This is a genomic window from Pseudomonas sp. BIGb0176 (assembly GCF_024810175.1).
Taxonomy (GTDB): Bacteria; Pseudomonadota; Gammaproteobacteria; order Pseudomonadales; family Pseudomonadaceae; genus Aquipseudomonas; species Aquipseudomonas protegens.
The window spans coordinates 506530-960421 of the sequence record NZ_JANUEC010000003.1; the positions used below are offsets into that span (position 1 = coordinate 506530).

Consider the following 453892-nt stretch of genomic DNA (forward strand, 5'->3'; position numbering starts at 1 on the left):
CTGGGCTTGGGCCTGACGCCTGGCAGCACCCTGGGCCTGGAGGTGGAGCGCTCGATTGAACAACTGGTGCTGCTGGTGGGCATGGTGCGGGCCGGCCTGTCGTACTGCTATCTGGACCGCAACAACCCGCCCCAGTGGAACCAGTCGGTGTGTGAACGCAGTGGCGTGCGCTGGCGGGTCACGCCGGAGGTCGCCGGTGGCCCGGGGTATCTGGCGCTGGATGAATTGCTCGTGCCCACGGACGAGGCTGCGTGCTGGCCGCCGCTATGCGGCGCCGAGCCGGTGTACGTGAACTTTTCCAGCGGTACCACCGGCGCGCCGAAGATCATTCCCTGTACCCATCGCGGGGTGTTGGGGTTCTGCGACCGGCCGCGACATTTTCCGCTGCAGCCGGGCTTTCGCATGCTGTACGCCTCGAACCTGACCTTCGACGCCTCGCAGTTCGAGATCTGGACCGCGCTGCTCAATGGCGGCGAATTGCATATCCATGTTCCCGGCGCCCTGACCATGGAACACCTGCATCGTTACATCCACGAGGCCGGGGTCGACAGCCTGTGGCTGACCTCGACCCTGTTCAACACCTTCGTCGATATCGACCGCGGCTGGCTGCGGGGCGTCAAGCGGCTGATGGTCGGCGGTGAGGTCCTGTCCGCAGGGCATGTCCGCCAGGCCTATGCTGCCGCCGATGAGCTGGTTCTCTACAACGGTTATGGCCCCACGGAAAACACCATGGGTACCTGTGTCTATGCCATTCCCCGCAGCTTCGACAGCACCCGGGACATTCCCATCGGCCAGGCCGTGGACGATGCCACCCTGTTGCTGCTGCGCCCTGACGGGCAGCCGTGCGAGGTGGATGAACCCGGCGAGCTGCTGATCGCCGGGGGCGGCTTGTCCCCGGGGTATCTGGGGGATGCCGGGCTGACCCGGGAGCGCTTCATCGACCTGCCATGGCAGGGCCGGACGCTGCGTTGCTACCGCAGTGGCGACCTGGTTTCCCGGGATGGCCAGGGGCTCTATCACTTCCATGGCCGCAGCGATGACCAGATCAAGCTGCGTGGCCAGCGCCTGTCGCTGACCGAGGTCGCCGCCGCCTTCAAGCGTTACCCGGGAATGCTCGATTGTGTGGTGTTGCTGGATGACCAGGGAACCGAAGCGCAGTTGCTGCTGGTGTACCTCAAGGCGCCTGGGGTCGAGCCCCGGGTGCTGGCCGACTATGGCCGGCAAAGCCTGCCGCCGTTCATGGTGCCGTCGCGATTTGTCGAGGTTGAGCGCTTTGCCCTGCGCTCTTCCGGCAAGCTGGATATTGCTGAGCTCAAGCAGCGCCTGTGTCTCGGGCAGCCGGCCACTGAAACGGACGACTCGCCGGCAGGGCGTTTTCTCGCGCGTTTCGGCGTGTCGGCTCATGACCTGCAGCGCAGCTTCTTCGACAGCGGCGGCAACTCGCTGGCGGCGATCAAGCTGGTGGGCACGGTGAACCGTCACCTGGGCTGGGAAGGCCTGGGCCTGGAGCAGTTCTACCGCATGGCCACCCTGGGCCAGTTGCTGGACTGGCTACAGGCCCAACCCGGCCTGGCGTCCCTGCTGGAAAACGGTGCGCAGGAGTACTACGTGATCGAGTCGGAGCAGGAGTCCTTGCCCGCCGCCCATGCAGGGTTTTCGATCAATACTCACCTGGGGCGTTTTGCCGTGGTCCGCGCCACCTCCGCTAGCCACGCCCGGGAGGCGCTGCGCAGCGGTTCCGGGCGGTTGCCGGCTGCCGGCGACAGCCGCTGGGTCGGCTTGAACAAGAGCCAGTTGTCGATGGTGTATGCCGAACTGTTCAACAAGGATCTACGGGCCAACAACGTGCTCTACCTGTTCCGGCCCGAGCAGTTGCCGGCCGCCGGGCTGGACCTGCAGGCGTTGGCCCAGGGCTTGAAGCAGCGCTATCCACTGGCGGGCTGTCGGGTGGCGCGGGTCGAGGGCGAGTACTGTTTTGATCTGGCCCCCGAGCCGCCGGCGCGCCTGTGGCTGGAGCCTGTGGCGGAGTTTCCCAGCCAGCAGGCCTGCGTGGAGCATTTCCTTGAGCGGCCGCTGTCACTGTTCGAGCAGGACCTGTGCAGCCTGTTCAAGGTGCGCATCGACGGCACCTTGCACCTGGGGCTGTGGCTGCACCACATCCTTGGCAACCATGTCGGCCAGTTGAGCCTGCTGCGCAGCGTTGAACAGTTGGCGCTGGGCGTGCAGTCGCCGCCGGTGGCGGATTTTTCCTTTGTCGGCAATAACCTGATGCAGGCCGAGGAATATGAGCGTCTGGCAGATGCCGGCACCGAGGCCTGGGAGCAAGAGGCCGAGGAGTACGCGCCGCTGGCCGATGTCCCGGCGCCGGCGGCCACTGCCCTGGCGCTGCAGTTGCGGGCGGCACTGGCCATGGATCCGATGAAGCTGGCCTCGCCGCAGCGTCTGTTCCACCTGTTGCAGGCGTTTCGCCAGGGCTGTGCCGAGGGCTTGGGGATAGAGGCGCCGATCGTCAATCTATTGTTCGCCTGGGCTGAGCGTTCGGTGATCAGCGGATTCTCCAGTTACACGGTGCCCGTGCCCCTGGCTCCCGGGCGCTTCGCCGAAGGCTGCGAGCCACAGGCCTGCATGGATTACCTGAATGCCAAGCTGGCCCGGGCGGCCTTGGGTTGCGAGGAAATACTCGCGGCCCTGGGCCTGTACGGCTTTGCTCCGGCGTTCCTGTGCAATTTCGTCGAGCTGCCGGCCAGTGACGCCCGGTGGTTGCAAACGCGGATTGCCAACCCGGTTAGCGAGTGGCCCAAGACCCTGCTCGACCTGACGGTGGTCAAGTCGGCGCTGGGCTGCGAAGTGCTGCTCAACAGCTATCTGCCCGAGCCGCAGGCCAGGGCATTTCTCGAATCCTTTGTCGCGGCGGGGCAACGTCAATGAAACTGATCTGCTTTCCCGACTTCGTCGGCCATCCGATCTGTTTTTCCGCCCTGGGCCGGGCACTCAAGGGGCGGGTGTCGCTGGTGCAGGTCAACTACAGCGACTACTGGCCCTATTCCAGTGTCGAAGACCTGGCCCGGCAGATTGCCCAAGAGCATGAGCTGACGACCCTGGACGCGGTGCTCGGTTACTCCTTCGGCGCTTATGTGGCGGCCTGTTGCGTGGCCCGCAGCACGGCGCCCGCCAGGCCGCTGCTGTTGGTGGACCCGCCGCTGCTGGCCGAGCTTCGAGGGTTGGCCCCGGACGCCATTGCCCGGCGTTTGGCGGCCGATCCGCAGTATGCCTACGTCGATGACCTGGTGGACGCGCAGTTGGTCAATCGCGAGTGCGTGCACGGCAATATCCTGCTGCTGTCCCAATGGCAGGCGGTGCCGCTGAAGGGGCGCGCGGTGGATGTGCTGTTGTCCGCCGGGCGCAGTGCCGAGGGGCTGGCCCCGGGCCTGGGGCTCGATCCGGCCCAGGACAATCGCTACTGGCGGGACGAGCAGCGCCACCATGGCTCGGTGATCAATAGCCCCGATGTGCTCACCTGGCTGCTGGACCCTGGGGCCTTGCAGCGCATTGCTTGGTGATCGAAGCCGGCCCGTTCGGGGTGCCCTCAGTTCCAGCTAAGTTTTCCCTCGTAGCCTCTGCCTCGCGCCAATACACGCGCCGTTATGGAGAGGCACCCGATGAAGCCGCTGAGCAAGACCGATTGGCTGAACAAGGTTCCGGAGGTGACGCTGTCCTTCTGGATCATCAAGATCATGTCCACCACCGTGGGCGAAACCTGCGCCGACTACCTGGCCGTCGACGCCGGCCTGGGGCAGGGCGTGACCAGCATCGGCATGGCCCTGTTGCTGGGGCTGGCGCTGTTCGCGCAGTTCCGCAGCCGGGCCTACACACCGTGGATCTACTGGCTGAGCGTGGTCCTGGTGAGCATCGTCGGGACCCAGATCACCGATGTGCTCACCGATCAGTTGGGCATCAGCCTGTACCTCAGCACCGCAGTGTTTGCAGGCTTGCTGGCGGTCAATTTCGCTGTCTGGTACGCCGTTGAGCGCAATCTGTCGATCCGCCAGATCGTTACCCCGCGACGCGAGCTGTTCTACTGGGCCACCGTGCTCTGCACCTTCGCCCTGGGAACCGCCGCCGGGGACCTGGCCACCGAGGCGCTGGGGCTCGGCTTTACCCTGGGAGCGCTGATCTTTGCCGCACTGATTACCGTGACCCTGGTGGCCTGGCGCCTGGGGGGCAATGCGGTGCTGACCTTCTGGATCGCCTACATCCTCACTCGACCTTTTGGCGCCGCCCTCGGCGACCTGCTGACACAAGCCAAGACCTACGGTGGCCTGGGCCTGGGCGCCACCTGGACCAGCGCGATCTTCCTCTGCGTGATTCTTTTGCTGGTGACCGTCGCGCAGCTCAACGTCAACAACCGTCAGCGCCTTTCCCACTGATTATCCGACCCTCACTCAAGGACTCATCATGGCCTTTATCCGCTCTGCCATTCGCTACACCACGACTCTTTCCATGATTGCCCTGCTGGGGCTGGCCGCGGGGTGTTCCAAGCCTGCCGATGCGCCCAAGCCCGGCACTGCCGCTTCAGCCCAGGCTACCGCGGCCACGGCCTCCAGGCTGGGAGACCTGGCCGAGTTCCAGGCCATTGCCCGTGATGTGGCCGGCTTGGTGGACAAGCAGGACCTGGCGGGGGCGAAGCGCCGGATCAAGGATCTGGAAGTTGCCTGGGACTCCGCCGAAGCCGGCTTGAAGCCCCGTGCCGCCGGTGACTGGCATGTGTTGGACAAGGGCATCGACCGCGCACTGGACGCCCTGCGCGCCGGCACCCCGCAACAGGCCGAGTGCAAGTCGGCGATGGACGATCTGCTGGCAACGTTCAGTCGCTTGCAAGGCAAGGCCTGACCCTCATCTTTTCCAGCAGACCGGCAGGCGAGTGATTACCCTTGGGGGGACTCGACCCGGGCCCGGCCTTCCTCAAGCGCAGGCCGGGCCTGTTTCACTACGGAGGCACTATGCGGATCTTGCTGGTGGAGGACGACGCGATGATCGCCGAGGCGATACAGGGCGCCCTCAAGGATGCAGGCTACGCCGCCGACTGGGTCAGCGATGGGGTGACCGCCCTGGCTGCCCTGGACAGCCAGCATTACGACCAGGTGCTGCTCGACCTCGGCCTGCCCGGCAAGGACGGGTTGCAGGTGCTCGACAGTATTCGCCGCCGTAACAACCCGGTGCCGCTGTTGATCATTACCGCTCGTGACAGCCTCGATGACCGGCTGCGAGGCCTGGACGGCGGCGCAGACGACTACCTGCTCAAGCCCTTCGCCATGGCCGAGCTGCTGGCGCGAATGCGTGCGGTCATGCGTCGTAAAGGCGGTAGCGCGGCACCGCTGCTGGGCAATGGTGTGGTCTCGCTGGACCCGGTATCGAAACAGGCAAGCTCGTTCGAGCAGCCTGCGGTGCAGCTGTCGAACCGCGAATTCGCCTTGTTGCAGGCGCTGTTGATCCGCCCGGGGGCGATTCTTTCCCGTAGCGAGCTGGAAGACCGCATCTACGGCTGGGGCGAGGAGGTGGAAAGCAATGCGGTGGAGTTCCTGATCCATGCCTTGCGCCGCAAGTTGGGAAGCCAGGTGATCAAGAACGTCAGGGGGCTGGGATGGATGGTTTCAAAAGACGTCTGAGCGAGTCGGTCCAGCTCAGGCTGTCCATTGCCCTGTCAGTGGCGGTGCTGATCGTTGCGCTGCTGGCCGGAGTCTTTGCTTATGTCTCGGCCTTCGACGAGGCCCTGGAGATGCAGGACAACACCCTGCGCCAGGTGGCCGCGCTGTTCGAGCGCCAGCACATGACCCTGGCCTACCCGCCGCCGGGGCAGGTCGTCGCCGACGATAACGAGGAATCCAGGGTGGTCGTTCAATACCTGGCCGATGGCGCCAGGGCGGCGGCGGACAGTGATGCCGAAATCCCCCTGCCGCTGCCCACCACCCTGGCGGACGGTCTGTCGACCCTGACGGTGGGTGGCGAGCCGTTTCGGGTGCTGGTCAAGACCACCAGCGCCGGCCTGCGGATTGCCGTGGCCCAGGAAACCGGCGCTCGTGACAGGGATGCGCGGGAAAGCGCCTGGCGTGGACTGTTGCCCTTCCTGATCCTGTTTCCCGTGCTGTTGCTGGTGATTGCCGATCTGGTGCGCAAACTGTTTCGTCCCATCGAGCAGTTGGCGGCCGAGATCGATTTGCGTGACGAGCAGGAATTGCACCCGATCGACGAGCGCCATCTGCCGACCGAAGTGCGGCCTTTCGTGCGGGCCATCAATCGCCTGTTGCTGCGGGTGACTCAGTCCATGACGACGCAGCGGCGTTTCGTGGCGGATGCCGCCCATGAATTGCGCTCGCCGCTGACGGCCTTGTCCCTGCAGGCCGAGCGCCTGGCATCGGTGGAGATGCCCAGCCTGGCTCGGGAGCGCCTGCAACTGTTGCGCCGGGGGATCGAGCGCGGCAGGAAGCTGATCGATCAATTGCTCGGGCTGGCGTCTGCACAATCGGCCATCAATGGCCGGGTTGAGACGGTCTCGGTGCACGGGGTGTACCGCCGGGTGCTGGAGGACCTGCTGCCCCTGGCGGAGGACAAGGCGATCGACATCGGCCTGGAAGGTGGGCCGGACAGGCAGGTGCTGATCAGCCAGGAGGACCTGCTGACCCTGGTGAAGAACCTGGTGGACAACGCCATCCGCTATACCCCGCAAGGTGGGCGGGTAGACCTGTCAGTGGCCCAGGTGCAGGACGAGATCCTGCTGCAGTTCAGCGACTCGGGGCCGGGTATTGCCGTGGCTGAGCGCGAGCGCGTGTTCGACCCTTTCCATCGCGGGCTGGGCAGCGATGAAGTGGGCTCCGGGTTGGGGCTCGCCATCGTCAAGGCCATTGCCGATCGGCATGCCGGCCGGGTCTGGCTGGATTACTCCGACCAACGGGCCAAACGCGGGTTGTGTGTGACGGTGGCTTTTGCCCAGGTGCAGGTGCCGCCGGCAGGGTAGGGCGCGGCTGTTGGGCAGAATAGGCTTTTGAATACCCTGGATATTCTGTAGCCTTGCGCGGCTCCAATGTTGTCCGTACCTGATGAACTCACTCTCCCGGCGGGGCCTTAAGCGGTCCGGAGCCGGTGGTATACTCGACTTTCGCGCCTCAAGCGCCTGCAGGTCTTGCGAACATGACGCAAATTTCTGAACGCCTTCTGGTTCAAGCCCACCTCGACGCCAAGCAGCCCAAACCCTTGAGCGCTGCGCAAGAGGCCCATCTGCGTGCCGCCATCGCTGCCGAGCTCAAGGCTCAGGATGCGGTGCTGGTTGCACACTTCTACTGTGATCCGGTGATTCAGGCCCTGGCCGAAGAAACCGGTGGCTGCGTGTCCGACTCCCTGGAAATGGCCCGCTTCGGCAATGCCCATCCGGCCAAGACCGTGCTGGTTGCCGGGGTCCGCTTCATGGGTGAGACGGCGAAGATTCTCAACCCTGAAAAACGGGTGTTGATGCCGACCCTGGAAGCCACCTGCTCCCTTGACCTTGGCTGCCCGGTGGAGGAGTTCTCGGCCTTCTGCGATCAGCATCCCGAGCGCACCGTGGTGGTCTATGCCAACACGTCGGCGGCGGTCAAAGCCCGTGCCGACTGGGTGGTGACGTCCAGTTGCGCCCTGGAAATCGTCGAAAGCCTGATGGATAACGGCGAGAAGATCATCTGGGGCCCCGACAAGCACCTGGGCACCTACATCCAGCGCCAGACCGGTGCCGACATGCTGCTCTGGGACGGTGCCTGCATCGTTCACGAGGAGTTCAAGTCCAAGCAGCTGGAAGACATGAAGGTGCTGTATCCGGATGCGGCCATTCTGGTGCACCCGGAGTCCCCCAGCTCAGTGATCGAACTGGCCGATGCGGTGGGCTCCACCAGTCAGCTGATTGCTGCCGCGCAGCGCCTGCCGAACAAGACCTTCATCGTCGCCACCGACCGCGGCATCTTCTACAAGATGCAGCAGCTGTGCCCGGACAAGGTGTTCATCGAGGCGCCGACGGCCGGCAATGGTGCGGCGTGCCGCAGTTGTGCCCATTGCCCGTGGATGGCCATGAATACCCTGGAGCGTACCCTGCAGTGCCTGAAGGATGGCAGCAACGAGATCAGCGTCGACCCGGCGCTGATCCCCAATGCGCTCCGCCCTCTGAAGCGCATGCTGGATTTCACCCAGGCCGCGCGGATGAAACTGGCGGGCAACGCCTGATCGGTTCTTCTGCTCGCTTAAAAAAAACGCCCCGATCTGTCGGGGCGTTTTTGTAGGCGGCGGGCTTACTTCTTCTGCTTGGGAATGCGCACCAGTTGGCTGTTGGAGTAGATGTCGTGCCAACTGCGTTTCTGCTTGTCCACCAGCACCCAGAAGAAGCCCAGGCCGGCACACAGCCAGGACGCGATCGACACCATGAAGCGCAACAGCGCCTGCCACAGGCTGATACGGCTGCCGTCGGCGTTCTGCACCCGGATACCCCAGACCTGCATGCCCAGGGTCTGGCCGGAATGGGTCCAGAACTTGGCGAAGAAACCGAACAGTACGAACAGCAGCACCGTGGAGTACAACGGGTCACCGTCCAGGGCGCCGGATTCGGTCAGGGTACGCATCCGCGCCTCGCCGATGATCTGCATCTGGATCAGCTTGTAGATGCCACCCGTGACAATCAGCAGGGCGACGCAGAGTAGAAAATCATAGAACATCGCTGCCAGGCGACGACCCAGGCCGGCGGCGGGGAATTCGCCTTGGGGGCTTAGCAGATGTTTCGACATGACAGGCTCTCGACTGAAAAAAGAAGCCATTTTACGGAATTGCGCGCACAAAAAAGCCCCTGATGTCAGCATCAGGGGCTTTTTCGTTACAGACGATTAAGCTTCTGCTTGTACTTCGTCAGCCTGCATGCCTTTCTGGCCTTGCACAGCGATGAAGGTCACTTTTTGGCCTTCTTTCAGGCTCTTGAAGCCGTTGCCCTGAATGGCGCGGAAGTGTACGAACAGATCCGGACCGCTTTCTGGAGTGATAAAACCAAAACCTTTCTCGTCGTTAAACCACTTGACGGTACCGCTCTGACGTTGGGACATTTCTTATTTCCTTTGACGCTAAAAAATTAATGACAGTCTCTTTCTCATGAAAGAGTACTGGGCTGGGTTGCAGGAAAGTAAGAGACGTCGAACGGGTTGTAGCAAACTTGTTAGCTACTGCCCAGGTCACGATTCCAAGCGACCCATGCAAACACAGTGGGGAAACTCTACGCCAACTATGGGAGAAAAAACAAGCCCCGCGAAGCCCCGGTTTTACTCAGCTTGCCGAGGTTTGGCGGAACTAGCGTGCGGGGCTTATTCGATAGAGTTGTTCAATTGTTTTCGGGCGTTATAAGTGAAGTTCAGTATCGAAAATATGCACTGTTTTATGGCGGTTGCGTTACAGATTAGTGCACTTTTAACGCAACCGCGTTACTTATAGAAACAGTCCCTCAGCCGCGGTAGTAGCGTTGTGGCACGAATGGCATTTTGCTTACAAGCATTGGCACCTTTTTCCCACGAACTATTGCTGCAACTGGCGTATCGAGTGCGCAGTGCTCTATGTCGAGGTAGCCCATGGCCAAGGGGCCGCCCAGGGTCGGGCCAAAACCGCCGCTGCACACGCTGCCGATAACCTTGCCTTCGGCGTCGACGATCTCTGCACCTTCACGTACCGGTGTGCGTTCCTGGGGCAGCAGGCCGACGCGTTTGCGGCTGACACCGCCTTGCTGTTGGGCAAAGATCACCTCGGCACCGGGGAAGCCGCCGGCGCGGGCGCCATCGGCACGACGTGCCTTGGAGATGGCCCACAGCAGGCTGGCCTGGATCGGCGTGGTGTCGCTGTTCATGTCATGGCCATAGAGGCACAGGCCGGCTTCCAGGCGCAGGGAGTCGCGGGCGCCAAGGCCGATGGCCGCTACTTCCGGCTCGGCCAGCAGGGCACGGGCGAGTTTTTCCGCCTGGGCCGCCGGCACCGAGATTTCGAAACCGTCTTCGCCGGTGTAGCCCGAACGGCTGACAAAGCAGTCCACGCCCAGCAGGGTCACCGGCTTGAACTGCATGAAGGTCATCTGCGCCACCTCCGGCGCCAGGCGCGCCAGCACCGTGACCGCAGCCGGGCCTTGCAGGGCCAGCAGGGCCCGTTCCTCGAACAGCGGTTGAATGTCGCATTGCTCGCCCAGGTGGCGGCGCAGGTGGGCCAGGTCCTGGTCCTTGCAGGCGGCGTTGACCACCAGGAACAGCTGTTCGTCCCCCAGGTTGGCCACCATCAGGTCATCAAGGATGCCGCCCTGTTCGTTGGTGAACATGGCGTAGCGCTGCATGCCCACCGGCAAGTCGATGATATCCACCGGCACCAGGGTCTCCAGGGCCTGGGCGGCATTGGCGCCGCGCAGCAGGATCTGCCCCATGTGGGACACATCGAACAGCCCGGCCTGTTCACGGGTGTGCTGGTGCTCCTTCATCACTCCCAGCGGGTACTGCACCGGCATGTCGTAGCCGGCGAACGGCACCATGCGGGCGCCGAGTTCCAGGTGCAGGCTGTGCAGCGGGGTTTTCAACAGTGTTTCGGTGGACATGGGCAACTCCTGAAAAAAAACGTGCGGATACAGGCTGCGTATCAGCACTCGATAATGTTCACGGCCAGACCGCCACGGGCGGTTTCCTTGTATTTGCTTTTCATGTCGGCGCCGGTCTGGCGCATGGTGCGGATGACCTTGTCGAGGGAGACGAAGTGCTGCCCGTCGCCGCGCAGGGCCATGCGCACCGCATTGATGGCCTTGACCGAGCCCATGGCGTTGCGCTCGATGCAGGGCACCTGCACCAACCCGCCAATGGGGTCACAGGTCAGCCCGAGGTTGTGTTCCATGCCGATTTCCGCGGCGTTCTCCACTTGCTGCACGCTGCCGCCGAGGACCTCGCACAAGGCCCCGGCCGCCATCGAGCAGGCCACGCCCACTTCACCCTGGCAGCCGACTTCGGCGCCGGAGATCGAGGCGTTTTCCTTGTAGAGGATGCCGATGGCTGCGGCGGTGAGGAGAAAACGCACCACCCCGTCTTCGTTGGCCCCGGGAATGAAGCGCATGTAGTAGTGCAGCACCGCCGGAATGATTCCGGCCGCACCATTGGTGGGGGCGGTGACCACCCGTCCGCCGTTGGCGTTTTCTTCATTCACCGCCAGGGCATAGAGGTTGACCCAGTCCAGCACCGACAAGGCATCGCGCAGCGCCGCTTCCGGGTGCTTGCACAACTGGCGGTGCAGGGCCGCGGCACGGCGCTTGACCTTGAGCCCGCCGGGCAGGATGCCTTCGTTGCGGCAGCCGGCATCCACGCAGTCCTGCATCACCTGCCAGATCTTCAGCAGGCCGGCGCGGGTTTCAGCTTCCGGGCGCCAGGCACTTTCATTGGTCAGCATCACCTGGCTGATGGACAGGCCATAGGTAGCGCAATGTTGCAGCAGTTCCTTGGCATTGCGGAAAGGGAAGGTCAGGCGGGTGGTGTCTTCAACGATGCGATCGGCCCCGGCGGCATCTTCATCCACGACGAAACCACCGCCCACGGAGTAGTACTCGCGGCTGCGGATCTGCAAACCGGCGCTGTCGAAGGCACGAAAGATCATGCCATTGGGGTGATAGGCCAGGGGCTTGCGGATCATGGCCAGGTGTTCTTTCTCGTTGAACGCAATGCTGTGTTCGCCGAGCAGGTTGAGGCGCGCGCTGCTGCGTATTTCCTGCAGGCGCGCGGCGATGTTTTCGGTATTCACGGTGTCCGGGTGCTCGCCTTCCAGGCCCAGCAGCACCGCCTTGTCGCTGCCGTGGCCTTTACCGGTAGCGCCCAGCGAGCCGTACAGCTCGACCTTGACGCAGGTGGTGGCCTTCAGCAGGTCTTCACGGCGCAGGCCTTCGACAAAGCGCGCGGCGGCGCGCATCGGGCCGACGGTGTGGGAGCTGGAGGGGCCGATGCCAATCTTGAACAGGTCGAACACGCTCAGGGACATGTTGGTTCTCCGGTTTCTTATTGTGATGCTCGGCACGCAGGCACTTGTAGGCGCGGGCTTGCCCGCGATCCAGGCGCGCTGTTCGACCCGATTGATGGGGCTCGCTCATCGCCGGCGAGCCGGCTCCTACAGGTATACGCGGTATCTGCAGGGGCACGGCTCTCCAGTGATGGACGGCTTACGCGTCCTGGTAGCTCTCGATCGAAGGGCAGGCGCACACCAGATTGCGGTCGCCGAACACGTTGTCGACCCGGCCAACCGGCGGCCAGTACTTGCCTTCCACCAGGGATGCCACTGGGTACACCGCCTGTTCACGGCTGTATGGATGGGACCACTCGCCCACCAGTTCGGCCGCGGTGTGCGGAGCGTTCTTCAGCGGGTTGTCGTCCTTGTCCAGGGCGCCGTTTTCCACTGCGCGGATTTCTTCGCGGATGCGGATCATGGCGTCGCAGAAGCGGTCCAGTTCTTCCTTGGATTCGCTTTCGGTGGGCTCGATCATCAGGGTGCCGGCCACCGGGAACGACATGGTCGGCGCGTGGAAGCCAAAATCGATCAGGCGCTTGGCCACGTCATCGACGCTGATGCCGCTGCTGTCTTTCAGCGGACGCAGGTCGAGGATGCATTCGTGGGCCACCAGGCCGTTGCTGCCGGTGTAGAGCACCGGGTAGTGCTCTTCCAGGCGGCGCGAGATGTAGTTGGCATTGAGGATCGCCAACTGCGAGGCGCGCTTGAGGCCGGCGCCGCCCATCATGCTGATATACATCCAGGTGATCGGCAGGATGCTGGCGCTGCCGAACGGAGCGGCACAGACCGCGCCTTTCTTGTTTTCCAGCGCGGCATGGCCGGGCAGGAAGGGCGCCAGGTGCGACTTGACGCCGATCGGGCCAACACCCGGGCCGCCACCGCCATGGGGAATGCAGAAGGTCTTGTGCAGGTTCAGGTGCGACACGTCGCCACCGAACTTGCCCGGCGCGCAGAGGCCGACCATGGCGTTCATGTTGGCGCCGTCGATGTACACCTGGCCGCCGTTGTCGTGAATGATGCCGCAGATTTCGCGGATGCCTTCTTCGAACACGCCGTGGGTCGACGGGTAGGTGATCATCAGCGCGGCGAGGTGCTCGCGGTGCTCGATGGCCTTGGCCCGCAGGTCCTCGATGTCGACGTTGCCGCGGGCGTCGCAGGCGGTGACCACCACGCGCATGCCGGCCATGTTGGCGGTGGCCGGGTTGGTGCCGTGGGCCGAGGAGGGAATCAGGCAGATATCGCGGCGCTCGTCGCCACGGCTCTGGTGATAGGCACGAATGGCCAGCAGGCCGGCGTACTCGCCCTGGGAGCCGGCGTTGGGCTGCAGCGACACCGCGTCGTAGCCGGTGGCAGCGCACAGCATCGCTTCCAGCTCGGTGGTCAGTTGCTGGTAGCCGGCGCTTTGCTCGGCGGGAGCGAAAGGGTGCAGCGCGCCGAACTCGGCCCAGGTGATGGGGATCATCTCGCTGGCGGCGTTGAGCTTCATGGTGCAGGAGCCCAGCGGGATCATGGTGCGATCCAGGGCCAGGTCCTTGTCCGCCAGCTTGCGCAGGTAGCGCATCAGCTCGGTTTCCGAGTGATAGCGGTTGAACACCGGGTGGCTGAGGATCGCCGACTGGCGGACCAGGGCAGCGGGGATGGCGCTGGTGACCGCCGCCGCGAGTGCCGCGAAGTCCGGCGCGGCCTTGCCATCGCCCAACAGGCTCCACAGGCCTTCAACGTCGGCCTGGGTGGTGGTTTCGTCCAGGGACAGACCGAGGCGCTCGGGGTCTATCACCCGCAGGTTGATGCCCTGGGCGCGAGCCTTGTCGTGCAGCGCAGCGGTGCGGCCAGCGGTGTGCAGGCTCAGGGTATCGAAGAAGCTTTCCTGCTCCACGGTCAAGCCCAGCTGGACCAGGCCCTTGGCCAGGATCGCGGTCAGCTGGTGGATTCGCTGGGCGATCTGGGTCAGGCCCTTGGGACCGTGGTACACGGCATACATGCTGGCGATGTTGGCCAACAGGACCTGGGCGGTGCAGATGTTGCTGGTGGCCTTCTCGCGGCGGATATGCTGCTCGCGGGTCTGCATGGCCAGGCGCAGGGCCGGCTTGCCGAAACGGTCCACCGAGACGCCCACCAGGCGGCCGGGCATGTCGCGCTTGAAGGCATCGCGGGTGGCGAAGTAGGCCGCATGCGGGCCACCAAAGCCCAGGGGCACGCCGAAGCGCTGGGCACTGCCGATGGCCACGTCGGCGCCGAATTCCCCGGGCGGGGTCAGCAGGGTCAGGGCCAGCAGGTCGGCGGCCACGGCTACCAGGGCGTTGGCAGCGTGGAAACGCTCGGTCAGCTCGCGGTAGTCGAACAGGTCACCGTTGCTTGCCGGGTATTGCAGCAGGGCGCCGAAGAACGGGCTGACGTCGGTCAGCTTGCGCTCATCGCCCACCACCACGTTGATCCCCAGGGGCTCGGCACGGGTGCGCAGCACATCGAGGGTCTGTGGGTGGCAATGCTGCGAGGCGAAGAAGGCGTGGCTGCCCTTGTTCTTGCTCAGGCGCTTGCAGAAGGTCATGGCTTCGGCGGCGGCGGTGCCTTCGTCCAGCAGCGAGGCGTTGGCGATCGGCAGGCCGCTCAGGTCGCTGATCAGGGTCTGGAAATTCAACAGGGCTTCCAGGCGACCCTGGGAGATTTCCGGCTGGTACGGGGTGTAGGCGGTGTACCAGGCGGGGTTTTCCAGGAGGTTGCGCAGAATCGGCGACGGCGTATGGCAGTTGTAGTAGCCCTGGCCGATATAGGTCTTGAACAGCTGGTTCCTGGCGGCGATGGCCTTGATCGAGGCCAGGGCCTGGGCTTCGCTCAGGCCCTGGCCCAGCTCCAGTACGCTGGTGCCCTTGATGCTCTCGGGAATCACGCTGGCGCTCAGGGCTTCCAGGGAGTCGAAGCCGAGGCTATTGAGCATGGTTTGCTCATCGCCCTGGCGCGGGCCGATGTGGCGCGCGATGAATTCGTTGGCGGTGCTCAGGTTGACGGTCATGGCGGCTCCTCAGGCTTCGGCGCTGGCTTTGATCAGGCGGTCGTAGGCGTCCTGGTCCAGCAATTGGCCAACGGCAGCGGCATCGGCAGGGATGAAGCGGAAGAACCAGCCTTCGCCCAGCGGGTCTTCGTTGACCAGTTCCGGGCTGTCTTCCAGGGCCGGGTTGGTGGCGACCACTTCACCGTCCAGGGGCATGTACACGCCGCTGGCGGCTTTCACCGATTCCACGGTGGCGGCTTCGGCGCCCTTGTCGTAGCCCTGCAGCTCCGGCAGTTGCACAAACACCACATCACCCAGGGCGTTCTGGGCGAAAGCCGTAATGCCGACGGTGACACTGCCATCCGCTTCGGTACGCAGCCATTCGTGATCTTCAGTAAAACGCAACTCGCTCATGGAAACTCCTCAGGGGCCAGACTCGTCTGGTGGACGCGATTGAATGCTCGGACAGCGCCGAGCCGAATGGCAATGTCCATAGCAAGAACACGGCCAATATTTATTTGGCCGTTGTAAATCAAGGGGTTGAGTGTTTTTTGTAGAGAATGGAATTTCACGGCCGTAGCGAAAACGCTACAGCACGGGGTGCGGAAAAAAGGCTTTGAGGATCAAAGCCTTGCACGGCTGCGATTGCAAGGCTTTGTAGCGAAATCGTTCCACTGTAGCGCTTTCAGTACAGATGGAGGTCGCTTTCAGAGCGGCAGGCGCAAGCTCAGGCCTTGCTGGGAATGCCGTATTTGCGCAGGCGGTGGGCAATCGCGGTATGGGAGGTCTGCAAGCGGTTGGCCAGTTGCCGGGTCGAGGGGTAACTGACGTAGAGGTTTTCCAGCAGCTCCTTCTCGAAGGCTTCCACGGCCTGTTCCAGGCTGGCCACTTCGGCATCGTTCTGGCGGGCTACCGAGGTGCCGGCAATGTCCAGGTCACCGATGTCCACCAGGTTGCTCTCGCAGATCGCCGCCGCACGGAAGATCACGTTCTGCAATTGCCGCACGTTGCCCGGCCAGCGGTTGCCCAGCAGCGCCGGGTAGGTCCCCGGTGTCAGCCGGCATACCGGCCGCTGGATCTGCGCGCAGGCCTGCTGCATGAAGTAGCGGGCCAGCAGCAGGATGTCCTGGCCGCGTTCGCGCAGCGGTGGCACTTCCACGTTCAGCACGTTGAGGCGATAGAACAGGTCTTCGCGGAAGGTGCCTTCGTTGACCATTTTTTCCAGGTCACGATGGGTGGCGCTGAGGATGCGCACGTTGACCTTGATCTCGCGATCGCCACCGACCCGGCGAAAGCTGCCGTCATTGAGAAAGCGCAGGAGCTTGGCCTGCAGGTAGGGCGACATCTCGCCGATTTCATCGAGGAACACCGTGCCCTGGTTGGCCAGCTCCATCAGCCCCGGCTTGCCGCCGCGCTGGGCGCCGGTGAAGGCGCCGGGGGCATAGCCGAACAGTTCGCTCTCGGCCAGGTTTTCCGGCAGCGCCGCGCAGTTCAGGGCCAGGAACGGCGCGCCGTGGCGGGCGCTGATGGCGTGGCAGGCGCGGGCCACCAGTTCCTTGCCGGTGCCGGTTTCACCCTGGATCAATAGTGGTGCGTCCAGCGCTGCGACCCGCTGCGCCCGGGCCTTGAGGGTGCGGATCGCCGGTGATTCGCCGAGCAGGGCATCGAAGCCTTCGGCGTGGTCGTGATGCAGGGCCGAGAGCCGTTCACCGATGCGGTTGGGCGGGTACAGGGTCAGCAGGGCACCGGCGTCGGTAATGGGAGTGGCGTCCAGCAGCAGGGTCTGGCCATTGACGGTGATTTCCCGCAGCGGCAGGCGAAAGCCGTTTTCCAGCAGGGCCTCCAGCAGTGCGGGGTCGGCAAACAGCTCGGCGACGCTTTCCCCGGCCGGTTCGCGACCATACAGGGCGATCAGCGCCGGGTTGGCCAGCAGCACTTTGCCGGCACTGTCCAGGGCCAGCACCGGATCGGTCATGGCCGCCAGCAGGGCGTCCAGTTGCAGGTGCCGGCGTTGCCCGGGAAGGATGTCCACCACCGTCACCGCCTGCACGCCACGTACGTTGAACAGCGCATCGCGCAGTTCTTCCAGCACCTGGGGGCTCAAGGTCGGGGCATCGATATAGACGTTGGGCGGCACCATTTCCACCGCATCCAGGTTGAGGTTGCGCCCGCCCAACAGGGCCAGGACTTCCTGGGTGATGCCGACGCGGTCGATGAAGCTGACGTGGATACGCATGGGGTGACTGACGGTTCTGCAAAGCGGAGGGTGGCCAGTATGCCTTGGGGCAGGGGCTTAGTCGAAATCGTCACGCATGCCGCAGGAGCCGGCTAGCCGGCGAAGGCGGGCCGGGCAGCGATGCAGGGCCGTGGTCAGTTCGCCGGCACGTCGGCCCCAGCAGGGGATCGGGGGTTATGCAAGGTGCTCGGGTTTCACCGGGTCGCCGGGCTTGACGTCCAGTTGCTTGCGTACGTCCTCGAACATTTCGTCGTAGTACTTGTGCATCGAGGCAATGCTGGCGCTCTTGGGCAGGCCGTGCTGCTGGGCGAGGCGGGTGGCGTGGCGGGCGAAGTCGAAAGCCAGGTCCTTGGCCAGGAAGAACTGCTCCTTCAGGGACTTGTCTTCGATGGTGCCGTGCAGGGTGAACATCATGCCCTTGCCCTCCTTGGGGTCGTGGGCCACTTCGTAGTCAATGCACAGGTTGTAGCTGAAGTCGTCCTTGTTCAGCGCATGGCGCTCGATATGCAGGTGACCGGGCTCAAACATGGCCATAGGCTTCTCTCCTCCAGGGCTTTGAAATGAGGGCAGGCGCCGGGCCTGCCCCGAGTTTTCACTGCAAGCGTCTTACAGGTAACTGATGCCAGGTTGCGCGGTGCTGATGCGGGTGCCGGCCTTGCCCTGGACGATCGCTTCGATGTCCGAGAGTGAACCGATCACTGCGGTTTTGCCAGTGTGCCGGGCAAATTCGCAGGCGGCCTGGACCTTCGGCCCCATGGAGCCGGCGGCAAAGCCCAGCTTCTCGATTTCGTCCGGGTGGGCCTGGCCGATGGCCTTCTGGGTCGGTTTGCCGAAGTCGATGAACGCCGCGTTGACGTCGGTGGCGATCACCAGCAGGTCGGCTTCCAGTTGCTCGGCCAGCAGCGCCGAGCACAGGTCCTTGTCGATCACGGCCTCGATGCCCTTGAGCTTGCCATCCTCGCCGTACATGGTGGGGATGCCGCCACCGCCGGCGCAGATCACGATGCTGCTTTTTTCCAGCAGCCACTTGATCGGACGGATCTCGAAGATGCGCTTGGGTTTCGGGCTGGCCACTACCCGGCGGTACTTGTCGCCATCCGGGGCGATGGCCCAGCCTTTTTCCTTGGCCAGCTTCTCGGCTTCTTCCTTGCTGTAGACCGGGCCGATGGGCTTGGTCGGGTTCTTGAATGCCGGGTCCTTGGCGTCCACTTCCACCTGGGTCAGCAAGGTGGCGAACGGCACCTCGAAGTCCAGCAGGTTGCCCAGTTCCTGTTCGATGATGTAGCCGATCATGCCTTCGGTCTCGGCGCCTAGCACGTCCAGCGGGTAGGGCGAAACCTGGGTATAGGCCGCCGCTTGCAACGACAGCAGGCCGACCTGCGGGCCATTGCCGTGGGCAATCACCAGTTGGTTGCCGGGGTGGATCTTGGCGATCTGTTCGGTGGCGATGCGGATGTTGGCGCGTTGGTTGTCCGCGGTCATGGGTTCACCACGACGGAGCAGGGCGTTACCGCCCAGTGCAACGACGATACGCATAATGCAGTCCTTCTAGAGTCCGGTGCCGGCGCCGCCTGGGCGGCGCCGGTGCTGGAGGGGGATTACAGGTCGGCCAGGGTCGAAACCAGGATCGCCTTGATGGTGTGCATGCGGTTTTCCGCTTGCTCGAAGGCGATGCAGGCGGGCGACTCGAACACGTCGTCGGTCACTTCAATGCCGTTGGCCAGGTGCGGATACTGCTCGGCGATCTGCTTGCCGACCTTGGTATCGCTGTTGTGGAAAGCCGGCAGGCAGTGCATGAACTTGGTCCGTGGGTTGCCGGTGGCTTTCATCAGCTGGGCGTTGACCTGGTAGGGCAGCAGTTGCTCGATACGCTCGGCCCAGGCTTCCACCGGTTCGCCCATGGAGACCCAGACGTCGGTGTGAATGAAGTCCACGCCCTTGACCGCGGCTTTCGGATCCTCGGTGAGGGTGATGCGGGCACCGCTTTCCTCTGCGTATTGCTTGCAGCGCTGCACCAGGTCGTCATGGGGCCACAGGGCCTTGGGCGCGCAGATGCGCACGTCCATGCCGAGCTTGGCGCCCACCAGCAGCAGAGAGTTGCCCATGTTGTTGCGCGCATCGCCCAGGTAGGCGTAGCTGATCTCGTGGATCGGCTTGTCGGCGTGCTCACGCATGGTCAGCACGTCGGCGATCATCTGGGTCGGGTGGTATTCATCGGTCAGGCCGTTGAACACCGGAACCCCGGCGAATTTCGCCAGTTCTTCGACGATTTCCTGCTTGAAGCCGCGGTACTCGATGGCGTCGTACATGCGCCCCAGCACTCGGGCGGTGTCCTTCATGCTTTCCTTGTGGCCGATCTGCGAGGAGTTGGGGTCGATGTAGGTGACGTTGGCGCCCTGGTCATAGGCCGCCACTTCGAAGGCGCAACGGGTACGGGTCGAGGTCTTTTCGAAGATCAGGGCGATGTTGTTGCCCTTGAGGTGCTGCTGCTCGGTGCCGGTGTACTTGGCGCGCTTGAGGTCGCGGGACAGGTCCAGCAGGTAGCGCAGCTCACGTGGGGTGTGGTGTTCCAGGCTCAGCAGGTTACGGTTGTGGATGTTGAAAGCCATGATGGATCTCCTTTGATTTCGGTCGTCCACTTGCCGAGGCCCTTTGTAGGGGCAACGGCAAGCTGCTATGTCGGATAGGGCGCTTAGTAGTCGATCGGGTCGCGGATGATCGGGCAGGTCATGCAGTGGCCGCCGCCACGGCCCCGGCCCAGTTCGCCGGCGCTGATGGTGATGACCTCGACCCCGGCCTTGCGCAGCAGGGTGTTGGTGTAGGTGTTGCGGTCGTAGCCGATGACCACGCCGGGCTCCACGGCCACCACGTTGTTGCCGTCGTCCCATTGCTCGCGCTCGGCGGCGAAGGCGTTGCCACCGGTTTCCACCACGCGCAGGGCCTTGAGGTTGAGGGCCTTGGCCACGGTGTCGAGGAAGCTGGTCTCTTCGCGGCGCACATCGATGCCGCCGGGCTTGCTTTCGTCAGGGCGCAGGCTGAAGGCGACGATCTGGCTCACCACTTCCGGGAAGACCGTGACCAGGTCGCGGTCGCAGAAGCTGAACACGGTGTCCAGGTGCATCGCCGCGCGGGATTTCGGCAGGCCGGCGACGATCACGCGCTCCACGGCCTTGTGCTTGAACAGGTTCAGCGCCAGTTGTCCGATGGCCTGACGCGAGGAGCGCTCGCCCATGCCGATCAGGACCACGCCGTTGCCGATCGGCATCACGTCGCCGCCTTCCAGGGTGGCGTTGCCGTGTTCCTGGTCCGGGTCGCCGTACCAGATCTGGAAGTCGGCGTTGGTGAACTCGGGGTGGAACTTGTAGATGGCGGTGGTCAGCAGGGTTTCCTGACGTCGCGCCGGCCAGTACATCGGGTTCAGGGTCACGCCGCCGTAGATCCAGCAGGTGGTGTCGCGGGTGAACTGGGTGTTGGGCAGCGGCGGCAGGATGAAGCTGGAGTGGCCGAGGAAGTCGCGGAACATCTCGATGGTCTTGCCACCGAAGCTGGTGGGCAGGTCATCGGCCGATACACCGCCGATCAGGTACTCGGCGACCTTGCGCGGCTCCAGGCTGCGCAGCCACGAACCGACTTCGTTGACCAGGCCCAGGCCGACCTGGTTGGCGGTGATCTTGCGCTCCAGAATCCAGTCCAGGGCTTCGGGCATGGCGACAATGTCGGTCAGCAGGTTGTGCATTTCCAGCACATCGATATCCCGCTCACGCATCTTGGTGACGAAGTCGAAGTGGTCGCGTTTGGCCTGGGCCACCCACAGCACATCATCGAACAGCAGTTCATCGCAGTTGTTCGGGGTCAGCCGCTGATGGGCCAGGCCTGGGGAACAAACCATGACTTTGCGCAGTTTGCCGGCTTCGGAATGTACGCCGTACTTAACTTTTTCCGTGGTCATTACTGTGATCCTCCAGAGACAAAACAATCGGGGGTGTTGCTAGAGCTATAGGGTCAGGAAGCCGTCGTAGAGTCCGTAGGCCGCAACCAGGGCGCCTATGACCACTGCGGCAAAAATCAGCTTCTCGACGTTGGTGAAAATCGGTTTGTGCAGTTCCATCTTGGCCTTGGCGAACAGCACCACGCCGGGGGCGTAGAGCAGGGCCGAGAGCAGCAGGTACTTGACCCCGCCGGCATACAGCAGCCAGATCGCGTAGAGCAGGGCGATGCTGCCGATGATCAGGTCCTTCTTGCGTTCGGCCAGGGCCTGTTCATAGCTTTCGCCGCGCACCGCCAGCAGTACTGCGTAGGCCGCCGACCACAGGTAGGGCACCAGGATCATCGAGGTGGCGAGGTAGATCAGCGACAGGTAGGTACTGGCCGAGAACAGGGTGATGACCAGGAATATCTGCACCATGGCATTGGTCAGCCACAGGGCGTTGGCCGGTACGTGGTTGGCGTTCTCGCGGCGCAGGAACTCCGGCATGGTGTGGTCCTTGGCGGCGGCGAACATGATTTCCGCGCACAGCAGCACCCAGGACAGCAGCGCCCCCAGCAGCGAGATGATCAGGCCGACGCTGATCAGTACCGCGCCCCAGTGGCCCACCACATGCTCCAGCACTGCCGCCATGGACGGGTTCTGCAGCTTGGCCAGTTCCGGCTGGGTCATGATCCCCAGGGACAGCACGTTCACCAGCACCAGGAACAGCAGCACGGTGATGAAGCCGATGACGGTGGCCTTGCCCACATCCGAGCGTTTCTCCGCCCGGGACGAGAAGATGCTCGCGCCCTCGATGCCGATGAACACCCACACGGTGACCAGCATCATGTTGCGCACCTGGTTCATCACGCTGCCCAGGTCCGGATTCTTCACGCCCCAGATGTCGGCGGTGAAGATATCCAGCTTGAAGGCGAACAGGGCGATCAGCACGAACAGCAGCAGCGGCACCACCTTGGCAACCGTGGTCACCAGGTTGATGAAGGCCGCTTCCTTGATGCCGCGCAGCACCAGGAAGTGCACGGCCCAGAGCAAAACAGAGGCGCCGATCACGGCCGCGGGGGTGTTGCCCTCGCCGAAGATCGGGAAGAAATAGCCCAGGGTGCTGAACAGCAGGACGAAGTAGCCGACGTTGCCCAGCCAGGCGCTGATCCAGTAACCCCAGGCCGATGAAAAGCCCATGTAGTCACCGAACCCGGCCTTGGCGTAGGCGTAGACGCCGCCATCCAGATCAGGTTTGCGATTGGCTAGAGTTTGGAAGACGAAGGCCAGGGTCAACATGCCGACAGCGGTAATTGCCCAACCAATAAGAACAGCACCAACATCGGCGCTGGCGGCCATGTTTTGCGGTAAGGAGAAGATCCCGCCGCCAATCATGGAACCCACTACCAGGGCGACTAAGGCGCCCAGTCTTAGTTTACCGGGGGATTCAGACATTGCATGACTCCAATGCAGGAGAAGAGAGACGTCAGAGTAAATCTGCTTGCAATCCGAACAGCTGACTCAGATCAGTTCATTACTGCATTCCGTTGTGAATGAATGACTTAAGATTTGTTGCGAGGGGTAGAATGCTGCCCGGAGAGAGCCATTCCAGACAGGTTTCGATCTCCTTATCAGTAGCGGTTCTCATTGCCGACGACGTTTGAAACTAGACCCTTTTGGGGAATGTGCAAATCTTTCAGCGGCATTGATTAATCACTTGGTAGTGATGGCACTTAGTGCATATACATAACAAAACAGTCGGTTATTCAGGGCTTTCTACGGGGTGTACAGACGCCCGTTGCTTAAAGGATAAATAATTGACTGTTACTGTTAGACGCAAATTTGTAGAAGTTATTTAATAGCGTGTAGCTTTAATCGCCAGATCGACTCACTGAAGCAGAGGTAGGGATGTCACAACCGGCGCAGAAGCTGCAACTCGGTGCATTGATCGCCCTGGTGGTGGGTTCCATGATTGGTGGCGGGATCTTCTCGCTGCCGCAGAATATGGCGGCCCGGGCCGATGCCGGAGCGGTGCTGATCGGCTGGGCCATCACCGCGGTGGGGATGCTGACCCTGGCCTTCGTCTTCCAGACTCTGGCCAACCGCAAGCCGGAGCTCGATTCCGGGGTCTACGCCTATGCCAAGGCCGGGTTCGGCGACTACATGGGCTTTTCATCGGCCTGGGGTTACTGGATCAGTGCCTGGCTGGGCAACGTCGGCTACTTCGTCCTGCTGTTCAGCACCCTGGGCTATTTCTTTCCGGTGTTCGGCCAGGGCAATACCCCGGTGGCCATCGGCTGTGCCTCGGTCCTGCTGTGGGCCGTGCATTTCCTGGTGTTGCGGGGGATCAAGGAGGCGGCGTTCATCAACCAGCTGACCACGGTGGCGAAGATCGTGCCGCTGGTGATGTTCATCGTCATCGCTGCCGTGGCATTCAAGGCGGATATCTTCACCCGGGATATCTGGGGCCGCAGCAACCCGAACTTCGGCGGGGTGATGGACCAGGTGCGCAACATGATGCTGGTCACGGTGTTCGTGTTCATCGGTATCGAGGGCGCCAGCGTGTATTCGGCCCGGGCGCAGAAGCGCGCCGATGTCGGGCGGGCCACGGTGATCGGTTTTCTCGGGGTGCTGGCGCTGCTGGTACTGGTCAACGTGCTGTCGTTGGGGATCATGAGCCAGCCGGAGCTGGCGCAATTGCAGAATCCTTCCCTGGCGGCAGTGCTGGAGCATATCGTCGGCCCCTGGGGCGCCTTGCTGATCAGCATCGGCCTGGCGGTTTCCCTGCTGGGGGCCTTGCTGTCCTGGGCCTTGCTGTGCGCCGAGATCCTCTACGCCACCGCCCGGGACCGGACCATGCCGGCTTTCCTGAAGAAGGAAAACGCCAACCATGTGCCGGTCAATGCCTTGTGGCTGACCAACGTGATGATCCAGATCTTTCTGCTGATCACCCTGTTCTCTGCCGGCACCTACACCAGCCTGATCTACCTGGCGTCGTCGATGATCCTGGTGCCCTACCTGTGGTCGGCGGCCTATGCGGTGCTGCTCAGCGGTCGCGGGGAAACCTACGAGCAGGCCTCCCGGGAACGCAAGAAGGACCTGTTCATCGCCACCGTGGCCCTGAGCTACGCCATCTGGCTGCTGTACGCCGGCGGCTTGAAGTACCTGCTGCTGTCGGCCTTGTTGTATGCGCCGGGGGTAATCCTGTTCGCCAAGGCCAAGCATGAGCAGGGCGAGCCGTTGTTCACCCCGCTGGAAAAACTGATCTTCGCGGCCGTGGTCATCGGCGCCTCATTGGCGGCCTATGGCTTGTACAGCGGCCTGCTGGCGCTGTGATTCATCACCTGCCCTACCAGGGCGCCTACGACTGGCCGGCGATGCTGGGCTTTCTCAGGGCCCGCGCCATCGAAGGCCTGGAGGTGGTGCAGGGCGATACTTATGCCCGCACCTTCGCGCTGGCGGGCGGGCAAGGCATCTTGAGTGTCTGCCCGGGGCCTGCAGGCCATTTGCAGGTGCAGTTGCAGGGGGCCGAGCAGGCCCTGCTGCCCCAGGTGCTGGCGCGCTTGCGCCGGCAATTCGATCTGGACGCGGACCTGTCCCTGATCAACCGCCATCTGGCCCGTGATCCGCTGCTCGCACCGTTGCTGGCGGCACGCCCGGGCCTGCGAGTACCCGGGGCCTGGGACGGTTTCGAGCTGGCCATTCGCGCCGTGCTGGGCCAGCAGATCACCGTGCAGGGCGCGATCCGCCTGGCGGGCAAGCTGGTGGCGGTGCATGGCCGGTTGCTGGCCAGTCCCGACCCGCAGTGGCCTGGTTTGACCCACCTGTTTCCCACTCCCCAGGTGCTGTCCACTGCCAACCTGGCCGACCTGGGAATGCCCCGCAGCCGGGCACGCACGCTGTCTGCCGTGGCCCAGGCCTTGCTCGACGATCCACTCCTGTTCGAACCCAGGGCCAGCTTGCAACAGGGGGTGGAGCGCCTGTTGCAATTGCCGGGAATCGGCGATTGGACCGCGCAATACATCGCCCTGCGCCAGTTGCGCGAGAGCGATGCCTTTCCGGCGGCGGACGTAGGCCTGTTCAACGCTGTGGCACGTCTGCAGGGGCTGCGGCCCAATGCCCGCCAACTGCTGGCCCGGGCCGAGGCCTGGCGGCCGTGGCGCGGTTATGCGGCGCAGCATTTGTGGGCGGCCATGGGCTGAAACGGTCCGCCGGTTCCTACGGGATCAACTGGCAGCCAGGGCCTTCACCACCATCTGGGGCGATGGGCGCCCAGGGCGGTGGCCGGGCAACTCCACTGCACCGGCGTTCCATTGATGTGCAACGGCACCCGCAGGCGCCGCGCCGGCCCCCAAGGGGTCTGTTCCAGCACCAGCCCCTGATCCTCGTGGTCTTCGGCGCGCGGTGGAATTTCGGCGGTCGCTGACGGGGAATGATCAACCAGCAACTGTGCGGTACGGGCCAGGGACAGGCGCGCCGATGCGCCCTGCTCGCCGCTCAGGGACCGGGTCAGTGCCCGCAGGGCGCTGGCTGCCATCAGGTAACCGGTGGCGTGATCCAGGGCCTGGACCGGCAGTGGCACAGGCCTGTCCGCGGCTTTCCAGGCCATGCCGGCTTCGGCGATGCCGCAGCTCATCTGCACCAGGCTGTCGAAGCCCCGGCGGTTGCGCCAGGGGCCGCTCCAGCCGTAGGCATTGAGGCTGACTTCGATCAGCCCCGGAGCGATTTTCTGGCGTGCCTGGGCGTCATAACCCAGGTGTTCCAGGGCATCGGCGCGGTAGCCATGCAGAAGCAGGTCGGCCTGCGCCAGCAAGCCTTCGAACAGGGCACGCTGCTCAAGGTCGTGCAGATCGAGGCGCGCGCAGCGTTTGCCCAGGGTCACCTCCGGCTCCAGGGCCGGCTCGTTCCAATGTGGCGGATCGATGCGCAACACCTCGGCCCCGAGCCCCGCCAGCAGGCGGCTGGCCACCGGGCCCGCCAGGACCCGGGTCAGGTCCAGTACCTTGAGCCCGGCCAGGGGCCGGTCGACGCGACCGCTCCAGGCCTTGTGCCGCTGATCGGCCTGGGGCAGCCAGTGCACCAGGGGTTCGCTGTTTACCGCCCGGCCCTGGGGGTGGGCCTGCCACTGCGCCCAGCTGCGCATCTGCGCGGCACAACCGCCCTGGTCGACTATCGCCTGCTCCAGTTCCAGGGCGTTCCAGGTGGCCACCTGGGCGGCCATGGCCGAGCGTTCGGTCACCGCTCCCAGCACCCGTTCGGCGGCGGCCCGGTGCTGAGGTGCGTTGGTGTGCAGGCGAATCCAGCCGTCGCGGCTGGCGTAGTCGCCGGCAATCGGGTCCCAGGGTGATGGCAGGCTCCAGCCCTGCGGGCGGATCGAGCTGGCGAACCAGAACGAGGCCAGGCGCCGGTCGACGCTGACCTCTGGCAGGCGTCCGGTCTGGCTGTACAGGAGTTCAGCGACTGCCTGCCCGGCAGCGGCAATGCTGGCGCTGGCCAGGTCGGTCACGGCGAAGGCCGAGGGCAGGGCGCCCTGGCCGGTTTGCCGGATGCTTGATGACGCCAGGCCCAGCGCGGCCTGGATGGATGCGAGTAACTCGGTCATGGCCCACTCCGCGGATCAGGGGAGGGCATTGCACCCTGAAACTGCCGCGGCTGTCGATCACCCCTGGTCATCGGCCGCGGCTGGCGCCGGAGCAGCGCTTACACCCGGAACTGATCCATGAGTTTCATTTGCTGGGTGGCCAGGGCATTGAGCTGGCTGCTGACCTGGGCCGACTCACTGGCCTGTTCGGTGAGGGTTTCGGTCACGGTGCGAATCGCCGAGACGTTGCGGTTGACCTCTTCGGCCACCGCGCTCTGCTGCTCGGCAGCGCTGGCGATCTGCAGGTTCATGTCGCTGATCACAGTGACCGCGTCGCTGATCTTGCCCAGGGCCTGGACTGCCTGCTGGATCTGCCCGGCATTGTTCTGCGCCTGGCTCTGGCTGGCGTGCATGGTGGTCACCACATCCCGGGTGCCGCTCTGGATGCGTTCGATCACCACGCGAATTTCCTCCACCGAGTCTTGGGTGCGCTTGGCCAGGTTGCGCACTTCATCGGCCACCACGGCGAAACCGCGACCGCTTTCCCCGGCGCGAGCCGCTTCGATGGCGGCGTTGAGGGCCAGCAGGTTGGTCTGCTCGGCAATACTGCGGATCACTTCCAGCACCGACCCTATCTGTTCGCTGCTCACCGCCAGGGCTTCGACTTCCCCCACCGCCTTGCTCACCTCGTCGGCCAGCAGGCTGATGTCCCGGGTGCTGCGCTCGATGATGGTCATGCCTTCCTTGGCCGACTGGTCTGCGCCACGGGCGGCCTGGGCGGCATTGGAGGCACTGTTGGCAACATCGTGGGCAGTGGCGCTCATTTCGTTGGAGGCGGTGGCCACTTGATCGATTTCGCGGAACTGCACTTGCATGCCTTCACTGGTCTGGCGGGCGATCTCCGAAGACTGGTCGGCGGTGCCCCGGGCTTCGGTGATGCTCTGCTTGATCTGGGCGATGGTCGGTTGCAGCTTGTCGAGGAAGCGGTTGAACCAGCCCACCAGTTCGCCGAGTTCGTCTTTCTTGCTGTAGTCCAGGCGCTGGGTCAGGTCGCCGTCGCCGCTGGCGATGGCCTTGAGCATCTGCGCCACGCTGTTGATCGGGCGGGTCACGCCCGAGGCACTGAGCCAGATCAGCAGCAGGCCCAGCAGGCCGGCGCCGACGGCCACCAGTACGGTTTTCACCGTGCCGCTGGTCTGGGCATCATCCAGCAGGCCTTGCAGTTTTACCGAGTCTGCCAGCAGCACTTGTTGCGGCAGGTCGATGGTGACGCCCCAGGGCTTGGCATCGGCAATCGGGCTGAAGGGGTAGACCGCGCGGATCAGTTCACCCTGTTGCAGGACCTTGTTCTGGCTGCCGGCGAGCAGCGCGAGGATATCCTTGCCCTGGGCGCCGAGGGTTTCGTTGATGTTCTTGCCGACCTGGCTGGCATCGGCGCCCACGGCCGCCAGCAAGCCGCTGCCGGCGACGATCATCATGTGCCCGGCACCGTTGAACAGAAAGCGCTGGGATTCGCCGGCCGCGGCCTGCAGGGAGTCCAGGGCGATGTCGACGCCAATCACCCCGATGACCTTGCCGTCCACCAGCAAGGGCTGGGAGATGGTGGTCATCAGCACCTGTTTCTTGTCCTCGCCGATGGTGTCGGCGTAGGGGTCCAGCAGGCAGGTACGGCGGCTGTCGCGGGGGCAGGTGTACCAGACGTTATAGGGGGTGCCGCTGAGGTTGAGGGTGGTCTTGGTCAGGTCGTCTTCCACCATCACGGTGTTCAACTGCTGGCCCCCGGATCGGCTCCAGTAGGTGGCGAAGCGCCCGCGTTCGTTGGAAGCACGGGCTGCGTCATTGAGAAATTCGCTGTCCTTGCCATCCAGGGCGTTGGGTTCGTAGGCCAGCCAGATGCCGAGCACGTTGGGATTGCGCTCGAAGGCGGTCTTCAGGCTGTGGTTGAGCTCTTCGCGCAGTGCCGCAGCTTCCAGGCCGCGCTTGCTCGCCATGTCACGCAGGTCGCGTACCTGGTCCGCCAGGGCGGTGATCACCAGGTTGCTTTCACCGAAGGTCTTCTGCACCCGTACTGCCTGGTCGGCGGCCTTTGCCTGCAGCAACTCTTCGACCCCGGCGGTGAGCATCCGCGTGCTGGAGGTGTTGACCAGTTGGTTGTTCTGCTGGCTCTGGTACAGGTTCATGCCGACGATCAGCGCCACTACGCCCAACAGGCACAGTCCGGACAACAGCACTATTTTCAGGCGAATGGAGAGAGAGTCGAACATGGGGGGCGATCTCGCGAAAGGACGGATGGAAAGCACGGAATCGGATGACTCCGGTCGCCAAGTCCATTCAGCGCTATGCCCGGAACATCGGCTCGGGCGGCCTTTGCGTGAGGGGCTGCCGACGAACGGTCATGTCCTTGACATATATGGCCTCGGGGGCAAGGGCATAGCTGCCAGCGGGCGCAGGTCAGGAGGCCTGCGGCAGGGCTTCGGGGCGTGACCAGATCCACAGGTTGCCCAGGGTCATGCCGGCAATGGCGGCATACATCGTCCAGTGATGGTTGAGCAGGGTCAGCATCAGCCCGGCACACAGCAGCATGCTGACCGTGGCGCTGACCTTGGCCTTGCGGCTGACGATCCGGCCGTTGCGCCAGTTGCAGAGGATAGGCCCGAACAGGCGATGGTTCTCCATCCAGGCGCTTAGCCGTGGCGAGCTCTTGGTGGCGGCCCAGGCAGCCAGCAGGATGAACTCGGTGGTCGGCAGGCCGGGTACGACGATGGCGATCAGGCCGATGGCCAGGCTGACATAGGCCAGCGCGCCAAACAGCAGGCGGGAAATCTTCGACGAGGAGGGGCGAGTGGGGGTCATGGTTTCGATGATGAGGTAACGCGTCGTACGGCTCAATCCGCGAATGCCGCCGGCCGACAAAATACCGCTGCGGGCAGGGGCACGCCTTGGCGCGCCACCTGCCCGCAACTACGCGGGTCAGGCCGGTTGTGCGGCGCCGGAGTAAGCCTGTTCCAGCAGCACGGTGAAGCGGTTGAAGGCATCCAGGGCACCTTTTTCCGCCGCGGCTTCTTCTTCGGCGGTGAACTCCAGGCCGTCGAGGATGCGGGTGAAGGTTTTCCAGCCTTCGGCGCGGCCACCGGCCGGTTCGCCCAGGTGACGGGCACCGAAGGTTTCGCTCAGGCCCAGGCCCACGGCGCGCTTGATCAGGAACGCGGCACCCAGCTTGGAACCCTCGGAGACGAAGATCCAGCCCAGGGCTTCGGCCTGGCTCGGGTTGCTGACGGCACCGGCCACTGGCGCAGGAACCTCGGTTTCCAGGTCGGCCAGGTCAGCCTTGGCAGCTTCGGCGCGGCAGCGCTCGGCCAGGTCCGGGACGATCTTGTTCAGTTCGGCATCGTTGTACAGGTCCACCAGTTCCGACTGGAACAGGTACTGGGCCACCACGAAACGGGCGAATGCACCTTGGGTTTCGAAGGGCGCATGGGCCTTGACCAGGGCGTCGAGCTTGGAATGCGGCTCGTGGGTGATCTGGTTCAGGCGTTGGGAGCGCAGGTGGTGACGCTGGGAGGAATCCTGGGAGGTCATGCAGATGTCCTTGAGAATGAGAGGCACTTAGTGACTAGACGAACAAGAAGACGCGACACAGTAAAAAATCCTCACTGCCCTGGATGAAAAAGGGCAGTGAGGTGTCCAGGCGTCAGATATCCCACACCAGGTTGACCGAGAAGTTGCGGCCTGGCTGGGTCAGGCGGTCGAGGTTGGCGGGTGCGGTCTGGCCGGCTTCGCCGACGCTGTCGTAGCCGCGCACGTCGTCCCAGTTCCAGTATTTCTTGTCGGTCAGGTTGTACAGGCCGGCGTTCACGGTCAGGTCATCGGTGACCTTGTAGAAACCGCTGAGGTCGAGAATGCCGAAGCCCGGGGATTTGAACTGGCTGCTGGTAACGCGCCCGTCCGGAGCCTTGAAGGTACTGTCGTCGACCCGGTCCTTGCGCTTGACCAGGGTCCAGCTCAGCAGGGCGCCGTAGTTGTCCTGGTCATAGCCCAGGCCGAACACGCCTTTGAGCGGGTTGACGCTGTTGATCGGTTCGCCGTTGTCGTTGTTGCGACCGTATGCGTAGGCCACCGAGCCGATGCTGTACAGCCCTTGTGGAGCACCGAAGGCGTCGAGGTTGAGGCGGCCCTTGGCTTCCGCGCCCTTGATGGTGGCGTGCTTGATGTTGTTGCTCTGGATGACCGACAACAGTGCCCCGGCAGTAATGGCGTCTTCGTTGATGAAGTCGCGGTACTGGTTGTAGAACACCGAGACGTCGAAGGAGCCCGCGTCGAAGTTGCCGCGCAGGCCGGTTTCGTAGCTCTTGCTCGTTTCCGGCTTGAGGTTGGAGTTGGGCTCCACTACATAGCCGCCCGCGAGGTTTTCGAAGCGGCCGTAGAGCGCCTTGGCCGAGGGGGTACGGAAGCCTTCGGAATATTGGCCGTAACCGGTGTAATGCTCGTCAAAGGCGTAGGTCAGGCCGAACTTGGGCGATACGCGGTGCCAGGTCTTTTCATCGTCGCTGACCGGGAAGGCGCCCGTTGAGTTGGCAACGTTGAGAAACTCCTGGGTCAGCTTGGGCTTGAGTTGGGTGTAGTCATAGCGCAGGCCCGGAGTGAAGGTCCAGGCGTTCCAGCTGATCTGGTCCTGGACGAACAGGCTGTAGGTGTTGATGGTCGGGTCCGGGAAGTCGCTGGACTTCTTCACGCTGTCACCGGCAGAAGGGCTCGGCGCGCCAACCGCGGTACAGCCGGCACCGACGGCCAGGCAACTGGCGGTGCCATAGCGCGAGCCCGTGACCTTCTGCTGCTTGAGAGTGGTGCCGTAGGTCAACTGGTGATCGGTTTCACCCAGGGCGAAGGCCTTGTCCAGCTGAGCGTCGAACACCCATTGTTTTTCCTGGTACAGGGTTTTCCGCTCACGCTGCACGTCACGCGCCACCGGGCTGAAGATCGACACCGGGTTGTAGCGCTCGGAGGTGGTCTGGTCGGTCTTGGCGATCTGGTAGTTCAGGCTCCACTTGATCTGGTCGGCGATCGGCGAGTTCAGGGCAAAGCTGTTTTCCAGGCCGAAGCGTTCGCGGGTGATGGTGTCGTTGCCGACGCGCGAGCGATACCAGTTCTGGCCAACGCCATTGAGGAACAGGCCGCCCACCGCACTTTTCTGATTGGTGTCGCGGTCGTCCTTGTACTTTTCGTAGGTCAGGCCCAGGCGTGCGTCGTCCGCATAGTTCCAGCCGAGCTTGGCCAGTACGTTGGTGGTCCGGGCGTCTTCCGGGTTGGCGGCAGTGCGGTTCAGGCCGGTGCCGTTGTTGCTGCCATAGGACTCGGTCTCGTGGCCGTCACGCTGGCTCAGGTGCAACAAACCGTCGAATTCGCCGACCCGCCCGGCGAAGGTGCCGGATTTCAGCCAGCTTTCGTCCGCCGAGCTGTAGCCGGTCTTCAGGCGCGCGCCAAAATCCTCGCCGGGCTTGATGATGTCATCGGCGTCCAGAGTGTAGTAACTGACGGCGCCACCGATGGCGCTGCTGCCGTAGAGCACCGAGGCAGGACCGCGCAGGATTTCCACGCGCTTGACGATTTCCGGGTCGACGTAGTTACGGTTGGTCTTGGCATAAGGGCCGCTGAAGAAGTGATCCGGCACTTCCACGCCGTCCACCTGGGTGAGGATCCGGTCGCTGTCGATACCACGGATGTTGTAGCCGCTGATACCGGCACGCTGGCCTGCACCGCCTACCGAAACTCCGGGTTCATAGCGCACCAGTTCCTTGATTGTGTTGACGTTCTGGCGGTCGAGTTCTTCCCGGGTGTGCACGCTCACGGTGCTGGGCACCGAGTTGATGTCCTGCTCCTGACGGGTGGCGCTGATGGTCACCTGCTGCAGGTTCACCACATTGGCTGCGCTGCGCTTTTCCAGAACGATGTTGTTGTTGTTGCCCAGCTTGCGGTAGCTCAGGTTGGTGCCGCTGAGCAGCCGATCCAGGGCCTTTTCCGGTGGCAGCGAACCGCGCACGCCCGGGGAGGACACCCCGCTGCCCAGCTCCGCCGGCAGGCCCACTTGCCAGCCGGTGACCGCAGTAAAGGCGTTGAGCGCCGATACCAGCGGCTGCTGGGCGATAGCGAAGTTGTAGTTGCCCATGCGCTGGCTGGAGGATGCCGGGGCATCGGCGGCCATCACGGGGGCAGCGTGGGCGCCGGCCAGCAGGATGGCTGCGGTCAGCAGCGACAGGGTGCAGTTTTGCAGGCGGGCACAGGGAACAGGGGATCGGCTGTTGAGGCGAGGGGACATCGAGAGCGCTCCGGGTCGCACGAAACTTTTATAGGTGCAGATACGCATTCAAAATGCGAATCAGTTGCATTGGCTATAACGAGACGTACGACCCGTAGAGATCGCGTAAAAATAATTGTTCTCAGTTGAGAATCACTAGCGCCGGGAACTCGGAAAGCCGTGCCGAAGTGATGTGGGCCAGGGAACGCACCACATCCAGAGGCTGATCCAGGCGGTAGTTGCCGGTTACCGCGACCTTTGCCAGGTGTTCGTTGTTGTTGACGATCCAGCCCGGGTAATAGCGCCGCAGTTCGGCCAGGACCTGGCTCAGGGGGCAGTTCTCGAACACCAGGCGGCCCTGGACCCAGGCCAGCTCCTTGTCGGCGTCGAGCCTGGCCGGCTGGTCGAAGCCCTGGGGCCCGACCCGCACGCTTTCCCCGGCGCGCAGGCGCAGGCGCTGGTCGGCGTGGGTGGCGCGCAGGTCGATGTCACCGCGCTGCACCTGGACTTGGGCCACGCCGTCCAGGTAGCGCACGGCAAAGGTGGTGTCGCGCACGCTGGCCTTGACCGGGCCGGCGTCCAGTTCCAGGGGCAGGCCGCGATTGCCGGGGATCTCGAAGAAGGCTTCGCCCTGGTACAGCCGGGCCACGCGCTGGTGATCGTTGATGTCGCTGGAAAAGGCCGAGTTGGTGTTGAGCAGCACCTTGGAACCGTCTTCGAGCTGCAGGCGCTGGCGCTCGCCGACCTGGGTCAGGTGGTCGGCCTGCAGGCGCAGCGGCAGGTTGCTGAAGCTGAATAATCCGAGCAGCAGCACCGCGGCGGTGGCCAGGGGTTTCCAGTGGGGGCGCAGGCGCGCCAGGCGCGAGACTTTCGGTGGCGCTGCCAGGGTCAGGGCGCATTGCGCCACTTGCGGGCCATTCCAGATCGCCTGGGCCTTTTCGAAGGCCTGGGCGTTGAGCGGTGAAGCCGCCAGCCACTGATGAAACTGGCGCACTTGTTCCTCGTTCGGATGTTCCAGCTCGATCAGCCAATCCAGTGCCTGATCCATGGCCAGGGTGCTTGAGTGCGGGCCGGCAGGGGTGGGCGGCTCGGCGCTGTGAAAATCCGTCACGGGTGTTCCTCGGCTGCGTCTGTGCGCGGCTGTTTTTTCAAGAGAGAGCGAAAGCCGGCCAAGGTTAACAAAGGCTCGGGGCTGCCGCAGTCATTCTGCTCAGCGGTTGAGACTCATTGGCCGTCGAGACGTTCGGCGACGCCGATGCAGATGGCCATGATCAGTTTCAATTCCTTTTGCACCGTGCTCAGTGAAACCCCGAGCTCGTCGGCGATCTCCTGGTAACTGTGGCCGTGCAGGCGGCTGAGGATGAATATCTGCTGCTGGCGCGGGCTGAGCTGGCCGAGGCTGAGGTTCAGGCGTTCCAGCATCTGCTCGGCGTGGGCCGCGTCTTCGGCACTGCTGACGGGCGCGGCGACATTCTCCACCACCTCCGGCGGTACGTCTTCGAGCAGGGTGCGGCCCTGGATGCGCCGGGCCCGCAGGTGATCCAGGGCGAGGTTGCGCGCGGTCTGGAAGACAAAGGGTTCAAGGTGCGTGATCGGCCGCTCGCTCAGGGCCCGGGTCACGCGCAGGTAGGTTTCCTGCAGCAGGTCTTCGGCGGTGCTGTGGTTGTTGACCATCCGCTCCAGCGTTCGCAGCAGAGAAATGCGTTGGGTGAGGAAGACGTGGTTGAAGTGCGATTGACTCACAGCAAGGCCTGATCCATTTTTTCAGCAGATGATAATGATTGTCATCTACGTCAATGGTCAAGCCTTGCGTGAATTATCCTCGGCCGGCCAGGTAGGCCTGATAGTCGGGAATCCGGTGCTCATGGGCCTGGTTCATCAGCGGGCTGCTGAGCAGGTAGTCGGCGCTGCACTCGTTGCAGGCCACCGGAATGTTCCATACCGCCGCTACCCGCAACAGGGCCTTGATGTCCGGATCATGGGGCTGGGGTTCGAAGGGGTCCCAGAAGAACACCAGCAGGTCGACCCGTTGCTCGGCAATCTGCGCCCCCAGTTGCTGATCGCCGCCCAGGGGGCCGCTGATCATGCTTTCCACCGGCAGCCCCAGGTGCTTGCTCAGCAACAGGCCGGTGGTACCGGTGGCAACCAGCTCGTGCTCGGCCAGGCGCGCCTTTTGCCGCCCGGCCCACTCCAGCAGGAACGCCTTGCAGTGGTCATGGGCGACCAGGGCGATGCGCTTGCGCGCGGCCATGGTCTTGTGGGTGAAACTGATACCGATCATCGACGAATATCCGTTTTATTCCGCGTTGCACAGGGCCAGGCAGTTATCCAGCATGCGGTTGGAGAAACCCCACTCGTTGTCGTACCAGGCCAGCACCTTGAGCAACCGGCCACCGCTGACCTTGGTGTGGTTGGCGTCGAAGATCGACGACAGCGGATTGTGGTTGAAGTCGCTGGAGACCAGCGGCAGGGTGTTGTAGCCGAGGATCGTCGAGTGCTGGCTGGCGCTCTTGAGCAAGGCATTGACTTCTTCGGCGGTGGTGTCGCGCTTGAGGGTCACCGTCAGGTCCACCAGGGACACGTTGATCACCGGTACTCGCACGGCCATGCCGGTCAGCTTGCCAGCCAGCTCCGGCAGCACCAGGCCCACCGCTTCGGCAGCGCCGGTCTTGCTCGGGATCATGTTCTGGGTGGCCGAACGGGCGCGATAGGGGTCGCTGTGGTAGACGTCGGTGAGGTTCTGGTCGTTGGTGTAGGCGTGGATGGTGGTCATCAGGCCGTTGTCGATGCCCAGCTCGCGGTGCAGTACCTGGGCCACTGGCGCCAGGCAGTTGGTGGTGCACGAGGCGTTGGAGATGATCTGGTGCGACTGGCGCAGGATATCGTGGTTGACCCCGTAGACCACGGTGGCGTCGGCGCCCTTGGCCGGGGCCGAGATGATGACCTTGCGGGCACCGGCGGTCAGATGGGCGGCAGCCTTGGCGCGGTCGGTGAACAGGCCGGTGCATTCGAACACCACGTCGATCTTCTCCGCGGCCCAGGGCAGTTCGGCCGGGTTGCGGATGGCGCTGACGGCAATCCGGTCGCCATTCACGGTGAGGCTTTCCTGATCGTGTTCGACTTGGGCGTCGAAAGTGCCGTGCACGGTGTCGTATTTCAGCAGGTGGGCATTGATAGCGCTGTCTCCGAGATCGTTGATAGCGACGATCTGCAGATCCTGGCGATAGCCTTGGGTATAAAGTGCGCGCAGGACGTTACGGCCGATACGGCCAAAACCATTGATTGCGATTCGAAGAGTCATGTGCAAACGCCTGTCGTTGAATTTGTTGTTGGAATTACAAGATTATTCGCATAGAAATAGAAAACAAGCCTTTTTAGTGGCAATATTTTGTCTTATCTACAACGAGTGACCTGAATCAACTGGTCCAAATGGTCAGAAACATCCTCCGCTGTCCCTGCGCGGTGGCGCGTCTGATCAGCATAGACAAACAGGTCGCCACATCCGTTAGCCTGGAGTTCTACACATGCATCCCCGCGTTCTTGAGGTCACCGAACGGCTTATCGCCCGTAGTCGCGCCACTCGCCAGGCCTATCTCGCGCTGATCCGCGATGCCGCCAGCGATGGCCCGCAGCGGGGCAAGCTGCAATGTGCGAACTTCGCCCACGGCGTGGCCGGTTGTGGCACCGACGACAAGCACAACCTGCGAATGATGAATGCGGCCAACGTGGCAATTGTTTCGTCATATAACGACATGTTGTCGGCGCACCAGCCTTACGAGGTGTTCCCCGAGCAGATCAAGCGCGCCCTGCGCGAGATCGGCTCGGTGGGCCAGTTCGCCGGCGGCACCCCGGCCATGTGCGATGGCGTGACCCAGGGCGAGGCCGGCATGGAACTGAGCCTGCCGAGCCGTGAAGTGATCGCCCTGTCTACGGCGGTGGCCCTCTCTCACAACATGTTCGATGCCGCGCTGATGCTGGGGATCTGCGACAAGATTGTCCCGGGGTTGATGATGGGCGCCCTGCGCTTCGGTCACCTGCCGACCATCTTCGTTCCGGGCGGGCCCATGGTCTCGGGCATTTCCAACAAGCAGAAAGCCGACGTGCGCCAGCGTTACGCCGAAGGCAAGGCCAGCCGCGAGGAACTGCTGGAGTCGGAAATGAAGTCCTACCACAGCCCCGGCACCTGCACCTTCTACGGCACCGCCAACACCAACCAGTTGCTGATGGAAGTGATGGGCCTGCACCTGCCGGGCGCCTCTTTCGTCAACCCCAATACGCCGCTGCGCGATGCCCTGACCCATGAGGCGGCGCAGCAGGTCACGCGCCTGACCAAGCAGAGCGGGGCCTTCATGCCGATTGGCGAGATCGTCGACGAGCGCGTGCTGGTCAACTCCATCGTTGCCCTGCACGCCACGGGCGGCTCCACCAACCACACCCTGCACATGCCGGCCATCGCCCAGGCGGCGGGCATCCAGCTGACCTGGCAGGACATGGCCGACCTCTCCGAGGTGGTGCCGACCCTGTCCCACGTCTATCCAAACGGCAAGGCCGATATCAACCACTTCCAGGCGGCGGGCGGCATGTCTTTCCTGATCCGCGAGCTGCTGGAAGCCGGCCTGCTCCACGAAGACGTCAATACCGTGGCCGGCCGCGGCCTGAGCCGCTATACCCAGGAACCCTTCCTGGACAACGGCAAGCTGGTGTGGCGCGACGGCCCGATCGAAAGCCTGGACGAAAACATCCTGCGCCCGGTGGCCCGGGCGTTCTCTGCGGAGGGCGGCTTGCGGGTCATGGAAGGCAACCTCGGTCGCGGCGTGATGAAGGTTTCCGCGGTGGCCCCGGAGCACCAGATCGTCGAGGCCCCGGCCGTGGTGTTCCAGGACCAGCAGGACCTGGCCGATGCCTTCAAGGCCGGCCTGCTGGAGAAGGACTTCGTCGCGGTGATGCGCTTCCAGGGCCCGCGCTCGAACGGCATGCCCGAGCTGCACAAGATGACCCCCTTCCTCGGGGTGCTGCAGGACCGCGGCTTCAAGGTGGCGCTGGTCACCGACGGGCGCATGTCCGGCGCTTCGGGCAAGATTCCGGCAGCGATCCATGTCAGCCCCGAAGCCCAGGTGGGTGGCGCGCTGGCCCGGGTGCTGGACGGCGATATCATCCGCGTGGATGGCGTCAAGGGCACCCTGGAGCTTAAGGTAGACGCCGCAGAATTCGCCGCCCGGGAGCCGGCCAAGGGCCTGCTGGGCAACAACGTTGGCACCGGCCGCGAACTCTTCGCCTTCATGCGCATGGCCTTCAGCTCGGCAGAGCAGGGCGCCAGCGCCTTTACCTCTGCCCTGGAGACGCTCAAGTGAAACTGGCCCTGGTCGGTGATATCGGTGGCACCAACGCGCGCTTCGCGTTGTGGAAAGACCAACAACTGGAGGCGATCGAAGTCCACGCCACTGCGGACTACAGCTGCCCGGAAGACGCCATCAAGGCCTACCTGCGAGACCAGGGGCTGGCCCTGGGTGCCATAGGTTCGGTGTGCCTGTCGGTGGCCGGCCCGGTCAGCGGCGATGAGTTTCGCTTCACCAACAACCACTGGCGCCTGAGCCGCCAGGCTTTCTGCCAGGCGTTGCAGGTGGACCAACTGCTGTTGGTCAACGACTTCTCGGCCATGGCCCTGGGCATGACCCGCCTGCAGCCGGATGAATTTCGCGTGGTCTGCGAAGGCGTTGCCGAGCCCTTGCGCCCGGCCGTGGTGATCGGCCCGGGCACGGGCCTCGGGGTGGGCACCCTGCTGAACTTCGGCGACGGTCGTTACATGGCCTTGCCGGGGGAGGGTGGGCATGTCGACCTGCCCTTGAGCAGTGCGCGGGAAACCCAGCTCTGGCAGCACATTCACGACGAGATCGGCCATGTCAGCGCCGAGACCGCCCTCAGCGGTGGCGGCCTGCCCCGGGTGTATCGGGCGATCTGTGCGGTGGACGGCCATGAGCCGCGGCTCGAGACTCCGGAGGCCATCACCGCGGCCGGCCTGGCTGGCGACCCGGTCGCCCGGGAAGTGCTGGAGCAGTTCAGCTGCTGGCTGGGCCGGGTGGCGGGCAACAACGTGCTGACCACCGGGGGGCGTGGCGGGGTGTACATCGTCGGTGGGGTGATTCCGCGCTTTGCCGATTTCTTCATCCACAGCGGCTTTGCCAAGAGCTTTGCCGACAAGGGTTGTATGAGCGATTACTTCAAGGGCATCCCGGTGTGGCTGGTGACCGCGCCCTATTCCGGGCTCACCGGTGCCGGCGTGGCCCTGGAGCAGGCCCAGGGCTGACGCCGCCCTGGCAGGCGACCCGGCATCAGGCATAATCGCGCACCCTGCCTAACAATAAGGACGGCCCCGGTGAGTTCAGTCAGTAAGTCGATTTTGTTGGTTGACGACGATCAGGAAATTCGCGAGCTGCTGGAAACCTATCTCAGCCGCTGCGGCTTCCAGGTGCGCAGCACCGCCGACGGGGCCGGCTTTCGCCTGGCCCTCAACGAGGCGCCCAGCGACCTGGTGATCCTCGATGTGATGCTGCCGGACGAAGACGGCTTCAGCCTGTGCCGCTGGATCCGCCAGCATCCCAAGCGCAGCCAGGTGCCGATCATCATGCTGACCGCCAGCTCCGACGAGGCCGACCGGGTCATCGGCCTGGAGCTGGGCGCCGACGACTACCTGGGCAAGCCTTTCAGCCCCCGGGAGCTGCAGGCGCGGATCAAGGCCCTGCTGCGGCGCGTGCAGTTCACCCAGGAGCGGGTTGTCGGCGAGGTGCTGTGCTTCGACGAATGGCGCCTGGATGTGATCAGCCACCGGCTGTTCCACAACGATGGCGAGGAGGTGATTCTCTCCGGCGCCGACTTCGCTCTGCTCAAGCTGTTTCTCGACCATCCCCAGGAAATCCTCGATCGCGACACCATCGGCAATGCCACCCGCGGGCGTGACCTGATGCCCCTGGATCGCATCGTCGACATGGCGGTGAGCCGCCTGCGCCAGCGTCTGCGTGACACCGAAAAGCCGCCGCGGCTGATTCGCACCGTGCGCGGCAGTGGCTATCAATTGGCAGCCAATGTGGTTGCCGGCAATGGCCACTGAGGCATTGCGCAAAGTGCTGCGGCGCCTGCCGGTGCCCCGTTCCCTGCTGGGGCGGATGCTGCTTTTGACCCTGCTGGCGGTGCTGTTCGCCCAGGCGCTGTCCAGCGTGATCTGGGTTTCCCAGCTGCGCGCCACCCAGCTCGAAGGGCTGGTGACCAGCGCCCGCAGCCTGGCCCACTCGATGACCGCCAGCGTCAGTTACCTGCGTTCGTTGCCGGTGGCGTACCGGCCCCTGGTGCTGGACCAGTTGCGCAGCATGGGCGGTACGCGGTTTGTCGTGACCCTGAACGACAAGCCCCTGGGCATGCAGGTGCTGCCCGCCACCCCGCGCAAAGAAGCGGTGTTGCAAGCCGTGGAGCAGGTGTTGCGCCAGTCCCTGGGCAATGACGCGGATATCTCCGTGACCTTCGTCAGCCCCGATGACCTGCGGATCTTCAATGGCGGCCTCAAGCTCGACGAATTGCCGCGCTCCTGGGCCCATTACGCCCTGACCCTGGAACCGGTAAACCCGCCGGTGCTGGTGACCCAGATCCAGATGGCGCCGGGAGAGTGGCTGTACATCGCCTCGCTGTTGCCCGAGCCCTATACCAGCCTGGAAGAACAGGGCCTGCCGGCACAGCAGGTGTGGTTCATCCTGCTCACCAGCGGTTTTCTGCTGTTGTTCATCGGCCTGTTGGTGCATTGGCAGAGCCGGCCCCTCAAGCGCCTGGCCCGGGCGGCGCGGGACATGTCCCTGGGGGCCGACGTCGAGCCGGTAGCGGAGGGCGGCGGCAGTGAAGTGGTGGAGGTGGGCCGGGCCTTCAACAGCATGCGCGAGCGCATCAGCCGCTACCTGACCGAGCGCAGCCAGCTGTTCAGCGCCATCTCCCATGACCTGCGCACCCCCATCACCCGCTTGCGCCTGCGGGTGGAATTGCTGGAGGACGAGCAACTGCAGGCCAAGTTCGGGCGCGACCTGGATGAACTGGAGTTGCTGGTCAAGGGCGCGCTGCAGTGCGTCAAGGACACCGACATCCACGAGAACATCGAGCCGGTGGACCTCAATCAGGTACTCGACTGCCTGGTAGAGCCTTATCTGGCACCCAACGGCAATGGCCGCGTGACCCAACAGGGCCGGGCCCTGGCCAGCTACCCGGGCAAGCCCCTGGCGCTCAAGCGCTGCATGGGCAACCTGATCGACAATGCCCTGAAGTACGGACAGAACGCTCACCTGCACATCGAAGACGACGACAGCGGCTTTGTCCTGCATGTCGACGACGAAGGCCCCGGCGTACCGGAGCAGCGCCTGGAGCAAGTCTTCGAGCCGCACTTCCGTCTTGCTGGCCAGCAGCAGGGCTACGGCCTGGGCCTGGGGATTGCCCGCAACATCGCCCACAGCCATGGCGGCGAAGTCAGCCTGCAGAACCTGCGCGAAGGCGGCCTGCGCGTAACCCTTTACCTGCCCCGGACCTTCGACTGACCTGCCTGCCGTTGTAAGCGCTGGCTTGTGTCGGAGCTGGCTTGCCAGCGAAGGCGTCCTCAAGGGCACCACAGGGCTCAAGGGCCTCTTCGCCGGCAAGCCGGCTCCTATGGGGGAGTGCAATGTCACGGTTTGGTGACATTGCGCTGGTCCTTTGTTACCTGCGGTCGCAGGCGGCTTGATTAGACTCAAGCCTTCGATAAAAACAACAACAGGTCACCCATGGACGCTCTCTCCCTGCCATTCAGCAGTTGGCTGAATGCCCCTGCACATCAGGCCTGGCTCGCCGCCGAAGGCCTGCGCCTGCTGGATTTTGCCAAGGCCTCACGGCTTCCTTCGGGCTTTGGCAACCTCGATGAACAGGGCCGCCTGCCCAGCGGCGCCCAGGCCGAAACCATGAACACCGCGCGCATGACCCACAGCTTCGCCATGGCCCATATCCAGGGCCTGCCGGGTTATGCCGCTCTGGTGGACCACGGCATCGCCGCCCTCGGCGGGCCCTTGCGTGATGCCGAGCACGGCGGCTGGTTCGCCGTGGCCGGGCAGGCCGACGGCAACAGCACCAAGGCCGCCTACCTGCATGCCTTTGTCGCTCTGGCGGCCAGCTCCGCGGTGGTGGCCCAACGTCCCGGCGCCGAGCGTTTGCTGGAGGAGGCCATCGCCATCATCGACCGGCATTTCTGGAGCGAGGAGGAGGGCGCGCTGCGCGAGTCTTTCAACTGCGACTGGAGTCAGCCGGAAGCCTATCGCGGTGCCAACAGCAACATGCACGCCACCGAGGCGTTCCTGGCCCTGGCCGATGTCACCCAGGACTCACGCTGGCTGACCCGCGCCCTGCGGATCGTCGAGCGGGTGATCCACACTCAGGCGGCGGCCAACGACTTCATGGTGATCGAGCATTTCGACCTCGCCTGGCAACCACTTCGTGACTACAACCAGGCCTTTCCCGCCGACGGTTTCCGGCCCTTTGGCACCACCCCGGGACACGGCTTCGAATGGGCGCGGCTGTTGCTGCACCTGGAGGCTTCGCGGGTGAAGGCCGGCATGCTGACCCCCGGCTGGCTGGTGCAGGACGCGCAGAAGCTGTTCGAAAGCAACTGCCGCCATGGCTGGAGCGTCGATGGCGCCCCGGGCATGGTCTACACCCTGGACTGGGACCACCAGCCAGTGGTGCGCGAGCGCCTGCACTGGACCCACGCCGAGGCCAGCGCCGCCGCCAGCGCCTTGCTCAAACGCACCGGCCAGGCCCAGTACGAGGCCTGGTACCGCTGTTTCTGGGAATTCTGCGAGGCCCATTTCATCGACCGCAGGCACGGTAGCTGGCACCACGAACTGGGCCCGGACAACCAGCCGTCAGCCCGGATCTGGGGCGGCAAGCCGGACCTCTATCACGCCTGGCAGGCGGTGCTGATCCCGCGCCTGCCGTTGGCCCCGAGCATGGCTTCGGCATTGGCCCAGGTGTCTGTTCCGGGCCTTGTGTAACCATGTGGTGACATTTACCCATCGCTTCGTTACTCGAATGATCGACTAGTCTGTTTAGACTCGTTTGCAGCGCAAGCACCAGACTTGCATGCATAACAACAAGAAAGGTACTTCAAATGAATGCGATTTCTCGCCTCGCCACTGTCATTTCCCTTGCCTCTCTGTTTCCCCTGAGTGCCCTCGCCGCCGATTCCAAAGGTTCCGTGGAAGTCGTCCACTGGTGGACTTCGGGTGGTGAAAAAGCCGCCGTCGATGTGCTCAAGGCCCAAGTGGAAAAAGACGGTTTCACCTGGAAGGACGGCGCCGTGGCCGGCGGTGGCGGTTCCACTGCCATGACCGTGCTCAAAAGCCGCGCCGTGGCCGGCAACCCGCCGGGTGTGGCGCAGATCAAGGGCCCGGACATCCAGGAATGGGGCAGCACCGGCCTGCTCAGTACCGAAACCCTCAAGGACGTGGCCAAGGCCGAGAACTGGGACGGCCTGCTGTCGCCCAAGGTGGCCAATACCGTCAAATACGAAGGTGACTACGTGGCGGTGCCGGTGAACATCCACCGGGTCAACTGGCTGTGGATCAACCCTGCCGTGTTCAAGAAAGCCGGGATCGACAAGGCCCCGACCACCCTCGAAGAATTCTATGCCGCCGGCGACAAGCTCAAGGCCGCCGGCTTCATCGCCCTGGCCCACGGCGGCCAGCCGTGGCAGGACAGCACCGTGTTCGAAGACGTGGTGCTCTCGGTCATGGGCCCGGAGGGCTACAAGAAAGCCCTGGTGGACCTGGACCAGAAAACCCTCTCCGGCCCGGAAATGGCCAAGGCCTTCACCGAGCTGAAGAAAATCACCGGCTACATGGACCCCAACCGTGCCGGGCGTGACTGGAACATTGCCGCAGCCGACGTGATCGGCGGCAAGGCCGGCATGCAGATGATGGGCGACTGGGCCAAGAGCGAGTGGACCGCGGCCAAGAAGGTCGCCGGCAAGGACTACCAGTGCGTACCGTTCCCGGGTACCGACAAGGCCTTCACCTACAACATCGACTCCCTGGCGGTGTTCAAGCTCAAGGCCGACCGCAAGGGCGATATCGCTGCCCAGCAGGACCTGGCCAAGGTCGCCCTGGGCAAGGACTTCCAGAAAGTCTTCAGCATCAACAAGGGTTCGATCCCGGTGCGTACCGACATGCTCAACGACATGAGCGCCGAGGGCTTCGACTCCTGCGCCCAGGCGTCGGCCAAGGACTTCCTGGCAGACGAGAAGACCGGCGGCCTGCAGCCGAGCATGGCGCACAACATGGCCACTTCCCTGGCGGTGCAGGGCGCGATCTTCGACGTGGTGACCAACTTCATGAACGACAAGGATGCGGACCCGGCCAAGGCCAGTGCGCAGCTGGCTTCGGCGGTCAAGGCCGCGCAGTAATCCTTGAACCCCGCCGCCGGTACGCCGGCGGCTCACCCGTGACTGTCGCCGCCCTGCCTGTGCCCCGGCCCATGCAGCGACGGTGTGCAGCCCGGATTCACTCCTGACTGGGTTATTCCGATGAGCTCTGTGGCGGTTTTCAGCAAAGCCTCACCGTTAGATGCATTGCAGCGCTGGCTACCCAAGCTGGTGCTGGCACCGAGCATGGTGATCGTGCTGGTGGGTTTCTACGGCTACATCATCTGGACGTTCATTCTGTCCTTTACCAATTCCAGCTTCATGCCGAGCTACAAGTGGGTCGGCCTGCAGCAATACCTGCGCTTGATGGACAACGACCGCTGGTGGGTGGCGAGCAAGAACCTCGCGGTCTTCGGCGGCATGTTCATCGCCATCAGCCTGGTGCTGGGAGTGTTCCTCGCGGTGCTGCTGGACCAGCGCATCCGCAAGGAAGGCTTTATCCGCACCGTGTACCTGTACCCCATGGCGCTGTCGATGATCGTCACCGGTACCGCCTGGAAGTGGTTGCTCAACCCCGGCCTGGGCCTGGACAAGATGCTTCGCGACTGGGGCTGGGAAGGCTTTCGCCTGGACTGGCTGGTGGATCAGGACCGGGTGGTGTACTGCCTGGTGATCGCCGCGGTGTGGCAGGCCTCGGGCTTTGTCATGGCAATGTTCCTCGCCGGCCTGCGGGGTGTCGACCAGTCGATCATCCGCGCCGCCCAGGTGGACGGTGCGAGCCTGCCGACCATCTACCTGAAGATTGTCCTGCCGAGCCTGCGGCCGGTGTTCTTCAGTGCCTTCATGATCCTCGCCCACATCGCCATCAAGAGCTTCGACCTGGTGGCGGCGATGACCGCGGGCGGCCCGGGCTATTCCTCCGACCTGCCGGCGATGTTCATGTATTCCTTCACCTTCAGCCGCGGCCAGATGGGCATAGGTTCGGCCAGCGCCATGCTGATGCTGGGCGCCGTGCTGACCATCCTTGTGCCGTACCTGTATTCCGAACTGCGGGGCAAGCGCCATGACTGACTCCCTTGGCAAACCGACCCTGAACTTCAGCCGGATCGCCATCTACGCCACCCTGCTGCTGGCGGCGGCGGTGTACCTGATACCGCTGGTGGTGATGCTGCTCACCAGCTTCAAGACCCCGGAGGATATCCGCACCGGCAACCTTTTGAGCTGGCCACAGGTGGTGGACGGCATCGGCTGGATCAAGGCCTGGGACACTGTCGGTGGCTACTTCTGGAACTCGGTGAAGATCACCGTGCCGGCGGTGCTGATCTCCACCTTCATCGGTGCAATGAACGGCTACGTGCTGTCGATGTGGCGTTTTCGCGGCTCCCAGCTGTTCTTCGGCCTGCTGCTGTTCGGCTGCTTCCTGCCGTTCCAGACGGTGCTGCTGCCGGCTTCGTTCACCCTGGGCAAGTTCGGCCTGGCCAACACCACCACCGGCCTGGTGCTGGTGCACGTGGTCTACGGGCTGGCCTTCACCACTTTGTTCTTTCGCAACTACTACGTGAGCGTGCCGGATGCGCTGGTCAAGGCTGCGCGCCTGGACGGTGCCGGGTTCTTCACCATCTTCGGCAAGATCCTTTTGCCGATGTCGGTGCCGATCATCATGGTCTGCCTGATCTGGCAATTCACCCAGATCTGGAACGATTTCCTGTTCGGCGTGGTGTTCGCCAGCGGCGATGCGCAACCGATCACCGTGGCCCTGAACAACCTGGTCAACACCAGCACCGGGGCCAAGGAATACAACGTTGATATGGCGGCGGCGATGATCGCCGGGCTGCCGACACTGCTGGTCTACATCTTCGCCGGCAAGTATTTCCTGCGCGGGCTGACGTCCGGCGCGGTCAAGGGGTAAAGCATGGCAACTCTCGAATTGCGCAACGTCAACAAGACCTACGGTGCCGGCCTGCCGGACACCCTGAAGAACATCGAACTGAAGATCGACGACGGTGAGTTCCTGATCCTCGTCGGCCCGTCCGGCTGCGGAAAATCCACCCTGATGAACTGCATCGCGGGCCTTGAGAACATCAGCGGCGGGGCGATCCTGGTGGACGATGCCGATATCAGCGGCATGAGCCCCAAGGATCGTGACATCGCCATGGTGTTCCAGTCCTACGCGCTGTACCCGACCATGAGCGTGCGCGACAACATCGCCTTCGGCCTGAAGATCCGCAAGATGCCCGCCGCCGAGATCGACGCGGAAGTGGCACGGGTGGCCAAGCTGCTGCAGATCGAGCACCTGCTGACCCGCAAGCCGGGCCAGCTCTCCGGTGGCCAGCAGCAACGGGTGGCCATGGGCCGGGCGCTGGCGCGACGGCCGAAGATCTACCTGTTCGACGAGCCGCTGTCCAACCTCGACGCCAAGCTGCGGGTCGAGATGCGCACCGAAATGAAACTGATGCACCAGCGCCTGAAGACCACCACGGTCTACGTCACCCACGATCAGATCGAAGCCATGACCCTGGGCGACAAGGTGGCGGTGATGAAGGACGGGATCATCCAACAGTTCGGCACCCCGAAGCAGATCTACAACGACCCGGCCAACCTGTTCGTGGCCAGCTTTATCGGTTCGCCGCCGATGAACTTCATCCCCCTGCGCCTGCAACGCAAGGACGGCCGCCTGCTGGCCCTGCTGGATAGTGGCCAGGCTCGTTGCGAGCTGCCCCTGGGGCCCCAGGATGCCGGGCTGGAAGACCGTGAGGTGATCCTCGGCATTCGCCCGGAACAGATCGCCCTGGCCGCGGGCGAGGCCAACGGCCTGCCGACCATTCGTGCCGAGGTCCAGGTGATCGAGCCCACCGGCCCCGACACCCTGGTATTCGTCACGCTCAATGGCACCAAGGTCTGCTGCCGCCTGGCACCGGACCAGGCCCCCGAGGCCGGGGAAACCCTGACACTGCAGTTCGATCCGGCCCGGGTGCTGTTGTTCGACGCCCAGAGCGGTGAACGCCTGGGCGCCGCCGGGGCACCGGTGACAGAGGCCCGGGGCGGCAATGTGGCGCAGTTCAAGGGCCGCTGAATCCGTGACGGATGGCCTGTCATCCGTCGCCACTGCTGTAAACCGCGTTGGATAAATCGTTAATAACAATAAAGACGAGGATGTAGGGATGAAAAAGCAACACAGCAACACCCGATTGCTCTGCCAGTTGTCGGCGGTGGCGGCCCTGGTCCTGTCCGGCAATGCCATGGCCGATGAGGCGTTCAGCGCCGATTCGAAATGGATGACCGGCGACTGGGGCGGCGAGCGCACCAAGCTGATCGAGCAGGGGATCGACATCAAGGCCGACTACGTCGGTGAAATGGGCGCCAACCTGCATGGTGGTTACAACGACGACAAGACCGGGCGCTACAGCGACCAGTTCGGCCTGGGCGTGGCGTTCGACCTGCAGAAGCTTTTGGGCTGGGACAACACCCAGGCCAAGATCCAGCTGACCAACCGTAACGGCCAGAACATCTCCAACGACCGCATCGGCGACCCGCGTGCCGGCACCTTGAGCTCCTCCCAGGAGGTCTATGGCCGGGGGCACATGGTCCGCTTGACCCAGTTGTGGGTTCAGCACCAGTTCCTCGACGGCAAGCTGGACGTCAAGGCCGGCTACTTCGGCGAAGGCGAAGACTTCAACACCTTCCCCTGCGACTTCCAGAACCTGGCGTTCTGCGGCTCCCAGGTGGGCAACTGGGCCACCGGCATCTGGTACAACTGGCCGGTCAGCCAGGCGGCGCTGCGCATCAAGTACAACATCACCCCCGAGCTGTATGCGCAAATCGGCGCCTACAACCAGAACCCGTCGCAACTGGAGCACGGCAACGGCTTCAAGCTCAGCGGCAGCGGCACCAAGGGCACCGTGTTGCCGGTGGAACTGGTCTGGTCGCCCAAGCTCAACAGCCTGCCGGGCGAGTACCGCGTCGGTTACTACAAGAGCACGGCCGATGCCAATGATGTGCGCAAGGACGTCAATGGTCAGGATGCCGCGAACACGGGTGATGCCTATCGCGTGCACAACAGCAAGCACGGCTACTGGTTCGTCGGGCAGCAGCAACTCACCACCCACAACGGTGATGCTTCCCGGGGCCTGAACATCGCTGCCAACGCCACCTTCCACGACAAGGACACCAACGTCGTCGACAACTACCAGTCGCTGATGTTCGTGTACAAGGGGCCGTTCGATGCGCGTCCCAAAGATGACGTCGGCATCGGTTTTGCTCGGATCCACGTCAACGACGATGTGCGCAAGAACGCCCAGCTGATCAACGAGGACAACGGCATCAGCAACTACGACAACCCGCTGTATATGCCGCTGCGCGACACCGAATACAACTACGAGATCAACTATGGCTTCCACGTCACCAACTGGCTGACCGTGCGCCCCAACCTGCAATACATCACCCACCCGGGTGGTGTGGATGAAGTCGACAACGCGCTGGTGGCCGGCCTGAAAATTCAGTCGGTGTTCTAAGGCCGTTGCGATAAGCTCCTTCTCTCTGTGCGCATTTTGCGGATGGCCTGGGCCGTCCGCTTTTTTTTGTCGGGCCGGCGCCCCCCTCATGAGTAGCGAGACAGCATTGATTTTCAGGACTGCGGCCCATGCATGAGCATCCGCTACAACGCTTTTTCAGATCCTTGCGCGAGCGCCCGGTGTTTGCCTGGGAGCGTTATCAATTGCGTGACGTGCTGGTGATCGATCACCCGCTGTGCCAGGCCGTGTTCAGTCGTCAGGGTGCCCAGTTGCTGCACTTCCAGCCGGCCGGACAAAAGCCCTGGCTGTGGTGTGCGGCGAAGTGGCCGCAGGTGGGGGCGATCCGTGGCGGAGTGCCGGTGTGCTGGCCCTGGTATGGGCGCCATCCCAGCGAAAATGCCTGGCCTTCCCATGGCTGGGCGCGGCTGCTGGACTGGAAGCTGCTGGACAGCAGCAGTGATGAAGAGGGCGTGCGCCTGCACTGGCAATTGCAGTTGTGCGACTGGAAGGTCGACCTGCATGCGCACCTGGGCCAGAGCATGGACCTGCGCCTGAGCACCGAGCACCAGGACACCGAACCCTGCCAGTTGAGCCAGGCTCTGCACGCCTACTGGCGTATTGGTGATGTCGGCGAGATAGCGCTGTCTGGGCTCGATGGCGCCCAGGGTTATGACCAGTTGAGCCGTCAGGTCTGCCAGCAGCAGGGCGAGTTGCGGGTCGAGGGCGGTTGCCAGCGGGTGTTCCAGCACGAGGGTGAGTTGCAGCTCAAGGATCACGCCTGGCAGCGTGAGTTGTGCATCGATACCGGTGACCATGCCGACACCGTGGTCTGGCACCCCGGCACCCGGCCGCTGCTGGGGGTGAGCTGGAACGAGGTGTCGCGGTTCGTCTGTGTCGAAGCAGCTGTGGGCGGCACCTACAGCCTGCGCCTGGCGCCCGGGGAGCAAGCGCACCTGAGCTTGCAGGCGCGCGCTGCGGGGTAGGGAGCCGGCCCGGCTTCAGTTGAACTCGTCGCCCACCGGGTAGCGGCTGGCGTTGAGGCTTTCCTTGATCTTGCGCAGGTGTGGCTGGAAATCCACGCCGCGGCGCAGGGTCATGCCTGTGGCCAGCACGTCGAGTACGGTGAGCTGGATGATCCGCGAGGTCATCGGCATGTAGATGTCGGTGTCTTCCGGTAGCGGGATGTTCAGGCTCAAGGTACTGGCCTTGGCCAGTGGCGAGTTTTCTGCGGTCAGCCCCAGCACCGAGGCGCCGTTTTCCCGTGCGATACGCGCCACTTCCACCAGTTCGCGGGTGCGGCCGGTGTAGGAAATGATCACGAACAATTCGCCGGTATGAGCCACCGACGCGATCATCCGTTGCATCAGCACATCGGCGTGGGCGGTGACGGCGAGGTTGAAGCGGAAGAACTTGTGCTGGGCGTCCAGGGCCACCGGGGCCGAGGCGCCGAGACCGAAGAAGTGGATCTGCCGGGCCTGGATCAACAAGTCCACGGCCTTGCTGATCAGGTTCGGGTCCAGGGCCTGGCAGGCGCTGTCCAGGGAGGCGATGGCGCTGCCGAAAATCTTTTGCGTGTAGGCTTCTGGGTTGTCGTCGGCCTCCACGGCACGGCTGACATAGGCCGCACCGCTGGCCAGGCTCTGGGCCAGTTGCAGCTTGAGTTCCGGGTAGCCGCTGACGCCAAAGGAGCGGCAGAAGCGATTGACCGTCGGTTCGCTGACCGAGGCAGCCTGGGCCAGGGCGGCGATGCTGAAGCGAGTCGCCTGCTGCGGGTTGAGCAGGATGACTTCCGCGACTTTACGTTCCGCCTTGTTCAGTTCTTCAAGACGGTTCTGGATCTGCTCCAGAAGGTTTCGCACTCGGTCCATTAAGGTTTCCTAGATCGGCTAGACAGGCGCTGCGGGCAGGGCCGGGAAGCGGTCAATCGAGCAAGGCGCGCCGACGGATTGTCGGTGCAGGCCTTTTGAGCTTGCTGCGATTGCGCTGCGCAGCGGGTCGCTGGCGCGCCTGCAATGCGAAGTTGAGAGGTGGCCTATCCTACTGATGGCCCGGATCGACCACCACCTGGAATCTGTATTTTGTAAAAATGTTGTGTTTATTACTACATTTTTCCTTGAGTGATGCCTTGAAAAAAGGTATTTGTAGCTTAACTTGATAAAAGAACAAACATCATGCCTTCGATAACGGTTGAACCCTGCACCTTTGCCTTGTTTGGCGCGCTGGGCGATCTGGCGCTGCGTAAGCTGTTTCCTGCCCTGTACCAACTCGATGCCGCCGGTTTGCTGCATGACGACACGCGCATCCTGGCCCTGGCCCGCGAGCCTGGCAGCGAGCAGGAACACCTGGCGAATATCGAAACCGAGCTGCACAAGTATGTCGGCGACAAGGATATCGATAGCCAGGTCCTGCAGCGTTTTCTCGCCCGCCTGAGCTACCTGCATGTGGACTTCCTCAAGGCCGAGGACTACGTCGCCCTGGCCGAACGTGTCGGCAGCGAGCAGCGCCTGATTGCCTACTTCGCCACGCCGGCGGCGGTGTATGGCGCGATCTGCGAAAACCTCTCCCGGGTCGGGCTCAACCAGCACACCCGTGTGGTCCTGGAAAAACCCATCGGCTCGGACCTGGATTCATCACGCAAGGTCAACGACGCGGTGGCGCAGTTCTTCCCGGAAACCCGCATCTACCGGATCGACCACTACCTGGGCAAGGAAACGGTGCAGAACCTGATTGCCCTGCGTTTCGCCAACAGCCTGTTCGAAACCCAGTGGAACCAGAACTACATCTCCCACGTGGAAATCACCGTGGCCGAGAAGGTCGGCATCGAAGGTCGCTGGGGCTATTTCGACAAGGCCGGCCAACTGCGGGACATGATCCAGAACCACTTGCTGCAACTGCTCTGCCTGATCGCGATGGACCCGCCGGCCGACCTTTCGGCCGACAGCATCCGCGACGAGAAGGTCAAGGTGCTCAAGGCCCTGGCGCCCATCAGCCCGGAAGGCCTGACCACCCAGGTGGTGCGCGGCCAGTACATCGCCGGCCACAGCGAAGGCCAGTCGGTGCCGGGCTACCTGGAGGAAGAAAACTCCAACACCCAGAGCGACACCGAGACCTTCGTCGCCCTGCGCGCCGATATCCGCAACTGGCGCTGGGCCGGTGTGCCGTTCTACCTGCGCACCGGCAAGCGCATGCCACAGAAGCTGTCGCAGATCGTCATCCACTTCAAGGAACCCTCGCACTACATCTTCGCCCCCGAGCAGCGCCTGCAGATCAGCAACAAACTCATCATCCGCCTGCAGCCGGACGAAGGTATCTCGTTGCGGGTGATGACCAAGGAGCAGGGCCTGGACAAGGGCATGCAACTGCGCAGCGGTCCGTTGCAGCTGAATTTTTCCGATACCTATCGCAGTGCACGGATCCCCGATGCCTACGAGCGGTTGTTGCTGGAAGTGATGCGCGGCAATCAGAACCTGTTTGTGCGCAAAGATGAAATCGAAGCCGCGTGGAAGTGGTGTGACCAGTTGATTGCCGGGTGGAAGAAATCCGGCGATGCGCCCAAGCCGTACGCGGCCGGGTCCTGGGGGCCGATGAGCTCCATTGCACTGATCACGCGGGATGGGAGGTCTTGGTATGGCGATATCTGATTTGCAACTGCCGGCGGGCGTGCGCGCCCACGAATTCCGCAGCCCCACGCTGCTGGCTGAAGGCCAGGCGCTGAAGGTCGCCGAGCTGCTGCGCGAGGCCATTGCCGCGCGCGGCAACGCCACCCTGGTGGTGTCCGGTGGCCGTAGCCCGGTGGCGTTTTTCCAGGCTCTGGTGAAGCAGGAGCTGGATTGGTCCAAGGTGCTGATCACCCTGGCGGACGAGCGCTGGGTGCCTGTGGAGCATGCCGACAGCAATGCGGGCCTGCTCAAGCGCTACCTGCTCCAGGGGCCGGTGGCCAAGGCTCGCTTCCTCGGCCTCTACAGTGCGGCGGCCAATCTTGAAGAGGCTGCCCTGCAAGCGGACAGTCTGCTGGCCGAACTGCCAGGCATCGATGTGCTGGTGCTGGGCATGGGGGATGACGGCCACACCGCGTCGCTGTTCCCCAACAGCCCGAACCTGGCTGAAGCGCTCAAGGCCGATGGCACTCGTCGCTGCTGGCCGATGCTGGCGCCCAGCGTGCCCCATCAGCGCCTGAGCATGAGCCGGGCATTGCTGGCTTCGGCCCGCAACAGCCTGTTGTCGATTTCCGGTCAGTCCAAGCTGACCACCCTGAGCGCCGCACTGGCTGGTGACGCTGTCGCCGAAATGCCGATTCGCGCCTTCCTGCAAACCCCGTTAGAGATTTACTGGTGCCCATGAGCCAAGGATCAGCCGCTATGACAAACCTCGCCCCGACCGTTTCCATGGCGGACAAAGTTGCCCTGATCGACAGCCTCTGCGCCAAGGCGCGGATCCTGCCGGTGATCACCATTGCCCGCGAGCAGGATGTCCTGCCGCTGGCCGATGCCCTGGCGGCCGGCGGCCTGACCGCCCTGGAAGTGACCCTGCGTTCGCAGTTCGGCCTCAAGGCGATCCAGATCCTGCGCGAACAGCGCCCGGAGCTGGTGACCGGCGCCGGCACTGTGCTCGACCCGCAGATGCTGGTGGCGGCGGAGGCGGCAGGTTCGCAGTTCATCGTCACCCCGGGCATCACCCGCGACCTGCTGCAAGCCAGCGTGGCCAGCCCGATTCCCCTGCTGCCGGGGATCAGCAATGCCTCCGGGATCATGGAGGGCTATGCCCTGGGCTACCGCCGCTTCAAGCTGTTCCCGGCGGAAGTCAGTGGTGGTGTGGCGGCGATCAAGGCCCTGGGCGGGCCGTTCGGCGAGGTCAAGTTCTGCCCTACCGGCGGCGTCGGCCCGGCCAATATCAAGAGCTACATGGCGCTCAAGAATGTGATGTGTGTCGGCGGTAGCTGGATGCTCGATCCCGAGTGGATCAAGAACGGCGACTGGGCACGGATCCAGGAGTGCACGGCCGAGGCCCTGGCCCTGCTGGACTGAAGGTTCTACCCGATTCGTTGGTGTGTTCTACGGCTTTACGGTGCGCTTGGTCGGCGCACCGTTTTTTTTTGCCTGGAGAATAGCGCTGCCCGGCGCGCGACAGGCGGGCAGGGCTTACCGGCCGGCCAGGTCGGTGAGGGCTTCGATCAACTGCTGCATATGCGCAAGGGGAGTGGTCAGCCCCGGAGTGATGCGGATGCAGGTGCCGAACCCTGCGCCATTGCGGGCCACGGTAAACAGGTTGTAGTCCCGTAGCAGGCGATCCGCCAGGGCTTGCTGGTCCTGGTGGCGGGTGAAGCGCACAGCGCTGATGGCGCAGCACAGGCGCGGGTCCTGCGGGGTCATGACTTCCAGCCCGTCCATTTCGCGCACCGCTTCGCTCCAGCTATGGCGCAGGTAGTTCAGGCGCGCGCCCTTGGCCGCCGCACCACCCATCGCCCGGTGTTCCTCGAACACCCGGGGCAGGGTCATAAGCGCCGGAATGTTTGGCGTGCTGTAGGGCGTACGGGCGCGCACGTCGTCACGGGGAAAATGGAACTCGTCCATGTCCGGGTCGATGTCTTCCAGGCGTTCGGGGTGGATATACACAAAGCCCAGGCTCAGCGGTGCGCCGATCCACTTGTGCAGGTTGAAACCGGCGAAGGCGATGCCCAGGTCGCGAAGGTCGAAGTCGATCTGGCCCAGGGCGTGGGCGCCGTCGAGGATGATGTCGACCCCGTGTTCCCGAGCGGCGGCGGCAATCACCCGGACCGGCATCACCAGCCCGCTGCGATGGGTGACATAGGTCAGGGGCATCAGCTTGAGCCGTGGGTAGCGCTCGAAAGCGTCTTTGTAGGTGCTTACAAGGCTGTCAAAACTGGCAGGATGCCGGTGGACGATCTCTATCACTTCGACGCCGCGCTGGCGGGCCAGCCAGCGCATGGCGCTCTTGACCGTGTCGTACTCCAGGTCGCTGAGCAGCACCTGGTCGCCCGGTTGCAGGCGGTTGTAGTTGCGGATCAGCGATTGCAGGGCGTCGGAGGCACAGCGGGTCAGGGCCACGGCGTTTTCCGGCGCCTGCAGCAGCGCCGCCAGTTGGCGGCGGATGTCCAGCGCGTCGATCTGCTCGAAGCGCTGGCGCACCAGCAGCGAGTTGCTGCGGTTCACCCACTGGATGTTGTGCTGGTACTCCTGGGCCACGCTGCGGGTCATGCGCCCGAAGTAGCCGTTTTCCAGGTTGATCGGCCCCGGCTCGATGTCGAACTGGCGAGCGATGCCCTGCCAATGATCTTCGTCGTGGGCAAGTGTGGCTGCAGTCCTTGGCATGGAGGGCTCTTTTTCAGTGACGGGGTTTGGGTTTGCCGTGTTTGGCCCGCAGGGGATCGAGCAGGTCGCTAAGGCCGTTGTGGTCGATTTCCTGCATCAGGGCCAGCAGGCCGCCGAGTTCGCCCTTGGGAAAACCTTCCCGGGCGAACCAGTTCAGGTAGGGGCCGGGCAGGTCGGCCAGGATTCGGCCCTTGTATTTGCCGAAGGGCATTTCCCGGGTGACCAGCAGTTCAAGAGTTTCAGGGGTCATGGCGGGGGCTGTCGTGTCATTCAAGAGCCTTGGAAAATACAGGCATTCTGCATGGAGGCCAAATGACAGATCATGCAAATAACTCGGATACAGATTTTTGTATATTTTCTAAGTCATTGAATAACAAGGAATAAAAATATAATCCAAGTCTGGCATGGCGGGTGCAACAGTTAACTCAACTAACTCAACTCTCGAGTTAACCCAATTCTCGCAACCCACAAGGAACCAGAAAATGACTGACTTGAACAAAGAAGCTATTTCGGTACTCAACAGCCTGATCGAGACCAGCAAGGACGGTCAGGAAGGGTTCAAGACCTGTGCCGAAGACATCAAGCACCCCGAGCTCAAGGCGCTGTTCATCAAGCGCTCCACCGATTGCGCCACGGCCGCGGCAGAACTGCAGTCGGTAGTGCGTTCCATGGGCGGGGATCCGGAAACCTCCACCAGTGTCAGCGGCGACCTGCACCGTCGCTGGGTCGACCTCAAGTCCCTGGTGACCGGCAAGGACGAGGAGGCGGTGCTCAACGAGGCCGAGCGTGGTGAAGACCATGCACTGAAGGCTTACAAGGAGGCTCTGGAGAAGATCAACAAGCACAACCTGGTGGGCATTCGTGATGTGGTAGAGCGCCAGTACCACGGCGTGCAACGCAATCACGACCAGGTCAAAGCCCTGCGCAATCAGGCACGCGCCCGTTCGTAAGGGTCAAAACCTGTCAAAAACGCCAGCCAGTCTGGCGTTTTTTTATGCCGGTAATTTAATGCTGGACGGTATTTAGTTAGCTAGCTAATAATTAGCCCAGCTTCGCTGATGCCTATCGCGACTATCGTTGTGTTTGTCCTGCCAAGAGTTGCCAGCCGTGCCCATTACCCTGCAAGCCCTGCTTGCTCCCAACCTTCCTGCATTGCAGTTCGCGATCAAGACCCTGCTCGGTGGTGGGGTAGCGCTGTGGCTGGCATTGCGCTGGGGGCTGGAGCAACCGGCCTGGGCCCTGATGACCGCATTCATCGTGGCTCAGCCGCTGTCCGGCATGGTCCTGCAAAAAGGTCTGGCGCGGCTGTTGGGGACCCTGGTGGGCACCCTTATGTCGGTGCTGTTCATGGGGCTGTTCGCCCAGACCCCCTGGCTGTTCCTCCTCGCCCTGGCGCTGTGGCTGGGGTTGTGCACGGCCAGTTCGACCCTGTTGCGCAGTGCCTGGTCCTACTCCTTCGTGCTGGCCGGCTACACCGTGGCCATCATTGCCTTGCCGGCCATCAGCCATCCCCTGGGGATCTTCGACCAGGCGGTGGCCCGCTGTACGGAGATTTCCCTGGGTATCATCTGCGCCACCGCCAGCAGCGCGCTGCTCTGGCCGCTGCGCGTCGAGCGACAGTTGGCCGATCAGGCCCGCAGCGCCTGGCACAGCGGGATGCAGGCGGCCCGTGCCACCCTGGCCGGGGATGCCCAGGCCCGCAAGGGCCTGCTGGAGATCCTCGGGCGCATCGTCGCCGTCGATGCCCAGCGCGAACATGCCTGGTTCGAAGGCCCGCTGGGCCGCCAGCGGGCCCGGGCGATCGGTGGCCTGAGCCAGAAACTGTTGATGCTGCTGCGCATCTCCCGTTCGGTGCGGCGCCAGTGGAAGCAGTTGGATAGCGTCGAAGCCGCGCGGTTGCAGCCGTGGATGGATCAGGTCCTGGCGGCCCTGGACAGCGCTGAGGGTGCCAGCCTGCAAGCCTTGTCGCCACGGGTGCTGGAGGCCTCCCGCGATGGGGCGATCAGCCCGGCGCAGAGTTACTGCCTGGCGCGTTTCAGCTTGTTGCTGGACACCGCCCTGGCTGCCACCCAGGCCCTTTCAGCGGTGCAGGAGGGGCGCGGGGCAATGGTGCAGCCGGCGACGCTGACACCTCACCGCGACTTGTCGCTGGCCCTGGTATTCGGCGCCCGCAGCGCCCTGGCTTTTCTGACGGTGGCCAGCTTCTGGCTGGCCACCGCCTGGCCCGCGGCCTCCGGGGCGATGCTCCTGACTTGTGTGGTCTGCAGCCTGTTCGCCAGCCGCGAGAACGGGGCGCAGATCGGCATGAGCTTCATGCGCGGGATCTTTCTGGCGGTTCCGGCAGCCTTCGTGGTGGGGCAGATCCTGCTGCCCCAGTGGAGCGGTTTCCCGATGCTGGCGATGGCCATGGGCGTGCCGCTGTTCTTCGGCGCCCTGGGCATGGCCAAGCCGCAGATCGGCGCCACGGCCACTTCGTTCTGCCTGCACTTCATCGTGCTGATCTCGCCGATGAACCGCATGAGTTTCGATGTTGCCAGTTTCTTCAATAACGCCCAGGCCATGGTGCTGGGGGTGGGCGCTGCGGTGCTGGCCTTCCATCTGCTGATCCTGCGCAACCCGGCGTGGCACGGCCGGCGCCTGCTGGCTGCGACCCTGCACGACCTGGTGCGCCTGACCCGGCGCAACCTGCGGGGTGCGGAAAGCTGGTTTGGCGGGCGCATGGCCGACCGCCTGTTGCAACTGGCGCGGCATTATCCGGAACTGCCGGAGCCGGCCCGCAGCCGCTGGGACGATGGCCTGCTGGGCCTGGATATCGGCGACGAACTGATGCACCTGCGCCTGAGCCTGGCGGTGGCCCAGGTACCGGTCGGCGCCGCGCAGCGAGCTTATTTCGAGCACCTGCAGCGCACTCTGGAACAAGGCCCGGCGGGCAGTCGTCAGGATGCCCTGGAGCAGCCCAGCGTGGCCCTGCTGGAGGCGCTGGGGCAGCAGCCGCCCAGTGATGCGTTGAAACTGGCGCAGGGCGCCGTCGTGCAATTGCAAAGCAGCTGGCGCAGTTGGTGCCGGCAGCAGGAGGAAAGTCATGGGGCTGCGTGAGTGGTCGCTGGGCGGGGTGCTGCTCAGCCCGTTCCTGATTTATGTGGTGCTGGCGCTGGTGCTGACCGGTGCCCTGCGGATGCTGGTGCGGGTAACCGGGCTGGGCCGCTGGATCTGGCACGAAGCACTGTTCGATTGTGCCCTGTACGTCTGTGTCTTGACGGTCATTACGCTGGTCCTGGGGCCCTTATAAGGAGTTGATCATGCGTACACCCGTACGTGTTGTGTTTACCCTCTGCCTGGTGGCGGTGGCGATCTTTGCCGGTTATCACCTGTGGCAGTACTACATGCTTACGCCCTGGACCCGCGATGCGCGGATCCGCGCCGACGTGGTGATAGTCGCCCCGGATGTGTCCGGCTGGGTGCGCGAGCTCAAGGTGGCGGACAACCAGCCAGTCAAGGCCGGCGAGCTGTTGCTGAGTATCGACCGCGACCGTTTCGAGGCCGCCCTGGAAAAAGCCCAGGCGGTGGTGCAGACCCGCCAGCAGCAGTTGAGCCTGCGCGAACATGAAGCCAGCCGCCGCGCTGCTCTTGGCCCCCAGGCCATCAGCGCCGAGCTGCGCGAGAACGCCCAGATCAACGCCGGCATCGCCCGTGGCGAGCTGCGCCAGGCCCAGGCCGAGGCCAAGGTCGCCGAATTGAACCTGGCTCGTAGCCAGGTGCATGCGCCCCGTGACGGGCATATCACCAACTTGCGCCTGGCCGAGGGCAACTACGTCAATGCCGGGCAGCCGGTGATGGCGCTGATCGATGACTCGACCTTCTATGTCCAGGCCTATTTCGAGGAAACCAAGCTGCCGCGGATCCAGGTCGGCGACCCGGTGAAGGTCTGGCTGATGAGCGCCGGTGATGCCCTGCAAGGCCATGTGGAAAGCATCAGCCGGGGGATCACCGACCGTAATGCCACGCCTGACGGGCAACTGCTGGCGGAAGTGGAGCCGACCTTCAACTGGGTACGCCTGGCCCAACGGATTCCGGTGCGGATCAAGCTCGACAAGGTGCCCGAAGGCATCAACCTGAGCGCCGGCATGACAGCCAGTGTGCAGGTGGAGGAGGGCGGCAAACAGTAGGAGCCGGCTTGCCGGCAAGCCGGCTCCTGGGGAGCGAGACTCAGCCGATGGTGATGGCTGGCAGGGTGGTCAGGGTCACGGTCTGCTTTCTGCGCGGAGCGGCGATTTCGGCTTCGCCGTCCACAACCAGTTCATCGTGCTGGTTGAATACGCGAGTGGCGATGCGCACGCGGAACTTGGGCAGTTTTTCGAGGATCTCCAGGCGCACGGTCAGGGTGTCGCCAATCTTCACCGACTTCTGGAAGGTCATCTGCTGGCCGATGTAGATGGTGCCCGGTCCAGGCAGCTCGCAGGCCACGGCGGCACTGATCAGCGCGCCGCTGAACATGCCGTGGGCGATGCGCTCCTTGAACGTGGTGGCGGCGGCGAACTCGGGGTCCAGGTGCACCGGGTTGTGGTCGCCGGACATGGCGGCGAACAGCTGGATGTCACGCTCCTCGACGGTCTTGCTGTACTGGGCGGTCTGGCCGACTTCCAGGGCTTCGTAAGGCGTGTTGGTTACCTGGGTCATGTTGCTGAAATCCTCTGACAGATAAATAAGCGCACTGGCTGCGCACCGGCTATTCCGACCGTGGTGGCCGGCGGTGCTGCAGGGCCTGGTCGAGCCAGGCCAGCACGTCGTGGGTCACTTGGTCACGGTTGCTTTCGTTGAACAGCTCATGACGTGCCTGGGGGTAGATATTGAGTTGCAGGCACTGGCTGCCGGCCTCGCGCAACGCGTTGGCCAGATCCTTGAGACGCTTGCCAGCGCTCACCGGATCACATTCACCACCCATTACCAGCAGCGGCAGGCCCGGATCGATCTGCTTGAGGTTGGCAATCTTGCTGATTTGCTGCAGCCCACCCAGCAGATCGATCCACAACTGGTTGGTGCAGCGAAAGCCGCACAATGGATCGGCCACGTACTTGTCGACTTCCGCCGGGTCGCGGCTGAGCCAGTCGAAGGCGGTGCGATTGGGTTTGAACGCCTTGTTGAACGAACCGAAGGACAGCCATTCGATCAGTGCGCTGCGCCCCTGGCCGCCCTGGCGCCAGCGTTCGATGCGGGCGATCAGGCTGGCGGCGCGGTACAGCGCCACCGGCTGGAAATTCGAGCCGCTGAGAATCGCCCCGTGCAGGCTGGCGCTGTGATGTTGCAGATAGGCCTGGGCGATGTAGCTGCCCATGCTGTGGCCCAGCAGGACGATGGGCGTGCCGGGGTGCTGCTGGCCGATGTGCTGGTTGAGGCTGGCCAGGTCGCCGACCACCTTGCTCCAGCCGTTCTGGTCTGCGTAGTGGCCCAGTACCCCCTGTTCCGCCGTCTTGCCGTGGCCTCGCTGGTCGGGGGCGTAGACGGCATAGCCTTCGGCGCACAAGACCTGGGCCAGGCGCGCGTAGCGCCCGCTGTGCTCGGCCATGCCGTGGGACAGCAGGACCACCGCCTTGAGTGGCGGTTCGGGCAGCCACTGGTTGACGAAGAGGCGGTGGTGGTCGCTCGTGGTCAACCAGAACGTGTCATGGGTCATGGCGATTCCTTTGCTCGAAGACGCTGCACTTTATAGCGCATCGGTGCCTGGGCGTCTGATTCGCGCGCCCGTTGGAAGCAAGATTCACAAAATTAATGACACACTTGCGCATATTTGCCTGAATCGCCATAGCTGCTAACGTCCGAGGAGCCCCGCCCCTGAGAGCGTTGCAGTGGCGGCCCGGACAGCTCAGGTACAAGAGAGGACAAGAATAATGCAACCTGATTTCTGGAATGATAAGCGCCCCGCTGGCGTCCCCAACGAGATCGACCTGGGGGCCTTCAAGTCGGTGATCGAGGTGTTTGAGCGTTCCTGCAAGAAATTCGCTGATCGCCCGGCCTTCAGCAACATGGGCGTGACCCTCACCTACGCCGAGCTGGAACGCTACAGCGCGGCCTTCGCCGGTTATCTGCAAAGCCATACCGATCTGGTTCCGGGAGACCGTATTGCGGTGCAGATGCCCAACGTTTTGCAGTACCCGATCGCGGTATTCGGAGCCTTGCGCGCAGGGCTGGTGGTGGTCAATACCAACCCGCTGTACACCGCGCGGGAGATGCGCCACCAGTTCAAGGATTGCGGGGCCCGGGCCCTGGTCTACCTGAACATCTTCGGCCAGAAGGTCCAGGAAGTGCTGGGGGATACCGATATCCAGTTCCTGATCGAGGCCCGGATGGGCGACATGATGCCCAGCGCCAAGGGTTGGCTGATCAATACCGTGGTGGACAAGGTCAAGAAGATGGTGCCGGCCTACCACCTGCCCCAGGCCATTTCCTTCAAGAGTGCCCTGCGCCTGGGGCGTGGCCAGAGCATCAAGCCGCTGCAGGTGGGCCACGACGATGTTGCGGTGCTGCAGTACACCGGGGGCACCACCGGCCTGGCCAAGGGCGCGATGCTGACCCACGGCAACCTGGTGGCCAACATGCAGCAGGCGCGGGCCTGCCTCGGCCAGCATGGGCCCGACGGCCACACCCAGTGGCGCGAAGGCCAGGAGGTGATGATCGCGCCGCTGCCGCTGTACCACATCTATGCCTTCACCGCGAACTGCATGTGCATGATGGTGACCGGCAACCACAACGTGCTGATCACCAACCCGCGGGACATCGGCGGCTTCATCAAGGAGCTGAAGAAGTGGCGTTTTTCTGCGCTACTGGGGCTCAACACGCTGTTTGTGGCACTGATGGATCACCCGGATTTCAAGAACCTGGATTTTTCCAATCTGAAGCTCACCAACTCTGGCGGCACGGCCCTGGTCAAGGCTACCGCCGAGCGCTGGCAGAAGCTGACCGGCTGCCGGATCACCGAAGGCTACGGGCTGACCGAAACCTCGCCGGTGGCCTGTACCAACCCCTATGGCGAGCGTTCGCGGCTGGGCACCGTCGGCCTGCCGGTACCGGGCACCACCTTGAAGATCATCGATGACCAGGGCGTCGAGCTGCCGTTGGGCGAGCGGGGCGAGCTGTGCATCAAGGGCCCGCAGATCATGAAGGGCTACTGGAACAAACCCGAGGCCACCGCCGAAGTGCTGGATGCCGAGGGCTGGTTCAAGTCCGGTGATATCGCGGTGATCGATCCGGACGGTTTCGTGCGCATCGTCGATCGCAAGAAGGACATGATCATCGTCTCGGGTTTCAACGTGTACCCGAACGAGATCGAGGATGTGGTCATGGCTCACCCGAAAGTCGCCAACTGTGCAGTCATCGGTATACCGGACGAGCGTTCCGGCGAGGCGGTGAAGCTGTTTGTGGTGCCGCGTGAGGCGGGGGTCAGCCTTGAAGAGCTCAAGGCCTACTGCAAAGAGAATTTCACCGGCTACAAGGTGCCCAAGCACATTGTGCTGCGTGACTCTTTGCCGATGACCCCGGTGGGCAAGATCCTGCGCCGCGAGTTGCGCGATATCGCTTGAGCCCAGGGCTTTTACCTGGCGGGCAAGCCGGTTGGCGCAACCAGCTTGCCCGCTCTGCATTCCGAGGGGCGCAAAGCCCCGGGCCAGAGCGGAATTCAGGCGGGTAGAATTTTTACTCTAAAAGTGACCATTTAAGTGTCTTGAGTCATTTTTGTGACTATTCAGGCCTTCTTTGGCTCTAGTCGGCCTTTTCCAAAGCTGCTACTCTCGGCGCGCTTTGTGACTTCTCGGCCTAAGTAAAAGCCAGACTCACCAACAATAGACACCAATAAAAAACACAGACAAATAATAATCGCATCAAATGCGGTGATGAATTCGCGTTGCTGAGGAGTGGGCTTCCATGATCGAAGACTTTTGGAAGGATAAGTACCCAGCTGGGATTGCTGCCGATATCAATCCAGACGAGTATCCGAATATTCAGGCGGTGTTGAAGCAGTCCTGCCAACGTTTCGCTAACAAACCGGCCTTTAGCAACCTCGGCAAGACAATCACCTACGGTGAACTGTACGAACTGTCCGGGGCCTTTGCCGCGTACCTGCAGCAGCATACCGATTTGCAGCCCGGCGATCGAATCGCCTTGCAACTGCCCAACCTGCTGCAATACCCGATCGCGGTATTCGGTGCGATCCGCGCCGGCCTGATCGTGGTCAATACCAACCCGCTGTACACCGCGCGGGAAATGGAACACCAATTCAACGACTCCGGCGCCAAGGCCCTGGTCTGCCTGGCCAACATGGCCCACCTGGCAGAGGCCGTGGTACCCAAGACCGGGGTCAGGCACGTGATCGTCACCGAAGTGGCGGACCTGCTGCCGCCGCTCAAGCGCCTGCTGATCAACAGCGTGGTCAAGTACGTGAAGAAGATGGTGCCGGCCTATCACCTGCCCCAGGCCGTCAAGTTCAATGACGTTCTGCGCAAGGGCCATGGCCAGCCAGTGCAGGAAGCCAACCCTGCCAGCAGCGACGTGGCAGTGCTGCAATACACCGGTGGCACCACCGGGGTCGCCAAGGGCGCCATGCTGACCCACCGCAACCTGGTGGCCAACATGCTGCAGTGCAAGGCGCTGATGGGCTCAAACCTCAATGAAGGCTGCGAGATCCTCATCACCCCGCTGCCGCTGTACCACATCTATGCGTTCACCTTCCATTGCATGGCCATCATGCTCATGGGCAACCACAACATCCTGATCAGCAACCCGCGGGACTTGCCGGCGATGGTCAAGGAGCTGTCGAAGTGGAAGTTCAGCGGCTTTGTCGGCCTCAACACCCTGTTTGTCGCCCTGTGCAACAGTGAAGCGTTCCGCAAGCTGGATTTCTCGGCGCTGAAAGTCACCTTGTCCGGTGGCATGGCCCTGCAACTGGCGGCGGCCGAGCGTTGGAAGGAAGTGACCAACTGCCCGATCTGCGAAGGCTACGGCATGACCGAGACCAGCCCGGTGGCCACGGTCAACCCGATCCAGAACATCCAGATCGGCACCATCGGCATTCCGGTGCCTTCGACCCTGTGCCGGGTGGTGGACGACGCCGGGGAAGAGCTGCCCCTGGGCGAAGTCGGCGAACTGTGCGTGAAGGGCCCGCAGGTGATGAAGGGCTACTGGCAGCGCCAGGATGCCACCGATGAAGTCCTCAACAGCGAAGGCTGGCTGAAGACCGGTGATATCGCGCTGATCCAGCCCAATGGCTACATCCGCATCGTCGACCGCAAGAAGGACATGATTCTGGTCTCCGGTTTCAACGTCTATCCCAATGAGCTGGAAGACGTACTGGCCTCGCTGCCGGGCGTGCTGCAGTGCGCGGCGATCGGCGTGCCGGACGAGAAATCCGGTGAGACCATCAAGATCTTCATCGTGGTCAAGCCGGGCGTGACCCTGACCAAGGAGCAGGTGATGGCGCACATGCGTGCCAATGTCACCGGCTACAAGGTGCCCAAGGCTGTTGAGTTCCGCGATGCGTTGCCAACCACCAACGTCGGCAAGATCCTGCGCCGCGAGCTGCGTGACGAAGAGCTGAAGAAGCTCGGCGTGAAGAAGTAAGCCGCAGCGCCCACAAAAAAGCCCCGCCAGTGCGGGGCTTTTTTATTGGGCGGCGCCCGCCTTACTGCTGGAACTGGGCGAAGCTCACGCCGGTGCCGGCCGGGCGCACGTCCTTGAGGAAGGAGTCCTTGTCGGCGCTCAACTCCAGGCTCAGGGCGGCCTTGCGCTTGCCTTCGTTGCGGATCACCAGGCCTTCGAGTTTTTCCCGCAGGAACACCGTAGGCACTTTCAGGTGCAGCAGTTGATCGGTGTCCGGGGTGTGCAGCAGCAGGTGCACCCATTCGTACTGACCGATGGCCAGGCGGGTGACCAGGATATCGAACCACCAGATATTGCGGTTGCGGTTCAGCTCCGCGAAGTGGCAGTTGTTGACGCCCAGCACCGCACCGCCCAGTTCCTGGTTCCTGCGGGCGATAGCCTGCTTTTTATCGAGTTTCATAACGTTCCTACGGGGGTTGGATCTTCAGTGCTTGGCCTGAACAGGGGGAGCATTCTCCCGGGTTGCCCGGCAAACATAAAGCGCTACCTGGGTGGCGCGATGAAATGCCCGGCAAAAATAATTGAAACTCTGCGCGAAAGCCGCGGGTCAACCTTGGGTAACGACGCAATCCCCTTTGTTCGATCAATGAATGTTCTACGGAGAAATACCATGGGCAGCACAGCGGATAAGGCAAAAGGTCTGGCTAACGAAGCCATCGGTAACGTCAAGCAAGGTGTCGGCAAAGCCACCGACAACACCAAGCTGCAGGCTGAAGGCAAGCTGCAGGAGAAGAAAGGCGAAGCCCAGCAAGCGGTGGGCAAAGCCAAGGATGCAGTGAAAAAGACCATCGACAAGGCCTGAAAACGGCCTGTTCGATGACCCACTGCAGCGGCCATCCACGGATGGCCGTTTTCATGTGAGGGATGGGTGAGAGAGGGGAATCGGCCACTGGAAATGGTTGCGGTTCGCCAACTAGGCTAATTTGTTGTAGAAAACGCCCCCTGAGTCGCTATCGACTTCAACCTTTTTGCGGCGAAAGGAGACGCTATGATTTTTCCGGACCTCAAAGGTTTGCCCCTGCACCGGGTACTGATCCGCACGGTGAATGAGTTCATCGCGGACGAGATGTCCACCTACGCCTCGGCACTGGCCTACCAGATGCTGTTCTCGCTGTTCCCCTTCATTCTGTTCCTGATCGCCCTGATCGGTTTCCTCCATCTGCCGGACTTCTTCACCTGGCTGCGCCTGCAGTCGGAGCTGGTGCTGCCCCACGAGGCCCTGGAGCAGGTCAACCCGGTCATCGATCAATTGCAGCAGTCCAAGGGTGGCCTGCTGTCCATCGGTATCGTCATCGCCCTGTGGACCGCTTCGGCGGGTGTACGCCTGATGATGAGCGCGATGAACGCCGCCTACGACGTGGTCGAGGGGCGGCCGATCTGGAAGCGCTTCCCGCTGTCGGTGTTCTACACCGTGGGCATTGCCGGCATGCTTCTGGCCGCCGCGGCGCTGATGGTGCTGGGGCCGCAGGTGATGGCCTGGCTGGCGGGGCAGGTGGGCCTGGAGGACTTCATCGTCACCCTGTGGACCATCCTGCGCTGGCCGGTGATCGTGCTGCTGATGATGGTGGCCGTGGCCCTGATGTACTACGTGATGCCCGATGTGCAGCAGAAGTTCCGCTTCATCACCCCGGGCTCGGTGCTGGCGGTGGTGGTATGGATCGTCGCTTCCCTGGGTTTTGCCTACTACGTGAAGACGTTCGCTAACTACAACGCCATGTATGGCAGTATCGGTGCGATCATCGTGCTGTTGCTGTACTTCTATATCTCCGCCGCAGTGCTGTTGCTGGGAGCGGAGATGAACGCGGTGATCGAACACATGTCGGCCGAAGGCAAGGACCCTGGCGAAAAGGACTTTGACCAGCACGACGAAAAACAACACGTTTCGGGACTGGGCCGGGACCACTCGCTCAAGCCGACCACTGACGAAGCCTGATCATGATCCGTGAAATCCTCAAGATGGGCGATGAGCGCCTGCTGCGCATCGCCCCGCCGGTACCGCCGGAAATGTTCGACAGCCCCGAGCTCTGGGAACTGATCGACGATATGTTCCAGACCATGGAAAGCGTGGGTGGCGTCGGCCTGGCGGCGCCGCAGATCGGTGTCGACCTGCAACTGGTGATCTTCGGCTTCGAGCACAGCGAACGTTATCCGGAAGCCGAAGCTGTGCCGCAAACCATCCTCATCAATCCGCTGATCACGCCCTTGAGCCCGGTGCTGGAAGAGGGCTGGGAAGGTTGTCTCTCGGTTCCCGGCCTGCGCGGCGCGGTGCAGCGCTACCAGCACATCCGCTACGAAGGCTTCGACCCCAGGGGCGAGCCCATTGTGCGCGTGGCCTCGGGTTTCCACGCCCGGGTGGTGCAGCATGAGTGCGATCACCTGATCGGCCGGCTGTACCCCTCGCGGATCAGCGATTTCAGCAAGTTCGGCTTCACCGAAGTGCTGTTTCCCGACCTCGACCCCAACGCCGACGAATAAGCCCCGGCCCGCCCGGTGTCAGGGCCTCGACCCAGGCCGGTCGATGGCCATGGCCAGCAACGGTTTGCTGCGCTGGTAGCGGGCCAGCCGTTCGTTCAAGGCGTGTGGCAGGCAGGTCGTGCTGCAGAAGCCCATCGACCGGTACAGGGCCTGCAGGTCCGGATGGCAGAACAGCCAGACCGGGCCTTCGACGCTTTGCACGGCCTGCCCCACCAGCTGGCTGGCCAGCCCCTGGCCGCGACTGGTCGGGGCGACGAACAGGCCCGTCAGCCAATAGCCTTCAGCTGTCGGGCTCAGGCTCATGCCAGCGATGATTTCACTGCTTCTGGCAACCCAGAGCTGGCCCTCGAAAGCGGCGCGCATGGATGACCGGTGCTGGCGATAGAACTTGTTCAGCAAGGGCCGTTCAACCTCGGCAAGCAGGTTGATCTGGAGGTCGGGCATGAGGTTTCCGGATTTGGCAACAGGGGCCGGCGGATTATAAAAGAACCCTGGCCGACTATAGGTGCTATACCTGAAGCCTTTCCCGCATCAGTGGAGTGAACGTCATGTCCAAAGGTATGAACGCCAAGAAAAATGCCAAGAAAAAGCCGGCAAAGAGCGCAGACGAGAAACGCGCCGAGAAAAAGGCCAAGAAGACCGAAGTGAATATCTTCGGCCACTGATCACTTTGACGAAGCCCGCCCCGCGGGCTTCGTGCTCTCTCCCCTCAGGCCAGTTCCAGCGCCAGGGCATCGCGTACCGCCGGTCGCTGTTCGACCCGAGCCTGGAACCGCGACAGCGCCGGCCAGTTCGCCAGGTTGATGGCGAACAATGCCGTCCAGCGCAGGACGGTGAACAGGTAGGCATCGGCGATCCCGAACTGCGCGCCTTGCAGGTAGTCCTGGTGTTCCAGCGTCTGCTCGAGCAAGGCCAGGCGCTTGAACAACTTCTGCTTGAACACCTCTTTCACCCCATCATCGAACCCCGGATTGAACAGCCAGCCCATGATCCCGTGCACTTCGCTGGTGATGAAGTTCAGGGTTTCCTGCAGGCGCACCCGCTCCCAGCTGCCATTGGCCGCGGCCAGGCCGGACTCGGGCTTGAGGTCGGCGAGGTATTGCAGGATGGCCGGGCCTTCAGTGAGGACCTGGCCATCGTCCAGTTGCAGCGCGGCTACGTAGCCCTTGGGGTTGATGGCGAGGAAGTCCCGGCCGTCGGCGGTGCGCTTGCTGCGGTTGTCGACGCGGATGGCCTCGAACGGCAATTGCAGCTCGCGCAGCACGATATGGGAGGCCAGGGAGCAGGCTTGTGGGGCGTAGTAGAGTTTCATCGGCAGGTCTCTGGTGAACGTGCGAGCCAGTGTCGTGTAAGGCGGCAACATGGGTAAAATTAATCTTTCAGAACACTGCCATAAGGACAGCTACTGCCATGATGAACCTGATGCACTGGCGCCTGCTGGTGGCGATTGCCGAGTGCGCCACCATCACCCGGGCCGCCGAGCAGGTGGGCATGACCCAGTCCGGGGCCAGCCAGGCCCTGGCCCAGATGGAGGACATGCTCGGGGTGCAGCTGTTTGTCCGCGAGAGCCGCCAGGCGCTGCCCACGGCGATCGGTTTGCAGGTGCTGGCCCAGGCGCGGGTGATGCTCGAGGCCCTGGCCGAGGTCCGCCGGCAGGTGGACGCGGCGCGGGGCATTCCTCAAGGCAGTGTGCGACTGGCGGGCTTTCCCATGGTCCTGGCGACTTTCCTGCCGCCGTTGCTGCGGCGTTTCAAGCAGCTGTATCCGGGCATCGAGGTGGTGCAGCTGGAGGTCAGTGATGATGAGGTCGAAACGCTGCTAGAGGCGCAACTGGTGGACCTTGGGGTCGTGCTCAACCCGGCCCCCGAGCGCCGCTCTTGGTTGCTGGGGCGTGATTCGTGGGTCGCGGTGCTACCTGAAGATCACCCCTGGCAGGCCTCGACCATCGACCTTGAAACCTTGCTGGCGCAGCCCTTTGTCCTGGCCACCGGGGGCTGTTCGGTGAATGCCCGCAGCCTGGCCGCCGAGGCCGGGATCCCCCTGGCCGACGTCCGGGTGGAGGTGCGGGAATGGAACAGTGCCTTCAGCCTGGTGCGCGAGCGGCTGGGAGTGACTCTGGTGCCGCAGAGTACGTTACCGGTGCAGCGCGAAGGGTTGCGGGTGCTGGAGCTGAGCACAGGAGTGGAGCGGGAGTTCGCCCTGGTAGCGGCGCCGGGGCGGGAGTCGAGTGTGCTGGTCCAGGCGTTTCTGTCGACCCTCGAAGAGTTTTAGTGCGGGAGCTTCCCGGGCTTTGCCACAGGCTCTGTTTATGTCTTGTTTGTTACTTGTCGCGAATGCACTTCAATACCTCGAAAGTTGTGAAAACAGACTGACTAGTGGCCTTGCATAGAGACTGCGGCTGTCTATGCTCAATTGTGAAAATTCGTATCTGTTGGCCTATGAGTATCCGTCCCGCGCGGCCTGCGCCGTTGTAACCGGTATGCGTGCGACCTTCATCCAGGGCGCAGTATTGAATCCATGAATAAAGGCGAGAGTGCGCAGTTAGAGGCACCGCAGTATCAGGAGTGTCGATTTAGATGGAGTTTCTTAACTTTGTTAGGTCAGGCCCGGAAATGGGGCATCAAGTAAAGGATGGCTTGATAAGAGCGTTGCAACATGGACTCTCCGATTAAACATCATTTATCACCTGACACTTCCTCTCTCATATGGAGGGAGGCGCTTGCCCTGTTTTATAGATCGTTGTGGTGGATCAGTTGAAAGACTAGAAACTTCCGTCAATCAAAAGACAGCGTTGAAGGTGATACAACCATGTTTAACCTACATCACAAGGCTGACCTGCTGGAAATCGAACGATTCAACTGTGCGCTGAGCGAGGCCAACGCCAAGTTGGCGGCGATCAGTCGTTCCATGGCGATGATCGAGTTCTCGCCCGATGGCATCGTGCTGGATGCCAATGAAAACTTCTGCCAGGTCATGGGCTACTCCGCAGAAGACATACGTGGCAAGCATCACCGGATTTTCTGTGAGGAAGACTTCTATCGCAGCGAGGAGTACACCAAGCTGTGGCGCGACCTGGGGCGTGGCGAACCGGTCAGCGGGACTTTTTTGCGCCTGGACAAGCGTGGCCGGGAGATCTGGCTCGAAGCCAGCTACATGCCGGTGTTCGATGCCGATCGTCAGGTGCGCAGTGTGATCAAGGTGGCGTCGGACATCTCCGAACGCATCCATGTCGAACATGAGAACCAGAGCCTGCTGAACGCTATCGGCCGTTCCATGGCCATCATCGAGTTCAGCCCGGACGGCAGGATCATCACCGCCAACGACAATTTCCTGAAGACCATGCAGTACACCCTGAATGAAATCGTTGGCCAGCATCACAGCATGTTCTGCCACCGTTCCGAGGCTGAATCCCCGGAGTACAAGCAATTCTGGGCTTCGTTGAACCGTGGCGAGTTTCACTCCCATCGTTTCGAGCGGGAAAACAAGTATGGGCAGACGGTGTTTCTCGAAGCCTCCTACAACCCGCTGTTCGATACCAAGGGCCGTCTGTACAAGGTGGTGAAGATCGCCAGCGACATCACCGATCAGATGACCACCTTGCGCTCCGCCGCCGAGTCCGCCCACAGCACCTCGGTGCAGAACGACGCCTGTGCGCAGAAGGGCTCGGAGGTGGTGCAGCAGACCGTGGAAATCATTCAGCAGATTTCCCATGACCTCAATGAAGCGGCCCACAGCATCGATGCGGTGAGCAAGCAGTCGGACATCATCGGCAGCATCGTCCAGACCATCCGCGGGATCGCCGACCAGACCAACCTGCTGGCCCTCAACGCGGCCATCGAGGCCGCCCGTGCCGGTGAGCACGGGCGCGGTTTCGCCGTGGTCGCGGACGAGGTGCGCAGCCTGGCGGCGCGCACCAGCCAGGCGACGGTGGAAATCGTCGAGGTGGTGCGCAAGAACCACGACCTGTCGACGAGCGCGGTGACCAGCATGCAGTCGAGCCTGAGCCGCACCGGGCTCGGGGTCGAACTGGCGAATGAGGCGGGAGAGGTGATCCTGGAGATCCAGCAGGGCTCGCGGCACGTGGTGGATGCCATCAGCCAGTTCAACTCGACCCTGCAGTTGCAGTAACCGGTTTTCGCCGGGCACAAAAAAGGGTTCCCATGGGGAACCCTTTTGCGTCCAGCGGGGTTACAGCGCCGCGAGGAACTTCTCGTCCACCGGTTTGGCGCTGTCCTTGGCGTCTTTCTCTTCCTTGGCCAGTTGCATCTTGTCCTGCAGGCGCTGGGCAATTTCCTGGTTGATCGCCAGTTGGCGCTCTGGCGGCAGGTTCTTCAGGTCTTCCTCGGTCAGCCCCATGTCCTTGAGGATGCTGTCGCGCAGGCGCTGTTCCGGGGTCTTGCTCATGTAGTCCTTGAACTCGCTCAGCGCGCCGGTTTCCGTCGCGCTGGTAGCCTGCGCGGCACTGGCGGTCGGTGGCGTGGCCTGGAGCAGCACGCGGGTCTTGGCGAAGGCGGCGTTGACGTTGTCGTCCACGCTGTTGGCCTGCTGGCTGGAGGACTGGGACGCCGGGTAGGTCACGGAGTTCTGGGCCTGTTGCAGCATGCCGCTGTACAGCGCGCTGGCGGCTGCGGTAGTCGGGTCCATATCGGTGCGCGAGGTGGGCTGCACCGAAACGGATTTCTGGGCGTTGACCAACATGATCGGGAACCTGTGTAAGAGAACTAGGCTGAGGTTTTAGCAAGTTCCATGCCGATTGATACGCCCTTGTATATCAAGGGCTTGGCTCAAGACGCCGGTCGTGGCTGCCAGCAAGCGGACAAGTCTTGCCGCTTTCAGGCAACCGCTGCCGGCGCCGTCTTCATGCGTGGGCAATGTCTTCCAGGGCCAGGTTGCGGGTGCGCGGCCCGAAGCGGCCGATGGTCAGGATCACGATCAGCATGCTGCTGACGATAAAGGCCAGGACCCCGGGCGTGCCGAAATGCTCGAGGAAAAAGCCCACCAGCAAACTGCTGAACACCGTCGACAAGCGGCTGAACGAGTAACAGAAGCCCACCGCCCGGGCGCGAATGTTGGTGGGGAACAATTCGCTCTGGTAGGAGTGGTAGCTGAAGCTCAGCCAGGCATTGCAGAAGGTGATCATCACCCCGCAGACAATCAGCCCCAGGGCGCTGCTCTGCAGGGCGAACAAGGTGCCGAAGGTCATGGCGCCCAGGGCCGAGCCGACGATCTGCCACTTGTTCTCGAAGCGGTTGGCGAAACGCACGAACAGCAGCGGCCCCAGGGGGTAGGCCAGGGTGATGATGAAGGCGTACAGCAGGCTGTGGGTGACGCTCACGCCCTGGCCCGACAGCAGCGCCGGCAGCCAGTTGCCGAAACCGAAGAAGCCGATGGCCTGGAACACGTGAAACACGATCAGCATCAGGGCCCGGCGGCGGTAGGGCGGTTGCCAGATATCGGCGAAGCGCCCACGGCCCTGGATATCCACGGCCTGGGGTTCGGGCTCATCCAGCGGCTTGGCGTAGTCCCGGGCGCAGCGGGTCTCGAGGCCTTGCAGGATCCGGTCGGCTTCGTCGAAGCGCCCGTGCTGGGCGAGCCAGCGTGGTGACTCCGGCAAGCGTGAGCGCAACCACCAGATGAACAGGGCGAACACCGCACTGGCCAGCACCACCCAGCGCCAGCCGGAGATCCCCCAGGGCGCCTGGGGCACCAGCCACCAGGACATCAGCGCCACTGCCGGCACCGACAGGAACTGCACGAAAAAGGCAAAGGCGAAGGCCGAGCTGCGCATGCGCTTGGGCACCAGTTCGCTGAGGTAGGCGTCGATGGTCACCAGTTCGATACCCAGGCCGATGCCCACCAGGAATCGCATGCAGATGATCCCCAACGCCGTGCTCTGCAGCCCCATCAGCACCGTGGCCAGGGTGTACCAGATCAGGGCGAAGGTGAAGATCGCCCGGCGTCCGAAGCGGTCGGCTATCGGGCTCAGCAGGCTGGCGCCGAGGAACAGGCCGAGAAAGGTCGCCGAGGCGAAGGCCGCCTGGTCGGAAAAACCGAACACCCCCTGGTTGCCGCTGGCGAAGATCCCGTCGCGGATCAGCCCCGGGCTGATGTAGGCGGTCTGGAACAGGTCGTACAGCTCGAAAAAACCGCCAATGGACAGCAGCGCCACCAGGCGCCAGATCGTGGCCACGGCAGGCAGGCGGTCGATGCGCGCGCTGATGCCGGCGGCGCGTTGAGGGTCGAGGTCGCTGGTGAGCGGGGCAGAGGCGGGCATGCAGGGAATTCCACAGGACACAGAGCGGAAATCTTAGCCTGCTAACGGAAACCAAGGATTGTGAATCCACGTGCGTAAACCGGAGGATGCGCTGATTTATTGTCGTATTTCGTTACATCTGCCGGATTTATAGCGCAACGCCGGGCACCCGCGCGTGACGGCGGGTGCCCGGTGGTGGCTCAGTAGGTGATGGGAATGCCGAAATCTTCCTGGAAGGCATCGTCCACCGGTTCGTAGCCCAGCACCCGGGTGGTTTCGCTGAGGTCCAGGCGCTTGAAGCGATTGTTGGAAATGCCGTGGCCGATCAGCAGTTGCACCCCCGGGGTTTCCACTGCCCGTTGCAACAACTGCACTGCATCCCGTGGGCTGAGCCAGGCGCTCAGGTCGCGGGTGGTGGTCAGTTCGTGGTGTTTCGGGTCTTCGAACGCACCAATGCGCAGGGCAATGCAGGACAGCCCGCGCTTGGCGGCATAGAAGGCGCATAGCGCCTCGCCGTAGCACTTGCTCACGCCATACAGGTTGGCTGGCATCACCGGCATGCCCGGGGTGATCTGCCGGTCCACCGGGTAGCCCTCGATGGTCTGGGCGCTGCTGGCAAATACCAGGCGCCGGCAACCGGCCTGTACCGCGGCCTCGAACAGGTAGGTGGTGGCGAGGATGTTGTTCGGCAGCAACTCGTCGAAGCTGGCGCTGGCATGGGGAATGCCGGCCAGGTGCACGATGACGTCGATCCCCGGGAGCAGGCGGCCGATGGCTTGCGGGTCGTCGAGGTCCAGGCGCACGAAGCGGTGTGGCGCGGGGATTTCGAAGTCCGGCTCTACCCGGTCGGTGAGGGTGAAGCGGTGGCGCTCCTGGGAGCCCTGAAAAAACACCTTGCCGATCCTGCCGCAAGCGCCGGTCAGTAGTACGTTAAGTCCGTTCATTTCGAATCTCCGATGGGCCAGAGGAGGGATGGCCAGCTCAGGCGATGCCATTGCGCCCGTGCAGCATGAAGCCCGGGTGCAGGCTGAGGCGTTCGTAGTAGGCGGCCACGGCGGGGTAGGCCGGGTGCTCCATGGGGGTCATCTTCCAGCGATTCACCGAGAGGCCAAGAACGATATCCGCAAGGCTGAAATCCTCGCCCAGAACATAGGCGCCCGAGCGCTCGAGCTGGCGTTCGAGGATTTGCATCTTGGCATTCCAGGCCAGCAGGCTGGCGCCGATGCGCTGGCTGTCCTGGTAATCCGCATGCTGGCGCACCAGGCCCATGAAGGCATAGCTCCAGGACGGGTTCAGCTCGGTGACCTGCCAGTCCATCCACTGTTCAACCAGGGCCCGGGCGCGCGGGGCGGTGGGCAGCAGGCCGCAGCCGGGGTGCAGGTTGGCCAGGTAGCGGCAGATGCTGTTGGATTCCCACAGGACCCCGGCGTCGTCGATCAGCACCGGCACCTGGGCATTGGGGTTGAGGGCGAGAAACTCGGGGGTATGGGTGGACTGAAAGCCACTACCCCAGTCTTCCTGCTGGTAGGAAAGCCCAAGCTCCTCACAGGTCCACAAGACTTTCCTGACATTGATGGACGAGGCTTTACCGAGAATTCTGCAGCGGGTTCCCATGACGCTTCCTTGTTCGTGGTACTGGATGGCCATGGGAATCTAACAGCGTGGTGTCGTCTCGGCGACGATCAATTTGCCGATACGGGTATCTCAGGCCGGATCGGGGAGGGCCGAGGCCGGCAAGCCGAAAACCCGGTCGAACAGCCAGTTGAAGGCAAAGGTGTAGCAGGGGATGAACAGGATCAGCGCCAGGTCCAGGAGAAAGGCCTGCACCAGGCTGATCGCCATCCACCAGGCGATCAGCGGGATCAGGAACACGATCAGGGTCAACTGGAAACCCACGGCATGGGCAATGCGCCGCTTGACCGTACGGGTGCGCGATGGCTGGCGGCTTTCCCAGCGCTCGAACAGGGTGGTGTAGATGAAGTTCCAGGTCACCGCGATGCTGGTGATGACCACCGCCAGCGGCCCGGTGCTGCTGGGCGAGGTGCCGGACAGCAGGGCCAGGCCCAGGGCCGAGAAGGTCATGCCGAACACTTCGAATAAAGAGACATAGACCAGTTTGCGTTTCACGCCTTGCATGCGGGTTCCTCGATTTTGAATGGGAATGGCCAGCCTGAGGGTGGCGCAGGGCGCGGAAGATAGCTTCAATCAAGGTGACAGAAAAAGTCGGAAGCTTTCAGTTTTCCTGATAGGTTGTTTCTCATGAACTTCTCCAGCGACAGCATCCAGTTGTTTCTCGCCGTGCTCGATCGCGGCTCCTTTTCTGCGGCGGCGCGTTCTTTGGGCAAGGTGCCTTCGGCCGTGAGCATGGGCATCGCCAACCTCGAGGCGGAGTTGGGGTATGCGCTGTTCGATCGCAGCCACCGCGAGCCGCTGCCCACGCCGCTGGCCTTGTCCCTGGCGCCCCATGCGCGGCTGATTGCCGACCAGCTCAAGCAATTGCAGGTGCATGCCGTCGAGCTGTCCCTGGGCCTAGAGAGCAAGCTGTCGATCGCGGTGGTGGATGACATCGACAAGCAACGGGTACTGGCCGCCATCAAGCTGATTGCCGAGCGTTATCCGCTGCTGGAAGTCGAGCTGCTCAGTGCTCCCCAGGATGACGTGCTGCACCTTTTGCACAGTGGCCGGGTCAGCGTCGGCGTGGCCTTTGCCGGGTTGAGCGTGAATGCCCTGGAGTATTTCCAGTACCTGGGCTGCGAGCGGATGATTGCCTGCATTTGCGCCGGGCACCCTGTGTTCCAGGCCAGTGACGGTTCGCTGTACCTGGAAGAGCTGATCAAGGTCCGTCAGGTGGTGGTGGCCAGCCGCGACCTGCCCCTGAGTGATACCCGGCCCCTGGTGGGCGAGTCGCTGTGGCGCACCGACAGCCTGGCGATGGCCCTGCACATGGTGGAGGCGGGGATCGGCTGGGGCAATTTCCCGTTGTCGGTGATCCAGCCGTTGCTGGCGGCGGGGCGCTTGCAACGGTTGCATTTCAAGAACATCGACAACGGCCTGGTGTTGCCGGTGCACGCGGTGTGGTTGAAGAACCAGCCTTTGCAGAAGGGGGCCCTGGCCCTGGTGCAATTGCTCAGCGGCGAGGACCCGGCGCTGGGGGCCGTGGCCCCGCCTGCCTGAGTGCCTACGCCAGGGCTTGCCGGCGCAGCCAGTGCAGCAGTTTTCCGCTGGCCGAATCTGGGTCTATGGCCTGGGGGGAAAGCAGGTAATAAGCGCTGCCATCGGCGACAAAGCCGAAGGGCGCACACAGCAGCCCGCCCTCCAGGTCGTCACGCACCAGTTGCCAGGGGGCAATGGCCAGACCCAGCCCGGCCACGGCCGCTTGCAGGCTGAAGTAGAAGTGCTCGAAGACCTGCTCCGGTGGCGTCGGGGCAACCGGTTGTTGCTGCAATTGCAGCCACTGTTGCCAGGCGTGCGGCCGGGTGGCGCTGTGCAGGCGCGGGGCCTGCGCCGCCAGTTGCGCCAGCCCGGCCGTTGCCGGGGTCCAGTCGGCCTGGCGCTCAGGGCGGCATACCGGGCCTATGGCTTCGTCGAATAGCCATTGGGCCTGGGTGTCGCGGCTCCAGGCAAAGTCGTTGCGGCGGATCGCCAGGTCGATACCGGCACCGAACGAGAAGGGCCCGCCGCCGGCCAGCAGCTGGATCGGCACTTGCGGGTGCTCGGCATAGAACCCCGGCATGCGCGGAATCAGCCAGCGCATCAGCAGGGTCGGCTCGCAGGACAGCACCAGCGGTGCTGCGGGAGCCGGGGCTCGCAGGCGGCTGGCGGTGCTCTCGATCAGGTCCAGGGCCTGGGTCACGCTGTGCAGCAGTTCGGCTCCGGCGGCGGTGAGAAAGACCCGCTGGCTGCGGCGCTCAAAGAGAGGGGTGCCGAGGTCCTCTTCCAGGGCGCGCACCGCACGGCTGATGGCGCCGTGGGTCAGGTGCAGGGTGGCGCCGGCCTGGGTGAAGCTTTCCAGGCGTGCAGCGGCTTCGAAGCAGCGCAAGGCGCTCAGCGGGGGCAGGCGCCGTCGCGAGAGTTGTGAGTTTTTATCACCAGGAATGTCAGTTTTCATCGTTATCGGCCTGGGTCATGGTCCCAATACAGTAGCGCCTGATTCTATAGCCTAGGCGTATTCAACGTGACCGAACTGTTACTCGTAATCACCATTACCATTCTTGCTGTACTCAGCCCCGGGGCCGACTTTGCCCTGGTAACCCGCAACAGCCTGCTGCTTTCGCGCCGCCACGGCGTGTTCACGGCCCTGGGCATCGGGCTCGGGGTCATGGTGCATATCGGCTACAGCTTGCTGGGGGTGGGGGTGCTGTTGCAGCAGTCGCTGCTGTGGTTTACCGGCTTGAAGATCGCGGGTGCGCTGTACCTGATCTACCTGGGCATCAAGCTGTTGCGCAGCCCTGAGCAACGTCCGGGGGAAGAACCGGCAGAGGGGGCTCGGATGTCGACCTGGGGCGCCTTGCGCAGTGGCTTTCTGACCAATGCCCTGAACCCCAAGACGATGATTTTCGTTCTCAGTCTGTTCATGCAGGTGATTCAGCCGGGCACGGCCTTGCCGGTGCAGATCGGCTACGGCGCGATCATCGTCCTGGCCCACGTGCTGTGGTTCGTGCTGGTGGCGCTGTTTTTCTCGGCACCGGCGATTGCCGGCCGGCTACTGGCCTACAAACGCCGGATCGATCAGTTGTTCGGCGCGGTGCTGGTGGGCTTCGGCCTGTTGCTCAGTGTCCTGAGCGTCAGGCCCTGAGGCGTTTCAGGTGCTTTCCCGAACCCGCAGTTCAAAGCCCATGTCCACCACCGGCTCGGCCACGCTGTTGCCGGCCAGCAGGGTCAGCATCTGTTCGGCGGCGCGGCGGCCAATGGCTTCGCGCGGAGTGCTGATGCTGCTCAGGCGCGGCACCATGTGTTCGGAGGAGGGCAGGTCGTTGAAGCCCAGCACCGCCACCTGCTCGGGCACCTTGATCCCGCAGCGCATGGCTTCCAGCAGCGCGCCCTGGGCCAGGTCGTCGTTGCCGAAGAAGATCGCGTCCACCTGGGGCTGGCTCTGCATCAGCTGCAGGAACAGCTCGGCCCCCAGGCCGACGGACGAGGGCCGTGGGGTCAGCAGTTCCAGGTCGGGGTTGTACAGCCCGGCCTGCTGCAGGGCACGGCGGAAACCTTCGCCGCGCAGCAGGGTGCGCTGGTCCAGTTGCGCACCGACGTAGGCCAGGTGCTTGCGCCCGCGGGAAATCAGATGCTGGGCCGCCGTTTCGCCGGCGTTCAATTGCGAGAAGCCCACGCAGTTGAGCCCGGCGCCGGAGTCCAGGTCCATCATGTAGACGCAGGGAATGTTGTTCGCCTCGATCATCCGTCGGGCGCTTTCGGTGCGGTCGAAACCGGTCAGCAGCAGCCCCCGGGGCTGGTAGGTCATGTAGTTGCGCAGCAGGTTTTCTTCTTCGTCCCGAGAATAGTGGCAGTTGCCGATCAGCACTTCGAAGCCTTTGGGGCGCAGTACCTGGTGGATGGCTTCCAGGGTTTCGATGAACAGCAGGTTGGACAGCGACGGCACCAGCACCACCACCGACTGGCTCTGCGCCGAAGCCAGGGCGCGGGCGGCGGAGTTGACCACGTAGTTCAGTTCCTGCGCGGCCTTCTGCACCTTTTCCACCAGTTCGGTGGCCACGCTGCTGACGCCGCGCAGGGCCCGGGAGGCGGTAATCGGGCTGACTCCGGCCAGGCGGGCGACTTCATTGAGGGTGGGACGGCCCGTGGTACGGGTGTTTTTATCGTTTTTATGAGTGGTCATCAGACGGCTTGCCAAACAAAATTCAAGTCTCTAAGGTAGCGCTGTCCTGAAACAGCTGCAATGCGTGAGCGAGGTGTGCCTGACCCTCGCTCTTTGGTTTGGCGGACTATATACGCGGCAACCCACAAAAATGACAAGAAGGCGTCGGCAGACACTGTTTTTGTACTAGATTTTTTATTTGCGAAGGTAGCGCTGTCTGCGCGCTGAGGTGTTTCATGAGTCAACCCATCACCGCCCTGGTCATCATGGGTGTTGCCGGCTGCGGCAAGTCCAGTGTCAGTCAGGCCCTGTGCCAGCGCAGCGGCGCCATGGCCATTGAAGGCGATACCTTCCACCCGGCGGCGAACATCGCCAAGATGAGTGCCGGCATTCCCCTCGACGACGAAGACCGTGCCGGCTGGCTCGACAGCCTGTGCGATGAGTTGCGTCGTGCCCTGGCCGCCGGCCAGCACCCGGTACTGACCTGCTCGGCGCTCAAGCGCAAGTACCGCGAGCGCCTGCGCGCCGCCACGCCCGGCCTGGGCTTTGTCTTTCTCGAACTGACTCCGGCAGTCGCCGCCGACCGTGTGGCGCACCGGCCAGGGCATTTCATGCCTTCGACCCTGATCGACAGTCAGTTCGCCACTCTCGAATCCCCGGTGGGGGAGCCGCTCACCCTGGCCCTGGATGCCAGCACCCTGAGCGTCCAGCGCCTGGCCGAACTGGCCAACCAATGGTGGCTGGAGCATGGCCTGGAACCTTCACATTAAGTGCTGGCTCGAAAAAGGTAGCGCTATCCCACTCGGCCCTTGTTTTTAACGCTTTAATAAAAACAACAAACCGGAGGCAATCCCATGTTTGGCATGTCCCAAGAGACCTATCTGCTGGTTGATGCAGTGGTCACTATCATCGGGCTGATCGTGTTGATCACCCGATTCAAGCTGCACCCCTTCATCGCTCTGATCATCGCCGCGGGTTTCCTCGGCCTGACGTCGGGCATGCCGGTGGACAAGATCATCAAGGCGTTCCAGGACGGCTTTGGTGGCGTGCTCGGTTTTGTCGGCATCATCCTGGCCCTGGGTACGATGCTCGGCAAGATGATGGCCGAGTCCGGTGGCGCCGATCAGATCGCCCAGACCCTGATCCGCTCGTTCGGCAAGGAGCGGGTGCAGTGGGCGATGATGTTCGCCGCCTTCCTGGTGGGCATCCCGCTGTTCTTCGAGATCGGCTTCGTGCTGCTGATTCCGCTGGTGTTCATCGTTGCCCGGCGTACCGGGGTGTCGCTGATCAAGATCGGCATTCCGCTGCTGGCCGGCCTGTCGGCGGTGCACGGTCTGGTGCCGCCGCACCCGGGGCCGCTGCTGGCCATCGGCGTGTTCGGCGCCGACATCGGCAAGACCATCCTGTATGGGCTGATCGTGGCGCTGCCCACGGCGATCATCGCCGGGCCGATCTACGGCACTTTCATTGCCAAGTACATTCCCGGTAATCCGTCCCAGGAACTGGTGGACCAACTGGCCCGCGAGCCCCAGGCCGCCCAGTTGCCCAGCTTCAGCGTGACCCTGGTGACCGTGCTGTTGCCGGTGTTCCTGATGCTGCTCAAGACCTTCGCCGACGTGGCGCTGCCGGACGGACACTTCTTCCGCATCTGGATGGACATGATCGGCCACCCGATCACCGCCTTGCTGCTGGCGCTGCTGCTGTCGCTGTACACCTTCGGCTACAAGCAGGGCATCGGTTCCAAGCAGATTCTCAAACTGTTGGATGCCAGCCTGGCGCCGACCGCGGCGATCATCCTGATCATCGGTGCCGGTGGCGGCTTCAAGCAGATGCTGGTGACCAGCGGCGTGGGTGACGTGATCGGCCATATGGCGGTCAATGCGCAGATCTCGCCGATCCTCCTGGCGTGGCTGGTGGCGGCGGTGATCCGTATCGCCACCGGTTCGGCCACCGTGGCCACCATCACCGGTGCCGGCATCGTGGTGCCGGTGGTGGGGATGATCCCAGGGGTCAACCGCGAGCTGCTGGTGCTGGCCACCGGCGCCGGCTCGCTGATCCTATCCCACGTCAACGACGCCGGGTTCTGGCTGGTCAAGCAGTACTTCAACATGACCGTGGCCGAGACGTTCAAGACCTGGACGGCGATGGAAACCATCCTTTCGGTGGTGGGCCTGATCTTTATCCTGCTGCTGTCGTTGGTGGTTTAAGAGCACCGCCTGTAGGAGCGGGCTTGCCCGCGAAACACCGATAGCACGGCCACAAAAAAACCGCATCGCTGCGGTTTTTTTGTGGCTCAAGCCATCTCAGCTTTTCGGTGCCAGCCCGTCAGCGCGGAACATGCCGCGGATGCCGCGCACTGCCTGGCGAATCCGGTCCTGGTTTTCGATCAGGGCGAAGCGCACGTGATCGTCGCCGTATTCACCAAAACCCACCCCCGGCGAGACACAGACCTTGGCCTCGGCCAGCAGCTTCTTGGCGAACTCCAGGGAGCCCAGGTGCGCGTAGGCCTCGGGAATCTTGGCCCAGACATACATTGAGGCCTTGGGATTCTCCACCATCCAGCCCAGCTCATGCAGGCCCTTGACCAGCACGTTGCGCCGCTGCCGGTACTGTTCGGCAATGTCGCGCACGCATTGCTGGTCGCCTTCCAGGGCGGCAATCGCCGCCACCTGCAACGGGGTGAAGGTGCCGTAGTCGTGGTAGCTCTTGATCCGCGCCAGAGCGCTGACCAGTTCCGGGTTGCCCACCATGAAGCCGATGCGCCAGCCGGCCATGTTGTAGCTCTTGGACAGGGTGAAGAACTCCACCGCGATGTCCTTGGCGCCCGGCACCTGCATGATCGACGGGGCTTTCCAGCCGTCGTAGACGATATCGGCGTAGGCCAGGTCATGGATCACCAGCACGTCGTACTGCTTGGCCAGGGCGATCACCCGTTCGAAGAAGTCCAGCTCCACGCACTGGGCGGTGGGGTTGGACGGGAAGCCGAGGATCATCATCTTCGGCTTGGGGATCGAACCGCGGATGGCCCGCTCCAGCTCGGCGAAGAAATCCACCCCGGGCACCAGCGGCACCGAGCGCACCTGGGCGCCGGCGATGACCGCGCCGTAGATGTGGATCGGGTAGCTGGGGTTGGGCACCAGCACCGTGTCGCCCTGGTCCAGGGTGGCCAGCATCAGGTGCGCCAGGCCTTCCTTGGATCCGATGGTGACGATGGCTTCGCTTTCCGGGTCGATATCGACCTCGTAGCGGTCCTTGTACCAGCGGGAAATCGCCCGGCGCAGCCGCGGAATGCCCTTGGAGGTGGAGTAGCCGTGGGTGTCTTCGCGCTGGGCGACGGTGACCAGTTTCTCGACGATATGCGGCGGGGTAGGGCCGTCGGGGTTACCCATGCTCAAGTCGATGATGTCTTCGCCGCGCCGACGCGCAGCCATCTTCAGCTCGGCAGTGATATTGAAAACATAGGGGGGAAGACGATCGATGCGCGCAAAGCGGCGCGGCGAACCTTGTTCGGCCATTGTTGCCTCGAAAAGACGTAAGCGCCCGGAACCGTCCGAGCGACGTTGGCCACTGCGGTGGCCTGCGGGGCAGACGATACGGGCGCCGCCGCCGGCTTGTCCAGAGGCGCGGAAAATTATTTTTGGTGCGCCGGGCGGATTTGCGAGGGTGCAGGATTTGCCGCTATAACGTGCACGCTTCTTGCCTGCAGGGGCTGTGAGCTGCCTCAGCCGGCCCGGCTTTTCCGGGCTCCTCGCACCTCGCCCCTCTTCGAACAACAGCAGCACACGGGATGAATGATGGAGTTTACCAGCGGCTTCTTGTTGAGCCTTTCGCTGTGCCTGGACATCGGCGTGGCCAATATCGCGATGATTACCCTGGCCATGCAACGGGGTTATTTCCAGGGCTTCTGCCTGGGCCTGGGGACCTGTGTCGGCGACCTGATCTATGCGCTGCTGGCCCTGGCCGGGATGACCGTGCTGCTGCAATACCAAAGCGTGCGCTGGGTGCTGTGGATCGGCGGTTCGGCCCTGCTGGTGTACTTCGCGGCGAAGATGATCTACGCCGCCCTCCATCACAGCGCGGTGCTGGCCACCGCCGGGGAGGCGGACCAGGGCTCGCCGCGCCGGGAGTTTTTCCGCGGGATCTTCCTGGCCATGTCGTCCCCCAGTGCGATCCTCTGGTTCGCTGCCGTGGGCGGCACCCTGATTGCCCGATCCGGGGGCGGTGGGATTGCCGATTCGGGATTGTTCCTGGCCGGCTTTTTCTGTGCCGGGCTGGTCTGGACCCTGGGCCTGTGCCTGGCCGCGACCCAGGGCGGCAAGCTGCTGGGGGACAAGCTGTTGCGCTATTCCTACCTGGCATCTGCGGCGATCTTCTGCTATTTCGCGGTGTATGTGATTCTATCCGGCTACCAGGAGTTCATCCTTGGTACGGGCGCGGCAGACCTTCCGGCGCTCTGATCCTGGCCTTGGCTATTGGCTTCTATACTTCGTGCCGAACCCATCTTTTCTGCGGCAGGAGTGGCATTCATGGATGAGCAAGAACAGGGCAGAGGCCCAGAACCGCGCTTCGAAAGGGAGCGTTTTTTGCTGATCGCCGGCCTCGGCGAACGATTCACTCCTGCCACTCGCCAGGACATCGGCCTGCTGTGGCAGCGCTTTGTGCCGCACATCGGCAAGGTGCCGGGGCAGGTCGACCGCAAGACCTATGGCATCTGCTGCAACCCCGACGGCCAGGGCGGCTTCGAGTACATCGCCGGGGTCGAGATCAGCAAGCTCGACGATCTGCCCGAGCGCTATCGCTGGATCGAGGTGCAGCCGCAGCACTATGCGGTGTTCGAGCATGGCGGCGCCTTGCAGGACTTGCCCCGGACCTGCGACTACATCTGGAACACCTGGCTGCCCCAGTCGGGTCGAGAGGCCGCCGATGCCCCGGAATTCGAGCGCTACAGCGCCGACTTCAACCCCCAGGCCGGCACCGGGGTACTGGAAATCTGGCTGCCCCTGAAAAGTGAATGACCCCCTCGGGGGCGCTGGCCCGTCCCCGATTCTCCCGCCCCACACCGCCGCAATCTTTACGCCGTCTTAATGCCGCCCCCGGCAATCAGTGCCCGACCTTGATGCGCCCTCACCTAACCTGCGTGGCGCAGAGGAGAGCGGTGGACGAGGCGTTCCCGACTCCCTGCCGGCGCCCGTCGCGGGTGCCCTGACCGGCCGTGCCCGGGTTGCGCTTTGCGCTCCCGGCACCGCCTTTGAGCATTAAGGGGAGAGCTGCCTTGCTGACACTGCCATTCATCTACGGCGCCAGTGGTTTGTGCGCCGTGCTGCTGTTTGCCTACCTGGGTTATGCGCTGATCCGTGCCGAGAAATTCTGATGACCGCACGCAGCAACTGCCACCCACTTTCATTCGCCCGTCCGGGCAACTACCAGAAAGGAAACCAGCCATGTTCGACCTGATCTTCGTGGGCCTGACCCTGGGGTTCTTTGTGTTGACGGCCCTGGTCATCGTCGCCATGGGCAAGATTTGAACGGAGCATCGACATGTTGAGTACTGTGCTGGAATACGCGGTGATCCTCGGCCTGATGACCGGGCTGGCCGCGCTGATGGGCCAATGGCTGGCCCGGGTCTTCAGCGGCCGTGGCCACGCCTTGCCGGAGCGTGCCACCTACCGCCTGCTGGGGATCGACCCGGCTGAAACCATGGGCTGGGCCCGCTATGGCTCGGCCCTGCTGCTGTCCAATGCGGCGATGATGCTGCTGGGCTACCTGCTGCTGCGCCTGCAAGGCAGCACGCCGCTCAACCCCCTGGGGCTGGCGGCGCAGACCCCGGACCTGGCGTTCAACACCGCCGCGTCCTTTATCACCAACACCAACTGGCAGGCGTACTCAGGTGAAAGCAGCCTGTCGAACTTCAGCCAGATGGCAGTGATCACCTTCCTGATGTTCGTCGGCGCCACCGCCGGCGTGGTGGCGGCAGCCGGTTTCATTCGTGGGCTGAGCCGTTCCAGCTCGGCGGACCTGGGCAACTACTGGGTGGATTTCACCCGAACCCTGTACCGAGTGATGCTGCCTTTGTGCCTGATCATGGCCCTGGTCTATGTCTGGCAGGGCATGCCTCAGACCCTCAACTCCCAGGCCCTGGCCACCACCTTGGAAGGCGCCCAGCAGCAACTGATCGTTGGCGCCGTGGCCAGTTTCGAGTCCATCAAGCACATCGGCACCAACGGTGGCGGCTTTTTCAGCATGAACGCCGCCCACCCGTTCGAGAATCCGACGCCGCTGACCAACGTCCTGCACATCCTCAGCATGTTGCTGATCCCTTCGGCGCTGACCTACGCCTTCGGCAGCATGCTGCTGCGTCGGCGTCAGGGCTGGGTGTTCTTCGGCACTTTCCTGGTGATGTTCATCGGCTTCCTGGCGATTGTCTTCACCGCGGAGCAGGGCGGTAACCCGCTGCTGACCCAGGCCGGTGCCGACCAGCAGATGTCGGAGACCCAGAGCGGCGGCAACATGGAAGGCAAGGAGCTGCGCTTCGGCATTGCCGACACCGCGCTGTTCGTCACCACCACCACCGGCGCCACCACCGGTTCGGTGAATGCCATGCACGACTCGCTGACCCCCATGGGCGGCTTCGTGCCCCTGGCGCAGATGATGCTCAACTGTGTGTTCGGCGGCGACGGCGTGGGCTTTATCAACCTGATCCAGTACGCCCTGCTGACGGTGTTCCTGGTGGGCATGATGATCGGCCGCAGCCCTGAGTTCCTCGGCAAGAAGATCGAGGCCCGGGAGATCAAACTGGTGATGCTCTCGGTGCTCGCGCACCCGATCTGCATCCTCGGTTTCACCGCCCTGGCGGCACTGTGGCCGGGCACTCTCAACAGCCTCAACAATCTGGGCCCCCATGGCTTCAGCGAGGTGCTCTATGCCTACGCCTCGGGCACCGCCAACAACGGTTCGGCGTTTGCCGGCCTGAACGCCAATACACCGTTCTTCAACACCACCATTGGCCTGGCGATGCTCATGGGGCGCTTCTTCACCATGCTGCCGATGCTGGCCGTGGCCGGTTCCCTGGCGGCGAAAAAGAACATCCCGGCCGGTGCCGGCACCATTCCCACCGCCACGCCGCTGTTCATGTTGCTGGTGGTGTTCGTGGTGCTGGTGGTCGGTGGCCTGACTTTCCTGCCGGCCCTCGCGCTCGGCCCGCTGGTGGAGCAACTGCAGTTGCTCGCCGGCCAGACCTACAAGTAAGGGGTTGTGATGACTACGCAAATGCAAACCCAGGGCGCCACCGCGCTGTTGTTCAAGGGCCTGTTGCGCCCGGTGCTGGTGTCGGCGGTGTTCTTCATGCTGCTCACCGGGCTGGCCTATCCGCTGGTTACCACGGGGTTGGCCAACCTGCTGTTTCCGTTCCAGGCCCAGGGCAGCCTGGTGCAGCGTGATGGCCGGGTCGTGGGCTCGGCGCTGATCGGCCAGGCGTTCGACCGCCCGGAGTATTTCCAGGGCCGCCCGAGCATGACCCTGGGCAGCGATCCGCTGGACCCGAGCAAGAGTGTGCCCCAGCCCTACAACGCCGGGGCCAGCGGCGCCAGCAACCTGGGCCCCACCAGCCAGAAGCTGGTGGACAGCGTGGCCGTGCGGGTCAGCGCCTATCGCCAGCTCAATGGCCTGGCGGCAGACATGCCGGTGCCAGTGGACGCAGTGACCGCCTCGGCCTCCGGCCTGGACCCGCACATCTCCCTGGCCAACGCCCGGCTGCAACTGAACCGGGTGGCCCGCCAGCGGCAAATGGCCGCCGTGGACGTGCTGATGCTGCTGCAGGCGCACAGCGAAAGCCGCACCTTCGGCCTGCTGGGCGAGCCCCGGGTCAATGTGCTGCAACTCAACCTGGCGCTGGATGCCCAAGCGCCCCTGCATTCCTCGCCCGTTGCGGCCAGTGAGTAAGAGACGTCGATCATGAGTAGCAACCCTCGTATAGCGTTGTTCGACCGTGGGCTAGTGCTCACCGCGTGCCTGGATGCCGTGAAGAAACTGCTGCCCCAGGCGCAGTGGAAGAACCCGGTGATGTTCGTGGTCTACCTGGGCAGCCTTCTCACCACCCTGCTGTGGTTCCAGTCCCTGGGCGGCGAGGGTGAGGCCCCCAGCGGCTTTATCCTCAGCATCACCCTGTGGCTGTGGTTCACCGTGCTGTTTGCCAACTTTGCCGAAGCCCTGGCCGAGGGCCGCAGCCGGGCCCAGGCGGCGAGCCTCAAGGGCATGAAGCGCCAGACCCTGGCCAAGCTGCTGCAACAGCCCCGGCATGGCGCCGCCTGGTTGCCCATGGCCGCCAGCGAACTGCGCAAGGACATGGTGGTGCTGATCGAGGCCGGCGACCTGGTGCCCCTGGACGGCGAGGTCATCGAAGGCGTGGCCACGGTGGACGAAAGCGCCATCACCGGTGAATCGGCGCCGGTGATCCGCGAGGCCGGGGGCGATTTCTCCTCGGTCACCGGCGGCACCCGGGTGCTGTCGGACTGGTTGGTGGTGCGCATCAGCGTCAACCCCGGCGAGTCGTTCCTGGACCGCATGATCTCCATGGTGGAGTCGGCCAAGCGCCAGAAGACTCCCAACGAGGTGGCCCTGACCATTCTCCTGGTGGGCCTGACCCTGCTGTTCCTGCTGGTGATCGTGACCCTGAGCCCGTACTCGATCTTTGCCGTGGCCATGAGCGGCACCGGCAGTGTGATCAGCGCCACGGTGATGGTGGCGCTGCTGGTGTGCCTGATCCCCACCACCATCGGTGGCCTGCTCTCGGCCATCGGTGTGGCGGGCATGAGCCGGATGATGTCGGCCAATGTCATTGCCACCTCCGGCCGCGCCGTGGAAGCGGCGGGGGACGTGGACGTGCTGCTGCTGGACAAGACCGGCACCATCACCCTGGGCAACCGCCAGGCCAGCGCCTTCCTGCCGGCGCCGGGGATCAAGGACAGCGAACTGGCGCAAGCCGCGCAACTGGCTTCCCTGGCGGACGAGACCCCTGAAGGCCGGAGCATCGTGGTGCTGGCCAAGCAACTGTTCGACATCCGTGGGCGTGACCTTCACGCCCTGGGCGCCAGCTTCGTGCAGTTCACCGCCCAGACCCGCATGAGCGGGGTCGACCTGCCCGAGGGCCGGAGCATCCGCAAGGGCGCGGCCGATGCCATCCGCCGGCATATCGAGGCCCAGGGCGGCAGCTTCCCGCCGGCCTTGCAGGCCAAGGTCGATGAAGTCTCGCGCCGTGGCAGCACCCCGCTGGTGGTCAGTGAAGGCGCCCAGGCCCTGGGCGTGGTGGAGCTCAAGGACGTGGTCAAGGGCGGGATCAAGGAGCGCTTCGCCGAGCTGCGGCGCATGGGCATCAAGACCGTGATGATCACCGGCGACAACCGCCTGACCGCGGCGGCCATCGCCGTGGAAGCCGGGGTCGACGATTTCCTCGCCGAAGCGCGGCCCGAGGACAAGCTGCAACTGATCCGCGACTACCAGGCCAAGGGCAAGCTGGTGGCCATGACCGGCGACGGTACCAACGACGCCCCGGCCCTGGCACAGGCCGACGTGGCGGTGGCCATGAACAGCGGCACCCAGGCGGCCAAGGAAGCCGGCAACATGGTGGACCTGGACAGCAACCCGACCAAGCTGATCGAAGTGGTGGAAGTGGGCAAGCAGATGCTCATGACCCGCGGCGCCCTGACCACCTTCAGCGTGGCCAACGACGTGGCCAAGTATTTTGCTATCGTACCGGCCGCCTTCGTCGCCACTTACCCGCAACTGGCGGCGCTGAACGTGATGCACCTGAACAGCCCGAACTCGGCGATTCTCAGTGCAGTGATCTTCAACGCGCTGATCATCGTGTTCCTTATCCCCCTGGCGCTCAAGGGGGTGAAGTACCGGGCCATTGGCGCCGCGGCGCTGCTCAACCGCAACCTGCTGATCTACGGCCTGGGCGGGGTGCTGGTACCCTTCGCCGGGATCAAGCTGATCGACATGCTGCTGGCCGGCCTCGGCCTGGTCTGACAGGGACTTGCAAGGCGGCGCTCTTTCGAGTGCCGCCTTGTCCATTTAAGGATGCACATGGCTGTTCTCGATGCTGACATGCCGCCCCGCGACGGTCGCCCCGATCCCGATGCGCTGCTGGAAAAACTGCAGCAGGACGAGCAAGCGGCCCAACGGGGCAAACTGCGGATCTATTTCGGTTCCAACGCCGGAGTCGGCAAGACCTGCGCCATGCTCACCGCGGCGCGCAACGAAGTGGCCCAGGGCCGCGATGTGGTGGCCGGGGTGGTGGAAACCCATGGCCGGCGGGAAACCGCCGAGCTGCTGCAAGGGCTGCAAGTGCTGGAGCGCCACCGCCTGATGCACCGCGACTACGCCTTGCCGGAGTTCGACCTGGATGCCGCCCTGGCGCGCCACCCGGCGGTGCTGCTGGTGGACGAGCTGGCCCACAGCAACGTGCCCGGCTCGCGCCATCCCAAGCGCTGGCAGGACGTGGAGGAATTGCTGCGGGCCGGCATCGATGTCTGGACCACCCTCAACGTCCAGCACCTGGAAAGCCTCAACGACATCGTCAGCGGGATCATCGGCATTCGGGTGCGCGAGACGGTGCCCGACCACCTGTTCGACGAAGCCCACGAAGTGCTGGTGATCGACCTGCCGCCGGATGACCTGCTGCGCCGCCTCAAGGACGGCAAGGTCTACCTCGGGCCCCAGGCCGAACGCGCTTCACGGCATTTCTTTCGCAAGGGCAACCTGCTGGCCCTGCGTGAACTGACCCTGCGCCGTACCGCCGACCGGGTCGATGCACAGATGCGCGACTATCGCCGCGAGCGTTCGATCAATGCCTTGTGGCCAGCCCGCGAGCGCTTGCTGGTGGGGATCGCCGGCGACCCGGCGGACGAGCGCCTGGTGCGCGAAGCCGCGCGCCTGGCGCAAAAGCTCGAAGCCGACTGGATGGTGGTGCACGTGGCTTCGGCCCAGCGCCGTGGCGCCGGCGCCGCCCGTTATGCGGCGGCCATGAAGACCCTGGCCCTGGCCGCCGAGTTTGGCGCCGAGACCGCCACTTTGCCCGGCATGGATGTCGCCGAAGCCCTGGTGGCCTGCGCTCGCGAGCACAACGCCAATCGCCTGGTGCTGGGCCATTACCCGCGCAAGGTCTGGCAGTTCTGGCACCAGTCGGTGAGCGACCGCATCAGCCGCCAGCACCCGGAAATCGACCAGATCGTGATCGCCAACGGGCCCTTGAGCCGGCGCCCTGCGCCAGTGGACAAGCCCGAGGCCGGCCTGCCGCCCAGCCGCGCGCCGGCCTACCTGTGGGCGAGCCTGGCGTGCTTTGCCGCCACCGCGGTGGCGGCGCTGCTGCTCAAAGTGTTCGACCCGGCCAACGTGGTCATGCTGTTCCTGCTGACCGTGGTCCTGGTGGCGCTGCGCTACGGGCGGGGCCCCGGCGTCTGGGCGGCGATGCTGGCGGTGCTGTGCTTCGATTTCTTCTTCGTCCAGCCGGTGTGGTCGTTCACGGTCAACGACACCCAGTACTTCTTCACCTTCGCCCTGATGCTGGGGATTGCCCTGATCACCGGCCAGCTCACCGCGCGCCTGCGCCATGAAGCGCGTACCGCGGCTGCGGGCGAGCGCCGTGCCACCTCCCTGGCCGGGCTGGCCCGTGAGCTGTCGGCGGCGTTGACCGAGGAGCAGATCTGCGCCGTGGCCTTGCGTACCTTCAGTGGGGTGTTCGAGGCCCGGGTCGGGCTGGCGTTGCCGGATGCCGAGAACCGGGTGCGGGCGCTGAGCGCCAATACCCTGGCCATTGACGAGAGCATCGCCCAGTGGGCCTATGACCACGACCAACCGGCCGGGCGCGGCACCGATACCCTGGCGGCGGCCAAGGGCTGCTATCTGCCGCTCAAGGCGCCGATGCGGGTGCGTGGCGTGCTGGTGCTTGAAGCCGAGGATGCCGAGCGCCTCAAGGAGCCGGAAGAACAGCGCCTGCTGGAGGCCTGCATGAGCCAGCTGGCGATTGCCCTGGAGCGCGTGCATTACGTCGAGGTGGCCCAGAGCACTGTGCTGCAGATGGAGGGCGAGCGCATGCGCAACACCCTGCTGGCGGCCATTTCCCATGACCTGCGCACGCCCTTGACCACCATCATCGGCGCCGCCGACGCCGCCTTGCCCCACGCTGCGCAGGGCCCGCTCAAGCACCTGCTGGCAGGGATTCACGATCAGGCTTCGTCCATGCAGCGGCTGATCGAGAACCTGCTGGACATGGCGCGCATGCAGGAGCGCGGGGTACGCCTGAATCGCCAGTGGAACTCCCTGGAGGAGATTGTCGGCAGTGCCCTGCGCCAGCTGCGCGAGCCCCTGGCCGGGCATCAATTGCGAGTGGCCATGGCGCCGCAGCTGCCCTTGGTGGAAGTGGACGCGCTGTTGCTGGAGCGGGTGCTGGTGAACCTTCTGGACAACGCCGCCAAGTACACCCCGGCCGGGACCCTGGTGCAGATCAGCGCCCGCCAGGTCGACCAGCAGATCATCCTGCAGGTCAGCGACAGCGGCCCGGGCTGCCCGAAGGGCAGTTCCCCGGCCAGCCTGTTCGAAGCCTTCAGTCGCGGTCAGCAGGAATCCGCCGTGGCCGGCATCGGCCTGGGCCTGGCCCTGGCCAAACGTATCGTCGAGGCCCATGGCGGGCGCATCGAGGCCCAGCCTCATGCCGATGCCGGGCTGAGTTTTGTCATCACCTTGCCGGCGGGTCAGCCGCCTTCCATGGAAACCCTATGAGCAGCGCACGCATCCTGATCGTCGAGGACGAAGCCAATATCCGCCGTTTCGTCGGTATCGCCCTGGAGGACGAAGGTTTCCAGGTGTTCGAGGCCGACAGCGTCAAGCGCGCCCTGATCCATGCCGCCAGCCGCCAGCCGGACCTGGTGATCGTCGACCTGGGCCTGCCGGACGGCGACGGCAAGCAGTTGATCAGCGAGCTGCGCGGCTGGCTGGCGGTGCCGATCCTGGTGCTGTCGGCCCGGGATCGGGAGGACGAGAAAGTCGCCGCCCTGGATGCCGGCGCCGACGACTACCTGGTCAAGCCGTTCGGCGTGCCGGAACTGCTGGCGCGGATTCGCGCGCAACTGCGCCGTCATGGCCAGAGCGGTACGGCGGCCGCCACCAGCAAGGTGGCCTTTGGTGCCATCGAGGTCGACCTGGCCACCCATGAGGTGCGCCGCGAAGGGCTGCCTGTGCACCTCACGCCGATCGAGTACCGCCTGCTCTGCGCGCTGATCCGTGGCCAGAGCCGGGTGCTGACCCATCGCCAGTTGCTGCTGGAAGTCTGGGGCCTGGACTACGTCGACCGTGCCCATTACCTGCGGGTGCACATGGCCCATCTGCGGCAGAAGCTGGAGGCCGATCCGGCCCAGCCCCAGCATCTGATCACCGAGTTGCAGGTGGGTTACCGCCTGGTGGGGCTGTGATCCCGGCCCAGGGATTTTTCGCCGCGGCGCCGTTCGTGGACAAAGTCGATGTACAGGGTGATGCAGCCGAAGGCGGCAATGCCGAACAGCAGTAGAAGGCCGATCTGGATATTGCTCATGGGAAAGCTCCTGGGGGCAGGACGGGGCGGTTCCAGCCCGCTCGGGCCGGCCACCCTGACGTCGGGGAGCTGATAGATAAGCCCTTGGCGCAGGCGTTGCCAGGGCTTATATGAAAGCTTTACGGCGGCCCCTTCGATCCCTATGCAATGCATACGCAGGCTGCACTGTTGGTAGAATCGGCGGCCCTTCTCCGACCCCAGGTTGCCGCCCATGACCGCTTCGACTCCGCTGATCCGCACCGTCCTGCCCACCGACCTGGACCGCTGCTTTGCCATCGAGACCCTGGCCTACGAAGGCGACGAGGCCGCGACCCGGGACAAGATCGCCACCCGCATCGCCACCTGGCCCGAAGGTTTCATCGTTGCCGAAGTGCAGGGTGTGGTGGCCGGCTTCATCAACTCCGGCGCCACCTTCGACGTGCAGATGGCCGACGAGGCCTTCAAGGAACTGATCGGCCACGACCCGGCGGGCCCGGAAGTGGTGATCATGTCGGTGGTGGTGCACCCGGACTTCCAGGGCCTGGGCCTGTCCCGGCACCTGCTGCAAGCCTTCATCGCGCGCATGCGCGAACTGGGCAAGGCGCGCATCCACCTGATGTGCAAGGAACGCCATGTACCGCTGTACCAGCGCTTTGGTTTTGTCTACATCAAGGCGTCGGAGTCGGACCACGGCGGCATGGCCTGGCACGAGATGGTGCAGCCGCTGTAGAGCGGATATCGGGTTTGCAGCCGAGGGCCCGGGGTCAGAACGCCAGCGCCATCCGCCGTTCATAGCCGATCCGGCCCTTGCAGGCTTCGCCGTTTTCCACCCAGCCCAGCTTGCGGTACAGCCTGAGGGCCGGCTGGTTGTCGCTGTCCACCGCCAGGGTCAGGCCCTTGAGTTCGGGCCAGGCCTGGCGGGCGGCCTCAGGCACCGCTTGCAGGCAGGCCTGGCCGAAGCCCCGGCCCTGGTGCCGCCGGTCCACTTGCAGGGCGTGCAGGCTGGCGCTGTCGGCATCGGCCCAGGCCGGCAGGCAGGGCGGGCGCTTGAGCAGCAGGAAGGCCACCGGCCACTCCTCGCTGAGCAGGGCAAAGCCCCTGATCGCTCCTCGCGGCGCGTTGTCGAGGGTGTACAGCGCGCCATGAATGTCCCCGCTAAACGCCTTCTGTCCGGGCAGCACCTCAAGCTCCAGCAAGCGGGCATGCTGGTGGCTGTCGAGCTGTTCGTAAGGCACCAGGCGAGTGGTCACGGGCACGTAGATCCGGTGGGGGGAGGGTGCGGATTCTAGCGATTTTGCCCCGCCGGTAAATTTTTTTATGCGCAGTGTCGATTGCGCGAATGGCCAGACGACTAAGGGTGAACTGAACATTCAACGGCGTGGGTGCAGGGGGTGTTCAGCAGCGGTTCATTCCATTCATGAGGAGTTTCGCCATGCACAATCCATCCAACGAAGCGCAGGTCCGCAGCCTGATCGACAACTGGCAACAGGCTGTGATGGCCCGGGATATCCAGCGTATTGTCAGCTACTACGCCGACGACATCACGTCTTTCGACGCGGTCGGTGCCTTGCAATTCAAGGGCAAGGCCGCCTATCGCGAACACTGGGAAGCGTGCATGCAGGTCTGCCCCGGCCCGGGCATTTTCGAGTTCCATCAGTTGCAGGTGCTGGCCGACGAAGAGCTGGCCTTCGCCCACTGGCTGGCCCATTGCGGTGGCACCGATGCCGAGGGCGTGACCAAGGCCTGCTGGATGCGGGTGAGTGCCGCTTACCAGCGCCGTGCGGGCCAATGGCTGGTGGTGCACGAGCACTGGTCGGCGCCGTTCGACATGCTCACCGGGACCACCCAGTTCGACCTGCAACCCTGAGCAACCAGCGGTTCGCCAAAGCGGCGAACAGCGACCATAGTTGCTCAGCCCGAATCCGGAGGTGCCCATGAAATACCTATGCCTGGTCTACAGCGACGAACAGTTGCTGCACAGCCTGCCCGACAGCCCCGAGGATGCCGAGTGCCTTGCCTATGCCGAGTCGGTCCAGGGCAGCGGGCGGATGCTTGCCGCCGAGGCGCTGCAATCGGTGCACACCGCCACCACGGTGCGCATGCGCGGTGGCAAGCTGTCGATCACCGATGGCCCGTTCGCCGAAACCAAGGAACAGTTGGCCGGTTTCTACCTGATCCAGGCCAAGGACTTGAACGAAGCGATCCAGGTGGCCGGGCAGATACCGGCGGCCCGGGTCGGCAGTGTCGAAGTGCGTCCGGTACGTGAATTGAATCCCTGAAAACAACGATAAACAGGAGTTTCGCGATGACTTTCCAGACCGCGGGCCGCAAGCCCGCCGAGCATGAACTGTCCATCAGCCGCCTGATCGACGCGCCGCGCAACAAGGTCTTTCGCGCCTGGACCGAGCCGGCCTTGCTGGCGCAATGGTGGGGGCCCCACGGCATGACCACTCCGGAGTGTGAAATGGACCTGTGGGTCGGCGGCCAGTTTCGTACCCTGATGCGCGCCCCGGACGGCAGCGAGTACCCGACCATGGGGGTGTTCCTGGAGATCGCCGCGCCGTCGCGGCTGGTGTTTACCGACGCCTACCTGCCGGGCTGGATCCCCTCGGGCAAGCCGTTCATGACCGCTGAAGTGACCTTCGAGGAGCAGGGCGACCAGACCCTCTACACTGCCCGCGCCATGCACTGGACCGAGGCCGATCGCAAGGCCCATGAGGCCATGGGCTTTCACGAGGGCTGGGGGCAGAGCCTGGAGCGCCTGGTGGCCCTGGTCACCTGGGACCTGCCGGACTGATGAGCGACCAGCCTCGGGAAGTCATCGCGGCAACGGTGGCGCAGGTCTACCGCGAGCAGTCGCGGCGGATCCTCGCCACCCTGATCCGCCTGCTGGGGGATTTCGACCTGGCCGAGGAGGCGCTGCATGAAGCCTTCTTCGTGGCGGTGGAGCGCTGGCGCAGCGATGGCGTGCCGGACAACCCGCGGGCCTGGCTGGTGTCCGTCGGCCGCTTCAAGGCCATCGACGCCCTGCGTCGCCGGGCGCGCTTCGCGGCGTCACAGGCGGCGCTGCTCAGCCAGCTCGAGCAACTGGAACAGGACGACTGGAGCGCCGAGGACGTGCAAGACGATCGCCTGCGCCTGATCTTCACCTGCTGCCACCCGGCGCTGGCGGCGGATGCCCAGGTACCCCTGACCCTGCGGGAGATCTGCGACCTGAGCACCGAGGAAATCGCCCGGGCCTTTCTGGCCACGCCGGCCACCATCGCCCAGCGCATCGTGCGTGCCAAGGCGAAGATCCGCGATGCGCGGATTCCCTACCAGGTGCCGGCGTTGAGCGAGCTGCCCGAGCGCCTGGAGAGCGTGCTGCGGGTGATCTACCTGGTGTTCAACGAAGGGTATTCGGCTTCCATGGGCGCCGAGCTGACCCGGGAGGACCTGACCCGCGAAGCCATCCGCCTGGGCTACCTGCTGCTGGAACTGTTGCCGGAAGCGGAGGTGATGGGCCTGCTGGCGCTGATGCTGTTGCACGAGTCACGGCGTGGCGCGCGCCTTTCCAGCGACGGCGAGCTGGTCCTGCTGGACGAGCAGGATCGCGGGTTGTGGCAGCAGGACTTGATCGAGCAGGGCTGTGCCCTGGTAGAGCGCGGCCTGCGCAGCGGCCAGGCCGGGCCCTATTGCCTGCAGGCGGCGATTGCCGCGGTGCATGCCGAAGCGCCGAGTGCAGCACAGACCGACTGGCCGCAGATCGTCGGTTTGTATGACGTGCTGCTGCGCCTGCAGCCTTCGCCGGTGATCGAGCTCAACCGTGCCGTGGCCCTGGCCCAGCGCGACGGGCCCGGTGCCGGGCTGGCGCAAGTGGAAGCGATCCTGCTGCGCGGCGACTTGCAGGATTACCACCTGGCCCATGCCGCTCGTGCCGACTTCTGCCGGCAACTGGGGCATATCGCCGCGGCGCGCCAGTCCTACCAGCGGGCCCTGGCCCTGGTCCGGCAAGCCCCCGAGCGGCGCTTCCTCGAACAGCGCCTGGCCCAGCTCGACGCCTTATAGAGGCGGGCGATTCAGGGCGGCTGGCGGAGGCCGGCCAGGAGCCGGTGAGCGCAGTCATTGCAGCATCTGCGCCAGCAACCAGCTGCCCGCCGGCCCTGGCGGGTGCAGGCGCGACCAGAGCGCGTCCACCGCCACGGTGCGCGGCCAGCCACGCACGTTCAGCTCCTGCAACTTGCCCGCGCCAAAACCTTCCACCAGCCAGCGCGGCAGGGGTGCCCAGCCAAAGCCGCCCTGGGCCATCTCCAGCAGCATCAGGTAGCTGGGGGCCGACCAGACCCGGCCCTGGCAGCGGCTGTCGTAGGGGTTGAGCACGGTGGCCAGACGCAATTCACGGTGCTGGCGCAGGCTTTCCTCATCGACCCGGGCCTGCTGCGCCAAGGGATGCTTGCAGGCCACGTAGAGGGAAATCTCACTGCGCTCTTGCATGGTCTTGTGCTCCAGGTCCGCCGGGTAGTCGGCCTGCATCTCGGCAAAGGCGATCTGCGCCCGGCCGCTCTGCACCAGGGCGATCAGGTCTTCGCACTCGGCAATCAGGCATTCCAGCTCGAGGTCCGGGTAACGCTGCTCGAAGGCGCTCAGGCTGCTTTCGAAGCGATCCGACTGGTAGGTGTCCGACAGCGCCACCGTGAGTTTCGCCTCAATGCCCTGGGACAGCTGGCTGGCGGCCATTTCCAGGCGGCTGGTGGCAGCCAGGATTGCTTCGGCACGCTGCAGCAGCACATGCCCGGCCGGGGTCAGGCCGGGCTTGCGGCTGGAACGGTCGAAAAGCTGCACGTCGAGGTCGATCTCCAGGCTGGCCACCGCCGCGCTGATGGTGGACTGGCTCTTGCCCAGCTTGCGCGCGGCAGCGGAAAAGGAACCTTGGGTGGCTGCCTGGACAAACGCCAGGAGCACTTCATGTGAGGCCATGAACTATCGCCCTGCTCGATGGTTATTGATTATGAAGTATCGGCCTTGTCCTGGAAGATCGGCAACACATTCATTCAAGGAGCCGGCCATGAGCCTTCAGAAATCCCTTAACGAACGCATCTTCCAGGCGGTAGGTTTTGAACTGCTGGCGGTGCTGATCTGCACCCCGCTGCTGTCCTGGATCATGGACAAGCCCATGGCCGACATGGGCCTGGTGACCATCGGCATCGGCCTGTTGGCCCTGGCCTGGAACGTGGTGTTCAACGGCCTGTTCGACCGGTTGCTCAAGCGCTTGCAGTGGGTCCACAACGGCTGGACCCGGGTCCTGCATGCGTTGATGTTCGAAGGCGGGCTGGTGGCAGTGGGCGTACCGATGATTGCCTGGTGGCTGAATATCAGCCTGCTGCAGGCGTTCATCCTGGACATCGGCGTGCTGCTGTTTTTCCTGCCGTACACCTATGTCTATCACTGGGTCTACGACGTGCTGCGGGACAAGTGGCTGCAACAGCGCCTGGCTCACTGAGCCGGTTTCAGGGCGCCGGGTGCCGCCCTTCGATGGCAGCCAGATAGGCTTCCAGCGCCCGCGGCACTTCTTCGAGCAGCAGCTGGCTCTTGAACTCGGGGTGTTCCAGGGCCAGGTGGAACAGGCCGATGGGCAGGCCGAGCATGGCCATGGCGTAGGCCTCGCGCTCGGCGGCACTGGCCTGGGGAAGGCGCAGCGCAAGGACCTGGCGATAGACGCTCTTGATCTGCAGGCGCAGGTCCGGGGCCTGCAACTGGCCCATGGCAAACCCCGGGTTGATCATCAGCAGCAGGTCGGGGTGCTGCTCCAGGTATTCGAGTATCGGCAGCACCATGCGCTCTATCACTTGCCGGCCACTGGACCCCGTCCAGACCTGCGGAGCAACCGCCAGCAGGTCGCTGGTGATGGTGCTCAGGGCTTCGATGTGGCGCTGGCCCAGGGCTTCGAGCACTTGCTGCTTGTCACTGAAAAAATGATAGAGCGAACCGATGGAGGTACCGGCCAGCCGGGCGATGCCATGCATGGTCAGGTTCGCCGCCCCCTGGCTGGGCAGTAGCCGGGCACAAGCGTCGAGGATCGCCATCACCCGTTCGTGGCCACGGGACTGTTTGGGGGCTCGGTGGGGAGCGGCGGGGGAGGGAATGGATTCGGTCATGGTCAGCGAAATGTCCGGGGGCGCCTATTATGGCGTAGAGCGTGGGGTGCAGTCCTAGAGAAAACTAGACACCATCCTCTACTTTTGCAGAAAATACCCGGCTTCGGGTTCCGTTCAGTGAACCTGCTGTCCTCCTGACTATCTGAAGGCCATGACTATTTCCCGCAACTGGATCATCTGCGAACACTGCGATTCGTTGTACGAGTCCGTGCCGCTCGGCAAAGGCCAGACGGCCCAGTGCTCGCGCTGTGGCGCGGTACTGGCCCGTGCCCGTTGGCTGAGTGTGCAGCAGCTGTTGGCCCTGTCGATCACCGCCGGGTTGTTGTTCGTCTTCGCCAACCTGTTTCCGGTGATCAAGATCAGCCTCGAAGGCCTGAGCAACGAGGCGACCCTCTGGCAATCGGTGGAGGCCCTGGCCCAGGGCCGCATCAGCCTGATTGCCGCGATCACCGGCCTGACCATCATTCTTGCGCCGTGCCTGCAGATCATCCTGCTGTGCTGGGTGCTGGGGTTTGCCAATGTGGGGCGCGCCGCGCCCGGCTTCAAGGCCAGCATGCGCGCTCTGGAGCACCTGCGGCCCTGGAGCATGCTGGAGGTGTGCCTGCTGGGGATCCTGGTGGCCATCGTCAAGCTGGCGGGGATGCTCGATGTGCATCCGGGGCTGGGGCTGTGGGCCCTGGCGATGCTCACGGTGCTGATCATCCTGATTTCCGGCAAGGACATCCGCTACCTCTGGGATGACCTGGAGGGCCGCTACTGATGAGCGCTCCGCCCTACGCCCGGGACCACCAATTGATGCTGTGCCACACCTGTGGCCAGGTCTGCCAGGCGTCCGAGCATCAATGCCCGCGCTGCGATGCGCCGGTGCATGCGCGCAAGCCCAACAGCCTGGCGCGCACCTGGGCCTTTCTCCTGGCCAGCCTGATCTTCTACATTCCGGCCAACCTGCTGCCGGTGATGCACACCAGCATCTTTGGCAGCGCCAGTGAAAACACCATCATGAGCGGCGTGGTGGAGTTCTGGAAACACGGTTCCTGGGACATCGCCCTGCTGATCTTCATCGCCAGCGTGGTGGTGCCCTGCAGCAAGTTCTTTGTCCTCGGCACCCTGCTGGTGACCTGCCAGCGCCGCAGCCTCTGGGCCCAGCGCGAGCGGGCCAAGCTCTATCGTTTCATCGAGCTGATCGGCTACTGGTCGATGCTCGACGTGCTGGTGGTGGCCCTGGTGGCGGCCCTGGTGCAGTTTCGCGCCCTGAGTTCGATCGACCCGCGCATGGGTATTCTGTTTTTTGGTTTGGTGGTGGTGCTGACGATGTTGGCGGCCATGAGTTTCGATCCCCGGCTTATCTGGGACGCAGAGGTTGAAGATGTCTGATCATCCAGGTTCCAACGCAGCAAATCCCCCGCCCGTTCCTGGCGCTCCGGCGCTGCGCACGCGGCGTTTCAATGTCTCGCTGGTGTGGCTGGTGCCGATTGTCGCGGCCCTGGTGGGGCTGTCGATGGTGGTGCACAACTCACTCTCGGCGGGGCCGGAAATCAGCATCAGCTTCCAGACCGCCGAAGGCCTGGAAGCCAACAAGACCCAGGTCAAGTACAAGAACGTGGTGATCGGCAAGGTGACCTCCATCGCCCTGAGCGACGACCGCAAGAAGGTGGTGGCCAAGGTCGAGCTGGACCAGTCCGCCGAACCCTTCACCGCCGACGATTCGCTGTTCTGGGTGGTGCGCCCGCGAATCGGCGCCAATGGCATTTCCGGGGTCGACACCCTGCTTTCCGGGGCCTTTATCGGCGCCGATGCCGGCAAGTCGGAAAAACGCAAGGACAGCTTCAAGGGCCTGGAAACCCCGCCGCCCATCACCTATGGGCAGAAAGGCAAGCGCTTTACCCTGCACACCGATGACCTGGGCTCGCTGGACATCGGCTCGCCGGTCTATTACCGGCGCATTGAGGTGGGGCAGGTGGTGTCCTACCAGTTGGCCAACAGCGGCAAGGGCGTGGACGTGAAGATCTTCGTCAACTCGCCCAACGATAAGTACGTCACCACCGACACCCGTTTCTGGAACGCCAGCGGCGTCGACGTGACCCTCGGCGCCAACGGTTTGAAGGTCAACACCGAGTCGGTGTCGTCGATCCTCGCCGGCGGCATTGCCTTCGTCGAACCCAAGTACAGCCCCAACGCCAAGCCGGCTGACGAGAACGCCGAGTACACCCTGTTCGGCGACCAGGACACCGCCCTGGCGCCGCCCGACGGCGCGCCCTATTACATTCGCATGCGCTTCGACCAGGCCTTGCGCGGCCTGTCGGTGAATGCCCCGGTGGAGTTCCTCGGGGTGAACATCGGCAAGGTGGTGTCCATGGACCTGGACTACGACGAGCAGCGCAAGTATTTTCCGACCCTGGTCGGCGCGGTGATCTACCCCGAGCGGCTGGGCAAGGCCCACGAAAAGCTGGTGAAGCAGACCGGCGGCGAAGACGACGCCCGCTCGGCGAAACTGATCGGCGCCTTCGTCAAGAACGGCCTGCGCGCCCAGCCCCGCAGCGGCAACCTGCTGACCGGCCAGCTGTACATCTCCCTGGACTTTGTCACCAACGCCAAGCCGGTGGCCTATGACGCTACCGCACGGCCCCTGGAGATTCCCACTGTGCCTGGCAGCATGGACAAGTTGCAGGAGCAGTTGCAGGCCGTGGTGGACAAGATCAGCAAGCTGCCGATCGACTCCATTGCCGCCAACCTCAATGGCAGCCTGGCGGAGATGCAGAAGACCCTCAAACAGGTCAACGGCGAAGTGCTGCCACAGATGCGCGACACCCTGGAGCAATCCAAGAAGACCCTGGCCAGCGCCAACGAGAGTTTCTCCGAAGACTCGCCGCAGCGGCAGAAACTCGGCCAGGCCATGGAGGAAGTGCAGCGCACCGCGCGTTCGGTGCGGGTGCTCAGCGATTTCCTCGGGCGTCATCCTGAAGCGCTGATCCGCGGGCGCCTCAAAGACAATCAACCGGATGCCTACCAGTCGCCATCCTCCTCTGTTCGCGAATCCGTACCGGAAGCCCAGCCATGAAAACCCGTGCCCTGTTGCTCTGCCTGACCCTGGGACTTGCCGCCTGCAGCTCCGCGCCCACCCATTACTACACCCTGCTGCCACCGGTGGCCGAAGGCAGCAGCGCGGCCCGCACCGGGGGCCCGCAGTTCGAAATGTCCACGGTGCGGATTCCGGTCCAGGTGGACCAGCCGCAACTGGTGGTGCGCCAGGACAGCGGCACCCTGGCGATCCTCGAAACCCAGCGCTGGAGCGCGCCGCTGGTGGATGAGTTCCACGACGCCCTGGCCAGCCAGATGGAGCAGAAGCTGGGTACCCGTAACCTTGAAGGCCTGCCCAAGCAGCCCGGGCGCCCGGTGCTGTCGTTGCAGACCGATGTGCGGCGCTTCGAGTCCCTGCCCGGGCGCTATGCACTGATCGATGTGGTCTGGAGCCTGCGCCAGCGGGGTGAGGGCGGCCCGGCCCGCAGCCTGACCTGCAGCAGCCAGATCCGCCAGCCGGCGGGTGTGGAACTGAACAGCCTGGTCCAGGCCCATCAACAGGCCATCGCCCAGTTGGCCGGGCAGATCGCCGCCGCCGCGCAACGCTGGACCTGCCCCTGAATCACCCTGTAGCCGCTGGCGCAGGCTGCGAACGGCTCAGCAGGTGACGGGGCCACACGCTCAGCGCCGGGCGCTGAGTTGCTGGGGCGCCAGGAAGGCGTCGTGGAAATAATCGCGCAGGGCCTGCATGGCCGGGGTGAAGGTACGCTCGCGGTGCCAGGCCAGCCCCACGCTCATGGGCGTGACCGCATCGCTCAGGCTCAGGGTCTCGATACGCTTGCCTTCCAGTGACCAGGGCCGGTGCACCAGATCCGAGAGGATCGCCACGCCGCTGCCGTTGGCCACCATGCTGCGCACCGCTTCCACCGAGCTGGTGCGCACGCGCACCCGGGGCTGCTGGCCGGCCTGTTCCCAATAACGCATGGCGCTTTGCTCGGCTTCGTCGACGGTGAGCAGGATGAACGGCTCCTCGGCCACGTCCGCCAGGCTGATGCTGCTGCGCTCGCACAGCGGATGATGGGCCGGCAGCCACAGCCGGCGCTCGGAGTTGAACAGGGTCTGCGAGACGATGTCCGGGTGCGTCAGGTTGGCGGTGAGTACCACTGCCATGTCGAAGCGGCCTTCCAGCAAGCCTTGCTCGATGGCCTGGCGTTCCTGTTCATGGAGCTCGATGGTGACGTCCGGGTGCCAGTGCTGCAGGCGCTGCAGGTGGTGCGGCAGGAAGTAGCCGATCACTGTGTAGCTGGCCGCCAGGTGCAATACGCCGCTGGCCCGATAGTCCGGCAACGGGCTGTTCAGGGCATCTTCGACGCTGCGCAGGATCACGTAGGCGCGGTTGAGAAAATGCCGCCCGGCATCGGTCAGGTTCATGCCCTGGGCCGAGCGCACGAACAGCTGCACGGCGAGCATCGCCTCCAGCTCCTTGATCGCCGTGGTCACCGCCGACTGGGAAATATTCAAGTGCAGCGCCGCCTGGGAAATCTGCCCGATCTCGGCGGTAGCAACGAAATAGCGCACCTGGCGCAAGGTCAACGACACGGCCCATTCCCCTCTAACGCTGCAGGAGCCGGCTTGCCGGCGAAAGCGATCGTGCAAGCGCCTGCGCCGTCACGCATCACGCTGCCTGTTAGCTTTATCTGTTTTTCAGAACAAGCTCTATCTGATAATAGATCTTCCCAAGGGGTCAAGGGCGCTCTAATTTTCGTCGCACGAAGTCACGAGAGTTGGAGCAACAGTGATGCAGGCAGTGGATTTCAATTCGGACATGGGCGAGAGCTTCGGCCCGTGGACCATCGGCGATGGCGTCGACAACGAGCTGATGGGCTTTATCAGCTCGGCCAATATCGCCACCGGCTTTCACGCCGGCGACCCCGGCACCATGCGCCGCACCATCGAACAGGCCAAGCGCCTGGGGGTGGCCATCGGCGCCCATCCGGGGTTTCGCGACCTGGTGGGTTTCGGCCGCCGGCACATCAATGCCCCGGCCCAGGAGCTGGTGGACGACATGCTCTATCAGCTTGGCGCCCTGCGGGAAATGGCCCGGGTACAAGGCGTGAAGCTGCAGCACATCAAGCCGCATGGTGCGCTCTACATGCACCTGGCCCGGGACGAGGAAGCGGCGCGGCTGCTGGTGCAAAACCTGCGCCGGCTGGAGCCCGAGTTGCTGCTGTATTGCATGCCCAATTCGGTGATCTGGCGTGTGGCCCAGGAGCTGGGGCAGCCGGTGATCCGCGAGTTCTACGCCGACCGCGACTACGACCTCAGCGGCTCCATCGTGTTTACCCGCAACGTCCGCGCCCTGGACCCGGCAGCCGTGGCGGCCAAGGTGCTGCGCGCCTGCCAGACCGGCCTGGTACGCACCGTCGAAGGCGAGGAGCTGTTCCTCGAGTTCGATTCCATCTGCCTGCACAGCGACACCCCCGGCGCCCTGGACCTGGTGCAGGCCACCCGAACGGCGCTGGATCAGGCCGGTATCGAGGTCCGCGCACCGCGTTGAGGCGCATCGACACGAAGCACCGCGCACAGACGCGGGGTTCATCTGGTTTTGTTTTTTTTGCCTGCCTTTCTACAACTATTCCAAAAGGAACAGACATGGCCGAATACAGTGTTATCACCCCCTTGCCGGGCACCTTTTATCGCAAGGCCACCCCGGAGTCGGCGCCTTTCGTCGAGGTCGGCGACAGCGTCAGCGCCGATACCGTGATCGGCCTGATCGAAGTCATGAAGCAGTTTTCCGAACTGACCGCCGGGAGCGCGGGTCAAGTCAGCGCCTTTCTGGTGGAAGACGGTGATCCGGTGGAACCGGGTCAGGTCGTCGCGACGCTCGAACAGTGAGGGCCGGGGCATGACTGGATCAATCAACAAATTGCTGGTGGCCAACCGTGGCGAGATTGCCGTGCGCATCATTCGCGCGGCCAAGGCCCTGGGGATTCCCACCGTTGCCGCCTGCAGTGAGGCGGATGCCGATTCCATGGCCGCACGTATGGCCGATGAAGTGCAGATCATCGGCCCGGCGCGGGCCGACAAGAGCTACCTGAATGTCCAGGCCCTGCTCGGTGCCTTGCAGGCCAGCGGTGCCAACGCGGTACATCCGGGCTATGGCTTTCTTTCCGAGAATGCCGACTTCGCCGAGGCGGTGGTCGAGGCCGGGGCGATCTTCGTCGGTCCCAGTGCCGAAACCATCCGCCGCATGGGTGACAAGGCCGAAGCCCGGCGCACCGCGCAGGCGGCGGGAGTGCCGGTGGTACCGGGCTCCCCAGGAGAACTCTTCGACCTGGACAGTGCGCTGGCGGCCGCTGAAGTCGTGGGCTTTCCGCTATTGATCAAGGCCAGTGCCGGCGGTGGCGGGCGCGGGATTCGCCTGGCCCGGGACGCGGCGCAATTGGCCGAGGAATTCCCTCGGGCGCAACGCGAAGCCCAGACCGCGTTCGGCAACGGCGCAGTGTACCTGGAGCGTTTCATTGGCCGTGCGCGGCACATCGAAGTCCAGGTGTTGGGCGATGGCAAACACGCGGTGCACCTGTTCGAACGCGAGTGTTCGCTGCAACGGCGGCGGCAGAAGATCTTCGAGGAAGCGCCTTCGCCGGTACTCAGTGCCGAGCAGCGTGAGCAGTTGTGCAGCAGCGCCGTGCGCCTGACCCAAGCCCTGGGCTACCAGGGCGCGGGCACTCTGGAATACCTCTACGACGACAGCACCGGCGAGTTCTTCTTTATCGAGATGAACACGCGGATCCAGGTGGAGCACCCCATCAGCGAGCTGATCACCGGCATCGATCTGGTCCAGGCCATGCTGCGTATTGCCGGGGGCGAGCCCCTGGGTTTGCGCCAGAGTGATATCCGGCTTAACGGCGCGGCCTTGCAGCTGCGCCTGAACGCCGAAGACCCGGCGCGGGATTTCTTCCCCAGTCCGGGCAAGGTCGAGCAACTGATCTGGCCGCAAGGGGCGGGGGTACGGGTCGATAGTCACTTGTACCCGGGCTATGCTGTGCCGCCTTATTACGACTCGCTGCTGGCCAAGCTGATCGTCTACGGCCGTGACCGTGGCGAGGCCCTGGCCCGGGCGCGGCTGGCCGTGGAACACACCACTTTGACCGGCATGGCCAGTACCTTGTCGCTGCACCGTGAACTGCTGGCCGAACCCTGGTTGCAGCAGGCCGATTTTCACACGGGAACCCTGGAAACCTGGCTGGCCGAGCGCCGCGCCGGAGGTGTCGCATGAGCCAGCCGATCCGCTACAGCTTTGGTGCCGACGAGCACCTGTTCGCCGAAGTCAGCGACAGCATGTCCCTGGAAGCCTTCTTCAAGGGCATGGCGGTAACCCGCGCGGTGGAGCGCCTGGAATTGGATGGCGTGCTGGATGTGTGCCTGGCCAATGCTTCGTTCCAGATCCGCTTCGACCCGGACCGCATCGCCCCGCACACCCTGTTGGAGGCGGTGCAACAGGCCGAGGCCTGCGCGGTGGCCGAGCGCAGCCTGCATACCCGGATCATCGAGATCCCGGTGCTCTACAACGACCCCTGGACCCATGAAACCCTGATGCGTTTTCGCGACCGGCACCAGGACCCCAGCGCCACCGATCTTGAGTACGCGGCGCGGATCAACGGCCTGGCGGATGTCGAAGCCTTTATCGCCGCCCACAGCGGCGCGCCCTGGTTCGTCTCCATGGTGGGCTTTGTGGCGGGCCTGCCGTTCATGTTCCAGATGGTCGAACGTGAACGGCAACTGCAGGTGCCCAAGTACCTGCGGCCGCGCACCGATACGCCCAAACTGACCCTGGGCCATGGCGGCTGTTTCGGCTGCATCTACTCGGTGCGCGGTGCCGGCGGCTACCAGATGTTCGGCGTCACCCCGGCGCCGATCTACGACCCGCAGCAACAGTTGGCCTACCTCAAGCAGCACATGGTGTTCTTCCGTCCGGGGGACATCGTGCAGTTCAAGCCCATTGACCGCCAGGCCTATGACCTTGCCGTGGCCGAGGTCGAGGCCGGGCGTTTCGACTTGCGCATCCGCGAGGTGGAGTTTTCCCTGGATGCCTTTCTCGCCGACCCGGTCGGCTATCCCACGTCGCTGCAGGAGGTGCTGGCATGATCAAGGTCATCAAACCGGGCCTGGCCACATCGGTACAGGACCTGGGTCGCGAAGGTTTCTATCACCTGGGGATTCCGCCGTCCGGGGCCCTGGACCAGTACGCCCTGAGCGCCGCCAACCAGCTGGTGGGCAACCCGGCGGGGGCAGCGGGGCTGGAGTGCACCTTGCTCGGCCCTGAGCTTGCATTCAGCACCGATGCCCTGGTGGCGGTCTGCGGTGCCCACATGACCCCCAAGCTCGATGGCGTGGACATGCACCTGGACACCGCCTTTGCGGTCAAGGCCGGGCAAGTGCTGCGCTTCGACTTTCCCAAGGCCGGGGCCCGGGCGTATCTGGCGGTGGCCGGTGGCATCGATGTGCCGCTGGTGCTGGGCAGCCGCTCGACTTACGCCTTGGGTACCCTGGGTGGTTTCCAGGGCCGGCGCCTGGTGGCGGGTGATGAGCTGCCGGTGGGCGTGGACAGCGGCAAGAGCCGCCCGGGCGCCAGTCTGCCCATGGCGCTGCGCCAGTCCCTGGGGGGCGAAATCACCCTGCGGGTGGTGCCGGGCCTGTACTACGAGCGCTTGAGCGAGGCGGCCAAGGCCAGCTTCTTCGCCGAACCCTGGACCGTGGGCTCGGAGGCGGACCGCATCGGCTATCGCTTCAAGGGCGGCAGCGCCTTGAGTTTCCAGCCACGGGAGCAGCCGTTCGGTGCCGGTTCCGATCCGTCGAACATCGTCGACAGCTGCTATCCCATCGGTTCGATCCAGGTGCCGGCGGGGCTCGAACCCATCGTCCTGCACCGGGACGCGGTGTCCGGTGGTGGCTACGCGATGATCGGCACGGTGATCAGCGCCGACCTCGACCTGATCGGCCAGATGCAGCCCAACCAGAAGGCCCGTTTTGTCGCGGTGACCCTGGAAGAAGCGCTGGAGGCCCGGCGTTCCTACAAGAAAAAGCTCAGTTGCCTGAGCAAGTTGTTCCCTTCCTGACCTTCTTGCTCGTGTAGCCGCTGGGAGCCTGAGGCTGCTGCAGGTTTGGCGAGGGATCGCCAGGCAAGGCCCCGCGGGCCTTTTCGCAGCCTCGCAGGCTCGGCAGCGGTTACAGAGGGGGAGGCATGCCCCTCAGAACAGCTGAGTGAACAACCAGTACAGGCTGCCGGACAGCAGGATCGCCGCCGGCAGGGTCAGCACCCAGGCCATGGCCAGGTTGCGGATGGTGCGCATCTGTAAGCCGCCGCCATTGGCCACCATGGTCCCGGCCACCCCCGAGGACAGCACATGGGTGGTGGACACCGGCAGGCCGAACATGTCCGCCGCGCCGATGGTCAGCATCGCCACGGTTTCCGCCGAGGCACCCTGGGCGTAGGTCAGGTGGGTCTTGCCGATCTTTTCGCCAACGGTGACCACGATGCGCTTCCAGCCCACCATGGTGCCCAGGCCAAGGGCGATGGCCACGGCGATCTTCACCCACAGCGGAATGAAGCGCGTGGCGTTGTCGATCTGTTGCTTGAACAGTTGCAGTTTGTCCCGGGTGTCCTGGTCGAAGTGGCCTACCTGATTCTTGTCCATCAGGCGGATCGCCTCGCTGGTCAGGTACATGTCGTTGCGCACGTTGCCCATGGCTTCGGCGGGCACCTTGGCCAGCGAACCGTAGCCCTTCACTTCAGTGCCGATGGCGCCGGTCAGGGCGGCCAGCGCGGGGATCAGTTCCGGTGTCGCTTCCTTGCTGCGCATGTACTCCGAGAGCACCGCGCGGGAATCGGCCGGCGCCGTTTGCGGGGCACTCTTCACCAGGGCCTGCTGGGTGACTTCGGCCACCGCGGCGAATTGCAGCGACTGGTCGGCGGGCATGGTGCGGTTCAAGGCGTAGGCCATGGGCAGGGTGCCCACCAGGATCAGCATGATCAGGCCCATGCCTTTCTGGCCGTCGTTGGAACCGTGGGCGAAGGACACGCCGGTGCAGGTCAGGATCAGCAGCCCGCGAATCCACCAGGGCGGCGGTGCGTCGCCCTTGGGTGCCTTGTACAGGGCACGGTTCTTGACGAACAGGCGCAGGGCCAACAGCAGCAGGGCGGCGAACACGAAGCCGATCAGGGGCGAGAACAGCAGGGCGTAGCCGACCTTGGTGGCCTGGCCCCAGTCCACGCCGCTGGTGCCGTCGCGGCCATGCATCAGGGCATTGGCCACGCCGACACCGATGATCGAGCCGATCAGGGTGTGGGAAGACGAAGCCGGCAGGCCCAGCCACCAGGTGCCGAGGTTCCATAGGATGGCGGCGATCAGCAGGGCGAAGATCATCGCGAAACCGGCTGAGGAACCCACCTGCAGGATCAGTTCCACCGGCAGCAGGGCGATGATGCCGAAAGCCACCGCGCCGCTGGACAGCAGTACGCCGAGGAAGTTGAACAGGCCGGACCAGACCACCGCGAACTGCGGCGGCAGCGAGTGGGTGTAGATCACCGTGGCCACGGCGTTGGCGGTGTCATGGAAACCGTTGACGAACTCGAAGCCCAGGGCGATCAGCAACGCCACGCCCAGGAGCAGGAACGGGGTCCAGGTGGTGACCGTGGTGCCCAGCTCGTGCATGTCGTGCACCAGGCTGTAGGCGGTGAACAGCAAGCCCATGGCCAGCACCGCGAAGAAGGCGACGAGGGTGAAGGGGCCGGGCTTTTTATCCAGTTGCGGTTTGCTGTCGAGGTTGGACGAAGCGGCAGTCAGGGACGGGGTGGCCATTGCTGGACAATCCTGTTGCTGGAAGGAATGGCGTCCATGATCGTTGCTGAATGTTACAGGGAGACTGCCTCAGGTCATGGTTTGCGCAATTGAGCCCTTGCGTTGATCAGATCGATCACGCACGACCATCCCTCCATCCCTCCATCCCGCTCATCCCGTAGGAGCCGGCTTGCCGGCGAAGAGGCCCTCAAGCCAAGCACCTGCCTTGGCGGACGCCTTCGCCGGCAAGCCGGCTCCTACAAGGTGGAGTCAGTAGTCCTGGCGTTTGCGAAAGGCCCAGCGCCCGGCGATCACGGTGAAAGTGGCCACCAGCGCTACCAGGATCCAGAAGCCCTCCGGGTCGCCGGAGAACGGAATGCCACCGACGTTCATGCCAAAGAAACCGGCGATGATGTTGATCGGCAACGCCAGCACCGTGACCACCGTCAGGGTGAACAGGGTGCGGTTGGTCTGTTCGTTGAGGTTGGCGGCGATCTCTTCCTGCAGCAGCTTGATCCGCTCCCCCAGGGCGGTGAGGTCGTTGATGATCAGGGCGAACTCTTCGGTGGACTTGCGCAGCTCCTTGACGTCTTCCTTTTGCAACCATTGCGGCGGGCGGTTGAGCAGGCGCAGCAGCGAGCCCGGCTCCAGGGCCAGCAGCCGTTGCAGGCGCACCAGCACCCGGCGCATGGCCCCCAGTTCGGCACGGTTGGTGGAGACCCGGGCTGCCAGCAACTGGTCCTCGATCTGATCCACGCTGAGGCTGGTCCGGCGCACGATCTGGGTCAGCACTTCGCCCTGGTCCCTTAGCAGGTGCACCAGCAGTTCCAGGGGCGAGCGAAAGCGTTCTCCGGCCTTGACCGAGGAGCGCAGCTTGTCCACCGAGTGCAGCGGCTGCAGGCGGGCGCTGACGATCAGGCGGCTGCGGGCGCAGACCCAGAGGGTGGAGATGTCCGAGGAAACCATGCTGCCGAAGTTGAACACCACGTCGTTGACCACCGCCAGCAGGGCCGAATCCACCTGTTCGATGCGGGTCGAGCGCGAGCCTTCGTGCAGGGCCTCGAAGAATTCGTCGGGCAATTGCAGGTGGGACTTCATCCAGCGCTCGCACGCGGCGTGAGCCAGGTTCAGGTGCAGCCAGAGGAACTCCTCGCTGTCCTCGGGGTGTTGCAGGGCTTGCAGGGCCTTGGCCGAGTCCAGTTCGCGGCCCCGTTCGCCGGGGCGAAAGCTGAAACCGTAGAGCAGGCCGAACAGATCGGAATCACGGTGACTCTGGTCGATGCTGTGGTTCATGGAGTCTCGCAGGAGGGACAGTGCCTGGCGCGGGTTTCTCAGGTTCACTTGAGCCCCATCATGGCAAGGCTTTTTGACATTTTTGTGACGTTTTGAAGTGCATGATGGAGCCCGTCATACCGATGGTCGGCGGCACTCAAGATTGTCTTGCGCAGGCCGATCACACTCCTACGCTGCACTCATTCGACCCCTCTCGAATGCGCCTTAGAGGGATGTTCGGCACTACGCATGCCTTCATCGGGCCTGCTCTATCCCTGCCATGAGATCTCCTCGATGTTTTTGCAAAAATCCCTGAGAGCGCAAATCCTTGCCCTGCTGAGCGGTAGCCTGCTGGCGATGTTGTTGATCGCCCTGGCGAGTTTTCATTTGCTGTCCGGTGGCGTGCAGAGCTACCGCGAGCTGATTGAAGGTCCGCTGCGCAGTTCGCAGTTGATCGACGAGGCCAACCTGCAGTTCAAGAGCCAGGTGCAGGAGTGGAAGAACGTATTGTTGCGGGGCAAGCAGCCCCAGGAGTTGAACAAGTACTGGCAGCAGTTCGAAGACCGCCAGCGCGATGTGCAGAACATCCTCGGCCAGCTGGTGCAGACCCCCGGGCTGGACGCCTCCCTCAAGAGCCGGGTGCAGCGCCTGGCGGATGAGCACCGGCAGTTGGGTTCGGCCTACCAGAAGGGCCGCGATGCCTATGTGGCCGGCGGTGCCGATCCGAGTGCCGGCGATGCCGCGGTCAAGGGCGTGGACCGGGCCACCAGCGAGCAGATGAGCGAACTGGTGACCGAGCTGCGCCAGCACGGCGACCGGCAGTCCGCCGAGATCAGTGCAGCGGCCGACCGCACGGTGTGGCTGGGTATTCTGGTGATGCTGGCTTCCGGTTTGCTGATCGGCCTGCTCAGCCTGTGGCTGGTCAATCGCAGCCTGGTGCAGCCGATCCGTCAGTTGATCGACTATGTCGCCCAGCTCAGCCGCGGCCAACTGGCCCAGCGGGTGGCCAGCGAGCGTCAGGATGAACTGGGCAAGCTGGCGATGGCCGCCAACACCCTGCGGGATTTCCTGGCCCAGACCTTCGCCAGCTTGCAGCGCAGTGCCTCGGACCTGGACAGTTCCAGCGGCGAGCTCAACTCCATCGCCACCCTGATGTCCCAGGGCACCAACGAGCAGTTCAACCGCACGGACCAGGTGGCCACGGCGATGAACGAGATGTCCGCCACCGCCCAGGAAGTGGCGCGCCACGCCGCCGACGCCGCTCGTGCCGCAGACGATGCCGACCAGTCGGCGCAGCAGGGCGAACAGGTGATGCAGCAGACCATCCACAGCATCACCCAGATGCGTGGCGAGATTGCCAACACCGCCACCGTGATCCGCCGGCTGGAGGCCGACAGCGGGCGCATCGGCAAGGTCCTGGAAGTGATCCAGGGCATTGCCGAACAGACCAACCTGCTGGCCCTCAACGCGGCCATCGAAGCGGCCCGGGCCGGTGAGGCCGGGCGCGGTTTTGCCGTGGTCGCCGATGAAGTGCGCAGCCTGGCGCAGCGCACCGCGGCCTCGATCACCGAGATCAACCAGATCATCCAGAGCGTGCAGACCGGGGCCGTGGATGCGGCCCAGGCCATCGAGAGCGGCCAGTCCCGCAGCGAGCAGAGCGTGCAGCAGGTGACCGAAGCCGGGGCCATGCTCGAGCGCATCACCGAAGCGGTGGAAGCGATTCGCGACATGAACCGGCAGATCGCGACCGCCGCCGAGGAGCAGACGTCGGTGGCCGAGGACATTTCCCGCAACCTCACCGAGATCACGTCCATCGCCAGTACCAATCTGGACAACGTGCAGCGCACCGAGGCGGCGAGCCGCAATCTGCACGGCCTGTCGGGGCAGTTGAGCGAGGTCACGGCGCGCTTGAGCGCCTGAGGCCGGCCGGGGTGTATCGGCCTGCTTACCAGGCCGATACACGATCACTCTCAAGTGGCCGGGGCGGGTGTCGATGACCGGGTATCTTCACACCCGACAGGACTCACACCATGGTCAGCATCACTTCCATCGCGATCAACCAGACCCAGGTCAGCCCGAGCAAGACCCGCATCGCCGGCAGTTCGGACAGCGACACTTCAGCGACCTCCACCGCCAGTACCACTGCTGCCAGCGACGCGACCAAGGCGCCGGCCACGGGTGCTGGCGCGGCCGGCGGCAGTTCCAGCAGCGATGATTCCAGCAGCGACTCGGTCAAGCAGTTGCGCAAGCAGATCGCTGAACTGCAAAAGCAATTGCAGGAGCAACAGCAGCAGTTGCAGGCCGCGCAGAGCAAGCAGGAAAGTGCCGATGCCAAGGCCGCGCAAGTAGCGGCAGCCCAGGCTCAGGTGGCCAGCACCAGCGCTTCGTTGCAGACCGCCACCGCGGCCTTGTTCCAGGCCCTGCAGCAATCCCAGAGCAGTACTGCGGGCTCCCTGGTCAGCACCAGTGCCTGACTGATCCGCACGCCCCAACGCACAAGGCCGCGCTCCCGAAGCGGGGCGCGGCCTTGTAGGGGCGGGGGGTTACTTGTCTTGCTTGTTGCTCAGGACCTTGCCGGTCTTGGCATCCAGGTCCACGTCCCACTCGATGCCTTTGCTGTCGCGCAGTTCCACCTGGTAGACGTAGGCGCCAGTGGCGGTCTGCTCGAGCTCGGTGTCGGTGATGCTGGCGGCGGTGGTGCCCGGGTGCTGGGCGAGGGCGGCCTGGTTGAGTTTTTCCAGGTCCATGATGGCGCCGGACTTGAGCAGACCGGGGATCAGGTCCGGGCGCACATCGGCCTGGGCCAGGCCAGCGGTCAGGGTCAGGGCGGCGGCTGCGAACAGGGCGGAGAACTTGGTCATGGGTTGATTCCTTGGGGTGATGGGTTTCGATGGGCACAGGTTAGCCAACGCAACTTAATTCACCCTTAATTCAGGTCACTCTTTGCGTCGTTTGTTCAAGCCGCGCCCCGGCATCGGGTCGCAAGCTGCGGTTTTCCCTACAGGAGCTGCAGCAAATGAAACGAATGCTTGCATGGTTGTACGCACCCTTGGTGTTTGCCGGGTTCATCGGCGCCGGGGTGTGGTGGATGAGTGCTGGGCCGGCGTCTGCCAGCGGGTTGTTGGGGGTGTTCGGGGCTGCGCTGGGGGTGTCGTTCCTGGCGGAATGGTGCTTGCCCTATGAGTCTGGCTGGAACCGTTCCCAAGGCGACCGGCTGCGCGACAGCCTGCATGTCCTGGTCAATGAAAGCCTCAATGCGCTGGGGCTGCTGGCGTTGCCCGGGCTGGTGGCGCTGCTGGCCCATGATGGGCTCTGGCCCCGGGGCTGGCCGCTCTGGGGGCAGTTGCTGCTGGCCATCGTGATCGCCGATTGCGGCATTACCCTGGCCCACTACGCCAGCCACCGCCTGGCCTGGCTCTGGCGCTTGCATGCGGTGCATCACAGTGTGCAGCGCATGTACGGTTTCAATGGCTTGCTCAAGCATCCCCTGCACCAGTTGATCGAAGCTTCGGCCGGGCTGCTGCCGCTGGTGTTGCTGGGCATCCCGCTGCCGGTGGCGCAGTTGCTGGCCCTGGCCATTGCCGTCCAGCTGCTGTTGCAGCATTCCAATGTCGACATGCGCCTGGGGCCTTTGCGCTGGATCTTCGCCTGGGCGCCGGTGCATCGCTTTCACCACATGAAGTACGGACGCGCCGGGGATGTGAACTTCGGGCTGTTCTTCAATCTCTGGGACTGGCTGCTGGGCACCGCGTTTTATCGTGATGACTATTGCATGCGCCAGGGCGACCTGGGGATTGGCAGCCGTGCCGACTACCCGGTGGATTACTGGCCGCAGTTGCTGGAGCCGTTCAAGGCCCAGCGCTATGGGGCAGAACCCGTGGTGCCCGAGCAGTTGCGCCGGCGCGTCAGACCAGCAAGCGAGGCTTGAGGTGCTTGAGGGCCTGGCTGGCGGTGACGCCGAACAGGCTCTTCAGGGTGCGGGAGAAGTGCGCGCTGTCGGCGAACCCGGCGCCGTGTGCCGCGCCAGTGTGGGTCTGGCCCTCCAACACCAGGGCCATGGCCAGGCGCAGGCGGCGCCAGAGCACCAGGCGCCTTACCGGCAGGCCGACGTCACGGGCGAACAGACGCTCCAGCTGGCTCAGGGATACATGGGCCCGGGCCGCCAGTTGCGCGGCGGCCACCTTGCCCTCCAGGGCGGCATCCACGGCGTGCAGTGCCCGCGCTACACGTGGGTCGGCAACGGGCTGGCGCGGGCAACGGCGCAGCGCCGCTTCCAGGCCGGGCAGTGAGGGGGCGGCGCCACTGACGCATGCTTGCAGGTCTTCGACGGCGATCAGCAGCGGCTCGGCGTACACCGTGAAGGCCTGCTCGGGAGCCTGAACGATGGCGTGGCGCTGCAAGGCCGGGATCAACAGGTAATGAGCGCTCTGCAGCCCGCCCGCGAGCGCCACCGTGACCGGTTGCCCGGGGGCGATGATCAGCTGATGGGCATAGTGGGCATGGGGCTCGGTTGGCCCCATCGCCCCGTGGATCAGGCCGAAATCCCGGCCCAGCCAGAGCTCGCCGTGCCAGTGCGAAACCGTCATTCAGTAACCGCTGGCGTCCAGCAATTGCGCCACGCTGGCACTGGCCGGCCGCTTGAAGTACTTGAGCAGTTCGGCACTGCGGTTGGTGAAGATGCCATCGACCCCGGCATCCATGACCTTCTTGAAGTCCACCGGCTCGTCGATGGTATAGACGTGCACCAGCAGGCCCTGGTCGTGGGTGTACTGGTTCATCCAGGGTTGCACCAGGTCCGAGTAGCTCTGCTCGCCACCGCCGGTCAGGGCCGCGGAAGGGCCGGTGCCGATGGCACCCTGGGCCTTGGCGAAATCCACCCAGCGCTTGAACTCGGCCTGGTCCTTGGGCTGCTGCCGGGCATAGAACGCGGCCTTGTCGGTTTCGCCGCTGCTGGCGAAGCTCTGGCCGGACGCGGGTTCGATACTACCGGGCGCGACCCAAAGCAACAGTACTTTCGGCACGTTGGGCATTGCCTGGTGCAGCAGTTCCAGGCTGTGCTTGTCGAAGGTCTGCAGTACCACCTTGCCCTTGCCCTGGCCCACCGCCAGTTCGCTTTTCGCCAGCTTGGAACCGGCCGGGCTCAGCCAGCCACGGTCCTGGAGTTTTTCCTTGAGGTCGTGCTCGATACCGGGGAACAGCTGGGGTTCCTTGGTCTCGATATACAGCCCGGGCTTGTGCTGCGCATTGCCCTGGGCGATGTCGATGATTTCATCCAGGGTGAGGATCTTCAGCCCGGCAAAGCCCGGCCGCGCCCGCTCTGGGTGGGCCTGGTTGAACCAGCTGCCGGCGTCGAGGGTTTTCAGTTCCGCCATGGTGAAGGCGTTGGCCGGGCTGTCCTTGCGTTCGGGGAATTTCTGCGCCACGTCGGTGGTGCGTTGCAGGTTGTTGTCGTGCAGGGCGAAGAGCACGCCATCCTTGCTGCGTTGCAGGTCCATTTCCAGGTAGTCGGCGCCCAGGTCCCGGGCCAGCGTGTAGGAAGCCGCGGTGGATTCGGGGGCATCGAAAGAGGCGCCGCGGTGGGCGATCACCGCTGGCTGTGGAATCCCCTGGCGAGCGGCCAGGGCGTCCGGGCCAGGCTGTTCAGAGGCCTGGGCCAGTCCGCAAGCGAGCATCAGGCCCAGCATCAGGGCACAAGGGGTGAAGGTCGCGGGCATGCTCGAAATCCTTTCGTGGGGGCGTGTGCAAGGGGATATCTTTTAACAACTCGATGACGCTTGTGCTATCTCCAGAGCGACATAAATCCCTCTCATTTGCATTTTTCAGCGCTTTTTTCCGGCGCTTTGCAGTACTCTTGGGCGCTGCAGTTTCCCCATCAGAGGGAGGCCCTGAAAACTCCGCTGTACCTTGCCTCGCGTGTAGACCATTGATCACCTGTCCTGCGGGACTCTAGTGAGGTTTACCATGAGCATCACCTCCGAACTCATCTGTCAGGCTGCCGACCAGCTCAAGGGCTTTGTCGGCTTCAATCGCAAGACCGGTCGCTATATCGTGCGCTTCAGCGAAGACTCCTTTGGCATGGACGTGGCCGACGACGCCATCGTGCCGGCCCACGAGTTTGTCTGGGCGCCGGTGTCGGACCAGGCCATGAGCCTCAAGCGCGAGCAGATCCAGCTGCTGCTGGATCAGAACATCGACGACCGGATCAATATCAGCGAGCCGCTGCGGGTATACATGCGCCGCAGCGACTTGCCGGAAATCCAGGCGGTGCGCAGCCTGCTGTCGACCACGCAGGGCTGATGCGTGCCCCCGAGCCGTCACTCGGGCGGCCCGGGAATCCGTGCCTGAAGCGGGCTCAGCCTGGAAAGCCGTAAGCCCGTTGGACCTTGCTCACCCGGGTGCTGAACTGGCGATACCACTGTGCCCGACCGCGCTCGCGGATCGCGCTGTGTTCGGGGTGCTGCTTCCAGGCCAGGATCGCCGCTTCGCTGCTCCAGTACGACACGGTGATGCCGAAGCCGTCCTCACCTCGTGCCGATTCGACCCCGAGAAACCCCGGCTGCTGGCGCGCCAGTTCGAGCATGCGTTCGGCTGCCTGTTCATAGGCGGGGTCGGCCTCACCGCGCTGGGAACTGAAAATCACGGCGTAGTAGGGCGGTGCGGGAGTCCGGTCAGTCATGCTTGGCACTCCCGGCAGGCCGTGAGCAAGGCCCTGACCAGAGGCGGTGTGCGGTCCTGGAGGGCCGCGCGCTCGGGTTGGAACAGGGTGGCGACGAAGAACGGATGCTCGTCCAGTTCCAGGCTGCGCAGGTCGCCGGCGCTGTCATGGCCAGTGGGGATCAAGGTGCCGCTGAGCAGGGCGCCAGCGAAGTCCGGATTGACGCCATAGCGGCAGCGATAACCTTCCTCGATGCAGGTTGTGCCGTAGGCCCTGGCGATGCGGCTGTTGGCGCGCAACTGAATCGAGTCCCGGGCTTCCACCAGGGCGCAACTCAAGGGCGTGAGCAGCACGCGCTCGGCTTCGGGCGCGGTTTCACCGTGTTCAGCATCGGCCCAGCCCAGCACATTGCGGGCGTATTCCAGGACCGCGTGCTGAAAGCCGCCACAGGTACCGAGAAATGGCCGCTGCTGTTCACGCGCCACGCGGATCGCCAGCAGGGCACCCTCGATGTTGCGGTAGGGGCTGCCGGGGACACACCAGATACCGTGGAAGCCCTCCAGGTCTTTCTCCTGGTGCAGATCGGCGGTTGCCAGCCACTGGTATTCCATTGGGCCGGCACCCTCCTGCGCTGCCCGCTCCAGGGCTAGGGGGATGGCCTGGTGTGCGGTGATCTGTGGGTCGTAATCCCCCACCAGGGCGATACGAATGGTCGGTGCTGGTACCTGTAGATGCATGGAACTCTCCGGTTGTGACCCTGACTTGTCGATGGCCTGGGCCCACTATAAATTGGCGCCTACGCAATCAATATTGGCGTTTACCCAAATGATCATTGCACCAGCGCACTATCAGTTGGACTACCCCGATCTCTCATTGATCCTGGCCCTGGTTCGCGGCGGCTCCCTGGCGCGTGCTGCGACCTTGCTCAAGGTCGATGTCTCGACGGTGTTTCGCGCCGTGCGCCGGCTGGAGGCCGGGCTGGGCCAGCAGTTGTTCGACAAGAGCCGCGCCGGCTACTTGCCCACCAGCCTGGCCCAGGCCCTGGCGCAGCAGGCAGAACATGCTGAGCAGGCCCTGGAAGCGGCGCGTATCGGCGTGGCCCGGGGTGGCGAAGTGGTCAGCGGCACGGTACGCCTGACTTGTACCGATTCGGTGTTGCAAGGCCTGTTGCTGCCGGCCCTGGCGCAGTTCATGGCGAACTACCCGGCACTGGTCATCGAGCTGTGCACGTCCAATGATTTCGCCAATCTCAACCGGCGTGATGCGGATATTGCCGTGCGCCTGACCGCGAGGCCTCCAGAGCACCTGGTGGGGCGCTGCCTGGGGGCGGTGTCCTACCGGGTATGCGCCAGCCCGGCCTATCGGCAACGGGTCGACTGCACTGATCTGTCGCGGCTGGCCTGGATCGCCCCGGACGATTTCCTGCCCGATCACCCCACCGTGGTCTGGCGTCGCCAGCAATGGCCCGGCGTACAGCCCAGTTACCGCTGCAACAGCATGCTTTCGGTTACCGAGCTGGTGCGCGCTGGTCTGGGCGTGGCCGCGCTGCCGGATTTCCTGGTGGGCAGCGCCGGGCTGGAAGCGTTGAGTGAACCCCAGGGCCAGGAAACCGCCCTGTGGCTGCTGACCCGCCCGGACTGTCGGGCCTTGCGTTCGGTGGTGACACTGTTCGACGAGTTGGCGCGGCACCTGCGCTGGCCCTGAGGCCTTCAGGCCTTGGGTTGATCCTTGCGCACGAAATGCTCATGCATCTCACTGGTGAGATTCTCGATGCGCTCGGTCAGTTGCTTGGTCATTTCGGTCAGGCGGGTGTTCTGTTCCAGCAGCTCCATCAGTTGCGTGGTGGTCTGTGCGGCCTGGGCCTGGCGCTCGCTGTTGGCAACGGCCAGGGCTTCGCGGTGCTGCGCATCGGCATCCGCCTGGGCCTTGTCCCGCGCGGCCTGGCGGGTCTGTGCGAGGAGAATCAGCGGGGCGGCATAGGCCGATTGCAGGCTGAAGGCCAGGTTCAGCAGGATGAAGGGATAGACGTCGAAATGGGTGACGCCGGTCAGGTTCAGGGCCACCCAGACCAGCACCACCAGGGTTTGTGCGCCGAGGAAGGTCGGGGTGCCGAAGAACCGGGCGAAGGCTTCGGCCTTCAAGGCGAAGTTATCGGTGCCGAAGGTCGGCGCCAGGTGGGCATGGGCGCGATGAAAGCGCAGGTGGTCGATGACCGGAGTGGGTTTCTTCGGGGTGTCGCTGGAACTCATGATGGCCTCCGCCAGGCACTGGGACGTCAGGCCACTATAGCCTCCCGGGCCAGGCCCGACGTCGCTCTCGACGCCGGGAAAGCCTGCCCTCAGGGGGCGCCGCGTTCGTTGGCGAACATGCTCACGGCCTCTACCGCCTCGCTGGCACCGTCGCGAATCTGCAGGATCACCGTGCCCGCCTGATCCGCCAGTTGCACGCCCTTGGCCGCCCGCTCCCGGGTACCGTCCATGCTCTTGATGGCTTGCTGCGTTTCGTTCTGGATCATGTCGATCATGCTGGAGATTTCCGCCGTCGAGCCGCTGGTGCGCGCCGCCAATTGCCGGACTTCATCGGCCACCACGGCAAAACCACGGCCCTGGTCCCCGGCCCGGGCCGCTTCGATGGCGGCGTTCAGAGCCAGCAGGTTGGTCTGGTCGGCAATGGCGCGGATGGTGTTGACGATGGCGGTGATCTGCTCGGAGCGTTCGCCCAGGCGCGCGATCAGCGATGAAGATCCCTCGATGTTCTCGGCGATCTGGCGCATTTCGCTGGCGGCTTGCTGGATCACTCCGGTGCCTTGTTCGGCGACTTTTCGGGTCTGCACCGAGATGTGATAAGCCTGGCTCGCGCTCTGGGCATCCTGTTCGTGTTTTTCCACCTGCTGGGTGACGTCGGCGGCGTACTTGACCACTTTGCACAGGCGCCCGCTGGCGTCGTAGACCGGGTTGTAGTTGGCTTCCAGCCACAGCGTACGTCCGTGCCTGTCGATCCGCTCGAACTGACCGTTGAAGAACTCACCCCGGTTCAGGCGGTTCCAGAAGTCCTGGTAGGCGCTGCTGTTGATCAGCTCGGGTTTGCAGAACATGCGGTGATGCTTGCCCTTGATCTCGGCCAGGCTGTAGCCCATGCGGCTGAGGAAATTGCTGTTGGCACCGATGATGCTGCCGTCGAGGTTGAACTCGATCACCGCCATGGCCCGGTCGATGGCGTCCAGCTTGTTTCGCGCCTCCACCTCTTCCTGCACTCGGGCGGTGACATCCAGGGCGTACTTGACCACTTTGTACACTGCGCCGGATGCGTCGCGGATGGGGTTGTAGCTGGCTTCCAGCCACAGGCTCTGGCCGTTGCTGGCCACCCGTTCGAAGGTTCCGGATTCGAACTGGCCGCTTCTGAGGCGGTTCCACAATTGCTGGTAGTCGCTGCTGCGAACGTACTCCGGGGTGCAGAACAGGCGGTGCGGCTGGCCTGTCACCTGGTCTTCGCGATAGCCCAGGATCTGGAGAAAGTTGGCGTTGGCTCGCAGGACGTTGCCCTGCAGGTCGAATTCGATCACCGCCATGGAGCGATCGATGGCTTCCAGCAGTCGGGATTGTTCGGCAATGGTTTGCTGCAGGGAATCGATGGTCTTGTTGTGGCGGTTGAATAGCATGGTAGCTGGTGCTCTGTGGGAGAAACGTCGCGTCGATCCCTATTGAGTTCGCCGGTATGCCGAATGCTCCCCAGCGTTCGGCATTATCTGCTCAATGCCAGCGTTCCATGACTGACAGATAAATTCGCAGCGATGACGCGGGCGACGTTGCTGGCGTGCATCGTTGGCCGCATCAAGAGGAGACGTAGTGGCTGCGAATCGATTTAGTTGGATTGATGGGCTACGGCATTTGTCCCCGAATGGAGGTCCTGTGCGGTAGCGAAGTGGCGGCATTATGATGGCAATTGCCGGGATAAATCCAAATAAAGTTGTACAAAAATGTTTTTTACTTCTTTTTTGTATAAGTTTTTTGGGTTTTTATGCCATTTGTGTTTGCCGGGAATGAGCCTCGTCGTCATTGCTGGCAATTCGATTGCGACCACTGTTTTTCGCCAGGTACAGGGCCTTGTCGGCGGCGTTGAGCCAACTTGAAGGGTCCTGGAAATCGCGGTCGAAGGCGGCTAGGCCGATGCTCAGGCTGACTTTCAGTTCAGCCACTTGCGGATGCCGGTACTGGCTGAAGACCTGGCGCAGGCGTTCCATGACCTCCAGTGCCTGCTGGCGGTCCATGCGCGGCAGGATCACGCAGAACTCGTCACCGCCGTAGCGGCCGGCGAGGTCGTCGTGACGCAGGTTGCGCCGCAGTTCGTTGCTCAGATGGCGCAGCACCGTATCGCCGATGATGTGTCCGTAGGTGTCGTTGATCGCCTTGAAGTGGTCGATGTCGATCAGGGCGATGCTGGCATTGATCTGTTGCTGCTGGCACTTGTGGAACTTGATATGCAGCAGGTCTTTCCAGGAGCCGTGGTTGAGCAGACCGGTGAGGCTGTCGGTGCGGCTCAGGGCGCTCAGGGCGCGCTTGTGCTCGGACAGCTTGATCGCCAGCCGGTAGCAGACCATGCCCACGGCCAGCGGATAGAGCGTGAGCATCGGCAGGCAGGCATAGATCTGCAGCGGGCTGATCCGGGTATTGAAGCTGGCGCCGAACAGCGACCAGGACAACAGGACCCCGATGCCCTGGGCCAGAGCGCCACGGATGAACAGACGCACCCCCCCGGCGGCCACATTGTTCATGGCCATCATCGACAGGATGGTGACGGCGGGCAGGGGATTGAACTGCATGGTGGCAGCCCAGAAACCGCCCAGCATCGAGTCGTACAGCAGGTTGCGACGTTCTGCCTGGTAGGGAAAGGCAGAACGGGTGGAGAGTTGATAGGCCAGGTGAGGCCAGAGCAGGCCGTGGAACAGGAGCAGGGCCCAGATCCAACTGGGCAGTGCAAGGGGGTAGAGGGTGGCGAATACACTGATACCGCCGATACCCAGGCCGATGATCCTTGGCCGATAGATGCGCCGGGCAAATGACAGCCCCTTGCCGCGTTGGTTTTCCATAAATTCCTGCACCAGGTTCTGTACTGAAACACCTTGTGGTGTTTTTTCGGCTTAGCCGTTTATCGGATCAGTCTGGTGAATATTGTCATTTATTCCAGTGAGAATAATCAGTGTCCTTCCAAGCCATTTCACAGTGGTGGCGACCGCCGGCTGCGGTTCGGCGCGCATAGGTGCCCCGGGAACTCAGGCCTGGTAGCGGCCCAGGAACATGTCCAGCGCCGACTCGACGACCTGATTTTGCATGCCTGTTGCCAGTGGCGCCTGGCCCATGGTGATCTGCGGCCAGAAGGCGAAGCTCTTGAGCAGGCCGTGCATCTGGGTCGCGGCGAATTCCGGGTCTACCGGCTTGAGGCGACCGTCGGCCAGGGCGCCGCGAATCCACAGGGTCAGGCCTTCTTCCCGTTCGCCAAGCCGCGCCACCATGTTCTGCGCCCGTTCCGGCGAGTGAATGGCTGCGGCGATGGCCACCCGGGCCAGATCGAGAAAGTTGTCGTCCGCCAGCAGTTGCAGCTTGGCCCGCACGACCTTTTCCAACTGCTCGCGCAGGGGCAGGTCGCTGCGGTAGATGATTTCCGATTGCGCGCTGATGCTGGCCCAGAGCTGGTGCAGGATCTCGGCGAACAGTTCCTCCTTGCTGGGGAAGTGGTTGTACACCGTGCGCTTGGACACCCCAGCCGTAGCGGCAATCTTGTCCATGCTGGTGATCTCGAAACCGCTGGTGCGAAATTCACTGATCGCCGCCTGGACGATGGCACTGCGTTTGAGGTCGGTGAGGCGCTTCGGGGCTGTCATAAGTTGGGTTCGGTCAGGGTGGTCGGTAAAAACACTCGGCAGTCTACTTCGTCTGTTTCCTGTTGCAATGTAGAAACTACACTGTGTAGTGTAGTTCATCTTTGAAACGATGATTGGCGGCTGATGCTTGCGTGCCTTGGCCAGTAGATCGTCCCGCAATACCACGTCGCAACCTTGCTGCGTTCCATGGAGTCATTTCAATCATGGCCACTGTCTCGTCAAGCATCACCCGTGCTCCCCGCGAGGAAACCTCGCGCCAGGAGCAGGGGGCTTTTCGCAACCATGCGCCGGTGCGTCGTGCCGGCTTTGGCAAGACCCTGCAGATCTTCTGGAACATGTTGTTCCACAAACCGCGCAATACCCGCCCGGCCGGAGCCATTCCGGTGCAGCCGCTGACCCGCGAGCAGTTGCTGGCGGCGCCCGATCACAGCGTGTACCGCCTGGGGCATTCCACCGTGCTGCTGAAGATGCGCGGCAAGTTCTGGATCACCGATCCGGTGTTTGCCGAGCGCGCGTCACCCGTGCAATGGGCCGGGCCGAAGCGCTTTCACCAGCCGCCGATCAGCCTGGAGCAATTGCCCGATATCGAGGCGGTGATCCTGTCTCATGATCATTACGATCACCTTGATCACAAGACCGTGCTGGTCCTGGCGGACAAGACTCGGCATTTCCTCACCCCGCTAGGGGTGGGCGATACCTTGATCAAGTGGGGCGTGCCGGCGGCCAAGGTCCGGCAACTGGATTGGTGGCAGGGCTGTGAGGTCGCTGGCGTCCGTTTCGTTGCCACCCCATCGCAGCACTTTTCCGGGCGTGGTCTGTTCGATGGCAACCGGACCTTGTGGGCCTCCTGGGTGATGATCGATGGCCCTACGCGGATCTTCTTCAGCGGCGATACCGGTTATTTCGACGGTTTCAAGCGTATCGGCCAGCAGTACGGCCCATTCGACCTGACACTGATGGAAACCGGGGCCTACAACGTCGAATGGCCCCATGTGCACATGCAGCCCGATCAGACTCTGCAGGCCCACATCGACCTGCAAGGTCGTTGGCTGCTACCGATCCACAACGGCACCTTCGACCTGGCGATGCACGCCTGGCACGAACCCTTCGACCGCATCCTGGCCCTGGCCTGGGAGCGCAGTACCAACATCACCACGCCGCAAATGGGCGAAGCCTTCAACCTGGCGCAGCCGCAGCGGGGAGCCGCCTGGTGGCTGGAGGTGGAAGGTGCACTGGAGCAGGCGGGCGTCGAATCCGCCTGACCCAGGCCTTCTTCGCCCGGGCGGCGGGTTATGAGGATGGTGACCATGGCATCCGCCGTTTGCGGCGCCATGAGGCCCGGATCAAAACCCTGGCCTGCCCGCCGGTTCGTCCGGGCTCGACCCCTCTGCCAGTACCGGCCTTGTACGAGCACTTGCCCAGGCGGCTGGATCATTCGATCAGGGCGTAGTCGGGCCGCTCCATCGGGTTGGGAGTGGCTCCCTTGATGTTCATGCCGCGGCCAGGGGTGAAGCCCGGGAAGAACACCAGGCCCTGGGCCTCAAGGCAGAACGCCAGGGCCAGGCGGGTCACGTCACGGACCTCGTAGCCCGCTTCGAAGCGCTGGATGGCTTGCACCGAGACCGCGGACTCGCGGGACAGCTGATCCATGTCCCAGCCCAGCATGTCCCGGGCCTGGGCACAGTGTTGCGGGGTGAATTGATAGAGAGCGATACGTTCCAGGGTGATTTTCATCGCGAGAGAGGCCATGGTTTTCTCCGGGAGGTTAGGCAGTGCGTTGGCTTTATACTGGATATTTGTACAGTTGTTTTGCGTCCGGATCAAACTCAATTTCTGCCACTGCGCCAGCCTTTGGTCACAAGGCTTTTCCAGGGGCTGGATGTTCTTGATTCAGGTAGGTGCTGGGGGATTGCCCCAGCACCCGACGGAACATGGTGGAGAACGCGCCAGGGCTGTCATAACCCAGGTCCAGGGCGATTCGGGTTACCGGCTCCGCGGCCGCCAGCCGGGCCAGGGCCTGGATCACGCAGGCCCGTTGCCGCCACTGCACGAAGCTCATATCGGTCTCCTGGCGAAACCAGCGATTGAAGGTACGCAGGCTGACATGCAGTCGGTCTGCCCAGTGCAGGGGGGATTGATGGACATCGGGCCGGGCGAGAAAAGCCCGGCACAGCTCCAGCAGTGGGCCGCCGGCCGGCAAGGGAATGTGCAGCGGCAGGCCAGGGCAACGCTGGATTTCGTGCAGCAGCAGGTTGATCAGCAGCCCGTCGCGCCCGTCCAGGTCGTATTCCAGGGGCATGTCCACTGCTTCCAGCAGTAGCTGGCGCAGCAGTGGCGAGATGCCGATGACCCGGCAGCCGCTGCTGTCCAGTGGCGCCGCGGCCGGCTCGATATACAGGCTGCGAGTGCTGACCCCAAGCATCAGCACCTCATGTTCCACCCCCGGTGGAATCCACACCGCCCGCTGCGGTGGCACCACCCAGTTGCCCTGATCGGTACTGACCTGCATCACTCCGGTGGCGCCATAGAGCAGTTGCGCCCGCCGATGCCGATGGCGCGGCAGGCGTTGCCCGTCTGGGTAGTCGGTGCCAATGGCGAGCACGGGGCGCGGGGTCTGATCCAGTTGGTCGATGGAGATATTGCGCATGCCGACACAGTCCCGTATTTGGCGTAAACGCAAACATTATTGGCCAATTTGCTGAAGCCGGCCAAGCGCTGGGGTTCTATCTTCCAGGGCGTCTACCTGAATGGAAACGCCTTGATGTTCTATCTACTGTTGGCACTTTTTGGTTGCATGACGGGCATCAGCGCCGTGCTGTTCGGCTTTGGTGGCGGGTTTGTGGTGGTGCCGTTGCTGTACTGGATGTTGCTCGGCAGCCAGGGCGCCGATTCGGCGGTGGGGCAGGCGGCGATGCATGTCGCGGTAGCCACTTCGACCTGTGTGATGATCGTCAACGCCCTGGTTGCCACCGGCAGGCACCAGCGCGCAGGCAATCTTGTCCGCCGCTATCTGTGGCCCCTGGGTGGCTATATCGGGCTGGGGGCGATAGTTGGCGCGGCGGGGGCCATGTGGGTGAGTGGCGAGGTGATCCGCTATGCCTTTATTGCCTACCTGGGCCTGACCATTGCCGACTGCCTGCTGCGCCGGGGGTTTCTTGAACAGTCGGTAGGGCAGAAAACCCGTGACCTGGGATCAGGCGAAACGCTCTTTGGCGGTGTAGGAATAGGCGTCATTGCTACCTTCCTCGGAGTGGGTGGCAGTGTCATGACAGTTCCCCTGCTACGTCGCTGCGGCCTGAGCATGACCCAGGCCACCTCCATGGCCAATCCGCTGAGTGTCCCCGTGGCGCTGGCGGGTACTGCGACCTATATGGCGCTGGCAGGCTATAGCCGCTTCGATCTGGGGCCCTGGTTTGTCGGTTATGTCGACCTGCTGGCGTTTTTTGTCCTCACCCTCGGTTCGTTGCTGGGTATTCGTCTGGCCGCGCACTGGATCGGCAGGATCCCCGACCGGGTACATGCGAGGGTTTACATCGGTCTGTTGTTTCTGGTGCTGCTGAGCATGTGCCTGAAGTGATAGAAGCGTCACGCTTGGCCGCTCGATTGTCCTGGGGCGCCGGTCCATAATTGCTCGTCGCTTACCACAGGCCCAGGCGCTGCTGACGACGCTGGCGGCCTTTTCATGCAAGGGAGTTTCCATGTTCAACGGATTGATGCGCCAGATCCTCGGTGCCCTGTTGCTGTGTATCTACCTTCAGGGTCTGCAGGCCTCGCCCTCTCGACAGGTTCTCAACGGCACTCTGGGCAAGATGCCGATTGTGCTGGAAATCAATACCGGCGATCCCAAGGACGTCACAGGGCGATATTTCTATCAGAAGTATCACCATGATCTGGCACTCAACGGCACGCTTGTCGGGCAGGCGCTGGAGCTGCGGGAGGGAGGAGGCCGCCCTGACGATGAGCAGGCGGCCCTGCCCACCTTCAAGTTGCAGCAAACCGCCGATGGCTGGCAGGGACAGTGGCAGGATTCCAAGGGCAAGACTCTCGATGTGCAGTTGTCCACGGCCAAGGCTGAGGCGCCCAAGCCGGATGCGTTGCCCTATCTGGCGCAGCTTTATCCGAATGATCTGTACGAATACCTGCGCCTGCAGGGCCTGGCCCTCAAGCAGGGCAAGCAGCAGAGCTTCATGGGTTACACCCTGCAATGGTGGAGCGAGCCAGGGTCGAAGCTGTCGATGTTCAAGGTGGTCGGCGGTTACCCGGAAGCTCAGCAACAGCGTCTCAATCAGTTGTTGATGGAGCGTCTGTGGCGCGAGGTGAGCGCCTACCACGAGTGCCTGCTGGGAGCCGGCTCCCAGGAGGGCGAATTCATGCAGACGGTAAAACCACAGTTCTTCTCAGCGGCGGTACTGAGCGTGAATATCTCCACCAGCTATTCCTGCGGCGGTGCTCACCCGGACTTTGGCGACTCCCCCATGAATATCGACGTGAACAGTGGCCACCCGTTGTCACTGTCCGATGTGCTCTGGGTGGGGCAAGGCAAACCGCTATTGCACAGCGACCGCAATGGCAAAGGGGACACTCGTCTCACCGAAGCTGAGCGCACAGGCCTCTACGAATACACCCAGGAAAAACTGGCACCCTGGCTGGTCCAGCAGTTTCGCGCCTTGTACCCCGCCAAGATGCGCGAGCCGACCGACCCCGACGAGGGCTGCAACTACAGCGATGAGAGCGTCTGGGGCGATAACAGTTGGTACTTCACTCCCAAGGGGCTGTTCCTCAAGGCCTACTTTCCTCGGGTAGCGCGGGCCTGTGACGGGCCTGAGTGGGCGGTGCTGCCGTATGCGTTGGTCAGGAAGCACCCCGGGGCCGTCGCTCTGGAGCTGCCCAAGCATTGAAACCGAAGGAGGTTATTTTGCTTCCAGCCCCGGCGCCTCACGGATCACGAAGTGATCCAGGTTCTCGATATTGGCGCTGAAGACCCCGAAGGTCGACTCGGGGTCTTTCTTGCTCGGCACTTGCTTGAGCGCCGGCGTCACGCCATAGAAGAAACAGTACAGCTCCCGCTGGCTGTCGGCGGCGCCCTTGATCTCCTCGAGGAAGGCTTTGCGCTTGCGGTAGCTGTCGATCAGCTTCTTGCTCAGGTAGACATTGACCGAGTAGGGCTTCTTCTTGGTTTCGCCCTCTGCCTTGAACCAGACTTTCTGCTCGAAATCGATGCGAAAGCTTTGGGTGTAGTCCTTGATCTCCTTGATCTTGCCCCAGTAGATAAGCCCCTTGTTGTCCAGCAGGTACTCGATCTTCTTGAAGAATGAGGCGTAGCTGGCCGTGTGTTCGCCGACCTTCAGCGGCATGCGCTTGAGCAGTTCCTTGTCGTCGATGTTCGACACAAAGCACTCCACTGGGTGGGCGAAGACGCTGGTCTTGTCCGGGGTAGTGTCGCGCCCGGGATGGGGCTTGTGCGAACTGGCCGTAGCGGCTGGCGGAGTGTCCTGTGGGGCATCCACTGCCGCTTGGGGGCTAGCCGGCTTGCGCACGTATTCACGGCGGCTTAAGAGCAGCTCCGAGGGGAAATGCTCCTCGCGTTCCTCTTCGGTCGCGGTGCCTTCCACGCTACCGGCGCTTTTGCTGACCCCATAAGGGCATCCTTCTATATGAAGCGTGGCGGGCAGGTTCTTGAAATGCGGCGTGCGGATGTAGTTGACGTTCTTGGCGTTGAAAGTGCCTAGTTGATTAGTGCTATCGAACGCTGCGCGGCATGCATCGTTGGGGCACTGGAAACTTTCCCTGGCCGAATCGAAGACCAGGGTTTCATCGAAATTCAGATCACGCACGTCATAGATCGACAACTTGTCGTCGAGGCTGATGCAGTACGCGGTATCGAATTTCATGGGCGCTTTGATCCTTAAGCGGAAGAGGGTTCTTTATAGCGGCAGGTCATGCAGCCTGCACGTACTTTGATGAGCCAGTCCCTGTGTAGATTGGTGCGGCCAATAAAAAAGCCCTGACCAGGTCAGGGCTTCTTGTTTGTGTCATTGATCCGGGAATCAATCCCAGCTCAAGGCGCCGCCAGTCTGGTACTCGATCACGCGAGTCTCGAAGAAGTTCTTCTCTTTCTTCAAGTCCATGATCTCGCTCATCCATGGGAACGGGTTGGTGGTACCTGGGTACTCTTCCTTCAGGCCGATCTGCGACAGGCGACGGTTGGCGATGAACTTGAGGTAGTCCTCCATCATCGCGGCGTTCATGCCCAGTACACCGCGCGGCATGGTGTCGCGAGCGTATTCGATCTCCAGTTGGGTGCCCTGGAGGATCATCTGGGTCGCCTCTTCCTTCATCTCGGCATCCCACAGGTGCGGGTTTTCGATCTTGATCTGGTTGATCACGTCGATGCCGAAGTTCAGGTGCATGGATTCGTCGCGCAGGATGTACTGGAACTGCTCGGCAACACCGGTCATTTTGTTGCGACGGCCCATGGACAGGATCTGGGTGAAGCCGCAATAGAAGAAGATGCCTTCCAGAACGCAGTAGTAGGCGATCAGGTTGCGCAGCAGTTCCTTGTCGGTGTCGACGGTGCCGGTTTCGAACTTCGGATCGGAGATCGAACGGGTGTACTTCAGGCCCCAGGCGGCTTTCTTCGCGACCGATGGAATCTCGTGGTACATGTTGAAGATCTCGCCTTCATCCATGGCCAGCGATTCGATGCAGTACTGGTAGGCGTGGGTGTGGATCGCCTCTTCGAACGCCTGGCGCAGGATGTACTGGCGGCATTCCGGGTTGGTGATCAGGCGGTACACGGCCAGTACCAGGTTGTTGGCAACCAGGGAGTCGGCGGTGGAGAAGAAGCCCAGGTTGCGCATGACGATGCGACGCTCGTCGTCGGTCAGGCCTTCCGGGTTTTTCCACAGGGCGATGTCGGCGGTCATGTTGACCTCTTGCGGCATCCAGTGGTTGGCGCAGCCGTCGAGGTACTTCTGCCAGGCCCAGTCATACTTGAACGGCACGAGCTGGTTGAGGTCGGCGCGGCAGTTGATCATGCGCTTCTCGTCAACCGCGACACGGGCGGAAGAGCCTTCCAGCTCGGCCAGGCCTTCGGCGATGTCGAGCTGATCCAGAGACGCCTTGGCGCGGGCTACGGCAGCGGAGTCGCTGGCAGTCACGGTACGGGCTTCGAGAGCGGCGGCGCCACCGGCGCTGTCGAGGCGGTCCATGTTGGCTTCAGTAGCGTGGCCGGCGTTGGCGCCTTTGACCGCAACTTCACCTTCTTCTTTATCGAATTCGTCCCAGCTCAGCATGACGTGTCGTCTCCTGCTCGAGGGCCAGATGCCCGTGTGAAAACAAAAGGGGTGGTTTTTCACACGGCACGCTGGCCGCGTTAAATCATTGGAAATCGTTTGTTGCAGCAGTGAACGCAGGCAATAAACAGAAATACGTGTCCGGGTGCCTGGAGGCCGCTGTCGGGCGGAGCTTGGCGTGCCAGCTCCTGCGCAGGATTCAGCAGGTCGTTTTCATCCGGTAAGGGAATGTTGCAGGCCCGTTTTGAGGACGCATTATAAGGATATTTTCGGGGGCGTGGGGCGACCGATGGGCGCAGGCGAGCCCGAGAAGGGGGGGGGACTTGGAGCAGAGCGCGGGTTTACAAGGCTTTGGCGGTTGAAGATTTTTTTTCACGCTTGAAAAAAACAGCCGGAAATGGCCAAAAAATAGCCAATTTTACTAGATGTTGTGTTTTTGCAAGCCTTTTTGAGGTTTTGAACACAACTCGAATCGCTCGGTCTTGCCTTTGGGAAATCTCCTGGAGCAGGTCTTCAGGGGGGGGCCGGATTTCCTCCGTCGAAGCCGTCGCTGGAGTTGCTCGCAAGGTCGTGGGCGGTGCCATGAGGAGGCCATCAACCTCAGGAGGAAAGGTGCGTGCGATTGCCGGGCTCGCACGTCGTCAGGCTGAGGCCTTTTGCTGCCCATGGGTGGGTAGTCACCAGGCATCTGTGCCGCAAGAGGGATTTCTTGCGGCCGGCAGTCATCAAGGTATGTGCAATGAACTTTGCTATTAGCCGTTAGAGCAACCGTTGCCCATTACGCGATATTGAAGAATATGCCGCTGGCCGTGGGAGTCTTCATATTCCATGCGCGCTGGTACAACTTCGCATACTTCTGGAACTTCGCTCATGGAGATAACTTTGGCGATATCCAGATCAGTCGAGTAAGTGTATTCCTCTACCGGTACTTGCTGGTTGGCGACATCAGTCGGGATCTCATCAGCCATCGCGGTTACGCACAGACTGCTGAGGGCCAGAACTAATAAAGCTTTCATTTGCGTTTTACCTTTCTAAGGTCGTGTGAGGTCACGCAGCCTTTATGGGGCTGCGTGTGGAACTTGAGTAGAAGTTTGATTAACTGCCTTCGTGGGGGCTGCAACTTGGTTAATCAGATTGCCTGTTGGGCGAGGCAGATTTTAGGCGCGGGGGCCGCAGTCATATAGGCGTACTTTTGATAAACACCTTTGACAGTTTTTGTAACAATCGCCGAAAAAGGGCTGTTTGGCAGCTGGCTGGAACTTTTTTGGGTAGGGTGGATATCGCTGTAAGGCGCATTCTTGAAGGGGTTTGGCAAATGAAGGGGTATTTCGCAGGGGGTTGTTACTACCATCGTCGAATGGTTCTATAGACGCCCCCCGGCTACAACGGGGTCATACAAAAACAACTATGTCACCGAGGTAAGAAAGATGAGTGCGGCTTCTCTGTATCCCGTTCGTCCCGAGGTTTTGGCCAATACGCTGACTGACGAGGCGACCTACAAGGCCATGTACCAGCAGTCGGTCGTGAACCCGGACGGTTTCTGGCGCGAACAGGCCAAGCGTCTCGACTGGATCAAGCCTTTTACCACGGTGAAGCAGACCTCCTTCGACGATCACCATGTCGATATCAAGTGGTTCGCCGACGGCACCCTGAACGTCTCCTACAACTGCCTGGATCGCCATCTCGCCGAGCGCGGTGATCAGATCGCGATCATCTGGGAAGGCGACGATCCTTCCGAAAGCCGCAACATCACCTACCGCGAACTGCATGAGGAAGTCTGCAAGTTCGCCAACGCCCTGCGTGGCCAGGACGTGCACCGCGGCGACGTGGTGACTATCTATATGCCGATGATTCCCGAGGCGGTGGTGGCCATGCTGGCCTGTACCCGCATTGGCGCGATCCACTCGGTGGTATTCGGCGGCTTCTCCCCTGAAGCCTTGGCCGGGCGCATCATCGACTGCCGCTCCAAGGTGGTGATCACTGCCGACGAAGGTATCCGTGCCGGCAAGAAAGTGCCGCTCAAGGCCAATGTCGACGATGCCCTGACCAACCCGGAAACCAGCAGCATTCAGAAGGTCATCGTGTGCAAGCGCACCGGTGGCAACATCAAGTGGAACCAGCACCGCGACATCTGGTACGAAGACTTGATGAAAGTCGCCGGCAGCGTCTGCGCGCCGAAAGAGATGGGCGCCGAAGAAGCGCTGTTCATCCTCTATACCTCCGGTTCCACCGGCAAGCCCAAGGGCGTGCAGCACACCACCGGCGGCTACCTGCTGTATGCGTCGCTGACCCATGAGCGGGTGTTCGACTACCGCCCGGGCGAAGTCTACTGGTGCACCGCCGACGTCGGCTGGGTCACCGGCCACACCTATATTGTCTACGGCCCGCTGGCCAACGGCGCCACCACCGTGCTGTTCGAGGGTGTGCCGAACTACCCGGATGTCACTCGGGTGGCGAAGATCGTCGACAAGCACAAGGTCAACATCCTCTACACCGCACCGACCGCAATCCGCGCCATGATGGCTTCGGGCACCGCTGCCTGCGAAGGCGCCGATGGCAGCAGCCTGCGCCTGCTGGGTTCGGTGGGCGAGCCGATCAACCCGGAAGCCTGGGACTGGTACTACAAGAACGTCGGTCAGTCCCGCTGCCCGATCGTCGACACCTGGTGGCAGACCGAGACCGGCGCCACCCTCATGAGCCCGCTGCCGGGGGCGCATGCCTTGAAGCCGGGTTCCGCAGCGCGTCCGTTCTTCGGCGTGGTGCCGGCCCTGGTGGATAACCTGGGCAACATCATCGAGGGCGCGGCCGAGGGCAACCTGGTGATTCTCGACTCGTGGCCAGGCCAGGCACGGACCCTGTACCGCGACCACGATCGTTTCGTCGATACCTACTTCAAGACGTTCCGTGGCATGTATTTCACCGGTGACGGCGCCCGTCGCGACGAAGATGGCTACTACTGGATCACCGGTCGGGTGGATGATGTGCTCAACGTCTCCGGGCACCGCATGGGTACCGCCGAAATCGAAAGCGCCATGGTTGCGCACCCGAAGGTCGCCGAAGCGGCGGTGGTGGGCGTGCCTCACGACATCAAGGGGCAGGGCATCTACGTTTATGTGACCCTCAATGGTGGCGAAGAGCCGAACGAAGCCCTGCGCCTGGAATTGAAGAACTGGGTGCGCAAGGAAATCGGGCCGATCGCCTCGCCGGACGTCATCCAATGGGCGCCGGGCCTGCCGAAAACTCGTTCCGGGAAGATCATGCGGCGGATTCTGCGCAAGATCGCCACGGCGGAGTACGACGGTCTGGGCGATATCTCGACCCTGGCTGACCCGAGTGTGGTGCAGCACCTGATCGATACCCACAAGACCATGAACGTCGCCTGAGGCGGTTTTCGAGTCACCCAGCCCCGCCCGGCCCTGTGCCGGGCGGGGCTTTTTTGTGCGGTGGCGATGGGCCGCAAAGCCCTCTGCGTGGCTGTTGCAGGTGCCGGCTTGCCCGCGAAGAAGGGGCGAATAAATATCGGATTTATCCGTTCGGTGTATCCGAATGTTACCGGTACGGCCGAAGATGTAACCTTGCGCCTACTTTCGGGGCAATGGGAAACGCCGGGCCCCATTTCAGGGCCTTTTATATCCTTATAAAAAATAAGTCATCACGCTGCGCTTGCCGGAATAGAAGGCTTTGCCAATAATAGGCCCGCAATTTGCAGCATAGATCGGTTCCCCGTCTTTCGCTCTTGCATAGAATTGAAGAGCTGTCAATGCGCTGGCCAGGCATTCTCGATGCTTCTGTAATTTGTTGTCGCATTGAGGAAATATCGGCTTCCAGCCTGTCGTTAGAATGCCGGTCACTCGCTCGTCGTTGCCTGTGTGTGAGCCCCCTGCGGGCTGCCCGGGCCGCAGCGCCGCTATTTGCTATTTCACCCATTCGCATATTGGGCTGTCGCTCACTCTGCCGTTTTCGCCCTTTACCGATGGAGTTCTAAGATGAAGAAACTCGTGCTTCTTGGCGCCCTGGCACTGTCCGTGCTGTCCCTGCCGACTTTCGCCGATGAAAAGCCGCTGAAAATTGGTATCGAAGCGGCTTACCCTCCGTTTGCCTCCAAGGCGCCGGACGGCAGCATCGTCGGTTTCGACTACGACATCGGCAACGCCCTGTGCGAAGAGATGAAGGTCAAGTGTGTCTGGGTCGAGCAAGAGTTCGACGGCCTGATCCCGGCACTGAAGGTTCGCAAGATCGACGCCATCCTCTCGTCCATGTCGATCACTGACGATCGCAAGAAATCCGTGGACTTCACCAACAAGTACTACAACACCCCGGCGCGTCTGGTGATGAAGGCCGGTACCCAGATCAGCGACGGCCTGGCCGAGCTCAAGGGCAAGAACATCGGCGTGCAGCGCGGTTCGATCCACGAGCGTTTCGCCCGTGAAGTGCTGGCTCCCCTGGGTGCGCAGATCAAGCCTTACGGCTCGCAGAACGAAATCTACCTGGATGTGGCCGCCGGGCGCCTCGACGGTACCGTGGCGGACGCTACCCTGTTGAATGACGGCTTCCTGAAGACCGACGCTGGCAAGGGCTTCGCCTTCGTCGGTCCGGCCTTCACCGACGTCAAATACTTCGGCGACGGCGTAGGGATCGCCGTGCGCAAGGGCGACAAGGCCGATCTGGACAAGATCAACGCCGCCATCGCTGCCATTCGTGAGAACGGCAAGTACAAGCAAATCCAGGACAAGTACTTCGACTTCGACATCTACGGCAAGTAAGACCGTCGAATCAGTCAGTCCGAGATGGCGCAAGCAGCAGAGTCTCTGAAGTTTGCGCCATTTTTTCATCCCAATTTTCGAGGACCTGAATCATGTTGAAAGGCTACGGGGCTGTCATCCTCGATGGCGCTTGGCTGACGCTTCAGCTCGCCTTGTCGTCCATGGCCCTGGCCATTGTTCTGGGTCTGATCGGGGTTGCGCTGCGCCTCTCGCCGGTGCGCTGGCTGGCCTGGCTGGGCGACCTGTACTCCACGGTAATCCGCGGTATTCCCGACCTGGTGCTGATCCTGCTGATCTTCTACGGCGGCCAGGATCTGCTCAACCGGGTGGCGCCGCTGCTGGGTTATGACGATTACATCGACCTCAATCCGCTGGCGGCCGGTATCGGCACCCTGGGCTTCATCTTCGGTGCCTACCTCTCCGAAACCTTCCGTGGCGCCTTCATGGCGATCCCCAAGGGGCAGGCGGAAGCCGGCATGGCCTACGGCATGAGCAGCTTCCAGGTGTTCTTCCGGGTGATGGTGCCGCAGATGATTCGCCTGGCGATTCCCGGCTTCACCAACAACTGGCTGGTACTGACCAAGGCGACCGCGCTGATTTCCGTGGTGGGCCTGCAAGACATGATGTTCAAGGCCAAGCAGGCGGCGGATGCCACTCGCGAGCCATTCACCTTCTTCCTTGCAGTGGCGGCGATGTACCTGGTGATCACCAGCGTCTCGTTGCTGGCACTGCGTTACCTTGAGAAGCGCTACTCGGTAGGCGTAAGGGCGGCTGATCTATGATCTTCGACTACAACGTCATCTATGAGGCCCTGCCGCTGTACTTCGGCGGCCTGCTGACCACCCTGAAACTGCTGGCGCTGTCGCTGTTCTTCGGTTTGCTGGTGGCGCTGCCCCTGGGGCTGATGCGGGTGTCCAAGCAGCCGCTGGTGAACATGTCAGCCTGGCTCTACACCTATGTGATCCGCGGCACGCCAATGCTGGTGCAGCTGTTCCTGATCTACTACGGCCTGGCTCAGTTCGAAGCGGTGCGCGAGAGTTTCCTCTGGCCCTGGCTGTCCAGCGCGACCTTCTGCGCCTGCCTCGCCTTTGCCATCAACACCAGCGCCTACACCGCGGAAATCATCGCCGGCAGCCTCAAGGCCACGCCCAATGGCGAGATCGAGGCGGCCAAGGCCATGGGCATGTCGCGCTACAAGATGTATCGCCGCATTCTCTTGCCATCGGCTCTGCGCCGCGCACTGCCGCAGTACAGCAACGAAGTGATCATGATGCTGCAGACCACCAGTCTGGCGTCCATCGTGACCCTGATCGACATCACCGGCGCGGCGCGGACGGTCAACGCGCAGTACTACCTGCCGTTCGAGGCCTACATCACCGCCGGCGTGTTCTACCTGTGCCTGACCTTTATCCTGGTGCGCCTGTTCAAGCTGGCCGAAGGCCGCTGGCTGCGCTACCTGGCGCCGCGGAAGCACTGATATGGAACGCATCGATCATCCATTGCCCTGGAATCACCTGGGTAGCGAGCGGCATATCTCGGTGTTCCGTTTCGGCAGTGGCGAGCGCAAGGCCTATATCCAGGCCAGCCTGCATGCTGACGAGTTGCCGGGCATGCGTACTGCCTGGGAGCTGAAGAAGCGCCTCGGCGAACTGGAAGCCCAGGGGACTCTCAACGGCGTCATCGAGCTGGTGCCGGTGGCCAACCCGCTGGGCCTGGGCCAGTTGCTGCAAGGCAATCACCAGGGGCGTTTCGAGGCCGGCAGCGGCAAGAACTTCAACCGTGATTTCGTCGAGTTGAGCGAGCCGGTCGGCCAGCGCCTGCAAGGGCGCCTGGGGGATGATCCGCACGCCAATGTGCGCCTGATTCGCCAGGCCATGGCCGAGGTGCTGGCGGAGCTACCGCCGGCGTCCAGCCAGTTGCAGGGCATGCAGCGGGTGCTCCTGAGCCATGCCTGCAGCGCTGATGTGGTGCTGGACCTGCATTGCGATGCCGAGGCGGCGCTGCACATGTATGCATTGCCGCAGCATTGGCCGCAGTGGCGCTCCCTGGCCGCGCACCTGGATGTGAAGGTCGGCCTGCTGGCGGAAGATTCCGGTGGCAGTTCGTTCGACGAAGCCTGTTCGTTGCCCTGGTTGCGCCTGTCGCGGCAGTTCCCTGAAGCGCAGATCCCCTTGGCTTGCCTGGCAACCACCCTCGAGCTGGGCGGCCAGGCCGACACCGGGCGGCCTCAGGCCCAAGCGCACGCCGAAGGCATCCTGGCGTTTCTTGCCGAGCAGGGGTTGATTGCCGGTGATTGGCCGGCCCCCGGGCGCGAAGCCTGCGAGGCCATGCCTTTCGAAGGCACCCAACTGCTGTATGCGCCGCACCCCGGCGTGGTGAGCTTTCTGCGTCCGGCCGGTAGCTGGGTGGAGGCGGGCGAGCCGGTTTTTGAAGTGATTGATCCCCTATTCGATCGGGTCAGCACGGTGTGTGCTGGCACCAGCGGCGTGCTGTTCGCCGTTGAGCGGCTGCGTTATGCCCAACCCGGTTTCTGGCTGGCCAAGGTGGCGGGGCGCGAAGCGCTGCGTCACGGGCGCTTGCTCAACGACTGACTGTTTTTGTGAGAACCGACCGCATGTACAAACTTGAAGTCCAAGACCTGCATAAGCGCTATGGCAGTCACGAAGTGCTCAAGGGCGTGTCCCTGAAGGCCGCAGCTGGCGATGTAATCAGCATCATCGGCTCCAGTGGCTCGGGCAAGAGTACATTCCTGCGCTGCATCAACCTGCTGGAGCAGCCCCATGCGGGCAAGATCCTGCTGAACAACGAAGAGCTGAAGCTGGTAGCCAACAAGGACGGCGCCTTGAAGGCCGCCGATCCCAAGCAGTTGCAGCGCATGCGCTCGCGCCTGTCGATGGTGTTCCAGCATTTCAACCTGTGGTCGCACATGACCGCGATTGAAAACATCATGGAAGCGCCGGTGCATGTGCTGGGTGTGTCCAAGGCCGAGGCTCGCGAGAAGGCCGAGCACTACCTGGCCAAGGTCGGTGTGGCGCACCGCAAGGATGCCTATCCGGGGCACATGTCCGGTGGCGAGCAGCAACGGGTGGCGATTGCCCGGGCTCTGGCGATGGAACCGGAAGTCATGCTGTTCGACGAGCCGACCTCGGCCCTGGACCCGGAACTGGTGGGCGACGTCCTGAAGGTCATGCAGGCCCTGGCCCAGGAAGGCCGGACCATGGTGGTGGTGACCCACGAAATGGGCTTTGCCCGTGAGGTGTCCAACCAGCTGGTGTTCCTGCACAAGGGTGTGGTGGAAGAGAGCGGCAACCCGCGTGAAGTGCTGGTGAACCCGCAATCAGAACGTTTGCAACAATTCCTCTCGGGCAGCCTCAAGTAATAGCTGCCGTTGTGCACCAAATTAGGTCATGCTGCGCACCGCGCGCCAGATGGTCTAACTTGGTGCTGCCGCCCTTGGCTTCTCACCTTGTTTTCGTTTCGGATTGCCCGCCATGACTGCCCATCGAATTGGTTTCCTGATTTGGCCCAGCACTAAAGCCTTGACGCTGGCGCTGGCTGAGGAGGCCTTGCGTGTTGCCCAGCGGGTGCACCCGGAAGTGGTCTATGAGCTGGCTTTCCTGCAGGCTGAGGCCCCGGCCGAAGGCGCCTGGCAACTGCCGGGCGAGCCTTGGGCGGGCAAGCTGGAAGGTTGTCAGAAACTGTTCCTGCTGGCGGACGAGCCGCCGGCGCCGATGAGTTCCGGCTTGAGCAGTGCCCTCAAGCAGCTGGTGCGTGCCGGCTGTGTGATTGGTGGGTTGTCAGCCGGGGTTTACCCCTTGGCACAACTGGGGTTGCTCGATGGTTATCGGGCAGCGGTGCACTGGCGCTGGCAGGATGATTTCGCCGAGCGTTTTCCCAAGGTCATCGCCACCAGCCATCTGTTCGACTGGGACCGTGATCGCCTGACCGCGTGCGGTGGCATGTCGGTGCTGGACTTGCTGCTGGCGGTGCTGGCCCGGGATCATGGCGCCGAGCTGGCCGGTGCGGTGTCCGAGGAACTGGTGGTGGAGCGCATTCGTGAAGGCGGCGAGCGCCAGCGTATCCCGCTGCAAAATCGCCTGGGCTCCAGCCATCCGAAGCTGACCCAGGCAGTGCTGCTGATGGAGGCCAATATCGAGGAGCCGCTGACCACCGACGAGATTGCCCAGCACGTCTGTGTTTCCCGTCGTCAGTTGGAGCGGATCTTCAAGCAGTACCTGAACCGCGTGCCCAGCCAGTATTACCTGGAGCTGCGCCTGAACAAGGCCCGGCAGATGCTGATGCAGACCAGCAAGTCAATCATTCAGATCGGCCTGTCCTGTGGTTTTTCTTCCGGCCCGCACTTCTCCAGCGCTTATCGCAACTTCTTTGGCGCCACCCCGCGTGAAGATCGCAATCAGCGGCGCAGCAGCAGCCCGTTCGAACTCTCCTCCGTGCCTTCCGAGCGCGGCTGACCCCGTATTGTAGGAGCCGGCTTGCCGGCGAATCCCACAGGCCACCCGCTCGCCCGCAAAATCCCGTTCGACGCCCTCTTGTCGTAACGTCGATAACCTTTTCGAGATTTGGGGCCGCCCGCCACGTAACTACCTGGGTAATTACCTTGGGCAAATTGCCCGGCAAATCTGCCGCTGAGGCTGTGCGCAGTTTAAACTGCGCCTTTGCGACGCTATTTGTCGCATTGCCATAAACCCGCTTAAAACCTGGGTTGGCGCTATAAGAAGTTGTCGCTTGGCGACAAGGCCGGGCACAAAACTGTCCTTACAATCCCTCCATCGCTCGCCAGTTTCAGGCGGGTGTTCCTCTTCAGGAGACTCCGATGTCCGTTGAGCAAGCTCCGGTGCAACGCGCCGATTTCGACCAGGTGATGGTTCCCAACTACGCACCTGCGGCCTTCATTCCTGTGCGTGGCGCGGGGTCCCGAGTATGGGATCAGTCGGGTCGGGAACTGATCGACTTCGCCGGCGGCATCGCGGTCAACGTACTGGGCCACGCCCATCCGGCCCTGGTAGGCGCACTGACCGAGCAAGCGGGCAAACTGTGGCATGTGTCCAACGTCTTCACCAACGAGCCGGCCCTGCGCCTGGCCCACAAGCTGATCGACGCCACCTTCGCCGAGCGCGTGTTCTTCTGCAACTCCGGCGCAGAAGCCAACGAGGCCGCCTTCAAGCTGGCCCGTCGCGTGGCTCACGATCGTTTCGGCGCCGAGAAGTACGAAATCATCGCCGCCCTGAACAGCTTCCACGGTCGTACCCTGTTCACCGTGAACGTGGGTGGCCAGTCCAAGTACTCCGATGGCTTCGGTCCGAAGATCACCGGCATCACCCATGTGCCGTACAACGATCTGGCCGCCCTGAAAGCCGCGGTTTCCGACAAGACCTGCGCCGTGGTGCTGGAGCCGATCCAGGGCGAGGGCGGCGTGCTGCCGGCCGAGCTGGCCTACCTGCAAGGCGCCCGCGAGCTGTGCGACCAGCACAACGCGCTGCTGGTGTTCGACGAAGTGCAGACCGGCATGGGCCGCAGCGGCGAGCTGTTCGCCTATCAGCATTACGGCGTGACCCCGGACATCCTCACCAGCGCCAAGAGCCTGGGCGGCGGTTTCCCGATCGCGGCGATGCTGACCACCGAAGCGCTGGCCAAGCACCTGGTAGTCGGCACCCACGGCACCACCTACGGCGGCAATCCGCTGGCGTGTGCGGTGGCCGAGGCGGTGATCGACGTGATCAACACCCCACAGGTGCTCAATGGTGTGAAAGCCAAGCACGACCGCTTCAAGACCCGTCTGTTGCAGATCGGTGAGAAGTACGGCCTGTTCACTGAAGTCCGCGGCCTGGGCCTGTTGCTCGGCTGCGTGCTCAGCGAGGCTTGGAAGGGCAAGGCCAAGGACGTGTTCAACGCGGCCGAGAAAGAAGGCCTGATGATCCTGCAAGCCGGCCCTGACGTGGTGCGCTTCGCGCCGAGCCTGGTGGTCGAGGATGCCGATATCGACCAGGGCCTGGACCGCTTCGAGCGCGCCGTGGCGAAATTGACTCAAGCCTGATCCAGGGCGGCGGTGCTTCTCGGCGCCGGCCTTTGCGGCCGGCGTCGAGCCTAATTCCTGTGCCGGGCTATCCCGGCATTTTTTTCCCTGAGTCGGACGGTTTCCGACCTGTTTTAGAGTAAGGAGTGACACCATGCTGGTGATGCGCCCCGCGCAAATGGCTGATCTGGGCGAGGTACAGCGTCTGGCTGCAGACAGCCCGATTGGTGTCACCTCCTTGCCGGATGATGTGGATCGCCTGAGCGACAAGATCGCCGCAAGCGAGGCTTCGTTCGCCGCTGAAGTGAGCTTCAACGGTGAAGAGAGCTACTTCTTCGTCCTGGAAGACAGCGACAGCGGCAAGCTGGTGGGCTGCTCGGCGATTGTCGCCTCGGCCGGCTACTCCGAGCCGTTCTACAGCTTTCGCAACGAAACCTTCGTCCACGCTTCCCGCGAGCTGAAGATCCACAACAAGATCCACGTCCTGTCCCAGTGCCACGACCTCACCGGCAACAGCCTGCTGACCAGTTTCTACGTGGTACCGGAGCTGGTGGGCTCGGCCTGGTCGGAGCTCAACTCCCGCGGCCGCCTGTTGTTTGTCGCCAGCCACCCGGAGCGCTTCGCCGATTCGGTGGTGACCGAGATCGTCGGCTACAGCGATGAGCATGGCGACTCGCCGTTCTGGGATGCCATCGGGCGCAACTTCTTCGACCTCAACTACGCCGAGGCCGAGCGCCTGTGCGGCCTGAAAAGCCGGACCTTCCTCGCCGAGCTGATGCCCCATTACCCGATCTACGTGCCGCTGCTGCCGGATGCGGCCCAGGAAGCCATGGGCCAGGTGCACCCGCGGGCACAGATCACCTTCGACATCCTGATGCGCGAAGGTTTTGAAACCGATCACTACATCGACATCTTCGACGGTGGCCCGACCTTGCATGCGCGGGTCTCGGGTATCCGCTCGATTGCCCAGAGCCGCGTGGTGCCGGTGAAGATCGGTGAAGCAGCCAAGGGCGGCGGCCGCCAGTACCTGGTCTCCAACGGCCAGTTGCAGGATTACCGCGCCGTGTTGCTGGAGCTGGATTACGCCCCGGGCAAACCGGTGACCCTGGACCTGCAAGCCGCCGAAGCCCTGGGCGTCGGCGAAGGCGCCAGCGTGCGCCTGGTGGCGGTTTAACGCCTGCTTTCACTACCTGGAAAGCAAGCCTAGAAGCAGCGAGTTTCGCGCAGGCCGCCAGCGGCCTGCGTCTGAGGAGATAGCATGATCGTTCGTCCCGTACGCAGCAGCGATTTACCCGCGCTGATCGACCTGGCCCGCAGCACCGGCACTGGCCTCACCACCTTGCCGGCCAACGAAGAGCGCCTGACCCACCGGGTCGGCTGGGCGGAAAAGACCTTTCGCGGTGAAGCCGAGCGCGGCGATGCGGACTACCTGTTCGTGCTGGAAGACGACAACGGCCGGGTGGTGGGCATTTCCGCCATCGCCGGCGCCGTCGGCCTGCGCGAGCCCTGGTACAACTTCCGGGTCGGCCTGACGGTCAGCGCCTCCCAGGAGCTGAACATCTACCGCGAGATCCCCACGCTGTTCCTGGCCAATGACCTGACCGGCAACTCCGAGCTGTGCTCGCTGTTCCTGCATGCCGATTACCGCACCGGCCTCAACGGCCGCATGCTGGCCAAGGCGCGGATGCTGTTCATCGCCGAGTTCCCGCAGCTGTTCGGCAACAAGATCATTGCCGAGATGAGGGGCATGTCCGACGAGAATGGCCGCTCGCCGTTCTGGGAAAGCCTGGGCCGGCACTTCTTCAAGATGGAGTTCAGCCAGGCCGACTACCTGACCGGCGTCGGCAACAAGGCCTTCATCGCCGAGCTGATGCCCAAGTTCCCGCTCTATACCTGTTTCCTGTCCGAAGATGCGCGCAACGTCATCGCCAAGGTCCACACCGACACCGAGCCGGCGCTGGCCATGCTCAAGAGCGAAGGCTTCAGCTACCAGGGCTATGTCGACATCTTCGACGCCGGCCCGGCGGTGGAGTGCGAGACCAGCAAGATCCGCGCAGTGCGTGACAGCCAGGCGCTGGTGCTGGCCATCGGCACCCCGGGCGACGACGCCACGCCGTTCCTGATCCACAACCGCAAGCGCGAGGACTGCCGCATCACCGCGGCACCGGCGCGCTTTGCCGCCGGCACCCTGGTGGTCGATCCCCTGACCGCCAAGCGCCTGCAACTCAACGCCGGCGACCAGGTCCGCGCGGTTCCGCTGTCTGCTTCTCGGGAGTCGAAATAATGAGCACGCTGTACATTGCCGGCCAATGGCTGGCCGGTCAGGGCGAGGCCTTCACCTCGGTCAATCCGGTGACCCAGGCGGTCATCTGGTCGGGTAACGGTGCCACTGCCGCACAAGTGGAGAGCGCCGTGCAGGCTGCCCGCCAGGCGTTTCCGGCCTGGGCCAAGCGTTCCCTGGAAGAGCGCATCAGCGTGCTCGAAGCCTTTGCCGCCAGCCTGAAGAGCCGTGCCGACGAACTGGCCCGCTGCATTGGCGAGGAAACCGGCAAGCCGCTGTGGGAAGCTGCCACCGAAGTCACCAGCATGGTCAACAAGATCGCCATCTCGGTGCAGAGCTACCGCGAACGTACCGGCGAGAAGAGCGGCCCGCTGGGCGACGCCACCGCCGTGCTGCGGCACAAGCCCCACGGTGTGGTGGCGGTGTTCGGCCCCTACAACTTCCCTGGCCACCTGCCTAACGGGCACATCGTTCCCGCTTTGCTGGCCGGTAACAGCGTGCTGTTCAAACCCAGCGAGCTGACGCCGAAAGTCGCCGAGCTGACGGTGCAGTGCTGGATCGAAGCCGGCCTGCCGGCCGGTGTGCTGAACCTGCTGCAAGGCGCTCGGGAAACCGGCATCGCCCTGGCGGCCAATCCGGGTATCGATGGGTTGTTCTTCACCGGTTCCAGCCGTACCGGCAATCACCTGCACCAGCAGTTCGCCGGGCGCCCGGACAAGATCCTGGCCCTGGAAATGGGCGGCAACAACCCCCTGGTGGTGGAGCAGGTCGCCGACCTGGACGCTGCGGTGTACACCATCATCCAGTCGGCCTTTATCTCGGCTGGCCAGCGTTGCACCTGCGCGCGGCGCTTGCTGGTGCCGCAAGGCGCCTGGGGTGACACGTTGCTGGCGCGCCTGGTGGCGGTCAGCGCAACCATCGAGGTCGGCGCGTTTGACCAGCAGCCTGCGCCGTTCATGGGCTCGGTGATCTCCCTGGGCGCCGCCCGCGCACTGATGGATGCGCAGCAGCAGCTGTTGGCCAACGGCGCCGTAGCCTTGCTGGAAATGACCCAGCCCCAGGCCCAGGCCGCCTTGCTGACCCCGGGCATCCTGGACGTTAGCGCCGTGGCCGAGCGCCCTGATGAGGAGCTGTTCGGGCCGTTGCTGCAAGTGATCCGCTACGCTGATTTCGATGACGCGATCGCCGAGGCCAACAACACTCAGTACGGCCTGGCGGCCGGTCTGTTGTCGGACTCCGCCGAGCGCTACCAGCAGTTCTGGCTGGAAAGTCGAGCAGGTATCGTCAACTGGAACAAGCAGTTGACCGGCGCCGCCAGCAGCGCGCCATTCGGTGGCGTGGGGGCCTCGGGCAACCATCGGGCCAGTGCCTATTACGCGGCGGACTACTGCGCGTACCCGGTGGCTTCCCTGGAAACCCCGAGCCTGGTGCTGCCGAGCGCGTTGACGCCGGGTGTGCGCCTGTCCTGATTGGCGTGGCCTTTTCGCCGGCAAGCCGGCTCCTGCAGATCTGTGCAGGAGCCGACTTGCCGGCGAACGAGCGCACCGCGTTCGCCATGTGTAGATATCGATTGCCTATAACAAACAGATTCGTGGAGCCTCGCTGATGAAATCCTATGAAGTCAATTTTGACGGGCTAGTGGGGCCGACCCATAACTACGGCGGCCTGTCCTACGGCAACGTTGCCTCCCAGAGCAACAGCCAGCAGGGCTCCAATCCCAGGGAAGCGGCGCTGCAAGGCCTGGCGAAAATGAAAGCGCTGATGGAAATGGGCTTTCAGCAAGGCGTGCTCGCCCCGCAAGAGCGCCCGGACGTGGCCGCCCTGCGCAACCTGGGTTTTGCCGGAACAGACGCCCAAGTCATCCAGCAGGCCGCCAAGCAGGCGATGCCATTGCTGGTCGCCAGTTGCTCGGCATCGAGCATGTGGGTGGCCAACGCCGCCACGGTCAGCCCCAGTGCCGACACCGCCGATGGCCGTGTGCACTTCACTGCCGCCAACCTCAACTGCAAATACCATCGCAGTATCGAGCACCCCACCACCAGCCGCGTGCTGGGGGCCATGTTCGCCGACCAGAAGCATTTCGCCCATCACGCGGCCCTGCCGGCGGTAGCGCAGTTCGGCGACGAAGGCGCCGCCAACCACACGCGCTTCTGCCGTGACTATGGCCAGGCCGGCGTGGAGTTCTTCGTCTTCGGTCGCAGTGCTTTCGATACTCGCTACCCGGCACCGCAGAAGTACCCGGCACGCCAGACCCTGGAAGCTTCCCAGGCCGTCGCCAGGTTGCATGGCCTGAGCGAGGAAGGGGTGGTCTATGCCCAGCAGAACCCTTCGGTGATCGACCAGGGCGTGTTCCACAACGACGTGATCGCGGTGGGCAATGGCGAGGTGTTGTTCTATCACGAGGACGCCTTCCTCGAGACCGATAAGATGCTCGCCGAGTTGCAGGGCAAGCTGGGCAAGCGCGGCGGCAACTTCCAGTCGATCTGCGTGCCGCGTTCGCAGGTGACGGTGGAAGATGCCGTGCGCTCCTACCTGTTCAACAGCCAGTTGCTGTCACGCGCCGACGGCTCGATGCTGCTGATCGTGCCCGAGGAATGCCGCGGCAACGAGCGGGTCTGGCAGTACCTGCAAAGCCTCACCAGCTCTGGCGGGCTGATTCGTGAAGTGAAGGTCTTCGACCTCAAGCAGAGCATGCAGAACGGCGGTGGCCCGGCGTGCCTGCGCTTGCGCGTAGCGCTCAAGGAAACCGAGCTGGCGGCGGTCAATCCTGGGGTTATCATGACCGCGCCGTTGTACGACACCCTGACCCAATGGGTCGGCAAGCACTATCGCGACCGCCTGAGCGAAAGCGACCTGGCGGACCCGCAACTGCTGCTTGAGTGCCGGACGGCACTGGATGAACTGACGCAAATCCTTAAACTGGGCGCGGTTTATCCCTTCCAGATCAATTGAAAGCCAGCGCCCGGCGATCCCGGGCGCGCAGCTTTACCCCAGATGAGAACCGACCCATGAGCGATACCCTGCAGCTGATCCTTGAAGACACCGACGGCACTCAGCTGGAAACGTCCTGCACCCGTTTCGCCGTGCTGTGGCAGGGCAAGGAAGTGTGGATCCAGCAGGACGGCCGCGGCCAGCTGCTGATCGGCGTGGATGTGGAAGAAGGCGATGCGGAATACGCCAGCCTGCTGCTGCGCCCACTGGCGACCAACCTGGTCAGCCTGCAACTGGAAATGGAGCCGGCCGACGCCGGTGACGATGATCACGTGCACGGCCCTGACTGCGGCCACGCTCACTAAGGAAGTCCGCTCTATGCTCGCCCTCGGCAAACTGCTTGAACTGACCCTCGCCGGCCGTGAACCGGCGGAGAAGACTCAACTGACTGTCGACGGCGTGCGCATGCGCTGGCTGAGCGAGGGGGCGCTGGAAGTGCGGCCGCCCGAGGCTCGCGATAACGGCCTGGACCTGCTGCTGTCAGCGGGAATCCATGGCAACGAGACGGCTCCCATCGAGCTGCTCGACCGCTTGTTGCATGACATCGCCCGGGGCGATCTGAAGCCCCGCGCACGTATCCTGTTCCTGTTCGGCAACCCCGAGGCCATGCGCCGCGGCGAGCGTTTTGTCGAACAGGACGTCAACCGGCTATTCAATGGCCGGCATGAATCGAGCAGTGGTTTCGAAGCCCTGCGCGCTTGTGAACTGGAGCGATTGGCGGCGAGCTTCTTCAGCCAGCCCGATCGCCAGCGCCTGCACTACGACCTGCACACGGCAATCCGCGGCTCGAAGATCGAGCAGTTTGCCCTGTACCCATGGAAGGACGGGCGTCAGCATTCACGCCGTGAGCTGGCCCGCCTGCGGGCTGCCGGTATGGAAGCGGTGCTGTTGCAGAACAAGCCCTCCATCGTTTTCAGTGCCTACACCTACGATCAGCTGGGGGCCGAGTCCTTCACCCTGGAGTTGGGCAAGGCACGGCCATTCGGGCAGAACCAGGGGGTCAATGTCGAACGCCTGGAAACCCGGCTCAAGCAGATCATCGACGGTAGCGAACCACCTGCGGAGCAGGACAGCCTCGACGGGTTGCAGTTGTTCAGCGTGGCTCGGGAAGTCATCAAGCACAGCGACAGCTTCCACCTGCATCTGCCGGCAGACATCGAGAACTTTTCCGAACTGGAAGTGGGTTACCTGCTGGCCGAGGATATCGCCCAGACCCGCTGGGTCATCGAGGAGACGGGGGCACGGATCATTTTCCCCAATCCCAAGGTGAAGAACGGCTTGCGCGCAGGGATTCTGATTGTGCCGGCCACGGCCGACGGCCTGGCCTGAGGTTCGCCGGCAAGCCGGGCCCCCGCAGGAGCCGGCTTGCCGGCGATACCGCTACCGCTTAAACCGCTACCGCACGCTGCTCGTTACGGCGCAGGGCGCGGACCTTCTGCAGGGTGTCGGCACAGGTTCTCGCCGCTTCCTGGCCTTTGTGCACGAAGTGCTCGAAGAAGAACTTCTGATGCTCTTCACCCGCATGGAAATGATGCGGGGTCAGCACCACCGAGAAGACCGGCACTTCGGTTTCCAGTTGCACTTGCATCAGGCCGCTGATGACCGACTGGGCGACGAACTCGTGACGGTAGATGCCACCGTCCACCACCAGGCCGGCAGCAACGATCCCGGTATAACGACCGGATTTGGCCAGCAGCTTGGCGTGCAGCGGGATTTCGAAGGCGCCGCCGACTTCGAAGAAGTCGATATCGGATTCCTGATAGCCCTGGGCGAGCATTTCAGTGACGAAGCCCTGACGGCTCTGATCGACGATTTCCTTGTGCCAGCAGGCCTGGATAAAGGCGACGCGCTCGTTGGGGTGGTGTTTGCTTTTGCTATCGATTGCAGTGGGTTGCATCTGTTCTGACTCCTGTTTGTGTGAAAAACAGGGCATATATGAATCGAATGGGATTTAAGGGTGCGCGCAGAACGGTCGTGGATTTCCCACGAACTGCCCGGCAACGGCCCTTTGGCGCCAATCCCGTTCTCTCTTCATCCGGACTATGACCGTCGGCCCCGGAATCACACCGGGTCTGCTGACCTTGTCGTCACCTGTGGCCAAGCCACCGGTCTCGCCAAGCGCTCGCGGGCTATGCGCATTGCACGCAATTACCGCCGGTGGGGAATTGCACCCCGCCCTGAGAACGTTTGCCCGCAATTTTTCGCGGGCGGTGAGTTTTTAACACAGATCCTCTCGAGACGCATCGCACCTTTTGGATAATTCTCATCGGATTTTTCAACGCCAGACTCAGGCTTTTCTACAGTTGTTGCTTGATTATTGCCGGCCATGGCCGCAGTTTCGTTTCGAAAGGGAGTTCCCCCTGTTCAAGAGCGGACCTTGCAGGTCCCACAGCCGAGGCCAGATGTGATGAGCGTGATCGATCTTCGTAGTGACACCGTGACCCAGCCGACCCCTGGCATACTCGATGCCATGGCCAGTGCGCCCACCGGGGATGATGTGTACGGCGAAGATCCGACAGTCAATCGGTTGGAAGGTGAATTGGCGCGGCGCCTGGGTTTTGCTGCGGCGCTGTTCGTGCCCTCGGGCACCATGAGCAACCTGCTGGCCTTGATGGCTCACTGTGAGCGGGGCGACGAGTACATCGTCGGGCAACAGGCCCATACCTATAAATATGAAGGCGGGGGCGCGGCGGTACTCGGCTCTATCCAGCCCCAGCCACTGGAATTGCAGGCTGACGGTTCGCTGGACCTTGTCCAGGTGGCTGCGGCCATCAAGCCCGATGACTTTCATTTTGCCCGCACCCGCCTGCTGGCCCTGGAAAACACCATGCAGGGCAAGGTGCTGCCCTTGGCCTACCTGGCCCAGGCGCGGGCCTTTACCCGGGAACACGGGCTGGCCCTGCATCTGGATGGCGCGCGGCTGTACAACGCAGCGGTCAAGCTGGGGGTGGATGCACGGGTGATTGCCGAGCATTTCGATTCGGTGTCGGTGTGCCTGTCCAAAGGTCTAGGTGCGCCGGTGGGCTCGGTGCTGTGTGGCTCGGTGGAACTGATCGCCAAGGCCCGGCGCCTGCGCAAGATGGTCGGTGGCGGCATGCGCCAGGCAGGCGGTTTGGCGGCAGCGGGGCTGTATGCCCTGGACCATCAGGTACAGCGTCTGGCCGACGACCACGCCCATGCACAATTGCTGGCCGATGGCTTGCGGCGGGTGGGCTACAGTGTCGAGCCGGTGCAGACCAACATGGTGTATGTAGAGATGGGGGATCGGGCTGAGGCGCTCAAGGCGTTCGCCGCCGAGCGCGGGATCAAGCTCAGCGCCGCATCACGGTTGCGTCTGGTCACTCATCTGGACGTCAGCGCCGGGCAAATCGAGCACGTGCTGAGCACTTTTGCCGAGTTTTCCCGTAACTGACAGTGTTCTCCGTCCAATTGACTGTTTGTATCGTACAAACACGCTGTACCTAGTGATTAACGCCGATATAATGCGGCCCTTTGCCGTCGTTTCGTCTGTTGACGTTGCGCACAGGCCTTTGGCCGCAGTCTCCGTGGAAGAACCTAATGAAAAGCGCAGAAATCCGTGAAGCCTTCCTCCGCTTCTTCGAAGAGCAAGGCCACACCCGTGTAGCCTCCAGCTCCTTGATCCCAGGCAACGACCCCACCCTGCTGTTCACCAACGCGGGGATGAACCAGTTCAAGGATTGCTTCCTGGGGCAGGAAAAGCGCGCCTATACCCGCGCTGTCAGCAGCCAGAAGTGCGTCCGCGCCGGCGGCAAGCACAACGACCTGGAAAACGTCGGTTATACCGCTCGTCACCACACCTTCTTCGAAATGCTGGGCAACTTCAGCTTCGGTGACTACTTCAAGCGTGATGCGATCACCTTCGCCTGGACCTTCCTGACCTCCGACAAGTGGCTCAACCTGCCCAAGGAAAAGCTCTGGGTCACGGTGTATGCCACCGACGACGAGGCCTACGACATCTGGACCAAGGAAGTCGGCGTACCCGCCGAGCGCATGGTGCGTATCGGCGACAACAAGGGCGCGCCTTACGCTTCCGACAACTTCTGGACCATGGGCGATACTGGCCCGTGCGGCCCTTGCACCGAGATTTTCTACGATCACGGCGCCGATATCTGGGGCGGCCCGCCCGGCTCGCCTGAAGAGGACGGCGACCGTTACATCGAAATCTGGAACAACGTGTTCATGCAGTTCAACCGCACCGCCGATGGCGTGTTGCACCCGCTGCCCGCGCCGTCGGTGGACACCGGCATGGGCCTGGAGCGGATCAGCGCGGTGCTGCAGCACGTGCACTCGAACTATGAGATCGACCTGTTCCAGAGCTTGCTGGATGCGGCAGCCAAGGCCATCGGCTGTACCAACGATGCCCAGGCTTCGCTGAAAGTGGTGGCGGACCATATTCGTTCCTGCGGCTTCCTGATTGCCGACGGCGTACTGCCGTCCAACGAAGGCCGTGGCTATGTGCTGCGCCGGATCATTCGCCGCGCTTGCCGTCACGGCAACAAACTGGGCGCCAAGGGCAGCTTCTTCTATCAGATCGTTGCCGCCCTGGTTGCCGAGATGGGCGAAGCCTTCCCGGAGCTGAAGTCCCAGCAGGCGCACATCGAGCGTGTGCTCAAAGCCGAAGAAGAGCAGTTCGCCAAGACCCTGGAGCAGGGCTTGAAGATCCTCGAGCAGGACCTGGCCGAGCTCAAGGGCTCGGTGGTGCCGGGCGACGTGGTGTTCAAGCTGTACGACACCTACGGTTTCCCGATGGACCTGACTGGCGATATCGCCCGCGAGCGCAACCTGACTCTCGACGAGGAAGGCTTCGAGCGCGAAATGGAAGCCCAGCGTGTGCGTGCCCGCTCCGCCAGTTCTTTCGGCATGGACTACAACAGCCTGGTCAAGGTCGACGTGGCCACCGAGTTCACCGGTTACCACGCCACCAGCGGTTCGGCGAAAGTGGTTGCTCTTTATAAGGAAGGGCAATCGGTCGACGTGCTGAGCGAAGGCGAAGAGGGTGTGGTGATTCTTGACCAGACCCCGTTCTATGCCGAATCCGGCGGCCAGATCGGTGACTGCGGTTATCTTCAGGCTGGCAACGCGCGTTTCGACGTGCGCGACACCACCAAGACCGGCGGTGCCTTCCTGCACCATGGCGTGCTGGCCAAGGGTAGCCTGACTGTTGGTGCGCCGGTTGAAACCCAGGTCGACGCGCAAGTGCGCCACGCGACCTCGCTGAACCACTCGGCCACCCACTTGCTGCACGCTGCGCTGCGCCAGGTATTGGGCGAACACGTACAGCAGAAGGGCTCGCTGGTGGACAGCCAGCGCCTGCGTTTCGACTTCAGCCACTTCGAGGCGATCAAGCCCGAGCAGATCAAGGCGCTGGAAGACATCGTCAACGCCGAGATTCGCAAGAACACCCCGGTGGAAACCGAAGAAACTGATATCGATACCGCCAAGAAGAAGGGCGCCATGGCGCTGTTTGGCGAGAAGTACGGCGACAGCGTGCGCGTACTGAGCATGGGCGGCGACTTCTCGGTAGAGCTGTGTGGCGGTATCCACGCCAATCGTACCGGCGATATCGGCTTGCTGAAAATCACCAGCGAAGGCGGTGTGGCTTCCGGCGTGCGTCGTATCGAGGCAGTGACTGGTGCTGCGGCCCTGGCGTACCTGAATGCGGCGGAAGAACAACTCAAGGAAGCGGCGACCCTGGTCAAGGGCAGCCGCGACAACCTGATCGACAAGCTGTCAGCAGTGCTGGAACGCAACCGCTTGCTGGAGAAGCAACTCGAGCAGTTGCAGGCCAAGGCTGCAAGCGCCGCGGGCGATGATCTGTCCGCTCAGGCGGCAGACGTCAAGGGCGTGAAAGTGCTGGCTGCGCGTCTTGACGGCCAGGACGGCAAGGCGCTGCTGGCGCTGGTGGATCAGTTGAAAAACAAACTCGGCCGCGCAGTGATCCTGCTCGGCAGTGTCCATGAGGAAAAGGTCGTACTGGTTGCCGGTGTAACCAAGGACCTGACTGGCCAACTCAAAGCCGGTGATTTGATGAAGCAAGCCGCTGCGGCAGTGGGCGGGAAGGGCGGTGGTCGTCCAGACATGGCGCAGGGCGGCGGTGTTGATGCCGCTGCACTGGATGCCGCGCTGGCCCTGACCGTGCCATTTGTCGAGCAGGGTATTTAAGGCGCCGAGCCGGGCCCGTCGTCTAGTGGCGGGTCCTTGCGCTGTGCAGTTTGATTGTTTAACGGGCGCCCCTTTACGGGCTGAGGCGGCTTAGAAAATGGCTTTGATCGTACAGAAATTTGGAGGCACCTCGGTCGGCTCTGTCGAGCGGATCGAGCAGGTCGCCGACAAGGTGAAGAAGTTCCGCGAAGCCGGCGATGACCTGGTGATCGTGCTGTCGGCGATGAGTGGCGAAACCAACCGCCTGATCGATCTGGCCAAGCAGATCAGTGGCGAAGCCAAACCGGTTCCCCGTGAGCTGGATGTGATCGTCTCCACCGGCGAGCAAGTGACTATCGCGTTGCTGGCCATGGCGTTGATCAAGCGCGGTGTTCCGGCGGTGTCCTATACCGGTAACCAGGTGCGCATCCTCACCGACAGCGCTCACAATAAAGCGCGAATCCTGCAGATTGATGATCAGAAGATTCGTGGCGATCTGAAAGCCGGTCGTGTGGTAGTGGTTGCCGGTTTCCAGGGCGTTGACGAGCACGGCAACATCACCACCCTGGGTCGTGGTGGTTCCGACACCACCGGTGTGGCGCTGGCGGCGGCTCTGAAGGCCGATGAGTGCCAGATCTATACCGATGTGGACGGCGTCTACACCACCGATCCGCGGGTTGTGCCCAAGGCTCAGCGCCTGGACAAGATCACCTTCGAAGAGATGCTGGAAATGGCCAGTCTCGGTTCCAAGGTGCTGCAGATCCGTGCGGTCGAGTTTGCTGGCAAGTACAACGTTCCGCTGCGCGTTCTGCACAGCTTTCAGGAGGGTCCGGGCACCCTCATTACTATTGATGAAGAGGAATCCATGGAACAGCCGATCATTTCCGGCATCGCTTTCAACCGCGATGAAGCCAAGCTGACTATCCGTGGCGTGCCAGACAATCCTGGCGTGGCCTTCAAGATCCTTGGCCCGATCAGCGCGGCGAACATTGAAGTCGACATGATCGTGCAGAACGTTTCGCACGATAACACCACCGACTTCACCTTCACCGTGCACCGCAATGACTACCTGGCGGCCCAGACCGTGCTGGAAAACACCGCACGTGAAATCGGTGCCCGCGAAGTGGTAGGCGACACAGACATTGCCAAGGTATCGATCGTTGGTGTCGGCATGCGCTCCCACGCGGGCGTTGCCAGCCGCATGTTCGAGGCCCTGGCTAAAGAGAGCATCAACATCCAGATGATCTCCACTTCTGAAATCAAGGTTTCGGTGGTGATCGAGGAGAAGTACCTGGAGTTGGCGGTACGTGCGCTGCACACCGCTTTCGAGCTCGACGCTCCGGCCCGACAGGGCGAGTGATGCGTGTTTGAAAGGGCGCGGTCTGACCGCGCCCTTTGTGTTTTTGATCGGCACGGGAGAAAACTGTTCTTTTGCCCGTGCTAGTCAATACTTAGGCGTGTAGGACTGCAGCCGACCCGGTTGTAGGCCAACACCCTTTTTTTTGCAGACTGTAGTCCCTGAAAATGTAATGCGTGAGGAGAAAGGTATGCTGATTCTGACTCGTCGGTGCGCAGAAAGCCTGATCATTGGTGATGGCGAGATCACTGTGACCGTGCTCGGCGTCAAAGGTAATCAAGTGCGTATTGGTGTCAACGCCCCCAAAGAAGTGGCGGTTCACCGTGAGGAAATTTACCTGCGGATTAAGAAAGAGAAGGACGAAGAACCAAGCCATTAATTTTTATCGTTTTTTTTGTTTGCAAACGGGGAGAAAGCTGGTTAATATACGCCCCGTGTTGCGGAGAGCTGGCCGAGTGGCCGAAGGCGCTCCCCTGCTAAGGGAGTACACCTCAAAAGGGTGTCGGGGGTTCGAATCCCCCGTTCTCCGCCATTATTTGCTTAGTACGTTGTAATCTGGCTTCTTCTGTAAGTTGTTGAAATTACTAGAAAAAGTGCTTTACAAAAAGATTTAACGGCCTATAATGCGCGGCAACAAATGCACTCGTAGCTCAGCTGGATAGAGTACTCGGCTACGAACCGAGCGGTCACAGGTTCGAATCCTGTCGAGTGCACCATTTAAGAGTTAGTTACAGTTATGTAGTTAACTTGGCTTCAACCAGTTGTGGTCTGGTCTAAAAACACAAAATGCACTCGTAGCTCAGCTGGATAGAGTACTCGGCTACGAACCGAGCGGTCACAGGTTCGAATCCTGTCGAGTGCACCATACATCAGGAAGCCCGCATCGAAAGATGCGGGCTTTTTGCTTTCTGCCTTTTTATCCTCCTTTATCTCTTTTGCCCTCCTGGGCTGGAACGGCTTTGCCCGGCGGAAGTCGAATGCAATGCCTGTGAGTCTGTCTCTCCGACTTTTTTCCTGTGCTGTGTGTTTTCTTTTTCTGTCGAGGCGTCGCAGTCTCATAGATTCGGACGTTGCTCAGCTTTATGCCGCAAGCGCTTGTTCTTGCCGCGATTTTTTAACGTTTAAAACCGTCAAGCGGTGTATGATTGCGCCCGTCAGCCCCGCCGGGGCTTGTGGAATACCTCCATGGACTTACCCAGTAGTTACTCAGTATCCCGTTTTAACAATCATGAACTGACTGATTGATCCTTCCGGCGTGCTCCTCTGCTGGGAGTGGAGTTCGCCTATGACCGAAGTAGAAGTAAAGAAAACGCAGGAAAGCCTGCAAGACCGCCTGGCTCAAGTCGTCGAGCTGCTGCAGCGCCAGCGGGTAGTTGAAGACCTGACGCACCGTCAGGAAGGCCATCATCATGACCGGGTCGAGAACCTGGTCCATCGGCAGAACCTCGTCGAGTTGCAACGCAAGCTCGATGATCTGCACTCTGCTGACGTTGCCTACATCCTTGAAGCCTTGCCTCTGGAAGAGCGTCTGACCGTCTGGCAGTTGGTCAAGGCCGAGCGTGACGGCGACATCCTCCTCGAAGTATCCGATTCCGTACGTGAAACCCTGATCGCCGACATGGACGATCACGAGCTCCTGGCTGCCGCCAAGGAGATGGACGCTGACGAACTTGCTGACCTGGCCCCCGAGCTGCCGCGAGACGTCGTCCATGAGCTGATGGAGGCTCTCGACGGCCAGCAGCGTGAGCGCGTTCGCTCCGCGCTGTCCTATGATGAGGAGCAGGTCGGTGCGCTGATGGACTTCGAGATGGTGACCATCCGCGAGGATGTCAGCCTGGAAGTGGTCCTGCGTTATCTGCGTCGTCTGAAAGAATTGCCAAGCCACACCGACAAACTGTTCGTGGTGGACTACGACGGCGTGCTCAAAGGGGTGCTGCCGATCAAGCGTCTGCTGGTCAATGACCCGGACAAGCAGGTCGCCGAGGTCATGGCCAGTGATCCGGTGAGTTTTCATCCGGATGAAGATGCCTACGACGCGGCTCAGGCGTTTGAGCGTTATGACCTGATTTCGGCCCCTGTGGTCGACAAGAACGACAAGTTGATCGGTCGTTTGACCATCGACGAAATGGTCGACCTGATTCGTGAGGAAAGTGAGACCGAAGTCCTCAACATGGCCGGTCTGCGGGAAGAGGAAGACATCTTCGCCTCGGTCTGGAAATCCCTGCGCAACCGTTGGGCCTGGCTGGCGATCAATCTGATTACCGCGTTTGTCGCGTCCCGGGTGATTGGGCTGTTCGAGGGCTCGATTGAAAAGCTGGTGGCGTTGGCGGCCCTGATGCCCATCGTTGCGGGTATCGGTGGCAACTCGGGTAATCAGACTATCACCATGATTGTCCGGGCAATGGCCCTGGACCAGGTGAGCACTGGCAACACCTCGCGCTTGATGCGTAAAGAGCTGGCCGTAGCCCTGATCAATGGCCTGGTCTGGGGTGGGGTGATCGGTGTCGTGGCGTACATGCTCTACGGGAGCTGGTCGCTGGGGGTGGTCATGACTGCTGCCATGACCTTGAACCTGCTGCTGGCGGCGCTGATGGGAGTTCTGATCCCCATGACCCTGGCGCGCCTGGGGCGTGATCCGGCGATGGGCGCTAGCGTGATGATCACCGCCATGACTGACAGTGGCGGCTTTTTCATCTTTCTCGGCCTGGCGACCATTTTCCTGCTTTGAGCCGTTCTTCCCTGTTGGTTACCGACGAAGCGCCTAAATGGCGCTTCGCTGCTTTTGGCGGGGCAAAAAAAAGCCAGCGACTAGGCTGGCTTGAGCTTGCGAGATGCAATCAGGTGGCGTCTGCGGCCATTTCAGCGTCATGGGCGATCAGCGAAACCAAAGCGTTTTGCTGGCGATGTGAGAGTTGGCGGAAACGTTGAAGCAGTTCGCGCTCATGCAAGGACAGTTCGGGGCTGTCCAGGCGCATGCTCAGCTCTTCACCCAAGGCGCCTTCCTGAATAAGACTCTGTTCCAGGCGCGCGATGATTTCGGAGTTCATGCTGCGGTGATGATTGCGAGCCACCTCGGCAATGCGTTCACGCATCCCGTCGGGTAGACGTACGACGAACTTGTCAGCCGTACGGCTGGAATAAATTGCCTGTTTCAATGGGCGCATATATTTAACCGGTTAGTTCAGGGGGAGCGGTTCTCGGAATTGGCCGCGGGCTGTCTTTTAGGACAAGCCTGAATGCCAAATGTTCAACCTGAATTGTTAAGAGGCCCGCATCATGCCTCAAAATTGCCAGATCCTTGGCGTCAATTCTGTGACAAATATTGAACTGGATAAAGGCGTTATGCCAGCACCAATTATCAGAAATGCGGACTGGTTTGAAAAGTTCGTCGGGTCCGCGTTGCTGGCCGCATTCTCCCATCCTGCGGGAGTGTCAGTGCACCGACGAAGGTGCATGCTATGCGGGTGAAAGTGTAATCCCTACCTGTCAGAGGATAGTGGCAAATGGCCGATTTACTAGTTGTGCTCTGCGGAGCAGCCACCCATGCCGGGTAGGTTGATCTACTTGATGGGGCCTTCAGGGGCCGGCAAGGATAGCCTGATTGATGCGGCCCGGCAGCCTTTAAGTGCGTTGGGCTGTGAAGTGGCAAGAAGGGTGATCACGCGCTCTGCCGAGTCGGTGGGAGAGGAGGCGATTGAGGTCACCGCCGAGGAGTTCGCGGGACGAGTAGGCCGGGGGGATTTCGCTTTGTTCTGGCAGGCCAATGGCCTGGGTTATGGGATTCCCGTGGTGATCGATAGCTGGTTGGCGCAGGGGCGCAATGTCCTGGTCAACGGGTCCAGAGGCTATCTGTCCAGGGCGCGAGCTCGGTATCCCGATCTGATTCCGATAGTTCTGACGGTTGATAACGAAGTATTACGCCGTCGCTTGCTGCGTCGGGCCAGGGAAAGCCTGCCGGAGATAGAAGAGCGCCTGCAGCGTAATGAACAGTTTGCCCATGCCGGCTGGCTGGATGAGGAGGGAGTGGTTCGCCTGGATAATTCTGCCGAATTGCAGGTTACCTTGAGTCGCCTCTTAGGCATATTGCAAGAGCACGGTATCAGCGCAATACAGGGTCGAACTTGATCTTGCGGCCAGCCAGCAGTGCCAGCAGGAACAGGCCGAACAGTGAGCCGCTGATGATCAGTGGCGCGCTGCCCAGAGGTTCTTCAGGCAGGAACACAGCGGCAATGGCGCTGAGTAGCGTCAGAACAAGCAGGCTTTTGGCGGCGGTGGACATAAATGGCTCCTGTAGTCTCGGTCTCAAAATACCCAGCGTTCAGTGGGTGCGGCGGCTGGCTGTTGCGAGGCTTTTCCCTGGGTAACCCGGGTCACTGAGCCAGGCTCAATCTGGGTGTTCATGACTGCCAGCTGGGGTGCCAGGCGTTGCTGGTAATGGGCGAAGGATGTCCCGCCAGGGGCAGCGTCATCTGCAGGTTGAAAGTGAAAGGCCGCCAATACGGCGATGGCAATCGCATTCAAGAGCAACAGAGCGCTATTCATGGGCGGCATCTCCTCAGTGTTTATCCACTGATTAAGCAGCCTGCGTGCCAAGAGTTTACCTGGCGATAAAGTCTTTAAAAACAATATGTTGAGCTGATTTTTAAAGTCTCTTGAATTGCATTTTGCAATGATGGCTTTTTGCAGCGATGCAATTTGCACGACGCGGTATCGAAGCCGCGGGGCGAGCCTGATGCTTCCTGCAAAAAGCCCTATGGATCACATGACAAATGCAGCCTTGGCCGTTAACATGCACGCCGTCCTCCGCGCCGTGCCGCAATGGCGCTCGCTGTTTTGTCTCAGTAGCTCAATTGGATAGAGCATCCCCCTCCTAAGGGGAAGGTTGGCAGTTCGAACCTGCCCTGGGACACCATATAATTCGTATCTTTCTGGGCTGATCCCTGCGCGGTTGATCTGTTCTTGGACCCCGGAGCGAAAGAATAAAGAAAAGCCCCGCCGGGCGATCCTCCGGCGGGGCTTTTTTGATTTCTTCTATGCGAGGGGCACGTTAAATAACGCTCCCTTTTTCTTGTATTGGTGCCAGCCGGACCAGCGTGGGGCTACGTGCTTGTGCACAGGGCCACAGTGAGTGTTTTTGATGGCCTGCAAGGATTCACGTTGTTTTGCTGATCTGGCTGCTTGTCGCCAGGGCCAGAAATATCAATCCGCTACCGGACAGAGCGCCGGCAATCCCTTCCAGTCGACGCTTGCCCACACTCCGCTGCCGGGTGCCAGCAACTGGCTCAGCTTCGCTTCATTGAATGAAGTTCCCAGCGAATCGGCCCTGAATGCGGCTATCCATTGCTGGCGGCCCAGCATGAAGGCCTTGCCGAAGTCTTCCCAATCGTTGAAGCAGTCCTGGGCCCGCTGGGCGTTGAGCAGCATGATACGCCACCCTGTTTCAGGTTCGAGCCAGCTCATCAACATGGCGCAACGGACAAAAAATGCGCTGCGCACGCAGGCGAAGGCCATGGCTGCTCGCGGGTCGTCACTGGGATTCAGGCTATGCAGGTCAATACGAAACCACTGGCGCTCCAGGGTGCCATTGAGATGGGCGCAGACTTCGTCGTCGGTGGCGTTGCTGCGAAAACCGATCTGGTGCAGCAACGAGGCCCGCAGGGTGCTTTTCGCCTGATCCATGAAGTGGGTGGTATCGGGGTCGTAGAAACCGGTCATTCCGGTGGCATCGACCATGGGTTGTGCCAGTGTCAGTGCCCAACGCTTACGTGGTGTGAATACCACCAGGGATGTTCCCGACGGGCGGCGAAAGTGACGCCAGCCCAGCCAGGCGCCGAATAGCACGACAATTACCGTCATCATCTGCGTATTACCTGCTTCTGTTTTGCCATGTGCTGATTTCTTCGGCCAGGGATGGGGACATATCTGACCAGGGCACGCCTTCGGTCCGATACTGCGGGTCCTCGGCCTGACGTGGTGGCAAGGGGGTTTTCTTGAAGATGTGGCGGGTGGCGTACTTGACGGTCGGCGCCTGGGGCGCGACCTCCAGCAGCAGGTCGGACTGGCGTGCCGCGACCAGCCACTCGACCATGGCCGAAGGGGCTTCCAGCCGTCGGAACAACTGTGGGTAACGGGCCACCAGACGGGTCTGGGTTTGAGGATCACTGACTTCTTCGATACGCAGCCAACCCGCCTCGGTACGCACTATGCCGATGGCAATGCAGTCGGCCGGGGTCTGTTGGTCGGTACCCAGGGTGTTGAGAAAGCGCAGCAGGTCGTGGAAATAACGTTCGACGGGCGGGCGGTTCTGCTTGCCTTTGACCTGCTCCACCGTCAGTGCACCGTCGTCCTGGATGATCAGGCTGACGGTGATGTGGGGTTGGCCTTGAGCATCGCGCAGGCTGAACACGCGCATGCTCTGCTGTTCCACCGCTTCGGCGTAACGCTCTCCGTAGCCGCCGGTCAGGGCCCGACGGTCGGCGAACTGCCCGAGGCAATGGCGCATCACGTAGCTTTCAAAAGCCATCTCGGCCCGCAACAGCGGGCTTTGCGGGCGCAGTTCGACCCAGGTGTGCTCGGCACAGGTAAGGGTCACGGTCAGGGCTTGGGCAGAGCTCTGGCGCCATCCCTGATCGACCCGGGCCGCCATTTGTGCATGCTCCCTTTCCCACAATGCCAGCGCTTGCGGGCAAGTGATGCGATCCAGCTTGCCCTCAAGAGCCGTGCCTTTGCGTGAGGTCAGGAACTCCACCAGTTGGGCTTCCTGGTGCAGCAGCTGCGGCTCCTGCGGGTCGATCCAGACCAGGGGCGCCAGGGCTTTGGCGGGGTCTTCGGATTGCGCCTTGGCAGCGCGCTTGAAATAGCCGTTCACCCAGGCCGGCACCGAGTCGCTACCCAGGGCCGTACAGGCGTCATCCAGGGACTGGATGCGTCGTGCCGGTTCGAAGTTGCCTACCAGATGGCGATAGAAGTGGTTCAACAGCCAACCCTGCACTGCTTGCTCGTCCCTGCGCTGCTGGCTGCGCTGGGTGATACCGCGTTTCTGTTCATCGGCATTGAGCAGGTTGCGCGGGGCGTAGCTGGGGCTGCGCTTGTCGGCGCTTACTTCCATATCTGCCACCAGTTTTTCTTGCCAGCCGGTTGAGCCGGGGCTTGCAGCTCGCTCAGGATTTGCTCGATCCGGGCACGGCACCGGATGTCGTAGTCATCGTCCGGGGCACACAGGGCCAGGGTGCGTGCGCAGTAGTCAATGGCTTCGGCGGCGCGCCCCCGGGCCTTGAGGAAGTCCACCGAGGCGGACATGACCGAGACCTCGTTCAGGGACAGTACCGCCGGCTGGTAACGCTGCCAGAGGCTGTCGGCGTTGTCCGGATGGGCATGGGCCAGGTAGCGTGCGACCTGGATCCGGGCAAACAGCGCCGAGCTGTCCAGTTGCTGATCGCTGACGCCTTGCTCTTCCTGCCACTTGAGCAGGCGTTCGAGCCAGATGAGGATCTCATTGTCGCGATCGAGCTTGTACAGGGCGTACGCCACCGAGGCTACGTATTCATCCGGGTTGTGGCGGCTGTAGCCGAACTCGGCCGAATAATGCCAAAGCTGTTCCGCGGCATCGATAATGCCGGGCAGATCCTCCAGGCTGATACGCGCACTGAGCAGCCCGTTGTAGTGTTCGGCGAACGGGCTGGCGGCGATGCCCCGTGTATGCAGTTCGATGGCGTCTTCGTAGCGAATCGGGTTGTAGTAGCGGTAGTTGATCGCCAGGTTGTTGCAGAGCATGGAATACAGGTGCGCGCAGGCATCGTACGGGTGGCCGCTGCCGCTGGCGAAATAGCGCTCCATATGGGCCTGGCCCTGCTCATAGGCATCTCTCTGGGCTTCGCGCAGCAACGAATAGGCCTGGTCCCGGGCGTCCGGGGGCAGTTTGTCGGCTTCTGCTTCGGCCAGGTCTTCAATGCCCAGTGCGTAGTTGTAGGCGTGCTTGCCGCAGGACAGGACGGGCTTGGGCGCTTTGAGTGCCTCGATAATCCCCTGGCTGTTGATCCGAGCGGCAAACAGCGAAAACGCACTGCGGTTGTCTTGCATGCGGCCTGCCTGGATGGCGTTTTGCAGCAGGCTGGCTTCAGTGGCCGCATCGATCAGGCCGTGCTCAGCGTCATGCACGGCTGCCAGGCGGGTGATCCAGGGGTGATCGGGCGCGCGACGCACCGCTTCTGCACGAGCTTCGGTATACAGCGCGTCGCTAGCTTGCAGGTCCTCCATGGCCAGGGAGAGGGCGGCCAGCAGTGGCGTGGCAGGCTTGCTGGTTTCGAGGCTGGGCAGCGCTTGCAGGAAGCTCTGCAGCACTTCCTCGGTGATACAGGCACGCATCACGCAAATCGGCCACCAGGCACTGTGCTCATCAGGGTCTTGCAGGCGATCGAGTACCAGGCGGGCGGTGGCAGGCCATAGCTCGGTTTGCCGGTCATAGACATCGATGAATGCGCGAAATCCGGCTTCGTCGATGCGGCCAGCTTCCATCAGCCAGGGCAATTCGTATTCGATGAAGTTGTTGCCTCCGTCGGAATCCAGGCTCAGGGCCGCGGCATTGCAGATCTTCAGGGCGCCGGCCAGGTCGCCCTGGGCGTGCAGGGCGCGGGCCGCCAAGCGTGCAGTGCGCACTTCCCATTCGCGGCGCTGGGGCTGGGAGCGGCCAGCGGTCAGTTGCGCGATGGGTTGCTCGAACAGTGCCAGGCGCAGCGGAATGATCTCGATCAGCGAGTTGCCCAACCACAGCCAGTCGCCTTCATCGATATCCTGGTCCGGGCCGGCGGTACGTACGGCGTTGACCGCCTCCAGGGCTGCACTGCGGGCCTCTTCATTGCGGTCGTGGTAGGCCAGGACTCGGGCGCGGCGCTGATACTGATCGGCGGCATCCCAGGCACGCAGGGCCGCGCGGGCAGGGTTGCCCAAGGTCAGGGCGTAGCGCACTTCGATGGTTTTCAGTGCTATTTCACAACTAGCGCGTTCCAGATCGTCGAAGATCCGATAGCGGCGGTAATGCTCGACATTGAAATCCAGGGTTTGCGTGGCCATCTGTTCGAGCTGTCCGAGCACTTCGATCAGGGTTGGCTCGTCATCGAGGTAGTTGGCGACCCGCAGGCGCAGGATAGCCAGGTTCATCATCAGCTCGGCGCGGGCCGGCTCTGGGGCGGCTTGTACAAGAGCGTCGCCATCCTGATCGATGACGGCCCGGGCTGCCGCTGAATTACCGGCCTGCATCCACAGGGTGTGCAGGCGATCGATGGACGCCAGGGAGTCGGCCTGCAGCGGTTGTGCCTGCAACTGAGCCAGCAGGGCATCGGTTTCCTGTTCTTGCTGTTGCGCCTCCAGGCGGTCCATGAACTGTTCCAGTTCAATGCCGGTTATCGCACTGCTGTTATGCGCCATCGTTAACTCCATTTGATAATGACCTGCGCATCACGTGATGCACTGCCTGGCAGACCGGCATTTCCTCGTCGTTGGTGCCGCCGTGGGGTGTCATGCCGATCCTTCGACACCCGGGTCGCAAGCCTGCGACGCTTGCGACTGATGGACCCTTTATTGCGCGGCAGACCCTCTGCAATGCAGGGGCATTTCCGGCCAGAAACGATCGAGGCTGTGAGGCGCAGCACGCTATCAGGTGATGTTTCAGAATCCAAGGTTTGAGCGTGCAAACAGGCCTCTTTTACGGCTGAGTACACGGGCTGGTCGAGACTTGTGTAATCCGCGGTGAAATGCCGCCCGTCGGCTATAAGGGAATGCGTAATCCGGCCGATAACCTCAGTGGACAATTGTGTTCCCAAGTGGCGGCCTGGATCACAGGCCGACCGGAAAGTGCTTGATAGCCCGTGGCCAGCAGCTATTATCTGCGCGCCAAAAACAGGCTGCGAAGCCGGGTGGGTCCTGCTGTCTTTGGATTGATCTTCTTACTTGCCTGGAATCTTCGATGCTGGCGTACCACCAAAAGAGCTTTTTGATCGTCGATGATTTCTCGGACTTCCGCAGTTCGGTGCGTTCGATGCTGCGTGAGCTGGGCGTCAAGGATGTAGACACCGCCGACACTGGCGAGCAGGCCCTGCGCATGTGCGCGCAGAAGCGCTACGACTTCATCCTCCAGGACTATCACCTGGGCGACGGCAAGAAAAACGGCCAGCAGGTGCTCGAAGACCTGATGCTGGAAAAGCTCATCAGCCATGAGAGCGTGTTCCTCATGGTCACCGCCGAGAGCAGCCAGGCCATGGTGCTCAGTGCCCTGGAGCATGAGCCCGATGCCTACCTGACCAAGCCTTTCAACCGCTCCGGTCTGGCCCAGCGCCTGGAGCGCCTGCAGCAGCGCAAGACGTTGCTCAAACCCATTCTCCAGGCCCTTGACCGGGGCAAGCCGGTGGAGGTGCTCAACGCCTGCATCGCCCTGTGCAAGCAGGACCCGCGTTACGCGCCGTTATGCTTGCGCTACCGCGCCGATGCCCTGCGCGACATGCATCAGAACGAGGCCCTGGAGCGCCTGTACAACAGCATCCTGGCGGACCGGCCGCTGCCCTGGGCTTACGTCGGGCTGGGGCGCCTGCTGTTCAAGCGCGGGCAGGTTGGCGAGGCCAAGGCGGTTTATGAAAAGGCCTTGAAGGCCTTTCCGATGATGCCGGGCCTCTACGACGGGCTGGCAGAGGTGCTGGTAGCCGAAGGCGATACCCAGCGGGCCCAGAACGTGCTGGAAGAGGCGGTGCGCCTTTCTCCCCTGGCCGTGCGGCGCCAGGCATTGCTGGGCAAGCTGGCCATGGCCAACGAAGACTTTGACAGCGCCTCCCGGGCTTATCGCCAGGCGGTGTCCCAGGGCGCGCAGTCGCGTTTCAAGGACCCGGAAAGCAACCTCGGGCTGGCCCATGCCCTGATCAGCAAGGGCAGCGAGAGGGGCCTGGACACGCGCACCCGGCTGGAAATCAACCAGACCCTGAGTGCCGTGGCCAAGGAGAATCCCACTGACCCGGGCCTGCAGATTCGCGCGCGGCTGATGAAGGCCACGAGTCTGTTGCTCAATGATGCCGAGACCGCGGAAAAACTCACCGAGCAGGCGCTGCTGCGCCTGGACGGCATGGAGCAGTTCATGAGCCCCGAAGCGGCGCTGCTGGTGGCCAAGCAACTGCAGATGCTGGGGCAGGCCAGTGCCGGTGCTTCGATGCTCAAGAACTGTGCGGAGATCTATGGTGACGATCCGAAGGTCATGCAGAACATCGCCAAGCTGACTGACGACCCGACTATCCTCAGTTCTTCCAATGCCGCCGCCGATATCAACCGTCAGGGCGTGCGCAGCTACAAGGGCGGCAACCTCGCGGAAGCGCGGGAGTTGTTCCGCAAGGCCCTGGCCATGCAACCGAAGAACATCAGTATTGCCCTGAACATGGCCCAGTCGCTGCTGCACGGCGCCGACGCCAATCCGGACGCGGCACTCCTGGAAGAATGCCGGGCGTGCCTTAAATTGGTGGGCATGATGCCCGATACCGACGCGCGTTATCCGCGCTATCAGAAGCTGCGAAGCAAGGCGTTTGGCCAATGATCGAAAAGCAACAGGCGCTCGACTTTTCCACGGTGATCGCCTCCACCGTACATGACATGAAGAACTCCCTGGCCATGCTGATGCAGGCTCACGCCCAGTGGCTGGCGCGCTTGCCCGAGCAGCAGAATGCGCCAGAGCAGGGGGTGATCGACTATCAGTTCGCCCACCTCAACGGCATGCTGGTGCAACTGCTGGGGCTGTACAAGCTGGGGATCAACCAGCTGCCGTTGCAGCCGGCCTACCACGAACTGGATGACTTCATCGAAGCGCAACTGGTGAGCCACCAGGACGTGTTCAAGAGCCGTGGCATTTCCGCCGCCTATGAAGTCGATCCGCTGAGCCCCCTGGGGTTCTTCGATCGTGAGCTGATCGCCTCGGTATTGGCCAATTGCATCAACAATTCCATTCGCCATGCACGTCATGCCCTGCTGATCAGCGTCAGTGATGAGGAAGGGCAGGTGGTGCTGTCCATCAACGACGATGGCGAAGGCTATCCCCAAGGGATGATCGAGCGTCAGGCCGACTATGTGCAGGGCATCAATCAAAGCAGCGGCAGCACCGGGCTGGGCCTGTACTTTGCCGGGCGCATTGCCGAATTGCATCAGCGCAATGGCGTGTGCGGCCACACTCGGATCAGCAACGGCGGCCCATTGGGCGGCGGGTTGTTCAAGCTCTACTTGCCCTGAGCCGCGAGTGGTTGAAGGTGTGCCTCGCCCAGTTGCCGCCCGGCCAGGGCCAGGCATTCCAGAAAGGTTGCCAGTGCGACCTTGGGTTCCTGGCCCTGGCGGGTGATGCAGTGAAAGTGCGAGCGGTAGGCCAGGCGCTCGGGTAGCAAGGCGCGCAGTTGGCCCTTGGCCACCCAGGCCGCCGCATAGTGGCTGGGCAGGTAACCCAGGTAGGTGCCGGAGAAAATCAGCGTGGCGATGGCCTCCATGGCGTAGGCGCTGACGCTCTGGTTGAAGTGCAGGTCATGGGGGCGCTGGTGCTCCGCCATGTAGCCCCGGCTCACATAGTCGGCGGCGCAGATCTCTTCCAGGGTCAGTGTTTCGTCGGTGCGCGGGAACAGCGGATGGCCGTTGGCGCAGTAGAGGTTCTGCTCCTCCTCGAACAGGTGCTGATAGTGCAACCCCGACAGTTGATGGTGGAAAGCGCCGATAGCCAGGTGCAGACGTTCGTCGAGCACGGCCTGTTCCAGTTCGTCGGGGCGCATCAGGTGCAGGTTCGGCCGTACCTGGGGCAGGCGCCGGCGCAGATGGCCCAGGGCCAGGGACAGGGGGGCATAGGGCAGGCTGATCAGGCTGTCGACACTGCCGATCTGCAACTGCTCGCGGGTGATGGGGCCGAGGCGGTTGGCGTGCTGGCGAAAGCGCTCGATGTCGGCGAACAGCAACTGTGCTGCCTCGAACAGCTCCTGGCCCTGATCGGTCAGCTGAAATCCGCTGCTGCCGCGCCTGCACAGGGAGTAGCCCAGGCGCTCCTCAAGGTCCCGGACCACCACGCTCAGTCGCGACAGGCTGGTGTTGAGCCGTGCCTGGGCTGCGGTGAACCCGCCGGCATCAACGATGGCGCAGAACACCCGCAGCATCCGCAAATCAATATCGGCAAGGCTTCCCAGCATGGGCGCTCCCTCAAGTTGGCGTAGGCGACGTGCCGAGCCTACTCCCTTGTCCTGATTGATGGACACCATGGACCTGTAACAAGGCTGGCGGCCTGCTTGCCCCGCCAGTGGGGGCAGGGCCGGGGATTTTACTCACGCCTGCTTGAAATCCTGAACGGGTGGTGCGTATTTTGTACGGGTCGCCGTTCGCGGCTCGTATAACAACAAGGATTGAGTCATGACAACCGATGGCCACAGTTCACTCGCCGAGCGATTGACGGGCATTGATGAGATCGAATGTGTCACCGCGGATCTCAATGGCGTGCCGCGGGGCAAGGTAATGACCGCCGAGGGGTTCCTCGAAGGGCGGCGCTTGCAGATGGCGCGGGGGGTGCTGCTGCAATGCATCATGGGCGGTTATCCGCCAGCACGTTTCTACGGCAGCGACGACGGTGACCTGGCGCTCAATGCCGACCCCCGGCAGATCCACCGCCTGCCCTGGAGCGAAACGCCCAGAGCGCTGGCTATCTGTGACGCCGATGAGCTCAGCGGCGAGAGTTCGCGGCTCTCCACTCGTGGGCAGCTCAAGCAGGTAATCGCCCGTTATGCCGCCCTGGGCCTGGCGCCGGTGGTGGCCACCGAGCTCGAGTTCTTCGTGTTCGCGGCCAATGACGATCCAGCGCAGCCCTTCCGGCCGCCGGTCGGCCTGGATGGGCGCCGGGAGGAAGGCTATTCGGCGTTCAGCGTGAGTTCCAACAATGGTCTGCGGCCATTCTTCAAGGAGGTCTACGAAGGCATGGCCGCCCTGGGCCTGCCCCGCGATACCTTCATGCACGAGATGGGCGTCAGCCAGTTCGAAATCAACCTGTTGCACGGTGACCCGCTGTTGTTGGCGGACCAGACCTTCCTGTTCAAGCACCTGCTCAAGGAGGTGGCGCTCAAGCACGGCCTGATCGTGGTCTGCATGGCCAAGCCCTTGGCTCACACGCCGGGCAGCTCGATGCATATACACCAGAGCCTGGTGGAGATGGGTAACGGCCGTAACGTTTTCAGTGACGCCGCCGGGCAACCTACGGCGATGTTCCGGCATTTCATTGGCGGCCTGCAGGCCGGCCTCGCCGACTTCACCGCCTTGTTCGCCCCCAATGTGAACTCCTATCAGCGCTTGTGTCATCCTTACGCTTCGCCGAACAATGCGTGCTGGTCCCACGACAACCGGGCCGCTGGCCTGCGGATTCCGGCCAGTTCACCGGTGGCGCGACGGGTGGAAAACCGTCTGCCGGGGGCGGACGCCAATCCTTATCTGGCGATCGCCGCGAGCCTGGCAGCAGGTTTGCATGGCATCGAGAACGAGTTGGAGCCAACCGCTGCCATCCAGGGTGAGTTCGAAGTGCCGGACAATCTTTCGTTGCCCTGTACCTTGCATGCGGCCCTGGAGCGTCTGAAACGTAGCCAGTTGGCCAGGGAACTGTTCGGCAACGAGTTCATCGAAGGCTACATCGCTTCGAAGACCATGGAGTTGACCAGTTTCTTTGATGAAATTACTCCCTGGGAGCGGCGTGTGTTAGCGGCCCAGGCATAACCGAACCGTCGCTGGTCGGGCCCCGGTTTGCCGGGGCTCGGTACCTCATTCAAGGAGCCGCTCGGAACGCCGATGCGCCAAATCTGGAAATCCTTTCGAGCGCTTTATTTCGCGTCGCTGATGATGCTGATCGGCTCTGGCCTGCTCAGCACTTATCTGGCCCTGCGCCTGGCCGCCGATCATGTCGACGGGCTATGGGTGGGGGCCTTGATGGCGGCCAACTATTTCGGCCTGGTTTTGGGGGGCAAGCTGGGGCACCGACTGATTGCCCGGGTCGGGCATATCCGTGCCTACGCCACCTGTGCCGGGATTGTCGGCGCGGCAGTGCTGGGCCACGGCCTGGTGGACTGGTTGCCGGCCTGGCTGGTGCTGCGGATGATCGTGGGCCTGGGGATGATGTGCCAGTACATGGTCATCGAAAGCTGGCTCAATGAGCAGGCCGACGCCAAGCAGCGCGGGCTGGTGTTCAGCGGCTACATGATTGCCTCTTACCTGGGTCTGGTGCTGGGGCAGTTGATACTGGTCATGCACCCGGCCCTGGGCCTGGAGCTGCTGATGCTGGTGGCGCTGTGCTTTGCCCTGTGCCTGGTGCCGGTGGCCATGACCCGGCGCATTCACCCGGCACCCTTGCGCCCTGCACCCATGGAGCCGCGCTTCTTTATCAAGCGTGTACCGCAATCGCTGAGCACGGTACTGGGTTCGGGGCTGATCGTCGGTTCGTTCTACGGCCTGGCGCCGCTCTATGCCTCGCAACAGGGCTTGAGCACCGAGCAGGTGGGTCTGTTCATGGGTAGCTGCATTTTCGCCGGGCTGGTGGTGCAGTGGCCGCTGGGCTGGCTGTCCGACCGCTATGACCGGGCGCTGCTGATCCGCTGTTTTGCCTTGTTCCTGGCAGTGGTGGCCCTGCCCCTGGCGATCCTGCCTTCGGTGCCGCTGGAGGTCCTGTTTGTTCTGGGCTTCCTGTGTTCCCTGGTGCAGTTCTGTCTCTATCCACTGGCGGTGGCGTTCTCCAATGACCATGTGGAAGGGGATCGACGGGTCTCGCTGACGGCGATGCTGCTGGTGACCTATGGCGTGGGTGCGAGTATTGGTCCTTTGGCGGCAGGGGTGCTGATGAAGTTGTTCGGTAGCCAAATGCTCTACGCCTTCTTCAGTTTCTTTGCACTGGTGCTGGTCTGGCGGATTCGGCCGAAGGCCGTGACCAATCTGCATCAGGTCGACGATGCGCCACTGCATCACGTGGCGATGCCGGACAGCATGTCCAGTTCACCGTTGGTGGCGGCTCTGGACCCGCGGGTTGACGAACAGGTGGTTCAGGACCAGATGCAGAGCGCGCCCGCGCCGGAAGCTGCGCCTGATGAGTCTGCAGCGGATACCCCGCAGGCTGCGGACGAACCGCCTGCCGAGGAGTGCGCCCGGGAACACCTCAGCGGGGCCAGGCCTTAGCAGCAAAAAAAACGGGCAGTTGCCGCAAGGCACTGCCCGTTTTCATTGATGCCTTTGAATCAGATGTCGTCTTTATCGAAGCGCCGCGCTTCACGCTGCAGTTGATAGACGAAGCGTTCGACCTGGCGCTGTACCAGGCCGCTCATGTTGTGGAAGCGTACGCCGGCAAAGGTGGTGTCGATGCGTTCTTCGTGGTGCAGGTAACGCAGTTCCACCGGGGCCGTCATGCTGCCGAAGGGCAGGGCGGCGATAAAGCGCTCGTAAACCTGGCCCAGTTGCAGGCGTGAGGAAATATCGCCGTCGAAACGCAATTTGCAGCCGGTGGCGGAAATGTCCAGCAGCTTGCCGCTGAGGGGCGATTTGAGTTTCTCGCCGCTCAGTTCGATGTCTACCAGTTGTGCCAGCTTCAGGGCGGCACGAAAGGCGTTGCGGCGCTGGTGGTAGACCACTTCGTCCGGCAGGGTGGTGCGGTAGCAGCGGCCGCCGTTGGATTCGTCGAGGGTGGGCAAGCCGTTGCTTTCCCAGGCGATACGTACGCCTTCATGAAAGCCTTCAACGCGAAACGGTTCGCCTGCGAGCAGGAAGCGTTCACCGTCGCGGGGGATCATTTCGTCGAGGGCGATCATGTTGCTATCGCGGTCCACTTCCACCAGATAGCTTTGGAAGCGCTGGCTACGCTCGTGGAAAGTGATGATCAGCGGGTCATGGCTCTCTTGCAGCAACCGCAGGTTGGAAGAGATCTCCAACGCAGTGGTGAGCACCTTGGGTGGCTGCGGAGTATCTTCCGCATTTGAGGCGTTGAACACGGTTCATCAATCTCCAGACAAAATACAACTACACGCAGGAGCCAGCATTTTGCCAGCATGTTTCACGGCTTGGTAGCGCGCGCTCATTTTTTGGGTTTAAGCCTGACTGAGTGGGCGTGGCTTCGCAAGCATTGAGGTAGAGCCGCGGGCGTCGTATAGGGCAGGAGGTTCGCCACCATTGAGGATTTTCAGCTGGTTGGCGGTGGTGGCCTGTTGGATCTGGATCGAGCGACCATTGAGCTCGTTGGCAGCTTGGCACTCGGCAAGCAATTGGGTCAGGACATTGCTCTGTTCGAGCAATTGCGCGCCCAGGCTGGAGTGGCTGGCCAGTTGCTCGAGCCCCTCGCGGTTGGTCGGCAGGTTCAGGCTGGCAAGAATTTGCGTGCGCTTACGGCCATGCTGTTCCAGCAAAATGACCAAGGCTTGCTTCTGCGCCAGGATATCTTCCAGCAGCGGCATGTCGCGGCCGTGGAGGGCAATAGACTCGGCGCGTAGCAGCTCCAGCAAGTGTTGCGCTGGAGCAAGGTCATCGTTGATCAATTGCAGTAGGTTGGTGTCGTGCATGGCTGGCCTTGGGGATTAAGCGTCCAAAAGCCTGGCGCAAGCCTGGGGCTAGCGCTGGGCTTCGAAGTTAAGCAGTTTGCTGGCTACGCGGTTGCTGTCGACCTTATAGCTGCCATCGGCAATCGCTTGCTTCAACTCGGCCACCCGGGCTTTGTCGACGGCAGGCTGATCACGCAGCTTGTCAGTGACTTTCTGCAACTGTTGAGCCTCATTGCTCAGGTGTACCGATTCCCCGCTTTTGCTGGTCTCGGCGGCGGTTGTCAGCGGCGTGGATTTGCCGGCATCACCGGTTTCCTTGCTGGTGCTGGTACGCGTACTGCCTGTCAGTGAAGGGGAGCTGTTTAAACGGCTGAAGTCGATGACCATGATGAAGTAAACCTCTGGGTATTTGGACGCTTGCCATGTTTTCGGCCATACCCTGAAAAACTTTAGGCTCGATTGTCGACAAACCAGGTCAGGTATCTGCGACCCTTTATCGGCCACAGTTTAGGGAACGCACGGGTTGAGCGCCAGCTATCTACATGGCCACTTCCACTTGCCCTGGCGCCGTGATGCGGGCCTTGATCACCCGTTGCGAATTGAGATTCTTGACCCGGATCTGTTCGCTCATGCCGCCGTTGGACAGCGCCTCGCCCGGCATCCGTACATTCAACGTGCCGCTGCGTGCCGATATCACCACTTGATCGCCCTTGCGCACGACTTCCGCCTGCTCCAGATGGGCCAGGGTAACGAGCTGGTCGGCGACCATTGGTCGGACAAGTTTCTGACCAATGGCTTGGTCCACTGAGGTGAGGTAGCCCTGATTGTTCTGGCTGATGTCCCGTTCGCGCAGCACCACGTCTTCCGGTTCGATGATGCCGGCGCGCTTGAGCGGGCGTGCAGTGGTGACCACCTCGCGAAACAGCTTGACCTGCGCCGGCACGAATACCGTCCATGGCGAGGCGCCTTCGCAGCGCACTTTGACGGTGACCCGCCCCAGCGGTTGGGCCGGGCTTTCCAGGTTGGCTGTCAATTCCTTGTCGCAATTGGGCATGCGCATGCGCGGGTCCAGCTGGTTGACCTGGATTTCATAGCGACCTTCCGTTTGACTGGTGGCCAGGTAGTCTTCTACCGTGAATTCAAGAAACCCTTGAGTGACGCCGATAAGAAGATCAGGCAGGGTGACCGAATCAGCAACGGCAGGGTTGCCGGGGTTTAAAATGCACAGAGCCGACAGCCCGCACAGCAAAGTGCGGTAGCGGGATGTCAGGCGTCGGAAAAATGTCGTTTTGGCGTTCATAACAGTTAAAAAGCAAGCGCCGTGCCGTTTAGCAATGAGCGTGCGTCGGATCTTAAAGCTTTGGGGAGTCTGGGCATGGCTGGTGTAATGGATTCGGTGAACCAGCGCACGCAATTGGTTGGGCAGAATCGACTAGAGTTGTTGCTGTTCCGTCTGGACGGTGGGCAGCTCTACGGGATCAACGTATTCAAGGTTCGCGAGGTGCTGCAATGCCCTAAGCTGACCCTGATGCCCAAATCCAGTCCTGTGGTGTGCGGTGTCGCGAATATACGAGGGGCAACCATTCCGATCCTGGATCTGGCAATGGCTACGGGTTCTGGTGGCCTGCAGGACCAGAGCAATCCGTTCGTCATCATCACTGAGTACAACACCAAGACCCAGGGTTTCCTGGTGCGCTCGGTGGAGCGCATCGTCAACATGAACTGGGAAGAGATCCATCCGCCGCCCAAGGGGACCGGACGCGATCACTACCTGACGGCGGTCACTCGGGTGGACAACCAGTTGGTGGAAATCATCGACGTGGAGAAGATCCTGGCGGAAGTCGCGCCGACCTCGGAGGCGATCTCGGCAGGAGTGGTGGATGTCGAAACCCAGCACAAGGCTGTTTCCCTGCGGGTGCTGACCGTCGATGACTCGTCGGTGGCACGCAAGCAGGTCACCCGTTGCCTGCAAACCGTAGGTGTCGAGGTAGTGGCATTGAATGATGGCCGGCAAGCGCTGGATTACTTGCGCAAACTGGTGGACGAGGGCAAGAAGCCGGAAGAGGAATTCCTCATGATGATTTCCGACATCGAGATGCCCGAAATGGACGGTTACACCCTCACGGCCGAGATACGTAATGATCCACGCATGCAAAAGCTGCATATCATCCTGCATACTTCGTTGTCAGGGGTGTTCAATCAGGCGATGGTGAAGAAGGTCGGTGCCGATGACTTCCTTGCCAAGTTCCGCCCTGATGACCTGGCATCCCGGGTAGTCGACCGGATCAAAGCAGCAGATCACAGCTAAGGGCACTCGCCCTGGCGGACATAAGATTTAAGAGGCGGCAGCATTGTCTACGGGTAATTTGGATTTTGAACAGTTCCGGGTCTTCCTGGAAAAAGCCTGTGGTATTTTGCTCGGGGAAAATAAGCAATATCTAGTCTCGAGCCGTCTCAACAAACTGATGGAGCAGCAAGGGATAAAAACCTTGGGTGAGCTGGTCCAGCGGATTCAGACCCAGCCCCGCAGTGGTTTGCGCGAGATGGTCGTGGATGCCATGACGACCAACGAAACCTTGTGGTTTCGCGACACCTACCCATTCGAGGTGTTGAAGAACAAGGTGCTTCCCGAAGCCATCAAGGCCAGCCCCAACCAACGCTTGCGCATCTGGTCGGCGGCCTGTTCGTCGGGGCAGGAGCCCTACTCGCTGTCGATGTCCATCGATGAGTTCGAGCGTAGCAACATGGGGCAGTTGAAGATGGGGGTGCAGATCGTTGCCACTGATCTGTCCGGGACCATGCTCAACAACTGCAAGACCGGTGAATATGACAGCCTGGCAATTGGGCGTGGCCTGTCGGCCGAGCGCCTGCAGCGCTACTTCGACCCCAAGGGGCCGGGGCGCTGGGTGGTCAAGGCGCCGATCAAGAGCCGCGTGGAGTTCCGCTCGTTCAACCTGCTGGACAGCTACGCCAGTCTCGGCAAGTTCGACATCGTGTTCTGTCGCAATGTGTTGATCTACTTCTCGGCGGAGGTCAAGAAGGACATCCTGATGCGCATTCACAGCACCCTGAAGCCTGGCGGCTACCTGTTCCTGGGGGCTTCCGAAGCCCTCAATGGGCTGCCGGATCATTACCAGATGGTGCAATGCAGTCCGGGCATCATCTACCAGGCCAAGTAGCCAGCAGATCGTCGTACCGAAAAAGGAGGCCATTGGGCCTCCTTTTTTGTGCCTGCAATTATCTGACGCGCCGGCTGAAAGCGGCAGGGTGGTTGCCGCTTTGCCGGTGTTTCGCGGAAATCCGTTGCCGCTTTTCTGGCATTGCCGCCTTGCCGTCGCCGGCAAACCCTTGAAATACGGGGTTTGATGACTTGGCACGCAGCTTGCTATATCCGAGTTACGAAAAATCAGGTCACCCAAAGGTTTCCGCCATGAGCATCAGCTTCGATAAAGCGCTCGGTATCCACGAACAGGCCCTTGGCTTTCGCGCCAAGCGTGCCGAAGTTCTGGCCAACAACATCGCCAACGCCGATACCCCGAACTACAAGGCTCGGGACCTGGACTTCTCTGCCGTGCTTGCCGAGCAGAATCAGAAGGCCCAGAACGGTACCTTCGCGTTGAACATGACCAACAACCGGCATATCGAAGCCCAGGGCTTGAGCAGTGGTGATGAATCGCTGCTGTATCGCACCCCGATGCAACCTTCGATCGACCAGAACACCGTGGACGCCCAGCTGGAGCAATCGAGCTACGCGCAGAACTCGGTGGATTTCCAGGCCAGCTTCACGCTGCTCAACAGCAAATTCAAAGGGCTGGTAGCAGCCCTGCGCGGAGAGTAATCCATGTCCCTCGCCAGTGTTTTCAATATTGCCGGTAGTGGCATGAGCGCCCAGACCACCCGTCTGAACACCGTCGCCAGTAACATCGCCAACGCCGAGAGCGTCTCGTCGAGCATCGACCAGACCTACCGCGCTCGTCACCCGGTGTTTGCCACCATGTTCCAGGGTGCGCAAAGCGGCGGCAGCGACTCGCTGTTCCAGAACCAGGACGCTGCCGGCCAGGGCGTGCAGGTACTGGGTGTGGTCGAAGACCAGAGCAACCTCGAAGCTCGTTACGAGCCGAACCATCCCGCCGCTGATGCCAAGGGTTATGTCTACTACCCCAACGTCAACGTGGTGGAAGAAATGGCCGACATGATTTCTGCCAGCCGTTCGTTCCAGACCAACGCTGAAATGATGAACACCGCCAAAACCATGATGCAGAAGGTCCTGACCCTGGGTCAGTGATAAGGGGCGAAGACCATGAGCGTTACTGATACCACCAACGCCCCATCCCTCAAGGATATCCTGGCGAATTCGTCGAAAACGACGAGCAATACCAGCGCCGACGGCCTGGCCGCGGCGACCAACAGCGCCACCGGCAAACAGAGCCTGGGCAAGGACGCATTCCTCAAGCTGCTGGTAACCCAGCTGAACAACCAGAACCCGCTGGATCCGCAGGACAACAGTGCTTTCGTTGCCCAGTTGGCGCAGTTCTCCACCCTGGAAGGCATCACCACCCTCAACTCCTCGGTGAATGCGATCACGGGTAACTACAAGTCTTCCCAGGCCTTGCAGGCTTCGTCCCTGGTGGGGCGCTCGGTCATCGTGCAGACCGGCACTACCCAGGTCGACACCAGCAAGAGCATGACCGGCTCGGTCACCGTGCCATCCAGCGTGAACTCGGTCACCGTGACCGTCACCGACAAGGACGGCAATACCGTCAAGACCATCGACATGGGCAGCCAGAAGGCCGGCAACGCCAGCTTTGTCTGGGATGGCACCAAGACTGACGGCACCAAGGCGGATCCGGGCAACTACACCTTCAAGGCCAGCACCACCATCGATGGCAAGGGCACTGATCTGATCACCTACCTGCCGGCCACGGTCAATAGCGTGACCATCAGCCAGACCGGCGGCGAGTTGATGTTGAACCTCGCCGGCATGAGCAGCCCGATTGCCCTGTCCAAAGTACAAACCATTGGTATCTAGAGCCGACTAACCGGCACAAGGAGTGGAATATGTCTTTCAATATCGGCCTTAGCGGTCTCTACGCTGCCAACAAACAGCTGGACGTTACCGGCAACAACATCGCCAACGTCGCTACCACCGGCTTCAAATCCTCCCGTGCGGAGTTCGCCGACGTCTATTCGGCCACCAAGCTGGGCAGCGGCACCCAGGTGATTGGTAACGGTGTGCGCCTGGCCAACGTTTCCCAGCAGTTCACCAACGGTGATATCAACAACACCGGTAATGTGCTGGACATGGGCATCCAGGGCCAGGGCTTCTTCGTGCTGAGTACCAACGGCTCCCTGACCTACACCCGTGCCGGTACCTTCAAGACCGACAAGGAAGGCTACATCACCAACAGTGACGGCACTGCCCGCCTGCAAGGTTATGCGGTCGATGCCAACGGCAAGATCATCAACGGTGTGCTGACCGACCTGCGGATCGATACTTCGAACCTGGCGCCAAAGCCAACCGACTCGATCTCCTCGACGATCAACCTGAACTCCGATTCGACGCCGATCGATGTGGGTGCGACCACTCCGGCCTATGTGTTCAATCCGACCGACAACACCACCTACACCAAGCAGTTCAGCACGCCTGTGTATGACACCCAGGGCAACAAGCACGTCATGGATCAGTACATGATCAAGACGCCGAACGCCAATGAGTGGCAAACCTACACGCTGATTGATGGTCGCAACCCGGACGGTACTGCATTCACCATGGCCAACCAGTCGCCGATCACCATGAAGTTCGACTCGTCGGGCAAGCTCAGCAGCATGACCCCGCCAGCTGCGCCTGGGACCACGCCGTATACCATTACCGGTAACAGCATTGTCATGTCGGCTGCGGCCTGGACCCCGGGTACCGTCACTAACGGCGTGTTCACTCCCAATGGCGCCAAGGCTGCACCTAACGGTGTCAGCATCGACATGACCAAAACCGGTTCGGTGTTTGGCGAAAGCACCCGCTCGGTGATCGCGCAGAACGGCTACTCCACTGGCCAGATCAGCAGCCTGACCATCGATGGCACCGGTGTGATGCTGGCCAACTTCAGCAACGAGCAGACCAAGCCGATCGGTCAGATCTCCCTGGCCAGCTTCACCAACGAGCAGGGCCTGCAGCCGGTAGGTGGCACTCAGTGGAAAGAGACCTACTCGTCCGGTATTCCTGGTTATGACGCACCGAAGACCGGCACCCTGGGAGCGATCCAGTCCAACTCCCTGGAAGAGTCCAACGTCAACCTGACCAACGAACTGGTAAACCTGATCAAGGCCCAGAGCAACTATCAGGCGAACGCCAAGACCATCTCCACCCAGAGCACCATCATGCAGACCATCATCCAGATGACCTGATGCTGGTTGGCTGAAACGCTTTACGAAAAGCCCCTCCTCGAGGGGCTTTTTTGTGCCTGTTCGATAGTGCTGTTCGCTCTGCAAGAACCGCTGCCGCAGGGGCTGGCTTGCCAGCGAAGGCGCTCTCGGTGCAGTGCAAGGCTTCGGGCCTCTTCGCTGGCAGGCAGGCTCCTGCAGCTTTGTTGCGGGCAAAAGAAAACCCCCGATAAACCGGAGGTCTATCGGGGGTTGGGGCAGGTGCCCGCAGGCACCTGTCGGCTCAGCTTATTGGCAAGCTTCGCAATCCGGCTCGTCGATGGCGCAAGCCTTAGGTACAGGAGCTGGACCGGCTGGAGCCGCGAGGACCGAGTCGTCACCGTGGTTGCCGCCGCTGGAAACAGCGTTCAGCTTGCCGGTGTTGATGGTGGACTTCTCGGTGCTGGTGGCGGCCAGGGCGCGGAGGTAGTAGGTGGTTTTCAGGCCACGGTACCAAGCCATGCGGTAGGTCACGTCCAGCTTCTTGCCCGAAGCGCCGGCGATGTACAGGTTCAGCGACTGAGCCTGGTCGATCCACTTCTGGCGACGGCTGGCGGCGTCGACGATCCACTTGGTTTCCACTTCGAAGGCAGTCGCGTAGAGCTCCTTGAGCTCCTGCGGGATGCGCTCGATCTGCTGTACCGAACCGTCGTAGTACTTCAGGTCGTTGATCATGACCGAGTCCCACAGACCGCGAGCCTTCAGGTCGCGAACCAGGTACGGGTTGATCACGGTGAATTCGCCCGACAGGTTGGATTTCACATAGAGGTTCTGATAGGTCGGTTCGATCGACTGCGACACGCCGGTGATGTTGGCGATGGTGGCGGTCGGTGCGATGGCCATGATGTTGGAGTTACGAATGCCTTTCTGTACACGGGCGCGAACCGGTGCCCAGTCCAGGGATTCGTTGAGGTCCACATCGATGTACTTCTGGCCACGGGCTTCGATCAGGATCTGTTGCGAATCCAGCGGCAGGATGCCCTTGGACCACAGCGAACCCTGGAAGGTCTCGTAGGCGCCGCGCTCGTCGGCCAGGTCGCAGGAAGCCTGGATTGCGTAGTAGCTGACCGCTTCCATGGACTTGTCGGCGAACTCGACGGCTGCATCGGAGCCGTAGGCGATGTGCTGCAGGTACAGCGCATCCTGGAAGCCCATGATGCCCAGTCCGACCGGACGGTGCTTGAAGTTGGAGTTCTTCGCCTGTGGCACCGAGTAGTAGTTGATGTCGATCACGTTGTCGAGCATGCGCACGGCAGTGTTCACGGTGCGTTGCAGCTTGGCGGTATCCAGCTTGCCGTCGACGATGTGGTTCGGCAGGTTGATCGAGCCCAGGTTGCAGACTGCGATCTCGTCCTTGTTGGTGTTCAGGGTGATCTCGGTGCACAGGTTCGAGCTGTGGACCACGCCCACGTGCTGCTGCGGGCTGCGCAGGTTGCACGGGTCCTTGAAGGTCAGCCATGGGTGGCCGGTCTCGAAGAGCATGGACAGCATCTTGCGCCACAGGTCTTTGGCCTGGACGGTCTTGAACAGCTTGATCTTGTTGTACTCGGTCAGGGCTTCGTAGTACTCGTAGCGCTCTTCGAAGGCCTTGCCGGTCAGGTCGTGCAGATCAGGCACTTCCGATGGCGAGAACAGGGTCCACTTGCCGTCGTCGAAGACGCGCTTCATGAACAGGTCGGGGATCCAGTTGGCGGTGTTCATGTCGTGGGTACGACGGCGGTCATCACCGGTGTTCTTGCGCAGCTCGATGAACTCTTCGATGTCCATGTGCCAGGTTTCCAGGTAGGCACAGACAGCGCCCTTGCGCTTGCCACCCTGGTTCACGGCTACCGCGGTGTCGTTGACCACTTTCAGGAAGGGCACGACGCCCTGGGACTTGCCGTTGGTGCCCTTGATGTAGGAGCCCAGTGCACGTACCGGAGTCCAGTCGTTGCCCAGGCCGCCGGCGAATTTCGACAGCATGGCGTTGTCGTGGATGGCGCCGTAGATGCCTGACAGGTCGTCCGGAACGGTGGTCAGGTAGCAGCTCGACAGCTGTGGACGCAGGGTGCCGGCGTTGAACAGGGTCGGGGTCGAAGCCATGTAGTCGAAGGACGACAACAGGTTGTAGAACTCGATGGCGCGGTCTTCACGTTGTTTCTCTTCGATTGCCAGGCCCATGGCCACGCGCATGAAGAAGATCTGTGGCAGTTCGAAACGCACGCCATCCTTGTGGATGAAGTAGCGGTCGTACAGGGTCTGCAGGCCCAGGTAGGTGAACTGCTGGTCGCGCTCGTGGTTGATCGCCTTGCCGAGTTTTTCCAGATCGAACTCGGCCAGTACCGGGTTCAGCAATTCGAACTCGATACCCTTGGCGACGTAAGCCGGCAGCGCCTTGGCGTACAGGTCGGCCATTTCGTGGTGGGTGGCGCTTTCGGCTACTTCGAGGAAGCCCAAGCCTTCGGCACGCAGGGTGTCCATCAGCAGGCGGGCAGTCACGAACGAGTAGTTCGGCTCGCGCTCGACCAGGGTGCGGGCAGTCATCACCAGAGCGGTGTTGACGTCTTTGAGTGCCACGCCGTCGTAGAGGTTCTTCAGAGTTTCGCGCTGGATCAGGTCGCCGTCGACTTCTTCCAGGCCTTCGCAGGCTTCGCTGACGATAGTGTTCAGGCGGCCCATGTCCAGGGGCGCGAAGCTGCCATCGGTGCGGGTGATGCGGATCGAAGGGTGGGCTTGTACCGGCTCTTCGCTGGTGGAGCGGGTGGCCCGTTCCTTGGCGCGGGAGTCACGGTAGATCACGTAGTCGCGGGCGACTTTCTGCTCGCCGGCGCGCATCAGGGCCAGTTCTACCTGGTCCTGGATCTCTTCGATGTGGATGGTGCCGCCCGAAGGCATGCGACGCTTGAAGGTTGCGGTGACCTGTTCGGTCAGGCGCGCCACGGTGTCGTGGATTCGCGACGAGGCAGCGGCGGTGCCGCCTTCAACTGCGAGGAACGCTTTGGTGATCGCGACGGTGATCTTGTCATCGGTATAAGGAACGACAGTGCCGTTACGCTTGATCACGCGCAATTGGCCAGGTGCGGTAGCAGACAGATCCTGAGTGGAATCGGCGGCCTGCGGCGCATTGGCCTGCGAGTTCTCGCGAGTTGTGTCGGTTTGCATGGGTGTCTCCACGTTCTCTATGTTTGTTTGGGCACCGTTTGGGTGCCCACCGTTCCGTCCTGAAGCACTACAGCCGGCATAGGCCGGGCATAACGACTTCGGGACAGTTCAGGAAGGGGGCTATAGGCGCCGCTTCCATGCCGAAGTCATGGGTGCCGAGCCGGGGCTCGGCACCTTATTCCTGGTGGGTGACAGTCTTGTTGCTGCAACACCCGTACCGCTTTCTCCTGGACAGGGTGGAAAACGATGCCATCCGCACGCGCGGTCTTGGTCTTCTGAAACAGCGATTGGTTCCACCAAACGGGGCAAGAAAAGGGCTTGAGTTTCTTGGCTGAATTGTGTTTGGTTTTTTGCGCAAAACCCTAGATATAGGGATTTTTAGCCGCCGGGCTACAAGATAATGCGTTTGGGGGGCTGATTGCAACGTACTGCCTGTGGATAAGGTTGTGCGTAAATTGTGTATGGACTGGGTAAAACTCACGCAGCCCGCAGTCCCAGTGGATGGAACCGTTTGTCACTGTTTTTTACCGTCGAAAATTGCCTTGGGCGGATTTTTGCGGGCGCGAACCCTATCACAAAAAAACGCCCTGACCGAGTCGTTTTAGCCGCTTGTGTCGGCGCCTGTGCCGGTTGCTACAATCGGCAGCGATCGACCGGGGTTTCCCGGCCTTTCCCATGGCAAACCAGCCACCTTTCCCAGAGCGTGTTATCCGCCTTTTTCATGACAGAAAGACGGGGGCTTTCCTGCTCAAGGTGGACTGGCAATAGAACAAGAAGAGGTCGTGCGTGGAACAGGAAGCCTGGCAGGTACTGATTGTCGAGGATGACCAGCGTCTGGCTGAGTTGACCCGTGAATATCTCGAAAGCAATGGCCTGCAGGTGGCGATCGAGGGCAACGGTGCCCGGGCCGCGGCCAGGATCATTGCCGAGCAGCCGGATCTGGTGATCCTCGACCTGATGCTGCCCGGTGAAGACGGCCTGAGCATCTGCCGCAAGGTTCGGGATCGTTATGACGGAGTGATCCTCATGCTCACCGCCCGTACCGATGACATGGACCAGATCATGGGCCTGGACCTGGGTGCCGACGACTATGTCTGCAAGCCGGTGCGCCCGCGGTTGCTGCTGGCGCGCATCCAGGCCCTGCTGCGCCGTAGCGAAGCGCCGGAGCCGGCGGTGGAGAAAACCCGCCGCCTGCAGTTCGGCCCGCTGGTGGTGGACAATGCCCTGCGCGAGGCCTGGCTGAGCGATGCCGGGATCGAATTGACCAGTGCCGAGTTCGACCTGCTGTGGCTGCTGGTGGCCAATGCCGGGCGGATCCTGTCCCGGGAAGAAATCTTCACCGCCCTGCGCGGCATCGGCTATGACGGCCAGGACCGCTCCATCGATGTGCGGATCTCGCGCATCCGCCCGAAGATCGGTGACGATCCGGAGCACCCGCGGCTGATCAAGACCATTCGCAGCAAGGGTTACCTGTTCGTCCCCGAAGCTGCCGCCGACATGCGCTCGTGAACTCGATCTTCCTGCGGATCTACGGCGGTATGTGCGCCGCGCTGATCCTCGTGGCGTTGCTTGGAGTCCTGGCCCTGCATCTGTTGAACCAGGTGCGCAGCGAGCAGTACCGCGAGCGGCTGGCCCACGGCACTTTTTCGCTGATGGCGGACAACCTGCAGCCGATGAGCGAGATCGAGCGTCGCCGGGCGCTGGCGGTGTGGGAGCGCTTGCTGGGCATTCCCCTGAGTCTCAAGACCTTCAGCCAGACCGACCTGGACAGTAGCCAGCGCGGTCGGGTGCTGCGCGGCCAGGCGCTGGTGGAGCAGACCGGCCCCTTCGCCGCCCGGGTCTATCGCCTGGTCAGCGAGAAGGAACAGCTGCTGCTCAGTGCCGAGGTCCAGCAGATCAGCGAGCAGTTGGCCCGGGCCACTATCTACCTGCTGGCGGATGAGCTGGTGCGTTATCCGGTGGCAGAGCAACCCCAGCGCCTGGCTGCACTCAAGGAAGCCAAGGGGTTTGGCTTCGATATGCAGTTGTCGACTCTGGACGCCGCCGACATGGACGAGGATCAGCGGCGCCGGGTGGCCGAGGGCGACACGGTGATGGCCCTGGGCAAGGGTGGCGATTCGATCCGGGTCTTCGCCGGCCTGGTGGGCACGCCCTGGGTGCTGGAGATCGGCCCGCTGTATCAGATGAATCCCTATCCGCCGCAATGGCTGGTGCTGATTGCCGTGCTGGGCCTGAGCCTGATCGGCCTGATCGTCTATCTATTGGTGCGCCAGCTGGAGCGGCGCCTCAGCGGCCTGGAGTCGGCGGCCACGCGAATCGCCAAGGGCAGCCTGGAAACCCGCGTGCCGGCCCGTGGCGCGGACTCGGTGGGGCGCCTGGCGGCGGCCTTCAATGGCATGGCCGAGCACTTGCAGCGCCTGCTGGCGATTCAGCGCGAGCTGGTACGTGCGGTGTCCCATGAGTTGCGCACACCCGTGGCGCGGCTGCGTTTCGGCCTGGAGATGATTGCTTCGGCGAGCACCGATCAGGCCCGGCAGAAGTACCTGGACGGCATGGACAACGACATTCAGGACCTCGACCGGCTGGTGGACGAAATGCTGACCTACGCCCGTCTGGAGCAGGGCTCGCCGGCCCTGAATTTCCAGCGTATCGACCTGGATGCGCTGATCAACCAGGTGATCAGCGAACTGGCGCCGTTGCGGGCCAATCTCAAGGTCCGGCGTGGCCTGTGCCTGTCTGCCGCCGAGTGTGACGGTGCGTGGGTCGAGGCCGAGCCGCGCTACCTGCACCGGGCCTTGCAGAACCTGGTGGGCAACGCCATGCGCCATGCCGAGTCCCAGGTGACGGTCAGCTATCAGGTAGGGCAGTTGCGCTGCCGGGTGGATGTGGAAGATGACGGTCCCGGCGTGCCGGAGCATGCCTGGGAAAAGATCTTCACCCCATTCCTGCGCCTGGATGACAGCCGCACCCGGGCTTCCGGCGGGCATGGGCTGGGGCTGTCGATTGTGCGGCGGATCATCCATTGGCACGAGGGCCGTGCCCTGATCAGCAAGAGCAAGAACCTGGGCGGTGCCTGCTTCAGCCTGAGCTGGCCACGGCATCAGGAACCCCGCTGAGGGCGGCCCCGGTTCAGGCCTTGATGGCCACCAGGCTCAGCAGGTGATCGTCTTGCACGGCGAACTGCCCTTGCAGTTCGCGGCCGTGCTGCCATTCCTCGGACAGATCGGTCAGCAGGCGCATCCGCACCGGCCCTTCGGCAGACCATTCCAGGACTTCGGCGTGTTCGAAATAGAAGCGTTTGTGCACCAGCGGGTACAGGGCCTTGAACAGGCTTTCCTTGATCGAGAAGGTCAGGGTTACCGCCAGTGCATGCAGCTCGGCCGGCAACTGGTCGCGGCGCTGCAGTTCGGCCGGGGTCAGGATCTGCTCCGCCAGTTTGGCCGCACGTTCTGCACTGAGCAGGTGTTCCAGGTCCATTCCCAGGCCACGCCAGTGTCGTTTGTCGGCGACGATGGCCGCGGCGCGTCCGCTGCTGTGGGTGATCGAACCGCAGATGTGTTCGGGCCAGATTGGCGCTCGGTCATCGCCAATGGGCGGTACCCAGTCCAGTCGTTGCAGTTGCTGCAAGGCGGCTCGGGCACACAGGCGTCCAGCGAGAAATTCGGCCTGACGCTTGGCCACCGAACGCTGGATGCTCGGCGGTGCCTCAATGCCGCTGCGCTGAAAATCATCCGCGGCAAGTTGCCCGGGATCGAACCGGGTACTTAGCCAGAGGGCTTGGGGCAGGACGTTCGGCAGCGGCCAGGCAGCGTCCAGAGGGGTGCAGCAAGCGGGGAGGGGGGGGAGAGCATTCATGGCCGCTAGTGTGCCGGGTTGCTGCGTTTGAGGGTAGTCGGGTGAAGCGCAAAGGGTTGCCGCAGCGCACTGACCGCAACCCAGGTACGGCGGCTAGCCAAACAGTTTTTTGAAGAATGCCTGCATGTCGGCCCAGGAACGCTCATCGGCGGCCTTGTTGTAGCCGATGTCCGGCCCGCCGTGTTCGCCATGGCTCAGGCGGTCGGCATCGGGATTGCTGAAGCCATGCTTGGCTCCCTCCAGGCTGACGAAGCGGTAGTCGGCGCCGGCCTTGTCCATTTCCGTTTTGAAGGTGGTGACGTTGTCCGCCGTCACCATGCTGTCCTGGGCCCCATGTTCCACCAGGATCTTGGCCTTGACGCTGCCGGGGGTAGCCGGTGTGGCGGTGGCCAGGGCACCGTGGAAACTCACCACGCCGGCCAGGGGCAGGCCCTGGCGCGCGGCGTCCAGGACAATCTTGCCGCCAAAGCAGTAGCCGATGGCGGCGAGTTTCTGCGGATCGGTCTGCGGTTGCTGTCTCAACAGCTCAAGGCCGGCGTTGAAACGTGCACTGGCAGCGGCACTGTCCTTCAGCGCGGCCTGCATGAAGGCCATGGCGTCCGCCGGGTGTTCGGTGTGCTTGCCCTGGCCGTACATGTCGATGGCCAGGGCACTGTAGCCAAGGGCGGCAAGGTCCCGGGCCCGGCGCTTGGCGTAGTCGTTGAGGCCCCACCATTCATGCACCACCACGATGCCCGGGCGCGGGCCCTGTAGGGCGTCGTCGTAGGCGTAGTAGCCGATCAACTGAGTGCCGTCGGTACTGCGATAGGGAATTTCCTGAGTCTTGATGGCGGCCTGGCTGAGGCCGCCGAGGGTTAACAGGACCAATGCGACGAGCATGCGCATGAGGGGAACTCCAGTTGAAAAGGTGTCAGCACAGCCTAGTCGATCTGGTTCAGGCGAGGTTAAGGGTGTGTTCAGGGGGAGTTCAGGGCGGGCTGTTTACTCTAGCCCCGTACCCAAAAAGCCAATAGCGCAAAGGAAACTTCCTATGACTTCATTGAAAAAACTGTTCCTGGCCTTTACCGTCTTCGGCGCCAGCGCCGCTGCCCAAGCCGCTGACAGCAACTTCGTTGGGTTGTCCTTCGGCCAGACCAGCGACAAGATCAACAAGTCCAGCCAGCTCAACAGCAACCTGGGCCATCCGAACGCCGATGGCGTGATCGGCAAGGACAACACCTGGGGTGTACGCGCCGGTCAACAGAATGACCAGGGTCGCTACTACGCTACCTACGATTATGTGTCTGGCTCCCACAACGGCATTAAACTGCGCCAGCAGAACCTGCTGGGCAGCTACGATATGTTCCTGCCGGTGACCAGCAGCACCAAACTCTTTGGCGGCGGCACGGCCGGCCTGACCAAGCTGACTCAGGAGTCTCCGGGCTTCAGCCGTGACAGCGACATTGGTTACGCGGTGGGCGTACAGGCCGGCGTCCTGCAACAGGTTTCACAGAACACCTCGGTGGAGCTCGGCTACCGTTACCTGCGCAGCAATGCCGGGACCGAGATGAGCGAGCGCGGTGGCAGCAAGCAGGGTTCGCTGAGCCTTACCAGCAGCGCCCAGACCTACCTGTCGGCCAACTACGCTTTCTGATAAGCGGCCTGGCCTGGACCGCGCCGGATCGTGCCTTGGGCACGGTCCGGCGTTGGCGCATTAATCATCAGGGCGCAGGGGCGCCCCTGGAGATGTCGAATTTTGCCTGGGAGAGCGTTATGAAGTTGCTGGTCGTCGAAGATGAGGCGCTGTTGCGTCATCATTTGCAAACCCGCCTCACCGACAGCGGTCATGTCGTCGAGTCCGTGGCCAACGCCGAGGAGGCGCTGTATCAGACCGAGCAGTTCAACCACGATCTGGCGGTGATCGACCTGGGCCTGCCCGGCATGGGCGGGCTGGACCTGATCCGCCAGTTGCGCAACCGTGGCAAGACGTTCCCGATCCTCATCCTCACGGCCCGTGGCAACTGGCAGGACAAGGTCGAGGGCCTGGCGGCCGGTGCGGACGACTATGTGGTCAAGCCATTCCAGTTCGAAGAGCTGGATGCGCGCCTGAATGCGCTGCTGCGGCGCTCCAGTGGCTTTACCCAGTCCACCATCATTGCCGGGCCGCTGCTGCTGGACCTGAATCGCAAGCAGGCCTCCCTGGATGAGCAGCCCCTGGCCCTGACGGCCTATGAGTACCGGATTCTCGAATACCTGATGCGTCATCATCAGCAAGTGGTGGCCAAGGACCGGCTCATGGAGCAGTTGTACCCGGACGACGACGAGCGCGATCCGAATGTCATCGAAGTGCTGGTGGGCCGCTTGCGGCGCAAGCTTGAGGGGCCGTCGGGCTTCAAGCCGATCGATACGGTGCGTGGCCTGGGCTACCTGTTCAACGAGCGTTGCCGATGATTCGATCGCTGCGCCTGCGCCTGATGCTGGCCGCCACGACCCTGGCGGTGCTGTTCATGCTGGCCCTGCTGCCAGCCATGCAGGGGGCGTTCAGCCTGGCGTTGCAGGACTCTATCGAGCAGCGCCTGGCTTCCGATGTCACCACCCTGATCAGTGCGGCGCGGATCGAGAACAACCGCCTGCAGATGCCGGCGCAATTGCCCGACGAGCGCTTCAACCTCGCCGACAGCCGCCTGCTGGGCTACATCTACGATCGCGAAGGGCACCTGGTCTGGCGCTCGCGAGCGACCCAGGAAGAGAACATCAACTACCGGCCGCGGTACGACGGGCGTGGCAATGAGTTCGCCAGGATCCGTGAAGCCAACGGCCAGGAGTTCTTTGTCTACGACGTCGAGATCAAGCTGCTGGGGGGCAAGAGCGCGGCCTTCAGTATCGTCGCGCTGCAGCCGGTGCGTGAGTACCAGCAAACCCTGGAAGGCGTTCGGGAAAACCTCTACCTGGGGTTCGGCGCGGCCTTGCTGGTGCTCCTGGCACTGCTCTGGCTCGGCCTGACCTGGGGTTTGCAAGCCTTGCGACGCTTGAGCCAGGAGCTGGACCAGATCGAAAGCGGCACCCGCCAGAGCCTCAGTGAGGAGCACCCGCGCGAGCTGTTGCGCCTGACGGGCTCGTTGAACCGCCTGCTGCAAAGCGAGCGTGAGCAGCGCAGCCGCTATCGTGACTCCCTGGATGACCTGGCCCACAGCCTGAAAACCCCGTTGACGGTGTTGCAGGGCGTGAGCGAGGACATGGCGCAACGCCCCCAGGATCGTGAGCAGGCCTGGGTGCTGCAGGCGCAGATCGAGCGCATGAGCCAGCAGATCAGTTACCAGTTGCAGCGCGCCAGCCTGCGCAAGAGCGGCCTGGTGCGCCACCAGGTGCGGCTGCGGCCGGTGCTGCAAAGCCTCTGCGACACCCTGGACAAGGTCTATCGCGACAAGCAGGTACGGGTGTCCTTCGACTTGCCGGAACGCTGCTACCTGCCGATCGAGCACGGCGCTTTGCTGGAGTTGCTCGGCAACCTGTTGGAGAACGCTTATCGCCTGTGCCTGAGCTCAGTGCGCATCAGCGTGCGCGAGACCCTGGAAGGCTCCGAGTTGTGTGTGGAAGACGACGGCCCCGGCGTGCCACCCGATCAGCGGGCGCGGATTCTGCAGCGCGGTGAGCGCCTGGATCGCCAGCACCCGGGGCAGGGCATCGGCCTGGCGGTGGTCAAGGACATCATCGAGAGCTACGGCGCGCAACTGACCCTGGGGGATTCGGCCCTGGGGGGGGCGGCCTTCCGGATTCACTTTCCGGCCCTGTAGGGGGCTACTGTTCCCGGGCGCGGTAGGCGCCCGGGGTCAGGCCGGTCCATTTCTTGAACGCCCGGTGAAAGGCCGAGGGCTCGGAAAAACCCAGTTGTTCGGCGATCTGTTGCAATGACAGGTCGGCCCGGCCGAGGTGGTAGATGGCAATGTCGCGGCGCAGCTCATCCTTCAGCTCCTGAAAGCTCGAACCTTCTTCGCGTAGATGCCGGCGCAGGGTCTGCGGGCTGACGTGCAGGTGCTGGGCGACGCTTTCCAGGTCGGGCCAGTGCTCGCGGTCGCGACTGAGCAGGCGGCGCAGCTGGCTGCTGAGGCTGTCGCCTTCATCCGGGCGCGACAACAGGTCGGCGGGAGAGCGTTCGAGGAAGTGCTTGAGGGTGCGTTCGTCCTGCAGCAGCGGCATGCCCAGGTAGCGACTGTGGAACAGCAGGCTGCTGCGCTCCTGGGTGAATTGCAGCGGGCAAGGGAAAAGCAGGTCGTATTCCGCGCCGTGATCGGGCTTGGGGTAGCTGAAGCAGGCCTGCTCCAGGCGGATGCGCTGGCCGATCAACCAACTGCCGAGGCGATGCCAGATCACCAGCAGGCTCTCGCTGAGAAAGTGCTCGGGATCCCATAGCTCGGAATCATCCAGGCTCAGCCGGGCCATTTCTCCTTCACGCGTCAGACTCAGACGCGGGGCTTCCGGAAACAGGCTATAAAATAATAAGCCGCGATTGAGTGCTTTTTCCAAGGTACGGCAGTGGATCAGCGCGTGGCACATCATGGCGAAGGTCCCGCGCTTGCTGGGGCCATGGCCGAACCCGAGGTACTCGTCATCCAGCTCCAGCCACAGTTGCTGCAATAGACGGGTGAATTGCTCGGGGGCGATACGGGCCTTGGGTTGGTTCAGCAGTTCGGGGCTGATGCCCAACTGATGCAGCAGGGGCGCGTAGTCATAGCCGTGCCGGCGTGCTCCGCCCAAGGCGGCACGGGCAAAGTGGCTGGCGATGGTGCGTTCGCGCATGCAGGCAGGTCCGTCCATTGAGTGGCGGATCTTAGCCAGCCCCCAGGAAGGGAACAAGGCGGATATCCGCCAAATTGTAGGACGAGAGAGGGTGAGTGGGCGGAAATCCGCCAGCTTCAGCCTGCGCAACGGATGCAAGGATCAGCCCGCACCCCTGATGTCTAAAGGCCTGCAAGGCTTTTTCACAAGGTGGCACGGGCTTTGCGATAGAGCCGGAAGATCTGCCAGCACGCAGCTCGACACAACAAATCCCTCCAGCGCAGGAGGGTTCGCACTTTAGGCACCGCATGCATCGACGGAAAGTGCATGCCGGGGCTCTTGAGGAAACTTGCAATGACGACTCGTCAGCCACTGTACAAATCCCTGTATTTCCAGGTGATCGTTGCCATCGCCATCGGCATCCTGCTCGGCCACTTCTACCCTCAGACCGGTGTGGCTCTCAAGCCCCTGGGTGACGGCTTCATCAAACTGATCAAGATGGTCATCGCTCCGATCATTTTCTGTACCGTGGTGAGTGGTATCGCCGGTATGCAGAACATGAAGTCGGTGGGCAAGACCGGCGGCTATGCGCTGCTGTACTTCGAAATCGTCTCCACCATCGCCCTGCTGATCGGCCTGATCGTGGTCAACGTGGTGCAGCCGGGGGCCGGCATGCACATCGACGCTTCGACCCTGGACGCCTCGAAAGTTGCAGCCTACGTGACTGCCGGTAATGACCAGAGCATCGTCGGGTTCATCCTCAACATCATCCCGGCCACCATCGTCGGCGCCTTCGCCAATGGCGATATCCTGCAGGTGCTGATGTTCTCCGTGGTGTTCGGTTTCGCCCTGCATCGCCTGGGCGCCTACGGCAAGCCGGTGCTGGATTTCATCGACCGTTTCGCCCATGTGATGTTCAACATCATCAACATGATCATGAAGCTCGCGCCCCTGGGTGCGCTGGGCGCCATGGCGTTCACCATTGGTGCCTACGGTGTGGGTTCCCTGGTGCAACTGGGTCAACTGATGATCTGCTTCTACATCACCTGCGTGGTGTTCGTGCTGGTGGTCCTGGGGGCAATCTGCCGCGCCCACGGCTTCAGCGTGATCAAGCTGATCCGCTACATCCGTGAAGAACTGCTGATCGTGCTGGGAACTTCCTCCTCGGAATCGGCCCTGCCGCGCATGCTGATCAAGATGGAACGCCTGGGCGCCAAGAAGTCGGTGGTCGGCCTGGTGATCCCTACCGGTTATTCGTTCAACCTCGACGGTACTTCGATCTACCTGACCATGGCTGCGGTGTTCATTGCCCAGGCCACTGATACCCACATGGACATCACTCACCAGATCACCCTGCTGCTGGTGCTGCTGCTGTCTTCCAAAGGCGCTGCCGGTGTGACGGGCAGTGGCTTCATCGTCCTGGCCGCGACCCTGTCGGCCGTGGGTCACCTGCCGGTGGCCGGCCTGGCGCTGATCCTGGGTATCGACCGCTTCATGTCCGAAGCTCGCGCCCTGACCAACCTGGTGGGCAACGCCGTGGCTACCGTAGTGGTTGCCAAGTGGGTCAAGGAGCTGGACGAAGACAAGCTGCAATCCGAGCTGGCTTCCGGTGGCCGGCCGATTACCGACACCCGTGAAACCGATGACCTGGGTGTGGCCGAAGGCCCGGCACCGAGCATCAAGTAAGCCTTGAGCTATATAAGGAACCCGCTTCGGCGGGTTTTTTATTGCCTGGCGATTGAGCGCAACGGTCAGCCCGGCTGACTGTTGCGGTGATTGTTGCGGGCGTCGCGGCTGCCTACTCTGTGGGCTGCCGATCAAGAGGAGAGGGCTATGCAAGGGCCGTTGGCGTCACTCAAGGTACTGGATTTCTCCACCCTGCTGCCGGGGCCCTTCGCCTCGTTGCTGCTGGCGGACATGGGCGCCGAGGTCCTGCGCATCGAGTCGCCGACCCGCATGGATCTGTTGCGGGTGTTGCCGCCCCACGATGCCGGGGTTTCCGCCAGCCACGCTTATCTCAACCGCAACAAGCGCAGCCTGGCCCTGGACCTCAAGCGTCCCGAAGCGCTGGAGGTGGTGCGGCAACTGGTGCAGGACTACGACATTGTTCTCGAACAGTTCCGCCCGGGCGTGATGGAGCGCCTGGGGCTGGGTTACCAGGCCTTGAAGGCGATCAACCCGCGACTGATCTACGTCTCCATTACCGGCTATGGCCAGACCGGCCCCTACCGGGACCGCGCCGGGCATGACATCAACTACCTGGCCCTGGCCGGGCTGGCCAGCCAGACCGGCCGCCGCGATCAGGGACCATTACCCCTGGGCATCCAGGCCGCGGATATCGCGGGGGGCTCGCTGCATGGGGTGATCGGCCTGTTGGCGGCGGTGATCGCGCGCCAGCACAGCGGCCAGGGACAGTACCTGGACGTGAGCATGACCGACTGCGTGTTCAGCCTGAACGCCATGGCCGGTGCCGGCTACCTGGCCTGTGGGGTCGAGCCCGGAATGGAGCAGCAGATGCTCAATGGTGGCAGCTTTTATGACTACTACCGCAGCCGGGACGGGCGCTGGCTGTCGGTGGGCAGTCTGGAGCCGGTATTCATGCAGCAGTTGTGTCAGGCCCTGGGCCGCCCGGAACTGGCGGCCCAGGGCCTGTCTCCCTTGCCCGAACAGCAACAGGCACTGAAGCAGGCCTTGCAGGTCGAATTCGAGAAACACGATTTCGCCGAGTTGTGCCAGCTGTTCGCTGGTTTCGATGCCTGCGTCGAGCCGGTGCTGAGCCTGGGCGAGGCCCTGGAACATCCGCAGTTGCAGGCCAGGCAACTGGTCAGCCAGGTGCCCCGTGAAGACGGCAGCCGGCAGGCGCAGATGGCCTGCCCGTTGAAGTTTTCCGAGGGGCTGCCAGAGCCTCGGCATATTGGCGCCAGGTTGGGGGCGCATTCCGATCAGGTGCTGGAGGAACTGGGCTACAGCGCCGAGCGCATCGAGGCACTGCGGCGCGAGCGGGTCATCGCGTAGCTGCGGGTTTGCCGAGGCAGTGCTTTAAAACTGTCACTCGACCCTGGTTTCCCCGCTGTAGACCAGGGTTTGCCGACAACGCCGGCACAGATAGCGACGCCCCTGGGCCACCAGTTTGTGGCGTTGGGCGGAGAACGGGAAATCGCTCTCGGCGCAGGGGCAGCGGTAGATATAGCGGGTCACGCTACGACGCTTGACGTCGTAGGTATGACAACGATTGGGCGGCAGTTCGTACACCCCGCGCATGATCAGTTGCCACTCTTCACCGTGGGGCTGGATACGTTCGCCAAACAGTTGGTGGGCGATCAGGTGTGCCACTTCGTGGGCCACGGTCTGCTTGAGGAAGTCCTCGGTGTTTTCCCGGTACAGCTGCGGGTTGAAGCGCAGCAGGTTCTCGTGCAAATGGGCGACACCGGCTTTCTGGCCACGCAACTTGAGGCTGACCACCGGGCGTTTGAAAGGACGTTTGAAAAAGGATTCAGCGAGTTGGAAACAATCTTCGACGCGGGTATTGAGTTGCTCGGGCATGCTTAACGGCTCTCCAGAGGGAGTGAGTATGCCGCAAACAGGGGGGATTCCGAATCGCCCAGGCGCCGAATGGTCATCCACCCCGCGCCCACAAGAAGGCCGCCTTGCGGCGGCCTGTGCTGGCAGACAGAGGATTATTATTGGTGCGGCGTCAGTTGGTGTACACGGGGCCGACGCCCAGGCCCCAGACAATCACGGTGAAGGCCATGATCGCGACCAGTACCACCAGGCCTACTGCCAGCACTGAGCTGGAAAACAGGAACCCCTCGTCCGACGGGATATTCATGAAGGTCGGCAGCCCGACATACAGCAGGTAGACCGTGTAGCAGATGGCGGCAGTGCCGACGATCATGCCCAGCCACATGTGCGGGTACAGCGCCGCCAGGCCACCGACGAACAGCGGTGTGGCGGTGTAGGTGGCAAAGGCCACGCAACGTGCCAGGCTCGGGCTGGCGTCATAGGTCCGGGCCATCCAGTGGATGAACGCGCCCATCACCGCCACGCCGCCAAGCATGGCCAGGTACGACATGATGGTCATCCACAGGGCGCTTTCCATGGTCAACATCACCGGCGCGCGATTGCCGATGACCCAGCCGACCTGGGTGGTGCCGATAAAAGCCGAAATGGCGGGGATTGCCGCGAGGATCAGCGTATGGGTGAGGTACATGTGGCTGATGCTTTCCTCGGCATCGCCACGGATGTCTCGCCATTCCTGATCGGGGTGGGTGAAGAGTCCTACGACATGATGAATCATGGTCAGTCACTCCTTTATTGTTGCCATCGCCCCCCAACGGAGCGCTTACAGCCAAGTGGCACAGTCAGTATAGGTCTATATGTGCATGCGACCTTATGTCGCAGTATAGGGAGGAGTTTTCCGCAGATGTGCGCACCTTTAGAGCAAATTGCGCTGTAAACCCCCGGGCTAATCGCTGCTGCATCTGTCATTGCAGCCCCGGCACCGCTGCTCTGCGGCGCTTTCACGGGGCTGGGGTTTTTGCGTAAAATGTCCGGCTTTTCGTCACATACCTCGCGGATTTCAAGAGCCATGGGCACTCTTACGGTCAACCAGAACAAACTGCAGAAACGTCTTCGCCGCCAGGCGGGCGAAGCGGTCGCCGATTTCAACATGATCGAAGAGGGCGACAAGGTCATGGTCTGCCTGTCCGGCGGCAAGGACAGCTACACCATGCTCGACGTGCTGCTGCACCTGCAGAAGGTGGCGCCGATCAAGTTCGAGATCGTCGCGGTGAACATGGACCAGAAACAGCCAGGCTTTCCCGAGCACGTGCTGCCGGCCTACCTCAAGGAGCTGGGGATCGAGTACCACATTGTCGAGAAGGACACCTATTCGGTGGTCAAGGAGCTGATCCCGGAAGGCAAGACCACCTGCTCGCTATGCTCGCGCCTGCGTCGCGGCACCCTGTACACCTTCGCCGACGAAATCGGCGCCACCAAGATGGCCTTGGGTCACCACCGCGACGATATCGTCGAGACCTTCTTCCTCAACATGTTCTACAACGGTTCGCTCAAGGCCATGCCGCCCAAGCTGCTGGCCGATGACGGGCGCAACGTGGTAATCCGCCCGCTGGCCTATTGCAGCGAGAAGGACATCCAGGCCTATTCCGACCTCAAGCAGTTCCCGATCATCCCGTGCAACCTCTGCGGTTCCCAGGAGAACCTGCAACGCCAGGTGGTCAAGGAGATGCTTCAGGAATGGGAGCGCAAGACTCCAGGGCGTACCGAAAGCATCTTCCGCGGCCTGCAGAACGTGATCCCCTCGCAACTGGCGGACCGCAATCTGTTCGACTTCGCCAGCCTGCGCATCGACGACAGCGCCGCGCCGCGTTTCGTCAATGTGGTGAACCTCTGATCCGATCCTGGTGAATCCGTGCTGCGCTTGCGCAGCACGGTCATTCAGCTCCCCGGCATGCGGGGAATGAAGGCCACGCTGCCTTGCGCCGGTTTCTTGGCCAGGCGCTCACCGTTGGTCGGGGTGGTGCGGACCAGTTGATGATCCTCGCCCAGATACCCCAGCATCAGCGGCTCATCGTGCTTCTGCTGGACGAAGATCAGGGTGCGCTGCGGGTCCCAGTGCTGGCCACTGGTCTTGTCCAGCCAGGCCATGAAGTCCGCGCTGCTGCCGTTGCGCGGGAAGTCCGCGGTTTCTGCCACGTAGTAGAAGGGTGCGCCCTGGTTCTGCAGGTACATCGGCAGTTTGTTATCGATTTCCACCATGACCATCCGCCATTGATTCCAGGGAGCGATCCGGCTCGCGGCAGCCCGGGTATCGGCGCTGAACTGCATCACCCCCCCGCCGCTGTTGCTCCAAGGGTAGGCAACCCCCAGCACCAGCAGCATGACCAGGGCCGCCCAGGAGAAGCCGAGGGGCCAGCCACGGGAAACGGGTTTGCCGGCGGCCTGGCGTAGCTGCAGCCGACGGTTGAGCCACCAGGCACCGAGCAACTGAGCGAAGGGCACCAGGGGCAGAACGTAATAGCTGCGCCGGCTGCCACTGGCGGTGAAGAACAGGAACAGCAGCCCCAGGGCCCACACCAGCCAGCGTTCATTGGGTTGCAACTGGCGCCAGTGCCGGGCCGCCAGCCATAGGCCGAGGATCCAGCAGGGCGCCCAGGGCAAGGTATAGGCCGGCAGGTAGATCAGGTAGGTGTAGATCGGCCCGACATGGTCGAAGGGGTTGAAGAAACGCACCACATTCTCGCGAAACACCAGGCTCAGGCCGCTTTCCCCGTAGCTGGGAGCGCCGTACAGGTGCGAGAGAACGAAGGGCACCATGTAGAACAGCGCGGCGATGCTCAAGGCCAGTAACAGGCGCAGGTTCAGGTGGCGTTTCCAGCGCCCCTGGCTCAGCAGGTGTGGCAACAGGATCAGCCCCGGCAGGACGAAGCCGATCAGCCCCTTGAGCAGCGAGGTCGCCGCCAGTATCAGGAAGAACACCGTATAGCGGCCCATGCGGGTATCTTCCGGGCCGCGCCAGTACCACCACACTGCAGCCAATACGCCACAGACGGTCAGGATGTCGGCCGTGGCCACCCGCGCCCAGAAGGCGAAATAGAAGGTGGTGGCCAGCATCCAGCCGGCGATCAGCCCAGTGCCTTTGTGGAACAGCCGCTCGCCGATCAGGTAAACCAGCCAGATGCTCAGCCATGCGGCGATCACCGAGGACAGGCGCAGCGACCAGTGCCCCAGGCCCCCCATCAGCCAGGCGCTGGCGGTAATCAGCCAGTAGGAGGGCAGGGGCTTGTCGTAGTAGGGAGCGCCCTTGAGGTAAGGGTCGAAATAGTCGCCACTCTGCAACATCTGCAAGGCGATGTTGGCCCAGCGGGTCTCCGGCCCCCAGAGTTCACGGGAGCCCAGGCCCAGCAGCAGGATCAAGGCAGACACGCCGAGCAGCAGGGCCAGGGCCCCGCGTTCGCTGCGAAACAGATTCATAGATGGATTTCCAGAGCGGCGGTGGGAAAAGTCGCAGCCATCCAGGGCATCGAAGCGTGAAGAAAAGCCAGCGCCAACCGTGGTCGGCGCTGTCGTTACAAGGGTACCCAGGGTCAGGGTTGGCTTTGTGGCAGGATCAGGACCAGCATATTGCCTTCCTCATAGCGCTTGCCTCCGGGCGGCAGCAGCGCCACTTCCTCGCTTTCCACCACGTCCTTGACCCGCATCACCACACCCACCGAACCCTGTTTGCGGGCCTCGCTGACCCACTGCCCGACCTCGGCCATGCTTACCTTGCGCTGCGCCGAATCAGCATAAGCCAGGCCATATTTCAATTCGCCCTCGGTGTTGTACAGCGTCACCTCCGGGCGTTGCAGGCGCCAGGCCAGGGCCGAGGCGGCGCCCAGGTCATTGCTCAGCAGCGTCTTGGTCTGCCTGAGCTCCTCGATATGTTCCTTGATGAACTGGTCCGGCATCTGGTTATGCACGATGAACCCCGGCATGCCCGCCGGCAGCAGGGCCACCAGCAACCAGATGCCCAGGGCCGGGGCCGCCCAGTACTGCAGCGGACGGGCGGCCGGCAGCAGGTTGGCGATGATCCAGCCCATCAGCATGATGAACACCAGGGACAGGCTGAGCATCTCGTTGTGGCCGTAGACCGGCCGGGTGAGCTGGATGTACAGCAGGGCCACCATGGCCGCCACGCCGATCAGCAGGTTGAGCAGGCTGTTGATGCGGATGCTCCGGCCCTGGCTGGCGTTGATACGGTCGATCAGGGCGCTGCCCATGAGCACGGCCAGCGGCAGCAGGCACGGCATGATGTAGGTTGGCAGCTTGCCGCGGCTCAGGCTGAAGAACGCCAGGGGCAGCAGGAACCACAGCAGCAGGAATCCGGTCGGAGCCTGGCGCTTGTCTTTCCAGGCTTGCATGAATGTGCCCGGCAACAGGGCTGCCCAGGGCAGGCTGGAGGCCACCAGCAGCGGCAGGTAGAACCACCAGGGGCGGGTATGTTGGGCGTTGTCGGCGGCGAAGCGGCGAATGTGCTCGTGCCAGAAGAAGAAGCGCCAGAAGTCGGGCTCGTGGGCGTGAATGCTCAGTACCCAGGGCAGGCTGATGCCGATCGCTACCAGCACGGCCACCAGCCCGTAGCGCAGCAGTTCGCCCAGACGGCGTTTCCAGATCATGTAGGGCAGGGCGATGAGTACCGGCAACAGCCAGGCCAGGAAACCCTTGGTCATGAAGCCCATGCCACAGGCGACGCCCAGCCCGGCCCATGCCAGCAGGCGTTCGCGGGTGGTTCGGCCGTCCAGGGCGAACCACAGGGCTACCAGACTCAGGTTGACCCACAAGGTGAACTGCGGATCAAGGTTGGAGTATCCGGCTTGGCCGGCAATCAGGCCGAAGCTCATATAAAGCAGGGCGGCGGCGAAGCTCTTGCGCGGGTCGTTCCACATGCGGCGGGTGATCAGGTAGGCCAGCAGTACGCTCAGGCCGGTGCTCAGGGCCGAGGCAATGCGCACGCCGAACAGGTTGTCGCCAAAGACCGCCTGGCCGATGGCGATCAACCAATAGCCGGCGATGGGCTTCTCGAAGTAGCGGATGCCCATGAAGTGTGGCGCCACCCAGTCGCCACTGAGCAGCATTTCCTGGCTGATCTGGGCGTAGCGGGTCTCGTCGGGAATCCACAGGCCGTGGCTGGTCAGAGGTAGCAGGTAGAACAGGCCGAAGGCCACGAGCAACAGAGGAAGTGCCCAGCGCTGGAGAGTGCTGGTTGTACTTGCGCCGAGGGTAAAGCCGGACGGCGGGGCGCTTGTTCCATAAGCGGGGGGCGGCGAAGTGCGGTGCATTTGTATCCTCGAAGTCATTGGCCGATAGCGATTTCGTTATTTGCTGGGGGTTGCTGACAAAGCGTCAATTTTGTCGACCTGCTGGCTTTTCCAAGTTCGCGAAGTTTCAGCGGGCAGCATTCATTTGTTTGAGAATTTTTTATAAATGCGGCTGTCCGTTTCTTATTAGTACAGAAACTTGTTAAGTCAATTAATTAGCCGGCAAGTGTGTCGCTTCCCCTAATAAAGTCTGTTGGCATGTTGTTAAAAATAGTTACAAGTTACTCAAGGGGTTGATCAAGTACGTGCTGCCAGCTGCCCGCATCCAGGGTTCCCAGTACTTGCATGTGGCCTTGCGGATCCAGGGTGATAAACAGCGAGCTGGTATATTCGCTGGCCAGGGCGTGCGGGTAGCCCAGCTGGCGTTCCAGGCTGCTGATGCAGTCGCTGTGGGTTATCAGGATCAGATTGCGCTTGAGTGACTTGTGCGCCTTGATCGTCTGCTGGAAATGCTCGTCACAGGTGGCCAGCCAGTCCTGGGTCTGCGCCGCACCGTTGAACATGAATTCCGTCGTTTGCCGGGTGCGGGTTGCGGGGCTGCTGATGACATCGGTGGCGGCCATGCCCAGGGTGCGAAAGGCTCGTCCCAGGTCGCTGGCGCTGTGGCTTCCGAGCTGGGTAATGCCATCGGCGGGCCCCAGGCAGGGGTTGGCGGAGCGGTCACAACGCTCGGCATGGCGGACCAGGACTATCACTTCGCCCCCTTGCCAGTGACGGTAGATGTTGGCCTGCTGCATCTGGTTGCCGACCCCCAGGTCGCGAGGCGTGATGGGCCACAGGACAAAGCCGCTGACCAGGATTGCCAGGGCTGCCGCACAGACGCCACCGACGATTCGCCAGGTTCGGGGGGGCTTGTTGCCAGTGCCGGATTCAGCGGTGTTGAGCACGTGGTGTACCTGAGTAGGTTTTTGCCGAGTGTTGGGTATTCGGGTTGGAACTGGTGCGTTGAAGACGAACGACATGCAGTCACTGGAACCCGCACTGCAACTGGGGCCAATTTAGGTCGGGCCAGGTGGGCGAAGAGTGAAAGCAATGTGAAAAAAACGAATGGGCGACGGCAGTTCTTTTAAAACCGGACAGCCTTTGTTCAGGTTGTTGGCCCGAACGCTGCTTTGTTATCCGGTTATGCACGTCAGATGGCTTCGGGAGGTTATTCCCGGAGTTTCGTTTTTATCGTTGAGGCAAGTGCGAGGCGAACTTTATCCGATAAAAAACAGCGGATGAAAAATCCTCGCGTTTAGTTCAGCTTATTGTCAGCTTGGGCTGGAGGGCGGGCATGAGAAGGGAGGTTTTCCTGCCCGTTGTTTCGGGCAGGAAGTGATGCCGGGGAGCGGGCGGCTCAGTGATTGACGGTGTAGGCCAGCATTGCCGACAGCTGGCACAGTGGCCGGCCGCTCTCCTGCTGCCATTGGTTGAATACTTCCTGCACCAGGGCCTGGTCGCGTTTGCTGCTGGGCACCTTGTCGATGATGTTCTGGGCATTGAGGGCCGCGACCACGTCCCAGGTGGGGATAAAGGTGTCCTTGCCCACCATGCGCAGGAAGCGCGGGGCAGACAGCCCGCCCATCTGGTTGCCATGTTTGGCCAGGTACTGCCAGAGCCCGGTGATGTCCTGCACCGGCCAGTCGGCGATGAAGGCGCCAAAGCTGCCGTGCTGCTTTTGCACATCGAGGATCATCTGCGCGTTGCGCGGCACGCTCTTGAGCTTGCCCAAGTGGCGGATGATCCGCGTGTCCTGCATCAGCCGCTCCAGGTGCTCGGCGCCCATCAGCACCACCTTGTCCGGATCGAAGCCGAAAAACACCTGCTCGAACGCCGGCCATTTGGCGTCCACCAGGCTGTGTTTGAGGCCGGCGCGGAAAACCCGCAGGGCCAGGGTCGAGAGGTAGCGGTCGGCGCTCAATGCGCGCAGGTAATCGTCGCTGGCCGGGGTGGGCAACTGGGCTTCCAGGGCCGCAGCGGAACCGAAGCGGTTGAGACAGTATTCATTCAGCCATTTGTAATCGTGCATGCCTGCTCCGGGACGGTCGGGAGGGTCGGAAAGTCTGTTGACCAAGGTTGGGGCCTTTGGCGGCATTACAAGTTCCCCGGGGGCCGGGGAACCTGGAGCGGATTCAGGCCGGGCTGGCGCCTTCGCCCGCGAGCCGGCGATCAAGCTGGAAGCGCCAGCGCACGTAGAGCAGCGCCGAAGTGAACACGGCCAGGCTGGCGAACATCTCCAGCAGGCCGAACATTTGGCGGTTCGGGTCGTAGGCCGCCAGGGCGCCCTTGATGAAGTACAGGTTGACCACGAAGCACATCCACGAATGGCCACGGGCACTGCCGCTGAGCATGCCGGGGGCCATCAGCAGCAGCGGCACCAGCTCGATCAGCAGGATGACCCAGGGGCGGGCACCGTGCAGATCGGCCACCAGCAGGTAATACCCGCAAAGCAGCCCCACCAGGCCGAAGAAGCAGACCAGGCTGAGGATTCGCATCAGGCGGACCCGGGGCTCCAGCCATTCCACCGGGGGCAGGATCTTCGGCTTCTTAGCCACGGCCGTTCTCCAGTCGCAGGGCGGTTTTCGCCAGACGCAGGCCCAGGGCCCGGCACAGCGCAATCTCGTGTTCGTCCAGTGGGCTCTTGCCATCTGCTCCGGCATGGTGGCTGGCGCCATACGGGGTGCCGCCACCGCGGGTTTCCAGCAGGGCCGACTCGCTGTAGGGCAGGCCGGTGATCAGCATGCCGTGATGCAGCAACGGCAGCATCATCGATAGCAGGGTGGCTTCCTGGCCGCCATGCAGGCTGGCGGTCGAGGTGAACACGCCGGCAGGCTTGCCCACCAGGGCACCGGTCAGCCAGAGGTTGCTGGTACCGTCGAGAAAATACTTCAGCGGCGCTGCCATGTTGCCGAAGCGGGTCGGGCTGCCCAGGGCCAGCCCTGAGCAGTGCTTCAGATCGTCGAGGCTGGCGTACAGGGCGCCGCTGTCGGGGATGTCCGGGGTGACCGCCTCGCATTCCGCGGAGATCGCCGGGACAGTGCGCAGACGAGCCTCCAGGCCGGCCTGCTCGATGCCGCGGGCGATCTGCCGGGCCATCTCGTTGGTCGAGCCGTTGCGGCTGTAGTACAGGACCAGGATATAGGGCGCGCTCAAGGCAGGATCTCCAGCACGTTCTCCGGCGGCCGGCCAATGATGGCCTTGTCGCCGGCTTCGAGAATCGGCCGCTCCATGAGTTTCGGGTGCTGGGCAATGGCGGCGACCAGTTGCTCTTCGCTGAGGCTCGGGTCGGCCAGGTTGAGGGTCTTGTACTCGTCCTCGCCGGTGCGCAATAGCTGGCGCGCGCTGAGGCCGAGCTTGGCCAGAAGGCTGCGCAACTGGGCGGCATCCAGTGGGGTTTCCAGGTAGCGGACCACGGTCGGGGCCAGGCCGCGTTGTTCCAGAAGTTCCAGCGCACCGCGGGATTTCGAGCAGCGCGGGTTGTGATAAAGCGTCAGATCGGTCATGTGCGGGTCGCATCTTGCGTAAGGTGGCGGCTATTCTACCCGCGCGACGGGCACTCCTGAACCTTGGGAGTCGTTAGGTCGCAGCGACCCTGGGTCGACGGTTATTTTTCAAGACATCTTTCAAGACAGGAAACAGCGCATGGCAAGGCAATTGGCGGCGGTATTGGCGATCATCACAATCCTGCTGCTGGGCGGTTGTGGCAATGACTACGGGGTCGACCAGTATGGCCAGAAAGTCGCCGCCGAGCGTATCGACAAGCAGTGGCTGGTGCTCAACTACTGGGCCGAGTGGTGCGGGCCTTGCCGTACCGAGATCCCGGAACTCAACGCCCTGAACGAGCAGCTCAAGGGGCAGTCGGCATCGGTGATGGGGGTCAACTTCGACAATGTGCAGGGTGAAGAGCTAAAGAGCGCCAGCGAGAAGCTGGGGATCAAGTTCACCGTGCTGGCACGGAACCCCGCGGAGCTCTTCGATCTGCCACGCAGCGAGGCGCTGCCGGTGACCTACATCATCGACGACAAGGGCAAGGTACGTGAGCAGATGATGGGCGAGCAGACTGCAGCCGGCGTGCTGGCGAAACTGCGGGCCTTGCGCGGGCATTGAGGGCGCTAGGTTCTGGAGCCGCTGCCGCGCAGTGCGAGCGCCCTCAAGTGACGCAGGGGGCCTGAAACTCGCCAGAGATTCATCCAGGAACATCCTGGAGTCCCGTTCGCAGCCTCGCGGGCTCGGCAGCGGCTAGCGCACTATCAGCCTTCTTCCAGCCACCAGCGCAACGGCTTGCCCTCGGCAGGCCAGAACCGCACCTGCTCGATCGGCGAGATGTCCCAGCGCTCAACGGTTTCCAGCGCCTGAAGGAAGCGCCGCTCCTGCTCCATTAACGCCGGTGCACAGAGTTTGCGGGTGCTGCCGACCTTGCCGAAGCTGAGTTTTTCGCCGTCCAGGGTGTAGGGCGCGAACCAGTGGTTGCAGCCGCCATTGCCATAGGCCCGACCGTCCTCGCCGAGGGTGATGGTCAGGTGGCTGTAATCGATCAGCGGACGCTCGCCAATCCATTCCAGGACGTAACTGCGGTCCTGCTGCAGCTTCAGCGGCTCGGCGGCGCAGCCCAGCAGGCCGGCCCCCAGCGCCGCAGCCAGCATCAGGCGTTTCATTGGCCGGCCTGCTGGCATTTCGGGCAGCGGTGATGCTCACCCTCGCTACGCCAGCCGAGCTCGGCAATGCGCGTGCTGGCGGCAGGCTTCTGGGCCTTGCTGCCCAGCTTGGCATCCACTGCGAACTCGAAGTCCAGGGTGGCGTCGCAGCTGTCGCAATTGACCTGCCACTGGTGGATCGCCAGTTCGCCGAATACCGGGCCACGCGCCACGGCGACCCACTGGCCGACGGGGTTGATCAAGTGGCGCACGGTGTCCACGGTCAGGCGCATGGAGAGATCCTTGCTGCCCTTGAGGGTGACCAGAAGCACGTCGTCGGTACGGATCGAGCCACCGTTGCCGGTGACTTGATAGCGGCCGGGCACCAGGGCACGGCATTCGATCAGGGTGTGTTGCGGGTTCATCAGGTTGTAGCGGAAATCGTGTTCGACCATGGGTCCTCCAAATCTGCCGCGTATGCTAGCACGGGCCCCTGCGGCGCAGGTTGCGGGCAGGTGACCTTCGATCAGCCCGTGGCGCGGATTTCAGCCGTGGACCCGGTTCTGCGGCTGGCCAGTTGCCCAGCTGGCGATGTTGTGCAAGGTGGTCTCGGCGATGGCCGCCAGGGCTTCGCGGGTCAGGAACGCCTGGTGCGCAGTGACTATCACGTTGGGAAAGGTCAGCAGCCGCGCCAGCACGTCATCCTGCAGGGGTAGATCGGAGCGGTCCTCGAAGAACAGTTGCGCCTCTTCTTCATAGACATCCAGCCCCAGGTAGCCCAGTTGGCCGCTCTTGAGCGCCTCGATCAGCGCCGGGGTGTCCACCAGGCCGCCACGCCCGGTGTTGATCAGCATTGCTCCCGGTTGCATGTGGGCCAGGCTCTGCTGGTTGATCAGGTAACGACTGTCCTCGGTCAACGGGCAGTGCAGGCTGATGATCTGCGACTGGGCCAGCAGCTCGGGCAGGTCCAGGTAACGGGCACCGAGGGCTTCTACGGCGGGATTGGGGAAGGGGTCGTACGCCAGCAGCTGGCAGCCGAAGCCGGCCATGATCCGGGCGAAGGTGGCGCCGATCTGGCCGGTGCCGACAATGCCCACGGTCTTGCCCACCAGGTCGAAGCCGGTCAGGCCGTGCAGGGTGAAGTCGCCTTCGCGAGTGCGGTTGTAGGCCCGGTGCAGGCGGCGGTTGAGCGCCAGGATCAGGGCCACGGCATGTTCGGCGACCGCATGGGGGGAATAGGCCGGGACCCGCACCACATCCAGCCCCAGGCGCTGGGCCGCGCTCAGGTCGACGTGGTTGTAACCGGCCGAGCGCAGAGCGATCAGGCGGGTGCCACCGGCAGCCAGCTGTTCCAGTACCGGGGCACTGAGGTCGTCGTTGATAAAGGCACAGACCACTTCATGGCGTTCAGCCAGGGCGGCGGTATCCAGGCTCAGGCGTGCGGCCTGGAATTGCAGTTCGATGCCTGCTGGCAGTTGAGCGCCGAGGAAACTCTCGCGGTCGTAGTTCTGGCTGCTGAAAAGAATCGTACGCATGGCTGCATCCTTGTTCGGGGCGCCCAGCATGGCGGCTGGGCGCCGGGCAGGTCTTGCCCTGGGTCAGGCGTTGGTCCGCGCTTCGGCAGCCAGGCGGCCGATGGCGTGGTCCAGTTCATCCAGGGCGGCAAAGGCTTTGGCATCTTCCTGCTTGAGCAGGGTCTCGCTGCGCTGGCAGGCGGCGCGCAATTGCGGCACACCGCAGTAGCGGGTGGCACCGTGCAGGCGGTGGACCCGTTCGATCAGGGCGTTCTGGTCATTGGCGGCCCGCGCTGCCTTGATGGCTTCGCGGTCGGCGTCCAGGGACGCCAGCAACATGGCCAACATGTCCGCCGCCAGATCGGCCTTGCCGGCGGCCAGGCGCAGGCCTTCGTCCTGATCCAGTACCTGCAGTTCCAGCCCCAGTTCCGGGCGCTCGCTGGCCCGCTCCGGCCCCTGGTTGCGCAGGGCCAGGCCGGTCCATTTCAGCACCACCTGGGCCAGTTGGCGCTCACTGATGGGCTTGGTCAGGTAGTCGTCCATGCCGCTTTGCAGCAGGGCGCGCTTCTCGTTGGCCATGGCGTGGGCGGTAAGGGCGACGATGGGCAGCGGCGTACCGTGTCGCTCGCTTTCCCACTGGCGGATCGCCTCGGTACTCTGCCGGCCGTCCATGCCGGGCATCTGCACGTCCATCATTACCAGGTCGAAGGGTTCGGTCTGGATCGCGTTCAGCGCGGCGTAACCGTTGTCCACCGCCAGCACCTTGGCGCCCATGTCCTCCAGCAGGGTCTGGATCAGCAGCAGGTTGGCCGGGTTGTCATCGACACACAGCACTCGCGGCGCGCGGCTGGAAAGGGTTTCCTCCGGTTCGCTGCGAGCCCGGCGCGGGGTCACCAGGTCGGACAGGGCCCGGCGCAACTTGCGGGTGCACGCGGGCTTGGCCTGCAACTGGCTGTGAGGGTTGGGCACCGACAGATGGAACAGTGTCTGTTCGGTGGTCGGGCACAGTACCAGGACCTTGCAGCCCAGGTGTTCGAGGTCCCAGATATGCTGGCTCAGGCGTTCCGGCGCCATGTCGTTGGTGGTGATGCCCAATACCGCCAGGTCGATGGCCTGTTCGCTCTGGTGCACGCCGGTAATGCCGTTGGTCAGGGCCTCCAGGGTATTGAACGGGGTCACCTCCAGGCCGCAGTCCTCCAACTGGTGTTGCAAGGCCTGGCGCGCCAGCTCGTGGTTTTCCAATACCGCCACGCGCCGCCCCAGCAGCGGCGGGCCGGGCAGGTCCTCGGCGTCGTCGCGGGTTTTCGGCAGGTTGAGGCTGATCCAGAACTCCGAACCTTCGCCCGGGGTGCTGTCGACACCGATCTCGCCGCCCATCTGTTCGATCAGGCGCTTGGAAATCACCAGCCCAAGCCCCGTGCCGCCGGGTTGCCGCGACAGCGAGTTGTCAGCCTGGCTGAAGGCCTGGAACAGGGCGCGCACATCCTGGTTCGACAGGCCGATACCGGTGTCCTGGATGCTGATGCGCAGTTGCACGCTGTCTTCGTGTTCTTCTTCCAGCATGGCCCGGGCGACGATAGTGCCTTCGCGGGTGAACTTGATGGCGTTGCTCACCAGGTTGGTAAGAATCTGCTTGAGCCGCAGCGGGTCGCCCACCAGCGACAGCGGCGTATCGCGATAGACCAGGCTCACCAGTTCCAGCTGCTTGGCGTGGGCGGCCGGGGCGAGGATGGTCAGGGTGTCTTGCAGCAAGTCCCGCAGGTTGAACGGGATGCTGTCGAGCACCAGTTTGCCGGCTTCGATTTTCGAGAAGTCGAGGATCTCGTTGATGATGCCTAACAGGCTGTCGGCGGATTTCTCGATGGTGCCCAGGTAGTCCAGCTGGCGTGGTGTCAGCTCGCTTTTCTGCAACAGGTGGGTGAAGCCGAGAATGCCGTTGAGCGGTGTACGGATTTCATGGCTCATGTTGGCCAGGAATTCCGACTTGATCCGGCTGGCCTCCAGGGCCTCCTTGCGCGCCAGGTCCAGCTCGATGTTCTGGATCTCGATGGTTTCCAGGTTCTGGCGCACGTCTTCGGTGGCCTGGTCGATGCTGTGCTGCAATTCTTCCTGGGCATTCTGCAGGGTGCTGGCCATGCGGTTGATGCCCGAGGCCAGCTCATCCAGCTCCTGGCTGCCCAGGGGTGGCAGGCGGGTTTCCAGGTTGCCGTCCTTGAGTTGCGCCACGGCCTGCTTGATCTGGGTCAGCGGGTTGTTGATTGTGCGGCCCATGCGCACTGCCAGTAGGGCGGTGCCGGCCAGCCCGGCGGCAATCAACAGCAGGCTGGCGAACAGGCTGCGATAGCCGCGCAGCAGCATGCCACTGTGGGACAGCTCCAGTTCCACCCAGCCCAGCAGGCGGTCGGACTCATCGGGAATCAGGTCGCCGGCCAGGTTGCGGTGCCGGCCGAAGACCGGCAGTTGATAGCGGGTCGCGTCGCTGCCGGAGCGTTGCATCATGTGGCTGCTGTTACCGGCGGGAGGCGGGTTGAGCATGCTGGGGCCGGCATGGGCCAGCAGGCTGCGATCCGGGGCAAGGAGCGATACGGCGCGCACGTCTTGCTGTTCCAGCGCCTGGGTGGCAATGCGCTCGAGCATCTGGGTGTTGTGGTTGCCCATGGCCGGGGCCACCAGGGAGGCCAGTTGTTCCGCGATCATCTCGCCACGCTGCAGGAGCTGGGTCTGCAGGTCCGAGAGCTGCATCCAGGTGAAGTAGCCGCCCAGCACCAAAGCCATCAGGCTGGTTGGCAACAAGGTCAGCAACAGTACGCGGCCTTTGATTCCCAGTTTCTTGAGCACGCAACTCTCCTGCTTCCACGCTGTTTTGAAAGGTCTACGGGCACGTCCGTGATGCGCCACCTGCGCAGTGTAACGATTTGTCGGGGGCTGATCTTGGCAAATTGCGCCAGGGCGGCCGTCGCCTGAAATGCCTGAAGCCGGGCTGCGACCAAGGCACTGGTTGCCGCGATCCGGGCAATCTTGAATAATCGCCCAACTGAGAATCACTTGCAGAAGTCAATGACTCCCGTATCTGTTGAGCCACCACGTATTCTGACCATTGAAGATGACCCGGTGCTGGGTGCCTATGTGCGCGAGCAACTGGAGCATTGTGGCTTTGCCGTGACCTGGTGCCAGAACGGCCCGGAAGGGCTGGGCATTGCCCGGCGCCGACCTTTCGATGTGGTGCTGCTGGATATCCTGTTGCCCGGAATGGATGGCCTGGAAGTGCTCACGCACTTTCGCCAGAGCCATTCCACGCCGGTGCTGCTGATGTCCGCCCTGGGAGCGGAAGCCGACCGAATCAGCGGTTTCCGCCTGGGGGCCGACGATTACCTGCCCAAGCCATTCAGCATGGCCGAGCTGCGTGTGCGCATCGAGGCCATCCTGCGCCGGGTCGCCCTGGACCGGCGACCGATGCCACCGGTACCCGTCAGCCTGGCCCAGAGCCTGCGCTTCGACGATGAGCGCAGCGACGTGTTCTTTGCCGAGCAATGGGCCGGCCTGACCCGCAGTGAATACCGCCTGCTGGATACCTTGCACCGCAATGGCGACGAGGTGTTGAGCAAGGCCTTCCTTTATCAGCATGTACTGCAACGCGGTTATGCGGCTCACGACCGCAGCCTGGACATGCATGTCAGCCAGATCCGCCGCAAGCTCAAGGCGCTGGGCTACAGCGAGCGTGAGCTGCGAACCGTGTGGGGCAAGGGTTATGTGCTGAGCGCCTTAGATGAACTGGTCTGATCTGCCGGGGCGGCATTCGCTGTTCTGGAAGCTGGCGTGCCTGTTGGTAGCTTTCTGCCTGTTGATGATCTGGCTGAGCTGGTCCTGGGGGCGTTATGTGGAGCAGAAGAACCTCTACCTCTCCGATGAGGCCAGAGCCACCTTGGGCAGCTACGCCCGCGAGGCCGAGCAGGCCTGGAAGGGCGGCCAGAGTGCCGGTGTCGATGCCTGGATCCAGCAGATCGCCAGCCGCGAGAAAACCTGGATCGGCGTGATTGGCAGTGACCTGCAATCCCTGAGCAGCTACCCGTTGACGCCGGCGGAGGCCCAGCGTCTGACCTTCCTGCGCGGTGCCGACTGGCCGGTGAGCCGGCATTCCCGGGGCCTGCCGTGGCTGAAAGTACCCTTTCCCGAGGATCCGTCCCTGGGCAGCCTGGTGATCGAGTTGCCACAACGTTTCATGCCGGGGCGCTACCGGGTGTTCTGGCAGGTGATCACCAATGGGGTGATTCCCGGGCTGTTCACCTTGTTGCTGTGTGTCGGCCTGTATCGCTTGCTGGTGGTGCCGCTGAACCAGTTGCGCGAGCAAGCCAACGCCTGGCGGGCGGAGCAGTTGAACGTGCGGCTGTCCAGTGAAACCACCCAGCGTCGGGACGAGCTGGGCGAACTGGGACGGGCGTTCGATCAGATGTCCGAACGTCTGCAGAGTACCGTGGCGGTGCAGCAGCAGTTGTTGCGGGACCTGTCCCACGAGTTGCGCACCCCCCTGAGCCGCCTGCGCGTGGCCTGCGATGGCGAGCGTGATCTTGCCGCGCTGCGCGAACGCTTGGCGCGGGAGGTCGACGGCATGCAGCGGCTGGTGGAGGACAGCCTGCAACTGGCCTGGCTGGACACCGAGCGTGCGCCACTGCCGCAAGAGCAGATCCAGGTCCAGGCGTTGTGGGAGATGCTCAGCGAGAATGCCTGCTTCGAGAGTGGCTGGTCCGCGCAGCAGCTGCGTTGCGAGCTGGAGGCCGATTGCTGGGTTCGCGGGCACCTCAATACCCTGGCCCAGGCCCTGGAAAACATCCTGCGCAACGCTATTCGGCATTCGCCGGCCGGAGCACGGGTCAGCCTCGGAGGCCAGCGCGACGGCAAGTACTGGCACCTGTGGCTGGATGACGAAGGGCCGGGGGTGGCTGAAGAGGATCTGGAAAGGATCTTCGCCCCCTTCACTCGTCTGGATGGGTCGCGACCGGGGGATGGCGGTTTCGGCCTGGGCCTGAGCATCGCCCGCAATGCCGTAGGGCGTCAGGGGGGGCAGTTGTGGGCGCAGAACCTGGCCCAGGGCTTGCGCATCCACGTGCGCCTGCTGGCGGCCTGAGGCTTGCCCTGGGCTGCCTTATTCCAATAAGCCATAAGGCTCGCACTTTGCGTGATATGGCGCTCGGTCGTTTGCCGGTATGATAGGCGCCCCCGCAGTCTGGATTGCGAATACGCCATGACCTTGCAGTACCCAACCATCGCCGATTGCGTCGGCAACACCCCCCTGGTCCGCCTGCAGCGCCTGCCCGGCGCCACCAGCAATACCCTGCTGCTAAAGCTCGAGGGCAACAACCCGGCGGGTTCGGTCAAGGACCGTCCGGCACTGTCGATGATCACCCGCGCCGAGTTGCGCGGGCAGATCCAGGCCGGCGATACCCTGATCGAAGCGACCTCGGGCAATACCGGCATCGCCCTGGCCATGGCTGCAGCGATCAAGGGCTACAAGATGATCCTGATCATGCCCGACAACTCCAGCGCCGAGCGCAAGGCGGCCATGACCGCCTACGGCGCCGAGCTGATCCTGGTCAGCCAGGAAGAAGGCATGGAAGGCGCCCGTGACCTGGCCGAGCGGATGCAGGCCGAAGGCCGCGGCAAGGTGCTCGACCAGTTCGCCAACGGCGACAACCCTGAGGCCCACTACAGCGGCACCGGCCCGGAAATCTGGCGCCAGACCCAGGGCAGCATTACTCACTTCATCAGCTCGATGGGCACCACCGGCACCATCATGGGCACCTCGCGTTACCTGAAGGAGCAGAACCCGGCGGTGCAGATCGTCGGTCTGCAGCCGATGGAAGGCTCGGCCATTCCCGGCATTCGCCGCTGGCCCGAGCAATACCTGCCGAAGATCTACCAGGCCAGTCGGGTCGACCGGATCGTCGACATGGCCCAGAGCGAGGCCGAAGACGTGACTCGGCGCCTGGCCCGTGAAGAAGGGATCTTCTGTGGCGTCTCTTCCGGCGGTGCGGTGGCAGCGATGCTGCGCCTGTCCCGGGAAGTGGAAAACGCAGTCATGGTCGCGATCATCTGCGACCGTGGCGATCGTTACCTGTCGACCGGCATTTTCGATGCGCCCAATTGATGGCTAAGCACGATAGAGGCCTGCGCTTCCAGCCGGCGGGCGGTAGCCGGGCGCCGCAGATTCCAGTGGGCAAGAAACAGCGTTTGACGATTCAGCGTCTGGCCAACGACGGCCGTGGCATTGCCTTTGTCGAAGGGCGTACCTGGTTTGTCAGCGGTGCCCTGGCCGGTGAAGAAGTCGAAGCTCGGGTGTTGGGCAGCCACGGCAAAGTGGTAGAGGCCCGTGCCGAGCGCATCTTCAACGCCAGTGATCTGCGTCGCCCGGCAGCTTGTGCCCATGCCGGGCGTTGCGGCGGTTGCAGTGTCCAGCACTTGCCCCATGACGAACAGCTTGCCCTGAAACAGCGCATGCTCGCCGAGCAGTTGTCCAAGGTCGCGGGTGTCGAGCCCGAGGCCTGGGCCGCCCCCTTGAGCGGTCCCGAGTTCGGCTATCGGCGCCGCGCCCGGGTGGCGGTGCGCTGGGACGCCAAGGGCAAGCAACTTGAGGTGGGTTTTCGCGCTGCCGGTAGCCAGGACATTGTCGCCATCGACGATTGCCCGGTGCTGGTACAGGCCTTGCAACCTGTCATGAACCGTTTGCCCTCCATGCTGCGACGCTTGAGCAAGCCTCAGGCACTGGGGCATGTGGAGTTGTTCAGCGGTTCGGCCCTGGCGGTGCTGTTGCGCCACATGGCGCCGTTGTCCGACAGCGACCTGACGATCCTCAAGGACTTCTGCGATTTCCATCAGGCGCAATTGTGGCTGCACGGTGAAGGCGAGCCGCAACCCTTTGATCCATCGCAGGCTCTGGGCTACCGCCTGGAGACCTGGGACCTGCACCTGGCGTATCGGCCGGGTGACTTCATCCAGGTCAATGCGGGAGTCAATGAAGCGATGGTCGCCCAGGCCCTGGAGTGGCTGGCGCCGCAAGCTGATGAGCGGGTGCTGGACCTGTTTTGCGGCCTGGGCAACTTCGCCTTGCCGTTGGCCCGACAGGTGCGGGAAGTGGTGGCGGTAGAGGGCGTGGCGACCATGGTGGCGCGCGCCGCGGAGAATGCCGCCAGCAACAATTTGCATAACACGCGCTTTTTTCAAGCCGATTTATCCCAACCTCTGAGCGCTGCCGAGTGGGCTGATGAAGGCTTTTCTGCGGTACTCTTGGACCCACCCCGCGACGGTGCTTTCGAGGTGGTCCGCCAGTTGGCGACCCTGGGTGCCAAGCGGTTGGTGTACGTGTCATGCAATCCGGCAACTTTGGCTCGTGACACGGTCGAACTGATCAAGCAGGGCTATAGATTAAAACGTGCCGGGATCCTCGATATGTTTCCTCAGACGGCGCATGTCGAGGCCATGGCGTTATTTGAAGCGAGCTAGGATGGCTTGTCTAATCCGACTGGTCTTTCGGGAGTGGCGCGCTGGCCCTGCGAGCCGCACCCGAGCGTTGAAGGTCAGCGATTTGACGCATTGAATGTGCGTCGTAGGGAAGGTAAAGCAAGATGGTACAGGTGAGAGCGCACCAGCCGATCAACACCGACGGCAGTATCAATCTCGAGGCATGGCTCGATCATACGGTCAGCGTCGACATGGCACTGGACCGTGAAGCCTTGAAAGAAGCCTGCGAGTTCGCTCGCGAGGCGGAACTGCAGCACATAGCAACGAAGAATCTCAGCCCCGAGGACGTGTCGAGTTTCAGCACGGGCCTGGAGATCGCCGAGATCCTCGCCGATCTTAAGCTGGATCAGGACTCCCTGGTTGCCGCGGTGCTCTACCGGGGTGTCCGCGAGGGCCAGATCCAGTTGCCGGCGGTCAGCCAGCGGTTTGGTCCGGTGGTCACCAAGCTGATCGATGGCGTCTTGCGCATGGCGGCCATTACCGCCAGCCTCAGCCCCCGCCAGTCCCTGGTGCTGGGCACCCAGGCCCAGGTGGAAAACCTGCGCAAGATGCTGGTGGCCATGGTAGATGACGTGCGGGTTGCACTGATCAAGCTGGCCGAGCGTACCTGTGCGATTCGAGCGGTAAAAAGCGCCGACGAAGAGAAGCGCAACCGGGTTGCCCGGGAAGTCTTCGACATCTACGCACCCCTGGCTCACCGCCTGGGTATCGGGCATATCAAGTGGGAGCTGGAAGACCTGTCCTTCCGTTACCTGGAGCCCGAGCAGTACAAGCAGATCGCCAAGCTGCTGCATGAGCGGCGCCTGGATCGCGAGCGTTTCATCAGCGACGTGATGAACCAGCTGCAGAACGAACTGAAGGCCACCGGGGTCAACGCCGACATCAGTGGGCGGGCCAAGCACATCTATTCCATCTGGCGCAAAATGCAGCGCAAGGGCCTGGAATTCAGCCAGATATACGACGTGCGCGCGGTGCGGGTGCTGGTGCCGGAAATGCGCGATTGCTACACCGCGCTGGGCATCGTGCATACCCTGTGGCGGCACATCCCCAAAGAGTTCGACGACTACATCGCCAACCCCAAGGAGAACGGCTACCGCTCGTTGCACACGGCGGTGATCGGCCCTGAGGGCAAGGTGCTGGAAGTGCAGATCCGTACCCACGCCATGCACGAAGAGGCGGAGCTGGGGGTTTGCGCGCACTGGAAGTACAAGGGCACCGACGTCAAGTCCGGCTCCAACCATTACGAAGAGAAAATCTCCTGGTTGCGCCAGGTGCTCGAATGGCACGAGGAACTGGGGGATATCGGCGGTCTGGCCGAACAGCTGCGGGTGGATATCGAACCGGACCGGGTGTACATCTTCACCCCCGACGGTCACGCCATCGACCTGCCCAAGGGCGCCACGCCGCTGGATTTCGCCTACCGGGTGCACACCGAGATCGGCCACAACTGCCGGGGCGCGAAGATCAACGGGCGCATCGTGCCGCTCAATTACAGCCTGCAGACCGGCGAGCAGGTGGAGATCATCACCAGCAAGCACGGCACGCCGAGCCGCGACTGGCTGAACCCGAACCTGGGCTATGTCACCACGTCCCGGGCGCGGGCGAAGATCGTCCACTGGTTCAAGCTCCAGGCCCGCGATCAGAACGTCGCCGCCGGCAAGACCCTGCTGGAACGCGAACTGAGCCGACTCGGCCTGCCACAGGTGGATTTCGACAAGCTGGCCGAGAAGGCCAACATGAAGATCGCCGAGGACATGTTCGCCGCCCTGGGCGCGGGGGACCTGCGCCTGGCGCAACTGGTCAACCTGGCCCAGCAATTGGTGGAGCCGGAGCGGGGCAACGAGCAACTGGAGTTGATTCCGCGCAAGGCTGCCGGCTACAAGCCGGGCAAGCGTGGCGACATCCAGATCCAGGGCGTGGGCAACCTGATGACCCAGATGGCCGGCTGCTGCCAGCCATTGCCGGGGGATGCGATCGTCGGCTACATCACCCAGGGCCGCGGCGTGAGCATTCACCGCCAGGACTGCGCCTCGGTGCTGCAACTGGCCGGGCGCGAGCCGGAGCGGATCATCCAGGTCAGCTGGGGGCCGGTGCCGGTGCTGACCTATCCGGTGGATATCATCATCCGCGCCTACGACCGTTCCGGCCTGCTGCGTGATGTGTCCCAGGTGCTGCTCAACGAGCGGATCAACGTGCTGGCGGTCAACACCCGCTCGAACAAGGAGGACAACACCGCGTTGATGTCCCTGACTATCGAGATCCCGGGGCTGGACGCGTTGGGTCGCCTGTTGGGGCGGATTTCCCAGTTGCCTAACATCATCGAGACCCGGCGCAACCGGACCCCCTGATGCCTGTATGAAATGGATGAACTGATGTACAGCCTTGAAGACCTGCTCCACCTCATGGCGCGCCTGCGCGACCCGCAGTATGGCTGCCCGTGGGACATCAAGCAGAACTACGCCAGCATCGTCCCCCATACCCTGGAAGAGGCCTATGAAGTGGCCGACGCCATCGAGCGCGGCGACTTCGACCACTTGCAGGGCGAGCTGGGGGACCTGCTGTTCCAGGTGGTGTACTACAGCCAGCTGGCCCGGGAGGAGGGGCGTTTCGAGTTCGACGCGGTGGTGGACGGCATCACGCGCAAGCTGATCCGCCGGCATCCCCATGTATTTCCCACCGGGGACCTGTACGCGCCGCTGGACATCCCGCGGCTCGATGAAGACCAGGTCAAGGAGCGTTGGGAGCAGATCAAGGCCGAGGAGCGCGCGGAGAAGTCCGAGGCTCCCCAGCAGTTGTCCCTGCTCGATGATGTGCCGGTGGCCTTGCCGGCCTTGTCCCGCGCCGCCAAGTTGCAAAAGCGTGCGGCCCAGGTCGGTTTCGACTGGCCCGAAGCCCTGCCGGTGGTGGACAAGGTTCGTGAAGAACTGGATGAAGTGCTGGAAGCCATGGCCGACAACGATGCGGCGGCGATCACCGATGAAATCGGTGACTTGCTGTTTGTCGTGGTCAACCTGGCCCGGCACCTCAAGGTCGACCCGGAAACCGCCCTGCGCGGTGCCAACGCCAAGTTCGACCGACGCTTCCGATTTATCGAGCAGGCATTGCGCGACACTGCCCGTCCCATGGAAGATTGCACCCTCGAAGAGTTGGATGCCCTGTGGGGCGAAGCCAAACGTCAGGAAAAGAATTTGCCCAGCTGCGGCTGAGGCCGTTGCCTAAGTGAGTAAGCACCATGAGCCTTTCCCTTCGCGACCAGTTGCTCAAAGCAGGGCTGGTCAACCAAAAGCAGGCCAAGCAGGTCAGCAAAGACAAGCAGAAGCAGCAGCGCCTGGCCCACAAAGGCCAGATCGAACTCGATGACTCCCAGCAGCGTGCGGCCCAGGAAGCCATGGCCGAGAAGGTCAAGCGCGACCAGGAGCTCAACCGTCAGCAACAGGAAAAGGCCGAGCAGAAAGCCCGCGCGGCGCAGGTCAAGCAACTGATCGAAGTGTCGCGGCTGCCCAAGCTGAACACCGAGGACTACTACAACTTCGTCGACGACAAGAAGGTCAAGCGCCTGTCGGTGAATACCCTCATGCGCAACAAGCTGAGCAGCGGCTCCCTGGCCATCGTCCACCATGGCGGCGGCTACGAGGTGATTCCGCGGGAAGCCGCGCTGAAGATCCAGGAGCGCGACCCGCGCCGAATCGTGCAGCTCAATACGCCCACCGAGGCGCCGGATGAAGATGATCCGTACGCGGCCTACCAGATCCCCGACGATCTGATGTGGTAAGCCTTGAATAACGACAAACCCCGCTCATGGCGGGGTTTGTCGTTTGTGGGGGAGGCCGTTGATCCGCGTGGAGATCCCGGCACTCCGGCACTGAGGTCGAGTCAGGAGCTCTGGGGCGCGCGGTTCTGCTCGAGTTTTTCCAATTCAGCCTTGTAGCTGTGGGCGTCGCTCTCGGAGTGGAACATGCCCACCAGCATGTCTTGTTGATGTACATCCCAGATCCGTACACCCGCGGCTACGCCTTCATGGGACATATGTGAATCGTCGCGTTCAGTTACTTTTACAGTCATCTGCTAGCTCCAATCTCTGTTGATCTGCAGCAAGGCGTGTGCAGGACTCTGTTATATATTTTGTTAGCTTGCTAAGTAAATTGCCTGGCGCTGCAACAAACCTTTGCAGAATCGAAGAAAATCCTGCAGCCCGCGTAAACCGTGACATTTCGCCGCAGGGCGTACCGCTTCATGACAAAAGTTTCATCTTCGAGGGCTTGTGCCGGGGCTTGCTGTGCGGGCGAGGAACCAAATCCCGGGCAAAAAAAAGCCCCGCTTTCGCGAGGCTTCGTGACTGCTGCGGCTCAGCTGCCTTTGACCGTCTTGCCGTCAACGGTGCCGTTGAGGAGCATGATGTTGTACTCCTTGCCGTCGGTTTCCACCTGTTGCAGGCGCACCAGCAGGTAATCCCAGTCCTTGGCGAACCACATCACGGTGATGCGTTTGCTCTGTGTCGGGTCGCGAACGCGCTCGACCTTGATCGCATCGATCTGGCCAGCCTTGGTGTCAACCTTCTCCGAGCCCAGGACACGGAAGTCATAGGTGTCGACTTCACCGCCGTCGACCACTTGATAGCTCATGGTCTTCTTGCCGGCTGCCACATCGTGCTGCAGGGCCAGCTGGTAGGTGGATTTATCCACCATGCCGGTGTTCAGCGGCAGCTTGACCGCATCACCACGGTCGGTGCCGGTGACCATCTTGGCTTTCCAGTCGAAATCCAGGTCGGCTTTCTTGGCTTTGCCCAGACCACCACGCTCGAAGCGATAGGACTGGGGCACCAGGGTGTCCTTGTCCAGGGTCAGGGTGCTTTCCTCGCTCAGGCTGGCGATCATCATCGATGCCTTGAAGCTGAGTTTCCACGCACCATTGGCGGTTTTTTCCAGGCTGCGTTCAGCAGTGCCGCTCATGGGCAGTTGCTTCCAGTCGGCGGTGTAGCTGGCGGAGAACGGATGAAGGTCTGCCGCCTGCACAGCCGGCAGGGCGAACAGAGCGCAAGCGAAGAGCAGGGCGCGACGCATAAAATCTCCTAGGTTCGAATCAAATAGCCGCTGGCGGCCAGTAATTGACCATCCAGTAAAGCACCCTGATCGCCGAGCGTCAGCCGACCTTCGGCAAACCAGCGTACGGCCATGGGGTAAATCCGGTGTTCCTGGACGTGCACTCGCTGCGCCAGGCTCTGCGGCGAGTCGTGCAACTCTACCGGGATCACAGCCTGTACGACCAGAGGGCCGCCATCGAGTTCCTCGGTGACGAAGTGCACGCTGCAGCCATGCTCCGTATCTCCGGCCTCCAGCGCCCGCTGATGAGTGTGTAACCCTTTGTATTTCGGGAGCAGCGAGGGGTGGATATTCAGCAGCCGGCCCTGGTAGTGGCGGACGAATCCGGCGCTGAGAATACGCATGAATCCGGCCAGGACCACCAGTTTGGGTTGGAAGGTATCGATCATCTCGATCAGCCCCTGATCGAAGGCCTCCCGGCCTTCGAAGGCGGTGTGATCGAGGAAGCGGGTAGCGATACCCGCTTCCTTGGCGCGCTGCAGGCCATAGGCGTCAGCGCGGTTGGAGATCACGGCGGCGATGCGCACCGGGCTGTCGCCGGTGTGCACGCTGTCGATCAAGGCTTGCAGGTTACTGCCGGTGCCGGACAACAGCACCACAACATCACAGGTCGGCGACATCCGCTCTTGCATCAGTGAGCCTTGAGGTTCTTCAGCTCGACCTGGGCCGCGCCTTCGGCTGCGGTGGCGATCTGGCCGATGACCCATGGCTGCTCGCCCGCCTCGCGCAGGACCTTCAGGGCGTTCTCGACCTGATCCTGGGCCACGCAGATGACCATGCCCACGCCGCAGTTCAGCACGCGGTGCATTTCGTGCTCGTCGACGTTGCCTTTTTCCTGCAGCCAGTCGAAGACCGCCGGGCGCTGCCAGCTCGCCACGTCGACCACGGCCTGGGCGCCTTTTGGCAGCACGCGCGGGATGTTGTCCAGCAGGCCGCCACCGGTGATGTGGGCCATGGCCTTGACCGCGCCGGTGTCCTTGATCAGCTTCAGCAGTGGCTTGACGTAGATGCGGGTCGGCGCCATCAGCAGGTCGGTCAGTGGTTTGCCGTCCAGCTGGATGTTTTCGATGTCGGCGCCGGAGACTTCGATGATCTTGCGGATCAGCGAGTAGCCGTTGGAGTGCGGGCCGGAGGAGGGCAGGGCCAGCAGGGCATCGCCGGCGGCAACTTTCGAGCCGTCGATGATCTCGGCCTTTTCCACCACGCCTACGCAGAAGCCGGCCAGGTCGTAGTCTTCGCCTTCGTACATGCCAGGCATTTCAGCGGTTTCACCGCCCACCAGGGAGCAGCCGGACAGCTCGCAGCCAGCGCCGATGCCGGTTACCACTTGGGCTGCGGTATCGACGTTGAGCTTGCCGGTGGCGTAGTAGTCGAGGAAGAACAGCGGTTCGGCGCCGCAGACCACCAGGTCGTTGACGCACATGGCCACCAGGTCGATGCCGATGCTGTCGTGCTTGTTCAGGTTCAGGGCCAGGCGCAGCTTGGTGCCGACGCCGTCAGTGCCGGAGACCAGCACCGGTTGCTTGTAGCCGGCCGGGATTTCGCAGAGGGCGCCGAAACCGCCCAGGCCGCCCATGACTTCCGGGCGCGCAGTGCGCTTGGCGACGCTCTTGATGCGTTCGACCAATGCTTCACCGGCGTCGATGTCTACACCGGCGTCTTTGTAGCTCAGGGAGGGTTGCTTGCTCATGATCCAGGCCTTTAGGGGGGATTCAGGGGTATCGACCGAACCAGTGAGACTGCCGGAAACACAGGAAAAGTGTTTCAGGGTGCCCAGCTGATGCCGGTCTGCGAAGGCGCGCGATTTTATCAGGCTTGAGGGGCAGCGGCCATCCTCGGGCCGACGGGGAGAGGCATATCCTGTTAAAAAAACCGCGATTGGTCGTGTTGGTGCTCCTGCCCATGCCTGTATAAGGTATAGCGCTCAAGTGGCTATCGTTATGACAGCGCGAAAACTATCGGGCGCCGGGTGAATGTTTTGCCCAGGCTTGTGGTCACAGCCTTGCTCGCCGCGGTTCAAGTGCGCTGTTTCAATCGTTTTCTGTCGTCGGGAATCTTCCATGCGTCTGGGTAAATTTCTGTTTGTGGGCTGTTTGTCATTGGTCAGCCTGGCGAGTCATGCCGAAACCCTCAATGGCCTGTATCAAGTGCGTGAGCCTGTGAGCAGCCAGTCGCCCGAAGAGCGCGACCAGGCCACGCAACGGGCCCTGGAAACCCTGGTGTTGCGCCTCACTGGCGACGCCAAGGCCGCCCAGGGGCCAGGGCTGGCGGCGATCCGCAAGGACCCGCAGCAGATCATCAGTCAGTACGGCTACGACGCCGGCCCGCCGGAAAGCCTGCAGGTGGATTTCGATCCGGTCACCACCGATCGCGCCCTGCGTCAGGCCGGGCTATCGCTCTGGGGCAACAACCGGCCGTCGATCATCGGCTGGTGGTTGAGTGATTCCACCGAAGGCTCGAGCCTGGTGGGTGATGGCCAGGCCAGCGCGGCGCCCTTGCGGCGTGCGGCTCAACATCGTGGCTTACCCCTGCGCCTGCCGCTGGGGGATCTGAACGAGCAGATCGTCGCCACGGCGCCGAATCTTGAAGGTTCCGATCCGGCGCCGCTGCGTGAAGCCTCCGAGCGTTACGGTGCTGATGCGTTGCTGGCGGTACATGCCCGGGAAGAAGGTGGCCAATGGCAAGCCAAGTGGCGGCTGTGGCTGGGCGATCAGAAGGAGCAGGGCACTGTCCAGGGCGCCGATACCGCGGCCCTGGCCGATGGGGTGTTGCTGGCGGTGAGCCAGCGTCTGGCGCCCCGTTTCGTCACTCGTCCTGGTGCTTCCAGCGAGCAGTTGCTGGAAGTGCAGGGCATGACTCTGGAGCATTACGCGGCCCTTGGGCACTTGCTGGAGCCTTTTGGTGCGCAGTTGCAGAGCGTTGACGGTGATCGGATCGTCTATCGCGTCAACGGCAGTGCTGAGCAGCTGCGGGCGCAACTGTCGCTGGCCAAGCTGCAAGAGATTCCGGCGGGTGAAGCGCCTGCGCCGCATGCTCCTGTACAAGGCGCTGAAGGGGCCGCGCCGCCGGCGCCGCAGGCCCAACTGCGTTTTCGTTGGTAGCAGGTTGTTTCCTTCTATATAGAAGCTGGAGAGGTATATGGCTGATACGCGTCGTTGGGTCTGGTTGGGTGTCGTGCTCCTGGCCTGCGGGTTCGTCTACCTGCTGCACCCGATCCTCAGTCCGTTCCTGGTGGCGCTGTTGCTGGCCTACCTGTTCGATCCGCTGGTGGACCGGCTGGAGCAATGGGGGTTGTCGCGGACCTGGGGCGTGGTGGCGGTATTCGCCCTGTTCACCCTGATCGTCATGACCCTGCTGCTGGTGCTGGTGCCCATGCTGGCCAAGCAGTTGGTGCGGCTCTATGAACTGGCGCCGCAGATGCTCGATTGGGTCCAGCACAGCGCCATGCCCTGGGTGCAGTCCAAGCTCGGTCTGGCGGACGGCTTCTGGAAGTTCGACAAGGTCAAGGCGGCCATCAGCGAGCACATGGGCCAGACCACCGATATCGTCGGCGTGGTGCTGAGCCAGGCAACGGCTTCGGGCCTGGCGCTGATTGGCTGGCTGGCCAATCTGGTGCTGATCCCGGTGGTCAGCTTCTATCTGCTGCGGGACTGGGACTTGATGATGGCCAAGATCCGCAGCCTGTTGCCACGCAGCCGCGAAGAGCAGGTGGTGTCTCTGGCCGGGGAGTGCCATGAAGTGCTGGGGGCTTTTGTTCGCGGGCAATTGCTGGTGATGCTGGCTCTCGGGGTGATCTACGCCGCGGGCCTGATGCTGGTGGGGCTGGAGCTGGGGCTGTTGATCGGTCTGATTGCCGGTCTGGCGGCAATCGTGCCGTATATGGGCTTTGTCATCGGCATTGGCGCGGCTCTGATTGCCGGGCTGTTCCAGTTCGGTGGCGACCTGTATCCGATGATCGGCATTGTCGCGGTATTCATGGTGGGGCAAGCCCTTGAGGGCATGGTGCTGACGCCGTTGCTGGTGGGCGATCGCATCGGCCTGCACCCGGTGGCGGTGATCTTTGCCATTCTTGCCGGCGGCGAACTGTTCGGTTTTACCGGGGTGCTGCTGGCGCTGCCGGTGGCAGCGGTGATCATGGTGCTGGTGCGCCATGTGCATGATCTGTACAAGGATTCGGATCTCTACAGCGGTGCTGAAGACCCCGAGTTGTAAAGGGGCGCGCGGGCCTTCGTGACGGTTGGCGGCGCTCGGCCGGCTGTCACGGTAGCTGTCAAGGAACGCCCTTCGATTGCGTTTGGCTGTCGCAAACCTTTGATTTTGCTTGTGGTCTGCTGCATTGTGCGCTCGGCGTCACGGGTATAAACTTTGCAAACTTTACACAGAGGCCACTAACGGTTCGTTTGGAACTGTTCAGTCAGCATGAAACCGATTCAGCTGCCCCTAGGTGTGCGTCTGCGTGATGACGCCACCTTCATCAACTACTACCCAGGCGCCAATGCCGCAGCACTCGGCTACGTCGAGCGCCTCTGCGAAGCCGACGCCGGTTGGACCGAAAGCCTGATCTACCTCTGGGGCAAGGATGGCGTGGGCCGCACGCACTTGCTGCAGGCCGCGTGCCTGCGTTTCGAGCAGTTGGGGGAGCCGGCGGTGTATCTGCCGCTGGCGGAGCTTCTGGATCGCGGTATCGAGATTCTCGACAACCTGGAACAGTACGAGCTGGTTTGCCTGGATGACCTGCAGGCAGTGGCTGGCAAGGCGGATTGGGAAGAAGCGCTGTTTCATCTGTTCAACCGCTTGCGCGACAGTGGTCGGCGCCTGTTGATCGCGGCCTCGACCTCGCCTCGCGAGTTGCCGGTGAAGCTGGCGGATTTGAAGTCTCGCCTGACCCTGGCACTGATCTTTCAGATGCGCCCGCTCTCCGACGAAGACAAATTGCGTGCCTTGCAGCTAAGGGCATCCCGCCGGGGGCTGCATCTGACCGACGAGGTCGGGCATTTCATCCTGACCCGCGGTACCCGCAGCATGAGTGCCCTGTTCGAGCTTCTCGAGCGCCTCGACCAGGCTTCGTTGCAGGCCCAGCGCAAGCTGACCATCCCTTTTCTGAAAGAGACTCTGGGCTGGTAAAGACAAGGCTTCCAGGGCTTTCGGGGGCGACCTTCGGCATATTCCAGGCGCCAGAAAACGCACCTTTGGAAGGGTTTCCAGAGGTGGGCGGACTTAAAATGGGCTTAAAGCCTTAGATGTACGGAAGAAACTCATAAGTCACATTCTGATCGATTGAATTTGCAAATGAGGGCGATAGAAGGCATAGTCGCGTCTTCTTTTATTTCAAGCCACGGTCGTGCCCATGCTAAATCGCTTCGCACCCCTCGTGCCTCTCGCACTCGTCACCCTGTTGTTTGGTTGCGCCTCCCACACTCCGGTGTCCCAGCAGCAACCTGTCCAGCAGGCTCAAGTCTCCGTCAAAAACCAGTCTTCCGCTGTTTATCAGGAAGAGCTGGCAACTGAAAAGGAACTGGCAGAGTTCTCTGACAGCAAGCCTTACCAGTTGCCAGTTCTGGCTGACAGCATCCTCGAGCGCGGCATGTCCCTGATCGGTACCCGTTACCGTTTCGGCGGTACCTCGGAAGCCGGCTTCGATTGCAGCGGTTTCATCGGTTATCTGTTTCGTGAAGAGGCGGGCATGAACCTGCCGCGTTCCACTCGCGAAATGATCAACGTGAAAGCGCCTCTGGTAGCGCGCAACAATCTCAAGCCGGGTGATCTGCTGTTCTTCAGCACCAACGGCCGTGGGCGCGTCAGCCACGCAGGTATCTACCTGGGCGATGACCAGTTCATCCACTCCAGCAGCCGTCGCAGTGGCGGTGTGCGGGTCGACAGCCTGGGCGATAGCTACTGGAGCAAGACCTTCATCGAAGCCAAGCGCGCACTTGCCATGGCTCCAACCGTGGTCACTGCACGCAAATAAGCGGACTATTTGTAGGGCGAAGTTAAAGTCTTACTTGAAGTTTGGCGTGTAGGCGCTAGAATCCTGATCTATTGTTGAAACTAACCGCGTAAGCCTTGCTTACGCGGTTTTGTTTTCAGTGCCACGGCAGAGAAAGCCGCATCCCGATCAGGATTGTCCAGCTTATGTCGACCTCAGCCCGTTTTGCTCTTATTGCCCTCGCAGCGCTGCTCAGCGCCTGTGCCAGCCGTACCCCGCCGCCTGCGCCTGTGGTGCGTGCTCCGGTGTTCAACTCCTCCCAAACCTTCTCTCCGGTTGCCGAAGACGTGCTGTTCCGCGCCCTTGGGCTGGTGGGCACGCCTTATCGCTGGGGCGGCAACACCCCGGATTCCGGTTTCGACTGCAGTGGCCTGATCGGTTACGTCTACCGCGATGCGGCGGGTATTTCCCTGCCGCGTTCAACCCGGGAAATGATCGGCATGCAGGCGCCGGATGTGGGCAAGAACGCGCTGCAGACCGGCGATCTGATCTTCTTCGCCACCAATGGCGGCTCCCAGGTCAGCCATGCGGGCATCTACGTGGGGGAAGGGCGCTTCGTGCATGCGCCGGCTACCGGCGGCACGGTGAAGCTCGACAGCCTGTCCAAGGCCTATTGGCAGAAGGCCTACCTGAGCGCGAAGCGCGTCCTGCAGCCAGAACACCTGGCGCGCAATCCCTAATCTTCTCTGGTCGAGGTGCCTGTGACCGCTCGGACGCTGAACCTCGACGATGCCCTCTACCATTACCTGCTGGACGTTTCCCTGCGTGAAACGCCCCTGCTGCGTCGTCTGCGGGATGAAACCCAGGCAATGCCCACCGCCCGTTGGCAGGTGGCGCCCGAGCAGGGCCAGTTCCTCGCGTTGCTGGTGAAGTTGACCGGCGCCCGTCGCGTGCTGGAGGTCGGCACCTTCACCGGCTACAGCGCCCTGTGCATGGCCCAGGCGCTGCCTGAAGACGGTTCTCTGATCTGCTGCGACATTCCCGGCGACTACAACGCTACGGCCCTGCGCTACTGGCAGGAGGCGGGGGTGGGCCAGCGCATCGAACTGCGCCTGGCCCCGGCCCTGGATACCCTGGCCAGCCTGGAGCGAGCGGGGCAGCTTGGCTGTTTCGACCTGATCTTCATCGATGCCGACAAGGCCAACTACCCGGCCTACCTGGAGGTCGCGCTGGGCCTGCTGCGCGTTGGCGGGCTGCTGGTGTTCGATAACACCCTGTGGAGCGGGCGCGTGCTGGAGACCGATTCCCTGAGCGAGGATACCCGAGCCATCCAGGCGCTCAATCGCGCCTTGAAGGATGACTCGCGTATCGATCTGTCGCTGCTGCCGCTGGGAGATGGTCTGACGCTGTGCCGCAAGCGTTGAGCCTAGGGGGCTTTGGCGGCGGAGACTCGCCAGATCTTGTTGCCGACATCGTCGGCCACCAATAACCCGCCTTGCTGGTCGATCACCACTCCGACCGGGCGTCCCATGGCCTTCTCGTCGGCATTGAGAAAGCCGCTAAGCACATCGATCGGCGCTCCATTGGGCTTGCCGGCGCTGAATGGCACGAAAATCACCTTGTAGCCGCTATGGGGTTTGCGGTTCCAGGAACCGTGCTGGCCGATGAAGGCGCCTTCGGTGAAGGGGGCGGGGAGCTTGCTGCCGTCGGCGAAGGTCAGCCCCAGCGACGCGGTGTGCGGGCCTACCGCGTAGTCCGGGGCGATGGCCTTGGCCACCAGGTCGAGGTTCTGCGGCTCGACCCGTACATCCACATGTTGCCCGTAGTAGCTGAAGGGCCAGCCATAGAACGCGCCATCCTTGACCGAGGTGATGTAGTCCGGCACCAGGTCGCTGCCGATTTCGTCCCTCTCGTTGACTGCGGTCCAGAGTGCGCCGCTGGCCGGCTCCCAGGCCAGGCCATTGGGGTTGCGCAGGCCGGTGGCGAACAGGCGGTGCTGGCCGCTTTCACGGTCCACCTCCCAGATCGCCGCCCGGCCTTGCTCCTTGTCCAGGCCGTTTTCGCCGACGTTGCTGTTGGAGCCCACGGTGACGTAGAGCTTGCTGCCGTCCTTGCTGGCGATGACGTTCTTGGTCCAGTGATGGTTGAGGGTGCCGCCGGGCAGGTCGACCACCTTGGTGGCGGCTGCGCTGATCTGGGTGTCGCCGCTCTGATAGGGAAAGCGCAGTAGCTTGTCGGTATCGGCCACATACAGGTCATTGCCCACCAGGGTCATGCCAAAGGGCGAATTGAGGTTCTCCAGAAACACTGTGCGGGTCTCCGCCACGCCATCGTGATCCTGGTCCCTTAGCAGGGTGATGCGGTTGGCGCTGGGCACGGCCGCCCCGGCACGGCCCATGACCTTGCCGGCGATCCAGCCGCGAATGCCCTGGCTGTCATCCGGTTTGGGCGGGGCGTTGGTTTCCGCCACCAGCACATCGCCATTGGGCAGGACGTAGAGCCAGCGTGGATGGTCGAGGTTCTCGGCGAAAGCCTTGACCTGGGTGCCGGCCGCGGCCTGGGGTTTTGCGCCTTGCGGCCAGCCGATGGCGGGGGCGATGTTGACCGTGGGGATCAGCGTCGGGTTGGGTTCCGGCAGCTTGGGGTTGGGGCCGGTGCCGTCGGATACCTGCAGGCTGGAAGTTTCGCCGCAGGCGGCGAGGCCGGCGGCGATGGCGATCAGTAGGCTGTGCTGAAGCTTGAGCATGCGAATTTCCCTATGAGTGCACGGACGTCGTAGTCATAGAGAAGCATAGCCAGTCGATGGTTCCGCCCGATCAGCGGGCCTCCTTGAAGAGCACGGCGACGCCCGGGTGGTAGTGGCCGGCCTCGTTGTGCAGCTTGCGATAGGCGTAGGGGAAGTACCAGGCCACGGCGCAGCAGTGCTCTTTCTGCAGTTCGTCGAGCATGTCCTGGAGCTCTTCCGGCGTAGCGCTGTGCTGGGATTTTTGTGGGGCAACGAACAGGCACCCCAGTCTCAGGTCGCTGGCGTAGCTGATCTTTCTTGCATCCTGGGCAACGTCCAGCAGTGCCTGGGTCAGGTTCAGGCTGTTGACCCTTGGCCAGCGCTGGGTGGCGTGTATGTAGGCGCGCTCTTCCTTGGTGGCCAGGTACAGGTCGGTGCGGGCGTTGCGCGCCCCTTCCTCCTGCTGTTTCCTGCTGGGGCTGTGTTCCAGGCTGACCATCTCGGCCATCCAGGCCGACGCGCTGAGCAGCCCGAGATTGGCCTGCTCGTCGAACCAGTAGGGCGTTTCGTTATCGCCGCGAACCGCGTTGTAGCGATCGATGCAATCGAACCAGCGTTCCAGCATCGGGCGCAGGAATTCCAGCTTCGGATTGCTGATGATCATGCCTTGCATCGAACTCACCCCTTATTGTTGTGTGGTTGGCGCCTGGGGCGCTGAAAAGTGGCTATTTGATATCATTGCTCTGAGTGTGGCACAAGATTGGCGTCAGTTTATTGATGCAGTGCAGTTTTGTGCCGGGGGCGACGGCCGGCTTTAATTGACGCTCCACCCCCAACCCTCTAACCTTCGCGACTTGTTTCAGGTGCTCTGTGGCCCGTGGCCGACAGAGTGAAACAGGGAAGCCGGTCAGGGTCTGTTCCAGTGATGGAGCCGACGACGATTCCGGCGCTGCCCCCGCAACGGTAGATGAGTCAAGACTGCGCCTGACGCCACTGTGTCAATGACACGGGAAGGCGCGCAGTCCGGCAGCCATGCCGCTCATGAGCCCGGAGACCGGCCTGATCCATCCAACGGCATCACGGTGGGCGATGCCAGGCTAGCGCCGTCTGTTCCTTTTTCCTGCCCCCCGTTCCCCAGCCCCAACGGAGAGCTGCCCCATGAGTGAATCCCTCGATCGTGACGAGCGCCATCTGGCGCGCATGTTGCGCAAAAAAGCCGTGATCGATGAACGCATTGCCAACTCGCCCAACGAATGCGGCCTGCTGCTGGTATTGACCGGCAACGGCAAGGGCAAGAGCAGCTCGGCCTTCGGCATGCTGGCGCGGTCCATGGGCCACGGTATGCAGTGTGGCGTGGTGCAGTTCATCAAGGGGCGTAACAGCACCGGCGAAGAACTGTTCTTCCGGCGTTTCCCCGAGCAGGTGCGCTTTCACGTGATGGGCGAAGGCTTTACCTGGGAAACCCAGGATCGCCAGCGCGATATTGCTGCGGCTGAAGCCGCCTGGGCGGTTTCCAGGGAGTTGCTGAGCAACCCGGATATTGGCCTGGTGGTGCTCGACGAACTGAACATTGCCCTCAAGCACGGCTACCTGGATCTGGATCAGGTGCTCAGTGACCTGCAGGCACGTCCGCCCATGCAGCATGTGGTAGTGACCGGTCGCGGCGCCAAGCCGGAGATGATCGAGCTGGCCGATACCGTGACCGAGATGGGCATGGTCAAGCACGCCTTCCAGGCCGGGATCAAGGCGCAGAAAGGTGTCGAGCTGTGAGCGTGAATTCATGACTGATGTTCGTCATTGCCCGGCAGTGTTGATCGCCGCACCGGCTTCCGGCCAGGGCAAGACCACGGTGACCGCGGCCCTGGCCCGCTTGCACCGAAACCGGGGGCGCAAGGTCCGGGTTTTCAAGTGCGGCCCGGATTTCCTCGACCCGATGATTCTTGAGCGCGCCAGTGGTGCCGCCGTGTACCAGTTGGACATGTGGATGGTGGGCGAGCAGGAAAGCCGCCGTCTGCTCTGGGAGGCGGCGGGAGAGGCCGACCTGATTCTGATCGAAGGGGTCATGGGCCTGTTCGATGGCACCCCTTCCAGCGCCGATCTGGCGCGGCATTTCGGCGTGCCGGTGCTGGGGGTGATCGATGGCACCGCCATGGCCCAGACCTTCGGCGCCCTGGCTCTGGGCCTGGCGCGCTACCAGCCGGACCTGCCGTTTGCCGGGGTGCTGGCCAACCGGGTTGGTACCCTGCGCCATGCGCAGTTGCTGGAAGGCAGCCTGACGGAAGGCTTGCGCTGGTATGGCGCCTTGTCCCGGGAAACCGATATCGAGCTGCCCAGCCGCCATCTGGGGCTGGTGCAGGCCAGCGAGCTGAATGATCTGGACCTGCGCCTGGATGCCGCCGCCGAGGCCCTGGCCAGCAGTTGCCAGGTGGAACTGCCGCCAGCGGTGAGTTTTGCTTCACCCACGCCGGTGGATTGCGCGCCGCTGCTGAAGGGCGTGCGGATTGCCGTGGCGCGGGACGAGGCGTTTGCCTTCACCTATGGCGCCAGCCTCGATCTGTTGCGAGCCATGGGGGCGCACTTGAGCTTCTTCTCGCCGATCCACGATACCCAACTGCCCGACGCGGACAGCCTGTACCTGCCCGGCGGCTATCCCGAGTTGCACCATCAGGCCCTGGCCCGCAACAGCCGCATGCTGCAGGCCATTCGTGCCCATCACGCGGCCGGCAAGCCGCTGCTCGCCGAGTGCGGCGGCATGCTCTACCTGCTGGACTCCCTGACCGATGTCGAAGGCCAGCGTGCCGAGCTCCTGGGCCTGCTGCCCGGAGATGCGGTAATGCAGAAGCGCCTGGCGGCACTGGCCTTGCAAGCGGTGGAGTTGCCCGAAGGCAATCTGCGCGGCCACACCTATCACCATTCCCTGACCAGCACCGAGCTGCTGCCCATCGCCCGTGGGCTCAGCCCCAACGGCGGGCGCGGCGCGGAAGCGGTGTATCGCCAGGGACGGATGACGGCCTCTTATGTGCACTTCTATTTCCCGTCCAATCCGGCGGCGGTGGCGGCGTTGTTTGCGCCGGGCGCGCCTGTTCAGCCGGTTTTAGCCGAGGGCGTGGCGGGTGAGTGAGCAGGGGTTCTCTGAGGCGCAGCGCGAGGGGGTCTATCGGGCCATCGCTGAGCGCCGCGACATGCGTCATTTCGCGGGTGGCAGTGTCGAGCCGGCAGTGCTGCGGCGCTTGCTGGAAGCAGCGCATCAGGCGCCCAGTGTCGGGTTGATGCAGCCCTGGCGTTTTATTCGCATCAGCGACCGCCTGTTGCGCAAGCACATCCAGCAGTTGGTGGAGGCGGAGCGGGTGCGCACCGCCCAAGCCCTGGGTGAGCGTTCCGACGAGTTCATGAAGCTCAAGGTCGAAGGCATCAGCGATTGTGCCGAGGTGCTGGTGGCCGCCTTGATGGATGACCGCGAACGACACATCTTCGGCCGTCGGACCCTGCCGGAGATGGACCTGGCGTCCCTGTCCTGCGCCATCCAGAACCTGTGGCTGGCGGCCCGCAGCGAAGGCCTGGGAATGGGGTGGGTGTCTTTGTTCGATCCTCAGGCCCTGGCCGATCTGCTGGGGCTGCCGGCAGGTGCCAAGCCCGTGGCCGTGCTGTGCCTGGGCCCGGTCACCGAATTCTACCCGGCGCCGATGCTGGCACTGGAAGGCTGGGCGCAACCGCGGCCGCTGAGTGAGTTGTTGTATGAGAATTACTGGGGAGTGAGTCAATGAGTGTGGCCTTGCTGAGTGTCGCCGGGGTCGCGCTGGATGCGCTGCTGGGCGAACCCAGGCGCTGGCATCCGCTGGTGGCGTTCGGCCGTGTGGCCGATCGTATCGAGCAACGTTTCAACTCCGCCGGCCGTGGCTGGCGCAGCCATGGCGTCACCGCCTGGGTGCTGGCGGTGGTGCCCCTGACCCTGGTGGCCACAGCGCTGTCCTGGTTGCCCTACGTCGGCTGGCTGGTGGAAATCCTGGCGTTGTACTGCGCCTTGGGCCTGCGCAGCCTCGGCGAGCATGTGGAGCCGGTGGCCCAGGCGTTGCGCAGTGACGATCTGGAAGAAGCGCGCCGCCGGGTGGGGTTTCTGGTGAGTCGCCAGACCAGCGAGCTGGACGCCACCGAAGTGGCCCGCGCGGCCACCGAATCGGTGCTGGAAAACGGCAGCGACGCGGTGTTCGCCGCGCTGTTCTGGTTTGCCGTGGCCGGCGCGCCCGGGGTGGTGCTCTACCGTCTGAGCAATACCCTGGATGCGATGTGGGGCTACCGCAACGAGCGCTTCGAACGTTTTGGCTGGGCTGCGGCGAAGATTGACGACCTGCTCAATTACATTCCCGCGCGCCTGGTGGCCCTGACTTACGCCTTGCTGGGCAAGACCCGGCTGGCACTCAAGTGCTGGCACCGCCAGGGCCCGACCTGGGACAGCCCGAATGCTGGCCCGGTGATGGCGGCCGGGGCGGGCGCCCTGGGAGTGGAACTGGGTGGCGCAGCGATTTATCACGGTGAGCTGCATCAGCGCCCGCAACTGGGTGAAGGCGAGCCGGCCAGTGCCGGTTCCATTGATCGTGGCTGGCAGCTGGTGCAGCGGGGTGTCTGGCTGTGGCTGCTGATTCTTTGCCTGGGGGCTGAATTCTATGCTTGAGCACGGCGGACGACTGCGCAAGGCGGCCGAGCAATACGGGATTGCCGAAGATGCCTGGCTGGACTTGTCCAGCGGGTTGGCGCCCTGGCCGTTTCCCCTGCCGCCCATTGCGCTGCGTGCCTGGGCGCGCCTGCCGGAAACCGATGACGGACTGGAACAGGCGGCCCGCGAATACTATGGCGCCAGTGAAGTGCTGCCGGTGGCCGGCTCCCAGGCAGCAATCCAGTTGCTTCCGCGCTTGCGTCGAGCGGGCAAGGTCGGTGTGCTGTCGCCCTGTTATGCCGAGCATGCCGAAGCCTGGCGCCGCAGCGGCTACCGGGTACGCGAAGTGCTGGAGCAGGAAGTGGATTTCTTCCTCGACAGCCTCGATGTGCTGGTGGTGGTCAACCCGAACAACCCTACCGGACTGAGCCTGACCCCGGAGCGCCTGCTGGACTGGCACGCGCGCCTGGCTCAGCGTGGTGGCTGGCTGGTGGTGGATGAAGCCTTCATGGACAACACCCCGCACCTGAGCCTGGCTCGCCACGCCCATCAGGTGGGGCTGATTGTGTTGCGTTCGTTCGGCAAGTTCTTTGGCCTGGCCGGAGTACGCCTGGGTTTTGTCCTGGCCGAGCGCCGGCTGCTCAAACTGCTGGCGGAGCAGGTCGGACCCTGGGCGGTCAGCGGGCCGACCCGGGTGGTGGGGCAGGCCTGCCTGCGCGATACCCAGGGGCACGCCCGGCAAAGGTTGCGCAGCGAAGCGGCGAGCGAGCGTCTGGTTGAAGTCCTCGAGCGCCATGGTCTCAAGCCCCAGGGCGGTTGCGCGCTGTTTCAGTGGCTGATCAGTGCCGAGGCCGAATCGCTTTATCACTTCATGGCGCGCCGCGGCATTCTCCTGCGGCTGTTCACCCATAACAGCAGCCTGCGCTTCGGCCTGCCCGCCGAGGAGGCCGATTGGGATCGCCTGGAACAGGCGCTGCAGGCCTATCGCAGGGAATATCCATGAGCACTCTGATGGTTCAAGGCACCACCTCGGATGCCGGCAAGAGCACCCTGGTGACGGCCCTGTGCCGTTGGCTGCGGCGCCAGGGTGTCAGCGTGGTGCCGTTCAAGCCCCAGAACATGGCCCTCAACAGTGCGGTGACTGCCGATGGCGGCGAGATCGGCAGGGCCCAGGCCGTCCAGGCCCAGGCGGCCAATCTGGCGCCCCACACCGACATGAACCCGGTGCTGCTCAAGCCCAATAGCGATACCGGCTCTCAGGTAATCATTCACGGCCGCGCCGTGACCAGCATGAACGCGGTGGCCTATCACGACTACAAGGCCATCGCCATGCAGGCCGTACTGGCTTCCCATGAGCGCCTGAAAAGCGCTTATCAGGTGGTGATGGTGGAAGGTGCCGGCTCGCCGGCGGAGATCAACCTGCGGGCCGGCGATATTGCCAACATGGGCTTTGCCGAGGCGGTGGACTGCCCGGTGCTGCTGATCGCCGACATCAACCGCGGTGGGGTCTTCGCCCATTTGGTGGGCACCCTGGAACTGCTGTCTCCCAGTGAGCAGGCCCGGGTAAAGGGCTTCATCATCAACCGCTTTCGTGGCGACCTGGCGTTGTTGCAACCGGGCCTGGACTGGCTGGAGGCCCGTACCGGCAAGCCGGTGATCGGCGTGCTGCCCTATGTCCTGGACCTGCACCTGGAAGCCGAGGACGGTATCGACCAACGCCAGGTGGGCAAGGTCGAACAGTTGCTCAAGGTGGTGGTGCCGGTGCTGCCGCGCATCAGCAATCACACGGATTTCGATCCGTTGCGCCTGCATCCTCAGGTCGACTTGCAATTCATCGGCCCCGGCCAGGCGATTCCTGCTGCCGATCTGATCATCCTCCCCGGCTCGAAAAGCGTACGGGGCGATCTGGCCTACCTGCGCAGCAACGGCTGGGATCGGGCGATTGCCCGCCACCTGCGCTACGGCGGCAAAGTGCTGGGCATCTGCGGTGGCCTGCAAATGCTTGGCGAGCAGGTGCATGACCCGCTCGGGCTCGAAGGCGCTGCGGGCTCCAGCCCCGGCCTGGGCCTGCTGGCATTTGAAACCGTGCTCGAAGAAGAGAAACAGCTGCGTAACGTCAGCGGTCGCCTGAGCCTGGAGAATGCCGCGGTCAGTGGTTATGAAATTCACGCCGGGGTCACTCGCGGGCCGGCCCTGGAGCTGGCCGCCGTGCAACTGGACGACGGTCGCAGCGATGGCGCCTGCAGCGCCGACGGGCAGATCCTCGGGACTTACCTGCACGGTCTGTTCGAAACCCCTGCGGCCTGCAGTGCGCTGCTGCGCTGGGCCGGGCTCGAAGCGGTGCAGGAGGTGGATTACCACGCCTTGCGTGAACGCGATATCGAGCGTCTGGCGGACCTGGTGGAGCATCACCTGGACACCGCTGCACTGCGTCGGCTCTGTGGCCTTTGAGCGCTCAACCCAGGCCGTCTTCCCTATCAGAGGTGCCCAAGCATGTTGCAACTGATCCTCGGCGGTGCCCGGTCCGGCAAGAGCCGCCTCGCTGAAAAGCTCGCCGGTGACAGCGCCCTGGCGGTGACCTACATCGCCACCAGCCAGCCCCTGGATGGCGAGATGAATCAACGCATTGCCCATCATCGCGAGCGGCGTCCGGCCCATTGGGGCTTGATCGAGGAGCCGCTGGAGCTGGCCCGGGTGCTGCAGGAATCTGCCGGCGAAGGGCGCTGCCTGCTGGTGGACTGCCTGACCCTGTGGCTGACGAACCTGCTGATGCTTGAGGACCCCGAGCGTCTGGCCGCCGAACGCGAGGCCTTGTTGCATTGCCTGGCGAACTTGCCGGGGGAGATCATTTTTGTCAGCAACGAAACCGGAATGGGTGTCGTGCCGCTGGGCGAATTGACTCGCCGCTATGTGGATGAAGCCGGTTGGCTGCATCAAGCCCTGGCCGAGCGTTGTCAGCGAGTGGTGCTGACGGTCGCCGGCCTGCCCCTGACTTTGAAAGGAACTGCGTTATGAGTAACTCCTGGTGGCTGGAACCGTGCAAGGCAATCGACACCCAGATGGTCGAGCAGGCCCTGGCGCGTCAGCAGCAACTGACCAAGCCGGCCGGCTCTCTCGGGCGCCTGGAGCCACTGGCGGTACGCCTGGCGGGCCTGCAAGGACGGCTCAAGCCCGGCATCGAGCGGCTATGGATCGCCATCTTCGCCGGTGACCATGGGGTGGTGGCCGAGGGCGTTTCCGCCTACCCGCAGGAAGTCACCGGGCAGATGTTGTTGAACTTCGTCAGCGGCGGAGCGGCCATCAGCGTGCTGGCCCGGCAACTGCAGGCGCAACTGGAGGTGGTGGATCTGGGCACAGTGACGCCAGGCTTGAACCTGCCGGGGGTGCGCCACCTGAACCTGGGGGCTGGCACGCAGAATTTTGTCCAGGGGCCGGCCATGACCCATGCACAAGGCGAGCAGGCCCTGCAAGCCGGCCGCGACAGCGCGCTGCGGGCTCATGCCGACGGCGCCCAGCTGTTTATCGGCGGTGAAATGGGTATCGGCAATACCACCGCAGCCAGTGCCATTGCCTGTGCCCTGCTGGGGATTCCAGTGGCACAACTGGCCGGGCCGGGCACCGGCCTGAATGCCGAGGGGGTCAATCACAAGGCGCAGGTTATCGAGCGTGCCCTGGCGCTGCACGATGCCTCTCGCGGCGATGCCTTGCAGACCCTGTTCAACCTGGGTGGCTTTGAAGTGGCGGCGCTGGTGGGGGCTTACCTGGCGTGTGCCCAGGAGGGCATTGCGGTGCTGGTGGACGGTTTCATCTGCAGCGTCGCCGCGTTGGTGGCGGTGCGTCTGAATCCGGCCTGCGCGCCCTGGTTGCTGTTCGCCCACCAGGGCGCCGAGCCCGGGCACCGGCATGTGCTGCAGACCCTGCAAGCCGAACCCTTGCTGGACCTGGGCCTGCGCCTGGGTGAAGGCAGCGGCGCCGCCCTGGCAGTGCCGTTGCTGCGGCTGGCCTGTGACCTGCACGGGCAGATGGCGACTTTCGCCGAAGCAGCGGTGGCGGATCGTCCGGTATGACCTTGCGCCTGGACCTGTTGCGCCACGGTGAAACCGAACTGGGTGGTGGCCTGCGCGGCAGCCTGGACGATGCGTTGACTGCAACGGGCTGGCAACAGATGCGCGAAGCTGTCCAGGGGCGGGGTCCCTGGGACCGGGTACTGAGTTCGCCATTGCAGCGCTGTGCGCGTTTCGCCCAAGAAATGGCGGAGCAGCTGCAGTTGCCGCTGAGCCTCGAGCCTGATCTTCAGGAACTGCACTTTGGCGCCTGGGAAGGGCAGAGCGCGGCGGCGCTGATGGAAACCGACGCCGATGATCTGGGGCGTTTCTGGGCCGATCCCTATGCATTCACCCCGCCTGGGGGCGAGCCGGTAGAGCTGTTCTCCCTGCGGGTGCTGGGGGCGATAGAGCGCTTGTACCAGGCCTGCGCCGGGCAGCGTGTGCTGCTGGTCAGCCATGGCGGGGTCATGCGCTTGCTGCTGGCCCGGGCTCGAGGGCTGCCGCGCCAGCAGTTGTTGAACGTTGAAGTGGGTCATGGCGCGCTGTTTCGTCTGCAGGTCGCCAGCGAAGGCCGGATGAGCGAGGAGGGCTGAGATGTTGCCGTTCTGGATTGCCTTGCAGTTTCTCAGCAGCCTGCCGGTCCGCCTGCCGGGCATGCCTCGGCCTGAAGAGCTGGGCCGCTCGCTGTTGTTCTATCCGTTGGTGGGGCTGCTGTTCGGCGTGCTGTTGTGGGTGCTGAATGCCATGCTGGGCGGTATTCCCCTGTTGCTGCATGCGGCCTTGCTGCTGACCGCCTGGGTCCTGCTCAGCGGTGGTCTGCACCTGGATGGCCTGGCGGACAGTGCCGATGCCTGGCTGGGGGGCTTTGGCGATCGAGAGCGGACCCTGAGCATCATGAAGGACCCCCGTAGTGGTCCGATCGCCGTGGTGACCCTGGTGCTGGTGCTGCTGCTCAAGTTCACCGCCCTGGTGGCGCTGATCGAACAGCAGCAGGGCTTTGCCTTGTTGCTGGCGCCGCTGATCGGCCGCGGGGCATTGCTGGGCCTGTTTCTCTGCACGCCTTATGTGCGTGCCGGTGGGCTGGGGCAGGCGCTGGCTGACCACCTGCCACGTGTGGCCGGGCGGCAAGTGCTGGGCTTGAGCGTACTGGCCTGTTTGCTGCTGGGAGGCTACAGCGGGTTATGGGCAGTGCTGCTGGCCACTGTGCTGTTCTTCTGGCTGCGGCAAGTGATGATGCGGCGCCTGGGTGGTACCACTGGAGACACTGCCGGGGCTGTGCTTGAACTGTTGGAAACTGCCGTATTGCTCGGGGTGGCGCTGTTTTGAGTGGAGCACGGGATTGACGATTTTCATGAAAAATCTTGCCTTGGAATAATCACGGGTATATACACGCATCATGCTTCCCTCTCAGTGTTTGTGCACCAACCTGCGTCGCGCCGCCCGTGGCGTCAGCAGGTACTACGACGGCGCCCTTGATGGCTTCGGGATCAACGTTGCCCAGTATTCTCTGCTGAACAACCTGTTGCGCCTTGATCAGCCAAGCATTTCCAGCCTGGCGGAAGCCATGGGGCTGGATCGCAGCACGCTCGGGCGCAATGTGCGGGTCCTGGAAGCTGCAGGGCTGGTGCGCCTGCAGGAAGGCGACGATCAGCGAAACCGGCTGGTGCTGTTGACCGAGGCCGGGCATGAGCGGCTGGTGGCGGCCTTGCCTGCGTGGGAAGCGGCTCAGCAGCGGTTGATCGATCGCCTGGGTGTGGAAAAGCGTGAAACCTTGTTGGCCTTGCTGAACGAACTGTCTTGAGCGCCTTTCGTTCGACTATAAGCGGGTATATACCCGTAACTGGAGAATAAAAATGTCATCGATTTGGCGTACCAGCGGCTGGGTGCTTCTCGGCAGCGCATTGATCCTGGCCTTGTCGCTGGGGATCAGGCATGGCTTCGGCCTGTTCCTGCCGCCCATGAGCGCGCAGTTTGGCTGGGGGCGCGAAGTCTTCGCCTTCGCCATTGCCCTGCAGAACCTGATCTGGGGGCTGGCCCAGCCTTTTACCGGAGCCTTGGCCGATCGTTTTGGTGCGGCGAAAGTGGTGCTGGTGGGTGGCGTGCTGTACGCGGTCGGGCTGGTGTTCATGGGGCTGTCGGATTCGGCCCTGACCCTGTCCCTGAGTGCCGGGCTGCTGATCGGCATAGGTCTGTCGGGTACGTCCTTCTCGGTAATTCTCGGTGTTGTCGGCCGCGCCTTGCCGCCGGAAAAACGCAGCATGGGCATGGGGATTGCCAGTGCGGCAGGTTCCTTCGGCCAATTTGCCATGCTCCCCGGAACCCTGGGGCTGATCGGCTGGCTGGGCTGGTCTACGGCGCTGCTGGTGCTGGGCTTGCTGGTGGCCTTGATCGTGCCATTGGTGAGCATGCTCAAGGACAAACCGCTGCCGGCGCTGGGACATGAGCAGAGCCTCATGGAGGCCTTGCGTGAAGCCTGTTCCCATTCAGGGTTCTGGCTGTTGGCATTCGGCTTTTTCGTCTGTGGCTTCCAGGTGGTGTTCATCGGCGTGCACTTGCCGGCGTATCTGGTGGACCAGCACTTGCCGGCGACCGTGGGCACCACGGTGCTGGCCCTGATTGGCCTGTTCAATATCTTTGGTACCTATACCGCCGGCTGGCTGGGTGGGCGGATGTCCAAGCCGCGCCTGCTGACGGGCCTGTATATGCTACGGGCGGTGGTGATCGGGCTGTTCCTGTGGTTGCCGGTGACTCAGGCCAGCGCCTATCTGTTCGGCATGGCCATGGGCTTTCTCTGGCTGTCCACCGTGCCTTTGACCAACGGCACCGTGGCCACCTTGTTTGGCGTGCGCAACCTGTCCATGCTCGGCGGCATTGTGTTCCTGTTCCACCAATTGGGGTCTTTCCTTGGTGGTTGGCTGGGGGGCGTGGTGTATGACCGTACCGGGAGCTACGACTTGATCTGGCAGGTGGCGATTCTCCTTAGTCTGTTGGCTGCGGCACTGAACTGGCCGGTGCGCGAGCGGCCGGTGGCGCGTTTGCAGGCCAGCGCGGCATGAACCGCTGGCTGCTGCGCGGTGCCGGCCTGGGCCTCGGCATTCTATTGTTGCTGCTGGCCTGGTGGGGCTGGCACCGGGGCGGCCTGGCGCTGATGCAGCTGGGCATGGGCGCTTGCTAGGGGAGCGAGGGGGCGAGTAACGTCGTAGCCCGACACTTTGACAAGGATTCTGGACATGGCTATGCGCTGGTTTGCGGTTCCAGCTTTACTCGCGACCTTGGCCGGCTCGGCATGGGCGGCGGACTGTCCGCCCCTGTTGCAGGGTTCCTTGCCCAAATTGCACGCCAAGGAATCCATCGACTTGTGCCAGCGCTTTGCCGGCAAGCCGCTGGTGGTGGTCAATACGGCGAGCTTCTGCGGGTTTGCTCCGCAATTCAAAGGCCTTGAGGCGCTGTACCAGCGTTACAAGGATCAAGGGCTGGAAGTGGTGGGCGTGCCCTCCAATGACTTCAAGCAAGAGTCCAAGGATGGCGCGGAGACTGCCAAGGTCTGCTACGTCAATTACGGCGTGACCTTCACCATGACCGAGCCACAGAAGGTTCGGGGGGCGGATGCGGTGCACCTGTTCAAGGTGCTGGCGCAGCAGAGTAGCGCGCCGAAGTGGAATTTCTATAAATACGTGGTGGATCGCCAGGGCAATGTGATTGCCAACTTTTCCAGCCTGACCAAACCGGACAATCCGGAATTCATCGAAGCGGTGGAGAAGGCATTGGCGTCGAAATCCTGAGAAAGCCTATTCATTAGCCAATAAAAAACCCGCATCTGCGGGTTTTTTATTGGTTTGAAACTGCGCGGCCTAGAGTTCGTTAGAACTTGTAGGTGGCGCCCAGGCCGTAGCCCCATGCGCTGTTCTGGTAAGTAGCGCTGTAGGCATTGCCTTTGCCGGTTCTGTTGACGTTGACGTCTTCTTCCTTCAGGTAGGAAACCGCCAGGTCCAGAGTCAGGTCTTCAGTCGGGCTGTAGCCGGCACCGAAGCTGATGGCCTTACGGTCACCGGTAGGGATACGTACGGAACGGTCGGTGTTGTTGGTTGGCGCCTGGTCAACCGAGAGGCCGCTGCGCAGAACCCACTCTTTGTTGACCTTGTAGGAAACACCAACAGCCGAGGCCCAGGTGTCGTGCCAGTTCTGTGGCTCGGTGATGGTGCCGATCGGGCCCCTGGAACCGCCAAGCAGGGCAGGAACACCTTCGTTGTTCACGGTGATGTCTTTCAGGCGGCTCCAGCGAGTCCAGGTGCTACCTGCGTAGACGGTCCACTGGTCATCCAGTTTCTGGGTGACAGAGAAGTCGACGACTTCCGGAGTAGTGATGTCCAGCGAGGCGTCGTAACGGCCGCCATTGAACGGACCGAAGCCCGGGCCGGCGATGTTGGTGTGGCCTTCCAGCTTGTACTTGACCTTCGAGTGGTAGGTCAGGCCCAGGCGAGTAGTGTCGGTAGGCTGGACGATGATGCCGACGTTGTAGCCGATGGCGGTATCGTCACCCTTGATCTTCACGCTGCCATCATTGCGGCCGAAGAGCGCAGGGTTTGGAAACGGAGTCGCGGAAGTCAGTTCACCGCTCAGGCGGTTGATGGTCGGGCCGAAGCCGATCGACACCATGTCATTGAAGGCATAGCTGACGGTCGGTTGCAGGGTGACGACCTTGACTACGCTCTTGTCGCCGTAATAGCGGCTGGCAGAAGTGGACTCATAGTTGGTAACCAGGCCGAAGGGGGCATAGGCGCCCAGACCCAATGCCCAGCCGTTGCCCAGTTGTTTGACGAAGAACCCCATAGGAACGCTGGTGAACGGAACCATGTCGCCGTCGCTGGTGCCGCCGGGTGGGCCTCCCTTGACGTTTTTCAGGTTGGTCTTGGCATCGATTGCCGCTACGCCGACAGTTACCTGGTCACGTTGCAGCAGGGACATGCCGGCAGGGTTACCGTAAACGGTGCTGGCATCTTCGGCAGAAGAGGAACGACCCGCGAAGCCGGTACCCATGCCGCTGATGCTTTGTTCGTTAAGAGCAAAACCGCTGGCGAAAAGTTGGGTAGAGGCAAGTGCAACCGCGAGACTTATGGTGGATTTGAGCATTACTTTTTTCATTATTAGAACTCCTGGTGATCACCGAGGCGAAAATTACCAACATTTCGATCTCGGCGCTATAGGCTGCAACAGTTGATTTAGAGCGGTTTTGTAGGACAATCCGACCAAAATCGGCTTCTTTCTCCGATTTTGCAAAAGTCGTTGTCAGCAGGCGACCTGGTTTAACGGTGCAATGCAGGTCTGCCAGGCGCAGGCGAAATCTCTTAAACGTCCTTGTGGTTGAAAGGTCTTCCTCCAGATGCGGGCCATGCCGAGCAGGTCGTCGGCAGCGGGGAGCGGCGTGTGTTGTTCTTCCACCAGCAACCAGGCAATGGCGGTGGCGTAACGCAGGTTGACGGTCAGTTCCAGGTGCGGCCCGCTGAGGAACGCATGCTGGCTGGCGAGCCCGCGAACCAGGCTGGCCCGTTCCGGATCCAGTGCCAGGTACTGGTCCCAGAGGGCTTGATGGCGCAATTCGGTGATGCGGTAGAGGCCGTGGCCACGACGATCGTGCAGGGCTGAGCCCAGCGCCGATTGGCTGGCGGCAATGCCCAGCAGCAGGACTTCAGCGGTTTTGCTATGGCTGCCCAGGTACATCAGCGTCGGGCGGATCACATAGCGGCACAACTCGCTGGCGGCGATACCCATAAAGCCCTCGAAGTGTGAAATGGCCGGCGAAACCTGAAGGGCGCTTGGCAGCAAAAAAGGATCAGGTTTGCCGGAAGCGGTTCAGGCCGCTTGAGTTGAAGTGTAGTGTCATATCTGTGCTGTAAAGGACTGTTTTTAAAATATTTCCGTCCTCTTGTTATAAGCCTTATATCGATTGGTACTTTGCTCTGTAGGGTAAATGGGCGAATTGCAGGCAATAAAAAGCCCCGCGATCAGGCGAGGCTTTTCAGGGTTTTCAGCAGTTCGGCGTATCAGGCAACCAGGGCCTGGCGCGCACGTTCGATCACTGCCTGCAGCGGTTCGGCGCTGGAATACTGGTCGGGATACAGGCGTTCGCTGTGACGGGCGATCCCATGTTCGTTGACCAGAGTGAAGCTGAAGCAACCTTTGCGAGCGGCCATGATCAGGCAGTTCAACGGTGCAAAGGCGTGGGTTAGGGTGCGAATGGCATCCTGAGTCTGGATTTGAGTAGACATAATTATTAGGTGTTCCTACAAATGACACGGTTAAGAACCGTGCAACGTTAAAACGTTCCAGTAAACGTCGACCAGCATTGGTCAAACGAAGAACCTGACTGGAACAAAGCAGCCAGTTGCAGCGCGTTGATTGGTTGCGCTAGGGCTGGCAGGTAGGTACTTAGGAGGGCAGGCAACACAGCAAGGGCAAAGGTTCGGGGCCCAGGGTGGAGATCCTGATCAATTTGCAGGTTGGTTCGGTCAGAGTAAATGGCTCGAGCACTGCCGTTGAATTCGTATCAAGGGCGATAGGGTGAGCTTTACCTGGAAACCATCGAGGTGGTCGGTCCTTGGTGTTCGACGTTGTGCTCGGTTGGAGACGCTGTCGATGGGACTTGTTCGACCAGAATTGACTTTCAGCTTGGTACTAACGGCGAGGATTCTATTGGGTTGAACGACATAATGCAAGTGTGCTAGGAAAAAACTTTCAGAAGAGGCCAGAGGCTCAAGCATCAGCTGTGTAACCGTTGCTGTTGTGGCGTGTACGAAAACAGTGCGTTACCGGCGTTAATCTGCGCAAGGTTGTGCACACTTGTTGCGCAGCGTGTCACCCCGTTGTCACCTTCCCCAACGCCCGCCCCTTAGCCTGTCTCGAGAATTTAAGTCAATGATAAACATCGCTTTTTTTTACTGGTGAAAAAATCGTCAGTTTGACTGCAAGGCCCGTCTCATGGGGCTTTGGGAGGGTTGTGGAGGGGTTGTCCACTGAGTTATCCACAGCTTCTGTGGATTGTCCCAAGCGCTTGCTCTAGGACGGGCGTGCTGGCTCTTTTAGGCTTTACCCGGGCGAAAAAAGGAGTAGAGTGGCGCGCCTTCCGATCTGCCCCACAGTGCTTTATGAAGTTTCGCTCCGTATCACCTTCTGTTACCGCGACCCCTGCCAGTGTTACCGAACCCAAGCGGTTTTCCCTGCGCGTTGCTCTCTGGCTGTTGGACAGCCCGCGCCTTGGTCACAACCCCAACGTCAAGCATTTTGCTGGACGCCTGCTCAAGCAGCCGGCCCGGGAAGGCGTGGTCGCGGCGCAGAGTCGCCTGGGCCAGTTGATGTGCCGCGAATGCGGCAACGCCCGTGATCGTCGCATCGGCCATGACCTGTTGCGCCAGGCTGCCCGTGCCGGCGACCGCCGTGCGCAACTGGAGCTGGGCCGGATCGAAGACTGAGCTGTCCAACACTCGGACGCTTGGTTAACCTTCATTTCTTCTTTCTACGGCAGGAATCGCTATGGCTATGGACGTGACCAGCTTGCTGCTTGGCCTGGCGGGAGCGGCGCTGCCGCTACTGGTTCTGGCCTGGCAACTGCAACGTCGGGCCAGTTCCAGCCAGACTGAGCTGAGCCTGCTGGAAGAGCGCCTGGCCACGGCCCAATTGGCCCAGGAGGGGTTGGCAGCACAGTTGGATGCCAGCCGCGATGAAGTCAGCGACCTGAGCCAGGCCAATGCTCTGAAGCAGGCGGACCTGGCAGCCCTGCGCCGCGAGGTCGAATTGCTGCAGATCGAGCGCGATAACGCCCGTGATGCCGCCCACGCCTGGAACCTGGAACGAGCCGCCAAAGAAAACGAATTGCGCCGGCTGGATGCCCTGGCGGCGTCCTTGAATGCCGAGCTTCGTGAGCAGCAGGACAGCCACCAGCAGCGCCTGACCGATCTGCAAGGCTCGCGGGATGAGTTGCGCGCCCAGTTCGCCGAGCTGGCGGGGAAGATCTTCGATGAGCGCGAACAGCGTTTCGCCGAGACCAGCCAGCAGCGCCTTGGGCAGTTGCTGGACCCGCTCAAGGAGCGTATCCAGTCCTTCGAGAAGCGGGTCGAGGAAAGCTATCAGGCCGAAGCCCGGGAGCGCTTCTCCCTGGCCAAGGAGCTGGAGCGCCTGCAACAGCTGAACCTGCGCCTGAGCGATGAGGCCACCAACCTGACCCGTGCCCTCAAGGGCCAGAAGACTCAGGGCAACTGGGGCGAGCTGATTCTGGAGCGAGTGCTGGAGCACGCCGGCCTGGAAAAGGGCCGCGAGTATCAGACTCAGGTCAGCCTCAAGGGCCCGGATGGCGAGCGCTTCCAGCCTGACGTGCTGATCATGTTGCCGGGTGACAAGCAGGTGGTAGTGGATTCCAAGGTCAGCCTCACGGCTTACCAGCAATACGTCGGTAGCGACGATCCGCAGGTCGCCCAGGCGGCCCTGAAACAGCACGTGCTGTCCTTGCGCAATCACGTCAAAGGTCTGGCCGGCAAGGATTACAAGCGCCTTGAAGGCTTGCACAGCCTCGATTTCGTGCTGCTGTTCGTGCCCATCGAGGCAGCGTTTTCCGCGGCTCTGCAGGCCGAGCCGAATCTGTTCCAGGAAGCCTTTGACCGGCATATCGTGATCGTCAGCCCAACCACGTTGCTGGCCACCTTGCGGGTGATCGACAGCTTGTGGAAGCAGGAACGCCAGAGCCAGAATGCCCGGGAGATCGCTGAGCGCGCCGGCTGGCTGTACGACAAGTTCGTGCTGTTTATCCAGGACCTGGATGAAGTGGGCAATCGCCTGCAACAACTGGACAAGGCCTACGCCGCTGCGCGTAACAAGCTGACTGAAGGGCGTGGCAACCTGGTCAGCCGTAGCGAGCAGCTCAAGCTGCTTGGCGCCCGGGCCAGCAAGAGCTTGCCGGCGGACTTGCTGGAGCGGGCCATGACCGACGCCGAAGGACGCGAGCTGGAATTGCCGGAGTAATCCGCCAAAGGCCCGTCAGCCCAGGGGCAGGTGCCGGCTCAGCAGGGCGCGCAAGGCCGCCGGCTTCACCGGCTTGGCCAGATAGTCCAGGCCCGCTGCATGGACCTGGGCGACCATTTCAGGGCGCCCATCGGCACTGATCACGACCCCCGGTACCGGCTCGCCCAGTTGCGTGCGCAGCCAGGCCATGACCTCGGTTCCGGTCTCGCCGTTATCCAGGTGGTAGTCCACCAGGGCCAGTTGCGGGCGGATGCCTTCTTTGAGCAGCGCCGCGCATTCCTCGCGGTTGCGGGCGGTCCAGACCTGGCAGCCCCAGCGGGTGAGCAGGCTGTTCATGCCGATCAGAATGCTGTCTTCATTATCGACGCAGAGCACTTGCCCGCCATTGAGGGACTGGCCGTTGAGCTCGGCTGCCTTGCCTGGAGCCACCACGCTGCTGCGGGCCAGGGGCACGCTGACGCTGAATACGCTGCCTTTGCCGGGCCAGGAACGTACCTGCAACGGATGGCCGAGCACCCGGCACAGGCCATCGGCAATCGCCAGGCCCAGGCCCAGGCCTTTCTCGGCGCGGGTCTGGTGGCTGTCCAGGCGCTTGAACTCCTCGAAGATCACCTGCTGTTTGTCCTGGGGAATACCCGGCCCCCGGTCCCAGACTTCCAGGCTCAACGTTTCACCACGGCGGCGCACTCCCAGCAAAACGGGGCCCTTGGCGTAACGGAAGGCATTGGTCAGAAAGTTCTGCAGCACCCGACGTAGCAGCTTGCTGTCGCTGTCGATGCGCAGATGGCTGCCGCGCACCCGGAACTGCAAGCCCTGTTCCTGGGCCAGGGCCTTGAATTCGGCTCCCAGGGTGTCGAACAGTTCGTTGAGGGCAAAGGGCTTGCGATCAGGGGTGATCTTGCCGTTTTCCAGGCGCGAGATGTCCAGCAGGTCGCTGATCAGGTCCTCGGCGGAGCGCAACGAACTGTCCAGATGCTGCACCAGTTGCTGGGCTTCGGCGGACAGGCCGTCGTCCTGGTGGGACAGTGCCGCGGAGAACAGGCGCGCGGCGTTCAGCGGTTGCATCAGATCGTGGCTGACCGCGGCCAGAAAACGCGTCTTCGACTGGTTGGCCGCTTCCGCCGTGCCCTTGGCCTCAGTCAGTGCTGCGTTGAGTTGCGACAGTTCGTGGGTACGCTCAGCCACTCTTTGTTCCAGCCCTTCATTGGCCTCGGTGAGGGCCTGCTCGGCTTCGCGGAACGGGGTGATGTCGGTGAAGCTCATGACAAAGCCGCCGCCGGGCATGGGGTTGCCGATCAGTTCGATGACCCGGCCATTGGGGAACAGCCGCTCGGAAGTATGAGCTCGACCCTGGCGCATCCAGTGCAGGCGCCGGGCCACATGGACTTCTGCCTCGCCAGGTCCGCACAGGCCGCGCTCGGCATTGTGACGAATGATGTCGGCAATTGGCCGGCCCACGCTGATCAGCCCATCGGGGTAGTTGAACAGCTCCAGATAGCGGCGGTTCCAGGCCACCAGCTTCAGCGACTGATCGACCACGCTGATGCCCTGGGTAATGTTTTCAATCGCCCCTTGCAGCAGGGCCCGGTTGAACTGCAGCACCTCGGAGGCTTCGTCGGCGATGCGCACCACGTCTTCGAGCTGCATCTCCCGGCCTTCAATGGCGGCCTTGACCACCGCGCGGGTGGAAGAGGCGCCGAGCACACCGGCCAGCAGGCGCTCGGTATGGGCGATCCACTCGCCGTCGGCATTCTGGTTCGGGTTGAAGCCTTTGCCCTGACGATAGGCGAAGCGGATGAAGCTCTGGCGCGCACGTTCCTCACCGACAAAACGCGCGGCCAGTTTCAGCAGATCGTCGATCTGTACCGCCAGCATCGAGCGGGAGCTGAGGCGGCCGCTGATTTCCTGGCCGATGAAGCGTCCGGCCTGCCAGTGCTCGGAGACTCGGGTGCGCGAGAGCACCGAAACCCAGGCGAACAGGGTGAAGTTGCCCGCCAGGGACAGCACTACGCCTTGGGTCAGCGGGGTGATCGGCAGGTTCAGCGGATTGCCGTGCAGCCAGGCCAGGCCGGGGAAACTGCTCAGGGACCAGCCCAGGCTGTGGGCGGCGATGGGCAGGATCAGGGTGTAGAACCAGATGAAGGTGCCGGCAGCCAGGCCGGCGAATACACCGCGGCGGTTGGCCTGTTTCCAGTACAGCGCGCCGAGCATGGCCGGTGCCAGTTGGGTCACGGCGGCGAAGGCGATCTGGCCGATGGTGGCCAGGCTGGCGGTGGAGCCCAGCAGGCGATAGCTGACGTAGGCCAGCAACAGGATGACCACGATGCTCACCCGGCGCACCGAGAGCATCCAGTGGCGGAAGACTTCGAACGGCCGCTCGGCATTCTTGTGGCGCAACAGCCAGGGCAGCAGCATGTCGTTGGAGACCATGGTGGACAGCGCCACGCTGGCGACGATCACCATGCCGGTGGCCGCCGAGGCACCGCCGATGAATGCCAGCAGAGCCAGGGCGGGGTGGGCCTGGGCCAGGGGCAGGCTGATGACGAAGGAGTCCGGCAATACGCTGCTGGGCAGGAGCATCTGCCCGGCGAGGGCGATGGGCACCACGAACAGCGCGGCGAGGGCCAGGTACGCCGGGAACACCCATTTGGCCAGGCGCAGATCCTGGGGTTCGATGTTTTCCACCACGGTGACGTGGAACTGCCGCGGCAGGCAGATGATCGCCATCATCGCCACCCCGGTCTGCACCACCATCGACGGCCAGTTGATGGTTTCCTTCCAGTACTGCTCCAGGCGCGGAGCCAGCATGGCCTGGTTGAACAGGTCGTCGAAGCCGTCATAGAGGCCGAAGGTGACGAAGGCGCCGACGGCGAGAAAGGCAAACAGCTTGACCAGGGATTCGAAGGCAATCGCCAGTACCATGCCGCGGTGGTGCTCGGTGGCATCGAGGTTGCGGGTCCCGAAGACGATGGTGAACAGGGCCAGGATCAGCGACACGATCAGCGCCGTGTCCTGGGCGCGGGTGCCCATGGCGTCTGCACCGGCACCGATCAGCAGGTTGACCCCAAGCACGATGCCCTTGAGCTGCAGGGCGATGTAGGGCAGTACCCCCACCAGGCAGATCAGTGCCACCACCACCGCCAGCGACTGGGATTTGCCATAGCGGGCAGCAATGAAGTCGGCGATCGAGGTGATGTTCTCCTGCTTGCTGATCATCACCATCTTCTGCAGCACCCAGGGGGCGAACACCAGCAGCAGGATGGGGCCGAGGTAGATCGGCAGGAAGGCCCAGAGCTGCTCGGCCGCCTGGCCCACCGCGCCAAAGAAGGTCCAGCTGGTGCAGTAGACCGCCAGCGACAGGCTGTATACCCAGGCCCGCACCCGCGGCGGAAGTGGCGCGCTGCGGCGGTCACCGTAGAAGGCGATGGCGAACATGATGGCCATATAGGCCAGGGCAACGGCGGCGATCAGCCCGCTGGACAACGACATGGAAACTCCGGAACAAAGACACCGGGCACCTCAGCCCGGCCAGACAGTCTGGCACGATGTTGGATTGGCGTCAGTGTCGACCAAGGTATCAGCGCGGCCTGATGTCGCAGGGCTGAGCCGAGGCGGGGAAGGGCTACGGCTGCAGAGCGATCTCGATCAGTTCATGGAGTTCCTGAACCGGCAGTGGCGTGGCGGAGAACAGGATGCGAAACACTGTCGGTGCTACCAGCAGGTTCAGCAGGCGGTCGATGTCCGGCAGGTGTTCCGTGTGGCCCTGATAGCGCTCGAGGATGCACTGCAACTGCCCGCTGAGGATGGTCACGCAATAGCCCGGGGTCGCGCTGCATTGCACATCGCGCATCATGTTGCGCCCGGGCTCCGAGCTCATTTCGTCCAGATACTGTTCGGCCCAGGCCCGCAGGTCGCCGCGCAGGCTGCCGGTATTGGCCGGTTCGCTGTCCGGACGCATTCGTTCCAGGGCGACATCGGCCAGCAGGGCCGACAGGTCGCCCCAGCGCCGGTAGATGGTCGACGGAGTGACGCCTGCTCGGGCGGCGATCTGCGGCACGGTGAGGGACGAGCGATCCTGCTCTTCAAGGAGCTCGCGGACCGCGGTGTGAATGGATTCCTGGACCCGGGCGCTACGGCCGCCGGGGCGCAAACCTTCTTTGATAGCCATGGGGCGGCACCTTAACACAAAGAATTTGCTTTAAGCATTGGCGGGTAGCACACTGCACAAAAGCAAAATATTAGCTTTAGTGGAGCGAGCTTATGTCTGGTGCTATCGACACTTGCGTGTCCAACCGTCGCAGTCTGGTGTTTCTGGCTATTACCCTGTTGAGTTTTCTGGCTGCCTCCAGCGTACCGACCCCGCTGTACCACCTGTATCAGGAAAACCTGCACTTTTCCCCGGCGGTGCTGACCCTGATATTCGGGGTCTACGCGATGAGCCTGCTGGCGGCTCTGCTGACCGTAGGGTCGCTGTCGGATCACCTGGGGCGGCGACCGGTGATTTTTGTCGCCTTACTGCTCAATATCCTGGCGATGTTGCTGTTCATCAATGAAAGCGGAGTGCAGTGGCTGATTGCCGCGCGGGTGATGCAAGGCTTTGCCACCGGCATGGCCACCAGTGTGCTGGGGGCGGCCCTGCTGGATACCGATCGCCAGCAGGGGCCGTTGGTCAGTAGCGTTGCTCCGCTATTGGGCATGGCCTGTGGAGCCATGGGGGCCAGCCTGTTGGTGGAGTTTGCGCCCTGGCCGCTGCAATTGAGCTACTGGCTGCTGCTCGGGGTGTTCGTGCTCCAGGCCGGGTATGTCTGGCGCTTGCCGGAAAGTGTCAGCCCGCAACCCGGTGCCTGGGCGTCGCTGAAACCCACGCTGCATGTGCCGGTGCAAGCGCGGCGCGCGTTATGGCTGGCCTTGCCGGTGGACGTGGCGGTGTGGGCGGTGGGCGGCTTTTATCTGTCGCTGGCGCCTTCGCTGGTCCGTGCGGCGACCGGCTCTACCTCGAACCTGATCGGCGGTGGCCTGGTGGCGGTGCTGACACTCAGCGGCGCGCTGATGATCTATTCCCTGCGTCAGCATCCTGCAGACAGGGTGCTGCGCCTGGGCGCCGGGATGCTGGCGGCGGGAGTGATGTTGATCCTTGCTGCGGTGCATAGCGCCAGCCTGCTGTTGTTCTTCTTTGGCACCTTGGTGCTGGGCAGCGGCTTTGGCGCCGGTTTTCTCGGTGCGCTGCGCAGTGTGGTACCACTGGCCCTGCCTCATGAGCGTGCGGGCCTGATGTCGGCGTTTTATGTGCTGAGCTACCTGGCCTTTTGCCTGCCGGCGTTGTTGGCTGGCAACCTGACCCGCAGCTTCGGCCTGATCGCTACTACTGACGGCTATGGTGCGGTACTGGTTCTCTTGTCCCTCGGGGCGCTGCTGGCCCTGATACGCCAGCGCCCGGTGGCGGCGTGTGGGGCGTCGGGGCTTTGAGCCCCAGGCGTCAAGGGCTGCGGGATTGTGCCTGGGAAGCCGCAGGGGAGAGGTGCTGTACGCCAATCAGATACGGGCGTGGTCCGATTGCGGTGATCGCTCCTGGGGCCGTGCATAGATGTTTATCTGCAAAATAGATAACAGATAGAGAGATTACCCGTTATATAGATATTCGATTAGGTTCTACCATGTTTCCTACCTCATCGGAGGACAGGAGACACGACCATGACATGCCCCAATAGCGTTAAAACCGGCCACTGGCCATTGAGCCATCTGCCGCATCCCCTCGAAGCCATTCGCCAATTCACCCCCAACTGGTTCGCCGCCACCATGGGTACCGGGGTTCTGGCCTTGGCGCTGGCCCAGTGGCCGGCCGAGGTTCCCGGCTTGCACCAGGTGGCAGAGGGTTTCTGGTGGCTGACCATCGCCCTGTTCCTGTTGTTTACCGCGATGTATACCGCGCGCTGGGTGCTGTTCTTCGACGAGGCGCGGCGGATTTTCGGGCACTCCACGGTCTCGATGTTCTTCGGCACCATCCCCATGGGCCTGGCGACCATCATCAATGGCTTGCTGGTGTTCGGCATGCCTCGCTGGGGCGATGGTGTGGTGGAGGTGGCGCAACTGCTGTGGTGGCTGGATGTGGCCATGTCCCTGGCCTGCGGGATCCTGATTCCCTACATGATGTTCACCCGCCAGGAACACAGCATCGACCAGATGACCGCGGTCTGGCTGCTGCCGGTGGTGGCGGCCGAAGTGGCGGCGGCCAGTGGCGGCCTGCTTGCGCCTCATCTGCTGGATGCCCACGGGCAGTTGGTAATGCTCAGCACCAGCTACGTGCTGTGGGCCTTTTCGCTGCCGGTGGCGTTCAGCATCCTGACCATCCTGCTGTTGCGCATGGCGCTGCACAAACTGCCCCATGAAAGCATGGCGGCGTCGAGCTGGCTGGCCCTGGGGCCAATCGGCACCGGTGCCTTGGGGATGCTGGTGCTGGGCGCCGATGCACCGGCGATCTTCGCCGCCAATGGCTTGCCCGGCGTCGGTGAGATTGCCGCCGGCCTGGGCCTGGTGGCGGGGCTCACACTGTGGGGGTTCGGTCTGTGGTGGATGTTGATGGCCGTGCTCATCACCCGCCGTTACCTGCGCGAAGGCATACCCTTCAATCTTGGCTGGTGGGGCTTTACCTTTCCTCTGGGCGTGTATTCGCTGGCCACCCTTAAACTGGGCAGCACCTTGCACCTGGGTTTTTTCAGTGTGTTTGGCGCGGTACTGGTGGCGGCGCTGGCGGTGATGTGGCTGATCGTGGCCAAGCGCACGGTGCAGGGGGCTTATAAAGGAGAGCTGTTTGTCTCGCCGTGCATTGCGGGGTTACGGAAATAATCGGCAAAGATAGGTAAGGTTGTGGCCTGGATCGATATTCGACATTCCAATAACAGTATCCACGCCACTCAGGGACATGGAAGATGAGTCACCCTTCGCAGTTCACCTTGCTTCGCAAGCGGCGGTTCCTGCCGTTTTTCATCACGCAATCCCTCGGTGCCTTCAACGACAACATCTTCAAGCAGTCGCTGATCCTGGCCATTCTCTACAAGCTGAGCATCGAGGGTGACCGGTCGATCTGGGTCAACCTCTGTGCCTTGCTGTTCATCCTGCCGTTCTTCCTGTTTTCCGCCCTGGCCGGGCAGTTTGGCGAGAAGTTCGCCAAGGACTCGCTGATCCGCCTGATCAAACTGGGGGAGATCGCGATCATGGTGGTGGGGGCGGTGGGCTTCGCCTTCGATCACCTGTCGCTGATGCTGGTGGCCCTGTTCGCCATGGGCACCCACTCGGCGCTGTTCGGCCCGGTGAAGTATTCGATCCTGCCCCAGGCCTTGCGTGAAGAGGAATTGGTGGGAGGCAACGGCCTGGTGGAAATGGGTACGTTCCTGGCGATCCTGGCCGGCACTATCGGCGCTGGGGTAATGATGTCCTCGGAGCATTACGCGCCGATAGTCTCCAGCGCCATGATCGGTGTGGCGGTACTGGGCTACCTGGCCAGCCGCGCCATTCCCCGGGCTGCCGCGGCGACCCCGGAGATGCGCCTGAACTGGAATATCTTCAGCCAGTCCTGGGCCACCTTGCGCCTGGGGCTGGGGCAGACCCCGGCGGTGTCGCGCTCGATTGTCGGCAACTCCTGGTTCTGGTTCGTCGGCGCCATCTACCTGACCCAGATTCCGGCCTATGCCAAGGAATGGATGCACGGCGACGAGACCGTGGTAACCCTGATCCTGACGGTGTTCTCGGTGGGGATTGCCGTAGGCTCGATGCTGTGCGAGAAGCTGTCGGGGCGCAAAGTTGAGATCGGCCTGGTACCGTTCGGCTCCTTTGGCCTGACGGTGTTCGGCCTGCTGCTGTGGTGGCATTCCGGTGGTATCCCGGAAAGCGCCACGGGTCATGGCTGGATTGAAGTGCTGGGTTTTGCCCATGCCTGGTGGGTGCTGTTCGATGTCCTTGGCCTGGGGATCTTCGGCGGCTTCTATATAGTGCCACTGTATGCCCTGATCCAGTCCCGTACCCCGGAAAACGAGCGAGCCCGGGTGATAGCCGCCAACAACATTCTCAATGCGCTGTTCATGGTGGTGTCGGCGATTGTCTCTATCGTGATGCTGAGCATGGTCCAGCTGACCATTCCCCACCTGTTCCTGGTGGTGTCGCTGCTCAACATTGCGGTCAACGTCTACATCTTCAAGGTGGTGCCCGAGTTCAGCATGCGTTTCATGATCTGGCTGCTCAGCCATTCCATGTACCGCGTTGAGCATCGCAACCTGGAGTTGATCCCTGATGAAGGCGCTGCCCTGCTGGTGTGCAACCACGTGTCTTTCGTCGATGCCTTGCTGATTGGCGGTGCGGTGCGTCGGCCGATTCGCTTCGTCATGTACTACAAGATCTACAACCTGCCGGTGTTGAACTTCATCTTCCGTACCGCCGGAACCATTCCCATCGCCGGTCGGCATGAAGACCTGCAGATCTATGAAAAAGCCTTCCAGCGCATTGCCCAGTACCTGCGCGATGGCGAACTGGTGTGCATTTTTCCCGAGGGCAAGCTGACTGCCGATGGCCAGATCAACGAGTTCAAGGGCGGGCTGACACGGATTCTCGAGGAAACCCCGGTGCCGGTGATTCCCATGGCTCTGCAAGGCTTGTGGGGCAGCTTCTTCAGTCGCGATCCGAGCAAGGGTTTCTTCCACCGCTTCTGGTCGCGAGTGACCCTGGTGGCCGGGCCATCGGTGGCGGTGGACGCAGCCGAACCGGCGAAGTTGCAGGCCATGGTGGCGCAATTGCGGGGTCCACGGCGCTAGCTGCCGGATACGAAAACGCCCGCACATTTGCGGGCGTTTTCATTTCTGCCTGGGCTTTTCAGCTGGCGCTGACTTTCAGGCCCACCAGGCCGGCGATGATCAGCGCCACGCTGACCAGGCGCACCAGAGCCATGGATTCGCCAAACAGGATGATACCGGCGATCACCGTGCCGACGGCGCCGACTCCGGTCCAGATGGCATAGGCCGTGCCCAGGGGCAGTTCCTTCATCGCCAGGCCCAGCAGGCCGAGGCTGATGGCCATGGCAATGATGGTCAGGGCGGTGGGCAGCGGGCGGCTGAAGCCATCGGTGTATTTCAGGCCGACGGCCCAGCCCACTTCAAACAAACCGGCAAAAAACAGAATGATCCAGGACATGCCTACCTCATCGGTTGATGGGGTCGTCCCCGGAATTGATCGCTCGAATGAGTCGCGAGGTCGTCCTCGCGATGCGCAGTATACTGCCCACTCTCACGTGGGCGAGTATTTTTTTCCTCAGTCATGGCCTCGCTGTATTTCCAGCTTTTGTTCGGCTGGATCTTCCATTCGCCGGAAATAGGTCGAGAGCAGGGCCCCGGAAATGTTGTGCCAGACGCTGAACAAGGCGCTGGGTACCGCCGCCAGTGGCGAGAAATGAGCGCTGGCCAGGGCCGCGCCCAGGCCGGAGTTCTGCATGCCGACTTCCAGGGCCAGGGATTTTCGCTGCGCCAGTGGCAGCTTGAACAGACGCCCCGTGAAGTAGCCCAGCAGGTAGCCAAAGCTGTTGTGCAGCATCACCACGGCCATGATCAGCAGGCCCGACTCGGCGATTTTCGCCTGGCTGGCGGCCACCACCGCGGTGACGATGATGACGATGCTCACCACGGAAACCAGCGGCAGTACTTCCACCGCGTGCTGCACCCGCTGGCCCAGCAGGCGCTGGGCCAGCACTCCCAACACGATCGGTAGCAGCACCACTTGCAGGATCGACCAGAACAGCTCCATGAACGAGACCGGTAGCCAGGCCGAGGCCAGCAACCAGATCAGCGCCGGGGTCAGCAGTGGGGCCAGTAGAGTGGTAACCGCTGCAATGGCCACCGACAGCGCCAGGTCGCCGCGGGCCAGCCAGGTCATCACGTTGGAAGAGGTGCCGCTTGGGCAGCAGCCGACCAGGATCACCCCGACGGCGATTTCCGGCGGCAGGTGAAATGCCTGGCAGAGCACCCAGGCCACCCCGGGCATGATCACGAAATGGGCCACCACTCCCAGGGCCACGCGCCATGGGTGGCGGGCCACTTCGGCGAAATCTTCAAGTTTCAGGGTCAGGCCCATGCCGAACATCACCAGGCCCAGCAGCGGCACGATGGCGCCCTTGAGACCGACGAACCAGCCAGGCTGGAAGAATGCCAGGACGGCGAAGATCAGTACCCAGTATGCGAAGGTGTTGCCGACAAAGCGGCTCAGTGCAGCCAGTGCGCGCATGACCTGTTCCTTATTATGTGAAAACGCCACCGAAGGCGGTGGCGTCTAGTGCGTAGCGGTTATCCGGGCAAGGCGTCAGATGCCCTGCGGAATCTCCTCGCCGCCCAGGGCTTCGAACAGCGCCGGCAGGAAGTCGCCGAAGGTCAGCATCATCAGGGTGAAGCTGGCATCCTGCTGGCCGAGGGCTTCATCACCGCCGTCCTGTTCCGCCTGATCCTGCAGCAGGTCTTCGAACTTCAGGCGCTTGACCACCATCTTGTCGTCGAGCATGAAGGACAGTTTGTCCTGCCAGGCCAGGGACAGTTGGGTGACCACCTTGCCGGTGCTCAGGTGCAGCTGGATTTCCTCGCCGGTCAGGTCCTGGCGCTTGCAACGCACGATGCCGCCGTCCTCGTGGGTGTCGCGTAGTTCGCACTCGTCGAGTACGAAGAAATCGTCGGCGGCTTTCTGGGTCTTGACCCAGTCGGTCATGATCGCGGTGGGGGCGATCTTCACGGTCAGCGGGCGAACCGGCAGGGTGCCGAGGACTTCGCGCAGGGTGGAGAGCAGGTCTTCGGCGCGCTTCGGGCTGGCCGAGTTGACCAGGATCAGGCCCTGTTTCGGGGCAATGGCGGCGAAGGTCGAGGAGCGACGGATAAAGGCGCGGGGCAGGAAGGCCTGGATGATTTCATCCTTGATCTGGTCGCGTTCCTTCTTGTAGACCTTGCGCATCTGTTCGGCTTCGATCTCTTCGACCTTTTCCTTCACCGCATCGCGCACCACGCTGCCAGGCAGGATGCGTTCCTCCTTGCGCGCGGCTACCAGCATGAAGTCCTGGCTGACGTGAACCAGCGGGGCGTCTTCACCTTTGCCGAAAGGGGCGACGAAACCGTAAGTGGTCAACTCCTGGCTTGCACAGGGGCGCGCCAGTTTGGTCGCCAGTGCAGTTTCCAGCGCCTCAGCATCAAAAGGCAGATCTTGGGTCAGGCGATAGATCAGCAGGTTTTTGAACCACATGGGGTGAATCTCTCCTTTATACAAAGGAGGGCATTATTCTCTTCGCTGCTGCTCAGGCCAACCCTTCGCTAAGCCTTTGGAAGGCCTGAAAAAATTATTATAAAAAGTGCTTGCCAGAGTGGGGGCTGCTCCGTAGAATGCGCGCCACACCGAACGTGAAGGGTGATTAGCTCAGCTGGGAGAGCGTCTGCCTTACAAGCAGAATGTCGGCGGTTCGATCCCGTCATCACCCACCATTCGCATTCAGTGTTACGCGCAGCGGTAGTTCAGTCGGTTAGAATACCGGCCTGTCACGCCGGGGGTCGCGGGTTCGAGTCCCGTCCGCTGCGCCATATTCGGTAACCTGGAATACTGAACGCCAGGTCACCACAGAAAGCCCGCTAACGCGGGCTTTTTGCTGTAAAGAGTTACGTGGGTTGTGTTGCTGTACATGGAAATTTGGTTTTTTTAATAAAATTATTAATTAAATCAACACTTTAAGAATTTCTGTGGCATAATGCGCCCCGCAACGAAGGTAAAGGGTGATTAGCTCAGCTGGGAGAGCGTCTGCCTTACAAGCAGAATGTCGGCGGTTCGATCCCGTCATCACCCACCACTTACTTTCAACGCTACGCGCAGCGGTAGTTCAGTCGGTTAGAATACCGGCCTGTCACGCCGGGGGTCGCGGGTTCGAGTCCCGTCCGCTGCGCCATATTCGGTAACCTGGAACACTGAACGCCAGGTCGCCACACAAAGCCCGCTCAATGCGGGCTTTTTGCTGTCTGGGATTTGTATCGGTTCGAATCCTGCGCATGAAAAAAGCGGCCCTCGGGCCGCTTTTTGCGTTTTTGCCTACTGCTCGGCGTTACGGCTATGCCGGTAGTCGCTGACGGCTTCATACACCGCCTTGCGTAGACGGTTGATGCCGCCGATGGGGCGATGGGCTTCCAGACCGAACCAGGGGTTGAAGGACTGGTTGTCGCAAGCCAGGTTCTGCGCCGGGGTATCGAAGTCCTGGGCGGGAAGGGTCACCCGCGCCACCGTTTCAAAGGGGGCGTCACTTTCTTTCCATTCAATGCTGGTGTCTTCGATCGGCATGAAACGGTTCGGGTCCTGGCGCTGGACTTGCAGTACGAAACAGGCGCCAACCCGGTCGGTGGAGAGTTGCTGGGTCAGGGCGCTGCGCAGGAAGTTGGGCAGATCCTGGTTCTGTGCTGGCAGGCTGTAGGCCGGGCAACTCTCGGGGTCCGGCATGACCCGGAATTTGGCGTTGGCATTGCCGAACTTGTAGGGCGAGACCGAGTAGTAGGTGGTCTGGGTCGGGCTGGCCGGGGCCGGTGACAGGGTCGCCAGGGCGATGAACAGATGCCGTACCTGCCAGGTGCGCGGATCCCACCCAGGGAAGAATGCGCCGACTTTCTTGCCGTCCGCCTGGGCGGCGATGTTCTGCTGATATTCGGCTACGTCGCTGACGAAGAAATTCGGATGATTGAACATCACGAAGTCCTGTTCACGGCGTTGTGATTCCGACGCCATCAGTTGTTGCCCGGGAACATCCAGTAGCTTGATCGCCATGCCGCGGGCGTCGCGAATACTGTCGAACTGCGGGTAGGCGTTGCCGTTGGACAGGCGTACGACGGCTTGCCAGGTCTGGCCAGGGGTGGCAAATACTCCCTGGCGCAGTGGCGGGCTCAAGTCGTTGAGGACCTGGACCTGCGCCTTCACGCAACCGTGGGCCTTGGCATGGGCATCGCGCAGGTAGCGGGTGCCTTCGCGGTGCTGGTCAACGATGCGCACCGCGGTCTGGATGATGTCCTGGGTGCGGGCTGCCTCATCGGCAGGAACCTGCTCCTGCACCGCTACCGGGCCTCGGTGGTGCCAGGCGAACCAGGCACTGGACAGTGCCCAGCCCAGCAGGCCGATGACCAATAGCAATAACAGGGTCCTGCCCAGCAAGGCGCCGAGGCGCAGCCACAGTCGGGCCAGCAGGGACGGTCGTTTTCTGGCGAGATCGAGTTTCATGGCAATTGCGACTCCAATGGTCCGCCCAGCACTTTCAGGTATTCCAGCAAGGCCCAGCGTTCTTCTGGCTGCAGCAGTGGGCCGATAACGCCATTGCCACGCTGGCCGGCGCGGAATTCGTGGCCGCTGTTGTGGTTGCCGCTGATGCGGGTATCGAATTCAAAACCGTTCTTGAAGGCTTCCGGGCGATAGCCCAGGTGCTTGGGATCGTACTCGAAGGTGCCGCGGTAGAAGGTTGTCGAGCGCTCCGATTGCGGAGACAGCAGTTGATAGAGGTTGGGTACCGAGCCGTTGTGCAGGTACGGCGGTGTGGCCCAGACCCCGGCCAGCGGGCGGGCCTTGTAGGCGCGCAACTCGCGTACGCCGATCGGCAGCCCGTAGCCGTCCAGCCGCGGGCGCTCCTCGGGGGTGACCTTGGCGTCGCGATAGGCGCGCTCTTCGACAAAGGCCGTGATGTAGGCCAGGCCCTTGGCAGCCGAGAGTTGACGCAGGTCCAGCGGTTCGCTGGGTGTCGGGTGCAGCTCAACGTTGGACCTGGCCAGTTCGGCGGTATCCCACTGCAAGGAGCTCAGGTCATAGCGCAGGTCGGCGATATTGCTCGCCGAATTCGGGTCGGTGCCAATCACCGCTACCGGAAGCATTTTCAACTGCTGCACGGGGCGGCCGTTGTTGTCGCTGACCGAGGGTACATGGCAGCCGGCACAGTTGCTGGCGAACAGCTCGCGGCCCTTGGCGGCCAGCGGCTTGTCGATCGTACCCAGCAAGGCTTCCGGCCAGGCCGGTGGCTTGAGGCGCTGCAAGGTTTCCTCGATCAGGTTGAGATCGCGGACACGTACGCTGGAAGGGTAACGGGCCTCGCCGGAGAGGGGTTGGCCGTTGGCGTCGAACAGGTTCAGGGTGGCGCCAACCCCCAGGGCTTCGCCGATATTGCGCGCCATGGGTTGCTGCGCCGAGCCGTTCCACTGGACCCAGTCGAAGGTCCAGATATCCCAGAGTTGCGGGTAGTCCACCGGGGCATTGGCAATCCGATAGTTCTCAGGGGAAATGGCGTCGCCGAAGCTGGCATTGGCGATGCGGCCAAAGGCGTCGGTACGGCCCGGACCCTCTTCGGTTGGATAGAGGCCGCGATGGGTATCGTTCCAGGCCACCCGCAGGAAGTTATCCAGCGAGACCTTGAAGTCCTTGCGCAGCTGTTTGTGCCTGGCTTCGTAGTCGGCACCCAGCACCTTGCGGGCGAAGCGCTCGAATTTCCAGGGGTTGTAGTAGGTGCTGGTGAGGCTGGCCACGAGGGCCTGGCCGAAGCTGCCACCACGCAGGGTCGGTACGCTGGACGGCAGTACGTGCTGCGCCGAGCCGCCATCAATGCGCAGGGCTTGATGGTTGAAACGCAGCTCGCCGGTGTGGCAGGCAGCACAGGTGATGTCTAGGTATTGTTCCGCGCTGCCCGGATTCTGATGGCGGGCGAAGCCCACGGGCAGGTTGCCGGGATTCTGCGCTGTGGCTTTCTGTCCCGGCTCCACCAGGAAGCCGAAGCGGGCCAGGTACTCGGGAGCGGCAAAGGACTGCTCGGAGAACGGTAGCTCCAGAGCGCTGAACCATTCATAGCGCAGGCCTTTGACCTGGGTGCCCTGGGGAGTGAAATAGTAGGTCTGGCGATCCTTGGCATCCCATTGGTCCAGGTAGTGCACCTGTTCAACGGGTACATAGTCGGGGAGTTTCGGATTGGCCACGTAGTATAGGACCACTGCCAGGACAATGCCGATCAGCACGGCAATCAACAGCAACACACGATAGATGAGGCGCAAGATGTACTTCCTTGTCGAATTTCGTTTCCTTATGCCTGAGCTCATCTGACGCGGCAAGTAGCCATTACTTGAGCTATGGTTATTCGCGCCCGTTCAAGCGCCTCGGTAAGCGGCCTGGGCAGGGTGTACCCCAGAGCATGAAAACGCGTTTAAAGACGTGAACTTATCGGCCATTTACTACTCTTACGCCGGTAGCCATTGGTCGTGGTCGCCTGATAAGCTCGCGGCTTTATTCGATTGCCCTTTAGGCGCATGAACAAGGAAATAGCATGAAACAGCATCGGTTGGCGGCGGCGGTGGCCCTGGTTAGCCTGGTACTTGCGGGTTGTGATTCGCAGACCAGCGTAGAGCTGAAAACCCCGGCGCAAAAAGCTTCCTACGGTATCGGCCTGAACATGGGCAAGAGTCTGGCTCAGGAAGGCATGGATGACCTGGATTCCAAAGCGGTCGCCCAGGGCATCGAAGATGCCGTCGGCAAGAAAGAACAGAAGCTGAAGGATGAAGAGTTGGTCGAAGCCTTCGCCGCGCTGCAAAAGCGTGCCGAAGAGCGCATGGCCAAGATGAGCGAAGAGTCGGCGGCTGCCGGCAAGAAATTCCTCGAAGAGAACGGCAAGAAAACCGGTGTGACCACCACCGCTTCCGGTCTGCAGTACGAAGTATTGAAAAAGGCTGACGGTCCTCAGCCCAAGCCGACTGATGTCGTGACTGTTCACTACACCGGCACCCTGACCAACGGCACTGTGTTCGACAGCTCGGTAGAGCGTGGCAGCCCGATCGATCTGCCGGTCAGCGGCGTGATCCCGGGTTGGGTCGAAGGCCTGCAACTGATGCACGTGGGCGAGAAGTACAAGCTGTACATCCCGAGCGACCTGGCCTACGGCGCCCAGAGCCCGAGCCCGGCGATTCCAGCCAACTCGGTGCTGGTCTTCGAACTGGAGCTGCTGGGTATCAAGGATCCAGCCAAGCAGGACGCCTCCAAGTAACCTGCGTCAGCGCCTGAAGCAACGCCCCGTTCTTACGGGGCGTTGTCGTTTCTGCAGGTTGCTGCTGGCAAATTATCCGAACCGACGGCAGCGTGGGTGGTCTGAACAGGGTATGAGCGGTAGGTAGTCGCTGGAGGCTGCCAAGTCAATGAAATTATGGGTTTTTTTATGTGAGTAAAAAACGCCCGATCTGAGCTCAGCCCTTATGAAACGGGGCTTTCAGCCGTGAAAAATAGCTCTGTTCACAAGGTTATCCACAATTTGTGTGGATAACATTTCAGTGGGAGTGATGATGAAAGCACCCTGGAATTTTGCTCGTTTCCTGCCGTTGGCGGGGCGCTTGCTGAGCCGCGGTCGTTTGCCCACGCTGCTGTTCGCCGTGGCGAGCAAAGGCGCCAGCCAGGGCGGACGCCTGGGCAAGGTCAAACAGGACCTGCGCTTGTTGCAGGCACTGTGCCTGGCCTACTGGCGTGGCGAGTACCGGGCCATCAGCCCCAAGGCGCTGCTGTCGGTGGTGGCAGGCTTGATGTATTTCCTCAGCCCGGTGGATGCCATTCCTGACTTTATTCCGGTGTTCGGCATGCTTGATGATATCGCCGTTCTGGCTTGGTTGATGAAAACCCTGGATGACGAACTCAACGCCTTCCGAACCTGGCGCAATCGGCAAATGCCGGAAAAACTCGCGGTTGTCGAGCGCTTGCCGGACACTGCGGAGCAATTGCTGCTGGAAGGACCGCAGAAAAACTAAGGGTATTCACCGCCTCCCACAACAATCATGCTCCCCGCGACCATTGCCGCTGTTAGGATTACACTTCAAGGGAAAAGCCCGACTCGCTAAGTGTCGTTGTCCTACGGGGTAGTAATGGATATTCAGATTATTGAACGCGATGGCGAGCCCGAATATGCGGTTCTGCCGTGGGCTCAGTATCAAGCTTTATTGTCAGCCGCAGGTCTTACCGAACAACCACCGCACGCTGCCGCAACTTCTCAGGCAGCGCCACCAGCCCAGAATCTTCCGGGCCTGGATCAATTACGCAGTCTGCGCGAAGGGAAGGGCATCGCCATCGAGGCGCTGGCCCGCAAAGTTGGTATCAGTCCGTCTTACCTGGCCCTGATTGAAAGTGGCGAGCGTCAACCCGACGCTGCGATTCGCCGCAGCCTGGCCTGGGAGTTGACGGTGCCGGGGTGGAGGGAGCAATCGTGAGTGTAAGGATCAGTCGTCAGCACTGGGATGGGCTGTTGGGTGAGCTGGATCAGGCCCGTCGTCAGCGGCATCTTTTAACCTATCGAGCCTTGTTGGAGCGCTTGCAACTGCCCAGCCCGGCCATGCAGACCCTGACAGCGGCGCTGGAGCATCTGGCAGCGCTGGATGCACGGGCCGAACAGCCTTTGCGCAGTTCCCTGGTGATCAGCCAGGGGGCCAGCCGCTTGCCGCGTACCGGCTTCTTCGAGTGCGTGGAGCGTCTGGGGCGTTTTTCCGGCCCTTCCGACGGTGTTGCCGCGGCTTCCTGGCATGCCTCGGAAGTGGTGCGGGTCTTCGAGTACGAGTATCCCGAATCAGCGGAGGCTTGAATGTTCCTGGCACTCAAGGCGCGACTCGGCTATTGGCTGGCGCGCCGTTTGTTTCATTGGCCGTGGTTTGTCCGCCAACCCCGTGTCTGGCGTTGGATGGAAGGTCAGTTTGCGCGCATGGCCAATCTGGGCAATGTCGGTGCGCTGAGCTTTTATGGGCACATCCTGACTTTTCGTGGGCAGGGGCTTGGCGCCCGTCAAGAAGGTCAACGCCTGCTGCGGCTGGCTGCACTGGCAGGGGATGGCAAGGCAGCCTATCAGTTGGGCGTGATCAGCCTGGCCGGCTCGCCCAGCAAGGCTCCCGACGCTGTCGAAGCGGCGCGCTGGTGGACGCTTTCGGCCCAGGCCGGGCATCCTCTTGCGGCGCTCAAACTGACGCAGCTCGATCAGCCGACTGATCCCGCAGCGGCTCACTGAGGTTTTGCGCTCCCAGGCTGGCTGCCGCTTCCAGGCTGTCGATCACATGGATGCTGTAGCCCTGGATGTTCTTGGCGTGATGCTTGGCCTGGGAGGCCAGCTCCGCCAGTTGGCTGGAGTCCAGTTGGCCACAGGCCTGTGGATACAGGTGCACTACGCCGATGGACAGTGACAGCAAGGGAAATTCCTGACGGATACCTTGCCGATTGGGGGCGACAAAACAGCCGGCTTCCAGGTGTTCGCTGCGATAGAAGCGCCGGCACTGGCTGTGGAAGTCATCCAGCAACTGGTTGAGCCGTCGGCGCCAGTCTTCCGGCCCCAGCACCAGCAGAAAGTCATCCCCACCGATATGTCCGACGAAGTCGCGGCTCGGGTCTACCCGGTCGTTCAGGCATTGGGCCAGGCACAGCAGCACCTCATCGCCGCGGCCATAGCCATAGATATCGTTGAAGGGTTTGAAACTGTCGATGTCGACGTAGCAGATCACCGATTCCCGTGCTTGCTGCAGCAGGCGGCTCAGGCACTGCTGGATCGGCACATTGCCGGGCAGCAGAGTCAGCGGGTTGGCGTAGCGGGCTTGCTGGATCTTCAGCTCCGTAATCAGCTTGAGCACATCGATGACCCGCCCCAGCCCCAGATAATGGCCATTCAAGGTGATGATGAAATCTTCCTCGATGCGTTGGCGGGCGCGGCTGGTGATCAGGCGGCTGACCTGCTGCAGGGACTGGCTGAGTTCGACCGCGAGAAAGTCATCGTTCATCAGGCGGCTGATGGGCTTGCGGGCGAACAGGTCGGTGGCAAAGGGCTTGAGCAGGGCGTCGGAGAGCGAGTGCCGATGGACGATGCCGCAAGGCTGCCCCTGTTCGTCCAGCACCGCGAGGGAGTTGAGGTTGGCTTGCCGGCGAAAGGCTTCCAGGACGTTGGCGGTGGGCGTATTGCGGGCAACGGCCGGTTGCTCGTTGAGCAGCGCACTGAGGTCGCTGCCATCATCGTTGAGGGCCACGCTGGTGTGATCATGCTTGGGCATCATTGCCCGAGCGTCCCTCGGCGGCTGTTCCTGGGGGCGACACAACAGGTAGCCCTGGACCAGGTCGACGCCCATCTCGGTCAGCACTGCCAGTTCTTCGGTCAGTTCGATCCCTTCGGCGATCACCTGGGCGCGGGAGGCTTTTGCGATTTGCAGAATCGAGCCGACGAACTCGCGCTTGAGGGCATCCTGGTGAATGCCGTCGATAAAGTGCCGGTCGATTTTCACGTAGTCCGGGCGCAGCTCCGACCACAGGCGCAGGCTCGAATAACCGGCGCCCAGGTCGTCCAGGGCGATGGAGAAACCCATGTCGCGGTAATGGTGCAGGGCGTTCTGCAGCAACTGGAAATCGTCGATCGGGGTCTGTTCGGTAAGCTCGATCACCACCTGGCTGGGGGGGATGCCGAAGTCCTCAAGCAGCTGCAAGGTACGCCCTGGTTGGTGGGCGGCCTCCAGCAGGGATTCCGGCGAGACGTTGAGGAACAGCTTGCCGGGCAGTTGTTGTTCGCTGAAGCGTTTGCAGGCGCTTTGCCGACAGGCAATCTCCAGCTCGCTCAGGCGCCCGGCCTGGCGCGCGACGGCGAACAGCGCGACAGGGGAGTGCAGAGGGCTGTTTGAGGGGCCGCGACTCAGGGCCTCATAACCCAGGATGCGCCGCTCGGACAGGGAAATGATCGGTTGGAACAGACTGTGCAAACCGCTTTGAGCCAGGATTGAACTCAATGCACTGAGCTGTTCGGTCGTGGTCATGGCGATCTCTGTCGATAAAAAAGGACCGGGCGCGGCTCTGGCTAGAGAGCGGCGCCCGGTCCTTTATTTCACGACAGAATGATGACTGTTTAATGACGATCCGAGGCGCGATCGAATTAAATTGCCATCATCCTCAGTGCTTGGCCACCGAGGTGTTGAGCTTCAGATAGTCCAGCAGGATGCGCCCGGTTTCACTCAGGTAGGCGTCGTCTTCCGGCTTGGTCTTGTCCGGCTCGGCAGCAGCCAGTGCATCTTCGTCTTCTTTCTTCAGCTCTTTGAGCGGCTCCTCGCCCTTGGCTTTGCGACGGGCGTTTTCCAGGGCCAGTTGCTTGGCTTCGATATCGGCATGTTGCGCCCGACGATCGGCTTCATTGAGGCTGACGGTTTTTTCCGCCATCAGTTTCTGTGCCAGGGCCAGCTTGTCGCGGATGAACACAAACTCCGGATCTTTCGCCGAACGGCTTTCGTGTTCGGCCTTGAGCTGAGCCAGGAACGGTTTGAACGGGTCTACCGCAGGCTTGATGGCCGGGCGGATGGTGTCCCATGGCATGGCTTCAGGCAGGGCGCTTTCGCCGATTTCCTTGGTGTCGATGATCGACGGATAGCCGATATCCGGCAGCACGCCCTGGTGCTGGGTGCTCTGCCCGGAAACCCGGTAGAACTTGGCCAGGGTCAGCTTCAGCTCGCCGTGGTTCAGCGGCTGGATGGTCTGCACGGTGCCTTTGCCGAAGGTCTGGCCGCCGATGATCAAGGCGCGGTGGTAGTCCTGCATGGCGCCGGCGAAGATCTCCGAAGCCGAAGCCGAGAGACGGTTGACCAGCAGTGCCATCGGGCCTTTGTAGAAGGCACCGGGGTTTTCATCTTCCAGTACATCCACCCGGCCGTCGGCGTTGCGCACCAGCACGGTAGGACCCTTGTCGATGAACAGGCTGGTCAGCTCGGTGGCTTCCTGGAGGGAGCCGCCGCCGTTGTTGCGCAGGTCGATGACCACACCGTCGACCTTATCTTTCTGCAACTCGGTCAGCAGTTTCTTCACGTCGCGGGTAGTGCTCTTGTAATCCGGATCACCAGCGCGGAAGGCCTTGAAGTCCAGGTAGAAGGCTGGGATCTCGATCACCCCGAGCTTGTAGTCCTTGCCGTCCTGCTTGAGGTTGAGGATCGACTTCTTCACCGCCTGGTCTTCGAGCTTCACCGCTTCGCGGGTGATCGGCACGATCTTGCTGGTCTGGTCGTTTGGCGCATTGCTGGCCGGAATCACTTCCAGGCGTACCAGGGTGCCTTTCGGACCACGGATCAGCTTGACCACTTCGTCCAGGCGCCAGCCCACCACGTCGACCATTTCCTTGTCGCCCTGGGCCACACCGATGATCTTGTCCGCAGGGGCTACCTGCTTGGTCTTGTCCGCCGGGCCTGCCGGCACCAGGCGCACGACCTTGACCTGGTCGTTGTCGCTCTGCAGCACGGCGCCGATGCCTTCCAGCGACAAGCTCATGTTGATGTCGAAGTTTTCCGCGTTATCCGGCGACAGATAGTTGGTGTGCGGGTCGTAAGACATGGCGAAGGTGTTGATGTAGGCCTGGAAGATATCTTCGGCACGGGTCTGGTCCAGGCGCGCCAGCTGGTTCTTGTAGCGCTTGGTCAGGGTTTCCTGGATCTGCTTGGGATCCTTGCCGGCGATCTTCATCCGCAGCACTTCGTCCTTGACGCGCTTGCGCCACAGGTCGTCGAGTTCGGCGGTGGTCTTGAGCCAAGGAGCATCCTTGCGATCGATCAGCAAGGTTTCCTTGGTGGTGAAGTCGATCTTGTCGACGCCCTTGTTAAGCTCGGCCAGGGCGAAGTCCAGGCGGGATTTGACCCGGTCCAGATAGCGCTTGTAGATGGTGAACCCGGCGTTCAGGTCGCCGCTCTTGAGGAAGTCGTCAAACTGGGTTTTCCATTTGTCGAACTCCGCGATGTCGCTGGCCATGAAGTAGCTGCGCGACGGATCCAGCAGCTTCAGGTAGCTGTCATAGATGATCACCGAGCGCGCATCATCCAGCGGCGGTTTGCTGTAGTGATGACGTTTGAGCAGTTCAACGACATTGAGGCTGGCAATTACCTCATCGCGATCGGGCTGAAGATTGTCCCAGCTATTGGCTGCGAACGTATTGGTCGACATCGGCAGCAGGCCGAAACCAATGAAAAGAGCGAGGGCGGTGCTGGGGAACAAATGCTTCATGCTGATTCGACGCGGGGGCAATTGATAACGCATATTAGGCCGTCTTTGAAGTCGCCGGTTCCATAAGGACCGGTCGCATAATGCAAAAAGCCCGGTGCTACCGCTCCGGGCTCAGTCCAGACTCACTATGGAGGCACTGTGAAAGCATTGCAAGGCGTTGAAGGTCATGTGGAGTGGGTGGAAGAGCCAAGTCCGGCCTGTGATGTGGGGCAAGTTCGCATTCGGGTGGCGGCTGCTGGCCTCAATCGGGCCGACCTGTTGCAGCGTGCGGGGCTCTATCCCCCACCTCCCGGAGCCAGCAAGGCCCTTGGCCTGGAATGCTCCGGGGTAGTCAGTGAAGTGGGCCCGGGTTCGTCCTGGCAAGTGGGTGATCGGGTCTGTGCCCTGCTGGCGGGCGGAGGCATGGCTGAAGAAGTGGTGGTAGATGCCCGCCATGTAATGCCAGTACCCGAAGGGTTGTCCCTGGCCGAGGCCGCGGCGCTGCCCGAGGTCTACAGCACAGCCTGGCTGAATCTGTTCCAGCTGGCAGCGCTCAAGCCGGGCGAGAAGGTCCTGCTGCACGCTGGCGCCAGTGGCGTCGGCTCGGCGGCTATCCAGCTGTGCAAGGCGTTCGGCAACCCGTGCTGGGTGAGCGTTGGTTCAGCCGATCGCCTGGCCTACTGCGAGAGCCTCGGTGCCCAGGGCGGTGTGGTGCGTACCGATGGCATTGAGGCGCTGCGGGACTTTGGGCCTTTTGATGTGATTCTCGACCCGGTGGGCGCCAATTATGTGGCCAACAACCTCAAGCTGCTGGCCCTGGATGGACGTTGGGTACTGATCGGCTTGATGGGCGGGCGCGAAGCGCAGCTGGACCTGGCCCAGGTGCTGGGCAAGCGGATCCAGTTTCTGGGGTCGACCCTGCGCAGCCGGAATGACCAGTTCAAGGCCGACCTGTTGAGCGACCTTGGGCAGAATGTCTGGCCGTTGTTCAGCGAAGGGCGTCTGAGCCCGCAATTGGCCAGGACCTTTGCGATCCAGGATGCAGAAGCCGCTTTTGCGGAGCTGGCGACCAATCAGGTCTCGGGCAAGCTGGTGCTGGTGATCGACCCCAGCCTGACCTGAGCCCTGCAGGAGCCGGCTTGCCGGCGAAGGGAGCGTCAGGCCTGGCGGTCTGTTCGCTGGCAAGCCAGCTCCTACACAAGCCAGCTCCGGGGATCTCTGGGGCGGGTCACTTCCAGTGGTGGATCGGCCAGCCGGCCTTCTGCGCATGTTCACGCAGCACCGGATCCGGGTTCACCACCTGCGGGTGGTCCACGCGCAGCAGCAACGGCAGGTCATTGCGCGAGTCGGAGTAGAAGGTCGCGCCTTCCAGGTTTTCTTCCTCGGCATCCAGCCATTGCAGCAGGCGGGTGATCTTGCCCTCGCGGTAGGTCAGGGTGCCAACGGTGCGGCCGCTGTAGACCCCATGCTGCACCTCCAGCTCGATTCCCAGGACTTCGTCGATACCCAGGCGCGCGGCAATCGGCTTCACCAGGTGAGTGCCCGAGGCCGAGATCACCAGGATCCGGTCGCCGGCCTGGCGGTGGGCGGCAATGGCCTTGCAGGCGTCGCTGAAGATGATCGGCTCGATCACCTCTTCGACCCAGGGCTCGACCAGGTGCGCGACCTCTTCCGGGGTGCGTCCGCTCATGGGTTCCAGGCTGAAGTCCATGAACTCCTCCATGGCCAGCTTGCCATGGCTGTAGGCGTCCATCAGCTCATGGTTGCGACGCATGAACGACTCGCTGTCGACCCAGCCCAGGCGGCCCATCTGTTCGCTCCAGAGGGTGGCGCAGTCGCCGTGAATCAGGGTTTCGTCCAGATCAAAAATTGCCAAGGCCATCAGTGCCGCTCTCTCTTCAGGATCAATTGCGTGAATGCCATCAGGCTACCTCACACAGGGCTGTCGGATCGATGCTCAATGCCAGACGCTGGCCGTCGGCGTGCAGATCATCGGCCGAGCGGTTGAGTACATCCACCACCAGCTCCACGCCTCGGGCCTCGACCCGATAGCGGATCACGTTGCCCAGCAGGCTGTGGCTGCGTACCAGCGCATCCAGTGGGCCTTCCTTGCGCAGTTCGATGGCTTCCGGGCGGATGGCGATGCGGCCGCTGACCGGCCGCTGCAGCAGCTTGCTGGCGCTGTCGGCATCCAGCAGGTTGTAGTTGCCGATAAAGCCCGCGGCGAAGGCGTCCACCGGGGCGGTGTAGAGGGTTTCGGCATCGCCGCTCTGGACGATCCGGCCCTGGTTCATCAGGAAGATCCGGTCGGACATGGTCAGGGCTTCTTCCTGGTCGTGGGTGACGAAGATCGTCGTCAGGCCCAGTTCCCGCTGGATGTTGCGGATCTGTTCGCGCAAGTGCTTGCGGATCCGTGCATCCAGGGCCGACAGCGGTTCGTCCAGCAACAGCAGGCGCGGGCGGGTCACCAGGGAGCGGGCCAGGGCCACGCGCTGGCACTGGCCACCGGACAGCTGGTGTGGGTAGCGGCTGGCGAAGTCGTTGAGCTCCACCAGTTGCAAGGCTTCCTGGACCCGCTTGCGGCTGTCTTCGGCGCCGACCTTCTGCATGCGCAGGCCAAAGGCCACGTTCTGTTCCACGGTCATGTTGGGAAACAGCGCGTAGCTCTGGAACACCATGCCGATCCCGCGTTTCTGCGGGCTCAGGGGCACGATGTCCTGGCCGTCGAGGAGGATCTTGCCGCCGTCCACCGGGGTCAGGCCGGCGATGCAGCGCAGCAGGGTCGACTTACCGCAGCCGGAAGGGCCGAGCAGGGTGACGAACTCGCCCTTGCGGATTTCGCAATTGATGTCGCTGAATACCGTGGTGCCCGCATAGTTCTTTTGCAGGTGTTGGACGCTGACGAAGCTCATTGGCTTTTGTCCTTGTTCAAGATGTTGGCGGCCCAGGTCAGAAGCAGCACGAAGAAGAAGTAGGAAATCACCAGGGCGCTGGTGAAGTGGCCGCTGCTGTTACGCATGTTGTTCAGGTAGACCTGCAGGGTTTCATAGCGGGTGCCCACCAGGATGTTGGCGAACACGAACTCGCCGAACAGGAACGAGAAGGACAGCAGCAGCGCCACCATCAGGCCCTTGCGCAGGTTCGGCAGGACCACCAGGAAGGCCGCCTGCCAGGTACTGGCGCCCAGCAGTTGGGCCGCGTCCATCAGGTCCCGCAGGTTGATCGCCTGCAAGTTGTTGGTGATGGCCCGGTACATGAACGGCAGTGCCACGGTGAAGTAACAGCCGACGAGGATCCAGGGCGTGCCGACCATGGCGAAGGGCCCCGAACCATAGAGTTGCAGCAGGCCCACCGAGGACACCACCGGCGGCACCGCGAAGGGCAGCAGGATCAGGATGTTCATCAGCGCATCGAGCTTGGGGAAGTGGTAGTGCACCACGAACAGCAGCGGCAGGATCAGCACCACTGAAAGCACCAGCGCACCCACGCAGACCAGCAATGACTGGCCGAAGGCATTGAGAAAACGTGGGTCGCTCCACAGCTGCAGGTACCACTTGAAGGTGAAGCCGCTGGGCAGGATGGTCGCCGACCAGCTGCTGGCAATCGAGTAGACGAAGGTCCCCAGCAGCGGCAGCAGAAGGATGGCAAACAGCAGGTAGACCATCACTCGGTGGTAGAGCGCGGCGGAGCCGGGTTCAGCGCGAGACATGGTAGCTCCTCTTCAACAGCAGTTGATGGACGATGGTCACCAGGGTCATCAGCGCCACCAGCACCACGGCCAGGGCGCTGGCCATGTTCGGATCCAGGGAGATGTCCCCGGAGACCATGGCTGCGATGCGGATCGGCAGGACGTTGAAGTTGCCGGTGGTCAGCGCGTAGACCGTGGCGTAGGCGCCCAGGGCGTTGGCCAGCAGGATGACGAAGGTGCCCAGCAGCGCCGGGGTCAGCACCGGCAGGCCGATATGCCGCCAGAACTGCCAGCCGTTGGCCCCCAGCAAGGCGGCGGATTCACGCCAGTCCTCGCGCAGGGCGTCGAAGGCCGGGTAGAGCAGCAGCACGCCAAGGGGGATCTGGAAGTAGGTGTAGAGAATGATCAACCCGGTCTTGGAGTACAGGTTGAAGTCCTGAATGATCCCCGACTGCTTGAGCATGATGGTGATGGTGCCGTTGAAGCCCAGCAGGATGATGAAGGCGAAAGCCAGGGGCACCCCGGCGAAGTTGCTGGTCATGTTGGCGAAGGCATTGACGAAGTTGCGCAGGCGCGAATCCACCCGGCGCAGCGAGTAGCTGCCCAGCACCGCGATGATGATGCCGAACACGCTGGACCAGAAACTGATCTCCAGGCTGTACTGGATGGCCTGCAGGTAGAACTTCGAGCTGAAGATCCTGGTGAAGTTGGCCAGGCCCCAGCCGAACTCTTCCGATTGCAGGCTGTTGATCAGCACCCACACCAGGGGGGCAATCTGGAACACGATGAAGAACAGGGCGAAGGGCACCAGGCACAGGGCCGCCAGCCATTTGCCACGGGTGACTGAATTCACTTCAACAGCTCCCGGCAGAAAGGTTTGTCATGGGGCGCGCCCAGCAATTGGCAGACGGTGCCGCACAGTTCGGTCTGTTTCGGCGCGGCAGCGGGGTCGAGGCTGAAAGCGTCGCCGAGAACGAACAGCGGGACCTCTCGCTCCTCGGCCAGCAGGCCATTGTGCGAGCGGTCGTTGTTCATGCCGTGGTCGGCCGTCACCAGCACCTGGTAGCCGGCGTCGAGCCAGCCTTGCAGGTAGTCGGCGAGAATGATGTCCGCCGAGCGCGCGCTGTTGCGGTACTGCGAACTGTCCAGGCCGTGCTTGTGTCCGGCGTCGTCGATGTTCATCGGATGCACCAGCAGCAGGTTGGGCTGATGGCGCAGGCGCAGGTCCTCGGCGTCGGCGAACAGATGGGAATCGGGGTAATGATCGCTCCAGTAGAAGTGGCCGTACTGGATCGGCAGTTCAGGGTTTGCGGTGTGCCGGTCTTGCGGGGCGTTGAAGGGCGAACGGTTGTACAGCTCGCTGACCCAGTGATAGGCCGCGGCGGCAGTGCTCAGGCCGGCCTCGCGGGCGTAGTGGAACAGGCTGCGCTGGTTGGACAGGCGCGAGACCTGGTTGTGCACGATACCGCTGTCGATCGGCCGCACGCCGGTGAGGATGCATTCGTACAGCGGGCGGGAGAGGGCAGGTAGTTCGCATTGCAGTTTGTACAGGGCGGCGCGGCCAGCACCGACGTAGGCTTGCAGGTGCCCCATGGCGTGTCGGGCAACTTCGTGGTTGAGGCCGTCGAGCACCACAAGGATGACGTTGTGCTTCATGAGGTGGAGGACTCCGGGATCGGGTGTGCAGGCGCCAGCTTGTCGGCGAGCGGCCTGTGTGCGCTTGTCTGTGCAGCGCCTTTGAGCCATTCGCCGGCAAGCCGGCTCCTACAGGGATGCAGCCTTACTGCATGTTGATGATCACTTCTTCCTGCCACTTCTGCGGCAGGCCCTTGGAGGTTTTCTCCCAGGCATCGGCGTCCTTGATCGGTGTTACGTGCTTGTACTGCTCGTTGGGCAGCAGGTTGGCCTGTACGTCCGCCGGCAGGGTCAGGTGCTCGGCACGGATCGGCCGCGCATTGCCGCGGGCCAGGTTGGTCTGGCCGGCGTCGCTGAAGATGTACTCGCGGGTCAGCTTGGCGGCGTTGGGATGCTTGGCGTACTTGTTGATGATGGTGGTGTAGCCGGAGATCACCGAGCCGTCCGACGGGATCAGCACGATGTAGTCGTCCTTGTTGACCATCTTGTTGCGGTAGCTCAGGCCGTTGAAGTCCCAGACCACGCCCACTTCCACTTCACCCTTTTCCATGGTGGCGATGGTCGGGTTGGCCAGGGACAGGCGCCCCTGCTTGGCGATCTCGGCGAACATCAGCAGCGCCGGCTGGATGTTCTTCTCGTCACCACCCTTGGCAATGGCGGCGGCCAGTACGCCGTTGGCGGCCTGGGCCGCGGTGCTCACGTCACCGATGGAAACCTTGTACTTGCCCTTTTCCAGGTCGGCCCAGCTCTTCGGCGCTTCGGAGCCGTGCAGCAGCTTCTTGTTGATGATGAAGGCGATGGTGCCGGTGTAGGCCAGCGCCCAGTTGCCGTCCTTGTCCTTGGCCCAGTCCGGGACCTGGGCCCAGGTGCTCGGCTTGTAAGGCTGGGCCACGCCCTGTTTGACCGCGATCGGGCCGAAGGCGGCGCCAACGTCGCCGATGTCGGCGCTGGCGTTGTCTTTTTCGGCAGCGAACTTGGCGATCTCCTGGGCCGAACTCATGTCGGTGTCGATGTGCTTGAGGCCGTAGATTTTCGCCAGGTCCTCCCAGGTGCCTTTCCAGTTGGCCCAGTCGTTGGGCATGCCGACGCTGTTCACGGCGCCTTCCGCTTTGGCAGCGGCTTCAAGGGTTTTCAGGTCGTTATCAGCGGCCATGGCGGCGGTGCACAGGGCAATGGTCGAGCCTAACAGTGATGCCAGGAAAAGCTGTTTCATCCGAAGCTCCTTTGGGTGAGTTCAACGCTGCGTTGTTATCGACTGTCTTGCGATGGGTTGGTCTAGGTCAGCAATACCTGAGCCAATTTAGGCGTGTTGGATGACACTTTGATGTCGGTGCCAACGATCGACGCATGGATTGAGGCGCAGGTCCGAGGCTGCGAAATAAGCGTAGACCATGGCCAAACGCCCGCAGAACAAGGATCTGGCGGGTAATTTGCAAGTTGGTGGCAGGCCCGCTGAGCGCCTTTGTCATCTGTCAGTCATATGCATTGCCTAGGCTTTGGGCACGGATGCAGAGCACTGCCCCGGCCATTGCGCTGCCCTGAAACAGTGCTGGTCTAGTCCAGATAGGTAACGTTGATGCGTATTGATGCAACCAAAGCGGTGACAGCCATCGGCCAGGTCCTGCAGGAGCAGATCGCCCATGGTCTGTTGGCCCCCGGGAGCAAGCTGCCGGCCGAGCGCAAGCTCAGCGAGTTGTTCGACACCACCCGCATCACTGTGCGCGAGGCCTTGCTGCAACTGGAGGCCCAGGGGCAGATCTACCGTGAGGAGCGCCGTGGCTGGTTTGTTTCGCCGCCGCGCCTGGCCTACAACCTGATGCAGCGTAGTCATTTCCACGCCATGGTCAGTGCCCAGGGGCGAGTGCCTTCCACTGAGGTGATCTCGGCGCGCCTGCAACCGGCTTCGGCGGCCGTCTGCGCCTGGCTGCAATTACCGGCGCTGTCCAGCGTGATCCAGATCTGCCGGGCGCGGCGCATCGATGAGCGGCTGGTGCTGTATGTCGAGCACTACCTGAACCCCAAGTACTTTCCGAAGATTCTTGAGCTGGACCTGAACCAGTCGATCACCGAGCTCTATGCCCGGCATTACGACCTGCATTACGGACGGGTGCGCTTCGAGATTGTGCCCACGTCATTGCAGCCGGAAGCGGCGGCGGCCTTGAAGGTCTCGGTGGGCAGCCCCGGGCTGCGCATCGCCCGGGTCAACTATGACCAGCATGAGCGGCTGATCGATTGTGATCTGGAGTTCTGGCGCCATGACGCGATTCATGTCGGTGTTGACGTTCTTTAGGCGCCAGTGTCGTTCGCCGGCAAGCCGGCTTCTACAGGATCACTCCTTTTCCGCGCCGCCGCCTGCGGTGATCACCTGGATGCTCATGCGCGGCGTAGCCAGGTCCAGCCCGGCTTCGTCGAGGTGACGCTTGAGGGACAGGTTGAACGCCCGGGACACTTCCCACTGCTTGATCGGTGCAGTCTTGAAACGGGCCCGGAGGATGGCGCTGCCGGACTCGAAACTCTCCACCCCCTGGATTTCCAGCGGCGACCAGATATTGCGGCGCTGCAGGGGGTCGGTGCGCATCTTCTGGCCGACATCGCGCATCAGCTTGATTGCGTCGTCGATTTCCATGTTGTACGGGATCGCCACGCGGAAGATCGCGTAGCCGAACTCCCGGGAGTAGTTCTTGATGCTCTTGATTTCGCTGAACGGGATGGTGTGCACGATGCCGTCGATGTCCCGCAGGCGCACGGTACGGATAGTCAGGCCCTCGACGGTGCCCAGGTGGCCGCCGACATCGACGTAGTCGTCGATGGCCAGGGAGTCCTCGATGATGATGAACAGGCCGGTGATCAAGTCCGCTACCAGGGACTGGGCGCCGAAACCGATGGCCAGGCCGATGACACCGGCACCGGCCAGCAGCGGCGTGACGTTCATGCCCATGTTCGCCAGGGCAACGATGGTGGCAATGATGAAGATCGCCACGAACAGCACGTTGCGGATCAGCGGCATCATGGTTTGCGCGCGCGCGTTGGCCAGGCCCTTGCGCGAACGGGTCAGGGCGTGATGCACCGCGGTGTCGCTGAGAATCCAGATCAGCCAGGCAAAGATCAGGGTGCCGCCGAGGCTGAACAGCTTGACGCTGACTTCATGGCCATCGCCTTCGGTGAAGCGGATCAGCGACATGCCCCAGACCCGCAGGCCGAGCTCGATGAATGCCAGCCAGACCGCCAGGTGAGCCAGGGTGTAGAAGAAGCTTTTCAGCCGCTCGGAGTACAGCGCATGGCGTTTGTGCCCGCGCTGGGGCTTGAGGGCATGGCGGCGTACCAGGCCGTTGATCACCATGCACAGCACCAGCAGTACCGTGCACAGCAACGACTGGCGCAGGGCGGTGCTGGTGTCGCCGGCGGAAACGAAGGTGGCGAACAGCGAGATACCTACTAGCACCAGGGCCGGCAGGTACCAGAAGGTGCCGATGATCTCGATGGTGTCGCTCAGGGCCCGGCGGGTCAGGCGCCGTGACAGCGGCTGATTGCGGATCAGGTGGGCGATGGGGCGGCGGAAACGCAGGATGAACACGCCGGTGGACAGCGCCGCCATGACATTGGCGAAGGTCGCCGCGGTATGGGCCAGGTGCTGGCCCAGGCTGGCCACCATGCGTGGGTCGCTCAGGGCCTCGCCAAAGGCGGCGAAGCTGCCGATCCACCACAGCGGGCGGAAGGCCTGGCGCCGCAGGATGTACAGGGCGCGATGGCGGTGCGGGCCATCGAGTACGGAGAACGCCACCACGCAGATCGCCGAGAAACAGGTGCCGACCACCAGGGCGTAGGCCAGGACCATGGCCAGGTCCTTGCCCAGGGAAGAGGGCAGGGAGTAGGTCATGTAGACCGTGATCAACAGGGCGATCAGCCAGGGGCCGAGCTTGCGCAGGGCAAAGCGCAGCAGGTCCCAGGTCTTGGGGTGCTGGGGCAGGTCTTCGGTCAGGCCGAAGCGCAGGCGCACCCGGTGGCTGAGCCAGATCAGCGCTGCTGCCAGCAGGCTCCAGACCATGAGGATCAGGGCAAAGGCAAAGATGATCGGCAGCCACTGGCTGGCTGGCAGCATCAGTGCCGAGAGTTCTTCCTTGGCCAGGTCGAACTCGTCGGACCAGCGGGTAACCGGGCTGTCGGCCCCGGAGAATTGCTTTTCCAGGTTCGACAGGGTGCCGCCGATCAGGCCCAGTACGCCTTCTTCTGGCGTGGGCTGGGCTTTTTTCGTGGCATCTCGCAGTTTCTTCAGGTCCGCCAGCAGCTTGGTCCGTTGCTGGTCGTTCTCCAGGGACTTGATCACCTCGTCCAGGGATTGCCCCAGGGGTTCCTCAGCCTGGGGCTGCGCCTTGGTCTGGTTGCCCAGCAAGCCAGGCAAGCCCACCGCCTGGGCGCTCCCCAGGGGCAGCAGGGTCAGCAGGCAGACGAGCACATAGCAGGGCAGGGCAAAAAGACGAGCGAACACTGGGCGGTCAACCTCGGGGAAAATGGATCGACCGAGTGTACGAGGCCGCCAAATTCAATGCGAGGGTGAGTGCTGCATTTATTCCGCGAGCTTGGCCAGGATCTTGTAGACCACGGTGCCGAGAATCAGCAGCATGCCGATCCACATGCTGAACACACCGAGGTTCTTGTCCCGGAAGTTGAAGCCGATGGCCAGCAGGATCATGCCCGTGAGAATGGGGATGAGCATGGAGTGGAACGAAGACATCGAGATCATGGCGACAGCCTTGTCAGGAGGAGTAACTGTAAGTCTAGGTCGCTTTGTCGCGGCCCGGGTTGATGTGCATCAGAAACAGGCGGGCGTGTGTCCACGCGCCCGCCCTCTGCCTCATGGCAGTTCGTGGCTAGCGTAGAAGGCGCTCAGCACTTTCACCAGATGAGCCAGGTCATGGCTGCCACAGAGCTCGCGGATCGAGTGCATGGCGAAGGTCGGCAGGCCGATGTCCACAGTGCGTACCCCCAGATGGCTGGCGGTGATAGGGCCGATGGTCGAGCCGCAACCCATGTCGCTGCGTACCACGAAGCTCTGTACCGGCACTTCTTCGGCCATGCACAGGTGGCGGAAGAAGCCGGCGGTTTCGCTGTTGGTGGCGTAGCGCTGGTTGCTGTTGACCTTGATCACCGGGCCGGCATTGAGCTTCGGCCCGTGGTTGGCGTCGTGCTTGTCGGCATAGTTGGGGTGCACGCCGTGGGCGTTGTCTGCGGAGATCAGCAGCGACTTCTGAATGGTACGGACGAATTCGTCACCTTCGGGCAACAGGCGGCGCAGGGTCTGTTCGAGCATCGGGCCGTCGGCGCCGCAGGCCGAGCAGGAGCCGACTTCTTCGTGGTCGTTGCACACCAGCACGCAGGTTTCATCGCTGTCGGCCGTCAGCAGGGCCTGCAGCCCGGCGTAGCAGGACAGCAGGTTGTCCAGGCGTGCGCCGGCGATGAAGTCACCGTGCAGTCCTATCACCGCGGCGCTCTGGGTGTCGTAGAAGCTCAGTTCGTAGTCCAGCACCACGTCGGCGTTCAGACCATGCTCGCGGGCCAGTTGGTCGGTCAACACCGCGCGGAAATCCACCCGTTCGTCACCGGCGAACTGGGCCAGGATCGGTGGCAGTTCGTTCTGCGCGTTGATCGCCCAGCCCTGGTTGGCTTCACGGTTGAGGTGAATGGCCAGGTTGGGAATGATCGCGATCGGTGCCTTGAAGTCGATCAGTTGGCTTTCCACCTTGCCGTCGCGGCGGAAGGTCACGCGGCCGGCCAGGGACAGGTCGCGGTCGAACCACGGAGCCAGCAATGCGCCGCCGTAGACTTCGACGCCCAGTTGCCAGAAGCCCTGGCGTTGCAGTTCCGGCTGGGGCTTGACCCGCAGGCAGGGGCTGTCGGTGTGGGCGCCTACCAGGCGGATGCCGCCTTGCAGGGGCGAATGCCGGCCCAGTTTGAAGGCGACGATGGAGGAATCGTTACGAGTGACGTAGTAGCGGCCGTTGGCTTCGGTGGTCCATGGCTCGCGCTCGTCGAGGCGCTGGTAACCCGCCGCTTCCAGGCGTTGAACGAGGCTGGCAGTGGCATGGAAAGGGGTAGGGGAGGCCTTGAGAAAGTCGATCAGGCCTTGGTTCAACTCTTCGCGCATAAGTAGCTCCAGACAGCAGTGGCGCGAGTTTAACGTATTAGGAGTGCCTTGTAGGAGCCGGCTTGCCGGCGAACAAGGGCCGCTGGGGCGGCCTTTGCCCGCAAGCCGGCTTGGGCGGCGTGCGCTCAGAACGGAGCGGGGCAGTCGAAGCGCAGGCGCTCGCCGGTCTGGGGGTGGGTGAAGCTGAGCATGCTGGCGTGCAGGCACAGGCGTGGCCAGGCCGCCAGCGCCTGGGGATGGGCGTACAGGCCATCGCCCAGCAGCGGGTGTCCGATGGACAGCATGTGTACCCGCAACTGATGGGAGCGGCCGGTGATGGGGGTCAATTCGACCCGGCACCAATCGCCGCAGCGTTCCAAGACGCGCCAGAAGGTCAGGGCATGCTTGCCGAATTCGTGGTCCACCACGTGCCGGGGCTTGGTGGGCGGGTCGTAGCGCAGGGGCAGGTCAATGCTGCCGCTGTCCAGTTCCGGCTGGCCCCAGCAGAGTGCGGTGTAGGCTTTTTCCGTTTCGCGGTCATGAAACTGTCGCGACAGTTCGCGATGGGTATCAGCGTCCCGGGCCAGGAGAATGATGCCCGAGGTTTCCCAATCCAGCCGGTGGACGATACGGGCTTCGGGGTAGCCGTTTTCCTGCAGGCGAGTGATCAGGCAGTCCTTGTTGTCGTCGGCGCGACCGGGGACTGAAAGCAGCAGGGTGGGTTTGTTCACCACCAGGACGGCGGGGTCCTGATGCAGGATGTGGATATTCGACAACGGCATTGAAACAGCCTCGTAACAAACGCCAACGGCGGCTCGCCAACCTCCATGCAATGCATGAGGCCAGCGAGCCGCCGTGGCTCCCGTCGGATCAATCAGCGATCAGGCAGGGTGATATTGAGTTCCAGGATCGAGCAGCTGCCCTGGTTTTCCAGAGCGACGTGCACGTCGTCGGACCCGATATTGACGTACTTGCGGATCACTTCCACCAGTTCCTTCTGCAAGGCGGGCAAGTAATCAGGGGTGCTGCGCTGGCCGCGTTCATGCGCCACGATGATCTGTAGACGCTCTTTCGCTACCGACGCGGTGCTGACCTTTTTGCTGGCACGAAAGAAGTCAAAAAGATTCATTATCTACCTCCAAACAGGCGCTCGAAGAATCCCTTCTTCTCGACATCAAGGAACCGGTGCTCCACGGTTTTGCCCAGCAGGCGGTCAACCGCATCGCTGTAGGCCTGGCCAGCATCACTCTGGTCGTCGAGAATCACCGGCACGCCCTGGTTGGAAGCCTTGAGCACTGCCTGGGATTCCGGAATGACGCCGAGCAGGGTCACTGCCAGAATTTCTTTGACGTCTTCAACACCGAGCATTTCGCCATTGCTGACACGCTCCGGGTTGTAGCGGGTCAACAGCAGGTGTTCCTTGATCGCGTCCTCGCCCTTTTCGGCGCGACGGGATTTGCTGGCCAGCAGGCCGAGCATACGGTCGGAGTCACGCACCGAAGACACTTCAGGGTTGGTCACGACAATCGCTTCGTCGGCGAAGTACATGGCCAGGTGCGCGCCTTTCTCGATACCGGCCGGGGAGTCGCAGACCACGAACTCGAAGGTTTCCTTGAGTTCCATCAGGACCTTTTCCACGCCTTCCAGGGTCAGCGCGTCTTTGTCGCGGGTCTGGCTGGCGGCCAGTACGTAGAGGTTTTCCAGGCGCTTGTCTTTGATCAGGGCTTGCTGCAGGTTGGCTTCGCCGTTGACCACGTTGACGAAGTCATACACCACGCGACGCTCGCAGCCCATGATCAGGTCGAGGTTACGCAGGCCGACGTCGAAGTCGACGATCACTGTTTTGTGGCCGCGCAGAGCGAGGCCGGTACCGATAGCGGCGCTGGTGGTGGTTTTACCCACACCACCCTTGCCGGATGTAACCACGAGAATCTTGGCCAAGGTGTTTCACCCCTAAGGAAAAAGGACTTTTAGCCCCTGAAAAACATCTCTTGAAAACTACTGCAGTCGGACAGCCTTGGCTGGAGCTCGGTCAGCGGCAGGGTTTATCGTCGATAAACACTGCTGATTGCCAATTTCCTACTTCGTTTGAGCCGTTTTCGCTACGTTTTAGAGATGCTTGGAAAATGCGGCAGTATCCGTTAAAGACGTGTGATGTTCAACACGTCACCCGACAGGCTGACCTGGACTCCGGAGCCCCACAGAGGGTCGCGTCGCAGGTCCTCGGAAACCTTGTACTGGCCTGCAATGGAGATCAGTTCAGCGCTCAATTGCTGACAGAAAATCCGCGCCTTGGTGTCACCCTTGACTCCGGCCAGGGCGCGGCCGCGCATGGGGCCGTATACATGGATATTGCCATCGGCGAGAAGTTCCGCACCGGGGCTGACCGAGGACACCACTACCAGATCGCCACCCTGGGCATAGATCTGCTGCCCGCCGCGTACGGGCGAGGTGATGATGCGAGTCGGTTTGATGGTGGGTTCCGGCGGTTTTTCCGGCTTCTTGATTTCACTTTCCGGTGGCTCCAGCGGCCGCTCCCGGGCGCCGGAAGGCGGCAGCACCGGCAGGTCGACGGCAATCGCCGCGGCAATGTCTTCGATGCGGCTGGCGCGGATCGCCAGGGTCCGCAGGCCGTGCTGGCGGCAGACGCGCATCAGCCCGGGCAGATCCACCGAGCCTTCGCCAGCAGGCAGCTTGTCCAGGGCCAGTACCAGCGGGGCGTTGCTGAAGAAGTTCGGCGCCTGGGCGACTTTCGCGGCCAGTTGGCGATCGAGGCCTTCGAGGTCGTTGCGGGCCAGTTCCAGCACGGTGATGGCGAGCATGCTGCCCTTTAACTGGAACACAGGATCTTGGTCTAGCGATTCGGTTTGGCTCATGGTCTGCAGAAGGCGGCTTGTCACTAAAAGTGCCGAGACTTATAACGAGATCGCCCGCGCCCCGCAAGCCAGGTCGAACCGATGTAGAATGCGCGACCTTGTTGTCTGTCCCGGAATCTGTAATGGATCGCCCGCGTTTTCGAGCTGCATTCTTGTCTCCACGTTTCTGGCCGCTGTGGCTGGGGCTTGGTGTGTTATGGCTGATCGTCCAGTTGCCCTATGCCGCACTGCTGCACATCGGTCGCGCCCTCGGGGCGCTGATGTACCGGGTGGCCGGTGAGCGCCGGCGGATTGCCAAGCGCAACCTGGAACTGTGTTTCCCGGAAAAGTCCGCCGCGGAACGCAAACGCCTGCTCAAGGAGAACTTCGCCTCCACCGGGATCGCCTTCTTCGAGATGGCCATGAGCTGGTGGTGGTCCAAGCCGCGGCTGGCTCGGCTGGCCCATGTCGAAGGGCTGGACTACCTCAAGCAGGCCCAGCGCGACGGTCATGGGGTGATTCTCATGGCCCTGCACTTCACCACCCTGGAGATCGGCGCGGCGCTGCTGGGCCAGCAACACACCATCGATGGCATGTACCGCGAACACAAGAACCCACTGTTCGACTTCATCCAGCGCCGCGGGCGCGAGCGCCACAACCTCGATTCCCTAGCGGTGGAGCGCGACGACGTGCGCGGCATGCTCAAGCTGCTGCGGTCCGGACGGGCGATCTGGTATGCGCCGGACCAGGACTATGGCGCCAAGCAGAGCGTTTTCGTGCCGCTGTTCGGTATCCAGGCTGCGACGGTCACCGCTACCAGCAAGTTCGCCCGCCTGGGCAAGGCGCTGGTGGTGCCTTTCACCCAGGAACGCCTGGCCGATGGCAGTGGGTACCGTCTGGTGATCCATGCCCCCCTGACGGATTTTCCCGGCGCCACCGAAGAGGAGGATTGCCTGCGGATCAATCAGTGGGTGGAAACCGCCTTGCGCGCCTGCCCCGAGCAGTACCTCTGGGCTCACCGTCGCTTCAAGAGCCGGCCGCCAGGCGAGCCCAAGCTCTATAAGAAGCGCGGTTGACCCTCTGGCCTTGATGAGCGGCCCTGGTACGCCATGGATGGAGTGAAGCAATGAGTGCTGGACCGGTAACAGGTTTGATTCTTTCCGGCGGTGGTGCCCGGGCCGCTTATCAAGTCGGCGTGCTGGCGGCGATTGCCGAGTTGCTGGGCCCGGGGGCGCGCAACCCGTTCCCGGTGATCGTCGGCACTTCAGCGGGGGCCATCAATGCCGTCAGCCTGGCCAGTGGCGCCGCGGACTTTTCTGCGGCGATCCAGCGCCTCACGGCGTTCTGGCGCAACTTTCGCAGTGATCAGGTAATGCGCAGCGACTGGCCCGGGGTCATTCGCCAGGCCAGCCGCTTTGTCGGCCACAGCCTGCTGGGGCTGGGTGCCCAGGTGCCGGTGGCGCTGATCAACAACTCGCCGCTGCGCGAGCTGCTCAACGAACACATGCACCTGTCGGGCATCAACGACGCGATTGCCCAGGGCCAATTGCACGCTGTGGCGGTAACCGCGTTCGGCTACGAATCCGGCCAGGCGGTGACCTTCTATCAAGGGGGCGGGGTGATCGATCCCTGGCTGCGGCATCGACGGATCGGCATTCCCACCCATCTGACGGTGGACCACTTGCTGGCCAGTTCGGCGATCCCCTTGCTGTTCGCGCCGGTGAAGCTCGACCAGGAGTATTTCGGCGATGGGGCGGTGCGCCAGTCGGCGCCTATCAGCCCGGCCCTGCACCTGGGGGCCAGCCGTGTGCTGGTGGTGGGCGTCAGCGGCAACCCGCGGGGCAACGATCCGGAGAGTGCCGGGCAGCGGACCTATACCGGTCAGGAGCCGACCCTGGCGCAGATTGGCGGGCACATGCTCAACAGCACCTTCATTGACAGCCTGGAAAGCGATATCGAATTGCTGGAGCGGCTCAATCACTTCAGCCGGTTGCTGCCCGGCAGTGCGGCCGACCGCGCCCTGGGCATTGCTCCAGTGGAAGTACTGGTGATTGCCCCCAGCCAGCCCATCGACGAGATTGCCGCTCGTCATCGGCATGAGCTGCCGGCAGCGTTGCGTGTATTCCTGCGTGGGCCCGGGGCGACCCGCACCAGCGGCGCAGGGGTCTTGAGCTATCTGCTGTTCGAAGCGCCCTACTGCAACGAGCTGATCGAGCTGGGCCGCAGTGACGCCCTGGCCAAGCGCGAGGAGCTGGCGCGCTTCCTTGGGCTGGCGCGCGCGCCACGGGCCTGAATCCGCTTGGGAGCATGCACGCGCCTGCGTGCGGAACAATGCGCGCAGCCCTTCCTGCTCTCTATTGCCGGCGCTGCCGAGGGCCGGTGCAGTCTTTTGAGATCAATCTGATTACAAAGGTTCGGGATCGCTTGGATGATGGTGGTGATCAATGTCGATCATCATCGCGGTTCCTCCTGCTTTCTACGGCCATTTGCTGTCAATTGTGGACATTGTCTTGAGGAGCCTGCGACGCAAATGTGGTAGGTAGTCTCATGCAACGATTGGTCCGCTCGACGCTGTCGGGCCTTTTTACGATGTCCCTCGTGGCTGTGTCGATCCAGGCGCGAGCTGCTGAGTACGGCCAGATTGATCTCTCCAATCCGGCTGGCGGTGATTCGATGAGCCTGCATCCGGGCGACTCCGTGATCTATGACGGCCCGGGGGCGGCGATCAACATTTCGGCCAAGGGCAATAACCTGAATGCCGAAGGGGTTGATATCCAGGCCGGTTCCCCGGTCGGCAGCTTCACGGTCGGGGTCAGCGCCAGCGATGGTGGACACGTGACTCTGGTGGATAGCCAGGTACTGAGCCACCGCACTTACGCGCTCGAGGCCCGTGGTCCTGGCAGTGAAATCGTCGCCACCGGCACCTCGCTCACTTCCCGGCAGTCATTTGGTGCATACGCGTACGGTGGTGGCCGTATCACGCTTGACGGTGGCAGCATTACCACCCTCGGCACCTATGGCCATGGCGTGGTCGCCTCGGGTGCGGGAACGGCTCTGGAAGCTCGTAATCTGAGCATCTCTACCAGTAATGCCAGCGGATATGGCGCCGAGGTGTCCCAGCGCGCCTCAATGACGCTGGAGGCGGTCACCATCAATACGGCGGGCGAGGACGCTTCGGTTCTGTATGTCAGGGGGGCCGGGTCAAGCCTGGCCTTCATCGACAGCCATGGCACTTCTGCCAGTTACTCCGGCGCCCGACTTTATGGTGGCAAATTCTCGATGCTTGGCGGCAGCCTCACCGCCCACGAGGACGCAGTATTTCTGGGGTACGACTTCGACGGCGTTGGCTCGTCAGCCGATATTCGCGATGCAACGCTGAGCTCCAGCAATGGCTATGGGCTCAACCTCAATGGCGACGCCGCCAGCGCCACGTTGAATAACGTCCGCATCAGCTCCTCTGGAGCTCAAGCAGGCGGAATATGGATGTTCATGCCCGAGACGAAGCTGGTGGCCGATCGCTTCAGCATCGACACCTACGGCGCCCAGTTTGCCCACGGGCTGGATAACCGGGCCGGCCAGGCGACGCTGAGCAACGGCAGCATCACCACTCATGGTGCGAATTCGCTGGGTTTGTACCTGTACAACCAGTTCGACAGCGATGCCAGCATTGAGGCGAGCAATATCAGGATTGAAACCTTTGGCGCCGGATCCTTCGGCGCCCTGGCACAAACTACGGGAGCCGACCTGCGCCTGGCACAGTCTGAGGTCGTCACCCATGGGCAAGCGGCCCATGGTCTGTTCGTGCGGGCGGACGATGCGCGTCTGGCCGTCAGTAGCACCGAGGTCATCACCAACGGCAACGGTGCGTCCGCCCTGGCACTGGGCAATGGTGCGGTGGCAACTTTGGAGAACTCCCGGCTGGCCACTCACGGGGACCTGGCGTCTGGCGTCTGGAGTTATGTCAACAGCGGGACGGCGAGCAATAGCCTTTCGCTGACCGGCAGTCAGATCAGTACCCAGGATGGCGCAGGCTTGCTGGCCAGTGGCGGCGATCATCAGTTCACCCTGATGAACTCGAGCATTGTTGCGCGTGCCGATGGGCAGGAGGCCCAGGGCATCTTTCTGCAGACCCGCCAGGCAGTGTTGAACAATGTTCCCGTCGATACCGGCCAGGTCAGTGTCGAGGCCAGCGGCTCGACGCTGGTGGGCGATGTCCTTGCCCAGAACGGCAGTGTGGACCTGAGCCTCAGCGCCGGCTCGGAATTGACGGGGGCTCTGCGGGCCGAGAGCGGGGGGCGGATCAACAGCTTGCTGCTCGATGACAGCAGCCGCTGGAACATACGCAGTGACTCGACACTGGGCACCTTGACCAACAACGGTACGCTGGTGTTCGGCGCAGCCGGTTTCCAGACCCTGACCGTTAACGACTACATCGGTAATGGCACGATGGTATTCAGCACCCACCTGGGCGGCGACACGTCCCCCAGCGACCGGCTGGTCATCGATGGTGGAACGGTCAGTGGCCGAACCGCAGTGCGAGTGCTCAACGCTGGCGGTAAGGGGGGGCTGACGCAGGAGGGGATCCCCCTGGTGCAGGCGATCAATGGCGGAACCATCGCAGCCGACGCCTTCTACCTGGACACGGGCTCCAGCGGTTATCGTTGGAGCGTCGGCAGCCTTTCGATCAATGGCTATGAGTACAGCCTGGTGCAAGGTGGCATCTCGGGCAACACGAATGACTGGTACCTGACCTCAGAAGCCAGCCAGGTGGCACCGGAAGGCGGGGCATATATCGGCACCCAGCAGGCCACCAGGACAATGTTCGACCATGGCCTGCAGGACCGTGCAAGCAAGCGCAGCCTGGGGGCCGACCGCCAGGATTCGGGACTCTGGATGCGGGCCCAGGGGCGGCATGACAAGGGCATGCGCATGGCCGAAGGCAAGGTCGATATCGATTCCAGCAGCGATGTGGTGCAGATGGGCGGGGCGTTGCTGCGCCGGCCGGTGGGCGCGCAAGGTGCGCTCTATGCCGGGCTCATGGCGGGCTATGGCGACGCGCGCATCGACTCGACCTCCACATTGATGCGCCGCGACACCAATACTGCTGTTCGCGCGAAGGCCCATGGCAAGGTCTCGGGTTATTCGGCGGGCGTGTATGGCACTTTCTATGCGGATGACGTGAACCGGCTGGGCGCCTATGTCGACACCTGGTTGCAGTATGGTCGCTATACCAACCGGCTGAGCAGTGAACTGGGGTCCGCCGATTATGATTCGAACCTATGGTCGGCCTCCCTGGAGTCCGGGTATGCATTGGCGCCATTTGCCGCTGATTCTCCCTTCCGGGCCTGGGTGGTGGAGCCTCGCGGGCAGCTGATCTATAGCCGTTATACCGCCAGGGCCGCAGACTTGCGGGATACGCGGTTGCGCAATGGCACTGCCGATGCCTGGCGCTCCAGTATTGGCGTGCGGCTCTACCAGCAGCCTGGTCAGGCAGCCGATGAATCGGTGCTGCGACCCTTTGTCGAAACCAACTGGCTGCATAGCGAGGCGGTGCCGTCGGTACGGATGGGGAGTAACAGCTTCGATGCCAGGCCATCGCGGGATGCTCTGGAGTTGAAGGTCGGAGCCCAGGTGCGGGTCGCTCGGGATGTGGAGCTATCCAGTCATCTATTCGGCCATTCGGGAAGCGCCAGCGAGTACGGTTACGGCGGGCAGTTGAACCTGAGCTACAGCTGGTAGTGCTTGCAGGTCTTGTGGCAAACCCAGCGAGGACGGCCTCCAGCTCAAGGAGGCCATCCTGGGGGCGGTCCGTTGTTCAACGATGCAGATAATCCCTGATGAACTGTCGGATCACGCTGGCAAAGTCCGGGTCCGCGGTGAAGCCCAGTTGGTTTGCATAAGGTGTGCTGAACGCTCCCGGCCAAGAGCCGACGATGCGCTCGATGGCTGCATCCGGCCGCAATTGAACCTGCCGGGCCACCGCGTCACCGGCCACCTCGCGCAGCGCATCGATCATCTGCTCCACTGTCTGTGACAAACCGGGCATGTTGATCACCCGGCCCTGGCTCAAGCGCTCGGCGGCCAGCTCATGACCGTGAACCAGGTTGGCAATGGCCTGTGCCGGTGACATCAGCCATAGCCGGGTGTTCAAGGGCACCGGGCAGACACTGGCCTGACCGTTGAGGGGCTCACGGATGATGCCGCTGGCAAAGCTTGATGCCGCCAGATTCGGCTTGCCCGGGCGCACGACGATGGTGGGCATGCGCAGGCTGCGGCCATCGACGAAGCCGCGCCGGCTATAGTCGGCCAGCAGCAGGTCGTTCATGGCTTTCTGGGTGCCATAGGAACTCTGGGGTGACCAGACTTGATCATCGCCGACGGTGTCCGGCAGTTGTCCACCGAAGACGGCCACCGAGCTGGTCATCACCCACTTCGGGCAAGTACCCAACTGTCGCGCGCGTTCCAGCAGTCCCTGGGTGGCGCTGAAGTTGACGCGCATGCCCAGATCGAAATCGCTTTCTGCCTGGCTGGAGACCACTGCGGCCAGGTGAAAGATGCTCTGGGTGTCGGCGTCGATCAGGTTCGCCAGGACCTGGGGATCGGTGATATCCCCACCCTTGACCAGGACCCGAGGGTCGTCGAGGCCTTGCACGGGTTCACGGTCGAACGCGGTAATCCGCTGAATGGGGTGCAACTGGCCGTGACGGTCGGTGAGTGAGCCGCGCTCGAGCAGGGCCTGGATCAGGCGGCGTCCGAGAAACCCGGCGGCGCCGGTGACAAGAATATTCATGAGTGACTCCAACTATCAGCGATTGACCAGTTTTCCGGGGATCTTGAAGACCAGCAGGGCTCCGACGAACAGCGCACTGGCCATCACGTACATGCCGATGGTGGTGCTCTGGGTCAGGTCCTTGAGAAAGCCCATCAGGTAGGGTGAAACGAACCCGGCGAGGTTGCCCCAGGAGTTGATCAGGGCAATCCCGGCTGCCGCTGCGGTGCCGCCGAGAAAGGCAGTGGGCAGGCTCCAGAACAGTGGCAGGGTGCTGAAGGCGCCCATGGCCCCCAGGGTCAGGCCGATCATCGACACTGTGAAGTTGTCGCTCCAGGTGGCGGAAATCATCAGCCCCACCCCACCCAGCACCGCGGTCAGCGCCAGGTGCCAGCGACGTTCGCGCAGGCGGTCGGCACTGCGGGATATCAGCACCATGGTCAGCGCCGCTGCGGCATAGGGAATCGCGGTGAGCATGCCGACCTGGAAGACGTCGCTGACGCCTGCCTGGCGAATCAAGGAGGGCAGCCAGAAACCGACGGTGTAGAAGCCGGCGATCATGCAGAAGTAGATGGCGGTCAGCAGCCAGATCCGCGGCTGACCGAACACTTGGCGCACGCTGTGTACCTGGTGGCCGTCGGTTTCGGCTTCGATCCTGCTCTGCAGCAGGGTCTTCTGTTCCCGGGTCAGCCAGCCGGCGTCGGCGATCCGGTCGCTGAGGCAGTAGATCACCAGGCCGCCCACCAGAATCGAGGGCAGGCCTTCGAGAAAGAACATCCACTGCCAGCCGGCGAAACCGTGATGGCCATTGAGGGCGCTCATGATCCACCCGGATAGCGGTGCGCCGATCAGCCCCGAAAGCGGCACGGCGGTAGCGAACAGTGCGTACATCTTGCCGCGGCGGTTGGAGGGGAACCAGTACGACAGGTAGAGGATCACCCCCGGGTAGAACCCGGCCTCGGCGATGCCCAGCAGAAAGCGCATGACATAGAAGGAAGTGGGGGTGCTGACGAAGGCCATGCACGAGGAAATGAGGCCCCAGCTGATCATGATGCGCGCGATCCACAGCCGCGCGCCGACTCGATGCAGGATCAGGTTGCTGGGGATCTCCACCAGAAAGTAGGCAATGAAGAAGATCCCGGCGCCCAGGCCATAGACCGCTTCGGAAAACTGCAGGTCTTCGGACATCTGCAGCTTGGCGAAGCCGACGTTGACCCGGTCCAGATAGGCCACCAGGTAGCACAGCAACAGTAGCGGCAGGATGCGCCAGGCGACTTTACGGTAGGCCAGGTCCTCGAAGGAGGCGGTGACCGGGGCCGAGGTGGTTTGCGACAGTGATTCAGGCATGTCTTTACCCATCCTTGTTTCTTGTATTTGGGTGATTTTGTTTTTATCGGACTTGCTGACATGGCTTAGATAACATAATACATCATACGAATTCAATGACGGGCTTCGGGCAGGACGGCGTGCCTGAAATGCAGTACCGTTAGCCAATTTGACTACCGAGATGCCCATGTCCAAGCCTGATAACGCTTTCCCCGCCGCCGATTCCCTGGCGACGCTCAAGGATTCGGCCAAGGGCACGCTGGCGGACCAGGTGACTGCGGCGCTCAAGGCACACATCGCCAATGGCGAAGTCCTGCCGGGAGCGCGCCTGCCCACCGAACCGGTTCTGTGCGAGCGTTTCGGCGTCAGCCGCACCGTCATCCGCGAGGCCATATCGCGCTTGAAGTCGGCGGGCCTGGTGGAGGTGCGCCAAGGCAGCGGCACCGTGGTGTGCGAGGGCGCCCATATCAAGGCGTTCACTATCGACCTGGACGTACGTGGCTCGATCGAGGCGGTGCTCAGGGTCACCGAACTGCGTCGTGGTATCGAAGGCGAGGCGGCGGCCCTGGCGGCCCAGCGCCATACCCCTTCGCAGTTAGAGGCGATTCATCAGGCGCTGCTGGCTATCGATAGCGCCGAGCAGGCGGGTCAGGATGGGGTGGAGCAGGACCTGGCGTTCCACCTGTCGATTTCCCAGGCCACCGGTAACCCGCTGTACCCCTCCCTGCATGAATTCATTGCGCAATTCATCAAGGAAGCGATTCGTATCACCCGCTCCAATGAGGAACGGCGCAAGGATCTGGCGCGCACGGTGCGTGCCGAGCATCTGGCGGTCTATCGGGCGATTGCGGCGCGGGATGTCGAAGGGGCGAGGCAAGCGGCGCTGAGCCACATCCACAACGCGGTGGAGCGGCTCAAGAGTGCCGATCCGGCATTCTGGCGGGATTCCGGTTCACGCATTGCCTGATGGCAAATACCGCCTGCGCCCCTCCATGGAGGGGCGCAGGCGGCATCAGCCAAGCATCAGAAGTGGTACTTGACCAGCAGGCTGGCGGTGTCCTGGTTGGTCTCGAAGTTGCGCGAGTCCTCGATACCGTACTTGTTCTTCCAGTAGTCGTACTCGAAGCCGACGTACAGCTGCTTGGCGCCCCAATTCAGCGCCTTGCCCAGGTCGTACTTGATCTGCGGGTTGAAGTGCAGGTTGGCGTGGTAGGTACCCTTGGCGTTCTGGTCGTTGTCCACCACCCAGTCCATGTAGCCGTCGATCAGGATGTCCGAACGGCCCACGGGAATGGTGTAGGACCACACTGGCGTGATCTGCCAGACGTTGTCGCCCGGGCGGCTGCCCTCGGTGTGGCGCTGGTAGAAGTTCAGCTGGAAATAGTCGAAGCCAGGGACTGCCAGGTCGAAGCCCGGGCCGATCAGGTAGGACTCGTTGTCGCCTTCGCCAAACTCGTAGGTGAACGCCAGGAGCACGTCCTTGATCGGGCCGAATTCAAGTTTCTGGTCGAAGATCTTGCCGAACGACAGGCGTGGCGTGAACTCGCCGTAGTAAGTGTCCGGGCCGACGTTGCCGTCTTCCTTGCCGTTATAGAAGATGCGGTCGAGGAAGAAAAAGTTATCCCCGTACTTCCAGGCATCGGCATGTTCGAAAGTGACCGTCTGTTGAATCTGCGGGTTAACTTCGAAGTTCTTGCCATACAAGTAAGTCAGGCTGTTGTTCTGCCATTGCAACAGGTCGCCAGCCACGGCCTGCTCCCCGGCCAGCAAGCTGGCGGCCAACATCAGGCTCTTGCACATCGGTTTCATTCGGTTGCTCCCAAGTAGGTAGTTCCACGTTTTTTTGGCTTGGCGCTCTGGTTTGGCGCCTTTTTTCGTTGCTGCAAAAAACCATCCGATCGGTCAGCTTTGTTGCTGTTAGCAAGAGCTGAGCCAAGGCCGAAAAAAAGCAAAAAACTCCCGTCCGGCTGTAGCGATACCGCCGGGCGAGAGTGTTTTTCGCGATGTTTTCTTGCGCCTTGTTACCTGTCCAGGCCGGGATAAGTTGGCTCTTGGGTCAGGTTTTTCATCCGGGCTTTTTTTTAGACCAGACTTGCGCGGCCGCGGAGAATACTGGCTCTCACGGCAGGGCTCAAGTGCTCCGCAACGGCGCACTTGCAACCACTTTGGGGCGGGTATGCGGGCCATCTCAGGCAAGCATCCGCATTGAAGGGCAATAGAGTGCCAATGACTGGCGGCCGTCAGGGGGATTGCATGGCGCTAATGGCCGTCCAGCGGCCACCGCCAGGAAAGCCTGGGCAGGCTGCATAGGTGTTGCTCCCTGTTTGTTCTTATTTTCAAGGCGCAGCGTCTAATGGGCAGCGCTCGATCCTGAGTGGGCGAGCGCTGCGGTCAAGCATGAACGGTGAAGCAAGGTCAGGGCGCCGAACCGGCACCCTGCTGGTGACTCAGTGTTGATGGGCGTGTTGCGCATTGCTGGCCGCGCGCTCGCTGCCCCCGAGAATGTTGAACAGCAGGTTCAGCACCAGCGCACTCAAGGTCGCCATGGCGATGCCACTGTGGGTGATGGGGCTCATCCACAGGGGCAGGTGGGCGAAGAACTCCGGGCGCACCACGGGAATCAGGCCCATGCCGATGCTCACGGCCACCAGCAACTGATTGCGCCGGTCGGCGATGTCGGCTTCCTGGAGGATCTTGATCCCGGTCGCAGCCACCATGCCGAACATGGCGATGGCCGCGCCCCCCAGCACCGCTGGTGGAATCGACGCCACCAGGAACGCCGCCTTGGGCAGCAGGCTGAGGACGATCAGCAGGCCGCCGGCGACCATGGTCACGGAACGGCAGCGCACGCCGGTCATCTGCACCAGGCCGATGTTCTGGGCAAAGGAGGAGTGGGTGAAGGTGTTGAGGAAGCCAGCGAAGAACGATGCCCCGGCATCACACAGCAAGCCGCGACGCAGCATGCGTGGGGTGACCTCCTGGCCGGTGATCTTGCCCAGGGCCAGGAACATCCCGGTGGACTCGACGAAGATGATCACCACCACCAGGCACATGGAGAGGATCGGGGCCAGGTGGAACTGCGGCATGCCGAAGTGCAGCGGTGTGACCACCTGCAGCCAGGGCGCCTGGGCCATGCCGCTGAGGTCGACCATACCGATCAGGCCACAGAGGATGTAGCCCAGGCCCATGCCGATCAGTACCGAGATGTTCACCCAGAAGCCGCGCATGAAGCGGTGGATCAGCAGGATGGTACCCAGCACCAGGGCGGCGATGGTCAGGTAGATGGGCGAGCCGAACTGGGCTGCGCTGCTGCCGCCGCCTGCCCAGTTCACCGCCACGGGAAACAGCGAGAGACCGATCGAGGTGATGACCGTGCCAGTGACCAGCGGCGGGAAGAAGCGCACCACCTTGGACATGAACGGCGCGATCAGCATGCCGAAGAAACCGGCGGCGATGGTTGCGCCGAAAATTCCCTGCATGCCGATGCCGGGCATGCCGGCCATGGCCACCATGCTGCCCACCGCGGCGAAGCTGGCCCCCATCATCACCGGCATGCGAATGCCCATGGGGCCGATGCCCATTGACTGGACGATGGTGGCGATCCCGGCAACCAGCAGGTCGGCATTGATCAGGAAGGCGATTTCTTCACGACTCAGGCCAGCGGCCTGTCCGATGATCAGCGGTACCGCGATTGCACCGCCATACATCAGCAGGACGTGCTGCAGGCCGACCAGGATCAGTTGCAGGAAGGGCAAGCGCTGAATGGCGGGCGCATCGGGGACGCACTGTTCGGATGAATCGGACATGCAACACCTCGGATCTTTTTATTCTTGTGATTTAACCGCTGCGTCTTTACGCGCAACGTGTTTGCAACAGGCGAATCTTCTGACTGATGGCAAGAAAGCCCGCTCCTACAGACAATTGCGGTTCTGTAGGAGCGAGCTTGCTCGCGAATCAGCCGGGTACCAGGCTGATCAGTTGGTCTGGGCTCCCTGGGTAATCCAGGCACCGACCAGCTCGCGTTCCTGCTGGGTCATCTGGGTGATGTTGCCCAGCGGCATGATCTGGCTGGCGACGGCCTGGGCCTGGATCCGCGCGGCTTGCAGGCGGATCTGCTCAGGAGTGTCGAACATCACCCCTGCCGGTGCTGCGCTGAACAGGGGGCTGGTGGGCTTGGCCGAATGGCAGACCGCGCAACGCTCCTGGATCACGCTATGCACCTTGTCGAAGGACGGGCCGGCATTGGCCGCCTGCGCCGGGGCACTGGCCGGAGCCGTTGCCGCAGCGGCTGGAGCGGCCGGTGCCTCTGTCGCAGCCGAGGTTGCCGGCTTGCCGCCCAGGGCGGTTTCCGGCAATGGCTGGTACTGGGTCTGGGCCTTGGCCACTTCCGGAGCGCTTGGCGCTGGGGTCGGGCCGGTCACGTAGGCCAGGCAGATCATGCCCAGTGCCGCGACGGGCAGGGTCCAGGCGAACTTGTGGCTGTCATGACGGGTGTTGAAGTAATGACGCACCAATACCGCCAGGACCGCGATCCCGGCCAGGATCAACCAGTTGTACTGGCTGCCGTAGGTGCTCGGGAAGTGGTTGCTGATCATGATGAACAGCACGGGCAGGGTGAAGTAGTTGTTGTGACGCGAGCGCAGCAGGCCCTTGGCCGGCAGGGTCGGGTCGGGGGTGCGGTTTTCCGCGATCGCTGCCACCAGCGCGCGCTGGGCCGGCATGATGATGCGGAACACGTTGCCCACCATGATGGTGCCGATGATGGCGCCCACATGCAGGTACGCGCCACGGCCACTGAACACCTTGCTGAAGCCATAGGCAGCGCCGATCAGCAGGAGGAACAGGATGAAGCCGAGCAGGGCGGGTTTCTTGCCCAGTGGCGAATCGCAGAGGAAGTCATAGACGAACCAGCCGGCGATCAACGCACCGATACCGATGGCCACGCCTTCAGGGCCGGTCAGGCCGCTGCCGGGGGCAACCAGGTAGAGCATCGGGTTGAAGTAGAACACCAGGCACAGCAGGGCAATCCCGGACATCCAGGTGAAGTAGGCTTCCCATTTGAACCAGTGCAGGTTCTCCGGCATCGAGGGCGGTGCCAGCTTGTATTTTTCCAGGTGATAGATACCACCGCCGTGAATCGCCCAGAGGTCGCCGGACAGGCCGTCCTTGGGGTTGACGCGGTTGAGGTTGTTCTCCAGCCAGACGAAATAGAACGATGCGCCGATCCAGGCCACACCAGTGATCATATGTACCCAACGCACGCTCAGGTTGAGCCATTCCAACAGATGTGCTTCCACAGTCTTTACCTCTTGCCTGCCACCCTTGTTGTCGGGTGATCAGACCTTCTCTTATTGGTGGGGGGCGAGGATCAAACGCTCATCCTCTTTGAAGAAATGCTCATCGCAGTTATTGCCAGTGCCACTGCGATCAACCACCAGGAAGTCATCCCGCTTTTCGATCGTCAGCACCGGGTGGTGCCAGACGCCGCGATGGTAATTAATGCCCTGCCTGCCATTACTGACAAAGGCACGGACCAAGCCCGATACAGGTTCATCGCCAAGTGGCGCGACCACGATCAGAAAGGGATTGCCGAGCAGCGGGATGAAAGCCTGGCTGCCCAGCGGATGGCGTTCCAGCATGCGGATGGTCAGCGGCATGTCCAGCGCGTCGGCGCGGAAGATGCTGATGATGGCCTGGTCTTCCGGCTGAGCGGTCTCGACCGTTGCCAGGCGGTGGAAGCGCATGGTCGAACCGTTGTTGATCATGAAGTGATCGCTGCCGTCGGTCTCGATTACGTCACCGAAAGGGGCGAAGGCTTCTTTGCTCAGGGGCTCAATCACTAATGTGCGCATGCTGTTCTTCTTATCTCGAGTTCGTTGTTGTCTGGTCCGTGGCTACTGCGGGCAAACCGGTCGCCCGCGCGCTGCGCGACCCTTTATTTTTTGACCTTGCCCAGCAGTCGCAGGCGGCTGACGCCACCGTCCGGGAATACATTCAGGCGCACGTGGGTAATAGCCCCCAGTGCCCTGATCTGTTCGACGAAACTGTGTTCGGCGTGCATTTCCAACTTCTGGCTGGGTAGCAGTTCACGCCAGAACAGGCTCTGGGTTTCGATCTGGCTGTCGGTGCCACCCTTGACGAAGGCGCCCTGGATCGAACAGCTGTCCGGGTAGTTGCCCTTGAAGTGCAGGGTGTCGACGATGATCTTTTCGATTTCACCGGCATGGCCCAGGGCGATGATCACCCAGTCGTTGCCGGGAGTACGGCGCCGGGCGGTTTCCCAACCGTCACCCATGTTGATGCCGCGGCCGGGGTTGAGGAGGTTGCCCATGCGCCCGAAGTGCTCGTCGGAGCAGGCCAGGGCGCGGCCGCCGTTGAGGGCGGCAGCCAGGTCGACCTGTTCGTCGTCGCCGATGGCCGACCAGTCGCGGTAGGGAATGCCGTAGACCCGCAGCCGTGCTACGCCGCCATCGGGGTAGATGTTGAAGCGCAGGTGGCTGAACGGCTGGTGGTTGTGGATCTCGTGGTAGTGGTGGCTGTTGCCCTGCAACTCCACCGCCGACAGCACTTCGGTCCACTGGGTGTTTTCATCCGGTTCGCCTGCGGCCAGGAAGCAGGCTTCCAGGGAGGCCGAGGGCGGGAAGTTGCCGGTGAAGAATGAAGTGTCGATGTCCACGCCCTTGATCGAGCCGGCCACGCCGAGGCGGATGACCGCAGTGTCGTAGCCTTCGAAGCGCTTGCGGCGTGATTCCCAGCCATCCATCCACTTGCCGTTGTCATCGAATACGCCTTCCTTCCACACCGCCGGAGTCGGTTGGAACAGGCGGTTGGCGTCGGCGAACCAGTCATCGGTGACCGAGATGATCTTGGTCCCCAGCCGGGCATCGGCCAGGTTGACGAACTTCTCGAAAGCTACGGCGTTGGTTTTCATTCTTCTTGTCTGCCTTGAATTCAGTGGCCGGGGTGCTCGCGAGGCCCTGGGAAATGCATCGATGCAGGTGCTTTCTCGGGCCAGGCGGGCAATCGCTACAGGGTCAGCAAGCGGAACAGGGCGATCTTGTTGATTTCTGCCAGTGCGCATTTGAACTCGGTGTCCACCGAGTTGTGGATGCGGGTTTCGAATGCGGCGAGGATCTGGTGCCGATTGCTGCCCTTCACCGCCATGATGAAGGGAAACTTGAACTTGGCCTTGTAGGCGTCGTTGAGCTCGGTGAAGCGCTGGAACTCTTCGGCGGTGCATTGGTGAATGCCAGCGCCGGCCTGCTCATTGGTACTGGCTTCGGTCAACTGGCCCTGGACGGCGGCTTTGCCGGCCAGGTCCGGGTGAGCGTTGATCAGTGCCAGCTGGCTGGCGTGATCGGCGCTCAACAGGATGTCGCTCATGCGCTGGTGCAGGGTCTCGATCTGGTCGACGGAGGCGTCGAGCCCCAGTTCGTAGGCCTTTTCGGCAACCCACGGCGAGTGTTCGTAGATGTCGGCGAAGGCCTTGACGAAATCTTCGCGGCTCAGGGTCGAGGGCTTGAGGCTCTGGAAGGCAGTCATTTCGCCGCTCCCTGGTAAGGGTGGGTCTGTTGCCAGTGACGGGCGATGTCCACCCGGCGGCTGAACCACACCTGCTCGTGGCCCTTGACGTATTCGAGGAAGCGCTTGAGTGAGGCCAGGCGCGCCGGGCGGCCGATCAGGCGGCAGTGCAGGCCGATGGAAAGCATCTTCGGCGCTTCGGCACCTTCGGCGTAGAGCACGTCGAAGGCGTCCTTCAGGTACTGGAAGAAGTCGTCGCCCTTGTTGAAGCCCTGCACCTGGGTAAAGCGCATGTCGTTGGTGTCCAGGGTGTAGGGGATCACCAGGTGCGGCTTGCCGGTGGGGTTGTTGGGTTCCCAGTAGGGCAGGTCGTCGTCGTAGGTGTCGCAGTCATAGAGGAAGCCGCCTTCCTCCATCACCAGGCGCCGGGTGTTCGGGCCGGTGCGGCCGGTGTACCAGCCCAGTGGGCGTTCGCCGGTGATTTCGGTGAGGATGCGGATCGCTTCGAGCATGTGCTCGCGTTCCTGGGCCTCGTCCATGTACTGGTAGTCGATCCAGCGGTAGCCGTGGCTGCAGATCTCGTGGCCGGCTTCGACCATGGCGCGGATCACGTCCGGGTGACGCTGGGCGGCCATGGCCACGGCGAAGATGGTCAGTGGAATGTCGAATTCCTTGAACAGCTTGAGAATCCGCCAGACGCCGGCACGGCTGCCATACTCGTACAGCGATTCCATGCTCATGTTGCGCTCGCCCTGCAGCGGTTGCGCCGAGACCATTTCCGAGAGGAAGGCTTCCGATTCCTTGTCGCCATGAAGGATGTTGCGCTCGCCGCCCTCTTCGTAATTGAGCACGAAGGACAGGGCGACGCGGGCATTGCCCGGCCAGTGAGGGTGAGGAGGGTTGGAGCCGTAACCGATCAGGTCGCGAGGGTAGTCAGCGCTCACTGCAGTCTTCCTTCTTATTCGTGATAACGGTGGCGTGGCGGAACCTGAAGCCGGAAAGCCAGGTGGGCGTCACTGCGATGGAATGATTGTATACAAGTTTGTCTTCACTTTGTAAGCCTGATTTTTTGCATTTTTCCGCTTTCATCGCTATGGCTGTCACCTGCAAGAAACTTGCCTGGATGGTCAGCTAATGGATGACGAGTCGTCTGTCGCTATGGCGTACAGGCAAATCCGCTGATGCATTCGAAGGGTCGCGGGGCCGGGAATATTTGCGATTATTATTGTGTACAATTTTTTTGAAAAATGTCTTAATCTTGCTCTCGCCGCAGCTTTTCACCGGTCGAAACGCTGCGGTCTCCTTCAATTACTGACTCCGGGAGGCGCGAGGCCTGAACGCTTGAAGGCGCCAGGCACGCAGAATCAATGGGACGTTTGACTACACACGTTTTGGATGCCGCACATGGCTGCCCTGGCAGCGCTATCAAGGTCGAGCTGTATCGAGTGGAAGGGGCCCAGCTGGAATTGGTCGCCAGCACCCTGACCAACAGCGATGGCCGTTGCGATGCGCCGCTGCTGCAGGGTGATGACTACCGTTCCGGGGTGTACCAGCTGCACTTCCATGCCGGTGACTACTACCGTGCCCGTGGTGTGCAACTGCCGCAGCCGGCGTTCCTGGATGTGGTGGTACTGCGGTTCGGCATCAGCGCCGAGCAGGACCACTATCACGTACCGCTACTGATCTCGCCTTACAGCTATTCGACCTACAGAGGAAGCTAGGACTTTCCCCCCAAGAATCCTGCGCAAATAGCTTCTTTGGTCCTTGCCCGCCCACACTGCGGGCTTTTTTTCGTCTGGCATAAAGCCTTCACTGGTCATCGGCTCCACTAGATCCCGCAGGAGCCGGCTCGCCGCCGAAAGGGCCCTGTGACCGCCCCGGACCTGCTGGCCACAGCCGATCATCGGCAACGAAAAAGCCCCATCCAGCGGGATGGGGCCTGGGTGGAGCAGGGCGTCCTAGAGGAAAATGAACTTGGCGATGAAAATCGCGCACAGCACATACAGGCTGATGGAGATTTCCTTGTACTTGCCGGTGCCGGCCTTCAGCACCACATAGGTGATGAAGCCCAGGGCAATGCCATCGGCGACGGAAAAGGTCAGGGGCATCATGATCGCGGTGACGATGGCCGGAATGCTGTCGGTGGCCTCGTCCCAGTTGATGTGGGCCATGCCGCCCATCATCAGCATCGCCACATAGATCAGCGCGCCGGCGGTGGCATAGGCGGGGATCATGCCTGCCAGGGGAGCGAAGAACATTGCGGCAATGAACAGCACGCCCACGGTGACCGCGGTCAGCCCGGTGCGGCCACCAGCGGCGACCCCGGCGGCACTTTCCACATAGCTGGTGACTGGTGGTACACCGACCACGGCACCGAACACGCTGGAGGCACTGTCCGCCTTGAGTGCGCGGGAAAGGTTCTCGATCTTGCCATCGGCGTTCACCAGGCCGGCGCGCTGGGCCACGCCCATCAGGGTGCCGGCGGTGTCGAACATGTGCACGAAGAGGAACGCCAGGACCACGCTGATCATGCTGACGTTGAACACGCCGGCGATGTCCATGGCCATCCAGGTCGGCGCCAGGCTCGGCGGAGTGGACATGATCCCGTTGTAGTGCACCAGGTCCAGGCCCCAGCCGGCCAGGGTCACGGCGATGATACTGATGAGAATCGCGCCGAAGACCCGGTGATAGCTGAGCACTGCGATCATCAAGAAGCAGACGGCCGCCAGCAGTGGGCCGGGGTCTCGCAGGTTGCCGAGCTTGATCAGGGTGGCCGGGCTGTCGACGATGATGTTGGCCGTCTTCAGGCCGATCAGGCCGAGAAACAGCCCGACCCCGGCACCCATGGCGAACCGCAGGCTCACCGGAATGCTGTTGAGCAGCCATTCACGTACCCGCGACAGGGTCAGGATCATGAACAGCACACCGGAAATGAACACCGCGCCAAGGGCGGTTTCCCAGTGGTAGCCCATGGTGCCGACCACGGTGTAGGTGAAGAAGGCGTTGAGCCCCATGCCCGGTGCGAGGCCCACCGGCCAGTTGGCGTACAGGCCCATCAACAGGCAGCCCAGGGCGGCGGCGATGCAGGTGGCGACGAAGGCTGCGCCGTGATCGATGCCGGCGTCGGCCATGATGTTGGGGTTGACGAAGATGATGTAGGCCATGGTGATGAAGGTTGTCAGACCGGCAATCAACTCGGTCTTCACCGTGGTGCCATGCAACCTGAGTTTGAAGATGCGCTCCAGCCAGCCGCTGTTCAGCGACGGCGAGAGATCGAGCGTAGAGGCTTCGGATTTGCGGCTTTCCACAGCGAGTACTCCTCAAGAGTTTTATTGTTTTTTCCAGAGCCGGACACGCAAGGGTGGGCAGCGGCTCTTTGAGGCAGGTAAGGCGTGCGGGTTTTGTTGACCTGTGGGTCAAGAACTCGTCGGGCGAATTATGCGTTTGTATACAAAGAAAGCAAATAATGTTTTTGGGGTTGTGTGCGAAAAATCCGCGAACATGGCTATATCGCGGCCCCGACGTTGCGCCGGGGTGTGCAAGGGTTTGGGGCAAGGCCGGGGCCGGCGCACCAATGAATGGCGCCCGCAGGGGCTCAGTCTTCGACGGGTTTGCCGGCCAGCGCCTGGTTCACCGCCAGCCAGCCATTGACCGCACTCTCGCCAGCTTCGCTGAAGGCCCGTTGCAGGAGTTTGACCTGCTCGCGGCGCAGGGATTGCTCGAAGCCTGTGCCATCGGCGGTCAACTGCAACAGGCGCTTACGCTTGTCGCTGTCCGGTGCGACGCTGTCCACCAGGTGCAATTCCATCAATTGGCGCAACGGTGTGTTCAATGCCTGCTTGCTCACCCCCAGCAGATTGAGCAGTTCCTTGACGCTGAGCCCGGGATAGCGGGCGATGAAAAACACGATGCGCTGGTGCACCCGGCTCAGGCCCCGGCGTTCGAGCATTTCGTCGGCCTTGGCGGTAAACGCCTGATAGCCGAAGAAGAAGGCTTCCATGGCCGCTTGCTGCGAAGCCTGGTTTTTAAGGTCAAGCATATTGACGTATCTGCAAAGGTCGGCGTAATTTCGGTCAAGCAGTTTGACGTATTTTCCTCAGCCTTCGCTAGCGGTGATCTCCATGGCCTTCTCCGAACGTGTATCGCGTCTCAAAAGCTCTCTGATCCGTGAAATCCTTGCCGCGGCCCAGCGCCCGGAAGTGATGTCGTTCGCCGGGGGCCTGCCGGCCGAAGTGATGCTGCCCAAGGTGCAATGGCAGGACATGCCGTTGGCCATGGGCCAATACGGCATGAGCGAAGGCGAGCCGCAATTGCGTGAAGCCCTGGCGGCCCAGGCGCGCCAGCTCGGGGTGCCTTGCGAGGCGAGCCAGGTGCTGGTGGTCAGTGGTTCCCAGCAGACCCTCGATCTGACAGCCAAGCTGTACATCGACAAGGGCACCCAGATCATGCTGGAAGCGCCGACCTACCTGGCCGCCCTGCAGATTTTCCAGCTGTTCGGCGCCGACTGCCTGACCGTACCGCTGCAGGCCGATGGGCCGGACCTGGTGCAGATGCGTGCGCGCCTGGAGCAGCACCGGCCGGCGTTCATCTACCTGATCCCGACGTTCCAGAACCCCTCGGCGGTGCGCTACAGCGAAGCCAAGCGTGATGCCGTGGCGGCTTTGCTGGACGAGTTCGGCGTGACCCTGATCGAGGACGAGCCCTACCGTGAGCTGACGTTCGATGGTGGCAGTGCCACGCCTATTGTCGGCCGCCTGGAAAAAGCCAGTTGGATCTACACCGGCACCGTGTCTAAAACCCTGTTGCCGGGCCTGCGGGTGGGTTACCTGATTGCCAGCCCGGACCTGTTTCCGCACCTGCTGCGGCTGAAGCAGTCGGCGGACCTGCACACCAATCGGGTTGGCCAGTGGCAGGCCATGCAGTGGATCGGCAGCGAGCAGTATCAGGCGCACCTGGATCAGTTGCGCAGTTTCTATCGCCAGCGCCGGGATGAATTCCAGGGCGCCTTGCTCACCCATTTCGCCGATCTGGCGGATTGGCAGGTGCCCCAGGGCGGATTGTTTTTCTGGCTGAGCTTGAAACAGCCCCTGGATACCCGCACTTTGCTCAAGTCGGCGTTGGAGCACGACGTCACATTCATGCCCGGTGAGCCGTTCTTTGCCGATCCGGAACGCAACCCTGGGCATCTGCGGTTGAATTTCAGCCATATCGATCCGGCGCGGCTGGACGAAGGCCTCAAGCGGCTGGCCACCGTGATACGTCAAGCACAGGCTGCACAGGCAGCCTAAGGGGAGGGCCATGTACAAGGTTTATGGCGATTACCGTTCGGGCAACTGCTACAAGATCAAGTTGATGCTCAATCTGCTGGGGCTGCCTTATGAATGGCAGGCGGTGGATATTCTCGGGGGCGATACCCAGACCGAGGCCTTCCTGGCAAAGAACCCCAACGGCAAGATTCCGGTTCTGGAACTGGAAGACGGCACCTGCCTGTGGGAGTCCAACGCGATTCTCAACTTCCTCGCCGACGGCAGTCAGTTCCTGCCCAGCGAACCGCGCTTGCGCACCCAGGTTCTGCAATGGCAGTTCTTCGAGCAGTACAGCCATGAGCCCTACATCGCGGTGGCGCGTTTCATCCAGCTTTACGAAGGGCTGCCCGAGGAGCGCCGCGAGGAATACCTGAAGTTGCACAAGCGTGGCTACAAGGCGCTGGACGTGATGGAGAAACAATTGAGCCGCACCCCGTACCTGGTGGGCGAGCACTATTCGATCGCCGACATTGCGCTCTATGCCTACACCCACGTGGCCGATGAGGGCGGTTTCGACCTGAGCCGCTACCCGGGCATCCAGGCCTGGATGCAGCGGGTGCAAAGCCATCCGCGACACGTGCCGATGCTCGACTGAGCGGGTGCTTTTATCCCCACTGGACCGGCCTTGTGCCGGTTCGGTGCGTTGTGGGGCCCGCTAACGATGTTTGCCGGCCAGGTTCTGGCGTAGCAACTCATAACAGCGCTGCGCCGCTGGGCTCAGTTGCTGGCCACTGCGGCGGATCAGGCCGATCTCGCGGCTGACCCCCGGGTGTTTGATGGCAATTCGGCGCAGGCCCTCACGGCCGTCATCGGCGGATTCCGGCAGCAGGGTAATGCCCAGCCCCTGGCGTACCAGCGCCAGCACCGTGCTCATGTAGTTGGCTTCCATGGCTGGAAGCAGGGACAGTCGGCTGTCGTCGAACAGCGCTTCGACCTGCTCGCGCACGCTGCTGTCGCGGCCGGTGAGAATGATCGGCTGGCGGGCCAGGTCCTTCAGCGTCACTGACTGGCGCTGGGCCAGGGGATGATCGGTGGCCACGAACAGGCACAGGCGATCCTCCAGCAGAGGTTGGAAATCCAGCCCGTGGCTGAGCCGGGCGCGCCCGCCGATACCGAAATCCACCTCGCCGGCCCGGACCTGGGCATGAATGCGGTGAGCCACCAGGTCCTGCAGGCGTACCTCGATTCCGGCAAATTGCTCGCGAAACTGGCGCAAGGCCGGCGGCAGCACCCCGGCGCAGACCGACGGCAGCGCGGCGAGGGTGACCACGCCCCGACGCAGGGCGGCCAGGTCCCGGGAGCCACTGACGATGTTGTCCAGGTCCAGCAGCAGTTTCTCCATCGGTCCCCGGGCCTGCAGCCCAGCAGCGGTCAGGCTGACATGGCGCGGGCTGCGATCGAGCAGGGCGACCCCTAGCCATTCCTCCAGTTGCTGGACCTGCACGGTAAGGGCTGATGGCGACAGGTGCAGCTCGGCGGCGGCTTTGCTGAAGTTGCCGCTGCGGGCCACGGCGAGGAAGGCCTGGATATGCTGGATCGAGTTCTTCATTTTGTTTTTCCGAATGCAAGGCGCCGAATATTCCAATTTACAAAGACTAGCGCGATTTCAATACTCCAGAAAAACAATAACCGTCCGCCTTCCGGCCCCGGCTTGAAGAGGCGGCACACTGGAGTTGCTCCATGCTCGCCACCCTGGGTGTCATCACCATTCTCTGCCTGCTCGCGGCCGTCATGAGCAAGCGCCTGTCGCCTCTGGTCGCGCTGATTGCGCTGCCGATCATCGCCGCGCTGATCGGCGGCTTCGGTCTGCAGACCAGCGCCTTCATCGTCACCGGGATCAAGAACGTCGCCCCCGTGGTAGGCATGTTCGTGTTCGCTATCCTGTTCTTCGGCATCATGACCGACGCCGGCATGCTCGACCCGATCATCGACCGCATCCTGCGTACCGTCGGCACCCGGCCGACGCGGATCGTGGTCGGTACGGCGCTTCTGGCGCTGCTGGTGCACCTGGACGGTTCCGGCGCGGTGACCTTCCTGGTGACGGTGCCGGCAATGCTGCCGCTGTATACCCGGCTGGGCATCGATCGACGGATTCTGGCCTGTGTCGCGGCGATGGCCGCGGGGGTCAATTTCCTGCCCTGGACCGGCCCGGTACTGCGCTCATCAGCGGCCCTGCATGTGCCGGTGGCGGATCTGTTCCAGCCGCTGATCCCGGTGCAGATCGTCGGCCTGCTGTTCGTCTTCGCCAGCGCCTGGTGGCTCGGCCGCCGGGAGGAGCGCCGCCTGGGGCTCGGTGCCGATGCCACGGCCGGTGCAGGCATCCCGACCCGGGTATTGAGCCCCGCCGAAGAGGCGCTACGCCGTCCCGGGCGCTTCTGGATCAACCTGCTGCTTACGGTGCTGGTGATGCTGGTGATGATTGCCGGCTGGGTCGATCCGGTGGTGATGTTCATGGTCGGCACGGTGCTGGCGCTGTGCATCAACTATCCGGATGTCGAGGCCCAGCGGGCACGCATCGATGCTCATGCCAAGACGGCCCTGACCATGGCCAGCATTCTCCTGGCGGCCGGTGTGTTCACCGGCATCATGCAGGGCAGCGGCATGCTCAAGGCGATTGCCGAAGTGGCGGTGGCGCAGATTCCTGCCGGTCACGGCAAGCTGATTCCGACTGTGGTGGGGTTCCTGTCCATGCCCCTGAGCATGCTGTTCGACCCTGACTCCTACTACTTCGGGGTGATGCCGGTGATTGCCGAAGTGGGCAAGGCCCTGGGTGTCGACCCGCTGCAAGTGGCCCAGGCTTCGTTGCTCGGCGTGCACACCACCGGTTTCCCGGTAAGCCCGCTGACCCCGGCGACCTTCCTGCTGGTGGGCCTGTGCAAGATCGAACTGGCCGACCACCAGCGTTTCACCATCCCCTTTCTATTAGCTGCGTCAGTGTTGATGACCCTGACCGCGCTGCTGCTGGGAGTTTTTTAAGATGAAAAGCCTACGTATCGGCTCCGGCGCCGGTTACTCCGGTGACCGTATCGAGCCCGCCATCGAGTTGGCGCAACAGGGCGACCTGGATTACCTGGTGTTCGAATGCCTGGCCGAGCGCACCATCGCCCTGGCGCAGCAGGCGCGCCTGGCCGACCCGCACAGCGGCTACGACCCGTTGCTGGGGGCACGGATGCGCGGGGTGCTGCCCTTTGTCGGCGCCACGGCCTCGGGGCGGCGTTTGCGCATCATCAGCAACATGGGGGCGGCCAATCCGTTGGCGGCGGTGGCCGAGGTGCAACGGATCGCGGCCGAGCTGGGCTTGCCAGGGCTCAAGGTGATCGCGGTGCTGGGGGACGATGTGCTCGAGACTCTGCGGGCCCGGCCGGAGTGGGTGCTGGACAACGGGCAGACCCTGGGCTCGCTGGGGCAGCGGCTGATTTCCGCCAATGCTTATCTGGGCGCCCAGGGCATCGTCGACGCGCTGCGGGCTGATGCCGACGTAGTGATCACTGGGCGGGTGGCCGACCCCTCGTTGTTCCTGGCGCCGCAGATCTTCGAGTTCGGCTGGGCCGAGGATGACTGGCTGCGTCTGGGGCGCGGGACCCTGGTGGGGCATCTGCTGGAGTGCGCAGGGCAGGTCAGCGGCGGCTACTTTGCCGATCCGGGGGTCAAGAATGTGGCCGGTCTGGCGCGCCTGGGGTTCCCCCTGGCCGAAGTGGATGCACAGGGCGCGGCGCTGATCACCAAGGTCAAGGGCTCCGGGGGGCAGGTCAGCAGCGCTACCTGTACCGAGCAGTTGATCTACGAAGTGCATGACCCGGCGGCCTACCTGACGCCGGATGTCTGTGCCGACTTTTCCGCGGTGGGCTTTGTCGAGGAGGCACCGGACCGGGTGCGGCTGCAAGGGGCGGCAGGCAGCCCACGGCCTGAGCGGCTCAAGGTCAGCGTCGGCTACCTGGATGGCTGGATCGGCGAAGGGCAGATTTCCTATGGCGGCCCTGGGGCTGTGGCCAGGGCGCGGCTGGCCCGGGATATCGTGCTCGAACGCCTGGCCCTGACCGGGGTACAGATGCAGGAAGTGCGCGCGGAGCTGATCGGCATCGATGCCTTGCACGGTGTTGAACTGGGCCAGCGAGCGCCTGCCGAACCCTGGGAAGTGCGCCTGCGGGTGGCGGCTCGCTGCACGGACAAGGCCGAAGCGGTGTGCGTCGGCAATGAGGTGGAAACCCTCTATACCAATGGGCCCGCTGGTGGCGGCGGGACCAGTAAAAGCCTGCGGCAGGTGGTGGCGGTGGCTTCGCTGTTACTGCCCCGGGAGGCCGTCAGGGTCACCTTGCATCAGGAGGTACGGGCATGAATGAGGTCAAATTGCGTGACTTGGCGCACTCGCGTACCGGGGACAAGGGCGACACTTCGAATATTTCGGTGATTGCCTACCGCGCCGAGGACTTTGCCTTTCTTTGCGAGCAGCTTACCGCCGAGCGCGTGGCGCAATATTTCGCCGGCTTGCTGGGGAGCGATGCGGCGCCGGTACAGCGCTATGTCCTGGAGAATGTGCGGGCCTTGAACTTTGTCTTGCCGGGCATCCTGCGCGGCGGAGTGACCCGCTCCCTGGCGCTGGATGCCCACGGCAAGTGCCTGGGCGCGGCCTTGCTTGACTTGCAGTTGGCCCGGGAATGAAGAGCCCCGGGGGAGGGCGTCAGACGGTCGCGAAGCGCTGGTTCAGGTAACCGATGATCACCTTGGATTCATACATCCAGGTGGTCTGGCCGTTCTCTTCGATGCGCAGGCACGGCACCTTGATCTTGCCGCCCTGCTCCAACAGGGCCTGGCGGTCCTGCTCGTTGTTTTTTGCGTCGCGCAGGGCCACCGGCACATTCAGGCGATGCAGGGTACGGCGGGTCTTCACGCAGAACGGGCAGGCGTGAAACTGGTACAGGGTCAGGCCCTTGGCGGCTTCCACGACTTGCGCCTGAGCGGCGGCGTCCCGCTGCTGCTTGCGTGGGCGGGTGATGAAGTCGATGAAAATGATGAGTTGGCCCAGGCCGACTCGCAGCGCTTTGACGATCACGGTTATTGCCTCTTGCCCATGAATGAAGGGGCGGCAGCTTACCTGATTTTTCCCGGGCGAAAAAAAACCGGCGATCAACGCCGGTTTTTTCGCCTGCAGCCTGTTACTTGATCAGGCTGAGGAATTCGCTGCGGGTCGCGGCATTCTCGCGGAACTCGCCCAGCATCACCGAGGTGATCATCGACGAATTCTGTTTCTCCACACCGCGCATCATCATGCACATGTGCTTGGCCTCGATCACCACGGCCACCCCGAGGGCGCCGGTCACTTGTTGGACGGCGTCGGCGATCTGCCGGCTGAGGTTTTCCTGGATCTGCAGGCGGCGGGCATACATATCGACGATGCGCGCGACTTTCGACAGCCCCAGGACCTTGCCGCTGGGAATGTAGGCGACATGGGCCTTGCCGATGAACGGCAGCAGGTGGTGTTCGCACAACGAATAGAGCTCGATGTCCTTGACCAGGACCATTTCGCTGTTGTCGGAGCTGAACAAGGCACCGTTGGTGACCTCTTCCAGGGTTTGGGCATAACCGCGGCAGAGGTACTGCATGGCTTTGGCGGCACGCTTGGGCGTGTCGAGCAGGCCCTCGCGGGAGACGTCCTCGCCCAGCTGGCCGAGGATCGCGGTGTAATTCTGTTCCAGGGACATGAAACTACCTGTGGGATTTTACGCAAAGGGCAAGGGTACGGTGGCGGACACGACGCTGCAAGCGTGATGCAGCGGCTTTATTCGTCACGGCCTTCCATCATGGTGCGCTTGAGCATGACGTACAGCGCCCCGGTACCGCCATGCCTGGCCTGGCAGGAAGTGAAGCCCAGCACCTGCGGATGCTGGCGCAGCCAGGTGTTGACGTGGCTCTTGATCATCGGTCGCTTGCCGTCCAGGCGCACGGCCTTGCCGTGGGTGACGCGCACGCAGCGGATTTCGAACTGGGTGGCTTCAGCGAGAAAGGCCCAGAGGGTTTCCCGGGCCTTTTCCACGGTCATGCCATGCAGGTCGAGGCTGCCTTCAAAGGGGATCTGGCCGATCTTCAGCTTGCGCATCTGGCTTTCCTGGACCCCGTCGCGGGCCCACATCAGCTCATCTTCCGGCCCCACGTCGATGACGAACTGGTCGGACAGCCCGTCCACCGTGGTGGTCTCGCTGCGTACGGTGGCCGCCTGGCGCAACTTGGCGATCTGCGCCCGGTCGCTCTTGGGTTTGCCTATATCGGCACGATCGTGCTTGATCGGCTTGACGCCGCGGATCTCGTTTTTGAACAGGGAAAAATCGTCGTCTTGCATGTCAGCCTCCGCGAAGGGCGGCTAGTTTACCCAACTCGGAACACCTTAAGGCGCGCAAATCGCGCCTCGGGAATGTCAGTCGTGTTTTTTCATCAGGTGCGGCGCCATGTTCAGCGCCAGGGGCTGGCGCATGCGCCGCCGGCAGCGCCGCCACAAGCGCACGCCGACATACAGCAGCAACAGGCCGACCACCAGGATCACCGCCGAGCCCGCCGGGCTGGCATTCATTTCCCCCAGCGCCGGGGCACGGCCCAGCAGGCTCGCAGTACCGGCCATCGCCAGCAGCACGCCAAATGTCGCCAGTAGCGCGGAGAATCCCGCACCCAGGCGCAACCGCCAGTTTCGCGGGCTTTTGGGCCGCAATCGGCGTGCGTCAAAACCATCGGATATCTTCATTCCGACCTTCCTCAATGGGTATCGGCCCTTCGACCGGAAGTTGACCGGGTGGTTCCTGAGGCTAAGGCAATTGCTGCAAAGGCGAGGGGTTTATGGATGAGCGGCCCGCCAGCCGCTCACCAGGGCTGATCAGATCAGGCTTGCGGTCTGGGCGAGGGTGGCGAAGTTGTCGGCCATGATTGCCATTTCGGTTTGCTGAACGTGCTCGGCGCTGAGGATGCCACCCTTGTAGGGCAGGTCGCGGGTGGCGCAGGCGTCTTCTACCAGGGTGCAGCGAAAGCCCAGGTTCTTGGCCGCGCGCACGGTGGTGCTGACGCTGGAGTGGCTCATGAAACCGGCGACGATCAGGTCCAGGGAACCTAGGTCCTGCAGGCGCTTTTCCAGTTCGGTGCCGTGGAACGCGCTGGGCAGCAGTTTGCCGATGATGGTTTCGTCGCCTTGGGGTTCAAGGCCGGGAATGAATTCGCCGCGCTCGCCTTGTGGGTCGAACAGGCCGCCGACGGTACCGAGGTGGCGTACGTGCACCACTGGGCGACCGGCAGCCCGGGCCGCGGCCAGCAGTTGGCGGATGTTGGCCACTGCCGCGTCCATGCCGGACAGGGCCAGCGGGCCGCTGAGGTATTCTTTCTGGGCGTCGATGATCACAAGGGTCGCGTGGCTCAAATTGGCCGCTGCATAACCACGACCGCTGAGTTGAAACATCGTCTTTGGAACGGACATTCTGGGGCTCCTGTGAGTGGGGCTTTTGCGCCATTGTCCTCTGGCGGAGCGCTTCTGTGAATCGCTACTAACGTAAGGTGCGCCGTTGCTGGCCTGCAGCCTTGTCAAGTGGGGCAAGGTATGCAGCCTTCCCGAGCAAAAAAACGCTTGAACACTCTTGCCCGTCGCTGGTTTTTCATTCGTCGTCGGCAAGCGTTTTGGCTGTTAGAATCGCCGGTCGTTTTGTCAGGAGTCTGTCCCGTGATCACTTCCCGCCTGCGCACCTTGCGCGACCATATCCGCTGGGCCGTCAGCCGCTTTCATGGGGAGGATCTGTTCTTCGGCCATGGTACCGACAATGCCTGGGACGAGGCCCGTCAACTGGTGCTCGGCGCCTTGCACCTGCCTTGGGAAATTGCCGACAGCTACCTTGATTGCGCGTTGGAAGACGACGAGCTGGTCCATGTGCAGCACCTGCTCAAGCGTCGTATCCAGGAGCGCGTGCCTACCGCCTACCTGCTGGGCGAGGCCTGGTTCTGCGGCATGTCGTTCATTGTCGATGAGCGCGTGCTGATTCCCCGTTCGCCGATTGGCGAGCTGATCGAAAAACGTTTCGAGCCCTGGCTGGGCAGCGAGCCGGCACGGATTCTCGACCTGTGTACCGGTTCCGGCTGCATCGGTATCGCTTGTGCCTATGAATTCCGTGATGCCGAGGTGGTGTTGGCGGACCTGTCCTTCGAAGCCCTCGAAGTGGCCAACCAGAACATCGAGCGCCATGGCGTCGATGAGCGGGTGTTCACGGTCCAGGGCGACGGCTTCGATGGCCTGCCCGGGCAGCGCTTCGACCTGATCGTGTCCAACCCGCCCTATGTCGATGCCGAAGACTTCGCCGACATGCCGGATGAATACCAGCATGAGCCCGAGCTGGGCCTGGCCTGTGGCGAGGACGGCCTGAACCTGGTGCGGCGGATGCTGGCCGAGGCGGCGGACCACCTGACCGAGAAGGGCTTGCTGATTGTCGAGGTGGGCAACAGCCAGGTGCATGTCGAGGCGCTGTACCCGGAGGTCGACTTCGCCTGGCTGGACTTCGAGCGCGGTGGCCACGGTGTGTTCATGCTGACCGCGGAGCAGTGCCGCGAACATCAGGCGTTGTTCGCGTCCCGGGTCTGAGCCGATTGCCGGCCCGCGCAACGCGGGCCTCTGGCGGTCAGGCGTTACGGCTCAGCGATGAGTCGCAATCCAGATCAGCAGCCCGGCCTGGAACACCGCAAAGGCCACCAGGCAGGTGATGGTGAAGCGCAGACCGGTGTCCTCGCGCTTGTACTTGGTGACTTTCTCTTCCTGCTTGCGCAGCTTCACTTCCAGTTCTTCAAGATTCTGTTCGGCCTGCTGGAGCATCTGCGCCGCTTCCAGAATCTCCACGAACTGCAGCTTTTCGCTATTCCACTGGCCCAGCAGTTCACCCACCTGGACATCCTTGACGCTGCCCTTGAGGTGCTGGGCATCGGCATACACCACATCGAAACCCTGGGTGCGCAGCACGTGGTCACGACGCAGGCGCGTGTCTTCGTTGAGGGCATCCTTGTTCGCCAGGTCGAAGCCGTCGACCCGGTAGTGCGGCCACTTCTTCTGGGCCCACTGCGCTGCCTGGGCCAGCAGGAAACGGCCGATTCCGCGGTTCAGCGGTTCGACCTGCAGGCCGCCTTCGGGTTCGAAGTGCACCCGGCGAGTGTCGTGCTCGACCCACACATCCAGGTGATTCTGTTCCTTGCGCACCCGTTGGCCGGGGAGGCTGATGGTCATGCGCAGCAGGCTGTGCTCCTTGTTGTTGCGTTCGGCATAACCGAACTCGACAAAGCGCAGAGGCCGTCCGCCCGTGGCGCGGTCGGTCTGCAAGGGTGCCAGGCGCAGCATCTTGTGGTGCTCGGCCTGCACATCGGCCCACGGCAGCGGCGGCGCTTCCGGGGCGGCGGCTTCCTGCTCGGTGGCGGGTGAATTCGGGGTATCAGTCATAACGGCGAGATCCTGTCCAATCGCTGCGCGCCGACAGCAATTGAACGGCCGGCAAAGGCTTATCGGCCGTTTTTTTCAGGACTGGAGGGCAAAAACAGCCTAACGGGTGTGAAGTCCGTCAATAAAATCGATGATCGCGCTGCCCAGTTCCGCTGCCAGCGGCAATTGCGGGTCCTTGTAGGAGGCCAGCTGGCGCTTGAGGTCATTGGGCACGATGCGCATCACATGGTTCATGCCCTCGATCAGTGCCAGTTGCGCATCCGGTTTGGCGGCCTTGAGGACCCTGGCGTCATCGACGCTGACCTGGATGTCGTTGCTGCCCTGGATGATCAGCGCCGGCATCTTCAGGCGGGCGAAGGCCGCCGCCGGGTCTTCGCGAAACAGGGTGATCAGGTAAGGCTGCACGCTGGGGCGAAAGATGACTTGCAGGGCAGGGGGCACATCCGGGTCGACCTTGCCGGCCTTGAGGCTGTCCAGCAGCTCATTGCTGCGCAGCATCAGCGCCGGTGGCAGGCGGTAGCTCAACTGCTGGCGCAGGATCTGGTCCACCGGGCGGGCGGTTCCGGAGATCGAGATAACGCCTGCGGCATTCAGCTGCGGTGCCGCCAGCGTGGCGATCAGTGCGCCTTCGCTATGCCCCAGGACTATCAGTTGGCCCAGGCGTGGATCGGCCTTGAGCTTGTTGCCCCAGGCCACGGCATCCGCGACATAGGCGTCCAGGGTCAGGTTGCGTTCGTCCGGGGTCGCGGCGAGGCTGGCGGCCACGCCGCGCTTGTCATAACGCACGCTGGCGATGTTGTGCTTGGCCAGTACCCAGGCCAGGCGCTTGAGGCTGTCGTTGCGCCCGCCATCGGGGTTGTTGCCGTCGCGGTCAGTGGGGCCGGAGCCGGAAATGATCAGCACCACCGGCACCGGCTGCTCGGACTTGGGTAGCAGCAGCGAGCCGTACAGCTCACCGTGCCCGGTGTCCAGGCTCACGGGGCGTTGCAGGACGGCCGCATGAACCAGGCCGGTGAACAGGGAAAGGCTCAAGAGAAGAACTCGCAGCATCATCGCGCCATCATGGATAAGGTGCCGGTTTGACTCGGTAACAGGCAGAAGGTTCGAGGATGAACTAGTTGGGTAGCCTGCGTATACTGGCGCACGCGCTAATCCAGATTGAGTTATTTCGGCTGATTTCACGGAGCTCCCTGCATGTCCGGCAATACCTACGGCAAGCTGTTCACTGTCACCACCGCGGGCGAAAGCCATGGTCCGGCGTTGGTCGCCATTGTCGACGGCTGCCCGCCGGGCCTGGAACTGACGCTGGAGGACTTGCAGCGTGACCTGGACCGGCGCAAGCCTGGCACCAGCCGCCACACCACCCAGCGCCAGGAACCCGACGAGGTCGAGATCCTCTCCGGGGTGTTCGAAGGCAAGACCACCGGCTGTTCCATCGGCTTGTTGATCCGCAACACCGATCAGAAGTCCAAGGACTATTCGGCGATCAAGGACCTGTTCCGCCCGGCTCACGCCGACTACAGCTATCACCACAAGTACGGCATCCGCGACTACCGTGGTGGCGGCCGCAGCTCGGCCCGGGAAACCGCCATGCGCGTGGCGGCCGGGGCCATTGCCAAGAAGTACCTGGCCAGCCAGGGCATCGTGATTCGCGGCTACATGAGCCAGCTGGGCCCGATCGAGATTCCCTTCAAGACCTGGGATTCGGTAGAGAACAACGCCTTCTTCAGCCCTGATCCGGACAAGGTTGCGGAGCTGGAAGCCTATATGGACCAGTTGCGTCGAGACCAGGATTCGGTCGGAGCGAAGATCACCGTGGTGGCCGAAGGGGTGATGCCGGGCCTGGGCGAGCCGATTTTCGATCGCCTGGACGCCGAGCTGGCCCATGCGCTGATGAGCATCAACGCGGTCAAGGGCGTGGAGATCGGCGCCGGTTTCGCCTGCGTTGCCCAGCGCGGCACCGAGCACCGTGACGAACTGACCCCGCACGGTTTCCTCAGCAATAACGCCGGCGGCATTCTGGGCGGCATCTCCTCGGGGCAGCCGATCGTCGCTCACCTGGCGCTCAAGCCGACCTCCAGCATTACCACCCCCGGGCGCTCCATCGATATCGACGGCAACCCGGTGGACGTGATCACCAAGGGGCGCCACGACCCGTGCGTGGGCATTCGCGCCACGCCGATCGCCGAGGCGATGATGGCCATCGTGCTGATGGATCACCTGCTGCGCCACCGCGGCCAGAATGCCGACGTGCGCGTCAGCACGCCGGTGCTGGGCCAGCTGTAATGCCGGTCCTGCCAGTCGCCACGGTCTGAAGGCCGTGGCGGCACTTCCCTACTGGCGGCTTTCCAGTTTCTACCTGTTCTATTTCGCGCTGCTGGGCTCGACCGCGCCATTCCTGGCGCTGTATTTCGATCACCTGGGGTTCTCCAGTGCGCGCATCGGCGAACTGGTGGCCATTCCCATGCTCATGCGCTGCGTGGCGCCCAACCTTTGGGGCTGGCTGGGGGACTACACCGGGCGGCGCCTGGTGATCGTGCGTTTTGGTGCGTTCTGCACCCTGGTCTGTTTCTCCCTGATCTTCGTCGACAAGAGCTATGCCTGGCTGGCCATGGTCATGGCCCTGCATGCTTTTTTCTGGCACGCGGTGCTGCCGCAGTTCGAAGTGATCACCCTGGCGCACCTGCAAGGCCAGGCCTCGCGCTACAGCCAGATCCGCCTCTGGGGCTCCATCGGCTTCATTCTTACCGTGGTGGCCCTGGGGCGTTTGTTCGAGTGGTTGAGCCTGGACATCTACCCGGTAGCGCTGGTGGTGATCATGGCGGGCATCGTCCTCAGCAGCCTGTGGGTGCCTAACGCCCAGCCTCGGGTGCAGGGGCCGCGGCACGCCGGGGAGGGCTTTGTCAGGCAACTGCGCAGCCCCGGTGTGCTGGCCTTCTACCTGTGCGTGGCACTGATGCAGATGAGCCACGGCCCCTATTACACCTTCCTGACTCTGCACCTGGAGCGTCTGGGCTATACCCGCGGGGTGATCGGCATGCTCTGGGCCCTGGGTGTGGTGGCCGAAGTGTTGATGTTTCTGGCGATGAGCTGGCTCCTGGCGCGCTTTTCCGTGCGGCGAGTGCTGCTTGCGAGCTTCCTGCTGGCGGCTCTGCGCTGGTTGCTGCTGGGCAGCCTGGCGGAACACCTCGGGGTGCTGTTGTTGGCTCAGGTGCTGCACGCGGCGACCTTCGGCAGTTTCCACGCCGCCGCCATTCATTTTGTGCAGCGCAGTTTCGGTGCCCGCCAGCAAGGCCAGGGCCAGGCGTTGTACGCGGCCCTGGCGGGAACCGGGGGCGCCCTGGGGGCCCTGTATTCGGGTTATAGCTGGAATGCCCTGGGCCCCACATTGACCTTTAGTATTGCCAGCGTCGCAGCCTTGGCCGCAGCCGTTATCATTGCCACCCGCATGCAAGAGGAGTTGCCGTAATGAGCAGCCTGTCCGTCTACCACGTATCCAGTCCGGACCTGCCGAACAAGGTCCTGACCCACTTCGACGATATCGCTGCAACCCTGGCCGAGCAGGGGATTCGTTTCGACCGCTGGCCTGCCACCACGCGTGTTGCACCGGGCACCAGCCAGCAAGAAGTGATAAGCGCCTATCAGGAGCAGGTCGATCGCCTGATGACCGAGGGTGGCTACGCCAGCGTGGATGTCATCAGCCTCGATGAAGACCATCCGCAGAAGGCCGAGCTGCGCGCCAGCTTTCTCGATGAGCACCGCCACAGCGAGGATGAAGTACGTTTCTTCGTTGCGGGCCGGGGCCTGTTCAACCTGCACATCGATGACTATGTGTACGCCGTACTGTGCGAAAGGAATGACCTGATCTCGGTGCCGGCGGGCACCGCCCATTGGTTCGACATGGGCGAGCGGCCGAACCTGGTGGCCATCCGCATGTTCAACAACCCCCAGGGCTGGAACGCCAGCCTGACCGGCGACGCGATCGCCAGCCAGTTCCCGCGCCTGGACGATTGAGCGGGGAGCACAACGTCAACGGGCCGGACCCACGCAAGGTGGGGCCGGCCCGGACAGGTGCAGCGCAAGCGGCTTACGCGCAGTGGTAAGTCGGCAGGGCAAAGCGGTTCTGGCTTTGCAGCATGGAGATCTGTGGCAACTCACTGGCCTGTTCGGCCAAGTCCCGACGAATTGCGCTGATGACCCACGACAGTTGGTCGGCGGCGTGCAACTGTGCGTAGGAGATCGAACGCTTGAACTGTTTGCCTTCGCTGTTGCGCAGGGTCAACAGGATGCCACCGTCAGGGCGTGGCTGGGTGGTCACTTCGAAGTTGGAGAACAGGGAAGAAAATTTTTCTTGGATCAGGCTCATGTCTATCAGCTCCGTTAGCTCTTGAAGGGCAAGCGTGGAGTGATAGGTGCAGCGATTGTGCCAGTATTGTTTTTTTAAAATATCCTTTAAAAACAACAACTTATAAAAATCAAAAAAGCGCCTGTTCGTGCAAATTGCATGAATGGCCATCGTGCATCCTGCATTTTGCAGGTCCGCAGGGGGTGTTGGCGGGTGCCGTGGCAGTGTTGTGACCGCGGGCCAGGGTGGAAAATTCAATCGTTGAAGCGGGGACAAGTACGCTGCGTGGGGAGACCGAGGGTAGATACAAAAGTTTGCAAAAACCCCGTGTACAGCGTCGCGAGAGCTGACGTATTTTCCAGCCAGTCACGTTGGTTCAACCTGGCCTCGGCGGCCCCGCGAAAGCGGCTTGAACGGCGTTTCTGCGACATGGAATGTGTTGTGGCGCGATCTTGCGATCCCGCCCGACCAATAATAAGAACATAGGACGCTCTCCATGAACCTTTCCTGCGCCTCATCGCCGGTGCTCTTTGCAGCCCTGCGCTTGTCCTGCCTTCATCCCTTTGCGAGAGATATCCACAGCTCCCGCGTGCCGCTCGCCGCACCCTGGATCGCTACCCCCGGTTGAGCCTTGCGCCGCTGTTGCCAACGCCCGGCCGGCCAGGCCCGGGCCCAGATCCTTGCTGTGCAACCGGAGCAACCATGAACAAGCACAAGAGCGACATGATCACCTGGGGCATGATGCTGCGTAAGGTGCCCTCCATTGCCAGGGCACTGCCGCGGGTGGTGCGGGGCATGAAAGCGGGCAATATCGACAACCCGGACCAGCCCTGCGGCCTGGGCTGGAGCTTTGAGCAGGCGACCCTGCGCAACCCCGAGGGGCCGGCCTTGCTGTACGGTGACCGGGTGCTCAGTTATGCCCAGGTCAATCAGTGGGCCAACCGCATTGCTGCCTACCTGCAGGAGCAGGGCATCGGCAAGGGTGATGTGCTGGCGATCTTCATCGAGAACCGCCCGGAATTGCTGGTTACGGTGCTGGCGGTGGCCAAGCTCGGAGGCATTTGCGCGATGCTCAACACCGCGCAGACCCAGGGCGTGCTGGCGCACAGCCTGGCGTTGGTGAAACCGGCGGCGATCATCCTCGGCGGCGAGCTGCAGGCCGCTTACTCGGCGGTACGCGAGCAGGTGGGCATCGATCCGCAGCGCACCTGGTTCGTGGCCGATCAGGACACCTTTGCCGACCCCGGGCCGACCCCCGAGGGAATGCGCAACCTGATGGCCGAGAGCGCCGGTTACCCATCGGACAACCTGGCGCAGACCCAGCGCATCTTCCTCAACGACCCTTGCTTCTACATCTATACCTCCGGCACCACGGGGCTACCCAAGGCCGGAATCTTCAAGCATGGGCGCTGGATGCGCACCTCTGCCGGCTTCGGCACCATCGCCCTGGATATGCAGCCCGGCGACGTGGTGTATTGCACCTTGCCGCTGTACCACGCCACCGGTCTGTGCGTGTGCTGGGGCTCGGCGATTACCGGTGCCTCGGGCTTTGCCATCCGCCGCAAATTCAGCGCCAGCCAGTTCTGGGATGACGTGCGCCGCTACAAGGCCACGACCGTGGGTTATGTCGGGGAGTTGTGCCGCTACCTGATCGACCAGCCGGCTTGCGCACGGGATACCGAGCACGGGGTCTCGAAGATGATCGGCAACGGGCTGCGCCCGGGCGTCTGGAGCGAGTTCAAGCAACGTTTCGGCGTCGGTCATATCTGTGAGTTGTATGCCGCCAGCGACGGCAATATCGGCTTCAGCAACATCCTCAACTTCGACAATACCGTGGGCTTTTCCCTGATCCCCTGGGCGCTGGTGGAATACGCCCACGATACCGGTGCGCCACTACGCAACAGCCAGGGCTTCATGCAGAAGGTAGCCAAGGGTGGCCAGGGGCTGCTGCTGGCGAAGATCGACGACAAGGCGCCCCTGGATGGCTACACCGACCCGGAAAAGAACCTCAAGGTGATTCTCAAGGACGTATTCGAGAAGGGCGACTGCTACTTCAACACCGGCGATCTGCTGCGCGATATCGGCTTTGGCCATGTGCAGTTCGTCGACCGGCTGGGAGATACCTATCGCTGGAAGGGCGAGAACGTTTCCACCACCGAGGTGGAGAACGTCCTGCTGGGGCACCCGCAGGTTGCCGAGGTGGTGGCCTATGGGGTCGAGATCCACAACACCAACGGTCGGGCCGGGATGGTGGCGATCACTCCGGCAGAATCCCTGGCGACCCTGGATTTCAGCGAGTTGCTGCAGTTCGCCCGGCAGCAGTTGCCGGCCTACGCAGTGCCGCTGTTCCTGCGGATCAAAGTGAAGATGGACACCACAGGCACCTTCAAGTACCAGAAGAGTCGCCTCAAGGAGCAGGCATTCGATCTGCAGCAAATCGGTGACGAGCCGGTGTATGCCTGGTTGCCGGGCTCGGATACCTACGTGCGGCTGACCCCGCAGATTCTCGCGGACATTCAGGGCGGGCGCCTGCGTTATTGATTCTGCCTATGGTGGCTCTCGGGAAAAAAGGGATGACAGGCTGGCGCCGGCTTGGGGAAACTAGCGCCTTTCCGAATTGCCGAACCTGGAGTTTCCGATGACCGACAAAAGCCGCCAGATGACTGAAGAAGAGGCCGCCCAGTTTGTCGAACAGGTGTTCAACGTGGCCCGCCAGGGCGACGCACAGATGCTCGACAAACTGGCTGCCAGTGGCCTGCCGGTCAACCTGCGCAATCACAAGGGCGACACGCTGCTGATGCTCGCCGCCTATCACGGCCATGTGGACGCGGTGCAGGTGCTGCTCAAGCACCAGGCCGACCCCGAGATCCGCAACGACAATGGCCAGAGCCCGATTGCCGGGGCTGCCTTCAAGGGCGACCTGGCGGTGGTCAAGGCGCTGGTGGAGGGGGGCGCCCAGGTGGAAGGCTCGTCCTTCGACGGACGTACCGCGCTGATGATGGCGGCGATGTTCAACCGCACGGAAATCGTCACCTACCTGATCAGCCAGGGCGCCGACCCCAAGGCCCGCGACAGCAATGGCGTGAGTGCCCTGGAAGCGGCCAAGACCATGGGCGCCATGGATACCACGGCGCAGCTGGAAAAACTCCTGGCCTGAGCCGGCGATGATCGGGGCGTGCAGGCGTCAGGTGCTGCCTGGCGTGATAGCTCGGGCACTTTAGGCTATCCTTCGCGCCCCTTGATTTCCTCGCTTCCAGGATGTGCCCATGAAAACCGCCCTTATCGAACTCATTAGCAAGATCAGCTCCGGGTGCATGGGCGATGCCGAGATCCAGCAGATCGCCGAGGAGGCGAGCCAGGCCTACGCCGACCCTCAGGGATTCCTGGCAGCCAACCCGGATATCAACTACGACGACAGCTTCCCCATTCCCCTGGGGGAATGGGTGGTGGTCGGCAGCCTGCCGGAAACCGTGTTGTTTCAGGCCGATACCTATGTCGACCTGTTCGCCCAGATCGTCGCCTCGTTCGGCAAGGACGTGGCTTTCAACATCAAGCCCAAGCAGTTGGCCAAGATCGAAGCCCTGACGGCCTTGAACCGCATCCAGATCCAGATGGGCAGCATGAACCCGGAAAACGGCGGCTATGTGTTGATGAACTTCAGCCAGTTGCTGGATGACGAGTTGCAGATGGTACTGGTCTACGGCAACGACGTGCCGCGGGTGCTGGAGCTGTGCGCCGAGGTCGGGATCGCCGCAGCGCCGGCCCTGGAGGCCTTGAAGATCGCCGTTCATGTCTGAAGCCCGAGCGGCTGTGGAATAAAACGGAACCCTGATCCAGCACGGCTATCCTAAAGAGGCACGCCATCATTTAGGGAGCGACACCATGGGTTCCACCTTCAATGGCCTGGTTGGCCTGATCATTCTGGCCCTGGATATCTGGGCCATCATCAACGTACTCAAAAGCGGCGCCGAAACCGGGATGAAGGTCCTCTGGGTGCTCTTGATCATTCTCCTGCCGGTGCTGGGGCTGATCATCTGGGCGATCGCCGGGCCGCGAGGCAATGTGCGGCTCTGAAGCTGGAGACGCAGGTTGCACAGGGAAAAGGGCCGTCAGGCCCTTTTTTGTGTGACTAAACATGCGTTGAACGAAATTTTCACAAACGCTCTAAGACAATTCGCCGGCGCTTTTTCCCCGGTATAACTCTCTGTAATCTCTTGTCCCAGAGCCGTTGGCAGTGGGTTTTTCGGTGCTGCCCACTAATCAATGGCAATGCCTTGAGTGATCGTGCAACATTTGCGCACCGCGAATTCCCCCGTCGCCCTGGCGGCAACAAGAGGGCAGAACGCAGCTTTATCTTTGCAACTTAAACTTCCAATGGGTCCTAAAACCACATGGCAAACTCGGATGCCCTGAGTCAGCAGCGATCCTCGAATCGCCTGCTGCAACCGACCGTTAAATCCCATCTGGCCTACACGCTGTTGTGCGCCCTGGTCATGATGGTGATGCTTTCCCTGTTGCGCGTCGCGCTGCTGATCTACAACCGCGAGATGATTCTCGACACTCCGGCCTCGACCTTCCTCGAAGCGTTTGCCAACGGGCTGCGTTTTGATCTGCGGCTGGTGGTCTACCTCAGCGTACCGCTGCTGCTGGCGCTGTTCAGCGCCCGGGCCATGGCGGCTCGCGGGGTGTTGCGCTTCTGGCTGACAGTCACCTCCAGCATCGCGCTGTTCCTCGGCCTGATGGAGATGGACTTCTACCGAGAGTTCCACCAGCGCCTCAACGGCCTGGTCTTCCAGTATGTGAAGGAAGACCCGAAAACCGTGATGAGCATGCTCTGGTACGGCTTCCCGGTGGTCCGCTACCTGCTGGCCTGGGCCGTGGGCACCTGGATCCTGAGCCTGGCATTCAAGGGGGCCGACCGCGCCACCCGGCCCCGCGGCCCGTTCAGCGGCGGCAATGTCGGCACCCGGCAGATTGCCCCCTGGTATGCGCGCATTGCGGTGTTCGTGGTGTGTCTGCTGATCTGCGTGGTTGCAGCCCGTGGCACTCTGCGCCAGGGCCCGCCGATGCGTTGGGGTGACGTCTACACCACCGAATCCAACTTCGCCAACCAGTTGGGCCTCAATGGCACGCTGCAACTGATGGCGGCGGCCAAGGATCGTCTGTCCGAGGACCGCACCAATATCTGGAAGGCCACCTTGCCTCAGCCTCTGGCCCAGCAGACCGTGCGCGACATGCTGCTGGTGCCGAGTGACAAGCTGGTGGATGCCGATATTGCCGCCGTACGCCGCACCTACACGCCGGATGGGGAAAAGACCCTGCCGATCAAGAACGTCGTGGTGATCCTGATGGAAAGCTTCGCCGGGCATTCGGTGGGTGCCCTGGGACGTCCGGGGGAGATCACTCCGTACTTCGACAAACTGTCCAAGGAAGGCCTGCTGTTCGACCGCTTCTTCTCCAACGGCACCCACACCCACCAGGGCATGTTCGCCACCATGGCGTGCTTCCCCAACCTGCCTGGCTTCGAATACCTGATGCAGACCCCGGAAGGCAGCCACAAGCTGTCCGGCCTGCCGCAATTGCTCAGTGCTCGCAACTACGATGACGTGTATGTCTACAACGGCGATTTCGCCTGGGACAACCAGTCGGGGTTCTTCAGCAACCAGGGCATGACCAACTTCATCGGCCGTAACGACTTCGTCAATCCGGTGTTCTCCGACCCGACCTGGGGCGTGTCCGACCAGGACATGTTCAACCGCGGCCTGGAAGAGTTGAAGGCCCGGGAAGGCAAGGGGCCGTTCTATGCCCTGCTGCAGACCCTGTCCAACCACACGCCGTATGCCCTGCCCACGCCTTTGCCGGTGGACAAGGTGACCGACCGCGGCAGCCTCAACGAACATCTGACGGCCATGCGCTACTCCGACTGGGCCCTGGGCCAGTTCTTCGAGAAAGCGCGCAAGGAGCCTTACTTCAAGGAAACCCTGTTCGTGGTGGTGGGCGACCATGGCTTCGGCAACGAGCAGCAGATCACCGAAATGGACCTGGGGCGCTTCAACGTGCCCATGCTGATGATCGCTCCGGGCATCCAGGAAAAGTTCGGCCAGCGTGACCACACCGTGGGCACCCAGATCGACATCGTGCCCACCATCATGGGTCGCCTGGGTGGCGACGTACTGCACCAGTGCTGGGGGCGCGACCTGCTCAACCTGCCGGAAGGCGACAAGGGCTTCGGCGTGATCAAGCCTTCGGGCAGTGACCAGACCGTAGCGCTGCTGACGGCGGACCGGGTGCTGGTGCTGCCCAAGGAAATGCCGCCACGGCTGTACAAGTACGAGCTGGGTTCGGCACCGGGGGGCGAACTGATCCCGGATTCTGCCGATGAGGCGCAGCTCAAGCAGAAGCTGGAATCCTTCCTGCAGACGGCGACCAAGAGCTTGCTCGACAACACCGCAGGCGTGGTCAACGGGAAACCGGACTAAACGCTGCAGCGCCGGCCCTGTCATGCGGGGTTGGCGCAAGTTGCCCGCGTGAATAGAACACCCCACAAGTGGGGTGTTTTTTATTCGGGCTAATAAAAAGGCGCCGGTGAAGACCGGCGCCTTTTTACGTTCAAACATGCTCTGGGGCGAGCAATAAGGGCGTTATATCCTGCCCAGCAGCAAGAGTACCAACAGCACCACCAGCACGACGCCAATGATTCCTGAAGGCCCATAACCCCAGCTTCTGGAGTGCGGGAATACTGGCAGGCCGCCAATCAGCAGCAGAATCAGAATAACGATCAGAATGGTGCCCATGGCTGTTTCCTTATTGGAATAGAGTTGAACAACGCAGTTATTCAAGGACAAGTTCGTTTTAGGGATAAAGCGAACCGCTTAATAAATCCGACTCTGCGCCCTTCCAGAAAATTCCAAGTATTTTTAAAGCTTTCCGCTTTCGGTCTTATTTCCTTTGCGCCTGCCCGGAGCAGGGGGGGCGGATGACAGGTCGGGGGCACCGGGCCGGCGGTTTGCCCGGGGCATTCAGCACCCTGATGGTGCGTGGGTGGCGCAGGGGCCTTCGCTACACTGCGGCTCATCTTCCCCGGAACAACAAGGCAACTCTTATGCAAAATCGCATGATGATCACTGGCGCCGGCTCCGGCCTGGGTCGCGAAATCGCTTTGCGCTGGGCCCGCGAGGGCTGGCGGCTGGCCTTGTCCGATGTCAGCGAGGCGGGCCTGCAGGAAACCCTGAAACTGGTGCGTGCAGCCGGTGGTGACGGTTTTGTGCAGCGTTGCGATGTGCGTGACTACAGCCAGTTGACCGCCTTCGCTCAGGCCTGCGAGGTGAAGTTCGGCGGCATCGACATCATCGTCAACAACGCCGGCGTGGCCTCTGGCGGGTTCTTCAGCGAACTGTCGCTGGAAGATTGGGACTGGCAGATCGCGATCAACCTGATGGGGGTGGTCAAGGGCTGCAAGGCCTTCCTGCCGCTGCTGGAGCAGAGCAAGGGCAAGATCATCAATATCGCTTCCATGGCGGCCTTGATGCAGGGCCCGGCCATGAGCAACTACAACGTGGCCAAGGCCGGAGTGGTGGCGCTTTCCGAGAGCCTGTTGATCGAGCTCGCGCAGCAGGAAATCGGCGTGCATGTGGTCTGCCCGTCGTTCTTCCAGACCAACCTGCTGGACTCCTTCCGGGGGCCGACCCCGGCCATGAAGGCCCAGGTGGGCAAGTTGCTGGAAAACTCGCCGATCACCGCCGCCGAGATCGCCGACTACATCCATGCCCAGGTCGATGCCGGCCAATTCATGATCCTGCCCCATGAGCAGGGCCGTATGGCCTGGGCCCTGAAGCAGAAAAATCCCCAGGCGCTGTACGACGAAATGACCCTGATGGCCGACAAGATGCGCGCCAAGGCCAAGCAAAGCGCCAGTTGAGCTTGCCCAATCCCCCTGGGCGTCGTTAGGGTTGCCGGCATCCGACAATCCTGACGAGTTCCTGCATGCTCAATTACCTGTGGTTCTTCCTCGCCGCGCTGTTTGAAATCGCCGGCTGCTATGCGTTCTGGATGTGGCTGCGTCAGGGCAAGAGTGCCTTGTGGGTGATTCCCGCGCTGGTCAGCCTGACCCTGTTCGCCCTGTTGCTGACCAAGGTCGAGGCCACCTACGCCGGGCGCGCCTATGCCGCCTACGGAGGCATCTATATCGTCGCTTCGATTGGCTGGCTGGCAGTGGTGGAGCGGGTACGGCCCCTGGGTTCGGATTGGCTGGGGCTGGCGCTGTGCGTGATCGGGGCCAGTGTGATTCTGTTCGGCCCGCGCTTTTCCAATGGCTGAATAACCCGGCCCAGAGAAGCTGGGCCGGGGGTAGGGTCAGTCGAACAGCTCCTTGGGCACATCGTGCTTGAGCATCAGTTGGCACTGTTCGCTGTCCGGATCGAAGACGATTACCGCCTGGCCCTTGGTCAAGGCCTGGCGCACCCGCAGCACACGGGTCTCCAGGGGCGTTTCATCACCGTTGTCGGTGCCCTCGCGGGTCACGAAGTCCTCGATCAGGCGGGTCAGGGTGTCGACTTCAAGTTGGTCGTGGGGAATCAGCATGGGGGCCTCCGGCAAACAATCCGGGATCCTACTGCGCCCGGGGCCGTACCGCCAGCCAGGGCGTGCACAAACGCCGGGGCGGGTTCAGGATTTCTGCCCCACCAGGCTGTCCACCGAGGGCACCCGGGTATCGCTTTCCATTTGTGCATCGTGCTCCAGTTGATGGCTGAAGCGGTCCAGTGAGCCCTGGGCCGGTTGCGCGTCGCTGGCAAATACCGGCGGGCTGAGGATGTAGGCCCCCAGCAGGCGGCTGAGTGCCGCCAGGCTGTCGATATGGGTGCGCTCATAGCCGTGGGTGGCGTCGCAACCGAAGGCCAGCAGCGCAGTGCGGATGTCGTGGCCGGCGGTGACCGCCGAATGGGCGTCGCTGAAGTAGTAGCGGAACAGGTCGCGACGCACCGGCAACTCGTGTTCGCCGGCCAGGCGCAGCAGGTGGCGGGACAAGTGATAGTCGTAGGGGCCACCGGAGTCCTGCATGGCCACGCTCACCGCATGTTCGCTGGAGTGCTGGCCCGGGGCGACCGGGGCAATGTCGATGCCGACGAACTCGCTGACGTCCCAGGGCAGGGCCGCTGCCGCACCACTGCCGGTTTCTTCGGTGATGGTGAATAGCGGATGGCAGTCGATCATCAGCGGCTCGCCGCTGTCGACTATGGCCTTGAGCGCGGCCAGCAGCGCGGCGACACCGGCCTTGTCGTCCAGGTGCCGGGCGCTGATATGGCCGCTTTCGGTGAACTCGGGCAAGGGGTCGAAGGCAACAAAGTCACCCACGCCTATCCCCAGGGATTCGCAGTCGGCGCGGGTGGTGCAGTAGGCATCCAGGCGCAGCTCGATGTGGTCCCAACTGATGGGCAGTTCGTCCACCGCGGTGTTGAAGGCGTGCCCGGAGGCCATCAGCGGCAGGACGCTGCCGCGCAACACGCCGTTGTCGGTGAACAGGCTGACCCGGCTGCCCTCGGCAAAGCGGCTGGACCAGCAGCCCACCGGGGCCAGGGTCAGGCGGCCGTTGTCCTTCACCGCGCGCACGCTGGCGCCAATGGTGTCCAGGTGCGCCGAGACGGCCCGGTCCGGGCTGTTCTTCTGGCCCTTGAGGGTGGCGCGAATGGTGCCACGACGGGTCAGCTCGAAGGGGATGCCCAGTTCTTCAAGGCGTTCGGCGACATAGCGCACGATGGTGTCGGTAAAGCCGGTGGGGCTGGGAATGGCGAGCATTTCCAGGAGGACTTTCTGCAGGTAGGCGAGGTCGGGTTCGGGAATCTTGCGGGTCATGGAAACTCCTGATGAGAAACGGCCATCGATGGTTTCGATGAGGGCATGGATGCAGGGCCAGGGGGCGCCTTCGCTGCCAAGCCAGCTCCTACCAGTGAGGGTAGGAGCCGGCTTGCCGGCGAAGGATCACGGCGCCGGTTGGCTGTGGGGAAACAGCAGGTCGACAAAACGTTCGGCGGTGGGTTGCGGTTCGTGATTGGCCAACCCGGCGCGTTCGTTGGCTTCGATGAACACGTACTCGGGCTGATCCGCCGCCGGCACCATCAGGTCCAGGCCCACCACGGGAATGTCCAGGGCACGGGCTGCGCGGATGGCGGCGTCGGCCAGGGTCGGATGAAGGATGCCGGTGACGTCTTCCAGAGTGCCGCCGGTGTGCAGGTTGGCGGTGCGCCGTACAAACAGCCGCTCCCCGGCGGCCAGTACGCTGTTGTAGTCGTAGCCGGCGGCGTGCAGGGTGCGCTGGGTCTCCTGGTCCAGGGGGATTTTGCTCTCGCCGCCGGTGGCCGCCTGGCGGCGACGGCTGCGGGCTTCGATCAGCGCGCCGATGGAGTGCTGACCATCACCGATGATTTCCGCGGGACGGCGGATAGCCGCTGCCACCACTTCAAAGCCGATCACCAAGATGCGCAGGTCCAGGCCTTCGTGGAAGCTTTCCAGCAATACCCGGCTGTCAAAGCGGCGGGCGTGGTCGATGGCCTTTTGCACCTCTTCGATGGTCCGCAGGTCCACCGCCACGCCTTGCCCCTGCTCGCCATCCAGGGGCTTGACCACCACCCGCTGGTGCTCGTCGAGAAAGCCCAGGTTGTCATCGGCGTTGCCCGCCAGTTGCTGCGCCGGCAGGTTCAAGCCAGCACCCTTGAGCACCTTGTGGGTCAGGCTCTTGTCCTGGCACAGGCTCATGCTGATGGCGCTGGTGAGATCGCTCAGTGATTCCCGGCAGCGTACCCGGCGCCCGCCGTGGCTGAGGGTGAACAGCCCGGCGTCGGCGTCATCCACCTGCACATCGATGCCCCGGCGATGAGCTTCCTCGACGATGATCCGCGCATAGGGGTTGAACTCCGCCTGGGGCCCGGGGCCGAGGAACAGCGGCTGGTTGATGCCGTTCTTGCGCTTGATGGCGAAGGTCGACAGGGTGCGAAAGCCGAGTTTGGCGTAGAGGTTCTTGGCCTGGCGGTTGTCGTGCAGCACCGACAGGTCGAGGTAGCTCAGGCCGCGGCTCATGAAGTGTTCGATCAGGTGGCGCACCAGCACTTCGCCGACGCCCGGGCGACTGCAGTCGGGGTCCACTGCCAGGCACCAGAGGCTGCTGCCGTGTTCCGGGTCCTGGTAGGCCTTGTGGTGATTGAGGCCCATGACGCTGCCGATCACCGCGCCGCTGTCTTCGTCCTCGGCCAGCCAGTACACCGGCCCGCCCTGATGGCGCGGGGTCAGCAGTTGCGGGTCGATGGGCAGCATGCCGCGGGCCTGGTACAGCTGGTTGATGGCTTGCCAGTCGGCTTCGCTCTGGGCGCGACGGATGCGGAAACCGCGAAATACCCGAGTGGCCTGGCGGTAATCGCTGAACCACAGGCGCAGGGTATCGGAAGGGTCGAGGAACAGTTGCGCCGGTTCCAGCCCCAGCACTTGTTGTGGCGCCGCCACATACAGAGCGATGTCGCGTTCGCCAGGTCGCTCGTTGAGCAACTCCCCGGCCAGGCTGGTGGGGTCGGGAAAGGTATGGCCGATCAGCAGGCGGCCCCAACCGCAATGTACCGCGATCGGTTCGCACCCGGGTTCGCTGCCGTCTTCGGCGAAGCGCGCCTGCAGGCGTTCATAGGACGGCGCCTGGCCGCGCAGCAGGCGTTGGCTGTAAGCCGTGGCGTGAGCTTTCATCGGTCAGATTCCTTGTTCGCTGAGCCACAGGTTCAATGCCGCCAGTTGCCACAGCTTGGAGCCGCGCAAGGGCGTCAACTGGCCCTGGGGATCGGTCAGCAGGCGGTCGAGCATGGCCGGCTTGAACAGGCCGCGATCCTGGCTCGGGTCCAGCAGCAGTTCGCGTACCCAGTCCAGGGTCGCGCCCTGCAAGTGCTTGAGGCCCGGCACCGGGAAGTAGCCTTTCTTGCGGTCGATCACCTCGCTGGGGATCACCAGCCGCGCAGCTTCCTTGAGCACCTGCTTGCCGCCGTCCGGTAACTTGAAGCGCGCCGGCACCCGGGCCGAAAGCTCCACCAGGCGGTAGTCGAGGAACGGCGTGCGCGCCTCCAGGCCCCAGGCCATGGTCATGTTATCCACACGCTTGACCGGGTCATCCACCAGCATCACCGTGCTGTCCAGGCGCAGGGCCTTATCCACAGCTGCGTCGGCGCCGGGCTGGGCGAAATGCTCGCGGACAAAATCCCCGGCGGCATCGTTGGCGGTCAGCCACTGCGGTTGTACGGTGGCCGCGTAGTCGTCGTAGCTGCGGTCGAAGAAGGCCGCACGGTAGGCCGCGTAGGGGTCGCTGGCGCCGTCCACCTGCGGGTACCAGTGGTAGCCGGCAAAGAGTTCGTCGGCGCCCTGGCCGCTTTGCACTACCTTGCAGTGCTTGGCCACTTCCCGGGACAGCAGGTAGAAAGCGATGCAGTCGTGGCTGACCATCGGCTCGCTCATGGCCCGAAAGGCCGCGGGCAACTGTTCGATGATTTCACGTTCGTCGATGCGCAACTGGTGATGCCGGGTGCCGTAGTGCCGGGCAATCAGGTCGGAGTACTGGAACTCGTCGCCCCGCTCGCCACCGGCGTCCTCGAAGCCGATGGAGAAGGTCGACAGGTTGTCCACCCCGACCTCTCGCAGCAGGCCCACCAGCAAGCTGGAGTCGACACCGCCAGACAGCAGCACGCCCACATCCACCGCTGCCCGTTGGCGGATGGCCACCGCTTCACGGGTGCTGTCCAGCACCCGGTCACGCCAGTCTTCCAGAGTCAGGTTGGTTTCGTCGGCACGGGGGCCGTAGGGCAGGGTCCACCAGGTCTGCTGCTCGGTGCGGCCGTCGGCCTCGATACGCATCCAGGTGGCCGGCGGCAGTTTTTCGATGCCTGCCAGCAGGGTTCGCGGTGCTGGCACCACGGCATGGAAGTTCAGGTAGTGGTTGAGCGCCACGGGGTCGAGCAACGGGTTGATGTCGCCACCTTTGAGCAACGCCGGCAGGGCCGAGGCGAAGCGCAGGCGCTGGCCGGTGCGCGATAGGTACAGCGGCTTGACCCCGAGGCGGTCGCGGGCGATGAACAGGCGCTGGGCATCGCGCTCCCAGATGGCGAAGGCGAACATGCCGTTGAGCTTGGGCAGCAGGTCCGCGCCCCAGGCGTGGTAACCCTTGAGCAACACCTCAGTGTCGCCGCCGGAATAGAAGGCATAACCCTTGGCTTCCAGTTCGGCGCGCAGTTCGGGGAAGTTGTAGATCGCGCCATTGAAGGCCAGGGACAGGCCCAGTTGGTTGTCGACCATGGGCTGCGCCGAGCCGTCCGAAAGGTCCATGATTTTCAACCGTCGATGGCCGAGGGCAATCGGGCCCTGGCTGTGAAAGCCCCAGGCGTCCGGGCCGCGAGGGGCCAGGTGGTGGGTGATTCGTTCAACCGCTGCCAGGTCGGCAGGTTGATGATCAAAGCGTAATTCGCCAGCTAGTCCGCACATAAGTCCTTACCGGTTTTTCCGTTGGGGAGAGTCAATCTGCCGCCGTCAAAAGGGCGGCTACCTGGAAACTGACCTGTGCGTAACTCGGGAGTTTTAGATCGATCGGTTATAAGCAGTTGAGTGTGGCCGGACGGTTGGATGTAGCGCTTGGTGCTGGCCAGCGGCCATTGGCGGCGCTGGAAAGTCAGCGCCGCCGCTCTGCTTCAGGCCTTGCCGCGAATCAGGCGACGCAGGGCAAAACGGTTCGGATGGCAGGCTTCGGCCACGCTTCTGGGCAGGGGCAGGGGCTCGTTTTCCAGCCAGGCGGCCAGCAGCTCGCCGGACAGCGGCGCGGTGATCAGCCCACGGGAACCGTGGCCACTGTTGATGTACAGGCCGTCGAGCCAGGGGCAGGGCAGGTCCGGCACTTGGCGCGCATCCTTGCCCAGGGCGGCGTAGGTTTCGGCAAAGGCAAGCGGGTCCGCCAGGGGGCCGACGATGGGCAGGTAGTCCGGGCTGGTGCAGCGGAAGGCCGCGCGGCCTTGCAGGCTGTCCAGGGGCAGTTGCTCGGCACCCAGGCGGTGCAGCAGGTCGCCGGAGATTTCCCGCAGCATCTCCAGGTTGCCGGCATGCTCGGCGCTGGTGGGGGTCAGGTCCTGGCTCTTGAAGTCGAAACTGGCGCCCAGGGTGTGTTCCCCCAGGCGCGCGGGGGCGACGTAGCCTTCGGCGCAGACCACCGTGGCCAGGATCTGGCTTTGTGCGGTCTGGGGCAGGCGGGTGATCTGCCCGCGAATGCGCTTGAGGGGCAGGTCGGCGCTGGCCGGGAAGCGCTTGATCTCGGCCGCACCGGCGAGGATCACCACCGCGGCGCTGGCCAGCATCCGGTCGCCGTCCCAGGCTTGCCATTGCTCATCGACCCGGCGCAGTTCCAGGACTTCCCGGTGTGCCAGGACCTGGATCCGCGGGTGGCTGGCCTGCCATTGGCACAGGGCCGGCGGATGCACCCAGCCACCTTCGGGGTAGAACAGGCCTCCGTGCTCAAGGCCGATACCGGCCCGGGCCTGGGCTTGGGGTTGGTCCAGCAGGTGCAGCAGGTCGGCGGGAAAAGCCGCGGCCAGTTGGGCCTGGCGCTCGGCTTCCTTGGCATTGAAGGCCAGTTGCAGCACGCCGCAGCCATCCCAGTCCTGGCCGCGCTGCAGGTGCTCCAGTTGGCGCCGGGTATAGCCGAAGCCGCTGAGGATCATCTGCGACAGAGCGGTGCCGTGGGCCGAGAGCTTGAGGTAGAGCACGCCCTGGGGATTGCCCGAGGCCTCCCGGGCCAGCTCTGCATGACGCTCCAGCAATTGCACCTGCCAGCCGCGGGCGGCCAGGCTGGCGGCGCTGGCACAACCGGCCAGCCCGCCGCCGATCACCAGGGCGGTCTTCTCTCGCAGTGCGGGGCGGGCGAACCAGGGCCTGGCCCTGGCCGGCGCCGGCGCATCCTCTGGCCAGCCGAGGAACTCGCCTCGCAGTACCTCCCATTTGTGGCCGATGCCCGGGGTGCGTTTCATCTTGAAGCCGGCACTGTTCAGCAGCCGGCGCACCCAGCCGGTGCTGGTGAAGGTACTGATAGTGGAACCTGGGGCGGCCAGGCGCGCCAGTTCGGCGAAGAGCTCGGCGGTCCACATGTCGGGGTTCTTGGCCGGTGCGAAACCGTCGAGAAACCAGGCATCGACCTGGGCGTCCAGTTGCGGCAGTTGCTCCAGGGCATCGCCGATCAGCAGGGTCAGGGTCACTCGCCCGCCCTCCAGCACGATGCGCTGGAAGCCGCCATGCACTGCCACGTACTGCTGCAGCAGCGGTGCACAGAGGCTCGCCAGTTCCGGCCACAGGGCTAGGGCCCGTTGCAGGTCGGCAGGGCTCAAGGGGTACTTTTCCACACTGACGAAATGCAGCCGGGCACCGGTCGGGGCCTGCTGCTGGAACAACTGCCAGGCGCAGAGAAAGTTCAGCCCGGTGCCGAAGCCGGTTTCACCGATAACGAAGCGTTCGCCATCGGCCAGGGCGGCAAAGCGCTGGCCCAGGCGGTTCTGTTCGATGAACACGTGGCGGGTTTCATCCAGGCCCGATTCGCTGGAGAAGTACACATCGTCGAAGACCCGCGAGCGCGGGCGTCCTTGGTCGTCCCAGTCGAGCTGGGCGTGGGGCAGTTCAGGGATCATGTTCGGCTCATGTTGCGCAAGGCGGCCATTCTAGCCCATCGCGCCGGCGGCGCTTGATCCATGGCAAGGCGCTGCAGGTTCGGGGATTTGTTTTCCCTGGCCGAGGTCGATCCGCTAGTCTTGGAAAATTCTTGGAAGGGAGCCACCCATGTTCGAATCCGCTGAAATCGGTCACGCCATCGACAAAGAAACCTACGATGCCGAGGTGCCGGCGTTGCGCGAGGCCTTGCTCGAAGCCCAGTTCGAACTGCGCCAGAAGGCGAACTTTCCGGTGATCGTGCTGATCAACGGGATCGAGGGCGCGGGCAAGGGCGAGACGGTCAAGCTGCTCAACGAATGGATGGACCCGCGGCTGATCGAGGTGCGCACCTTCGACCAGCAGACCGACGAGGAACTGTCGCGGCCCCCGGCCTGGCGCTACTGGCGGATGCTTCCGGCCAAGGGGCGCATGGGGGTGTTCTTCGGCAACTGGTACAGCCAGATGCTGCAGAGCCGGGTCCATGGCGAGATCAAGGACCCACGCCTGGACCAGGCGATCAACGGCGCCGAGCGCCTGGAGAAGATGCTCTGCGATGAGGGCGCACTGATCTTCAAGTTCTGGTTCCACCTGTCCAAGAAACAGATGAAGGCCCGCCTCAAGGCGTTGCAGGACGACCCGCTGCACAGCTGGCGCATCAGCCCGCTGGACTGGCAGCAGTCAGAAACCTACGACAAGTTCGTCAAGTACGGCGAGCGCGTGCTGCGCCGCACCAGCCGCGACTATGCGCCCTGGCACGTGATCGAGGGCGTCGATCCGCATTACCGCAGCCTTACCGTGGGGCGGATTCTCCTGGAAGGGCTGCAAAGCGCGCTGAACCGCCAGCCCCTGCGAGCCACCCAGGTCAACGCGGCGCCGCTGCCTCCGGCGGTGGATCAGCTCAGCCTGCTGGACAGCCTGGACATGACCCAGCACCTGGACAAGGACGACTACGAAGAACAACTGATTACCGAACAGGCGCGCCTGGCCGGCCTGCTGCGGGACAAGCGCATGCGCAAGCACGCCCTGGTGGCGGTGTTCGAAGGCAACGACGCGGCGGGCAAGGGCGGGGCCATCCGCCGGGTCGCGGCGGCCCTGGACCCGCGCCAGTACAGCATCGTGCCGATTGCCGCGCCCACGGAAGAGGAGCGCGCCCAGCCCTATCTCTGGCGTTTCTGGCGGCATATCCCGGCCCGGGGCAAGTTCACCATCTTCGATCGTTCCTGGTACGGCCGGGTGCTGGTGGAGCGCATCGAGGGCTTCTGCAGCCCCGCCGACTGGTTGCGGGCCTACAGCGAGATCAACGACTTCGAGGAGCAGTTGGCCGATGCCCGGGTGATCGTCGTCAAGTTCTGGCTGGCCATCGACAAGGACACCCAGCTGGAGCGCTTCCAGGCCCGGGAGGAGATTCCCTTCAAGCGTTTCAAGATCACCGAGGACGACTGGCGCAACCGCGACAAGTGGGACGATTACCGCGCTGCCGTCGGCGACATGGTCGACCGCACCAGCACCGAGGTGTCGCCCTGGACTCTGGTGGAGGCCAACGACAAGCGCTGGGCCCGGGTCAAGGTTCTGCGCACCATCAACCGCGCCCTGGAAGCCGCGTTCGAGCGCTCGGACAAGCACGACAAGAAAGACAAGAAGTAGGTCGATGGTCGCGCATACGCCCAGTGAATGATTGTCGCGGCGGGACAGGAGGGGGATCTATGCTCGATGCTCTTCCTGCCGCCAACAATAATGAGGTGCGTCATGCGTGAAGTGGTGATCGTCGACAGCGTACGGACTGGCCTGGCCAAGTCCTTTCGGGGCAAGTTCAACCAGACCCGTCCGGATGACATGGCCGCCCACTGCGTCAATGCGCTGCTCGCCCGCAACGGCATCGACCCGGCCAGTGTCGAGGACTGCATCGTCGGCGCCGGCTCCAATGAAGGGGCCCAGGGTTTCAACATAGGGCGCAACGTCGCGGTGCTCTCGGCCCTGGGCACCGGCACCGCGGGGATGACCCTCAACCGCTTCTGTTCCTCGGGCCTGCAGGCGATCGCCATCGCCGCCAACCAGATCGCCTCCGGCTGCAGCGACATCATCGTGGCCGGTGGCGTCGAATCCATCAGCCTGACCATGAAGAGCGTCAACACCGAAAACCTGGTCAACCCGCTGCTCAAGGAGCAGGTACCGGGCATCTACTTCCCCATGGGCCAGACCGCCGAAGTGGTGGCCCGGCGCTACGGTGTCAGCCGCGAAGCCCAGGACCGCTACTCCCTGCAAAGCCAGCAGCGTACCGCCCAGGCCCAGGCCGCCGGCCTTTTCAGCGACGAGATCGTGCCGATGACGGTCAAGTACAAGGTCGAGGACAAGAACACCGGCGAGGTGCAGATCCTTGATGGCGTGGTGGACCGCGACGATTGCAACCGCCCCGACACCACCCTGGAAAACCTAGCGGCGTTGAAGCCGGTGTTTGCCGACGACGGTTCGGTGACGGCGGGCAATTCCTCGCAGCTGTCCGACGGTGCTTCGATGACCCTGGTGATGAGCCTGGAGCGGGCCCTGGCCCTGGGGCTCAAGCCCAAGGCGTTCTTCCGCGGCTTTACCGTGGCCGGCTGCGAGCCGGACGAGATGGGTATCGGCCCGGTGTTCTCGGTGCCCAAGTTGCTCAAGGCCAAGGGCCTGAGCGTGGCTGACATCGATCTTTGGGAGCTCAATGAAGCGTTCGCTTCCCAGTGCCTGTATGCCCGCAACCGCCTGGAGATCGACAACGCCCGTTACAACGTCAATGGCGGCTCGATCTCCATCGGCCACCCGTTCGGCATGACCGGTTCGCGTCAGGTCGGGCATCTGGTGCGCGAGCTGCAGCGGCGCAACCTGCGCTATGGCATCGTCACCATGTGCGTGGGTGGCGGCATGGGGGCCACGGGGTTGTTCGAGGCGGTACGCTAGGTTTCGCTTCGTCGGCAAGCCGGCTCCCGTGGGGCCGGTTTGCGACCTGCACAATCCTGTTTGCGCTTTGTCGCCAACTGTCTCTGTGTCGGCTGCCGGCGCGGGCCTAGTATGTGAGCCTTGCTCGTAAGGCCTTGTGGGGTTCGCATGCACGTCTCGTCCGGTCGCTGGGTCTATGGTCTGTTCCTGGCCTTATTGACCGCGCTGTTGTGGGGCATCCTGCCCATCAAGCTCAAGCAGGTACTGCAAGTGATGGACCCGGTTACCGTGACCTGGTTTCGCCTGACGGTGTCCGGTGGCTGCCTGCTGGCCTACCTGGCGGCGGTGGGGCGCCTGCCGCGCTGGCGAGTGCTGGGCCCCAAGGGTATCTGGCTGGTGCCGATCTCGGTCTGTGGCCTGGTAGGCAATTACGTGCTGTATCTCATGGGCCTCAATCTGTTGAGCCCGGGCACCGCGCAACTGGTGGTGCAGATGGGGCCTATCCTGCTATTGATCGCCAGCCTGTTCGTATTCAAGGAGCGGTTCAGCCTCGGCCAGGGCCTGGGGCTTCTGGTGCTGCTGATCGGCTTTGGGCTGTTCTTCAATCAGCGCCTGAGCGAACTGCTGACTTCCCTGAGCGACTACACCGCGGGGGTCCTGACCATTCTTGCCGCTTCCGCGGTCTGGACCTTCTACGCCCTGGGCCAGAAGCAACTGCTGAGCGTGTGGAATTCCCTGCAGGTAATGATGGTGATCTACCTGTTCTGCGCCTTGTTGCTCACCCCTTGGGCTCACCCGCTGGAGGCGCTGGAATTGAACCCGTTGCAGGGTTGGCTGTTGCTGGCGTGCTGCCTTAATACCCTGATTGCCTATGGCGCCTTTGCCGAGGCTCTGGCCCATTGGGAAGCGTCGCGGGTCAGCGCGACCCTGGCCATTACGCCGCTGGTGACCTTTGTCGCGGTGGCTTGGGCAGCCTGGCTCTGGCCCGAGTATGTGCAGGCCGAGCAGATCAATGGCCTGGGCTATGGCGGGGCGCTGCTGGTGGTGCTGGGGTCGGCGCTGACGGCACTGGGTCCGTCGTTGATGGCGGGGTTGCGAGCGCGGCGGCAGCGGATCGCGGCGGGCTGAGCTTCGCTGGCGAGCCAGCTCCTGCAGTCGGGTTGTGGCAGGAGCTGGCTTGCCAGCGAAGGCGACTGCGGTCTTACCCCTGCTTCCCGGCCTCCAGCATGTTTTCCGGGCGGACCCAGGCATCGAACTGTTCATCGGTCAGGTACCCGAGTTCCAGCGCCGCCTCGCGCAGGGTCAGGTTCTCGGCATAGGCCTTCTTGGCGATCTCGGCGGCCTTGTCGTAGCCGATATGGGTATTGAGCGCGGTCACCAGCATCAGCCCGCGCTCCAGGTGCGCGGCCATCTGTTGCGGGTCGGGCTCCAGCCCGGCGATGCAATGGTGCTGGAAGTTGCTGCAGCCATCGGCCAGCAGGCGGATCGATTGCAGCAGGTTGTGGATGATCACCGGCTTGAACACGTTCAGTTGCAAGTGGCCCTGGCTGGCGGCAAAACCGATGGTCACATCGTTGCCCATGACCTGGCAGGCCAGCATCGACAGGGCTTCGCACTGGGTCGGGTTGACCTTGCCGGGCATGATCGAGCTGCCGGGCTCGTTGGCGGGGAGCTTGACCTCGGCCAGGCCCGCCCGTGGCCCGGAGCCCAGCAGGCGTAGGTCGTTGGCAATTTTCATCAGGCACACGGCGAGGGTCTTCAGGGCGCCGGAAAGGCTGGTCAGCGGTTCATGGCCGGCCAGGGCGGCGAACTTGTTCGACGCCGTGACGAAGGGCAGGCCCGAGAGCGCCGCCAACTCGGCGGCGATGGCCTCGCCGAAACCGTGGGGTGAGTTGAGCCCGGTGCCTACCGCGGTGCCGCCCTGGGCCAGTTCGCAGACGGCCGGCAAAGCGCTGCGGATGGCGCGCTCGGCGTACCCCAGTTGGGCGATGAAGGCCGAGATTTCCTGGCCGAAGGTGATGGGGGTGGCGTCCATCATGTGGGTGCGACCGGTCTTCACCAGCTTCATGTGCCGCGCCGACAGCTCGGCCAGGCCGCCGGAGAGCTCGGTGATCGCTGGCAGCAACTGGAACTGCACCGCCTGGGCCGCCGCAATGTGCATGGCAGTGGGGAAGCAGTCGTTGGAGCTCTGCGAGCGATTGACGTGGTCATTGGGGTGCACCGGCGTCTTGCCGCCCCGAGGGTTGCCGGCCAGCTCGTTGGCCCGTCCAGCCAGCACTTCGTTGACGTTCATGTTGCTTTGGGTACCGCTGCCGGTCTGCCACACCACCAGAGGGAACTGGTCGTCATGCTCGCCCGCGAGCACTTCGTCGGCGGCCTGTTCGATCAGGCGGGCGATATCGGCAGGGATGTCGCCGTTGCGGTCGTTGACCCGCGCCGCGGCTTTCTTGATCAGGGCCAGGGCATGCAGCACCGCCAAGGGCATGCGTTCGTTGCCGATGGCGAAGTTGACCAGCGAACGTTGGGTCTGCGCGCCCCAGTAGGCTTCTTGCGGGACTTCAACCTGGCCCAGGCTGTCGGTTTCGATTCGGTTCATCGTGGCAATCCTCCTAGTCTGACAGGCCAGTTTAGGCCGTGATCCGCGGCTCGGGTTCCATGCCGGGGGTTTTTCCCCGCCATGGCCGAGCAAAACCGGGGGCCGGTCGGCGTGGGGTTGAGGGACGCGGATTAATAGGCGCAGAATGGGCGCCCTTGGGGTTCTACCTCGCCTGCTAGATAAAGGAAACTCGATGACCCGTTTTCGTGCCATCTGTACCGCGGTTGTTCTGGTGTGTGCCAGCGGCCAGGTTCTTGCCGATACCGCCAGCCACAACGCCAGTGCCGAGGCCTTCCTGACCCTGGCCCATGCGGACAAGCTCGGTACCCCGGTGTACATGCAAGTTCAGCAAATGTTCGCCCAGCGCTTCGAGCAGACCAAAGCCCCGGAATCCAAGCGTGCCCTGCTGGAAACCTACCAGGCCAAGGCCAATGCCGCCCTGGACCAGGCCATTGGCTGGAACAAGCTGAAGCCGGACATGGTCAAGCTCTACACCAGCAATTTCAGCGAATCGGAGCTCAAGGAACTGGTGGCTTTCTATCAGTCGCCACTGGGCAAGAAAGTCCTGGAAAAAATGCCCCAGCTGACCCAGCAATCGGCGCAGATGACCCAGGCCAAGCTGGAAAGCGCGGTACCGGTGGTGAACAAGCTGCTGGCCGACATGACCGCCGAGCTCGAGCCCAAGGCTGCCCCGGCGAAGAAGAAGTAAGCGGAGCCCGCAATGACCATGCAACAACGTATCGAAGCGGCGCTCGGGGCATTGCAGCCCGAGCACCTGCAAGTGCTGGATGAAAGCCACATGCACAGCCGTGGCCTGGAAACCCACTTCAAGGCGGTACTGGTCAGCGAGCAGTTCGCCGGCCTCAACAGCGTCAAGCGCCATCAGAAGGTCTACGCCACCCTGGGTGAGCTGATGGGCCAGTTCCATGCGTTGGCGCTGCACACTTATACGCCTGAGGAATGGTCGAAGATCGGTGTGGCTCCGGCTTCGCCGACCTGTGCCGGTGGCAGTCAGCATTAACCGCGGTTTTTTTGTTAGAATCCGCAACGCGCCGCTTATGCCGGCGCGTTTTTTTTTGCATCCGGTTCACCCTTTACGAGGGTAGCCACCTGGAGATTACCCATGGCACAACCTATTGTCGTGGCGGCACTGTACAAGTTCGTCACCCTCGAAGATTACGTCAACCTGCGTGAGCCCCTGTTGCAGGCAATGCTCGACAACGGCATCAAGGGCACCTTGCTGATTGCCGAAGAAGGCATCAACGGCACGGTTTCCGGCAGCCGCGAAGGCATCGACGGGCTGCTGGCCTGGCTGAAGAACGACCCGCGCATGGTGGATATCGATCACAAGGAATCCTACTGCGACGAGCAGCCGTTCTACCGCACCAAGGTCAAGCTCAAGAAAGAGATCGTTACCCTGGGCGTGCCCGGCGTCGATCCCAACAAGAAGGTCGGGACCTACGTCGAGCCACAGGACTGGAACGCCCTGATCAGCGATCCGGAAGTGCTGCTGATCGATACCCGCAACGACTATGAAGTGTCCATTGGCACCTTCGAAGGCGCCATCGACCCCAAGACCACCAGCTTCCGCGAATTCCCGGACTACATCAAAGCCCACTTCGACCCGAGCAAGCACAAGAAGGTGGCGATGTTCTGCACCGGCGGCATCCGTTGCGAGAAGGCCTCGAGCTACATGCTCAGCGAAGGCTTCGACGAGGTGTTCCACCTCAAGGGCGGGATCCTCAAGTACCTCGAAGAGGTACCGCAGCAAGAGAGCAAATGGCAGGGCGACTGCTTCGTGTTCGATAACCGGGTCACCGTGCGCCACGACCTGAGCGAAGGCGACTACGATCAATGTCATGCCTGCCGTACTCCAGTGAGCGTCGAGGATCGTGCATCCGAGCACTATGTGCCTGGTATCAGCTGCCCGCACTGCTGGGACAAGCTGAGCGAGAAGACCCGCCGCAGTGCCATCGACCGGCAGAAGCAGATCGAATTGGCCAAGGCTCGCAACATGCCGCACCCGATTGGTTACAACTACAAGCAATCTTCTTCCGAGGCTTGAGCCATGTCTGCCCGCCTGCTCTATGTGATGGACCCGATGTGTTCATGGTGCTGGGGCTTTGCGCCCGTGGCCCAGGCCCTGGCGGAGCAGGCCCGGGCCGCCGGGGTCGAGGTGCACCTGGTGGTGGGGGGCTTGCGTACCGGTAGCGGTGCGGCCCTGGAACCCAATACCCGGCGCTACATCCTCGAGCACTGGCAGGCGGTGCACCAGGCCACCGGCCAACCGTTCGGCTTCGAGGGCGCCTTGCCCGATGGCTTTGTCTATGACACCGAACCGGCCTGTCGCGCCATCGTCACCGCACGTGGCCTGGCGGCGGACTGCGCCTGGACCCTGCTGGGGCTGATCCAGCAGGCGTTCTATGTCGAAGGCCGGGATGTCACCCTGGCCAGTGTGCTGGTGGAGCTGGCGGAGCGGGCAGGGGTGCCGCGCATCGAATTCGCCGAGGCCTTCGACCGGGCCGAGCAGCATGTGGCTACCGCGGCGGACTTCACCTGGGTCCAGGACCTGGGAATCGCCGGCTTTCCTACCTTGCTGGCCGAGCGTAATGGCCAGTTGGCATTGCTGACCAACGGCTATCAGCCGCTGAGCGAGCTGTCCCCTCTGTTGGGGCGCTGGCTGGAGCGCGCCGCCTGTGCCTGAACCGGTGGATTCAAGCGTCAGCGGTAAGCCGATCGATCGCCTGAGCTGGGCGCATATCCGTCGCCTGGCTCTTGAGCACAAGAAATCTCTGTGGATCGCCAACGGCGTCGCCGTGCTGGCGACCCTGTGCAGTGTGCCGATCCCGCTGCTGCTGCCCTTGCTGGTGGATGAGGTGCTGTTGGGGCACGGCGATGCCGCTCTGCAGGTGATGAACCGCTTCCTGCCCCAGGGATGGCAGAGTGCCGCTGGCTATATCGGCCTGATGCTCATGGTGACGCTGATCCTGCGCTGCTCGGCGCTGGTGTTCAACGTGATTCAGGCGCGGCTGTTTGCCGGGCTGGCCAAGGACATCGTCTACCGCATCCGCGTGCGGCTGATCGAGCGGCTCAAGCGCATTTCCCTGGGGGAATACGAAAGCCTGGGGGGCGGTACGGTCACCACTCACCTGGTCACCGACCTGGACACTGTGGACAAGTTCGTCGGTGAGACCCTCAGCCGCTTCCTGGTGGCCATGCTGACCCTGGTGGGCACGGCGGGCATCCTGATGTGGATGCACTGGAAACTGGCCTTGCTGATCCTGCTGTTCAACCCGCTGGTGATCTTCGCCACGGTGCAGTTGGGCAAGCGGGTCAAGCACCTGAAGAAGCTGGAAAACGACAGCACTTCGCGCTTTACCCAGGCCCTGACCGAGACCCTGGAGGCTATCCAGGAAATTCGCGCGAGCAATCGCCAGGGCTACTTTCTCGGGCGCCTGGGGCGGCGTGCCGAGGAAGTGCGGGACTACGCTGTGGCCTCGCAATGGAAAAGCGATGCCTCGGGCCGCGCCAGCGGGCTGCTGTTCCAGTTCGGCATCGATATCTTCCGTGCGGCGGCGATGCTGACCGTGTTGTTCTCCGACCTGTCCATCGGCCAGATGCTGGCGGTATTCAGTTACCTGTGGTTCATGATCGGGCCGGTGGAACAGTTGCTGAACCTGCAATACGCCTACTACGCCGCGGGCGGCGCACTGACCCGGATCAACGAGCTGCTGGCGCGGGCCGACGAACCGCAGTACGGCCCGGGTGCGGACCCGTTCGTGGGGCGCGAGACCGTCGGCATCGAGGTCCGCGGCTTAAGCTTCGGCTACGGTGACGAGCGGGTGCTGGACAATATGGACCTGTCCATCGCTCCCGGTGAAAAGGTAGCCATTGTCGGTGCCAGCGGTGGCGGCAAGAGCACCCTGGTGCAGTTGCTGCTGGGGCTGTACACACCGCAGACCGGGGTGATCCGCTTTGGTGGTTCGACCCAGCAGGAAATCGGCCTGGAGACGGTGCGGGAGAACGTGGCGGTGGTGTTGCAGCATCCCGCGCTGTTCAACGACACCATCCGCGCCAACCTGGCCATGGGGCGCGAGCGCAGTGACGAAGCCTGCTGGCAGGCCCTGGAAATTGCCCAGTTGGACGCTACCGTCAGGGCCTTGCCGCAGGGGCTGGACAGCGTGGTGGGGCGTTCCGGCGTGCGTTTGTCCGGGGGCCAGCGTCAGCGCCTGGCGATTGCGCGGATGGTTCTGGCCGAGCCCAAGGTGGTGATCCTCGATGAGGCCACTTCCGCCCTGGATGCTGCCACCGAGTACAACCTGCATCAGGCCTTGACGCGTTTTCTGCGTGGGCGGACTACGCTGATCATTGCCCATCGCTTGTCAGCGGTAAAACAGGCGGACCGGGTTTTGGTGTTCGATGGCGGGCAGATTGCCGAAGATGGCGACCATCAGCAGCTGATTGCCGATGGCGGCCTTTACGCCAAGCTGTACGGGCATTTGCAGCAGGTTCGATAGCCTTGAGTTTTATCCGTCTTTCTGTGCTTAGTGCTTGAATTTCCTGGTGGAACAACCGTTTCGACTTTAGTGCGGCGGCCCGTTTCTCCAGCCAGCCTGCGTCAACGGCGGTCTGCCCTGCGCCGGTTCTGTGGAAATTGGCCTAACCTGTGCTGTCTGAGGCGCAACTACTGGGTGTTCATTTGGCTGTGCGCAAGCAAGGACCCTCATGAAGCAAAAGCGGACTTTCGCAACGCCGCGCTTGTTGGGCATCGTCTGGCCCTTCATCGCCGTGGTGTTATTTCAAGCGCTGTTGGGCGGCCTCAGCCTGTACGTACTGTCGGCGGTACGGGGCTATGTGGCTGGTGAAAGCCTGTGGTCCAAAGGCCAGAAAGACGCCATCTACTACCTCAATCTGTATGCCGACAGCCGCGACGAAGGCACTTTCCTCAAGTACCAGAACGCAATTGCCGTGCCCCAGGGCGGGCATGAGTTGCGGGTTGCCCTGGATCACCAGCCACCGGATCTGGAGGCCGCACGCCTGGGCATCCTCAAGGGCGGCAATCACCCGGACGATGTCTCCAGCCTGATCTGGCTGTACCTCAACTTCCGTCATTTCAGCTACCTGGAAAAGGCCATCGATCTGTGGACCGTGGGGGACGGATACCTGTTGCAACTGGACACCGTGGCCCGGGAGATGCACCAGAGGATCGGCAGCAACAGCGCCAGCGAAGGCGACGTGCAGCGCTGGAAGAGTCAGATTTTCGCCATCAATGATGGCGTCACTCCCGCTGCCAAGGCCTTCAGCGATGCCTTGGGCGAGGGTTCGCGGGTGATCTTGCGGCTGTTGCTGGTGACCAATCTGGCAACCGCGCTGGTGCTGATTGCCCTGGCCCTGCTGCGCACGCACAAGCTGCTGGCCCAGCGCCATGCCTTTGCCGACGCCCTGCAACTGGAAAAGGAGCGGGCGCAGATCACCCTGCAGTCCATCGGCGACGGGGTGATCACCACCGACGTCGAAGGTGCCATCGCCTACATGAACCCGGCGGCAGAGGACCTGACTCGCTGGAAGGCCGAGCAGGCAGTGGGGTTGCCCCTGGCAGCCTTGTTCAACCTGCTGGATGAAAATGCCCAGGCTGACGGTTTTACCCTTATCGAACACATCCTCAGCGGTCAGCTCAGCGGCGGCAGCGAGCATTCCAAACTGATCCAGCGTCTGGATGGCAGCACGGTCTCGGTGACCCTGGTGGGGGCGCCGATCCGCAATGCCGGCAAGGTCAGCGGCACGGTGCTGGTGCTGCACGACATGACCCAGGAGCGGCAATACATCGCCAACCTCTCCTGGCAGGCGACCCATGACGCCCTGACCGGGCTGGCCAATCGGCGGGAGTTCGAGTTCCGCCTGGAGCAGGCCCTGCACAGCCTGATTCGCCAGCCGGCACGGCATGCGCTGATGTTCCTCGATCTGGATCAGTTCAAGCTGGTCAATGACACCTGTGGCCATGCTGCCGGGGACGAGCTGCTGCGGCATATCTGCGCGCTGCTGCAGTCGGGCCTGCGCGAAGGCGACACCCTGGCACGGCTGGGTGGGGACGAGTTCGGCATCCTCCTGGAGAATTGCTCGCCCGAGGCCGCGGAGAAGATTGCCGAGGGGCTGCGCCAGACCGTGCAGAATCTGCATTTCGTCTGGAAAGGCCGGCCCTTCGTGACCACCGTGAGTATCGGCCTGGTGCACATCGCCCAGACCCCGACCACCCTCGAAGCCTCGCTGAGAGCGGCGGACATGGCCTGCTACATGGCCAAGGAAAAGGGGCGTAACCGGGTGCAGGTCTACCATGCCGACGATTCCGAGCTGTCGCTGCGCTTTGGCGAGATGGCCTGGGTCCAGCGTCTGCACATGGCGCTGGAGGAAAACCGCTTCTGCCTCTATTCGCAGGAGATCACCGCCCTGGGGCATGTCGAGCGTGGCGGCGGGCATGTGGAGATTCTGTTGCGCCTGCATGACGAGGCGGGTCGGATGATTCTGCCGGACAGCTTCATTCCGGCGGCGGAGCGCTACGGCCTGATGACCTCTCTGGACCGTTGGGTGGTACAGAACGTATTCAAGATCATTGCCCAATGCATTGCCGAAGGCCGGGAAGGGCCAATGGCAATGTGCGCCATCAACCTGTCGGGTATCACCATCGGTGATGATGCGTTTCTCGACTTCTTGCGCGAGCAGTTTGTCGTCTATGGCGTACCGCCAAAGTTGATCTGTTTTGAAATTACTGAAACCAGTGCGATTGCCAATTTGGGCAGTGCCATTCGTTTCATAAATGAACTCAAGGGCTTAGGCTGCCATTTTTCCCTGGATGATTTTTGTGCGGGAATGTCGTCGTTCGCTTATCTCAAACATTTGCCTGTAGACTTCCTCAAGATCGATGGAAGTTTCGTAAAGGATATGCTGGACGACCCGATTAACCGCGCCATGGTCGAAGTGATCAACCACATCGGGCATGTCATGGGTAAGCGCACGATTGCCGAGTTTGTTGAAACGCCGCAGATCGAGCAGGCATTGCTTGAGATCGGCGTGGATTATGCTCAAGGCTACATTATTGAACGCCCGCAATTGTTCACCTGTGACAGCCTGCAGTGTCGACCCGTGAGACCACAGCCACTGTTGTTCAAGGCGCCCGGTACGTTCCGTTGAAACCTCTTTTGGATCCGTACATCACAATCAAAAGGAGCCCGACAGTGATCGACACATTCAGCCGAACCGGCCCGCTCATGGAAGCTGCCAGTTACCCCGCCTGGACCCAGCAATTGATCCAGGACTGCAGCGAGAGCAAGCGCCGCGTCGTGGAGCATGAGCTGTACCAGCGTATGCGCGATAACAAACTCAGTGCCAAAGTCATGCGTCAGTATCTGATTGGCGGCTGGCCGGTGGTTGAACAGTTCGCCCTGTACATGGCGCAAAACCTGACCAAGACCCGTTTTGCCCGCCATCCCGGCGAAGACATGGCGCGTCGCTGGCTGATGCGCAATATCCGGGTCGAGCTCAATCATGCCGATTACTGGGTGCACTGGAGCCGGGCCCATGGCGTGAGCCTGGAAGACCTGCAGGCCCAGCAAGTACCGCCAGAGCTGCATGCCTTGAGCCATTGGTGCTGGCATACCAGTTCTGCCGATTCCCTGATCGTGGCCATTGCCGCCACTAACTACGCCATTGAAGGGGCCACGGGCGAGTGGTCGGCGCTGGTGTGTTCCAACGGCATCTATGCCGCGGCGTTCCCGGAAGAGGATCGCAAACGTGCCATGAAGTGGCTGAAGATGCATGCCCAGTACGACGACGCCCATCCCTGGGAAGCGCTGGAAATCATCGTCACCCTGGCAGGGCTGAACCCGACCAAGGCCCTGCAGGCCGAGCTGCGTCAGGCCATCTGCAAGAGCTATGACTATATGTACCTGTTCCTGGAACGCTGCATGCAGCAGGAAAAGACTGCGGTGACCCGCGAGCGCCTGGCACTGGCCGAAGGCTGAGTCAGGGAATGTCGGGCGCTTCGATTGCCGCGCACGCTGGGCGTATGGGGTGATGAAGTTGCCCGTGCATCAACGGGGCAGGGCGCTACCTTGTGCTCAGCCCGCCATTGCCAGGCGGTTGCGCCCTTCGCGCTTGGCCACGTACAGCGCGCTGTCGGCGCGTCGCAACAGGCTTTCTGCGGATTCTCCCGGTAGCAGAGTCGAACACCCCAGGCTTACGGTAAGTTCGATCGGCTGACCATCGGCCCGGTAGTCCTGGGCCTGGGCGGCATGGCGCAGACGCTCGCCCACCATCGCCGCGGCTTCGCGCCCGGTGTTGGACAGCAGGATCAAGAACTCTTCCCCGCCAAAGCGAAACACCATGTCGACATTGCGCAATTGCCCCTTGATTGCCGCGGCAACGGCCTTGAGAACTTGATCGCCGGCGCTGTGGCCGTGGTTGTCGTTGATGCGCTTGAAGTGATCGATGTCCAGCATCAGCAGCGACAGTGGAAGCAGGTGACGACGGGCCATTTCGATTTCCCGTTGCAGGGTCTGGTCCATGGCGATGCGATTGCCGGTATCAGTCAGCGGATCCCGCAGGGCACTGCGAGTGGCGGCGCGATACAGCAGGGCATTGCGCATCGGGTACAGCAGGGTCGAGAGCAGCGATTCCAGGGAGCCCTGTTCTGATTCGCTGAAGCGCTGGTTGCGGCGAAAGACCAGCTCGCCCATCGGTTCGCCTTCGTGGCTCAGGCTGTAGCTGATGGAGTGATGGCCGCGCTGGCCGAACTCCAGGCGCAGGTCGCTCGGAGTGTGCTGGTACTGCAGGGCATCCAGGGGGACCAGGCGCTGAACCTCACGAAAGAACAGGCCCAGGATGCGTTGCGGTTCAAGGCTGGTCTGCAGCTGCAGGCCCAGTTGCTGGCGCAACTGGGCGAGGCTGATGGGCTGCTTGATCAGTGGCGACTGCTGGCCAAAGCCCAGGCGTTGCAATTTGGCGCTATCGAAGTCAATTGCGTTGGTCTGGGTCGGTGTTTTCATCTGAGCTTGAGCCCCCTGAGCACTGTGTACGGTCTAACTGCCTGGGTGAGAGCGGCTCAGAGCTGCGCGTCATACTGTTCCATCAGTCCCGTAGGACAACGCGCATATTTTAGGCCGTCTCGCCTGTGGCTATAAAGCCCTCAGCGCAAGCCGTTTTCCACAGCGTCAATGCACTGTGTATTGAGTGTCGTTAGAGCGAAACTCGTGCCATTCGGTTCATATTGGGAAAACTTGTTTGGATTCAGCAGCTTGGGTTTCGGCGTAAAAAGGCTGTCGTCAAAAATGACATTTGTTTGGCTTGAAACCTACGCGGGGTAGGCATTGCCGAGGCGTCGCGACGGTATTCCGTCGCGACGAACGGGAGGGGGTATTACTGCGCGTCGAAGGCTTGACCATTGATCCCGGTGCTGTCCGGCCCCATCAGGTACAGATAGACCGGCATGATTTCTTCCGGGGTCGGATTGTTGCTGGGGTTTTCTCCCGGGTAGGCCTGGGCCCGCATGCTGGTGCGAGTGGCGCCTGGGTTGATGCTGTTGGCCCGCACCGGGGCCACGGTATCCAGCTCGTCGGCCAGGGTCTGCATCAAGCCTTCGGTGGCGAATTTCGACACGCCGTAGGCGCCCCAGTAAGCCCGGCCCTTGCGGCCAACGCTGCTGGAGGTGAAGACCACCGAAGCATCCTGGGACAGCTTGAGCAGGGGCAGCAGGGTGCTGGTAAGCATGAACATGGCATTGACGTTGACCTGCATTACACGCATGAAGTTCTCCCCGGAGAGCTGCTCCAGAGGCGTGCGCGGGCCGATGATCGAGGCGTTGTGCAACAGGCCGTCGAGGTGGCCGAACTCGGTTTCGATCATGGCCGCCAGTTCGTCGTACTGGTGCGGCAGGGCGGTTTCCAGGTTGAACGGGATTACCGCCGGCTGCGGATGGCCGGCTGCCTCGATGGCGTCGTAGACCTCGGTCAGGTTGGCTTCGGTCTTGCCCAGCAGCAGCACGGTGGCGCCATGAGCGGCAAAGGTCTTGGCGGCGGCGGCGCCGATGCCACGACCGGCGCCGGTGACCAGAATGACCCGGTCCTTGAGCAGTTCTGGGCGAGCGGAATAATCAAACATAAAAGGCCTCAACAGAAATTGGATCGTCCCCGGCGCTTAGCCGGGCATGCCGCTGCTCAGCAGCCGCACAGCGCGTTGTCCAGAACCTGGCGCAGTTCCAGCGGGTGACTGACCACCACGTCGGCGCCCCAGTGCCGTGGGTTGTCGTCCGGATGGATATAGCCATAGGTCACCGCAGCGGTCCTGGTGCCCGCATCGCGGCCGGATTCGATATCGCGCAGGTCGTCGCCGACAAACAGCACGCTGGACGGGGCCAGGTCGAGCATCTTGCACGCCAGGATCAGCGGTTCGGGGTCGGGCTTGCTGTTCTTCACGTGGTCAGGGCAGATCAGCAGTGCCGAGCGCTCGGCCAGCCCCAGTTGCTGCATGATCGGCTCGGCGAAGCGCAGCGGCTTGTTGGTGACCACGCCCCAGACCAGGTGGGCCTTTTCGATATCTGCCAGCAGCTCGGCCATGCCGTCGAAGAGCTTGCTGTGCACGGCGCAATGCTTGAGGTAGCGCTCGAGAAACTCCAGGCGCAGTTCCTCGAAGCCCGGGGATTCGGGGTCCATGGAGAAGGTCACCGCCACCATGGCGCGGGCGCCGCCGGAGATTTCGTCGCGAATGTGCTGGTCGGCGATGGGCGGCAGGCCGCGATCACGGCGCATGCCCTGGCACACCGCGATGAAGTCCGGAGCGGTATCGAGCAGGGTGCCATCCATGTCGAAGAGAACGGCTCTGATAGCCATGTCTTACTCCTCTCGCAGGGTCTGGATCATGTAGTTGACGTCCACGTCCGGGGCCAGCTTGTAGTGCTTGGTCAGCGGGTTGTAGGTCAGGCCGATGATGTCCTTGACGGTCAGGCCGGCAGAGCGGCTCCAGGCACCGAGCTCGGATGGGCGGATGAACTTCTTGAAGTCGTGGGTGCCGCGCGGCAGCAGCTTCATGATGTATTCAGCGCCGATGATGGCGAACAGGTAGGCCTTGGGGTTGCGGTTGATGGTGGAGAAGAACACCTGGCCACCGGGCTTGACCATGCGGAAGCAGGCGCGAATCACCGACGAAGGGTCCGGCACGTGCTCGAGCATTTCCAGGCAGGTGACCACGTCGAATTGCTCGGGCATTTCCTCGGCCAGGGCCTCGGCAGTGATCTGCCGGTACTCGACGTTGACGCCGGATTCCAGCTGGTGCAATTGCGCCACGGCCAGCGGGGCCTCGCCCATGTCGATGCCGGTCACGGTAGCGCCGCGCTGGGCCATGGCTTCGCTGAGGATGCCGCCGCCGCAGCCGACGTCGAGGACTTTCTTGCCCGCCAGGCCGACCCGTTCGTCGATCCAGTTTACCCGCAGGGGGTTGATGTCGTGCAGGGGCTTGAACTCGCTTTCACGGTCCCACCAGCGATGGGCCAGGGCTTCGAATTTGGCGATTTCAGCGTGGTCGACGTTGCTCATGGGTAGTGCTCCAAAGCTAGAAAATTCTCTGTCGGGCCTCGAGCCTGTGCTCAAGGCCCGGGTTATGGGTGGTGGCCGCTGATGCGCCGGGCCCAGTCGCGGGCGGTAGCGCCCAGCTGATGCTCGTCCAGGCGGGTCAGGCGTCGGTCATCCAGCAGTTGCTTGCCGGCGACCCATACATGTTTCACGCAGTCTCGGCCGGTGGCGTAGATCAGTTGCGACACCGGGTCGTAGATCGGCTGCTGGGCCAGGCCGGACAGGTCGAAGGCTGTCAGGTCTGCGGCCTTGCCGATTTCCAGGGAGCCCACTTGGCTTTCCAGGCCCATGGCCCTGGCGCCGTTGAGGGTAGCCATGCGCAGTGCGCGATGGGCATCCAGGGCGGTAGCCGACCCGGCCACGGCCTTGGCCAGCAGCGCGGCGGTACGGGTTTCCCCCAGCAGGTCCAGGTCGTTGTTGCTGGCGGCGCCATCGGTGCCTACCGCCACGTTGACTCCGGCCTGCCACAGGCGTTCTACAGGGCAGAAGCCGCTGGCCAGTTTCAGGTTGGATTCCGGGCAGTGAATGACGCTGGTGTTGGTTTCTACCAGTAAAGCCAGGTCGTCATCGCTGATTTGGGTCATATGAACGGCCTGGAAGCGTGGTCCCAGCAGGCCCAGGCGAGCCAGGCGCGCCAGCGGTCGCTCACCGTGCTGTTCCACGGATTGCTGCACCTCATGGGCGGTCTCATGTACATGCATGTGGATCGCAGCGTCGAGTTCTTCGGCAATGATCCGGATTTTTTCCAGGTTCTCGTCGCCAACGGTGTAGGGTGCATGAGGGCCGAAGGTGATGTTGATCCGCGGATGATGCTTGAGATCGCCCAGCAGCTCTACGCCCTGGCGGATGGCTTCGTCGGCATTCTGGGCACCGGGAATCGGGAAGTCGAGAATGGGGATGGCGACCTGTGCTCGCATGCCGCTGTTGTGCACCCGCTCACTGGCAACCTTCGGGAAGAAGTACATGTCCGAGAAACAGGTGATCCCACCCTTGATCTGCTCGGCGATGGCCAGGTCGGTACCGTCGCGGACGAAGGCTTCATCCACCCACTTGGCTTCGGCGGGCCAGATGTGCTTTTCCAGCCAGGTCATCAGCGGCAGGTCATCGGCCAGGCCGCGAAGCAGGGTCATGGCGGCGTGCCCGTGGGCGTTGATCAGGCCCGGGGTGAGCAGCGTGTCGGGCAGTTCGCGGATTTCCGTGGCGCGATACTTCAAGGCCTCGGCGCGTGGGCCGATGAACACGATGTGCCCGTCGCGGATGCCCAGGCCGTGTTCCCTGAGGACGACGCCGGCCGGCTCCACCGGCACCAGCCAGGTCGGGAGCAGCAGCAGGTCGAGCGCAATGTCGCGGTTCGGCATCGAATATCGGTCCAGGGCTTTATATAAAAGGATGGCGAAGTATACCCGAGCGTCCTGGCAGGGGGATCGCTATAATCGGCGGCTTTTGTTCATGAGTGCGGGGTGAGGGATGCGCGATCGTCTGTTGGCTGCGGAGAAAGTCAGGGCCATTGAATGGCGGGATAGCACTCTGTACCTGCTCGATCAGCGGGCCTTGCCTTTCGAGGAGTCCTGGATTGCCTATGACAGCGCCGCTGGAGTGGCCGAGGCGATTCGCTCGATGGTGGTCTGTGGGGCGCCGGCCATTGGCATCAGTGCTGCCTACGGCCTGGTTCTGGCAGCACGTGGACGATCTGTCGCAGGTGGCGACTGGTTTACGGCGCTGGAAGAGGATTTCACCTTGCTGGCGGATGCCGCTCCTGCGGCGGTGAATCTGTCCTGGGCGCTCAATCGCATGCGCGAGCGCCTGGAGCGGGTCAGGGAACATGCTGATCCGTTGGCAGCGCTGGAAGCTGAAGCCCTGGCCATTCATGAGAGCGATCGCGAAGCCAACCTGACCATGGCTCAGCTGGGTGTGGACCTGATCCGGCGGCATCAGGGCAACCCCCAGGCCCTGTTGACTCACAGCAATACCGGCGCCCTGGCCACCGGTGGCTTCGGCACGGCCCTGGGGGTGATTCGCGCGGCCTGGCTGGAAGGTATGGTGGAGCGGGTCTACGCCGATGAAACCCGGCCCTGGCTGCAGGGTTCGCGCCTGACGGCCTGGGAGCTGGCCAGCGAAGGCATTCCGGTAACGGTAAATGTCGATGCAGCCGCCGCGCACATCATGAAGACCAAGGGCGTGACCTGGGTCGTGGTGGGGGCGGACCGTATCACTGCCAATGGCGATGTAGCGAACCAGGTTGGCACTTACCAGCTGGCGGTCAATGCCATGCACCACGGTGTTCGCTTCATGGTGGTGGCGCCCAGTTCGAGCATCGACATGAGCCTTGCCAGCGGTGATGACATTCCCTTGGCAGAGCGGGCGGGCGAGGAGTTGCTGGAGATCGCGGGCAAGCGCATGGGGGAGGGGGTAGAGGGCTTCAATCCGTTGTTCGATGTCACGCCAGCGGACCTGATCGATGCCATCGTCACCGAGAAGGGCGTTGTCGAGCGGCCGGACACGGCCAAGATGGCGCAATTGATGTGCCGCAAGCGCTTGCACTGACGAGTGTCCGGGCAAGTCGTTGGTGCCAGCTTCCCGGGAAAGCTGTCAGCTCAGTAAAAAGCGCTTAATTATGTGCGAATTTGGCCTCTGAGCCCCTCTCGTCTCTTATCAGGCTGTCACCGGTCAACTAACTATGCTCCATGCGCGTCAGGGGGATAGGTGCGTGGCGGCGATTGTGATAACATCCGGCGGTTTCCAAGGTGGTCCGACGCGGCTGCCTTCACTGCGCAAATCCATGGCATAACTTGTTGATTTGTCGTAAGTCGGTGCATGGCACTAGGCCTGCAGCGGCGAGCTTCGTTCGTCCCATATGGATGTGACGAAGTTTCACCAGAAAAAGGAATCAGGCTTCTCATGGGCGAACTGGCCAAAGAAATCCTCCCGGTCAATATCGAAGACGAGCTGAAACAGTCCTACCTCGACTACGCGATGAGCGTAATCGTCGGGCGGGCACTGCCTGATGCGCGCGATGGCTTGAAGCCCGTGCACCGGCGTGTGCTGTACGCGATGAGCGAGCTCGGTAACGACTGGAACAAGCCGTACAAGAAATCTGCCCGTGTTGTCGGTGACGTGATCGGTAAGTATCACCCGCACGGTGATACCGCGGTGTACGACACCATCGTTCGTATGGCCCAGCCATTCTCCCTGCGCTACCTGCTGGTAGACGGCCAGGGTAACTTCGGTTCGGTCGACGGCGACAACGCGGCGGCCATGCGATACACCGAAGTTCGCATGACCAAGCTGGCGCACGAGCTGCTGGCCGACCTGCACAAGGAAACCGTGGACTGGGTGCCGAACTACGACGGTACCGAGATGATCCCGGCGGTCATGCCGACCAAGATCCCCAACCTGCTGGTCAACGGTTCCAGCGGTATCGCCGTGGGCATGGCGACCAACATTCCGCCGCACAACCTCGGTGAAGTCATCGATGGTTGCCTGGCGCTGATCGACAATCCCGAGCTGACTGTCGACGAGCTGATGCAGTACATCCCCGGCCCGGATTTCCCGACCGCGGCGATCATCAACGGTCGCGAAGGCATCATCGAGGCCTATCGCACCGGCCGTGGCCGCATTTATATGCGTGCCCGCTCGATCATCGAAGACATCGACAAGGTTGGCGGCCGCCAACAGATCGTCATCACCGAGCTGCCTTACCAACTGAACAAGGCGCGGTTGATCGAGAAGATCGCCGAGCTGGTGAAAGAGAAGAAACTCGAAGGCATCACTGAACTGCGCGATGAGTCCGACAAGGACGGTATGCGCGTCGTGATCGAGCTGCGTCGTGGCGAAGTGCCTGAGGTGATCCTCAATAACCTCTACGCCCAGACCCAGCTGCAAGCAGTGTTCGGCATCAACATCGTGGCGCTGATCGACGGCCGTCCGCGGATCCTCAATCTCAAGGATCTGCTGGAAGCCTTCGTTCGTCACCGTCGTGAAGTCGTTACCCGGCGTACCGTGTTCGAGCTGCGCAAGGCTCGTGAGCGTGGCCACATCCTTGAAGGCCAGGCCGTTGCCCTGTCCAACATCGATCCGGTGATCGCCCTGATCAAGGCCTCGCCGACCCCGTCGGAAGCCAAGGAAGCGCTGATCAGCACCCCTTGGGAGTCCAGCGCGGTCATGACCATGGTCGAGCGTGCCGGTGCGGATTCCTGCCGTCCGGAAAACCTTGATCCGCAATACGGTCTGCGCGACGGCAAGTACTTCCTGTCCCCGGAACAGGCACAAGCCATTCTGGAGTTGCGCCTGCACCGCCTGACTGGCCTGGAGCACGAAAAGCTGCTGGCCGAGTACCAGGAGATCCTCAACCAGATCGGCGAGCTGATCCGCATCCTCAATAGCGCCACGCGCCTGATGGAAGTGATCCGCGAAGAGCTGGAAGTGATCCGCGCCGAATACGGCGACGTGCGCCGCACCGAGATTCTCGATGCCCGCCTCGACCTGACCCTGGGTGACATGATCCCGGAAGAAGAGCGTGTGGTGACCATTTCCCACGGCGGCTACGCCAAGACCCAGCCGCTGGCTGCCTACCAGGCCCAGCGTCGTGGCGGTAAAGGCAAGTCGGCCACAGGCGTCAAGGATGAGGACTACATCGCTCACCTGCTGGTTGCCAACAGCCACACCACGCTGCTGCTGTTCTCCAGCAAGGGCAAGGTGTACTGGCTGAAGACTTATGAAATTCCTGAAGCATCCCGTGCGGCACGCGGTCGTCCGCTGGTCAACCTGCTACCGCTGGATGAGGGTGAATACATCACCACCATGCTGCCGGTAGAGGAGTACACCGAAGGTCACTACATCTTCATGGCGACCGCCAACGGCACCGTGAAGAAGACCCCGCTGGAGTCCTTCAGCCGCCAGCGCAGCGTGGGCCTGATCGCCCTGGAGCTGGACGAAGGCGACGTGCTGATCAGTGCCGCCATCACCGATGGCGAGCGTGAAGTCATGCTGTTCTCCGACGGAGGCAAGGTCACTCGCTTCAAGGAGTCCGACGTGCGCGCCATGGGCCGTACCGCTCGCGGTGTGCGCGGCATGCGCCTGGCGGAAGGCCAGAAGCTGATTTCCATGCTGATTCCGGAAGAAGGCAGCCAGATCCTCACCGCCTCCGAGCGTGGTTTCGGCAAGCGTACCGCCATTGGCGAGTTCCCCGAGTACAAGCGTGGCGGCCAGGGCGTTATCGCCATGGTCAGCAACGAGCGTAACGGTCGCCTGGTTGGCGCGGTGCAGGTGCTGGATGGTGAGGAGATCATGCTGATTTCCGATCAGGGCACCCTGGTGCGTACTCGTGTCGACGAAGTGTCGAGCCTGGGCCGTAACACTCAAGGCGTGACCCTGATCAAGCTGGCCAGCGATGAAACCCTGGTGGGCCTGGAGCGGGTGCAGGAGCCATCGGAAATCGAGGGCGAAGAGTTCGAAGGTGAAGAGGGTGCTGAATTCGAGGGAGCCGTGCTGGATGCGGTTGCCGATACCGATGAGGCAGCCGAAGGCCAACAGGCAGACGCCGCAGGCGAAGAAGAGTCGCAAGACTAAATAAATCGTAGCAGGGCAGAGTGTTTGCTCTGTCCGCTACCGTGAATGCATAGCGAGAGTGGATGTGAGCAAACGAGCCTATAACTTCTGCGCAGGTCCCGCTGCGCTACCTGAAGCTGTCCTGTTGCGTGCCCAGGCCGAATTGCTGGATTGGCATGGCAAGGGCCTGTCGGTCATGGAAATGAGCCATCGCAGCGATGAGTTCGTTTCCATTGCCACCAAGGCCGAGCAGGATCTGCGTGATCTGCTGAATATCCCCTCGAACTATAAAGTGCTGTTTCTGCAAGGCGGCGCCAGCCAGCAATTTGCCCAGATCCCACTGAACCTGCTGCCCGAGGGTGGCAAGGCCGACTATGTCGACACCGGTATCTGGTCGCAGAAAGCCATTGAAGAAGCCTCCCGCTACGGGCAGGTGAATGTGGCGGCCACTGCCAAGCCTTACGACTATTTCGCAATTCCCGGCCAGAACGAATGGCAGCTGTCGCCAGATGCGGCCTACGTGCACTACGCGCCGAACGAAACCATTGGCGGCCTGGAATTCAACTGGATCCCGGAAACCGGCGACGTTCCCCTGGTGGCCGACATGTCGTCCGACATCCTCTCGCGCCCTGTGGATATCTCCCGTTTCGGCATGATCTACGCTGGCGCGCAGAAGAATATCGGCCCCAGCGGCATCCTGGTGAACATCATTCGCGAAGACCTGCTGGGGCGTGCCCGTTCGCTGTGCCCGACCATGCTCGACTACAAGGTCGCGGCGGACAACGGCTCGATGTACAACACGCCGCCGACCCTGGCCTGGTATCTGTCCGGCCTGGTGTTCGAATGGCTCAAGGAGCAGGGCGGGGTTGAAGCCATCGCCAAGCTCAATGAGGCCAAGCAGCGCACCCTGTACGATTTCATCGACGCCAGCGGCCTGTACAGCAACCCGATCAACAAGACCGACCGCTCCTGGATGAACGTACCGTTCCGTCTGGCCGACGATCGCCTGGACAAACCGTTCCTGGTGGGCGCCGAGGCTCGCGGCCTGTTGAACCTCAAGGGCCACCGCTCGGTGGGTGGCATGCGCGCTTCCATCTACAACGCCGTGGACATCAACGCAGTCAATGCGCTGGTGGCCTACATGGCGGAGTTCGAGAAGGAACACGGCTGATGTCTGAGCAAGAACTCAAGGCTCTGCGCCTGCGTATTGACGCCCTGGACGAGAAGGTCCTGGAGCTGATCAGTGAGCGCGCGCGCTGTGCCCAGGAAGTGGCGCGGGTCAAGATGGGCTCCCTCGCCGAGGGCGAAGTGCCGGTGTTCTATCGTCCCGAGCGTGAAGCCCAGGTGCTCAAGCGGGTGATGGAGCGTAACCAGGGGCCGCTGGGCAATGAAGAGATGGCGCGTTTGTTCCGCGAAATCATGTCCTCGTGCCTGGCCCTGGAGCAGCCATTGAAAGTGGCCTACCTCGGTCCTGAAGGTACCTTCACCCAAGCCGCGGCCATGAAGCACTTCGGTCATGCGGTGATCAGCAAGCCGATGGCAGCGATCGATGAGGTGTTCCGTGAAGTGGCGGCCGGCGCCGTGAACTTCGGCGTGGTGCCGGTGGAAAACTCCACCGAGGGTGCGGTGAACCACACTCTCGACAGCTTCCTCGAGCACGACATGGTGATCTGCGGTGAAGTCGAACTGCGCATTCACCATCATCTGCTGGTGGGTGAGAACACCAAGACCGACAGCATCAGTCGCATTTATTCCCATGCCCAGTCCCTGGCCCAGTGCCGCAAGTGGCTGGACGCCCATTACCCGAATGTCGAGCGCGTGGCGGTGTCCAGCAACGCCGAGGCGGCCAAGCGGGTCAAGGGCGAGTGGAATTCGGCGGCGATCGCCGGCGACATGGCGGCAGGCCTGTATGGCCTGACGCGCCTGGCAGAGAAAATCGAGGATCGTCCGGACAACTCCACGCGCTTTTTGATGATCGGTAATCAGGAAGTGCCGCCGACCGGCGACGACAAGACCTCGATCATCGTGTCCATGAGCAACAAGCCCGGTGCCTTGCACGAGCTGTTGGTGCCATTCCACGACAATGGCATCGACCTGACGCGAATCGAGACCCGACCTTCGCGCAGTGGCAAATGGACCTATGTGTTCTTCATCGACTTCGTCGGCCACCACCGTGATCCGTTGGTCAAGGGTGTGCTGGAAAAGATCAGTCAGGAAGCAGTAGCACTCAAGGTGCTGGGTTCCTACCCGAAAGCGGTTCTCTGAGGCTTTAACAATGAGTGGCGACTTCCTCGCACTGGCACAACCAGGCGTGCAACAACTTTCGCCTTACGTTCCGGGCAAGCCCGTGGACGAACTGGCCCGTGAGCTGGACATCGATCCGGCCACCATCGTCAAGCTGGCGAGCAATGAAAACCCGCTGGGCGCCAGCCCCAAGGCCCTGGCGGCGATTCGTGACGAGCTTGCCGAGCTGACCCGTTATCCGGATGGCAACGGTTTTGCCCTCAAGTCCCTGCTGGCCGAGCGCTGCGGTGTGGAAATCGACCAGGTGACCCTGGGCAACGGTTCCAACGACATTCTGGAGCTGGTGGCTCGTGCCTACCTGGCGCCTGGCTTGAATGCGGTGTTCAGCGAGCACGCATTTGCCGTCTACCCCATCGTTACCCAGGCTGTCGGAGCCCAGGCTCGCGTGGTTCCGGCCAAGAGCTGGGGGCATGACCTGCCAGCCATGCTCAAGGCGATCGATGATCGGACCCGCGTGGTGTTCATCGCCAACCCGAACAACCCGACCGGTACCTGGTTCGGTGCCGAGGAACTGGACGAGTTTTTGCAGGATGTACCGGCCCACGTGCTGGTGGTGTTGGACGAGGCCTATATCGAGTACGCCGAAGGCAGTGACCTGCCGGATGGCCTGGACTTCCTGGCGGCCTACCCGAACCTGCTGGTTTCGCGAACCTTCTCCAAGGCCTATGGCCTGGCAGCCCTGCGGGTCGGTTATGGGCTGTCGACCCCGGTGGTGGCGGATGTGCTGAACCGCGTGCGCCAGCCTTTCAACGTCAACAGCCTGGCCTTGGCTGCGGCTTGCGCCGCACTTGAGGATGTGGACTACCTGGCCGAGAGTCGTCGTCTTAACGAGGCCGGCATGCAGCAGTTGGAGGCGGGGTTCCGTGATCTGGGCCTGAGCTGGATTCCTTCCAAGGGCAATTTCATTGCCGTGGACCTGGGGCGTGAGGCTGCGCCGATCTTCCAGGGGTTGTTGCGCGAGGGGGTGATCGTGCGTCCGGTGGCCAACTACGGCATGCCAAATCATTTGCGCATCACCATCGGCCTGCCGGCGGAAAATACTCGTTTCCTTGAGGCTTTGGCCAAGGTTCTGGCCCGTGCTTGATGTCATTCCAATGCAATCTGCTGTGCCTATGATCGGTCGCCTGGTGGTGATCGGCCTGGGGTTGATTGGCGGTTCCTTTGCCAAGGGTTTGCGTGAAAGTGGCCTGTGTCGTGAGGTAGTCGGTGTCGATCTGGATCCGCAGTCCCGCCAGTTGGCGGTCGAACTGGGGGTGGTGGATCGCTGTGAAGAGGATCTGGTCCTGGCTTGCCAGGGTGCCGATGTGATTCAACTGGCGGTGCCGATCCTGGCCATGGAAAAGCTGCTGGCTCTGCTTGCCGGCATGGATCTGGGCCAGGCGGTGCTGACCGACGTCGGTAGCGCCAAAGGCAATGTGGTGCGCGCTGCACAAGAAGCTTTTGGCGGCATGCCTGCACGTTTTGTCCCGGGGCACCCCATTGCGGGCTCCGAGCAGAGTGGTGTGGAAGCCTCCAACGCGCAGCTGTTTCGTCGACACAAGGTGATCCTGACGCCTCTGGAGCAGACTGATGCCGCGGCGCTGGACCTGGTCGACAGGCTTTGGCGTGAGCTGGGGGCGGATGTCGAGCACATGCAGGTCGAGCGTCACGATGAAGTCCTGGCGGCGACCAGCCATTTGCCGCACCTGCTGGCGTTCGGTCTGGTCGATTCCCTGGCCAAGCGCAGTGAAAATCTCGATATCTTCCGTTACGCTGCGGGCGGGTTCCGCGATTTCACGAGAATCGCCGGCAGCGACCCGGTCATGTGGCACGACATCTTCCTTGCCAATCGCGAGGCGGTACTGCGCACACTCGATACATTTCGCAACGACCTCGACGCTCTGCGTGACGCGGTCGATGCAGGGGACGGGCATCAATTGTTGGGCGTATTCACTCGCGCCCGGGTTGCCCGCGAGCATTTCGGTAAAATCCTGGCCCGCCGGGCCTATGTGGACGCTATGAACTCCAACGATCTGATTTTCCTGGCAAATCCTGGTGGCCGCCTGTCTGGGCGGATTCGTGTACCGGGCGACAAGTCGATTTCTCACCGCTCGATCATGCTTGGCTCGCTGGCTGAGGGCACCACTGAAGTGGAAGGTTTCCTCGAGGGCGAAGATGCTCTGGCAACCTTGCAGGCTTTCCGCGACATGGGCGTGGTCATCGAAGGGCCGCATCATGGTCGTGTGACCATTCATGGTGTTGGCTTGCACGGCTTGAAGCCGGCTCCAGGGCCGATCTACCTGGGGAACTCCGGTACCTCGATGCGCCTGTTGTCAGGCTTGCTGGCTGCACAAAGCTTCGACAGCACGTTGACTGGCGATCCGTCCCTGTCCAAGCGTCCGATGAATCGTGTGGCGAACCCGCTGCGGGAAATGGGCGCGGTCATTGAGACGGCTGCCGAGGGTCGCCCGCCGATGGTGATTCGTGGCGGTCACAAGCTCAAGGGGCTGACCTACACCTTGCCGATGGCCAGTGCGCAGGTTAAGTCCTGCCTGTTGTTGGCAGGTTTATATGCCGAAGGGAAAACCACGGTCACCGAGCCGGCTCCGACCCGTGACCATACCGAGCGCATGCTGCGTGGCTTCGGCTACTCGGTGAGTGTCGACGGCGCCACGGCCTCGGTCGAATCCGGCGGCAAGCTCAAGGCAACCCATATTGAAGTGCCTGCGGACATTTCTTCCGCGGCGTTCTTCCTGGTGGCTGCATCCATTGCCGAAGGTTCCGAACTGGTGCTGGAGCACGTGGGGATCAACCCGACCCGTACAGGTGTGATCGATATCCTGCGGTTGATGGGCGCTGACATTCGCCTGGAAAACCAGCGCGAAGTGGGTGGCGAGCCGGTTGCCGATCTGCATGTGCGCGCCGCCAAGCTCAAGGGGATCGAGATTCCCGAAGAGTTGGTGCCGCTGGCAATCGATGAGTTCCCTGTGTTGTTCGTCGCGGCCGCTTGCGCCGAAGGGCGCACGGTGCTGCGTGGCGCTGAAGAACTGCGGGTCAAGGAGTCTGACCGTATCCAGGTGATGGCTGATGGCCTGCTGACCCTGGGGGTCAAGTGCGAACCGACCCCGGACGGCATCATCATCGAGGGTGGCCAGATCGGTGGCGGGGAGGTTCATGGGCATGGTGACCACCGTATCGCCATGGCGTTCAGTGTTGCCTCGCTGCGCGCCAACGCGCCGATCCGCATTCATGACTGCGCCAACGTCGCGACCTCGTTCCCGAACTTCCTTGCGCTGTGCGCGCAGGTGGGGATCCGTGTCACGCAAGAGGCTCAGTCGTGAATATCAAGGCGCCGGTGATCACCATCGATGGGCCGAGTGGTTCGGGTAAGGGCACCATTGCTGGCAAGCTGGCCAAGCATCTGGGCTGGTGTCTGCTGGACTCCGGAGCGCTGTACCGGCTGCTGGCGTTCGCTGCGCGCAATCATGGCGTCGATCTGACCAATGAAGAGTCGCTGAAATTGTTGGCGGCTCACTTGGATGTGCAGTTTCTCGGAGCTACTGAGAACCATCCGCAGCGGATCATTCTTGAGGGTGATGACGTGACGGATGACCTGCGCAACGAGCAGGTCGGGGCCTGGGCTTCTCAGGTTGCGGCGTTGCCTGCTGTGCGAGACGCCCTGCTGCAGCGTCAGCGTGCCTTTCAGGAGCCGCCGGGGTTGGTTGCCGATGGCCGCGACATGGGAACCGTGGTGTTTCCCGACGCTCCGTTGAAGATTTTCCTGACTGCCAGTGCCGAGGAGCGTGCTCGTCGCCGTTACTTGCAGTTGAAGGGAAAGGTCGATGGTGTTAGTCTGTCGAGTCTGCTAGATGAGATCCGTGCGCGTGATGAGCGCGATACCCAGCGAGCGGTGGCCCCGCTCAAGCCGGCGGCTGACGCCATACAGCTGGATTCCACGGAGTTGTCCATCGATCAGGTGTTGCAACGCATCTTGAGTGAAATCGCCATTCGCGATATCGCCGGGTGAACAAGAAGGATTGCAGGGGACCAGTCATAGTCCTGCGATCGTTCTTTTATATGAACGTAACCCACATCGTCTGGGATGTGGCAGATGGGCGGATTCTTCGCCCTTATCAACAGGAATTAAAATGAGCGAAAGCTTTGCGGAACTCTTTGAAGAAAGCCTAAAAACCCTGAACCTTCAGGCAGGCTCCATCATCACCGGTGTTATCGTCGACATCGACTACCAAGCGCGTTGGGTAACCGTTCACGCTGGTCTGAAGTCTGAAGCGCTGATCCCGCTTGAGCAGTTCTACAACGATGCTGGCGAACTGTCCATCAATGTTGGTGATGAAGTTCACGTTGCTCTGGATTCGGTTGAAGACGGCTTTGGTGAAACCAAGCTCTCCCGTGAAAAAGCCAAGCGCGCTGAATGCTGGATCGTTCTGGAAGCAGCCTTCGCAGCCGAAGAAGTGGTCAAGGGCGTTATCAACGGTAAGGTTAAAGGCGGCTTCACTGTCGACGTTAACGGCATCCGTGCGTTCCTGCCAGGTTCTCTGGTTGACGTCCGTCCAGTGCGCGACACCACGCACCTGGAAGGCAAAGAGCTCGAGTTTAAAGTCATCAAACTCGACCAGAAGCGCAACAACGTTGTCGTTTCCCGCCGCAGCGTCCTCGAAGCCGAGAACTCCGCTGAGCGTGAAGCTCTGCTGGAATCCCTGCAGGAAGGTCAGCAAGTCAAAGGTATCGTCAAGAACCTCACCGATTACGGCGCATTCGTCGATCTGGGTGGCGTCGATGGCCTGTTGCACATCACCGACATGGCTTGGAAGCGTATCAAGCATCCTTCCGAAATCGTCAACGTTGGCGACGAGATCGATGTCAAGGTTCTGAAGTACGATCGCGAGCGCAATCGTGTTTCCCTGGGCCTGAAGCAACTGGGCGAAGATCCATGGGTTGCTATCAAGGCTCGTTACCCAGAAAGCACCCGCGTTACCGCTCGTGTAACCAACCTGACCGACTACGGCTGCTTCGCTGAGCTGGAAGAAGGCGTGGAAGGCCTGGTACACGTTTCGGAAATGGACTGGACCAACAAGAACATCCATCCTTCGAAAGTCGTACAAGTCGGCGACGAAGTGGAAGTTATGGTTCTGGACATCGACGAAGAGCGTCGTCGTATCTCCCTCGGCATCAAGCAGTGCAAGTCCAACCCATGGGAAGACTTCTCTGGCCAGTTCAACAAGGGCGATAAGATCTCCGGCACCATCAAGTCGATCACCGATTTCGGTATCTTCATTGGTCTGGACGGCGGCATCGACGGTCTGGTTCACCTGTCCGACATCTCCTGGAACGAAGTGGGCGAAGAAGCCGTACGCCGTTTCAAGAAGGGCGACGAGCTGGACACCGTTATCCTGTCGGTTGACCCAGAGCGCGAGCGTATCTCCCTGGGTATCAAGCAACTGGAAAGCGATCCGTTCTCCGAGTACGTCCAAGAGAACGACAAAGGCGCAATCGTTAAGGGTGTTGTAAAAGAAGTTGACGCCAAAGGCGCCATCATCACCCTGGCTAACGATATCGAAGCTACTCTGAAAGCCTCCGAAATCAGCCGTGACCGCATCGAAGATGCGCGTAACGTTCTGAAAGAAGGCGAAGAAGTTGAAGCCAAGATCATCAGCGTTGACCGTAAGAGCCGTGTAATCCAGCTCTCGATCAAGTCGAAAGACGTTGAAGACGAGAAAGAAGCTATCCAGAGCCTGCGCGACAAGCCAGCTGCTTCGGATATCGCTGCTGGTCCTACCACTCTGGGTGACCTGCTGCGTGCACAAATGGAAAAGCAGAACTAAGTTCTGTCAGACCATAAAAAGGGCGACTTCGGTCGCCCTTTTTTATGCCTGAAATTCGAGAAGCTCAGCGGAGTGCTGGGGAAACCAATCTGTGCAATGAGTTGTCTCTTTCTTAGGTGGGTTGGCTGCCGTGTCAGGGTCTAGGTACCCAATGGGTGCATTATTCAAGCAGCATAAGCTGCCTTAAGGAAGAGTATGAGCAGGTTGGGTGTAGTGGTTTTGATTCTTCTTTTGGCAGGGTGTACGACCAGTGTAAAGACCCACGCGGTGCGCGGGGTCAGTGGCATAGAGATCGACTGTTCGGGGCTGGGGTCGGATTGGGACAAATGCTACAAGCGTGCTGCACGTGAGTGTAAGGCCAATGGCTACAAGGTCATTACAAAATCCAGTGATGCCAAGGATGAGGAGGGGGATTATCCTTTCGGTTGGAATCCGGCGGGTTATCTGACTCGAACGATGTTGGTCATGTGTCGATAGGGCCGCTTTGTGTTTTTGTCACTGCATCTTCTGCAAAAAAAGGAGTTTGTATCAGTGTGGTAGATGGGCTGTTCAAAACCCTCAGAGCATGCTAAAACCTTTGAAGCACTGACCTAGCTGCTTGAAAAAGAAGGGAAAAATATGACGAAGTCGGAGTTGATCGAACGAATTGTCACCCATCAAGGGCTGCTCTCATCCAAGGATGTCGAGTTGGCGATAAAGACCATGCTTGAACAGATGTCACAGTGTCTGGCTACCGGTGATCGAATTGAGATTCGAGGATTTGGTAGTTTCTCTCTTCACTATCGTGCTCCTCGCGTAGGCAGAAATCCAAAAACTGGTCAATCAGTCAGTCTGGATGGCAAGTTTGTACCTCATTTCAAACCGGGTAAAGAGTTGAGAGATCGTGTCAATGAAGAAGAAATTTAAATAATGGAAGTTGCACTTAAAGTTATATGTCGCTCATTTTGAATTCTGTTTTTTGAAGTTGCGGATATATATTTTAAAATTCTAAGATAAATATTAAAGTTATCTCTGCTTGAATGTTGGTTAAGGGGGAGTATTCTATATATCTATAAGTGAATCTTGGTCCGGGAATGGCTAGTTATTATCAATGTGCTGCTCAGAGTCTTTAAATGGCTATAGAAACAGATCATTCTGAGGTTTTCTCCCCTATTCGAATAAAGCTCTTCACCTTGCTAAGGATTTTATGGTTTGAACGGTTGCTGTTTTTATTCAGTATATTAGTTGTGACGTTTATTTTTACTGTTTTCGCTTTTATTATCAAGCCCGCTTACGAAGCTCGAATTTTATTGTACCCACCAGGGGTTAGGGACGTTTCGATTATCGGTTATAGCTTTCTGAAAGATGAAGATACTATACGTGAAGCGATCGCTAAAATTTACTCTACATTTATTCGTAACGCTCGATCTGATAACTATCTTAGAGAGTTTTCTGGGAGCATATTCTGAGGTCGTCTAAAGTGAGCAAAAATATAAAATTAACTCAAGCATAAATAGCTATGAGGAGTTCTCAGAGAGAATCTCGTTTAATGAACTATTTATAAAGCGAGCTGCAGGAAATGATTCTAAAGATAATGAGACTCCTAAACCGGTTCTTGTGACTTTTAGAGGTCCTGAGGGAGAAGACTTGGTGTTTTTGCTGGGGGGTCATATGATCTTGTTATGAGGAAGACTGCAAGTGAGGTTGCGTCTAATATAAATGCAGATGCTGCTATGCGAGCTGGTTATTAGGCAAAACAAATTGATATTCGGCGAGAGGTTGAAGGGGAGGAAGCTGTAGATGATCTTAGGAGGGCGCTAGATGTCTCAAGTATATTTGCGTTGGGCTCTACACTAAATGGTACAGGGGCTTCGGTTTCGCTTAAGAAGAAAACTAATGAAGCAGGAAATGAAGAAAATAGAGACAAGGGTTTATTTGCTGACGAGCTTCGATATCTACTAGTTCAAAAAATATTTTATAGTTCAGTGGTTGTTGAGTCTGATGAATTATCAGTTTGTTTGAAAGACGGACCTATGGTCAGCATAGGTAATCCCATACACCCATAAAAAATGTTCATCATCCTGATTGAGGTTCTCGTAGGGGCGGGGTTAGGGGGGGGGGGCTCTGTCTGTTACTCTTTATCATTATAAGAAGTCGCTTTCGTGTGCATGATGAAGGGGCATCTCTCGCGCGATGAGCTTTTGCAGAGAGGAAGGGAGCGTGGAATTTTGACCATCCAAGGCTAAAAATAGTCCGTAAAGGTTAAGATTTTCCGATAGTTGTGTATAATTTAAATGTTATTGAGTGCAAGCCACATGTTGTGAAACTGGCGTAAGCTAGCTAACAGTTGCAGGATGCTGAAAAACTATTCGTATATGCTACGGAATCAAGATGATTTTATACTTTATGTGAAATATCTTTATTGTTGGGTGGTAACTTTTAAGTTATATGCTTGTAATGAGTTATAGATTGGTTAACTATTTTAAATAAATGTAAAAGTATTTTGGCTAAAGGATGTAAACGAAAAATGAATATCCCATTCAACAAGCCACCATATACTGGAAGTGAAGATCAGTATGTGATATCAGCTATGCGCAGTGATAAGATGTCCGGTGATGGAAAATTCACCATCCTTTGCCAAAAATGGTTTGAAGAAAGTTTGGGTTGCAAAAGAGCTCTATTAACCCCTTCCTGCACTCAAGCTTTAGAAATGGCTGCTTTGTTAATCGACATTCAGCCGGGTGATGAAGTAATTATGCCTAGCTATACTTTCGTAAGTACGGCGAATGCGTTTGCTCTTAGGGGGGCAAAAATTGTTTTTGTAGATATTCGTCCAGATACGATGAATATTGATGAGACGCTTATTGAAGCGGCTATCTCAAAGAATACCAAAGCCATAGTTCCAGTTCATTATGCCGGTGTTGCTTGTGAAATGGATACAATAATGGGTATAGCAAATCATTATGGGTTGTATGTGATTGAAGATGCCGCCCAGGGAATGACATCTTTCTATAAAGGAAGACCCTTAGGGACAATAGGGCATATGGCAGCTTATAGTTTTCATGAAACAAAAAACTATACAAGTGGTGGTGAAGGCGGCTTATTAATTATAAATGATGAGAGCTTTATACTCAGGGCTGAAGTCATTCGAGAGAAAGGAACGAATAGAAACCTATTTTTTCGAGGAATGATTGATAAGTATACCTGGGTGGATTTGGGCAGTAGTTACCTTCCAGGGGAACTTCAAGCAGCTTATCTGTATGGTCAGCTTGAAAAAGTTGAAGAAATAAAAGAGTCTAGAATGAAAACATGGAGATTTTTTTATGAAAATCTCAGTGAGCTTTCAGCTAATGGGAAGCTAGAGCTGCCTATAATTCCCGCAGAATGTATAAGTAATGCTCATATGTTTTACGTTAAGCTTCCTGATATTGGTGTTAGGACAAAGGTATTAGAGTATTTAAAAAATAATGGGATTGGTGCGGTATTCCACTATATTCCATTGCACTCTGCTCCAGCGGGTATTCGACTTGGTGCTTTTGTTGGTAAGGATAAATTTACAACATCTGAGAGCGAGCGTTTAATCAGACTTCCAATTTGGTATGGAATGACTGATATCGAGAGAGCTACTGTAGTGGATGCTGTCGTCGAGGCTGTCAATGCATGTTGCTAGTAATGCAAGTCGAATGGTAGTTAGTCGAAAACATGCATTACAGAGTGCTGCTTTAACTGTCGCCTCTCAAACATCTAAAATTGCCGTTGGTTTTATTTTGATAAAACTGATTGCGGTTTATTTAGGTGCTGGTGGTATGGGGTTACTGGGTAATTTTATGAGCCTCGTTGCTATGCTATCTCTGATGGCCGGTGGCGGCATATCTAATGGAGTGATCAAATATGTAGCAGAGTATAAAAAACAACCTCGACGGTTGGCTGAGTTTATTGGTTCAGCAAAATTATACTCTCTTTTATTTTGTACTTTTTTTTGTATAGTTGGAGTTTGTTTTTCGCGAGATATCTCGGGTTATATTTTTAAGAGCGAGGAATATTATAAAATAATAGTTTTTTTATTTTTGGCTCAGTTTGGTTTTGCATTTGTTAATCTAGTGTGCGGTATCGCTAATGGACTGCGTGATACTAAAACATATGCACTTATTCAGATTTCTGGAAATGTTCTAGTTGTACCGATCAGCTGGTTTTTAATTGGGTTTTATCAGCTGGTAGGTGCCGCAATTTCAATGGTTTTGATGTTTCTCATTTATTCAATTCCAGCATATTTTTTTTATCGTAGGTCTTTTTTCTTTAGAGCCAAAATTAAAACAAAGATTAATGCGCTAGCTGTGAGAAGGTTGTCCGTTTTTACTTCCATGGCCCTGGTGGGAGCGGTGAGCGTACCTCTGATAGAAATACTCGTTCGGCAACAAATTATCAATCACATAGGCTATGCACCAGCTGGAATATGGCAAGGGGCGATTAAAGTTTCAAGTGCATATATGGGTTTTTTTACCATATTCCTTGCAGTCTATTTTATGCCTACAATCGCAGGAAGTAATAATAGAAAAGAAATTGCAAGTTTAGTGTTGAGGTTTATGGCAGTCGTTATGTTTGTTTTTCTTTTTGGGGCGAGCATTTTCTTTTTACTAAGAGTGCAAATTATACCAATAATATTATCGAGTGAGTTTGAATCATTAGAGTCATTGATTAAGTATCAATTAATTGCGGATTTTTTTCGTGTTTCGACTTATGTTATCGGTTTTGTAGTTATAGCCAAGGCTGCACTGAAAATCTATATCGTAAGCGAATTGCTGCAGGGGATATTCTTTTTTAGTGCCAGCTCTATTTTTCTTAATTTGGGGCTCGGTCTAAAAGGTGTATTCCTAGCTACTTTGTTGATGAATATTGTATATTTTGTGGTTGCCGTATCAGGTTTTTTTCTCTATAGGAGAAGGGAAGTATAATGTTATCAGCTACTGTCGTCGTATCTTGCTACAATCAAGAGCGCTATATTGTAGAGTGTCTTGATAGTATCCTGTCGCAAGAAATAAATTTCGAGTGTGAAGTTATAGTCTCTGATGATTGTTCTACTGATAGAACTCAAGAGGTTCTTCTTGAGTACTCTCGTTTGCATGAGGGAAGACTCAAACTAAACCTCCGCTCAGAAAATGTAGGGCCTGCCTTAAACTATCTTGGTTTACACTCAATGGCTTCAGGCGACATCGTTTTCCATTTTGATGGTGATGATGTAATGCTCCCTGGAAAGTTAGCTCTTCAATATAAGGAGTTTCAGGAAGATGCTCAAGTCAATGTCGTCTTCCATAAAGCAGTATACTTTTCTGATGATGATAAATACTTGTCTGATACACAATTTCCAGACTCTGCCGAAAGATCAATAGATGTTTCGGGGGAGGAGCTTGCTCGTTGGGGGTCAGTTGCTGTCCATAGTTCGTATGCATATAGAAGAAGCTCAAGGAAAACGGTTATAAACCGTGAGTTTATGGAGTGGTTTTTTGCTATGGACTCTTTAATTCCCGAAGGAAAGGCTGTTTATATAAACCAAACTTTGGTTAAGTATAGATGCAATCCATCTGCGGGTTCGTATCTATCCACACAATCAGGAAAGTTAAAGGCATACTCTATCTATTTTGATGATATTGAGCGTTATTTTGATAGCTATAAAGTTTTACGATGTGATCTATATGCAAACTACTTTGTTACGTTTTTGGCTATGCTAAGGTCTACTAATAGATTTTCGCTGAAGCGTTCATTGTTCTTGCTGCGCAATATATATTGCCTCCGGCCCAAAAAAGTACTCAACACACTTGGTGTGCGAAGGCTGGTTGGTCCTAAATTGAAAAATCGATAATTTGGAGAAGAGATGACTTATCTAAATCTCTATGGTTTGGATGTTTATATAGTTATCTCTTTTTTTGTTTTTTAGCATTCTAAATGCTTTTGGCGAAATCAAGGTCTCTTAAAGAGGTATTGTGTTTAGCTGAGTTTTTTGTGGTGCTGCGGGCCATAGGATTTGTTTCTCAGAGTATTGCTGTACGTTAATTTTATACAGATGGCGATGCTTGGTTTTATATAAAGTTATATGACTATCTGGATGCGGGGTTGATAACCCTTTTCAAACAATAGAAACTTCATTCGTTTTGCTGATGAGGTTTTTTGTTTTTTGGGGGGGGCATCAAGCACTATTTTTTCTAATAACATTTTCTTTTGCTATTTCTTATTACTAACTGGCGATGGGGCTTTTGGATGTATTCCTCGCTGCTGGTAGCTTTAATTCTGATCCTCAGGTTATTCAATCTATCAAATGGGTCTGGGCTTTATCTTTTTCATGTGTGCACCTTGGTTTCTTTTTTATAGTGATCGGATTGGTCTTTGTTTTTGGATATTTTATCCAATTTTAATTTTGTATACTTCGTGCGAGTTCTCGAAAGTTGGTTTTTTGAGTATTTAAAATAATTGATGCTAATTAAGTACTTGTCCTTGTTCGTAGGTATCACCCTGTTCGGTGACTTTTTTTCATAAATATGCTATTTTCTCGCCGTTGGATAAGGTTGGGGTTTATGAGTGGCGACGTTATTTTTTGGTTTGAGTTTTAATCGGGCGAGGGCTTAGTGGGTGACAAAAGAAGCAATCAGGGTTGCTAGGGTTTCCACAGTTTCGTTTTTCATAGTGACGCAACTAGAGACTCAATTTGAGCAGTTGGCAATGTCTGGCGTTGATTTGACGGCCATTTCAAGTGCTGATGAATCGGTTAGTAGGTTGCTCGAAAATAAGAGATTTAATTTTTTACCAATTAATATTGAGCGTAAAATTAATATTAAAAAAGATATTTTAAGTTTGTTTCTTTTGATAAAGGCTTTTCGAAAATATAATTTTGATATAATTCACTCAACTACACCGAAAGCAGGATTGTTATGTTCTATTGCGGGTCTGTTTGCTAGACGGTCCGTTCGATTGCATACATTTACTGGGCAGCCATGGGTAACTATGTCTGGTTTAAAATGCTCACTTCTAAGAGCGTGCGATAAGCTTGTCGGTATACTCAATACGCACTGTTATGCAGATAGCCATAGCCAAATGAAATTTCTAATTTCGAATGGTATTATTAAGCCAGAGAGAATATCAGTTCTGGGGGCTGGGTCGCTCGCGGGTATAGATTTAGAAAGATTCAATAAAAAATACTTTCCAGAAAGTACATGCTTGGATTTGAGGTCAAAACTTGGTATTTCAGAAAATAGCAAGGTGGTTCTATATGTTGGCCGAATAACACCGGATAAAGGGATTAGTGAGTTAGTTCAGGCTTTCGAGAGGATATCTGCGAAAGACAGTGATGTATTTCTTGTGCTGGTTGGGCCTTCTGAGCCTGAAGGTCAACTAATTATTGATAGCATTCCTGAATATATAAAGTCGCATGTTAAAGTTGTCGGTTACGACCGCGAGCCTGAACGATATATGGCCGTCGCAGACTTGCTATGTTTGCCTAGTTACCGTGAAGGATTTGGCACGGTTATCATTGAAGCGGGGGCGATGGGGATCCCTTCAGTCGGGACCGATATCTATGGCTTGTCTGATGCGATTTTAGACGGGCTGACAGGTTTGCTAGTTAAAGTTGCAGATCCCGTATCTCTGGAAGAAGGGATCTGGACGTTATTGTCTAATCCATCGATGAGATACTCTATGGGCGCTGAGGCACACCGTCGAGCCTCGGAAAATTTTAGTTCTTCCAGATGCTCGGAGTTGCTGCTGAAAGAGTATAAGGCGTTTATAAGTTGATGGACGAAGTCTTTGAGGAAAAACAGCGCGTCATGGTAACGGGGGCAGCAGGGTTTGTCGGGGGCTGCTTAGTTCGTGCACTTACTTTACATGAGGCTTATATTCCCATATCAGTTTTTCGCTCTGAAGGTGATTTGCAGCTTATATCAAATAATGTATATGCTGCCAATGTATCCCCGGAAACGGACTGGGCTGTAGCTTTGGCCGGCGTATCTATAGTTGTTCACGCTGCTGCACGAGTGCATGTGATGAACGAAAGTTCCGCTACTGCTCTAGACGAATATAGAAGAGTAAACTTTCATGGTACTTTGAAGTTGGCGCGTCAAGCCGCTGAGGCCGGTGTGCGTCGCTTTGTTTTTATTAGCTCCATAAAAGTTAATGGAGAGGCTACTAGCCTTGCACGACCTTATTGTGCAGATGATCCAGTTAACCCAGTTGATCCATATGGTGTATCCAAACATGAGGCTGAAGTTGCTCTCCGCCAGCTCGCTTTGAAAACTGGTATGGAGGTGGTAATTATTCGTCCTACACTGGTTTATGGACCAGGAGTAAAAGCAAATTTTGAGGCTATGCTTGCGTGGGTTAAGCGAGGAGTCCCCTTGCCTTTAGGGTCGATTAACAATAAGCGTAGTCTGGTTTTTATTGAAAATTTAATTGATCTAGTTATTCTGTCTATGCATCATGAGAGTGCTGCAAATCAAACTTTTCTCGTTAGTGATGATGAAGATCTCTCTACAAGTGAGTTGTTGGCGAAAGCAGCAAATGCATTGGGTGTAAAAAGCCGAGTTTTTCCATTTCCAAGTAGTATGCTTAGATTATTTTTAACTCTCTTAGGACGTAAGGCAATTTCGCAACGCCTATGTGGAAGCTTGCAGGTTGATATAAGTAAGACCTGCCTTCTCTTAGGTTGGCGTCCCGCAGTAAACGTTAACGAGGCGTTAAAAAGAACCGCGGCAGTCTTTGTGGAAAAAAGCGTATGAGCCATGTGTACTGGGTGATGTTCTTTTCGTTTGTTGGTTCCTTGATGGGGACTGCAGTTTTACGCAGATACGCTTTATCTAATAGCCTTATTGATATACCTAACTCCCGAAGCTCTCATACTGTTCCCACTCCTAGGGGCGGAGGGGTGGCTATCGTTGTTGTTTTTATAATCAGTGCCATCGTTTTAGAGATTACCAGTAATTTGCAATTTTTTACTATGTTAGCTCTTACAGTTACAGGGGGGATGGTTGCCGTTATCGGGTTTCTCGATGACCATGGGCATATTCCCGCTCGCTGGAGATTATTGGGGCACTTTACAGCCGCAATTTTGGGGGTGGCATTATTGGGTGGGATGCCATCTATGCTTATACTTAATGTATATGTTGAATTGGCATGGGCAGGACATATCTTTGCAGTTTTTTACTTAGTATGGATGCTTAATTTATATAATTTTATGGATGGTATTGACGGTCTGGCTGCCATTGAGGCTGTGTTTGTTTGTTTAGCTGGCGCAGGCTTATATTGGATAGTTGGTAGCTATGACTTAGCTTGGGCTCCTTTGGGTCTGGCTCTTGCGGTCTTGGGCTTTTTGTACTGGAATTTTCCCCCTGCTCGAATTTTTATGGGCGATGCAGGTAGCGGATTTCTTGGATTAGTTCTTGGTTTGCTTGCCCTGCAGGCTGCTTGGACTAATCCATCGTTATTTTGGAGTTGGTTGATTTTTCTAGGTGTTTTCATTGTCGACGCGACGTTTACTCTTTTCTGTCGGCTATTAAGAGGGGAGAAGCTGTACGAGGCGCATCGCAGCCACGCTTATCAATTTGCAGCGAGGCGTTACGGTAGGCATTTTCCGGTAACGTTGGCAGTGCTATTTGTAAATATAATTTGGCTATTACCACTAGGCTTTCTTGTGGGTACAGAAAAGCTCGAAGGAATTATTGGTCTTATAATAGCTTATGTACCTTTGATTCTTCTTGCAGTGTTCTACAAAGCCGGCGCAAGAGAGAACTGAGATGCGGGTTCTGGTTTACGTCTGTGGCGTTTTTATTTAAGAAGGGTATTAGTATGTTTCGTCAGTGGTTGCTTGAGCTTCCGAGGCGCCAAAAACGCTTGATCCAAGTCGCAGTAGATACTGTGCTTGTCTGGCTTGCGTTGTGGTTAGCGTTCCTTGTACGTCTTGGCATTGATGAAATTGCCAATCCATTAGAGGCGCACCCATGGCTTTTCCTGTTTGCACCTTTAGTTTCTATTCCACTATTCATCCATTTCGGTCTATATCGAGCAGTTTTACGTTATTTTGGTACCGATGCACTCATCGCTATTACTAAGGCTGTGACGTTGTCTGCGTTGGTAATGGGGGTTATTGTTTATGTTTATAGTAATCATAAGTTTGTAGTTCCTCGTTCTATTGTTTTTAATTTTTGGTGGTTGAGCCTCATCATGATTGGAGGCTTGCGCTTAGCAATGCGTCAATACTTCCTTGATGATTGGTTTTCTACAACACAACACATGCCTTTCTCCAATACAGATAATAATCTTCCTAAAGTTGCTATTTATGGAGCAGGCGCTGCTGGTAATCAACTGGTTGCGGCGTTGAGGATGGGGCGAGCAATGCGTCCTGTTGCTTTTATTGACGATGATAAGAGCATTGCAGACAGGGTAATCGCCGGACTACATGTTTATCAGCCCAAAAATATTCAACGAATGATTGATGCAACTGGAGCGCAGGAAGTTCTTTTGGCCATTCCTTCTTCAAGCCGTGGGCGTCGTCGTGAAATCTTGAGCTTTCTTGAAAACTATCCTTTTCATGTTCGAAGTGTTCCCGGGTTTATGGATCTCGCCAGTGGCCGAGTGAAAGTTGATGATATTCAGGCTGTTGATATTGCTGATTTGTTAGGACGTGACGCAGTTCCGGCTCAAGAGGATTTGCTTGAACGCTGTGTGACGAAGAAGGTAGTTCTTGTAACTGGCGCCGGAGGATCCATTGGCTCCGAGCTATGTCGGCAAATATTGCTTCTTCGTCCTACTGTATTGTTGTTGTTCGAGCATAGCGAGTTTAATCTCTATAGTATTTTTTCCGAGTTAGAAGGGCGTGTTGCTCGTGAGTCACTTTCCGTAAAGGTATTACCTATTCTTGGCACTATAAAAAGTCATGAAAAGCTCGTTGATATAATGACTACCTGGAAAGTTAATACAGTTTACCATGCTGCGGCTTATAAGCATGTCCCAATGGTAGAGCATAATATTTCCGAAGGCTTTTTTAATAATGTAATCGGCACGCTTAATACAGCCCAGGCAGCATTGATATCTGGTGTTACAGATTTTGTCTTGATATCTACAGATAAGGCAGTTCGTCCCACCAATATAATGGGAAGCACTAAACGCTTGGCTGAGCTGACGTTACAAGCACTTAGTCGAGAAAAAGATCCAGTTTTATTTGATGTGGCTGGTTGTGAACAGATAAGAAACAACACTCGATTTACAATGGTTCGTTTCGGTAATGTTTTGGGCTCTTCAGGTTCTGTAATTCCATTGTTTCATAAACAAATACAGTCTGGTGGCCCCTTGACTGTTACTCACCCTAAAATTACTCGATATTTCATGACCATTCCTGAAGCTGCACAGCTAGTTATTCAAGCGGGGTCGATGGGCTTGGGCGGGGATGTATTTGTATTGGATATGGGAGAACCGGTAAAAATTGTAGAACTGGCTGAGAAAATGATTCATCTCTCAGGTCTGACTGTTCGCTCGGAAAAAATGCCTCATGGCGATATTGCTATCGAATTTACCGGGTTGAGGCCCGGTGAGAAACTTTACGAAGAGCTATTAATAGGTGATAACGTTTCTATCACTCCACACCCGATGATTATGACAGCTAATGAAGATTATTTGCCTTGGGGTGTGTTGAAAACCAACCTAGCTAAGATGCTTGAGTCTGTTCATCAAGATGATTACGTCACATTCCGCCAATTGTTGCGTGAAACAGTGAGTGGCTATACGCCAGACGGTGAAATTGTCGATTGGATTTATCAACAACGCCGTTTACAACCATAAGTTTACATAAACAGTAACCATCTACATTTTGACTTGTCCCCTGCATCACCTAGGTTTGGAAGGCAGCTTTGGAAAGCTGCTTTCCTTACTCGATGTCATGGAGCGTCACTATGCGTAACTCTTTTTTCACCTCATTGATCTTTGCTTTTCTCGCCAGCTTTGCACTTGTCACTCAAGCAGCGCCGGGTCCTAAGACCCAGCCCGGTTCTGCGCAAGTGGCGGAGCAGGCGCCGATTCAAGCGAGCAAGGTCAACCTCAATACGGCGGATGAGGTTGTGCTGCAACGCGAGCTTTTTGGGGTGGGGGCTGCCAAGGCCAAGGCGATTGTCGCTTATCGGGAAGAAAATGGGCCCTTTGCTTCGGTGGACGAGTTGCTGGAGGTCAAGGGGATTGGCAGGGCAATTCTGGAACGAAATCTGGATAAGCTCGAAGTCAATTGAGTTCTCCCGCATAACGTTTGAAGGCCGGTCTCTGACCGGCCTTTTGCATTTCATGAGTGGGGTAGCTGACAGTGAATCTCTATCGCCTGGATTGATTATTTTCATGATGGCTCGAAAATATTATGGTAATAATATTTTTGGGCGCCAAATGTTTCTGGCCGAAGGCGCTCATTACTTTCATGCATTGTCAGGAGTCCAGCTATGAGTTCGATTCAATCCCAAGGTACAGCATTAGTCACTGGGGCCTCATCCGGTATTGGAGCGGTTTATGCCGAGCGACTGGCAGAGCGAGGTTTTGATTTGTTGCTGGTTGCTCGAGATGAGGGACGTTTGAAGGTGGCAGCCAATGCGTTGAGCGATAAATATAACGTGCAAGTGGAGGTGTTGAAGGCGGATTTGACGCTCAAGAAGGACTTACTGAATGTCGAGCGACGTTTGCGCGACGACTCCCGTATCAGCTTGCTGCTGAACAATGCGGGAGTAGCTGCCAACGGGGCTTTGGCTGGCGCCGACCTGGATCAGATGGAGCACATGATTCAGCTCAATGTAGTGGCATTGACCCGGCTGGCCGGGGTGGCTGCAACGAGTTTCTCTGCGACTGGGCGTGGGGCGATTATCAATATTGCCTCGGTGGTGGCCTTGATTCCTGAGCGTTTCAACGCGACTTATAGTGCAACCAAGGCATATGTACTCAGTTTGACTCAGTCGCTGCAGGCTGAGTTGAAGGGCAGCGGGGTTCGTGTACAGGCTGTCTTGCCGGGTGTCACTCGTACCGAAATCTGGGAGCGTTCAGGGCTCGATGCCAAGGCCATTCCGGCGGAAATGGTGATGGAGGTACAGGAGATGGTCGATGCGGCGTTGAGCGGCTTGGATCAGGGTGAGTTGATTACATTGCCTTCGCTACCCGATCCTGCGGATTGGCAGGCTTTGGTGGCGGCGCGCTTGGCTCTTGGCCCCAATCTGTCCAGGAGCAGTGCGGCCGCTCGCTATAAATAAGAAGAGTAGGTTGGAGCGGATCGCTTCAGCGCCGCTCCTGTTGCTTCAGGCCCTCGCGAACCACCTCCAGTATCCGAGTTCCCAACTCCGGGTTTTCCACGCTACGAGAAAGCATGAGTGCACCGACCAAGGTGGACATGAGCATCAGGCTTCGCTCGGCTTTCTGTTCGCCTTCCAGCACCGATTCTAGTTGTTCGAGCCTGGTGTTGAGCACCTCATCTGTAGTCGCACTGGGTTGCCCGCGCTGGCCGAGTTCCGAGCTCATGGTCGGTAGCGGGCAGCCTTGATGAGGGGACTTCTGGTGCCACTCGCAGAGGTAGTTATCGATAAAGGCTGGCAGTGGATGCTCTTGTGCGAACAGTGCAGCGCAATGGGCGTCCAGCTCCTGGGCGGCGGCGCGCAGGGCTTCTTCTACCAGTTCATCCTTGGACTTGAAGTGGGAATAGAAGCCGCCATGGGTCAACCCCAGGGCTTTCATCAGGGGCTGTAGACCTGTTGCACCTATCCCGTCACGCCGAAAACGTTCTGAAGCTTCCTTGATAATGCGTTGATGAGTCTGGGCTTTATGGTCTGGCGAGTAACGCATTTGAGAAACCTCCGCAACTAGAAGGCCATTTTAACCAAGGATTATCAGATCATGCCCCTACTTCTAGACAGGGATTGTCAGCGTTGACAGCTTCCCGACAGCTTTCGTGAGGGCATAAGGGGTGATTGAAGTTGGCACGATAAGTGATTACCTGCTGTTCATGAATTGTTGAACAATCGTGAGGTGCCTCATGAGCGACGGACTATCCCTGGCGGATCACATTACTGTGGAACTACGGGCTGACATCATCGGTGGTCGTTTATTGCCCGGAATGGCGCTGGTGGAAAGCGAGCTGGTCAGTGCCTATAGCGCCTCACGCAATACCATCCGTGAAGCCCTGCACCGCCTGGGGCAGGAAGGGCTGACCTGGTACGTGCGGCACAAAGGCGTGGTGGTCCGTCGCCTTGGTGCTGATGACGTGCGGGATCTGTTCCGAGTGCGCCGTACCCTGGAGTTGCAGGCCATCGCCAATGCTCGCCCGCTACGCGAGTACCAGTCCGATCGCATGCTCGATGCCATCGAAGCGGCGGAGCTTGCCCGGGAGCGCGAGGACTGGCGCGCCGTGGGAACCCATGGCCTGCGTTTTCACCTGCATGTGGTGGGGTTGCTGGGCTCGCCACTATTCGATGAGTTCTTCACCAACGTGGTGGCGCAGTTGCGCCTGGTGTTTTGTACGGCGCCGGATGAGGCGCGGTTTCAGGCGCCCTGGCTGGTCCGCGACCGACAGATCCATGAATGGCTTCTGGAGGGTGACAAGGCGGCCGCCATCGAGGCCATGGAGTTGTACCTGGACGACTCGGAGCGCCTGCTGTTGGACATGCTCGACCAATCCCTGTGTCACTGAATGAGGGCGATACCCATGTACAAAGACTATCCAGCGGCTTATCAGGTCAGCAAAGGTTCGGCGTTACAGGTGGACAAGGCGTTTTACGAACGCATTCGGCACAATCAGGGCCAACGCCATCTGATCGAGCAGTTCGAGGTTCCGATCCGTACCGGACGCGCCTGGAAGGTGCCCGCCGGGCACGTATTTCGGGTGACCACCCCGGTAGGGCCGCAGGTGGGCGACTTCAACGTATGGAGTGCCAACGATCCGCGTGAGCGCCTCTGGGCTGCGCGCACCCGGCAGTTGCAGGGGGCGCATGTCAGTACCCACGACCGGCTCTGGTCGAACCTGCCTTTTCTGCGGCCGCTGGTGACCATCACCGATGACAGCCTGGCCCATTACGGCATCGACGAGCATGGTGGCCGCCTGCACGATCTACTGGGCACCCGTTGCGACCCCTATGTGAATCGCATGCTTACCGGCGAGGACTTTCACCATCACTGCCATTCCAACCTGACGCGGGCAGTGCTGCCTCATGGCCTGACCGAGTTCGATGTGCATGATGTGTTGAACATCTTCCAGTGCACGGGCCTGAACCATGACGACATGTACTTCATGAAGGCCTGCCCGGCGCAGAAGGGGGATTATCTGGAGTTCTTCGCCGAAATCGACCTGCTCTGTGCATTGTCGACCTGTCCGGGCGGAGATCTGTCCTTGCCGATGTGGGGGCCTGAAGCCCAGGACCCGTTAAGCGTGTGCCGTCCACTGGGAGTGGAAATCTATCGTCTGGACGAATCGCTGCTCGAAGGCTGGAGCCAGCCGCAACGTGCAGCCTATAAGGGCCAGCACGGGTTGCACATTGCCAAGGCCGAATGGGAGCGCTGAGCTTCCAGGCAGCCCCTGCACGTTAGGGTGAAGGGGCTGTAGGCTTAACGATCCTGCGCTTCCTTGGCATCCATTTGTGCGTTGCGCTCGGCCACGCGCTTGCGTTGCTCATCGGTCAGCTCGACCTTGTTGGCGGTGTCGCGCAGCATCATCAAGCCGCCAACGATAGAACCGATAGCAACCACCAGAATTAACCAGGCATACCAGGGCATAGGGCTCTCCTTAATGGGCAGTAGCCCGCAGGCGAAGGTTCGCCTTCGGGCCTGCCTATAACGCTTTGAGTTAAAGCGCTTCGCAGTGGTTCCATTGTATGCCTGATCCGCCTGGTGCGAGCAGAGCGCGGTTCAACGGCCGGTGAGCATGGCGTCCACCGGCGCGTCGGCCCGCAGTTGCCCGGTCAGCAGGAAGTAGATGAAGCCCAGGGCCATGAACACCAGAAATATCAGGCCGATCAGGGCATTGAACCAGGCCATGGCCACCAGGCAGACCGCGGCCAGTGCCAGGGCGATGGCCGGCACCAGCGGGTAGCCCGGGGCGCGGAAGCTGCGTGGCAGATTCGGTTCCGCCCTGCGCAGTTTGAACAGGCTGAGCATGCTCATGATGTACATCACGATGGCACCGAACACCGCCATGGTGATCATGGCGGCAGTGAGGGTCATGCCGCCAAGGTTGATCAGGCCATCGCTGTAGATGGCGGCGATGCCGATCAGGCCGCCGGCGATGATCGCCCGATGTGGCGTCTGAAAGCGCGACAGCCTGGCCAAGGAGGCAGGCAGGTAACCGGCCCGGGCCAGGGCAAAGAACTGGCGCGAGTAGCCGAGGATGATCCCGTGGAAACTTGCCACCAGGCCGAACAGGCCGATCCATACCAGCATGTGCAGCCAGCCGGAACTGTCACCCACAACGGTCTTCATCGCCTGGGGCAGCGGGTCGTTGATGTTCGACAAGCTGCGCCAGTCCCCCACGCCGCCGGCGAAGAACATCACCCCCATGGCCAGCAGCACCAGGGTCAGGATGCCGCTGATATAGGCTTTGGGAATGGTGCGCTTGGGGTCCTTGGCTTCTTCGGCAGCCATGGCCGCGCCTTCGATGGCCAGGAAGAACCAGATGGCGAAGGGAATGGCGGCGAACATCCCGGCAATTGCCGGGGCGCCGAAGGCGTCGGCGCCTGCCCAGCCGTTGAGGGCGAAGTTGCTGAAGCTGAAGGCCGGGGCCACCACGCCCATGAACACCAGGAGTTCGGCCACCGCCAGCACGCAGACCACCAGTTCAAAGGTGGCTGCCAGTTTCACCCCGAGAATGTTCAGGCCCATGAATACGATGTAGGCGCCAACCGCGGCATGTTTCGGATCCAGGGCCGGGAATTGCACGTTCAGGTAAGCGCCGATGGCCAGGGCGATGGCGGGAGGGGCGAAGACGAATTCGATCAGGGTGGCCAGCCCCGCGATCAAGCCGCCTTTTTCACCAAAGGCGCGACGGCTGTAGGCAAACGGGCCGCCGGCGTGGGGAATCGCCGTGGTCAGCTCGGTGAAACTGAATATAAAGCAGGTATACATGGTTGCCACCATCAGCGAGGTCACGAGAAACCCCAGGGTTCCTGCCACGCCCCAGCCATAGCTCCAGCCGAAGTACTCCCCGGAAATCACCAGTCCGACTGCGATGCCCCATAAATGCAGCGTGCCCAAGGTGGGCTTGAGTTGTGTGTTCATCGGTTGCTCCCTGAACGATTAGGACGTGCTCGCGGCTGTTCTGTGCAGTGCCCATGCCAGTTCCTGGAGCACCGTCGTAAAGCACGAAAAGCTGTCGTATCGAGGATGTTTCGCCGATTTTTAGCACTATTGACCTTCAGTGCATGGGGGCGTGATGCCTCGCATCGGGGCAGCCGCGCTCCAGAGGCGAGCGATGCGCTTCATCGCCCCTCGTAAAGGCTGGATGACGCCAGTCTTTACGCTTTCTTTATGCGCTGCCCGCCCCGTCGATCTCGTTCCTTTACAGGCACCCTGCGGACAATGTCTGCATTCGCGGCAATCGCCGTACCACGGAGACATTCCATGAACATTCTGGACGCGGTGTCGCTGCTGCTGGCAGTGGGCCTGTTCATTTATCTATTGGTTGCGCTGCTGCGCGCGGATCGGAACTAGGAGCTGCGGTTATGCACAGTTATGACTATTGGCTGATCCTCGCCTTCTTCGCTCTGGTGCTGTTGCCCGCACCTTGGCTGGGGCGCTTCTACTACCGGGTGATGGAGGGCCAGCGCACCTGGCTGACCCCGGTTCTGGGCCCGGTGGAGCGTGTCTGCTATCGAATCTCCGGGGTCGATCCACAGGTTGAGCAGAGCTGGCAGAAATACACCCTGGCTCTGCTGGCCTTCAACCTGGCCGGGTTTGTCCTGCTGTTTGCCATCTTGCTGTTTCAGGATCACCTGCCGCTCAATCCGCAGCATCTTCCGGGGCAGGAATGGACGCTGGCGTTCAACACCGCAGTCAGTTTCATGACCAACACCAACTGGCAGTCCTACAGCGGCGAAGCCTCCCTGAGCTACCTCAGCCAGATGGTCGGCCTTACCGTGCAGAACTTCGTCAGCGCTGCCACCGGGCTGGCGGTGCTGGTTGCCTTGTGCCGTGGCATTGGCCGGCGTTCGGTGCGCACCCTGGGCAACTTCTGGGCCGATATGACCCGCGCCACCCTCTACGGCCTGCTGCCGCTGTGCCTGCTGCTGGCGCTGTTCCTGGTCTGGCAGGGCGTACCCCAGACCTTTGCCCATTACGTGGATGCCCTGACCCTGCAGGGCAATGACCAGGTCATTCCGCTGGGCCCGGCCGCCAGTCAGATTGCCATCAAACAGTTGGGCACCAACGGTGGCGGTTTCTTCGGCGTCAACTCGGCGCACCCGTTCGAGAACCCCACGGCCTGGAGCAATCTGTTCGAACTGGTATCGATCATCCTGATTCCGGTGGCCCTGGTGTTCACCTTCGGCCATTACGTCAAGGACCTGCGTCAGAGCCGGGCGATCATCGCCTGCATGTTCGCCTTGTTCCTGATCGGCGGTGCTACCTCGCTGTGGGCGGAGTATCAACCCAACCCGGCGTTGCAGAACGCAGCGGTAGAGCAGGCTGCGCCCCTGGAAGGCAAGGAAGCCCGCTTCGGCACCACTGCCACGGTGCTCTGGTCGGTGACCACCACTGCGGCCTCCAACGGTTCGGTGAATGGCATGCACGACAGCCTCAACCCGCTGAGCGGTATGGTGGCGCTGATCAACATGATGGTCGGCGAAGTGATCTTCGGCGGCGTCGGCGCGGGCCTCTACGGCATGTTGCTGAACGTGTTGATCGCAGTGTTCCTGGCCGGGCTGATGATCGGTCGCACCCCGGAATACCTGGGCAAGAAGCTACAGGCCAAGGAGGTGCAGTTGCTGGTAGTGACCCTGATGGTGATGCCCATCGGCGTCCTGGTGCTGGGCGCCCTGGCCGCCAGCTTGCCGGGGCCGGCAGCAGCCATCAGCAACCCGGGGCCCCATGGCTTCAGTCAACTGCTCTACGCCTACACCTCGGCCAGCGCCAACAACGGCTCGGCGTTCGGTGGCTTCAGCGCCAATACCCCGTTCCATAACCTGATGCTGGGCCTGGGCATGCTGATCGGTCGCTTTGGCTACATCCTGCCGGTGCTGGCCCTGGCCGGCAGCCTGGCGATGAAGAAGACCGCACCCATCGGCCAGAACAGTTTTCCCACCCATGGCCCGCTGTTCGTGGCCTTGCTGACCGTGACCATCTTGCTGGTGGGCGGCCTGACCTTCCTGCCGACCCTGGCGCTGGGCCCAATCGCCGAACACCTGAGCATGGGCTTCTGAGGACCTGATGATGAATATGCATGTTCCTGCCTCGAACAAAGCCGCCGATGCGCTCGCCAAGAGCCAGCCGGCCAAGGCCGAAGTGGCGAGTACCGCAATCTCGGCCCTGTGGCGCCCGGCGCTGATCCAGGCTTTCGTCAAGCTTGACCCGCGCCAGTTGCAGCGCTCGCCAGTGATGCTGGTGGTGGAACTGACAGCGATCCTGACCACCGTGCTGTGTTTCATTCCGGACACCGCAGTGCCGACCTTCGTCGCCGCCCAGATTGCTCTCTGGCTGTGGTTCACGGTGCTCTTTGCCAACTTCGCCGAGGCCCTGGCGGAAGGCCGCGGCAAGGCTCGCGCCGACAGCCTCAAGGCCGGTAGCGAGGGCTTGAGCGCCCGCCGCCGGGCCGGCGACGGCAGCTATCAGTTGGTGCCAGCGGTCAATCTGCGCAAAGGCGACGTGGTGCGGGTCGAAGCCGGCGAAATGATTCCCGGCGATGGCGAGGTGATCGAAGGTATCGCCGCGGTCAACGAAGCGGCAATCACCGGTGAATCGGCTCCGGTGATCCGGGAATCCGGCGGTGATCGTTCGGCGGTGACCGGCAATACCCGGCTGGTCTCCGACTGGCTGCTGGTGCGCATTACCAGCAACCCCGGCGAGTCGACCCTGGACCGCATGATCGCTCTGGTGGAAGGTGCCAAGCGGCAGAAGACACCGAACGAAGTGGCCCTGGATATCCTGCTGATCGGCCTGACCCTGATCTTCCTGCTGGTGGTGGTGACCCTGCAGCCCTTCGCCCACTTTGCCAATGGCAGCCTGCCGCTGGTGTTCCTGGTGGCGCTGCTGGTGACCCTGATCCCCACCACCATCGGCGGCCTGCTCTCGGCCATCGGGATCGCCGGTATGGACCGCCTGGTGCGCTTGAACGTGATCGCCAAGTCCGGGCGCGCGGTGGAGGCGGCGGGTGACGTGCACGTGTTGCTGCTGGACAAGACCGGCACCATCACTTTCGGTAACCGCCGTTGCAGCGCCATCTATCCGGCGCCGGGCGTCAGTGCCCAGGTACTGGCCGAAGCGGCCTTGATGGCCTCCCTGGCGGACGACACCGCTGAAGGCAAGTCCATCGTCGAGTACCTGCGGGAGCTTTATCCACAGCCCGAGCCGGGCAGCGATCTGCTGACGGCAGTGCCTTTCAGCGCTGAAACCCGACTGTCCGGGGTCGATTACCAGGGCCGGGTCTATCGCAAGGGTGCAGTGGATTCGGTGTTGAGTTTCGTCGGCCTCAAACGCAGCGAGCTGGCACCGGCCCTGTCCCGGGAGATCGACAAGATCGCTCAGAGCGGCGGCACCCCGCTGCTGGTCTGTGCCGAGGGCCGGATGCTCGGCGCCATTCACCTCAAGGACGTGGTCAAGCCCGGCATTCGCGAGCGTTTCGCCGAGTTGCGCAAGCTGGGTATCCGTACCGTGATGGTGACCGGCGACAACCCGCTGACCGCCTCGGCCATTGCCGCCGAAGCCGGAGTCGACGATGTGCTGGCCGAGGCCACGCCGGAGAAGAAGCTGGCGCGCATTCGCCACGAGCAAAACGACGGGCGTCTGGTGGCCATGTGCGGTGATGGCGCCAACGACGCACCGGCATTGGCCCAGGCCGATGTCGGCATGGCCATGAACGACGGCACCCAGGCGGCGCGCGAGGCGGCCAACATGGTCGACCTGGACAGCGACCCGACCAAGCTGCTGGATGTGGTGCAGATCGGCAAGGAGCTGCTGGTGACCCGGGGTGCCCTGACCACCTTCTCCATCGCCAACGACGTGGCCAAGTACTTCGCCATCCTGCCGGCGCTGTTCGCGGCGATTTATCCACAGCTGGGGGTGCTCAACATCATGGGGCTGGCCAGCCCGCAGAGCGCAATCCTTTCGGCCATCGTGTTCAACGCCCTGATCATCGTGGTGCTGATCCCCCTGGCATTGCGTGGGGTGCGGGTACAGGCGGCCAGTGCCGCGCACCTGCTGCGGCGCAACCTGTTGATCTACGGCGTGGGTGGCATCGTCGTGCCCTTTGTCGGGATCAAGCTGATCGACATGCTGTTGACTGCGCTGCACCTGGTGTAACCGGCCTGCAGATCTGAACGAATCGAGGAGTGAGAAATGACTAGCGTAGTGCGTCCGGCCTTGAGCCTGATTGTGTTGATGACCCTGATCACCGGTGTGGCCTATCCCCTGGTGGTGACCGGCGTGGCCCAGTTGGCCTTCCCGGAACAGGCCAATGGCAGCCTGGTGCGCGATGCCGACGGCAGGGTGCGGGGTTCCGCCCTGATCGCCCAGGATTTCGTCGGTGATGCCTGGTTCCATCCGCGCCCTTCGGCGGGGGCCTTTGCCACGGTATCCAGCTCTGCCAGCAACCTGGCGCCGAGCAATCCGGCCCTGGCCACGCGGGTGATCGAGGATGCCGGCAAGCTCCTGGTACCGGGGCAGGGGCCGGTGCCCCTGGCATTGCTGACCACTTCGGGCAGCGGCCTCGATCCACACTTGCCACCGCAGGCAATTGACTATCAACTGGCGCGGGTCGCGGTGGCGCGCAACCTGTCGCCAGCCAAGTTGCAGGCCCTGGTGGACGCCCATATGGAGCAGCCGCTGGTGGGGCCGCCGGTGGTCAATGTACTGGCCCTGAACCTGGCCCTGGAACAGCTGTAGCCGCTGCCGAACCTGCGAGGCTGCAAAATGCCCCGCAGGGGCTTCCAGCCCCAGGGAGCGCTGGCAAACGCAACTGAAGTGAGCGCAGATTGAACCGAATGTCTTGTCGCAGAGAGATAACCCATGAGTGATTCCGGTCGCGCCGACGCGCTGCTAGCCGAGCTGCCACGGGACGGCCGGGGCCGGCTCAAGGTGTTCCTGGGCGCCGCCCCCGGGGTTGGCAAGACCTACGCCATGCTCCAGGCGGCCCATAGCCAACTGCGCCAAGGGGTCAAGGTGCTTGCCGGGGTGGTGGAGACCCACGGCCGCGCCGAGACCGAAGCCTTGTTGAGCGGGCTGCCCCAGCAGCCCTTGGTGCGTTCGGAATACCGTGGCGTATTGCTGGAGGAAATGGACCTCGACGGCCTGCTCAAGGCCAAGCCCAAGCTGGTACTGGTGGACGAACTGGCCCACAGCAATGCCCCGGGCAGCCGGCACGCCAAGCGCTGGCAGGACATTCAGGAGTTGCTGGCGGCCGGGATCGACGTCTTCACCACGGTCAATGTCCAGCACCTGGAAAGCCTCAATGACCAGGTGCGCGGCATTACCGGGGTCCAGGTGCGCGAAACCCTGCCTGACTGGGTGCTGCAAGAGGCCTATGAGTTGCTGCTGGTGGACTTGCCGCCCCGAGAGCTGCTGGAGCGTCTGCGGGACGGCAAGGTCTACGTGCCGGAGCAGGCGCGGGCGGCCATCGATGCATTTTTCACCCAGACCAACCTCACCGCCCTGCGCGAACTGGCGATGCAGACCGCCGCCGCCCAGGTGGACAACGACCTGGCCCAGGGCTATCGCCAGTTGGGGCAGGCGGCACCGGCGGTGCGCGGGCGGCTGCTGGTGGGTATCGACGGCGATGACCAGGCCGAGCGGCTGGTACGTCACGCCAGCCGTGTGGCTCAGCGTCGCCACCTGCCCTGGAGCCTGGTGCATGTGGATAACGGCCGGTTGCGCGACGAGCAGGCACGCTTGCGCTTGCAGGCCGCTCAACAACTGGCCGAGCGCCTGGGCGGGGAAGTGGTCCTGTTGCGCGCCGGTGAGGTGGCCAAGACCCTGATCCAGCACGCCGCGGAGCGTCGCGCCAGCCTGCTGCTGGTGGGGCAGTCCAGGCGCCGCTGGCGCCGGCGCTGGTTCGGTGGCGGCTTGGCGGCGCGCTTGCTGCGCAATGCCGATGGACTGGAGATCAATGTCCTGGACAGCGAGCCCCAGCCCCATCAGCCGGGCCTGCGGGTCAAGCATTCGCTGATCTGGTTCGACTACGTCCTGGCAGTCCTGGCCACCCTCCTGGCCAGCGCCCTGGCCTGGGGGGTGGCCAGTGTCCTGCCGTTGCCGAACATCTCCCTGGTGTTCCTCGCCGCGGTGCTGCTGGTGGCAGTGCGCAGCAGCCTGGGGCCGGCCCTGGCTTGCGCGGCGCTGTCCTTTCTCAGTTATGACTTCCTGTTCATTCCGCCGAACTTCTCCCTGGCCATCCAGCGGGAAGAAGATGTACTGACCCTGCTGTTCTTCCTGCTCATGGCCGCGCTGACCGGCAATCTGGCGGCCCGCCAGCGCCGGCAGTTGCAGGCCTTGCGCGATACCCAGGAGGAAACCGGCGAGCTCCTGGACCTGTCGCGCAAGTTGACTGCCGCCACTGACCGGCAAGCGGTGATCAGCGCCGCGGCCCAGCATTTGAATGGTCGCGACGAGTTGCGTGTCTGCCTGATCAACCGCGACGGGCAGGGTGGATGGAAAGTCGAGACCGGTGGTTCGCCGCAGTTCTCCGAGGCCGAGCGTGCGGCGGCCGACTGGGCCTGGCAGCATGACCAGCCGGCGGGGCTGGGCACCGGGACCTTGCCCTTTGGTCGATGGTGGTGGTGGCCGCTGTCGGTGGATGACGGGCCCCTGGGGTTGCTCGGTGTCTGCCCCCGTGAGGGCGAGGAGTTCAGCGGCCAGCGCCGGCGCCTGCTCACTGCGCTCAGCCAGCCACTGGCCCAGGCCCTGGCACGGGCGCGGCTGGCCGAGGACCTGGAAGCGGCGAGGCTGCACGGGGAGACCGAACAGTTGCGCAGCGCCTTGCTGGCTTCGGTATCCCATGACCTGCGCACACCGCTGACCTCAATGCGCGGCAGTATCGACAGCCTGCTGGCCCTGGGGGAAGCGATCCCCCTGGAAGATCGGCGAGAGCTGCTGGAGGGCACGCGGGATGAGGCCGAGCGCCTGGACCGCTATATACAGAACCTGCTGGACATGACCCGGCTCGGCCATGGGGCCCTGAAGCTGGCCCGGGACTGGGTCGCGCCGGGGGATATCGTCGGCAGTGCCCTGAACCGCCTGCGGGCGGTGCTGGCGCCGTTGCAAGTGGCCACCGAACTGCCAGCGGACTTGCCCTTGCTTTACGTCCATGCGGCGCTGATCGAGCAGGCGCTGGTCAATGTGCTGGAGAATGCTGCCCGCTTCTCGCCACCCCAGGGCCATCTGCAGTTGAAAGTCAGTGCCAGCGAGCAGGAATTGAGCTTCGCCGTCAGTGATGAGGGCCCGGGGATTCCCGAGGATGAGCGGGCAAAGATCTTCGACATGTTCTACACCGCTGCCCGTGGCGACCGCGGCGGGCAAGGCACCGGCCTGGGCCTGGCGATCTGCCAGGGCATGGTCGGCGCCCATGGCGGGCATATCAGTGTCGCCGAGGGCATTGGCGGCAAGGGGACATGCATCACCTTGCACCTGCCGTTGCAGACCCAGCCGGAGCTTGAGTCCGACCTGTGAATACCTGTAGAACGCGCTGCGGCCTTGCCGCGTCAGCGCCACACGGATGCGGCATGCCTTGCGCTACGCTTTTGCCTCTTAATTTGTCTTGAACTGAAACCATGAGCCAGACCGCGACCATCCTGGTCATCGACGACGAGCCGCAGATTCGCAAGTTCCTGCGCATCAGCCTGGCGTCCCAGGGATACAAAGTGATTGAAGCCGGGACCGGCACCGAAGGCCTGGCCCAGGCCGCCTTGAACAAACCGGACCTGCTGGTACTTGATTTGGGGCTGCCGGACATGGATGGGCAGCAGGTGCTGCGCGAGTTTCGCGAGTGGTCGGCGGTGCCGGTGCTGGTGCTTTCGGTGCGTGCCAGCGAGCTGCAGAAGGTCGAGGCGCTGGATGGTGGTGCCAACGACTATGTGACCAAGCCTTTCGGTATCCAGGAGTTCCTGGCGCGGATTCGCGCCCTGTTGCGCCAGGCGCCGAGCGGGGAAGTGCAGGAGGCGGCGTTGCAAGTGGGGCCGCTGACGGTCGACCTGGCTTATCGGCGGGTGCTGCTGGACGGTGTCGAAGTGGCCCTGACCCGCAAGGAATATGCGGTGCTGGCCCAGCTGGCGCGGCACCCGGGGCGGGTGATTACCCAGCAGCAACTGCTCAAGGACATCTGGGGCCCGACCCACACCGAGGACAGTCATTACCTGCGGATCGTGGTCGGGCACTTGCGCCAGAAGCTGGCGGACGATCCGACCCGGCCACGCTTCATCGTCACCGAGGCGGGGGTCGGCTACCGCTTGCTGGGCGCCGATTCCTGAGTTTGCGGCCTTTCGCTACTGGTCCTGCTCGTAGCGGTCCAGGGTATCGCTGGCAATCTCACGGCCCAGGGCGATCAGCTCCGGCGCCTTGTAGAACTCGAAGAAGCGGCAGACGCGCTTGGGCACGTTGATGAGGATATCCGGCGGGTAACCGGCGATCTTGTACTGCGCCAGGGAGGTCTGCATGACCTCGAAGCTCTGGTTGACCAGGTCCAGCAATGACGCCGGGCCGACGTTGTCGATGATGAAGGAGCCGCTGGCGGATTTCGGCGCGCCGTCGGTTTGCGGCGCGGCGGCCGGTTGCTGGGCTTCCGGTTCGGCGCCCTCGACCCATGGATTGATCTCCGCGGCTTCGCTCTTGAAGGCTTCCTGCTCGAGCAGTAGCAGTTGTTCGGCCTGCTTGCGGCGAAACGGCAGGTGTGAGCCCAGGGAGTTGATCAGGCTGTCAAAGCGGCTCTTGAACGCGGGTGGGCGCTGGATTACCGGTAACTGGTAGTGGCGCTGGTTGGTGGAGTTGAGGTTCACCGCAATGATCAGGTCGCAGTGGCTGGAAACCACCGGAACGATGGGCAGCGGGTTGAGCAGGCCGCCGTCCACCAGCATGCGGTTGCCCTGCATGACCGGGGTGAACAGGCTGGGGATCGCGGCGGAAGCACGCATGGCCTGATGCAGGCAGCCTTCCTGGAACCAGATTTCCTGCTGGTTGGTCAGGTCGGTGGCGACGGCGGTATAGGGGATGCGCAGGTCTTCGATGTTCACTTCGCCGACGATCTTGCGGATCTGGCCGAAGACTTTCTCGCCGCGAATCGCCCCCAGCCGAAAGCTCACGTCCACCAGGCGCAGCACGTCGAGGTAGTCCAGGCTTTCGATCCATTCCCGGTACTCGGCGAGCTTACCTGCGGCGTAGATGCCGCCGACCACCGCGCCCATCGAGCAGCCGGCAATGCAGGCGATGTCATAACCGCGTTTTTCGATTTCCTCGATGACGCCGATATGGGCGTAACCGCGAGCGCCCCCCGACCCAAGGACCAATGCGACACGTTTGCTCATGATTCGTCCCTTCGACAAACAGGCTGCAACAATGCACCCATAGCGCCTCGTGGTTCAATTGCTGATGCGCTGCGGGGCCTGTGAGTTTTTTTCTAGGGCCGCCGGGGCCGCGAGGCTATGCTCCTGCAGCTATATTTTCCAAGGGGTGGGACTGGCACTTTTTCCTGCGGCCATCGTCTTAACCTGTACGACTGTTTTCCCTATCTTGAGGTGTCATCGATGAAAGCCTGGATCTGCCTGCCCCTGATTGCGTTGGTATTGACCGGTTGTGCAGGCAAGACTGCCTACCGTGACAGTTGCGGCACGCAGCTGGACGCTGCCTGGCACGAGCTGGACCTGGCCAAGGCCGAAGGTTTCGCTGGCACCGTGAGCTACTCCAAGGCGTTGTCGCTGCTGACCGGCGCCAAGACCCAGCAGCAGTTCGAAGCCTTCGAAGGCTGCACCAACAAGGCCGAGAAGGCGCGTTTCTACATTCGTGAATCCCGGGCCGGGCGCTGAGCCGCGACAGCCGCTAAGCTGGTCCGACAATCATCACCGCGAACCTGAATGATCTGGCGCAATGCCTGTCGCCGGTTCGCGGTGCCATTCTTGGAACTGGATAAGCCGAAGTCAGGCTTTTGACTCGTGTTGGGGAAGCCTTGATGTCTGCCTTGGTTGATCGTTTGGTGGCTCAGGTTCTGGGCCTGGAAGTGAGTTTGCTGGCTTGTCAGGCCCGCTTGTCGGCCGCCACGGATGCCGAGGCCTTGCATGATCTGCGCATCAGCGTGCGACGCTTGCGCAGCCTGTTGCGCCCGTTGCGTGGCCTGCCCGGAGTGGAGCAACTGGAAGCCGCGGCCAGCGAAGTGGGGCGGGTGACCACGCCGATTCGTGATCGTGAAGTATTGGCGGCCTATCTGCATCAGCATGGCCAGCATGCTGCTGCCGACCGTCGTACCTCACAACTGTTGCATGAGTACTCGGCAGTGGCCGCGGGGGCGGAATTGGCGCAGTTGTTTCTGGTGCTGGATGCCTTCCCCAGGTTCCTCCGGGCCTCTGAGCGCCAAGGTTTGCTGCGGGGCCTGCGCGGCAGTATCGAAAAACGCCTGGCCAAGCAGTGGAAAGCCTTGGGCCAGGCGCTGCTGGACCCTGCCCACGACCGTCATCGCCTGCGTCTGCTGATCAAGCGGGTGCGTTACGCCGCCGATGCCTATCCCGAGCTGGATCGCTTGCCCTCCCAGGCGATGAAGCGCCTCAAGGCGGCTCAAAGCGCCCTGGGCGATTGGCATGATTGCTGGCAATGGCTGGCCCAGGCCGAACAGCAACTGGATTTACTGCCCTGTGTGGCGGTCTGGCGCAGAACCATGCTCAAGGCCGAGGCCCGCTCCGATCAGGTGCTGGAGCAACTGCATCGCGATTGCTTCAAGCGGTGAAGGCCAAAGGGCGGCTTATCTGTCCGCTGCTTTGGCCGGAATAATGGCTGTGTGGCTCTGCGACGCTGGTTAAGATCCCTCAGTCTATTTTTTGTCCCCCGAGGTTTTCATGCGTTTCTACGATTTGCTCGAAGCCGTTCGCGGCCAGCCCCAGGCGCTGACCATTCCGGCGGAATGGGCACAGGGGCGCGCCAGTTTCGGTGGCCTGGTGGTTGCTCTGCAGTATGAAGCGATGCGGGCCAAGGTTGCGGCGGACCGCCCCGTGCGGTCGCTGGCGGTCACCTTTGTCGGCCCGGTGGCGCCAGATGTGCCGGTCAGTTTCGAGGTGGATGTGCTGCGCGAAGGCAAGGCCGTCAGCCAGGTACTGGGGCGGGTCATGCAGGAGGGTCAGGTGGTGACTCTGGTGCAGGGCAGTTTTGGCGCTTCCCGTGAATCGTCCGTCAGTGTGGCCGCCGAACCAGCGCCCGAAATGAAACACTGGGATGACTGCCAGGAGCTGCCTTATATCCAGGGCGTGACGCCGGAGTTCATGCGTCATCTGGCAATGCGCTGGAGCATCGGTGGCCTGCCATTCACCGGCAATCGTTCCCGCGACATGGGCGGTTGGGTGCGCTTGCGTGGGGATGTGAAGGAAGAGCCGGTCACCGAGGCGCATATCCTGGCGCTGGTGGATGCCTGGCCGCCGGCGCTGTTGCCGCACCTGACCAAGCCCGCTGCGGGCAGCACCCTGACCTGGACCATCGAGTTCGTCCAGCCGTTGCTGGAACTGAGCACTCTGGACTGGTGCAAGTACCGGGTGGAAATCGAACACGCGCGTGACGGCTACGGGCATGCGGCAGCGGCCTTGTGGAATGCTGAGGGCCAATTGATCGCCCTGAGCCGCCAGACGGTGACCATCTTCGCCTGAGCCATCAGTGCCGGTGGCGCTGCAACCAGGCACGCCACCAGGCACCGCTCAGGACAAAGCGTGGAAAGGTCACGAACTGTTCCACCAGCAGCCGTTGCACGGCATCCTTGCGATCACTGAAGGGCTCGGCGGCCTGGACCTCCAGGCTGTGTCCGTGGCGCTGCAGGCCCAGGGCTGCGAGGATGCCGACCACACCGATGGCCAGGCTCAGGAAGCTCAAGGAAAACACGCCCGAAACAATCAGCAGAAAGCCGATGATGAATAGCGGTACGGCAATCAGGTGCAATACCAGATTGGCAGGGTGCTGGTGATTCTGCGGGTAGACGCGCCATTGCCAGGCGGGGAGGTTGGGGTGAGGTTTGCCCATGATGATCATCCTTAGTTCTTGAAGACTCATGAACCAAGGATAGGGGCCAGTTGGGATGGCGGCGAATCAAGGCTGGCTATCGGTCCGATAGCCAGTAGAGGGGGGTAGAGGCACTCGGATCAGAGTTTCAGCTGGCCTATGGCTTTGCTCAACTCACCGGCCAGGGTCGCCAGTTCACTGCTGGTGGTGGCCGAGGCAACGGTCTGTTGCACGGTGTTCTCGGTGACATCGCGAATGCTCACCACCGCCCGGTTCATTTCTTCCGCTACCTGGCTCTGCTGTTCCGCTGCGACAGCGATCTGCGTGTTGCTTTCGCGCATCTGGGCTACGGCGCCGGTGATTTCCGCCAGTGCCGCGCCGGCTTCCTGGGCCTGTTGCACGCAGTCATCGGCCTTGAACGAGCTTTCCTGCATGAAATCCACAGCATCCCGGGTGCCGGCCTGCAGGGCCGAGACCATGCTGGTGATCTCGTCGGTGGAGGTCTGCACACGCTTGGCCAGGTTGCGCACTTCATCCGCTACCACGGCAAAACCGCGGCCCATTTCCCCTGCTCGAGCGGCTTCGATGGCGGCATTGAGTGCCAGCAGGTTGGTCTGCTCGGCGATGCTGTGGATAACGTTGACCACGCCATTGATCTTCTGGCTGTCCTCGGCGAGCTTCTGAATCATCTCGGCGGTCTGCTGCACGCCATTGGAAAGCCCGGCGATGGATTTCTGCACCCGGCCCACCACTTCATGGCCGGTACCGGCCAGGGTGTCGGCGGTCTGCGACAGGTCCCGGGTGGCACCGGCATGCTGGGCGATGTGATAGACGGTGGCGGACATCTCGTTGATGGCCGTGGCGGCCTGATCGGTTTCGCTCTGCTGGCCGAGCATGCCGTGGCGTACATCGTTCATGCTCGAGGCCAGGCGTGCGGCGCCCTGGTCCAGCTGCCGGGCGGTATTGGCCACGGTATTGACTACCCGCTGGTATCCGGCCTGCATGGCATTGAAGGCACTGGCCATTTGACCCACCTCGTCCTTGCAGGACAGCGGCACGCGAGCAGACAGGTCGCCGGTCTTCTCCACGTGCAGCATGACGTCCTTGAGGGTGTTGAGTTGGCTGAGGAGGAAACGGATCAGCAACTGCGAGGCGCAGAGCATGGCGAACATCAGGATGAACACTGCGACGGCGTAATTGGTGAAACGATCGCTGAAGACCTGGGCCAGGCTCGGGGCATAGGCCAGTACGGCGACCTGCTGGCCGTCGGCGCGCTGGATCACGTCAGCGCCCAGTAGCGGATTTTCACCGAACAGCGGCATCGGGTTGAGCTCGACCCAGCCGTTGGCGCCGTTGAGTTCGCTGAGAGTCTGCTCGTTGAGGCTGGGTGTCTGCCCCCGGGAGAAATACAGCAGGTGTTCGGCGCTGGGCAGCGTCTGTCCGACGGGCCAGGCGCCGAGCAGCCTCGCCTCGGCCTGGGCGGCAGCCTGGGCTGTCTGGCTGCGAGCCTGTTGCTCCAGTTGCACGGCGTACAGCACCAATAACAAGGTGGTGACGAAGGCGACTGCATTGACCGCCCAGAATTTGTACTTCAGCGAGATATTGCTAAGCCAGGCACCCATGGAAGGTCTTCTCTGATTGAGCGAAACAGTATTGGCAAGGTGCCATTATTGTGCCGCCATGATCTCGGAAAAATCTTGATGTGGGTCAAGCAATCTCTGGCAAGCGAAAAAACGCCCGAGAGCAGGCGGTACTGTGGCTTGCAAGGTCTTCCAGGGTTTCACCGCGGTGCAATGCAACTTCTCGTAAAACCTCGGTCAGATAGGCTGGTTCGTTACGACCATTTTTCGGCTTTGGCCGCAAGCTGCGGGGTAGCAGATAGGGGGCATCACTTTCCAGCATCAGGCGCCCGCGGGGGATGTCGCGTACCAGCGGGTGCAGGTGGGTGCCGCGGCGTTCGTCGCAGATCCAGCCAGTGATGCCGATGTGCAGGTCCAAATCGAGGTAGCTGAACAGGGCCTTTTGTTCACCGGTAAAGCAGTGGACTACAGCAGCCGGCAAGCGATCACGGAAATCCCGCAGGATGTCCAGCAAGCGCTGGTTGGCGTCACGTTCGTGGAGAAACACTGGCAACTGCAACTCGACAGCCAGGGCCAGGTGTTCTTCCAGGACTTTTTCCTGTTGCGGGCGGGGAGAGAAGTCCCGGTTGAAGTCCAGGCCACATTCGCCCACGGCGCGTACCCGTGGCTCTCCAAGTAGAGCGCGCAAGCGTCGCGGGCTGTCGGCATTCCAGTCGCTGGCGCTGTGGGGATGCAGCCCGGCGGTGGCAAACAGTCTCTGCCCGTCGGCGTCCAGTTTCTGGCACAACTCCAGGGCCTGTTCACTGCCTTCGACGCTGGTTCCGGTGAGGACCAACTGGCACACCCCAGCCTCATAAGCACGATTGAGAACGGCTTGGTGTTTTTCGGCAAAACTGGGATTGGTCAGGTTGACGCCGATATCGATGAGTTGCATGGTGCTATCTCCGCCTGCGGCCGGAAAGCATATCAGAGCTGTAGATTTATAAGAAAAACCAAGAACTACAACGAGTTATAGCTGTCTTTTGCTGCCGGACCAGAGCAACGGCCACGTTCTTCAGCGCCATTGCACGGGTCTTTCGCAGCTTGCCAGCGCTCAAGGCGCTCTGTTTCTGGCAATCAATTCTTCAAAAAGCGACGAAGGGTTGAACAGTATTCTTTGCGGAGAACGGATGACCCGATCCTCGATATTGCTCGCGCTGTGCCTGTCATTGCTGCTGCCCTCGCCGGCGCTGGCGCGCTTGCCCGGGCCACTGGAAGCACACGCCACGGGAAAAGTGCGCGACCTGGCGGAAATCCGCAGCAGCCGGGTACTCCGGGTGCTGGTCAATCAGAGCCGCAATAGCTCCGGAGAAGTCCAGGGCCAGGCCATAGGTGTCGAGTACCACCGCCTGCGCTCGTTCGAGCAGTACCTCAATGGCCATGCTCGCGACGGCCAGGAAATCAGCCTGAAGATCATTCCCAAAGCCAAGGATCAATTGCTGGGTGCATTGCAGCGGGGCGAGGGCGACCTGGTGGCGCCTGGTGAGCTGCTGGAAGCCCAGCCCGGAAATGCGGTCAGCTCCAGCGACCCGATCGTCAGTAATGTTCCCCTGCTGCTGATCGGGATCAAGGGTGAGCGCCGTTATACACGGATCGAACAGCTGTCCGGCAAGACCCTGACCCTGACTACCGGTAGTGCGGCGGGGGACGCGGTCAGCCAGATCAATCAGAAGCTGGCCCTGCACAAGCTGGCGCCGATCAAGGTGGAGTGGGTCGACCCCAGCCTGGCGGTGGAGGATGTGCTGGAAATGGTCCAGGGCGGCATTTTTCACCTGACGGTTGTCGAGCAGCCGATTGCCGAACGCTGGAGCAAGATCCTGCCCAAATTGCGTTTGGACAGGCAGTTGAAGATCAGTGAGCCGGGTGAAGAACACTGGTTTGTCCGGCGCGATGCGTCGATGCTGCGGGCGAGTATCGACCGCTTCCTCAAGACCTATAAGGCGCCGGTGGATCAGGATGTGGCGTTCCTGCGTATCTACCGACGCCAGTATCAGGTGCACTATCCCCTGGCCCGGGCCGACCGTCAGCGTCTGGAAAAACTGCGTCCGGTTTTGCAGAAGCATGCCGGCGAACAGGGCATGGACTGGCTGAACCTGGCGGCGCTGGCGTTCAAGGAGTCAGCGTTGCAACCCCCTTCCAGAAGCGGCAGCGGCCCTACCGGGCTGATGCAGATCACGCCTTCGGCAGCGCAGCGGGTCGGGGTCAACAATATTCAGTCCGTAGATAGCAATGTGCAGGCAGGGGCCAAGTACCTGGCGATGATTCGCCGTAAATTTTTTGCCAGCCCCAAACTCAATGAGCGCGAGCGCATGGCATTTGTGCTGGCGGCCTACAACATGGGGCCGGAGCGGGTGCAGGGTATGCGCAGTGAAGCCCGGCGGCGGGGGCTCAACCCCAACCAGTGGTTCTTTCAGGTGGAGCGCATCGCCATGGAGCAAGTGGGCATGGGGGCCGTCAGCTATGTTAATAGCGTCAACAAATACTATCTGGCCTTTGATCGTGAACGAGACTCCCTGGAGCCTCCGGAGCGAAAAGTTGCGTCACGTAAATAATCTAAAAAATCGATTATTAGCTTGGGTAATTTCCGCTTTTAACATGATTAAAACTGATTAGTATGGCGACCAACTTTCCTACCTTCACACAGGACTACACAGCATGAGCACACTGACCAACAAGCTACTGGGCACTCGCGCGGGCTACGGCTTGACCGTACTGCGGATCTTCGTCGGCATCATCTTCGTGGCGCACGGCTCGCAGAAACTCTTTGGCTGGTTTGGTGGTGGCGGTCTGGCGGGAACGGCGCAGTGGATGGAGAGTATCGGTCTGGCTCCCGGCTATTTGATGGCGTTGTTATCGGGGGGGACCGAGTTCTTTGCCGGTCTGGCATTGATCATTGGCCTGCTGGCGCGTCCCGCTGCATTGGGCCTGTCGTTTACCTTGCTGGTGGCGATTTTCTCGGTGCATATCAGCCATGGCCTGTTCATGGCCAACAACGGTTATGAGTTCGCTCTGGCACTGCTTGGCGGCACTGTCGCAGTTCTGATTGAGGGGGCCGGCAAGCTGTCTCTGGATGCGGCAATCGCCAAGTAAGTCGATGCGCGGGCGGTGTTCCAGAGGCTCTGGATCAGCCGTCGGCAAAGTTATCCCAGGCCTGCGAATGCAGGCCTTTTTCGTTGCTGACAAATCTTGACACTGACCTGTCGGCTTCTCTAGGATGCTGCTCATGCGCCGATTTAAACAGCTACTTGCGGGGCGCCAGGTGAGTCGAAAGATCACTGATAGAAGCTATAGTCAGGCTTCGAAATACCGCTAAAGCGCTGGTTCGGTGTTGCCTCTCACCTGCCCGGCAGAAATCTGAGGCAGAGACACAATACGATGAATGCACCACGCCCCCTTGTACGTCTTGCGCCGATCACGGCGAGTCTTTCCCAGCGCAATCCGAAAATCCTCCTGGGTGGCAAGCACCAGCCCACACTATTGCGTTATCTCGACGGTTGGCCACGACGTTCCCCGGGCCCAGCGGCGTTTCTGATTCAATTTGTCGAAGAAGGTGAGTCCCTGGCACGCTTTGCCAGTGACAGCTTCGATCTGGCGGTCATTCCGGCACCCAGTGCTGCGGATGCTGCTGAAGTCATCAAGCAACTGACCCGCGTCGCTCGCCAGGGGTTGATCATCCGCCGCCAGTTCAGCAGTTGACCCGCCGGTAGTGCATCACGGCTGCTGAACTGCGCCTTGGACAGATCGGAATTCCATTGAACAGAAACCGACTGGAGCGTCTTCAGTCGTGGCGGCTGTCCGTCATTTGGTGGCGATTAATGGCTTGATGATCAAACTACGGCATTGCGTTTGGCCAATTCGGCCAAGGCCACCAGGTTGGAAACATTGAAACGCTTGAGTAACCGCACTTTGTAGGTGCTGACGGTCTTGTGACTGATCAACAGCGCATCGGCAATCTGTTGGTTGTTCAGACCGGTAGCCAGCAGTTTCAGCACTGTTATTTCGCGGTCGGTCAGGCGGGAAATCAACACACTCTCCTGGTTGGCGGCGTTGGTGTTCTGCTGCAGGATATTAATGGTGTCTTCCGGAAAGTAGCTGTACCCGGAAAGGATGGCCTTTACCGCATTGGCCAATTCGTGAAGGTTCTCGGTCTTGCACAGAAAGCCTGCGGCTCCGGCTTGCAGGCAGCGCAGGGCGAAGTTTTTCGAATCACTTGAGGTCAGTACCAGGGTCTTGACGTGCAGCCCGGCGGACTTGATGTGCGCGATGACCGAGAAACCATCCAGGTTGGGGATGCCCAGGTCGAGGATCAGCAGGTCCGGCAGGTGTTTGCGCACCAGTTGCACGGCATCGGCACCGTTGTCGGCTTCGGCGACGATATTGTGATGATGAGGATCCAGTACCGACCTGATGGCCAGTCTGATCAGTGGATGGTCATCGACGATAATGATGTTGCCCATGTGGTACTTTCCCTTTGTTTTTGAGGTGTTGGTAGTTATTGGCTAGCTCTGTGGGGAATGGGTATCAAGCAGTGTGGCGTGCCGATTGCCGACGCTCTTGTCGAACCTATGCCCTGGGCCGTACGGCTCGGCTGTTTGGACCTATGATTGGCTGACCTCTCTGAAATCTAAATCGGACAAATCTGATAGTGATGTCCATAGATCGGTGGCAGATGCCGCACATGACGTGCCGGCTTTGTCGGCTCATACAACTAATGCGCAGCATGCATAAGGCTGGAGGCTGATTAGCCAATTGAGTACCAAGCTCATCACACAGGATGGTTACGACGCTCTGAAACAAGAGCTGGACTATTTATGGCGGGAGAAGCGCCCGGATATCACGCAGAAGGTCACCTGGGCGGCCTCGCTGGGCGATCGCAGCGAGAATGCGGACTATCAGTACAACAAGAAGCTTCTGCGGGAAATCGATCGTCGGGTGCGCTACATACGCAAGCGCCTGGAAGACATGAAGGTGGTTTCCTACGCGCCGGAACAGGAGGGACGGGTGTTCTTTGGTGCTTGGGTCGAAGTCGAAAACGAGGCGGCCGAGATCAAGCGCTTTCGTATCGTCGGTTACGACGAGATCTACCTGCGCAAGGACTACATCTCCATCGACTCGCCCATGGCCAGGGCGTTACTGAAGAAGGAAGTGGGTGACGAGGCCGTTGTCCACACCCCGGCAGGTGAAACCTGCTGGTGGATCAACCAGATCGATTATGTGAAGTAGGCTCGCCGACCTGGGCAGGCGAGCCTTGGGCTTTCAACCTTCGCGCAATACATTCAGCGGGCTGGCGTTCAATGCTCGACGGGTACCGAAAACTCCCGCCCCGCCTACTAGCAGCGCCCCCACCAGAGGCAACAGTAACAGCCATGGATGCGGGTGCCAGGGCAGATCGAAAGCGAACCGGTAGAGCACCAGGCTGACCAGTTCGCACCCCAGTGCCGCCAGCAGGCCGCTGACTGCGCCCAGCAGGCCGAACTCGATCCGCCTGGCTTTCACCAGCAGTTGCCGCTCGGCCCCGAGGGCACGCAGCAGCGCCCCCTGGCGAATGCGTTCGTCCAGGGTGGCCTGGAGTCCGGAAAACAGCACTGCCATTCCTGCCGCCAGGACAAACAGCAACACATACTCCACCGCCAGGGTGACCTGGGCCAGGATGCTGCGCAGTTGTTCCAGCAGGGCTTCGACCTGAAGGATGGTCACGGCCGGGAAGGCCCGGGACAGCTCGACAATCTGCTGATCGTGACCAGGACTCAGGTAGAAGCTGGTCAAGTAGGTTGCGGGCAGATCCTTCAAGGTGCCCGGTTGGAAGATCATGAAGAAGTTCGGCTGGAAGTTGTCCCAGTTGATGCTGCGCAGGCTGGTGACCCGGGCCTCCCGGTTGGCGCCGGCGACCGTGAAGGTCAGGTGATCACCCAGCTTCAGCTTCAGGCTCTGCGCCACCTTGGCCTCGACCGAGACGCCGGGCAACCCGTCATCCGGCTGGGCTGACCACCAACTGCCCTCGATAATGCTGTTGCCGCTGGGCAGATCGGCGGCCCAGGTCAGGCTCAGATCGCGTTGTATGGCCCGATCACCGCTGGAATCCTTGCTGACGATCTCCCTTACCGGCTCGCCATTGATGCTCACCAGGCGCCCCGGAACCACGGGGTACAAGGGCGCCGAAGGGGCGGAGAGCTGCACCAGGCGCTCGCTGAAGGCCTGTTTTTCCGCCGGCAGAATGTTCAGTGCGAAGTAGTTGGGGGCATTTTTCGGCAATTGGTTTTGCCAGGTGTCCAGCAGTTCGCCCCGCAGCAGGGCAATCAGCGCCATGGACAACAGAATCAGGCCGAAAGCCAGGGATTGCCCGGCCGCAGCCAGGGGGTGACGCAGCAACTGGCCCAGGCCCAGGCGCCACGGCAGGGCGGCGCGGGCTAGCAGGCGCCGCAGGCTTTGTAACAGCAGCAGCAACAAGCCACCCAATACCAGTGCCGCCAGCAGGCCACCGCCCAGCAGGGCGAAGGTCAGCACCAGGTCCAGGCTCAAGCGCCACATGATCAGGCCCAGGGCCAACAGAGCGGCGCCGTAGATCATCCAGGCGCTGGAGGGGATTGGCAGCAGGTCGCGCCGCAGTACGCGCAGCGGCGGCACCCGTCCCAGCGCAGCCAGGGGCGGCAAGGCGAATCCGGCCAGGGCCACCAGCCCGGTACCGATGCCGGCGATGGCGGGTAGCAATCCCCCGGGTGGTACGTCGTTGGGCAGCAGGTCATGTAGCAGGTAAAACAGGCCGAGCTGGGCCAGCCATCCCAGCAACGCCCCACTGAGGCTGGCCAGCAGACCCAGAACGCCTAGCTGTACGCTGAACAGCAGCATGGTTTCCCGGCGTGAGAGGCCCAGGCAACGAAGCAGGGCACTGGCATCAAAGCGTCGCGCGGCGAAGCGATTGGCCGACAAGGCTACTGCAACCCCTGACAGCAGCACCGCTACCAGGCTGGCCATGTTCAGATAACGTTCGGCCTTGCCCAGGGCTCCACCGATCTGCTGGTTGCCATCGCGGGCATCCTGCAGCCGCTGGTTGGCGGCCAGCGCCGGCTTGATCTGTTGACGATAGGCCTCAAGCGCCGGAGCCGGTCCGCGCCACAGTTCCTTGAAGCTGACCCGGCTGCCAGGCTGGACCACGCCGGTGGCTTGCAGATCTTGCAGGTTGATCAGGACCCGGGGCGTCAGGCTGTAGAAGTTGCCGGCCCGGTCAGGCTCGTAGGTCAGTACCCTGGCCAGGCGCAAGGTTTTCATGCCGACGTCGATGCTGTCGCCGATCTTGAGGTCCAGCGCAGTCAGCAAGCGCGGTTCGACCCAGGCGTCTCCGGGCGCGGGACCGCCGCCGGGCTCTTCGACCCCATAGGGGGCTGGGGCACTCTTGAGCTGCCCCCTCAGGGGGTAGGCTTCGTCGACGGCCTTGATGCTGGAGAGCTGGATCGCATTGTCGGTGGCAATGACGCTGGAGAACTCGACTATCCGCGCATGATCCAGCCCCAGTTTCAGGCCGCTGTCGAGCTGTTCCGGGCGTGCTGGGGAGCTGCCTTCCAGCAGCAGATCGGCGCCGAGGAACTCGGTGGCGCGTAACAGCATGGCGCCGTTCAAGCGTGCACCGAAGTAGCCGATGGCCGTGCTGGCCGCAACCGCTACCAGCAAGGCGAAGAACAGTACTCGCAACTCTCCGGCACGGGCATCGCGCAACAGTTGGCGGACAGCGAGGCTGAACAGGCGCGGCAGCGGCAGACGTGCCATCAGGGCTCCAGAGGGGCGACCAGCAGGCCCGCTTCAAGACGGATCAGGCGCCGGCAACGATGGGCCAGGCGTTCATCATGGGTCACCAGCACCAGGGTGGTGCCGCTTTCCTTGTTGAGTTCGAACAGCAGGTCGCTGATGCGTTCACCGGTATGGCTGTCGAGGTTGCCGGTGGGTTCATCGGCAAACAGCACATCGGGTTCGGCAGCGAAGGCCCGGGCAATGGCTACCCGCTGTTGTTCGCCACCGGAAAGCTGGCGTGGCGAGTGGCTAAGGCGCTGGCCAAGGCCAACCCGCTGCAGCAGTTCGGCGGCCCGCTCGCGGGCATCGCGACGGCCGTCCAGCTCCAGGGGCAGCATGACGTTTTCCAGGGCATTGAGGCTGTCGAGCAATTGGAAGGACTGAAAGACAAACCCTACATGCTCGGCCCGGATACGGGCCCGCTGATCCTCGTCCAGCTGGCTCAGGGCCTGGCCGGCGAGGGTGACTTCGCCGCTGCTGGGCAGGTCGAGCCCCGCCAGCAAGCCCAGCAGGGTCGATTTGCCGGAGCCGGAGGCGCCGACGATGGCCAGGCTGTCGCCCTGGTTCAGCTCGAGGCTGAGTTCATGCAGGATGGTCAGTTCACCTTCCGCGCTGGGAACCACTTTGCTAAGGTTCCGCGCAGTGAGAATGCTTGCGCCCATGGAGAATCCGATGCGTGTATGGTTTTTGAGTGCCGGCCTGGCCTTGATGTGCATGGCCCAGAACGCAGCGGCGGGTACGGTCCTGATCGTTGGCGATAGTATCAGTGCGGCTTTCGGCCTGGATACCCGTCAGGGCTGGGTAGCCCTGCTGGAAAAGAGGCTCAAGGACCAGGGTTTTAACGACAGGGTAGTCAATGCCTCGGTCAGTGGTGACACCAGTGCCGGGGGCCAGGCGCGGCTGCCGGCGCTGCTTGCAGAGCATAAGCCTGAAGTGGTGATTCTCGAGTTGGGGGGTAACGATGGCTTGCGCGGCCAGCCGCCCCGGCAATTGCAACAAAATCTTGCTTCGATGATCGACAGCTCCCAGGCCCAGGGTGCCAAGGTGCTGCTTTTAGGCATGCAATTGCCGCCCAACTATGGCGTGCGCTATACCCAGGCCTTTTCCCAGGTCTACAGCCAGTTGGCCAGCGAGAAAAAGGTAGCCTTGGTGCCGTTTTTTCTTGACGGGGTCGGGGGGCATCCCGAACTGATGCAGGCAGACGGTCTGCACCCTGCGGCAGCGGCCCAGGGCAAGTTGCTGGAAAATGTCTGGCCGACGCTAAAACCGCTGCTTTGACGCTTTTCTAGTGACAGTGTTTCGGCTAATGTGGCGCCCCCGATTTGGAGCCCCCGATGCCGCGTCCCGCCTGGTCCCTGTTTGCCTATCAACTGATCGAGCCTGATGAGCAGCTTGACCTGTTCGCCTGCCAGGAAGTTCGGGTGCATCTGGTGACGCGTCAACTGGAGTTGGGCGGCTCTGCCGACCGCACCTTGTGCGGCACTTTGTTGCCCGCGCAACCGCGCTGGTCGAGCGTGGATCGGACGATTTTCCAGGACCAGCGACTCTGCCCGTTGTGCCGGGCGATTCTGGAGTCGCAAAAACGTGGCACTCCGCCAATCTGGCCTGAGCTGCGTTTCGAGTTGTAGGCGGCCGCCAGCAGGCCGTTTCGACAGGGAATTCATGTGTCTGCGCTTGTCTCCCCGGGCTGGCTGCCGTAGCCGGAGGGCGGGGTGTACAATCGTGTTTCTTTCATTCGTTGTTCATGCGAAGGATTATCCGGATGTTGCCCCGCCTCCCTGTCGTCACCCGCTGCCTGACACTCGCCGCCTTGTGTGTGGCCGGTCCTGTTGCCGCATTGGAATTGCCTCTACCGCCGCCGGGTGAAGACATCGTCGGCCAGGTACAGGTGATCAAGGCCAAGTACGAGGATACCTTCGCCGACCTGGGCACGACCTACGACCTGGGTTACCTGGAAATGGTCGCGGCCAACCCGGGGGTCGATCCCTGGCTGCCGGGGGCGGGCACCGAGGTGATCCTGCCTACGCGTTTCATTCTGCCGCCCGGGCCGCGCGAAGGCATCGTGATCAACCTGGCCGAGTATCGACTGTACTACTACCCCAAGGGTCGGAACGTGGTTTACACCTTCCCGCTGGGTATTGGTCGTGAAGGCTGGGGGTCACCGATCGCGCACACCAGCATTACCGCGAAAACCCCGAATCCGACCTGGACGCCCCCGGCGTCGATCAAGGCCGAGCATGCCGCCGACGGTGACCCCTTGCCGAACGTGGTACCGGCCGGGCCGGACAACCCCTTGGGGCCATTCAAGTTCACACTTGGCACGCCGGGTTACCTGATTCACGGTTCGAACAAGAAGTTCGGTATCGGCATGCGCACCAGCCACGGTTGTTTCCGCATGCTCAACAACAACGTGCTGGAAATGGCCGGCATGGTGCCAGTGGGAACTTCGGTGCGCATCATCAACGATCCGTACAAGTTCGGTATCAGCGGCGGGAAAGTCTACCTGGAAGCTCATACGCCGTTGGATGACAAAGGCAATCCTTCGGTGGTCGACAAGCACACCGCAGTGATCAATGCCTTGCTCAAGCGTGAGGACCTGGCTAACAACCTGCGCATGAACTGGGATGTGGTGCGTGATGTAGTGGCAGCCGAAGATGGCTTGCCGGTGGAGATCGCCGTGCCGACGACAGCGCCTGTGACAACAATGTCCAACGCGACCTACGATTTGCAGCAGTAAGCGCTTAAGTGCAACCCGCCGATACCTGCTGGTAGCGGCGGGTTTTTTATTGCCGGTGAAGAACTCCGGGCAATAAAAAAGCCGATCCAAAAAATGGATCGGCTCGATAACAATCCCGAGGGACTATTACTTGCGGCTAGCTTTTTCCAGCATACGCAGAGCGCGCTCGTTAGCTTCGTCAGCAGTCTGTTGTGCTTTTTGAGCAGCAGCCAGAGCTTCATCAGCTTTACGATAGGCTTCGTCTGCACGAGCCTGAGCACGAGCTGCTGCGTCTTCAGTAGCAGTCAGACGAGCTTCGGTTTCTTTGGATACGCTGCTGCAACCGGTAGCCAGAACTGCGGCCAGAGCCAGAGCAGAGAATTTCAGAACGTTGTTCATCGTGTTCCCCTTCAAGGACTTTCTATTAGTAGCTATCACCTCAGAGTGAGGAAATAGCCGGCGTACATACTACCCATTACTTGTAGTAAGTAAACTGACGTAGCGCAAGAAGCAAAAAAAATTCTAGGCGCTGTTTCTTTTTCGAGCAACTTTTTAGCGGGTTGTATAAAAAATATTCAGCGGCGAAGCTCCGGGGCCGAATGCTGCTTGTTTGCCAGCATCGTTATCGGAGTTTCCGGGCGCTGTTTCAGAGCCTAGGCTAAAGTCGGTCTATATTGTGTCGACTGCACTTTTCTTCAGAATTTGTTCAGCCCTGAACCTATGTTTAAGCATCTTGTGGGTGACTTTAAGAGGCGTCGCTCGTCTTATGTTTCAGCATCCGGCGATGTACCGTCTCAAGACGTTTAGGTATCGATCCCGACTAAGGCTCGTACTCAGCCTCAACAAGGTTTTGCGCCGATCTGTGACGAGTGTGGCTTGAGCATTTGTGCCAATGGCGCCTATATTTTGTAACGTGCTGATGGCGCAAGAGCGAGAGCTTCTACGGGCGGCCGACAGGCACGAGGTGGCGTAAGTTGTTCCTTCGCCGGAAAAACATCGGTAAGGTAGGGGTCAGCATTCCAGACCCGCAAGGAGTAGTGATGAGCGAGGCGTTGTCCATCCACCATGACCAGGCTGGTCATCAGTTCGAGACCAATGTGGACGGTCATCGTGCCTACCTGACCTATATGGACCTGGGTAAGCAGACCCTGGATATCTATCGCACTTTCGTGCCCAACGCACTGCGTGGGCGCGGTATTGCCGCGGCGCTGACCGAGCAGGCGCTGGAGTACGCCGAACGCATGGGCTACACAGTGATTCCGTCCTGCTCGTACGTAGAGCGCTATATGGAGCGTCATCAGCGTCACGCAGCAAAGCTCTGACCGGGGCGACCATGAAAAACGCCGGGCTTGGCCCGGCGTTTTTGTGTCTGCAGGAAAGGATCAGCTGCGATCGCGTTTCGGCAAGACGTCCTTGAGCTTGGCGTGCATGCCGCGCAGGGTCTTCTCGGTACTTTCCCAGTCGATGCAGGCATCGGTGATCGATACGCCGTACTGCAGTTCCGACAGGTTCTTCGGAATCGCCTGGCAACCCCAGTTCAAGTGACTTTCCACCATCAGGCCGATGATCGACTGGTTGCCCTCGAGGATCTGGTTAGCCACGTTTTCCATGACCAGCGGCTGCAGTGCCGGGTCCTTGTTGGAGTTGGCGTGGCTACAGTCGATCATGATGTTCGGCTTGATCTTGGCCTTGCTCAGGGCCTGCTCGCAGACGGCGACGCTGACCGAGTCATAGTTGGGCTTGCCGTTGCCGCCGCGCAGTACCACGTGGCCGTAGGCGTTGCCTTTGGTGGTGACGATCGACACGCCGCCCTGGGGGTTGATCCCCAGGAAACGGTGAGGGCTGGAAACCGACTGCAAGGCGTTGATTGCCACAGTCAGGCCACCGTCGGTGCCGTTCTTGAAGCCCACGGCCGAGGACAGGCCCGAAGCCATTTCGCGGTGAGTCTGGGATTCGGTGGTACGTGCACCAATGGCCGACCAGCTGATCAGGTCCTGCAAGTATTGCGGGGAGATCGGGTCTAGGGCTTCAGTGGCAGTAGGCAGGCCCATTTCAGCCAGGTCCAGCAGCAATTGGCGACCAATGTGCAGGCCGTCCTGGATCTTGAACGAGTCGTCCAGGTAAGGGTCGTTGATCAGGCCTTTCCAGCCGACGGTGGTCCGCGGTTTCTCGAAATAAACGCGCATCACCAGGTACAGGGTGTCGGAGACTTCAGCCGCCAGTGCCTTGAGCCGCTCGGCGTATTCGTGGGCTGCCTTGATGTCGTGGATCGAGCAGGGCCCAATGACGATGAACAGGCGGTGATCAGTGCCGTCGAGGATATTGCGGATCACTTCGCGACCCTTGGTCACGGTGCGCAAGGCGGTGTCGCTCAGCGGGATGTCTCGTTTGAGTTGATCAGGGGTGATCAGGGTCTCGTTGGAGGCGACGTTAAGGTCGTTGATCGGTAAATCAGCCATCGTGTTACTCGTCAGGTCACGGGTGCCGGCCGCCAGCGATCCCCGCGCGGCGGAGCACAGCGGATTTGAGCGCGTCGGGGAGCGGAACCTTAGCGCGTTAGCCGGTGACTCTACAATGGGCAGGTGGCGGTTTTATTGGGCTATGGCTGCACAAAAGCCTGGTGCACACGGTCTTCGGAATAGTCTTCTGCGTGCTGCTCGACCCAATCCAGCGCCAGCGCCTCAATGCATTGCTGTTCGCTCTGAGGTTCATGCAGGCGACAGTAGCGGGCGATCTGGCACACCTGCTCACCCATGCGCGCGCCGAACAGCGTTTGTTCGTCGACGAAAGCGATGCCCACCAGGTAGCCACGCTTGCGTTTCAGGCACCAGGCGACATAGCCGTTGTAACGGGCGTTATCCCCCAACGTTGGCATGTACACCTCCAGCGCGGTACCGCGGCGCCAGGCACGGTGGTAATTGCACGCCATGCCACCGAGGCTGATAGTGTGCAACCGCTGGCGTGAAATACAGGCGTGCTTGCGCAAGGTCAGTTCAACCGGAACATCATCAGGATGAGGCAGAAAACGTCCCATGACCGCAGACTCCGAGTGTCGTCCATTTGACATTGTTTCCCCCAGTATAGTGCTCGAATTGGAACTGACCGATTTCGATATCGACCAGCAATTACTGGGCCTGGGCGGCGTTTCCCTGGTTGTTTTCACCAGTGTCGGCTGTTCCAGTTGCCGTTGGGCCCGGGCGCGGCTGCCGGAGTTGGAGCTACCCATCGACCGTCTTTGCTGGGTCGATGCGGGCGATAATGGCGGTGCGGTTCAGCGCTATCAGGTGTTCCACTTGCCGGCTTTGTTCGTGGTCCGCGACGGTGAGTTTCATGGAGCGCTACAGTCGCGCCTGACGCAGCAGGATCTCAGCGAGAGCCTGCGTCAGGCGCTTAATCGAATACCAGAGGAGTTGCCTTGATGGGTGCAGGCCGTAAACCGCGTGTAGGCATTATCGGGACCGGAGCGATCGGAGGTTTTTACGGGGTGATGCTGGCACGTGCCGGTTTCGACGTGCACTTTTTATTGCGCAGCGAATATCCGGCAGTGCTCGAGCATGGGCTGCAAGTCAATAGCAGCCAGCACGGCAAGCTGACGTTGAAGCCGGCGCAGGCCTACGCCAATGCCGAACAGATGCCGCCTTGCGACTGGCTGCTGGTGGGCGCCAAGACCACCAGCAACCTTGATCTGGCGCCGGCGATCATTCAGGCCGCGGCCACCGATGCCAAGGTTCTGGTGCTGCAGAATGGGCTGGATGTCGAAGACGACCTGCGCGCGGTGCTTCCCGATTCGCTGCATCTTCTGGGCGGCTTGTGCTTTATCTGTGTGCACCGCGCCGGGCCCGGGCAGATCGAGCACCAGGCGCTTGGCGCGGTAAACCTGGGTTACCACAGTGGCCCGGCCAGTGCCGATGCGACCCTGAGCCAGGCGATAGTCGAGGAGGGCGCCGCGCTGTTTCGCGAGGCGGGGCTCGATTCCCAGGCCATGGGCAACCTGCAGCAGGCGCGCTGGCAGAAGCTGGTGTGGAATGTCCCGTATAACGGCCTGTCGGTTCTGCTCCGAGCCAGTACCACGCCACTGATGGCCGACCCCGCCAGCCGCGAGCTGATCCAGGACCTGATGCAGGAAGTGCTGCAGGGGGCGGCGGCTTGCGGGCATGTCATCCCTGCGGCCTATGCGCAGCAACTGTTCAAGTCCACCGAGCACATGCCGGATTACTGGCCCAGCATGTACCATGATTTCCTGCACCAGCGTCCTCTGGAGCTGGCAGCTATCTATGCTGCACCCTTGGCGGCAGCGCGGGTCGCAGGTTGTGAGCTGCCGAAGATCCAGGCGTTGTACCAGGCCTTGAGTTTCATCGACCGGCACCACGCCTGAGTTGGGCTTATTACCTTTAAGGGGATGAAATATGGCAAAGGGCCTGGATGGCAAGCTGGTGGTGGCGATCTCGTCGCGGGCGCTGTTCGACCTGGGCGACAGCCACAAGGTCTATCTGGCCCAGGGGGTCGAGGCCTATCGGCAATACCAGATCGAACATGAAGAGGAAGTCCTCGAGCCCGGTGATGCCTTCCCTCTGGTCAAGAAACTCCTCAGCCTGAATGCCAGCCTGGGCCGAGCCCGGGTCGAGGTGGTGCTGGTCTCGCGCAACAGTGCCGACACCGGGTTGCGTGTGTTCAACTCGATCGAGCACTACGGCCTGGGCATTTCCCGAGCAGCCTTCGTCGGCGGCCGCAGCCCTTATCCCTATCTGGCGGCCTTTGGCAGCGACCTGTTTCTCTCCACCCATGCCGATGATGTGCGCAGTGCACTAGAGGCCGGCTTTGCTGCGGCAACCATTCTGTCCGGCGGCACCCGGCGCGCTGAAAATGGCGAACTGCGCATCGCGTTCGACGGTGATGCGGTGCTGTTTTCCGATGACTCGGAGCGTATCTACCAGTCCGGCGGCCTGGAGGCATTCCAGGCCAGTGAGCGGCAGTCGGCACGAGAACCGTTGCCGGGCGGGCCGTTCAAGGGGTTCCTGGCGGCACTCAACCTGCTGCAGGGAGAGTTTTCCGATGAGGCCAGTCCGATCCGTACCGCCTTGGTGACAGCCCGTTCCGCGCCGGCCCATGAGCGGGTAATCCGCACTTTGCGCGAGTGGAACATCCGCTTGGACGAATCGCTGTTCCTTGGCGGGCTGGAAAAAGCCGCCTTCCTCGAAGCCTTTGCAGCCGACGTGTTCTTCGACGACCAGGCCGGTCACTGCGAGCTGGCTCGCGAAGTGGTCGCCACCGGTCACGTGCCGCACGGCGTAAGCAACGAAACCAAGGCTTGAATCCTAAAATCCGTGGTTTTTCCTCGGACCTCCCACAGTTCCAGGCACTGCTAAGCTGAATCAATCTCCGCCATCTTGGCAGTTGAGGAGGTCATATGATTCGTTCGATGCTGTATGCCACTGACCTCGGTCTGTATGCGCCCTTTGTGATGCAACATGCCCTGGAGCTGGCTCGAACGTTCAATGCCGACTTACATGTAGTGCACGCCGTGGAGCCCATGGGCCTGTTCGCCGAATCAGTGTTGCAGAGCTACCTGGATGAGCAGTCGTTGAATGAGTTTCACCGCCAGGGCCTGAATACAGTGATGGCCAATATAGAGCAACGGGTGCTGGACAGTTTTCGCGAGGAGCTGGGGGAGGGGATGCAGGACCTGACCTTGATCCAGTCGGTGCGGGTGCTTCAGGGGGACCCGTCCCAGGTGATTCTGGAGCAGGCGGGGAAACTCTCTGTGGATTTGCTGATCGTAGGAAGTCACAGCCATGGGGTGGGGGCGCAAACACCTTTGGGGCGTACCGCAACGCGAGTTCTGCAACTGGCCAAAGTCCCGGTTTACCTGGTGCCTCTGGTGCAGCGTCGACGTCAGGGCGATACCTGAGGATGGAATGGAAAATTCTGAATAAAAGTTCTAGATTTATTCTCCTGACCATTAATATAGTTATATACCGTCGCTGATACCCGTGGCGTCTACCTGCTTTGAGGGATTGATATGAAGCTTCAACAATTGCGCTACATCTGGGAAGTGGCGCACCACGACCTCAACGTCTCCGCTACCGCGCAAAGCCTTTACACATCGCAACCGGGTATCAGCAAGCAGATCCGTCTGCTCGAGGACGAACTCGGGGTCGAGGTCTTTGCCCGCAGTGGCAAGCATCTGACCCGCGTGACCCCGGCCGGCGAGCGCATCATCACCACCGCCGGCGAGATCCTGCGCAAGGTCGAAAGCATCAAGCAGATCGCCCAGGAGTTCTCCAACGAGAAGAAGGGCACCCTGTCCATCGCCACTACTCACACCCAGGCGCGCTACGCCTTGCCACCGGTGATCAGCAGCTTTATCAAGCAGTACCCGGATGTGGCCTTGCACATGCATCAGGGTTCGCCGATGCAGATTGCCGAAATGGCCGCTGACGGCACCGTGGATTTCGCCATCGCTACCGAGGCCCTGGAGTTGTTCGGTGACCTGGTGATGATGCCGTGCTATCGCTGGAACCGCTGCGTGGTAGTGCCTCAGGGCCACCCGCTGACCAAGCTGCCGAAGTTGACCTTGGAAACCCTGGCCGAGTACCCGATCGTCACTTACGTGTTCGGTTTTACCGGTCGTTCCAAGTTGGACGAGGCCTTCAGCCATCGCGGCCTGACGCCCAAGGTGGTATTCACCGCTGCCGACGCCGACGTGATCAAGACCTATGTGCGCCTGGGCCTGGGCGTGGGCATCGTGGCCAAGATGGCGGTCGACACCAAGCTCGACAGCGACCTGGTGGTGCTGGATGCTAGTGAACTGTTCGAATCGAGCATCACCAAGATCGGTTTCCGCCGCGGCACTTTCCTGCGTGGCTTCATGTGCGATTTCATCGAGAAGTTCGCCCCGCACCTGACCCGCGAAGTCATGGCCAAGGCCATTGCCTGCCATAACAAGCAGGAACTGGAAGAGCTGTTCGACGGCGTCGAATTGCCGGTCCACTGATCCCCAGCCTGCCTAGCGGACCTCGGTGACAGTGAACTGTTGCCGGGCGCCCGCCACCACGATCTCCACCTCATCGTCCTCGAACTTGCCCAGCAGGCTGTTGCCCAGGGGCGAGCGGGGGGTGATGACGGTCACCAGTTGCCCCACCACGTAGACCTTCAGGCCCGCGCCATCCGGGCCGAGAAACAGCCACTGTTCGTGGCCGTTCTCATCTTCCAGCCCCAACAGCGCACCGATCTGAATCCCCTTCTGCGGGTCATGAGGGCGCAGGCTCAGGTTCTGCCAGAGGCCCAGGGCCTGGCGGATTTCCTCGACCCGTCGAGCCTGGCCGGCGGCCAGGTAGGAAGCTTCCAGCCCCAGGGTGTCGTACTTGTTCTCGGCGATATTTTCTTCGTGGGTGGCGGTTTCGTAAGCGGTTTGTGCCGCTCGCACCGCGACCTCCAGGTCGTCCCGGAGCTGTTGCAGAATCAGTTGGCAGACGGACTGTTTATTCATGGTCAATTACAGAATTGCAGGACGTTGGCCCGGCTTTTTTCGCTCGGCGCGGTCTGGTCCTGCTGCAACCAGAACTGGCATTTGGAATTGGACAGGTTGCGCAGGTTGCTGCGGGCGTTGTCCAGGGATTGCAGTTCCTCGTTCTTGCGCAGGTTTTCCTGGTACTGCTCGAACATTCGGTTTTGTGGCTCAGGTGGCGCGGCCACCGGTGGTTTTGCCAACTGCTGCACCGCTTGTGCGACCGGAGCCAATTGCTGGCTGAAAAGGTAGTGCGAGGCCAGCCAGCAGGTCAGGGCGATCGCCAGGAAACCCAGCCACAGGCCCAGGGCAATGCTGGCGGTGAGCGCCAGGAAGTTGAAACTGATGCGCAAGGAGCGACGTGCGGTGGGACGATGGGACATGGCTGCCTCCTGGCGGGCGGTGTTGGGCAAGGGCCGATTGTCGCACGAAGATAATCGCGGTTGGCTCTTCTGCGCAGGAGCATTTATGCGGACAATCGGCGCCTTTGCCAATCGGGGAGTGGAATGAAAGCCTCCTGGGATATTTTCTGCAGCGTGGTCGACAACTACGGCGACATCGGCGTGACCTGGCGCCTGGCCCGGCAACTGGTGGCCGAGCATCAATGTGCGGTGCAGCTGTGGGTCGATGATTTGCGCGCTTTCGAAAAGATCTGCCCGCAGATCGATAGCCAAAAGGCCAGCCAGATTCAGGATGGCGTCCAGGTGCGGCACTGGCCCGCCCAGTGGCCGGACGAGGCGGCGGCCGATGTGGTGATCGCGGCTTTCGCCTGCCAGTTGCCCCACGCCTACATGGACGCCATGGCCGACCGTGCGCGTGCGCCACTGTGGCTGAACCTGGACTACCTGAGCGCCGAGGACTGGGTCGGCGGGTGCCATGGCCTGCCTTCCGTGAAGTTTCGCGGGGTGCAGAAGTACTTCTTCTTTCCCGGATTCCAGGCCGATACCGGCGGCTTGCTGCGCGAGGCCGGGCTGCTCGAGCAGCGCCGGGATTTCCAGGGCAGGCCCCAGGCCCGGCTGGATTTCCTGAAATCCCTGGGCGTATCGCCTGTTGCCGGCAGTCGCTTGATCTCGCTGTTCGCCTACGAAAATGCCGGGGTTGCCAGTTGGTTGCAGGCCCTGGCCGACGACGGGCAGCCGACTCATCTGCTGGTGCCCGAGGGCCGCGTGCTGGCCGATGTGCAGCGCTGGCTGGGAGAGGAACCGCTGGCGCCGGGCTGTCCCCAGGTACGCCAGTCGCTGACCGTTCAGGTGTTGCCCTTCGTGCGCCAGGAGGATTACGACCGGCTGCTCTGGTGCTGCGACTTCAACGCGGTGCGCGGGGAGGACTCCTTCGTTCGGGCGCAATGGGCCGGGCGTCCGATGCTCTGGCACATCTATCGCCAGGATGAAGACATCCACCTGGACAAGCTCGAAGCTTTTCTCGGCCTCTATACCCGCACCCTTTCCCTGGGGGCCAAGGCTGCAGTGCTGGCCCTGTGGCAGGCCTGGAACAGCGAAGCATCGATGGCCGAACCCTGGAAAAACCTGCTGCAATACTGGCCGGAAGTCGCCGCGCACGCCGAGCAATGGTGTCTGGAACAAGGCTCCCAGCCCGATCTTGCTGCGGCGCTGGTGCAGTTTTACCTAAATTGGATATGATACGCGGCCTAGATTTTTGTAAATCCCATCCAAATTCGGATATTCGCAATGAAAACTGGTAAAGAACTCAAACCCGGTACCGTGATCCGTATCGACAACGATCCTTGGCTGGTTCAGAAAGCTGAATTCACCAAGTCCGGTCGTAACAGCGCGATCATGAAGACCAAGCTGAAGAACCTGCTGACGGGTTACAAGACCGAAACCGTTTACGGTGCGGACGACAAACTGGACGACGTGATCCTGGATCGCAAAGAAGCGACCCTGTCGTTCATCAGCGGCGACACCTACACGTTCATGGACACCACTGACTACACCATGTACGAGCTGAACGCCGAAGACATCGAAGCGGTTCTGCCGTTCATCGAAGAAGGCATGACCGACGTTTGCGAAGCTGTGTTCTTCGAAGACCGTCTGGTTTCCGTTGACCTGCCGACCACCATCGTGCGCCAGGTTGACTACACCGAAGGTTCCGCGCGCGGCGACACTTCGGGCAAGGTGATGAAGCCTGCCAAACTGAAAAACGGTACCGAGCTGAGCGTTGCGGACTTCATCGAAATCGGCGACATGATCGAGATCGATACCCGCGAAGGCGGTTCCTACAAAGGCCGCGCCAAGGTTTAAACCTGGCTCGCCCCTGTAGACGAAAAAGCCCGACCTTGAGTCGGGCTTTTTTATGCCTGGAATTTGCTGTTTCAGACCGTAACGTGCAGGCGCACATCCACATTGCCACGGGTGGCATTGGAGTAGGGGCAGACCTGATGCGCGGCATCCACCAGGCTTTGCGCTTCGTCCTGGGCCAGGCCGGGCAGGCTCACATGCAGGTCGATATCCAGGCCGAAGCCGCCGGAGATCTGGCCGATGCCGACATGGGCAGTGATCGAAGCGTCGTCCGGGATCTTGCGCTTGCTCTGGCTGGCGACGAACTTCAGGGCACCGATAAAGCAGGCCGAGTAACCGGCTGCGAACAGCTGTTCAGGGTTGGTCGCCTGGCCACCGGCACCACCGAGTTCCTTGGGGGTGGCCAGTTTGACGTCGAGGATCTGGTCATTGGAAACAGCGCGGCCATCACGGCCACCGGTGGCGGTTGCAACGGCGGTGTAGAGAGTTTGCATGGTGGAAGCCTCGTGGTAGGTGATTTTCGCGCTAATTATTTGCGCGCTAAGTAAGTGCGAAATAAATGTATCTCGCTAATATTTAGTGCGCAAGATAAATTTTGCTGAAAACCCCTCCATTAGCCTTGAGTCATGGGCAACTCATTGATTCTTAAAAAGATATTTTTTCGGTTGAGAAGCTAGCCTCAGCCATAGGGGGCTGGCTTGCCAGCAAAGCGTCAAAGACTGCCCTGCAGATGCCCGCGCAACACCTGCAAATCTTCCTGCAACTGACGCAATTGCTCCACGCTCCGGCCGCTGGCCCCGAGGATGCACTGGGGAATGTCCCGGGCTTGCTCGCGCAGCACCCGGCCCTGTTCCGTCAGTTGGACAATCACCACCCGTTCATCTTCCCGACTGCGGGTGCGGCTGAGCAGACCTTCGGCCTCCAGGCGCTTGAGCAGCGGGGTCAGGGAGCCGGGGTCGGTCAGCAGGCGCTGGCTGATCTCGCCGACCGTCAGCCCGTCCCGTTCCCAGAGCACCAGCATAGCCAGGTACTGCGGGTAGGTCAGCCCCAGCTTCTGCAGCAGAGGCTTGTAGACCTTGGTCAGCATCAGCGAGGTGGAGTGCAGGGCAAAGCACACCTGGTTGTCCAGCAGCAGTTGATCGCAGGAGTCCAGGGGGGAGCGTTCGGTGGTCATGTTGGCGGCCTTGATCATTAATGGTCATGAATCTAGCGGGCGAGTCTTTAATGCGCCAGATAATTTTCCTCAGGTTTCAGCCCATTGCGCTTTGCAATGCCAGGTCCCAGGGCGGAACCGGGCTGAAGCGGCTTTTCAGGTACTCCAGCAGCAGGCGGCTACGGGCATTGGGGTGCTGTTCCATGCGCAAGGCGTAGATGCCGGCGGTTTCCGGCTTGGGCAGGCCGCCTTCGCAGAACAGCGGCACCAGTTCGCCGCGCAGCAGGTATTCACTCACCAGCCAGGTGGGCAGGTGGGCAATGCCCAGCCCGGCCAAGGCCCCGGAAAGCAGGGCTTCAGCGTTGTTGGCACCAAGGCGTATACGCTGCGGACGATGGCTCTGCACCTGGCCGTCAAGCTCGAAGCGCCAGGCGAACAGCGGCGCCAGGCCATCCCAGTCGAGGCCGTCGTGCTGGCTGAGTTCGGCGGGGTGGCTGGGGGTGCCGCGGCTTTTCAGGTAGGAGGGGCTGGCACAGGCGATACGCACGATGCTGGCCAGGGAGGTGGCGACCATCCGCGTGTCCACGCGCTGGCCGGCGCGCAGCACCAGGTCGACCTTGCCCAGGTGGGAGCCCTGCATGTCGACAAAGCTGTCGATCAGGTGCAACTGCACATCCAGCCCGGGGTAGAGCACCAGGAAATCGGCAATGGCCGGCGCCAAGTGGCGGCGCCCGAAGGCAGCGGGGGCGTCGATGCGGATCAGGCCCTCCGGGGCATGGCTCAGGGAAACTGCCTCGGCCCGAGCCAGTTGCAGCTCGGCAACGATACGCCGGGCCCGTTCGGCAAAGGCCTGGCCGGCGGCGGTGGCGACCACGGCGTGGGTGGTACGCATGAACAGAGTGGTGCCCACGGCGTTTTCCAGGCTGTCGATGCGCCGGGCCACGGCGGAGGGCGTCAGCGGATGGCGGCGTGCCGCTGCGGAAAAGCTGCCCGCCTCCAGCACATCAAGAAACAGACCCAGTTGTTCGGTCAGTGTATTGGGATTCATGATCAGCTCGCTTATGCGAAAACGGCAAAGCCATTGTGCGTTGCTATGCGTTTCCGTGCCAGGGCCGACTGCGTAGCATGCAGCTCTCAGGTGAGGAGAGCGGTTGTGATCGAGTTGATGATGTATCTGTTGTTGGGCGCGGCGTTGGGTACGGTGGGCGGGCTGTTCGGTATTGGCGGTGGCTTGATCGCGATTCCGGTGCTCGGCGTGCTGTTTGGCCTGGACCAGCAGATTGCCCAGGGCACGGCGCTGGTCATGGTTGTACCCAATGTGCTACTCGCGCTGTGGCGCTATCACCAGCGCAACCGCATAGAGGCGCGCCACGCCTTGCCCCTGGCCCTGATGGGGTTCAGTTTCGCCTGGCTGGGCTCGATCTGGGCGGTGGGCATCGATGCACAGAAGATGCGCATCGGCTTTGTCGCCTTTCTTCTGGTGCTGTCGGCCTACAACCTGCTGCGCATGTTCATGGCCAGTGCCCCGGCCAGCAGCGAGATGCGTTACCCCTGGCCTTGGCTCGGGGTATTGGGCGCCGCTTCCGGGGCCATGGGCGGGCTGTTCGGGGTGGGGGGCGCAGTGGTTGCCACGCCGGTACTGACCAGTGTCTTCGGCACCACCCAGGTGGTAGCACAGGGTTTGTCCCTGGCGCTGGCGCTACCCAGCACCGGGGTCACCCTGGTGACCTATGGCTTTCACCATCAGGTGGACTGGGCGATCGGTCTGCCGCTGGCAGCCGGTGGCTTGCTGAGCATCAGTTGGGGGGTGAAGGTCGCCCACGCCTTGCCCGAGCGGCTGTTGCGCGGCCTGTTCTGCGGCTTCCTGGTGGTGTGTGCGGTGATGCTGGCGTTTAAAGTTTGAAGCCTTCGACGATGTGTTCGGCCAGGCATTCGGTGATGGGCGAGGGCTGGTTGAGGTTGCGCAGCAGCATGATGCTGGCCTCGGGCAGCTCCGGCAGCCCTTCGTTCTCGCCGAGGATGCGCAGGTCCGGCGTGATCAGGCTTTCCAGCTGCGCGGTGATCGCCAGCCCGGCGCTGACCACCGCCATGATTGCCGACAGGCTGGAGCTGTTGTAGGCAATGCGATAGTCGAGGCCGATGGCATCCAGGGCGTTGCAGGCCCACAGCCGGCAAAAGCAGTCGCTGTTGAACATCGCCAGCGGCAGTGGCGTCTGTTCATGGGGCGTGAAGCACTGGGCCACGGCCCAGACGAAGCGCTCCTTGCGCAGGAGTTGGCCGATCTCGTTGCCCGGCTCTCGGGTGACGATGGTCAGGTCCAGGTCCTGGCGTTGCAGCAGTTGCTTGGACGATTCGCAATGCACTTCGATCTGGATCAGCGGGTAGCTCTGGGCGAAGCGCGACAGAATCCCCGGTAGAAAACGCATCACATAGTCATCCGGCGTGCCGATGCGCACCAGCCCCACCATGTGCGGTTCGCGCAGGGTATTGAACACTTCGCTATGCAGTTTCAGGATGCGCCGGGCATAGCCCAGCAGTACCTGGCCCTCGGCGGTCAGCTTGACCTGGCGTCCGTCGCGCTGGAACAGCTGGCGTTGCAGCACGTCCTCTTCCAGGCGCTTCATCTGCATGCTCACCGCCGATTGGGTGCGGTTGACCCGTTCTCCAGCCCGGGTAAAACCGCCTTCATCGGCGATGGCGACGAAGGTGCGCAGCACTTCGGTGTCGATGCTGGGGAACTGGGACATTGATCAAATCCTGAGATGCATGGGGCAGGAAGCATTCCTGGGCCTGATCTTATTCCTCGAAAGGCCACGGCGTCATCCCTGGCGTTGCGCTTGCAGCCAGGCCAGCACCTGCCGGGCGTTCTGGTCCGGTGGAAACACCGGGTAGAACACCTTTTCGATCTGCCCGGCCTTGAGAATCAGAGTCAGGCGTTTCAGGAAGCGGGTGGCGTTCAATTCGAACATCGGCAGCCCCAGGGCTTCGGTCAATTGCCCCTGTGCATCGGAGAGCAGGGCAAAGGGCAGGTGCAGCCGCTCGACGGCTTCACGTTGATAGTCGCTGTCCTGGCTCGAGAGGCCGAACAGGTTCGCCGCCCCGGCGGCCGCGAGTTCCTCGGCCAGGTCGCGAAAGCCGCAGGACTGCGGGGTACAGCCGCGGGCGCCGGGGGTCATGTCCCAGCCCTCCAGCAGCGGCAAATCCGGTCGTCCCATGCGCGGGTAGACATAGAGCACCGTTATGCCGGGCAGCGTCGACAGGTCGACCCCTTCGCCCGAGGTGGAGGGCAACTGCAGCCCGGGCAAGTGCAGGCCCTGCAAGTGACGGGCTGCGCCATCGTCCTGGGGGGCCGGGATACGCGACCAGTCCACGCTCAGCATGTCTCTCATGACGCTTCCTCCTGATCAGTAGCGCTGGGCAATCGCAATAGGGATAGCTGGATAACAGAGTGTCGATAGTGCTCCTTCAGTTCAAGTAGTACTGCGGATAAATGATGTTCGATCCAGCAATTAATGCTCGTGGCTTTTATTGGTTTTGTCTTTGGCTTTAGTTGTGCTGTGTTATTGGCGATAAGCCTTATCGGTGCTGGCTATAAGTTTTCAAAAAAGGTCTGGAGTGTTGGCTATAAGTTGTCGTTTGCTAATTTCGCTGCGCGATAAAAATCAATGAATATGCCCTGGGCCGATTAATGGTCAACTTTGTCGTTGTTTGGGTTTGCCTAAAGAAACATCCGCTACTAGTGTTGCGCTTGCCATGTACAGATGGTCTGTACTGGGATTGCGACCAACTTTGGAGGGTCCTTTCATGAACGTGAAAGCGGAACACACTGAGCCAACCACTGCCGAGCTGACACAGCTCAAGACCAAGCTCAAAGCCGGCAAGCTGGCGCCGGAAGACCTCAAGGCGCTGGTGGGCCTGGTGGAACGTACGGAGAAGGCGGCGAAGCAACTTAGGGCAGCCATCGTCGAGTAAATGACGCTAACGCTTTGGAGGGCAGGATCAGAAATGGACCTCACTACTCGAACTACTCATATCGATATATCTGAACCGTTGCGTAGCCCTCCATTTTTAGCGCGCAGCACTATCGGCAGTCACTCGGTACTGCTGCTGGGAAGTCTGGAAGCGCCTATCTCTACACTTAGTGATAATGCTTTTATTGTCGAACGCATTGCCCAGAGTCTCAACTTGTCGGCGCTGGGCGCCCAGTTCAATGCGGAAGAAGTTATTTTTCTGCTGAACGAGCAATATACCGCTGCAGAAGAGTTTGTTTATGGTCACCCCATCTGGCGAAAGATAAGAGAGGGTGATCAAGCTGCGCTCTACGCTTATATCCTGGAAACCCGGCACTACCTGGCTGCCGCGGCCTCGAGGATGTGCCCCTCGGTCAGCCCGGGTATAGGGTTGTCGCCGATCTCCCTGATGCTGTCCAGGCATGCGCTGGAGGAGTGGGATCATGCGCAGTTCTTCAATGAGGCCCTGGAGCTGATCGGCTGTTCCGGCGACATGGTCAGGCTGGCCCGGCCTTTGCCCGCAACCCTGGAGTGGATTCACCTGTCCCGGCAGATCGCGGCCATGGGCGAGCTGGTGTCGGCGGCCTGCTCCGGTTTCATGGAGCACTCCTCGGTGGAGCAGGAGGCGGTGCTGGGTTGGCATGAGTTGCTGGTGGGCCACAACCTGTTGAGCCGCAAGGCGACAGACAAGGTGCTGGGGCATTTTTCCACCGACATCCAGTATGGGCATTCGGATAACTGGAAGAAGGCCGTGCGCACCCAGGACTGCTACCCCGCGCCGGTGGTGGCCACGGTGCTCAATGCAGTCTGCAGCCTCAGCGAAATGATCTACCGCTGGCTGACTGCGCTGGAGCAGGGATGTGCCAGCTCCATTGTCACCGCGGCCCAACTGGTGGCCGAGGAGGGGCTGGACCAACTGTTGCACGCCGCTGATTCGCCCCTGGACGTGGAAATTTTCCAGGGCCTACCGGTCTGGCCGTCCAGTGTGATGAGCCTGGTCAACGGTGAGCGTTCCGGCGATGACAACCCTGCCGATACCGTCGTTGCATCCTGCTATGCCCTGGGGCCGCGAATGACGCAACTGGTCATGAGCCCGGCGCCTTTTGGCGCACTGATCAGCCAGGTGCATGAGCAGTTGCTCAATGGCCAGAGCTCCAGCGCCGAGAGTGTGGCGGCCATCGAACAGATGACCACCGACTGGCTGGTATCGGTGGACGGCCACGGCCTGTGGCAACAGATGACCGAGGGCTGCGCGGATGAGCTGATCATCGGCTACATGCTGGAGAACTATCATTACCTGGCCTCGGCGACCCGACATGTCAGCCCGGCCATTGCCGCCTGTGCGGATGCGCGGATCCGCGAAAACCTGTTGCAGCACCTGCAGGATGAGCTGACCCACTGCGACATCCTCAAGCCCAGGCTGCGCGAACTGGGAGTCCGGCGCCCGGAAGCGATGCGACCCTTGCCGACCACCACTGCCTTTGTCGGTTATCTCAGCGACCTGGCACGGCATGACTGGAAGGGCTACCTGATCGGTTCGACCTATCTGCAAAAAAGCCTGAGCGAATGCCGTGGCGATGATCGTCACCTGCGTTTCTACTCGCAGGTGTCCGCCAACAACCCGCGCTGTGCAGCGTTGCTGGGGGCCATGGCAGCCCATGACGAACTGGATGACGAGCTGGGCCACGATCAGCGGCCGTCGCTCAACATCGAGTACCTGCTGGCGCGGGGCGACGTGGGCCGTGACTCGGTGGCGCGTGCGGCCATGCTGCCGTCACTGGCCTGGAGCTTTCTGGATGGCATCCGCCAGCACTATTGCACCGGCAAGGACGCGGTGCTGCAGCGCCAGGCCTGGAGCGCAACATGAACCAGCCCTATTTCCAGAACCTGGAGCCCCTGGCGCAGTTGCAGGAATTGTTATTCGAGCGTGATGACTTCGAGGCCCTGGCCAGGCGCTTGCCGGAACCCAGGATGGCTCTGGAAAAGTGGCGCGATGTGTTGCATGGCGAGCTCCTGTCGCTGTTTCGCTGGGGGCTGATTCGCGCCAGGGAGAGCCTGGATGACCAGGGGGCGGGCCAGGGCTATGGCCAGGAAGTCCTGTGCCTGCTGCCCTATTACGGCTTTTGTCTGCATGCAATCCGCCGCGCCGCGCCCTTTGCCTTGATGGGCATACCCACCACGGTGTCGGTGCGTCACGACCGTTATCAGGAGGCCAGTGCAGTGATTGGCGAGTTGGCGGCCGTGCTTGGCGTAAAGGATTGGCTGCGGGTCAGTGAGGAATCCTCGGCAGAGCTGGTGCGGCAGTTTCATGGGCGCGATGGCCTGATCGTGCTCACCGGCAAGCAGTCCACCTACACCAGCCTGCGAAACCACTACCCGGACGCGCGGATCATTGCTGCAACCGGCTGTTGCGGGGTGGTCCTGTCGGTGGAGGAGCAGCCGGCCCGCGTCATCGAGGAACAGCGCCAGGAACACCGGTTGCCGGTCAGTTGCAGCAACCATGGCTACACCGTCCTTGCCGAAGCCCTGACCCCGCAGGCGGCGGTGCTGGCCATCAACGGCGCCCGGCCCGCGGTCAGCAGCACGGTGCAAGAGTTGCTCGGGCAACTGCACCCGTCCATTGTCCTGACTCCCCCTTCGGCTCTGCCGTTGCCCGATGATCTTGGCGGCTACAGCCTGCTGGCCTGTGAAGAGTCGGCGGCGGCCAGCCTCGATGGTTTCGGTCGCGACCCACTGGGCGGCTGGCCGGGGGATTACCGGATCTGAAAGCGGTCCCTGGAAACACCGGCGGGGAACCAAAGCATCAAACCCTGAGATGTATTGCATAAGAAACATTCGTTGGATTGATCCTTGTTCGGGGAAGAGACTGTGCTCATCCCCACTGGAGGACAGGATCATGAAAGCGCAAAAGGGTTATCTGCTGGTTCACAAACTGCCAATTCAGGCGTTGTCGTTACGTGCACTATGGCACCAGGTGGTCCGCTGGCACGAGTTGGCGCAGGAGCGCCGGATGCTTGCCGGCCTGAGCGATTCGGCCCTGCATGACCTGGGGCTGAGCCGGGCGGATGTGGAGCATGAAGCGGTCCGCCCGTTCTGGGACGACCCGATGCACAAATAACCCGGTGGCCACTACACAAGCCGGTCCAGGGTGCGCTAGCGTGCGGGCAGACCAGGAGACGCTCATGCCCGCACTACCTTCTTTCTCGCTCAAGCAGGCCCGCCGGCTGGCGCTGGCTGCCCAAGGCTTCGGCGGGCGCCAGCCGCCGGCATCGATCAAGGCCTCCCGACTCAATCAGCAGATCGAGCGCCTGGGCCTGTTGCAGATCGATTCGGTCAACGCCCTGGTGCGCGCCCATTACTTGCCGCTGTTTTCCCGTCTTGGCAGTTATCCACAGCAGCTGCTCGATCAGGCCGCCTGGAGCCAGGGGCGCCAGCGCACCTTGTTCGAGTACTGGGGGCATGAGGCCTCGCTGCTGCCGATGTCCATGTACCCCTTGATGCGCTGGCGCATGCAGCGCGCACGCCAGGGGCAGGGTATCTACTCGCAACTGGCGCGTTTCGGCCAGGAACGCCAGGCCACTCTGCGCCGGGTGCTGGCGGCCGTGGAGCAGCAGGGCGCGCTGGGGGCCGGCAGCCTCTCCACCCGCGAAGAGCGGGCCGGCCCCTGGTGGGACTGGAGCGAAGAAAAGCATGCCCTGGAATGGCTGTTCGCTGCCGGTGAGGTGACAGTGTCCGGCCGCCGCGGTTTCGAGCGTCTGTATGACTTGCCGGAACGAGTGATCCCGGCGGCGATCCTCCAGCAGATGCCGTTGGAGGAAGCCCAGGCCCAGCGCCGGTTGCTGCTGCAGGCGGCCGGGGCACTGGGGGTAGCCACGGAAAAGGACCTGCGGGACTACTTTCGCCTCGATCCCGGCGATAGTCGCGCGCGGCTTGCCGAGTTGTGCGAGTCCGGCGAACTGCTGGGCTGTGAGGTCCAGGGCTGGAAGCAAAGTGCCTATTGCCTGCCCGAGGCGCGGGTGCCGCGCAAGGTCGAAGCCAGCGCGCTGTTGTCACCTTTCGATTCCCTGATCTGGGAGCGTAGCCGTACCGAGCGGCTGTTCGATTTCCGCTACCGCCTGGAGATCTACACGCCTGAGCACAAGCGGGTCTATGGCTATTACGTGCTGCCGTTCCTGCACAACGAGCGGATTGCCGCCCGGGTCGACCTGCGGGCGGAGCGGGCCCAGGGGCGTCTGGCGGTGCACGCGGTGCATGAGGAGCCATTCGGTCTGGACGACGAGGGTGTCCGGGCATTGGCCCTGCAATTGCGAAAGATGGCCGACTGGCTGGGGTTGGAACAGATTCAGCTCAATTGCCAGCGTGATGGCGCGCGACGCCTGCGTGAGGTGCTGGGGTGAAGAGCTTCGCGGGCCAGCCCGCTCCTACACAGCCCTTGCAGGAGCGGGCTAGCCGGCGAAAGCGCTCTTAGCGCTTGACCTGCTTCAAGGTCTCGGCAATCAGGAAGGCCAGTTCCAGAGACTGGTCGGCATTCATCCGCGGATCGCAATGGGTGTGATAGCGATCCGACAAACCATCCTCGGTAATCGGCCGGGCACCGCCGATGCATTCGGTGACGTTCTGCCCGGTCATCTCGATATGGATGCCACCGGCATAGCTGCCTTCGGCCTGGTGGACCTGGAAGAACTGCTTGACCTCGGTGAGGATCTGCGCGAAATCCCGGGTCTTGTAGCCGCTGCTGGCCTTGATGGTGTTGCCGTGCATCGGGTCCGAGCTCCACAGCACCTGCTTGCCTTCGCTTTCCACCGCGCGAATCAGCTGTGGCAGGTGATCGCCGACCTTGTTGGCGCCCATGCGCACGATCAGGTTGAGGCGGCCGGGATCGTTTTCCGGGTTGAGGATATCGATCAGGCGGATCAGTTCGTCGGTGTTCATGCTCGGGCCGACCTTGACCCCGATCGGGTTGTTCACCCCGCGCAGGAACTCCACGTGGGCGCCGTCCAGTTGCCGGGTGCGATCGCCGATCCACAGCATGTGCGCCGAGCAGTCGTAGTAGTCGTTGGTCAGGCTGTCGCGGCGCACGAAGGCTTCTTCATAGTTGAGCAGCAACGCTTCGTGGGCGGTGAAGAAGCTGGTTTCGCGCAGTTGCGGCGCGCTGTCCAGGCCGCAGGCACGCATGAAGGCCAGGGTTTCGTCGATGCGGTCTGCCAGTTGGCTGTACTTCTCGGCCAGGGCCGAGTTGGCGATGAAGTCCAGGTTCCACTTGTGCACCTGGTGCAGGTCGGCGAAACCGCCCTGGGCGAAGGCTCGCAGCAGGTTGAGGGTGGCGGTGGCCTGGTGGTAGGACTGCAGCAGGCGGTCGGGGTCCGGCACCCGGCTTTTTTCATCGAAACCGATGCCGTTGACGATGTCGCCGCGATAGGCCGGCAAGGTCACGCCATTGATGGTTTCGTCGTTGGCCGAGCGCGGCTTGGCGAACTGGCCGGCCATGCGCCCGACCTTGACCACCGGGCAGCCGGCGGCAAAGGTCATGACGATGGCCATCTGCAGCAGCACCTTGAAGGTGTCGCGAATCTTCGCCGCGGAGAATTCGGCGAAGCTCTCGGCACAATCGCCACCCTGCAACAGGAACGCCCGGCCCTGGGTGACTTCGGCAAACTGGCGACGCAACTCCCGGGCTTCACCGGCAAACACCAGCGGTGGATAACTGGCCAGGCTTTGCTCGACCTGCAGCAGGTGCGCGGCATCGGGGTAGTGGGGTTGTTGCTGGATCGGCAGGGCGCGCCAGCTGTCGGGGCTCCAGGGTTGGCTCATCGCGGACTCGAGTGCTTTAACGGTGGGAGGGGCATGTTAGCAGCAAATTAGTGCGTGACCTGCTCCTCTCGCTTGGCCGACAATCGCGCCTTTCCCGCTCGCTGCCGAGCGGTTGGTTTATCGCGCCGGCAAGGTTCTGTGCCCGCGCGGCTAGGAGATGAAATGACTGAGGAGCGCGTCGAGCGCCTGCTCGCCGAAGTGCATGACGAATTCGGCATGATCCGGGTCCTGGAAGTGGCGGACTATCGTTTTCTCGAATTTGGCGATGCCATCGAGCAAAGCTGTGTGTTCACGGCGGACCCCAGTTGGCTGGAGTACGACTACACCCGGGCCATGCTGATCGGTGCCCTGTGCCATGAGGCGCCGGAGAGCGCGTTGTTTCTCGGGCTGGGCGCCGGCACCCTGACCCAGGCCTGCCTGAAGTTCCTGCCCCTGGAAGATGTGGAAGCCATCGAACTGCGACCGGACGTGCCGCGCCTGGCTATCGAGTACCTGGGGCTGGACGACGATCCGCGTCTATATATAAGAGTCGGCGATGCCCTGGAGCTGCTGGACAGTGCTGAATCCGCCGACCTGATCTTCGTCGACCTGTACACCGACGTCGGCCCCGGCGTCGGGCATCTGGCCTGGGGGTTTCTGGAGAACTGCCAGAAGCGCCTCAACCCCGGCGGCTGGCTGGTGATCAACCAGTGGGCCACCGATGATGGCAAGCCCTTGGGCGCCGCCCTGTTGCGCGGGCTCTATCACCGCCATTACTGGGAGTTGCCGGTGAAGGAGGGCAACGTGATTCTGATCGTGCCGTCCGACCTCGACCAGGAGCTGGACCTGCCAGGCCTGAATGCCCGGGCCCAAGCCCTGGCCCCACGCTTGGGCTACTCCCTGCAACCCTTGATCAAGGCGATCCGCCCGGCCACATAAGCCCTTGCTGGCGCGGGCTGGCCGGCGAAGCCGATCTGCCGGCCCCTGTTCAGCAGCCCTTGAACACCCCGGGCCGTTTTTCGATCATCGCCCGCACGCCCTCTTTGGCGTCCTCACTGTTCATCAGTTTGTGCACCAGCGGCGCCAGCCCCTGGGCGGCCGCCGTTTCCCCTTCGAGCCTGGCCTGGCGTGCCGACATCAGGGTCGCCTGCACCCCAAGCGGTGCCTGGCGGGCAATCCGTTCGGCCAGTTCGATGGCCCGGGGCAGCAGGTCTTCGCTGGCCATGACCTCCTGCACCAGGCCCAGGCGCAGGGCTTCATGGGCATCGAATTCGTCCCCGGTCAGCAACCAGCGCATGGCATTGCCCCAGCCGGCCAGTTGATGCAGGCGCAGGGTCGCGCCGCCGAAAGGGAAGATTCCGCGTTGCACCTCCATTTGCGCGAAGCGGGTATTGCTGGCGCAGAGATTGATGTCGGAGGCCAGCATCAGCTCGATGCCGATGGTCAGGCAGTAGCCTTGTACGGCGACGATCACCGGCTTGTTCACCCGTGGGCCGCTGAACACGCCCCAGGGGTCGCAGCCACCGGCTGGTGCTTGCCAGCCCTGGGCCAGGGCGGCGCCGACATTGGCCAGGTCCAGGCCTGCGGTGAAGTGCTCGCCGTGGCCGAACACCACCGCCACTCGCGCCTCGCTGCTGGCTTCGAACTCGCCGTAGGCCAGGCTCAACTGGTTGAGCAGCTCGAGGTCGAAGGCATTGCGCTTGGCCACCCGGTCCAGGCCGATAAGGAACAGGTGACCACGTAGTTCACGGCTGACACGGCTGGCACTGGGCTGATTCATGAGCGCTGTCCTGGGAAGAAAGAGGGGAGGTTGGCGCGGGCGGTTTCGTGCACAAAGGTGAACCGTTTAAGCGCGATGACCAACAGCGCCGGGCCTGAGCAAAATAGCGCGCCGCCGAAGTCTGCGCAAAGCCCATGACAATCGGGTGTTCAGCGGATTTTTCCGATAAAAAAAACTCCCTTTTTTGAGTAATTCCGGTATAGTGCGCGCCGGCCTTTAGCCGGGCCACGTTTAGGTAATGCAATTCCCCGAAGTCAGCTTCGGCTGCTTGTCCGCTGCGCGGACTATCCTTGACGATCCATTCATCCAATCGTTTTCGCAAATCCCCGCCGACAAAGCTGCCAGGGTGACTCTTGAGTCTTACACGGCATGCGCAGCTTTGGAGCATGGGTCTTTGCGGATGCACTTAGAGGCAGACCCATGACCCAGGAAATCGGCGGCTTCGCCGCTCTTGAACTTCATCCCAATATTGTCGCTGCAGTAGTCGCTACCGGCTATGAAGAGCCTTCGGCTATTCAGCAGCAGTCGATCCCGATCATCCTTGCCGGTCACGATATGATTGGTCAGGCGCAAACCGGTACCGGTAAGACCGCTGCCTTTGCCCTGCCTATCCTGCACCGCATTGATCCGTCCAAGCGCGAGCCGCAAGCTCTGATCCTGGCCCCAACCCGTGAGTTGGCGCTGCAAGTAGCAACCGCTTTCGAAACCTACGCCAAGCAAATGCCGGGCGTGACTGTTGTGGCCGTCTACGGCGGTGCGCCGATGGGCCCACAACTGAAAGCAATCCGTAATGGCGCACAGATCGTTGTCGCCACTCCGGGCCGTCTGTGCGACCACCTGCGTCGCGACGAAAAAGTCCTGGCCACCGTGAACCACCTGGTTCTCGACGAAGCCGACGAGATGCTCAAGCTGGGCTTCATGGATGACCTGGAAGTGATCTTCAAGGCCATGCCGGAGACCCGCCAGACCGTACTGTTCTCGGCCACCCTGCCGCAGTCGATCCGGGCCATCGCCGAGCGTCACCTGAAGGACCCGAAACACGTCAAGATCCAGAGCAAGACCCAGACCGTCACCGCGATCGAGCAGGCTCACCTGCTGGTTCACGCCGACCAGAAGACCTCTGCCGTTCTGAGCCTGCTGGAAGTTGAAGATTTCGACGCCCTGATCATGTTCGTGCGCACCAAGCAAGCGACCCTGGACCTGGCCAGTGCCCTGGAAGCCAAAGGCTACAAAGCTGCTGCGCTGAACGGCGACATCGCCCAGAACCAGCGTGAGCGCGTGATCGACTCCCTCAAGGATGGCCGCCTGGACATCGTTGTGGCGACCGACGTAGCCGCCCGTGGTCTGGACGTACCGCGCATCACCCACGTATTCAACGTGGACATGCCGTACGACCCGGAATCCTACGTGCACCGTATCGGCCGTACCGGCCGTGCCGGTCGCGAAGGCCGCGCGCTGCTGCTGGTGACTCCACGTGAGCGCCGCATGCTGCAAGTGATCGAGCGTGTAACCGGTCAGAAGGTTGCCGAAGTTCGCCTGCCGGACGCCCAAGCCGTTCTCGATGCCCGCATCAAGAAGCTGACCAACAGCCTGTCGCCGCTGGTGGCTGATGCTGAAGCGACCCACGGTGATCTGCTCGATCGCCTGACCGCCGACATCGGTTGCAGCCCGCGTGCCCTGGCCGCAGCCCTGCTGCGCAAGGCTACCAACGGTCAAGCGCTGAACCTGGCCGCGATCGAGAAAGAGCGTCCACTGGTGCCCAACAGCGCCCCACGTGGCGATCGTCCTGAGCGTTCCGGTGACCGTCCTGATCGTGGTGACCGTGAGCGTCGCGCGCCAATGCCTCTGGGCGAAGGTCGTGCACGCTGCCGTACCGCGCTGGGTGCCCGTGACGGCATCGCTGCCAAGAACCTTCTGGGCGCGATCCTCAATGAAGGCGGCCTGGCCCGTGAAGCTATCGGCCGCATCCAGGTGCGTGACAGCTTCAGCCTGGTCGAGCTGCCGGAGGACGGTCTGGACCGCCTGCTGACCAAGCTCAAGGACACTCGCGTTGCCGGCAAGCAACTGAAGCTGCGTCGCTATCGCGAAGATTGATCGGCCCCTGGGCTGATTGATCAGGCATAAAAAATCCCCGACTGGTTCGGGGATTTTTTTTGCCTGTCATTTGCCTTGGCGCTGGCGGCCATCAGCCAAATCGGTAGATGTCCATGCCCAGGGCGCCCAGGGTGAAGCCCTGGTGGGCCACGCTGAATTCGCCACCAGCGCCCCGGGCGAAATACAGCGGCAGCAGGTGTTCATCACTGGGGTGGCTGCGCACGGCATTCGGTGCCTGCTGGCGGTAGTCATGCAGGGCCGCCTGGTCATCGGCCGCCAGCTTGTCGATCATCCAGTCGCGAAAGGCCTTGGCCCAGGGTTCGACGCTTTCCGGGCCAGCGTGCCAGTCCAGGTCCCGCAGGTTGTGGGTGATGCTGCCGGAGCCGATCAGCAACACGCCCTGTTCCCGCAGGCCCGCGAGGGCATGGCCGATACGGGTCTGCAGGGCCGGGCCCAGGCGGCTGGGCAGCGACAGCTGGACCACCGGGATGTCCGCCTGCGGGTACATCAGCGACAGCGGTACCCAGGTGCCGTGGTCGAAGGGGCGCTGGCTGTCCAGTTGGGCGGGCAGACCTTCGGCTTGGAGCAGCTCCACTACCTGGGCTGCCAGTTCCGGATCGCCCGGGGCCGGGTATTGCACGGCAAACAGCGCGGCGGGGAAGCCGCCAAAGTCGTGCCAGGTTTCCGGGTGCGGGTTGCAACTGACCCGCAGATCGGAGCTTTCCCAGTGGGCCGAGACCACCAGGATCGCCCTGGGCCGTGGCAGCTCGGCTGCCAGGCGAGCCAGGGCCGGGCCGCTGGCGCCGGGTTCCAGCGCCAGCATGGGAGAGCCGTGGGAGATGAACAGGCTGGGAAGCATGAAGAGGCTCCTGAAGGTTAAGATGCGCCATCTTCAATCAGATCAATGATCTAAATCTAATATAAGTTTTAGCGCTTTTTGATCGAATTTTAAGGACTTCTCATGCAAGCGGACTTTTGGCAAAAGCGCTGGGAGCGCGATCAGATCGGCTTTCACCTGGCAGAGGTCAACCCTTACCTGCAGCAGTACTGGCCGGCCTTGGGCCTGGCGGCGCAAAGCCGCGTGCTGGTGCCCTTGTGCGGCAAGAGCCTGGACCTGATCTGGCTTGCCGACCAAGGGTTCGAGGTGCTGGGCATCGAACTGGCGGAAAAGGCGGTGGAGGATTTCTTTCGTGAGCACCAGTTGCAGCCGCAGATCAGCCAGCACGGGGTGTTCAAGGTCTACGCCCACGGGCCCATTGAGCTCTGGTGCGGTGATTTCTTTGCCCTGACCGCCGAGGACACCGCTGATTGCACGGCCCTGTATGACCGTGCAGCCATGATTGCCTTGCCCTCGCCCATGCGACAGCGCTATGCCGCTCACCTCAATGGCCTGTTGCCGAATGGCAGCAAGGGGCTGCTGATCACCATGGATTACGCCCAGGAGCAGTTGGACGGCCCGCCATTTGCGGTGCTCGACGATGAGGTCCGGCAACGTCTGGGGGGCGTCTGGCAACTGCAGGTAGAAACGGAGCGCGACATTCTTGGCGAGAGTTGGAAGTTTCTCCAGGGTGGCGTGACCCGGCTGGTGGAGAGGGTCTATCGCCTGAGCAAGCAGGGTGCCGCGAGATAGGTTTTTGGCGGCCAAGCAAAAGGGCGACTTGCGTCGCCCTTTTGGGTATTGCCTTGCACTGGATCAGCCGCGACGACGCAGGGCCTCGATACGCTCTTCCAGCGGAGGGTGGCTCATGAACATGCGAGCCAGGCCCTGCTTGATGCCACCGTTGATGCCGAAGGCATTCAGGGTGTCGGGCATGTGCACCGGCAGGCCCTGTTCCGAACGCAGGCGCTGCAGCGCGCCGATCATCGCGTTGGTGCCGGCCAGACGGGCGCCGGCTTCGTCGGCGCGGTATTCGCGTTTGCGCGAGAACCACATGACGATGGCGCTGGCCAGGATACCCAGAACCAGTTCGGCGAAGATGGTCGCCACGTAGTAGGCGATGCCCTGGCCTTCTTCGTTCTTGAAGATCACCTTGTCGACGAAGTTGCCGATGATCCGTGCGAAGAACATCACGAAAGTGTTCACCACACCCTGGATCAGTGCCAGGGTCACCATGTCACCGTTGGCGACGTGGCCGATCTCGTGGGCCAGCACGGCTTTCACTTCATCGGGCGAAAAACGTTCCAGAAGGCCCTGGCTGACGGCTACCAGCGCATCATTCTTGTTCCAGCCGGTGGCAAAGGCGTTGGCCTCATAGGCTGGAAAAATACCCACTTCGGGCATCTTGATGCCCGCTTCGCGGGACAGTTGCTCGACGGTCTGCAGCAACCATTGCTCATGGCGGGTGCGCGGTTGGGTGATGATCTGCGTGCTGGTGCTCATCTTCGCCATCCACTTGGAGATGAACAGCGAGAACAGCGAACCGGCAAAACCGAAGACCGCACAGAAAATCAGCAGCTGATTGAGGTTCAGATCAACCCCATTGGCCGCCATGAACCCGTTGAAGCCGAAAAGGCTCAGGGTGATGCTGGCAATCAGCACGACCGCAAGGTTAGTGGCCAAAAACAGCAGGATTCGCATCATGGTTGTAGAAATCTCCTCAAGCTAAAGATGTAGCGTACTGCGGGGTATATAAGGTGCGGCAACCGCCTATTCAATACGGCTTCTATTTCAAACTGTGTCGCACAGACCGGGTCTAGACGCTTGTAGTTCAACGCCATGAGCCAACGCCAGGGCGGCCGCCACCCGGCTGCGGTGCAGAGGTGTGACAGTGGGCAGGACGGAAAGTGCAAGCTTATAGAAGGGGAGTGGAGCAGGGCAGTGAAGATGTGTTGCTGAATTAATCGCAGTGCGACCAGAGAAGGATCGCACTGCGATTTTTCCGTTACTGGCGGTAGGACTTGAGGAAGCTGCCGATCCGACCAATGGCCTGCTCCAGGTCATCCACCCGCGGCAGGGTCACGACGCGGAAGTGATCCGGCCATGGCCAGTTGAAGGCCGTACCTTGCACCACCAGGAGCTTTTCCGAGAGCAGCAGGTCGAGGACGAACTTCTCGTCGTTGTGGATCGGGCAGATCTTCGGGTCGATCCGCGGGAAGGCATACAGCGCGCCCATGGGCTTGACGCAACTGACCCCGGGAATGTCGTTGAGCAGTTCCCAGGTGCGGTTGCGCTGTTCCAGCAGGCGGCCCGGGGGCAGCACCAGGTCGTTGATGCTCTGGTAGCCGCCCAGTGCGGTCTGGATGGCGTGCTGGCTGGGCACGTTGGCGCACAGGCGCATGTTGGCCAGCATGTCGATGCCTTCGATGTAGCTCTGGGCGTGCTGCTTGGGACCGGAAATGGCCACCCAACCGGAACGGAAACCGGCTACCCGATAGGACTTGGACAGGCCGTTGAAGGTCAGGCACAGCAGGTCCGGGGCCAGCGAGGCGGTGCAGATGTGCACGGCGTCATCGTAGAGGATCTTGTCGTAGATCTCGTCCGAGAACACCACCAGGTTGTGCTGGCGGGCCAGCTCCAGCATGCCCAGCAGTACTTCCCTGGGGTAGACGGCGCCGGTGGGGTTGTTCGGGTTGATGATCACCAGGGCCTTGGTGTTCGGGGTGATCTTGGCCTTGATGTCGGCCAGGTCCGGCCACCAGTTGGCCTGCTCGTCGCACAGGTAGTGCACCGGGTTGCCGCCGGCCAGGCTCACCGCGGCGGTCCACAGCGGGTAGTCGGGGGCCGGCACCAGCACTTCGTCGCCGTTGTTGAGCAGGGCCTGCATGGCCATCACGATCAGCTCGGAAACACCGTTGCCCAGGTAGATGTCTTCGATACCGATGCCTTCCACCTGCTTCTGCTGGTAGTACTGCATCACCGCCTTGCGCGCACTGAACAGGCCCTTGGAGTCGCTGTAGCCCTGGGCAGTGGGCAGGTTGCGGATCACGTCCTGGAGGATTTCGTCCGGCGCTTCGAAACCAAAGGGCGCCGGGTTGCCGATATTCAGCTTGAGGATGCGGTGGCCTTCCTCTTCCAGACGTTTGGCGTGCTTGAGCACTGGGCCGCGAATGTCATAACAGACGTTGGCGAGCTTGTTCGATTTGCTGACCTGCATGGCGATGTGTTCCCGAAAATGAACGATCCAGGCGGAGGATGAACTACCGTACTGGGAATCCTGCCGTGTCACACCGGCCTGTAACCCGCACCGGCTGCGGCAAAATCCGTTTGAATGGGTGTAACGCGGCTGCCAGACTGGCGTCTGACGAGGCGCAATCATACGTGCCGCCCGATCCGTGGAAAAGACACAGATCGGGCTTTTTCCGTTGCAGAGGAAGGACCATGGAAAAGCTGGAAAAAACCCTGGAAGAATGGCGGTCGATGCTCGACCCGGAGCAGTACAACGTCTGCCGGCTCAAGGGCACCGAACGGCCCTTCTCGGGCAAGTACAACGGCACCAAGACCGATGGGGTCTATCACTGCATCTGCTGCAATGAGCCGCTGTTCGATTCCAAGGCCAAGTTCGATTCCGGGTGTGGCTGGCCGAGTTTCTACGAGCCCATTGCCGACAGCGCCATGGTGGAGATCCGTGACATGAGCCACGGCATGATTCGTACCGAAGTGGTCTGCGCCAAGTGCGACGCGCACTTGGGCCACGTGTTCCCGGACGGCCCGCCGCCCACCGGCCTGCGTTACTGCATCAACTCGGTGTGCCTGGACCTGGTACCGCGCTGACCGGTTGGCGATTCTTCGGAATCGCCTTTTGTTCAATTAAATTGCATGCAATTTAATTGAGCGCTATTTTGCTGCCTCTTACTTCCACACATGGAGTTGCCGTCATGACCGACTCACTGCTGACCATTCCCTGCACCACCATCAAGGGTGAACAAAAGACCCTGGCGGACTTCGCCGGCAAGGCCGTGCTGGTGGTCAACACTGCCAGCAAGTGCGGCTTCACCCCGCAATACAAGGGGCTCGAAGAGCTGTGGCAGACCTACAAGGACCAGGGGCTGGTGGTATTGGGCTTTCCCTGCAACCAGTTCGGCAAGCAGGAACCAGGCAACGAAGGGGCGATCTCCGAGTTCTGCGAGCTCAACTACGGTGTGAGTTTCCCGCTGTTCAAGAAGATCGAGGTCAATGGCGCCGGGGCCCATCCACTGTTCGCTCAGTTGAAAAAGCGCGCACCCGGCGTGCTCGGCTCCCAAGGCATCAAGTGGAACTTCACCAAGTTCCTGATCGGCCAGGACGGCAAGCTGGTCAAGCGTTTCGCTCCGGCAACCAAACCCCAGGACCTGAGCCGCGAGATCGAAGCCCTGCTCAAATGAACGACCTGTCCGTGGATTCACTGAAACTCGATTCCCAGCTGTGCTTCAAGCTGTACGCCGCCTCGCGGGCGGTGGTCCGTGGCTACAAGCCGATGCTCGACCGCCTGGGCCTGACCTACCCGCAGTACCTGGTGATGCTGGTGCTGTGGGAATGGCAGGCAACGCCTCCGTCCCTGCCGACGGTCAAGGCCCTGGGCGAGCGCCTGGCCCTGGATTCCGGGACCCTGACCCCGTTGCTCAAGCGTCTGGAGCAGTTGCAACTGGTGCAGCGCCAGCGGTCCGGGCGCGACGAGCGCGAGGTGCACTTGAGCTTGAGCGAGCGCGGCCTGGCGCTGCGTGAGCAGGTGCCGCCGCTGAAGGCGGCGCTGCTGTGCGACAGCGGGATCGATCTGGATAACCTCGATCAGTTGCGCGACGGCCTGGATCAGTTGCTGCAGCAGATCAAAGCTTTGTCGTAGTCGGCACCCAGAGGTCGAGCAGGGCGATCAATTCTTCGCGACGAAACGGTTTGGCCAGGTAGTCGCTCATGCCGGCGGCGCGGCAGCGTTCACGCTCCTCGGGCATGGCGTTGGCAGTCAGGGCGATGATCGGCAGATCCGGCCAGCGCCCGCTGCGCCGGATCTGCCGGCTGGCTTCGTAGCCATCCATGACCGGCATGTTGCAGTCCATCAGCACCAGATCGAAACGATGCAGCTCCAACTGGTTGAGGGCTTCGGCGCCATGGGCGGCCACGGTCACCGCGCAGCCGAGCTTGCTCAGCATGCCCTTGGCCACCAGTTGGTTCACCGGGTTGTCCTCCACCAGCAGAATGTCCGCCCGGCGCCGTTGCACCGGCATTTCCAGCTGGGCGTCGTTGAGGGTGATGGTTTCCCCCAGCAACGAGCGTCGCAGGGTCTGATACAACGCATTGCGCGCCAGGGGCCGGGCCTGCTGTTGCAGCGGCGCCAGGGCGTTGGCCTCTTCGCTGGGCAGGAAGCTGCCATAGGCGGTCACCAGCAGGATTGGCGCGCGGATCGCCGGGCGCAGGCCGAACAGGCATTCCGGGCAGTCGGTGATCAGCAGGTCGGGGTCGAGGCCGGCCAGGGAATCCTCGATATCACAGCGCTGATAGCTCAGGCCCCAACTGGGCAGCAGGCTGGCCAGCAGCTCGGCGAGGCCGCTGCCGGCCTCGGTGATGGCGATGATCTTCCCGGCCAGCGCCGGCGGCGGGGCGGCCGGAGTGTGGCAGGGCAGAGGCAGGTCGGCGCAGAACTGGCTGCCGAAGCCGACTTCCGAACTGATGCTCAGGCGGCCGTCCATGGCTTCGCAGAGGTTGTAGGTCAGGGCCAGGCCCAGGCCGGTGCCTCCGTATTGGCGAGTGATACCGGCGCCGGCCTGGGTATAGGGCTGGAAGATGCGCACCTGGGCTTCCTGGGCGATGCCGATGCCGGTGTCGCAGATCTCGATGCGCACCCCGTCGCCCAGGGTGCTCAGGCGCACATCGACGCGGCCGAAACGGGTGAACTTGAGGGCGTTGGACAGCAGGTTGCTGACGATCTGCCGCACTCGGGTCGGGTCCCCCAGTACCAGGGCGGGGAAGTCCGGGGCGATCAGGCAGGCCAGCTCCACGCTGGCCGCGGCGTTTTGCGACAGCAGGTTGGCGGTGTCCTCCACCAGTACCCCGAGATCGAAGGGAATGCGCTCCAGCTCCAGTTGCCCGGCGTCGAACTTGGACATGTCGAGAATATCGTTGAGCAATTCCACCAGGACCTTGCCGGAGTCGTGGGCAATCGACAGCTGCTGGCGCTGCTCGGGGTTCAGCGGGCTGTCCAGGGACAGCGCGATCATCCCCAGCAGGCCATTGAGCGGGGTGCGAATCTCGTGGCTCATGTTGGCCAGAAACGCCGCCCGGGCCTGGGCCATGTCCAGGGCAGTGCGCCGGGCGATCTCCAGTTCCTCGTTGGACTGGCTGAGCCGGGCATTGCTGGCCTTGAGCTCGGTGGTGCGGGCCGAGACGATGTTCTCCAGCTGCCCGAGGTATTCGGTCAGGCGGTTCTCGGCGTTGCGCCGCTGCTGGATCTCGGTGGCCATGATGTCGAACTGCTGGTTGGCCACCTTGACCAGCACCCCGACTTCGTCGTTCTCGTGGCCATGGGGAAAGTCCAGCTTGGCCTGTTTCGGGCTGCGCGGGTCGCGGCTGCTGAGCTCGCGGATCACCCGCACCAAGGGCTTGGTCAGCATCACGTAGAACAGCGCCAGGAGAATCCCGGTGAGGATCAGGCTGCGGGCGAACCCGTTGATCAGGGTGACTTCGGCACGCCGCAGGAAACGGCTGCCGAAGGCGTAGGTATCCACATCCAGGTGCAGGGTGCCGAGGGACTCCTCCGGCAGGTGGCTCAGATACAGGCGATCCTCGAACTGGCGATCGGCGCCGAACAGGAAGTCGCTGATGGCCCGATAGCGGCTCTGTTGCGGTGGCCGTTCGACGTTGGCCAGCAGGGTATTGTTGTTGTCGATCAATTGCGCGCGAATGATCGCCGGGGAGCGCAGCAGGCCCAGGGTCAATTCCTGGGCCAACTCGGCGTCGATGTTGTAGGCGATGCGCGAGGCCGGATTGTGGCTGATTTCCAGCAGCGATTGGATTTCACGATTGATGGAGGCGTCTTCGCTGGCATAATCGATGCCGATTTGCAGCAGACTGAGCGCGGTCCCCAGAATGAAACCCACCAGCACGGTGAGCCGGGCCTGTTTATAGGACAGGCGGTTGGTGAACTTGATATCCATGGGGGGTTGAACCACTTTCGTTTCCCTTCGCTGCGCAAGCATAGCTGATCATTTTTGGTTGCCGGGCTGGCCGGGCAGCAGCTGATAAAGCGATAGACCCCTTGATCGGGATTGCGTTTGCTCTGTGTGCCGCATCATTACCTTGAACGTGCCTGAGGAAAAGTCGTGGATGCTCGATTGAATGCATTTCTTGAACGTGCCGATGCGGTTCTGGCGCGGATTGAACCCTTGTTGCCCACCCTGCGCCAGCCCATCGACTGGAATCAGTGCCTGGCGGCCCGCTGGCAGCGTGAAGGGCGCAGCGGTTTCCTGCTGCCGCTGGAAGTCAGCCTGGACATGCGCCTGAGCGACCTGATCGGGGTCGACAAGCAGCGTGAGCAACTGGCGCGCAACACCCAGCAGTTCCTTGACGGCCTGCCAGCCAACCATGCCCTGCTCTGGGGTTCGCGTGGCACTGGCAAGTCTTCCCTGGTACGGGCCCTGCTGGCCGAGCACGCCAAGGGCGGCCTGCGGCTGATCGAGATCGAGCGTGACCACCTGGCGGACCTGCCGCGGGTGGTGGAACAGCTGGTCAAGCTGCCCCAGCGTTTCGTGCTGTTCTGCGATGACCTGTCGTTCGAGGCTGGCGAGGGCGATTACCGGGTGCTCAAGAGCGTGCTCGACGGCTCCCTGGAGCAGGCCCCGGAGAACGTGCTGCTGTACGCCACCTCGAACCGCCGGCACCTGGTGCCGGAAAAGGAAAGCGACAACGAGAACTGGAAGCGCGTCGACGGCGAGCTGCATCCCAGTGAAGCCGTGGAAGACAAGATCGCCCTGTCGGACCGTTTCGGCCTGTGGCTGTCGTTCTATCCCTTCACCCAGGAGCACTTCCTCAACGTGGTGGAGCACTGGATCGGCGAACTGGCGCGCAAGGCCGGCCTCGACTGGCAGCGTGACGAAGAACTGGACATCCTCGCGGTACGCTGGGCCACCGGCCGGGGCAACCGCAATGGCCGTTGTGCCTATCAATTTGCCCGCTATTGGGTGGGCCTGCAGTTGTTGGAGCAAAAAGCATGATCGATTTGCAAAGCGCCGGCCAAGGCCTGGACGGTTACGGGCTGCTGTGCGCGCAGTTGGAGTCGCTGCTGGCCGATGAGCGTGATTTCATCGCCAACGCCGCGCAGTTCTCAGCCTTCCTCTATAGCCAGCTGGAGGACCTGAACTGGGCGGGGTTCTACCTCAACCGCAACCAGGAGCTGGTGCTCGGGCCGTTCCAGGGGCAGATCGCCTGCGTGCGGATTCCGTTTGGCCGCGGCGTCTGCGGTACCGCGGCGGCGACTCTGCAGACCCAGCGGGTGGAAGATGTGCACGCCTTTGCCGGGCACATTGCCTGTGACAGCGCCTCCAACAGCGAGCTGGTGGTGCCGCTGGTCAAGGACGGCCGGTTGATCGGCGTGCTCGACCTGGACAGCCCGAAGCTGGCGCGCTTCGGTGTTGCCGACCAGGCGGGAATCGAGCAACTGGCGGCGATCTTTCTGCGCCTGAGCGACTGCTGAAGCCCTCAGGTGCTCAAGCCCGCCTTCTTGAGCAGTGAATCCTGGTCCACCGGGTCGACCTGTTGCGGCGTCAGGAAACGCTCCGCGTAGCGCTGGTAGATCCGCTGCTGGATGAACAGTTCGAACAGCTCGGGATCGATATGGGCATCGCGGCACATCATGGCCATGATGTTCAGCGCCTCGCTCAGGGTCTTGCCCCTTTTGTAGGGGCGGTCTGCCGCCGTCAGGGCCTCGAAGATGTCGGCGATGGCCATCATCCGCGCGGGCAGGCTCATCTGTTCGCGCTTGAGCTGCTTGGGGTAGCCGGTGCCGTCCATCTTCTCGTGGTGGCCGCCGGCGATCTCCGCCACGTTCTGCAAGTGGCTGGGGAAGGGCAGGTGCTCGAGCATGATGATGGTCTGCACGATGTGGTGGTTGATCACATAGCGTTCTTCGGCCGTCAGTGTGCCCCGGGCAATGCTCAGGTTGTACAGCTCACCACGGTTGTACTTGTGGCTGGGCACCTGCAGTTTGAAGCCCCAGGGGTTGTCCGCCGCCATGACTTCCGTGGCGCTGCGCTCCAGCAGGTGTTCGGGCTTGTCCGCCAGTAGCGGTTCCAGCACCGGCAGGCTCGGCGCCGGGGTGCGTTCCTGGCGCTGGTTCTCCTCCCAGGAAACCCCCAGGCGATCGTCCAGGGTCCGGCTCCAGGTGCGCTGGGAGATGCGCTGCAGGCGCTGCTGATCGGCCTCGGCCATGAATTCGGTGCCCATGTTGCAGCGGGCGACAAAGGCGAAGTCATCGTCCAGGGCCAGCAGCCGGGCCTCGCGCTCGGCGGCAAGAGGCTGTTCGTCGCCGCCCAGGGCCAGGGCTCGCCAGTAGTCGATCCAGGCGTCGCGCTTGAGCACCTCGAAGCGGGTGCGGATTTCGTGGATGCGGTTGTTCAGGGTTTCCAGCTTGGTGGCTTTGTCCACCACGTATTCCGGGGTGGTGACCTTGCCGCAGTCGTGCAGCCAGGCGGCGATGTGCAAGGCTTCCCACTCGTCCTCGCCGGGCTGGTAGGCAGCGAATCGCGGGTCCTGGCTGGCGGCGGCCGCCTCGGCCAGCATCAGGGTCAAGGCCGGTACCCGCTGGCAGTGGCCGCCGGTGTAGGGGCTCTTGGCGTCGATGGCCCCGGCCAGCAACTGGATAAAGGCATCCAGCAACTGTTTCTGCTTGTTCTGCAGGCGCTGGCTCTCGATGCACAGGGCGGCGGTGGCGGACACAGCCTGGATAAAGGCGATGCGGTCCGGGCTGAGTTTGTCCAGGTCGGCCTCGGCGCCGCTGTCCACCAGGAACAGCAGGAGCATGCCTATGGTTTCGTTGTGCCGGTTGCGCAGGCGGATGCCCACCAGGTGCGCACTGGGGCTGTCGAGGGCCAGCAACACGCTCTGCAGGTCTGCGGCCTGATCGAATCCCAGGGTGGTGACCACGCTGTCGTTGTGGGTCAGTTGGCTCAGCCACTCGGGAGTCCGGCTGTCCGCCAGTTCCCGGGAGCCGATGGGGAACTGCGTCATGTCCTGGGGCTGGCCATCGATGATCAGCCCATGGGGCTCCAGGCGCGTGCCCTTGCTTTCACAGAGGTAGATCAGGCCGGCCTGGGCCTGGGCGATCTTCACGGTCTCGAACAGCACCCGTTGCAGCAGCGGGTCGAAACGGGTTTCGGCGGACAGGCTGGCGTTGATCTCGAAAAAGCTCGCCAGGGTGTCTTTCATCCGCGCCATCGAGATGCTCAGTTGATCAACTTCCAGCACCGGTGAACGCCGGGAAACCGGATAGTCGAAATCGAAACTGCGGATCGCGTCGGCCTCCTGCACCAGGGCGTGCAGCGGCCGTACCAGGACCCGGGAGATCAGCCAACCAAGGGGCAGGCACAGCAGCAGGGTGGTGAGGGTAATCAGCGCGCCTTGCCAGCGCAGGCGATAGGCGTCGGCCAGAAGTTCGTCCTCGGGCACCAGCAGCGCCAGCTGCAAGCCGCCGGGGCCACCCTCGGCGATATGGCCGCTGGCGACAATCCAGCTGCGCCCCTGGGCCTGCAGATGGCCGCCTTCGGTCTGGCCACGCATCAGGGCAGCGAGCGCCGGGCTCAGGTCGTTCGCCTTGACCAGCCGCGCACTGCGTTGTTCCGGCAGCAGCTTCTGGCTGTCCGGGTAGGCCACGACGTTGCCCTGGTCATCCAGCAGGGCAACCTCGGTGGAGGGTGTGACGCGGTGCTTGGCCAGGGTCGAGGACAGCTGTTCCAGGGTCAGGTCGGCGGCGATCACGGCCATCTTGCCGCTGTGCCGGGCCAGGGTGGTGCCGACGTTCTGGGTGGAAAAGAACACATAGGGGCGGGTAGTGATCTGGTCGGCGTCGCCCCGGGCGCTGGAGAACCAGTCGCGGTTACGTGGGTCGTAGCGCTCGTCGGGGTGCTCCAGGCGGTCGATCAATACCAGCGCGGGGTCATAGAACAGCGATTGGGAATGGACTTGGCCGGTGCGCGAGTCGCGTTCGATGCTCCACACCTCGTAGGCGCTGTTCTGCGGGGCCTGGCGCCTTTCGCGGATCTGCTGATTGCGCAGTGGCCGCACCATGAAGAAATCGCCATTGGCGTAGCCCAGGTACAGCGAAGCCAGGTCCGGGTTGTCCAGCAGGGCCTGGCTGAAAGGCCGCAGCAGGGTCAGCCGGTCTTCCAGGTTCGCCGCCTGGGCCGCCGGCGAGCCCGCCAGCAGGCTGAGCAGATGGCGCATGGGATCGTAGGTGGCCTTGACGTCGCTGCGTACATCCAGCTCGATGCGCTGGAAAAGCTTTTCACTGCTGTCGAGGATCAGCCGCGTGGTCTGCTGGTAGTTGTAGAGGCCCAGCACCACACCCGTCAGGAGCAACAGCAAGGTGAACATTGCACTGATATGGATATGCAGAGGAAAGCGGCGTTGTGCTAAGGCAGGGGTGCTCAGCATTCCAATTCACTCCAAAGGCACACGAGGCATGGCTCAGGACCCAAGCATAGTTAAGGCTGGCATTGCCTGCCTTGGCTTTACCGGGGGCCGAGGGTGTCGAGGAAACCGTTGCTACGGGTTTCATGGGTGTGGCTGACGGCTAGGGAATACTGGCCTTTTGCTATTTTCCTGGCAAGAGGCAGGCCGGGTTGCTTCGCGGGGCAGCGCAGGTTGCGATCGAGCCTGGCCTTCGAGGTGTCGGTGCAGGGATTGGGCAAGGCGTATCAGGGCCAGGTCCAGGGCGCGCACAGCGGTGCTGATGACGGTAGCCCCGGCCCGTTCCAGGCAAGCCCGCTCCAGGTCTTCACAGCAGTTCTGCAAGGGGGTGGCCCGGACCATCAGCGCCGAGCCCCTGATCTTGTGGGCCAGCTCCAGCAGGGCGGTGAAATCGTCGGGCGGGATCCTCCCCAGCAGGTGGCGATCCTCACGGCAACACTGCGACAGTTTTTCCAGCATGCTCCGGACAAGCTGCGGCTTGCCATGGGTCAGGGTGAACAAGGCCTCGATGCTGAAACTGTCCGGCCTTGGCCGGGGGTGCAGCGTCGCCAGGCGTGAGCCCAGCAACTCCAGCCCCAAGGGCTTGCACAGGCAATCGTGCATGCCGGCATCCAGGCCACGCTGATGCGTCTGCGGGTCGTTGCTGGCGCTGCAGCCGATCAGGTTGACCGCCGGCCCGGAGCCTTCGCTGCGGCGTATGGCCTCGGCCAGTTGGTAGCCATTCATCAAGGGCATGTTGCAGTCGACGATCAGCAGGTCGAAGTCGCCCTCGCGCCATAGCTGATAGGCCTGCAACCCGTTCCCGGCGCAGGTGACCCGGTGCCCGAGGTGCTCCAGTTGCCCTTGCAGCAAGGTCAGGCTGGCAGGGTGATCGTCTGCCAGCAGCACATCCAGCGGCAGTTGGGCAGCAGCCGGCGTGGCGGCGACGGGCCTGGGGGCGACGGCCGTGCGGCCGGGCAAGGTCAGCCTGACCTGCACTTCGCATCCGGGGCCCGTGCGGCCGTGCAGGCTCAGGCTGCCCCCCATCTGCAGGCACAGCTGATGGCTGATGGGCAGGCCGAGGCCACTGCTGTCCCGTGGCGACTGGCTGGTCGGTTCCACCTGGGCGAAGGGCTGCAACAGGCGCTGGCGCTCCTGTGGGGGAATGCCGATGCCGGTGTCCAGCACCCGCAGCAGCAGGTCGAAGTGCCCGGGGCGCGCCGCCGGCAGCAATTGCAGCTTGACCTGCACCTTGCCCTGTCGGGTGAACTTGAGGGCATTGCTCAACAGGTTGGTCAGGATCTGCTTGAAACGCAGGCCATCTACCAGTACCTGGGGTTCGGGGGATGGGGCCTGGAACTCCAGGCTCAGGTCCAGGTTCTTCTGCCGGGCCAGGGCCTGGAACACCCCCAGCACTGCCTCGGCGCTGTGGCTCAGGCAGGTCCAGGCCGGGTTCAGTTGCAGTTGCCCGGACTCGATCCGGCTGATGTCCAGCAGGTCGCCGAGCAGCTCCCGCAGGTCACTGGCGGCACCCAGGGCCAGCTCCAGGGAACCACGGTTGGCTGAGCCGTCCTCGGTGCGTTGCAGCACCAGTTCCAGGAGGCCGATGAAGGCGTTCAGTGGTGTGCGGATCTCATGGCCAAGGTGGCCGAGGAACTGGCCTTTCAGGCGGTTGGCCCGCTCGGCCTGCTGCAGGCTGGTGCCCAGGGTTGCCACCGTCTGTTGCAGCGCCTGGACCTGTTGCCGGTGTTGGCGCAGTTGCCGGTACAGGCAGGCCAGGCCCAGCCCGGCCGCCATCGACAGCAACAGCAGGGCAGCAACGCCCATCGGCAGCAGGGCAGGGGTCATGGCCAGGGTACCCGGCACATCGGGGAAGGGGCTGGCTGGCGGTTCATATCAATGCGTTACGCTTGGCCATGTCCACCAGTTCACTCATCGAAGTGGTCGCCAGTTTCTGCATGATGCGTTTCTTGTAGGTGCTGACGGTCTTGTTGCTGAGAAACATGCCGGCGGCAATTTCCTTGTTGGTCTGGCCCATGGCGAACAGCTGCAGGACCATCAATTCCCGGTCATTGAGTGAGTTGAACTGCGCCAACTCCAGTGGCGAGCCAAAAGTGATGCGGTCAACCTGCAGGGCCTGGCTGGGGAAGTAGTTGTAGCCGCTGCAGATTGCTTTGATGGCGCTGAGCAGCTCGCTCATGTCCTCCTGTTTGCAGACGTAGCCGCAAGCCCCGGCGCGCATGCAGCGGTTGGCGAACAGGGCAGCGGACTGGGCGGTCAGGACCAGGATCCGCGAGGGCTTCGGCATGTTGCCGAGGCGCTCCAGCAGCTCCAGCCCGTCCAACTTGGGAATGCAGATATCGAGGATGACCAGGTCCGGTTCGCAATCACGGACCATTTGCAGTGCATCGACGCCGTTATCGGTTTCACCAACGATCGAATACCCCTCGTGCTCCAGCAGGATGCGAATGGCCATGCGCACCACGGGATGATCATCAATGATTAGTACCGAGCCCATACAGGCCTCCAGCCGACCAATGGAAAGCCCGAACGTTAGCCCAGCTGGTGGAGGGGAAAAGTGGCGAAAGTGCGGTTAGACGCAATCTAGGAAGCGCCTTACACAGAATAAGGGGAGGGATTACAGGCGGGTGGCATCTAATGGAAGTTCAACAGGGTGGGGCACCCAGGCCGCCCTCCCAGGAAGGAGGGCGGCCATGACCTCATGGCGTTTTCTGATCGATACCGGCTTGCAGCAGCTGGCTGTTGCTGTGGCCGCCGACACGCAGCGGGCCGAGGTTGAACACCTGGTCCTTGCTGGTGGCCTCGTCCTGTTTGCGGGTCAGCTCGCTACCGGCGCCCAGGGCCAGGTTGACCGGTGACTTGGACAGGTTGAGCCCGGCGTCGACACGGTAGTCCGAGCCGGCCAGGGCGTTGCTGGTGACCTTGGAGCCCCCCAGGTCGACCCGGCCCTCGCTGGCACCGATGCGTGCACCGGTGAGCGTGGTTTCACCGCTGACCCGCAGGTTCACCCCTTGCTGGCCAAGGATGCCCGAGGCCTGCTCCACACTGTCCTTGCCAGCATGGCTGAAGCCCAGGTTCAAGGTCGGGGTGTAGGAGGTGTTGCCGCTCTTGTCGCCGAACAGTACGCCTTCAGCGGTGTTGGCCACCTTGCTGCCGGTGGTGTTCTTCTCGCTGACCGAGTAGCTGTCGCTGGTTTTCGGCCAGAAGCGTTCCTTGAGGCTGGAGAAGCCATTGCCCACGGCGTCGGCCTTGTCGGCCAGGTAGCTCTTGGCCTTGTCCACACCGTTGCCAAAGGCGCCACGGGGCTCGGGGTTGACGTCGTAGCTGCCGCTGCGGCTGAGCTTCTCGCCCAGGCGCTCCTTGGCGTTGCTGGCCTGGGCGACCACGCTGTCCTTGGCCGAGCCGAGTTTGTCGACGCCCTTGTCCACGGCGTTCTCCAGTTTCTCGCGGTGCTTGTCGAAGCCTTTCTCGGCCTTGGCCTTCAGGTCGTCCTTGAGCGGGCCGGCCGGCTTGGCCAGCTTGTCCACCAGCCCGGGCTGGTTCTTCGCCACTTCCAGCTTGGCGTCGATATTGACCTGGGTGCTGCGCAGGCGGTCCTGGCGGCTTTCGATGTCGAGGCGGCCACCGATGGCTCCGTCGACCCGTTGCGCGTCGATGTTGGCCCCGGCCAGATGCACGTTGCCGGCGCTGTTGAGGACCACCTGGTCGGCCTTGATCAGGCTGTTGTGCTGGGTGGTGCTCTGGCGCTGGTCGACGTCGATCTTGGCCCGGGCGTTGATCCCGCGGTCGATTTTCGGCGAGTCGTGCTCGCTGGCATCGGCCAGGGTGGTCTTGCCCATGCTGCCACCGGCGCCCAGGGTCAGGCCCCAGTTGTCATGGGCCTGGGTAGAGTGCGCCGACTCCTGGAAGATGCCGCCCTGGGCCGCATCCAGGACGACCTTGCCGGCATCGATCCGGGTGCCCTGCAAGTGAATCGCGTCGTCGCCGGTGGCGGCGCTGCCCAGCAGGACCTGGCCCTGGCTGTAGAGTTGCGCGCCGCGCTGGCTCTGGTCGTTTTCAGAGACCCGGCCAATGTTGAAGTTGGCGCTGAGGTTGACGCTCTTGCCGCTGCTTTGCTCGCTGCTGGTTTTACTGGCACCGGCAGTGAGCCCGCCACCCAGGTTGCTGCCCCGGCTGGTGTGGGTGTCCACGGCGGCTTGCAGGTCCAGCTTGCCGCCAGCGTCCAGGCGGATATCGCCGGTAGGCCGTGCCGCGTTGCCGATCTGCGTGCCTTGCAGCGTCAGGTTGGCGCCGCTGTCGAGCTGCACCGGGCCCTGGCCCTGGATGCTGGCAACCCGCGCCTGGCTGTCCTGCTGCTCCAGGCTCTTGTGGTCCAGCTGGACACCGGCACCCAGGTTGAGGTTGCTGCCGTTGCTGCCCGGGGTGGTGCCCAGGGTCAGCGAGGCGTCGCCACGCAGGCTGGAGTTGCTGCTGCTCTGGCGGTCATTGGCCTGGTTCAGCGCCAGTTCACCGCCGCTCTTGAGCGTCACGCCACCCTGGCCGCCGTTGAACTGGCTGCCTTCGAAGCGCCCGTCGCCGGCCAGCTGGATGTCCACGCCCTGGCTGGCGTTGTAGCTGCCGACCTGGGCCTGGTCCTTGCTGCTGGTGACGGTACTGCTGCCACCGGCGCCGCTGCCGCGAATGTTCAGGTCCTCGCCGGTATTGGTGTAGACCCGCACGCCGGCCTTGGCATCCAGGGCCTGTTCGCTGCTGCTGGTGCTGTTGCTGGCGGCGCTGGCCAGCAGGCTGTCGGCGCTGATTTTCACCGCGCCATCAGTGGCACGGTACTGGGTGCCCTGGTCCTGCAGTTGGCCTTTGACCTTGACCTCGACCTGGCCACCGCTCAACTGGCTGACCACCGCGGTGCCGCTGCTGCTGTCCAGCTGGCGGTTCTGGTGGCTGACGTCCACGTCCAGCCCGACGTTGGGCTGTTCCAGGGCATCGAGTACTCCCGGTTGATGGAACTTGCGTTGGGCCACGCCCTGGATGGCCTTCTCGATCGGCCGGGTGACGCCCTTGTATTCGACGTTGGCGCCGACATCCACTGCCCAGTTGTTGTCCTGGTGGTGGCTGGTTTCGCTGTTGCGGGCGGCCTTGTTCACCACCTCGCCGGCGTTGACCTGCAAGGTACCGCCAGCCTTGACCTGGGCCCCTTCGGTGGTCAGGCGGTTGCCGGCGTTGATGGTCAGGTTGCCGCTGGCGCCGATGTTGCTGGTTTGCGCGGTGCTCTTGCTGCTGCTGTCCTGGCTGCTGTTGTGCGCCACTTCCACGCCGTTGCCGGCCCGGTCCAGGCCGCCGGTGTAATAGAAGCCGCCGCCGGTGGTGGTGCTGTCGCTGTGCTTCTCGGTTGTGTTGTCCGCGGCCAGCAACTGCACATGCTTGCCGCTCAGGCTGGCATCGCCGGCCGTGGCCGCAAGGTCGCTGCCTTGCACCTTGAGATCTTCGCCGGCAGTGACCGCCAGGGTGCCGCCGGTGAGGCTGGAGGCCTGTTGCCGGGTGCTGTCGCTGCTGTCGTTGCGCTGCTGATCCTGGTAGCGCACCCCGGCCCGGTATTGGCCGGTGCCCGGTGCATTTTCCTTGGCGTAGGCGTCGAAGCCGCGCTTCTGGGTGCTGCTGCTGTCGTGCTGGGTGTCTTCGGCGGCCGCGACCTTGATCGTGCCCTTGGCGCTGGCGTCCAGTGCCCCTGCTGCGGCGACCTGGGAGCCGCTGACGGTCAGGTCCTCGGCGCTCTGCAACTTGAGGTTGCTGTCCGAGCGCAACTGGCTGCCGACCGTGGTGCTGCCCTTGTTCTGCTGGCGGCTCTCGTCCTTGGCAATGCCGAAGAACTTGCTGTCCTTGCTGTGGTTGTTGCTGTGGGACGTGTCCCGCACGCCGTCGATGGTCAGCGCGCCCTTGTCACTGATGACGCTGGCCTCGGTGCCGCCGCGGGCCTGGCTGCCGCTGATGCGTACGCTGTCGGCGCGCACGATCAGCTTGCCGTCGGCGTTGACCTTGCTGCCCTGGTTCTGGGTCTTGCCCTGGTCGCCGTCGGCGTTCTTGCCGAAGAAGCCACCGCCCACCAGGTCGCCGGAGTAGCGCTGGTTGCTCTGGCTCTGCTGGCGGCTGGCGCTGGTGATGTCGACGTCCTTGGCGCTCAGCAGGATATCGCCCTGGCTGTGCAGCTCGGCGCCCTGCAGTTGCAGTGTCTGCTGGCTGGTCAGTTCCAGCTGCTTGCCGCTCTTGAGCTGGCTGGTGACGGTGCGCTGCTCGCTGCTGGCGTTGTCCCAGTTTTCCTTCCACAGGTGCTTGCGATGCTGGCCCTGGTCACGCTGGGTGTGGGTCTCGGTGGCAGCGGTCAGGCGCAGGTCGCCGCCGCTTTGGGCGCTCAGGCGATTGCCGGCCTCGACGCTGCTGCCCTGGATCTGGGTGCTGGCGCCGGAATTCAGCTCGGCATCCTGCCGGGCGACGACCTTGTTACCGTGCTGGCGGCTGTCGCTGTCGGTGTGGGTACTGTCGTAGGTTTCCCAGGTGATGCCGATGGTGCTGTTTTCCCATTGCTGGCGTTTTTCCTGGAGCTTGCGGCTTTCGATGCTGCTCAGGGTCAGGTTGCGCCCGGCGTCGAGCTTGACGTTGCGGCCACTGACATCGGTGGCGGCCAGGGTCAGGTCCTTGGCTCCGTGCAGCTCGATGTCGCCCTGGCTGCTGACCCCGGCACGGATCGCGTCGAGGCTGTTGTCCACGGCCTGGCCACGGATGTCCAGGTCACCGGCGGAACTCAGCTTGACCCCGTCGCGGCCGTCCACCTGGACGGCGCCGACACGCACTCCGGCACCTTCGGCGGTGCTGACGATATTGATCCGCCCGGCCTGCATGGCACCGAACAGGCTGGCGTCGATGCGCTGCTCCTGGGTGCGGCTTGCCGGGTCGACGTTACGCACCTGGCCGCTGGGGTAGTCCAGCTGGTTGCGACCGACGGTGACATTCAACTGGTCCCGGGCCTTGAGGGCGCCCTGGCTGTCGATGCGCGGGGCGATCAGATTGATCGAGCCCTCGGCGTTGCGCAGGCCACCGCCCTGGATAGCCAACTGGCCGTGGGCATCCTGGGTGTTGAGCCCTTGCAGCTTGCCGTCCTGGAGTTCCGGGCGGCCCACCACCAGGCTGGCATTGGGGGTGTTGATGAAGCTGCCGCCATTGACCGAGATGCCATTGGGGTTGGCCAGCACGAAGTCGGCGGCGCGGCCGAAGATCTCCTGGGCACCATTGAGTTGCGAGGCATTGCGGCTGATCACCTCGTTGAGGATCACGCTGGCCGCCTGGCCGTGGAACTGCTGGTTGGCCGCCAGTTGCCCGGCCAGTTGCGACTGCCCGGCCTGCAAGGCGTTGTTCAGTACCACGCCCTGTTGCCCGACGTTGTAGTCCAGGAACTGGTTGTGGGACAGGCCGCCGGCATTGGGCGCGACGATGTTGACGATGGGTACGCCACCCTGGTTTTGCAGTTGGGGGATGCCGCCGGGCCCCTCGGCCACGGTGATCCCGCCGGCCAGGGCCAGGGGCAGATGGGAGACCAGCAGCAGGCCGGCGATGGTCCAGCGCAATGTGCCCTGGGGTGAAAGGTTGAATCTATGAGTGTTGTCAGGCATGAGAACCTCGTGCTGAGTGGGTGAGCCGGGCGTTGCTTTCTAAGGGGGCAACGGCGCGTGATGCTCAGGTTCGTCGGTTGATTCAGGCTAATCGGCGGTCGGGTCAAATCTGCAGGCTGAACCTGGCCAGCCAGACTTCCGGCTCCGTTCGGAAACCTTCTGGGGTGTTGAGGCTGCGTTGGTAGTCCAGGTCGACCTGGAGTTTTTTCCAGCTCAGGTTGAGCCCCAAGCTGGCACCGCTCAGCTGCCGGCTCCGGGCGCCGTGCTCGGCCTTGATCCAGCCGTTGTCCAGGCCCAGGCGCGGGGTGATCTTGACCGGCAGGTCGTTGTCGAGCGGCAGGCGCAGGGTGTTGCGCCATACCGCGCCAATGGCGCCGGAAGCACTGTTGATGCGATAGCCGCGCACCGCCGAATCGTCGGTGCCCAGCAGTTGTTCGATGGCCGGCAGCGGGTCCGGGCTGTACTGCGCCGAGAGCTGGCTCTGCCACTGCCAGCGCTGGGTGCCCAGCTGGCCGTTGCGCCACTGGCTGAGGCCGGCGCGGTACTTGCGGAACTGCGCCTGGGGCAGGTTGCGCTGTACCTGCTGCGAGTCGCGGTCGGCGCCGAACCAGGTCAGGCCCTGGGCGTAATTGACATCCAGGTTCCACACTGCGCTGTCGAGCCAGAACAGGTTGAGCCCGGCTTCGGCCACGGTCAGGGTCGGGCTCTGGATCTGCAGGTGGGCCTTCTGCAGGTAGCTGTCCACATCCTTGTAGGCCAGTTGCAGGTTGGCGCTGAGCTGGTGGCTCTGGTCGCGCCACAGCACCCGGTCGGCGCGGCCGCTGACCATGTCGGTACGCCCGCTGTTGTACAAGGTGGTGCGGGGCAGCTTGAGCGGCGCGCGGTATTCGGCATGGCTGGCGAACAGGCTGTAGGTCCAGTAGCCGTAGGGCACCGAGTAGAACAGGCTGCTGCTGCGGCTGTAGCGCGGGCCGTGGTTGAGGGTGTCGCTGTAGTTCAGGTTCAGCGCATCGTTGATCTGCAACGGGCTGTCGAGGTTGAGGTTGATCGACTGCCGGTCACGCCCGGTGCCGGCGCTGCCCAGGTTGTCCACCCCCAGGCCCAGGCCCCAGCGTGCGGCGCTGCTGCGCGAGCGCAGGATGATCCGCGAGGCCCCGGGCTGGCTGCCGGGGGCGATGTCGGCGGTCAGGTCCAGGGAGCGCAGGCGGTTCAGTTGATCCAGGCCCTGCTCCAGGTCCCGCAGGTACAGGGGCTTGCCGAGCATGCCCGGGAAAGCGCCGCGCAGGGACACCGGCAGGCTCTGGTCGGCCAGTTCGATGGCTTCGACGTAGCCTTCCTCTACCAGGATATCCAGGCTGTGCCCGGCCGCCGGAGTGCTGGCCAGGTAAGGGCGGCTGGCGATGTAGCCGGCCTCTACATAGAGGCGAGTGATGGCCGCCAGCAGCTGGTTGATCTGGTTGGCCCCCATGCACGGCGCGACATACGGCTTGATGTAGTCATTGAGCCGGGCCTTGTCGAACAGGCTGACGCCGCCGATGCGGGTGCCGCTCAGGGGCCAGCAGCGCTCGTCGCTGGCAGTCTGCGCAGGTTGGCTGGGGGCCGCCGGGGTGCTGCTGAAACTGCCGCGCTGCATCTGCCGCTGGCGCTGTTCCAGTTGCAGTTGTTGCAGGTCCCGTTGCTGTTGTTGCTGCAGGCGCAGGGCTTCCTGGCCCGGTTGCAGGTTATCGGCCAGGGCCGGCGTCAGGTACGTCAGGCCCAGCAGCAGTCCCAGGCACCAAGTGCTGGTGTGGGGGAGAAGGGAGCGGTCAGTGCGTAATGAATAGGGCACTTGGCATCCTTACTGTAATAAGACGAAGTGACAGACACTCGGAAAGCCGGGTATGAGGCTCAACTAGTGGCGTCGCTTTTAGTTCTGCCCTGTGAACGCTAAATACCTTCGATATCTATATCTGAGGTTCAGTGCTCAAGTGCTCGGAAGTGACAGTTCCTGAGTAAGTGCCGGATGGGTTAGTGCAAATTCAGGTATGACAAAAGGGTTGAGTGAGTTGCAGTGGAAACGTTACAGCGCAGTGCAAAATTAATTTTTCCGGGGGCGGTCAGCGGGGGGAATAGCCTGTGAAATCGAGACTATCCGAAACCCAAAAGGCTATTTGTACGTAAATTGTAAATGCATAGAAGGCTAACGAAATTTGCTTGTCAGCCCTGATTGGCAAGGGGTGTGGCGCTCGGGTGAATTATTCAAAGGTAGGATGTTTGGTTGAATGGCTAACTGGATGTTTAATTCTGTAATCGTCAGTTCGTATATCAACTTGCGAGCGCCAAGTGTTTTCGGCTACTTGCTCTTTCTGTTTGAGTAGTTGCTCTATTGTTGTTCTTGTTTAATCGGGCTGTTGTTGCTAGGGGATCTCCTTAGATGTCTTGGTGGTAAGAATTCTGCACTGCACCCATAGTTTCTGGTGGTGTCGCCGGTGAAATTATCGACGTATAGAAAACTATATAGCGATACTCTGGCTAGGGGATTCCCTTAGTTGCAGATTGGATGTCGCAGGTCATATCAAGTGCCTGGCACAGTGGCCGGGCACTTGATGAATGACGGTTATTGCGGGCTGGAGCGCCCGGTCATTTCCCGGGCCATCTCACTGGCATAGCTGTCGGTCATGCCGGCGATGAAATCGATCATGCGCAGGAACGAGGTATGCAACGGCCAGTTCGGGTCCGGCGCGTTATTGCCCAGCAGATCGAGGATCCGCCGGTTCTTGAACGAGGGGGTCTTGCCGCCGTGCTGTTCCAGCGCCGCGCCGCAGAAGGAGTTCAGCAGGATCTCCAGGGTGGTGTAGGCGCCGATCTCGTGCAGGGTCTTGCGCTTGTCCTGGAAGATCTTGCGTCGCGCCACATCCTTGGCATTGAGTACGCAACGCTTGGCCGGACCATGCATGTGCTCCACCAGGTCGCCGTGCAGGGTGCCGGCCAGCAGGGCGTCCTGCTGTTCGACAAAGGCCCTGGCGGCGGCGTTGGTCAGGTGCTCGATGGCCTTGCCCCGCAGGATCGCCAGGCGTCGCCGGCGCGAATCGCTGGGGCCCAGCTGGCGATAGGTTTCCGGCAGGTCGTCGCCCACCAGGCCGAGTAGCAGCGCCTCGACTTCGGCGTACTCCAGCAGGTCCATCTCCAGGCCGTCCTCAAGGTCGATCAGGGCATAGCAGATGTCGTCCGCCGCTTCCATCAGGTACACCAGCGGGTGCCGGGCCCAGCGCTGGTCTTCCAGCTGGGGCAGGCCCAGCTTGTGGGCGATCTGTTCCAGCAGCGGCAGCTCGCTCTGGTAGCAGCCGAACTTGTGCTTCTTGTAGCCCAGGGAGTCGGCATGGCGCGCGGTCCAGGGGTACTTGAGGTAGGTGCCGAGGGTGGCGTAGGTGAGCCGGGTGCCGCCATCGAACTGGTGGTATTCGAGCTGGGTGAGCACCCGGAAGCCCTGGGCGTTGCCTTCGAAGTTGAGGAAGTCCTGGCGTTCGGCCTCGCTCATCGCATCCAGCCAGCCCCGCCCGGCGGCTTGCTGGAACCAGTGGCGGATGGCGTCTTCCCCGGAGTGGCCGAAGGGCGGGTTGCCGATGTCGTGGGCCAGGCAGGCCGATTGCACCACCATCCCCAGGTCGCTGGGCTCACACCAATCGGGCAGGGCGCTGCGCAGGGTCTCGCCGACGCGCATGCCCAGGGAACGACCGACACAGCTGACTTCCAGGGAGTGGGTCAGGCGGGTGTGGATATGGTCGTTGCTGGACACCGGGTGCACCTGGGTCTTGCGCCCCAGGCGGCGGAAGGCACCGGAGAAGATGATGCGGTCGTGGTCTTTGTGGAAAGGGCTACGGCCGAGTTCTTCCGGGCTGTGCACTGGCTTTGCGAGGCGTTCGCGGTTGAGCAGGGTCTGCCAATCCAAGGCGGGTCTCTCCGAAAAAAACTGAAGGGCAGAGCTTCCGGTTTCTCGAGCGTGGCCGCAAGAGGCGCATGGTCTGCGCTTGTGTCGACGCCTTCGCTGGCAAGCCAGCTCCTGCACGGAAATGACCTGGCCTGCGGCCCACCTGTAGAAGCCGGCTTGCCGGCGAAAGGGCCCGCAGTTCGTGCATCCATCGTGGCGCTGCGTTCGCCGGCAAACGGGACGGGGTTACAGGCCGGCCGCGTCGATGTCGATCAGCAGCAGGCGCTGGCCGTTGTCGAAAAACTGCCCGGCGGTCAGGCAATACTGGTTGCTGGTGGCGTCGCGGTAGGTGTTGGACAGGGTCAGGCGTCGCTCCTCCCAGCCTTCGGCCAGCAGGTGATAGAAGTACGGGCGCCAGGACCAGTTGTGGCCAACGTAGCTGCTGTCGGCCTGCCAGCTGTTGTGGCGCCATTCCAGGTTCGGGGTCAGTTGGGTGCCATGGCGGTCGCACTGATAGAAACGCAGCAGCCAGGGAAAGGCCTCGACCCGGGGCAGTTGGCTGATGGGCGCCTGGGCCTGGGCCCAGGCCTGCAGCAGGTTCATCAGCTCGGCCAGTTGCAGGCGCATGCGCATCAGCCGGTTGCGTTCGGCCAGCTTGTGCCGCACGTAGCGCTCGCGCAGGCGGGCGAAGGGCTGGACGAAGGCATCGCTGGGGTAAAACTGTTGCTCGGCCTGGGCAAACAGGAAGCCCTGTACATAGCGCGAGCCGCACTCCAGGGCGAAATCCAGTTCGGCTTCGGTTTCCACACCTTCGGCGATGATCCAGCAGCCGGTCTTCTCCGCCATCTGCGCCAGGGCCTTGACCACGTCGCTGCTGGGGCCACCCCGGGCCGCGGCCTGGAACAGGCGCATGTCGAGCTTGAGGATGTCCGGTTGCAGGGCCAGCACCCGGTCCAGTTGCGAGTAGCCGGCGCCGAAGTCGTCGATGGCGATCCGTGCCCCGGCCTGGCGATAGCGCGCCACCACTTCGCTGAGGCGTTGGCTGTTGCCCCCCAGTTCAGTGATCTCGAACACGATGCGCCGCGGGTCTACGCGGTTCTGCTGCAATTGCTTGAGGCTGGGCAAGGGCTGCCCGGGGCGCAGGCGGCTGATCCATCGGGGGGAAATGTTCAGGCTCAGGAACCAGTCCGCGGGTGCCTCGTGCAGGCGCCGCAGGGCGTCGTCGCGGATCAGCCGGTCAAGGCGGCGCAGGGCGCTGGAGGGGGTTCGAGGATCGGCGAACAGCGGCCCCACGGACGCCAGTTGGCCATTGTCCTGGCGCAGGCGGCCCAGGGCTTCGACCCCGGCGATACGCCCGGTGGCGGTGTCGATGAAGGGCTGGAAGCAGGCGAGCGGTTGCCCGTCGATCACAGGGCCTCCTTACAAGAGTCTGGGTGGAGTAGGGCCGTGGCTGACGGGGAGGCGGCCACGAACCGGCCCCTGGGTAAAGGGGCCGATCCGGGTTGCTTAGCAAGAATGCAGCCAGATAGCGCCGCTCAGGATTTGCGCGAGGAGCCTTGCATCACCAGCTTGATCAGCGGCACCAGCGTGGTGCCCAGGCGAACCAGGCGTGTGAGGCCGCCGGCACCGCCGCTCTTGGCACCCTTGCCGGTGATGAAGCCCAGGAGCGTCACCACTGCCACGCCCCAGAGCG

General features: G+C 62.0%; 421 protein-coding genes, 8 tRNA genes, 6 pseudogenes and 2 riboswitches (2 of these 437 running past the window's edge). Of the genes and pseudogenes, 249 read left to right on the forward strand and 186 right to left on the reverse strand.

All coding sequences use genetic code 11. From position 1 onward, the window contains the following. The 7 genes from M2395_RS20440 to nadA form a co-directional block, all read left to right on the forward strand. Positions 1-2928, forward strand: the 3' portion of a protein-coding gene (locus tag M2395_RS20440; RefSeq protein WP_123431350.1) for a non-ribosomal peptide synthetase. It extends 138 nt beyond the left edge of the window; 2928 of the gene's 3066 nt are visible here — the last part of the coding sequence; its start codon lies off the left edge, out of view; it ends in the stop codon at positions 2926-2928. Then, positions 2925-3560, forward strand: coding sequence for a thioesterase domain-containing protein (locus tag M2395_RS20445; protein ID WP_015636758.1), 636 nt, complete (start codon positions 2925-2927; stop codon positions 3558-3560). The genes M2395_RS20440 and M2395_RS20445 overlap by 4 nt, the downstream gene beginning before the upstream one ends. A gap of 99 nt (positions 3561-3659) precedes the next feature. Then, the gene (locus tag M2395_RS20450; protein ID WP_103289389.1) at positions 3660-4427 is read left to right on the forward strand and encodes a hypothetical protein; all 768 of its coding nucleotides are present in this window, start codon (positions 3660-3662) and stop codon (positions 4425-4427) included. A 28-nt stretch (positions 4428-4455) separates the two neighbouring features. Further along, on the forward strand, positions 4456-4890 hold the full coding sequence (locus tag M2395_RS20455; protein WP_041119609.1) for a hypothetical protein: 435 nt from the start codon (positions 4456-4458) through the stop codon (positions 4888-4890). 110 nt (positions 4891-5000) lie between these two features. Then, a complete protein-coding gene (locus M2395_RS20460) occupies positions 5001-5666 on the forward strand; it encodes a response regulator (RefSeq protein ID WP_077934671.1) in 666 nt (221 codons plus the stop codon). Beyond that, positions 5642-7012 (forward strand): ATP-binding protein, encoded by a 1371-nt coding sequence (locus M2395_RS20465; protein WP_077934670.1) that lies wholly within the window; start codon positions 5642-5644, stop codon positions 7010-7012. The genes M2395_RS20460 and M2395_RS20465 overlap by 25 nt, the downstream gene beginning before the upstream one ends. 173 nt (positions 7013-7185) lie before the next feature. Beyond that, positions 7186-8244: a quinolinate synthase NadA gene (nadA, locus tag M2395_RS20470; protein ID WP_077934669.1), complete on the forward strand. Its 1059-nt coding sequence runs from the start codon at positions 7186-7188 to the stop codon at positions 8242-8244. 65 nt (positions 8245-8309) lie between these two features. Here nadA and M2395_RS20475 read toward each other — a convergent pair whose 3' ends face one another. The 12 genes from M2395_RS20475 to arcD (M2395_RS20530) all read right to left on the reverse strand — a co-directional run bounded on the left by M2395_RS20475 (position 8310) and on the right by arcD (M2395_RS20530) (position 22713). Continuing rightward, complete coding sequence (locus M2395_RS20475) at positions 8310-8798, reverse strand: RDD family protein (protein ID WP_077934668.1); 489 nt, start codon at positions 8796-8798, stop codon at positions 8310-8312. A 96-nt stretch (positions 8799-8894) separates the two neighbouring features. After that, entirely contained in the window at positions 8895-9107 is a 213-nt protein-coding gene (locus M2395_RS20480) for a cold-shock protein (RefSeq protein WP_007977299.1), read from the reverse strand. Between the two features lie 392 nt (positions 9108-9499). Then, positions 9500-10624, reverse strand: a complete 1125-nt coding sequence (gene gcvT, locus M2395_RS20485) for a glycine cleavage system aminomethyltransferase GcvT (RefSeq protein WP_019094558.1) — start codon at positions 10622-10624, stop codon at positions 9500-9502. Positions 10625-10665: 41 nt separating this feature from the next. After that, positions 10666-12042, reverse strand: coding sequence for an L-serine ammonia-lyase (locus M2395_RS20490; protein ID WP_065365373.1), 1377 nt, complete (start codon positions 12040-12042; stop codon positions 10666-10668). 178 nt (positions 12043-12220) lie between these two features. After that, positions 12221-15076, reverse strand: coding sequence for an aminomethyl-transferring glycine dehydrogenase (gene gcvP, locus M2395_RS20495; protein ID WP_077934667.1), 2856 nt, complete (start codon positions 15074-15076; stop codon positions 12221-12223). Between the two features lie 9 nt (positions 15077-15085). After that, positions 15086-15469 (reverse strand): glycine cleavage system protein GcvH, encoded by a 384-nt coding sequence (gene gcvH, locus M2395_RS20500; RefSeq protein WP_011062894.1) that lies wholly within the window; start codon positions 15467-15469, stop codon positions 15086-15088. A 313-nt stretch (positions 15470-15782) separates the two neighbouring features. After that, positions 15783-17291 carry a sigma-54-dependent transcriptional regulator gene (locus M2395_RS20505; protein ID WP_011062893.1) on the reverse strand — a complete coding sequence of 503 codons (1509 nt, stop codon included), beginning with the start codon at positions 17289-17291 and terminating at the stop codon, positions 15783-15785. Positions 17292-17465: 174 nt separating this feature from the next. Next, positions 17466-17825 (reverse strand): DUF5064 family protein, encoded by a 360-nt coding sequence (locus M2395_RS20510; protein WP_041119603.1) that lies wholly within the window; start codon positions 17823-17825, stop codon positions 17466-17468. 72 nt (positions 17826-17897) lie between these two features. Next, on the reverse strand, positions 17898-18827 hold the full coding sequence (arcC, locus tag M2395_RS20515; RefSeq protein WP_011062891.1) for a carbamate kinase: 930 nt from the start codon (positions 18825-18827) through the stop codon (positions 17898-17900). 62 nt (positions 18828-18889) lie between these two features. Beyond that, positions 18890-19900 carry an ornithine carbamoyltransferase gene (locus M2395_RS20520; RefSeq protein ID WP_015636749.1) on the reverse strand — a complete coding sequence of 337 codons (1011 nt, stop codon included), beginning with the start codon at positions 19898-19900 and terminating at the stop codon, positions 18890-18892. Between the two features lie 83 nt (positions 19901-19983). Continuing rightward, entirely contained in the window at positions 19984-21240 is a 1257-nt protein-coding gene (arcA, locus tag M2395_RS20525) for an arginine deiminase (RefSeq protein WP_011062889.1), read from the reverse strand. A gap of 45 nt (positions 21241-21285) precedes the next feature. Then, complete coding sequence (arcD, locus tag M2395_RS20530; RefSeq protein WP_011062888.1) at positions 21286-22713, reverse strand: arginine-ornithine antiporter; 1428 nt, start codon at positions 22711-22713, stop codon at positions 21286-21288. 453 nt (positions 22714-23166) lie between these two features. Here arcD (M2395_RS20530) and arcD (M2395_RS20535) point away from each other — a divergent pair, with 453 nt between their 5' ends. Together arcD (M2395_RS20535) and M2395_RS20540 are read left to right on the forward strand one after the other, a co-directional pair. Further along, positions 23167-24594, forward strand: a complete 1428-nt coding sequence (arcD, locus tag M2395_RS20535; RefSeq protein WP_011062887.1) for an arginine-ornithine antiporter — start codon at positions 23167-23169, stop codon at positions 24592-24594. Beyond that, entirely contained in the window at positions 24591-25460 is an 870-nt protein-coding gene (locus tag M2395_RS20540) for a DNA-3-methyladenine glycosylase (RefSeq protein WP_015636748.1), read from the forward strand. Before arcD (M2395_RS20535) ends, M2395_RS20540 begins: the two co-directional genes overlap by 4 nt. A gap of 44 nt (positions 25461-25504) precedes the next feature. Here M2395_RS20540 and M2395_RS20545 read toward each other — a convergent pair whose 3' ends face one another. From M2395_RS20545 to gap, 10 genes and pseudogenes are all read right to left on the reverse strand, one after another. Then, positions 25505-26860, reverse strand: a complete 1356-nt coding sequence (locus tag M2395_RS20545) for a CoA transferase (RefSeq protein ID WP_077934666.1) — start codon at positions 26858-26860, stop codon at positions 25505-25507. 98 nt (positions 26861-26958) lie between these two features. Next, positions 26959-27714, reverse strand: a complete 756-nt coding sequence (locus tag M2395_RS31900; protein WP_370508323.1) for a methyl-accepting chemotaxis protein — start codon at positions 27712-27714, stop codon at positions 26959-26961. Positions 27715-27864: 150 nt separating this feature from the next. Continuing rightward, positions 27865-29103 (reverse strand): annotated as a pseudogene (locus tag M2395_RS31905) (chemotaxis protein); the annotation flags it as partial. Between the two features lie 187 nt (positions 29104-29290). Next, positions 29291-29692 carry a YbaN family protein gene (locus tag M2395_RS20555; RefSeq protein ID WP_011062883.1) on the reverse strand — a complete coding sequence of 134 codons (402 nt, stop codon included), beginning with the start codon at positions 29690-29692 and terminating at the stop codon, positions 29291-29293. Between the two features lie 117 nt (positions 29693-29809). After that, a complete protein-coding gene (locus M2395_RS20560; RefSeq protein WP_011062882.1) occupies positions 29810-30418 on the reverse strand; it encodes a biliverdin-producing heme oxygenase in 609 nt (202 codons plus the stop codon). A gap of 112 nt (positions 30419-30530) precedes the next feature. Then, positions 30531-33152 (reverse strand): TonB-dependent receptor, encoded by a 2622-nt coding sequence (locus tag M2395_RS20565; RefSeq protein ID WP_123431344.1) that lies wholly within the window; start codon positions 33150-33152, stop codon positions 30531-30533. 121 nt (positions 33153-33273) lie between these two features. Next, entirely contained in the window at positions 33274-34242 is a 969-nt protein-coding gene (locus M2395_RS20570) for a FecR domain-containing protein (protein ID WP_011062880.1), read from the reverse strand. Positions 34243-34355: 113 nt separating this feature from the next. Next, entirely contained in the window at positions 34356-34874 is a 519-nt protein-coding gene (locus tag M2395_RS20575) for an RNA polymerase sigma factor (protein ID WP_011062879.1), read from the reverse strand. A 73-nt stretch (positions 34875-34947) separates the two neighbouring features. Next, positions 34948-35412, reverse strand: a complete 465-nt coding sequence (locus M2395_RS20580; protein WP_011062878.1) for a methylglyoxal synthase — start codon at positions 35410-35412, stop codon at positions 34948-34950. Between the two features lie 15 nt (positions 35413-35427). After that, positions 35428-36432, reverse strand: coding sequence for a type I glyceraldehyde-3-phosphate dehydrogenase (gene gap / locus M2395_RS20585; protein WP_011062877.1), 1005 nt, complete (start codon positions 36430-36432; stop codon positions 35428-35430). A 223-nt stretch (positions 36433-36655) separates the two neighbouring features. Between gap and edd the strand changes: the two genes are divergently transcribed. From edd to M2395_RS20640, 11 genes are all read left to right on the forward strand, one after another. After that, entirely contained in the window at positions 36656-38482 is a 1827-nt protein-coding gene (edd, locus tag M2395_RS20590; protein WP_011062876.1) for a phosphogluconate dehydratase, read from the forward strand. Beyond that, entirely contained in the window at positions 38479-39435 is a 957-nt protein-coding gene (locus M2395_RS20595) for a glucokinase (RefSeq protein WP_041119593.1), read from the forward strand. Before edd ends, M2395_RS20595 begins: the two co-directional genes overlap by 4 nt. A gap of 69 nt (positions 39436-39504) precedes the next feature. Then, positions 39505-40236, forward strand: a complete 732-nt coding sequence (locus tag M2395_RS20600; RefSeq protein ID WP_015636744.1) for a response regulator — start codon at positions 39505-39507, stop codon at positions 40234-40236. After that, positions 40226-41695 (forward strand): ATP-binding protein, encoded by a 1470-nt coding sequence (locus M2395_RS20605; RefSeq protein ID WP_019094564.1) that lies wholly within the window; start codon positions 40226-40228, stop codon positions 41693-41695. Before M2395_RS20600 ends, M2395_RS20605 begins: the two co-directional genes overlap by 11 nt. Positions 41696-41917: 222 nt before the next feature. Further along, positions 41918-43177, forward strand: coding sequence for an AGE family epimerase/isomerase (locus M2395_RS20610; RefSeq protein ID WP_123431343.1), 1260 nt, complete (start codon positions 41918-41920; stop codon positions 43175-43177). Between the two features lie 116 nt (positions 43178-43293). Continuing rightward, on the forward strand, positions 43294-44586 hold the full coding sequence (locus tag M2395_RS20615) for an ABC transporter substrate-binding protein (protein WP_053159862.1): 1293 nt from the start codon (positions 43294-43296) through the stop codon (positions 44584-44586). 120 nt (positions 44587-44706) lie between these two features. Continuing rightward, positions 44707-45615, forward strand: coding sequence for a carbohydrate ABC transporter permease (locus tag M2395_RS20620; protein WP_011062870.1), 909 nt, complete (start codon positions 44707-44709; stop codon positions 45613-45615). Then, positions 45608-46453 carry a carbohydrate ABC transporter permease gene (locus M2395_RS20625; protein ID WP_011062869.1) on the forward strand — a complete coding sequence of 282 codons (846 nt, stop codon included), beginning with the start codon at positions 45608-45610 and terminating at the stop codon, positions 46451-46453. The genes M2395_RS20620 and M2395_RS20625 overlap by 8 nt, the downstream gene beginning before the upstream one ends. A gap of 3 nt (positions 46454-46456) precedes the next feature. Beyond that, positions 46457-47617 (forward strand): ABC transporter ATP-binding protein, encoded by a 1161-nt coding sequence (locus M2395_RS20630; RefSeq protein WP_015636741.1) that lies wholly within the window; start codon positions 46457-46459, stop codon positions 47615-47617. A gap of 88 nt (positions 47618-47705) precedes the next feature. Then, a complete protein-coding gene (locus M2395_RS20635; protein WP_011062867.1) occupies positions 47706-49055 on the forward strand; it encodes a carbohydrate porin in 1350 nt (449 codons plus the stop codon). 128 nt (positions 49056-49183) lie between these two features. Continuing rightward, on the forward strand, positions 49184-50038 hold the full coding sequence (locus M2395_RS20640) for a D-hexose-6-phosphate mutarotase (RefSeq protein WP_077934661.1): 855 nt from the start codon (positions 49184-49186) through the stop codon (positions 50036-50038). Between the two features lie 15 nt (positions 50039-50053). Here the strand turns inward: M2395_RS20640 and M2395_RS20645 are convergent, their stop codons facing one another. Beyond that, positions 50054-50914 (reverse strand): MurR/RpiR family transcriptional regulator, encoded by an 861-nt coding sequence (locus M2395_RS20645; RefSeq protein WP_169892262.1) that lies wholly within the window; start codon positions 50912-50914, stop codon positions 50054-50056. 312 nt (positions 50915-51226) lie between these two features. Here M2395_RS20645 and zwf point away from each other — a divergent pair, with 312 nt between their 5' ends. The 3 genes from zwf to M2395_RS20660 are packed head-to-tail and all read left to right on the forward strand — an operon-like array spanning position 51227 to position 54079. After that, the gene (zwf, locus tag M2395_RS20650; RefSeq protein ID WP_015636738.1) at positions 51227-52696 is read left to right on the forward strand and encodes a glucose-6-phosphate dehydrogenase; all 1470 of its coding nucleotides are present in this window, start codon (positions 51227-51229) and stop codon (positions 52694-52696) included. After that, a complete protein-coding gene (pgl, locus tag M2395_RS20655) occupies positions 52683-53396 on the forward strand; it encodes a 6-phosphogluconolactonase (RefSeq protein ID WP_019094569.1) in 714 nt (237 codons plus the stop codon). Before zwf ends, pgl begins: the two co-directional genes overlap by 14 nt. A 17-nt stretch (positions 53397-53413) precedes the next feature. Then, positions 53414-54079, forward strand: a complete 666-nt coding sequence (locus tag M2395_RS20660; RefSeq protein WP_015636736.1) for a bifunctional 4-hydroxy-2-oxoglutarate aldolase/2-dehydro-3-deoxy-phosphogluconate aldolase — start codon at positions 53414-53416, stop codon at positions 54077-54079. A 114-nt stretch (positions 54080-54193) separates the two neighbouring features. On the opposite strand, the gene M2395_RS20665 is transcribed toward M2395_RS20660, so the two are convergent. Both M2395_RS20665 and M2395_RS20670 read right to left on the reverse strand, forming a co-directional pair. Further along, entirely contained in the window at positions 54194-55384 is a 1191-nt protein-coding gene (locus tag M2395_RS20665; RefSeq protein ID WP_123431342.1) for an aminotransferase class V-fold PLP-dependent enzyme, read from the reverse strand. A 13-nt stretch (positions 55385-55397) separates the two neighbouring features. Beyond that, a complete protein-coding gene (locus M2395_RS20670; protein WP_015636734.1) occupies positions 55398-55634 on the reverse strand; it encodes a DUF3820 family protein in 237 nt (78 codons plus the stop codon). A gap of 232 nt (positions 55635-55866) precedes the next feature. Here M2395_RS20670 and M2395_RS20675 point away from each other — a divergent pair, with 232 nt between their 5' ends. From M2395_RS20675 to M2395_RS20690, 4 genes are all read left to right on the forward strand, one after another. Further along, positions 55867-56334 (forward strand): PA2169 family four-helix-bundle protein, encoded by a 468-nt coding sequence (locus M2395_RS20675; RefSeq protein WP_011062859.1) that lies wholly within the window; start codon positions 55867-55869, stop codon positions 56332-56334. 157 nt (positions 56335-56491) lie between these two features. Next, positions 56492-58480: an FUSC family protein gene (locus tag M2395_RS20680; protein WP_093407513.1), complete on the forward strand. Its 1989-nt coding sequence runs from the start codon at positions 56492-56494 to the stop codon at positions 58478-58480. Further along, the gene (locus tag M2395_RS20685) at positions 58467-58673 is read left to right on the forward strand and encodes a DUF1656 domain-containing protein (protein WP_011062857.1); all 207 of its coding nucleotides are present in this window, start codon (positions 58467-58469) and stop codon (positions 58671-58673) included. Before M2395_RS20680 ends, M2395_RS20685 begins: the two co-directional genes overlap by 14 nt. Before the next feature lie 10 nt (positions 58674-58683). Next, positions 58684-59550, forward strand: a complete 867-nt coding sequence (locus M2395_RS20690) for an HlyD family secretion protein (RefSeq protein WP_011062856.1) — start codon at positions 58684-58686, stop codon at positions 59548-59550. Between the two features lie 40 nt (positions 59551-59590). Here the strand turns inward: M2395_RS20690 and M2395_RS20695 are convergent, their stop codons facing one another. Then, positions 59591-60061, reverse strand: a complete 471-nt coding sequence (locus tag M2395_RS20695; protein WP_015636732.1) for a MaoC family dehydratase — start codon at positions 60059-60061, stop codon at positions 59591-59593. A 49-nt stretch (positions 60062-60110) separates the two neighbouring features. Next, the gene (locus tag M2395_RS20700; RefSeq protein WP_123431341.1) at positions 60111-61055 is read right to left on the reverse strand and encodes an alpha/beta hydrolase; all 945 of its coding nucleotides are present in this window, start codon (positions 61053-61055) and stop codon (positions 60111-60113) included. A 214-nt stretch (positions 61056-61269) separates the two neighbouring features. Here M2395_RS20700 and fadD2 point away from each other — a divergent pair, with 214 nt between their 5' ends. Further along, on the forward strand, positions 61270-62958 hold the full coding sequence (gene fadD2, locus M2395_RS20705; protein WP_011062853.1) for a long-chain-fatty-acid--CoA ligase FadD2: 1689 nt from the start codon (positions 61270-61272) through the stop codon (positions 62956-62958). A 340-nt stretch (positions 62959-63298) separates the two neighbouring features. Next, complete coding sequence (gene fadD1, locus M2395_RS20710; RefSeq protein WP_011062852.1) at positions 63299-64990, forward strand: long-chain-fatty-acid--CoA ligase FadD1; 1692 nt, start codon at positions 63299-63301, stop codon at positions 64988-64990. Between the two features lie 61 nt (positions 64991-65051). Here the strand turns inward: fadD1 and M2395_RS20715 are convergent, their stop codons facing one another. Next, entirely contained in the window at positions 65052-65429 is a 378-nt protein-coding gene (locus M2395_RS20715) for a hypothetical protein (RefSeq protein WP_015636730.1), read from the reverse strand. Between the two features lie 210 nt (positions 65430-65639). On the opposite strand from M2395_RS20715, the gene M2395_RS20720 reads away from it, so the two are divergent. The 3 genes from M2395_RS20720 to def all read left to right on the forward strand — a co-directional run bounded on the left by M2395_RS20720 (position 65640) and on the right by def (position 67504). Further along, positions 65640-65831, forward strand: a complete 192-nt coding sequence (locus M2395_RS20720; protein ID WP_011062850.1) for a CsbD family protein — start codon at positions 65640-65642, stop codon at positions 65829-65831. Between the two features lie 186 nt (positions 65832-66017). Then, on the forward strand, positions 66018-66962 hold the full coding sequence (locus M2395_RS20725; RefSeq protein ID WP_015636729.1) for a YihY/virulence factor BrkB family protein: 945 nt from the start codon (positions 66018-66020) through the stop codon (positions 66960-66962). Between the two features lie 2 nt (positions 66963-66964). After that, positions 66965-67504, forward strand: a complete 540-nt coding sequence (gene def, locus M2395_RS20730; protein WP_011062848.1) for a peptide deformylase — start codon at positions 66965-66967, stop codon at positions 67502-67504. Positions 67505-67522: 18 nt separating this feature from the next. On the opposite strand, the gene M2395_RS20735 is transcribed toward def, so the two are convergent. Continuing rightward, the gene (locus M2395_RS20735) at positions 67523-67948 is read right to left on the reverse strand and encodes a GNAT family N-acetyltransferase (RefSeq protein WP_077934657.1); all 426 of its coding nucleotides are present in this window, start codon (positions 67946-67948) and stop codon (positions 67523-67525) included. A gap of 265 nt (positions 67949-68213) precedes the next feature. Then, the gene (gene gstA / locus M2395_RS20740) at positions 68214-68816 is read right to left on the reverse strand and encodes a glutathione transferase GstA (protein ID WP_077934656.1); all 603 of its coding nucleotides are present in this window, start codon (positions 68814-68816) and stop codon (positions 68214-68216) included. Between the two features lie 98 nt (positions 68817-68914). On the opposite strand from gstA, the gene M2395_RS20745 reads away from it, so the two are divergent. The 3 genes and pseudogenes from M2395_RS20745 to M2395_RS31915 form a co-directional block, all read left to right on the forward strand. Continuing rightward, positions 68915-69775 (forward strand): LysR family transcriptional regulator, encoded by an 861-nt coding sequence (locus tag M2395_RS20745; RefSeq protein ID WP_041774414.1) that lies wholly within the window; start codon positions 68915-68917, stop codon positions 69773-69775. A 537-nt stretch (positions 69776-70312) separates the two neighbouring features. Next, a pseudogene (locus M2395_RS31910) lies at positions 70313-71086 on the forward strand (PAS domain-containing protein); the annotation flags it as partial. Between the two features lie 126 nt (positions 71087-71212). Continuing rightward, positions 71213-71632: pseudogene (locus M2395_RS31915) on the forward strand (methyl-accepting chemotaxis protein); the annotation flags it as partial. Between the two features lie 60 nt (positions 71633-71692). Here M2395_RS31915 and M2395_RS20760 read toward each other — a convergent pair. The 5 genes from M2395_RS20760 to M2395_RS20780 all read right to left on the reverse strand — a co-directional run bounded on the left by M2395_RS20760 (position 71693) and on the right by M2395_RS20780 (position 75893). Next, the gene (locus M2395_RS20760; RefSeq protein ID WP_011062843.1) at positions 71693-72202 is read right to left on the reverse strand and encodes a hypothetical protein; all 510 of its coding nucleotides are present in this window, start codon (positions 72200-72202) and stop codon (positions 71693-71695) included. Positions 72203-72362: 160 nt separating this feature from the next. Then, a complete protein-coding gene (locus M2395_RS20765) occupies positions 72363-73778 on the reverse strand; it encodes an MFS transporter (RefSeq protein ID WP_019093580.1) in 1416 nt (471 codons plus the stop codon). A gap of 179 nt (positions 73779-73957) precedes the next feature. Then, positions 73958-74701 (reverse strand): NAD(P)-dependent oxidoreductase, encoded by a 744-nt coding sequence (locus tag M2395_RS20770; RefSeq protein ID WP_015636722.1) that lies wholly within the window; start codon positions 74699-74701, stop codon positions 73958-73960. Positions 74702-74738: 37 nt separating this feature from the next. Then, positions 74739-75371 carry a glutathione S-transferase family protein gene (locus tag M2395_RS20775; protein ID WP_123431339.1) on the reverse strand — a complete coding sequence of 211 codons (633 nt, stop codon included), beginning with the start codon at positions 75369-75371 and terminating at the stop codon, positions 74739-74741. A 90-nt stretch (positions 75372-75461) separates the two neighbouring features. Further along, complete coding sequence (locus M2395_RS20780) at positions 75462-75893, reverse strand: PACE efflux transporter (protein ID WP_015636721.1); 432 nt, start codon at positions 75891-75893, stop codon at positions 75462-75464. 123 nt (positions 75894-76016) lie between these two features. Here M2395_RS20780 and M2395_RS20785 point away from each other — a divergent pair, with 123 nt between their 5' ends. Then, the gene (locus tag M2395_RS20785) at positions 76017-76931 is read left to right on the forward strand and encodes a LysR family transcriptional regulator (RefSeq protein ID WP_011062838.1); all 915 of its coding nucleotides are present in this window, start codon (positions 76017-76019) and stop codon (positions 76929-76931) included. A 4-nt stretch (positions 76932-76935) separates the two neighbouring features. Here M2395_RS20785 and M2395_RS20790 read toward each other — a convergent pair whose 3' ends face one another. Further along, a complete protein-coding gene (locus M2395_RS20790) occupies positions 76936-77865 on the reverse strand; it encodes a LysR family transcriptional regulator (RefSeq protein WP_123431338.1) in 930 nt (309 codons plus the stop codon). 66 nt (positions 77866-77931) lie between these two features. Here M2395_RS20790 and M2395_RS20795 point away from each other — a divergent pair, with 66 nt between their 5' ends. Then, on the forward strand, positions 77932-78552 hold the full coding sequence (locus M2395_RS20795; RefSeq protein WP_011062836.1) for a LysE family transporter: 621 nt from the start codon (positions 77932-77934) through the stop codon (positions 78550-78552). 6 nt (positions 78553-78558) lie between these two features. Here M2395_RS20795 and M2395_RS20800 read toward each other — a convergent pair whose 3' ends face one another. Further along, the gene (locus M2395_RS20800; RefSeq protein ID WP_011062835.1) at positions 78559-79590 is read right to left on the reverse strand and encodes a LacI family DNA-binding transcriptional regulator; all 1032 of its coding nucleotides are present in this window, start codon (positions 79588-79590) and stop codon (positions 78559-78561) included. A gap of 215 nt (positions 79591-79805) precedes the next feature. Here M2395_RS20800 and M2395_RS20805 point away from each other — a divergent pair, with 215 nt between their 5' ends. Both M2395_RS20805 and M2395_RS20810 read left to right on the forward strand, forming a co-directional pair. After that, positions 79806-80339, forward strand: coding sequence for a gluconokinase (locus tag M2395_RS20805; RefSeq protein ID WP_011062834.1), 534 nt, complete (start codon positions 79806-79808; stop codon positions 80337-80339). An 84-nt stretch (positions 80340-80423) separates the two neighbouring features. Continuing rightward, positions 80424-81776 carry a GntP family permease gene (locus M2395_RS20810; protein ID WP_011062833.1) on the forward strand — a complete coding sequence of 451 codons (1353 nt, stop codon included), beginning with the start codon at positions 80424-80426 and terminating at the stop codon, positions 81774-81776. Between the two features lie 96 nt (positions 81777-81872). On the opposite strand, the gene alaC is transcribed toward M2395_RS20810, so the two are convergent. Next, positions 81873-83084, reverse strand: a complete 1212-nt coding sequence (alaC, locus tag M2395_RS20815) for an alanine transaminase (RefSeq protein ID WP_011062832.1) — start codon at positions 83082-83084, stop codon at positions 81873-81875. A 279-nt stretch (positions 83085-83363) separates the two neighbouring features. On the opposite strand from alaC, the gene M2395_RS20820 reads away from it, so the two are divergent. From M2395_RS20820 to M2395_RS20860, 9 genes are all read left to right on the forward strand, one after another. Beyond that, on the forward strand, positions 83364-84026 hold the full coding sequence (locus tag M2395_RS20820; RefSeq protein WP_011062831.1) for a LysE family translocator: 663 nt from the start codon (positions 83364-83366) through the stop codon (positions 84024-84026). Between the two features lie 69 nt (positions 84027-84095). Continuing rightward, entirely contained in the window at positions 84096-84584 is a 489-nt protein-coding gene (locus M2395_RS20825) for a GyrI-like domain-containing protein (RefSeq protein WP_123431337.1), read from the forward strand. A gap of 257 nt (positions 84585-84841) precedes the next feature. After that, on the forward strand, positions 84842-84940 hold the full coding sequence (kdpF, locus tag M2395_RS20830; protein WP_019093583.1) for a K(+)-transporting ATPase subunit F: 99 nt from the start codon (positions 84842-84844) through the stop codon (positions 84938-84940). Then, positions 84924-85094, forward strand: coding sequence for a hypothetical protein (locus M2395_RS20835; RefSeq protein WP_169892051.1), 171 nt, complete (start codon positions 84924-84926; stop codon positions 85092-85094). Before kdpF (M2395_RS20830) ends, M2395_RS20835 begins: the two co-directional genes overlap by 17 nt. 13 nt (positions 85095-85107) lie before the next feature. After that, positions 85108-86814, forward strand: coding sequence for a potassium-transporting ATPase subunit KdpA (kdpA, locus tag M2395_RS20840; protein WP_123431336.1), 1707 nt, complete (start codon positions 85108-85110; stop codon positions 86812-86814). 9 nt (positions 86815-86823) lie between these two features. Beyond that, entirely contained in the window at positions 86824-87507 is a 684-nt protein-coding gene (gene kdpC / locus M2395_RS20845; protein WP_123431335.1) for a potassium-transporting ATPase subunit KdpC, read from the forward strand. A gap of 12 nt (positions 87508-87519) precedes the next feature. Further along, a complete protein-coding gene (kdpB, locus tag M2395_RS20850) occupies positions 87520-89592 on the forward strand; it encodes a potassium-transporting ATPase subunit KdpB (RefSeq protein ID WP_011062825.1) in 2073 nt (690 codons plus the stop codon). A gap of 78 nt (positions 89593-89670) precedes the next feature. Continuing rightward, on the forward strand, positions 89671-92343 hold the full coding sequence (locus M2395_RS20855; protein ID WP_019093585.1) for a sensor histidine kinase KdpD: 2673 nt from the start codon (positions 89671-89673) through the stop codon (positions 92341-92343). After that, positions 92340-93032: a response regulator gene (locus tag M2395_RS20860; protein WP_011062823.1), complete on the forward strand. Its 693-nt coding sequence runs from the start codon at positions 92340-92342 to the stop codon at positions 93030-93032. Before M2395_RS20855 ends, M2395_RS20860 begins: the two co-directional genes overlap by 4 nt. Here M2395_RS20860 and M2395_RS20865 read toward each other — a convergent pair. Beyond that, a complete protein-coding gene (locus M2395_RS20865) occupies positions 93011-93151 on the reverse strand; it encodes a hypothetical protein (RefSeq protein ID WP_015636715.1) in 141 nt (46 codons plus the stop codon). The two genes, M2395_RS20860 and M2395_RS20865, sit on opposite strands and share 22 nt — an antisense overlap. Positions 93152-93362: 211 nt before the next feature. Between M2395_RS20865 and M2395_RS20870 the strand changes: the two genes are divergently transcribed. Further along, on the forward strand, positions 93363-93860 hold the full coding sequence (locus M2395_RS20870) for a GNAT family N-acetyltransferase (protein WP_053159844.1): 498 nt from the start codon (positions 93363-93365) through the stop codon (positions 93858-93860). A gap of 34 nt (positions 93861-93894) precedes the next feature. Here M2395_RS20870 and M2395_RS20875 read toward each other — a convergent pair whose 3' ends face one another. Then, positions 93895-94380: a GNAT family N-acetyltransferase gene (locus M2395_RS20875; protein WP_011062821.1), complete on the reverse strand. Its 486-nt coding sequence runs from the start codon at positions 94378-94380 to the stop codon at positions 93895-93897. Between the two features lie 182 nt (positions 94381-94562). Between M2395_RS20875 and M2395_RS20880 the strand changes: the two genes are divergently transcribed. The 4 genes from M2395_RS20880 to M2395_RS20895 all read left to right on the forward strand — a co-directional run bounded on the left by M2395_RS20880 (position 94563) and on the right by M2395_RS20895 (position 97177). Beyond that, positions 94563-94997 (forward strand): SgcJ/EcaC family oxidoreductase, encoded by a 435-nt coding sequence (locus M2395_RS20880; RefSeq protein ID WP_019093589.1) that lies wholly within the window; start codon positions 94563-94565, stop codon positions 94995-94997. A gap of 67 nt (positions 94998-95064) precedes the next feature. After that, positions 95065-95409: a YciI family protein gene (locus M2395_RS20885; RefSeq protein WP_011062819.1), complete on the forward strand. Its 345-nt coding sequence runs from the start codon at positions 95065-95067 to the stop codon at positions 95407-95409. A gap of 26 nt (positions 95410-95435) precedes the next feature. Beyond that, positions 95436-95927, forward strand: a complete 492-nt coding sequence (locus M2395_RS20890) for an SRPBCC family protein (protein WP_123431334.1) — start codon at positions 95436-95438, stop codon at positions 95925-95927. Next, positions 95927-97177, forward strand: coding sequence for an RNA polymerase sigma factor (locus M2395_RS20895; protein ID WP_053153367.1), 1251 nt, complete (start codon positions 95927-95929; stop codon positions 97175-97177). The genes M2395_RS20890 and M2395_RS20895 overlap by 1 nt, the downstream gene beginning before the upstream one ends. Positions 97178-97231: 54 nt before the next feature. Here the strand turns inward: M2395_RS20895 and M2395_RS20900 are convergent, their stop codons facing one another. Beyond that, positions 97232-98086: a LysR family transcriptional regulator gene (locus M2395_RS20900; protein WP_015636709.1), complete on the reverse strand. Its 855-nt coding sequence runs from the start codon at positions 98084-98086 to the stop codon at positions 97232-97234. 88 nt (positions 98087-98174) lie between these two features. Between M2395_RS20900 and M2395_RS20905 the strand changes: the two genes are divergently transcribed. Next, a complete protein-coding gene (locus tag M2395_RS20905; RefSeq protein WP_011062813.1) occupies positions 98175-98609 on the forward strand; it encodes a multidrug/biocide efflux PACE transporter in 435 nt (144 codons plus the stop codon). Between the two features lie 7 nt (positions 98610-98616). On the opposite strand, the gene M2395_RS20910 is transcribed toward M2395_RS20905, so the two are convergent. Next, positions 98617-99264 (reverse strand): TetR/AcrR family transcriptional regulator, encoded by a 648-nt coding sequence (locus tag M2395_RS20910; RefSeq protein ID WP_072450736.1) that lies wholly within the window; start codon positions 99262-99264, stop codon positions 98617-98619. Between the two features lie 151 nt (positions 99265-99415). On the opposite strand from M2395_RS20910, the gene M2395_RS20915 reads away from it, so the two are divergent. The 4 genes from M2395_RS20915 to M2395_RS20930 are packed head-to-tail and all read left to right on the forward strand — an operon-like array spanning position 99416 to position 102903. Next, the gene (locus tag M2395_RS20915; protein WP_015636707.1) at positions 99416-100024 is read left to right on the forward strand and encodes a paraquat-inducible protein A; all 609 of its coding nucleotides are present in this window, start codon (positions 99416-99418) and stop codon (positions 100022-100024) included. Then, positions 100024-100638 (forward strand): paraquat-inducible protein A, encoded by a 615-nt coding sequence (locus M2395_RS20920; RefSeq protein WP_011062811.1) that lies wholly within the window; start codon positions 100024-100026, stop codon positions 100636-100638. Before M2395_RS20915 ends, M2395_RS20920 begins: the two co-directional genes overlap by 1 nt. Further along, positions 100631-102322 (forward strand): intermembrane transport protein PqiB, encoded by a 1692-nt coding sequence (locus M2395_RS20925; protein WP_015636705.1) that lies wholly within the window; start codon positions 100631-100633, stop codon positions 102320-102322. The genes M2395_RS20920 and M2395_RS20925 overlap by 8 nt, the downstream gene beginning before the upstream one ends. Next, a complete protein-coding gene (locus M2395_RS20930) occupies positions 102319-102903 on the forward strand; it encodes a membrane integrity-associated transporter subunit PqiC (RefSeq protein ID WP_019093594.1) in 585 nt (194 codons plus the stop codon). The genes M2395_RS20925 and M2395_RS20930 overlap by 4 nt, the downstream gene beginning before the upstream one ends. A gap of 60 nt (positions 102904-102963) precedes the next feature. Here the strand turns inward: M2395_RS20930 and M2395_RS20935 are convergent, their stop codons facing one another. Further along, positions 102964-103881 carry a LysR family transcriptional regulator gene (locus M2395_RS20935; RefSeq protein ID WP_011062808.1) on the reverse strand — a complete coding sequence of 306 codons (918 nt, stop codon included), beginning with the start codon at positions 103879-103881 and terminating at the stop codon, positions 102964-102966. Positions 103882-104080: 199 nt separating this feature from the next. Between M2395_RS20935 and M2395_RS20940 the strand changes: the two genes are divergently transcribed. The 5 genes from M2395_RS20940 to M2395_RS20960 all read left to right on the forward strand — a co-directional run bounded on the left by M2395_RS20940 (position 104081) and on the right by M2395_RS20960 (position 108401). Next, positions 104081-104839 (forward strand): 5-oxoprolinase subunit PxpA, encoded by a 759-nt coding sequence (locus M2395_RS20940; protein WP_015636704.1) that lies wholly within the window; start codon positions 104081-104083, stop codon positions 104837-104839. 95 nt (positions 104840-104934) lie between these two features. Then, on the forward strand, positions 104935-105177 hold the full coding sequence (locus M2395_RS20945; RefSeq protein ID WP_011062806.1) for an acetyl-CoA carboxylase: 243 nt from the start codon (positions 104935-104937) through the stop codon (positions 105175-105177). A 10-nt stretch (positions 105178-105187) separates the two neighbouring features. Continuing rightward, the gene (locus tag M2395_RS20950; RefSeq protein ID WP_123431333.1) at positions 105188-106561 is read left to right on the forward strand and encodes an acetyl-CoA carboxylase biotin carboxylase subunit; all 1374 of its coding nucleotides are present in this window, start codon (positions 105188-105190) and stop codon (positions 106559-106561) included. Then, positions 106558-107430, forward strand: coding sequence for an allophanate hydrolase subunit 1 (locus tag M2395_RS20955; protein WP_053159833.1), 873 nt, complete (start codon positions 106558-106560; stop codon positions 107428-107430). Before M2395_RS20950 ends, M2395_RS20955 begins: the two co-directional genes overlap by 4 nt. Next, entirely contained in the window at positions 107427-108401 is a 975-nt protein-coding gene (locus M2395_RS20960; RefSeq protein WP_041119561.1) for a biotin-dependent carboxyltransferase family protein, read from the forward strand. The genes M2395_RS20955 and M2395_RS20960 overlap by 4 nt, the downstream gene beginning before the upstream one ends. Positions 108402-108533: 132 nt before the next feature. On the opposite strand, the gene M2395_RS20965 is transcribed toward M2395_RS20960, so the two are convergent. Continuing rightward, positions 108534-110144, reverse strand: a complete 1611-nt coding sequence (locus tag M2395_RS20965; RefSeq protein WP_123431332.1) for an inorganic phosphate transporter — start codon at positions 110142-110144, stop codon at positions 108534-108536. 249 nt (positions 110145-110393) lie between these two features. Beyond that, complete coding sequence (locus M2395_RS20970) at positions 110394-111416, reverse strand: transporter (RefSeq protein WP_011062801.1); 1023 nt, start codon at positions 111414-111416, stop codon at positions 110394-110396. Positions 111417-112271: 855 nt separating this feature from the next. Between M2395_RS20970 and M2395_RS31920 the strand changes: the two are divergent. The 3 genes and pseudogenes from M2395_RS31920 to M2395_RS20980 form a co-directional block, all read left to right on the forward strand. After that, a pseudogene (locus M2395_RS31920) lies at positions 112272-112382 on the forward strand (hypothetical protein); the annotation flags it as partial. 228 nt (positions 112383-112610) lie between these two features. Continuing rightward, entirely contained in the window at positions 112611-113315 is a 705-nt protein-coding gene (locus M2395_RS31925) for a methyl-accepting chemotaxis protein (RefSeq protein WP_370508325.1), read from the forward strand. 110 nt (positions 113316-113425) lie between these two features. Continuing rightward, on the forward strand, positions 113426-113869 hold the full coding sequence (locus M2395_RS20980; RefSeq protein WP_123431331.1) for a hypothetical protein: 444 nt from the start codon (positions 113426-113428) through the stop codon (positions 113867-113869). Positions 113870-113938: 69 nt separating this feature from the next. Here the strand turns inward: M2395_RS20980 and M2395_RS20985 are convergent, their stop codons facing one another. Then, positions 113939-114256: a PepSY domain-containing protein gene (locus M2395_RS20985; protein ID WP_011062798.1), complete on the reverse strand. Its 318-nt coding sequence runs from the start codon at positions 114254-114256 to the stop codon at positions 113939-113941. A 155-nt stretch (positions 114257-114411) separates the two neighbouring features. On the opposite strand from M2395_RS20985, the gene M2395_RS20990 reads away from it, so the two are divergent. Beyond that, complete coding sequence (locus tag M2395_RS20990; RefSeq protein ID WP_123431330.1) at positions 114412-115323, forward strand: sterol desaturase family protein; 912 nt, start codon at positions 114412-114414, stop codon at positions 115321-115323. On the opposite strand, the gene M2395_RS20995 is transcribed toward M2395_RS20990, so the two are convergent. Further along, on the reverse strand, positions 115301-115981 hold the full coding sequence (locus M2395_RS20995; protein WP_015636695.1) for a helix-turn-helix domain-containing protein: 681 nt from the start codon (positions 115979-115981) through the stop codon (positions 115301-115303). The two genes, M2395_RS20990 and M2395_RS20995, sit on opposite strands and share 23 nt — an antisense overlap. Beyond that, positions 115982-117109: a glycerophosphodiester phosphodiesterase gene (locus M2395_RS21000; RefSeq protein ID WP_019093601.1), complete on the reverse strand. Its 1128-nt coding sequence runs from the start codon at positions 117107-117109 to the stop codon at positions 115982-115984. Between the two features lie 247 nt (positions 117110-117356). On the opposite strand from M2395_RS21000, the gene M2395_RS21005 reads away from it, so the two are divergent. Beyond that, positions 117357-117692, forward strand: coding sequence for a DUF2025 family protein (locus M2395_RS21005; RefSeq protein WP_011062794.1), 336 nt, complete (start codon positions 117357-117359; stop codon positions 117690-117692). A gap of 55 nt (positions 117693-117747) precedes the next feature. Here M2395_RS21005 and M2395_RS21010 read toward each other — a convergent pair whose 3' ends face one another. Further along, positions 117748-118071, reverse strand: a complete 324-nt coding sequence (locus M2395_RS21010) for an antibiotic biosynthesis monooxygenase (protein ID WP_011062793.1) — start codon at positions 118069-118071, stop codon at positions 117748-117750. Further along, positions 118068-118787 carry a CTP synthase gene (locus tag M2395_RS21015; protein ID WP_123431329.1) on the reverse strand — a complete coding sequence of 240 codons (720 nt, stop codon included), beginning with the start codon at positions 118785-118787 and terminating at the stop codon, positions 118068-118070. Before M2395_RS21015 ends, M2395_RS21010 begins: the two co-directional genes overlap by 4 nt. A gap of 88 nt (positions 118788-118875) precedes the next feature. Between M2395_RS21015 and M2395_RS21020 the strand changes: the two genes are divergently transcribed. Next, a complete protein-coding gene (locus tag M2395_RS21020) occupies positions 118876-119754 on the forward strand; it encodes a LysR family transcriptional regulator (protein ID WP_123431328.1) in 879 nt (292 codons plus the stop codon). Between the two features lie 5 nt (positions 119755-119759). Here the strand turns inward: M2395_RS21020 and M2395_RS21025 are convergent, their stop codons facing one another. The 5 genes and pseudogenes from M2395_RS21025 to M2395_RS21040 form a co-directional block, all read right to left on the reverse strand. Continuing rightward, entirely contained in the window at positions 119760-120299 is a 540-nt protein-coding gene (locus M2395_RS21025) for a DUF1003 domain-containing protein (protein ID WP_041119556.1), read from the reverse strand. An 89-nt stretch (positions 120300-120388) separates the two neighbouring features. Next, positions 120389-120937 (reverse strand): methyl-accepting chemotaxis protein, encoded by a 549-nt coding sequence (locus M2395_RS31930; RefSeq protein ID WP_370508327.1) that lies wholly within the window; start codon positions 120935-120937, stop codon positions 120389-120391. After that, positions 120935-121708 (reverse strand): annotated as a pseudogene (locus M2395_RS31935) (PAS domain-containing protein); the annotation flags it as partial. The pseudogene M2395_RS31935 and the gene M2395_RS31930, both read right to left, overlap by 3 nt. A 357-nt stretch (positions 121709-122065) precedes the next feature. Further along, positions 122066-123136 carry a diguanylate cyclase gene (locus tag M2395_RS21035; RefSeq protein WP_053159817.1) on the reverse strand — a complete coding sequence of 357 codons (1071 nt, stop codon included), beginning with the start codon at positions 123134-123136 and terminating at the stop codon, positions 122066-122068. Positions 123137-123319: 183 nt separating this feature from the next. Next, complete coding sequence (locus tag M2395_RS21040; protein WP_041752496.1) at positions 123320-123928, reverse strand: TetR/AcrR family transcriptional regulator; 609 nt, start codon at positions 123926-123928, stop codon at positions 123320-123322. A 203-nt stretch (positions 123929-124131) separates the two neighbouring features. Between M2395_RS21040 and M2395_RS21045 the strand changes: the two genes are divergently transcribed. Next, positions 124132-125190: an MBL fold metallo-hydrolase gene (locus tag M2395_RS21045; protein WP_123431327.1), complete on the forward strand. Its 1059-nt coding sequence runs from the start codon at positions 124132-124134 to the stop codon at positions 125188-125190. 169 nt (positions 125191-125359) lie between these two features. Here M2395_RS21045 and M2395_RS21050 read toward each other — a convergent pair whose 3' ends face one another. Next, the gene (locus tag M2395_RS21050; protein ID WP_026020019.1) at positions 125360-125677 is read right to left on the reverse strand and encodes an XRE family transcriptional regulator; all 318 of its coding nucleotides are present in this window, start codon (positions 125675-125677) and stop codon (positions 125360-125362) included. A 106-nt stretch (positions 125678-125783) separates the two neighbouring features. Then, on the reverse strand, positions 125784-126575 hold the full coding sequence (locus M2395_RS21055; protein WP_011062784.1) for a helix-turn-helix transcriptional regulator: 792 nt from the start codon (positions 126573-126575) through the stop codon (positions 125784-125786). A 114-nt stretch (positions 126576-126689) separates the two neighbouring features. On the opposite strand from M2395_RS21055, the gene M2395_RS21060 reads away from it, so the two are divergent. Then, positions 126690-127505 (forward strand): sulfite exporter TauE/SafE family protein, encoded by an 816-nt coding sequence (locus M2395_RS21060; protein ID WP_053160067.1) that lies wholly within the window; start codon positions 126690-126692, stop codon positions 127503-127505. Positions 127506-127626: 121 nt separating this feature from the next. Beyond that, positions 127627-128826, forward strand: coding sequence for a hypothetical protein (locus tag M2395_RS21065; protein WP_053159815.1), 1200 nt, complete (start codon positions 127627-127629; stop codon positions 128824-128826). 12 nt (positions 128827-128838) lie between these two features. On the opposite strand, the gene M2395_RS21070 is transcribed toward M2395_RS21065, so the two are convergent. The 3 genes from M2395_RS21070 to M2395_RS21080 form a co-directional block, all read right to left on the reverse strand. Further along, positions 128839-129819, reverse strand: coding sequence for a hypothetical protein (locus M2395_RS21070; protein ID WP_015636684.1), 981 nt, complete (start codon positions 129817-129819; stop codon positions 128839-128841). A gap of 156 nt (positions 129820-129975) precedes the next feature. Further along, positions 129976-131223: a ribonucleotide-diphosphate reductase subunit beta gene (locus M2395_RS21075; protein ID WP_015636683.1), complete on the reverse strand. Its 1248-nt coding sequence runs from the start codon at positions 131221-131223 to the stop codon at positions 129976-129978. Positions 131224-131975: 752 nt separating this feature from the next. Continuing rightward, the gene (locus M2395_RS21080) at positions 131976-132239 is read right to left on the reverse strand and encodes a DUF2790 domain-containing protein (RefSeq protein WP_011062779.1); all 264 of its coding nucleotides are present in this window, start codon (positions 132237-132239) and stop codon (positions 131976-131978) included. A gap of 411 nt (positions 132240-132650) precedes the next feature. Here M2395_RS21080 and acs point away from each other — a divergent pair, with 411 nt between their 5' ends. From acs to astE, 14 genes are all read left to right on the forward strand, one after another. Next, a complete protein-coding gene (gene acs / locus M2395_RS21085; RefSeq protein ID WP_011062778.1) occupies positions 132651-134606 on the forward strand; it encodes an acetate--CoA ligase in 1956 nt (651 codons plus the stop codon). 603 nt (positions 134607-135209) lie between these two features. Beyond that, complete coding sequence (locus tag M2395_RS21090) at positions 135210-135986, forward strand: ABC transporter substrate-binding protein (protein ID WP_011062777.1); 777 nt, start codon at positions 135210-135212, stop codon at positions 135984-135986. A 92-nt stretch (positions 135987-136078) separates the two neighbouring features. After that, complete coding sequence (locus M2395_RS21095; RefSeq protein ID WP_011062776.1) at positions 136079-136768, forward strand: ABC transporter permease; 690 nt, start codon at positions 136079-136081, stop codon at positions 136766-136768. Continuing rightward, positions 136765-137463, forward strand: a complete 699-nt coding sequence (locus tag M2395_RS21100) for an ABC transporter permease (protein ID WP_015636682.1) — start codon at positions 136765-136767, stop codon at positions 137461-137463. The genes M2395_RS21095 and M2395_RS21100 overlap by 4 nt, the downstream gene beginning before the upstream one ends. 1 nt (position 137464) lies before the next feature. Beyond that, positions 137465-138577, forward strand: a complete 1113-nt coding sequence (locus M2395_RS21105; protein WP_015636681.1) for a succinylglutamate desuccinylase/aspartoacylase family protein — start codon at positions 137465-137467, stop codon at positions 138575-138577. Between the two features lie 23 nt (positions 138578-138600). Beyond that, complete coding sequence (locus tag M2395_RS21110; protein ID WP_011062773.1) at positions 138601-139365, forward strand: ABC transporter ATP-binding protein; 765 nt, start codon at positions 138601-138603, stop codon at positions 139363-139365. A gap of 112 nt (positions 139366-139477) precedes the next feature. Then, positions 139478-140458, forward strand: a complete 981-nt coding sequence (argR, locus tag M2395_RS21115; protein ID WP_011062772.1) for a transcriptional regulator ArgR — start codon at positions 139478-139480, stop codon at positions 140456-140458. A gap of 362 nt (positions 140459-140820) precedes the next feature. Beyond that, positions 140821-142041 carry an aspartate aminotransferase family protein gene (locus tag M2395_RS21120; protein ID WP_011062771.1) on the forward strand — a complete coding sequence of 407 codons (1221 nt, stop codon included), beginning with the start codon at positions 140821-140823 and terminating at the stop codon, positions 142039-142041. A 133-nt stretch (positions 142042-142174) separates the two neighbouring features. Next, on the forward strand, positions 142175-143194 hold the full coding sequence (gene aruF, locus M2395_RS21125) for an arginine/ornithine succinyltransferase subunit alpha (RefSeq protein ID WP_015636680.1): 1020 nt from the start codon (positions 142175-142177) through the stop codon (positions 143192-143194). Positions 143195-143278: 84 nt separating this feature from the next. Beyond that, positions 143279-144304, forward strand: a complete 1026-nt coding sequence (astA, locus tag M2395_RS21130; RefSeq protein ID WP_015636679.1) for an arginine N-succinyltransferase — start codon at positions 143279-143281, stop codon at positions 144302-144304. Then, a complete protein-coding gene (gene astD / locus M2395_RS21135) occupies positions 144301-145770 on the forward strand; it encodes a succinylglutamate-semialdehyde dehydrogenase (protein WP_172621772.1) in 1470 nt (489 codons plus the stop codon). The genes astA and astD overlap by 4 nt, the downstream gene beginning before the upstream one ends. 136 nt (positions 145771-145906) lie before the next feature. Further along, positions 145907-147253: an N-succinylarginine dihydrolase gene (gene astB / locus M2395_RS21140; RefSeq protein WP_011062767.1), complete on the forward strand. Its 1347-nt coding sequence runs from the start codon at positions 145907-145909 to the stop codon at positions 147251-147253. 56 nt (positions 147254-147309) lie between these two features. After that, positions 147310-147597 (forward strand): hypothetical protein, encoded by a 288-nt coding sequence (locus M2395_RS21145; RefSeq protein WP_011062766.1) that lies wholly within the window; start codon positions 147310-147312, stop codon positions 147595-147597. A gap of 13 nt (positions 147598-147610) precedes the next feature. Further along, the gene (gene astE, locus M2395_RS21150) at positions 147611-148621 is read left to right on the forward strand and encodes a succinylglutamate desuccinylase (protein WP_011062765.1); all 1011 of its coding nucleotides are present in this window, start codon (positions 147611-147613) and stop codon (positions 148619-148621) included. Between the two features lie 58 nt (positions 148622-148679). On the opposite strand, the gene M2395_RS21155 is transcribed toward astE, so the two are convergent. Next, the gene (locus M2395_RS21155; protein ID WP_011062764.1) at positions 148680-149189 is read right to left on the reverse strand and encodes a 6,7-dimethyl-8-ribityllumazine synthase; all 510 of its coding nucleotides are present in this window, start codon (positions 149187-149189) and stop codon (positions 148680-148682) included. Positions 149190-149310: 121 nt separating this feature from the next. Next, positions 149311-149481: riboswitch (FMN riboswitch) on the reverse strand. 218 nt (positions 149482-149699) lie between these two features. Here M2395_RS21155 and ltaE point away from each other — a divergent pair. The 8 genes from ltaE to mgtE all read left to right on the forward strand — a co-directional run bounded on the left by ltaE (position 149700) and on the right by mgtE (position 157539). Then, positions 149700-150704, forward strand: a complete 1005-nt coding sequence (ltaE, locus tag M2395_RS21160) for a low-specificity L-threonine aldolase (RefSeq protein WP_123431349.1) — start codon at positions 149700-149702, stop codon at positions 150702-150704. A 146-nt stretch (positions 150705-150850) separates the two neighbouring features. Continuing rightward, positions 150851-153475 carry an alanine--tRNA ligase gene (gene alaS / locus M2395_RS21165; RefSeq protein WP_041752492.1) on the forward strand — a complete coding sequence of 875 codons (2625 nt, stop codon included), beginning with the start codon at positions 150851-150853 and terminating at the stop codon, positions 153473-153475. A 97-nt stretch (positions 153476-153572) separates the two neighbouring features. Then, positions 153573-154814, forward strand: a complete 1242-nt coding sequence (locus M2395_RS21170) for an aspartate kinase (protein WP_011062761.1) — start codon at positions 153573-153575, stop codon at positions 154812-154814. Positions 154815-155001: 187 nt separating this feature from the next. After that, positions 155002-155190 (forward strand): carbon storage regulator CsrA, encoded by a 189-nt coding sequence (csrA, locus tag M2395_RS21175; RefSeq protein WP_002554426.1) that lies wholly within the window; start codon positions 155002-155004, stop codon positions 155188-155190. A 62-nt stretch (positions 155191-155252) separates the two neighbouring features. Continuing rightward, positions 155253-155343, forward strand: a tRNA-Ser gene (locus tag M2395_RS21180). Between the two features lie 107 nt (positions 155344-155450). Further along, positions 155451-155527 (forward strand) — tRNA-Arg (locus M2395_RS21185). 72 nt (positions 155528-155599) lie between these two features. After that, positions 155600-155676: transfer RNA gene (locus M2395_RS21190), tRNA-Arg, on the forward strand. Between the two features lie 420 nt (positions 155677-156096). Beyond that, a complete protein-coding gene (mgtE, locus tag M2395_RS21195; protein WP_011062760.1) occupies positions 156097-157539 on the forward strand; it encodes a magnesium transporter in 1443 nt (480 codons plus the stop codon). Positions 157540-157648: 109 nt separating this feature from the next. Here the strand turns inward: mgtE and M2395_RS21200 are convergent, their stop codons facing one another. After that, positions 157649-157975 (reverse strand): Arc family DNA-binding protein, encoded by a 327-nt coding sequence (locus M2395_RS21200; protein WP_003204761.1) that lies wholly within the window; start codon positions 157973-157975, stop codon positions 157649-157651. 379 nt (positions 157976-158354) lie between these two features. Here M2395_RS21200 and phnN point away from each other — a divergent pair, with 379 nt between their 5' ends. After that, on the forward strand, positions 158355-158936 hold the full coding sequence (phnN, locus tag M2395_RS21205) for a phosphonate metabolism protein/1,5-bisphosphokinase (PRPP-forming) PhnN (RefSeq protein WP_123431326.1): 582 nt from the start codon (positions 158355-158357) through the stop codon (positions 158934-158936). On the opposite strand, the gene M2395_RS21210 is transcribed toward phnN, so the two are convergent. Both M2395_RS21210 and M2395_RS21215 read right to left on the reverse strand, forming a co-directional pair. Next, the gene (locus M2395_RS21210; protein WP_041119533.1) at positions 158911-159090 is read right to left on the reverse strand and encodes a PA3371 family protein; all 180 of its coding nucleotides are present in this window, start codon (positions 159088-159090) and stop codon (positions 158911-158913) included. The two genes, phnN and M2395_RS21210, sit on opposite strands and share 26 nt — an antisense overlap. A 23-nt stretch (positions 159091-159113) precedes the next feature. Continuing rightward, positions 159114-159512 (reverse strand): hypothetical protein, encoded by a 399-nt coding sequence (locus tag M2395_RS21215; RefSeq protein WP_230493578.1) that lies wholly within the window; start codon positions 159510-159512, stop codon positions 159114-159116. 134 nt (positions 159513-159646) lie between these two features. Here M2395_RS21215 and M2395_RS21220 point away from each other — a divergent pair. Continuing rightward, positions 159647-159723 (forward strand) — tRNA-Arg (locus M2395_RS21220). A 287-nt stretch (positions 159724-160010) separates the two neighbouring features. Here the strand turns inward: M2395_RS21220 and M2395_RS21225 are convergent. Genes M2395_RS21225 through M2395_RS21235 form a run of 3 tightly spaced genes read right to left on the reverse strand, consistent with a single transcriptional unit; the run spans position 160011 to position 164234 of the window. Continuing rightward, a complete protein-coding gene (locus M2395_RS21225) occupies positions 160011-160670 on the reverse strand; it encodes a DUF1266 domain-containing protein (protein WP_041119529.1) in 660 nt (219 codons plus the stop codon). Between the two features lie 7 nt (positions 160671-160677). After that, positions 160678-161919: a hypothetical protein gene (locus M2395_RS21230; RefSeq protein ID WP_123431325.1), complete on the reverse strand. Its 1242-nt coding sequence runs from the start codon at positions 161917-161919 to the stop codon at positions 160678-160680. Continuing rightward, positions 161910-164234: a hypothetical protein gene (locus M2395_RS21235; RefSeq protein ID WP_123431324.1), complete on the reverse strand. Its 2325-nt coding sequence runs from the start codon at positions 164232-164234 to the stop codon at positions 161910-161912. Before M2395_RS21235 ends, M2395_RS21230 begins: the two co-directional genes overlap by 10 nt. A gap of 538 nt (positions 164235-164772) precedes the next feature. On the opposite strand from M2395_RS21235, the gene M2395_RS21240 reads away from it, so the two are divergent. After that, entirely contained in the window at positions 164773-166377 is a 1605-nt protein-coding gene (locus M2395_RS21240; RefSeq protein ID WP_015636670.1) for a tetratricopeptide repeat-containing response regulator, read from the forward strand. Continuing rightward, a complete protein-coding gene (locus tag M2395_RS21245; RefSeq protein ID WP_011062753.1) occupies positions 166374-167063 on the forward strand; it encodes a sensor histidine kinase KdpD in 690 nt (229 codons plus the stop codon). Before M2395_RS21240 ends, M2395_RS21245 begins: the two co-directional genes overlap by 4 nt. Here M2395_RS21245 and M2395_RS21250 read toward each other — a convergent pair. Beyond that, the gene (locus M2395_RS21250) at positions 167051-167995 is read right to left on the reverse strand and encodes a LysR family transcriptional regulator (RefSeq protein ID WP_015636669.1); all 945 of its coding nucleotides are present in this window, start codon (positions 167993-167995) and stop codon (positions 167051-167053) included. The genes M2395_RS21245 and M2395_RS21250 overlap by 13 nt on opposite strands. 319 nt (positions 167996-168314) lie before the next feature. On the opposite strand from M2395_RS21250, the gene M2395_RS21255 reads away from it, so the two are divergent. Continuing rightward, a complete protein-coding gene (locus M2395_RS21255; RefSeq protein ID WP_185057807.1) occupies positions 168315-169556 on the forward strand; it encodes a glutamine synthetase family protein in 1242 nt (413 codons plus the stop codon). A gap of 72 nt (positions 169557-169628) precedes the next feature. After that, a complete protein-coding gene (locus M2395_RS21260; protein ID WP_123431322.1) occupies positions 169629-171002 on the forward strand; it encodes an MFS transporter in 1374 nt (457 codons plus the stop codon). 59 nt (positions 171003-171061) lie between these two features. On the opposite strand, the gene M2395_RS21265 is transcribed toward M2395_RS21260, so the two are convergent. From M2395_RS21265 to flgA, 4 genes are all read right to left on the reverse strand, one after another. Further along, on the reverse strand, positions 171062-171808 hold the full coding sequence (locus M2395_RS21265) for a flagellar brake protein (RefSeq protein WP_123431321.1): 747 nt from the start codon (positions 171806-171808) through the stop codon (positions 171062-171064). A gap of 96 nt (positions 171809-171904) precedes the next feature. Next, the gene (locus tag M2395_RS21270) at positions 171905-172372 is read right to left on the reverse strand and encodes a flagella synthesis protein FlgN (RefSeq protein ID WP_011062748.1); all 468 of its coding nucleotides are present in this window, start codon (positions 172370-172372) and stop codon (positions 171905-171907) included. A 48-nt stretch (positions 172373-172420) separates the two neighbouring features. Further along, entirely contained in the window at positions 172421-172738 is a 318-nt protein-coding gene (flgM, locus tag M2395_RS21275) for a flagellar biosynthesis anti-sigma factor FlgM (RefSeq protein ID WP_011062747.1), read from the reverse strand. Positions 172739-172889: 151 nt separating this feature from the next. Continuing rightward, positions 172890-173651: a flagellar basal body P-ring formation chaperone FlgA gene (gene flgA, locus M2395_RS21280; RefSeq protein WP_011062746.1), complete on the reverse strand. Its 762-nt coding sequence runs from the start codon at positions 173649-173651 to the stop codon at positions 172890-172892. A gap of 75 nt (positions 173652-173726) precedes the next feature. Here flgA and M2395_RS21285 point away from each other — a divergent pair, with 75 nt between their 5' ends. The 6 genes from M2395_RS21285 to flgE all read left to right on the forward strand — a co-directional run bounded on the left by M2395_RS21285 (position 173727) and on the right by flgE (position 178753). Further along, positions 173727-174659: a chemotaxis protein CheV gene (locus M2395_RS21285; protein ID WP_011062745.1), complete on the forward strand. Its 933-nt coding sequence runs from the start codon at positions 173727-173729 to the stop codon at positions 174657-174659. A gap of 43 nt (positions 174660-174702) precedes the next feature. After that, on the forward strand, positions 174703-175530 hold the full coding sequence (gene cheR, locus M2395_RS21290; protein ID WP_011062744.1) for a protein-glutamate O-methyltransferase CheR: 828 nt from the start codon (positions 174703-174705) through the stop codon (positions 175528-175530). A gap of 251 nt (positions 175531-175781) precedes the next feature. Then, complete coding sequence (gene flgB, locus M2395_RS21295) at positions 175782-176189, forward strand: flagellar basal body rod protein FlgB (RefSeq protein ID WP_011062743.1); 408 nt, start codon at positions 175782-175784, stop codon at positions 176187-176189. 3 nt (positions 176190-176192) lie between these two features. Further along, positions 176193-176636: a flagellar basal body rod protein FlgC gene (flgC, locus tag M2395_RS21300; protein ID WP_011062742.1), complete on the forward strand. Its 444-nt coding sequence runs from the start codon at positions 176193-176195 to the stop codon at positions 176634-176636. A gap of 15 nt (positions 176637-176651) precedes the next feature. After that, the gene (gene flgD / locus M2395_RS21305) at positions 176652-177380 is read left to right on the forward strand and encodes a flagellar hook assembly protein FlgD (RefSeq protein WP_011062741.1); all 729 of its coding nucleotides are present in this window, start codon (positions 176652-176654) and stop codon (positions 177378-177380) included. 29 nt (positions 177381-177409) lie between these two features. Continuing rightward, the gene (flgE, locus tag M2395_RS21310) at positions 177410-178753 is read left to right on the forward strand and encodes a flagellar hook protein FlgE (protein ID WP_072450703.1); all 1344 of its coding nucleotides are present in this window, start codon (positions 177410-177412) and stop codon (positions 178751-178753) included. Positions 178754-179017: 264 nt separating this feature from the next. Here the strand turns inward: flgE and M2395_RS21315 are convergent, their stop codons facing one another. After that, complete coding sequence (locus M2395_RS21315) at positions 179018-181909, reverse strand: ribonucleoside-diphosphate reductase subunit alpha (protein WP_015636664.1); 2892 nt, start codon at positions 181907-181909, stop codon at positions 179018-179020. Between the two features lie 786 nt (positions 181910-182695). Here M2395_RS21315 and M2395_RS21320 point away from each other — a divergent pair. Together M2395_RS21320 and M2395_RS21325 are read left to right on the forward strand one after the other, a co-directional pair. Then, positions 182696-183418, forward strand: coding sequence for a response regulator (locus M2395_RS21320; RefSeq protein ID WP_011062738.1), 723 nt, complete (start codon positions 182696-182698; stop codon positions 183416-183418). Then, positions 183415-185025 carry an ATP-binding protein gene (locus M2395_RS21325; protein WP_011062737.1) on the forward strand — a complete coding sequence of 537 codons (1611 nt, stop codon included), beginning with the start codon at positions 183415-183417 and terminating at the stop codon, positions 185023-185025. Before M2395_RS21320 ends, M2395_RS21325 begins: the two co-directional genes overlap by 4 nt. Before the next feature lie 13 nt (positions 185026-185038). Here the strand turns inward: M2395_RS21325 and M2395_RS21330 are convergent, their stop codons facing one another. Beyond that, positions 185039-185764, reverse strand: coding sequence for a 4'-phosphopantetheinyl transferase (locus M2395_RS21330; protein ID WP_123431320.1), 726 nt, complete (start codon positions 185762-185764; stop codon positions 185039-185041). A gap of 93 nt (positions 185765-185857) precedes the next feature. Continuing rightward, positions 185858-186649, reverse strand: coding sequence for a dienelactone hydrolase family protein (locus M2395_RS21335; RefSeq protein WP_123431319.1), 792 nt, complete (start codon positions 186647-186649; stop codon positions 185858-185860). A gap of 145 nt (positions 186650-186794) precedes the next feature. Between M2395_RS21335 and M2395_RS21340 the strand changes: the two genes are divergently transcribed. The 3 genes from M2395_RS21340 to M2395_RS21350 all read left to right on the forward strand — a co-directional run bounded on the left by M2395_RS21340 (position 186795) and on the right by M2395_RS21350 (position 189537). Next, the gene (locus tag M2395_RS21340) at positions 186795-187397 is read left to right on the forward strand and encodes an outer membrane beta-barrel protein (RefSeq protein ID WP_011062734.1); all 603 of its coding nucleotides are present in this window, start codon (positions 186795-186797) and stop codon (positions 187395-187397) included. 119 nt (positions 187398-187516) lie between these two features. Beyond that, positions 187517-188194, forward strand: coding sequence for a response regulator (locus M2395_RS21345; RefSeq protein WP_011062733.1), 678 nt, complete (start codon positions 187517-187519; stop codon positions 188192-188194). Next, on the forward strand, positions 188191-189537 hold the full coding sequence (locus M2395_RS21350) for an ATP-binding protein (RefSeq protein WP_011062732.1): 1347 nt from the start codon (positions 188191-188193) through the stop codon (positions 189535-189537). The genes M2395_RS21345 and M2395_RS21350 overlap by 4 nt, the downstream gene beginning before the upstream one ends. Positions 189538-189541: 4 nt before the next feature. On the opposite strand, the gene M2395_RS21355 is transcribed toward M2395_RS21350, so the two are convergent. Then, positions 189542-190540, reverse strand: coding sequence for an AraC family transcriptional regulator (locus M2395_RS21355; protein ID WP_041752486.1), 999 nt, complete (start codon positions 190538-190540; stop codon positions 189542-189544). Positions 190541-190873: 333 nt separating this feature from the next. Between M2395_RS21355 and M2395_RS21360 the strand changes: the two genes are divergently transcribed. Together M2395_RS21360 and M2395_RS21365 are read left to right on the forward strand one after the other, a co-directional pair. Then, the gene (locus M2395_RS21360; RefSeq protein WP_011062730.1) at positions 190874-192205 is read left to right on the forward strand and encodes a dicarboxylate/amino acid:cation symporter; all 1332 of its coding nucleotides are present in this window, start codon (positions 190874-190876) and stop codon (positions 192203-192205) included. 147 nt (positions 192206-192352) lie between these two features. Further along, positions 192353-193534: a CaiB/BaiF CoA-transferase family protein gene (locus M2395_RS21365; RefSeq protein WP_123431318.1), complete on the forward strand. Its 1182-nt coding sequence runs from the start codon at positions 192353-192355 to the stop codon at positions 193532-193534. 33 nt (positions 193535-193567) lie between these two features. On the opposite strand, the gene M2395_RS21370 is transcribed toward M2395_RS21365, so the two are convergent. Together M2395_RS21370 and M2395_RS21375 are read right to left on the reverse strand one after the other, a co-directional pair. Beyond that, on the reverse strand, positions 193568-194062 hold the full coding sequence (locus tag M2395_RS21370) for a SprT family zinc-dependent metalloprotease (protein WP_011062728.1): 495 nt from the start codon (positions 194060-194062) through the stop codon (positions 193568-193570). A gap of 151 nt (positions 194063-194213) precedes the next feature. Beyond that, positions 194214-194816: a Yip1 family protein gene (locus M2395_RS21375; protein ID WP_011062727.1), complete on the reverse strand. Its 603-nt coding sequence runs from the start codon at positions 194814-194816 to the stop codon at positions 194214-194216. 291 nt (positions 194817-195107) lie between these two features. Here M2395_RS21375 and ttcA point away from each other — a divergent pair, with 291 nt between their 5' ends. Then, on the forward strand, positions 195108-195932 hold the full coding sequence (gene ttcA / locus M2395_RS21380; RefSeq protein ID WP_019094595.1) for a tRNA 2-thiocytidine(32) synthetase TtcA: 825 nt from the start codon (positions 195108-195110) through the stop codon (positions 195930-195932). Between the two features lie 44 nt (positions 195933-195976). On the opposite strand, the gene M2395_RS21385 is transcribed toward ttcA, so the two are convergent. The 7 genes from M2395_RS21385 to arsC all read right to left on the reverse strand — a co-directional run bounded on the left by M2395_RS21385 (position 195977) and on the right by arsC (position 202883). Next, the gene (locus M2395_RS21385; RefSeq protein WP_123431317.1) at positions 195977-197512 is read right to left on the reverse strand and encodes a glycosyltransferase family 39 protein; all 1536 of its coding nucleotides are present in this window, start codon (positions 197510-197512) and stop codon (positions 195977-195979) included. A gap of 113 nt (positions 197513-197625) precedes the next feature. Beyond that, positions 197626-199377 carry a lipid IV(A) 4-amino-4-deoxy-L-arabinosyltransferase gene (arnT, locus tag M2395_RS21390; protein WP_123431316.1) on the reverse strand — a complete coding sequence of 584 codons (1752 nt, stop codon included), beginning with the start codon at positions 199375-199377 and terminating at the stop codon, positions 197626-197628. Positions 199378-199619: 242 nt separating this feature from the next. Continuing rightward, positions 199620-200285 carry a histidine phosphatase family protein gene (locus tag M2395_RS21395; RefSeq protein ID WP_053159789.1) on the reverse strand — a complete coding sequence of 222 codons (666 nt, stop codon included), beginning with the start codon at positions 200283-200285 and terminating at the stop codon, positions 199620-199622. 452 nt (positions 200286-200737) lie between these two features. Then, entirely contained in the window at positions 200738-201409 is a 672-nt protein-coding gene (locus M2395_RS21400; RefSeq protein ID WP_011062722.1) for a DNA-3-methyladenine glycosylase I, read from the reverse strand. Positions 201410-201512: 103 nt separating this feature from the next. After that, complete coding sequence (locus M2395_RS21405) at positions 201513-201935, reverse strand: DUF2069 domain-containing protein (protein WP_041752482.1); 423 nt, start codon at positions 201933-201935, stop codon at positions 201513-201515. Further along, on the reverse strand, positions 201928-202533 hold the full coding sequence (wrbA, locus tag M2395_RS21410) for an NAD(P)H:quinone oxidoreductase (protein ID WP_019094590.1): 606 nt from the start codon (positions 202531-202533) through the stop codon (positions 201928-201930). The genes M2395_RS21405 and wrbA overlap by 8 nt, the downstream gene beginning before the upstream one ends. Further along, positions 202530-202883: an arsenate reductase (glutaredoxin) gene (arsC, locus tag M2395_RS21415; protein ID WP_041119496.1), complete on the reverse strand. Its 354-nt coding sequence runs from the start codon at positions 202881-202883 to the stop codon at positions 202530-202532. Before arsC ends, wrbA begins: the two co-directional genes overlap by 4 nt. A gap of 139 nt (positions 202884-203022) precedes the next feature. Between arsC and M2395_RS21420 the strand changes: the two genes are divergently transcribed. Then, positions 203023-203487 carry a TlpA disulfide reductase family protein gene (locus tag M2395_RS21420; RefSeq protein WP_053159787.1) on the forward strand — a complete coding sequence of 155 codons (465 nt, stop codon included), beginning with the start codon at positions 203023-203025 and terminating at the stop codon, positions 203485-203487. A 143-nt stretch (positions 203488-203630) separates the two neighbouring features. Here M2395_RS21420 and M2395_RS21425 read toward each other — a convergent pair whose 3' ends face one another. The 4 genes from M2395_RS21425 to M2395_RS21440 form a co-directional block, all read right to left on the reverse strand. Beyond that, a complete protein-coding gene (locus M2395_RS21425; protein ID WP_011062717.1) occupies positions 203631-204035 on the reverse strand; it encodes an META domain-containing protein in 405 nt (134 codons plus the stop codon). Then, the gene (locus M2395_RS21430) at positions 204032-204469 is read right to left on the reverse strand and encodes a hypothetical protein (RefSeq protein WP_123431315.1); all 438 of its coding nucleotides are present in this window, start codon (positions 204467-204469) and stop codon (positions 204032-204034) included. The genes M2395_RS21425 and M2395_RS21430 overlap by 4 nt, the downstream gene beginning before the upstream one ends. A gap of 90 nt (positions 204470-204559) precedes the next feature. Further along, positions 204560-205549: a 2-hydroxyacid dehydrogenase gene (locus M2395_RS21435; protein WP_103289443.1), complete on the reverse strand. Its 990-nt coding sequence runs from the start codon at positions 205547-205549 to the stop codon at positions 204560-204562. A 63-nt stretch (positions 205550-205612) separates the two neighbouring features. Further along, a complete protein-coding gene (locus M2395_RS21440; RefSeq protein ID WP_053153270.1) occupies positions 205613-208366 on the reverse strand; it encodes a response regulator in 2754 nt (917 codons plus the stop codon). Positions 208367-208585: 219 nt separating this feature from the next. Here M2395_RS21440 and M2395_RS21445 point away from each other — a divergent pair, with 219 nt between their 5' ends. From M2395_RS21445 to M2395_RS21475, 7 genes are all read left to right on the forward strand, one after another. Then, complete coding sequence (locus M2395_RS21445; protein ID WP_011062713.1) at positions 208586-209308, forward strand: response regulator transcription factor; 723 nt, start codon at positions 208586-208588, stop codon at positions 209306-209308. Beyond that, positions 209295-210650, forward strand: coding sequence for a sensor histidine kinase (locus M2395_RS21450; RefSeq protein ID WP_053159783.1), 1356 nt, complete (start codon positions 209295-209297; stop codon positions 210648-210650). The genes M2395_RS21445 and M2395_RS21450 overlap by 14 nt, the downstream gene beginning before the upstream one ends. 117 nt (positions 210651-210767) lie before the next feature. After that, positions 210768-211670: a cysteine synthase CysM gene (gene cysM / locus M2395_RS21455; RefSeq protein WP_011062711.1), complete on the forward strand. Its 903-nt coding sequence runs from the start codon at positions 210768-210770 to the stop codon at positions 211668-211670. Further along, positions 211670-213022 (forward strand): 23S rRNA (uracil(1939)-C(5))-methyltransferase RlmD, encoded by a 1353-nt coding sequence (gene rlmD / locus M2395_RS21460; RefSeq protein WP_077934629.1) that lies wholly within the window; start codon positions 211670-211672, stop codon positions 213020-213022. The genes cysM and rlmD overlap by 1 nt, the downstream gene beginning before the upstream one ends. Positions 213023-213144: 122 nt before the next feature. After that, positions 213145-215388 (forward strand): GTP diphosphokinase, encoded by a 2244-nt coding sequence (gene relA, locus M2395_RS21465; protein ID WP_011062709.1) that lies wholly within the window; start codon positions 213145-213147, stop codon positions 215386-215388. Between the two features lie 24 nt (positions 215389-215412). Next, the gene (mazG, locus tag M2395_RS21470; protein ID WP_011062708.1) at positions 215413-216246 is read left to right on the forward strand and encodes a nucleoside triphosphate pyrophosphohydrolase; all 834 of its coding nucleotides are present in this window, start codon (positions 215413-215415) and stop codon (positions 216244-216246) included. Positions 216247-216272: 26 nt separating this feature from the next. After that, entirely contained in the window at positions 216273-216812 is a 540-nt protein-coding gene (locus M2395_RS21475) for a DUF2058 domain-containing protein (protein ID WP_011062707.1), read from the forward strand. 101 nt (positions 216813-216913) lie between these two features. Here M2395_RS21475 and M2395_RS21480 read toward each other — a convergent pair whose 3' ends face one another. From M2395_RS21480 to purM, 4 genes are all read right to left on the reverse strand, one after another. After that, on the reverse strand, positions 216914-217102 hold the full coding sequence (locus M2395_RS21480; RefSeq protein ID WP_011062706.1) for a hypothetical protein: 189 nt from the start codon (positions 217100-217102) through the stop codon (positions 216914-216916). A gap of 284 nt (positions 217103-217386) precedes the next feature. Beyond that, positions 217387-218100 carry a DUF3108 domain-containing protein gene (locus M2395_RS21485; RefSeq protein ID WP_011062705.1) on the reverse strand — a complete coding sequence of 238 codons (714 nt, stop codon included), beginning with the start codon at positions 218098-218100 and terminating at the stop codon, positions 217387-217389. Positions 218101-218108: 8 nt separating this feature from the next. Continuing rightward, positions 218109-218759 carry a phosphoribosylglycinamide formyltransferase gene (purN, locus tag M2395_RS21490; protein WP_077934628.1) on the reverse strand — a complete coding sequence of 217 codons (651 nt, stop codon included), beginning with the start codon at positions 218757-218759 and terminating at the stop codon, positions 218109-218111. Between the two features lie 11 nt (positions 218760-218770). Then, positions 218771-219829, reverse strand: a complete 1059-nt coding sequence (gene purM / locus M2395_RS21495; RefSeq protein ID WP_123431314.1) for a phosphoribosylformylglycinamidine cyclo-ligase — start codon at positions 219827-219829, stop codon at positions 218771-218773. A gap of 370 nt (positions 219830-220199) precedes the next feature. Between purM and M2395_RS21500 the strand changes: the two genes are divergently transcribed. The 6 genes from M2395_RS21500 to M2395_RS21525 all read left to right on the forward strand — a co-directional run bounded on the left by M2395_RS21500 (position 220200) and on the right by M2395_RS21525 (position 225489). Beyond that, entirely contained in the window at positions 220200-221240 is a 1041-nt protein-coding gene (locus M2395_RS21500; RefSeq protein WP_015636645.1) for a DUF2066 domain-containing protein, read from the forward strand. A 37-nt stretch (positions 221241-221277) separates the two neighbouring features. Continuing rightward, positions 221278-222351 carry an AI-2E family transporter gene (locus M2395_RS21505; protein ID WP_011062701.1) on the forward strand — a complete coding sequence of 358 codons (1074 nt, stop codon included), beginning with the start codon at positions 221278-221280 and terminating at the stop codon, positions 222349-222351. Positions 222352-222558: 207 nt separating this feature from the next. Further along, positions 222559-223263, forward strand: a complete 705-nt coding sequence (gene hda / locus M2395_RS21510) for a DnaA regulatory inactivator Hda (RefSeq protein ID WP_007898944.1) — start codon at positions 222559-222561, stop codon at positions 223261-223263. Positions 223264-223486: 223 nt separating this feature from the next. Further along, the gene (locus M2395_RS21515; RefSeq protein ID WP_015636644.1) at positions 223487-224107 is read left to right on the forward strand and encodes a C40 family peptidase; all 621 of its coding nucleotides are present in this window, start codon (positions 223487-223489) and stop codon (positions 224105-224107) included. Positions 224108-224271: 164 nt separating this feature from the next. Continuing rightward, complete coding sequence (locus M2395_RS21520; RefSeq protein ID WP_011062699.1) at positions 224272-224805, forward strand: C40 family peptidase; 534 nt, start codon at positions 224272-224274, stop codon at positions 224803-224805. 21 nt (positions 224806-224826) lie between these two features. Beyond that, positions 224827-225489, forward strand: coding sequence for a class I SAM-dependent methyltransferase (locus M2395_RS21525; protein WP_041752473.1), 663 nt, complete (start codon positions 224827-224829; stop codon positions 225487-225489). A 2-nt stretch (positions 225490-225491) separates the two neighbouring features. On the opposite strand, the gene M2395_RS21530 is transcribed toward M2395_RS21525, so the two are convergent. Together M2395_RS21530 and M2395_RS21535 are read right to left on the reverse strand one after the other, a co-directional pair. Continuing rightward, positions 225492-226811: a sorbosone dehydrogenase family protein gene (locus M2395_RS21530; RefSeq protein WP_077934626.1), complete on the reverse strand. Its 1320-nt coding sequence runs from the start codon at positions 226809-226811 to the stop codon at positions 225492-225494. A 70-nt stretch (positions 226812-226881) separates the two neighbouring features. Then, a complete protein-coding gene (locus M2395_RS21535) occupies positions 226882-227463 on the reverse strand; it encodes a hypothetical protein (protein WP_011062696.1) in 582 nt (193 codons plus the stop codon). Between the two features lie 171 nt (positions 227464-227634). Beyond that, positions 227635-227868, forward strand: a riboswitch (cobalamin riboswitch). A gap of 80 nt (positions 227869-227948) precedes the next feature. On the opposite strand from M2395_RS21535, the gene cobO reads away from it, so the two are divergent. From cobO to M2395_RS21605, 14 genes are all read left to right on the forward strand, one after another. Then, a complete protein-coding gene (gene cobO, locus M2395_RS21540) occupies positions 227949-228560 on the forward strand; it encodes a cob(I)yrinic acid a,c-diamide adenosyltransferase (RefSeq protein ID WP_041119478.1) in 612 nt (203 codons plus the stop codon). Between the two features lie 10 nt (positions 228561-228570). Further along, positions 228571-229911, forward strand: coding sequence for a cobyrinate a,c-diamide synthase (locus M2395_RS21545; protein ID WP_077934625.1), 1341 nt, complete (start codon positions 228571-228573; stop codon positions 229909-229911). After that, complete coding sequence (gene bluB / locus M2395_RS21550) at positions 229904-230554, forward strand: 5,6-dimethylbenzimidazole synthase (RefSeq protein WP_011062693.1); 651 nt, start codon at positions 229904-229906, stop codon at positions 230552-230554. The genes M2395_RS21545 and bluB overlap by 8 nt, the downstream gene beginning before the upstream one ends. Further along, positions 230551-231459, forward strand: a complete 909-nt coding sequence (gene cbiB / locus M2395_RS21555) for an adenosylcobinamide-phosphate synthase CbiB (protein ID WP_015636637.1) — start codon at positions 230551-230553, stop codon at positions 231457-231459. Before bluB ends, cbiB begins: the two co-directional genes overlap by 4 nt. Then, positions 231452-232444: a threonine-phosphate decarboxylase CobD gene (gene cobD / locus M2395_RS21560; protein WP_123431313.1), complete on the forward strand. Its 993-nt coding sequence runs from the start codon at positions 231452-231454 to the stop codon at positions 232442-232444. The genes cbiB and cobD overlap by 8 nt, the downstream gene beginning before the upstream one ends. After that, positions 232441-233892: a cobyric acid synthase gene (locus M2395_RS21565; protein WP_053153254.1), complete on the forward strand. Its 1452-nt coding sequence runs from the start codon at positions 232441-232443 to the stop codon at positions 233890-233892. The genes cobD and M2395_RS21565 overlap by 4 nt, the downstream gene beginning before the upstream one ends. A gap of 42 nt (positions 233893-233934) precedes the next feature. Next, a complete protein-coding gene (gene cobU / locus M2395_RS21570; RefSeq protein ID WP_041119473.1) occupies positions 233935-234456 on the forward strand; it encodes a bifunctional adenosylcobinamide kinase/adenosylcobinamide-phosphate guanylyltransferase in 522 nt (173 codons plus the stop codon). Further along, positions 234453-235508: a nicotinate-nucleotide--dimethylbenzimidazole phosphoribosyltransferase gene (cobT, locus tag M2395_RS21575; protein ID WP_077934624.1), complete on the forward strand. Its 1056-nt coding sequence runs from the start codon at positions 234453-234455 to the stop codon at positions 235506-235508. The genes cobU and cobT overlap by 4 nt, the downstream gene beginning before the upstream one ends. Beyond that, positions 235505-236080, forward strand: coding sequence for an alpha-ribazole phosphatase family protein (gene cobC, locus M2395_RS21580; RefSeq protein WP_077934623.1), 576 nt, complete (start codon positions 235505-235507; stop codon positions 236078-236080). The genes cobT and cobC overlap by 4 nt, the downstream gene beginning before the upstream one ends. Position 236081: 1 nt before the next feature. Next, positions 236082-236813, forward strand: coding sequence for an adenosylcobinamide-GDP ribazoletransferase (locus M2395_RS21585; protein ID WP_077934622.1), 732 nt, complete (start codon positions 236082-236084; stop codon positions 236811-236813). A 70-nt stretch (positions 236814-236883) separates the two neighbouring features. After that, positions 236884-237288 (forward strand): MarR family winged helix-turn-helix transcriptional regulator, encoded by a 405-nt coding sequence (locus M2395_RS21590; protein WP_015636631.1) that lies wholly within the window; start codon positions 236884-236886, stop codon positions 237286-237288. Between the two features lie 52 nt (positions 237289-237340). Next, positions 237341-238543: an MFS transporter gene (locus M2395_RS21595; protein ID WP_077934621.1), complete on the forward strand. Its 1203-nt coding sequence runs from the start codon at positions 237341-237343 to the stop codon at positions 238541-238543. Then, positions 238540-238662: a hypothetical protein gene (locus M2395_RS21600; protein WP_015636629.1), complete on the forward strand. Its 123-nt coding sequence runs from the start codon at positions 238540-238542 to the stop codon at positions 238660-238662. Before M2395_RS21595 ends, M2395_RS21600 begins: the two co-directional genes overlap by 4 nt. A gap of 55 nt (positions 238663-238717) precedes the next feature. Next, a complete protein-coding gene (locus tag M2395_RS21605; protein ID WP_015636628.1) occupies positions 238718-239269 on the forward strand; it encodes a glutathione peroxidase in 552 nt (183 codons plus the stop codon). Between the two features lie 79 nt (positions 239270-239348). Here M2395_RS21605 and M2395_RS21610 read toward each other — a convergent pair whose 3' ends face one another. The 3 genes from M2395_RS21610 to M2395_RS21620 form a co-directional block, all read right to left on the reverse strand. After that, the gene (locus tag M2395_RS21610; RefSeq protein ID WP_011062682.1) at positions 239349-240629 is read right to left on the reverse strand and encodes an OmpP1/FadL family transporter; all 1281 of its coding nucleotides are present in this window, start codon (positions 240627-240629) and stop codon (positions 239349-239351) included. Positions 240630-240773: 144 nt separating this feature from the next. Next, positions 240774-241256 (reverse strand): hypothetical protein, encoded by a 483-nt coding sequence (locus M2395_RS21615; RefSeq protein WP_015636627.1) that lies wholly within the window; start codon positions 241254-241256, stop codon positions 240774-240776. Between the two features lie 272 nt (positions 241257-241528). Beyond that, positions 241529-241753, reverse strand: a complete 225-nt coding sequence (locus M2395_RS21620) for a hypothetical protein (RefSeq protein ID WP_011062680.1) — start codon at positions 241751-241753, stop codon at positions 241529-241531. An 876-nt stretch (positions 241754-242629) separates the two neighbouring features. On the opposite strand from M2395_RS21620, the gene M2395_RS21625 reads away from it, so the two are divergent. Both M2395_RS21625 and rmuC read left to right on the forward strand, forming a co-directional pair. Further along, complete coding sequence (locus M2395_RS21625; protein WP_011062679.1) at positions 242630-242953, forward strand: sel1 repeat family protein; 324 nt, start codon at positions 242630-242632, stop codon at positions 242951-242953. Between the two features lie 175 nt (positions 242954-243128). Then, entirely contained in the window at positions 243129-244496 is a 1368-nt protein-coding gene (rmuC, locus tag M2395_RS21630) for a DNA recombination protein RmuC (protein WP_162865008.1), read from the forward strand. A 15-nt stretch (positions 244497-244511) separates the two neighbouring features. Here the strand turns inward: rmuC and M2395_RS21635 are convergent, their stop codons facing one another. Beyond that, on the reverse strand, positions 244512-247985 hold the full coding sequence (locus tag M2395_RS21635; protein ID WP_011062677.1) for a PAS domain-containing hybrid sensor histidine kinase/response regulator: 3474 nt from the start codon (positions 247983-247985) through the stop codon (positions 244512-244514). A 133-nt stretch (positions 247986-248118) separates the two neighbouring features. Further along, positions 248119-248664 (reverse strand): TetR/AcrR family transcriptional regulator, encoded by a 546-nt coding sequence (locus M2395_RS21640; RefSeq protein WP_015636625.1) that lies wholly within the window; start codon positions 248662-248664, stop codon positions 248119-248121. Positions 248665-248756: 92 nt separating this feature from the next. On the opposite strand from M2395_RS21640, the gene M2395_RS21645 reads away from it, so the two are divergent. From M2395_RS21645 to M2395_RS21655, 3 genes are all read left to right on the forward strand, one after another. Then, positions 248757-249962: an MFS transporter gene (locus M2395_RS21645; RefSeq protein WP_041119467.1), complete on the forward strand. Its 1206-nt coding sequence runs from the start codon at positions 248757-248759 to the stop codon at positions 249960-249962. A gap of 225 nt (positions 249963-250187) precedes the next feature. Continuing rightward, entirely contained in the window at positions 250188-251339 is a 1152-nt protein-coding gene (locus tag M2395_RS21650) for a TDT family transporter (protein WP_077934619.1), read from the forward strand. Positions 251340-251422: 83 nt separating this feature from the next. Continuing rightward, entirely contained in the window at positions 251423-253297 is a 1875-nt protein-coding gene (locus M2395_RS21655; RefSeq protein ID WP_015636622.1) for an MFS transporter, read from the forward strand. A 58-nt stretch (positions 253298-253355) separates the two neighbouring features. Here the strand turns inward: M2395_RS21655 and sugE are convergent, their stop codons facing one another. The 3 genes from sugE to rdgC form a co-directional block, all read right to left on the reverse strand. Continuing rightward, complete coding sequence (gene sugE / locus M2395_RS21660) at positions 253356-253673, reverse strand: quaternary ammonium compound efflux SMR transporter SugE (RefSeq protein WP_011062672.1); 318 nt, start codon at positions 253671-253673, stop codon at positions 253356-253358. A 117-nt stretch (positions 253674-253790) separates the two neighbouring features. Beyond that, positions 253791-254756 carry a bile acid:sodium symporter family protein gene (locus M2395_RS21665; protein WP_015636621.1) on the reverse strand — a complete coding sequence of 322 codons (966 nt, stop codon included), beginning with the start codon at positions 254754-254756 and terminating at the stop codon, positions 253791-253793. Positions 254757-254831: 75 nt separating this feature from the next. Continuing rightward, positions 254832-255752: a recombination-associated protein RdgC gene (gene rdgC / locus M2395_RS21670; RefSeq protein ID WP_011062670.1), complete on the reverse strand. Its 921-nt coding sequence runs from the start codon at positions 255750-255752 to the stop codon at positions 254832-254834. A 160-nt stretch (positions 255753-255912) separates the two neighbouring features. Between rdgC and M2395_RS21675 the strand changes: the two genes are divergently transcribed. The 4 genes from M2395_RS21675 (at position 255913) to M2395_RS21690 (ending at position 256443) form a co-directional block, all read left to right on the forward strand. Beyond that, positions 255913-255988 (forward strand) — tRNA-Val (locus M2395_RS21675). Between the two features lie 19 nt (positions 255989-256007). Beyond that, positions 256008-256084 (forward strand) — tRNA-Asp (locus M2395_RS21680). A 187-nt stretch (positions 256085-256271) separates the two neighbouring features. Next, positions 256272-256347, forward strand: a tRNA-Val gene (locus tag M2395_RS21685). A gap of 19 nt (positions 256348-256366) precedes the next feature. Beyond that, a tRNA-Asp gene (locus M2395_RS21690) sits at positions 256367-256443 on the forward strand. Between the two features lie 140 nt (positions 256444-256583). Here M2395_RS21690 and M2395_RS21695 read toward each other — a convergent pair. Both M2395_RS21695 and M2395_RS21700 read right to left on the reverse strand, forming a co-directional pair. Beyond that, positions 256584-257753 (reverse strand): catalase family protein, encoded by a 1170-nt coding sequence (locus tag M2395_RS21695; RefSeq protein WP_011062669.1) that lies wholly within the window; start codon positions 257751-257753, stop codon positions 256584-256586. Beyond that, on the reverse strand, positions 257750-259558 hold the full coding sequence (locus M2395_RS21700) for a di-heme-cytochrome C peroxidase (protein WP_185057804.1): 1809 nt from the start codon (positions 259556-259558) through the stop codon (positions 257750-257752). The genes M2395_RS21695 and M2395_RS21700 overlap by 4 nt, the downstream gene beginning before the upstream one ends. A 269-nt stretch (positions 259559-259827) precedes the next feature. Between M2395_RS21700 and M2395_RS21705 the strand changes: the two genes are divergently transcribed. The 5 genes from M2395_RS21705 to M2395_RS21725 all read left to right on the forward strand — a co-directional run bounded on the left by M2395_RS21705 (position 259828) and on the right by M2395_RS21725 (position 262530). Then, a complete protein-coding gene (locus tag M2395_RS21705; RefSeq protein WP_053159759.1) occupies positions 259828-260541 on the forward strand; it encodes an FKBP-type peptidyl-prolyl cis-trans isomerase in 714 nt (237 codons plus the stop codon). Between the two features lie 292 nt (positions 260542-260833). Continuing rightward, complete coding sequence (locus M2395_RS21710; protein WP_011062666.1) at positions 260834-261289, forward strand: YkvA family protein; 456 nt, start codon at positions 260834-260836, stop codon at positions 261287-261289. Positions 261290-261403: 114 nt separating this feature from the next. Continuing rightward, positions 261404-261745: a helix-turn-helix domain-containing protein gene (locus M2395_RS21715; protein ID WP_015636619.1), complete on the forward strand. Its 342-nt coding sequence runs from the start codon at positions 261404-261406 to the stop codon at positions 261743-261745. Further along, complete coding sequence (locus M2395_RS21720) at positions 261742-262113, forward strand: hypothetical protein (protein ID WP_003179080.1); 372 nt, start codon at positions 261742-261744, stop codon at positions 262111-262113. The genes M2395_RS21715 and M2395_RS21720 overlap by 4 nt, the downstream gene beginning before the upstream one ends. After that, entirely contained in the window at positions 262114-262530 is a 417-nt protein-coding gene (locus M2395_RS21725; protein ID WP_011062665.1) for a hypothetical protein, read from the forward strand. On the opposite strand, the gene M2395_RS21730 is transcribed toward M2395_RS21725, so the two are convergent. After that, on the reverse strand, positions 262481-264307 hold the full coding sequence (locus M2395_RS21730; RefSeq protein ID WP_015636618.1) for a bifunctional diguanylate cyclase/phosphodiesterase: 1827 nt from the start codon (positions 264305-264307) through the stop codon (positions 262481-262483). The genes M2395_RS21725 and M2395_RS21730 overlap by 50 nt on opposite strands. Before the next feature lie 133 nt (positions 264308-264440). After that, entirely contained in the window at positions 264441-266525 is a 2085-nt protein-coding gene (locus tag M2395_RS21735) for a carboxy terminal-processing peptidase (RefSeq protein ID WP_174395633.1), read from the reverse strand. Positions 266526-266663: 138 nt separating this feature from the next. Here M2395_RS21735 and M2395_RS21740 point away from each other — a divergent pair, with 138 nt between their 5' ends. Further along, the gene (locus M2395_RS21740; RefSeq protein ID WP_077934617.1) at positions 266664-267626 is read left to right on the forward strand and encodes an NAD(P)H-quinone oxidoreductase; all 963 of its coding nucleotides are present in this window, start codon (positions 266664-266666) and stop codon (positions 267624-267626) included. Between the two features lie 106 nt (positions 267627-267732). Here M2395_RS21740 and M2395_RS21745 read toward each other — a convergent pair whose 3' ends face one another. The 6 genes from M2395_RS21745 to M2395_RS21770 form a co-directional block, all read right to left on the reverse strand. After that, entirely contained in the window at positions 267733-268386 is a 654-nt protein-coding gene (locus M2395_RS21745; protein WP_011062661.1) for an HAD family phosphatase, read from the reverse strand. Positions 268387-268426: 40 nt separating this feature from the next. Then, on the reverse strand, positions 268427-269416 hold the full coding sequence (locus M2395_RS21750; RefSeq protein WP_011062660.1) for an ABC transporter ATP-binding protein: 990 nt from the start codon (positions 269414-269416) through the stop codon (positions 268427-268429). After that, positions 269413-270213: an ABC transporter permease gene (locus M2395_RS21755; protein WP_123431311.1), complete on the reverse strand. Its 801-nt coding sequence runs from the start codon at positions 270211-270213 to the stop codon at positions 269413-269415. The genes M2395_RS21750 and M2395_RS21755 overlap by 4 nt, the downstream gene beginning before the upstream one ends. Continuing rightward, a complete protein-coding gene (locus M2395_RS21760; protein WP_011062658.1) occupies positions 270200-271045 on the reverse strand; it encodes an ABC transporter permease subunit in 846 nt (281 codons plus the stop codon). The genes M2395_RS21755 and M2395_RS21760 overlap by 14 nt, the downstream gene beginning before the upstream one ends. Then, a complete protein-coding gene (locus tag M2395_RS21765) occupies positions 271042-271848 on the reverse strand; it encodes an alkaline phosphatase family protein (RefSeq protein WP_011062657.1) in 807 nt (268 codons plus the stop codon). Before M2395_RS21765 ends, M2395_RS21760 begins: the two co-directional genes overlap by 4 nt. A 124-nt stretch (positions 271849-271972) precedes the next feature. After that, positions 271973-273040 (reverse strand): ABC transporter substrate-binding protein, encoded by a 1068-nt coding sequence (locus M2395_RS21770; RefSeq protein ID WP_123431310.1) that lies wholly within the window; start codon positions 273038-273040, stop codon positions 271973-271975. A gap of 363 nt (positions 273041-273403) precedes the next feature. Here M2395_RS21770 and M2395_RS21775 point away from each other — a divergent pair, with 363 nt between their 5' ends. Next, complete coding sequence (locus M2395_RS21775; RefSeq protein ID WP_123431309.1) at positions 273404-274117, forward strand: UTRA domain-containing protein; 714 nt, start codon at positions 273404-273406, stop codon at positions 274115-274117. Positions 274118-274156: 39 nt separating this feature from the next. Here the strand turns inward: M2395_RS21775 and M2395_RS21780 are convergent, their stop codons facing one another. From M2395_RS21780 to minC, 7 genes are all read right to left on the reverse strand, one after another. Then, complete coding sequence (locus M2395_RS21780; protein ID WP_015636611.1) at positions 274157-276313, reverse strand: mechanosensitive ion channel family protein; 2157 nt, start codon at positions 276311-276313, stop codon at positions 274157-274159. Between the two features lie 78 nt (positions 276314-276391). Beyond that, positions 276392-276568, reverse strand: coding sequence for a hypothetical protein (locus tag M2395_RS21785; protein ID WP_011062653.1), 177 nt, complete (start codon positions 276566-276568; stop codon positions 276392-276394). Between the two features lie 111 nt (positions 276569-276679). Continuing rightward, on the reverse strand, positions 276680-277969 hold the full coding sequence (locus M2395_RS21790; RefSeq protein WP_041119454.1) for a M18 family aminopeptidase: 1290 nt from the start codon (positions 277967-277969) through the stop codon (positions 276680-276682). Positions 277970-278094: 125 nt separating this feature from the next. Continuing rightward, entirely contained in the window at positions 278095-278730 is a 636-nt protein-coding gene (locus tag M2395_RS21795; RefSeq protein WP_102860792.1) for an RluA family pseudouridine synthase, read from the reverse strand. Positions 278731-278822: 92 nt separating this feature from the next. Beyond that, a complete protein-coding gene (gene minE / locus M2395_RS21800; RefSeq protein WP_007898843.1) occupies positions 278823-279077 on the reverse strand; it encodes a cell division topological specificity factor MinE in 255 nt (84 codons plus the stop codon). Beyond that, the gene (minD, locus tag M2395_RS21805; protein ID WP_011062650.1) at positions 279077-279889 is read right to left on the reverse strand and encodes a septum site-determining protein MinD; all 813 of its coding nucleotides are present in this window, start codon (positions 279887-279889) and stop codon (positions 279077-279079) included. Before minD ends, minE begins: the two co-directional genes overlap by 1 nt. 200 nt (positions 279890-280089) lie before the next feature. Further along, positions 280090-280824, reverse strand: a complete 735-nt coding sequence (gene minC / locus M2395_RS21810; RefSeq protein ID WP_011062649.1) for a septum site-determining protein MinC — start codon at positions 280822-280824, stop codon at positions 280090-280092. 122 nt (positions 280825-280946) lie between these two features. Here minC and M2395_RS21815 point away from each other — a divergent pair, with 122 nt between their 5' ends. From M2395_RS21815 to M2395_RS21825, 3 genes are all read left to right on the forward strand, one after another. Beyond that, a complete protein-coding gene (locus M2395_RS21815) occupies positions 280947-281879 on the forward strand; it encodes a lipid A biosynthesis lauroyl acyltransferase (protein WP_015636608.1) in 933 nt (310 codons plus the stop codon). Positions 281880-281929: 50 nt separating this feature from the next. Further along, complete coding sequence (locus M2395_RS21820; RefSeq protein ID WP_015636607.1) at positions 281930-283096, forward strand: patatin-like phospholipase family protein; 1167 nt, start codon at positions 281930-281932, stop codon at positions 283094-283096. Between the two features lie 254 nt (positions 283097-283350). Next, complete coding sequence (locus tag M2395_RS21825) at positions 283351-286542, forward strand: autotransporter outer membrane beta-barrel domain-containing protein (RefSeq protein ID WP_233447091.1); 3192 nt, start codon at positions 283351-283353, stop codon at positions 286540-286542. 76 nt (positions 286543-286618) lie between these two features. Here the strand turns inward: M2395_RS21825 and denD are convergent, their stop codons facing one another. Both denD and M2395_RS21835 read right to left on the reverse strand, forming a co-directional pair. Further along, complete coding sequence (denD, locus tag M2395_RS21830) at positions 286619-287593, reverse strand: D-erythronate dehydrogenase (protein ID WP_015636605.1); 975 nt, start codon at positions 287591-287593, stop codon at positions 286619-286621. A 15-nt stretch (positions 287594-287608) separates the two neighbouring features. Continuing rightward, complete coding sequence (locus tag M2395_RS21835; protein ID WP_077934613.1) at positions 287609-288919, reverse strand: MFS transporter; 1311 nt, start codon at positions 288917-288919, stop codon at positions 287609-287611. A 160-nt stretch (positions 288920-289079) separates the two neighbouring features. Between M2395_RS21835 and M2395_RS21840 the strand changes: the two genes are divergently transcribed. Further along, positions 289080-289865, forward strand: a complete 786-nt coding sequence (locus M2395_RS21840; RefSeq protein WP_019093447.1) for a FadR/GntR family transcriptional regulator — start codon at positions 289080-289082, stop codon at positions 289863-289865. 56 nt (positions 289866-289921) lie between these two features. Here M2395_RS21840 and M2395_RS21845 read toward each other — a convergent pair whose 3' ends face one another. The 7 genes from M2395_RS21845 to puuE all read right to left on the reverse strand — a co-directional run bounded on the left by M2395_RS21845 (position 289922) and on the right by puuE (position 297363). Then, positions 289922-290707 (reverse strand): outer membrane protein OmpK, encoded by a 786-nt coding sequence (locus M2395_RS21845; protein ID WP_077934612.1) that lies wholly within the window; start codon positions 290705-290707, stop codon positions 289922-289924. A gap of 638 nt (positions 290708-291345) precedes the next feature. Continuing rightward, complete coding sequence (locus tag M2395_RS21850) at positions 291346-292704, reverse strand: nucleobase:cation symporter-2 family protein (RefSeq protein WP_019093448.1); 1359 nt, start codon at positions 292702-292704, stop codon at positions 291346-291348. 168 nt (positions 292705-292872) lie between these two features. Further along, a complete protein-coding gene (locus tag M2395_RS21855; protein ID WP_015636602.1) occupies positions 292873-294195 on the reverse strand; it encodes a urate hydroxylase PuuD in 1323 nt (440 codons plus the stop codon). A 51-nt stretch (positions 294196-294246) separates the two neighbouring features. Beyond that, on the reverse strand, positions 294247-294750 hold the full coding sequence (locus M2395_RS21860; protein WP_011062639.1) for an ureidoglycolate lyase: 504 nt from the start codon (positions 294748-294750) through the stop codon (positions 294247-294249). 83 nt (positions 294751-294833) lie between these two features. Then, a complete protein-coding gene (alc, locus tag M2395_RS21865; protein ID WP_041752465.1) occupies positions 294834-295829 on the reverse strand; it encodes an allantoicase in 996 nt (331 codons plus the stop codon). Positions 295830-295924: 95 nt separating this feature from the next. Beyond that, positions 295925-296440: a 2-oxo-4-hydroxy-4-carboxy-5-ureidoimidazoline decarboxylase gene (uraD, locus tag M2395_RS21870; RefSeq protein WP_011062637.1), complete on the reverse strand. Its 516-nt coding sequence runs from the start codon at positions 296438-296440 to the stop codon at positions 295925-295927. Next, positions 296437-297363 (reverse strand): allantoinase PuuE, encoded by a 927-nt coding sequence (gene puuE, locus M2395_RS21875; protein WP_011062636.1) that lies wholly within the window; start codon positions 297361-297363, stop codon positions 296437-296439. Before puuE ends, uraD begins: the two co-directional genes overlap by 4 nt. 423 nt (positions 297364-297786) lie before the next feature. On the opposite strand from puuE, the gene uraH reads away from it, so the two are divergent. After that, entirely contained in the window at positions 297787-298140 is a 354-nt protein-coding gene (gene uraH / locus M2395_RS21880; protein WP_011062635.1) for a hydroxyisourate hydrolase, read from the forward strand. 237 nt (positions 298141-298377) lie between these two features. Here the strand turns inward: uraH and M2395_RS21885 are convergent, their stop codons facing one another. Beyond that, a complete protein-coding gene (locus tag M2395_RS21885; RefSeq protein ID WP_015636600.1) occupies positions 298378-299727 on the reverse strand; it encodes an NCS2 family permease in 1350 nt (449 codons plus the stop codon). A 287-nt stretch (positions 299728-300014) separates the two neighbouring features. After that, positions 300015-300458 (reverse strand): MarR family transcriptional regulator, encoded by a 444-nt coding sequence (locus M2395_RS21890; RefSeq protein WP_123431307.1) that lies wholly within the window; start codon positions 300456-300458, stop codon positions 300015-300017. Between the two features lie 82 nt (positions 300459-300540). On the opposite strand from M2395_RS21890, the gene M2395_RS21895 reads away from it, so the two are divergent. Together M2395_RS21895 and M2395_RS21900 are read left to right on the forward strand one after the other, a co-directional pair. Beyond that, complete coding sequence (locus M2395_RS21895) at positions 300541-301707, forward strand: PLP-dependent aminotransferase family protein (protein ID WP_015636598.1); 1167 nt, start codon at positions 300541-300543, stop codon at positions 301705-301707. A gap of 10 nt (positions 301708-301717) precedes the next feature. Next, a complete protein-coding gene (locus M2395_RS21900) occupies positions 301718-302320 on the forward strand; it encodes a glutathione S-transferase family protein (protein WP_011062631.1) in 603 nt (200 codons plus the stop codon). A gap of 60 nt (positions 302321-302380) precedes the next feature. Here the strand turns inward: M2395_RS21900 and M2395_RS21905 are convergent, their stop codons facing one another. Next, positions 302381-303274, reverse strand: a complete 894-nt coding sequence (locus M2395_RS21905) for a LysR family transcriptional regulator (protein ID WP_011062630.1) — start codon at positions 303272-303274, stop codon at positions 302381-302383. Positions 303275-303405: 131 nt separating this feature from the next. Here M2395_RS21905 and M2395_RS21910 point away from each other — a divergent pair, with 131 nt between their 5' ends. Genes M2395_RS21910 through M2395_RS21920 form a run of 3 tightly spaced genes read left to right on the forward strand, consistent with a single transcriptional unit; the run spans position 303406 to position 306384 of the window. Next, positions 303406-304701, forward strand: a complete 1296-nt coding sequence (locus M2395_RS21910) for a CitMHS family transporter (RefSeq protein ID WP_123431306.1) — start codon at positions 303406-303408, stop codon at positions 304699-304701. A 1-nt stretch (position 304702) separates the two neighbouring features. Continuing rightward, positions 304703-306061, forward strand: a complete 1359-nt coding sequence (locus M2395_RS21915) for an acyclic terpene utilization AtuA family protein (protein ID WP_123431305.1) — start codon at positions 304703-304705, stop codon at positions 306059-306061. Then, on the forward strand, positions 306058-306384 hold the full coding sequence (locus M2395_RS21920) for a hypothetical protein (RefSeq protein ID WP_015636596.1): 327 nt from the start codon (positions 306058-306060) through the stop codon (positions 306382-306384). Before M2395_RS21915 ends, M2395_RS21920 begins: the two co-directional genes overlap by 4 nt. A 19-nt stretch (positions 306385-306403) precedes the next feature. Here the strand turns inward: M2395_RS21920 and M2395_RS21925 are convergent, their stop codons facing one another. The 5 genes from M2395_RS21925 to M2395_RS21945 all read right to left on the reverse strand — a co-directional run bounded on the left by M2395_RS21925 (position 306404) and on the right by M2395_RS21945 (position 309175). Beyond that, entirely contained in the window at positions 306404-306775 is a 372-nt protein-coding gene (locus M2395_RS21925; protein WP_015636595.1) for a glutaredoxin domain-containing protein, read from the reverse strand. Positions 306776-306878: 103 nt separating this feature from the next. Next, positions 306879-307424 carry a GTP cyclohydrolase I FolE gene (folE, locus tag M2395_RS21930; RefSeq protein ID WP_011062625.1) on the reverse strand — a complete coding sequence of 182 codons (546 nt, stop codon included), beginning with the start codon at positions 307422-307424 and terminating at the stop codon, positions 306879-306881. A gap of 77 nt (positions 307425-307501) precedes the next feature. Continuing rightward, on the reverse strand, positions 307502-308059 hold the full coding sequence (locus tag M2395_RS21935; protein WP_123431304.1) for a Smr/MutS family protein: 558 nt from the start codon (positions 308057-308059) through the stop codon (positions 307502-307504). Positions 308060-308134: 75 nt separating this feature from the next. Further along, a complete protein-coding gene (locus tag M2395_RS21940; RefSeq protein ID WP_011062623.1) occupies positions 308135-308455 on the reverse strand; it encodes a hypothetical protein in 321 nt (106 codons plus the stop codon). Between the two features lie 129 nt (positions 308456-308584). Continuing rightward, positions 308585-309175, reverse strand: coding sequence for a cysteine hydrolase family protein (locus M2395_RS21945; RefSeq protein ID WP_011062622.1), 591 nt, complete (start codon positions 309173-309175; stop codon positions 308585-308587). A 240-nt stretch (positions 309176-309415) separates the two neighbouring features. On the opposite strand from M2395_RS21945, the gene prmB reads away from it, so the two are divergent. Beyond that, positions 309416-310324 (forward strand): 50S ribosomal protein L3 N(5)-glutamine methyltransferase, encoded by a 909-nt coding sequence (prmB, locus tag M2395_RS21950; RefSeq protein ID WP_011062621.1) that lies wholly within the window; start codon positions 309416-309418, stop codon positions 310322-310324. A gap of 51 nt (positions 310325-310375) precedes the next feature. On the opposite strand, the gene M2395_RS21955 is transcribed toward prmB, so the two are convergent. Then, entirely contained in the window at positions 310376-311167 is a 792-nt protein-coding gene (locus M2395_RS21955; protein ID WP_011062620.1) for a hypothetical protein, read from the reverse strand. Between the two features lie 99 nt (positions 311168-311266). Continuing rightward, positions 311267-312220, reverse strand: coding sequence for an alpha/beta hydrolase (locus M2395_RS21960; RefSeq protein WP_015636592.1), 954 nt, complete (start codon positions 312218-312220; stop codon positions 311267-311269). Positions 312221-312361: 141 nt separating this feature from the next. Here M2395_RS21960 and aroC point away from each other — a divergent pair, with 141 nt between their 5' ends. Genes aroC through M2395_RS21975 form a run of 3 tightly spaced genes read left to right on the forward strand, consistent with a single transcriptional unit; the run spans position 312362 to position 315181 of the window. Further along, positions 312362-313453: a chorismate synthase gene (gene aroC, locus M2395_RS21965; RefSeq protein WP_053159739.1), complete on the forward strand. Its 1092-nt coding sequence runs from the start codon at positions 312362-312364 to the stop codon at positions 313451-313453. Positions 313454-313487: 34 nt separating this feature from the next. Further along, positions 313488-314636 (forward strand): MFS transporter, encoded by a 1149-nt coding sequence (locus M2395_RS21970; RefSeq protein ID WP_053153182.1) that lies wholly within the window; start codon positions 313488-313490, stop codon positions 314634-314636. Continuing rightward, on the forward strand, positions 314636-315181 hold the full coding sequence (locus tag M2395_RS21975; RefSeq protein ID WP_015636589.1) for an acireductone dioxygenase: 546 nt from the start codon (positions 314636-314638) through the stop codon (positions 315179-315181). The genes M2395_RS21970 and M2395_RS21975 overlap by 1 nt, the downstream gene beginning before the upstream one ends. 73 nt (positions 315182-315254) lie before the next feature. On the opposite strand, the gene M2395_RS21980 is transcribed toward M2395_RS21975, so the two are convergent. Then, the gene (locus tag M2395_RS21980) at positions 315255-315533 is read right to left on the reverse strand and encodes a DUF3509 domain-containing protein (protein WP_015636588.1); all 279 of its coding nucleotides are present in this window, start codon (positions 315531-315533) and stop codon (positions 315255-315257) included. 681 nt (positions 315534-316214) lie between these two features. Here M2395_RS21980 and M2395_RS21985 point away from each other — a divergent pair. From M2395_RS21985 to M2395_RS22005, 5 genes are all read left to right on the forward strand, one after another. After that, positions 316215-318053: a long-chain-acyl-CoA synthetase gene (locus M2395_RS21985; protein ID WP_015636587.1), complete on the forward strand. Its 1839-nt coding sequence runs from the start codon at positions 316215-316217 to the stop codon at positions 318051-318053. Between the two features lie 97 nt (positions 318054-318150). After that, a complete protein-coding gene (locus M2395_RS21990) occupies positions 318151-318669 on the forward strand; it encodes an ankyrin repeat domain-containing protein (protein ID WP_011062613.1) in 519 nt (172 codons plus the stop codon). A 109-nt stretch (positions 318670-318778) separates the two neighbouring features. Then, complete coding sequence (locus M2395_RS21995; RefSeq protein WP_015636586.1) at positions 318779-319309, forward strand: hypothetical protein; 531 nt, start codon at positions 318779-318781, stop codon at positions 319307-319309. An 85-nt stretch (positions 319310-319394) separates the two neighbouring features. Further along, positions 319395-319586: a PLDc N-terminal domain-containing protein gene (locus M2395_RS22000; RefSeq protein WP_015636585.1), complete on the forward strand. Its 192-nt coding sequence runs from the start codon at positions 319395-319397 to the stop codon at positions 319584-319586. Positions 319587-319903: 317 nt separating this feature from the next. Beyond that, positions 319904-321991, forward strand: coding sequence for an LTA synthase family protein (locus tag M2395_RS22005; protein WP_011062610.1), 2088 nt, complete (start codon positions 319904-319906; stop codon positions 321989-321991). 162 nt (positions 321992-322153) lie between these two features. Here M2395_RS22005 and M2395_RS22010 read toward each other — a convergent pair whose 3' ends face one another. Then, the gene (locus M2395_RS22010; protein ID WP_007945780.1) at positions 322154-322306 is read right to left on the reverse strand and encodes a DUF3309 family protein; all 153 of its coding nucleotides are present in this window, start codon (positions 322304-322306) and stop codon (positions 322154-322156) included. A 308-nt stretch (positions 322307-322614) separates the two neighbouring features. On the opposite strand from M2395_RS22010, the gene M2395_RS22015 reads away from it, so the two are divergent. Both M2395_RS22015 and M2395_RS22020 read left to right on the forward strand, forming a co-directional pair. Further along, on the forward strand, positions 322615-323430 hold the full coding sequence (locus M2395_RS22015) for an SDR family oxidoreductase (RefSeq protein ID WP_011062608.1): 816 nt from the start codon (positions 322615-322617) through the stop codon (positions 323428-323430). Positions 323431-323495: 65 nt separating this feature from the next. Then, positions 323496-323828, forward strand: coding sequence for a YnfA family protein (locus M2395_RS22020; protein WP_011062607.1), 333 nt, complete (start codon positions 323496-323498; stop codon positions 323826-323828). Positions 323829-323864: 36 nt separating this feature from the next. On the opposite strand, the gene M2395_RS22025 is transcribed toward M2395_RS22020, so the two are convergent. The 5 genes from M2395_RS22025 to mnmC form a co-directional block, all read right to left on the reverse strand. Continuing rightward, positions 323865-324092 carry a YheU family protein gene (locus M2395_RS22025; RefSeq protein WP_011062606.1) on the reverse strand — a complete coding sequence of 76 codons (228 nt, stop codon included), beginning with the start codon at positions 324090-324092 and terminating at the stop codon, positions 323865-323867. Between the two features lie 84 nt (positions 324093-324176). Beyond that, positions 324177-325361, reverse strand: coding sequence for an osmoprotectant NAGGN system M42 family peptidase (locus M2395_RS22030; RefSeq protein WP_015636583.1), 1185 nt, complete (start codon positions 325359-325361; stop codon positions 324177-324179). 126 nt (positions 325362-325487) lie between these two features. Next, entirely contained in the window at positions 325488-327233 is a 1746-nt protein-coding gene (gene ngg / locus M2395_RS22035; protein ID WP_011062604.1) for an N-acetylglutaminylglutamine synthetase, read from the reverse strand. 3 nt (positions 327234-327236) lie between these two features. Beyond that, the gene (locus M2395_RS22040; protein ID WP_011062603.1) at positions 327237-329009 is read right to left on the reverse strand and encodes an N-acetylglutaminylglutamine amidotransferase; all 1773 of its coding nucleotides are present in this window, start codon (positions 329007-329009) and stop codon (positions 327237-327239) included. Between the two features lie 203 nt (positions 329010-329212). Then, complete coding sequence (mnmC, locus tag M2395_RS22045) at positions 329213-331189, reverse strand: bifunctional tRNA (5-methylaminomethyl-2-thiouridine)(34)-methyltransferase MnmD/FAD-dependent 5-carboxymethylaminomethyl-2-thiouridine(34) oxidoreductase MnmC (RefSeq protein ID WP_123431303.1); 1977 nt, start codon at positions 331187-331189, stop codon at positions 329213-329215. 148 nt (positions 331190-331337) lie between these two features. Here mnmC and pap point away from each other — a divergent pair, with 148 nt between their 5' ends. The 3 genes from pap (at position 331338) to M2395_RS22060 (ending at position 335246) form a co-directional block, all read left to right on the forward strand. Next, complete coding sequence (gene pap / locus M2395_RS22050) at positions 331338-332852, forward strand: polyphosphate:AMP phosphotransferase (protein WP_011062601.1); 1515 nt, start codon at positions 331338-331340, stop codon at positions 332850-332852. Between the two features lie 102 nt (positions 332853-332954). Next, positions 332955-334139, forward strand: a complete 1185-nt coding sequence (locus M2395_RS22055; protein WP_053159735.1) for a thiolase family protein — start codon at positions 332955-332957, stop codon at positions 334137-334139. A 147-nt stretch (positions 334140-334286) separates the two neighbouring features. Further along, the gene (locus M2395_RS22060; protein WP_019093385.1) at positions 334287-335246 is read left to right on the forward strand and encodes a DMT family transporter; all 960 of its coding nucleotides are present in this window, start codon (positions 334287-334289) and stop codon (positions 335244-335246) included. Positions 335247-335319: 73 nt separating this feature from the next. Here the strand turns inward: M2395_RS22060 and M2395_RS22065 are convergent, their stop codons facing one another. Continuing rightward, entirely contained in the window at positions 335320-336714 is a 1395-nt protein-coding gene (locus M2395_RS22065) for a class II fumarate hydratase (RefSeq protein WP_011062598.1), read from the reverse strand. A gap of 193 nt (positions 336715-336907) precedes the next feature. Here M2395_RS22065 and M2395_RS22070 point away from each other — a divergent pair, with 193 nt between their 5' ends. The 7 genes from M2395_RS22070 to M2395_RS22100 all read left to right on the forward strand — a co-directional run bounded on the left by M2395_RS22070 (position 336908) and on the right by M2395_RS22100 (position 344729). Beyond that, positions 336908-337423 carry a DUF2059 domain-containing protein gene (locus M2395_RS22070; protein WP_015636579.1) on the forward strand — a complete coding sequence of 172 codons (516 nt, stop codon included), beginning with the start codon at positions 336908-336910 and terminating at the stop codon, positions 337421-337423. A 12-nt stretch (positions 337424-337435) separates the two neighbouring features. Further along, positions 337436-337735, forward strand: coding sequence for a BolA family transcriptional regulator (locus M2395_RS22075; protein WP_011062596.1), 300 nt, complete (start codon positions 337436-337438; stop codon positions 337733-337735). 102 nt (positions 337736-337837) lie between these two features. Beyond that, a complete protein-coding gene (locus tag M2395_RS22080) occupies positions 337838-338779 on the forward strand; it encodes a rhodanese-related sulfurtransferase (protein WP_011062595.1) in 942 nt (313 codons plus the stop codon). Positions 338780-338815: 36 nt separating this feature from the next. Then, positions 338816-339418, forward strand: coding sequence for a DsbA family protein (locus M2395_RS22085; RefSeq protein WP_169892285.1), 603 nt, complete (start codon positions 338816-338818; stop codon positions 339416-339418). Positions 339419-339449: 31 nt separating this feature from the next. Next, positions 339450-341231, forward strand: coding sequence for an ABC transporter ATP-binding protein (locus M2395_RS22090; protein WP_169892275.1), 1782 nt, complete (start codon positions 339450-339452; stop codon positions 341229-341231). A 208-nt stretch (positions 341232-341439) separates the two neighbouring features. Beyond that, entirely contained in the window at positions 341440-343899 is a 2460-nt protein-coding gene (locus M2395_RS22095; RefSeq protein WP_011062592.1) for an EAL domain-containing protein, read from the forward strand. 77 nt (positions 343900-343976) lie between these two features. After that, positions 343977-344729 carry a TenA family transcriptional regulator gene (locus M2395_RS22100; RefSeq protein ID WP_217438488.1) on the forward strand — a complete coding sequence of 251 codons (753 nt, stop codon included), beginning with the start codon at positions 343977-343979 and terminating at the stop codon, positions 344727-344729. Between the two features lie 96 nt (positions 344730-344825). Here the strand turns inward: M2395_RS22100 and M2395_RS22105 are convergent, their stop codons facing one another. From M2395_RS22105 to M2395_RS22125, 5 genes are all read right to left on the reverse strand, one after another. Then, positions 344826-345752, reverse strand: coding sequence for a GGDEF domain-containing protein (locus tag M2395_RS22105; RefSeq protein WP_011062590.1), 927 nt, complete (start codon positions 345750-345752; stop codon positions 344826-344828). A gap of 370 nt (positions 345753-346122) precedes the next feature. Beyond that, positions 346123-346863: a YciK family oxidoreductase gene (locus M2395_RS22110; RefSeq protein WP_015636577.1), complete on the reverse strand. Its 741-nt coding sequence runs from the start codon at positions 346861-346863 to the stop codon at positions 346123-346125. A 56-nt stretch (positions 346864-346919) separates the two neighbouring features. Continuing rightward, entirely contained in the window at positions 346920-347591 is a 672-nt protein-coding gene (mupP, locus tag M2395_RS22115) for an N-acetylmuramic acid 6-phosphate phosphatase MupP (protein ID WP_123431301.1), read from the reverse strand. Between the two features lie 3 nt (positions 347592-347594). Next, positions 347595-348293 carry a bifunctional 2-polyprenyl-6-hydroxyphenol methylase/3-demethylubiquinol 3-O-methyltransferase UbiG gene (ubiG, locus tag M2395_RS22120; protein WP_011062588.1) on the reverse strand — a complete coding sequence of 233 codons (699 nt, stop codon included), beginning with the start codon at positions 348291-348293 and terminating at the stop codon, positions 347595-347597. Positions 348294-348355: 62 nt separating this feature from the next. After that, positions 348356-349687: a TRZ/ATZ family hydrolase gene (locus M2395_RS22125; RefSeq protein ID WP_077934605.1), complete on the reverse strand. Its 1332-nt coding sequence runs from the start codon at positions 349685-349687 to the stop codon at positions 348356-348358. A 109-nt stretch (positions 349688-349796) separates the two neighbouring features. Here M2395_RS22125 and mtnA point away from each other — a divergent pair, with 109 nt between their 5' ends. The 20 genes from mtnA (at position 349797) to M2395_RS22220 (ending at position 375231) form a co-directional block, all read left to right on the forward strand. Beyond that, positions 349797-350873 carry an S-methyl-5-thioribose-1-phosphate isomerase gene (gene mtnA / locus M2395_RS22130; protein WP_123431300.1) on the forward strand — a complete coding sequence of 359 codons (1077 nt, stop codon included), beginning with the start codon at positions 349797-349799 and terminating at the stop codon, positions 350871-350873. A gap of 354 nt (positions 350874-351227) precedes the next feature. Further along, entirely contained in the window at positions 351228-353897 is a 2670-nt protein-coding gene (gene gyrA, locus M2395_RS22135) for a DNA gyrase subunit A (RefSeq protein ID WP_011062585.1), read from the forward strand. 64 nt (positions 353898-353961) lie between these two features. Continuing rightward, positions 353962-355047, forward strand: coding sequence for a 3-phosphoserine/phosphohydroxythreonine transaminase (gene serC / locus M2395_RS22140; RefSeq protein WP_026019999.1), 1086 nt, complete (start codon positions 353962-353964; stop codon positions 355045-355047). Beyond that, positions 355047-356141: a prephenate dehydratase gene (gene pheA / locus M2395_RS22145; protein ID WP_011062583.1), complete on the forward strand. Its 1095-nt coding sequence runs from the start codon at positions 355047-355049 to the stop codon at positions 356139-356141. The genes serC and pheA overlap by 1 nt, the downstream gene beginning before the upstream one ends. Positions 356142-356151: 10 nt before the next feature. Next, a complete protein-coding gene (hisC, locus tag M2395_RS22150) occupies positions 356152-357264 on the forward strand; it encodes a histidinol-phosphate transaminase (RefSeq protein WP_072450644.1) in 1113 nt (370 codons plus the stop codon). Between the two features lie 28 nt (positions 357265-357292). After that, positions 357293-359500: a bifunctional prephenate dehydrogenase/3-phosphoshikimate 1-carboxyvinyltransferase gene (locus tag M2395_RS22155; protein WP_053153150.1), complete on the forward strand. Its 2208-nt coding sequence runs from the start codon at positions 357293-357295 to the stop codon at positions 359498-359500. Then, a complete protein-coding gene (gene cmk / locus M2395_RS22160; RefSeq protein ID WP_011062580.1) occupies positions 359497-360186 on the forward strand; it encodes a (d)CMP kinase in 690 nt (229 codons plus the stop codon). Before M2395_RS22155 ends, cmk begins: the two co-directional genes overlap by 4 nt. Before the next feature lie 121 nt (positions 360187-360307). After that, positions 360308-362002 (forward strand): 30S ribosomal protein S1, encoded by a 1695-nt coding sequence (gene rpsA, locus M2395_RS22165; protein ID WP_007931318.1) that lies wholly within the window; start codon positions 360308-360310, stop codon positions 362000-362002. A 195-nt stretch (positions 362003-362197) separates the two neighbouring features. Further along, positions 362198-362479, forward strand: coding sequence for a hypothetical protein (locus M2395_RS22170; RefSeq protein WP_015636571.1), 282 nt, complete (start codon positions 362198-362200; stop codon positions 362477-362479). A 141-nt stretch (positions 362480-362620) separates the two neighbouring features. Then, positions 362621-362908, forward strand: coding sequence for an integration host factor subunit beta (gene ihfB, locus M2395_RS22175; RefSeq protein WP_015636570.1), 288 nt, complete (start codon positions 362621-362623; stop codon positions 362906-362908). A gap of 206 nt (positions 362909-363114) precedes the next feature. After that, on the forward strand, positions 363115-363450 hold the full coding sequence (locus M2395_RS31940) for a Wzz/FepE/Etk N-terminal domain-containing protein (protein ID WP_077934601.1): 336 nt from the start codon (positions 363115-363117) through the stop codon (positions 363448-363450). A 1058-nt stretch (positions 363451-364508) separates the two neighbouring features. Then, positions 364509-365651, forward strand: coding sequence for a dTDP-4-amino-4,6-dideoxygalactose transaminase (gene rffA, locus M2395_RS22180; protein WP_077934600.1), 1143 nt, complete (start codon positions 364509-364511; stop codon positions 365649-365651). Beyond that, positions 365638-366933, forward strand: a complete 1296-nt coding sequence (locus tag M2395_RS22185) for an O-antigen translocase (protein ID WP_174395662.1) — start codon at positions 365638-365640, stop codon at positions 366931-366933. The genes rffA and M2395_RS22185 overlap by 14 nt, the downstream gene beginning before the upstream one ends. Further along, the gene (locus M2395_RS22190; RefSeq protein ID WP_052470425.1) at positions 366933-367838 is read left to right on the forward strand and encodes a glycosyltransferase; all 906 of its coding nucleotides are present in this window, start codon (positions 366933-366935) and stop codon (positions 367836-367838) included. Before M2395_RS22185 ends, M2395_RS22190 begins: the two co-directional genes overlap by 1 nt. 764 nt (positions 367839-368602) lie before the next feature. Continuing rightward, positions 368603-369760, forward strand: a complete 1158-nt coding sequence (locus M2395_RS22195; RefSeq protein ID WP_015636566.1) for a glycosyltransferase family 4 protein — start codon at positions 368603-368605, stop codon at positions 369758-369760. After that, entirely contained in the window at positions 369760-370740 is a 981-nt protein-coding gene (locus M2395_RS22200) for an SDR family oxidoreductase (protein WP_015636565.1), read from the forward strand. Before M2395_RS22195 ends, M2395_RS22200 begins: the two co-directional genes overlap by 1 nt. Beyond that, positions 370737-371753, forward strand: coding sequence for a glycosyltransferase family 4 protein (locus tag M2395_RS22205; RefSeq protein ID WP_015636564.1), 1017 nt, complete (start codon positions 370737-370739; stop codon positions 371751-371753). The genes M2395_RS22200 and M2395_RS22205 overlap by 4 nt, the downstream gene beginning before the upstream one ends. 53 nt (positions 371754-371806) lie before the next feature. Next, on the forward strand, positions 371807-373795 hold the full coding sequence (locus M2395_RS22210) for a nucleoside-diphosphate sugar epimerase/dehydratase (protein ID WP_015636563.1): 1989 nt from the start codon (positions 371807-371809) through the stop codon (positions 373793-373795). Between the two features lie 110 nt (positions 373796-373905). Then, the gene (locus M2395_RS22215; protein WP_053159718.1) at positions 373906-374235 is read left to right on the forward strand and encodes a helix-hairpin-helix domain-containing protein; all 330 of its coding nucleotides are present in this window, start codon (positions 373906-373908) and stop codon (positions 374233-374235) included. Positions 374236-374436: 201 nt separating this feature from the next. Beyond that, positions 374437-375231 (forward strand): SDR family oxidoreductase, encoded by a 795-nt coding sequence (locus M2395_RS22220; protein ID WP_015636561.1) that lies wholly within the window; start codon positions 374437-374439, stop codon positions 375229-375231. A gap of 25 nt (positions 375232-375256) precedes the next feature. Here the strand turns inward: M2395_RS22220 and M2395_RS22225 are convergent, their stop codons facing one another. Next, a complete protein-coding gene (locus M2395_RS22225; protein ID WP_011062574.1) occupies positions 375257-375817 on the reverse strand; it encodes a TetR/AcrR family transcriptional regulator in 561 nt (186 codons plus the stop codon). A gap of 190 nt (positions 375818-376007) precedes the next feature. On the opposite strand from M2395_RS22225, the gene M2395_RS22230 reads away from it, so the two are divergent. After that, positions 376008-376661, forward strand: a complete 654-nt coding sequence (locus tag M2395_RS22230) for a GntR family transcriptional regulator (RefSeq protein ID WP_123431298.1) — start codon at positions 376008-376010, stop codon at positions 376659-376661. A gap of 15 nt (positions 376662-376676) precedes the next feature. Continuing rightward, the gene (locus M2395_RS22235) at positions 376677-377528 is read left to right on the forward strand and encodes a DUF1989 domain-containing protein (RefSeq protein WP_123431297.1); all 852 of its coding nucleotides are present in this window, start codon (positions 376677-376679) and stop codon (positions 377526-377528) included. A 44-nt stretch (positions 377529-377572) separates the two neighbouring features. Here M2395_RS22235 and M2395_RS22240 read toward each other — a convergent pair whose 3' ends face one another. Together M2395_RS22240 and eat are read right to left on the reverse strand one after the other, a co-directional pair. Then, positions 377573-377740, reverse strand: coding sequence for a DUF2897 family protein (locus M2395_RS22240; protein WP_011062571.1), 168 nt, complete (start codon positions 377738-377740; stop codon positions 377573-377575). Positions 377741-377872: 132 nt separating this feature from the next. Next, positions 377873-379237, reverse strand: coding sequence for an ethanolamine permease (eat, locus tag M2395_RS22245; RefSeq protein WP_011062570.1), 1365 nt, complete (start codon positions 379235-379237; stop codon positions 377873-377875). Positions 379238-379579: 342 nt separating this feature from the next. On the opposite strand from eat, the gene kdpF (M2395_RS22250) reads away from it, so the two are divergent. The 6 genes from kdpF (M2395_RS22250) (at position 379580) to M2395_RS22275 (ending at position 387624) form a co-directional block, all read left to right on the forward strand. After that, on the forward strand, positions 379580-379669 hold the full coding sequence (gene kdpF / locus M2395_RS22250; RefSeq protein ID WP_019092894.1) for a K(+)-transporting ATPase subunit F: 90 nt from the start codon (positions 379580-379582) through the stop codon (positions 379667-379669). 11 nt (positions 379670-379680) lie between these two features. Then, a complete protein-coding gene (gene kdpA, locus M2395_RS22255) occupies positions 379681-381375 on the forward strand; it encodes a potassium-transporting ATPase subunit KdpA (RefSeq protein ID WP_077934596.1) in 1695 nt (564 codons plus the stop codon). A gap of 10 nt (positions 381376-381385) precedes the next feature. Beyond that, positions 381386-383470 (forward strand): potassium-transporting ATPase subunit KdpB, encoded by a 2085-nt coding sequence (gene kdpB / locus M2395_RS22260; RefSeq protein ID WP_123431296.1) that lies wholly within the window; start codon positions 381386-381388, stop codon positions 383468-383470. Positions 383471-383506: 36 nt separating this feature from the next. Continuing rightward, positions 383507-384052, forward strand: a complete 546-nt coding sequence (kdpC, locus tag M2395_RS22265) for a potassium-transporting ATPase subunit KdpC (RefSeq protein ID WP_123431295.1) — start codon at positions 383507-383509, stop codon at positions 384050-384052. 123 nt (positions 384053-384175) lie between these two features. Next, the gene (locus tag M2395_RS22270) at positions 384176-386827 is read left to right on the forward strand and encodes a sensor histidine kinase KdpD (RefSeq protein ID WP_123431294.1); all 2652 of its coding nucleotides are present in this window, start codon (positions 384176-384178) and stop codon (positions 386825-386827) included. Between the two features lie 101 nt (positions 386828-386928). Beyond that, positions 386929-387624: a response regulator gene (locus M2395_RS22275; RefSeq protein ID WP_011062565.1), complete on the forward strand. Its 696-nt coding sequence runs from the start codon at positions 386929-386931 to the stop codon at positions 387622-387624. A 15-nt stretch (positions 387625-387639) separates the two neighbouring features. Here M2395_RS22275 and M2395_RS22280 read toward each other — a convergent pair whose 3' ends face one another. After that, the gene (locus M2395_RS22280; protein WP_011062564.1) at positions 387640-388674 is read right to left on the reverse strand and encodes a patatin-like phospholipase family protein; all 1035 of its coding nucleotides are present in this window, start codon (positions 388672-388674) and stop codon (positions 387640-387642) included. 219 nt (positions 388675-388893) lie between these two features. On the opposite strand from M2395_RS22280, the gene M2395_RS22285 reads away from it, so the two are divergent. From M2395_RS22285 to M2395_RS22295, 3 genes are all read left to right on the forward strand, one after another. Next, positions 388894-389172, forward strand: coding sequence for a hypothetical protein (locus tag M2395_RS22285; protein WP_011062563.1), 279 nt, complete (start codon positions 388894-388896; stop codon positions 389170-389172). Positions 389173-389315: 143 nt separating this feature from the next. Next, positions 389316-390083, forward strand: coding sequence for a CHAD domain-containing protein (locus tag M2395_RS22290; protein ID WP_011062562.1), 768 nt, complete (start codon positions 389316-389318; stop codon positions 390081-390083). A gap of 109 nt (positions 390084-390192) precedes the next feature. Beyond that, complete coding sequence (locus M2395_RS22295) at positions 390193-390990, forward strand: acyl-CoA thioesterase II (protein ID WP_011062561.1); 798 nt, start codon at positions 390193-390195, stop codon at positions 390988-390990. 4 nt (positions 390991-390994) lie between these two features. On the opposite strand, the gene M2395_RS22300 is transcribed toward M2395_RS22295, so the two are convergent. The 3 genes from M2395_RS22300 to M2395_RS22310 all read right to left on the reverse strand — a co-directional run bounded on the left by M2395_RS22300 (position 390995) and on the right by M2395_RS22310 (position 393850). After that, entirely contained in the window at positions 390995-391357 is a 363-nt protein-coding gene (locus M2395_RS22300) for a terminase (RefSeq protein ID WP_123431348.1), read from the reverse strand. A 119-nt stretch (positions 391358-391476) separates the two neighbouring features. After that, positions 391477-392958: a methyl-accepting chemotaxis protein gene (locus M2395_RS22305; RefSeq protein WP_015636550.1), complete on the reverse strand. Its 1482-nt coding sequence runs from the start codon at positions 392956-392958 to the stop codon at positions 391477-391479. A gap of 85 nt (positions 392959-393043) precedes the next feature. Continuing rightward, positions 393044-393850 carry a TatD family hydrolase gene (locus M2395_RS22310; protein WP_015636549.1) on the reverse strand — a complete coding sequence of 269 codons (807 nt, stop codon included), beginning with the start codon at positions 393848-393850 and terminating at the stop codon, positions 393044-393046. A gap of 235 nt (positions 393851-394085) precedes the next feature. On the opposite strand from M2395_RS22310, the gene M2395_RS22315 reads away from it, so the two are divergent. The 3 genes from M2395_RS22315 to M2395_RS22325 all read left to right on the forward strand — a co-directional run bounded on the left by M2395_RS22315 (position 394086) and on the right by M2395_RS22325 (position 396651). Beyond that, entirely contained in the window at positions 394086-395507 is a 1422-nt protein-coding gene (locus tag M2395_RS22315; protein WP_053153112.1) for a transglycosylase SLT domain-containing protein, read from the forward strand. 103 nt (positions 395508-395610) lie between these two features. After that, on the forward strand, positions 395611-396045 hold the full coding sequence (locus M2395_RS22320) for a DoxX family protein (RefSeq protein WP_011062556.1): 435 nt from the start codon (positions 395611-395613) through the stop codon (positions 396043-396045). A 285-nt stretch (positions 396046-396330) separates the two neighbouring features. Then, positions 396331-396651 carry a hypothetical protein gene (locus M2395_RS22325; RefSeq protein ID WP_011062555.1) on the forward strand — a complete coding sequence of 107 codons (321 nt, stop codon included), beginning with the start codon at positions 396331-396333 and terminating at the stop codon, positions 396649-396651. 131 nt (positions 396652-396782) lie between these two features. On the opposite strand, the gene M2395_RS22330 is transcribed toward M2395_RS22325, so the two are convergent. Continuing rightward, positions 396783-397412, reverse strand: coding sequence for a response regulator transcription factor (locus M2395_RS22330; protein WP_011062554.1), 630 nt, complete (start codon positions 397410-397412; stop codon positions 396783-396785). A 292-nt stretch (positions 397413-397704) separates the two neighbouring features. On the opposite strand from M2395_RS22330, the gene greB reads away from it, so the two are divergent. Next, positions 397705-398178: a transcription elongation factor GreB gene (greB, locus tag M2395_RS22335; RefSeq protein WP_011062553.1), complete on the forward strand. Its 474-nt coding sequence runs from the start codon at positions 397705-397707 to the stop codon at positions 398176-398178. A 33-nt stretch (positions 398179-398211) separates the two neighbouring features. Here the strand turns inward: greB and M2395_RS22340 are convergent, their stop codons facing one another. After that, on the reverse strand, positions 398212-400716 hold the full coding sequence (locus M2395_RS22340; RefSeq protein WP_123431293.1) for an ABC transporter permease: 2505 nt from the start codon (positions 400714-400716) through the stop codon (positions 398212-398214). Next, on the reverse strand, positions 400716-401399 hold the full coding sequence (locus M2395_RS22345; protein ID WP_053159705.1) for an ABC transporter ATP-binding protein: 684 nt from the start codon (positions 401397-401399) through the stop codon (positions 400716-400718). The genes M2395_RS22340 and M2395_RS22345 overlap by 1 nt, the downstream gene beginning before the upstream one ends. A 10-nt stretch (positions 401400-401409) precedes the next feature. Between M2395_RS22345 and M2395_RS22350 the strand changes: the two genes are divergently transcribed. The 3 genes from M2395_RS22350 to M2395_RS22360 all read left to right on the forward strand — a co-directional run bounded on the left by M2395_RS22350 (position 401410) and on the right by M2395_RS22360 (position 403474). Further along, positions 401410-402015: an arylesterase gene (locus tag M2395_RS22350; protein ID WP_019092884.1), complete on the forward strand. Its 606-nt coding sequence runs from the start codon at positions 401410-401412 to the stop codon at positions 402013-402015. Between the two features lie 56 nt (positions 402016-402071). Further along, complete coding sequence (locus M2395_RS22355; protein ID WP_007931378.1) at positions 402072-402365, forward strand: hypothetical protein; 294 nt, start codon at positions 402072-402074, stop codon at positions 402363-402365. A 134-nt stretch (positions 402366-402499) separates the two neighbouring features. Beyond that, the gene (locus M2395_RS22360; protein ID WP_015636545.1) at positions 402500-403474 is read left to right on the forward strand and encodes a L,D-transpeptidase family protein; all 975 of its coding nucleotides are present in this window, start codon (positions 402500-402502) and stop codon (positions 403472-403474) included. Between the two features lie 126 nt (positions 403475-403600). Here the strand turns inward: M2395_RS22360 and oprI are convergent, their stop codons facing one another. Beyond that, positions 403601-403852 (reverse strand): outer membrane lipoprotei OprI, encoded by a 252-nt coding sequence (gene oprI / locus M2395_RS22365; RefSeq protein WP_003448337.1) that lies wholly within the window; start codon positions 403850-403852, stop codon positions 403601-403603. Between the two features lie 641 nt (positions 403853-404493). Between oprI and M2395_RS22370 the strand changes: the two genes are divergently transcribed. Next, the gene (locus M2395_RS22370) at positions 404494-404775 is read left to right on the forward strand and encodes a GNAT family N-acetyltransferase (RefSeq protein WP_011062548.1); all 282 of its coding nucleotides are present in this window, start codon (positions 404494-404496) and stop codon (positions 404773-404775) included. A 60-nt stretch (positions 404776-404835) separates the two neighbouring features. Here the strand turns inward: M2395_RS22370 and M2395_RS22375 are convergent, their stop codons facing one another. Then, positions 404836-405912 carry a 3-deoxy-7-phosphoheptulonate synthase gene (locus tag M2395_RS22375; protein WP_011062547.1) on the reverse strand — a complete coding sequence of 359 codons (1077 nt, stop codon included), beginning with the start codon at positions 405910-405912 and terminating at the stop codon, positions 404836-404838. A gap of 140 nt (positions 405913-406052) precedes the next feature. After that, a complete protein-coding gene (locus M2395_RS22380; protein WP_011062546.1) occupies positions 406053-406487 on the reverse strand; it encodes a PilZ domain-containing protein in 435 nt (144 codons plus the stop codon). Here M2395_RS22380 and M2395_RS22385 point away from each other — a divergent pair. From M2395_RS22385 to cysB, 5 genes are all read left to right on the forward strand, one after another. Continuing rightward, positions 406486-406872, forward strand: coding sequence for a co-chaperone YbbN (locus M2395_RS22385; RefSeq protein WP_011062545.1), 387 nt, complete (start codon positions 406486-406488; stop codon positions 406870-406872). The genes M2395_RS22380 and M2395_RS22385 overlap by 2 nt on opposite strands. Beyond that, the gene (locus M2395_RS22390) at positions 406872-407828 is read left to right on the forward strand and encodes a putative 2-dehydropantoate 2-reductase (protein WP_123431292.1); all 957 of its coding nucleotides are present in this window, start codon (positions 406872-406874) and stop codon (positions 407826-407828) included. The genes M2395_RS22385 and M2395_RS22390 overlap by 1 nt, the downstream gene beginning before the upstream one ends. A 31-nt stretch (positions 407829-407859) precedes the next feature. Continuing rightward, on the forward strand, positions 407860-408765 hold the full coding sequence (locus tag M2395_RS22395; RefSeq protein WP_015636544.1) for a 5'-nucleotidase: 906 nt from the start codon (positions 407860-407862) through the stop codon (positions 408763-408765). A 95-nt stretch (positions 408766-408860) separates the two neighbouring features. Beyond that, entirely contained in the window at positions 408861-409361 is a 501-nt protein-coding gene (locus M2395_RS22400) for a universal stress protein (RefSeq protein ID WP_011062542.1), read from the forward strand. Between the two features lie 111 nt (positions 409362-409472). Beyond that, positions 409473-410447: an HTH-type transcriptional regulator CysB gene (cysB, locus tag M2395_RS22405; RefSeq protein WP_011062541.1), complete on the forward strand. Its 975-nt coding sequence runs from the start codon at positions 409473-409475 to the stop codon at positions 410445-410447. 12 nt (positions 410448-410459) lie between these two features. Here the strand turns inward: cysB and M2395_RS22410 are convergent, their stop codons facing one another. Next, a complete protein-coding gene (locus tag M2395_RS22410; RefSeq protein ID WP_015636543.1) occupies positions 410460-410942 on the reverse strand; it encodes a GreA/GreB family elongation factor in 483 nt (160 codons plus the stop codon). Positions 410943-410944: 2 nt separating this feature from the next. Further along, positions 410945-411343 carry a hypothetical protein gene (locus M2395_RS22415; protein ID WP_123431291.1) on the reverse strand — a complete coding sequence of 133 codons (399 nt, stop codon included), beginning with the start codon at positions 411341-411343 and terminating at the stop codon, positions 410945-410947. A 123-nt stretch (positions 411344-411466) separates the two neighbouring features. On the opposite strand from M2395_RS22415, the gene earP reads away from it, so the two are divergent. Together earP and M2395_RS22425 are read left to right on the forward strand one after the other, a co-directional pair. After that, complete coding sequence (gene earP, locus M2395_RS22420; protein WP_053153099.1) at positions 411467-412600, forward strand: elongation factor P maturation arginine rhamnosyltransferase EarP; 1134 nt, start codon at positions 411467-411469, stop codon at positions 412598-412600. 48 nt (positions 412601-412648) lie between these two features. Then, positions 412649-413221 carry an elongation factor P gene (locus tag M2395_RS22425; RefSeq protein WP_007931398.1) on the forward strand — a complete coding sequence of 191 codons (573 nt, stop codon included), beginning with the start codon at positions 412649-412651 and terminating at the stop codon, positions 413219-413221. 71 nt (positions 413222-413292) lie between these two features. Here M2395_RS22425 and M2395_RS22430 read toward each other — a convergent pair whose 3' ends face one another. The 3 genes from M2395_RS22430 to M2395_RS22440 form a co-directional block, all read right to left on the reverse strand. Beyond that, positions 413293-413712 (reverse strand): organic hydroperoxide resistance protein, encoded by a 420-nt coding sequence (locus M2395_RS22430; RefSeq protein ID WP_015636541.1) that lies wholly within the window; start codon positions 413710-413712, stop codon positions 413293-413295. A 218-nt stretch (positions 413713-413930) separates the two neighbouring features. Beyond that, a complete protein-coding gene (locus M2395_RS22435; RefSeq protein WP_053153230.1) occupies positions 413931-414392 on the reverse strand; it encodes a MarR family winged helix-turn-helix transcriptional regulator in 462 nt (153 codons plus the stop codon). 76 nt (positions 414393-414468) lie between these two features. Next, positions 414469-415419 (reverse strand): LysR family transcriptional regulator, encoded by a 951-nt coding sequence (locus M2395_RS22440; RefSeq protein WP_011062535.1) that lies wholly within the window; start codon positions 415417-415419, stop codon positions 414469-414471. A 105-nt stretch (positions 415420-415524) separates the two neighbouring features. Here M2395_RS22440 and M2395_RS22445 point away from each other — a divergent pair, with 105 nt between their 5' ends. Further along, the gene (locus M2395_RS22445) at positions 415525-416274 is read left to right on the forward strand and encodes a sulfite exporter TauE/SafE family protein (protein ID WP_011062534.1); all 750 of its coding nucleotides are present in this window, start codon (positions 415525-415527) and stop codon (positions 416272-416274) included. Here the strand turns inward: M2395_RS22445 and M2395_RS22450 are convergent. After that, positions 416264-417118: a LysR substrate-binding domain-containing protein gene (locus M2395_RS22450; protein ID WP_011062533.1), complete on the reverse strand. Its 855-nt coding sequence runs from the start codon at positions 417116-417118 to the stop codon at positions 416264-416266. The two genes, M2395_RS22445 and M2395_RS22450, sit on opposite strands and share 11 nt — an antisense overlap. A gap of 72 nt (positions 417119-417190) precedes the next feature. Further along, positions 417191-417760 carry a peroxiredoxin gene (locus M2395_RS22455; protein WP_053153096.1) on the reverse strand — a complete coding sequence of 190 codons (570 nt, stop codon included), beginning with the start codon at positions 417758-417760 and terminating at the stop codon, positions 417191-417193. 415 nt (positions 417761-418175) lie between these two features. On the opposite strand from M2395_RS22455, the gene M2395_RS22460 reads away from it, so the two are divergent. From M2395_RS22460 to M2395_RS22480, 5 genes are all read left to right on the forward strand, one after another. After that, positions 418176-418343 (forward strand): hypothetical protein, encoded by a 168-nt coding sequence (locus M2395_RS22460; RefSeq protein WP_015636538.1) that lies wholly within the window; start codon positions 418176-418178, stop codon positions 418341-418343. Positions 418344-418772: 429 nt separating this feature from the next. After that, positions 418773-420248, forward strand: a complete 1476-nt coding sequence (locus M2395_RS22465) for a hypothetical protein (protein WP_152686348.1) — start codon at positions 418773-418775, stop codon at positions 420246-420248. Beyond that, on the forward strand, positions 420245-421147 hold the full coding sequence (locus tag M2395_RS22470) for a hypothetical protein (protein WP_053153090.1): 903 nt from the start codon (positions 420245-420247) through the stop codon (positions 421145-421147). Before M2395_RS22465 ends, M2395_RS22470 begins: the two co-directional genes overlap by 4 nt. Positions 421148-421277: 130 nt before the next feature. Then, positions 421278-421499: a DUF1127 domain-containing protein gene (locus M2395_RS22475; protein ID WP_015636535.1), complete on the forward strand. Its 222-nt coding sequence runs from the start codon at positions 421278-421280 to the stop codon at positions 421497-421499. 64 nt (positions 421500-421563) lie between these two features. Continuing rightward, positions 421564-422778 carry a winged helix-turn-helix domain-containing protein gene (locus tag M2395_RS22480; RefSeq protein ID WP_015636534.1) on the forward strand — a complete coding sequence of 405 codons (1215 nt, stop codon included), beginning with the start codon at positions 421564-421566 and terminating at the stop codon, positions 422776-422778. A 67-nt stretch (positions 422779-422845) separates the two neighbouring features. Here the strand turns inward: M2395_RS22480 and M2395_RS22485 are convergent, their stop codons facing one another. After that, positions 422846-424192, reverse strand: a complete 1347-nt coding sequence (locus tag M2395_RS22485) for a class II 3-deoxy-7-phosphoheptulonate synthase (protein WP_011062528.1) — start codon at positions 424190-424192, stop codon at positions 422846-422848. A 162-nt stretch (positions 424193-424354) separates the two neighbouring features. Here M2395_RS22485 and M2395_RS22490 point away from each other — a divergent pair, with 162 nt between their 5' ends. After that, entirely contained in the window at positions 424355-425110 is a 756-nt protein-coding gene (locus M2395_RS22490; protein ID WP_011062527.1) for a spermidine synthase, read from the forward strand. 49 nt (positions 425111-425159) lie between these two features. On the opposite strand, the gene M2395_RS22495 is transcribed toward M2395_RS22490, so the two are convergent. Further along, on the reverse strand, positions 425160-425951 hold the full coding sequence (locus tag M2395_RS22495) for a crotonase/enoyl-CoA hydratase family protein (RefSeq protein WP_053153080.1): 792 nt from the start codon (positions 425949-425951) through the stop codon (positions 425160-425162). A 386-nt stretch (positions 425952-426337) separates the two neighbouring features. On the opposite strand from M2395_RS22495, the pseudogene M2395_RS22500 reads away from it, so the two are divergent. Then, positions 426338-428045 (forward strand): annotated as a pseudogene (locus M2395_RS22500) (DEAD/DEAH box helicase). A gap of 91 nt (positions 428046-428136) precedes the next feature. Here the strand turns inward: M2395_RS22500 and M2395_RS22505 are convergent. After that, positions 428137-428904, reverse strand: a complete 768-nt coding sequence (locus M2395_RS22505; protein ID WP_053159698.1) for a class III extradiol ring-cleavage dioxygenase — start codon at positions 428902-428904, stop codon at positions 428137-428139. A 102-nt stretch (positions 428905-429006) separates the two neighbouring features. Between M2395_RS22505 and M2395_RS22510 the strand changes: the two genes are divergently transcribed. Further along, positions 429007-429675: a thiopurine S-methyltransferase gene (locus M2395_RS22510; protein ID WP_011062523.1), complete on the forward strand. Its 669-nt coding sequence runs from the start codon at positions 429007-429009 to the stop codon at positions 429673-429675. Positions 429676-429738: 63 nt separating this feature from the next. On the opposite strand, the gene htpX is transcribed toward M2395_RS22510, so the two are convergent. Both htpX and M2395_RS22520 read right to left on the reverse strand, forming a co-directional pair. Then, positions 429739-430626 (reverse strand): protease HtpX, encoded by an 888-nt coding sequence (htpX, locus tag M2395_RS22515; RefSeq protein WP_015636531.1) that lies wholly within the window; start codon positions 430624-430626, stop codon positions 429739-429741. Between the two features lie 301 nt (positions 430627-430927). Then, entirely contained in the window at positions 430928-432139 is a 1212-nt protein-coding gene (locus tag M2395_RS22520) for a pyridoxal phosphate-dependent aminotransferase (protein WP_011062521.1), read from the reverse strand. A gap of 224 nt (positions 432140-432363) precedes the next feature. Between M2395_RS22520 and msrB the strand changes: the two genes are divergently transcribed. The 3 genes from msrB to M2395_RS22535 all read left to right on the forward strand — a co-directional run bounded on the left by msrB (position 432364) and on the right by M2395_RS22535 (position 433804). Beyond that, a complete protein-coding gene (gene msrB, locus M2395_RS22525; RefSeq protein ID WP_011062520.1) occupies positions 432364-432756 on the forward strand; it encodes a peptide-methionine (R)-S-oxide reductase MsrB in 393 nt (130 codons plus the stop codon). A gap of 104 nt (positions 432757-432860) precedes the next feature. Next, entirely contained in the window at positions 432861-433346 is a 486-nt protein-coding gene (locus M2395_RS22530; protein WP_015636530.1) for a glutathione peroxidase, read from the forward strand. Beyond that, positions 433343-433804: a MarR family winged helix-turn-helix transcriptional regulator gene (locus M2395_RS22535; protein ID WP_077934590.1), complete on the forward strand. Its 462-nt coding sequence runs from the start codon at positions 433343-433345 to the stop codon at positions 433802-433804. Before M2395_RS22530 ends, M2395_RS22535 begins: the two co-directional genes overlap by 4 nt. On the opposite strand, the gene M2395_RS22540 is transcribed toward M2395_RS22535, so the two are convergent. Continuing rightward, a complete protein-coding gene (locus tag M2395_RS22540) occupies positions 433788-436109 on the reverse strand; it encodes a response regulator (RefSeq protein ID WP_011062517.1) in 2322 nt (773 codons plus the stop codon). The genes M2395_RS22535 and M2395_RS22540 overlap by 17 nt on opposite strands. A gap of 165 nt (positions 436110-436274) precedes the next feature. Between M2395_RS22540 and M2395_RS22545 the strand changes: the two genes are divergently transcribed. Next, positions 436275-437165 (forward strand): ATP-binding protein, encoded by an 891-nt coding sequence (locus M2395_RS22545; protein WP_019092871.1) that lies wholly within the window; start codon positions 436275-436277, stop codon positions 437163-437165. Next, a complete protein-coding gene (locus M2395_RS22550; RefSeq protein WP_011062515.1) occupies positions 437162-437644 on the forward strand; it encodes a GAF domain-containing protein in 483 nt (160 codons plus the stop codon). Before M2395_RS22545 ends, M2395_RS22550 begins: the two co-directional genes overlap by 4 nt. 5 nt (positions 437645-437649) lie before the next feature. On the opposite strand, the gene M2395_RS22555 is transcribed toward M2395_RS22550, so the two are convergent. From M2395_RS22555 to M2395_RS22590, 8 genes are all read right to left on the reverse strand, one after another. Further along, entirely contained in the window at positions 437650-440598 is a 2949-nt protein-coding gene (locus tag M2395_RS22555; RefSeq protein ID WP_123431290.1) for an HD domain-containing phosphohydrolase, read from the reverse strand. Positions 440599-440718: 120 nt separating this feature from the next. Further along, positions 440719-442461, reverse strand: a complete 1743-nt coding sequence (locus tag M2395_RS22560; protein WP_123431347.1) for a response regulator — start codon at positions 442459-442461, stop codon at positions 440719-440721. Positions 442462-442504: 43 nt separating this feature from the next. Beyond that, on the reverse strand, positions 442505-443131 hold the full coding sequence (locus tag M2395_RS22565) for a response regulator transcription factor (protein ID WP_123431289.1): 627 nt from the start codon (positions 443129-443131) through the stop codon (positions 442505-442507). A gap of 202 nt (positions 443132-443333) precedes the next feature. Continuing rightward, entirely contained in the window at positions 443334-448292 is a 4959-nt protein-coding gene (locus tag M2395_RS22570; RefSeq protein ID WP_123431288.1) for a hemagglutinin repeat-containing protein, read from the reverse strand. Between the two features lie 103 nt (positions 448293-448395). Continuing rightward, the gene (locus M2395_RS22575; RefSeq protein ID WP_011062511.1) at positions 448396-450120 is read right to left on the reverse strand and encodes a ShlB/FhaC/HecB family hemolysin secretion/activation protein; all 1725 of its coding nucleotides are present in this window, start codon (positions 450118-450120) and stop codon (positions 448396-448398) included. Positions 450121-450888: 768 nt separating this feature from the next. After that, positions 450889-452220 (reverse strand): deoxyguanosinetriphosphate triphosphohydrolase, encoded by a 1332-nt coding sequence (locus tag M2395_RS22580; protein ID WP_053153067.1) that lies wholly within the window; start codon positions 452218-452220, stop codon positions 450889-450891. A gap of 225 nt (positions 452221-452445) precedes the next feature. Next, positions 452446-453609, reverse strand: coding sequence for an EAL domain-containing protein (locus tag M2395_RS22585; protein ID WP_053153063.1), 1164 nt, complete (start codon positions 453607-453609; stop codon positions 452446-452448). 125 nt (positions 453610-453734) lie between these two features. Next, a protein-coding gene (locus M2395_RS22590; protein ID WP_011062508.1) for a hypothetical protein crosses the window boundary here: on the reverse strand, positions 453735-453892 show its final stretch. The gene runs 184 nt beyond the window's last position; only the last 158 of its 342 coding nucleotides appear in the window; its start codon lies beyond the right edge, outside the window — the gene reads right to left on this strand; the stop codon is at positions 453735-453737.

Excerpts from the sequence above, each read along its gene's own strand:
- fadD2 (WP_011062853.1), top strand. The coding sequence starts at position 61,270 with ATGCAACCTGATTTCTGGAATGATAAGCGCCCCGCTGGCGTCCCCAAC.
- M2395_RS20955 (WP_053159833.1), top strand. The coding sequence starts at position 106,558 with ATGAGCCAGCCGATCCGCTACAGCTTTGGTGCCGACGAGCACCTGTTC.
- M2395_RS20800 (WP_011062835.1), bottom strand. The coding sequence starts at position 79,590 with ATGACCACTCATAAAAACGATAAAAACACCCGTACCACGGGCCGTCCC.
- M2395_RS22190 (WP_052470425.1), top strand. The coding sequence starts at position 366,933 with ATGTTATCAGCTACTGTCGTCGTATCTTGCTACAATCAAGAGCGCTAT.
- M2395_RS21110 (WP_011062773.1), top strand. The coding sequence starts at position 138,601 with ATGTACAAACTTGAAGTCCAAGACCTGCATAAGCGCTATGGCAGTCAC.
- M2395_RS20450 (WP_103289389.1), top strand. The coding sequence starts at position 3,660 with ATGAAGCCGCTGAGCAAGACCGATTGGCTGAACAAGGTTCCGGAGGTG.
- M2395_RS20635 (WP_011062867.1), top strand. The coding sequence starts at position 47,706 with ATGAAAAAGCAACACAGCAACACCCGATTGCTCTGCCAGTTGTCGGCG.
- M2395_RS21695 (WP_011062669.1), bottom strand. The coding sequence starts at position 257,753 with ATGAAACTCGATCTCGCCAGAAAACGACCGTCCCTGCTGGCCCGACTG.
- M2395_RS20945 (WP_011062806.1), top strand. The coding sequence starts at position 104,935 with ATGGCCGAATACAGTGTTATCACCCCCTTGCCGGGCACCTTTTATCGC.
- M2395_RS22380 (WP_011062546.1), bottom strand. The coding sequence starts at position 406,487 with ATGGGACGTTTTCTGCCTCATCCTGATGATGTTCCGGTTGAACTGACC.
- M2395_RS20970 (WP_011062801.1), bottom strand. The coding sequence starts at position 111,416 with ATGAACCACAGCATCGACCAGAGTCACCGTGATTCCGATCTGTTCGGC.
- M2395_RS21730 (WP_015636618.1), bottom strand. The coding sequence starts at position 264,307 with ATGACCACGACCGAACAGCTCAGTGCATTGAGTTCAATCCTGGCTCAA.
- flgM (WP_011062747.1), bottom strand. The coding sequence starts at position 172,738 with ATGGTCATCGACTTCAGCCGTTTAAACAGCTCCCCTTCACTGACAGGC.
- M2395_RS21155 (WP_011062764.1), bottom strand. The coding sequence starts at position 149,189 with ATGCAACCCACTGCAATCGATAGCAAAAGCAAACACCACCCCAACGAG.
- M2395_RS21750 (WP_011062660.1), bottom strand. The coding sequence starts at position 269,416 with ATGAGCTTCGTCAGCGTCCAACACCTGCAAAAGAACTATGCGGGCACC.
- flgB (WP_011062743.1), top strand. The coding sequence starts at position 175,782 with ATGAGCATCAGCTTCGATAAAGCGCTCGGTATCCACGAACAGGCCCTT.
- M2395_RS20720 (WP_011062850.1), top strand. The coding sequence starts at position 65,640 with ATGGGCAGCACAGCGGATAAGGCAAAAGGTCTGGCTAACGAAGCCATC.
- M2395_RS21755 (WP_123431311.1), bottom strand. The coding sequence starts at position 270,213 with ATGTCTCGCGCTGAACCCGGCTCCGCCGCGCTCTACCACCGAGTGATG.
- M2395_RS20620 (WP_011062870.1), top strand. The coding sequence starts at position 44,707 with ATGAGCTCTGTGGCGGTTTTCAGCAAAGCCTCACCGTTAGATGCATTG.
- M2395_RS21980 (WP_015636588.1), bottom strand. The coding sequence starts at position 315,533 with ATGAGCCTGATCCAAGAAAAATTTTCTTCCCTGTTCTCCAACTTCGAA.
- purM (WP_123431314.1), bottom strand. The coding sequence starts at position 219,829 with ATGAGCAAGCAACCCTCCCTGAGCTACAAAGACGCCGGTGTAGACATC.
- M2395_RS22415 (WP_123431291.1), bottom strand. The coding sequence starts at position 411,343 with ATGTCCCATCGTCCCACCGCACGTCGCTCCTTGCGCATCAGTTTCAAC.
- M2395_RS22200 (WP_015636565.1), top strand. The coding sequence starts at position 369,760 with ATGGACGAAGTCTTTGAGGAAAAACAGCGCGTCATGGTAACGGGGGCA.
- M2395_RS20630 (WP_015636741.1), top strand. The coding sequence starts at position 46,457 with ATGGCAACTCTCGAATTGCGCAACGTCAACAAGACCTACGGTGCCGGC.
- kdpA (WP_123431336.1), top strand. The coding sequence starts at position 85,108 with ATGTTGAGTACTGTGCTGGAATACGCGGTGATCCTCGGCCTGATGACC.
- M2395_RS22530 (WP_015636530.1), top strand. The coding sequence starts at position 432,861 with ATGACCGACTCACTGCTGACCATTCCCTGCACCACCATCAAGGGTGAA.
- astE (WP_011062765.1), top strand. The coding sequence starts at position 147,611 with ATGCTCGCCCTCGGCAAACTGCTTGAACTGACCCTCGCCGGCCGTGAA.
- M2395_RS22480 (WP_015636534.1), top strand. The coding sequence starts at position 421,564 with ATGCCCGCACTACCTTCTTTCTCGCTCAAGCAGGCCCGCCGGCTGGCG.
- M2395_RS31925 (WP_370508325.1), top strand. The coding sequence starts at position 112,611 with ATGTCCGCCACCGCCCAGGAAGTGGCGCGCCACGCCGCCGACGCCGCT.
- M2395_RS20565 (WP_123431344.1), bottom strand. The coding sequence starts at position 33,152 with ATGTCCCCTCGCCTCAACAGCCGATCCCCTGTTCCCTGTGCCCGCCTG.
- edd (WP_011062876.1), top strand. The coding sequence starts at position 36,656 with ATGCATCCCCGCGTTCTTGAGGTCACCGAACGGCTTATCGCCCGTAGT.
- M2395_RS21795 (WP_102860792.1), bottom strand. The coding sequence starts at position 278,730 with ATGCCGTTGTCGAATATCCACATCCTGCATCAGGACCCCGCCGTCCTG.
- M2395_RS22220 (WP_015636561.1), top strand. The coding sequence starts at position 374,437 with ATGAGTTCGATTCAATCCCAAGGTACAGCATTAGTCACTGGGGCCTCA.
- M2395_RS22110 (WP_015636577.1), bottom strand. The coding sequence starts at position 346,863 with ATGTTTGATTATTCCGCTCGCCCAGAACTGCTCAAGGACCGGGTCATT.
- alaS (WP_041752492.1), top strand. The coding sequence starts at position 150,851 with ATGAAAAGCGCAGAAATCCGTGAAGCCTTCCTCCGCTTCTTCGAAGAG.
- M2395_RS20790 (WP_123431338.1), bottom strand. The coding sequence starts at position 77,865 with ATGAAAACTGACATTCCTGGTGATAAAAACTCACAACTCTCGCGACGG.
- flgD (WP_011062741.1), top strand. The coding sequence starts at position 176,652 with ATGAGCGTTACTGATACCACCAACGCCCCATCCCTCAAGGATATCCTG.
- M2395_RS20580 (WP_011062878.1), bottom strand. The coding sequence starts at position 35,412 with ATGATCGGTATCAGTTTCACCCACAAGACCATGGCCGCGCGCAAGCGC.
- M2395_RS20465 (WP_077934670.1), top strand. The coding sequence starts at position 5,642 with ATGGATGGTTTCAAAAGACGTCTGAGCGAGTCGGTCCAGCTCAGGCTG.
- M2395_RS21825 (WP_233447091.1), top strand. The coding sequence starts at position 283,351 with ATGCAACGATTGGTCCGCTCGACGCTGTCGGGCCTTTTTACGATGTCC.
- M2395_RS22325 (WP_011062555.1), top strand. The coding sequence starts at position 396,331 with ATGAATGCACCACGCCCCCTTGTACGTCTTGCGCCGATCACGGCGAGT.
- gstA (WP_077934656.1), bottom strand. The coding sequence starts at position 68,816 with ATGAAACTCTACTACGCCCCACAAGCCTGCTCCCTGGCCTCCCATATC.
- M2395_RS20965 (WP_123431332.1), bottom strand. The coding sequence starts at position 110,144 with ATGGCCACCCCGTCCCTGACTGCCGCTTCGTCCAACCTCGACAGCAAA.
- pheA (WP_011062583.1), top strand. The coding sequence starts at position 355,047 with ATGTCTGAGCAAGAACTCAAGGCTCTGCGCCTGCGTATTGACGCCCTG.
- M2395_RS22060 (WP_019093385.1), top strand. The coding sequence starts at position 334,287 with ATGCACGTCTCGTCCGGTCGCTGGGTCTATGGTCTGTTCCTGGCCTTA.
- M2395_RS20490 (WP_065365373.1), bottom strand. The coding sequence starts at position 12,042 with ATGTCCCTGAGCGTGTTCGACCTGTTCAAGATTGGCATCGGCCCCTCC.
- csrA (WP_002554426.1), top strand. The coding sequence starts at position 155,002 with ATGCTGATTCTGACTCGTCGGTGCGCAGAAAGCCTGATCATTGGTGAT.
- eat (WP_011062570.1), bottom strand. The coding sequence starts at position 379,237 with ATGAACACACAACTCAAGCCCACCTTGGGCACGCTGCATTTATGGGGC.
- M2395_RS21015 (WP_123431329.1), bottom strand. The coding sequence starts at position 118,787 with ATGCATCTACAGGTACCAGCACCGACCATTCGTATCGCCCTGGTGGGG.
- M2395_RS22215 (WP_053159718.1), top strand. The coding sequence starts at position 373,906 with ATGCGTAACTCTTTTTTCACCTCATTGATCTTTGCTTTTCTCGCCAGC.
- M2395_RS20780 (WP_015636721.1), bottom strand. The coding sequence starts at position 75,893 with ATGCAAGGCGTGAAACGCAAACTGGTCTATGTCTCTTTATTCGAAGTG.
- M2395_RS21535 (WP_011062696.1), bottom strand. The coding sequence starts at position 227,463 with ATGCAAGGCATGATCATCAGCAATCCGAAGCTGGAATTCCTGCGCCCG.
- M2395_RS22410 (WP_015636543.1), bottom strand. The coding sequence starts at position 410,942 with ATGAATAAACAGTCCGTCTGCCAACTGATTCTGCAACAGCTCCGGGAC.
- M2395_RS22370 (WP_011062548.1), top strand. The coding sequence starts at position 404,494 with ATGAGCGAGGCGTTGTCCATCCACCATGACCAGGCTGGTCATCAGTTC.
- M2395_RS21820 (WP_015636607.1), top strand. The coding sequence starts at position 281,930 with ATGAGTGCTGGACCGGTAACAGGTTTGATTCTTTCCGGCGGTGGTGCC.
- M2395_RS22055 (WP_053159735.1), top strand. The coding sequence starts at position 332,955 with ATGCGTGAAGTGGTGATCGTCGACAGCGTACGGACTGGCCTGGCCAAG.
- M2395_RS22560 (WP_123431347.1), bottom strand. The coding sequence starts at position 442,461 with ATGACCCCTGCCCTGCTGCCGATGGGCGTTGCTGCCCTGCTGTTGCTG.
- arsC (WP_041119496.1), bottom strand. The coding sequence starts at position 202,883 with ATGACCGATCTGACGCTTTATCACAACCCGCGCTGCTCGAAATCCCGC.
- M2395_RS21360 (WP_011062730.1), top strand. The coding sequence starts at position 190,874 with ATGACGACTCGTCAGCCACTGTACAAATCCCTGTATTTCCAGGTGATC.
- M2395_RS22430 (WP_015636541.1), bottom strand. The coding sequence starts at position 413,712 with ATGCAAACTCTCTACACCGCCGTTGCAACCGCCACCGGTGGCCGTGAT.
- M2395_RS21915 (WP_123431305.1), top strand. The coding sequence starts at position 304,703 with ATGAAAAGCCTACGTATCGGCTCCGGCGCCGGTTACTCCGGTGACCGT.
- arcD (WP_011062888.1), bottom strand. The coding sequence starts at position 22,713 with ATGTCTGAATCCCCCGGTAAACTAAGACTGGGCGCCTTAGTCGCCCTG.
- M2395_RS22185 (WP_174395662.1), top strand. The coding sequence starts at position 365,638 with ATGCATGTTGCTAGTAATGCAAGTCGAATGGTAGTTAGTCGAAAACAT.
- M2395_RS21985 (WP_015636587.1), top strand. The coding sequence starts at position 316,215 with ATGAACAAGCACAAGAGCGACATGATCACCTGGGGCATGATGCTGCGT.
- M2395_RS22310 (WP_015636549.1), bottom strand. The coding sequence starts at position 393,850 with ATGCAACTCATCGATATCGGCGTCAACCTGACCAATCCCAGTTTTGCC.
- M2395_RS22360 (WP_015636545.1), top strand. The coding sequence starts at position 402,500 with ATGTTGCCCCGCCTCCCTGTCGTCACCCGCTGCCTGACACTCGCCGCC.
- M2395_RS22425 (WP_007931398.1), top strand. The coding sequence starts at position 412,649 with ATGAAAACTGGTAAAGAACTCAAACCCGGTACCGTGATCCGTATCGAC.
- M2395_RS22030 (WP_015636583.1), bottom strand. The coding sequence starts at position 325,361 with ATGACCCGCAAGATTCCCGAACCCGACCTCGCCTACCTGCAGAAAGTC.
- M2395_RS21055 (WP_011062784.1), bottom strand. The coding sequence starts at position 126,575 with ATGCGCAATATCTCCATCGACCAACTGGATCAGACCCCGCGCCCCGTG.
- M2395_RS21315 (WP_015636664.1), bottom strand. The coding sequence starts at position 181,909 with ATGCAAACCGACACAACTCGCGAGAACTCGCAGGCCAATGCGCCGCAG.
- M2395_RS20920 (WP_011062811.1), top strand. The coding sequence starts at position 100,024 with ATGAGCGCTCCGCCCTACGCCCGGGACCACCAATTGATGCTGTGCCAC.
- mnmC (WP_123431303.1), bottom strand. The coding sequence starts at position 331,189 with ATGATCCCTGAACTGCCCCACGCCCAGCTCGACTGGGACGACCAAGGA.
- M2395_RS21905 (WP_011062630.1), bottom strand. The coding sequence starts at position 303,274 with ATGAAGAACTCGATCCAGCATATCCAGGCCTTCCTCGCCGTGGCCCGC.
- gyrA (WP_011062585.1), top strand. The coding sequence starts at position 351,228 with ATGGGCGAACTGGCCAAAGAAATCCTCCCGGTCAATATCGAAGACGAG.
- M2395_RS21070 (WP_015636684.1), bottom strand. The coding sequence starts at position 129,819 with ATGAAATTCGATACCGCGTACTGCATCAGCCTCGACGACAAGTTGTCG.
- M2395_RS21635 (WP_011062677.1), bottom strand. The coding sequence starts at position 247,985 with ATGTCGTTGTCCAGCGGGCTGATCGCCGCCGTTGCCCTGGCCTATATG.
- M2395_RS21765 (WP_011062657.1), bottom strand. The coding sequence starts at position 271,848 with ATGAAGCACAACGTCATCCTTGTGGTGCTCGACGGCCTCAACCACGAA.
- M2395_RS20880 (WP_019093589.1), top strand. The coding sequence starts at position 94,563 with ATGCACAATCCATCCAACGAAGCGCAGGTCCGCAGCCTGATCGACAAC.
- M2395_RS21785 (WP_011062653.1), bottom strand. The coding sequence starts at position 276,568 with ATGATCTCGATGTCTTCGTTCCACTCCATGCTCATCCCCATTCTCACG.
- flgC (WP_011062742.1), top strand. The coding sequence starts at position 176,193 with ATGTCCCTCGCCAGTGTTTTCAATATTGCCGGTAGTGGCATGAGCGCC.
- gcvP (WP_077934667.1), bottom strand. The coding sequence starts at position 15,076 with ATGACCGTCAACCTGAGCACCGCCAACGAATTCATCGCGCGCCACATC.
- M2395_RS21075 (WP_015636683.1), bottom strand. The coding sequence starts at position 131,223 with ATGCTGAGCTGGGACGAATTCGATAAAGAAGAAGGTGAAGTTGCGGTC.
- M2395_RS21045 (WP_123431327.1), top strand. The coding sequence starts at position 124,132 with ATGGCCACTGTCTCGTCAAGCATCACCCGTGCTCCCCGCGAGGAAACC.
- alc (WP_041752465.1), bottom strand. The coding sequence starts at position 295,829 with ATGAAAACCAACGCCGTAGCTTTCGAGAAGTTCGTCAACCTGGCCGAT.
- M2395_RS21225 (WP_041119529.1), bottom strand. The coding sequence starts at position 160,670 with ATGATGACGGTAATTGTCGTGCTATTCGGCGCCTGGCTGGGCTGGCGT.
- uraD (WP_011062637.1), bottom strand. The coding sequence starts at position 296,440 with ATGACTGCCTTCCAGAGCCTCAAGCCCTCGACCCTGAGCCGCGAAGAT.
- M2395_RS20925 (WP_015636705.1), top strand. The coding sequence starts at position 100,631 with ATGTCTGATCATCCAGGTTCCAACGCAGCAAATCCCCCGCCCGTTCCT.
- nadA (WP_077934669.1), top strand. The coding sequence starts at position 7,186 with ATGACGCAAATTTCTGAACGCCTTCTGGTTCAAGCCCACCTCGACGCC.
- M2395_RS22210 (WP_015636563.1), top strand. The coding sequence starts at position 371,807 with ATGTTTCGTCAGTGGTTGCTTGAGCTTCCGAGGCGCCAAAAACGCTTG.
- M2395_RS22450 (WP_011062533.1), bottom strand. The coding sequence starts at position 417,118 with ATGTCCCAGTTCCCCAGCATCGACACCGAAGTGCTGCGCACCTTCGTC.
- M2395_RS21585 (WP_077934622.1), top strand. The coding sequence starts at position 236,082 with ATGTTGCCGTTCTGGATTGCCTTGCAGTTTCTCAGCAGCCTGCCGGTC.
- M2395_RS21650 (WP_077934619.1), top strand. The coding sequence starts at position 250,188 with ATGACATGCCCCAATAGCGTTAAAACCGGCCACTGGCCATTGAGCCAT.
- htpX (WP_015636531.1), bottom strand. The coding sequence starts at position 430,626 with ATGATGCGAATCCTGCTGTTTTTGGCCACTAACCTTGCGGTCGTGCTG.
- kdpA (WP_077934596.1), top strand. The coding sequence starts at position 379,681 with ATGCACAGTTATGACTATTGGCTGATCCTCGCCTTCTTCGCTCTGGTG.
- M2395_RS21050 (WP_026020019.1), bottom strand. The coding sequence starts at position 125,677 with ATGGCCTCTCTCGCGATGAAAATCACCCTGGAACGTATCGCTCTCTAT.
- M2395_RS20625 (WP_011062869.1), top strand. The coding sequence starts at position 45,608 with ATGACTGACTCCCTTGGCAAACCGACCCTGAACTTCAGCCGGATCGCC.
- M2395_RS22125 (WP_077934605.1), bottom strand. The coding sequence starts at position 349,687 with ATGCCGAACCGCGACATTGCGCTCGACCTGCTGCTGCTCCCGACCTGG.
- M2395_RS21375 (WP_011062727.1), bottom strand. The coding sequence starts at position 194,816 with ATGATTCATCATGTCGTAGGACTCTTCACCCACCCCGATCAGGAATGG.
- M2395_RS22535 (WP_077934590.1), top strand. The coding sequence starts at position 433,343 with ATGAACGACCTGTCCGTGGATTCACTGAAACTCGATTCCCAGCTGTGC.
- M2395_RS21890 (WP_123431307.1), bottom strand. The coding sequence starts at position 300,458 with ATGCTTGACCTTAAAAACCAGGCTTCGCAGCAAGCGGCCATGGAAGCC.
- M2395_RS22330 (WP_011062554.1), bottom strand. The coding sequence starts at position 397,412 with ATGGGCAACATCATTATCGTCGATGACCATCCACTGATCAGACTGGCC.
- M2395_RS21250 (WP_015636669.1), bottom strand. The coding sequence starts at position 167,995 with ATGCTGGGAAGCCTTGCCGATATTGATTTGCGGATGCTGCGGGTGTTC.
- acs (WP_011062778.1), top strand. The coding sequence starts at position 132,651 with ATGAGTGCGGCTTCTCTGTATCCCGTTCGTCCCGAGGTTTTGGCCAAT.
- M2395_RS20675 (WP_011062859.1), top strand. The coding sequence starts at position 55,867 with ATGACTGACTTGAACAAAGAAGCTATTTCGGTACTCAACAGCCTGATC.
- M2395_RS21020 (WP_123431328.1), top strand. The coding sequence starts at position 118,876 with ATGATCATTGCACCAGCGCACTATCAGTTGGACTACCCCGATCTCTCA.
- M2395_RS20610 (WP_123431343.1), top strand. The coding sequence starts at position 41,918 with ATGGACGCTCTCTCCCTGCCATTCAGCAGTTGGCTGAATGCCCCTGCA.
- M2395_RS22355 (WP_007931378.1), top strand. The coding sequence starts at position 402,072 with ATGCCGCGTCCCGCCTGGTCCCTGTTTGCCTATCAACTGATCGAGCCT.
- M2395_RS21975 (WP_015636589.1), top strand. The coding sequence starts at position 314,636 with ATGAGCAGCCTGTCCGTCTACCACGTATCCAGTCCGGACCTGCCGAAC.
- M2395_RS21365 (WP_123431318.1), top strand. The coding sequence starts at position 192,353 with ATGCAAGGGCCGTTGGCGTCACTCAAGGTACTGGATTTCTCCACCCTG.
- M2395_RS21895 (WP_015636598.1), top strand. The coding sequence starts at position 300,541 with ATGGCCTTCTCCGAACGTGTATCGCGTCTCAAAAGCTCTCTGATCCGT.
- M2395_RS21230 (WP_123431325.1), bottom strand. The coding sequence starts at position 161,919 with ATGGAAGTAAGCGCCGACAAGCGCAGCCCCAGCTACGCCCCGCGCAAC.
- M2395_RS20615 (WP_053159862.1), top strand. The coding sequence starts at position 43,294 with ATGAATGCGATTTCTCGCCTCGCCACTGTCATTTCCCTTGCCTCTCTG.
- M2395_RS21725 (WP_011062665.1), top strand. The coding sequence starts at position 262,114 with ATGTTCCTGGCACTCAAGGCGCGACTCGGCTATTGGCTGGCGCGCCGT.
- M2395_RS21625 (WP_011062679.1), top strand. The coding sequence starts at position 242,630 with ATGAAGTTTCGCTCCGTATCACCTTCTGTTACCGCGACCCCTGCCAGT.
- M2395_RS21710 (WP_011062666.1), top strand. The coding sequence starts at position 260,834 with ATGAAAGCACCCTGGAATTTTGCTCGTTTCCTGCCGTTGGCGGGGCGC.
- M2395_RS21945 (WP_011062622.1), bottom strand. The coding sequence starts at position 309,175 with ATGTCCGTTCCAAAGACGATGTTTCAACTCAGCGGTCGTGGTTATGCA.
- M2395_RS21835 (WP_077934613.1), bottom strand. The coding sequence starts at position 288,919 with ATGCCTGAATCACTGTCGCAAACCACCTCGGCCCCGGTCACCGCCTCC.
- oprI (WP_003448337.1), bottom strand. The coding sequence starts at position 403,852 with ATGAACAACGTTCTGAAATTCTCTGCTCTGGCTCTGGCCGCAGTTCTG.
- M2395_RS21840 (WP_019093447.1), top strand. The coding sequence starts at position 289,080 with ATGCCCATGTCCAAGCCTGATAACGCTTTCCCCGCCGCCGATTCCCTG.
- M2395_RS22495 (WP_053153080.1), bottom strand. The coding sequence starts at position 425,951 with ATGAATCAGCCCAGTGCCAGCCGTGTCAGCCGTGAACTACGTGGTCAC.
- M2395_RS22000 (WP_015636585.1), top strand. The coding sequence starts at position 319,395 with ATGGGTTCCACCTTCAATGGCCTGGTTGGCCTGATCATTCTGGCCCTG.
- M2395_RS21565 (WP_053153254.1), top strand. The coding sequence starts at position 232,441 with ATGAGCACTCTGATGGTTCAAGGCACCACCTCGGATGCCGGCAAGAGC.
- rffA (WP_077934600.1), top strand. The coding sequence starts at position 364,509 with ATGAATATCCCATTCAACAAGCCACCATATACTGGAAGTGAAGATCAG.
- M2395_RS20700 (WP_123431341.1), bottom strand. The coding sequence starts at position 61,055 with ATGACCCATGACACGTTCTGGTTGACCACGAGCGACCACCACCGCCTC.
- M2395_RS22570 (WP_123431288.1), bottom strand. The coding sequence starts at position 448,292 with ATGCCTGACAACACTCATAGATTCAACCTTTCACCCCAGGGCACATTG.
- M2395_RS31940 (WP_077934601.1), top strand. The coding sequence starts at position 363,115 with ATGGCTATAGAAACAGATCATTCTGAGGTTTTCTCCCCTATTCGAATA.
- M2395_RS20475 (WP_077934668.1), bottom strand. The coding sequence starts at position 8,798 with ATGTCGAAACATCTGCTAAGCCCCCAAGGCGAATTCCCCGCCGCCGGC.
- uraH (WP_011062635.1), top strand. The coding sequence starts at position 297,787 with ATGGGACGTTTGACTACACACGTTTTGGATGCCGCACATGGCTGCCCT.
- M2395_RS22280 (WP_011062564.1), bottom strand. The coding sequence starts at position 388,674 with ATGAGCAAACGTGTCGCATTGGTCCTTGGGTCGGGGGGCGCTCGCGGT.
- M2395_RS20990 (WP_123431330.1), top strand. The coding sequence starts at position 114,412 with ATGAAACGAATGCTTGCATGGTTGTACGCACCCTTGGTGTTTGCCGGG.
- M2395_RS22390 (WP_123431292.1), top strand. The coding sequence starts at position 406,872 with ATGGGTGCAGGCCGTAAACCGCGTGTAGGCATTATCGGGACCGGAGCG.
- kdpB (WP_011062825.1), top strand. The coding sequence starts at position 87,520 with ATGAGTAGCAACCCTCGTATAGCGTTGTTCGACCGTGGGCTAGTGCTC.
- def (WP_011062848.1), top strand. The coding sequence starts at position 66,965 with ATGATCCGTGAAATCCTCAAGATGGGCGATGAGCGCCTGCTGCGCATC.
- M2395_RS20820 (WP_011062831.1), top strand. The coding sequence starts at position 83,364 with ATGGAGTTTACCAGCGGCTTCTTGTTGAGCCTTTCGCTGTGCCTGGAC.
- M2395_RS22005 (WP_011062610.1), top strand. The coding sequence starts at position 319,904 with ATGGCAAACTCGGATGCCCTGAGTCAGCAGCGATCCTCGAATCGCCTG.
- M2395_RS21815 (WP_015636608.1), top strand. The coding sequence starts at position 280,947 with ATGGATCGCCCGCGTTTTCGAGCTGCATTCTTGTCTCCACGTTTCTGG.
- M2395_RS21655 (WP_015636622.1), top strand. The coding sequence starts at position 251,423 with ATGAGTCACCCTTCGCAGTTCACCTTGCTTCGCAAGCGGCGGTTCCTG.
- arnT (WP_123431316.1), bottom strand. The coding sequence starts at position 199,377 with ATGACTTCGAGGATACAAATGCACCGCACTTCGCCGCCCCCCGCTTAT.
- cbiB (WP_015636637.1), top strand. The coding sequence starts at position 230,551 with ATGAGTGTGGCCTTGCTGAGTGTCGCCGGGGTCGCGCTGGATGCGCTG.
- M2395_RS20765 (WP_019093580.1), bottom strand. The coding sequence starts at position 73,778 with ATGCCCGCCTCTGCCCCGCTCACCAGCGACCTCGACCCTCAACGCGCC.
- M2395_RS21940 (WP_011062623.1), bottom strand. The coding sequence starts at position 308,455 with ATGAAGATATCCGATGGTTTTGACGCACGCCGATTGCGGCCCAAAAGC.
- M2395_RS21090 (WP_011062777.1), top strand. The coding sequence starts at position 135,210 with ATGAAGAAACTCGTGCTTCTTGGCGCCCTGGCACTGTCCGTGCTGTCC.
- M2395_RS20960 (WP_041119561.1), top strand. The coding sequence starts at position 107,427 with ATGATCAAGGTCATCAAACCGGGCCTGGCCACATCGGTACAGGACCTG.
- astB (WP_011062767.1), top strand. The coding sequence starts at position 145,907 with ATGAAATCCTATGAAGTCAATTTTGACGGGCTAGTGGGGCCGACCCAT.
- M2395_RS22305 (WP_015636550.1), bottom strand. The coding sequence starts at position 392,958 with ATGGGTGCCTGGCTTAGCAATATCTCGCTGAAGTACAAATTCTGGGCG.
- M2395_RS21095 (WP_011062776.1), top strand. The coding sequence starts at position 136,079 with ATGTTGAAAGGCTACGGGGCTGTCATCCTCGATGGCGCTTGGCTGACG.
- M2395_RS21385 (WP_123431317.1), bottom strand. The coding sequence starts at position 197,512 with ATGAATCTGTTTCGCAGCGAACGCGGGGCCCTGGCCCTGCTGCTCGGC.
- rlmD (WP_077934629.1), top strand. The coding sequence starts at position 211,670 with ATGGCTAAGCACGATAGAGGCCTGCGCTTCCAGCCGGCGGGCGGTAGC.
- M2395_RS21345 (WP_011062733.1), top strand. The coding sequence starts at position 187,517 with ATGAAGTTGCTGGTCGTCGAAGATGAGGCGCTGTTGCGTCATCATTTG.
- alaC (WP_011062832.1), bottom strand. The coding sequence starts at position 83,084 with ATGGCCGAACAAGGTTCGCCGCGCCGCTTTGCGCGCATCGATCGTCTT.
- M2395_RS20670 (WP_015636734.1), bottom strand. The coding sequence starts at position 55,634 with ATGACCCCTGAAACTCTTGAACTGCTGGTCACCCGGGAAATGCCCTTC.
- mtnA (WP_123431300.1), top strand. The coding sequence starts at position 349,797 with ATGCGCGATCGTCTGTTGGCTGCGGAGAAAGTCAGGGCCATTGAATGG.
- ngg (WP_011062604.1), bottom strand. The coding sequence starts at position 327,233 with ATGAAAGCTCACGCCACGGCTTACAGCCAACGCCTGCTGCGCGGCCAG.
- mupP (WP_123431301.1), bottom strand. The coding sequence starts at position 347,591 with ATGGCTATCAGAGCCGTTCTCTTCGACATGGATGGCACCCTGCTCGAT.
- hda (WP_007898944.1), top strand. The coding sequence starts at position 222,559 with ATGAAACCGATTCAGCTGCCCCTAGGTGTGCGTCTGCGTGATGACGCC.
- cobU (WP_041119473.1), top strand. The coding sequence starts at position 233,935 with ATGTTGCAACTGATCCTCGGCGGTGCCCGGTCCGGCAAGAGCCGCCTC.
- M2395_RS21170 (WP_011062761.1), top strand. The coding sequence starts at position 153,573 with ATGGCTTTGATCGTACAGAAATTTGGAGGCACCTCGGTCGGCTCTGTC.
- M2395_RS20460 (WP_077934671.1), top strand. The coding sequence starts at position 5,001 with ATGCGGATCTTGCTGGTGGAGGACGACGCGATGATCGCCGAGGCGATA.
- M2395_RS20445 (WP_015636758.1), top strand. The coding sequence starts at position 2,925 with ATGAAACTGATCTGCTTTCCCGACTTCGTCGGCCATCCGATCTGTTTT.
- M2395_RS20640 (WP_077934661.1), top strand. The coding sequence starts at position 49,184 with ATGCATGAGCATCCGCTACAACGCTTTTTCAGATCCTTGCGCGAGCGC.
- M2395_RS21775 (WP_123431309.1), top strand. The coding sequence starts at position 273,404 with ATGCGTATTGATGCAACCAAAGCGGTGACAGCCATCGGCCAGGTCCTG.
- M2395_RS21080 (WP_011062779.1), bottom strand. The coding sequence starts at position 132,239 with ATGAAAGCTTTATTAGTTCTGGCCCTCAGCAGTCTGTGCGTAACCGCG.
- M2395_RS22520 (WP_011062521.1), bottom strand. The coding sequence starts at position 432,139 with ATGCAGGTCAGCAAATCGAACAAGCTCGCCAACGTCTGTTATGACATT.
- M2395_RS21355 (WP_041752486.1), bottom strand. The coding sequence starts at position 190,540 with ATGCGCGAACGCACCATCGCCAGCCACTTTGCCCGTGCCGCCTTGGGC.
- gcvT (WP_019094558.1), bottom strand. The coding sequence starts at position 10,624 with ATGTCCACCGAAACACTGTTGAAAACCCCGCTGCACAGCCTGCACCTG.
- M2395_RS21500 (WP_015636645.1), top strand. The coding sequence starts at position 220,200 with ATGCGTCTGGGTAAATTTCTGTTTGTGGGCTGTTTGTCATTGGTCAGC.
- M2395_RS20725 (WP_015636729.1), top strand. The coding sequence starts at position 66,018 with ATGATTTTTCCGGACCTCAAAGGTTTGCCCCTGCACCGGGTACTGATC.
- M2395_RS21350 (WP_011062732.1), top strand. The coding sequence starts at position 188,191 with ATGATTCGATCGCTGCGCCTGCGCCTGATGCTGGCCGCCACGACCCTG.
- M2395_RS22345 (WP_053159705.1), bottom strand. The coding sequence starts at position 401,399 with ATGGGCGCAAGCATTCTCACTGCGCGGAACCTTAGCAAAGTGGTTCCC.
- M2395_RS21005 (WP_011062794.1), top strand. The coding sequence starts at position 117,357 with ATGAGCATCACCTCCGAACTCATCTGTCAGGCTGCCGACCAGCTCAAG.
- M2395_RS21590 (WP_015636631.1), top strand. The coding sequence starts at position 236,884 with ATGCTTCCCTCTCAGTGTTTGTGCACCAACCTGCGTCGCGCCGCCCGT.
- pap (WP_011062601.1), top strand. The coding sequence starts at position 331,338 with ATGTTCGAATCCGCTGAAATCGGTCACGCCATCGACAAAGAAACCTAC.
- M2395_RS21260 (WP_123431322.1), top strand. The coding sequence starts at position 169,629 with ATGCGCCAAATCTGGAAATCCTTTCGAGCGCTTTATTTCGCGTCGCTG.
- ltaE (WP_123431349.1), top strand. The coding sequence starts at position 149,700 with ATGAGCGTGATCGATCTTCGTAGTGACACCGTGACCCAGCCGACCCCT.
- M2395_RS21480 (WP_011062706.1), bottom strand. The coding sequence starts at position 217,102 with ATGACTGTAAAAGTAACTGAACGCGACGATTCACATATGTCCCATGAA.
- M2395_RS20810 (WP_011062833.1), top strand. The coding sequence starts at position 80,424 with ATGTTTGGCATGTCCCAAGAGACCTATCTGCTGGTTGATGCAGTGGTC.
- M2395_RS21025 (WP_041119556.1), bottom strand. The coding sequence starts at position 120,299 with ATGAGTTCCAGCGACACCCCGAAGAAACCCACTCCGGTCATCGACCAC.
- cobO (WP_041119478.1), top strand. The coding sequence starts at position 227,949 with ATGAGTGAATCCCTCGATCGTGACGAGCGCCATCTGGCGCGCATGTTG.
- M2395_RS22350 (WP_019092884.1), top strand. The coding sequence starts at position 401,410 with ATGCGTGTATGGTTTTTGAGTGCCGGCCTGGCCTTGATGTGCATGGCC.
- M2395_RS22095 (WP_011062592.1), top strand. The coding sequence starts at position 341,440 with ATGAAGCAAAAGCGGACTTTCGCAACGCCGCGCTTGTTGGGCATCGTC.
- M2395_RS21505 (WP_011062701.1), top strand. The coding sequence starts at position 221,278 with ATGGCTGATACGCGTCGTTGGGTCTGGTTGGGTGTCGTGCTCCTGGCC.
- M2395_RS21900 (WP_011062631.1), top strand. The coding sequence starts at position 301,718 with ATGTACAAGGTTTATGGCGATTACCGTTCGGGCAACTGCTACAAGATC.
- M2395_RS21370 (WP_011062728.1), bottom strand. The coding sequence starts at position 194,062 with ATGCCCGAGCAACTCAATACCCGCGTCGAAGATTGTTTCCAACTCGCT.
- M2395_RS21445 (WP_011062713.1), top strand. The coding sequence starts at position 208,586 with ATGACTCCCGTATCTGTTGAGCCACCACGTATTCTGACCATTGAAGAT.
- purN (WP_077934628.1), bottom strand. The coding sequence starts at position 218,759 with ATGTCGCCGACCTGTGATGTTGTGGTGCTGTTGTCCGGCACCGGCAGT.
- M2395_RS21235 (WP_123431324.1), bottom strand. The coding sequence starts at position 164,234 with ATGGCGCATAACAGCAGTGCGATAACCGGCATTGAACTGGAACAGTTC.
- cobC (WP_077934623.1), top strand. The coding sequence starts at position 235,505 with ATGACCTTGCGCCTGGACCTGTTGCGCCACGGTGAAACCGAACTGGGT.
- M2395_RS21620 (WP_011062680.1), bottom strand. The coding sequence starts at position 241,753 with ATGTCTACTCAAATCCAGACTCAGGATGCCATTCGCACCCTAACCCAC.
- M2395_RS21475 (WP_011062707.1), top strand. The coding sequence starts at position 216,273 with ATGAGCCTTTCCCTTCGCGACCAGTTGCTCAAAGCAGGGCTGGTCAAC.
- M2395_RS21745 (WP_011062661.1), bottom strand. The coding sequence starts at position 268,386 with ATGGCCTTGGCAATTTTTGATCTGGACGAAACCCTGATTCACGGCGAC.
- M2395_RS21645 (WP_041119467.1), top strand. The coding sequence starts at position 248,757 with ATGTCTGGTGCTATCGACACTTGCGTGTCCAACCGTCGCAGTCTGGTG.
- M2395_RS20900 (WP_015636709.1), bottom strand. The coding sequence starts at position 98,086 with ATGGCCTCACATGAAGTGCTCCTGGCGTTTGTCCAGGCAGCCACCCAA.
- M2395_RS20480 (WP_007977299.1), bottom strand. The coding sequence starts at position 9,107 with ATGTCCCAACGTCAGAGCGGTACCGTCAAGTGGTTTAACGACGAGAAA.
- M2395_RS22270 (WP_123431294.1), top strand. The coding sequence starts at position 384,176 with ATGAGTGATTCCGGTCGCGCCGACGCGCTGCTAGCCGAGCTGCCACGG.
- M2395_RS21040 (WP_041752496.1), bottom strand. The coding sequence starts at position 123,928 with ATGACAGCCCCGAAGCGCCTCACCGACCTCAAACGCAGTGCCATCGTC.
- M2395_RS22290 (WP_011062562.1), top strand. The coding sequence starts at position 389,316 with ATGTCTGCCTTGGTTGATCGTTTGGTGGCTCAGGTTCTGGGCCTGGAA.
- M2395_RS31900 (WP_370508323.1), bottom strand. The coding sequence starts at position 27,714 with ATGCAAGTGCAGTTCCGCGAAATCGATCAAGTGGCCACCGCCTCCAAC.
- aroC (WP_053159739.1), top strand. The coding sequence starts at position 312,362 with ATGTCCGGCAATACCTACGGCAAGCTGTTCACTGTCACCACCGCGGGC.
- folE (WP_011062625.1), bottom strand. The coding sequence starts at position 307,424 with ATGTCCCTGGAACAGAATTACACCGCGATCCTCGGCCAGCTGGGCGAG.
- kdpC (WP_123431335.1), top strand. The coding sequence starts at position 86,824 with ATGACTACGCAAATGCAAACCCAGGGCGCCACCGCGCTGTTGTTCAAG.
- M2395_RS22395 (WP_015636544.1), top strand. The coding sequence starts at position 407,860 with ATGGCAAAGGGCCTGGATGGCAAGCTGGTGGTGGCGATCTCGTCGCGG.
- M2395_RS21335 (WP_123431319.1), bottom strand. The coding sequence starts at position 186,649 with ATGCGCATGCTCGTCGCATTGGTCCTGTTAACCCTCGGCGGCCTCAGC.
- M2395_RS22235 (WP_123431297.1), top strand. The coding sequence starts at position 376,677 with ATGTACAAAGACTATCCAGCGGCTTATCAGGTCAGCAAAGGTTCGGCG.
- M2395_RS21605 (WP_015636628.1), top strand. The coding sequence starts at position 238,718 with ATGGCTATGCGCTGGTTTGCGGTTCCAGCTTTACTCGCGACCTTGGCC.
- M2395_RS21340 (WP_011062734.1), top strand. The coding sequence starts at position 186,795 with ATGACTTCATTGAAAAAACTGTTCCTGGCCTTTACCGTCTTCGGCGCC.
- sugE (WP_011062672.1), bottom strand. The coding sequence starts at position 253,673 with ATGTCCTGGATCATTCTGTTTTTTGCCGGTTTGTTTGAAGTGGGCTGG.
- M2395_RS21450 (WP_053159783.1), top strand. The coding sequence starts at position 209,295 with ATGAACTGGTCTGATCTGCCGGGGCGGCATTCGCTGTTCTGGAAGCTG.
- M2395_RS21530 (WP_077934626.1), bottom strand. The coding sequence starts at position 226,811 with ATGCTCAAGCTTCAGCACAGCCTACTGATCGCCATCGCCGCCGGCCTC.
- M2395_RS21955 (WP_011062620.1), bottom strand. The coding sequence starts at position 311,167 with ATGACTGATACCCCGAATTCACCCGCCACCGAGCAGGAAGCCGCCGCC.
- M2395_RS22385 (WP_011062545.1), top strand. The coding sequence starts at position 406,486 with ATGACCGCAGACTCCGAGTGTCGTCCATTTGACATTGTTTCCCCCAGT.
- M2395_RS22040 (WP_011062603.1), bottom strand. The coding sequence starts at position 329,009 with ATGTGCGGACTAGCTGGCGAATTACGCTTTGATCATCAACCTGCCGAC.
- M2395_RS20895 (WP_053153367.1), top strand. The coding sequence starts at position 95,927 with ATGAGCGACCAGCCTCGGGAAGTCATCGCGGCAACGGTGGCGCAGGTC.
- M2395_RS22105 (WP_011062590.1), bottom strand. The coding sequence starts at position 345,752 with ATGAAAACACCGACCCAGACCAACGCAATTGACTTCGATAGCGCCAAA.
- M2395_RS21065 (WP_053159815.1), top strand. The coding sequence starts at position 127,627 with ATGTTCAACGGATTGATGCGCCAGATCCTCGGTGCCCTGTTGCTGTGT.
- ubiG (WP_011062588.1), bottom strand. The coding sequence starts at position 348,293 with ATGAGCAACGTCGACCACGCTGAAATCGCCAAATTCGAAGCCCTGGCC.
- M2395_RS20930 (WP_019093594.1), top strand. The coding sequence starts at position 102,319 with ATGAAAACCCGTGCCCTGTTGCTCTGCCTGACCCTGGGACTTGCCGCC.
- M2395_RS21600 (WP_015636629.1), top strand. The coding sequence starts at position 238,540 with ATGAACCGCTGGCTGCTGCGCGGTGCCGGCCTGGGCCTCGGCATTCTA.
- M2395_RS20860 (WP_011062823.1), top strand. The coding sequence starts at position 92,340 with ATGAGCAGCGCACGCATCCTGATCGTCGAGGACGAAGCCAATATCCGC.
- M2395_RS21330 (WP_123431320.1), bottom strand. The coding sequence starts at position 185,764 with ATGAATGCTCTCCCCCCCCTCCCCGCTTGCTGCACCCCTCTGGACGCT.
- cobD (WP_123431313.1), top strand. The coding sequence starts at position 231,452 with ATGCTTGAGCACGGCGGACGACTGCGCAAGGCGGCCGAGCAATACGGG.
- M2395_RS21270 (WP_011062748.1), bottom strand. The coding sequence starts at position 172,372 with ATGCACGACACCAACCTACTGCAATTGATCAACGATGACCTTGCTCCA.
- M2395_RS22295 (WP_011062561.1), top strand. The coding sequence starts at position 390,193 with ATGCGTTTCTACGATTTGCTCGAAGCCGTTCGCGGCCAGCCCCAGGCG.
- denD (WP_015636605.1), bottom strand. The coding sequence starts at position 287,593 with ATGAATATTCTTGTCACCGGCGCCGCCGGGTTTCTCGGACGCCGCCTG.
- M2395_RS22075 (WP_011062596.1), top strand. The coding sequence starts at position 337,436 with ATGACCATGCAACAACGTATCGAAGCGGCGCTCGGGGCATTGCAGCCC.
- cysB (WP_011062541.1), top strand. The coding sequence starts at position 409,473 with ATGAAGCTTCAACAATTGCGCTACATCTGGGAAGTGGCGCACCACGAC.
- M2395_RS22080 (WP_011062595.1), top strand. The coding sequence starts at position 337,838 with ATGGCACAACCTATTGTCGTGGCGGCACTGTACAAGTTCGTCACCCTC.
- kdpF (WP_019092894.1), top strand. The coding sequence starts at position 379,580 with ATGAACATTCTGGACGCGGTGTCGCTGCTGCTGGCAGTGGGCCTGTTC.
- arcC (WP_011062891.1), bottom strand. The coding sequence starts at position 18,827 with ATGCGTATCGTCGTTGCACTGGGCGGTAACGCCCTGCTCCGTCGTGGT.
- M2395_RS20785 (WP_011062838.1), top strand. The coding sequence starts at position 76,017 with ATGAACTTCTCCAGCGACAGCATCCAGTTGTTTCTCGCCGTGCTCGAT.
- M2395_RS21210 (WP_041119533.1), bottom strand. The coding sequence starts at position 159,090 with ATGTCCACCGCCGCCAAAAGCCTGCTTGTTCTGACGCTACTCAGCGCC.
- M2395_RS22315 (WP_053153112.1), top strand. The coding sequence starts at position 394,086 with ATGACCCGATCCTCGATATTGCTCGCGCTGTGCCTGTCATTGCTGCTG.
- hisC (WP_072450644.1), top strand. The coding sequence starts at position 356,152 with ATGAGTGGCGACTTCCTCGCACTGGCACAACCAGGCGTGCAACAACTT.
- M2395_RS22440 (WP_011062535.1), bottom strand. The coding sequence starts at position 415,419 with ATGAATCCCAATACACTGACCGAACAACTGGGTCTGTTTCTTGATGTG.
- M2395_RS21790 (WP_041119454.1), bottom strand. The coding sequence starts at position 277,969 with ATGCGCGAAGAGTTGAACCAAGGCCTGATCGACTTTCTCAAGGCCTCC.
- M2395_RS21520 (WP_011062699.1), top strand. The coding sequence starts at position 224,272 with ATGTCGACCTCAGCCCGTTTTGCTCTTATTGCCCTCGCAGCGCTGCTC.
- kdpC (WP_123431295.1), top strand. The coding sequence starts at position 383,507 with ATGACTAGCGTAGTGCGTCCGGCCTTGAGCCTGATTGTGTTGATGACC.
- M2395_RS20870 (WP_053159844.1), top strand. The coding sequence starts at position 93,363 with ATGACCGCTTCGACTCCGCTGATCCGCACCGTCCTGCCCACCGACCTG.
- M2395_RS20775 (WP_123431339.1), bottom strand. The coding sequence starts at position 75,371 with ATGGGAACCCGCTGCAGAATTCTCGGTAAAGCCTCGTCCATCAATGTC.
- M2395_RS21545 (WP_077934625.1), top strand. The coding sequence starts at position 228,571 with ATGACTGATGTTCGTCATTGCCCGGCAGTGTTGATCGCCGCACCGGCT.
- M2395_RS21935 (WP_123431304.1), bottom strand. The coding sequence starts at position 308,059 with ATGCAAGACGACGATTTTTCCCTGTTCAAAAACGAGATCCGCGGCGTC.
- M2395_RS22085 (WP_169892285.1), top strand. The coding sequence starts at position 338,816 with ATGTGTTCATGGTGCTGGGGCTTTGCGCCCGTGGCCCAGGCCCTGGCG.
- M2395_RS22475 (WP_015636535.1), top strand. The coding sequence starts at position 421,278 with ATGAAAGCGCAAAAGGGTTATCTGCTGGTTCACAAACTGCCAATTCAG.
- M2395_RS22070 (WP_015636579.1), top strand. The coding sequence starts at position 336,908 with ATGACCCGTTTTCGTGCCATCTGTACCGCGGTTGTTCTGGTGTGTGCC.
- M2395_RS21420 (WP_053159787.1), top strand. The coding sequence starts at position 203,023 with ATGGCAAGGCAATTGGCGGCGGTATTGGCGATCATCACAATCCTGCTG.
- M2395_RS21285 (WP_011062745.1), top strand. The coding sequence starts at position 173,727 with ATGGCTGGTGTAATGGATTCGGTGAACCAGCGCACGCAATTGGTTGGG.
- M2395_RS22170 (WP_015636571.1), top strand. The coding sequence starts at position 362,198 with ATGAGCAGGTTGGGTGTAGTGGTTTTGATTCTTCTTTTGGCAGGGTGT.
- gap (WP_011062877.1), bottom strand. The coding sequence starts at position 36,432 with ATGACTCTTCGAATCGCAATCAATGGTTTTGGCCGTATCGGCCGTAAC.
- M2395_RS20855 (WP_019093585.1), top strand. The coding sequence starts at position 89,671 with ATGCCGCCCCGCGACGGTCGCCCCGATCCCGATGCGCTGCTGGAAAAA.
- M2395_RS21910 (WP_123431306.1), top strand. The coding sequence starts at position 303,406 with ATGCTCGCCACCCTGGGTGTCATCACCATTCTCTGCCTGCTCGCGGCC.
- cobT (WP_077934624.1), top strand. The coding sequence starts at position 234,453 with ATGAGTAACTCCTGGTGGCTGGAACCGTGCAAGGCAATCGACACCCAG.
- M2395_RS21615 (WP_015636627.1), bottom strand. The coding sequence starts at position 241,256 with ATGGGTATCGCCGCCAGCGAGTTGTGCCGCTATGTGATCCGCCCGACG.
- M2395_RS21960 (WP_015636592.1), bottom strand. The coding sequence starts at position 312,220 with ATGATGCTGCGAGTTCTTCTCTTGAGCCTTTCCCTGTTCACCGGCCTG.
- M2395_RS21255 (WP_185057807.1), top strand. The coding sequence starts at position 168,315 with ATGACCGCCGAGGGGTTCCTCGAAGGGCGGCGCTTGCAGATGGCGCGG.
- M2395_RS20690 (WP_011062856.1), top strand. The coding sequence starts at position 58,684 with ATGCGTACACCCGTACGTGTTGTGTTTACCCTCTGCCTGGTGGCGGTG.
- M2395_RS22490 (WP_011062527.1), top strand. The coding sequence starts at position 424,355 with ATGACTGAGGAGCGCGTCGAGCGCCTGCTCGCCGAAGTGCATGACGAA.
- M2395_RS20685 (WP_011062857.1), top strand. The coding sequence starts at position 58,467 with ATGGGGCTGCGTGAGTGGTCGCTGGGCGGGGTGCTGCTCAGCCCGTTC.
- phnN (WP_123431326.1), top strand. The coding sequence starts at position 158,355 with ATGCCGGGTAGGTTGATCTACTTGATGGGGCCTTCAGGGGCCGGCAAG.
- M2395_RS20715 (WP_015636730.1), bottom strand. The coding sequence starts at position 65,429 with ATGAAACTCGATAAAAAGCAGGCTATCGCCCGCAGGAACCAGGAACTG.
- M2395_RS20555 (WP_011062883.1), bottom strand. The coding sequence starts at position 29,692 with ATGACCCCCACTCGCCCCTCCTCGTCGAAGATTTCCCGCCTGCTGTTT.
- M2395_RS21000 (WP_019093601.1), bottom strand. The coding sequence starts at position 117,109 with ATGCCCGCGACCTTCACCCCTTGTGCCCTGATGCTGGGCCTGATGCTC.
- M2395_RS20825 (WP_123431337.1), top strand. The coding sequence starts at position 84,096 with ATGGATGAGCAAGAACAGGGCAGAGGCCCAGAACCGCGCTTCGAAAGG.
- M2395_RS21845 (WP_077934612.1), bottom strand. The coding sequence starts at position 290,707 with ATGAAACCGATGTGCAAGAGCCTGATGTTGGCCGCCAGCTTGCTGGCC.
- M2395_RS22375 (WP_011062547.1), bottom strand. The coding sequence starts at position 405,912 with ATGGCTGATTTACCGATCAACGACCTTAACGTCGCCTCCAACGAGACC.
- M2395_RS22470 (WP_053153090.1), top strand. The coding sequence starts at position 420,245 with ATGAACCAGCCCTATTTCCAGAACCTGGAGCCCCTGGCGCAGTTGCAG.
- M2395_RS22505 (WP_053159698.1), bottom strand. The coding sequence starts at position 428,904 with ATGCTTCCCAGCCTGTTCATCTCCCACGGCTCTCCCATGCTGGCGCTG.
- M2395_RS20735 (WP_077934657.1), bottom strand. The coding sequence starts at position 67,948 with ATGCCCGACCTCCAGATCAACCTGCTTGCCGAGGTTGAACGGCCCTTG.
- M2395_RS21425 (WP_011062717.1), bottom strand. The coding sequence starts at position 204,035 with ATGAAACGCCTGATGCTGGCTGCGGCGCTGGGGGCCGGCCTGCTGGGC.
- M2395_RS22225 (WP_011062574.1), bottom strand. The coding sequence starts at position 375,817 with ATGCGTTACTCGCCAGACCATAAAGCCCAGACTCATCAACGCATTATC.
- M2395_RS21105 (WP_015636681.1), top strand. The coding sequence starts at position 137,465 with ATGGAACGCATCGATCATCCATTGCCCTGGAATCACCTGGGTAGCGAG.
- M2395_RS21705 (WP_053159759.1), top strand. The coding sequence starts at position 259,828 with ATGAAACAGCATCGGTTGGCGGCGGCGGTGGCCCTGGTTAGCCTGGTA.
- M2395_RS21100 (WP_015636682.1), top strand. The coding sequence starts at position 136,765 with ATGATCTTCGACTACAACGTCATCTATGAGGCCCTGCCGCTGTACTTC.
- M2395_RS21995 (WP_015636586.1), top strand. The coding sequence starts at position 318,779 with ATGAAAACCGCCCTTATCGAACTCATTAGCAAGATCAGCTCCGGGTGC.
- gcvH (WP_011062894.1), bottom strand. The coding sequence starts at position 15,469 with ATGAGCGAGTTGCGTTTTACTGAAGATCACGAATGGCTGCGTACCGAA.
- M2395_RS22485 (WP_011062528.1), bottom strand. The coding sequence starts at position 424,192 with ATGAGCCAACCCTGGAGCCCCGACAGCTGGCGCGCCCTGCCGATCCAG.
- arcA (WP_011062889.1), bottom strand. The coding sequence starts at position 21,240 with ATGACCACGGAAAAAGTTAAGTACGGCGTACATTCCGAAGCCGGCAAA.
- M2395_RS21145 (WP_011062766.1), top strand. The coding sequence starts at position 147,310 with ATGAGCGATACCCTGCAGCTGATCCTTGAAGACACCGACGGCACTCAG.
- M2395_RS21640 (WP_015636625.1), bottom strand. The coding sequence starts at position 248,664 with ATGGCTATCAAAGAAGGTTTGCGCCCCGGCGGCCGTAGCGCCCGGGTC.
- M2395_RS22435 (WP_053153230.1), bottom strand. The coding sequence starts at position 414,392 with ATGACCACCGAACGCTCCCCCCTGGACTCCTGCGATCAACTGCTGCTG.
- M2395_RS21120 (WP_011062771.1), top strand. The coding sequence starts at position 140,821 with ATGTCCGTTGAGCAAGCTCCGGTGCAACGCGCCGATTTCGACCAGGTG.
- M2395_RS20910 (WP_072450736.1), bottom strand. The coding sequence starts at position 99,264 with ATGACCGAATCCATTCCCTCCCCCGCCGCTCCCCACCGAGCCCCCAAA.
- M2395_RS20605 (WP_019094564.1), top strand. The coding sequence starts at position 40,226 with ATGGCCACTGAGGCATTGCGCAAAGTGCTGCGGCGCCTGCCGGTGCCC.
- astA (WP_015636679.1), top strand. The coding sequence starts at position 143,279 with ATGATCGTTCGTCCCGTACGCAGCAGCGATTTACCCGCGCTGATCGAC.
- M2395_RS21715 (WP_015636619.1), top strand. The coding sequence starts at position 261,404 with ATGGATATTCAGATTATTGAACGCGATGGCGAGCCCGAATATGCGGTT.
- earP (WP_053153099.1), top strand. The coding sequence starts at position 411,467 with ATGAAAGCCTCCTGGGATATTTTCTGCAGCGTGGTCGACAACTACGGC.
- M2395_RS22340 (WP_123431293.1), bottom strand. The coding sequence starts at position 400,716 with ATGGCACGTCTGCCGCTGCCGCGCCTGTTCAGCCTCGCTGTCCGCCAA.
- M2395_RS20995 (WP_015636695.1), bottom strand. The coding sequence starts at position 115,981 with ATGACGGTTTCGCACTGGCACGGCGAGCTCTGGCTGGGCCGGGATTTC.
- M2395_RS20980 (WP_123431331.1), top strand. The coding sequence starts at position 113,426 with ATGGTCAGCATCACTTCCATCGCGATCAACCAGACCCAGGTCAGCCCG.
- M2395_RS22285 (WP_011062563.1), top strand. The coding sequence starts at position 388,894 with ATGAAAGCCTGGATCTGCCTGCCCCTGATTGCGTTGGTATTGACCGGT.
- M2395_RS21435 (WP_103289443.1), bottom strand. The coding sequence starts at position 205,549 with ATGCGTACGATTCTTTTCAGCAGCCAGAACTACGACCGCGAGAGTTTC.
- M2395_RS20665 (WP_123431342.1), bottom strand. The coding sequence starts at position 55,384 with ATGCCAAGGACTGCAGCCACACTTGCCCACGACGAAGATCATTGGCAG.
- M2395_RS20745 (WP_041774414.1), top strand. The coding sequence starts at position 68,915 with ATGATGAACCTGATGCACTGGCGCCTGCTGGTGGCGATTGCCGAGTGC.
- M2395_RS22540 (WP_011062517.1), bottom strand. The coding sequence starts at position 436,109 with ATGGATATCAAGTTCACCAACCGCCTGTCCTATAAACAGGCCCGGCTC.
- M2395_RS22020 (WP_011062607.1), top strand. The coding sequence starts at position 323,496 with ATGCTCAATTACCTGTGGTTCTTCCTCGCCGCGCTGTTTGAAATCGCC.
- flgE (WP_072450703.1), top strand. The coding sequence starts at position 177,410 with ATGTCTTTCAATATCGGCCTTAGCGGTCTCTACGCTGCCAACAAACAG.
- M2395_RS21035 (WP_053159817.1), bottom strand. The coding sequence starts at position 123,136 with ATGGAAAACCAACGCGGCAAGGGGCTGTCATTTGCCCGGCGCATCTAT.
- M2395_RS21920 (WP_015636596.1), top strand. The coding sequence starts at position 306,058 with ATGAATGAGGTCAAATTGCGTGACTTGGCGCACTCGCGTACCGGGGAC.
- M2395_RS20760 (WP_011062843.1), bottom strand. The coding sequence starts at position 72,202 with ATGTTGGTCAACGCCCAGAAATCCGTTTCGGTGCAGCCCACCTCGCGC.
- M2395_RS21595 (WP_077934621.1), top strand. The coding sequence starts at position 237,341 with ATGTCATCGATTTGGCGTACCAGCGGCTGGGTGCTTCTCGGCAGCGCA.
- M2395_RS22275 (WP_011062565.1), top strand. The coding sequence starts at position 386,929 with ATGAGCCAGACCGCGACCATCCTGGTCATCGACGACGAGCCGCAGATT.
- M2395_RS21665 (WP_015636621.1), bottom strand. The coding sequence starts at position 254,756 with ATGCGCGCACTGGCTGCACTGAGCCGCTTTGTCGGCAACACCTTCGCA.
- flgA (WP_011062746.1), bottom strand. The coding sequence starts at position 173,651 with ATGAACGCCAAAACGACATTTTTCCGACGCCTGACATCCCGCTACCGC.
- M2395_RS21240 (WP_015636670.1), top strand. The coding sequence starts at position 164,773 with ATGCTGGCGTACCACCAAAAGAGCTTTTTGATCGTCGATGATTTCTCG.
- M2395_RS22240 (WP_011062571.1), bottom strand. The coding sequence starts at position 377,740 with ATGCCCTGGTATGCCTGGTTAATTCTGGTGGTTGCTATCGGTTCTATC.
- M2395_RS20660 (WP_015636736.1), top strand. The coding sequence starts at position 53,414 with ATGACAAACCTCGCCCCGACCGTTTCCATGGCGGACAAAGTTGCCCTG.
- M2395_RS21245 (WP_011062753.1), top strand. The coding sequence starts at position 166,374 with ATGATCGAAAAGCAACAGGCGCTCGACTTTTCCACGGTGATCGCCTCC.
- rdgC (WP_011062670.1), bottom strand. The coding sequence starts at position 255,752 with ATGTGGTTCAAAAACCTGCTGATCTATCGCCTGACCCAAGATCTGCCT.
- mgtE (WP_011062760.1), top strand. The coding sequence starts at position 156,097 with ATGACCGAAGTAGAAGTAAAGAAAACGCAGGAAAGCCTGCAAGACCGC.
- M2395_RS22460 (WP_015636538.1), top strand. The coding sequence starts at position 418,176 with ATGAACGTGAAAGCGGAACACACTGAGCCAACCACTGCCGAGCTGACA.
- M2395_RS21990 (WP_011062613.1), top strand. The coding sequence starts at position 318,151 with ATGACCGACAAAAGCCGCCAGATGACTGAAGAAGAGGCCGCCCAGTTT.
- pgl (WP_019094569.1), top strand. The coding sequence starts at position 52,683 with ATGGCGATATCTGATTTGCAACTGCCGGCGGGCGTGCGCGCCCACGAA.
- M2395_RS20545 (WP_077934666.1), bottom strand. The coding sequence starts at position 26,860 with ATGACCGAGTTACTCGCATCCATCCAGGCCGCGCTGGGCCTGGCGTCA.
- M2395_RS22455 (WP_053153096.1), bottom strand. The coding sequence starts at position 417,760 with ATGAGAGACATGCTGAGCGTGGACTGGTCGCGTATCCCGGCCCCCCAG.
- rpsA (WP_007931318.1), top strand. The coding sequence starts at position 360,308 with ATGAGCGAAAGCTTTGCGGAACTCTTTGAAGAAAGCCTAAAAACCCTG.
- M2395_RS22555 (WP_123431290.1), bottom strand. The coding sequence starts at position 440,598 with ATGCTGAGCACCCCTGCCTTAGCACAACGCCGCTTTCCTCTGCATATC.
- M2395_RS22300 (WP_123431348.1), bottom strand. The coding sequence starts at position 391,357 with ATGGGCAAACCTCACCCCAACCTCCCCGCCTGGCAATGGCGCGTCTAC.
- M2395_RS20560 (WP_011062882.1), bottom strand. The coding sequence starts at position 30,418 with ATGACCTCCCAGGATTCCTCCCAGCGTCACCACCTGCGCTCCCAACGC.
- M2395_RS20890 (WP_123431334.1), top strand. The coding sequence starts at position 95,436 with ATGACTTTCCAGACCGCGGGCCGCAAGCCCGCCGAGCATGAACTGTCC.
- M2395_RS20915 (WP_015636707.1), top strand. The coding sequence starts at position 99,416 with ATGACTATTTCCCGCAACTGGATCATCTGCGAACACTGCGATTCGTTG.
- M2395_RS22010 (WP_007945780.1), bottom strand. The coding sequence starts at position 322,306 with ATGGGCACCATTCTGATCGTTATTCTGATTCTGCTGCTGATTGGCGGC.
- M2395_RS20695 (WP_015636732.1), bottom strand. The coding sequence starts at position 60,061 with ATGACCCAGGTAACCAACACGCCTTACGAAGCCCTGGAAGTCGGCCAG.
- M2395_RS22510 (WP_011062523.1), top strand. The coding sequence starts at position 429,007 with ATGCAAGCGGACTTTTGGCAAAAGCGCTGGGAGCGCGATCAGATCGGC.
- M2395_RS20505 (WP_011062893.1), bottom strand. The coding sequence starts at position 17,291 with ATGCGTATCCACGTCAGCTTCATCGACCGCGTCGGCATCACCCAGGAA.
- M2395_RS21610 (WP_011062682.1), bottom strand. The coding sequence starts at position 240,629 with ATGAAAAAAGTAATGCTCAAATCCACCATAAGTCTCGCGGTTGCACTT.
- M2395_RS20805 (WP_011062834.1), top strand. The coding sequence starts at position 79,806 with ATGAGTCAACCCATCACCGCCCTGGTCATCATGGGTGTTGCCGGCTGC.
- M2395_RS20520 (WP_015636749.1), bottom strand. The coding sequence starts at position 19,900 with ATGGCTTTCAACATCCACAACCGTAACCTGCTGAGCCTGGAACACCAC.
- M2395_RS22565 (WP_123431289.1), bottom strand. The coding sequence starts at position 443,131 with ATGGGCTCGGTACTAATCATTGATGATCATCCCGTGGTGCGCATGGCC.
- M2395_RS20985 (WP_011062798.1), bottom strand. The coding sequence starts at position 114,256 with ATGACCAAGTTCTCCGCCCTGTTCGCAGCCGCCGCCCTGACCCTGACC.
- M2395_RS20865 (WP_015636715.1), bottom strand. The coding sequence starts at position 93,151 with ATGAGCAATATCCAGATCGGCCTTCTACTGCTGTTCGGCATTGCCGCC.
- M2395_RS22205 (WP_015636564.1), top strand. The coding sequence starts at position 370,737 with ATGAGCCATGTGTACTGGGTGATGTTCTTTTCGTTTGTTGGTTCCTTG.
- M2395_RS21850 (WP_019093448.1), bottom strand. The coding sequence starts at position 292,704 with ATGTCCGATTCATCCGAACAGTGCGTCCCCGATGCGCCCGCCATTCAG.
- ttcA (WP_019094595.1), top strand. The coding sequence starts at position 195,108 with ATGGGCACTCTTACGGTCAACCAGAACAAACTGCAGAAACGTCTTCGC.
- fadD1 (WP_011062852.1), top strand. The coding sequence starts at position 63,299 with ATGATCGAAGACTTTTGGAAGGATAAGTACCCAGCTGGGATTGCTGCC.
- M2395_RS21010 (WP_011062793.1), bottom strand. The coding sequence starts at position 118,071 with ATGACTGACCGGACTCCCGCACCGCCCTACTACGCCGTGATTTTCAGT.
- M2395_RS20950 (WP_123431333.1), top strand. The coding sequence starts at position 105,188 with ATGACTGGATCAATCAACAAATTGCTGGTGGCCAACCGTGGCGAGATT.
- M2395_RS20885 (WP_011062819.1), top strand. The coding sequence starts at position 95,065 with ATGAAATACCTATGCCTGGTCTACAGCGACGAACAGTTGCTGCACAGC.
- M2395_RS22015 (WP_011062608.1), top strand. The coding sequence starts at position 322,615 with ATGCAAAATCGCATGATGATCACTGGCGCCGGCTCCGGCCTGGGTCGC.
- cysM (WP_011062711.1), top strand. The coding sequence starts at position 210,768 with ATGACCTTGCAGTACCCAACCATCGCCGATTGCGTCGGCAACACCCCC.
- relA (WP_011062709.1), top strand. The coding sequence starts at position 213,145 with ATGGTACAGGTGAGAGCGCACCAGCCGATCAACACCGACGGCAGTATC.
- aruF (WP_015636680.1), top strand. The coding sequence starts at position 142,175 with ATGCTGGTGATGCGCCCCGCGCAAATGGCTGATCTGGGCGAGGTACAG.
- M2395_RS20510 (WP_041119603.1), bottom strand. The coding sequence starts at position 17,825 with ATGGCCATGTTTGAGCCCGGTCACCTGCATATCGAGCGCCATGCGCTG.
- msrB (WP_011062520.1), top strand. The coding sequence starts at position 432,364 with ATGGAAAAGCTGGAAAAAACCCTGGAAGAATGGCGGTCGATGCTCGAC.
- minC (WP_011062649.1), bottom strand. The coding sequence starts at position 280,824 with ATGAGCCAAACCGAATCGCTAGACCAAGATCCTGTGTTCCAGTTAAAG.
- zwf (WP_015636738.1), top strand. The coding sequence starts at position 51,227 with ATGCCTTCGATAACGGTTGAACCCTGCACCTTTGCCTTGTTTGGCGCG.
- M2395_RS22065 (WP_011062598.1), bottom strand. The coding sequence starts at position 336,714 with ATGAACCGAATCGAAACCGACAGCCTGGGCCAGGTTGAAGTCCCGCAA.
- M2395_RS20770 (WP_015636722.1), bottom strand. The coding sequence starts at position 74,701 with ATGAACGGACTTAACGTACTACTGACCGGCGCTTGCGGCAGGATCGGC.
- M2395_RS21770 (WP_123431310.1), bottom strand. The coding sequence starts at position 273,040 with ATGAAACAGCTTTTCCTGGCATCACTGTTAGGCTCGACCATTGCCCTG.
- M2395_RS21430 (WP_123431315.1), bottom strand. The coding sequence starts at position 204,469 with ATGGTCGAACACGATTTCCGCTACAACCTGATGAACCCGCAACACACC.
- M2395_RS21735 (WP_174395633.1), bottom strand. The coding sequence starts at position 266,525 with ATGAAGCATTTGTTCCCCAGCACCGCCCTCGCTCTTTTCATTGGTTTC.
- M2395_RS20455 (WP_041119609.1), top strand. The coding sequence starts at position 4,456 with ATGGCCTTTATCCGCTCTGCCATTCGCTACACCACGACTCTTTCCATG.
- M2395_RS22155 (WP_053153150.1), top strand. The coding sequence starts at position 357,293 with ATGATCGGTCGCCTGGTGGTGATCGGCCTGGGGTTGATTGGCGGTTCC.
- arcD (WP_011062887.1), top strand. The coding sequence starts at position 23,167 with ATGTCACAACCGGCGCAGAAGCTGCAACTCGGTGCATTGATCGCCCTG.
- M2395_RS21060 (WP_053160067.1), top strand. The coding sequence starts at position 126,690 with ATGTTCTATCTACTGTTGGCACTTTTTGGTTGCATGACGGGCATCAGC.
- M2395_RS22100 (WP_217438488.1), top strand. The coding sequence starts at position 343,977 with ATGGAAGCTGCCAGTTACCCCGCCTGGACCCAGCAATTGATCCAGGAC.
- kdpB (WP_123431296.1), top strand. The coding sequence starts at position 381,386 with ATGAATATGCATGTTCCTGCCTCGAACAAAGCCGCCGATGCGCTCGCC.
- ihfB (WP_015636570.1), top strand. The coding sequence starts at position 362,621 with ATGACGAAGTCGGAGTTGATCGAACGAATTGTCACCCATCAAGGGCTG.
- M2395_RS21485 (WP_011062705.1), bottom strand. The coding sequence starts at position 218,100 with ATGCGTCGCGCCCTGCTCTTCGCTTGCGCTCTGTTCGCCCTGCCGGCT.
- M2395_RS20905 (WP_011062813.1), top strand. The coding sequence starts at position 98,175 with ATGAGCCTTCAGAAATCCCTTAACGAACGCATCTTCCAGGCGGTAGGT.
- M2395_RS22400 (WP_011062542.1), top strand. The coding sequence starts at position 408,861 with ATGATTCGTTCGATGCTGTATGCCACTGACCTCGGTCTGTATGCGCCC.
- M2395_RS22320 (WP_011062556.1), top strand. The coding sequence starts at position 395,611 with ATGAGCACACTGACCAACAAGCTACTGGGCACTCGCGCGGGCTACGGC.
- M2395_RS22230 (WP_123431298.1), top strand. The coding sequence starts at position 376,008 with ATGAGCGACGGACTATCCCTGGCGGATCACATTACTGTGGAACTACGG.
- mazG (WP_011062708.1), top strand. The coding sequence starts at position 215,413 with ATGTACAGCCTTGAAGACCTGCTCCACCTCATGGCGCGCCTGCGCGAC.
- M2395_RS21860 (WP_011062639.1), bottom strand. The coding sequence starts at position 294,750 with ATGCGCACATTAGTGATTGAGCCCCTGAGCAAAGAAGCCTTCGCCCCT.
- M2395_RS21200 (WP_003204761.1), bottom strand. The coding sequence starts at position 157,975 with ATGCGCCCATTGAAACAGGCAATTTATTCCAGCCGTACGGCTGACAAG.
- argR (WP_011062772.1), top strand. The coding sequence starts at position 139,478 with ATGACTGCCCATCGAATTGGTTTCCTGATTTGGCCCAGCACTAAAGCC.
- M2395_RS20940 (WP_015636704.1), top strand. The coding sequence starts at position 104,081 with ATGCAGGCAGTGGATTTCAATTCGGACATGGGCGAGAGCTTCGGCCCG.
- M2395_RS22550 (WP_011062515.1), top strand. The coding sequence starts at position 437,162 with ATGATCGATTTGCAAAGCGCCGGCCAAGGCCTGGACGGTTACGGGCTG.
- M2395_RS21400 (WP_011062722.1), bottom strand. The coding sequence starts at position 201,409 with ATGCACGATTACAAATGGCTGAATGAATACTGTCTCAACCGCTTCGGT.
- M2395_RS21515 (WP_015636644.1), top strand. The coding sequence starts at position 223,487 with ATGCTAAATCGCTTCGCACCCCTCGTGCCTCTCGCACTCGTCACCCTG.
- M2395_RS22025 (WP_011062606.1), bottom strand. The coding sequence starts at position 324,092 with ATGCTGATTCCCCACGACCAACTTGAAGTCGACACCCTGACCCGCCTG.
- minE (WP_007898843.1), bottom strand. The coding sequence starts at position 279,077 with ATGAATCTTTTTGACTTCTTTCGTGCCAGCAAAAAGGTCAGCACCGCG.